Raw genomic sequence first — 461,373 nt, 5'->3', positions numbered from 1 at the left:
AACTCGGCTGGGGCATCGAGGCGTTCACCGAACTGCGGTTCACCGGGACCACCAAGGTCGGCGAGATCGTCCGCACCACCACCCGGATGCCCGAGGCCCAGGCGGTGTTCACCATCGCGGGCGACCCCGACGCGCTCGTCTGGCTGCGGGTGCGGGACATGGGCCACCTGCAGCGCACCATCGACGAGATCCGGCGGCATCACCAGGTGACGGGCACGAAGACGCTGATGGTGCTGGATTCCTGGACGCGCGGTCAGCAGTGGCCCCACCCCTCGTGAGCGGCGGCCCCAGAAGTACATGAAGGCCCCCTTCCTGTACCTAGGCGCAAGGAAGGGGGCCTTCATGTACTTGGCAAGCGAGTGGCGCCCCGCAGCAGCCGCTCCCCCGTCCGCACCAGGTACTCGGCGAATTCCGCCGGTTCCTCCACCCTGAACTCGATGTCGGTCAGAGTCAGAACCACCGCCAGCCACTCGAACGAATCGACGTAGGCGACGTATCGGCACCTGTCGTCACCGAGCGCTTCGAAACTCCCGTCGACCCGGTGAAGCCGGGCAGCGGCCTCGCTCGCGCCGACGTCGAGGGTCAGCGTGATCCGGAGGGATTTCGGGCTGTGGAAGCGTTCCTGGAGGTGCGCCGCCACATCGTCGACGGGGAGCGGACGCGGCTCGAACGCCACGTCGGTCATCGACGGCGCGCCGATCCGGTCGAGCCGGAAGCTCCGCCAATCCCGTCTGCCGAGGTCCCAGGCGTAGAGGTACCACCGCCTGCCGAGCTGGACGAGCCGCATCGGCTCGACCGTCCGCGACGACGGGCCGTCCTTGCCCGTGTACGGGAACTCGAGGCACCGCCGAGCCGCGATCGCCGCGGCGAGGACGTTCAGGACGTCTTGGCCGACCCGCGGCCGTTCACCGGCCCCGAACTCGACCGCGGCGAGCATTTCGTCGGTCCGCCGTCGCAGTGCCGACGGCAGGACACGCCGGAGTTTCGCGGCGGCGCGGTCGGCCGATTCGGCGGTCAGGTCCACGCCGGTTCCGCCCGCCGCGGCGAGCCGCAGGCCGAGCACGGTGGCGATCGCCTCGTCGTGTTCCAGCATCAGCGGCGGCAGCGCGGTGCCCGCGACCAGCCGGTAGTTGCCCCCGGGACCGCGGCTGCTCTCCACGGGATAGCCCAGACCGCGCAAGTTGTCGATGTCCCGGCGCAGGGTGCGCGGCGGGACTTCCATCGCCGTCGCGAGTTCGGCGGCGGGCCACGCCCGGCCGGATTGCAGGAGCGACAGCAGCCGCAACATCCGTTCCCGTGGTTCCGTCACGACGCCTCCCGCTAGTTGTGGCCGTAATCCGGCCACAACTCATCGTAGCCTCGGTTCATGGCGAAAGTTCAAGCTGACCGAGGCCGGTGGATCACCGTCGAAGGAGCCCGGACGCACAACCTCCGCGACATCTCGGTGCGGGTGCCGAAACACCGGCTGACGGTGTTCACCGGCGTATCGGGCTCCGGGAAGTCGTCGCTCGCGTTCGACACCATCGCGGCCGAAGCCGAGCGCCTGGTCACCGGGACCTATCCCGCCTTCGTCCGGAACCGGCTCCCCCAGCATCCGCCCGCCGACGTCGACCGCATCGACGGCCTCGTCTTCACCACGATCGTCGATCAACGCCGGTTCACCGGCAACGCGCGGTCCACCGTGGGCACGGCGAGCGACATCGCGCCACTGCTGCGCCTGCTGTTCTCCCGGCTCGGAAAGCCGGGCGCCGGGTTCTCGCCCGCCTACTCGTTCAACGATCCGGCCGGGATGTGCCCGCGCTGCGAAGGGCTCGGCGCGGTCGACGACATCGACCTCGACCGGCTGCTCGACCGCTCGCGAAGCCTGCGCGATGGCGCCGTGCGGTTCCCGACGTTCGCTCCCGGCACCTACCGCTGGAAACGGCTGGTCCATTCCGGACTCGTCGATCCCGATGTCCCGTTAGGACGGTTACCGGCGGCGAAGGTCGAGACCCTGCTGCACGCCGAAGCACTCCCCCTCGACGACCCCGGCTCCGAATACCCCAAACACGGGCTGTTCGACGGCATCGTCCCGCGCCTGCGGGATTCGTACCTGCGCAAGACGCCGTCGCGCCTCACGGCCGAGGAACAGGAAGGACTCGCCGGAGTCGTCACCCGCGGCGTCTGCCCCGAGTGCTCGGGAACCCGCCTTTCCGAGGCGGCACGCGGAAGCCTGATCGACGGGCGGTCCATCGCGGACTGGTCCGCCATGCCGGTCGGCGAACTGCGTGACGTCGTCGCGGCCGTGCGCGATCCGTCGGTGGCTCCGCTGTCGCAAGCGATCCGGGAACGCCTCGACGCGCTGGATTCCGTCGGTCTCGGCTACCTCAGCCTGTCCAGGGAGTCGCGGACGCTGTCCGGCGGCGAGGCCCAGCGCGTCAAGATCGTCCGCCACCTCGGCAGCGCGCTGAGCGACGTCTGCTACGTGTTCGACGAACCCAGCACCGGCCTGCATCCGCACGACGTGCACCGCCTTCTCGAACTGCTGGCCAGGCTCCGCGACGCGCACAACACGATCCTCGTGGTCGAACACCATCCCGCCGTCATCGCGGCCGCCGACCACGTCATCGACCTCGGACCCGCCGGAGGCGACGGCGGCGGACGCATCCAGTTCGAAGGCGGCCCCGGCGAACTCGTCACGGCCGGTACCGAGACCGGGCGGATCCTCGGTGTCCCGCTTCGCTTCCGCGAGCGGACCCGCGTCGCGCGGGGTGCCGTGACGATCTCCGGTGCCCGCAGCCACAACCTCCGCGACGTCACCGTCGACGTGCCGCTCGGGGTCCTGACCGTCGTTTCGGGGGTCGCCGGCTCCGGCAAGAGCACCCTGATCACCGGCGAACTCCCCCGGCGGCATCCCGATTTCGTCGTCGTCGAACAGGCTCCGCTGCGCGGTGGGATCCGGTCGACGCCCGCCACGGTGCTCGGGATCGCCGAGCCCATCCGCGAAACCTTCGGGAAGGCCACGGGGAAACATCCGTCGTGGTTCAGCGCGAACGGCCGCGGGGCCTGCCCGGTCTGCAAGGGAAAAGGCGTCATCATCACCGACCTGGCCTTCCTCGACGACGTCCAGACCGCTTGCGACGCTTGTGGCGGCACCCGCTTCAACCCGGACGCGCTCGCCGCGCGCCTGCACGGCCAGACCATCGCCGAAGTGCTGGCGATGAACCCGGCGGACGTCGCCGCGCTGTTCGGCGAGCGGTCCCCCATCGGGCAGCGGTCACGCTGGCTGGACCGCGTCGGGCTCGGCTACCTGACGATCGGGCAAAGCCTCGACACCTTGTCGGGCGGCGAAAGGCAACGGCTGCTGCTGGCCAGGCACCTCGCCGACGCCGGTCCCGCGCACGAACTGCGCCTGGTCCTCGACGAACCCACGGCCGGCCTGCACGGCAGCGACGTCGACCGGTTGCTCGCGCTCTTCGACGAACTCGTCGACGGCGGCGCGACCCTCGTCCTGATCGAACACGACCAACGGGTGATCGCGCACGCCGACCATGTCATCGACATCGGACCGGGCGCGGGTGCCGAAGGCGGGACGGTGGTGTTCGAGGGCACGCCGTCGGCTTTGGCCGAGGACTCGGCGTCCATCACCGGACGTCATCTGCGAACGCGTTCCCGGCGCCGGACGGCGCCGGGAACACCCACCCGCCCGGGAACAGTTCCCGGGCGAGCGCGATGATTCCCCATCGGGCTTTGCCCGACACGCCGGTACCGAACAGTTCTTGGCCCTGTTTCGCGTGATCTAGCCGACAAGTTCGCAGGCCTTGTCGGCCTTCATCGCCTGATCGAGGCCCGGCACGTCGCCGGTCTTGACCGCGGGCACATGCGTGACCAGGTCGGCCCCGCTCAGAGTGAGGGCGGCCTTGGCGTATTCGACGCCGCCTCGTGGCAGCAGGGTGCGGAACTCGGTCACCTTCCCGTGGAGCTTCCGGTAGAACGCCAGCTCGCCCGCGGCCAGTTCGTCGGCGTTCTGAGCGATCTTCGGGAGCTTCTCGAGCCCGGTGATCGCCGCGGTCAGCGCGGTGTCCAGCTTCTTCAGCGACTCCTCGGCCTTCGGCAGGTCGGCCGCTGTCTCGATGTCGTAGCCCTTGGCCATGCGGTAGACGATCAGTCGCATGTCCTTCACCGCGCCGCAGTATCCGCCCGCCCAGGAGACCAGTGCTGGATCCGGGCCGGTCGGAGACGGCGGGGGTGCGGGTTTCGGTTCCGGTTCCGGCGGATTCGTGGCGCAGCCCGCGAGCAGGCAGCCGACGGCGAGCGCCACGGTCACTCGAATGCGCGCTGTCGTCTGGCTCTTCATCCGGCAGAGGGTAAAGCTGTCCGACGGGACCGGTCCCGATGGGAGGACGAGATGGCTCACTCTCTGCCGCAACGGATGTACCTGCTCGGCTACGACACCGAGAAGAACCGGCTCGACCCCGCCGGCGCCGTCGTGCGGGGCTCGCTCCTGCGTGCGGCCGCGGTGGCCGATCTGGTCCTCGCGGGCCTCCTCTCCGATCGCGACGGGAAGGCCGAGCGCACGGCCGCGGCGGGTCTCGCCCCGGAAGACCCCTTCCTCGCCAAGGTGCTCGAAGACGCTCCCGGAACGAAACCGCGGCGCTGGCTCACCGTCGTCGATCGCGATTGGCACCGGGCCGAGGGCATCGTCCGGGACCAGCTCGCCGCGGCCGGGACGATCACGGTCGGCAGGCACCGGGCGATGGGCATCTTCCCCGTCCGAGACATCGCCCTGGCTGATCCTCGGCTGGTAGAAGGGCTCCGTGGACGAGTCCGCGACGTGGTGCTGAGCGGTCAAGACCCCACCGCCGTCCCGATCGAGGACGCGGTGCTCGCCGTGCTCTCCGCCGAGGGCGACGTCCACACGGTGTTCAGCGCCAAGGAGAACCGCGTGCATCGGAGCGCGATCAAGGCGCTCGCGGCGCACGTCGACACCGTCCTGCCCGGACTGCGGAAGGCGGTCCGGTACTCGGTCGCGGCCCGCCGGTCGGTCAGCGGCTAGCCTCCTCGCGGTCGACGACCTTGGTGAGGAAGTGCTGCTGCCCCAGCGTCCACACGTTGGTGGCCAGGAAGTACAGCAGCACCCCGATCGGTACCGGGAAGAACGATCCCGAGACCAGCATGCCGACCGGCGCCAGGTACATCATCAGCTTGGTGATCCCGGCGGTCTCCGGAGCGGACTGCCGCGCGAGGCCCGATCGCATCGAGAGGAACGTGGCCAGGCTCGCGATCAGCATCAGCGGCACGCCGACGGCGATCATGTGGACGTGATCCGTGCCGAACGCCGCCAGTTCCGCCGCGGGTTGCGAAAGCCAGTTGCCGAGCTTCGCGCCGAACAGGTCCGCGTTCAGGAACGACTGCACACCGGCGTGGTCGAAGACGTGGTTCGAGACGGCGCCCGGCGTGAAATCGCGCAGGACCCAGTACAGCGACAGGAACACCGGGAGCTGGATCAGCGCCGGGAGACAGCCGCCCAGCGGGTTTGAGCCGCTTTCGGCATGCAGTTTCCGGACTTCTTCCACCATCCGCTGGCGATCTTTGCCGTATTTCTCCTTGATCCGCCGCATCTCCGGGGCGAGTGCCTGCATGCGGCGGCCCGCGCGCAACGCGCTGAGCGCGGGTTTGACCAGCAGGAGACGCAATGTGAAGACGAGGAACACGATGGACAGCACCCAGGCGACGCCCGAGTCGGGGCTCGACACGGCACCGAAGACCTTGTGCCAGAACCAGAGAATGGCGGAAACGGGGTACAGGAAGAAATCGAACATGACCAGGTCACTCCGTCGGTCGAAGGGATGCGGGCAGGAGTGACTGCCGCACCTTCGAACGAGAAAGGTCAGGCAGTCACGATGCCCGGTGACGGAGCCCTGGGCCGGACGCGGCCGCGCGCGTCGGGATCGCGCAGGCTCAGGAACAGCTGCGCGCGTTCGCGCAGGCTGATGGCGCGCACCCGCATCGCGGCGGCCGCCGGTTCGAGGCGGAAATGCACCGCGAGCGCGAGCAGGACGGCGGCGAGGGACGCGGTCAGGGCGGCGGCCAGCCCGAGCGGGTTGGCGACCGCCACCGACGCCGTCAGCGCGGTGGCCAGGCTCAGCGGGTTGATCCCGCCGACGACCGGGAGCACGACGAACAACTCGGGCAGGAACAGCGCAAGCATCAGCTTGAGCCGCACGCCGAAGTAGGTTCGCTCCACGTCACCGACACTACCGGAGATATTGCGTTGCGTGATCGCCGAGTGCGCGGGCAGTCTGTCGGAATGGGTCACGTGGAAGTCGCGCATGTCGAATACCACCTGCCCGACGGACGACTTCTCCTCGACGATGTCTCGTTCCGGGTCGGGGAGGGCAGCGTCTGCGCGCTCGTCGGCGCCAACGGGGCGGGCAAGACGACGTTGCTGCGGCTGATCTCCGGGGAGCTCTCCCCCAGCGAGGGCTCGGTGACCATCAGCGGCGGGCTCGGGGTGATGCCCCAGTTCGTCGGGTCGGTACGCGACGAACGGACCGTGCGGGACCTGCTCGTCTCGGTGTCGCCGGACGCTCTCCGCGCCGCCGCGCGGGCCGTCGACGAGACCGAACTCGCCTTGATGGAACGCGACGACGAAGCGAACCAGATGGCGTACGCGCAGGCGCTCGGCGACTGGGGTGACGCTCGTGGTTACGAAGCCGAAGTCGTGTGGGACAAGTGCACGACGGCGGCGCTCAACCTGCCGTACGAGAAGGCGCGCTGGCGCGAGGTGCGCACGCTCTCCGGCGGTGAACAGAAACGGCTGGTGCTGGAGGCGCTGCTCCTCGGCGGGTCCGGCGTCCTCCTGCTCGACGAGCCGGACAACTATCTCGACGTCCCCGGCAAGCAGTGGCTGGAAGAACGGCTGCGCGAGACCCAGAAGACCGTGCTGTTCGTTTCGCACGACCGGGAACTCCTCGCGCGAGCGGCGAAGAAGATCATCAGCGTCGAGCCCGGGCCCGCCGGCGGCGACGTCTGGGTGCACGGTGGCGGCTTCGACACCTATCACCAGGCGCGTGCGGAACGGTTCGAACGGTTCGAGGAACTCCGCCGCAGGTGGGACGAAAAGCACGCCCAGCTCAAGAAACTCGTCGCCGACATGCGCCAGTACGCCGCGCGCAGCGACGAGATGGCCTCGCGCTATCACGCCGCGCAGACGCGGCTGCGCAAATTCGAGGAGGCCGGAGCGCCCGCCGCTCCCCCGCGCGAGCAGAAGATCACCATGCGCCTGCGCGGCGGCCGGACCGGGGTTCGCGCCGTCACCTGCGAAGGGCTCGAACTCAGCGGCCTGATGAAACCCTTCGATCTGGAGGTCTTCTACGGCGAGCGGGTCGCGGTACTCGGCTCGAACGGCTCCGGAAAGTCGCATTTCCTGCGGCTGTTGGCCGGTGAGGACGTCGCGCACGACGGACGCTGGAAGCTCGGCGCCCGCGTCGTCCCCGGCCACTTCGCGCAGACGCACGCCCATCCCGAACTGCTCGGGCAGACACTCGTCGACATCCTCTGGACCGGCTACGCCCGAAGCCGGGGGCCGGCGATGAACGTCCTGCGCCGTTACGAACTCGACGGGCAGGGCGATCAGCGGTTCGAGAAGCTGTCCGGCGGCCAGCAGGCGCGGTTCCAGATCCTGCTGCTGGAGATCGGCGGCGCCACCATCCTGCTGCTCGACGAACCGACCGACAACCTCGACCTGGCGTCGGCGGAAGCGTTGCAACAGGCGCTGGAAGCGTACGAAGGCACGACTATCGCCGTGACGCACGACCGGTGGTTCGCGCGCTCCTTCGATCGGTACCTCGTCTTCGGCTCGGACGGGCAGGTGCGGGAAACGACGGAACCGGTGTGGGACGAGCGGCCGGTGCAACGCGCGCGCTGACTCACTCGGGTCGGTAAAGGCGACACACCAACGGGAAGAGCGTTCGCGGCTCCGTCGTGTGTTTGAATGCCGCCGCGTGTCCGCATCGTCCCAAGGCTGGAGTTCCCCGTGGAGGCCGCTGCCATCCCCTTCGCCATCGCGGCCCTGTGCTGCGCGGCGTTCCTGGTGAGCTTCCTGCGCGACCGGCGCCGGTTGCGGAACGGCTTCTACCTGTTCTTCGCGCTCCTCTTCCTCGGCGTGACGTTCATCGCGCTGCTCGCCTCGGTTTCGCCCGAAGCGGCGGGTTTCGTCGCGGTCGGCGTGATCCTGCTGATCATCCCGACGGTCCTCGCGCTGACGGTCTTCCTGATCTGCAACGGGATCACCATGCTCCGCCGGGAGGGTCGCAGGCTGGCCAACGTCCTTTCGCTGCTGGCGGGGCTCGGCATCTGCGCGCTGATCGTCTTCAACGCGACCGTCACGCAGCTGGCCTGGGAGCCCCTCGACATCGTCCGGGGCATCCTCAACGGGTTGGTCGTCTACTTCTCGTTCCTGTTCGTCTGCTTCCTGCTGTACTCGATCGTCTACGGCCGCATCCGCACCGAGAAGGGCGTGGATTTCGTGGTGGTGCTGGGTTCGGGACTGCTGGACGGTCACCGCGTCCCGCCGCTGCTGGCCGGGCGCCTGAACCGCGCCCGGCGCGTGATCGACGCCGAAGCCCGCCGCGGCGGGGAACCGATGGTGGTCACCTCGGGCGGGCAGGGACCCGACGAGGACCTGCCCGAGTCCCACGCCATGGCCGGGTATCTGGTCGAGAACGGCGTGCCGAGGGAGCGGATCCTGCTCGAAGACCGGTCGCGGACGACCTTCGAGAACCTCACCTTCAGCGCCGAGATCATGCGGCAGCGGAAGGCGGACTATCGCTGCACGGTCGTCACGAACAACTTCCACGTGCTCCGCGCCGCCCTCATCGCCCGCCGCGCGAAGGTGAACGGCCAGGTCATCGGGTCGCCGACGGCGTGGTACTTCTGGCCGAGCGCCACCATCCGCGAATTCGTCGCCATCGTGGTGGAGCACAAGTACAAGAACCTGGTGGTGTGCGGGCTGATCGTGCTTTCGCAGGTTTCCCGCGCCTTCTCGTGAGTGGCAAGGACGGTTAGAACCGTCCACCGGCCCTGAGTCCCGGCAGCCGAGCGGGCGTGTTGCGAAAGCCACTTTCGCAACCTTCAACGTTGCGAAAGTGGCTTTCGCAACGTCCCGCGCCTTATCGCGAAACCGCACTCACGTGATCGAAGCCGGAACTCCCGTGATCAGAGGCGGAACACCCGAGTGCGGCCTCCAATCACGCGAGTCACGTCCCTGATCACGTGAGTCACGTCTTCGCTCACGCCGCGCCTGGGTGCCCGGTCCGTGAAGGCCTCCTTGAGGGACCCAGAGTCCCTCAAGGAGGCCTTCACGGACTTCCCACTCACGAGACGCGTCCCCCACGCGGCAGGAATTTGACATCCCGGGCCGAATTCTCGCCGTCACCACTCAAGCCCGCATGACAAATCCCCGCCATCCGTTTGACAACACCGTTTTCCCCGGGTCATCGTCCTGCGCATGAGCGCTTACACCCGGCAGGCGATGGCGCGGCTGTTCGACCGGACGGCGGAGACCTACGACGCTCTCGGGGTCGACTTCTTCGGCACGTTCGCCGGGGAACTGCTCGACCGGGTCGCGCTCGTCCCCGGCGAGCGGGTGCTGGACGTCGGCTGCGGGCGGGGCGCGGTGCTGTTCCCGGCGGCCGAGCGGGTCGGCGCGGGCGGATCGGTGCTGGGGATCGACCTGTCCGCGGAAATGGTCGAGCGCACCGCGAAAGACGTCGAGGCGCGCGGCGCCAACGCCTCGGTTTCCCTTATGGACGCCCAAGAACCGACGCTGCCCGATGCCGCCTTCGACGTGGTCCTCGCATCGTTCGTGGTCTTCTTCCTGCCCGATCCGGTCGCCGGGCTGCGGTCTTGGCATCGTCTCCTCGCGTCCGGCGGCCGGCTGGGGGTGACCACGTTCGGCGCCGACGATCCGCGCTGGGCCGCCGTGCGTGAGGTCTTCAAACCGTTCGTACCGCCGGAGCTGGCCTGGACGCTCGCCATCAGGTCGGGGCTGTTCGCCACCCTCGAAGGTTTCGGCCAGGCCGTGGAGTCGGCGGGCTTCACCGGTGTCACGTCCGTGGAACGCGTCTATCCGGTGAAGTTCGCCGACCCCGGGCACTGGATCACCTGGTCCTGGTCGCACGGCCAGCGGATGTTCTGGGAGCTGATCCCGGAAGACCGCCTCGACGCCGTACGCCAGGCCGTGCTCGCGGAGCTCGAACCGCTCCGCGAGCCCGACGGGAGCGTGGTGCTGGCGCAGACCGTGCGCTACACCCTCGCCCACCACGCTTGACGGCTCACAACGCGAGCCTCGGCCAGGACGCCGTGTCCCGCGAAAGCTGCCGGTCGTGTGTCGCGATCACCACCGCGGCCGGTGTCGTCCCGAGCGCGGCGGTCAGCTCGTCGACGAGGGTGGCGGACAGGTGATTGGTCGGTTCGTCCAGCAGCACGACGTGCGGGCGACAGGCCAGTACGAGCGCCAGGTCCAGCCGACGCCGGGCGCCGACCGACAGTTCGGCCACCGGCCGGTTGCGGTCGTAACCACCGAGCAGGCCCAGTTGGCCCAGGCCCGGACCGGAGATCCCCGACCTGGCGAGCCGTTCGTCGTACAGCTCCATCGCCGTCCGCCTGCCCGGCAGATCGGATTCCTGTCCCAGCAGCCCGATCCGCGCCGATCGGGAGCGCGCGACCGTGCCCGTGTCCGGCTCGAGTTCCCCGGCCAGCACGCTCAGGAGCGTCGACTTCCCCGCTCCGTTGCGGCCGGTGACCACCAGCCGGTCGCCGCTTTCCAGCGCCACGTCGACCGGACGCGCCAGCCGTCCGGCCACCGTCACCCCGGCGGCTCGGAGCAGGACAGCGCCTCCGTGTGACGGCAGGTCCGGCATGGAGAACCGGGCGGGCGGCGGCGGGACGGCCACCACGTGCCCGGCCAGTTCTTCCTGCCGCCGGTGGACCGCGCGGACCAGTCCGGGCGCGCGGGTGGCACGGACATGCCTGCCGGTGCCCTTGGGCGGGCGCCAGTTGTCCCGCAACCGGTTCCGGGCGGCGGACAGGTCGTCGGCCAGCCGTTGCCGTTCGGCGATCTGCTCGGCGTGCTCGGTTTCCCAGCGGGCACGTTCGGCTCGGCGGGCCTCGACATGACTCGCGTATCCGCCGCCGTAAACGCGCGGCCTGCCGTCGCTCGACGGATCGAGGTCGATCACCGTGGTGGCGACGTCCGCGAGCAACGCCCGGTCGTGGCTGACCAGCACGACCACACCCGGGTGCGCGCGCAACCGCTCGGTGAGGTGTTCGAGGCCCGCCGCGTCGAGATGGTTCGTCGGTTCGTCGAGCAGCAGGACCGGATGCCCGGCGCCGAGCAGGCACGCCAGCCGGACCCGGTGCCGTTGCCCGACCGAGAGTGTCCCGAGTGGACGGTCGCGGTCGTCCACGGCGTTCAAGGCCGCCAACGACACTTCGACACGCCTGTCCGCGTCCCACGCGTCGAGGGCTTCGGCCTGTTCCAGCGCGGCGGCGAAAACGTCGTCCGCGCCCGGAAGACCCTCGCTGAGCGCCTCGGTGGCGGACTCGAGACGAGCCAGCGCATCGCGGACGGCGGCGAGTTCGAGGTCGATCAGCGCGCCGACGGTGTCGTTCGCGCCGAGCGGGATCTGCTGGTCGGCGACACCGGCCGAACCCGAACGGTGCACGTCGCCGCGATCCGCGGGCAGGTCACCGGCGAGTACCCGGAGAAGAGTGGTCTTGCCGCGACCGTTCTCCCCGACGATGGCGACCCGGTCCCCGGCCGCGGCGACGAGATCGACGCCGGAGAGCACGGGCCGTCCCCCGAAGGAGACGTGGACGCCGGACAGGCGGACGTGCGCCGCGCGCACAGGCGCGGGCGAAAGAGGGGATGACATGAAGAAACTGCCTCCGGTGAAGGTGATGAGCAGGAAGAACGAACACCGGTGCCGCGGCTCGCGGTACCGGTGGAGGCGTCGTCCCTCAGAGGAAGAACAGTTGCTGCATCACGCTCACGAGGTTAGGACACGGCCGGAAGCCCTCGCATCCGATTTTCGGAACCACACGTTCGCGCCATCCCCCTGCCGTGCTCGTCACCACGTGGGCACCCGCTTCCACCTGCGGCCACGTGGCGGTCCTAGCCCGCGGACGTCGCTTCAAACCACCACTTTCCGGGGTCACCCACAGGTGCACCACGACGGTTGCCATGATCACCGGCCCGGCCGACGGTGGGCTTCTCAGCAGCATCTTTCGAGAGGAGCAGGACCGATGGCGAAGACCATGCAGCCGCAGGAACTCATCGACAGTGCCGTGGTCGACCCGACCGGCAACAAGCTCGGGAAGGTGGGCAACGTCTACCTCGCCGACGCGACGCGCCAGCCGGAATGGATCACCGTCAAGACGGGCCTGTTCGGCACCAAGGAGAGTTTCGTCCCGCTTTCGGGAGCGCATGCGGACCAGGACGGCGTGCACGTCCGCGTCGACAAGGACGCGGTCTCCGACGCGCCCCGGATCGAGGCCGACGGCCACCTGTCCATGGAGGAGAGCGCGCAGCTGTACAAGCATTACGGGCTCCCGATGCCGCGGACGTCGCCGGACGGCCGGATGGACGACCGGACGCAGGGCCGGGGCGACGCCGGCCGTGGCAAGGCGGGCATGGACCCGGGCAAGCGTGCGGATTCCGGTCGGAAGGAGCGGGACACCGAGCCCACCATGACGCGGTCCGAGGAACGGCTGAACGTCGGCACCGAGCAGGTCGAGACCGGCCACGTCCGGCTGCGCAAGTACGTCGTCACCGAGGAGCAGCAGGTCACCGTCCCGGTCAGCCACGAGGAGGTCCGGATCGAGCGGGAGCCGATCACGAAGCCGGGCGGTGAGCGGGCCGAGATCGCCGAGGACGAACAGGAAGTCGTGCTGCACGCCGAGAAACCGGTGGTGGACAAGGAAACCGTCGCGGTCGAGCGGGCGAGGCTCAAGACCGAGACCGTCACCGAGGACCAGACGATCTCCGGCAAGGTCCGTAAGGAGCAGTTCGAGGTCGTCGACGACGAGGGCAAGCACCGCAAGTCGTGACCAGGAGTGGGCCGCCCGGGTTCAGCGCATGCGCCGGACGCGGGCGGCCGCGACCACGAAACCGGTCGCCACGGCACCCGCGATCGAGCAGCCGACGCCGAACAGGACCGCGGGCTCGTGCACCCTCAGCACCGAGACGCAGAGCCATGCCGTCGCGCCGAACAGCAGGCCGAGCACCGGCCCGCCGACGAGCGCGCCCCGCCAGCGGTGTCCGTTGCGGAGGGTCCGCAACCCGGATTCCAAGTACGCCAAGGCGAACAGGGCGAGGATCAGGCTGCCCGCGCCGAGCGCGCTCGCGAGCGGATGCTGGTCGGTGACGACGGTGAAGGTCCGCGGGACACCGTCCGCGGTCAGGGTCGCGGTGACGGCGCCGCCGACGATCCACCGGGTGAGACCCGGAAAAGCGAGATCGGCACGGAAGCCCTCGCCCTCGGGTTTCGGGACCGCCGACGCGGAACCGAGCGGGATCCCGGCGGCGGAAAGGGCGAGGGTGACCTGGCCAGGGTTCCCCTCCCCCGTCACCGCGAACGTCTTGCTGAGGTCGAGGGACGCCGACGAGGCCGCGACGCCGTCGATCTTCAGCGTCGTGGCCTCGTGCGGCAACCGTTCCGGCGTGAGCAGGGTGAGCACCACGAGCACGATCGCGGCGACGGCCGCGGCCAGCCGGAACCAGAGCACCGAGCCCGGACGTTTCCCCGGTTCGAGTTCCGCGCGGGTCGCCGACAGCGTCGGATCCGGTGCGGGACGCCGGACCGGCCGGGTCGGTCCGTCTCCGGCGGGCACCGTCGCGCCGATCGCGGAGATCACCCTCGGGGTGAGATGCCGCACCGGCACGCGAGAGCGTTCGAGCCAGCCCGGCCCGTACACGGCGGTGGCGGCGGAAGCGAGGTCTGCGGCGAAGGTCTCCGCGTCGCGGTACCGAGAGTCGAGTTCGCGCGAGAGGCTGCGCATGACGACCCCGGCGAGCGGTGACGGCACGCCGTCGATCGGGCGCGGATCGGTGAACATGTGCTGGCGCATCATGCTGATCGCGCCACGGGTGTTGTCGAAGGGCAGCTTCCCGGACAGCAGTTCGTAGAGCACCGTGCCCGCCGAGTAGACGTCCGCCGCCGGGCTCAGCGCGTTGCCCATCGCCTGCTCGGGCGCGATGTAGGCGGGTGTGCCGAGGACTTCGCCGCCGTGCGTGACGAGGGTGGCGCCCTCGCTGATCACCTTCGCGATGCCGAAGTCGGCCACCTTCATCACGCCTTGCGTGGTGAAGAGCAGGTTCTTCGGTTTGACGTCGAGATGCAGTACGCCCGCTTCGTGCGCCGCGTGGAGACCGGCGAGCATCGCCAGCCCGATCGCGCAGGCCTGTTCCCCGCCGATCTCGCCACTGTGGAACCGGCTGTGCACCGTGCCGCCGTCGAGCCGTTCCATCACCATCAGGTGCTCACGGCCGGTGCGCACGTAGTCGTACACGGGCACGATGTGCGGATGGTCGAGGCTGGCCAGCACGCGCGCTTCGCGGTCGAAGAGTTCGCTGCTGACGGCGTGGTTCAGCACGTCCCACGGCAGTTGTTTGATGGCGACGTCGCGGCGCAGCGAACGGTGGACGCCGGCGAAGACGACCCCCATCCCGCCCTGGCCGATCGCGGGCCCGATCTCGTACTGCGGTAGCGCGGCGACGACCTCGGCGGGTGCGCTCATCGGTTGAATTCCTTGGTGCCGTCGGGAAAACGGACCGTCTCGTCACCGCTGGGGCCCGGCGCGGGATGCGGGGTCAGGTAGCCGAGCAGGAAGGCGATCGCGGCGGCGCCGAGGACCACCGGGATCTCGATCGCCGGCTCCGGCGGGACGAGCCGCAGCACCGACAGCGAGACGACGGCGACGAGCCCGGTGCCGAATCCGGCCGGCAGGAAACGCAGGCCGCGTCGCCACCTGTTGGCGGGAAGTCGGTGGCGGGCGAGCGCGAGCAGGGCGGTCAGCCACGCCAGCACGGTCAGCACGAGCATCGCGAGCCCGAAAGCACCGTAGACGGACCAGAAGGATCCGCGGATGTCCGCGACGGTGGTCGCCTCGCCGAGCGTGCCGCGCTGCGCGTCGAGCAGTTCGACCGTCGACGGGAGCAGCCCGATCGCCTGACCGGAGAGATCGGCCATGTCCAGTACGAAGGTCCTGGTGACCCGGCTGTGCGCGGGGACCTCGAACGGCGCCGTGGTGTCGTAGGCGAAGAAGGTCAGGGCCAGCGCCACCCCGGACACCCGGACGCTGCGGACCTTGACCGAGGTCCCACCACTGTTGGTGGCCGTGACGGTGAGTTCGACCTGTTTCGCCGGGTCGACCATGACCGTGGCGTTGGCGATCGGCCGGTCGTCGAGGGTGACCGCCAGGCCGAGCCTGCCATCGAGGACATCGTCCGCACTGGCCGGTAGTGAGCCCAAGAGGACCGCGCACAGCCCCAACGCAACCCCTGCCGCGATGACACGTCCCATTTTGCGCATCCCCTGTTTTCCTCGGCCGACTGGTCCGGAATGCTACAGCGAGTACTTACCGGAGAGGGACGTCCCAATGCGTATCGTGGTTCGCCTGATATTCGGCACCGTGGCCGGGTTGTTGTTCCTGCTTTCCCAGGTGGGGGCGGGAAACGCGCAGCAGTCCCCGTATCAGTCCACGGTTGGTTTGAAACCTTCGAGCGGACCCGCCGGGAGTTCTTTCACCATTTCCTGGAATTTCTCCCCGTGCAAAGGACCTATTTCTTTCACGTGGGAAGGAACGGCCCTCACCTCGGTCAGCGCTCCCAGTGGACAGGTCGGGGCGACGGTGCCGAGCAATGCGACACCTGATAGCCACACCGTCACCGGCACTTGCACGAACGCGCGGACCGGACAGCCGCTGACCGGGAACGCGACCTTCCGCGTGACCGGGACCGTGACCACGGCGCCGCCGACGACGAAGGTGCCTCCGACGACCAAGCCGTCGATCCCGGTGACCACCCCGACCAGACCGGGAACGACCACCACGCCGACCACTCCGGTGACCACGACGACGACGCCGCCCACCACGACGCCACCATCCACAACGGACACTTCCCCGCCGCCGACGGACGTCCCGCCGACGAGCACCACCCCGCCGGGCCCGAACGACCTGGTCCTCGACAGGCCGAGTGTGCAGCCCGGCGACGCACTGTCCGCGACGGGCAAGGGCTGCACGCCCGGCGAGCGCGTCACGCTGACGTCGGACGGCGAACGCGTCGGCGGCGCCTACGCCGACGGCACCGGTGCCTTCACCGCGGCCGTCGAGTTCACGCGGATCGAGGCGGGCAGGCACACCGTCGTCGCGGACTGCGGCGTGCGGCTGACCGGCGCCGTCGAGCAGGTCGTGACCAGCTCATCCGGCGGGCACAGCGGCACGCTGGTGGTGCTGGTGTTCTTCGTGCTGGCCGGGATCACCGTGATCCGTTTTCCCTGAGCTCAGCGGGGAAGCTTCACCACGGTGACGAAGAAGTTGTCGATCTGGCGTACCACGTCGATGAACCGGTCGAAGTCGACCGGCTTGGTGACATAGGCGTTGGCGTGCAGGTCGTAGCTGCGGAGGATGTCCTCTTCGGCTTCGGAGGTGGTGAGCACTACGACCGGGATGGTGCGCAGCTCCGGCGACGCCTTGACCTCGCTGAGCACCTCGCGGCCGTCCTTGCGGGGCAGGTTCAGGTCGAGCAGGATCAGCCCCGGACGTTCCGCGTCCTCGAACGGCGCTTCCCTGCGCAAGAACTGCAAAGCCTGCTCGCCGTCGGAGACGACCGACAGGGTGTTGCGGATCTTGTGGTGCTCGAACGCCTCCTGCGTCATGAGGACGTCGCCGGGGTCGTCTTCGACCAGCAGGATGTGGATCGGCTCCAAGGACTCGGTCATGCTTGCTCGTTTCCTTCGTCGGGATTCTGGGCTGCGGGCAGGGTGAAGCAGAACCGGGTCCCGGACGGCACGCTGGTGTCCAGCCAGATCCTCCCGCCGTGGTGTTCGACGATCTTGCGGCACAGGGCCAGGCCGATCCCCGTACCCGGGTATTCGCCGCGGCCGTGCAGCCGCTGGAAGATCACGAAGATCCGCTCGGCGTACTCGTCGCTGATGCCGATCCCGTTGTCGGTGACGGAGAACCGCCAGTCCTCGCCGTCCCGCTCCGCGGAGATCTCGATCTCCGGCGGCTCCTCGCCGCGGAACTTGATCGCGTTGCCGACGAGGTTCTGGAAGACCGCCGTCAGCAGGGTTTTTTCCCCGCGTACGGCGGGAAGCTCGCCGTGGGTGACACGGGCGCCGGACTCGGCGACCGCGTCTTCGAGGTTGCCCAGCGCGGCGTCCAGCAGGTCTCCGGACTCCAGCAGGACACTTTCGCCCGGGCGGCGACCGACGCGGGAGAAGGCGAGCAGGTCGTTGATCAGCGCCTGCATCCGTTTCGCGCCGTCGACGGCGAAACCGATGTACTGGTCCCCGCGTTCGTCCAGCTTTCCCTGGTACCGCTTCTGGAGCAGCTGGCAGAAACTGGCCACCTTGCGCAGTGGCTCCTGCAGGTCGTGCGAAGCGACGTAGGCGAACTGCTCCAGATCCGAGTTCGACCGCTCCAGCTCGCGGGTCCGGGTCACGATCAGTTCCTGCGCCCGCTCCAGCCGCGCGACCTCGTCGAGGATCCGCGAGCGCAGCGACTCCACATCGGACGCCAGCTCCCGCATCTCCTTCGGACCGGAGCCGCGGACCTCGCGATGGATGTCGGTCTGTGCGACGTCCCGGACCTCTGCGGCCAGCCGACGGATCGGCTTGATCAGTTTCCGGTGCAGGACAAGGAAGACCAGCGCGAACGCGGCACAGAGCAGCACCGCGATCACGATGAGCATGGCCCGCAGGACGTCGGCGGAGACCGCCAGGTCCTCCCTCGCGTCCAGCCGTTCGGCCTCCAGGCGGTTCTGCAACACGCTCAGGGCCGCGCGGACCTGGTCGAACAGCGGTTTGCTCGCATCCACCTGCGCGCCGGTCGCGGGAGCGCCGGCGAGCACGGGTTCGATGACCGTCCTTCGCCAGGTCGCGGCGGCGCTCAGCACCCGATCCAGATCGGCACCGATCGCGGTACCCGGGACGGCGCCGAGCCGCCGCAATTCGGCGACGGCCGCGTCCTGTGCTCTCAATCCGTCCCGGTACGGCTCCAGGAACTCGGGACGCCCGGCCAGGATGTAGCCGCGTACACCGGTCTCCTGGTTCAGCATCGCCGTCGAGAGCGAGGTGGACTGCAGCACCTGCGGGCCGGTGACGTCCAGCAGCCTGGCGCGCGCATCGGTGAGGTTCGTCGTGGCCAGTGCGCCTGCCACGATCGCGCCCCCGAGCAGCAGGCCGGCGATCACTCCGGACAACACCGCCCAGCGGCTGATCGACCAAACGGGCCTCATCGCGACGGCTCGCCGGAATCGAACGTGAGCAACGCCAGCGCGACGTCGTCGTCCAGCGGACCGCCGTGCAGGACGTCCATCTCGCTGATCAGGTGATCGAGTGCCGCGGCGGAACCGCCCTCGGCGTCCAGGCTGTTCAGCGCGGCGGCGGCCATCCGTTCGAGCCCGACCCGTTCGCCGCTGCCCTCGACGCGTCCCTCGAAAAGGCCGTCGGTGTACAGCAGCAGTGACCATCGCGGTCCCATCGGCACCGTCAGCTCCTGCCATCCCGCACCCGGCGCCACGCCGAGAGGCGGGCCGAGTTTCTCCCTGGACAGCAGCCTGCCGCCCGAGTCGTCGATCAAAAGCGGCTGCGGATGACCGGCGAGTGCCATCTTCAGCGAGCGGCGGTCCGGGGCGACCGTGATCATGCAGACGGTGGCGAACAGCGGCCCCAAGGCCTCGTGCCGCAGCATCTCCTCCACCATCGCCAGTGTTCCCGCCATCGGCAGCCCGGCGAGCACGACCGAACGCCACGCGATCCGCAGCGCGACACCGAGCGCCGCTTCGTCCGGACCGTGCCCGCACACGTCCCCGATGACCAGCTGCAGGGTGCCGTCGGGGAGTTCGACGGCGTCGTAGAAATCGCCGCCCAGCAAGGCCCCGTTCCGGCCGGGCCGGTATCGCACCGCGAGTCCGAGCCGGGGATCGGTCACCAGCGGGGTCGGCAGCAGGCCGCGTTCGAGGCGCGCGTTCTCCCTCGCCAGCAACTGATGCTGCAGGAGTTGCTGCTCGATGCGTTCGGCACGGCTGCGTTCCCAGGAATACCGGAGGGTCCGCGCCAGAAGCCTGCCGTCGACATGCTGTTTGACCAGGTAGTCCTGAGCACCGGCGCCCAGCGCCGCCACCCCGGTGGCCTCGTCCTCCTGGCCGGTCAGGACGATCACCGCGGTCGACGGCGCGTGCTGCCGGAGCCTGGTCAGACCGGTCAGCCCCGTCGCGTCCGGAAGCTGGAGATCCAGGAGCACACAGTCGGCCGCGATCGGCCGCGCGAGTGCCCGTTGGAGCGTCGTCACCCTCTCGAGGACGACCTGTTCCAGACTTTCGACGGCATCCGCGAGCATCTCTTCGACCAGGAGAGCGTCGCCGTCGTCGTCCTCGACCAGCAGGACATGCAACCGGGTCGGCTGGATGGAGGGTCTACGAGGCGGGGACTGCTCGCCGTGACGCACGGCGTTGGACACGGACAGCCACCTTTCCTCACCGGATTTTCCGGTGCGCGAACAGAAGACGGCTGTCTTCTCAACCAACGGGAGCGTACCGGCCGTACGGGACATGCCGCCGGTCCGGACCACCGACACGCCAGGTTTCCCACGGTCAGGGATCGCGCGGCGGCCGGGGTGGCCGCATCGCCGCGAAGACCAGGAACAGCGCGGCCAGGAAGAGGGCGGCGACCGCCACATCGATCAGGAAGCCGACGACGAGTGCGGTGATCATCGCTCACTCCTGTGCCGTCCGGGCGGCTTCGCGACGGCGGGCGTACAGGCTGGTGAACGAGACCGTGACGAGGACGGCGATGATCACGCCCAGCGAGGCCGGGGTCGGGACCTGCGGCACCGACGGCCAGATCCCGTGGGCCCAGTGCAGGACCAGCTTCACGCCGATGAAGGCGAGGATGATCGCGAGGCCGTGATTCAGGTGGACCAGCTTCGCGAGCGCCGAGTGGAGCACGAAGTACAAGGCGCGCAAGCCCATCAGGGCGAAGGCGTTGGTGGCGAACACGAGGTACGGGTCTTCGGTGATGCCGTACACCGCGGGCACGGAATCGACCGCGAACACGACGTCGGTCGCGAAGACCGCGACGACCACGACCGCCAGCGGGGTGAGCGCGCGGCGTCCGTGTTCACGCACGGTCAGCCGGGTGCCGCGGTAGTCGTCCGTGACCGGCATCAGCTTGCGCAGCAGGCGGACCGACCGCAGCTGGGAAAGGTCCATCTCGCTCTGGCCGCCGGACATGGCCTCCCGCAGGATCTTGACCGCCGAAGCGAACAGGATCACGCCGAAGACGAGGAACGCCCAGGTTCCCGCCGACAGCATCGCGGCACCGGCCGCGATGAACACGCCGCGGAGCACCAGCGCGCCCACGATGCCGTACAGCAGCACACGTTGCTGCACCTCGGACGGGACCGCGAAGGCGGCGAGCAACAGCATGAAGACGAACAGGTTGTCGACCGACAGGGATTTCTCGACGACGAACCCGGTCATGAACTCGAGCGCCTGACCGCCGCCGAACTCGAGCCACAACCAGAGCCCGAACACCACCGGAAGCGCCAGGTAGAAGGCCGACCAGCCGGCGGCCTCCCGCATCGAAACCTCGTGCGGGCGCCGGGTCACCGCGAAATCGGCGACGAGCAGTGCCAGCAGGACGGCGATGCTGATCGCCCACAACGCGGGCGATCCCACGGTTGCCACGGACTCGGGCATGGAGCCTCCTCGAACTCGAAGTTCGAGGTCTCCTTCACCCCTGTGGGGCGGCCTCCCGGGGACACCGGCGGGATGTCCGTACTGACCGGGCAGGCTCTTGGGAAGTACTCCCCTCGTCGGTCCAGTATCGCATTTAGTAAAGAGATATTAAAGCGGGGGTCAAGCCGGGCCCTCCCGCAAGACGCCGCGCACCGCGTCGACGGACAGGTCGTCCCAGGGGAATTCGGCCATCCACCAGGTCGCGCCCGCCCGTTCATAGGGTGCGAGATCCGTGCCCGCGGGCACCCCGATGGCGAAGTCGTACGGCGTCTCGTCACCTTCACGCAGCGCGGTGATCGTCTCGACCGCCTCGGCGAACTCGTCCGCGTGCGGCAGGTTCACCGGGAAGAACCCGTCGTACCGCGCGGCCCGGCGCATCGGCTTCGTCTTCCCCGGGAAGCCGGCCAGCCACACGGGTATCGGGCGGGCGGGACGAGGCAGGAAGGTGATGTCGTCGACCGTGTAATGCACGCCGTGGTGCCGCACGGGCTCACCGGACCAAGCGGCGGTGAGGATCTCGAGCGACTCGTCGAGCATCTCGGCGCGCTTGCGATCGTCCGGTTCGTCGCCGGTCCTCGAGAACTCCCCGCCAAAGCGGTCGCTGCCGAGCCCCGCGCCGAGGATCAGCCGTCCGCCGCTCAAGCGGTCCAACGTGGCCGTCTCACGGGCGAGCTTGACCGGGCGGCGGCGGGCCGGCGGTGTGACCATCGGGCCGAAGGCGAGGTTCTCGGTGGCGGACGCGACGGCGGCGAGGGTGATCCACGGATCGGCGATCGCGCGCACCGGCTCGCGCCAGCGGATGTGGTCCCAGACGAACAAGCCGTGCCAGCCCGCTTCTTCGGCTTCGGCGGCGAGACGCGCGACGATCACCGGATCGGCCAGTTCGTCGAAGATCGGCAGCCAGAGTGCTGAGCGCAGAGTCATGCCTGCGACCGTACGGACCGGTACCGACAGTCGGGGCGGTTTCCGGCGTCGGACGTCGGCCGGTCCCGTCGCGAGACGTCCGACTGGACACGCGTGTCGTCCACTCAGTCACGCGTGTCGTCCGTCTGATCACACGCGCCGTCCACAGGTTGACAACGCCACTAGAGTTCAACCAGGGCATTGATTAACCTCTCGGTTGAATACCTGCGGAAGAGAACCACGATGACCGACCTGACGATCACCCGTCTCCTCGACGCGCCGCGCGAACTGGTCTTCCGCGTGTGGACCGATCCCGACCATCTCGCCCAGTGGTGGGGCCCGGCCGGCTTCACCAGCAGGTCCTGCACCGTCAACCTCACCGAGGGCGGCAAGTGGCGCACCTGCATCAGCGACGGCGAGACCGTGCTGTGGATGTCAGGCGTCTACCACGAGATCGTCCCGCCGGAGCGGCTCGTCTTCAGCTTCGCCTGGGAGGAGCCGGAAGGCTTCCGCGGGCACGACACCCTCGTCACGGTCGACTTCTTCGACCTCGACGGCAAGACGGAAATGTCGTTCCACCAAGCGGTCTTCGAGACCGTGGCGGAGCGCGACAGTCACGTCGAAGGCTGGCAGTCCTGCTTCGGCCGCCTCACGGAGCATGTAGCAGATGCGAGCGGTCGATGAGATCACTCATGGCCCGCTGAAACTCGCTTCGCCGCTTCTCGCTCCATCCGTCGGTGAGCTGATCGAAAACCTGTTCCTGCCAGCGGTGTGCCTGGTCGAGCATGGACCGGCCCGCCGCCGTCAACGAAACCTCACGACGGCGCCCATCGCTCCGCGAGGCCTCCATGGCCAGATGACCCGCCTCGATCGCGGCCTTGACCAGTCGCGACGCGCCGCTCTGGTCGAGGCCGATCTCGACGGCGATCGCGTTCACCGTCGTCTCGGCCCCGCGCTCGGCGAGGGAGTGGACCGCCTCGCCGACGAGGACGAGACGACCCTGATCGGCGACACCCGCCGTCCGGCGCGACCAGTGCCGGACGAAGGCGAACAGCGCCTGACCAGGACCTTGGGTGCTCATTCGGTCGCCGCCATCTCGCGGCAGATGTACGCCAGTTCGAGTGCGGACTTCAGATCGGGCAGCCGGAGCGCCGCGGTGACCTTGCCGCCGCCCACCCGGAACACGGTCGCCACCCGCGTCGGCCCCGCACTTTCGGGCCAGGTCGCGTCCTCCTCCACCACCATCAGGCGATCGCTGACCGGATGCCACGATCGCGGCTTCAGCCTGATCCCCGACCGATCCACCCAGTCGGCGAACTGCGCGGACGTGATCGGCCCGGCGCCCTTCGGCCCGAGGACGACGACGGGATCCCCGACCGCGTCCGCCGATCGCCTCAGGTCGCCTTCGTTGACGCTCTCGTGCCACTCGTTGATCGCCGTCTCGAGTTCCATGACTCAACTATATGCGAAACGCATACGTTTAGCCCACCTCCCGCAGCACCTGCCGGGCCCGCGCCACCCCGTCCTCCTCCCGCAGCCGCGCCGCGACGTACTGCGCGCCGCGGCGGAACAGGAGGTTGCCGGACAGCTCCAGCAGCCGCGCGGTCAGCGAGTCCGCGGTCAACTCCCGCAGCGGCAATGGACGCGGCCCGGCGCCGAGCCGGAAGACCCGGTCGCCCCAGTACGGCTGGTCGGAGAAGACCGGGCAGACCAGTGAGGGAACACCCGCGCGCAACGCGGCCGCGGTCGTGCCCGCGCCACCGTGGTGCACCACCGCCGCGGTGCGCGGGAACAGCCACGCGTGCGGAACGTCCCCGATGGTCAGCAGATCGTCTTCTCCGGCTCCGGCGGCGGTACCGAGCAGGCCACGCAAACCCACGCGGCGCAACGCCGTGCGGACGGCCGTGAACGTCCGCTCCGCCTCCGACGGCCGCATGCTGCCGAAACCGACGTACACCGGAGGCGGCCCAGACGCGAGGAAATCCCGCAGACGCGGGTCGGGTCGCCAGGCGGCGGGCGCCTCGAGAAACCAGTAGCCGGTGACGTGGACCCGCGCGGGCCAGTCCTTCGGCCGGGGCACCACGGCGTCGGAAAACCCGCACAGCACCGGGGTTTCCGTCCGCCGCGGCCCGCGCAAACCGGCCGAGGGCAGGCCGAGCGTCCGCTCCCGCCATCGGTCGACCTCCGGCCGCAGCACCTGCCACGCGACGGTGTCGACGGCGCGGAAGCTCAGCCGCCTGCCGCACGGTCCGGTCTTGGCCGCCCACGGCACCAGCGGATGTGCGAAGGCCCCCGTCGGCACGCTGGGCTGGTAGTGCAGTTCGACGTCGGGAACGCCGAGCGACGCGCCCAGATGCGCGCCGAGGAATCCCAGCGTCGGGGCGAGTACGAGGTCCGCTCCCGCCGACCCCTCGTGGACGTCGGCCAGCAGACGCTCCATCACCGGGGCCAGCGCGCCGCGCAACCCGCGCAAGAAGGTCACGGACGTCCGTCCCTCCGTCCATTCGCGTCCGCCGTCCGAACCGAGGATCTCCGCGGGATCGGCCGAGAGCGGGGCGAAATCCAGGCCGTGCGAGGTCACCAGGGTCCGGAACCGTTCGGCCGCCAGCACCCGCACCCGATCGCCGTCGAGACCACGCCCCAAGGCGATGCACGGCTGGACGTCGCCCCGCGAGCCGGGAGCGACGATCACGACGAGCCGGCTCATCACTTCGCCGCCGTCAGCCGGTAACGGAGCCGGAACGGCAGGTTCGCCAGCACGGCGGCGATCCGCGCGTCCCTGCCCACCAGATACCTCGGCGCGAAGCGGCGTGCGGTCAGCGCGTGGACCACGACCCGCGCCGCCCGCTCGGGCGGCACCCCGTTCCGCGCGGACCGTTCCGCGCTGTGTTCGGCCGCGTCCAGTTGCGCCGCATACCTTTCCCGCGCGGCTTCCGGCAGCGCGGCACGCACTTCTTCGGCGGCGGCGCGGGCGCGCGGCCAGATCGAGGTGGCGACGGCGCCGGGTTCGACGAGGACGACGCCGATCCCGGACGGGGCCAGCTCGGCGCGCAGGCTGTCGGTCAAACCGACCAAGGCGAACTTCGACGTGTGATACGGCCCGACCATCGGCCCCGCGATCCGCCCGCCCATCGACCCGACCGTCACGACCCTGGCACCGGCCGCGGCACGCAGCGCGGGCAGCATCGCCTGCGTGACGGCCAGCTGACCGGTGACGTTGACCTCCAGCTGCTGCCGGAAATCGTCGAGCGGGACGTGTTCCAACGGTCCCGGCCGGGCCATCCCGGCGTTGTTCACCAGTCCGCGCAACGGGCCCGCCGCCGCGACCTCCTCCCCGCAGGCCGCGATCGACGCCGGATCCCGGAGATCCATCCGCAGCACGGTGACCGCCTCGCCGAAGGTCCGCGCGAGGTCCGTTTCATCCGCGTCGGTGCGGACACTGGCCCAGACGTGGGCGTCCCGCCGGACAAGTTCGGCCACGCAAGCCCGGCCGATCCCGCTCGACGCCCCGGTGACCACAAAGGACGGACGGGTCACGACGCCTCCCCCGCCTTCACCGGCGCGGCGAGGGCACGCAGCATCCGCGGCCACGTCTTGTGCAACTGGTCCTGCCAGTACGCCCAATGATGCGTGCCCGGCCCATAGAAGTCCGTCATGACCGGGACACCGAGCCGGTTCAGCCGGTCGGCCATCGCGGTGGTCTGGCCGGAGCAGAGGAATTCGAGCAGCATCGCGCCGGGCAGCACGTCGATCGGGAGTTTGCCGTCGAACGGTCCCGGGAGGCCGTTGCCCGTCGAAAGGTACAGCTCGGTGCCACGCAGGCGATCGGCGTTCACCAGCGGATCGTGCGCGTCCCAACGCGATGCCTCGCGACGGCGGTCACCCCAGAGCGCTTCCGGGTCTTGCCGGGCGGAGGCGACGATCGCGCTGGTCAGCAGCTCACCGTACGGACCCGTGGGATTGAGATTGCCGCTGAACGACCCGGCGAACCGGAAGACGCCCGGCCGCCGGGCGGCGAGTTCGACAGCGCCGTAGCCGCCGAGCGACAGGCCCGCCGCCACTCGGCGGCCGTCCCCGCGATAGCCGCGATCGATCAGCTGCGGGATCTCGACGGCGGTGAACGTCTCCCACTGATTGAGCACGACGTTCTTGCCGTAATTCCACCAGTCGGAAAAGAACCCCGCGGAACCCGAGCCCGGCATCACCACCAGCGCGCCGGAGTCGTCGGCGAGCTTCCGGATGTCGGTGTTGGCGGTCCAGCCACGATAATCCTGCAGCCGTGTCTCCCCGGCGAGCAGGTACACCGCCGGCCACTTCCGGTCCGGTTCGGTGGCCCATCCCGACGGCAGGATCAGCCGGACCATCGCGTAACTCCCGACGCCGACCGAGCGCACGGTGAGGTCCAGCATCCGCGGGTCACCGTCCACAGTGGTCTGGGCCACGACGTGCGAGCCGTCGTCGGCCCTGGCGTCCGGGACACCGCTCTCGGCCCGCGCCGGGGCCGCGACGACGCCCGGCAGCAGGCAGGCGACGGCCGCGACCGCCCACAGCCGCCTCGAAGTATTGCGCATACGTAATCCTTTGTCCCGGTCGTTCGACAGAATTCGAAAATGTGACGGCGATTACCCGAGAAAGAAAATCAGAGGTGGCGACACGTTAAGCGGACGGGCCGCTTCCGCGCAATTGTCCTGCCCACAATCCGGGAGGACAATATGAATGCCAGGGAAACAAGAAAACCATCGACCTCCCCCAGTCGGGTGACCCATCACTCACAGACGGTGAGCGACTGTGGCACGGGAGTACCAGATCAGCTCGCACACCAGCGAAAAGTCCGGAAAACGCAGGTCACGTCCTGTACACGAAGGACATTTACGTTCTCTTGATGCCTTCCGGTATTCGATTTCCCGTCGTAGCCTTCGTCGTGCCGCCCGGGTTCGGCGTTCCCCGACGCGACCCCGGCGCCCGCGTCCCACCGAAGGGACCACACCTCCCCACGGACCCTTCCGAAAGGGCTATTCATGGCTGCCCGAATTCGCGCACTCGTCGTGTCCGCCGCCGCGGTCGCGACCATTTCCGGCACGCCCGGAGAATCGATTCAGGCCGCGCCCGCACCGCCTCCGCTCACCGTTCCGGAGGCCGCCCTGCTGCCACCGGGAACCGTCCCGCACGCGTCCGCGCGCGACGGTTTCGACGTGGCCTCGGCACTGTCCACCCCGGACCGTGGGCGGAGCAGGGTCGACGTCGGCGGTTGCGAAGACGTCGTCCACGGCAGGCTGGTCGGCGACGGCGCCGCCGGCCAGGGCTTCCAGTCCGCCGTCCCCGGCGGCCAGGTCTCCGAACTGGTCGCCCGTATGACGAACCCACCCGATCTGGCGGCCTGGGCCGCGCAGGCCGGGCGGTGCTCGAAGGTGACGGTCGACGACGCGGCCGGTACCGCGGTGTCGACCGTCACCGTCCACCCGGCTCCCGTCGTTCCGGGCGCGAAAACCCTTTCCTACGAACAACTCCTGACGCTCCCCGGACAGCCCCCCGAGCTGCCGGAACTGCGTCTGCGCACCGTCGCCATCGCCGCCGACGACGTGCTGGTCGTGCTTCGTGACGCCGGGACCACCGGCCTCGACCTCGACGCGCTCGCCGTCGACGCCTGGCGGCACGCCGCCGGTCCGCTCGGCCGCTGAATCCCCCGCACCACCCGCCGATCCCCCGAGGAGACGTCATGTCCCTGGCCCCCGAAAACCTGCCCGCCACGGCCGGCCCCACCCTCCCCGACTGCCTCCGGCACTGGGCGGACACCGACGGCGACCGGCCTGCGGTCACCTTCACCGACTTCGCGACCGATCGCGCCGGGCGACGGCGGACGCTGACGTGGAAACAACTCAAGGACCGCGTCGACGCCGTCGCGAGCGCGCTGCCCGTCCGGACCGGTGACCGGGTGGCGATCCTGTGCCCGCAGAGCGCCGATTACGTCGTCGCCTTCCTCGGCGCGATCACCGCGGGCGCGATCGCCGTGCCGCTGTTCGATCCCGGCCTGCCCGGGCACGCCGGGCGGCTCGCCGCGGTGCTGACCGACTGCTCTCCCACCGCGGTGATCACCACCGCCGCGGCCGAGGACGCCGTCCGCGAGTTCCTCGCCGGCCTGCCCGGCGGCGAGCACGTCACGGTCGTCGCGGCCGACAAGGCGGGGCCCGTCCGCGCCTGGCCCGCCCCGGCCCCGGCGCCGGACGACGTGGCGTACCTGCAATACACCTCCGGTTCGACGCGCAGCCCGGCCGGTGTGGTGCTGACCCACGAGAACGTGCTCGCCAACGTCCGCCAGGCGGTGCACGGGCTCGGGATCGCACCGACGGGGACCACAGTGTCGTGGCTGCCGCTGTTCCACGACATGGGCCTCGTCCTCGGTTTGATCACACCGTTGGCGATGGGCATGCGATCGGTGCTGATGGATCCGCTGGCCTTCATCGAGCGTCCGGTGCGCTGGCTGGAACTGCTCGGCGACCACAACGGGAGCTGGAGCGCCGCCCCGAACTTCGCCTTCCACTACGCCGCGAGCCGGGTCCGCGAGGAGGATCGCGCCAAGCTCCGTCTCGACCGTGTCGCCGCGATCGTCAACGGCGCCGAGCCGATCAACCCCGGCGTGCTCGACCGGTTCCATGAAACCTTCGCCGAAGTCGGGTACACCCCGGACAAGACCAGGCCCGCGTACGGGCTGGCCGAGGCGACCGTGTTCGTCACCACCGGTCCCGGCGTTCCACCTCGGGTCACCACGTTCGACCGCGCCGCACTGGGCGCCGGAACGGCACGACCGTCGGACGACGGGCTCAAGCTGGTCGCCTGCGGTGTCCCGGTGGGTCAGCGAGTCGCGCTGGTCGATCCCGAAACCGGCGTCGCGCTGAAGGACGGTTCGATCGGCGAGATCTGGGTCCACGGCCCCAACGTCGGCACCGGCTACTGGCAGAAACCCTTGGAGAGCACCGAAACCTTCGGCGCCAGGCTGACCGGCGACCACGGGGAACTGCCGACCGGCCCTTGGTTGCGCACCGGTGACCTCGGCGTCCGGTACGACGGCGAGGTCTACATCGCGGGCCGGATCAAGGATCTGCTCATCGTCGACGGCCGCAACCACTACCCGCAGGACGTCGAAGCGACGGCGGCCTCGGCCGACCGTGACATCCGCCCCGGCAGTGTCGCCGCGTTCGCCGTCGAAGGCACCGACACCGAAGCCGCGGTCGTCGTCGCCGAGCACCGCGGTCACAGCGCGCTGACCACCGAGGACGAGCGGGCGCTCGCCGTGGCGATCCGGCGGCTCGTTTCCGACGCGCACGGCCTCGCGCTGCGCGACGTCGTGCTCGTCCCGGCGGGCCTGGTCCCGCGGACCTCCAGCGGCAAGATCGCGCGGAGCGCCTGCCGCGACCGTTACCTCGCCGGCGATTACGGAAAGGCCTTGGTGCGATGAGAAACCCGTCGTCGTTCGACACCCCCACGCTGCGCCGCTGGCTGCTGGACACCGTCGCCGGGCACACCGGCGTCGACGCGGCCCGGCTCGAAGCCGACCGCCCGCTCAGCGACTACGGCCTGTCCTCCCGCCAGGCCGTCGGTATCGCCGCCGATCTCGAAGACCTGCTCGGCACCCCGCTCCCGGCCACCCTGCTGTGGGAGAGCCCGACCATCGACCATCTGGCCTGCTCGCTCACCGGCGGCACCGACCCCGAACCCGAACCGGCGGGCACCGACCGTCGCCGGACCGATCCGATCGCCGTCGTCGGCCTCGGCTGCCGCTGGCCGGGCGCGGACGGACTCGACGAGTTCTGGGAGCTGCTGCGCAGTGGCCGGGACGCCGTCCGGACCGCACCGCCGGGCCGGTGGAGCGCCGACGCGGCACCGATCGTCGGCGGATTCCTCGACGACGTGGCCGGGTTCGACGCGGACCACTTCGGCATCACCCCCCGTGAAGCGTCCACAATGGACCCGCAACAGCGGATGCTCCTGGAAGTCGCGTGGGCCGCGCTGGAACACGCCGGGATCGCCCCTGCTTCCCTGCGCGGCAGCCGGACCGGCGTGTTCACCGGGATCTCGACCCACGACTACGGCCACCTCACGATGACGGGCGGCGGCGTGGATCTGTGGACCGCCACCGGCGCGGCCGGGAGCATCGCGGCCAACCGGCTCTCCTACGTCTACGACCTGCGCGGGCCGAGTATGGCGGTGGACACCGCCTGCTCCTCGTCGCTGGTCGCGGTGCACCACGCGGTGCGTGCGCTTCGCGACGGCGAGGCGGATCTGGCCTTGGCGGGCGGGGTGAACCTCATGCTGCTGCCCGGACCGACGGCCGCGTTCGCCGCGGCGGGGCTGCTTGCCGCGAACGGCCGGTGCAAGACGTTCGCCGCGGACGCGGACGGCATCGCGCGTGCCGAGGGCTGCGGTGTCGTCGTGCTCAAACGGCTGGCGGACGCCGAATACGACGGAGACCGGGTGCTGGCGGTGATCCGCTCCACCGCGGTCAACTCCGACGGCCGGTCACAGGGCATGGCGGCGCCGAATCCCGTCGCACAGCAGGACATGCTGCGCACGGCGTACCACGGCGCCCGGCTCGATCCGTCCACTGTGGACTACGTCGAGGCGCACGGCACCGGCACGTTGCTCGGCGACCCGATCGAGGCCCGCTCGCTCGGAGCCGTGCTCGGCAAGGACCGCCCCGCCGACGCACCGCTGCTGATCGGCTCGGTGAAGACGAACATCGCGCATGCCGAGGCGGCCGCGGGGATCGCCGGGCTGATCAAGGTCGTCCTCGCGATGACGCGGGACGAATTGCCGCCTCAGCTGCACTTCACCGCGCCCAACCCGCACATCCCGTTCGACGACCTGCGTCTGAAGGTGGTGACCGAACCGACGCCGTGGCCGCGCCGGTCCGGGCGGGCCACGGCGGGCGTGTCCGCGTTCGGTTTCGGCGGGACCAACGCGCACGTCGTCGTCGAACAGGCGCCGCCGCCGGAGCCGGTCCCGGACCGCGGCGACATCCGCATCGGACTGCTGTCCGCCCGCACCCACGACCGTCTCACCGAACGCGCGACGCAGCTGGCGAACTGGCTGGAAGCCACGCCGTCGCTTTCCCTCGCCGACGTCACCCATACGCTCGCCCGCCGCGACAACGGCGGTCCGCACCGCGCCGCCGTCGTCGCCGGGGACACGGCCGAGCTGGCCGGGCTGCTGCGCGCCGTCGGTTCCGGCGCCGATCCGCTGCCCGCGGGCGCGGTCACCGGCACCGCCCGGAGCACCGACGGCCCGGTGTTCGTGTTCTCCGGTCACGGCTCGCAGTGGCCTGGCATGGGGCAGGGACTGCTGGCCGCCGAACCCGCGTTCGCCGCACAGGTCGACAAGCTCCACGACCTGTTCACCGAGCACACCGGCCGCTCGCTGCGCGCCCTGCTCACCAGCGGGGATCCCTTGTCCCTGCCCGAAACCCAGACGGCCATCTTCGGCACACAGATCGCGCTCGCCGCCCAGTGGGAGGCGCTCGGCGTCCGGCCCGCGGCCGTCGTCGGGCACTCCCTCGGCTCCGCGGCGGCCGCCGTGGTGAGCGGCGTGCTCACCCCCGACGAGGCCGTCCACCTGGTCGCGACCAGAGCCCGGCTCCTGGGCACCATCGGGCCCGGCGGCGCGATGGCGGCGGTCGAACTGGCGCCGGAAGAGCTGGACCTGTACCCGGACATCGAGCTCGCCGTCGAATCCGCGCCGGGGCAGCTGACCGTGGCCGGGGACGCGACCGTGCTCGATCTCCTGGTCGCGGAGCTCGAAGCCGCCGGGCTGCGGGCACGCCGGCTGCCGGTCGAGGTCGCCGGGCATTCCGCCCGTGTCGACCCGGTACTGCCCGCGCTCCGGGAGGCGCTCGTCGAACTGGGCGGCCGTCGTCCGACGGTGCCTTGGTACGACACGGTGCTGGCCGATCCGCGGGAGCTACCGGACTTCGACGCCGGGTACTGGGCCGCGCATCTGCGGCGTCCGGTGCGGTTCCGGCAGGCCGTGGCGGCCGCCGCCGCGGACGGGCACCGCGTGTTCCTCGAAGTGTCGCCGCATCCGATCCTGCGGGGTTCGGTGGCGCGGACGCTCGAAGCCGAGGGGATCGACGACGCGCTCGTCACCGGAACCCTGCGCCGGGGCCAGGACGAGGTTCGCGCACTGGGCGCCGCCGCGGCCGAGCTCTACTGCGCGGGCACCCGGATCACCACCGCCGATCCGGACGACGGGGCCCGGCTGGTCGACGTCCCACCGATGCCGTGGCGGCACGAACGGCACTGGTACACCTCCACTGAGGAAGCACCGTCGTTCGCGACCCGCACGCCGGATCCCGAACCGGTGCGCATCGGCGGAGGCGACCGGCTCACCGAGATCGTCGCCGCCGTGATGGGGCTGCGTCCCGACCGCCTCGACGCCCATGTCCCGCTGGTGGAACTCGGCCTGGATTCCCTGATGGCGAACCGGATCCGCGAGGCCGTCCGCCGGGAGTTCGGCACCGAACCCGACTCCGCGGCCGTGCTCCGGGGCGCCACGCTCGCCGATCTCAGCCGCGATCTCGCGCCCCGCGAGAACGAGGAACCGCTGCCGTCGCGCGGTCGCGCCTGGGACGCGGCGGACCGGCTGGTGCTGCGCCTGTGGCAGGAACACACCGGCACCGAAGCGGCCGGAACGCACGTCCGCCTGACCGAGACGGCCGCGCCGGACCGGCTGGCCGAGTTGCTCGCCGAGGGACTCAGCACGGAACTCGCCACGCCCGTCGACGCCGCCGAACTCCGTCGGCACGACACGCTCGCGGCCATCGCCGACGTCGCCCGCGCGGTCCTCGACACGCGAGAAGAACGAGGGCCGGTGCACGTCCTCTCTCCCGGCGAGCCCGGAGTCGCGCCGCTGCTGCTGTTCCACCCCGGCGGCAGCACGTGCACCGTGTACCGGCCGTTGCTGGAGCGGCTGCCCACCGGAGTGCCGTGCGTCGGGTTCGAACGCGTTCCCGGTGTCAGCATCGAAGAACGGGTCGAGCAGTTGCTGCCGTTGGTGCGGGAACAACGTCGCGACCGGCCGTACCGGCTGGCGGGCTGGTCGTTCGGCGGCGCGCTGGCGTACGGCGTCGCCGCGCGGCTCGCCGAAGAAGGCGAGGAGGTCGAGTTCGTCGCGCTGATCGACACGATGCTCCCGCTTCCGGAGCCGGACCTCGATGCGAGGGCGTCGTCCGCCCGGCGGTTCCTGCGCTTCACCGGATACGTCGAGGGGACCTACGGCCGCGAAGTGCGGCTCGGCCACGAGGAGCTCGCACCGCTGCCCGAAGAGGAGCAGATCGAGCTGACCATGCGGCGGGTCGCCGAAGCGGGCTTGCTCAGCCCCGGCGTCCTCCGGCACCAGCGTCAGTCCTTTTTGGACACATTGGCGGCCGAACGCGGCACGCCCCGTCACTACGGCGGGCGCGTCGTGCTCTACCGGGCGACCGAGCAGTACGCGGCCGGGCTGGCGATGGAACCCCGGTATTCGCGCACGGATCTCGCGGCGGGCTGGGCGGACTTGTGCCCGGAGCTGGAGATCGTGCCGGTCGAGGCACATCACCTGTCGGTGGTCGACCCGCCCCACGTCGATGTCGTGGCGAGGCATCTGACGGGACTCCTGTGACCACGGCCCGGGCCGAGCGAGCGGTCGACCGCGCCTGGCCGCTTTTGGCGGTACTCGGCGCCGGGCTCTTCCTCGTGGCGGTCGACGCGACCGTGCTGCACGTCGCGTTGCCCGACCTCGTCCGGCAGCTGCGGCCGGGCGCGGCGGCTCAGGTGTGGATCGTGGCGATCTACCCGCTGACCGCCGCGCCGCTGCTGCTGACGTTCGGCACCCTCGGCGACCGGTACGGGCGGCGGCGCGTACTGGTCGCCGGGTACGTCGTGTTCGGAATCGCGTCGCTCGGCTGCGCGTTCGCGCCGAACGTCCCGGTGCTGCTGGGCTGTCGCGCGCTGCTCGGCTGCGGCGGCGCGATGATCATGCCGGTGACGATGTCGCTGCTCCGCGAACTGTTCCCGGACCAGCGGCGTCGTCGGACGGCGATCGCGGTGTGCAGCGGGATCGCGGGCACCGGATCGGTGTTCGGACCGATCCTCGGCGGCGTGCTCGTCGAGGCGTGGGGCTGGCGGGCCACGTTCCTGCTGAACCCACCGGTGATCCTCGCGGCGATCGTCCTGGCGCTGCGATGGCTTCCCCGGAACCCACCCGGGCGGCGGCCTTGGGACGCGGTCAGTGCGACGCTCGCGGCGGGCGGTGTCCTCGGGATCGCTTTCGCCGTCGGGCATCCGGGTGCCTGGACCACGGCCGTCGCCTCGGGCGTGACCGGATGTGTCCTCATCGGACTGTTCCTGCGCCGCCAGCGCCGGACCGATCCCCCGCTGCTGGACCTCGCCCTGTTCCGGCGGCCCGGCGTGCGGGCCGCGGTCGGCGGGGTGCTGTTGGTGATGAGCACACTCGTCGGGCTCGGCCTGCTGTTCGCCCAATACCTGCAGGTGGTGCTCGGCCTGTCGCCCACGGCGGCGGCGGGCCGGCTGCTTCTCGTATTGGGCGCGTCGGCCGTCGGAAGTGTCGTGACCCCGTCCCTGCTGGGACGCTTCGGCAACGCCCGGGTCCGGACGGCCGGGTTCGCGGTGGCGGCGGTCTCGTTGCTGGTCCCGGCGGCGGGTCCGGCCGCGCTGACTTCGCCGGTGCTGCTGGGTGCCGGGCTGACGGGGCTGGGCCTGGGGATGGCGCTCGCGCTCACGTCGAGCACCGACACCCTGCTCTCGGCGACGTCGGCGGACCAGGCCGGCGGCGCCGCGGCGGTGGAGAAGACCGGCTACGAACTGGGTGCCGGCTTCGGGACGACGGTGTTCGGTTCCGTGGCCGCTGCCGTGTACGCGGGCCATCTGACCGTCCCGGCCGGCGTGCCCGAACCGGCGCGGGCGCTCGCTCTGTCGGGACCGGCTCAAGCGGAGGCGGCCGCATCAGGCCTCACGTCGCATTCAGCCGACGAATTGCTCGACGCCGCGAAAGCCGCCTGCACCGCGGGGCTTCAGGTGTCGGCGGCCGTCGCTTGTGGACTGTTCCTGGTGGCCGTACTCGTCAGCTCGGGCGCGCCTCGTCGGTGAACTGCCCGGCGAACTCCCCGGTCGGCGGGATCTCCTGGATCACGTCGATCAGGACGCCGTTGGGGTCGGCGACGATGAAGTGCCGCTGCCCGAACTCCTCGCTGCGCAGGGAAAGCGCCTCGGGCAGCCCGGCCTCCCCGACCAGCCGCCGGTGCTCGGCGTCGACGTCTTCGACCTCGAAGTTCAGCAACAGTCCCTGCACGGGTTTGCCCGCTCCGCCGGGAATGGTGTCGTGCCCCGGGGCGAGGATCGCGAGCTCCCACTCACCGCGTTTCAGGCTGACGTACCAGTCGGCTTCGAAGGTGAGCTCGAAGCCGAAGTGATCGCGGTAGAAGTCCCGTGTCTCGGCGATCTTCTCGGTCATGAGAACGGGATAGAAGCTGGTCAGACGCATGGTGCCGCCTTGTCTCGTGAACAATACCGACCGTCGGTTTGTTTTATCGAAGTTAGCCAACCGACGGTCGGTATGTCAAGATCCGGGCATGGCCCGCACGAAACAGCAGCAGCGCGAAGAGACGATGGAGGCGTTGACCGCCACCGCCCGGCGGCTGTTCGCCGAGCACGGGTACGGCAAGGTCGGCCTGGAGACCATCGCGCAGACCGCCGGCGTCAGCAAAGGCGCGCTCTACCACCACTTCAGCAGCAAGGCGGAGCTGTTCCGGCACGTACTCGGCGTCGTGCAGCACGACGTCGGCGAGCAGATCGCGCGGGCCGCGGACGCCGCGCCGGACTCGTGGGCCGGACTGCTCGCCGGCTGCCGCGCGTTCCTCGCCGCCGCGACCGATCCGGAGACCCAGCAGATCATGCTGCTGGACGGTCCGTCGGTGGTCGGCTGGCAGGACTGGCGCGAACTGGACGCGGAGTCCTCCGCCCGGCACCTCGCCGAAGCCCTGACCGGCCTGATGACCGAGGGCGTCCTGGCGAAGCGGCCCGTCGAACCGTTGGTACGCCTACTTTCCGGCGCGATGAACGAGGCCGCCGTCTGGCTCGCCCACTCCCCCGACCCGAAGGCCGACCTCGCCGCGACCATGAACACCCTGACCCCGATGATCGAAGCGCTCCGCTAAGCCGAACTCGCGTGTTCAGAGACGGAACTCGCGTGATTGGGGCCGGATCACCGAGTTCGGCGTCCAATCACGTGAGTTCCGTCTTCAATCACGCGAGTCACGTGTCCAGGCACAACGCGAAAAGGCCCCACCCGATGCCGGGTGGGGCCTTCACTGCGGTGGGCGATACTGGGATCGAACCAGTGACCTCTTCGGTGTGAACGAAGCGCTCTCCCCCTGAGCTAATCGCCCGCGGTACGAACTTCGGTCCACCGGAGGAAGCGAACCTGGTGCGCGATACTGGGATTGAACCAGTGACCTCTTCCGTGTCAGGGAAGCGCTCTCCCGCTGAGCTAAACGCGCGTGGTGTTTCGTTCGTACTGGCGATAGCTTAGCGGACCCCGTTTTCGGGGCCTCACAGGGGGTTACCCATCCGCGAGGCTCAGGGTTTCGGCAGGCGGGACGCGATCGAGCCCGCGATCTCCTTCGCCCGGTCGCAAGGGCTTCCGCTCCCCTCGCGCGCCAGGAGCCGGACGGCGACGTGTTCGACCTCGCGGTCCGGCAGCGGCCGATGCTGCCACGTGACGGCGCAGTTCGAGCCGCCGAACTCTCGCATGTCACCGGTGACACCGCTGCCGAGGTCGACCGGCGATCCCTCCGGCGCGTAGGCGCCTCGCTGCAGTTCGACCGTCAGCGTGTCCCCGCCGCCCACCCACTCGCAGATCCGCAACGTCCGCGGGGCGGGCTGCGTGTTGGGCATGGTCCTGCCGAGTACCGCCGGATCGGCGACCGCGCACGGGTCGAGCGGCAGGAGGCTCGCCGGGTCACCGGCGCGATCGACCTCGTGCGTACGCAGCCGGGTGAGCGCGGCGCTCAGCACGTCGTCGGCGGCCTTGCAGGGATCGCCCTCCCGCCCCGGATGGGAGACGACGACGCCGAGCCGCCGGTCCGACGGCAGCTGCACGACCGAATCGCAGCCGCCGCTGATCGTGCTGCGCAGCAACGGCAGCCCTTCGGCCGTGCGCTCCGTCCGTTCGACGCTGCTGGTGCTCACCCCTTCGCCGAGCCGCAGTTCGAAGCTGACGCCCTTGAGTCCGGTGTACTTGCAGCGGGCCGGATAGATCGGGCTCGTTTCCGGTTTCAGGGTGCCGAATTCCTGCACGAACCGGCCCGCGAGCACCTTGCACGGATCCACCAGCCGCAGACGTTCCGCGGCGAGCGCATCGTTCGCCGACAGCGAGGTGACCCCGGGATTCTCGGGTTTGGCGTGCTCGGCGATCGCGAGGCCGAGCGCGACCATCCCGGCCACGACGAGCAGGACGACCGCGGCGAGCGAGCCGAACAGGATCTTCTTCGTCCGGGGCGCCATCTTCTTGGGCGGCGGCCGCCAGATCGGCAGCGGCAGCGCCAGCACTGAACGCACCTCGTTGTCCTGCTGGCGGATCCGCGCGTGCACGGCCGGCGGCCAGGGCGCCGCACCGGGCGGCACGGGGCCGAGGAAGTCCAGGATCTGTTCCGGGGTCGGCCTCCGCGCGGGCTCCTTGGCCAGGCACGGTTCGGCGAGCTGCCGGATCTCGTCCGGGACGGCGCTGAAATCCGCCGCGCCGTGCACGACGTTATACAGCGTTTGCGGCGCGGTCGGGCCGGTGAACGGGCCGCGGCCGGTCGCGGCCATGACCAGGATCGCGCCGAGGGAGAACACGTCGCTCGCGCCGGTGATCTGCCCGCTGCCCGCCTGTTCCGGGGACATGAACGCGGGCGAGCCGATGATCGCGCCCGTCCCGGTGAGGTCCTGCGCCTCCTCCGCCACCCGCGCGATGCCGAAGTCGATCACCCTCGGACCGTCACTCGTCAGGATGATGTTGCTGGGTTTGAGGTCCCGGTGGATCAGCCCGGCACGGTGGATCTCGGTCAGCGCCGCGGCGAGCCCGGACGCCAGCAGCCGCACCGACTCGGCGGGCAGCGGTCCGGCCGCGTCCACGGCCTCCTTCAAGGACGGTCCCGTGACGAAGACCGAGGCGAGCCACGGGGTTTCCGCTTCCGCGTCGGCGTCCATCACCGCGGCCGTGTAGGCGCCGGAGACGAGCCGCGACGTGGCGACCTCGCGCCGGAACCGCTCACGGAAGCGCGGGTCGTGCGCGAACTGGGCGTGCAGCTGTTTGACCGCGACGAGCCTGCCGTCCGGAGCCAGGCCGAGCACGACGCGGCCCATCCCGCCTTCGCCGAGTTCGGCGATGATCCGGTACGGGCCGATCTGCCGGGGTTCGCCGGGGTTCAACGGTTTCACTGACCAGCCCTAGGGTTTCGGAAGTTTCTGCAGCAGCACCCCGGCGAAGGCCTTGGCCTTCTCGCAGGCTTCGTCGGCGGTCATCTTCGTACCACTCGTCCCGACGGTCAGCTCGACGTTCTCCCCGTCGCGGTCGCTGACGGACCGATGCTGCCAGGTCAGCGAGCAGCTGGAGCGGGCGATGCCGTCGTCCTTCTTCGCCAGGTACACCTTGGCACCACCGAGATCCAGGGTGGCGGTCCCCGTGTAGTACGAGTCCTTCGACTGGACCGGCGGGTACGCCCGCACGAGGCTCAGCCGGACACTGCCCGCCGCGTCGTACCGGCACTGGTGCAGATGTTCGCGGATCGTTTCGACGACCGGGCCGATCAGCCGGTCCGTCGTCACGGGGCCGACCAGCGCGCACGGGTCCAGCGGCGCCAGCGTCCCGGCGGGGAGCTCGCGTTCCTGGCCGCCCGCCCGGATCCGTTTCACCGCGTCGGTGAGCGCCGCCTTCACCACCGAACACGCGGCGTCCTTTGTGGACATCGAGTTGACATCGACGGTGAGCTTCGTGTTCGGCAGGCCGGAGACCGGGACGGCGACCGCGCACGCGTCGTCGGATCCCTTGACCCGCAATGGAAGTCCTTCCAGCTCGCCGCCCGCTTCGCCTTCGACCAGGTCGCCGCCGATCGCGAGCTCCAGCCATTTGCCCGCGGGCGAAGAGTACGTGCACGAATCGAACTGTATGTCGATCTTGGTGCTGAGCTTGCCGAACCCGGGCACGTCGCGTCCGTTCAGGACCTTGCACAGGTCGACCCGGCGCAGGTTGTCCGGGCCGAGCGGGTCCTGGTTGACCGGGGTGGCGATCGGCTCGTCCGGTTGCGGCGGCGAACTCGGTGCGACGGCGGCCGGCGGCGAATCGTCCGAAGACAGGGAGACCGCCGCGACGACGCCACCGACGAGCAGCACGACGCCGGCCGCGGCGAGCCCCGCGTACAGGCCACGCCGGGATCGCTTCGGAGGCGGCGGGTTCAACAGCCGCCGCACCTCGGCCTGTTGCGTCGCGATGAGGTGCGACACCACCGGCGGCCACGGGCTGGTGACCGGCGGGATCGGGCCCAGCCGCTCCAATACCCAGGCCGGGGACGGCCGGTCCGCCGGGTTCTTCGCCAGGCACGGCTCGACGATCTGCCGCAGCTCGGGCGCGAGGTGCCGCAGATCGGGGTGGACGTGGACGACGTTGTACAAGGTGTGCGGGGTGGACGTCCCGGTGAAGGGATTCGTTCCGGTCGCGGCCATCACCAGCAGCGCGCCGAACGAGAACATGTCGCTCGCCGGGGTCAGCGGCTTGCCCTCGGCCTGTTCCGGCGACATGAACCCGGGCGAACCGATGACGGCGCCGGTGTGCGTGAGTTCGGAGTCGCCTTCGACGGCGCGGGCGATGCCGAAGTCGATCACCCGGGGACCGTCGCCGGTGAGGATGACGTTGCTCGGCTTCAGGTCGCGGTGGATCAGCCCGGCCCGGTGGATGTCGCCGAGCGCCAGCGCGAGCCCGGCGGCGAGATGCCGGACCGCCGTCGGAGGCAAGGGACCGCCCGCGGAGACGGCATCGGACAAGGCCGGTCCCGGCACGAACAACGAGGCCAGCCACGGTGTCGGCGCGTTCGGGTCGGCGTCCATGACCGGAGCGGTGTACGCGCCGGACACCAGGCGCGAGGTTTCGACCTCCCGGCGGAACCGCTCGCGGAAGCCGGGGTCGTGCGCGAAACCGGGATGGACCTGTTTGATCGCGACCAGGCGCCCGTCGGACGAGGTCCCCAGCAGCACCCGGCCCATCCCGCCCTCGCCGAGCGCGGCGAACACCCGGTAGCGCCCCACGCCGGTGGGTTCGCCGGTGTTCAACGGCTTCACGAAGGCCCCCTTGTTCCGAGGGGCGATGGTACAAAACCACCCGGAAGTGTCACGCGGCGCGTCGGTCCGCCCGGCCGAAGTCCTTGAGCCGGAGGCTGTTGGACACGACGAGCACGGACGACAGCGACATCGCCGCCCCGGCGATCAGTGGGTTCAGCAGTCCCAGCGCGGCCAGCGGGATCGCGGCGACGTTGTACCCGAACGCCCAGAACAGATTCCCCCGGATGATCCGCAGCGTGCGGTCGGCGAGCCGGATGGCGTCGGGGACCACGCGCAGGTCTTCGCGGACCAGCACCATGTCGGCGGAGCGGACCGCGATGTCGCTGCCCTGTGCCATCGCCATGCCGAGATCCGCGGTGGCCAGCGCCGGACCGTCGTTGATCCCGTCGCCGACCATCGCGACCCGCGCTCCCCCGGCCCGCAGTTCCTCGATGACCGCGGCCTTCTCCGCGGGCAGCACCCCGGCGCGCACGTCGGAAACGCCGGTCTCGTCCGCGACCACGCGGGCGGCGGTTGCGTTGTCGCCGGTCAGCAGCACGGTCCGCAGGCCGAGCGCGTGCAGGGCGTCGACGGCGGCCCGCGCCGACGGTTTCACGACGTCCCGGACCTCCAGGTGCCCGGCGATCCGGCCGTCCACCGCGACGAGGATCGCCGTCGCGCCGTCCGCCGCCGTGAAGTCGCAGGGGATCCCTCGCTCGGCGAACAACCGCGCGTTGCCGACAAGGACGTCGTGTCCCTCGACCTCGCCCTGCGCGCCGAGCCCGGGCAGCGCGGCGAAGCGTTCGACCGGAGGCAGGTCCGGCAGCTCGGCCCGCGCCGCGGTCACCACGGCCGCCGCGATGGCGTGTTCCGAACCGGCCTCCACGGCCCCGGCGAACCGCAGCAGCTCGCCGATGGTGAACCCGTCGGCGGGGCGGCACGCGGTGACGGTCATCTTTCCGGTCGTGACGGTGCCGGTCTTGTCCAGTACGACGGTGTCCACCGTGCGGCTCGCCTCGAGCGCGTCCGGGCCCTTGATGAGGATGCCGAGCTGGGCGCCGCGGCCGACCCCGGCCATCAGCGCGGTCGGCGTCGCGAGCCCGAGCGCGCACGGGCAGGCGATGATGAGGACGGCGACGGCCGCCGCGAACCCTTCGCGCGCGGGTGCCCCGCCGAGCAGCCAGACCGCGAGCGTCAGCGCGGCCACGCCGAGCACGGCGGGGACGAACACCGCGCAGATCCGGTCGACCAGACGCTGCACCGCGGCCTTGCGGGCCTGGGCGCGTTCCGCGAGCGCGGTCATCTGGGCCAGCTGGGTATGCGTGCCGACCGCGGTCGCGCGGACGACGAGCCTGCCGTCCCGGTTCACCGAAGCGCCGATGACCCGGTCCCCGGTGGTGACCTCCGCGGGAACCGGCTCGCCGGTCACCGCGCTGACATCCACAGTGGACAGTCCGTTGTGGACGACACCGTCGGCGGCGACGGCCTCCCCCGGCTTGACCACGAAGAGGTCGCCGACGGCCAGCTCGCCGATCGGGATCATCCGCTCGGTGCCATCCCGCAGAACCCGGACGTCCTTGGCGGCCAAGGCGTCCAGCGCGGCCAACAGCCCGGCGGCGCTGCGCCGGGATCGGCTCTCGAAGTACCGGCCCGCCAGCAGGAAGGTGGTCACCCCGGCGGCGACGTCGAGATAGATCGCGTCGGCACCGGGCGCGGTGGGGCCGAAGCCGATCCAGTAGCCGGGTTCGGCGCCGCCCGCGAAGGCGGACCAGGCCGACCACGCGAACGACGAGAGCACCCCCAACGACACCAGAGTGTCCATACTGGACGATCGATGCCGGAGGTTCCGCAACGTGGCACGGTGGAACGGCAGCGCGGACCAGAACACCACGGGCACGGCCAACGCGAGGCACAGCAGCTCCCAGCCGGGGAACCGCAGCCGCGGCACCAGGGCGAGTGTGATCGAGAGGTTCCCCAGCGGGATCGCGAGCAACGCGGCGACGACCAGCCGCCGCCGGAGATCCCGGACCCTGGCGAAACCGATGTCCGGATCCTCGTCGCCGCGGATCTCGGCCGTGTAGCCGGATTTGCGGACCCGCTCGATGAGCACTTCGTCGGCCAGCGTTTCGGGGACCTGCACGGTGGCCCGCTCGGTCGCGTAGTTCACCGACGCGCGTACCCCGTCGAGTTTGTTCAGCGTGCGTTCCACCCGCGCCGAACAAGCGGCGCAGGTCATCCCCGACACGGTCAGTTCCACCGTGCGGACGGCGGACTCCGGCGCGGAAATCGTCATTTCGTGGCACTCCCAGGTTTCACCGTTGGTTCCTCGGTGGTGGAACAGGCGTCCCTGGTGGTGTCGCGAGGCAGATTACCGGCGGCGGGAACCGGACCCGCCGCCGGGCCGACTACTGCGATGGTGGTGGAAACAGGTGTCTCAGGTCAGGCTTCGGTACAGGTGGTCGTGAGTGCGTTCAGGGCCTGCCGCGCGACCACTAGGCCTGGCGCGGGGTCAGCGCGAGTTCGAAGGTGTTGCCGTCTCCCTGGAAGAGGGTGCTCACGTACGAGGTGAACGCGCCGCAGCCGGTGAGCGGCGCCAGCGAATAGGTGCCGGCGAGCGCGCCGCCTTTCGCCATGGTGAAGCCGTCACCGGTGCGCAGTTCCGCCGTCGACGGGGCCGACGTCCGGCAGGACGGCCCGGTGCTGACCGGCATGCCGACGAGCGTGACGAGCGGGAGGACGGTGGTGAACCGGGGTCGCGCGACGAAACCGGTCCCGGCGAGGTCGCCGCCCTGCGGTCCTTCGGCGACGAACTCCAGATCGGCCGAGCCCGGCAGGAAGCCGAACAGCCGGAAGTCGGCGTGCGCCTTGTCGAACACAGGGCCGCCGCTGAACACGGTGGCCGCGGTGGGACTCAGATCGAAGGTGCCGGTGAGCGGCGCGGCGGCACCGAGGGCTTTGACGCCGGTCTTCCCGGCGACCGCGTACCGGTGCCCCGCGGGTTTGTCGCCGAGTTCGAAGGAGAGCAGGACCGGGTCCTGGCCGGGGTCGAGCGCGCAGTCCGAGGTGAACGAGCCGAGCCCGGTGAAAGAACCATCGGCCTTCTTCGGGGTGAGACGGGTTGTGAAGTCGCCGACGGTGAGTGTCGTCTTGCCCGGTTTCGCCAGCGTGATGGTCGGGACGGAGCCGGTCGCCACCGTGCTGAACGTGCCGGACGGCGGGAGATCGGTCTTCGCGACGTTCAGCGGGAGGCGCACGGGAAGCGGGTTCGCGTCGCCGTTGACCAGTGTCACGCCCGCCGCCGCGGTGCCTTCGATGGTGGTGGCGCCGACGAGGTTCAGCCCGCGGGCCGCCTTGTCCGGCACGGTCACGGTGATGGTCAGCCCGGACGTGGTGAGCGTGCCGCCGGGCGCCGTCGGCACCTCGAAGTCGGCCTTGATGTTCACGTCGAGCTTCTGCAGCCCGATCAGCGGGAACGGGCAGGTGAACGACAGTTTCTTGTCCACAGGCGTGCCCGCCGCCGCGCTGCGGACGGCGACGAACAGCAGGCAGCCGGCGGTGATCAGCACGATGAGGCCCGCCGCGAGCAGCATCCGGACGTTGGCACGAAGGGGCATGGTCGCCTTCCCGAAAACGGCACCGGTCCCCGTCGCGGGAGGCGACGGGGACCGGCTGCCTGACTTACTTCTTGGTGAGGTTCAGGTCCAGCGTGTTGCCGTCGCTCTTGGCGAACGCGCTGACCCAGTCGTTCAGCTGACCGCAGTTCTGCAGCGCGGACAGCGAGTAGGTGCCGGTGAGCTTCCCGCCCTTGAGCAGGTCGAAGTCCGGACCCGTGGTCATCTCGCTGGTGGACGGGCTGACCGTGCCGCACTTCGGGTCGGAGCTGATGGGGATCCCGAAGATCTGCACGCTCGGCAGGAACACGTTGAACTTGATGTGCGCCTTGAACCCGGTGCCGACGAGCTCACCGGTCTGCTTGCCGACCTGTTCGACCTTGATCTCCGAACGCCCGTCGATGAACCCGAACAGCTTGAACTGGGTGGACGACGGGTCGAGCTTCAGGTCACCGGTGAACGTCTTCGACGCGAGGTCCACGTCCGCGTCGAACCCACCGTTGATCGCGGCCGTGCTGCCGAGCGACTTCAGCGCGGTCTGTCCCTTGATGCCGAACGCGTACTTGAGTCCGCCGCCACCGGGGGTGGAGGTGGGCGGAGTCGTCGGCGTGGTCGGCGTCGTGGGGGTGGTGGGCGTGGTCGGAGTGGTGGGTGTGGTCGGCGTGGTCGTGCCGCCGCCCCCGTCACCGATCTTGATCGTGGCCAGGGTGTTGTTCTGGCCGGGATCCTGCGTGCAGGGCGCGTCGATCGTGCCGTCCGGCGTGATGCCGGTGACCGAACCGTCGGCCTTGCGCGGGGTGACCTTCAACTGCAGGTCACCCACGGTGATCTTCGCCTCGCCGGGCTGGTTGAAGGTCAGCGAAGGCGTCTTGCCCGCCGCGTTGACCGTCATCTCGCCCGAGGTGGGGATGTTCTGCTTGGCGATGTCGTTCGGGACCTTGACCGGGAGGTTGAGCCCCGGCGCCGCCACGTTCGCCGCCGCGATGGCCTGGCCTTCCAGCGTGGTCGCACCGATCAGGTTGAGCCCGCTGACCGTGTCCGCGTTGATCGTGGAGACGGCCTTGATGTCGAACGTCCCGGTCGGCTGACCGGTCTTGACCGACAGCGGAAGATCGGTGTTGATCACCACCTTGAGCGACTGCGACCCCACGAGCGGCAGGTTGCAGTGATAGTTGAGCGGGAGCGAGATCGGATCGGCGACACTGGACTGTGCCCCGACCACGAGTACCGCGGTGGCAAGCCCCACGGCACCTGCGGCGGCGGCGGCGACCGCCTTCTTGGTTCCTCTACGGTGACTCACGATCGTCCTTCCGTGGTATCAACGATGATACGAAACGGCGTACAATTCCCCAGAGCAATGAATATCGGCCCGGGAGAATTCTCCGGGTAGCGACGATGTCTGACGGATCGCAACCGAACAGTAAACTAACGACGCGTCCGCACCGCTATCAAGTGCTTCCCCGGAAAAGTTGACGCGCCATCGGTAAATTGTCACGCTGGCACGGTGCGCCGGGGGTGTTCCTAGTAGCGACACATGGGTTTCCCCAGTTCAGAGCCGGATGAGGTCGTTCGCGGAACCGCTGACGAGGGTGACAATCGCGTCCCGGAAAACTATCTCGCGCGTGCCAAACCCCCTTTTCCGGCTCGCACCCGCCTTGCCTGCCGTAATCTTTCGTGAGTAACCTCGCGGTTCAGCAAGCCGGTCGCCGCCGACCATCGCGGAATCCCGCTCGTCGTGCCGCGGCAGGCCCTCTTTCGCCGAATTCGACGGGGAAACCATGAAAAGAATGCGCCGCACGGCAGCGCGAATCGCGTTCGCCACCGTCTCCGTGACCGCCGCGGCGGTCCTGCTGAGCGCCTGCGGGTCGGACGACCCGGCCGACGCGGGCAGGCACGCCGACCCGGCCGCGCTCGCGTGGGTGGACAAGGTGTGCTCGGGCGTCGCGACGGGCTCGGCGAAACTGTCCCAGCCGCCGGCGTTCGACCCCGCCAACCCGCAGACGACGAAAACCGCCATGGTGAGTTTCCTGAACTCCCTGTCCGCCGCGCTCGACGACATGGCGGGCGGGATCCGGAACGCCGGCGTGCCGCCGGTCCCGGATGGACAGTCCGCCGTGGACAAGGCCACCACCACGCTCGGCGAGACCAAGTCGAAGGTGTCCGCCACCCTGGCGCAGATGCAGGACGCGAAGGTCACCGACCAGGCGAGCCTGCAGAAGGTGGTCGCCGACGCGGACAGCACGATGAGCGGGCTGAGCGAGCCGGAAGGCCCGATCAAGCACCTGCGCACCAACCCGGAACTGGATCTCGCGTTCACCGAGTCCACGACCTGCCGCCAGGTCTACGGCGGCAACGCCTGATCCCCGACCCGCCACCCCGCCCTGGAGGCCCGGCCGTGCCGACCCCGTTCCCCCGCCCGTCCCGCCGGACGCTCGCCGTCGCGCTGGCGATCGTCCTGTCCGCCGGTCTCCTGACCGTGCTGACCGGAAGCCCGGCGAGCTCCGCCGTCCCGGCGGCGTCCGACGACTCGTTCTACACCCCGCCGTCCCCGCTCCCGGCGGGCAAACCGGGTGACATCATCCGCTCGCGGGTCTCGAAAGCCGGTCCGCGTAAGGATTCCGTCAACGCGTGGCAGGTCATGTACCTGTCGACGAACGCGCTCGGGCAGCCGGACGCGGTGACCGGGACCGTGCTGGTGCCGAAGAACGTGGACCCGGCGAAGGCGCCGATCGTCTCGTTCGCCGCCGGTACGCACGGTCCCGCGTTCACCTGCACGCCGTCGAAGATGATCGACATCGGCGCGTTCTACGAGCAGTCCGGTCTCGACGACGCGCTCGACGCCGGGTACGCCGTCGCCCTCACCGACTACGAGGGCTACCGCCAGGATCCGAAGACGACGTACGTGGTCGGGCGTTCGGAAGGCCCGGCGGTGATCGACGTCGTCCGTGCCGCGCAGCGTCTGCCGGAGTCGAAACTGTCGGCCGACGCCAAGGTGCTCTTCCGCGGGTACTCGCAGGGCGGCGGGGCGGCCGCCTGGGCCGGCGAACTGCAGCCCACCTACGCACCGGAGCTGAACCTCGTCGGCGTCGCCGCCGGCGGTGTGCCCGCCGACCTCGTCCAGGTCACCCTGCAGCTCGACGGGAAGTTCGGTTTCGGTGTCTTCGCCTACGCCCTGATCGGGTTGGACAACGCCTACCCCGAGCTGAAACTGGACTCGTTCCTCAGCGACAACGGCCGCGTGAAGCTGGCGGAGATGCAGAAGAGCGCGTGCACGTTCGAACTGCTCACCACCTACGCGAACAACAAGATCGCCGACTACACGACCAGTGCCGGGTATGTGCGCCCGGAATGGGTGAAGCGCCTCAACGAGAACAAGCTCGGCGGCACTCCCCCGAAGGTCCCGGTGTTCCTCTACCACGCCACCCAGGACCAGCTCGTGCAGTTCGCCCAGGCCGACGCGTTGCACAAGGCCTACTGCGCCGCCGGGGTCAAGACGACCTGGAAGACCTTCGAAACCGATCACATCACGGCGGTCTACACCGGGAACGCCGACGTGCTCGCGTTCCTCAAGGACCGGGTCGCTGGCGCTCCGGCGACGTCGAACTGCGCCTGACACGCCGTGTCCTCTGTACCTACTGGTCCGAAGTCCGTGAAGGCCTCCTTGAGGGACTCTGGGTCCCTCAAGGAGGCCTTCACGGACTGGACACACGCGTGGCCGGAGCCGGTCCCGTGCCGTCCATCCAGTCACGCGACCGAGCGTCCTTTGTGGACAAGGACCGTCAGACGTCGGCGGGCCGCAGGCGTTCCGCGCGCAACGCCAGTTCGATCCGCAGCCGCTGATCCGGATCGTCCAGCCGCTCGCCGAAGAGCTCGGATAGCCGCCGCAGCCGCGCTCGCACCGTCTGCGGGTGCACCGCGAGCTGCCGGGCGATCTCTGGCGCGCTCCCCCGCGTCTGCACCTGCGTGAGCAGGGTCGCGGACAGCTCGTCGTGCTGACGCGGCGCCAGCCCCGACAACGGTTCCAGCGCCTCGCCGGCCAGCCGGTCGAGCAGGAACTCGTCGGCGAGCAACAGCAGCGTGGTGATGTGCTCCTCGCACCACAACACCGGGCCGACCGTGGTGATCATGCCCCGCTGGGCGAGCTCGGACGCGCGGCGCGCGATGCGGTACGACTCGGCGGCCTGCGCGGTCGGAACGGACACCCCGACCGTCGCCGTCCAGCCGGACGGCAGCTCCCGCAGACCGCTCAGGTCGGCTTCGGGGCAGGCCACCAGCGCGCCGGGCACGTCGGAGACGAGATCGACGGGCACCGCCGAGGGCAGCAGACCGGCCGGGAACGACGGCGCTCCGGGTGCCGCGGTGAAGACGACCGCCGTGATCCGCTCCGGGATCCGCCAGCCGATGGCGACGGCGAGCGCGCCCGCGTCGGCCTGGCTGTAGCCGGTACCGCCGGCCAGCAGCCGGAACAACCGCGCCCGCTGCTCCGCGGGGCCCGTCGCCTCCGCCTGCGCGGCGTTGTAGCCGTCGGTCAGCGCCATCGTCACTTCGACGACGTCGCCGAAGAGGCACTCGGCCGCCCCATAGAGGACGTCACCGGGCAGCTGGAGCTGACGGCCGATCGAGGCGATCGAACGCCACAGCACCCGGCTCGAGACCCTGAACGCCGCCTGCGCGGCTTCCCGGCTGAGTCCTTGATGGAACGCGATGCGGCCCTGTGCGCGGAAATCGACCAGGAGGTCGTTCTGCAGCAGTTCGGGGACGCCGACCCGGTCGATGGCGCGTTCGATACTGCGCCTGGTCAGCTCGACGGCCGCCGCACGGGCCTCGCCGTCGCTGAACACCTCGGCGCATTCGCCGATCTCGGACACCACGCCTTCGACGCAGTGCCGGGCGATCGCCGGGATGCGCGGGCGGACGGCGTCGCCGAGTTCCCTCGGCAGGCGTGCCCACAGGGCGCCGACGGGCTGCCAGCTCACGTGTGCGATCCCCCGTTGAGAAGTAGGCCGACGATTACGGGCACCAATTCCCTTTCGTCCGCGCGCCACCGGCGCACTCGAATGCACGGAGCGTAGAACCGTCGACACATCCGTGTCAAAAGACGTCACACCGAAACGCCCGTCCGTTGTCACCTCGGTGAGCCCCGCGACTTTCCGTTGCAAATTCAACGTCACATTCGGGGTACAGGCCGTCCGCCGATCCAGTACAAACGGCCCCGCACCGTTCCCGTCGATCCGACGTGGTTATGCAAACGGATTCATGTTTCTCTCCCCGGTTCGAAGAAAATCAAAGGGTGGTCTTGGTGGTCGAGTACCGCGGTTTCGGCATGCTGGCGACGTTGCCGCGTTCGCTCGGCGAAGAACTGCGTCCGTATACCGGGCACGCCGCGGCCGCCATGGTCAAGCAGGTGCAGCGTTCGGTCACCGCGTATTCGCAGCCGCTGCGCGGCGTCTTCGGCCGCGTCCTGGTCGTCTCGTGCGAGCGGGCGGTGCGGCATTACGTGGACTGCATCGGCGATCCGGACATCCCCCACGACCGCTGGATCGACTTCTACCGCATGCGCGGGCGAATGGAGTTCGCCGAGGGCCGGAGCCTGGAACCGTTGCACGACAGCGTGACCGTCGGCGCGCGGGCGGCATGGCGGGCGATGCGGCCCATCGTGCGCGGGCTCGGCGTCGGCCTCGACGTCATCGCGCTCGCGGCGGAGTCCGTCTTCGTCTACGTCGACGAACTCTGCGCCACGACGATCGAGGGCTATCAGCAGGCGGAAGCCAGGGCGGCGGGCGCGATCCCGCTCCGGCGGCGGCGCCTGCTGGAGCTGATCGCCCAGGCGCCGGAAGGCTCGGCGTGCAGCATCACCAGCCTGGCCGACGGCGCGGGCTGGCGGGTTCCGAGCGCCGCCGCGATGGTCGCGCTGCGGCGCGCCGCGGGTGCGCCCGCCTTTCCGGCCCATCTCCTCGACGACACCGTGCTGGCCGACCTCGACACCGCCGAGCCGTACCTGCTCACCGCGGATCCCGACACCGACCTCGCTCCGTTGAAGGACGCGCTGGACGGCTGGCGGGTGGCGGTCTCCCCGGTCGTACCGCTCGTCGACGCCCCTGCCGCGCTCCGCACCGCCCGCCGCGCGCTCCTGCTGACCGGCGAGGACGCGCCCGGCCCGGTCATCTGGTGCCGGGACCACCTCGCCACGCTCTGGCTGCTCGCCGAAGACTTCCTCGGCGCCGAACTCGCCAAGCAGAGCCTCGACCCGTTCACCTCGCTGAGCGAGAAACAACAGGAACGGCTCAGCGACACCCTGTTGGCGTGGCTGGAAACCCGCGGCGGGGCACCGGAGATCGCGCAACGGCTCGGCGTGCATCCGCAGACCGTGCGGAACCGCCTCCGTCAGCTGGAGGATCTGTTCGGCGACCGCCTCAGGGACGCCGACGACCGGTTGAACATGCAGCTCGCCCTGCGCGCGCAACGCCTCATGCGCGCTCACCGCCGCGACGAAGGGACCTGATCCGCCGCACTCGCCGTTCCGGTGGCCGCACGGTGGGGAGCACCCAGCGGAGGCCGCGGCGGGCATGCTTCGCCCTCGGCTGGTCGACATGGAAGTCAGCCCGGCAGGCCATCGCATTTCTCCCCGTGGTGACGGGTGTTTACCGACGCTTTCCTGAATACCGGGACGGTGGGAAAATGTCGATGCGCAATAGCCCGTCGTTCCCGCTTTTGGCATCCGGCTCGGGGTCGGTCCCGGCATTCTTGTCACCCGGGTCGCAATCGACGGACGTGTCCCGCGACACGCTGACGAACCCGGCGTTCCACACGTTATTTTGACGCCTGACAACGGAAAGGCGGGACATGGCCCTCCAAGCGCGCACACTGACCCTGCACGGCCGGGAAATCCGGCTGCGGGAATACGTTCCGTCCACAAAGGACGCCGCGGGCGAGCCGCTCGTGCTGTTGCACGGGATCTCGGGCAGCGGCGAGACCTGGGTCCCGTTGCTCGACCACTTCGAGCGAAGCGGGTTCGGGCGCCGCGTCCTCGTCCCGGATCTTCCCGGACACGGCGATTCGGCCGCCCCGCGGGCCGATTACGGCCTCGGCGCGATGGCCAGCGTGGTGCGCGATGTCCTCGCGCTCACCGGGAACCGGCACGCCACCATCGTCGGACACTCACTCGGCGGCGGGATCGCGATGCAGTTCGCCTACCAGTTCCCCGAGATGTGCGCCCGGCTGGTGCTCGTGGGCAGTGCGGGGCTCGGCCCGCAGGTGACCCCGGTGCTGCGCGCGACGGCGCTGCCAGGGGCCAACGTGACGCTTTCCCTGGCGGTCAACCCCGCCACCGTCGCGATCGCGCGCGGACTCGCCGCGGCATGCCGGTCCCTCGGCGGGAAACTTTCCCCCGAGACCCGCGAGCTGACTCGTCACCTTGCGTCACTGGCCGACCCGGGCAGGCGGCGCGCGTTCCTGTTCATCGCCCGCAGCCTGATCGACCTCCGCGGCCAGCGCGCGAGCGCGATCGACAAGCTCTACCTCGCCAAGGAGGTGCCGACGCTCGTCGTCTGGGGCGCGCATGATCCGCTCATCCCGGTCGCGCACGGCCGGAAGACCGCCGAAGTGCTGCCGGACAGCCGATTGACCGTGTTCGAAAATGCGAAACACTTTCCACATGTGGCCGACCCGGCCCGGTTCGCCGGCGAGCTCGAACGCTTCCTCGCCGCGACCGCGCCCGCCAGGCTGAGCCTGGACGAGGTCGTCGAGGTGCTCATCCGCGCCAGCGAGGCGGCGGAAGCGCCCGAAAACGTCCCGGAAAAGTTGTCATCCGGACGCCATCTCAGGCCCGCCTAAATGTCACTCGCCGCCGGATCCGACCACCCGTTCGGGTGTAGTCCATCCAGGTGGCCGATCAAGCTCCCGCCAGCCGTTGACAGTCCTCTCGGCCGGATTTTATGTTGCGTGAGCCACAAAATCTGGATCGGCTTCACCGTTGAAGAGGCTGATTTTGTTGCTAACAAGGATAAAAACATGACCGACTTGGATACCGGATTCTCGCGGCACGATCTGCGGACCGCACGACCCGACCCCGACGTGCGCCACCCCGCCACCCCGCACCGCCAGCCACCGGGTCCGGTCCAGCGACCGCGCGCCTTCACGCCGGCACCGAGAACCCCAGTGGAGAACCGACCTGTGCGCAGCACCGGTGCGAATGGACTGTGGGCGTCCTTGCCCAGAGACCTGGGCGAGCGGTTCCGGCCGCGGGCCGACCCCTTGGCACGAGCCATCCTGCAGGAGGTGCAACGAGCCGTTCCCGAATACGCGCAGCCGTTGGAAGGCGCGTTCGGGCAGATGATCACGCAGGGTATCCGGCAGGCGATCCTGCACTGCCTCGATACCGTCGGTCAGGGGACGGCGCCGCTCGACAAGTGGTCGGCGGTGTTCCGCAACCTCGGGAAGGTCGAATTCAGCGAAGGCCGCAGTCTCGACTGCTTGCAGACGGCCTACCGCGTCGGCGGCCGTGTCGCGTGGCGGCACGTTTCGGAATTCGGGCAGGCGATCGGAGCGGACGCCGATCTCCTGTGCACCGCGGCCGAGGCGATTTTCGCTTACGTGGACGAGATTTCCGCACTGTCCATCGAGGGCTACACGGCCGCCCAGGAACGGGCCGCGGGGACCAGGGCGAGACGCAGGCGCCGGTTGCTCGAACTGATGCTCTCCGATCCCCCGTCCTCCCCGCAGTCGATCGCGTCGCACGCCGCGAACGCGCAGTGGGCACTGCCCACCGAGGTCACGGTCGTCGCGCTGGAGCGACGGCTCGGCCCGCTGGACCCCGACAGCGCCGATCTGGACGCCGACGTCCTGGTCGACTTCGAAGGTCCGAAGCCCTGCCTGGTGACCGGAGACCCGGACAAGCACCTGAAGGATCTCGCCGAACGGCTTCCCGGCTGGCGCGCGGTGATCGGCCCGGCCGTGCGGCTCACCGAAGCGCCACGGTCCCTGCTGTGGGCGCGCCGCACCCTGCGGCTGGTCCAGCGCGGGGTCCTGCCGGACAATCCGGTCACGCGGTACAGCGATCACCTGTCCACCCTGTGGCTGCTCGCCGACGAGTTCCTGGTCCGTGAACTGTGCACGCGCAGCCTCGCCCCGTTCGACGACCTCACGCCCAAACAGCGGGCGCGGCTCGGGGAGACGTTGCTGATCTGGCTCCAGTCCCGGGGCAGCGCTCCGGAGATCGCGAAGAAGCTCAAGGTCCACCCGCAGACCGTCCGGTACCGCATGCACCAGCTCATCGATCTCTTCGGCGACCGGTTGAACAACGCCGACGACCGGCTCGACATGGAGATCGCCCTGCGCGCGGAGGCCCTGCTCGCCGAGGACTGACCAGATCAGCGTTTCCCACTCACAACGAGGTGACGAGGTGACCCGACCGCAGGACGCCCGCAGCGGGGTCGAGGCGACGTACGGACCGCTGCTCACGCCCGCCCGGCCGGGTGGGGCGAGCGGGCGTCCGGTCCAGCTCTGGGCTCTGCTGCCGAGAGAACTGGCGACCGTGTTCCGGCCGGGGCTGGGCGATACGGCCGGGGAGGTGGTCCGGGAGATCCAGCGGACCATCCCCGAGTACGCGCGGCCCTTGGACGGAGCGTTCGGGAAGGCGCTCAAGACCGGCGTGCAGATGGCGTTCGTGCAGTTCCTGGAACGCCTCGGAAACCCCGAGGCGCCGTCGGAGGACCGGCGGAGCGTGTTCGTGAGCCTGGGCGTCCAGGAGTTCCATCAGGGCCGCAACGTCGACGTCCTCCAGGCGGCCTACCGGGTGGGCGCCAGGGTGACCTGGCGCCGGATGGCCGAAATCGGACGCCGCGCCGGGGTGCCTTCCGCGACGCTTTGCCTGCTCGCGGAGGCCATCTTCGCCTACATCGACGAGCTTTCGGCGCTGTCGGTCGAGGGCCACGCGGAGGCGCGGGAAAAGGCCGCCGGCGCACTGGAGCGCCGGCGGCATCGGCTGATGGAGCTCCTTCTCGCCGAACCCCCGTCGCCTCCCGAAGTCGTCAAACACGCCGCCGACCTGGCCCGCTGGCAACTGCCGGACCTGCTCGTCGCCGTCGCCCTCGACCAGCCGTCGGTCGAGGCCCCACCGGCCGCGCTCGCCGACTTCGAGAGCAGCTCGCCCTGTCTGCTGCTGCCCGCCCCGGAACCGGACGAACGGGAGCGATTCGCCGAAGCCCTGGCGGGCACGCGGGCCGCGATCGGCCCCGCGGTCCCACCCGTCTTCGCCGCCCGTTCCTTACGGGCCGCCCGCGAGGCCCTGCGCCTCATCGACTCCGGCGCGCTCGTGGACGAACCCGTGACGTGGTGCGTCGACCATCTTTCGCGCCTGTGGCTGCTCAAGGAACCGTTCTTGGCCGCCGAGCTCGTCCGGGAACGGCTCGGGCCGCTGGCCGGATTGACCGGTAAGCAGCATTCGCGGCTGGCCGGGACGCTGCTGGCGTGGCTGGAGACCTGCGGGAACGTGCGCGAGGTGGCGGAACGGCTGGCGGTGCATCCGCAGACGGTGCGTTCTCGTGCTCAGGAACTGGAGGCGCTGTTCGCCGACGGGCTGCGGGATCCGGAGCGGCGGTTCGAGATGATCCTGGCTTTGCGGGCTGCTCCTTCTTGACGGTTTTGCGCGTGAAGGCGCTGGCGCGACTTGGGTTCCGCGAGGCGACCGACGTTGCGAAAGCCACGAACATCCGGTCGCGAGGGTCGGCAGGACGGGAAGGTCACTCACGGAAGCGGCTGGGGGACCTTGGTTGCGTTGAGTGAGGGGTGTGTGGAAATAGGGACGTTGAATGTCCCTATTTCCACACACCCCTCACCAAGGCGACCGCTCACAGCAGGTTGATGCCGGACCGTGTGGATTTCGGGTCACCTAACGCACCAAAATCCACACAGTCGTCGCGCCCCTTCATGTACTTCGGCTCCCCGACGTCAGGCAGCAGCCAAAGCGGTCACCCGCCACTTCCCCTCAGCCCGTTCCGCGCTCACACTCAACTGAGCCGCCCCAGTACTCCGCTGCCCGTCCCCCCGAACACCCGTCTGGTCCAGAAACACCAGCAGCGAAGCCCGATCCCCGTCGAGGATCTTGACGCCCGAGACCACCGCGGTCGAGGTCACGACCAGCTTCTGCTCCGCCGCGAGACCCCGCACCTGCGCGAAAAGCTGGTCGTACTGCCCCAGCGCCGGCCCGGTGAGGACCGCCTTCGCGGCTTGTTCGCTCTTGGCGGGGTCGTCGTAGCGGTAGGAGAAGACCGTGCCGAGCGCCTTGCCGATCTGGTCGCTCACCTCCGCGGTGGTGGCGACGTCGGTCAGCGCGGTGTTGTGCGTCAGCGCCGCCGTCGCGTCCCGCGCCTCGATGGCGAACCACCCCGCGAGGCCCGCCAGCACCAGCGCGACGGCGCCGAGCACCACCGCGCCCCGCCGCCGCACCGGAGCGACGACCGGAGCCTCGTCCTCAGGCACCTCGAGCACGGCAACCCGGGTGCTCCCGCCCATCTTCCCGGCGACCTTCACCGCGCGCCGCGCCGGCTTGTCGGCTCGTTTCGTGGTCATCGCGTCCTCCGTCAGGGCTTTCCGGTGTCGGTCACCGGCACCTGGCCGAGTGACGTGACGCGCCACCCGTCCGGCGTCCGGTTCAGGCCGGCGCGGAACCGGTTGTGCTTGGTCACGGCTTCCCCGCCTTCGGGCCGCACCTCGAGTTCGACCGAAGCGATCACCTCGGCCGTCCCGCCGCCACTGTCCACTTCGGTCACCGCGGCGTCGACGACCCGGCCGGTGGTGACGGTCTTCGCCTGGCCGATCCGGCCGAGGCCGCCTTCCCGGTCCCGCGCCAGCTCTTCGTGCAGCGCGCCGCCGGACAGGTTCAGCCAGTTCTGGTAACCCTGTTCCGCCTGCCGATAGTCCAAAGTGGTCAGTGCGGCGACGGACTGCCTGCCCACCTGCAAGGCCTCGTCGCGGACCGTGGCCCGCGCGACGCCGTCGTCGTGGCTCGCGTCCCACCACGAGTAGCCGAACCAGGCCGCCGCCGCGGTGGCGACGGCTGCGAGAAATGCGGCGATCCGAGTCATGGCCTTCACCTCCTGGGCACGTTCTGCGAGCCGCGCACGTTCGTCGGGTTGCCCTTCGGCAGGGCACAGCGCGCCGCGGTGTTCAGCGGACGCGGCGAAGCGTCGAGGCCGTCGCGATAGCCGGTCCCGTAACCGGTGACGCACGGCGGCGGATCGAAGAACGTCAGCGAAAGGCCGACGTGCGCGCCGTCCGGCCCCATGATCGCGTGCCCGGCGGCGACCGCTTTCGGCGCGGTGACCAGCAGCTGCTCGATCCCGTCCTGCCGCGTTTCCAGTACGTCCGCGGTGGTCAGCAGGTTCGCCAGCAGGATGCCGAGGCTCGGGCCGGTCTCCCGCAGCAGCGTGCTGACCTCGTTCGCGGCCGCCGGGACGGCCGGGATCAGCCGTCGCAGATCGCCGTCGGAGCTCTTCAACGTCGCGGCGAGCAGTTTCGCGTTCGCGCCGAACGAGCGGATCGCGTCCGCCTGCGAGACCTGGGTGTCGAGCACGGTCTGCGCGTCGGTCACGAACCTGGTCAGCGGCCCGACGTGCGCGCTCGCCGCCTGCACGAACTCGATCCCCCTACCGACGAGCTGGTCCAGCGCCGGGCCGGCGTCGGAAGTCGCGTTGTACAGCTCGTCGACCACGGTCCGCAGCGCCGGCTTCGGCACCGAGTTCGCGAAAGAGTCCACACTGGACAGGACGACGTCCACCGGCAGCGGGATCTTCGTGTCCGCCTCGGCGATCACCGAACCGTCTCGCAGCATTGCTCCGTTGTCGCGGCGCGGCCTCAGGTCGACGTACTGCTCGCCGACGGCGGATCGGTTGGCGACGACGGCTTCGGTGTCCGCGGGCACCTCCGGGCCGCCCGGCTCGATTTCGAGGTCCACCTCCATCCCGGAGGCGGTCAGCCGCAGGTCCCCGACGCGACCGATCGGCACGCCCCGATAGGTGACCTCGGCGTTGCTGAAGATGCCGCCACCGGTCGCGAGCCGCACCTTGACCGTGTACCCGCGATCGAGCACCAGTTTGTCCAACCCCGCGTACGTCGCGCCGACGTACGCGACGCCGAGGACCGCGATGGTCACGAAGACCACCAGCTGCACGCGGACGAACTTGGTCAACATCAGCGGCCACCATTGTTCTTGAAGGTCAGGAACGTGTTCAGGTAGTCACCGCGGATGGCCTCGAGCGCGGCGTCCGGGAACGGGAAGGTGAAGATCATCTCCATGGCCTTCGGCAGTTTGTCCCCGGACTCGGCCAGCTTCCGCAGCAACGGTTCGAGCGCCTTGAGGTCGGCGACGAGGTCGTCCTTGCTGCGATTCACCGTCTCGACCGCGACCGAAGTGAGCCCGTCCAACGACTTCAGCATCCCGACCAGCGCCTGACGCTGCTGGTTCAGAACCTCGATCCCGGGGGTGAGCCCGTTCAGCGTCGCCTTGATCTCCTCGGTGTTCCCGTTCAGGGTCGCCGCGAGCTTGTTGACACTCTCGATGGCACGGGTGATCTCCGCCTTGTGCTCGTCGAGCCCGCGGACGAACACGTCCAAATTGGACAGAAGGCTGCGTGCCGCGCTCTCCTTGCCACCGAGCGCGGCGTTGAGTTCACGGGTGATGTTCTGCACCTGCGCGACACCACCGCCGTTGAGCAGCAGGGAAAGCGCGCCGAAGACCTCCTCGATCTCCGGAGTCAGCGAAGAACCGGCCAACGGGATCACGGCGCCGTCGGCCAGCCGTCCGCTAGGCGTGCCCTCGGGCGGCGGCGCGAGCTCGACGAATTTCTCGCCGAGGATGCTCGCCTGCCGCAGCCGCGCGACGGCGTTGGCCGGCAGATTCACGTCCCCGTTGATCAGCAGGCCGACCACCGCGCTGCGGCCGTCCGGCGCCAGATCGACGGTCCGCACCTGGCCGACCGGGACGTCGTTGACCTTCACCCCGGACTGGGGCACGAGGTCCAGCACGTTGGTGAAACTCGCCGTGACGTGGATCGGGCGCTCCCCCAGCGCGGCCCCGCCCGGCAGCGGGATGTCGTAGACGTCGACACCGTCGCTGCAGCCGGTGGCGGCCAGCACGAGGACGAGTACGGCAGCGATCCGGGTTTTCATTTCGCCCCCGAGAATTCGGTGATGTTCCCTCGCCCGTCCAGCGTTCCCGCGCCCTGGTTGTACGCGCCGAGCACGTTCGCCAGCGCGTTCGGCGCGGCGTCGAGCGCCTCGCTCAGTGACGCCTTCTGCTGAGTGAGGAGTTTGGTGATCTCGGCGAGTTTGTCCACATCGGACTTGACCTTGCCCCGGTTGTCCTTGATGAAGCCCTGCACCACACTGAGCGCCTCGGTGAGTTCGGTCATCGCGCCCGAGAACTGGTCCCGCTGATCGGCCAGGATCTTGCTGAGCGAGGAGATCTGCTGGATCGCCTGTTTAACCTTGCCGTCGTTCGCCGCCAGCATCGCGGTGAACTTGCTGATGTTGTCGACCGAGTTGAACAGATCGTCCTTGGAGTCGCTCGCCGTCCTGGCGAACTCGCCGAGGTTCTTGATCGCCTCGCCGAGTTTGCCGCCGTTGCCGTCGAGGTAGGTCGCGGCCTTGGTGAGGACGTCGCTGACGGCGCCGTCCCGGTTTGCGCCCTTCGGTCCCAGCGCGGTCATCAGCTGGTTGAGGCTGCCCAGGAGTTCGTCGACCTCGACCGGGGTGACGGTCCGCTCGGGCGGGATCCGCGCGTCGCCGCCCAGCTCCGGTCCGCCGAGGTACACCGGGGTGAGCTGCACGTACCGGTCGGCGACCAGGCTCGGCGTGATCACGACGGCACCGACGTCCGCGGGCAGTTTGACGTCGGGCCGCACCGTCATGGTCACTTCGACGTTCGTGCCACGCGGTTCGACCTTGGTGACCGAACCGATCGGGACGCCGAGCACCCGCACCTCGGTGTTCGGGTACACGCCGACGGTCGCGGTGAAGAATCCGGTCACGACGCGATCGGCCTGCCGGGTCAGCAGCGGCCAGGCCGCCGTCACCAGCAGACCCGCGACGACGGCGACCGCGAGCCGCCGCAGCCAGGCCCGCCGCCGGGCGTGGGCGCCGAGATCCGTGAGCGTGAAATGGCGTCCCATCAGCGTCCTCCCTGCCTCGAAGGCATGCAGCTGCCCGGCGTGCCACCGGTCGGGACGAGCCCGCAAATGTAGGTGTCGATCCACCGGCCGTTGCCGACCGCGTTGCCGAGCAGCCGGTAGAAGGGACCGGCCAGCCGCAGGCTCTCGTTGAGCTTGTCCTGGTTGCGCAGCAGCACGGTGGCGACGCGATCGAGCTGGTCGAGCGCGGGCCCGAGCGTCTTCTGGTTGTCCGCCACCAGTCCCTTGAGCTGGATCGACAGGTTCTTCACCCCGCTGAACAGTTTTGCGATCGCGTCCTTGCGCGCGTTCAGCTCCGTAAGCAGCGTGTTGCCGTCGCGGATCAGCGCCTCGATCTGCTGCGAGCGGTCCCCGAGGGTCTTGGACACCTTGTTCGTGTTGGCGAACAGCTTCACCAGTTCCTGGTCCCGCGAGGCGAGCGTCTTGGAGAGCGCGGTGATGCCGTCGAAAGCGGTCCGGACGTCCTGCGGGGTGGAAGCGCCGAGGGTTTCCGACAGCGTGCCGAACGCCTTCGCCAGCTGATCGGTGTCGATCGCGCCCACCGTGTTCGCGAGGTCGTTGAAGACCGTGGTGACGTCGTAGGGCGAACTGGTGCGCTGCACCGGGATCGGCTCGTCCGGGTCCAGTTCCGCGTTGCCGACCGGATCGAGGACGAGATTCTTCTGCCCCAGCAGGGTTTTGATCTTGATCGCCGCGGTGGTCCGGTTGCCGACCCAGGTGTCCTTGACCCGGAACAGGACCTTGACCTTGGCGCCGTCCAACAGGACGTCGGAGACCTCGCCGACCTTCACCCCGGCGACCCGGACCTCGTCGTTGGGTTTGAGCCCGGCCGCTTCGGTGAATTCCGCCGCGTACGTGGTCCCACCGCCGATCAACGGGAGATCGTCGGAGAAGAACACCGCCGAACCCGTGACGGTCATCAGCAGGGCCGTGATGGCGCCGACGACGATGGGGTTGCGGCTGCGGAACGGTTTGATCCTCGGCGCTTTCATCGGCACCGTCCCTGGGTCAGCGGGATACCGACCGGCGGGCCGCCGGGTGCGGGCGGCGCGTCCGACTTCACCGAACACAGGTAGAAGTTGAACCAGGAACCGTACGAGACCATCGCGCCCATCCGGTCCAGTTTCTTGGGCAGGTTCGCCAAGAACTGCTCGAACACCGGGGTGTTGTCCGCGAGGTTCTTCGACAGGTCGCCGAGGGTGTTGATGCTGTCCTTCAACGGCGCGCGGCCGTCCTGGAGCAGATCCGCGGTGGCCGTGGTGAGCTCACCGAGGCCGCCGATCGCCTGCCCGATCGGTTTCGCGTCGCCGGCGAGCCCGGAGACCAGCTGCGCCGTGACGTCGACGAGCTTGTCGAACTGGTCGCCCTGCGAGTTGAGCGTGTCGAGCACCGTGTTGAGGTTCCCGATCACCTGGCCGATCACCTGGTCCTTGCCCGCCAAGGTGTTCGTGAGCGACGCGGTGTGCTCGATGAGGCTGTCGATGGTGCTCCCCTCGCCCTGCAGCACCTGGACGATCTCGAACGACAACTGGTTGACGTCGCTCGGCGAAAGCGCCTGGAACAGCGGTTTGAACCCGTTGAACAACGCGGTGAGATCGAGCGCGGGATGGGTCCGCTCCGGCGGGATCAGCGCGCCTTCGTCGAGCGCGGCAGGCCCGTCCGGGCCCGGGTCGATCGAGAGATATCGCTGGCCGACGAGGTTGCGGTACCGGATGGTGACCGTGGCCCCGGCCGTGAGGCGGCGTTTGTTCTCGACCGAGAACCGCACGTCCGCCAGCCGCCGCTCGACCACGCCGACCGAATCGACCTGGCCGATGCGGACACCGGACATCCGGACCTCGTCGCCGGGGTTGACCGACGTCGCGTCGGTGAACCTCGCGGTGTAGCCGACCGTCGTGCCGACCCCGGAGTTGGCGATGGTGATGGCCAGGATCCCCGTCGCCACCACGGTGATCACGAAGAAGATCAGGCCCTTGATCGCCGGCCCCGCGATACTCCTCATCGGACGGTCACCTCCGTACCGCGCAGCGCCGGGCCCACGAGCACGCTGCTCCAGTCCGGGACCTCGGCCGGCTTCATCCCGAGCGACGGCGCCAGGATCTCGGCGACCAGCCCCCGCTCCCCCTTCGAATTGGCCGGACCGAGGTCCCCATCGGCGGCGAACGCGACCGCCGCCGAAGACCCGCCGCCGCCATAGCAGCGCGGCCCGCCCTTCTGGTCGAACCGCGGATCGTCCCGGCCCGGCACGTACTTGTCGCGCGGGTCGTGGACGGACAGCGTCACGTGCAGTCCCGGTTCACCGGTGCCCTTGCCCAAGGCCTTCTCCATCACCGGCTTGAGCCGGTTGACCGCGTCGAACAGGCACGGGAACTGGGGTGAGTACCGGGACAGCAGTTCCAGGGTCGGCCTGCTCTTCACACTGACACCGATGATGTTGTCCTTGTTCTGCACGAGGAACTTGTTCATGTCGCCGCTCGCGGTGGTGACGCTCGTGTACAGCTTGTCGAGGTCCGCACGAGTGTCCACAATGGTCTTAGCGGTCGTCGAGAGATCCGACAGGGCCTTGAGGATGTCCGGCGCCGCGCCGGTGTACAGATCCGCCACGTCGGCGAGCCCGCTGACGTCGGCCTTGAACTGCGGCATCAGCGGATTCACCTGGTTGAGGAGGTCGTTGAGCTGGACGATGCTGTCCCCCAAGGACTTCCCGCGGTTGTCGAGCGCGAGCGAGATCGCGCCCAGTGAACTGTTCAGCTTCTGCGGCTGCACCGCCCGCAGCAGGGGCAGCAGGTCGCCGAGCACGCGTTCCAGTTCGATCGCGTTGGCCGACCTGTCCTGGCCGATGACGTCGCCGTCCCGCAGCGATCCGCCGGCGGGCCGCTCCGGGAGCACGAGGTTGACGTAACGCTCGCCGAACACCGTCTTCGGCAGCAGCCGGGCGGAGACGTTGCGCGGCAGCTGATCGATCTTCGCCGGGTCGATCGCCAGGTCGATCTCCGCACCTTCCGCGGTGCCCCGGACCGCCCTGACCTCGCCGAACGGGACGCCCCGGACCTTGACCTCGGCGGGCGGGGCCAGCTGGTTGCCGACGCGGTCGGCCTTCAGCGTGACCATTTCCGCCCGCTCGAAGTCCTTGTTGAAGATGGCGACGGCGAGCCAGCCCAGCAGCACCAGGATGACGAGGAAGATCACCCCCGCCGCCTGCGTCCGTGCCCGCGCGCTCATCCGGAGACCTTCACCGTCGTCGTCGCGCCCCAGATCGCCAGGCTGAGGAAGAGATCGAGCACGCTGATCAGCACGATCGACGTCCGCACGGCTCGGCCGACCGCGACCCCGACACCGGCCGGGCCGCCGGCGGCGCGATAGCCGTAGAAGCAGTGCGTGAGGATGACGCCGACGCTGAACACGAGGACCTTGCCGAACGACCACAACACGTCTTCAGGAGGCAAGAACAGGGAGAAGTAGTGGTCGTAGGTTCCGCCGGACTGTCCGAAGAAGACCACCGTCGTCACCCGCGAGCCCAGGTACGAGATCAGCAGGCCGATCACGTAGAGCGGGATGATCGCGATGAACCCGGCCACGATCCGGGTGGTGACGAGATAAGGCATGCTGCGCACGGCCATCACTTCGAGCGCGTCGATCTCCTCGGAGATCCGCATGGCGCCCAGTTGCGCGGTGAACCCGGCGCCGACCGTCGCGGACAACGCCAGCCCGGCCGAGAGCGGCGCGATCTCGCGGGTGTTGAAGTACGCGGTGAGGAAACCGGTCATCGCGGAGATGTTGATCTGGTTCAGCGCGCTGAAGCCCTGCAGCCCCACCGTGATCCCGGTGAAGACGCACAGGCCGACCATCACGCCGACGGTGCCGCCGATGACCGCGAGCGCCCCGCTGCCGAAGGTCACTTCGGCGAGGAGGCGCACCACTTCGCGGAAATAGCGGGTGACGGCCATCGGGATCGCCGCGAGCGCGCGGATGTAGAACAGCAACTGGTCACCCAGCTCGAAAAGACTGTTGCCGGGGCGTTTGAACGCCTCGCGGGCCCGTTCGGGGACGCTGGTCACGGGATCAGGTTCCCTTCGCGGGGACGAGCTGCAGGTACAGCGCGGTCAGGATCGTGTTGACGAAGAACAGGAGCAGGAACGTGATCACCACCGACTGGTTGACGACGTCGCCCACACCCTTGGGGCCGCCTCTGGGGTTCAGTCCCCGGTAGGCCGCGACGACACCGGCGAGGAAACCGAAGATGAACGCCTTGATCGAGCTGACGACGAGGTCGGGCAGCTGGGCCAGCGCGTTGAAACTCGCGAGGTACGCACCCGGGGTGCCGCCCTGCACGATGACGTTGAAGAAATAGCCGCCGAGCACGCCGACGACGCTGACCAAACCGTTCAGCAGCACCGAAACGCCGATGGCCGCTTGCACGCGGGGCACGATCAGGCGGTGGATCGGCGAGACGCCGAGCACCTCCATCGCGTCGATCTCCTCGCGGATGGAGCGGGCGCCCAGATCCGCGCAGATCGCCGACCCGCCCGCGCCCGCGATGATCAGCGTGGTCACGATCGGGCTGGCCTGCTGCACCACCGCGAGAACGCTCGCGGCGCCGTTGAACTGCTGCGCGCCGATCTGGCTCGTGAGCGACCCCAGTTGCAGCGAGATGACGGCACCGAACGGAATCGACACGAGGATCGCGGGCGTGATCGACACACTCGCGATGAACCAGAACTGCTGGATGAACTCGCGAACCTGCACGGGACGGCGGAACATCGCGATGACGACGTCGATCCCCATGGCGCACATGCGGCCGAATTCGCGCAGTCCCGCGGCGGCCTTCTCCGGTGCGCGGGCGAGCAGGGCGGCTGGATTGGCCATCGTCAGGCTCCGCATCCGTCGACGGAAGCCGAGGAAAGCGCCTCCGGTCCCGGCATCGCCGGGCGCGGGAAGGCGCGCGGAACGCGCCCGGTCATCACTGACATTCGGGCTTCCTCACTTCTACTTCTCCGGCCGAACGGCCAACTCTGGCTGCACGCTACTGGCGGAAGATCAGGGAGACAAGTAATTCGACAATGGCATGCCTGGGAAGGGGCAAGGTTGTTATGGCGGTAACTGTTTTGCCTTGTGTCCCATGAGTGTTAATGACGGTTCCAACCGTCCTTGTCACTCACGAGACCGCAGGTGATCACTTTTGTCACCCGCGTCAGCCGCCGTGGTCGTGGAATTGTCACGCGCATCCTGAGTCCATCTGTATTCATTGCGGCCGCACCGAAAAGCCCGCTACGTTCGGCGAATGGAGCAGGCTGCCATCGAGGTGACCGGCCTCGCCAAGCACTACGGTGAAGTGACGGCTCTCGCCGGCGTCAGTCTCCGGGTCGGCCGCGGCACCGTGCTCGCGGTGCTCGGCCACAACGGCGCGGGCAAGACGACGTTGATCGACATTCTCAGCACCCGCGTCAAGCCGACCGGCGGAAGCGCGAAGGTGTGCGGTTTCGACGTCGTGCGCGCCGGGCATCACGTCCGGCGGAGGATCGGCGTCACCGGCCAGTTCGCCGCGGTCGACGACGCCCTCTCCGGCCGCGGCAACCTCGAACTCGTCGCCAGGCTGCTGGGCGCGAGCCGGCGCCAGGCCAGGGCCCGCGCGGCCGAACTGCTCGCCATGTTCGGCCTCGACGACGCGGCGGACCGCCCCGCGCGGACGTACTCCGGCGGGATGCGACGGCGGCTCGATCTGGCCGCAGGCCTGGTCGGCTCCCCCGACGTCCTCTTCCTCGACGAACCGACCACCGGGCTCGACCCGCTCAGCCGGGCCGGGCTCTGGGACGGAGTCGAACGGCTCGCCGCGCGCGGCACCACCGTCGTGCTCACCACGCAGTACCTCGAGGAGGCGGACAGACTGGCGGATCACGTCATCGTGCTGGGGCTCGGGCACGTCACGGTGTCCGGGCGGCCGTCGGAACTGAAGGCGCGGCTCGGGGAAAGGACCGCGACACTGACCTTCGGCACCGATCTGGCCGCCCGCCGGGCGCTGGCCGCGCTGCACCGGCTCGGCATGGGCTGCACGACGTCGGCCTCCGGGCTGGTGATCGGTGTCGCGCTGTCCGGGCCCGCCGACATCACCGTGCTGGTCCGCGCGCTCGACGCGGCGGGCGCGCCCATGAAGGACCTCACCGTCGCCGAGCCGACGCTCGACGACGTCTACCTTTCGCTGCACCGGAATCCGGCGGCCGCGCCATGACCGAGGCACGGCACCGCGCACCGTCGCAGCCGGTGCTGACCAATCCGGCGACCTGGCCGCCGAGCACCTTCGCCACCCAGGTCCGGGTGCTCGCGGCCCGCTCGCTGAAAACGGCGTTCGGCGACCGCAGGCTGGTGTTCTTCGGTCTGCTGCAACCGATCGTGCTGCTCCTGTTGTTCAGCCAGGTCTTCACCGGGGTCAGCACGCTGCCCGGGGTCGCGGCGTACGAGGGATACGTGAACTTCCTCGTCCCGGCGACACTGGTGAACATCGCGATGACCACGGCGATGAGTTCGGGCGCCGGCCTGCTCGCGGAGATCTACAGCGGTTTCACCGGACGTCTGCGGTGCATGCCCATCAGCCTTTCCGCCGTCCTGGTGGCGCGCACCATTTCGGATTCCGCCCGGCTCGGCGTGCAACTGCTGGTGACCACGCTCGCCAGCGTGGTGCTGCTGGGTTTCCGGCCGACCGGCGGCGTTTTCGGGATCACCGCGGCGCTGCTGCTCACGCTCGTCGTCGGCTGGTGCCTGAGCTGGATCTTCGTCGCCATCACGACCTGGCTGCGCAAGGCCGAGACCCTGCAGATGGCGTCGTTCGTGGTCATGTTCCCGCTGATGTTCTCCTCCAGCGCGTACATGCCGCTGGAGACGATGCCGTCCTGGCTGCGGGTGGTCTCGGCGCTCAACCCGCTCACCTACGCGATCGACGCGACACGGGCACTCGCGCTCGGACGGCCGTCGGGCTGGTCGATCCCGGTGTCGCTGGCGATCGCCGCCGTCGCCGCGGCCGCCGGTGGATGGATCGCGGCCCGCACCTTCCGGACTCCACGCGACGTCACCCCGATGACCTGAGCCGGAACTCGCGTGATCGAAGACCGAACTCGCGTGATTGGAGGCGGAACTCGGTGTTCCGCCTCCAATCACGCGAGTTCCGTCGCCAAGCACGCATGATCCGGGTAGGCGTCAGTGCGGCAAGGACTCGAGGTGGTCCGCGGCGGCCACGACTCCCCCGGCCGCCGCGAACGAGGCCCGCACCCGCGCGGCCGCCGCGGCGTAGGCGGGGTCGGTCAGCACTTCGGTGACCGTGCGGCGGATGTCGGGTGCCTTCGCGCGGTCGAAACGCAGACGCAACCCGGCGCCAGCCGTCTCGACCTGCTGAGCCAGCATCGACTGGTCGTCCCGGATCGGCGCGATGACCAGCGGCAGCCCGGAGGCCAGGGTCTCGCTGACGGTGTTGTGCCCGCCGTGACAGAGGACCGCCGCCGCTTTCCGCACCACTTCCGCTTGCGGGATCCGCTTGACGACCAGCACTTCGTCGCTGAGCAGTTCGCCGGTCGGGTCGACGACGAGGCCCTGGACGTCCGGCATCCCGGCGAGGGCGTCGACGCATTCGGACAGGAACCGGCGGCCGAGGGCGGCGTTGGCGGTGCCGAGGGTGGCGATGACGAGCGGACGGCCGTCGAGCCGGTCCCACGAGAAGCCGACGGGCGGCGCGGGAGCCAGCGCGGGCCCGACGAAGCGGACCGCGCCGACGTCGGCGATCGGGCCCGTCAGGGACACGGTGGTGAACGCGAGAATGAGCTCCGGCGAGAACCGTAAGTCGCCACAGGACACCTTGTGCCGGGCGCGCAGGCCCTCCTGCAATCCGTCGACCCAGGCGGCGATCTTCGGCATCGCGCCCAGCGGATCGCCGAGTTCGGTCGACGTCGACGCCGACGTCACCCACGGCAGGGAGCGGCGGCTCGCCACCAGGGCGCCCGCGAAGGCCTGCTGGTCGGCGAGCACGACGTCCGGATGGAAAGCCTCCACCGCCTTCTCGACGCCCGGGACCATCGCATCCGCCAGCGGAACGAGGTACTGCTCCCACAAATATTTCAGCGCCGCGAACCCGCGCAGGCCTTCGGGACGCCGTTCGACGGCGAACTCCAGCGCGTCTCCCGCCGCGTACACCCGTCCCGCCCTGGTCAGTTCGGACGTCGTGGGTTCCGGACCGCACCAGGCGACGTCGTGGCCGCGGCCCACCAGCTCGGCGGCCACCGCGCGCAACGGCGCCACATGTCCGGTGAGCGGCGGGACGACCAGCAGGAACCGGCTCATCCGCGTGGCCTCCCGTGCCGGTCGATCCAGTTCAGCAGCAGCTCCCGGACCTCGCGGTGCTGCTCGACGAGCACCGAATGCCCTTGGCCCTCGAACACGTGCAGCTCGCCCCGGGGCAGCAACGAGGTCAGCGCGGTGAGATCGTCGGCCTGGTAGCCGTGACTGCCCAAAATGGACAGTACGGGACAGCCGATCCCCGCGACCTGGTCCAGCGTCAGCAAGGGACCGAGTGGGACCTCTTCGGCCATCGACGTCGACATGATCCGCTCGGCGGCCATTCTCGCCAGCCGCCGGTGATGCGCGCTGTAGTTGGCCTCGATCCAGTCGAAGCTCTCCTCGACCTTCAAGAACCGCACGGTGTGTTCGAGGATCTGCGACATCTTGTCCGCCCACAGTTCGGTGGCCGGCTCCGACTCGATGCACACGATGCTGCGCACCCGCTCCGGTTTCGCCACGGCGTAGCTGTAGGCGAGGGTGCCGCCGAAACTGTTGCCGACCAGGTGCACGGGCCGGTCGAGGTCGAGCTGGTCGAGCAGGTCGTCGAGATCGGCGACGAAATCCGCGATCGTGTACCCGCGCTCCGGGCGTTCGGTCTTGCCGTGCCCGCGCAGGTCGTAGCTGATCACGTCCACCCCGGCGGCGGCGACCGGCGGCGCGAGCGTGAGGTAGAAGCTCGCGAGACTGTCGGTGCCCATCCCGTGCAAGAACACCACGGTCTCCGTGCCCCCGCCGGGCACGAGCTGCACGTTGGTGCGCAGCCCGTTGACGGTCATGGTCGGCACCGCCTCAGCCCCGTTCGCCGAGGCGGGCGGCCACGTAGTCGGCGATGTCGCCGACCCGCAGCTCGATCACGTCGTCGAGGTCCTTCTCCGCCAGGAACTCCGCGAGGTTGACGTCCGCGCCGAAGAACTCGGCGAGGATGCTCGCGAAGGTCACCAGATCGATGCTCTCCAGCTGGAGATCCTCGTGGAAGGTGGTCTGCGGGGTGATCTCGATGCCGAGGACGTCGGTGTCCCCGACCAGTTCCTTCAGCAACTCGGCCACGGTGCCGAAGACCGACGCCGGACTCTGCTGTTCGATGGTCATTGCTCTACTCCTGTTCCTACCCGCGGTTCCAGGCCACCACGTGCCCGGGGATTCCGGCGAATTCCGCCCCGATACCGATCTCCTCGGCCAGCCCCGCCAGCTCGCCCTCGGCCCGGACCGCGATCCGGGGAGGCGTCGCGGACTCTTCCCGCACCAACGCGACCGCGACCTCGCCCGCCGACGCGACGGCCACCGCCAGCGGCGGCACGACCAGGCCGTGCAGCCCGGTCACCCTGGTTCCGTCGGCGCTCACGCGGAGTTCCGCCGGGTACACGCCGTCCAGGCCGAGTTTCGCGCGGACCGCGTCCTTGATCGCGATCCGTTCCAGCAGCCAGCCACGCTGCCGTCGCGGCGCGCAGGCGGCGAACTCGGCGCGTTCCGCCGTCCCGAGGTAGACGCCGGCGTAGATGTCCCGTGCGGCGGGGCTCGGCCACCGGTCCGTGACCACCGTCCAGCCGCCGTGGTGATCCTCGGACAGCCGATGCCGGTCCGGGAAGGCGTAGACGCGATGGGCGGGCCGGTCGCACGGGAACCGGATGTCGCGCCACTGTTCGATCCTGGCCAGCACGGCGCCGTCCAGCACCAGTTCCGCGTCCATCTCCAGCACATCCGGGCGTGGCAGCCGGACCCGGACCACGCAGCGCAGCTTCGTGCCCGGCGCCGGTTCCGGTGCGAACCAGGTGACCCGGCCCATCGACGTCGGGAACGCCAGCAGCGCGTCCGCCTTGGTCGCCATCAGCCAGCAGCCCAGCAGCTGGCCGACGTTGTCCAGCAGCGCGCCGGGCGCCGGCGGTACGACGAGGTCGCCGCGGATGTGCCGCTCGCCGAGCCCGATGAGTTTGTCGAGCCCCTGGTACGCCGGACCGTGGAACATCTCGCGGCGGGTGTAGATCTCGGCGGCGCTCAACGGAGGCGCCGTTTCCGGCCCCGGCGGCGGAGACGGCCGCGGGGCCGTGGGATAACGCTGCGCAAGGTGGACGTCCATACTGGCGTGCGGTCCGATTTGGACACTGATCCGGTCGCCCTCGCGGGTCATCGAAAGCGGCACGCGTACCGCCGGGGCGGCGATCAGCCAGCGGGAGAACGCCGCGTTGCTCACCCCCGTCGCGACCGTGCCCGGCCAGGCCCGTTCCGCTTCCCGGCAGGCCAGGTCCACCAGTGTGGTCGCGGGCACGGTGGGACGGAAGTCCGCCTCCTCCGGCCAGTCCTCGCGCTGGCGGAAGAACCGGTGATCGACCAGATACGGCATCGTCGCGAGCGAGACGTCCACAGTGGACTCGACCGTTCGTCGTGCCGCCGCGTTGGCGACACTCGCCGCGGCGGCTCGGGTCTCCGCCAGCAGCGCGGTGAACTCCGCGACGATCGCGTCCGGGATTCCATCGCCCAGTTCGGGCATATCACCGGCGCCCGCGAACATGCCCTTGACGTCGCCTTCGACCGAGAGCAGCGTGCCCGCCGTGTCGATCCGGGTCCGGCGCGGCTCCAGCGCGTCGAACGCGGGCCGCCCGCCCTCCACCCAGACCGCGGTCGCGACCCGGCGCAACTGGGCGAGGCCCGCCCTCGTACCGGAGGACGCCGGGATGACCAGATGCGGCCGCGAGCCCAGCGTGTCCGACACGAACGAACCCAGCTGACCGGCACCCGCCTGCACGAAGACCCGGGCGCCGTCGGCGTAGAGCGCGTCGACGAGCTCCCGGAACCGGACCTTGCGCACCAGGTGGGCCAGGTACAGCTCGCGGACCTCCACCGGATCCGCGGGATACGGCCGGGCCGTGGTCGCCGACCACACCGGGACCCGCGGCGGCTTCAGGTCCAGTTCGGCCGCGAGCCGGGTGAACGGGCCGAGCCGCGACCGCATCAGCGGGGTGTGGAACCCGGACCGGAACGGCAGCGTCCTGGCGACGACGCCGTGCTGGGCGCACAGTTTGGCGAGCCGCCCCGCGGCGGCCGGGTCACCGCAGACGATCGTCTGCCGCGGCGCGTTCTCGTGGGAGATCATCAGTTCCGGCTCGGCGGTGAGCAGCGCCTCGGCCCGCTCCGCCGAACAGCCGAGCACGAGGAACTCGGCGTCCGGCAGTGTGAATCCCTGCGGCCAGTACCGGTTCAGCATGTCCTCTGTGGACTGTCCGGGGTACATCCCCGCCGCCTGCATCGCGGTCCATTCGCCGACGCTGTGCCCGGCGAGGACGTCGGGGGTGATCGCGAGCCGCCGCAGCGCGGTGTCGAGCAGCAACCCGACCTGGGACACGCTGGAGGCGCGGGCGAGCACGCTCGCCGTCGACCATTCGGGCCGTTCCAGGCCGAAATGCCGGGCGACGTCGGCGCAGCGCGGTTCCGCGTCCGCTTCCAGCCCCGGGTAGACGAACGCGGTCTTCGCCCCGGCCTGCTCCAGCAAGGGCGCCGTCGTGCACCAGATGTCGTTGGGCCCGTGCCAGGAACCGCCCTCGGCCGCGATCTTCGCCAGCACCCTCCGCGCGACTTCGAGCCGTTTCCCGGTCGGCCCGACGATCCCGATCCGGCATGGACCGTGGCCGCCGGATTCCGGATCCGGGCGATCGAGCAGGGTGCGCAATCCGTCGAGTGTGGGCGCCGCGAGTAGGAGGACTCGCTCGGGTTCCCCGGTCACCTTGGCCCGCCTCGGCCGCGACGGCGCCGGATCGGCCTCTTCCAGCACCACGTGCGCGTTGACCCCGCCGAAACCGAAGGCGTTGACCGCCGCCCGGCGCGGGACGTCACCCGACCGCCACCGTTCGGCGTCGGGCAGGGTGCGGAAGCGGGTCTTGTCCAGCAGCGGGCTCGGGTCGGCGCAGTTCAGCGTCGGTGGCAGGACGGCGTGATGCAGCGCGAGCGCCACCTTGACCAGACCGGCGGCGCCGGCGGTCGGCATGGTGTGCCCGATCATCGCCTTCACCGCGCCGATCGCCGCGCGAGGACCGTCCGGCGGGCCGAACACCTCGGCGAGGGTGGCCAGTTCGGCGGCGTCCCCGGCCGGGGTCGCGGTCCCGTGCGCCTCCAGCAGGCCGAGCGCACCGGGCGCGGTGGGGTCGAGGCCCGCCGAGGCCCACGCGCGCCGCAGGGCCAGCGTCTGACCGGCGACGGCCGGGCTGAGCAGGCTCGCGCCCTTCCCGTCGCTCGATGTCCCCGAGCCGCGCAGTACCGCGTAGACCCGGTCGCCGTCGCGACGCGCGTCGTAGAACCGTTTCAGCACGACCATCGCGGTGCCCTCGCCGATCAGGAGACCGTCCGCGTCGCGCGAGAACGGGCTGATCCGCTGGCTCGGCGAAAGGGCGCCGAGCTGCGTGAACATCGACCAGAGCGTGTCGTCGTGGCAGTGGTGCACGCCGCCGGCCAGCACGACGTCACAGCGACGGCGCGCGAGTTCGCCGATCGCCTGGTCCACGGCGAGCAGCGAGGACGCGCAGGCGGCGTCGACCGTGTACGCGGGGCCGCCGAAGTCCAGCCGGTTGGCGACCCGCGACGCGGCGAGGTTCGGCACCAGCCCGATCGCGGTGTCCGGCCGGAACTCGCCGAGCGGTTCCAGCAACGCGTCCCGGAGCCGGTCGAGCATCTCCGGACGCGCCGACGGCAGGAGATCCCGGACGGCGCCGGTGATCTGGCGGACCGACCGGACCCGCTGGTCGAACCGCTGGAGCCCCGGCGAGAGATAGCCGCCCCTGCCCAGGATCACGCCGACGCGTTCGAGGTCGCCCAGCCGCCGGAGACCGCCGGCGTCGTCGACCGCGGACGCGGCCACCGCCAGCGCGACCAGCTGGTCCGGCTCCATCCCGGCGACGGTGCTGGGCGCGATACCGAGCGCCGTCGCGTCGAAGTCCAGGCTGTCGGCGACGAATCCGCCGCGCCTGCCGTAGGTGCGGTCCGGCGTGCGGCCGTCACCGTCGTGGAAGCTCGGATCCCAGCGGTGCGGCGGGATCTCGGTGATCGCGTCGGTACCCGAAACGATGTTCTGCCAATATTCGTCCACAGTGGACGAGCCGGGAAGGAAGACGCCCATCCCGACGATCGCGACCGGCTCCTGGTTCACCACAGCGACGCCGTGTACAGCACCGAGCGGACGTCGGCCGGGCCGTAGGCCAGTTCGCGCAGGAGCGCGGCGGTGCCTTCGTCCGGATCGATCAGCGCCACTTCGCGGCGCTCGTACTCACGCGCGAGCTCCGGTGACACCATGCCCGCGTGATCGTCCGAGGGCGCCCACGGTCCCCAATGGACGGTCAGCGCCCGGCAGCCGGTGCGGTCCGCCCACTGTCCGCCGAGGGTTTCGAGCGCGTCGTTCGCCGCCGCGTAGTCGGTCTGGCCCCGGTTTCCCAGCACCGCGGCGATACTGCCGAAGAAGGTCACGAACCCGGGCCGCACGCCGAAATGCTCCAGCGCGTCGAGCAGTGCTCGCGCACCGTCCACTTTGGTCCCGTAGACCGTGCGGAACGACTGCTCGTCCTTGTCGGCCATCAGCTTGTCGTCGATCACCCCGGCCGCGTGGACGACGCCGTCGATGCGGCCGTAGCGGGTGTGCAGATCCTTGACCACCTGCCGGACGGCGGCGGCGTCGCGCACGTCGAGCTGCCGGTACGCCGCCGTGCCGCCCGCCGCGGCGATCTGGTCGAGCGTCCGCGCGATCTCACGCTGAGCCAGCACGGTGCGCACCCGGCGTTCGATATCCGCCAGCGAACCACCCCGCGCGGCCAGCGCCGAACGCATGGCCGGCGCGTCACCGGGCAGGTCCTCGTCACCCGGTTCGGCTGGCCACGGGGTGCGGCCCGCCAGCTCGATCCGGCATCCGCTCGCCGCCAGCGCGACCGCCGCCCGCGCGGTGATCCCGCGGGCGCCGCCGATCAGCAGCAGCACGGAATCCGCGTCGAGGCCGAGCGCCTTGACCTCTCCACCGCCGGGGCCCGCGCCCGCATACGCGACGGAACCGAGCGAACCGGCGGAAGGCTCGAACGCAGCGCGTCCCGCCGTGTCGTAGCGGACGGCGGACGGCCCGTCGGCGATCGCCTCCTCCAGCACGATCCTTCCGAGGTCCACAGTGGACTCCAGCTCGACCAGCCTGGTCGGCTCGCTCCGTTCCCGCGCCGCGGCGCGGACGAGACCGCGCAGCCCGGCGGTGTGCCCGGCGCCCGTCTCCGCCACCACGACCACCGCGCCCTTGGCGCTCTTGACGAGGCCGAACACCTGCGCCGCGACGGGTTCTTCGGCGTCAGACAAGGGATTCAGCACGACGAGGACGTCGGCCTCCTGCTCGGCGGGCAGGGCACCCGCGTCGGCGAACACCGCGCGGACCGAATCGGCCAGTTCCTCCTGGCCGGGCTCGAAGCTCACCGAGACCGTTTTGCCCGCCACCTTGGCGAGGTCGGGCGTGCCGAGCGGCGCGGACACGCGATCGAGCAGGTACCGGCCTGGCGCGGTTCCGGCGGGGGCCTCGTCGGGAGTCGCCACCACGGTGACCGGGACGGCCGGTTCGAGCCACTTCCGCAGCCGCGCGGCCAGCGCGCTCGCCGTCCGGTCGCGGCTGAGCTGATCCTGGGCGTCGTCGTGCACCCGGCCGGAGAGGCCGAGTTTCGCGAGCAGCGAGCCCGCGATCTCGGTGCGTTTGATCGAGTCGATGGAAAGATCCGCTTCCAGATCCAGATCGGCGTCGATCATCTCGGCCGGATAGCCGGTGCGTTCGCTGATCGCGCCGATCACGGTGGCCAGGACGTCCGTGACGGGGGCCTCCGAGGCCTCCTCGACCGGTTCCGGCGCGGGCACGACGACCGGGGCTTCGACCGGCGGCAGCAACGCGGGCACGACCGGCGCCTGCACCGGAGCGGGGGCGAGCGGCGCGGTGCCGAGGTACCCCAGCATCACGTCCCGTTGCGCCGCCAGCATTTCGCGGCTGGTGCGGAGGAATTCGACGACGGCCTGGTCACGACCGGGCGCGGGCTGGTTCATGGTCGTCCTCGGGATTCGTCGGGCGGGCACGAGCCCATGGGCGGGGACCTCGCCGCCGGGCGCGCGGACGGTCTGGCCGTCCACGGTCCAAGCGGATTCGGGGAGCGGGCCGACACGGACACGGCCGCGGAAGAGCCGTTCGGTACGCACGTCGACGCCGATGAGCGCCAGGCGCGCGAGCGCGGTGAGGAACCCGCGCAACCCCGGGCCGCCGGGGTCGCACGCGATCACGGTATGCGGACGATCGCCGAGGATCTCCTTGGCCAGCCGGGAAAGCACCTGTCCCGGGCCCGCCTCGACGAACGTGCGCGCGCCCGCCGCGTACATGTCCTCGATCAGGTCCACGAAGCGCACCGGCGAGCCGATCTGCGCGGCGAGTTCGGTGCGCACGGCGCCGGCTTCGTACGGCCGCGCGGTGCGGTTCGACCACACCGGCGCCCCCGGCTCGCCGATCTCGGCGTTGTCGAGGTCGACGGCGAACACGTCGCTCGCTCCGGCCACCAGCGGGCTGTGGAAGGCGCAGGCGACCGGGATCCGTTTGGCGCCGATCCCCTGTGCCCGCAGTTCGCGGACCGCCTCCTCGATGGCGGCCGTCGGTCCGGAAAGGACGGTCTGGCCGGGTGCGTTGTGGTTGGCCAGTACGACGTCCGGGTGGTCGAGGGCGGCGGCCAGTTCGTCACGGGACGCCTTCACCGCGGCCATCGCGCCCGGGTCGGCGCCCGCGACTTCGGCGATGGAGCGGGCCCTGGCCCGGCTGAGCGCCACCAACGTCGCGGTGTCGAACGCGCCCGCCACCGACAGCGCGGTCAGTTCGCCATAGCTGTGCCCCGCCAGCAGATCCGGCCGGACGCCGAGGTCGGCGAGCAGGTGGCAGACCGCCGATTCGACGAGTCCGAGCGCGGGCTGCGCGACCCGCGTGTCCTTGAGCGCCTCGTCCTGCGCGGTACGGGCTTCCTCGGTGAAGGCGCGCGGCGGGAACGTGGTGGCGGCGACGTCGGGAGCGAGCCCCAGGACGTCAGCCAGTTCGGGGAAGTGCACGAACAGTTCCGCCAGCATCCCCGTCCGCTGGCTGCCCTGACCAGGGAACAGGAACGCGACCGCACCGGCTTCGGTGTCGTCCGCGACGATCCCACCGTTCGCGGCGGCCTCACGCAGCTCCGCGAGGTCGCTCGCGACGATCGCGAGCCGCACAGGGTCGGATCCGCCTCGTTCGGCGGCGAGGGCGGCGATCTCCCGCAGCGGACGTCCTTCGCTGGCGGCCAGCAGATCCCGCAGCACGGCACGAGCGGACTCCACGTCGGCGCCGCGGAGCAGGACGAGCTCGGCATCCCAGTCACGCGGGCCGTGCCGCCGTGCCGGCGGGACCCCCGGGGCGGCGAGCACCGCGTGGAAGTTGGTCCCACCGAACCCGAACGCGCTCACTCCGGCGAACTCGCGGCCGCGCGGCACCGGCGTCGGCCGGGCTCCGGTGGAGAAGGTGAAGGGACTGCTCTCGGCGTCCCAGGCGGGGTTCGGCCTGCTCAGATGCAGCGTGGGCGGCACGACCTCGTGCCACAGCGCCAGCGCCGCCTTCATCAGGCCCGCCAGCCCCGCGGCGCATTTCGTGTGCCCGATCTGGCTCTTCACCGAACCCAGCGCGCAGGTGCCCGGCCCGGCGCCCGCGGCGAGGAAGAACTCGGTAAGCGTCGTCAGTTCCGTGGCGTCGCCGACGACTGTGCCGGTGCCGTGCGCTTCCACCAGCGAGACGTCCGCCGGCGACACCCCGGCGTCGCGATAGGCCCGCGCCAGGGCCCGCCGCTGCCCCTCGGGGCGCGGCGCGGTGAGGCCGAGCGCCTTGCCGTCGCTGGCGGCGCCGACACCCTTGACCACGGCATACACCCGGTCGCCGTCGCGTTCGGCGTCGGACCGCCGCTTGAGCACGAGGCACGCGACGCCCTCGCCGAGCGCGATCCCGTCCGCCGACGCGTCGAACGGACGGCATCGCCCGGTCGGCGACAGCGCACCGGCCGAGGTGAACATGAGGTAGTCGTTGACCCCGTTGTGCAGGTCGACGGCGCCACACAGGACCATCGAGCTCGTGCCCGCCCGCAGTTCCTTCACCGCGAGGTCGAGCGCGGCCAGCGAGGAGCCGCACGCGGCGTCCACGGTGTAGTTGGTGCCGCCGAGGTCGAGCCGGTTGGCGATCCGGCCGGAGATGACGTTGGCGAGCGTGCCCGGGAACGAGTCCTCGGTCAGTTCCGGCAACTGCGCGAGCAGCTCCTCCGGGACGTCTTCGAGGTAGCTCGGAAGCAGCGCGCGCAGGACACCGGCGTTGGCCAGGTCTCCCCCGGCCTCGGCGCCGAAGATGACGCTGGTGCGCTCACGGTCGAAGCCGCCTTCGCCGTAGCCCGCGTCTTCGAGGGCCCGCCACGCCGTCTGCAGGGAGACCAGCTGGGCCGGGTCGATACTGCCCATCGACTTGGGCGGGATGCCGTACGCGAGCGGATCGAAGTCCACCGGTGGCAGGAAACCGCCCCATTTCGACGTCGACTGGTCGGCGTAGACGTCCTTGTCCCAGCGCTGATCCGGCACCTCGGTGACGGCGTCCGCGCCATGCAGGATATTCGACCAGAAGGCCGGGAGATCAGGTGCGCCGGGGAACACGCACGCCATCCCGACGATCGCGATGTCACTGTCCACAACGGACTCTTCGTCGCGAACGCGGCCGGCGAGCAGCTCCGCCGCGCCGTCGGTGACTTCCCGGTGCAGGGCGGCGACGTCGGTGCGGTCCTCACGCAGGACGGTCACCTGTCCCGCCATGTACATCCCCTCGGCGAGCTGCCCGAGCGTGTCGACCTCGACGAGCGTGTCGCCTTGCCGCTTGATGCCCTTGCTGGCGATCCGCAGCCGTCCGGTGTTCAGCTCCTCCAGCCGTTGCCATGTCTCCTGCGGTAGGACGCCGTCCGCGCGGAGCCCGGCCTTCACCGCGGCGAACTCGTCGGTGTACGGGCTGGGCAGGCAGCGGGTGAGGTGCCCGGGCGCGGTCTCCAGGGTGACCGTGGACCCCGCGTCGAGCACGCGATCCTGGAACGTTTCGGTGATGGCGCCGTGGGTCACGGCTTCTTCGGTGAACAGGTACGCGGTGCCCATCAGGACGCCGACGCCGCCGCTCAGGGGCTCCGCCATCGCCGAGACCATGGCAGCGGAGCGGGCGTCATGGATCCCACCTGCGAACAGGACCTCGACGTCGTTGGCGCCGTGTTCGCGCAGGACGTCCAGCTGCTGCTCCCACAGCACGAAGCTCGACCGCGGGCCGATATGCCCACCGCATTCGGCGCCCTCGAAGACGAACCGGCGGATCCCGGCGTCGAGGAACTGACGCAGCAGGATCGGCGACGGCACGTGGAGGAAGGTCGCGATGCCCTCGGCCTCCAGCGCTTTGGCCTGCGCGGGTTTTCCGCCCGCGATCAGCACGCAGCGCGGGCGCGCCGCCCGGATCGCCGCGAGCTGCTCGGCACGCAGGGCCTCCGGGACGAACCCGAGGATGCCCGCTCCCCACGGCCGTTCACCGAGCGCTTCGGCGGTGCGGCCGAGCAGTTCGGCGGTTTTGGCGCCGTTCGCGGTGGCCACCGCGACGAACGGGAAGCCGTCGTGCGCGGCGACCGCGGCGGCGAAACCGGGCTGGTCGCTCACCCGCGTCATCGGCCCCTGCACGACCGGCAGCCGGGTCCCCAACGTGCGGCACAGCCGTACGCCTTGGTCCGAGGGGACCGCCGACGGCGCCGCGAGCGAGCGCACGACCGAACGGACAGCGCTTTCCGCGTCCTCGAAGCGTTTCGCGAACAACGCGCTGAGCCCGTCGTCCGCCCTGGCGAGCTCGTTCCGGGCCGCCGCGGGCACGTCGGCGTCGGGGAACAGGCCGAGCCCGTCGAGCACCACGCCCGCCGCGCCGCCCGCGATCGCGGCCACCGCCGTACGCGGCCCGATGCCGCCGAACGCCCACACGGGGACGTCCTCGCCGAACCGCTCCAGCAACCGCTGCAGCAGGACGAACGTGGTGAGATCGGAACCGCCCGCTTCGGCCCCCTTCGCCACCAGACCGGAGGCGCCGGCGTCGAGCATGCGGACGGCCTGCTCGACACCGGTCACCTCGGCCAGCACGGGGAGGCCGGCCCTGCCCCGCCAGACCGCCCCCTCGGCCAGCAGCACGAGCCCCGCGCCGCTTTCCCGCACTTCCTCGTCCCGCACGGTGCGGCCGGCCGGGATCCGGACACCGAACGGGACGCGTCCGTCTACTGTGGACCCGATTTCGACGATCCCGAGGCCGCCGCCCCTGGCGACCGCGGCCGCCAGGCCCGGATCCGGACATCCGAGCGGGTTGACGCCGAGTACCCGCGTGCGCGCCGTCGCATGACTCACCGGCGGTCCTCCTGTTCGGCTGGGGCTGGTCGAACCTCGCCGGGTTCGGCGATCTTTCAGCGGGATTCCCAAGAAATAACCTACTTGCCGCAGAGAGCGCAATACTCTCGTGTGAAAACTCGGAAAACAAGGGAACGCATGCTAAAGTCCGGCGCCGGAAACAAATATGTCGACACGTGCGGAACAAGCCCCTGACCTGCACTTTTATCACGGTCGTCGGCGATTTGAAGAAATCATTGCTCACCGGCATGACAAAACAGAAGAATTGTCATAGAACGCAGAATCGATAACCATGGAGCGCATGTGGAAGTGACAGGACGGGTCGTCGTGCTGACCGGCGCGGCACACGGTATCGGCGCCGCCATGGCCAGGCGGTTCGCCGCCGAGGGCGCGGCCGGGGTGGTGGTCTCCGATCTCGATCTCGAGGCCGCGGACGAGGTCGTCGCCGGGATCACCGCCTCGGGCGGCACCGCGATCGCGCGCCACGCCGACGCGTCGTCCAAAGAGGACTTGAAGATGCTGGTGACCGAGGCCCGCGCGGCGTTCGGCCCGGTGGACCTCTTCTGCTCCAACGCCGGTGCCGCGTTCGGGACGGGCGTGCACGCCGCGGACGAACAGTGGACGCGGTCGTGGGCGATCAACGTCATGCAGCATGTGCACGCCGCACAGGTCGCGCTCCCAGCGATGCTGAGCCGGGGCCACGGATATCTGCTGATCACGGCGTCGGGCGCGGGCCTGCTGGGCACTCCCGGCGACGCGCCGTACTCGGTGACCAAGCACGCGGCCGTCGGGCTCGCCGAATGGCTGGCCATCACCTACCGGCCGCGCGGGGTGCGGGTCAGCGCGCTGTGCCCGCTCGGTGTGCGGACCGCGCTGCTGGAGCCGGGTATCGCCGCCGGTCACCCCGCCGCGCTCGCGATCGCCGCCGCGGCACCGCTGCTGGAGCCGGAGGACGTCGCGGAGTCCGTCGTGCACGGGCTTGCGTCGGAGGAGTTCCTGATCCTGCCGCACGAATCGGTGCGGGAGACCTACGCCCGCAAGGCGGCCGGGCTCGACGAATGGATCGACCGCACCATCCTCGAAACCGGCGCGCGGAAGAGGTGACCATGGAGTACCGCAGGCTCGGCGCGAGCGGGCTTTCCGTCAGTGAGATCTCCTACGGCAACTGGCTCACGCACCCCGACGGCGCGGAATGCGTGCAGGCCGCACTCGACGCGGGCATCACGACCTTCCACACCGCGGCCGCCTGGGACGGCGGTGCCGCCGAAGAGAACCTCGCCGAGGCGCTGAGCCACGCGCGTCGCGACGATCTCGTCCTGTGCACCGGTGTCTTCTGGCCGGAAGGCCCGGGTGCCAACGACGCGGGCCTCAGCCGCAAGCACTTGGTGACCTCGGTGAACGGCTCGCTGCGGCGTCTGCGCACCGACTACATCGACGTCTACCAGTTGCTGCGGTTCGACTACCGCACGCCGCTGGAGGAGACGTTCCTCGCGCTGTCGGATCTGGTGCGGCAGGGGAAGATCCTCTACGCCGGCACCGCGGAATGGACGGCGGAACAGCTGCTGGAAGCGCGGCCGATCGCCGAACGGCACGGCGTCCCGCTGGTGGCGAACCAGCCGCATTACTCGATGCTCTGGCGGGTCGCCGAGGCCCAGGTGATGCCGGTCTGCGAACGGTCCGGCATCGGCCAGTTCGCGTCGGTCCCCCTCGCGCAGGGCGTGCTGACCGGCAAGTACCGGCCGGGCGAGATCCCGCCGGGCTCACGAGGCGCGAAGGCGGTCGAGACGCGGCCGTTGCTCCTGCCGGACCTCCTCGAACGCGTCGGCATGCTGCGCGGCGTCGCCGACGAGGCCGGACTGACCATGGCCCAGCTGGCGCTCGCGTGGACGTTGCAGCACAACACCGTCGCTTCGGTGGTGATGGGCGCGAGCACCGCCGCCCAGGTGACCGAGAACGCGAAGGCGGCCGGGGTGGTGCTGGACCTCGACGCGCTGACGCGGATCGATCACCTGCTGGGCAGCTTCGTGCAGACGGATCCGCGGCTGACCTGGTCACCTCCGGCGACCACCTGACGCCCTGTCTCGTAAGTCCCACGTGCACCAGCAGCCACAGCGGCGGCGCGTAGAGGGCTTCCCAAGTACATGAAGGCCCCCTTCCTTGCGCTAGACGCAAGGAAGGGGGCCTTCATGTACTTCAGTTCAGACTCGAGAGTGGCACTCACGAGCCCAAAGCGGTCCGCAGGAGGGCCTCGAACCGCTCCGCCGTCGGCGGTTCGTCGCGCAGCAATCCCTGCAGAAGAACACCGTCCACCAACGCGACCAGCATCTCGACCCGTACCGGATCACGGGTGAATCGGCGTGCGAAATCCGCCAACGCCGCCATCCAGCGATCAGTCGACTCGCGGAGCTTCGGCTCTCGTGCCGCCAAGAGATACAGCTCGTACTCCGCCAGCAGATGCCCGGGTCTGGCGACGACTTCGGCCAGCAAGGTGGCGAACCGCCGCAGCGCGTCCTCACCGCCGTCGGCCTCGGCGGCGAGTACCCGCATCCGCTCGGCGTCCTCGTCCATGCACCAGGTGAGCGCGGCGGTCAGCAGCTCCTCGATCCCCTGGAAGTGGTACGCGGCCGCAGTCGCGGGCAAGCCGGCCTCGCGGGCGACGGTGCGGTGGCTGACCCCCGAAACCCCTTCCCTCGCGACGATGCGCAGGGTGGCCTCGATCAATTCCCGTTTGCGCCGCTCCCCCTTGGCGAGACGGCCGTCGGTGATCGGCTCGTTCAGCACGCCACCTCCTCGCTGGTCACGGTCTTCCTGCTCAGCAGAGGATACGAGAGCAGAGCGACGAGGATGATCAAAGCACCGGCGGCGACCGCCACAGCGAATCCGCCGCCGGGCCCGAACCGGTCGACGGCCTCACCGGACACCGCGGCACCCAACGCGACCCCGACGCTGAGGCCCGTGATCGCCCATGTCATCCCTTCGGTCAGTTTCTCCGCGGAGACGACCGTTTCGATCATCCCCATGACGACGATCATCGTGGGAGAGAAGAACAACCCGGCGACGAACACCACCGCGCACAAACCCACGACGTCGTCCACGAGCAGCAGCGGCACCGCGCTCGCGGCCGTGCCGGCGGTACCGATCAGGAGCAACCGAGGCGGTGTCATGGCCGGTTTGAGCGTCCCGAAGACCAGTCCTGAGATGGCGGAGCCCACCGCGTAAACGGACACGACCACCCCCGCGGCCGACGGCGATCCGGATCGCTCCGCGAACGCCACACTGACGACGTCGACCGTGCCGACGATGATGCCGCCCGCCATCAGCGTCAGCACCAGTACCCGCACCGCACCCATCCGGACAGGCGAGATTCCGGCCGATCCGGTCGTCGGCCGCACGGGCGGTTCTGTCCCGCGTTGCGCGACGAAGAGCACCACTCCGATCGCGAGGAACACCACGGCGACCAGCGGCCCGGCCTCGGGGAACGCGGTGGTGCACAACGCCACCGACAGCGCGGGCCCGATGACGAAGGTCAGTTCGTCGACCACCGACTCCAACGCGAAAGCCGTGTGCAGTCGAGGCGAGCCGTGGTACAGCCACGACCACCTGGCCCGGACCATCGCCGCCATGCTGGGCATGAACCCGGCCAGGACCGCGGACACGTACAGCGTCCAGACCGGCGCCCCGAAGCGGGCGCAGAGCAGGAGCGCGCCGAGCGCCATCACACTGATCCCAGTCGCCGGCATCAGGATCCGGCTCTGCCCCCGGCGGTCCACCAGCCTCGAGACCTGAGGCCCGAGCAGCGCCATGGACAGTGTGAACGTCGCCGAGACCAGACCGGCGAGCCCGTAGTCGCCCCGCGTCTGCGCCAGCATCGTGATGATGCCGATTCCCGTCATGGGGACCGGCATCCTGGCGACCAACCCCGCGGCGAAGAAGGCGAAGGAGCCCTTCGCGGAGAACAGCTCTCGATACCGGCCCGGCACGGCAAACCCCCACAAGTTGAACGACTGTTACATTTTGAACAGTCGTTACACTTTATACCTGCGGAAGGCACTCCCCGCAAACGGCCTGAGACACGACGAGGGGTCCTTCCCAGACTCTGGAAGGACCCCTCGCGATGAAACTCAGTTCAGGCTCGAGCAGGGTCTCGCGTCAGGATCCTGCGCCCCCTTGGGCACCCACCGCACGTTCGCGAACGAAGCCGAGAACCGGCCGTCGGTGTACACCAGGAACGGCGTGTTGACGTTCTCCAGATCCAGCCCGTTCGCGAAGCACGACACCGGGATCTTCACCGTCGACTTCGGCGCGCCCGCGAGATCGGTGAACAGCTTGGTCGCGTTCACCTCGGAGAAGCACGGGTAGACGCAATGCATGCTGATCACGGTCCGGTTGGCCGGCGCCTCGTGCACGACCGTGTCGAACTCCAGCGCCGCGTCGGCGTTGAGGTAACCCCGAAGATCGTTGGTACCGGCCGGGTTCTGGAAGTAGATCTGCGCCGGGCCGGTGCCGGTCCAGGTCGACTTGAGCCCGTCCTGCTGCACGTTCACGTCCGACTGCACGACGGTGATCTCGGCGTGTGAAGCGGTGCCGTCGGGGCCGATCTCGGTACCGCCCCAATTCTCCGCGGAACCGATGAAACCCTTGTACGGCGCGACATCGGTGCGGTTGAACACCTCGAGGTCCTCGGTCGCGGTACCGCCGCCACCGGTCGAGCCACACGCCACCGGCCCGGTCGTCTCGTCGAGCTGCCCGACCGTGACGCGCTGCCCGGTCTTGAGCCCGTAGCCGAGTTTGAACAGCGGGTCGTAGTCAGCCGAACCCGCGTTCAGCGGCGTCTGGCACGCGCTCTTCGGCCACGAGTACGGCAGCGTGCCCTTGAAGCCACCCTTGACCAGGACATCCGCGACGCCGCCCCCTTCGGTACCCGGCAGCCAGGCCGCGACGAACGCGTCGGAGCGGTTGATCTCCTTGTTCATGTACAGCGGGCGGCCGCCGACGTAGACGGTGACGACCGGAGCACTCTTCCCGCGGACCTTGTCGAGCACGGCCAGATCCTCGGGGTAGAGCTTCGAAGCCTCCAGCGTCTTGCGCGTCAGGTCGCCGACGCCTTCCGCGTACGGGGTCTCGCCGATGACGGCGATGACCGCGTCGTAGCCCTTCGGGTCGGTGTCGCCCTTCTCGTCGAAGGTGACGTTGCCGTCACCGAGTTGCTGCTTGAGCCCGGCCAGGATCGACGTGGCGTTCGGGAAGTCTGCGTTGGTGTTGCCGGTCCCCTGCCAGCTCAGCGTCCAGCCGCCGGTCTGGTTCTGGATGCTGTCCGCGCTCTTGCCGACGACGAGCACCTTCGACTTCGGCTTGAGCGGCAGCACGTTGCCGTTGTTCTTCAGCAACGTCTGCGAGGAACGGACCGCGTCGCGCGCCAGCCAGGTCTCCTTCAGCGCTTCGTCGGAGTTGGCATAGGACCGGTCCGACGGCTTCTGCGACTCGTACAGCCCGGAGCGCAGCTTGACGCGCAGGATACGGGTCACCGCGTCGTCGATCCGCGAGACCGGGATCTGGCCGGAATTCACCTGGGCGACGGTGTTGGTGATGAACGCCTTCCAGTCGTTCGGCACCATCACGATGTCGATGCCGGCGTTGATCGCCTGCGGGCAGGAGGCGTTGGTACAGCCCGGAACCTGGCCGATACCGTTCCAGTCCGACACGACGAGGCCGTCGAAGCCCATCTTGCCCTTGAGGATCTGGTTCAGCGCCTTGTCACTGCCGTGCAGCTTGCCCTCGTCGATGCCCAGCTCGGCGTTGGTCCAGCTGTTGAACGACACCATCACGGTCTGGGAGCCCGCGGCGAGCGCGCCGTAGTAACCCTGGCCGTGGACGTTGATCATCTCGGCTTCGGACGACGGGTTGACGCCCTGATCCTGTCCCTTGAGGGTGCCGCCGTCACCGATGAAGTGCTTGGCGGTGCCGATCACGCCGTTGTAGCCGATGCGTTTGGTGGAGCCGTCCTGGAGACCGTTGATCGCCTCGTAGCCGTAGGCCCTGGTGATCCGCGGGTCCTCGGAGAACCCTTCGTAGGTGCGTCCCCAGCGGTCGTCCTTCACGACGGCCAGCGTCGGCGCGAAGGCCCAATCCTGGCCGGTGGCGCGGATCTGCCGGGCCGTCGCCGCGGAGATGTCGCGCACCAGGCACGGGTCGTGCGCCGCGCCGAGCCCGATGTTGTGCGGGAAGACGGTGGCCCCGTACACGTTGTTGTTGCCGTGCACGGCGTCGATGCCCCAGATCACCGGGATCTTCGTCCTGCTGCCCTTCGCGGCGTCCCAATAGGAATCGGCGAGTTTCAGCCAGTCCTGCTGGGAGGCGTGCTTGTCCTTGTTCGGCCACGAGCCGCCGCCGTTGAGGACCGAGCCGATCGAGTACTGCCGGACCTCGTCGGGGGTGATCGCGGCGATCTCGGGCTGCGTCATCTGCCCGACCTTCTCCTCCAGGGTCATCCCCTCGAGGATCCTGGCGATCCGCTGTTCGTCACCGGCCTTGCCCTTGAACCGGCTCTCGACCTTCGGCCAGTCGGCGAGCGTCGGCAGGCTCTTCTCGATGCGGGCGCAGCCGTCCCGGTCGAGCGCGGGTTTCCCGATCACCGGCTGCTCGGCGGCGACGGCGGCGGGCGTGGCCACCACGGTCCCGCCGAGCAGGGTGAGACTCATCAAGGCGATCAGCGGACTTCGGCGCGCGCGAGCACGTCTTGCCATGGTCTGGTCCATTCTGCGGAAGGCGGGGACCGGCCGATCCTCACCGGACCAGGCGGCGGCGTCAAGAGTTTCCGGCCGATATGCCACCTGTTAATTTTTGCCGTGAACTAAGACTTACCCGGCCACCCGCCGCCGATTGCGCCGCTTGGCGGTGTACGGCAGCGCGAACAGGTACAGCCCGCTGAACATCAGCAGGAAGAGCGGCGGCAGCGGCGTGTAGAGCACCCACTGCGCCGGGTCGCCCTGCGCCACCACGACGAAGCACACGATGACGGTGGCGACGAAGACGAGCGACGTCCACCGGTGGAACTTCCGGATCCGCTTGCTCACGAGAACCTCCTGGAGTCGTTTTGCCTGTGGCGAAGACGCTAGGGATCCCGTGGGCACCGATGCTTCTCGATTCCTGATCGGTCCGCTTGACCTCCACATTACTTGAGCTTTTATCTTCGCGGAAAACGAAGGGAATCACTCATGACCGTCTTGGTAACCGGAGCGACCGGGAACACCGGCCGCCACGTGGTGGCCGAACTCCTCCGCCGTGGGGAACGCGTCCGGGCACTCACCAGGAACCCCGCCGAAGCCCGGCTTCCGGCGGGTGTCGAACTCGTGGAAGGCACCCACACCGCGCCGGAGACCTTGACCGAGGCCTTGGCAGGTGTCACCAAGCTGCACATCACGGTCACGGCGGGACTCGCGGATGTCGGCGTCGATCTGGTCAAGCGTGCCGTGGACGCGGGCGTGCGCCGGATGACCATCGTGTGGGGCGGTTACGTCGGGCCGACGGAACAGGCCATGGCCGAATCCGGGGTGGAATGGACGCGCCTGGAGCCGCAGGAGTTCATGTCCAACGCCCTGACCTGGGTCGACTCCGTCCGCGCCGAGGGCGTGATCCGGGAGCCGTTCGACCTTCCGAGCGCCGTGGTGCACGAGGGCGACATCGGCGCCGTCGCCGCCACCGCACTCGTGGAGGACGGGCATTCGGGCAAGGTCTACAACCTCACCGGGCCGCAGGCCCTGACCACGAGCGAACGGATCGCGATCCTCGGCTCCGCGGTCGGCCGTGACATCACACTGGAGCAGATCACGCGGCAACAGGCGATCGACCGGCTGCTGGCCGAAGGCGTTTCGGTCGCGGACGCCGAGTACGTCGTCGGCTGGCACAGCGATCCGCCCGTGGAGGCGCGAACCGTCGTCGGCACGATCGAGAAGGTGACCGGACGACCCGCCCGCACGTTCGCGCAGTGGGTCGCCGAACACGCCGACCGATTCAGGCCGTGAGCGGTCCGACCGCCTTCACGATTTCCAGCACCGGCGCGGTGTGCACCGTGTGGATCGCCCGCAACGCGCCCAGCCGGTGCGTGAGGTAGTGGTGCAGCGCGGCGGGGTCCGGGCACAACGCCTGCGCGGCCAGGTTGGTGGGCCCGGTCGTGGCGACGACGACGGCCAGCTCCTCGTGAGTGGCCAGCGTCGTCGCCACCTCGTCGAGATCCGCCGGCGCGACGGCCATCCACAGGAACGCCTGGGTGGTCACGCCGTACAGGGCCGCGCTGATCTCGACGTCGAAGAAGAGCGCGCCTCGCGCGCGCAGATCCGCCAGGCGGCGGGCCGCCGTCGCCGGGGCGAGGCCCGCCGCCGCGGCCAGGTCCGCGATACTCGCCCGGCCGTCGCGGCGGAGGGCGGCGATCAGCGCGTGATCCGCCGCCGTCAGCGGGCTCTCCTCGCCGACGGATTCCGTCGGTCGCAACGCTTCCTGCTGCTCCTCGGTCAGCGCGGCGACCCGGCCGCGCCACGCCGTCGGGCCGCCGAGGTAGGTGTGCAGGATGAAATGCGCGGACACCGCCGTGACACTCGCGGCCCGCGGGATGTCGTGCAACAGCATGGCGCTCTGCGCGTGCCGCGGCGTATGCGCGATCGTCACGATCTCCGTGCCGCCGGAGGTGAGCTTGACCCACGACGTGTCCGGCCGCCGGGCCAGCGAACGAGCGAGCGTCCGCGCGGCGGCGGGCTGCGCGCTCAGCCGGACGAGCCACTGCGTCAGCCCCGTCCGGTCGGGATCGGGCAGGCCCACCACGCGTAACCCGGATTCGGCCCGGAGCCGCTGATAGCGCCGGGCGACGGTCTGGGTCGAGACACTGAGGACCGCCCCGATCCGGCTGAACGGCGCACGGGCGTCGATCTGCAGCGCGTGGATCAAAGCGCGGTCGATGTCGTCGAGCATGGAATATTTCGTCCATTCGATCCGGGTTTCAGGGAACAAAAGTCATCCTCGCCGCACGATCCCGTTCATGCAACTGACGAAGACCGGATCGGTTCCGCTCGCCACGCTGCTCGCGGCGGAGGCGATGAACGTGCTGGACGCGACGATCACCCAGGTCGCCGGCCCGGCGATCCACGCCGACCTCGGCGGCCCCGCTTCCGCCATCCCCTGGTTCGGCGCCGCGTACACGCTCCCGTTCGCGATGCTCCTCTTCACCGGCGGCAGGCTCGGCGACCTGCTGGGCCGCCGCCGCGTGTTCCTGTGCGGTGTGACGATGTTCGCCCTGGCCTCACTGTGCTGCGCGCTCGCACCGGGCACCGGCGTCCTCATCGGCGCGCGAGCGGTCCAGGGCATGGCGGCGGCGCTGGTGATCCCGCAGACCTTCGGGTTGATCAAGGCCATGTTCTCCGGCCCGGCGCTGGCGGCGGCGCTGGGCTGGAACGGGCCGGTGGTCGGCCTGTCCGCCGTGAGCGGGCCGTTGCTCGGCGCCCTGCTGACGGATCTGGTGTCGTGGCGGGCGGCGTTCCTGGTGAACGTGCCGATCTCGCTCGCGGTGCTCGTGGCGGGACGGACGCTGCCGGAAGACCGCGCCGAGCATCCGGTCCGGCTGGACGTGCAGGGCACCTTGCTCGCTTCGCTCGGCATGGGACTCGTTGTGTACCCGTTGCTCGACAGGTGGAACTGGGCGCTTTTCGCCGCGGGCGCCGCCGTGCTGGTGCTGTTCGGGTTCCATCAGCGGAACCGGCGTCATCCGCTGGTCGAGCCGAGTCTGTTCGAACACCGCGGTTTCCCCGCGGCACTGGCGGCGTCGACCCTGTTCTTCGCCGTGATGAACGGGTTGATGCTCGTGGTGGTCCTGCACCAGCAACTCGACGAAGGGCTCGGCGTACTCGCGTCCGGGCTGACGCTGCTGCCGTGGTCGGGCGGGCTGGCGATTTCCTCGTGGGTGGCGGGCAAATGGCTCGTTCCCCGGCACGGATCACGTGTCGCCTTCGCCGGTCTTGCGCTGCTGCTCGCGGGAATCCTGCTGGCTCTCGGTGGCACATTGCCGATCGCACTCGGGATCGGCGGGCTCGGCCTCGGGCTGTTCACGGTGCCGTTCTTCACCGCGGCGCTGTCCGTCGTCCGCCCACAGGAGACCGGCTCCGCGGCGGGCCTGCTGAACGCGGTGCAGCAAGTCGGTGCGACGCTGGGCATCGCGGTGTTCGGTAGTGTCTTCCTGCACGGTCGTTCCGTGGTGGGGGCGTTCTCGCTCGCGGCGGTGCTGGTGGTGGCGACCATGGTCGCGACCGTGCTGATGCCCCGGACCGGCGCCTTCGCTACCCCTCGGCGGCCTTGAACCACGCGCCGATCCCGGCGAGCGCGCCCGGACCGTAGTCACCCCGGACATCGTCGGCCAGATCCGCGATGGTGACGGCGCGCAACGCCGCCCGCCACTGAACCTCGGCGTTCGCCATCGCGCGGCTGATGGCGCACGGCGTCGTGCACGCCTCGGGCGGCGTCGCCATCGGGCCGCGCTGCCGGATCTCGGTGCAGAGGAAGGCCGGGCCGGGTCCGTCGATGGCCTCGACGACGTCGAGCACCGTGATCTCCGAAGGCGGCCTGGTGAGGACGTAGCCGCCGGCCTTCCCCTGCACCGACCGGATGAGATCGGCCCGGGAAAGCGCTTGGAGCTGCTTCGCGAGGTAGCTCGGCGAGACGTCGTGAAGCTGCGCCAAGCGCGCGGCGGGCGCGGGCTCGTCGACGGAGGTCAACACGACACAGCAGTGCAGGGCCCACTCGACCCCACCGGACATCTTCACCCGGATGACTCTAACCCGCCTCTTGACTCGGACACAATGTATCCGAGTAATATCTCGGACATTCGGTGTCCGGGTTTGCGGGCGCCACCGACGAAGGGCACTGGGTCATGAAATTCGCGATCATCGGCGGGACCGGGCTGATCGGCTCGCAGGTCGTGCGCAACCTGAACGAGGCGGGTCACGATGCGGTGCCGCATTCGCCGTCCACCGGGGTCGACCTGCTCACCGGCCAGGGCCTGGACACCGCGCTCGACGGCGCCGACGTGGTCGTCAACCTGACGAACTCGCCGACTTTCGACGACGCCTCCCCCGCGTTCTTCCGGACGTCGATGGACAACCTCGTGGCGGCCGCGAAGAAGGCGGGCACCGGGCATTTCGTGATCCTGTCGATCGTCGGCGTCGACCAGGTGCCGCAGCTCGACTACTACCGGGCCAAGACCCTGCAGGAGGACATCCTCAAGGAGAGCGGTGTCCCCTACTCGATCGTCCGCGCCACCCAGTTCATGGAATTCGTCGACGCGGTCCTGTCCTGGACCTCGGACGAGACCGCCGTCCGCCTGCCCAGCACGCCGATCCAGCCGATCGCCGCGGCCGACGTCGCCGCCGCGGTTTCCGAGGTCTCGGCGGGAAAGCCGTTGAACGGCACCCTCGACGTGGGCGGCCCGGACGTCTATCCGCTGGACGAACTGGGCCGGATCACCTTGTCCGCCAAGGGAGACACGCGTCCGGTGACCGTCGACGAGACCGCGGGCATGTTCTCCGCCGTCAAGGGTGACGTGCTCACCACGAAGGACGGCGCCCGCATCGCCGAGACCCGCTACCTCGACTGGCTCAAGTAGCCGGGCTGAAGGGAACCATGACCGCATGCGACGCGGCGAAGGGCCCCTTCGCCGCGTCGCATGCGGCGAAGGGCCCCTTCAGCCCACGTCAGCTGGGCAGCAGCGCCGGAGCCGCGAGACGGCTGGCGTTCGCCGCCTCGTCGTCCGGCTGGGCCTGCGCGGACCGTTCCGCCTCGACCCGCGCGAGGTAGTTGGCGACCTCGCGCTCCTGCTTGTGCGAGTCCCAGCCCAGCAGCGGCGCCATCAGCGCGGCCACCACCGGCGCCGCGGTCACGCCGCGATCCCGCTCCTCGATGGAGATCCGGGTGCGCCGCGTCAGGACGTCCTCCAGGTGCAGCGCGCCCTCGTGCGAGACCGCGTAAACGACCTCCGCCTTCAGGTACTCCGCGGTCCCCGGGATCGCTTCACCCAGTTCAGGACGCTCCGAGATCGACTCCAGGATGTCCTCGATCGCGGTGCCGTAGCGCTGGAGGAGATGCTCGATGCGGGCGATGGGCAGCCCCGTGCGCTGCACGAGCGAGTGCCGCGCGCCCCACATCTCGTGATAGCCGGTCGCGCCGACGATCGGCAGCCGCTCGGTCCACGACGACGGCGCGGGGCGGCCGAGGTCCTCCACCGCGACGTCGACCGCGTCGGCGGCCATCACCCGGTACGTCGTGTACTTGCCGCCGGCCACGATCACCAGACCCGGCACCGGATGCGCGACGGCGTGCTCCCGCGACAGCTTCGTGGTCGACGTCGCCTTCGCGGCCAGCAGCGGCCGAAGCCCCGCGTACACGCCTTCGATGTCGTCGGCGGTGAGCGGCGTGCGAAGGACGGCGTTGAGGTGGTCGAGCACGTAGTCGACGTCCGCCTGGCTGGCCGCCGGGTGCTCGCGGTCGAGGTCCCATTCGGTGTCGGTGGTGCCGACGATCCAGTGCCGTCCCCACGGGATGACGAACAGCACGCTCTTCTCGGTGCGCAGGATCAGCCCAGTGTCCAGGTCGATCTTCTCGCGCGGCACCACCAGGTGGATACCCTTCGAAGCACGCACGGTGAACGGCGCGGGGATGCCCGCCGCTTCCGCCATGTCGTCGCTCCACACGCCGGTCGCCGCGACGACCGTCTTCGCCCGGACCTCGATCTCCGCACCGCTCTCGCGGTCGACGACCTTGGCCCCGACGACACGTTCGCCGTCGCAGATCAGCGAGGTCACCCGCGCCCGGGTGAGGACGGAAGCACCTTGCTCGGCCGCGGTCCGCGCGATGGTCATCGTGTGACGGGCGTCGTCGACCTGGGCGTCGTAGTACTGGATGGCGCCGATCAGGGCGTCGTCCGCGAGGCCGGGCGCGACCTTGCCCGCGCCGCGCTTCGACAGATGCCGGTGCCGCGGCAGGGCCCGCGCTCCGCCGAGGGTGTCGTACAGCGTGACACCCGCGCCGATGTAGCCGCGTTCCCAGACGCGGTGCTTGAGCGGCACCAGGAACTTCACCGGCCGGACCAAGTGCGGCGCGAGGGTCTGCAGGAGCAGGCTGCGTTCCTTCAGCGCCTCGCGGACCAGCTTGAAGTCCAGGTTCTCCAGATAACGCAGCCCACCGTGGATCAGCTTCGACGACCGGCTCGACGTTCCGGCGGCGAAGTCGCGGGCCTCGACGAGCGCGACGGAGAGTCCGCGCGACGCCGCGTCGAGTGCGACGCCGGCACCGGTCACTCCCCCGCCGACGACGAGCACGTCGATCTCCTCACGAGCGAGCTTGCGCAGCGTCTCGGCACGGTAGACCGGGGAAAGCGGTACGGGTGTCACCTTGTTCCTCCTGTTCATCGGGCTCACTCGACCTCGACCCAGTCGAGCGTGCGGCCGACGGCCTTCTGCCAGCCCGCGTAGCCCTCGGCGCGCTGTTCGTCCGTCCACGACGGCTCCCAGCGCTTGTCCTCGTTCCAGTTCTGTTCCAGCTCGTCGGTGCTCTTCCAGAACCCGACGGCGAGCCCGGCCGCGTAGGCGGCACCGAGCGCGGTGGTCTCGGCGACGACCGGCTTCGACACCGGCACGCCGAGGATGTCGGCCTGCAGCTGCATGCAGAGTTCGTTGGCGGTCACGCCACCGTCCACACGCAACACGTCGAGCGTGACGCCGGAGTCGTTCTGCATGGCCTCGACGACGTCGCGGGTCTGGTAGCAGATCGCTTCGAGGGTCGCCCGCGCCAGATGCGCGTTGGTGGTGGCGCGGGTGAGGCCGACGATCGCGCCGCGGGCGTCGGAACGCCAGTACGGGGCGAAAAGCCCGGAGAACGCGGGGACGAAGTAGACGCCGCCGTTGTCCTCGACCTGGCGCGCGAGGCTCTCGCTCTGGGACGCGCCGCTGATGATGCCCAGCTGGTCGCGCAGCCACTGCACGGCGGAACCCGTGACGGCGATGGAGCCTTCCAGCGCGTACACCGGCTTCTCGTCACCGAACTGGTAGGCCAGCGTCGTGAGCAGCCCGTGCTTCGACCGCACGACCTCGTGCCCGGTGTTGAGGAGCAGGAAGTTTCCGGTGCCGTAAGTGTTCTTGGCCTCGCCGGGGCGGAAGCACACCTGGCCGACGGTCGCCGCCTGCTGGTCGCCGAGCACGCCGGTGATGGCGACCTCGCCGCCGAGCGGGCCGTCCGCGCGGGTCACGCCGAAGCGGCCGTTGTTCGACGACGGCGCGATCGACGGCAGCATCTGCTTGGGGACACCGAAGAACGACAGCAGTTCGTCGTCCCACTCCAGTGTTTCCAGGTCCATGAGCATGGTGCGCGACGCGTTGGTCGGATCCGTCACGTGCACGCCGCCGTCGGGCCCGCCGGTGAGGTTCCAGATGAGCCAGCTGTCGGTGGTGCCGAAGAGCGCGTCACCCTTTTCGGCGTCTTCGCGGACGCCCTCGACGTTCTCCAGGATCCACTGCAGCTTGCCGCCGGAGAAGTAGGTGGCGGGCGGCAGACCGGCCTTCCGCCGGATGACGTCGCCCTTGCCCTCGCGTTCGAGCGCCGAGGCGATCCGGTCGGTGCGGGTGTCCTGCCACACGATGGCGTTGCAGTACGGCCGCCCGGTGCGGCGGTTCCACACGACGGTGGTCTCACGCTGGTTGGTGATGCCGAGCGACGCGAGGTCGGCGGCGGTCAGCTTCGCCTTGTTGAGCGCGGTGGCGATGACCGAGCGGGTCCGCTCCCAGATCTCGGTGGCGTCGTGCTCGACCCAGCCCGGCTTGGGGAGGATCTGCTCGTGCTCGAGCTGGTGGCGGGCGATCTCGTTGCCGCCGTGGTCGAAGATCATGAAACGCGTGCTGGTGGTGCCCTGGTCGACGGCGCCGATGTAATCAGACATGGGTTTCTCTCCTTAGGAAACGCGCTCGATGTCCTTGGCGGGCAAGGCTTCCGGTGCCGGTTCGGCGGGCAGGTAACGCTCGATGAAGAACTTGTAGATCGCCCCGCCGATCACCGCGCCGATCACCGGCGCCACGATCGGGATCCACCAGTAGGGATAGCCGTATTGATCGGTGAACGCGGTGTCGTAGCCGGTGAGCCAGGACATCAGGCGCGGGCCGAAGTCGCGGGCGGGATTGATCGCGTAGCCGGCGTTGGTGCCCCAGGCCATGCCGATGGCGACCACGAGGAAACCGACGACCACGGGCGCGAGATTCGCGGCAGGCGCGGTGTTGCGGAGGTCGGTGATGGCGAAGATCACCAGAGCCAGGATCGCGGTGCCGATGATCTGGTCGCGGAAGGCGCCCCAGTCACCCACCGGCAGGGTTCCGTTACCCGGAAGAGTGGAGAACACGCCCTGCGTCTTGATCGTCAGGCCGGGGTCCGCGGCGTTGAGCACCTCGGTGTAGTTCCAGCGCACCAGCAGCGCGGCGAGGAACGCGCCGGCGGTCTGCGCCAAGGCATACGGGGCGACCTTGCGCCACGAGAAGCCCTTGAACACCGCGAGTGCCACGGTGATGGCGGGGTTCAGATGCGCGCCGCTGATCCGTGAAGCCACGTAGATACCCAGCGTGACACCGATTCCCCACGCCCACGCGATGCTGTCGTGGTCCCCGATGCCCGCGGCGACGACTTGGGCCACCACCCCGCAGCCGAACAGGATGAGGATCATCGTCCCGACGAACTCCGCCGCCAGTTCGCCCGCCAGTCCGCGAGCCTTGAGGTTTCGCACCATTGCTTCCTCCACAAAGGACACCGTTGCCCTGTTGAGGCCGAAGTTAAGTTCGCGGAAACGCGGGGTCAACGGACGCCGGTCGGCATTGTCGAACGGCTGAAGACGATGTTCGACATTGTCGAATCAGGGCCGGTCGGGCTACGGTTGGGCCGTGCCCGGTCCGATCCAGTCCATCGAGCGCGCCGCCGCGATCCTGCGGTTGCTGGCGCGCGGTTCAGGCCGTCTCGGGGTCGGCGAGATCGCCGATTCCCTCGAACTCGCCAAGGGAACGGCGCACGGGATCCTCCGTACCCTGCAAGGGGTCGGCTTTGTCGAACAAGACCGCGACACCGGGAAATACCAACTGGGCGCGGCGCTCCTGCACCTCGGCACGAGCTACCTCGACGTCAACGAACTCCGCTCCCGCGCGATCAACTGGGCCGACGCGCTGGCCGCGCGCAGCGGTGAGGCCGTCCGCATCGGCGCGCCGCTGGAGGGCCGGGTCCTGGTGGTGCACCACGTGTTCCGGCCCGACGACAGCCTGCAGACGCTCGACGTCGGCACGCTTCTGCCGTTGCACGCGACGGCGCTCGGGAAAGTCCTTCTGGCCTACGACACCGGTCTCGTGGCATCGTTGCGCACCGGCGGACCGGAGGCCTACACCCGCCGGACCCTGGTCACCCAGACCGCGATCAAACGCGCCTGCGGCAAGGTGCGCGAGGCGGGCTGGGCGAGCGAGAACGGCGAGATGATCACCGGCGAGGCCGGGATAGCCGCGCCGATCCGCGGCCACGGCGGCATCGTGGTCGGCGCGATCGGGGTCTCCGGCGCGGCGGAACGGATCTGTGAAGCCGACGGCAGCCCGATCCCGCGGCTGCTCGGCCACGTGCGCGACGCGGCACGGGCGGTTTCCCGCGATCTCGGCGCGTCCCGATGGTGATGGAGGTGCTCGCGTGGTCCAGCGCTACGTGATGTCGATCGACCAGGGCACCACCTCGACACGGTGCATCCTGTTCGACGCGCGCGGCAGGCTGGTGTCGGTCGCGCAGCGCGAACACCAGCAGCATTTCCCGCGGCCGGGCTGGGTCGAGCACGACGCGACGGAGATCTGGCGCAACGTCGGCCGGATCGTGCCGCAGGCGCTGGCCGACGCAGGCATCGATGCCGGGCAGGTGGTCGGCCTCGGCATCGCGAACCAGCGCGAGACGACGGTGCTGTGGGACCGGCACACCGGCAACCCGGTCGGGCGGGCGATCGTCTGGCAGGACACCCGCACCGACGCGATGCTCGAACACCTCGCCCGCGAGCCGGGCGCCGATCGTGTCCGGCGGCTGTGCGGGCTGCCGCTGGCCACGTACTTCTCCGCGCCGCGGATCCGATGGATGCTCGAACGGACCCCTGGCCTGCGGGAACGCGCCGAACGCGGCGACGTCCTGTTCGGGACGGTGGAGAGCTGGCTGATCTGGAACCTGACCGGCGGACCCGAGGGCGGCGTCCACGTCACCGACGTCACCAACGCCTCGCGCACCATGCTGATGAACCTGCGCACGCTGTCGTGGGACGACGAACTGCTGGAGTTCTTCGACGTCCCGCGCGCGATGCTGCCGGAGATCCGCCCGTCGACCGAGGTGTACGGGACGACGTCGCGGGTGGTTCCCGGCATCCGGATCGCGGCGGCGCTCGGCGATCAGCAGGCGGCGCTGTTCGGCCAGACCTGCTTCGCACCCGGCGAGGCGAAGTGCACGTATGGAACCGGCAGCTTCCTGCTGCTCAACACCGGTCCGACGCCGGTGCTCTCGGCGCACGGCATGCTGACCACCGTCGGCTTCAAGATCGGCGACGAGCCCGCCGTGTACGCGCTCGAAGGGTCGATCGCGGTCACCGGTTCGCTGGTGCAGTGGTTCCGCGACGGGCTCGAACTGATCGGCAGCGCGCCCGAGATCGAGACGCTGGCGAGGACGGTCGAGGACAACGGCGGCTGCTACATCGTGCCCGCCTTCTCCGGCCTGTTCGCGCCGCACTGGCACAGCGAGGCGCGCGGCGTGATCGCCGGGCTGACGTCGTACATCACCAAGGGGCATCTGGCCAGGGCCGTGCTGGAGGCGACGGGCTGGCAGACCCGCGAAGTGGTCGACGCGATGAACGCCGACTCCGGGCTCGCACTGTCGACGCTCAAGGTGGACGGCGGGATGACCGCCGACAACCTGCTGATGCAGTTCGTCGCCGACGTCCTCGACGTGCCGGTGGTGCGCCCGATGGTCGCCGAGACGGTGTCGCTGGGCGCGGCGTACGCGGCCGGTTTGTCGGTCGGTTACTGGCCGGACCTGGAGGGTCTGCGGCGGAACTGGCATCGCGCCGGGCAATGGCTGCCGACGATGGACCCCGCCCGCCGCGACAGTGAGTACTCGCACTGGCGTCAGGCCGTGGAGCTGACGTTCGGCTGGATGCGTCCCGGCCCGACGGCCGCTCCCCCGGGTTCCGACCTGGTCGAGGTCGTCCTGGCCGATCACCGCCGGATCGAACAGCTGTTCCGCGACCTCCGCAACGACGAGGCCGACCGTCCGGCGCTGATCGCGGAGCTCTCGGCGTCTCTGGTCGCCCATGCGACCGCGACGGAGCGGATCGTCCGTCCCGATGCGACGGAGAGCGGGCTCGCGGACGAACTACTGGCCGTGCTGGAGTCCGCCGACTCCGAGAAGGCGTTGGCAGCGCTGGAGAATTCGGTCGACGCGCATATCCGCGCGGAGGAACGCGGGTTGCTGAACGAACTCCGGCGCACACTGTCCACTTCGGATCGCACCGGCCTCGGCCGGGCGTTCGTCGCCGAGCGGCAGCGGCAGCTGGACCTCGGCTGCGGCTCCGCCGCGCACGTCCGCGAGCAAGGTTCTCGGCTGCGCCTCTCGTGACGTGCTAGCCTGTCGCCGTGCGCCGCTGGACCCGACTCGTAGTCAAGCGCGCCGGCTGAACCAGGTCGCCGGCGCGCATTCCGGCGACCCCTCGATACGGGGCATCTCCCGGGACCTGGCCCTCCATGGCCTGTACGTTTTCCCGCCTTCGGAGACCACGATGTCGATCACCGCTTTCCAGGTTCCCGCCCCTCGCTCGTCCATGCTGGTCCGTCGCCGGATCGCCACGTACTTCGTCGGCGGCGTCGAACAGATCCCCGGCCTGCTCGAGGCGCTCGGCTGCCTGGTCCACGACCTGTCCGTCGACGTCCGCGACGGCGTCCGGGAAAGCACCATGACCTGCGCCGTCCTGATCGACGCCGCCGAGGTCGAACCCCTGCTGAACCGGCTGCGCGACCTGACCTCCGTCGTCTCGGCCGAACTGGTCTGACCGTCCCAAACCCGCAACTCACGTGATTGAACGGCGATCACCCGTGATTGAGCGGCGATCACGATGATCGCCGCCTGATCACGCATGATCGCTGTCCAATCACGTGTGTGCGCCGTCTGATCACGGGTGATCGCCGTTCGGGCACAAAGTCCCCTATGCCCGAAGTCACTTGCACGGTTCCATGCAGCCGGTCATCCAACGACCATCGGCCTCTTGACTTAGTTAAGAAGCCTTCTTAACTTCAATTTCATGGCCGAAACTCCCCGAAACAGCAGGTCCCAAGCCTATCGTCGGCTCAGCTTGGCCGAGAAACACGACAAGTTCGTCAATCAGTACTCGCGGCGGACCCTGTTCCGGGTGGGTGCGGTGAGCGGCGCGGCACTCGCCGCCGGCGGCGTCCTGCTCCCGGGCGCGGCCGCGGCCTCCCCCGGGCCGATGGTGCTGCTCAACGCCGACAAGGTCGCCGGTTCGGCGCTGCGGCCGTTCGGACGGCATATCGCCTACGGGGCCGACCCGTCCCAGCAGGTCGTCGTCTCCTGGCAGGTGCCGGCGGCGGTGACCGCGCCGTTCATCCGGATCGGCACTGTTCCCGGCGACTTCAGCCCGCCGATCCAGGCCGAGGTCCGGGCGCTGACCAGCCAGATGTCCTGGCAGCACCCGGTCGAGGAGGTCCCGCCGAACAGCCCGAAGTCGATCACCCAGTACTACCTCCACGCCCGGATCGACCGCCTCCTGCCCAACACCACGTACTACTACGTCGTCGGACACGAGGGCTACGACCCCGCCGCCCGGCTCGGCGAGATGGCGAGTTTCCGCACCGCACCCGCCCCGGGCGGCGACGGCACATTCACCTTCACCGCTTTCGGCGACCAGGGCGTCGGCTACAACGCCGTCTCGACCAGCAGCCTGATCGCGGGTCTCGATCCGGCCTTCCACCTCGCCATGGGCGACCTGAGCTACGCGCTCGAAGGCGAGGGCGGGCATCCGGAGGAAGACCAGTACGACGCGCGGCTCTGGGACTCCTTCTTCGTGCAGAACGAACCGGTCACCGCCGGGATCCCGTGGATGATGGCGCTCGGCAACCACGAAATGGAGGGCTGGTACTCCGCGGACGGTTACGGCGGCGTGCGGGCGCGTTTCACCATGCCGGACAACGCCTGGGACGGCTCCACCTGCATCTACTCGTGGCGCTATCAGAACGTCGGCATGATCAGCCTGGACGGCAACGACGTCTGCTACAACAGTCCGTCCAATCTGGACTACACGAAGGGCAAGCAGCTCAAATGGCTCGGGAAGACGCTCGCCGCCTTCCGCGCCGACCCCACGATCGACTTCATCGTCGTCTACTGCCACCAGTGCACGTATTCCACGTGCCATTCCAACGGCGCCGAACTCGGCGCGCAGAAGGACTGGGCACCGTTGTTCGACAAGTACCAGGTCGACCTGGTGCTCAACGGCCACAACCACATCTACGAACGCACCGACCCCATCCGGGCGGGCAAGGCCGTCAAGAAGGTGCCCTCGCGCGGGACCACCAATCCGGTCAAGGACGGGACGACCTACATCACCGCGGGCGGCGGTGGCGGCAGCGTCTCCGAGTTCCCGGCGCCCGACACGTACCTCGGCCATGAGACGAGCAACGACTCCCCCGTCCCGATGAAGTACTCGGAACGCGACGGCCAGGACCGCACGAAGAAGGTCACCTGGTCCCGGGTCCGGTTTCGCGGCTACAGCCTGGTCGCCGTCGACGTCGTCGCGGGGACGGGCGCCACACCGCCCAAAATGGACGTTCGCGCGATCAGCGCCGACGGCACCCTCGTCGACCAGATCATCGTGCAGCGTTCCTGACCGGCGGCGGCGGTCACCCCGGCGGCCAGGTCCCTGGCTCCCCGACCGGGAAAGTGACCTCGGCCGCGTTTTCCACGGCGATCTTGAAAGCGCTTACAAGAAGGTCCGCGAAACAGGCCCGAGGAGCCGCCGAGCCCCCTCCCGTCTGAGCTTTCAGCGCGCCCAGCTGTTCACCGGCCAAGGGCGCGACCCGGTCCATGAACTGCCCGAGGAACCGCAGGGCGGCGACGGGCGGGATCCCGGCCACGGCGAGGTCCGTCACCGCGCGCGAAACGGACGGACGCACGACCGCCGGGGCTCCCGTGTCGTCCCTGCCCAGCACGCCGTGGCGTTCCAGGCACCGGGCGACGGCGGGCTGGTCGCGGGCGATGTCCGCCATCGCCGCGTCCAGCCGCTCGGCGCGGTCCACTGTGGTCGTTCCGAGCATCGCGGCGATGGAAACCAGGTTGAAGCCCTGTTTCTGCAGCATCGTGATGCGTCGCAGACGCCGCAGATGGGCCGGGCCGTAGTAGGCGGACCTGCCGTGCCGGACCGGCGGGGCGAGCAGACCCCGCGTCTGATGGGCCCGGATATTGCGCGCCGACATGCCGACGATCGTGGAAAGTTCTTCGATCGTGTATCCGGCCGGCCTCGACGAAAAGGGCTTCACGCCGACAGCTTAACCAATGGTCGGATGAGTACACCACAGAGCCGGGGCAATGGCGGCACCACTGTCAACCGGCTGAATCAGCGAGTTGCCATAAGTTCATCGGTTCCCGGCGACGAACGCAAGGTCAGCGGCCGGTTTACATGGTTTCGTGCCAAGCAATGCCGGATTTGGGGTGTTCCACGACCCCCGGTTACTCCAGTCAGGCGATCTTGATGGGCCGAGGACTTCTTTGCCGTTTAAATGCACCAGAGACATCCGATGTCTCAACTCTGTCGACGCCCGCGGAGCGCCGCTGAACCCGATGGTTGGTCGTCAAAGTTTCAACCTTTTTTCCCAGGAGGTTTCCATGTTCTGGAAACGGATCGCGGTCGCGGCCGTGGCCGCGACCGGTTTGGCCACGGCGCTGGTGGTGTCCCATCAGGACACTCCCGCCGTCGCGATAGAGCCCGCCGCGGCGAAAGTGCCCGCGTTCGACCACATCGTCCTCGTGATGTTCGAGAACAAGGACTACAAGGAGATCAGCGGCAGCTCCAAGGCGCCGTACTTCAACAAGCTCGCCTCACAGGGCGCCAAGTTCACCAAGGCGTACGGGACGACGCACCCCAGCCAGCCGAACTACATCGCCCAGTTCGCGGGTTCGACGCACGGTGTCGACAGCAACAAATGCCAGGATCTCGGGAACAAGGAGAACATCGCGTCCCAGCTGGCGGGGATCGGCAAGAAGTTCGTCGGTTACGCGGAAAGCATGCCTTCCGACGGCTACACCGGCTGCACGAAGGGCAATTACGCCCGCAAGCACAACAGCTGGGTCAGCTTCAGCAATGTGCCGTCGTCGGCGAACAAAAGGTTCTCGTCGTTCCCGAGCGACTTCACCAAGCTCCCCCACGTCGCTTTCGTGACCCCGGATCTGTGCAGCGACATGCACGACTGTTCGGTCGACACCGGCGACAAATGGCTGAAGAAGAACCTCGACGCGTACGCGCAGTGGGCCAAGACGCACAACAGCCTGCTGATCGTCAATTTCGACGAGGACAGCGGGACGTCGGTGAACCAGATCTTCACGACGTTCGTCGGCGCCCACGTGAAGCCGGGCAGCTACAGCGAATCCATCAACCACTACTCGATCCTCCGCACGATGGAGGCGTCGTTCGGCCTGCCGGGCATCGGCAACGCGGCCAACAAGGCGCCGATCACCAGCGTGTGGCAGTAGCCGGGTGAACCCCGCGGGCGTGTCCACTGTGGACGCGCCCGCGGGCGGAGAAGGGTGGTTCGTCGCGTGTACCTGTCCACGATCGGCCGCCGGGAGCATCCCGGTGGCGTGTCCAAGAAGTCCTTCGCCCTGTTGGGCGGGAACGTCTTCGCCCTGGGCACCGTCAGCCTCGTCACGGACGTCTCCTCGGAGATGGTGACGGCCGTGCTGCCGGTGTACCTGGTGCTCGGGCTGCATCTCGGCCCGGCGGCGTACGGCGTGGTGGACGGCCTCTACACCGGCGCGACCGCGCTGCTGCGCCTGGTCGGCGGCTACGTCGCGGACCGGGTGCGACGACGCAAGGCGGTCGCCGGGCTGGGCTACGCGATGTCGGCCGTGGCGAAACTGGGGCTCGTGGCCGCGGGGTCGTCGGCGACCGCGATCGGCGTGGTGCTGACCGCGGACCGCACGGGCAAGGGGCTGCGGACCGCGCCCCGCGACGCGCTGATCACCCTGTCGGCGCCCGAACACATGCTGGGCCGCGCGTTCGGCGTGCACCGGGCGATGGACAGCGTCGGCGCGTTCCTCGGCCCGCTCGCCGCGGTCGCGGTACTGGCCGTGGCGGGCTCGGCGACCGGGGTCGAAGGCTTCGACGCGGTCTTCGTGACCAGCTTCTGCATCGCCACCGCCGGAGTGCTGCTGGCGTTGTTCGTCCGCGACCACCGCGCGCCCAAACCGCCGTCCGGCACCGTGTCCCTACGAGCGGCGGCGGGGCTCCTGCGGGGCGCCGGCGTGCGGCGGCTGCTGATCGCCGCGTGCGTCCTCGGCCTGGCCACCATCGGGGACGGCTTCGTCTATCTCCTGTTGCAGGACAAGGAGGACATCGCCACCGGCTGGTTCCCGCTGCTGGCCGTCGGGACCAACCTGGGGTACCTGCTTCTGGCCGCGCCGCTCGGCGCGCTGGCCGACCGTATCGGCAGGCTGCCGGTGATGCTCGGCGGTTACGGCGCCCTGATCGCCGTCTACCTGCTGCTGCTCAGCCCGCTCACCGGCTGGGCGTTGTTCGCGCTCACTCTCGGCCTGTACGGCGTGTTCTACGCCGCGACCGACGGCGTGCTGATGGCGCTTGCCGGACCGTTGCTGCCCGAGGCGTTGCGCACCACCGGTATCGCCATCGTACAGAGCGGGCAGGCGCTCGCGTACTTCGTCTCGTCCGTCCTTTTCGGACTCTCTTGGCAGTTCTGGGGCGCGACCACGGCGATCACGATCGCCGCCGGGACGGTGCTCGTCGCCGTCGCCGCCACCTTCGTTCTCTTGGTTCCCCGCAGGAAGGCACGACCGTGAACACCCGCACCCGCGTCCTGATCGCCGTCACCGGAGTACTCACGCTGGCCGCCGCCGCCGTGATCTACGTCGGGGTGGCGGGCGCGCGCAACCAGGACACCGCGTCGGCGGGCACCAGCGGCGCCGTCACCCTTGAAGGCGGACGGTTGCTCTTCCGCAGCACCGCCGACGCCGACCGCGGGCACGTGTCCAGCGTCAGCGCCGCCGACCCCGGCGGCGCACGGGCGGTGTCGACCGTGTCCTGCAGCCGGGTCTACGCGGCGGGCGGCACCGGGATCTGCCTGCGGCCGGAAACCGGGCTCACCACGTATCAGCTGGCCGTGCTCGACGGCCGTCTCGCGGTCACGCAGGAGATCCCGCTGGTCGGCCTGCCCAACCGGGCGCGGGTCTCGCCCGACGGGAAACGGCTGGCGTGGACGGTGTTCGTCACCGGCGATTCCTACAACGGCGGCCGGTTCTCCACCCGCGCCGGCACCCTCGACCTCACCACCGACAACGTCGAGGGCACGCTGGAGGACTTCGCCGTGACCGTGGACGGCAAGCCGTACAAGGCGGCCGACTTCAACTTCTGGGGTGTCACCTTCACCCGGCAGCCGGGCCGGTTCTACGCCACCATGTCGACCGGCTCCCATCGGTACCTCGTCGAAGGCGACTCGACCGCACGGACCGTGAAGACCTTGCGGGACAACGTCGAATGCCCGTCCCTCTCCCCCGACGAGACCCGTGTCGCCTACAAGGCCGCCATCGACGGCGATCCCGCGAAGGGCTGGCGGGTGTCGGTGCTCGACCTCGCGAGCGGCACCGTGACGCCGCTGGCGGAGACCAGGAACGTCGACGACCAGCCCGCGTGGCTCGACGACCGGACCGTCGCCTACGCCCTTCCCCGCACTCAAGGACACTCCGACGTCTGGGCCGTCTCCGCCGACGGCTCGGGCGCGCCGCGGCTGCTGATCCCGGAGGCCGAGTCACCCGCCGCGCTGCCCTAGGCTCTCGGCATGAGGGCCGCGCTGCTGATCGTCGACATGCAGGAAATGCTCGTTCCCCTGGTCTGGCGTGGCGAGGAACTGGCGGCCCGGATCGCCGCACTCGCCAGGAAGGCCCGCGAGAACGGTGTCCCGGTGATCGCACTGCGGCAGATCGGCGCTCCCGGCACCGACTTCGACCCCGAGTCGCCGGGCACCCGGGTCAGCGCGCTGCTCGGTCTCGAACCGGTCGACGTGGTGGTCGACAAGACCGCGACGGATTCCTTCTACCGCACCGGACTGGCGGGGCTGCTCGTCGACCGGGCGGTCGACACCGTGGTGCTGACCGGACTGGCCACCGACTACTGCGTCGACGCGACCGCCCGGTCCGCGCAGAGCCACGGCCTGGACGTCGTGCTGGTCGCCGACGGCCACGCTCCCTCGTCCGACGGCGACCCCACCACCGGGCTGACCGCCGAACAGGTCGTCGCCCGGCACAACCTGCTGCTGAGCACGGCGATCCATCCCGGCGGACGGCTGCGCGTGCTGCCGTCGGCGGAGGTCGAGTTCACCGGCCCGTAGGATCGGCCCGCCATGATCACGAACTTCCTGCTCGACCACTCCGCCCTCGTGCCGGTGGCGATCCTGCTGGTCGCGCTCGTCTGCGCCGTCCTCGGCCATCTGTTCGCGGGCAGGCATCGAGTCCTCTGGACGCTCGCGGGAGTGGCGCTGGTACCGGTCGTCGCGCTGACGCTGGTGCCCACCCGGCACACGATCGACGAGTTCCTGTGCACGGTCCAGTTCTCCCTGCCCACGCTCGGCTCGGTGGAGCTCCTGGCCAACGTCGCGCTGTTCCTGCCGCCGGTCTACTTCGCCGCGCTGGCGTCCCGACGGCCGGTGACGATGTTCGCGGCAGGCTCGGCGCTGTCCGCGGTGATCGAGGCGCTGCAAGCGTTGGTGCCCGCGATCGGCCGCGCCTGCGACACCAACGACTGGCTGATGAACACCATCGGCGCCCTCATCGCGGCGGGTATGGCGTGGCTGGTGGGCCGCCGCGCTCAGTCGGGCAGTTCCACGGGCGCGATGTCGTCGTAGACATCGCCGGGCCCGGGGTTCGCCGGATCCGTCTCGCCACCGAAGTGGTGCATGACGCCCCACACGGCGTTGAGCGCCGTCTGCACCGCGCCTTCGGCCCAGCCCGCCGTCCAGGAGACGTCGTCGCCCGCCAGGAAGAGACCGCGGTGGCGCTCCTCCAACCGGTCCTGCTTGAAGTGGGTGAACAGCCGGTGCTGGTAGCGGTAGTGACCGGGCAGGTTGGCCTTGAACGCGCCCATGAAATGCGGTTCGGCCTCCCAGGACACGGTCACCGGGTCGCCGATGATGTGCCGCCGGACGTCGACGCCCGGGTAGATCTCCTTCAGCGACTGCAGCATCACCTCGACCCGCTCGGACACCGAAAGCGGCAGCCACTTCAGCGAATCGTCGGCCCAGGTGTAGGACAGGCAGATCACCGCGGGCGCGTCCGGATCGTCGCCGAGCAGGTACGTGCCACGCGGCATGCGGTCGGTCAGCGTCATGCTCATCGTGTCGCGCCCGGTCTCCGGGTCCTTGTCCAGCCAGAACGGCCGGTCCACCGGGACGAAGACCTTCGAGGACTCCATGTAGTGCGTGCGCTCGATCGCCGTCCAGTGGTCGATCGGGAACAGCGCCTCGTCGCATTCGATCTTCGACAGCAGCATCCAGCTCTGCGCGGTGAACACCGCCGCCGGATAGGTGCGGATGCGGCCTTCGGTGTCGGTCACGGTGATGTTGTTCGGCGCGGTCCGGTGCAGCCGGGCGACGCCGGGGTTCGAGCTCCCGCCGTGCAGCGAGCTCAAACTCGTTCCGGCGGGCCAGAAGGCGATGTCCTCGGGCGCGTGTTCCCACAGCCGCAACGGAAGCCGCCTGCTGCCGCCGACGATGCTGCGGTGCTCGTCGTCCGCGCCGGTGTAGACCACCCGCAGGATCTCCAGGATGGAGTTCGGGAAGTCCGTGTCCCAGCCGCCGGTGCCGAAGCCGACCTGTCCGAAGATCTCGCGGTCACGGAAGGAGGCGAACGCGGGCGAATCGCAGAGGAAACCGTAGAAGGTCTGGTTGTCCAGCTTCGGGACGAGCTCGTTCCACAGCCGCTTGATCGTCTTCACGTCGCGGTCGCGGATCGCCTTCTGCATCTCGGTGAACGCGGCCTGCTCGGACAGTGTGCTGTCCCACGCGGCCGCGACCTTGCCGAAGACGGCGGGGAGTTCGTCCGCCGTGCGCGCGTAGTGGCTCTCCCCCTTGAGATCGACGACGGTGCTCGGCGTGCCCGGCGCCAGCGGGTTCGGGAACGGCGTGGTCTCCAGGCCGACCTTGTCGATGTAGTGGAACAGCGCGGTCGACGCCGGCGGGAAGCGCATCGCGCCCATCTCCGCGACGACATCGTCCGGGCAACCGGGGAAGTTCACCGTGCGCAGGCGGCCGCCGATCTCGGCGATCTCGTACACGACCGGGCGCAACCCGAGCTTCATCAGCTCGTACGCGGTGACGATGCCCGAGAGGCCCCCGCCGATCACCGCCACCTCGGTGCCGTGCCGCTCGGCCGGAAGGCTGCCGAGCCCGGCGGGGTGCGCGAGGAAATCGTCGTAGGCGAACGGGAAGTCGGGGCCGAACATGGTGATCGGACGGCCCGCCGGTTCGTCGTGGTGGATCGCGGTCGGGAGGGCGGAGGTCATGCGGAAAGTCCTCGGTACAGATCGGGCCGTCGGTCGGCCAGGTGGGTGTTCTCCAGCCGCGACGCGACGAGCGCGTCACGGGTCACTTCGGCGCTGATCAGCTCCGGGCCGGCGCCCGCCCGGGCGAGCACTTCGCCGGTCGGGGCGACGACGCAGGAGTGGCCGCAGTAGGTCAGTTCCTGTTCGGTGTCACACCGGTTCGCGTACGCGACGTACAGCTGGCTCTCGTAGGCGCGGGCGGGCACCAGCGTGTCCGCGACCAGTTCGTACGGGCTCATCAGCGCGGTCGGCACCACGAGCAGTTCGGTCCCGGCCAGCGCGTGTGCCCGCACCAGCTCGGGGAACTCGACGTCGTAGCAGATCAGCAGGCCGATCCGGAGACCGTCGAGCTCCGCCTGCACGACCGCCTCGGCACCCGGCTCGAACCAGTCGCGGTCGATGTCGCCGAACAGATGCGTCTTGCGGTAGTTCGCCAGGCGTCGTCCGTCGCGACCGATCAGCTGGACGCTGTTGTACACGCGGCCGCCGTCGGATTCGGGATATCCGTAAGCCAGCGCGACGCCGGATTCCGTTGCCAGCGCGGACATCCGGGCCGCTGTCGGACCGTCGGCGGGTTCGGCGAGCTCATGCGACCGGGCACCGATGTGGTAGCCGGTCGTGATCATCTCGGCGGCGATCACGAGATCGGCGCCCGACGCCTCGACGGCGGACGGCAGCTCGGCGTACGAGCCCTGATGGACGGCGACCCTCATGCCGACGACGATATCCGCCGTTTCGATGCACCGATAAGGGCGAATCGTTGCGCAGGAGATTGGCAGACCAGCGAGTCAGTGCGGTATCGCGCAATCCAGCGGCGATCTGTTGTCTGGATCACCCGCCCGGAGGTGGCTCCTCCGCGTGATCGTCCGCCCAGCCGAGCGCCTCGATGATCGCCTTCTCCGCGATGGCCGACATCGTCGACATGTAGGTACCGCTGACGTGGTTGTCGTCGAGGTAGACGAGCACGTTGCCGATCACCGGCGGGCAGACCTCGGCCGTGCAGAAGTAGTCACTGAAGTCGACGAACCGCACGTTGGACGGCAGATCCGGCAGCGTCTCGTACGGCGGCTCCGCCGCATAGAGGTCGTAGCGCGGCGTGGCGCACTCGGGTGACTCCGCGCCGCGGCTCTCGACGCACGCCGACGGCGACTGGCCGAAACGCGGGTTGTCCCGCACCGCCAGCACCGGGATGCCCGCCTCGTCGACCTTGCGCCACTGCGCGACGTAACCGGCGGGAACCCGCTCTTCGACGCCGATCTTCACGTCCCTGGTGCCGATCGTCATCACCGCGTCGGGGCGGGTGGTGACGATTTCGTCCACCACGGCGGTGTTCCAGTCGATGCAGGACTGGTCACCCGGTACGGCGTCGGAGTCGGTCGAGAACGGGCAACCGCCGCGGAGGATCGACGTGACCTCCCAGTTCTTCTTTTCGGCGACCGGCAGCAGGGCGCCGAGGAACTGCCCGGCGTGCGAGTCGCCGGCGACGACGATCCGGCGGGCCGGATGCCCCGTGGTCTGCGACGTACAGACTTCGAGATCGGCGTTGCGCGGCGAGGTTCCGCACCGGGCCGGGTCGATCCCCGCCCAGTCCTCGGACACCGCGACGAACGACGGGACGAGCGCGGCGTCGGCGGCACCCCAGTACGTGAACCCTTCGGTATGCGCGAGCGCGCCGGGATGGTCGGGATCGTCGACCGCGATCGAGTAACTCTCCGCCTGGCTCACGCTCACCCACTGCCAGGCGCCGGTCGCGGCGAGCACGGCCGCGAGCGTCGCGGCACCGAACCGGTAGGCGCCCCAACGGTTCCCGGCCCCGATCGCGGACACGCGGACCGGCTTCTCGACCAGATGATGGGTCAGCACGGCGAGGCCGAACGCCAGCGCGATGATCACCGCGCCCCCGCGCAGGCCGACCTCTTCCCGGTCGCGCGCGACGAGATAGAAGACCAAGACCGGCCAGTGCCACAGGTAGAGCGCGTAACTCAGATCGCCCAGGTACTTCAGGGGACGGCTGCTGAGGAAACGATCGGCGCCGGCTTTGAACGCGGTGTCTCCCGCGAGGATCACCAGCGCGGCCGAAAGGGTCGGCCAGAGCGCGAGATAACCGGGAAAGACGGTCCCGACCTGGAGCACCAGCCCGCAGGAAACGAGCCCGGCGACCCCGGCCCAGCCGAACACGACCCGCGCCGGCCGGGGCACCTGGATCCGGTCGATGAGCAAGGCGAGCAGGCCACCGAGCGCGAACTCCCAAACCCGCGTCAGCGAATCGAAGTACGCCAGCGGCTGATCGACCGCGGTCAGCCACACCGAGTACGCGAGCGAGGCGGCGAACACCACGCCGAGGGTTGCCGACAGCAGCGGAAGCACGTTGCGGCCCGCCCGCTTGGCGATCAGGAGCACCAGCCCGACCAGCAACGGCCAGACGACGTAGAACTGCCCCTGGATCGACAGCGACCAGAAGTGCTGGACGACGCTCGCCGAGTTGTGCTGGGCGAAGTAGTCGGCGGAATCCGCCGCCAGCTGCCAGTTCTCCAGGTACAGCGCGGAGGCGACGACCTCCTTGATCGTCTGGAACCAGCGGTTCTGCGGCAGCAGCACCATGCTCACCGCGACCACCAGCAGCAGCACGGTGAGCGCGGCCGGGAACAGCCGCTTGATCATCCGGCCCCACATCGGCCGGTACTCGATCTTCCCGCGCGACGCCGCGCGGTAGAGCTGACCGGTGACGAGGAACCCGGAGATCAGGAAGAACGCGTCGACGCCGCCGGAGATTCGGCCGAGCCACACGTGGTAGACGACCACCAGCACACATGCGAGCGCCCGCAGTCCCTGGATTTCCGGGCGGAACCGCCGCTCCGTCTCCCGCACACAACCACCACCACGATCACCGGCCGCCGACGGGCCGGGACCCTACGGCAGGAAGCTGTGAGCAAGCTATGCCCCCTCGTGAGTGGCGAGGACGGTTATTGGCGCGAAGGTCGAACGTGTCGTGTTCGCGGGCGGGGCCAGCGATGGTGTGAAGGCTCCCTTCACCACGTCTCATGCGGTGAAGGGAGCCTTCAGCCCTGGTCAAGCACGGGTCGTGAGTGGCGTTTCGGGTTAGAACCCGAAACACCACTCACGACCACCCGCACCGACCACGCCACGTTTGCCCTACCCCTCAATAGAACCAAGGCTGTCCTAGGTACCTGCTGAATGTGGGTGGCAGCTGATCGCAAGCCCGCGAAGGCCTCCTTACCTACCCTGAAGGTAGGGAAGGAGGCCTTCACGGACTACACGATCGCCACCTGCGGCTCTGCGGCAACACCAGCCCCAGCAGTCACAGCGATCGCGCGTGAAGGACTCCTTCCCTCGGCTCAGCCGAGGAAACTCGACCTTCACACCTTCCCCAAGTACATGAAGGCCCCCTTCATGTACTGCAGGAGCGAGCGAGCGTGGCAGTGGCGTGGTGGGGCGCCGCTCACGAGGCCGCGGGCGGGATCAGGTCGACTTCTGGCCGTCGATGCTCTCCCGCAGGATGTCGGCGTGCCCCGCGTGCTGCGCGGTCTCGGCGATGACGTGCGCCAGCACCCGGCGCACGCTCCGCACCGCGCCCGGCGGGTTCCAGGGCGCCTCCGGAAGCGGATGCGTCGCGGAAAGGTCCGGGATCGACGAGACGATCTCCTTCGTCCGCGCGGCCACCTCCTCGTAGCGCGCGAGGATCCCCGCGAGGGTGTCGCCGGGCAGCATCCTGAAGTTGTTCTGGTGGTCGATCGCCCACTGCGGGAACTCGCGGGCGGTCCCGGCGCCGAGATCCGCCCAGGTGACGCCTTCCGGCAGGTCGTAGGTCATCGCGGACGGTCCCTCGACCACGAAGCGCAGCCACATCTCCTCGATCGAGGCGACGTGTTTGATCAGCCCGCCGAGGCTCAGCTCGCTGACCGTCGGATGTTCGTCGAGCTGCTCGTCCGTGAGCCCCTGGACGGTGGTGGTCAGCGTGGCGCGGACGGTGTCGAGGGCTTCGAGCAGGTCGGCGCGTTCGGCGTCGAGGATGGTGGCGGTCATCGGGCCCTCCGTGTTGTCGTTTTCTGGCACGACACGACTCTCGCAGGGGTAGAGGACAGGGTGTGGCCGCTACTCCAGGCATTATGAAGAACATGCCGAAGACCTCCGCACGACTGCTGTCGATGCTCTCGTTGCTGCAGGCCCGCCGCGACTGGCCGGGGGCGCTGCTGGCCGAGCGGCTCGACATCAGCCCGCGCACCGTGCGGCGCGACGTCGACAGGCTTCGCGAGCTCGGCTACCCCATCGCGACCATCAAGGGGCCCGACGGCGGATACCGGCTCGACGCCGGGTCCGAGCTGCCGCCGCTGCTGTTCGACGACGAACAGGCGGTCGCGCTGGCCATCGCGCTCCAGATCGCCACCACCAGCGGCGCGGGCATCGAGGAGGCGGCGATGCGGGCGCTGCACACCGTCCGCCAGGTCATGCCCTCCCGGCTGCGGCGCCGGATCGACACGGTGCGGGTCACCGCCGTCGAATCGCCCGCGAGCCGGTCGGAGCCCCGCGTCGACGGCGACGTCCTGCTCGCGCTCGGCGCGGCGGTGCACGCCCGCGAGATCCTGCGGTTCGACTACGCGGACGCGCTGCGCCGGGCCGAGCCGCATCACCTCGTGACCTGGCACGGCCGCTGGTATCTCGTCGCCTGGGATCTGGACCGCGCGGATTGGCGCACCTTCCGGGCCGACCGGATCACTCCGCGCACCCCGACCGGCCCGCGGTTCACACCGCGTGAGCTGCCGGTCCCCGACGTCGCCACCTTCGTCGCGAGCCGGTTCCGTGGCGCGTCCGAGTCCGGCGAATGGCCGTGCCGCGGGGAAGTCATCCTCGACCTCCCCGCGGCCACGGTGTCCCACTACGTCCGCGACGGTGTCGTGGAGGAACTCGGGCCGGATCGGTGCCGTCTGGTGCTGGGGTCGTGGTCGTGGGCCGGGCTCGCGGCGAGTATCGGCCGGTTCGACGCCGACATCGAGGTCGTCGGGCCGCCCGAACTCCGGGAGGCTTTCGCCGTGCTGGCCCGCCGTTACGCGAAGGCCGCCCGCTGAACACGGGTACGGCGCCGGGGACCGCCCAGGGTCTGGAGGCGGTGCCCGACGCCGTCGACCGCCCGTGGTCCGGGGGCGGCGCCCTCCGGTGCCGGCCCGCCCGGGGTCCGGCACCGAAGCCTCTGGGCCGTCACGACTTGTGGTGCACCTCCTGGAGCCCGTACACCGGCGTCGGGATGCCCTCGTAGCGCGCTTTCAGTTGCAGCGCCAGGTAAAGGGAGTAGTGCCGCGACTGGTGCAGGTTCCCGCCGTGGAACCACAGGCCTTCCTGCTGCGTGGGCTTCCACATGTTGCGCTGCTCCCCCTCCCACGGCCCGGGGTCCTTCGTCGTGCCGGAGCCCAGGCCCCAGCATTTGCCGACGAGGTCCGCGGTCTCCTGCCCGACCAGGTCCGCGACCCAGCCGTTCATCGAGCCGTAGCCGGTGGCGTAGACGACGACGTCCGCCTCCAGTTCCGTGCCGTCGGACAGCACCACCGCGTCGCGGGTCAGATGGTCGACCTGGCCGTGGGCCAGTTTGATCTTCCCGTCGGCGACGAGTTCCGACGCGCCGACGTCGATGTAGTAGCCGGAGCCGCGGCGCAGGTACTTCAGGAACAGACCGGAACCGTCGTCGCCCCAGTCGTGCTGGAACCCGGCCGCCTCCAGCCGCGCGTAGAAGTCCTTGTCCCGCTCACGGATCGCGTCGTACACCGGGATCTGGAACTGCGGCATGATCCGGTACGGGATCGACGCGAAGATCATGTCCGCCTTGTCGGTGGTGACCCCGGAGCGCACCGCGCGTTCCGAATACAGGTCGCCGAGTCCCAGGTCCATCAGCGAATCCGACTTCACCACGTGCGTCGACGAACGTTGCACCATGGTGACGTCGGCGCCGTGTTCCCACAGCGCCGCGCAGATGTCGTGCGCGGAGTTGTTGGAGCCGACCACGACCGCCTTCTTGCCGGCGTAGGAATCCGGGCCGGGGTGCTGGGACGAATGGTGCTGATCGCCCTCGAAGTCGTCCATTCCCGGGAACGACGGGAGATTCGGCTTGCCGGACATCCCGGTCGCGAACACGACGTGCCGCGGGGTGAGCACCAGTTCTTCGCCCTCACGGATGACGGTCACCAGCCACTGCTGCTTTTCCTCGTCCCAGGACGCCGAGGTGACCTCGGTGCTCGTCCAGTACGGGACCTCCATGAGCCGCGTGTACATCTCGAGCCAGTCGGCGATCTTGTCCTTGGGCGCGAACACCGGCCAGTTGTCCGGGAACGGCAGATAGGGCAGGTGGTCGTACCAGACCGGGTCGTGCAGGCAGAGGTTCTTGTACCGCTTGCGCCACGAGTCGCCCGCCCGCTGGTTGCGTTCCAGGACGAGCGTGGGCACGTCGAGCTGCCGCAGCCTGGCGCCGAGCGCGATTCCGCCCTGGCCGCCGCCGATGACGACGACGTACGGCTGCTGCTCGTAGCCGAGCCGGGTCTGTTCCTCCTCGCGCTTCTCCGCCCACGACTTCCGGCCGCGGACGACGCCGTGCTCGACGCCCTTCGGCCGCTGGTCGTTGCGACGTTCCTCGAAACCTTTGAGCTCGCGCAGGCTGGTCAGCAGTGTCCAGGCGCCTTCGTCCTTCAGCCTCAAGTGGCCCTTCGCGCGGCCGGTCGCGGTTTCGAATTCCAGCCACGCTTCGGTCACGCCGTCGGCTTCGGTCGGCGTCTCGGTCGTGCGGAACCCGGAGGGATCGATCCGATCGAGGCAGTCGCCGAGCATGCCGGCCACCTCGTCGCGTCCTTCGACCGTCTTGATCGTCCAGGTGAAGGCGACCAGGTCACGCCAATAGCTGTCGACGGCGAAAAGCGCTGCGGCGGCCTCGACGTCGCGGGCGGCGAGGGCCGATTCGAATCGGCTCAGCCAGGCGTCCACCCGAGCCTGCGGCGAGCCCGTCGCCTCGATCCGGTCCACCGTCTGTGTCATGGCCACTCCTGAACTTCGGCGTTCGGCTGTTACCCCGATCACACGCTGCGGGCGGGTTGAGCGGCAAGGGTTGCAGCGAGTTGCAGCGCGGCTCCATGGCGCACCTCGTCCGCCGGTCCTATGCTGGTCAGTCGACGCGATGGTGCGGAGGTGGCGTGTGGGCGTGCACAGCTCGGTCCCGCCAGGCGCCGACCTGCCGATGCACGCCCGCGATCTGATCCGCATGCACGAAGCCGTCATCGGCGGCGGCCGCCCTCGGGTCCGGCCGCGGCCGCTGGTGTCGCGCTCGTGGTCGCGGATGCTGAGCCTGGGGCTCGCCGCCGACGGCGTGAACACCCGGGATTCGGTGCCGCTCGACGAGGTCGCCCGTCGTCGACGCGCTTCCCCTTTGCGGCTGGTGGTGGACGATCTCGGGCAGGTGGTCGGCGCGACGGCCGACACCGCGAACATGCTGCTCGTGGTGACCGATGCCGACGGCATCATCCTCTGGCGGGTGGGTTCGCCCGCCGTGCGGCGCCGGGCCGACACCCTGGGCTTCACCGAGGGCGCCGTCTGGACCGAAACCAGGGTCGGCACCAACGCGATCGGCACCGCGCTCGCCGAGGCCGCGCCGGTGGAACTGCTCGCCGGGGAACATTTCGAACAGGGCCAGCATCCCTGGTACTGCACCGCGTCGCCGGTGCACGATCCGCGCACCGGCGAACTGCTCGGCGTGATCGACGTCAGCGGTCCCGCGCTCACCTTGCATCCGGCGATCGGCGCGCTGGTGGAGACCGGACGGCGGCTGGTCGAATCCGAACTCTGGCGGCACCACCAGCAGGGTCTCGACCGGTTGCGCCGGACCGCCGAACCGGTGGTGACCGGCGTGGGCGGCCCGGTCCTGCTGGTGGACGACGACGGCTGGGTGGCCCACTCCGCCGGGGTCGCCTCCGGCGCGCGGATCGCCGCGCCGTCGGAAGGACAGATCCTCGCCGTACCCGGACTCGGCGCCTGCCTGCCCGAGCGGCTGGCCGAAGGCTGGCTCGTCCGTCCCGCCGACACCGCGCGCCAGGTGCGGCTGGAACTCGAACTCGGCCACGCGCCGATGCTGCGGATGGCGTCGGGGGACGTCGGCTGGGTCCGCACCGTGACACCGCGGCACGCGGAGATCCTGGTGCACCTCAACACGGCCGGTCTGTCCGGGCTTTCGGCCGAGGCGCTCAGCAGGGCGCTCTACGGTGACGCCGAACACCTCGTCACCGTCCGCGCCGAGGTCTCCCGGCTACGACGGCTGCTGGGGGCCATTGTGGACACCCGGCCGTACCGGCTCGCCGCGGGCGTCACCCTGACAGTCCATAAAGGACTCGAAGTCGGCGGCTGAACCTCGCCCGGTTGCCGGACGATCGGTCCGGGTACTCCGCGCGCATGGAGATCTTGCTCGCCGGAGCGGGCGTTCTGGCGTTGTGCGCCGCCGTGCTGCCGAACCTGCTGCACGAACGAGCGTTGTCGATGCCGCTGGTCCTGTTGATGGGCGGGCTGGTCTTCGGGCTGCTTCCCTTCGCGCACCCGTACGGCCAGGGTGTCCTCGACCCACGGTCGCAAGTGGGCACCGTCGAGGTGATCACCGAACTCGGCGTCCTGGTGTCACTGGTCGGCGCGGGACTGAAGTCCGACCGGCTGATCGGCTGGCGATCGTGGAACTCGACCTGGCGGCTGCTGGCGATCACGTTGCCGCTTTCGGTCTGCGCGGTCGCCTTCCTCGGCTGGTGGGCGCTCGCCCTGTCCCCCGCCGCCGCGCTGCTGCTGGGCGCCGTGCTTTCCCCGACCGACCCGGTGCTGGCGAGCGACGTCCAGGTGCCCGCGCCGCATACCGGCGACGGGCGGGGCTCGGACAACGAGATCAGGTTCACGCTGACCTCGGAGGCCGGGCTCAACGACGGTCTGGCGATGCCGTTCGTGTTGCTGGCGCTCGTCTTGGCGGGGACGGCGAGCACGTCGCCGGTGCCCTGGCTGCTGACCGAGGTCCTGGTCCCACTCGCGATCGCCGTGCTGGTCGGCTTCGTCTGCGGGCGGTTGCTGTCGTGGCTGATGTTCCGCGTGCGGCACGAAAGACTGCGCCTGGGCGAATACTCCGACGGCCTGGTGGTACTGGCCATCGCGTTCCTCCCGTTCGCGCTCTGCGAGTGGCTGGGCGGTATCGGCTTCGTCGCGGTGTTCACCGCCGCGGCGACCATCCGCGCCAGCGAACGGTCGCACGAGTACCACGGGGTGCTGCACGAATTCGGCGATCAACTGGAACGGCTCTTCGTCGCGCTGGCCCTGCTCGGTCTCGGTGTCGCACTGGGCGACGGGCTGCTGGCGGGTCTGACGCTCGCCGAGATCCTGGTGGCGGTCGCGGCGGTGGTCATCGTGCGCCCGCTGTTCGGCGGCCTGGCTCTGCTCGGCGGCTCCACCACCCGCCCGGCGGCGACGGCGATCGCGTTCTTCGGCATCCGCGGGATCGGCAGTCTCTACTACCTCTCGTACGCGCTGGGGCACGGCGATTTCCCGATGGCCGACTCGTTGTGGCGGGTCACGGCGCTGACGATCGCGGTTTCGGTACTCGTGCACGGACTGCTGTCCGGTCCGGTGATGCGCAGGTTGGAGGACCGGGGGATGCAGAACCTGGAGAACGGGTGAGCGGGGCAGGCACAAGTCCGTGAAGGCCTCCTTGATAATCCCGTATTTGCTGACCCGCTGGTGTGGCCGGGGCCGAGTGTGGAGGATCCGGGACGTTGTGCGTCCCGAATCCTCCACGGTCGACCCCGTCGGTGAGGCAGGCGGGGCAGGCAGGCAGTGAAGCTGATGCCGGCTGTCGTCTTGGGCGAGTGGGGAAGATTCCGGCCGTCCAACGTCCAGGATCTTCCCCACTCGGTCGTCCACCCCGAGGCGTGACCGGCACGATCAAGGTTCAAGACCAGGACGGCACCACGACGACAACCGGACTCTCGCTCCCACGCAGATCGGACGTAGATACAGTCCGTGAAGGCCTCCTTGAGGGACTCTGGGTCCCTCAAGGAGGCCTTCACGGACTCGCGGCTCGCCACACGACCTTCACACCTTCCCCAAGTACATGAAGGCCCCCTTCCTTGCGCTAGACGCAAGGAAGGGGGCCTTCATGTACTTCAACTTGCCTTCAAGCACGAAACCTAGCGATGCCACTCCCGGCCCTCGAGCCGCGCCTTCACCCGCTGCAACGTCGTCGCGATGTTCGCCCGATTCGTCCCGGCGCGATCCGGCTCACCGGTGATGAGGATGGCGAGCGGCACGAACCACGGCGGCACCCGCAGCCAGTTCGTCACGGTGAGACGGCTGCCGTCGCCTTCCGGGACGATGTCGTACTCCCACCGCGAAATCGGCACGAAGAACGGCGTGCGCACCCGGTAGGCGAACCGCCGCCCGGGCTCGGCTTCGACGATCTCGGCGTGGGTCACCCAGCGCCGTAGTCCGTTGCGGTTGCTGCCGGCGAACCAGTTCCCGACGCGTGCTTCGGTCGCGCCGCGGATCCAGCGGGCCTTGCGCAGTTCCTCGGTGCATTCCGACATCGCGACCGGATCGCTGACGAGCCGGTACACCTGCTCGGGGCCGGCGTCGATCGTGACCTCCCCGGTCGCGATCGGTTCGCTGTACGTCAGGCTGTCCCTCGGCTTCGTCGCCATCGCGCCTCCCAGTCGACTTCGCCAGCCCACCAGCAGGAGCCCCGCCGGTCAAGCCCGGCGCGGGAAGCACCGCACGGACGCGGAATCATCGTGCCGCGATGAGTGCTTGGGGTGCGGCTTGCTTCATCCGCGTACGAAGCCAGGTCAGTTGCCGCGAGGTCTCCTGTTCGTGGTCCTCGACGAGGTCGAGCAGTTCCCGGTCGCGCAGGCCCTGGGCGGCCTGGCCGACCACGGTCCAGGTGATGTCGGTGAAGGACGAGAGCGCGTAGAGGTCCTGCAGGTCCCGCAGCAGGCCGACGCCACCGCTGCGAGTGCCTTCCAGGCCCGCGGCGTGGAGCCGCTCGGGCTCCTCTTCACGGTCTTCGCCATACCGCTCGACGATCGGGGCGAGCGCGTCGGTCTGCCGATCGATCCGTCCGGCGAGCAGCAGGCACGTGTGCTCGACGTCGGGCTCCTCGCCGTGGCCGCGGCCGACCTCGCGGAACGCGTCGGCGAGGGTGTTCAGCGAGGTGTGCAGAAGCCCGAGGTAGGTGGCGAGATGCATGGGTCAGCCCTCCACCTTCCGGACGCGAACGGCACCGATCTTGAACAGCGGCTGTTTGGACACCGGATCCCATTCGGTCATGGTCAGTTCGTTGGCGGCGCGGGGATGCCCTTCGCCGCCGGTGTCCCAATAGCCGTAGTGGAACGGCAGGAACACCACGCCGGGACGGACCCGGCCGATCCGGGCGGGCACTTCGACCCGGCCCCGCGCGGACTCGACCAGGACGAGATCTCCGTCCGTGACCCCGAGTTCGGCGGCATCGGACGCGGCGACTTCCGCCCACGGTTCCGGCGCGGCCCGCCGGAGCTTCGGGGCGCGGCCGGTCTTGGTCCGCGTGTGGAAGTGGTAGACCGTGCGCCCGGTCGTGCAGACGAACGGATACCGCTCGCCGGGCTCCTCCGGCGGAGCCGTGTACTCGGCGGCCTTGAGGAACGCGCGTCCGTCCGGGTGCAGCGCCTTGTGTTCCGTCGCCGAAACCGTCCCGCCGGTGAGCAGGTCGTGACCGAAGTCCTCGCAGGCGGCCGAACTCGTGGTGAACACGCCGTCCGCGTAGAGCCGTTCGGTACCGTCCGGCCGCTCGCCGTCGCAGGGCCATTGGATCCCGCTGCCACCGCGGAGTTTGTCGTACGACAGCCCGGTGTAGTCGCACAACCGGCCCCGGCTGCACTCCTGCCAGGCACGGAAGGCGTCCTCGGGGGTCTGCCAGCCGATCAGCGGATCGCCGTCGCGGTCACGGAAGTCCATCCGCCGCGCGTAGTCGAGGAAGACGTCCAGATCCGCCCGCGCCTCGCCGGGCGGCTCGACCGCCTTCTCCGACAGATGCACCGTGCGGTTGGCGTTGGTGAAGGTCCCCTGCTTCTCGCCCCAGAGCGCGGCGGGGAGGACGACGTCGGCGAACTCGGCCGTCTCGGTCCGGAAACCGTCCTGCACCACGACGAACAGGTCCTCCTTGCCGAGGATTTCGCGGATCCGCGGCAGTTCCGGCATGGAGACGGCGGGATTCGTCGCCGAGATCCAGAGGAACCGGATCGAACCCTGCTCGGCGTACCGCCAGATCTGCATGGCGTGCGTCGGCGGCGACCAGTGCGGGATGGTCAGTTCGTCGACGTTCCACAGTTCGGCCAGTTGCCGGACGTGGTCGGGGTTCTCCCAGTTGCGGAACCCGGGAAGGTCACCGTCGGCACCGCATTCGCGCGTGTTCTGCGCGGTGGGCTGGCCGTTCATCTGCAGCACCCCGCCGCCCGGTTTGCCGAGCATGCCCCGCAGCAGATGGAGGTTGTTGACCTGGCAGGCCGCGGCGGTGGCCTGATGCGACTGGTAGAAGCCCTGCAGCACGGTCGACAGCACCCGCTCGGACGTGCCGAAGATCTCCGCGGCCCGCGCCAGCGTGTCCGGCTCGATCCCGCAGATCTCGCCGACGTGCGCAGGCGTGTACGGCTCGACGGTCTTTTCGAGTTCGGAGAAGCCGAGGGTGTGCGCGGCCACGTAGTCCTCGTCGATCCACTTGTTCACGATCAGCTCGCGGACCAGCCCGTTCATCAGGGCCTGATTGGTACCGGGCAGCGGCGCGAGATGGAGACCACCGGACTCCACCGCCGCCTCGGCGACCTTCGTCCGCCGCGGATCGACGGCGACGACCACGGGCGGCTCGGGTCCGGCGAGCCGGTCGAGGACCCGGCTCCACAACACGGTCTGCGTCTCGGCCATGTTGTGACCGAAGAGGAAAAGCGCGTCGCAGTGGTCGATGTCGGCGTACGTCCCGGGCTGGCCGTCGGAGCCGAAGCTCTCCTTCATCGCGGCGGCGGAAGTGGCCGTGCACAGCCTGGTGTTTCCGTCCATATGCGGGGTGCCGAGGCCGGCTTTGCCGATGACACCGAGCGTGTAGTACTCCTCCAGGAACAGCTGCCCGCTGGTGTAGAACCCGTGCGACAACGGCCCGGCCTCGTCCAGCAGTTCCTGGGAACGCCGCACGATCAGGTCCATCGCGGTGTCCCAGTCGGACTCCACCAGCTCGCCGTCGCGACGGATCAACGGCCGCGTCAGCCGGTCCTTCCCGTTCCACTGCCAAGACCCGTAGAGCCCCTTGGGTCCCATCCGGCCGTGGTTGACCAGGTCGGTCTCGCGGCCGCGGACGCCGACCATCCTGCCGTCCTTCACCGCGATGTCGCACGCGCAGCCGTTACTGCACAGGACGCAGGCCGACCGGACCCAGCGGTCCACATCGGATTCCCCGACACCCTCCTCGAGATGGATATCCGCTCTGCGAGGCCAAGCGTCCCCTCGCCGGTACGGGGTCCGCGCGCCCCAGACCTCCGCGATGCGCTCCGGTACCGCGTCTGCGTTCATGCGGAAGCCGTACCACGCCGCTCACCAGCCGAAACACCGGACAAAGCGGGCGGACGGGTCAGGTGGCCGGTTCCGCCGGGAACACGACCTGGAAGCCCAGTCCTCGCAGCAGCTGCGTGAGCATCGCCTTGGTGTTGGCCTTGGCGCGTTCGAGCAGACCGGAGTGCTGCGCGGCTTCACCGATCCGTTTCTCCGCGGCCAGATAGAACGGCCGCTGATCCTGCACGGACACCAACGCGCCGAGCCGGTTGATCAGGCCACGCTCCTGACCGAAGACGTAGCTGCGTCCGTTGTCCAGGTTGGGTTTCGCCAGCTTCGGTTCGGGCAGCCGCACCTCGACCGTCCTCCGGTCTTCGGACACGGTCAGCGAATTCTCCACCAGCGGTCCGAAATCGACGTACGCGTCGACGGAGCCCGCCGCGACGAACAAAGTGCGTTCCCCGGCGATACTCGCCGGCACCCACGCGACGTCCTTCTCGATGTCCACGACGACCTGGTAGTCACCGACGGCCGCGTGGTACTGGCTCAGATCCCGCACCGCCTGGAGCACCGCGGGCTGCGAACGGTCCACAGTGGACGTTCCGAACGGGTCGAGCTTCGGCAGGAGCCCGGTGACCTGCAGGGCCGCGGCGACGACCAGCAGCCCGACCAGCACGAACGCCCCGAGACGCACCCAGCGTTTCTTCACGCCCACCACCGCCTCTCGTCCGCGGGGAGTACCCGGCGGACGCGGTCCCGAAGCGTCGGCGGCGGATTCCCGTACGATCGGCGGAACCCGGTTCCGCACTTGGAGTAGTTTGGCCGCATGCAGAACGTCTTGCCCGCGCCGGAGAAGGCCGGGCTGAACATCTCGGCGTTGCACTGGGCGGGTTTCCTCGGAATCGCCGTACTCGTGCTGGTCACGTCCGGGATCGGCCTGCCCTCGGTGCTGGTGGTGGCGCTGGGCGTCGCCGGGATGGCCACCCTCGTGCTGTCCTGGCTCGGCATCGGACGGCTCGCCGCCGGGCTGCCCGAGCGGCGGCTGTACTGGATCGCGGTCTCGTGGTGCGCGCCGCTGCTCGTCGCGCGCCCCCTGTTCAGCGGCGACATCAACAGCTACCTGGCGCAAGGCCTGATCGCGGCCAAGGGGCTGGACACCTATCTCGTCGGGCCCGCCGAGGCGCTCGGCGCCGATTCCCCGGTGACGATGGCCGTCAGCCATTACTGGCGGGACACGCCCGCGCCGTACGGTCCCGCGTTCGTCGCGCTGGCCCGCACGATCGCCCAGATCGCCGGGGACGCCTTCGTGCCGACGGTGCTGCTCCACCGGCTGCTGGGCCTGATCGGGATCGCGCTCATGGCGTGGGCACTCCCCCGGCTCGCCCGCCGCGTCGGGGTCTCGCCGTCGATCGCGTTGTGGCTGGCCGTGCTCAATCCGCTGGTGCTCTGGCACATCGTGGCGGGCGTGCACAACGACGGGCTCATGGTCGGGCTCATGGTCGCCGGGCTGGAGCTCGTCCTCATGGGCGCTGCGAAGTCCGGCGCGGCCCGGCCCGCCCTGATCGCGGCGGGCGTGATCGCGGTGAGCGCGGCCGCGAACATCAAGATCGTGGCCGTCGCGGGCCTGCTGTTCGTCGGCGTCGACCTGTTCCGCCGGGCGACGCCCGCCGGCCGGGTGGCGGTCGCGCTCGGGCTGCCCGCCGGATTCGCCGCCGTCACCGCGGCGATCTCGCTCGGCAGCGGGCTCGGCTTCGGCTGGGTCCGCGTGCTCTCCGGGGTCTCGGGCCAGGTCCACAGCTGGATGGCGCCCACCAACGAACTCGGCTTCCTCGTCGGCGGGGTCGGCAAGATCTTCGGTGCCGACCTGACCGACGGCGCGATCGAGGTGTTCTCGCTCATCGGCGCGATCCTCGGTCTCGCCGTCGGCGCCAGGCTGCTGTGGCTCACGTACCGGGAGAAGCTGCACCCGCTCTACGCCGCGGGGCTGACCTTCGCCGCGATGCTGGTCCTCGGGCCGGTCGTGCAGCCCTGGTATCTCCTGTGGACGGTCGCACTGCTCGCCGTGAGCCTCACGACCGACCGCGGGCGGTGGATCCTCGCCGTGGTCAGCGCCGTGTTCGGCGTGCTGCTCCCGCCCGCGAACGGCGGTGCCGTGTCCTTGGCGCTGGGCTACTTGATCGCCGTCGTGCTCATCGGCGGCACCTTGTTCGTGCTCAAGCGGAAGGGCCTCTTGCCGGAGATCAGGTTCCGCAAGAGCCGGACGTAAAGGCTCCATCGAGCGGATGTCCCGACCGTGCCGGTGAGTTCACGCTCGGCGCGGTCGAGGCAGTCCTCCAACAGGGCATCGTGCATCGGCCGCCACAGCAGCGGATACGTCAGCCACGCGGGATGCCGGAGCCGCAGCACCATGAGATGCGCGAGCTCGGTCTTCCCGTTTTCGGTCGTCCGCAAGGTGAATTCGTGGAACCCGTCGAAGCCGCGCGGCGCGGTGAATCGGAACCGCACCGACTTCCCGGGTTCGTAGGACTCGACCCGATACCGCACCGGCCCGTGCCCGCCGGTCGCTCCCACCCCGAGCGGCCGGTCGAACCGCATCGGCGGCCACGCGTCGACGGGCCAAAGCCTGTCGCCGTCCGTGGCCAGCGTGTCGATCAGCACGCCGACGCGTTCCTGTGCCACGTCGACGATCCGGTGATGCCTGTTCCATACGCGCATCGCGCCTCCCAGTTCTAGAGACCTTCCCCTAAAACGATAGTAGAGGATAGTCTCTGAAAATGGGACGGCCACCGCGGCACACCGCCGACGACTTCCTCGACGCCGCCGTGCGGATCTTCGCCACCGAAGGGGCGGCCGGGGTGACCATGTCGGCCGTCGCCCGCGAGGTCGGCGCGCCGAGCGGGTCGATCTACCACCGCTTCCCCGGACGTCCGGCGTTGCTCGCCGCCGTCTGGCTCCGCACCCTGGACGGCTTCCAGCAGGGCTACCTCGAAGCGCTCGAACAGGAACCGGCCGTCGAAGCCGCCGTCGAGGCCGCCGCGCAGGTCGTCCGGTGGTGCCGCGACCATCCCGCCGAGGCGAAACTGCTCTACGGGGGCGACAGGGCACTCGGCGTCGGCGACTGGAGCGCCGAGGATCGCGCCCGTGTCGAGGCCGCCAACCACCGGCTCGACACGGCGATCACCAAGGTGCTGCGGAAGCTGCGTCCGCTGACCGGCCGGAGCACCGACGAACTGATGCTCGCCCTAGTCGACCTCCCCTACGCCGCGGTGAGGAGACATCTCGACCGCGGCGAGGCACCGCCGCCGCGCACCGTCGACCTGGTGACGCGGACGACACGCACGCTGCTGACGGGCTGAGCTCAGGTCCGGGCGGGGATCACGAGGGAGAACTCCCCGCTGTCGACGAGGTCGAGCAGCAGCCGGGCGGCCCGGCTTGGCGGACGCTCTCCCCGGGTGGCGATGGTCAGCGGCCAGGTGAGGCCGGGCTCGTCGAGCGGGATCGTCCGGACCCCCGCGAGCAGCTTGAGATCGGGCACGACGGCGACACCGAGCCCCGCCGCCACATAGGAGGGCACGGCACGCAGGTCGGCGACCTCGACGATGACCCGGCGCGGCGCCCCGAGTGCCTCGAAAGCGCGGTCCAGGGCCACCCGGTTGCCGAAGCCGCGGGGATTGTCCACGAACGACTCGCCCGCGAGGTCGGCCAACGTCAGCGAACGCCGTCCGCTCAGCCGGTGGCCGTCGGGCAGCACGGCGACGAACGGCGCCGAACCGAGCAGTTTGGCTTCGAGCCCGGTGAGATCGGATTCGGGCAGACCGAGGAGGGCGACGTCGAGCCTGCCCTGACGCAGGTCCTCGGCCAGTCCGGTCGAGCCGGTGATCGACACCGAAACATGCAGGTCGACCAGCGGATAACGGCGATGGAACGCGCCGAGCAGATCGGGCAGGTCGAGATCGCCGACGCTGGTCAGCGTGCCGATTCGGAGGCTGCCCCGCAGGCCGGCGGAGGCGTCGGTGACCACGTCGCGGGCCCTGTCGAAGGCTTCCAGCGCGGCCTTCGCCTCGGGCAGGAACACCTTCCCCGCCGGGGAGAGCGCGACCCTTCGCGTGGACCGATCGAACAGCTTGACCCCCAGTTCGCCTTCGAGGGCCTGGATCGTCGCAGAGACGGTGGACTGCACCGCGTACAACCTCTGGGCGGCGCGCGTGAAGCTGAGTTCCTCGGCGACGGCGACGAAACACTCGAGTTGGCGGGTCTCCACGGCGTTGATTATCGCATCCACCGATAACTGTGACCAGGATTGTTCGTTGGACTTGGATGATCCGAAGATTCACAGTGGAGACATGCTGAACAGCGTCGCCCTCCCCCGTCCCGCGTTCCGGCGGATCAGCCACGGCCGCGGTTTCTGGATCATCGCGGCGGCCTACGCCGCCTCGCTCGCCTTCTCCACCGTCCCTACCCCGCTCTACGTGCTTTACCAGCAGCGCGACGGCTTCCCGACCTATGTCGTGACCATCGTCTTCGCGGCGTATGCCGTCGGTGTGATGGGCAGCCTGTATCTGGCCGGCCACGTCAGCGACTGGCTGGGACGACGGCGAGTGATCCTCGCCGCGACCTTGGCCCAGGCGCTGTCCGCGACGCTTTTCCTGGCGTGGCCGGATGTTCCGGGTCTGATCCTGGCCAGGCTCGTCGGCGGCGCGGGCATCGGCGCGCTGACCGCGACCGCCACCGCGCACCTGTCCGAACTCCGCGCCGTCGCCCGGCCCCGGGAGGACCACGGCCGCGCGGGACTGATCGCGACCGTCGTCAACATGGGCGGGCTGGCGCTCGGCCCGCTGTTCGGTGGCGTGTTCGCGAGCTATTCGACCGAGCCGCTCACCACCCCGTTCGTGTTCTTCCTGGTCCTGCTGCTCGCCGCGGCCATCGCCGTCGCGCTCGTGCCGGAAACCGTGGAACGCGCCGAAGAACGGCCCGCCTATCGGCCGCAGCGCGTCTCGCTGCCGTCGAGCGCGCGGCCCGCCTTTTTCGGCGCGGCGATCGGCGCCTTCGCGGCGTTCGCGATCACGGGCCTGTTCATGGCGCTGACGCCGACGTTGCTGGCGCAGGGCATGCACGAGAGCTCGCGGCTGCTGGCCGGTCTCGCGTCGTTCTCCGTGTTCCTCGCGGCGGCCACGGCGCAGGTGCTCTTCGCCGGTCTGGCCAGGAAAACCCAGCTGCGGCTCGGCCTCGGGCTGATGGTGAGCGGGCTGGTGGCGCTGCCGGTCGCGGTGACGACGTCCCAGCTGTGGCTCTTCGTCGCGGGCGGGATCGTGGCGGGCGCCGGTGTCGGGCTGGGCTTCCGCGCGTCGGTGGCCACCGTCGCCGCCCTCGCCGAACCGCCGGTGCGCGGCGAGGTCCTCGCCGCCCTGTTCCTGGCCGCCTACGCCGGGCTGGTCCTGCCCATCCTGCTCGTCGGCATCGCGCTGATCTGGCTGCCGAGCGCGTGGGCGCTGATCGGATTCTCGGTGCTGGAACTGGGTTTGCTCGCCTGGTCGGCGCCCAAGGTGCTGACCTGACCGTCCACAATGGCGCGCCCGCGTGGTGACCCTCGTCAAACCGGCGGGCGGTCCACGCGGGCGGTGTGCCATCCTGGTCGAGGAACCTCCTGAACGAGGTCCCCGGACGAGTGGGTGCCGTACCCGGCCAGCGACAAGACGGCGCTCTGGGAGCGCGTCATGTCGTGGCTTGTCCTTGTCGTCTCGGGTGTACTGGAAGCCGTGTGGGCCACCGCCCTCGGCAAATCCGAAGGTTTGTCCCGGCCGGTGCCGTCGGTGATCTTCGGCGTCACGCTGGTGGCCAGCATGGTGGGTCTCGCTTACGCGATGAAGGACCTCCCCGTCGGCACCGCCTACGCGGTCTGGGTCGGCATCGGGGCTTCGCTCACCGTCGCCTACGGCATGTGGTCCGGCGCGGAAACCGTTTCGGTGGCCCGGATCCTGCTGATCGTGGGGATCGTCGCCTGTGTGGTGGGCCTGAAGGTCCTGCACTGACCCGGCGCCGAAGGCGTGACTCGCGTGATCAGGGACGGAACTCGCGTGATTGAACGCCGATCATCGAGTTCGGCGTCCAATCACGCGAGTTCCGTCTCCGATCACGCGAGTGCGGCGTCACGACCCGGCAAAAAGGGACCGCCCCCGACGCACGGACGACGTCGGGGGCGGTCGGGTCCGGGCGCACCCCTGCGTGTGGCCCGGACGGCTAGGTGGTCAGGCGCGCGCCCAGAGCGCTGGGACGTTCGGCGGCTCCCAACCGACCTGAGCGGTGTGGCCCTGCAGGGCCCGGTACGAAACGCCGTCGTAGGTCACCGTCGCGCCCGCGGCGTAGGTGGTACCGGCCGCCCAGGTTCCGCCGGGCGGGTTGTTCGACGTCGTGGTGGTCGGCGTCGTGCTCGACGGCGGGTTCGAGCCCGAGGTCACCAGGCGGAGGCTGTAGACGCTCAGGATCTCCGAGATCGGCTGGAAGTAGAACGTGCCGCCCGAGCTGCAGTTGCCGGAGCCACCGGAGGTGACGCCCTGTGCCTGGTCGCCCGCGAGCCACGAGCCGCCGGAGTCACCCGGCTCGGCGCAAGCGTTGGTCCGCGTGAGGCCGGAAACGGTGCCCTGCGGGTAGTTCACCGAAGCGTTCTTCTGCTGGATCGTGCCGCAGTGCCAGCCCGTCGTGGAACCGGAGCGGCAGACCGACGCGCCGATCGCGGCCTCCTGCGAACCCGCCACCGGGACGGTGCCCGGGTACCGGTTCACCAGTCCGCGCGGGGTGTTGCCCGCGTCCACCCGGACCCACGCGTAGTCGTTGCCGGGGAAGCTGGAGCCCGCGACGGTCCCGCTCGGGTTCGACGTGCGTGTGCCGGTGGTGCCACAGTGGCCCGCGGTGACGAAGCCGCCCTCGACCGAGAAGCCGATCGAGCACCGGCCCGAGCCGAAGGTGTAGGCGTTGCCGCCGATGACGTCGATCAGCGGCACCGGGCTTTCGGTGCTGGTCTCGACCCGCACCGCGTCGGCACGCACGCCGGAAGCGGTCGCCCACGACTTCGCGGCGGCTTCGCCACCGGCGTTGGCCAGGACGACGATCGAGTTGGTGGTGGCGTCGACGTACCAGCCGGGCACGGTCTTCGGCGCGCTGGTTCCCTTGGCGTCCAACGACAACTTCGCCGCGTCGAGCTGCGCGGCGCTCCGGGTGACCGTCTTCGGGGTCGCGCCGGCCGCACGGACGACGCCTTCCAGGGCCGCGTCGGTGACCGCGACGGTCAGCGTGGTCCCGGACGCGTCCAGCCACGATCCGGCGTAGGACGGGCCGAGCCGGGTCTTGAGGTCGCCGTCGGCGCGGGCCGCCTTCTGCTCGCCGGCGAGACGGGTCTTCGCCTGATCCGGGCTGATCTTCAGGTCGCGCGCCAGTGCGGCGACGATCTCCGACTGGACCTGGTCGGCCGCCGAAGCGGTCTGGCCGGCGCTGGCGCTCGGCGTCAGCGCGACGGCCGTGACCAGGCCCGCGCCGGTAAGGGCCGCCGCGGCGGCCGCTACGATCTTTCGGTTCATTTCAGGCGTTTCCTCACCGCGTTCCGGAAGAAGATCTCGTCCCAGACCGTACGAGGCACCTGCTACAAATGGTACATACCATTTAGGTCATATCCACCAAGTGGACTGGACCTTTCGACTGCTTCCGCGCTGGTCAGCCCACTCCCGCGTCCGTGTAGTCGACGCCATAACCCGGATTCAACTCCAGGTACTTCGAGTAGGTCGGCCGCCGGTCGATCAGCTCGCCGTACACCGCGCGCGACAGCGCGATCATCTCCGCGGCGAAGGGCCCCATCTCCCCGCGCTCCGACCAGCCGACGAGATTCCGCCAGCTCAGCGGATTCCCCGCGATCGGGACCGCGACGATCCCCGGGATCTCGTGGAACAGCGGCTGGCACAACACCACCGCGTGTCCCGACTCGACCATCTCGATACAGGTCAGCACATCGGTCTCGTACAACGAACGCGGCGTGAATCCCGATCTCGCGCACGCGGACGCGAAACAGTCGCCGAAGCATCCGTCGCCCGGCGTCGCGCACCAGCGTTCGTCCGCGAGGGCGCCGAGTTCGACCTCGTTCTGCTGCGCGCGCTCGTCCCGCGCGGACATCAGCACGAACACCGGATGATGCGCGAGCGTCCGCCAGCGAAGACCGGGCTCCGGCGGCGGGCCCGCGTCACCGCAGACGCCGACGAAGGCAAAGTCCAGCGCGCCCTCGGCGGTCATGTCCGCCAGTTTGTTGGCCGACCACGACGTATGCGTGGCGACGTGGATGTCGGGATGGGTGGTGCCGAGGCGTTGCAGGAGTGCCCCCAGCATCGGCCCCGTCGCCGAGCCGAGCCGCAGGGTCACCGGCTCGCCGGTGCCCGCGTGCTGGGCGAGACGTGCCGCTTCGTCGTGCAGCGACGACACGGCGGGGAGCACCATCTTGGCCCGGTCGAGGACGAGGAGACCGAGCGCGGTCGGCCTCGTGCCGGTGTGATCGCGGAGGAACAGCTTCCCGCCGAGGGTCCGTTCGATGCGCTTCAGTTGTGCTGTCAGTGCAGGCTGGGCCATTCCGAGCGTATTCGCCGCCTTGGTGATACTCCCGAGTTCGGCGATCGCGCACATGATGCGCAGGTGGCGCAGTTCCAGCTCCATCCCTCTACGTTAGTAGACATAACTGGACTGGACCAGACAAACGGTTGAGCCAAATGGCTTCGTATCGCTTGGTTCGCGGTATGCCATCGATGTCAGCAATCCCGGACATGCCGGGGCGTCCGGCCGATACTGTCTCCACGCAACCGACGACGAGGGGGTTCAGTGGCGGACGAGCGTGGACGGATCCGGCGATCGCTGGCGCGGGTGATCACCGACGACAACCTGGATCTCTACGTACTGGGCACCGTCGCCTTGGCGTTCACCGTCCTGGGCGCGACCGGGATCTCGGACGTCAAAACGCTTTCCTCCGTGGTGACGGCGCTGCTGGCCCTGCTCGCCTTCTCCCAGATCCGCTCGCGGCGGCTGACCGAACAGGTCCGGGATTCGAATCGCGGCGGCCCCGCGGCACTCTTCGAACCGGAGTTCCCGGCGGATCTCATCTCCCGGCGAGCGGCGGCCTTCGACATCCTTCTCATCGGCCATTCGATGACCAGGACCGTGCAGGGCATGCGCAGCGATATCCGGTCGATCCTCGACTCGGGCGGACGGATCCGGGTACTGGTCCTGGATCCGACCGACGAAGCGATCGTGGAAGTCGCCGATCGCCGGATTTCCCAAAGCCTCGGACAAGGACGGCTGCGGCAGCGGATCCTCGCGACCCTGGACGAACTGACGTCCTTGAAGAGCAGGACGAGCGGGAGGCTGGAGATCAGGGTGTCGTCGCGGATCTCCTCCGCGGGCTTCAACTGTCTCGACGTCTCCACCAAACGGGGGCTGATCTGCGTTCAGCACTACGAATACCGGCCGACCGGTGAAGCCTCGCCGGTGTTCACAGTGGAACCGAAGGACGCGCCCTGGTACCGGCACTTCGCCGACGAGGCGGAACGGCTGTGGGAGGACGGCACTCCCTGGCCGGACGATCCCGAGTGGGCTGAAGGCTCCCTTCACCGCATCTGATGCGGTGAAGGGAGCCTTCAGCCCACGGTCCTCTTGGACTTCCGGTTCAGGAACGCCGAAGCCCCCACACCGTGCGCGGCGACGCTCGCCAGCACGGTCACCGACATGACGCTCAGCGCGACGTCGGCCGCTTCCCCGTCGAGCGAGTTGAACGCCAGCAGCCCGAACACGATCGACGCCGCGCCGCGCGGGGCCAGCAGGCCGATGGTCATCCGGTCCCGCCACCTGAAGTCCGTCCGCAGCAAGGTGAGCAGCACCGGGATCAGCCGGGCGACGGTCAGCGCGACGACACTGACGAGCACGATGCCCCACGTCAGGCCGAACGACAGCACCAGCACCGCGGTGCTGCCGAAGACGAACCACATCAGCAGCCCGCACAGCGAACTGACGTCCTCGGCGAGCCCGAGTTCCTCTTCACCGGGGTGCCGGGCGGTCTTGTAGGCGATCCCGCAGATGAACGCGGCGACGAACCCGTTGCCGCCGATCGCGACGGCGGCGGTGTAGGTCAGCAGCGGCAGGGCGACGGCCGCGACCCGCGCGGAATGCCGGGTCGACCAGCCGTGTTTGGCCGTCACGTTCATCGCCACCGCGGCCACCGCCCCGATGACGGAGCCCGCCAGCACGGCCAGCAACGCCGCCGGGATCGCGGCCTGCAGCGCCTCACCCGGCGTGTTCGCCTGGTGATGACTCCCCGCGAGGGTCAGCGCGAAGATGAAGACCGGCGCGACGACGCCGTCGTTGTATCCGCTCTCGACGTTCAGCAGATGCCGCACGCGTTCGGGCACCCGCACGTCGTGCACCACCGACGTCGCCGGCGCGAAATCCGTCGGGGCGATGATGCAGGCGATCAGCAGGACCGCCGCCCAGCCGAGGCCCGGCAGCGTCAGCAGGCCGACACCCATGACGATCAGGATCGTCAGCGGCAACGCGACCAGCAGCAGCCGCACCGCCGTTTTCGCGTCGTGGCCGAGGTAACCGCCCTTCACCGCGGTGGCGTCCACGAACAGCAGCAGCGCCAGGATCAGTTCCGCCGCGTTGAGCGCGATCTCGGTGTTGAGCCCGTTGCCGAGATCGTTGCGCGTGGTGAACCCGATCGCCAGCCCGGCCGCGACCATCGCCATCGGCGCGGTGATCTGCCAGCGCTCCAGCCGTGCCGCGGTCATCGTCCAAGCCAGCACGACGACCGCGCCGACGAGCACGCTCTGGATCATCTACCCCGCCCCTCGTTCCCGGTGGACTCCCCTGCCACCGGGAACGAGCATAGAGGCCGGGCGGAGCGCGGCGGTCCACAAAGGAACGTCGATCACACCACCGCGCCGTTGTCGTCCCGCTGCCGTGTCGGATTCGCCTTCCGGGCGGGACGTCCGGCCCCGGGCCACCGCTTGTCGAGCAGGATCGCGACGGGACCCGCGGTGGCCACTGTGGACACCGTGCCGGCGACGAGACCGAGCAGGAGCGCGAGGGCGAAGTCGGCCAGCGAACCGTCCCCGAGGACCAGCAGCGCCCCGAGGACGAACAGCACCCCGATGCCGGTGTTGATCGTCCGTGGCAACGTCTGCAGTACCGCCGTGCCGACGACGCGCGGGAACGGTTCCTTGCGGCGTTGTCCCCGCACCTCCCGCACCCGGTCGAAGACCACCACCGAGTCGTTGACCGAATAACCGATCACCGTCAGCAGCGCGGCGAGGAAGACGCCGTCCATCGACTTGCCCAGCCAGGCGAAGATCCCGAGGATGATCAGGACGTCCTGGGCGAGCGCGGCGACCGTGGCCAGGCCGAGCCGCCAATCGAACCGCACCGCCAGGTAGATCAGCTGCGCCAGCACCGCGAGGCCGAGCGCGATCACCGCCTTGGTGCGCAGTTCGGCGCCGAGACTCGGGCCGATCTTCTCGTCGCGGATCTCGGTGGCGTCGCCCGCGACCCCGGCGACGGCGGTCCGGATCCGTTCGGTGGCGTCCTCGTCGATCGGCTCGGTGCGGACCGAGATGTCCTTCTCACCGGACATCTGCACGACGGCGCGGGGGAATCCGGCGTCGGAGACCGCGTCCCGGACCCGCTCGACGTCGGCGGGCGCCGAAGTGCTGTATTCGACGACCCGGCCGCCGGTGAATTCGACACCGAGGTTCGGCCCGGCCACGAACAGGCCCGCGATCGCGGCGATCACGACCGCGCCCGCCACCATCAGCCAGCGTTTCGGTTTCCCGAGGAATTCGGGATCGCGGCGGTTCACCCACTGCCGGACCCGGCCCTCGTGGGTCAGCCCGGACAGCCGCGGTTTGCGCGCGACCACGCCCCGCATCGTGAGGTGCAGCAGCAAACGCGTGAGCACCAGCGAGATGAACAACGCGACGACGACGCCGATCGACAGCGTCACCCCGAAGCCTCGCACCGGACCGGACGCCAGCCAGAACAGCAGGCCCGCGGCGAGCAGGGTGGTCACGTTCGAATCGACGATCGCCGACAACGCGCCGCTGAACCCGCGGCTGACCGAGCGTGGCAGCGAGCCACCCCGTTTGACGGAATGTTCCTCTCTCGCCCGTTCGAAGACGAGCACGGTGGCATCGACGGCCATGCCGATGGCCAGCACGAATCCGGCGAGCCCGGGCAGGGTCAGCGTCGCGCCGACGGCGAGCAGCGCGGCATAGGACACGGCCGCGTACGCGACCAGCGCGCCCACGGCGATCAGCCCGGCCAGCCGGTACACCGCGAGCAGGAACAGCGCGGTCAGCGCCAGCCCGATCACGGCGGCGCGGGCACTGGCGTCGATGGCGGCGGCGCCGAGGGTGGGCCCGACGGTGCGCTGCTCGATGATCTCGACCGGTGTCGGCAGCGCGCCGGCGTTGATCAGCAAGGCCAGATCCTTGGCCTCGGCGGGCGAGAACCGCCCGGTGATCTGCGTGCTCCCGCCGACGATCCCGACCCCGCAAGCCACCTGCGGGCTCACCTGCGGCGACGAGATCACCTTGTCGTCGAGCGCGATCGCCACCCGGCGGGCGGGATCGCCTGGCGGCGAGCACGCGGCCTGCCCGGTCAGGCGCTCCCAGGCACGGCCGGAATCCCCTTTGAAGTCAACCGAAACGAGCCAGCCGCCGCCTTGCGAATCGATCGACGAGAGCGCCTCGTCGACGCCTTCGCCGGTCAGCGCGGCGGGTCCCAGGGTGATCGGCTGCCCGCTCTCGTCGTTGAGCACACGGGAGTCCGCGGCGCCAGTGGCGAGGACGGGATGGAAGGACAGCTGCGCGGTGCGGCCGATCACTTCGACGGCCTCGCGCGGATCCCGGACGCCGGGTAGTTCGACGATGATCCGGTTGTCTCCCGAGCGGGCCAGCATCGGCTCGGCGACGCCCAGTGCGTCGACGCGGCGGCGCAGCACCTCGAGCGTCCGGTCGGTGGTCTCCGCGTCGGCGGTGACGGTGGGCGAATCCTTGGTCTCCAGCACGATCTGCGTGCCACCACGCAGATCGAGCCCCAGTCTCGGGGCGGTGGTCAGCAACAGGTACACGGTCGCGGCGAGAACGACCAGCGAGACGACGGCTCGCCCGGTCATGCCTCGCCGCGCGGTTTCGCGCGGCACGAAGTTCTCCTTGGTGATTTCCCGGTTCGGGCGCGCGAACACGCGCCCGTGAGCGTCAGACGGCTACCGGGAAAGGAGGAGCGCGATCACCCAGCGCGAGGCGGTTCGCCGTGCGCGAGGCGGGAGCTGCTTCGTCGTGGAGCTCGCTGAGGCGGAGCAGCGTCGTGGACGCCGGTCCGTGCGGGACGGTGCCGAAGAGAGGCAGATCACCGTGACCGTGCACACCCAGGAGCGCGGGTTCGGCGGCGAGCCTGCCCGCGGCGCGCACCGGCGCGACGGCCTTGGAGACCGAGGATTCGACCGTCGCGTTCGCCCCGCGCGACTCGTCCGCCGAAGCGGAACCGCCCGAGTGGAGCGCGAAGAACAGGCCGAGCGCGGTCAGCACGGCGGCGAGCAGCACAAGTACGGCCTGCTTGGCCGTCCTTCGGCTCGCCACCATCATCGACACACTCCCAGGGTTCTCGACGACACCCTACTGGGATCCGGCCGCCCGCCACAGGCGCGTGATCCCGGCGCGGACGCGGTCCTCCCCCAGTTCCGGCAGCAACGCGGTCAGATGTTCGGCCGCCAGCGGGGCCAGCAGGGCGTGCGCGGCGTGCTCGGGGTCGGGGGTGCCGTCGAGCAGGATCGCGACGTGCCGGTGCCAGAACCGGTACGCCCCGATGCGGTAGCGCGCGCCCGGCGCGGCGGTCTCCGACATCCGCACCAGCGGCAGATGTTCGAGCACGTAGTCGACGTACGCGTCGGCGAAGGCCACGAGCCGGTCGGCCGACGGAGCACCCGGGCCCAGCGGGGGCGGCCCGTGCAGGATTCCTTCCTGGAGCAGGCGTTCCCGCGCGTCCAGCAGCGCGACGGCCAGCCCGGCCTTGTCACCGAAGCGGCGGAAGAGCGTTCCCTTGCCCACCCCCGCGGCCGCCGCCACCTGATCCATCGACACCGCTTCCACCCCGTGTTCAGCGAACAGCGACGCCGCCGCGTCCAGGATCGCGGCCCGGTTGCGGGCGGCATCGGCGCGCTCCTTGGGCGGCGGCGTGCGCAGAAGATCCAACGAGGTTGCAAAAGCGGACTGCGGTCCGTTATGGTCGTGAGGCACATGCGGACTATAGTCCGATTAACTGGAGGTAGCGACATGACCGCACTCATCACCCGTGACGAGCTGAAGGCCGCGATCGACGCGAAGACCGTGACGGTGGTCGACGCACTGGGTGGCGAGTACTACGCCAAGCAGCATCTGCCCGGCGCCGTTCCCCTCGTCCTCGCCGACGTCGACGCGCACGCCGCGACCGTGCTGCCCGATCGCGGCGCCGCCATCGTCACCTACTGCTCGAACCCCGCCTGCCCCAACAGCGGCCAGGTCGCCGACCGGCTCACCGCGCTGGGCTACACCGACGTCCGCAAGTACCGGGAAGGCATCGAGGACTGGGCCGGCGCTGGCCTGCCCCTCGAGTCTCAGGTCTGAGCGGGGACGCGCTCCCGCAGGATCGGGACCCCCTCGCCGTCGAGTTCGGCGAGGTAGGCCGTCCGTCCGGTCATGGCCATGATCAGGGCCAGTGTCGTGCCCGAGACGAGCGGCCCGGACCCGGCGGCGAAGGGGCCATCGGTGGCTTGCAACCGCAGCCCGCCGATGCGCCCCTTCGCCGTCACCACCAGGTCCGAGCCCCCGTAGTACCCCGCCAGTTCGGTGAGGACGGGGATCGGGTAGTCGCGGCGAAGGCCGAGCGGGCGGCGGATGTCCTCGGCGTGCACGATCGCCTCACCCAGCATCGCGATCTTCGGCAACGGCGGTTTCGTCGTGCTGGTGACCACGCCGCGGAAGCGCTCCAGAGTCTCGGCGCCGTCGGCGCCCATCTGCTCGGCGAGCCGCATGGCGACCTGCTTGTCGAAGTCCCATCGGCAGCGGATCACCCCGATCATCCACCTCAACGGTGTGAGGCTCGCCCCTGAAGTGACATGCGCGAGCACCTCGCGCACCGTCAGCCCGGTACACAGCGACGGCGTCTCCCACTGCTCCTCCGTGAGCTCCGCGAGGTCGTCCGCCAGCGCCGCCCGCTCGGCGTGGACCAGCGGCCAGAGCTCGGTCTTCGTTCCCGTATCCGTCATCCGGAACCCTCCAGTCGTCGTTCGTCGAAGGTGAGACTCCCGGCGCGCCCCGGAATCATCGGTACGTTGGAGACGATTTTCCCGAGTGGACGAAAGAAGAGGACTGATGATCCAGCGGTGGAACCCGGAGACCGTCGCGGCGCCGATCGGCCCGTACAGCCATCTGGTCCGCGTGCCCGCCGATCACGAACTCGTGGTCGTGTCCGGTCAGATCGGTGTGCTGCCCGACGGCGAACTCGCCGGGCCCGACGCCGAGTCCCAGACCCGCGCGTTGCTCGTCAACCTCGAGCGGCTGCTCGAAGCCGCGGGTGCCGGACCTGAGCACCTGGTCAAGGTGTTCAGCATGCTGTCCGGCACCGAACACCTCGCCGGGTTCCGCACGGCGTTGCGCGAGACCTTCACCCGCTGGTACCCCGAAGCGGACTGGCCCGCCCAGTCGCTGATCGTCGTGGCGGCACTGGCCCGTCCCGAGCTCGTCGTCGAGGTGGAAGCCCTGATCGCGGTACCGCGCGCCGTTTAGCAGTGGCTCGGCCCGGTCCGTGAAGGCCTCCTTGAGGGACTCTGGGTCCCTCAAGGAGGCCTTCACGGACCTCGACCTAGGACTCCCGGCGCCTCCGTCCGGCGAGGAGCAGCAGCGCGCCGATGGCCAGCATCCCGAACGCCAGCACCGTCATCGTCTTCACCGGTGAGCCGGTCACGGCGAGACCGGGCGGACGCGGGGTGGTCGGCGGCTGCGGGTTCGGCTTCTCCGGCGGCGGCGGGTTCGGCGGTGTCGGCGGCACCGGGGTGTCCGTGCCGCAGTCAGGGTTCGCCGAGCCCGGCGGGCAGTTGCCGCCGGGTGTGTCCGACGTGACGACGTTGCGGAGGCGGTGGTCACCGGTCGCCGGCTTCCGCACGGTGACCGCGTAGGTGACGGTGGCCTTCTCCCCCGGCTTCAGCTCGCCCTTCCAGGTGAGCTTCGGCGCGGAGTAGGTGACCGTTCCCATGCTCGCCTTCGCGGTGCCGTCGAAGGTCGCGTCGTCCAGCACCTGGCTCAGGTCGTCGGTGAACGTCGCGTCGTCCACCACGGCCTGCCCGGTGTTCTCCACCGTCACGGTGTACGTGACGACCTCGCCCGGCTTCGCCTCCGTCTTGTCGACCGTCTTCTTGATCTTCAAGCTGGACAGCGGTGTCGTCGTGCCGCACTTCGGATCCTTGCTGCCCGGCGGGCAGTTGCCGCCCGGGGTGTCGGATGTGATCACGTTGGTGAGCTTGCCGTCGCCGTCGGCCTTGGTGACCTTGACGCTGTACGTGACCGTCGCCGTCTGCCCGATCTCCAGATCGCCGGTCCAGGTCAGCTTCGGCTCCTCGTAGGTCACCGAACCGATCGTCGCCGCGCCGTCCTTCTGGAACACGACGTCGTCGAGGACCTCGGTGAGGTCGTCGGTGAACGTCGCACCGGTCAGCTTCGTCTTGCCCGTGTTACGCACGGTCACCGTGTACTTCACGACGTCGCCCGGATTCGCCGTGGCCTTGTCCGCCTTCTTCTCCAGCGAGATCCCGGGCACCGGGGTGACGGTCGAACACGCCGGATCGTCGGACTGCGGCGGGCACGTGCCCGGCGTGTTGGTGCTGACGGTGTTCCGCAGTTCGTGATCGCCCGCCACCGGGTTCTTCACCTTCACCGAGTACTTCAGCGTGGTCGTCGCTCCGACCGGCAGATCCCCCACCCACACCAGGTTCGGCGCAGCGAAGGAGAACGTGCCGGCGACCGGCGCCGCCGTGGCGTCGTCGGAGTAGTCGGCGTCGTCGAGCACCTCGGACAGGTCGTCCGTGACCCGTGCGGCGTCCTCGCCGACCAGGGGGACCTTGCCGGTGTTGGTGACGGTCACGGTGTAGGTGACGACGTCGCCCGGGTTCGCGGTCTGCTTGTCCGAGGTCTTCTTGACCGTCAGCTCGCGCGACGGCACGTCCGCGACACAGTTCGGGTCGGTCGAATCCGGCGGGCAGTTGTTGCCCGGCGTGTCCGAGGTGACCACATTGGACAGTTTCTTGTCACCGGGGTTCGGGTTCTTGATCTTGACCGTGTAGGTGATGACCGACGCCTGCCCGATGCCCAGCGAACCGGTCCACGTCAGCTTCGGCGCCGCATAGGTGACGCCACCGATCGTCGCCGCACCGTCGTTCTGGTAGTCGGCGTCGTCCAGGACCTCGGTCATGTCGTCGGTGAAGGTGGCGTCGATCTGTTCGGTCTGCCCGGTGTTGGTGACGGTGATCGTGTACTTCACCGTGTCGCCGGGGTCGACCGACTTCTTGTCGGCGGTCTTCTTGATGAGCAGCCCGGAGACCGGCGTCGTCGTGCCGCAGTCCGGATCGGTCGAACCCGGCGGGCAGTTCCCGCCCGGAGTCTCCGAAGTGACCACATTGGACAGTTTCTTGTCTCCGTCGCCCGGGTTCTTCACCTGGACCGAGTACGTCACCGTGGCCGTCGCGCCGATTTCGAGGTCACCGGTCCACGTCAGCTTCGGCGCCGCGTACGTGACACCACCGATCGTCGCCGCACCATCGTTCCAGTAGACGGCGTCGTCGAGAACCTGGGTCAGATCGTCGGTGAACATGGCACCGGAGATCTTCGTCTGGCCGGTGTTCCGCACCGTGACCGTGTACTTCACGACGTCACCGGGATTCGCGGACTGCTTGTCGACCGCCTTCTTGATCTCCAGGCCCGAAACCGGGGTCTCCGTGCCACAGTCCGGATCGGTCGAACCCGGCGGGCAGTTCCCGCCCGGGGTCTCCGACGTCACGACGTTCTTGAGCCGATTGTCGCCGGTGTTCGGGTTCTTCACCTTGACGGTGTAGGTCACCGTGGAGGTCTCGCCGACGCCGAGATCACCGGTCCAGGTCAGCTTCGGCGCCGCGTAAGTGACGCCGCCGATGGTCGCCGCACCATCGTTCTGGTAGTCGGCATCGTCGAGAACCTGCGTGAGATCGTCGGTGAACGTCGCACCGGAGATCTTCGTCTGGCCGGTGTTCGTGACGGTCACCGTGTACTTCACGACATCGCCCGGATTCGCGGCCTTCTTGTCGACCGACTTCTCGATCTTCAAGCCGGAAACCGGTGTCGTGGTGCCACACTTCGGATCCGTGGACCCCGGCGGACAGTTGCCGCCCGGCGTCTCCGAGGTGACCGTGTTGATGAGCTTCTTGTCGCCTGGGGCGGGATTCTTGACCTTCACCGAGTACGTCACCGTCGACGTGGCGCCGATCTCCAGATCTCCGGTCCAGGTCAGCTTCGGTGCCGCATACGTGACGCCGCCGATCGTCGCCGCACCGTCGTTCTGGTAATCGGCGTCATCGAGAACCTGCGTCAGATCATCAGTGAACGTCGCGCCCGAAATCTTGGTCTTACCGGTGTTCCGCACCGTCACGGTGTACTTCACGACATCGCCCGGATTCGCCGACTGCTTGTCCACGGACTTCTCGATCTTCAGACCGGAAACCGGTGTCGTGGTGCCACACTTCGGATCCGTGGACCCCGGCGGGCAGTTCCCGCCCGGCGTCTCCGACGAGACCGCGTTCTTCAGCAGGTTGTCGCCCGGGTTGGGATTCTTCACCTTGACCGAGTAGGTCACCGTCGAGGTGGCACCGATTTCCAGATCGCCGGTCCAGGTCAGCTTCGGTGCCGCATACGTGACGCCGCCGATCGTCGCCGCACCGTCATTCTGGTAATCGGCGTCATCGAGAACCTGCGTCAGATCATCGGTGAACGTCGCACCAGAGATCTTGGTCTGCCCGGTGTTCCGCACCGTCACGGTGTATTTCACGATATCGCCCGGATTCGCCGACTGCTTGTCGACCGACTTCTCGATCGTCAGCCCCGACACCGGCGTGGTGGTCCCGCACTTCGGATCGGTGGAGCCCGGCGGGCAGTTACCACCCGGGGTCTCCGAAGTGACCACATTGGACAGTTTCTTGTCACCGAGGTTCGGGTTCTTGACCTTCACCGTGTACGTGACCGTCGACGTGGCGCCGACCTCCAGATCCCCGGTCCAGGTCAGCTTCGGCGCCGCATACGTGACACCACCGATCGTCGCCGCACCATCGTTTTGATAGTCCGCGTCGTCCAGCACCTGCGTGAGATCGTCGGTGAACGTCGCACCGGAAATCTTCGTCTGGCCTGTGTTCCGCACCGTCACCGTGTACTTCACGACATCGCCCGGATTCGCCGACTGCTTGTCGACCGACTTCTCGATCAGCAACCCCGAAACCGGCGTCGTCGTACCGCACTTCGGATCCGTCGAACCCGGCGGACAGTTACCACCCGGCGTCTCCGACGACACCGCGTTCTTCAGCACGTCATCGCCCGGGTTGGGATTCTTCACCTTGACCGTGTACGTCACCGTGGACGTTTCGCCAACGCCGAGATCGCCGGTCCACGTCAGCTTCGGCGCCGCATAGGTCACACCACCGATCGTCGCCGCACCGTCATTCTGGTAATCCGCGTCATCGAGCACCTGCGTCAGATCATCGGTGAACGTCGCACCAGAGATCTTGGTCTGCCCCGTGTTCCGCACGGTGACCGTGTACTTCACCACGTCACCCGGATTCGCGGACTGCTTGTCGACCGACTTCTCGATCAACAGCCCCGAAACCGGCGTCGTCGTACCGCACTTCGGATCCGTCGAACCCGGCGGACAGTTACCACCCGGCGTCTCCGACGTCACCACGTTCTTGAGCCGGTTGTCACCGGTGTTCGGGTTCTTCACCTTGACCGAGTAGGTGAACTCCGCGCTCTGCCCCGCGGCGAGCGTGCCGGTCCAGGTCAGCTTCGGTTCCGCATAGGACACCGAGCCGGGCGACGCGGTGGCGTCGTTCTGATAGACCGCGTCGTCCAGCACCCCGGTCAGATCGTCCACGACCTTGAGATCCGCCGCGGTCACCTTGCCGGTGTTGGCGACGACGACCTTGTAGCGCACGGTGTCGCCGGGGGCGGCGGACTCCTTGTCCGCGGTCTTCGTCACCGTGTACGACGGCGACGGCACCTTGGTCTTCGCGCACGCGGCCGCGGGATCGTCCGGGCAGCGGTTGTCCGGCGGGACGACCGGCGGCGGTCCGGTCGGGACGTTCGCGCGGTTCACCAGTTCCTTGCCGATGGCGGCTTCCTCGACCTTCACGCGCACGGTCAGCGTGGCGGTCTCCCCGACCGCGAGACCATTCACGGCCCAGTCGATCGGCCCGGTCCCGGACGCGGTGCCCTTCGAGGGAGTGGACGACACGTAGGTCGTCCCCGGCGGCAGCGTGTCGCGCACCGTGAGCGCGGGCACGGGGATCACGCCGGTGTTCCGCAGCGTCACCTGGTAGGTCAGGGTGTCGCCGGGGATCGCCTCGGCGAGGTCGACCGTCTTCGTCAGCTGGTACCCGGGCGACGCGACCGTGTTCCGCACGGTGTTCGACGTGCGTTCCTGCGGCCGTCCGGTGTCCTCGCCGCGGAAGGTGAGCTTGCCGGTGTTGTCGAGTTTGGTGCCGTCCGGCACGTCGAGCCCGACCTTGACCTTGAAGGCGACCTTCTGCGACTGCCCCGGCCTCAGATTCCGGAGATTGCACGTGACCACCTGCCCGGCGGCCGAACAGTCCGGATTGGACCCGGCCACGAACGTGACGCCGTCGGGCAGGGTGTCGGTGAGCACGACGTTCGTCGCGGTGTCGAGGTCGGTGGTGGAGCCGTCGGCGTGCCGGTTGGCGACGTCGAAGGTGTAGGTGACCTCGCCGCCCTTGGTGACATAACCAGGTGGATTGTCGTCGGTGTTGCCGACCGGGTCGTTGGCCTTGGTGATCTGCAGATCCGGTTCGAGGGCGTCGGTGACGAGCCAGATCGTCTGCGGGTACAGCGCGTCGCCGACGGTGCCGATCTTGACCTGGAGCGCGGTGGTCCCCGCGGGGACCTTGCCGGTGATGTCGATGCTGCGGGCGTCGTACCCGACGTTGTTCACCGGATTGGGATTCCGCGACGTGATGTTCGTGCCCGAACCGGTGGCCGTGACCCGGTCGATGCGGCTGCTGAAGGCGTTGTTGGTCGCCACGCCGCCGGGCGCGGGCATCGCGATCGTCTGCAGGCTGGAGGCGTCCGGGCCGACCTGGAGGTAGTCGCCGGTGATGGGCGCGTCGCCGTCACCCGCGACGATGCCGAGTTCGACGTTGGGCTGACGCGAGGTCGGGGCCTTGATACCGCTCAGCGCGATGGTCGCCGAACTCGGCGTGCTGCCGCCCGCGACCACCTGCATCCCGTCCCAGACCTGCAGGTACCGCAGCGGCTCGCTGGGCAGTTCGTAGGCGACCACCAGCGACCAGCCACCCCAGCAGCCGAGGTTCGTCCGGCTGATCGACTGGCCCTGGCAGGCCTGGATGTCGGCGACCGTGTACTCCCCGGTGCCGGCGTTCGTGACGAGGGACGTGACGTCGGCCGCGCCGCCGTAGGCGTACAGCGTCGGGGACCCGCCCGTGGTGGTCGCGGGGAACCAGTCGTAGGTTTCGGCGGTGATCCGCTGATACGCGCCGGAGCCCGGGGTCTTGATGGAGACCTGGTTGCCCCGGCTGCCGTCACCGGAGGTCCCGCTGCTGGCGACCGGGTTGAACTGCCAGTACAGCCGGGCGTTGAGCACCTTCGCGCCGGCGGGCACGTTCAGATTCGCCGCGGACGCGGTGTTGCCGGGCGCGGCCGGGTCGGTCTTGATCCACGACACCGGGCTCGCGTTGCTCGCGGACTCGTTGCAGACGACGCCGACACCGCACTGCACGACGGAGTTGGCCGCCATCGTGATGCCGCCGTGCGCCAGCCCGGAATACACCGGCTCCGGCCCGATCGGCCGCTCGGTACCCGCCCCGCGCGGCTGGACCTGTGCGTTCGCGGGCAGCGGGGCGCCCATCAGCAGGGCCACGACGACCACCGTGAGCAGTGCTACGCCCCGGCGCCACCGATTTTGCCCACGCCGTTCCGCCATGCCGCCTCCGCCTCACCCCTCGCTCCCGTCGGCCCAGGTCAGGACGGCGGGGACAGCGAGCCCAAGTGATGGTCATCCTGGGTCGGCAAGATCGTCGTCGGCAAGCGGGAGCAGCGGTGTCTCCTGGATAAAACCCATTGAGTGGCCCCGAAACCCCCGGACGGGTGATGAAACACCGTCCACAACGGACAAAGGCGAGGGTGGCGTTTCGGCGTGAAATCCGGCATCGTCGAACGCGTGATCGAAATTCCTTATCGTGGCTCCGGCCCCTACTGCTATACCCATTCCCTCGCGATGCTGCTCGGCGCGGAAGCTCCCGGCCCCGACGTGCTCGAAACCGTGACCGGCAGCCCCTTCGGCATGCAGTTGGTCGGCGGAACGCAGCCGTTTTTCGACGCCTTCGGCTGGGATCCCGATCTCGGCATCGGCGAGGCGCTCGACGCCCTCGGCTGGAGCGCGGAAACGACGAGCGAACCGGATCCGGACGTAGCGTTCGCCCGGCTCGTCGAAAGCCTTTCCGACGGACCGGTCCTGATCGGCCCGGTCGAAATGGGGCACCTGCGCCATCAGCCGGGAATGACCGGCCCGATCGGCGCCGACCATTTCCTGGTCGCGCTCGCCGCGGACGACGAGTCCGTCACCGCCCACGACCCGCAGGGATATCCGTACGCGCGGATCCCGCGGGCGGATTTCGCCGCCGCCTGGCTCGCCGAAACCGTCGCCTACGGCAAACCGCACACGATGCGGACGCGTTTCGTACGGCACACCGTCGTCTCGGAGGAAGCCGCGATCGTCGCGGCCCTCCCCCGCGCGATCAGGCGGCTCAGCGGTGAAACGGACACCGGGCTCCCACCCGGCACGGTGGGCAACGGCGACGCCGCCCTCGCGCTCGCCGCCCGGATCGAAGGAGGACCCGACCCGGAACTGCGTGGGCTGCTCGTCCATTTCGTGGTGCGCCTCGGCGCCCGGCGGACGAACGACGCCGCGACCTGCCTGCACCGGGTCGGCCACGAAGCCGCGGCCGCCGTCCTCACCACCCAGGCGCGGCTGATCGGCTCCCTGCAGTACGACCTCGTCGTCGAGGACGACGCACGGGCCGCCGCGACCCTCCGGACGCTCGCCCCGACCTACGAAGACCTGCGTCGGGCGCTCACGTCAGCCTGAGGATCTCGCGGACGAAGACGACCTTGAGCAGGCCCAGCCGCGCGAGCGCGGCACCCGGCGATCCGCTTCGAACACGACCGTCGGCCCGGTGAAGCCCTCGCCTTGGCGTGGGTCATCCCGCGGTGATCCTCCAGCCGGTGGCGTCGAGCTGCCGCCGCCAGAACTCGGCGAAACGTCCTTGCGCCGCAAGGAGTTCTTCGACCGTGCCGGATTCCGCGATCCGGCCGTCCTCGAGGAAGAGCACCCGGTCGGCGTGCCGGATCCCGGCGATCCGATGGGTGACGATCACCCGCGTCCTCGGCACGGGATCGGCGCTGAGCGAGCGGACCACGGCGTCCTCGTTCTCGGTGTCCAGCGCGCTGGTCGCCTCGTCGACGAGCAGCACGGGCGCGGGTTTGAGCAACGCGCGGGCGATGGACACCCGCTGCCGCTCGCCGCCGGAGAGAGCGGTGCCCGCCTCGCCGACGGCCGTGTGTTCCAGCAGCTCGTCGACCCTGGCGAGCCCGACGACCTCGGCGACCCGCTCGTCGCTCGCCGTGGGATCCCCGGCGAGCACGTTGTCCCGCACCGATCCCTCGAAGAGATACGGCTGCTGGAAGACGAAGGTGACGAGGTCCCGGCGGAATTCCGCGACATCCGTGCCGTCGGCGAGCACGCGACCGCTCGTGGGCCGGTGCAGACCCGCGAGCAGCGCGAGCACGGTGCTCTTGCCCGAGCCGGACGGCCCGACGATCGCGGTCGTCGTCCCCGGTTCCAGGGTGACGTCGAAGTCCTCCAGCACGTTCTCGGTGTCCGGCGAGTAGCGGAAACCGACCTTCTCGAACCGGATCTGCGGTGCATCGGCCGGTGCGGTGGATTCCCCCGCCGGGGCCACGGGCGCGGTGAGGACGGTGCGGATGCGGCCGAGCGTGGTGGTGGCGGTCTCGATACCGGGTGCGAGATCCCCGAGCGCGGTGAACGGTTCGAGGTACCGGGCGATCACGACGATCAGCGCGACGGCCTCGGGCACGCTCAGCTCGCCTCGTGTGGCGAGCAGGACGGTCGTCCCCGCGAGCAGGACCAGCGCCAGTTGACCGGCGACGCCGAAGAGCACCTGCCCCGGGATCTGCAGGCGGAGCAACCGGACGGTCGCGCCGTGGTGCGCGGTGAGCGCGGCGCCGGCGTGACTGCGCGCGGGTTCGACGCGGCGGGCGGCCCGCAACGTCTGCTGGGTGCGGGAGAACTCGACGATCCGTTCGGTCAGCGTGGTGTTCGCCTCCGCCGTCGCCCGGTCGGCGCGGCGGATGATCCGGCCGGTCGCCCACAGCGCGCCCAGCAGGACCGGGACCCCGGCCAGCGCGGCGACACCGAGCGGCCAGGAGATCGGCAGGAGGGCCAGCGCGATCGCGATCGGCAGGAGGACCGCGCCGATGAGCGGGGTGAGCAGGTAGCCGACCAGGCCGACGAGGTCGGGGCCGGTGGCGGCGATGGCCTGCCTGGCGGTCTGGATGTGTTCACCGTCCAACCAGGACAGCCGGACGTCCGTCAGCCGCTCGGCGACGTCGTGCTGGGCGTGGTCCAGCACCCCGAAGCCGAGCTCGAAGCCGAGCCGCCCCACGACGGCGTCGATCGCCCAGCCCGCCGCGGTGACGGCCGCGAGCGCGGCGAGCCAGGACAGCGCGTCCGAAGGCTCCGCGCCGAACAAGGCACCCACCAACGGCACCAGCAGGACGACACCGGCGGCACGCAGGAGCACTGAAAGCACGGCCAGCACGACATAACGCCGGAAGGCCGAGCGTTTCGTCCCGGGGATCAGGCCCAGCAACGTGCGGATCACGCGGTCACCCCCGCACCGGCGCCGGCCCGCCACAGGCGGGCGTAGCGCCCATCCGAGGCGAGAAGTGCTTCGTGGGTACCGCTTTCCGCGATCCGCCCACGGTCGAGGACGACGATACGGTCGGCGCCGGTGATCGTGTGCAGGCGATGGGCGATGACCAGGACGGTGCGGCCCGCGGTGAGCCGGTCGAGTGCTTGCTGCACGAGATACTCCGACTCGGGATCGGCGAAAGCGGTCGCCTCGTCGAGGACGAGGACAGGGGCGTCGGCGAGGATCGCGCGGGCGATGGCCACCCGTTGGCGTTCTCCGCCGGACAGCTGGGAACCGGCGTCGAGGACGGTGTCGTATCCCTGGGGCAGCCGGAGGATCCGCTCGTGGATCTGCGCGTCCCGGGCCGCGGCGACGACCTGCTCTTCGGTGGCGTCCGGAACGGCGAGGGCGATGTTCTCCCGTACGGTCCCCTGGACGAGTTGCGGATCCTGGAGCACGAATCCGACGCGGCCGTAGAGTTCGTCGGCGGCGAACGCGCGGACGTCCCGGCCGCCGACCCGGATCGCTCCCTCGGTGACGTCGTGGAACCGCGCGACGAGGGCGGCGAGCGTCGACTTCCCCGCTCCCGACGGGCCGACCAGCGCGGTCACCGTGCCGGGACGCAAGGTCAGGGAAACGTTCTCCAGCACGGGAACGCCGGAGCGGTAGGCGAAGCCCACCCGGTCCAGTTCCACGGTGCCCGGCTCGACGCCGTCGCGGACTGCCAGCTCCACTGTGGACAGTTCCGGTTCGTCGAGCACGACCTGGATCCGGCGTGCGGCCAGCATTCCCTCGCGAACGCCGCCGAGCCCGTAACCGATGCCCAGCAGCCGCGCGCCGAAAGTGGTGCCCAGCACCAGGAACGGGATCAGCGTCATCGGCTCCATCCCGCCGCCCACCACCATCGGCGTGCCGATGCCGGTGATCAGGAGCAGGAAGGTGGCGGGCCGGGTGGCGAAGTCCAGCATGGTCTTCTTGCCGGTGAACGGGCGCTGCCAGTCGCCGAGGAAACCGAGGTACTCGTCGAGCCGCCGCCGGAACGACGAAGCCGCGGCGCCGCCGAACACGCGGATCACCGGCTGCCCTTCCAGATACGCGCCCGCCTCGCCCGCCATCCGCTCGGCCCAGCGCATCGCCTGGCCGGTCTTGGGTCCCGATTGGACGACCATGATCGACGTGGTGACGAGGTAGACGAGGATCGGGACGAGCAGGACGAGGGCGAGCCGCCAGTCCACCGCGAACAGGTACGCCAGCACGGCGACCGGCGCGACGACGGCCGCCACCGCGTCGGGAACGGCGTGCGTGACCAGGTAGTGGAGTGAGAGCGTGTCGCCCTGCACGAGTTTCGCGACCGTGCCCGAACCCCGCGCGGTGAACCAGCCCAGCGGCAAGCGCGCGAGTTTGCCCAGCAGGCGTTGACGCAGGTCGCGGGCGAACCGCGCGTCGGCCGCGTGCAGCCAGAGAACGACGGCGGACTCCAAGAGGGTGCCGACGCCGAGCAGGACCAGCGCCGAGACACCGAGCGCCCACAACGATTCGCCGCCCGTGAGCAGCCGCCGGACCAGTTCCACCAGCAGGACGAAGGGAGCGAGGCCGATCAGCGTCACGACGGCCTGCAGGATCCCGGCGAAGATCAGCGTCCGCCGCACCGGCGCGAGCAGCCGTCCGGCCGCCTGTGCCCGCCATGCCCCCTTCGGCGCCGCTGCGACGGGCTTCGGGACTTGGGCGGCCGGTTCTTCCTTCTCTCCGCGGAAAGCACCCATGGCCCGGCCGTAGTACCAATACGCGCGGCCGTGCACCTCGGACTTGGGGAAGCCGAACGCCTCACGCAAACGCGTCTTCAGGTGTTTGAACGAACCGGCTTCCGTCGCGATCCACGCCTGCCAGTCCGACCAGTCGCGCGTCTCGATCGCCGCGGCCAGCGACGTCGCGTCCAGGCGCGGCACCCAGTGCACGGTCAGCCGCGGGTGTCCGCCCAACGGAATCAGCCTGTCGGTCTCGTCGTGCTCTTCGAGGTACAGCTCGATCGGGAGGTCGGCCGGGATCACCTCGAGGATCGCGTTGATCGCCGGGATCGAGGCGGAGTCACCGATCAGCAGGTACCCGGCGGGAGGGTCAGCGGGGACCGAGAAGGACGAGGAACCCAGTGACATCACCGGAACCTTCGCGCCCGGGCACGCGTCACGCAGCCAACGCGACGCCGGACCGGCGGGCTCGTGCAGGACGACGTCGATCGCGAACGTGCCGGCTTCCGGGTCGGCCTCGGTGAGCGTGTACGCGCGCTGGAACTCCGTCGTGCCGCCTTCCGGATCCGGGAACCAGAACCGGAGCCAGGCCGCCGGCTCCACGACGACGTCCTCGAACAGCGTCGGCGAAACGAACCGCACCCGCACGAATTTCGGCGTGATCTCCTCTGTCTCGACGACGGTCGCTTCGTGGTCTCTGGCCCCGAAACCGCGCATCACCGCGCCCTGGAATCCGCGCGCCATCACAACCCCTCCCCCGTGGCGGCCAGATCGGCCACCATCTCGGCGACCGGCCTGCCCGGCGGGCAGGACCCGACCAGCCCGCGGATCGACGCGGTCAACAGCAGCCGCACGTATTCGGGCCGCGGCACCTGCGGCAACGCGGCGGACGGTTCGGCGAGCCGGTCGTCACGGGACAGTCGGTCGCGGACCGCCTCCCGCTCGCGGTCCAGCCCGTCGCCGTCGGCCTCCTCGGCGGCCGCGCTGTTCTCCTCGGACGCGGTCATCGCGATGGTCATCGACGCGACCGCGCCGCTGAGCACGATCGCCGCGCCGGGCTCGTAACCCCGGCGGACGAGGGCGTCGACCTCGATGTTCAGCAAGCGCTGACCGCCGTCTCCGCGCGGGAACAGCAGTTGCAGATAACCGGCGAGGCCCGGGTGCTCCAGCATGAAGGCCCGCATCTGCAGCGCGAAGGACAACAGGTGTCGTTCGAGGTCGTGTCGCGGATCGTCCCGGAGCCGCAGCTCGGCCAGGATGCTCTCGCCGACCAGCCGCTCCAGCCCCCACCGGCTCTCGACGTGGCGATAGAGGGCGGTCGCGGTCACCCCCAGCCGGACCGCGACCGCCTTGACGCTGAGCCCGCGCATCCCGAGCTCGCGACCGGCCCGCACGATGTCGTCCACCGCGACCATGGCCGGGCGGCCACCGATGTTCGGCATGTCGCCCCCTCCGGGAAAGTTATAGGGGGAAACTAAGGGTGGGCTTACCTGATGTCAAGGATGGCTTCACGTGGGGGGCAGTGGGCAGTGGGTGGTTCGGCGCGATGACTTTCCCGCGCTCGATGCGGTGTCGCCGAATTTCGGCGAGACCGGGTCTGCGTCGCCAAGGCCCCGAATGTGGCATTGGGGACACTCGACGGCCCCAATGCCACATTGGGCGCACTGAGCCGCGGCTTGCCCAGCCCGATGGGGATCCGTTATGCGCATCCGGTGCGGTGTCGCCGAATTTCGGCAAGATCAGGCCTGCGGGCCAGCGATCTACTCACGGCCCGGGTTCCCAATGTCGCATCAGAGACACTCAGCGACCCAAATGCGACATTGGGAACCCTCAAGCCGAGGTCGCTCAGCACAGCAAGGCGGCGACCGTCTTCCCACGTACGGCAAGGTCTCGCCGAATTTCGGCAAGAGCCCGAGCAGGGAACTCCAACCCACAGCAAGCGCTCAGCGCAACGAGGCGGCAGCGATCGCCTCACCCCGAACAGCCGCGTCCGACGGGGTGTCGCCGAATTTCGGCAAGATCAGGCCTGCGGGCCAGCGATCTACTCACGGCCCGGGTTCCCAATGTCGCATCAGAGACACTCAGCGACCCAAATGCGACATTGGAAACCCTAAAGCCGAGACCGCCGCGGGCGCACAGCACAGCAGGGCAGCGGCGATCACCTGCCACATCCAGCGCGACCTCGCCGAAATCCGGCAACAACAGGCCCGCGACCAGCGACCTACCCACAACCCGGGTCCCCAAAGTCGCATCAGAGACACTCAGCGACCCCAATTCCACATTGGGAACTCCGCGAGCCGAGGCCGCAAAGCCACCAAGCGCTCAGCGCAACAAGGCGGCAGCGATCCCCTTACCCCGAACAGCCGCATCCGGCGCGTTCTCGCGCACCGCGGTCACGATCGCACCATCCACGATCAAAACGAGCTGCGCGGCGAGTTCCCCCACCTCAGCCCGCCCCGCGTCGGCGAGCAGACCGGCCAGGTACTCGGTCAGCGCCGCCTTGTGCTCGGCCGCGACGGCGTGCACGGGGCTCGCCGGATCCGCCGTCTCCACCATGGTGTTGATGAAGGCGCAGCCGCGGAAGTCCTTGCGGGAGAAGCGTTCGAAGAGGGCGTCGAAAACCGCCAGGATCCGGTCCTCCGGAGCGAGACGGTAGCCGTCGACAGTGCTGGAGAGCCAGTGCCGCCAGGTGCGGTCCCGTTCCCGCAGCACCGCTTCGACCAGCGCGTCCTTGCTCGGGAAATGCCGATAGAGCGACGCCTTGCCGACGCCGGACTCCTCCAGGATGCGATCGATGCCGACCGCGCGGATGCCTCCGGCGTAGAACAGCTCTTCGGCCGTGCTCAGCAGCCGCTCGCGCGCTCGGGTTCCCACGGGCGAAACAGTACCACTCTGTACCGAATTGGTTGACCGCAGACGGTACAGATCTGTACCGTCCAACTCGGAACAGACCTGTACCGTTTGGAGAGATCGTGCCCCGAATCCCCCAGCTCACCGAGCATCCGTTGCTGACCGACGTCCGTACCCAGATCGGCCGGGTGCCCAACCTCTATGCCGCGATGGCCAACGGCCCGGCGGCGCTGAGCGGCTACCTCGCCTTGCGCGACGCCCTCACGCGCGGCGAACTGACCGCGCGCGAGCGCGAGTTGCTCGCGCTGTTCACCGCGCAGCGCAACGAATGCGGCTACTGCCTCGCCGCGCACACCTTCCGCGGCGAGAAGATGCGCATCCCCGCCGTCGAACTGGACAAGGCCCGCGAGGCGGAAAGCCCCGACCCGCACACCCGCGCGGTGCTCCGGCTGGCGGACGCCGTCATGGCCCACCGCGGCCGCGTCCCCGACGAGCGGCTGGCCGAGGCCCGCGCGGACGGCGTCACCGACGCGCAGGTCGCCGAGGTGGTCGCCCATATCGCGCTCAACGTGCTGTCCAACTACTTCAACCACGTGGCCGAACCCGACCTCGACTTCCCCGCGGTGTCCCAGTGAGACACGCGTCGCCGATACTGCTGACCGCGGCGGGTGCGGGCGGGGTGGCCGCCGCGGGAATGGGCTCCGGTGTCGGGCCGGCGGCGTCGGCACCGCTCGCCGCCAGTCTCGCCCTGGTGCTCGCCAATCCGGCCCTCCCGTCCGCCCGGCCGGTCGCGGTCTTCGGCGGCCACGCGCTCGCCGTGGTGGCCGGGGTCCTCGCCGCGTTCGCGCTGCCGCGCGGTCCGGTGGCCGTCGCGGTCGCGGCGGCCACCGGATTCGGCGCCATGCTGCTCTTCCGGGTGGTGCATCCGCCCGCCGTCGCCTCCGGCTGCCTGATGGTCCTGCAGCCGTGGCCCACCGGCGTGTTCCTGATCGGTGCGGCGGCCACACTGGCAGTCGCGTTGCTCCTGCACACCAGGTTCAGCCGCGACATCGGCGGGGCCGCCGAAAGCGACCCCGCCGATGGTTCCCTCCCCGCCCCTGCCGGCGAGTCTCAGTGACTTCAGAAGGTGACGGTGAACCCGTCGATGCTGCCGGTGTCGAACCGGTAGACGTCCTGAGCGCTCAGCTTCCAGGTGCCGTTGGCCGTTTCACCGGAGGCATCGACGGAGAAGGTCTGGTGCACACCCTCGGCCGAGCCGACACCGCCCGAGTTCTTGAGGCGGTAGGCCTTGCCGCTCGGCCCGATCAGGTCGAGCACGAGGTCGGCGCTGTAGGTGTGCGAAACGTCCACCTTGACCGACAACGACGCGGAAGCCTTGCCGTCACAGCCTTCCTGGGTCACGGAACTGGTCACGGCCGCCCCGGCGTCCGGAATGGACACCGGCGTGGTGTTCGATTTCGCCCCGCAGTTCGGCCCGGGGCCGCCGCTGCCGATGAACGACACGTTCAGCAGCTTGTTCGGCGAACCGCTGCCCGCGTTCTTGATGACACCCGCGGTCGCGCCGTTCACCAGCGCGTCCCGCACCTGTTGCGGCGTGGCTCCCGGGTTGGCCGACAGGTAGAGCGCGGCCGCGCCGACGACGTGCGGCGTCGCCATCGAGGTCCCGTTCATCACCGCGGAACCGCCGCTGCTCGGGCTCAGCGACGTGATGTTCGAGCCGGGCGCGAAGATGTCGGTGCAGCTTCCGTAGTTGGAGAACGAAGACCGGTTGTCGGCGGAGTCCGAGGCGTTGACCGTGATCGCCTCGGGCACCCGTGCCGGGCTCGTGTTGCACGCGTCGGTGGAGGCGTTGCCCGCCGCCACCCCGTACACGACGCCCGACGCGATCGACCGCTTCACCGCGTCGTCCCCGACACCCGGGGCGTCCATGGTCAGGCTCATGTTCGCCACGGCGGGCTTCTTCGCGTTGGCCGTCACCCAGTCGACGGCGTCGATGATGCCCGAGTCAGGCCCGGAGTTGTTGCACCCCAGCACTTTCAGCCCGACGATCTTGACCTTCTTCGCGACACCGTAGGTCTTGCTGCCGATCGTGCCCGCGGTGTGGCTGCCGTGCCCATGGCAGTCCGAGCCGTCTCCGCCCATGAAGTCCTTGCCGAGGCTGGCGCGGCCTTCGTACTCCGGGTTCGACGGGTTGATACCGCTGTCGAGGTCGTACGCGGTGACGCCCGAGCCCTCGTTCGGGTAGTTGTAGGCCTTGTCGAGCGGAAGGCTCTTCTGGTCGACCCGGTCCAGCCCCCAGGTCGGGTTCTGCTGAGTGCCGGTTCCGCGGGCGGTGCCGTCTTCGTACACCGCCTTGACCGACGGGTCCGCGGCAAGTTTGCGTGCCTCGGCCGCGGTCATGCTCTTGGCCGAGAACCCGCGGAGGGCCGCCGTCCAGACCGAACGGACCTCCCCGCCGTATCGTTTGGCCAGATCGGCGGACGCCGTCTGTCCGGCAGCCGCGACGTCGTGGAGGACGACGATGTACTGGTCCCCGTAGTGCTCCTTGGCCGGGATCACCGTGCCTTCGGCTTCGGCGGCGACGGCCGATCCGGCGCCGAGCGCGAGCAGCGGGCTCAGCAGCCCGAGCGCCAGCAGCGTTTTCGTCTTGTCACGCATGGGAAATCACCTCTGTTTCGGCGAAGGTCACTGGACGGTGAGGGTGTACGTGGTGGTCGCGGTCTTGCCGCCGCCGTCCTTGGCGGTCACCGTGACCGGGTATGTACCGGCGCTGTACGGCGCGAAGACCTGCATGGTCGAACTGCCGCCGCTCGAAACGCTCTGCGGCCAGAACATGGGGCTGAGCGGCAGCCCGGCACCACTGGCGGAGAACGTGATCGAACCGGTGCCGCCGGGCGCGGTGACGGTGGCGCTCACGAGCGTGCCCACGCGGCCGGACCCGGAGGACGGGTTCACGGTCACCTTCAAATCACCGGCGGGAGGTTCGCCCGCGCCGACGGTGAGCGAAAGCCCCGCGGTGGCCGTGTCGGTGGTCCCCTTCCCGGAAATCGTGACCTGATAGGCCTTTTCCGGAGTTCCGGCGGCGGTCTCGATGGTCAGCTTGGCGACCTCGCCCGCCTTGATCGTCGCGGGCTGGAAGGTGGCCTTGGCACCCTCGGGCAGCCCGGCCGCGGAGAGCGTGATGTCCTCGGCGCCGTTCTTGCCCGGTTTGCTCGTGACGCTCGCCGACACGTACTTGCCCGGCAGGACCTTCACCGACGACGGCGAAGCCGCGAGCGTGAAGGCGTCACCGGGCTGCTCGCCGCCGATCTGTTCGGCGACCCAGTCACCCATGTCGTTGTTGAGCCTGCTGTAGACGCTGTACCAGCGGAAATCGCTACGGCTCCAGGAAGCGAGGCCGGTGACCTTCCCGTTGACGACGAACGGGCCACCGCTGTCCCCGGGGAGGATGGTCTTGCGGCCGTCCGAGTAGCCCGCGCAGATCATCGTCTTCGGATCGACGCCGTTCTCCACGCCGGTGCACTGGCTCGCGTTCACGATCGGCAGGGTCAGCTTGTGCAGCGTGACGTCCTGGGTGGAGTCGTTGATGTCCTTCTTGCCGTAGCCGAGGCTGAACCCGTCCTTGCCGGGTGTCTCCAGACCGGTGTCGGCGGACGTGGCGACCTTCGCGTAGCCGCCGGGCGGCACCGGGATGTCACCGTCGACGGTGATCACCGCGACGTCGTAGCCGTACCAGGGCTGGGTGAATTTGGGATGTGTCTTGTAGTCGACGGCCTTCAGCTGGGTACCGCCCGCGCTCTTCAGGTCGTCGAGTCCATAAAGGACACTCTTCTCGCCTGCCAGCTCCTTGCAGTGGGCCGCGACGAGGACCTTCCGCGGCGCGATGACGGAACCGGAACAGCTCTGGCCCTTCGGCCGCGAACCGCCTTCCCGCAGGGCGGCGATGACATACGGGTAGTCCTTGACCGACGCGGGCGAGCCGCCGATGCTCTGGCCGTGGACGCCTCCCGTCGGCATGGGCGCGGCGTCGGTCGGGGAGATTGCGCGAAGGGTGCCGGCCGGTTCCGCGCCGGCGAGACCCGCCGCCGGTGCCAGCGCGGCCAGGGTCAGGGCGACCACGCCTAAGATCCGTTTTCTGCTCACGGTGCTTCCTTTCCGGGAAATCGCGAACTGCCCGACAACCATCGATCGACGGCGGAAGCGGAAAAATAGTGGAATACGGACCGCGCCCCACTATTTAAAGAAAACGCCTCTCACCAGCGGTTTCTCACGTGATACCCAGCGAATCGACGAATACGTGCCCTTAGGGAATGTCGCTGAGCAGATCAGCGGTCAGGACGGTACGCGAAGGCAATCCCAATTTGCGCAGTGCTCGTCCCACGTGGATCTCGACCGTCCTCGGCGAAAGGAACAGCCGCTCCCCGATCTCCCGGTTCGTCAGGTTCTGGGCGGCGAGCCGGGCGACTTCGAGCTCCCTCGGGGACAACGCTTCGCCGTAACCCTTGCGCCCGCGCCGGGGCATCTCCGGATCGCAGCGCCGCAGCGAACGTCGGCAGCGCAGCGCGTCCACGGCGGCGCCGAGGCTCGCGTACGTCGTCTCCGCGGTGGTGAAGGAAGCGACGGCACGCTCCCGCACCCCGGCTTCGGAGAAACATCCGGCGGCGAGTTCGTCGGCGTAGGCGGCGAAATACGGGAGTGGCAAGGCACTGTAGGCCTGCGCGGCGCCCAGTAGCAGTTCACCGGCGGCCAGTGTCTCGCCACGCGCTTGCGTGAGCATGCCCCGGCACAACAACGCCGACGCGTTGGCGACCGGCGCGTCCTTGCCGTCGATGCCCTGCCGGTACTCCGCGAGCAGCTCTCGCGCCTCGACGTGCTGTCCCAGCCCGAGCATGGTGCGCACGGCGAACGGCATCAGCTCGGCCGCCCAGACCCAGTTGTTCTTGCGGCGCACGGTTTCCAGGCCGAATTCGGCCAGGCGCCGGGCGGCCTGCAGATCCTTGCCCGCCTGATGGACGGCCACCCTCCCCGCGTACGCCGAAGCCTGCACCGGGACACTGCCCGCGGACAGCGCGAACGCCGCGTCGAAACTGCGCAGGGCCGCCGTCGGCCGGTGCTGCCCGTACTCGTACCAGCCGAGCACCAGCAGCGGCTCGGCCGCCAGCGAACCGTCCTTGTCGACCCGCGTCAGCATCGCGCGCGCCTTCTCCGCGACGCTCGCCCACTCCCCCATCGCCAGATCCAACCGCAGCTCCGTGCCGTCGGCGAGCGCGTCGAGATAGGGCTGATGGTCGTCGCGGATCAGCCGCCGCGCGGTCGCGAGGTAGGCCCGCGCGACCGGATAGTGCCCGTTCCATGCCACCGCGTCGGCCAGATTGATGTAGGTGCGGGCGACCTGACGGCAGACCTCCGCCGACTCCGGTGCCCGCGGGAGATCGGCGATCTCGTGCCAGGCCTCCGGATCGGCGATCTGCATCCGCGCCGAAAGCCGGTTGGCGGTGATCGCGGCGAGCAGCCCGGCGTCGTGTTCCCCCTTGCTGACCTGCTCGGCCTCGTCGAGCCAACGGAGGTTCTCTTCGACCGGGACGGTCCCGATATGCGGCAGCGCCAAGGTGACCAGCCCCCTGGCGAGCAGCGCCTGGCGTCTGCCGAGGTCGGCCGCGCCCAGTTCGATTTCGAGCCTGCCCGCTTCGACCTTGCCCACCTGGTTGATCAGTACCTGTCCGAGGTGGACCCGGATCTCACCCCGCGCGGCCTTGCTCAGCGGCCATTCGCGCAGGATCTCCCGCAGCAGCCGCACCGTGCCGGCGTGCGCGATACTGCGCGGCAGTTCCCTGCCGAGCCGGACGGCGAACGATTCGCGCGCGGTGCGCGGCAGATCCGTGTCCCGCAGGGCCGCTTCGAGCAGACGGCTCGCTTCCTCGGTCCGGCCGTCTTCGATGGCGTTGTCGACCGCGACGCCGGTCCACTGTGTCCACGCGGCGATGTCGCCCGCCAGCCGCGCGTGACGGGCGATGAGCGACGCGAAGGGTTCGGCGTCCGCGGAGAGCCGGGCCGCGGCACGTCCGTGCATCGCGCAGCGCTGAGGCCCGGGGAGCAGCGCGTAGACGGCTTCGGCGATCAGCGGGCTCCCCGAGACATAGCGGCCTCGGCCGAGATCCCGCAGCAGCCCCGTTTCCACGGCTTCGGTGACCGCGTTCTCGATCTCCGCGCACGCCGCGACCGCGCCCAGATCCGGCTCCCCGGCGGGCGATCCCAGCACCGCGGCCGCGCGGACGACATCCCGAGCGGCGGGCCCGATCGCCGCCATCAGCCCGGAAACCCGGCTCCGCACGATCGGCGGCACGGTCGCCGACGCGAGCCTGTCCACCGAAAGCGCTTCGGCCGTGTCTCCGACACTCTGGACCAACGCCGTCAGGTCGACGGCGATCCCGGACGTCCGCCGGTGCGCCGCTTCGGCGAAATCCGGTGCGCAGCGGCCGAAAGAGGAGTCCAGCACCGTCCGCACCTGGACGGCGGTGAACGCCGCGAGCCAGAGATGCGCGGCGGTCTCACGCAACGGCGGGAATCGCCGCGGCCCGCACGTTCCCGCGCTGACCACCACGCTCAGCGCCGCCGCCGGGGAAGCCGCGAGCCCGCGCAGGAACTCCCATGTGTCGTCGTCCGCGCAGTGGACGTCGTCGAGTACCAGTACCGCCGGACCGCAGCCCGTCAACACCTCTCGCACGGCCCGGAACTCCTGCTGCCGGACGGTCTCCGCGTCCGCGTTCTCCGGGAACGCCGGCAGCCACGGCGACCATTCGGGAACGAGCCGCCGCAGGACACCGGTCACCGGGGAGAAGCCCGCCGCGTGGGCGGCGGCCACGGCGCTCTTCCCGAGCAACGCGTCGACCAATGGCGCCAGACGGCAAGGCCGGGAGAACGAACCGCAGCGGGCGGACCACACCACGCGTGAGGCGAGTGCAGGATGGGCGGCCAGTTCTTCGAGCAGCCGGCTCCGGCCCACCCCCGGTTCGCCCTCGACGACGGCGACCGACGGCGGGCGTGAGGCGACGCGCACCAGTTCGGCCAATTCGGCGTCGCGGGCCACGAACACCGGTGCCGTACCGATCGTCGGCATGCTCGGGACCATACCGAGCGGACACCCGCCGAAAGGCGGGAACACGAACAGTGACCACGAGCCGCGCGCTTTCCGCTGGTCCACACCACCGGAGTCACGACTTCACCGCACTGTTAACTCGATCGGGCGACGACGACCTGCGGTGACACCGACGCCCGCATCGGCAATACGGACCCTTAGGTATTGCCGCGAGCCTTGCCATGAGACCACCAGAGGGTGAATCTCAGACTGTTCGCAGTGCCCCTCTGTTACCTCGCCACAGCGCAACTCCCCCGCACGCGCCGGTCGGCCACCCAGTCGGGTAGCCGAAGTCCCCACCTGTCCCTTACGGGCGGCCCGCCGCGCTTGCTTCGCGTTCGACCATCCAGTTAGGAGTGTTCCGACGGTGAAGACCTCGTTCAGGCGCGGGCTGGCCACGGCCTGCGCCGGTGTCGCCGCGCTGGTCGCCCTGCAGGCGCCCGCCACCGCGGCACCCGCCATCACGGCGGCCACCACGATCCCGATCAAGATGCAGGCCCAGGAGAAGAGCAACTGGTGCTGGGACGCCAGTGGCAACACGATCGCCGCCTGGTGGGGCCACTCCCTCACCCAGACGAAGTTCTGCCAGGTCGCGCACAACGAGTCCGGTTCGGACTGCGCGAACAACCAGGGCTACCTGAGCGATCAGCAGCGCGTGTTCCGCTGGCTCGGGTTCAGCAACGTCGGCACCTACAGCTCCTCGGGCCAGACGCTGAGCTTCGCCTCGATCAAGAGCCAGGTCGACGCGCGGCAGCCGATCGGCACCCGGATCGGCTGGCGCAACGGCGGCGGCCACATGCACGTGCTCTACGGCTACGACAACACCAACGGCGCGACGACGGTGTACTACGGCGACCCGTGGGGCTCCAGCCCCCGCTACAACCAGATGAGCTACAGCGCCTACCGGTCCAACAACTCGTTCACCTGGACCCACACCGTCTACGGGATCAAGGACTGAAACCATGAAGCGAACCTTCCTCGGCGCCACGATCCTCGCCCTCGGACTGTCGCTGGCGCTCGGCGGCCAGTCCTCCGCGGCCGAAGCCCCCAGCGGCGCGCCCACCGCCGCCGACCTCGCCGCGGTGTCCACAGTGGTCACCAGCGACGCGACCACCCAGCGGCTCGCCAAGGCGCAGTTCCCCGGCGCCGCCAAGGCGGACACGGCCCTCGCGGCCAAGACCGCCAAGGCCGATCCGCGGACACCGGTGGCGGTCTACCAGCCGACCGCGGCCTTCATCGCCGGCACGTCCACCGTCCCGGCCGAACTCGCCTATGTCGCCACTCCGGCGACCCTGGGCAACGGTGACGCCGCGACCGTGTGGTCGCAGCGTGAGGGCTCGGGCTGGTCGGTCTACAACGTCGCCTCGGGTGACGTCGAAAAGCGCCTCGCGGCGCAGGTCGGCAAGGGCTACCTCCTGAGCGAACCTCAGGCGGGTGCCTGGTACGCCGTCGACGGCGACACCGTGACCGTCCTCGACGGCTCGTCGGTGGCGAAGACCGGCGAGAAGATGTCGCTCGCCGCCTACCGCGAAGCCCTGCAGAGCCGCTACGGCGACAAGCTGCCCGGCTCGACGTACGACCGCACCGGTGCCGCCGGTGGTTACGGTGCCGCCCCGGTGGGCGACACCGAGGTGCCGTGGTGGCCGTACGCGCTCGGCGCGGTCTTCCTCGCCGCCGCGGGCACGGCCGTCACGCTGCGGCTCCGCAAGCAGTAGGCGCCAAGTATGCGGGCGGGCTGAAGGACGCTTTCACCGCATGCGATGCAAGGAAAGCGTCCTTCACCGCGTGGCATGCGGTGAAGGACGCTTTCAGCCCACCGTCAGGCGAACGTGTAGTCCTCGATGGGGAAGCTCTGCGCCTCCTTGATCGCGTTCAGTGTGGACGACGGCCGCAGCAGGGTCGCCTCCCCGTGCGGGTTGAAGTAGTAGCTGTTCGCCGGGGCGCAGTTCCCGAGCGTGAAGATCGAGTCGCCGAGGCGTTCGGTCATCCGGTCGAGGAACGCGTCGTTCGCCTCCTGCGTCACCTCGAACTCCGTCGCGCCACGCCGCCGCATCGCGCCGAAGAGCCGGTCCATATGCCGCATCTGGGTCTCGATGGTGGTGAAATAGGACAGTCCCGAGTAGGAATACGGGCTGTTGAGCGAGATGAAGTTGGGGAACTTCGGGATCGCGACACCCTCGTAGGCCTGGAAACGGTTCTCCCGCCACCACTTCCCGAGATCCCGGCCGTCGCGTCCGATGATCTCGATCGCCGGGAAGTTCGCCTCCCAGAGGTCGAATCCGGTCGCCAGCACCAGGACGTCGATGTCCCGCCGCCGTCCGTCCGCGGTCTCGATCCCGCTCTCGTCGATCTTCGCGATCGACGTCGTCTCCAGGTGCACGTGGTCCTTGGTGAAGGCCGGGTAGTACTCGTTGGAGAACGTCGGGCGCTTGCAGCCGAACGAATAGCGCGGCGTCAGCTCGGCGCGCAGCCCCGGGTCCCGCACCTGACGGCGCAGATGCGCCTGGCACCACAGCTTGCCGAGCCGGTTCGCCATCGGCAGCTGCTTGTAGTGCAGCACACCGGAGACCATCATCAGCTCCAGCAGCGCGGTCCCGGTCAGCCGGGCGGCCCACTGGGTGAACGGGAGCGCCGCGAACGCGCGCCGGACCGCCTTCGGCACCGGGAAGTCCAGTTTGGGGCTCACCCAGATCGGGGTCCGCTGGTACACGGTGAGGTCCCGCGCGACCTTCGCGATCTCGGGGATCAGCTGGACCGCGGTCGCGCCCGTGCCGATCACCGCGACCCGTTTGCCCGCGAGGTCGTACTCGTCGTCCCAGGCCGTGGTGTGGATGACCTTGCCGCCGAAGGTGCCGATCCCGGCGATGTCGGGTTTCTTCGGCTGGGAAAGGAATCCCGTGGCGGTGAGGAGATACTTGGCGGTGACCGGGTCGCCGTCGGCGAGCGAGACCTTCCAGTGCGCGTCCGCCTCGTCCCAGACCGCACCGGTGACCACCGAGCCGAAACGCATGTAGCGCCGCAGCCGGTACTTGTCCGCGACGTGCTCGGCGTACCGCTTCAGCTCCGCGCCCGGCGCGAAAAGCCGCGACCAGTGCGGATTCGGCTCGAACGAGTACGAGTAGGTGGCCGACGGGATGTCGACGGCCAGTCCGGGATAGCGGTTCACATGCCAGGTGCCGCCGAGGTCGGATTCGCGTTCGAGGATGAGCAGGTTGTCGTAGCCGAGCCGGTTGAGCTGGATCGCCGCGCCCATCCCGCCGAAACCGGCCCCCACGACGACGGCGTCGTACTGCGTGGTCATGCGTTTTCCTCCCGGTGGGTGTCCTGGTCGAGGCGGGCGCGGTAGCCGTCCCGCTCGGGTGAATCGGGGCGCAGCGCCCGGTCGTCCCGCATCAGCCGCCGGAACGCGTTGAGCGCCGGTTCGGGGGTCACGGCCGCGAGGGTCGCGAGCGCGCCGACGTAACCGGGCACGGCGATCTCCGCGGCCCGTGTGCGGACGGAATCCACCACGGCGTCGGCGATCCGCTCCGGTTTCACCTTGGGGATCGGCCGCATGTCGAGCCCGGACGCGAGCGCGGTGTCGACCGCCGACGGCAGCACGGCCGAGACGCTCACGCCGTGCGGCGCGTACTCCAGCCGGGTCGCCGCGGTCAGCCCGACGACGGCGAACTTGCTGGCGTTGTAGATCGCCAGCCCTTTCACCGGGAACTTCCCGGCCAACGAAGCGACGTTGACGATGTGGCCGCGCCCGCGTTCCAGCATGCCGGGCAGCGCCAGCCGCATGCCGTGGACGACGCCGAAGACGTTGACCTCCATGGTCGCCCGGTTCAGCGCGTCGGAGAGATCGAGGAAGCCGCCGTTCGGCATGATCCCGGCGTTGTTGACGAGCACCGCGAGCGGTCCGTTCGCCTGTTCGGCCTCGCCGAGGAACGCGGCGAACGACGCCGGATCGGCGACGTCCAGATGATGCGCGGTACCGCCGATGTCGGCGGCGGTCCGTTTCGCGGCTTCGAGGTCGAGGTCGCCGATGGACACGCGGGCGCCGAGGGCGGCCATGCGTTCCGCGGTCGCGCGGCCGATGCCCTGCCCCGCGCCGGTGATCGCCACGTGCGCGCGAGCGAGGTCGAGATGCGGGTACTTGGTCATGCGCGTACTCCTGCTCGTTCGAAGGCTTCGGCGACCAGGGCGGGCGCCGTCCTCGACGCCGTGGCGAGCACGTGCTCCCGGCGCCGTCCGTCCATGAAGTTCGCGCCCATGGCGGCGAGATCGGCGGGCCCCGGCTCGATCCGCACCACCCGGACACCGGCCGCGCGCAACCGTCGCGCCTCGTCGTCGACCCGCCTGGTCATCGCCGTCCGCAGCAGCCGTTCCAGCCGGGCCGCGCCACGCGCCGGTGCACCGCCCTCGCTGCTCATCGGTGCGATCAGCACGATCTCGCCGACGTCGTGACCGAGCAGGAGATCAGCCGAGGTCGGCGAGATCGTGCCGCCGTCGAGCAACGGCTGTCCGTCCACAACGGACGGTGGGAACCAGCCGGGGATCGCCCACGACGCGGCGATCGCCTCACCGAGCCGGGCGGGTGGTGCGTCCGGGGAACCTAGCGCGATCCGCTCCCCCGTCAGGTCCGCGGCCATCAGCCAGGTCGCGGGATGCGGGACCCAGCCGCCGGGTGCAAGCGCGTCCCCGAGGTCGCGAAGCCAAGTCGCATCACCGCGTCCCCGGGGCAGAAGACCCGCGAGACCGGCGAGCGTGTCGACGTCCCGGCGCAGCGCGGCCCGGACCAATCCGGCCGCCGGCCAGCGCGGGGACGGCACCGGCGGAAGCCGGTCCGGCACCCGCCGGACGTGCGCGGCGACGACGGCGTCGCCACCGGGCGCGCCCGCCACCGCGTCGAGGATCGCTTTCGCCGGGATGCCCGCCCCGAGCATGGCCACCGCTTCGGCCCCCGCCGACGTGCCGACCAGGACGTCCGCCTCCCGTGGATCCCAGCCGGCCTCGGCGTGCAGCGCGTCGAGGACCGCGGCCGTCCAGGCGAACCCCAAGGTCCCGCCGCAGCCGAGCACCAGCGCCCTCGCGGAATGACGTGTCATTTCCGGAACGGTATGTCATTTGAACGCGTCAGGCAATAAGCTGGCGGAATGACGACGGAGATCCCGGTCAGCAGGGCCGCACGGAAGAAGCAGGAACTACGGCGCGAGATCGTGGAGACCGCGTTCGACTGCTTCGCCGAACGGGGCTACCACGCGACCGGCATCGCCGACATCGCCGCCCGGCTGGGCATCGGGCACGGCACCTTCTACCGGTACTTCCAGAACAAGCGGGACATCGTCGACCACGTCATCACGGACCTGGTCGAGAAGGTGGTCGGCGCGCTGGCCGCGGACAACGCGCCGGACGCGGTCAACAGCCTGGCCGAGTACCGCAAGCAGAGCGCGCGGATCGGCGACGCGCTCGCCCGGATCTTCGGCAGCGACCCGCGGATGGCCCGGTTCCTCCTGCTCGAGGCGGCGGGTATCGACGCCGAGATGCGGGAGCGGGTGCTGGACTTCTACGAGACCGCCGCCGAGCTGACCGCGGGCTATCTGCACCACGGCGTCCGCCTCGGGTATCTGCACGAGGACCTGGACGTGGACTCCACCGCCCGCGCGATCAACGGGATGATCCTCGCGTCGGTGCTGTCCGAACTGCGCGATCCTTCACCGGAGCGGCAGGTCGCGATGAGCCGGGCGGTCCGCCGGGTGATGTACGACGGGATAGCGACGCACCAGTAGGCGGGGTCTGGGCGATACTGGTGCCACGCTTATGGAACAGGGTCCGGACAGCCGGGTCTAGCGCCTGAAACGCATACCGGCACCGACGAAAACGAACCTTCACGGATTCCGCAGGGTGTGGCTGGGCGGTTCGCCGAACGCCGCGCGGTACTGCGCGCTGAACCGGCTGCCGTGCAGGAAACCCCACTTCGCCGCGACGCCCGTCACCGTCGTGCCGTCGCCGGGCGCGGCGGCACGGAGGTCCGCTCTGGCCAGGTCGAGCCGGATCCGGCGCAGGTAGGCCATGGGCGTGGTGTCCAGATGCCGCCGGAACGCCAGTTGCAGGGCCCGCACCGAGACCCGGCAGGCGCGGGCGATGTCCGCGACCCCGAGGTCGAGGTCCGGATTCGCCTCCAGGAAGGCGACCGCGCGGCGCACCGTGTCCGGAACGGCATCCCGCCGGTCAATCGGGCGCTCTTCGCCCCGGCCCGTGGTGAAGGTGTCCAGTGCCATGGCGGCCATCAGCCTGCCCGCCGCGCCGAGTACCAGCGGGCCGTTCTCCACGCCCGGATCGGTGAACAAGGCGGTCATGTAGTCGACCGTCCGGCTCCATCGCCGGGCCTTCTCCGGGCTCACCGGCTCGTAGCACAACCGCTCCACCACAGGTTCCGGGTCGATTCCGCTGAACAGCGAGAGGTCGATCCCGGTGATCTGCAGCCGCGTGCCGTGCAGCCCCGTCCGGTACTCGCGGTCGGGATGCGGACCGACGAACACGTCCCCCGGACCGAGCCTGCGGTCGCTGACCCCGTCGTCGAGCTCCTGTTCACCGTCCAGCACCCGCAAAAGCACCACCCTGCCCAACGGCTGGACGACGACCTCCGTGGTCAGCGTGTTGTGCAGGAAGTCGAAGTGCACATCGCCGAGATCACAGCGGTTGTGCTCGAAACGGTAGCTTTCGACGCTGCCGCGGACCCGCAGGCGATTGTCCCGGTACGCCTCGGCGAGCAGGGCACACGCCTGTTCCGGATCGGTGGTCGCGAATTCCGTCACCTTCGGTTCGTGCACGCCGCTCACTCCTCACCCGCGCGTTCGAGGATCGCCCTGGCCCGGGCTTCGACCGGCTTGTCGATCATCTGGCCGTCCGCCACGGCCACCGAACCGTCGCCCACGAACGCCGCCACTCCCCTCGCCCACTCGATCTCACTCGCCGACGGGGCCAGCCCACGATCGGCGACCGCGACCTGACGCGGATGCACGCAGAGTTTCCCGGTGAAGCCGAGGGTTTTGGCGTGGTCGAGGTCGGCGATGAGCGCGGCTTCGTCGTCGAGCGCCGTGGTGACGCCGTCGATGGGGGCCGCCCGGCCGGTGGCCGCCGCGGCGACGACGAGCGCGGACCGCGCGTACCGCAACGCCTCGTGCGACCGGTGATCGACGCCGAGCTGCGCGGCCAGATCGACACTGCCGAAAGCGGGCCTCACCACCGCGTCCGCGCCGCAGACCGCCACCGCGTTCGCGATGCCGGTCGCCGTCTCCACCAGCGGCACGATCGGGACCCCGGGCAGCCGCCCGGCGAGGGAATCGATCTCGGCGGGATCCTCGGCCTTGGGCAGCATCACCGCGAGCGCGCGCCCGATGCTCGCGACATCCTCGTGGTACCAAGCGGTTCCGGCGCCGTTGATGCGGACGACCGCCTGATGACCTTCGTCCAGCCACGCCCGGACGTGTTCGCGGGCGGACTCCTTCCGCTCGGGCGCGACGGCGTCCTCCAGATCGAGGATCACGACGTCGGCGCCGCTGGCCGCGGCCTTGGCGAAGCGGTCCGGCCGGTGACCGGGGACGAACAGGAAGGTCTTCGCACTGGTTTCGTTCATCGGCCGAGGCTCCGCATCGTCCCGGTCGCCGTCCGCCGTCCGTGGCGATCGCGCACGGCGGTGCCGCCCTCGTCGGCCCGGACGATCAGGCCCTGATGGTCGAACAGCGGCGAGACGAGACGGTAGTCGAAGGCCAGCCGTCCGGTGCTCCCCTGTTTCCTGGCGGCTTCGGCCATCGCGAGCGCCTGCAACGGGCCGTGAGTGAGCAGCCCCGGATAGCCCTCGACATCGCGGGCGTAGTCGCGGTCGTAATGGATGCGGTGAGCGTTGTAGGTCAGCGCCGAGAAGCGGAACAGCAGAGTCGGCGAGACATCGATCGCCCATTCGTCCTCGGCCGCCGGCACTTCCGGCTCCTCGATGGCCGCTTCGACCTGTCCGGAAGCGGCGTCGCGGTAGACGATGTCCTGCTCCTCTTCGACCACGACCGCGCCACTCTGGACGATCCTGTGGCCGGTCACGACGAAGGTCAGCCGTCCGGTGCGGCCCTGCTTTTCCGTCGTGGAAAGCACTTCCGTATGTCGTTCGGCGGGCAGCCCGCACCGCAACGGCCCGAGCGCCCGCACTCGCCCGCCCGCCCACATCCGGCGGCGTCCCGGCTCCGGCGGCGCGGGGATCGTGCCACGGACCGGATGGCCGTCCGGTCCCAGATCGGCCTGCGCGGGCCGATCCAGCAGGTAGAACCAGTGCCACAGCGGGGGCAGGCCGTCGCGGTCCAGATCCGGCAGGTCGACGTCGAGCAGCGAGGCCAGCGCTTCCGAGGGGCCGGGCTGCAGGATCTCCTTCACGTTCGTACCTCCTGCCGGGCACCGAACTCGGCCCGGATCGACTCGTTGTGCGCACCCAGCGCGGGCACCGGCCCCATGACCGGTTCGCGGCCGTCGACCTCGACCGGCGGGAGCAGCGCCTCCAGCGGGCCCGCCGGGGTTTCCACCGCGCGCCAGCGGTTCCGCGCGATCAGTTGCGGATGTCGGGTGAACTGCTCGGGCGTCCGCAACCGGGCGTTGGCGATCCCGGCCCGCTCCAGCAGATCTCCGACCTCGTCGGCGGTCAGGCCGGTGAAGGTCTCTTCCAGGATCGCGGTGAGCTCGCCGTCGTTGCGGACGCGATCGTCGTTGGTCCGGAACCGCGGATCTCCGGCGAGTTCGGGATGTACCAAGACCTCCCGGCAGAGAACGACCCACTCCCGTTCACTTTGGACACTCAGGAAGACCTGGTCGTCACCGGTGCGGAACGGCCCGTACGGCGAGATCGACGGATGTGCCGCCGCCGTGCGCCTCGGCGGTTCCTGGCCGTAGCGGGAGAAATAGGCGGGCTGGCTCATCCATTCGCCGAGCGAATCGAGCATCGCGACGTGCAGGCTCGCCCCCTCACCGGTGCGCTCGCGCTCGTACAACGCGGTGAGGATGCCGCTGTAGGCGTACATCCCGGTGGCGATGTCGGCGATCGAGATCCCCGCCTTGGCCGGGGTCTCCGGCGTTCCGGTGGACGTCACGAGGCCGGTTTCGCACTGCACCAAGAGATCGTAGGCCTTCTTCGTCCGATATGGGCCTTCCGGACCGTAGCCCGAGATCGAACAGTGGACGAGTTCCGGGCGTTCCGCGCGCAACGTCGCGGCGTCGAGGTCGAGCCGTTCCGCCGCTCCGGGGGCGAGATTCTGCAGAAAGACGTCCGCCCGGCCGATCATCGCGCCGAGCAGAGCCCGGTCCGCCGGATCCTTGATGTCGAGTTCGACGCTTTCCTTGCCCCGGTTGAGCCAGACGAAGTAGCTCGACTGCCCGTGCACGGTCCGGTCGTAGTCACGGGCGAAGTCGCCGACACCGCGGCGTTCGATCTTGATCACGCGCGCGCCGAGGTCGGCGAGCTGGCGTGAGGCGAAGGGCGCGGCGACGGCCTGTTCCAAGGCGACGACGGTGATTCCCTCGAGTGGTTGGCGCATGAAGCCTTCCTCGGTGGTCAGGACGGGATGCGGTGCCGTTCGATCAGCTGGCGCGCGATCACGCCGCGCTGGATCTCGTTGGTGCCCTCGCCGACGATCATCAGTGGCGCGTCGCGGAAGTACCGTTCGACGTCGTACTCCGTCGAGTAGCCGTAGCCGCCGTGGATGCGGACCGCGTCGAGCGCGATCTCCATCGCTGCCTCGGAAGCGAACAGTTTCGCCATCCCGGCCTCCAGATCCGCGCGTTCGCCCGAGTCGTAGCGGCGCGCCGCGTGGTGCACCAGCTGACGCGCGGCCTCGAGTTTGGTCGCCATGTCCGCCAGGTGGTTGCCGACCGACTGATGCTTCCAGATCGGCTTGCCGAAGCTCTCGCGTTCCTGGGCGTAGCGCAGGGAATCCTCCAGTGCCGCCCGGCCGACGCCGAGCGCCCGGGCCGCGACCTGGATCCGGCCGATCTCCAGGCCCCGCATCATCTGGGCGAAGCCACGCCCCTCCACGCCACCGAGCAGGGCGGTGACCGGCGCGTGGAAGTCGTCGAAGGAGAGTTCGCAGCTCTCGACGCCCTTGTAACCGAGCTTGGGCAGATCCCGCGAGACCTCGAAACCCGGCCCTTTTTCCACCAGCAGGACGGAGATGCCCTTGTGCGCGGGTTCGGCGGCGGGGTCGGTCTTGCACAGCAGCGCGACCAGCTGGGACCGGCGCGCGTTGGTGATCCACGTCTTGCTGCCGTTGATCACGTACTCGTCGCCCTCACGGCGTGCGGTGGTGCGGAGTGCCTGCAGGTCCGAGCCGCCGCCGGGTTCGGTGAGCGCCATCGTCGCGCGGATCTCGCCCGTCGCCAGCTTCGGCAGGTAGGTGTCCTTCTGCTCCTGAGTGCCATACGTGGCAAGGAGTTTCGCGACGACGGTGTGGCCGCCCATCGCGCCGGCGAGGCTCATCCAGCCGCGGGCGAGCTCCTCCGTCACCGACGCGTAGCACTCGGCGGAGACGTGGGTCTCGCCCCACGGCTCGGGCACGGCCAGCCCGAAGACTCCCATCGCCTTCATCTGGTCGATGAGTTCGCCGGGATAGGTGTTCGTGTGGTCGAGCTCCCGCGCGACGGGCCGGACCTCGCGATCCACGAACTCGGCCACGAGCGCGACGATCTCGGTCTCTTCCTCGGTCATGTTGTTATCATGAGCGATGATGAGACGGTATGTGAAATACCGAATCATGATAGCCGCATACCGGTCCGCGATGTGAAGGGACGACGGTGGACTTCAAGCAGCTCAAGGCGTTGGTGACGGTCGCCGAGGTCGGCAGCGTGACCCGCGCGGCCGAACTGCTGCACCTGGTCCAGCCCGCGGTCACCCGGCAGATCCGCACCCTGGAACAGGAACTCGGGGTGCCGTTGTTCGAGCGGACCCGCCACGGGATGCGCCCCACCGAGGCGGGCGCGACGCTCGTCGAACGGGCACGCCGGGCGCTCACCGAACTCGACCGGGCCCGGGCCGAACTCGCCCCGAAACCCGGGGTGGTCACCGGCATCGTCACGGTCGGCCTGCTGGAGAGCGCCGCCGAACGGCTCGCCGCGCCGCTGACGACGGCCGTGCTGCGTGAGCATCCGGGCATCGAACTGCGGCTGCTCACCGCGTACTCGGGGCATCTCCAGCGGTGGATCGACGACGGTGACGTCGATCTGAGCCTGCTCTACAACCTGACCAGCACGCCGTCGCTCAACGTCCGCCCGCTGGTCCGCGAACGGCTCTGGGCGGTCGCTCCCCCGTCGGCAGCGCTCGACCCCGCGCGGCCCGTGCCGTTCGCCGAGGTCGCCGCGCATCCGCTGGTCATGCCGTCCGAGGGGCACGCGCTGCGCACCCTCATCGACGGCGCGGCCCGTGAGGCGGGCGCCGAGGCGGAGGTCACCGTGCAGACCAACGCCATGACCCTGCAGAAACGCCTCGTGCTCGGCGGGCACGGCTGGACGATCCTGCCCGGTATCGGCATCGCTGCGGACGTCGCCGACGGCACCCTGAGCGCGGCTCCGGTCTGCGAACCGGAGGTCTGGCGGACCGTCGTCCTCGGCACGCCGAGGACAGGGCGCGTCACGCCCGCCGTCGACGCCGTCGCCCGGGCGCTGGTCCGGCAGATCCACCGGACCGTGCGCGAGGGCGAGTGGCCCTCGGCGCGGCTCTGGGAAGACCGAACAGGAGAAGAATGAGCACGCTCCCCCGCACCGGCCACGCCATCGCCGCGGACGGCACCCGGCTGGCCTACCAGTGGCACGGCACCGGCCGGCCGCTCATGCTGCTGGCCGGGCAGGCGAACGACCACACGTGGTGGGACCGCACGCGCGGGGACTTCCCGAGCACGATCACCATGGACTATCGCGGCACCGGCGCCAGTGACGCACCCGATTCCGCCTACTCCACAACGGGTTTCGCGGACGACGTGATCGCGGTGCTCGACGGGCTCGGGGTCGGCGAGGCCGATGTCTACGGCACCTCGATGGGCGGGCGCGTCGCGCAGTGGGTCGCCGCGCGGTATCCCGATCGGGTGCGGCGGCTGGTGCTCGGCTGCACCACCCCGGGCGGCAAGCACGGCGTCGAGCGATCGAACGACGTACGGCTGGCTCTGGCGCGACGTTCCTCGGTGGAGGCTCGCGAGACGCTGACGGACTTGATGTACACGCCCGCCTGGCGCGCGGCGAATCCCGGTCCGTACCGGGTGCTGGGCGCGCACGGCATGCCGCCGAACGCGGTGCGCGGGCATCTCGTCGCGAGCAACGGCCACGACGCCTGGGACGTACTTCCGGAGATCAGCGCGCCCACGCTGGTCCTGCACGGCGACGACGATCTGCTCGCGCCCGTGGCGAACGCGCCGTTGCTGACGGAGCGGATTCCCGACGCGCGGATGCACCTCTTCGCCGGGGCACGGCACGCCTACTTCGACGAGTGCCGCCCCGAATCGAGTGACCTGGTGAGCGACTTCCTCGGGTAGACCATGCCTGCCGGGTATGCGCCCATCGCGGATTTCTATTTCTCAACCGCAGGGATCACAGCTCATGATGGTCGGCATTCCCGGAGCGAAGGAGCTTCCCTTGCCGCACAAGACACCCGGCGTCGTCGCGAACGTGGTCCGGGGCTGCCTCGGAAACCTGGTCGAGTGGTACGACTGGTTCGTCTACGCCTCGTTCAGCATCTACTTCGCGGCCAGTTTCTTCCCCGAGGGAAACCAGACGGCGCAGTTGCTCTCGACAGCCGTCGTGTTCGCGGTCGGGTTCCTGATGCGTCCGCTCGGCGGCTGGCTCCTGGGCCTCTACGCGGACAGGTTCGGCCGGCGGGCCGCGCTGACCCTGTCCGTGACGCTGATGAGCTTGGGCTCGCTGGCCATCGCGCTCACGCCGGGCTATTCGTCGATCGGCATCCTCGCGCCCGTGATCCTGGTGGTCGCCAGGCTCGCGCAAGGTCTCTCGGTGGGCGGCGAGTTCGGTTCGAGCGCGACCTACCTGTCCGAGATCGCCACTCCGCGGCGACGCGGGTTCTACTCGAGCTTCCAGTACGTCTCGATCACCGTCGGGCAGCTCTCGGCGCTGCTGGTGATGATCGTGATGCAGTCGCTGCTCACCGAAGCGCAGATGTACGCGTGGGGCTGGCGGATCCCGTTCGTCCTCGGCGCGATCGCCGGGCTCGTGGTGATGTACCTCCGCCGCAGCATGGTGGAATCGGAACACTTCCGACGCGCTTCGGCGGCCGGTTCGCCTCCTGGCGGCTTGCGGGTCCTGCTGCGCGAGCACCGCCGCCAGGTCCTCGCCGTCCTCGGCCTCGCCATCGGCGGGACGGTGGCGTTCTACACCTTCACCAGCTACCTGCAGAAGTACATGGTGAACACCGCCGGAATCCCGAAGCCGACCGCTTCGCTCATCGGTTTCGCCGCCCTGTTCCTGTTCATCTTCATGCAGCCCGTCGCCGGCGCCCTTTCCGACCGCTGGGGCCGCCGCCCGGTCATGTTCGGCTTCTCCGTCGGCGGCATGCTCCTGACCGTGCCGATCATGACGCTCGTGGGGCGGACGGGGAATCCGTGGATCGCCTTCCTCCTCATGCTCACCGCCATGGTCTTCCTCAGCGGCTACACCGCGCTTTCGGCCATCATCAAGGCGGAAATGTTCCCCACCAACGTCCGCGCGCTCGGCGTCGGCCTGCCACACGCCCTGGCGACCGCGGTGTTCGGCGGCCTTTCGGAACCGATCGCACTGGCCTTGAAGCAGGCTGGGCACGAGAGCGTGTTCTTCTGGTGGGTCACGGGGTGCATCGGGCTGACGTTCGTGGCGACTTTGGTGGTGCGGGAGCCTTCGCGGGGTTCTTCCTTGGAGGTGGGCGAGGTGCCTGCTCGGGATTCTGTTGTGGGCGGCCACGTTTTGAGTACTGTCCGCTGCGTCAGACTGTTGCCGAATTCCGGCGACAGAGACCCAACGGCGCCCTCACGAGATGCACGACGGTGACGGCCGCGTTTCGGCAAGGGGCAATCGCTACCCGTTGAACGATTCGGCCTGGCATGTTCACCGTCTCAGGACTCGTTGAGCTGTAGCCGGATTTCGGCGACAGCTGTCCCAGCCGAAGGAGACTGTGTGAGGACCTCTTCGGAGTTGAGCCGTGGTCATTTTCCGGCGACGGTACAGCGCGGCAACGACGCATGACGAGGTCGGCCCAGGCAGGCGGTCGACGACATGGTTGACGCTGGCCTTCTTGATCAATCTATGTCCAAAGTGGATGGTGGCGTGACGTTGACCGGCGAGGGAGGGCCGCTGCCTGAGCTGGTGAAAGCGGGGATCTGGGTCCAGGCCACGAGGGGGCGAAGTTCTGGGCCGGGTCTGCGCCGAGCTGTGCAACCACGGAATCCGGGACGTGCTGATCGTGTGCTGCGACGACCTCACCGGGTTTCCCGAGACCATCGAGGACCTGGTCGCAGACAACCGTACAAACCTGCACGGTCCATCTGATCCGCGCCGCGATGCGGTTCGTGTCCTACTCCGACCGCAGGAAGATCGCCGCCGCACTGAATCCGATCTACACCACGCCCGCCGCCGAGGCCGCCCGTCTCGAGCTGGACACCTTCGCCGCGTCCGCCCTCGGGAACCGCTACCCCGCGGCGGTAATGACCTGAGAAAGCCCGCCCCAGAACCATCGCCGATTCCCGGCAACACAACCGGTGGGCTTGCAACATCGTGGTCGTTTTCCGGCAACAGCTCCGAACGGTGGTGACACCTGAGCCGTCGCCGTTTTCCGGCGATGCCTCAGAACGGTGGCGCTTCCTCGCGGGGTTCGTGCAGCGGCGGAGGCGAGCTGTCGTAACTCCGGCCCGTAGGCGTCGTGATCGTCAGGGTCCCATCAGAACCCAGCCGATAGTTCCAGCCGGGCTCGTCCTTCAACCGATGATCACGGCGGCATAGATCGATCAGTTCGGTATCCGCGGTATGGCCACCGTGTTGCCACGGCAGCGAATGATCGAGATCGCAAGCCTGCGCCACACGATGACATCCGGGTCTTCGGCACTCACGGTCCCGCACCCGCACGAACTCGTCCAGACCGGCGGTGGGCCGGTACCGATCCCGGCCGAGGTCGAGAACCTGCCCGGAGAGCGGGTCGGTGATGATCCGCCGCAACACCGTGTTCGACCCGCCGGCGATCTCACGGGCCAGCGACGCCGGGATGTGGCCATGCCCGGCCATCTCGGCGGGATCATCGTTCAACCCGAGGTAGGTGTTCAAGTCCATGTAGAGGAACACCTCCGACCGTTCGCTCTTCCCGCCCTGACCACCCAACAAAAGATCAAGAGCGACATCCGCACGCAACTGATCCAACGTGCGCGTCTCCCCACCCGCCCGCAGCGCCCGAGCCTCACGGTCGATCCGCGTATAGGCGGCAGCCACCTTCTCCACCGGCCCGTCTTCGACCTCGATGGACGCCACCCCGGTCTCTCCCTGCCGCACAGACAAACGACGCCCGCTCCGATTCCGTTCGACCCGCCGAGCCGCCCCATCACGGTCGGCCATCATCGCCGCGTGATTGGCCGCCTTCCGGATCTGATCCGAGTTCCGGTCCGGTATCCGATCCTCCAGCACCGCGTCCACCGCGCGAGCATCCTCGTCCGAGAGCCAGGCGGTGGCCGTGGCGACTTTCATCGCCCCGTACCCGCCGACCTTCCCGGCATCCAACAGTCCCAGGGTTCGTGGCAGGCGAGTGGTCAGTGCCTCAGCCGTAGAGACCAGCCCAGCAGCATGACCGTCCACAACGGACAGAGCGAACGCAACCTCTTGCACGACACTGGAAGCACCGTCACGGTGACGGCTTAATCGACCCAAAGCACGGAACCGAACAGCCTCCAACCGCGCGATCCCCTCCGACGCCGCCACGGCGACATCCACGGCATCGTTGTCCCCCAACGAATCCAGCGAAGCATTAACCTCCTTGAACAAATCCGACGAGGTGATTTCCTTCAATAGCGCCACAGTGGCGTTGAGTGTGTCCACCCGCAGAACGTACAACCGACCACCGACAGTTTCTAAAACCCTTACACAGCAACGCTAATCGACATCAAGCAAACCCTCAGCACCATTCTCCAGCCGCCGAGCGAACTCAGCCGACCGCGGCAGCATCGTCGCCTCATAAACCCCGACCGCCTCACCCAAACTGGCCGAACCGGCCAACGCCAGGGCGAGTTCGCAAGCGTCGAGCATGGCCAGATTGACCCCGACACCCAGCGGCGGCATCAGGTGAGCGGCATCGCCGAGCAGGGTCACCCAAGGCCTGTGCTCCCACGTATGCGGGACCGGCAGCGCGAACAACGGCCGATCGACATACGGCCCGTCGTTGTCGGTGATCGTCCGCAGCAACGACGGCGACCAGCCGGAGAACGCTTCGAGCAGCCGACCGCGGACGTCACAACCCGACCCGGCCCAGTCCGCGGGCATCCGCTGGACAATGTAGACCCGGATGTGGTCGCCGCTGTTGCGCTGCGCGAACAGGCACCGCTCGCCGTCGGCCGCCATCGCGCTGCCCTGGCCGACGAGTTCGGCGAGTTCAGGGTGCGCGTTCCGGACATCGTCGAACCAGGCCTCCAGGAAGGTGACACCGACGTACTCGGGCACGGCCTCCGACACCGCCGGACGGACCCGCGACCACGCGCCATCGGCGCCGATGATCAGGTCCGTCTCGACCGTCTCCCCATCCGTGAACCGAAGAAGCCCGGGAGCCTCGACGCGATCCAGGGTCCGTCCCCACTGGACAGTGTCCGGCTTCAGCGAGTCGAGAAGCAGGCCACGCAGCTGACCGCGGTCGATCTCCGGCTTGAACAGCTCCCCCTCGGCCGGGACATGGTGCGCCAAGAGCCGTCCGTCGGGATCCAGTTTGCGCATCTCCTGCCCTTCCGGCCGGGCGAGCGCGAAGAACTCGTCGAGGAGGCCGGCTTCGCGCAGGGCCAGCTGCCCGTCGTCCACGTGGAGGTCGAGGGTGCCGCCCTGATTGCGAGCCGCGGGATGGGGGTCGCGGTCGTAGACCGTCACGGGAATGCCGTGCTGCTGAAGGATGCGGGCGCAGGTCAGGCCACCCGGACCCGCTCCGATGATGCTGATCGTCATGAGCACCAGAAAAGCAGAACGAGTTGAAAAGTGCAACGAGTCAACTTAGTGACCGTGACAACCCTTGAGGTAGAGTGCGCCTATGGAGACACCGGGACGGCGTGAACGCAAGAAGGCGGCCACCCGCCAGGCACTGGCGGACGCCGCGCTGAACCTGTTCCTGGAGCGCGGCTACGACCAGGTCAGCATCCGCGACATCGCCGAGGCGGCCGACGTCTCGACGACGACGCTGTTCAAGCACTTCCCCGGCAAGGAAGCGCTGGTCTTCGACGAGTCGGCAGACCGTGAGGCACGCCTGGTCGCCGCCGTCCGGGAGCGCGAAGAAGGTCAGAGCATCGTCGAGGCGTTGCGCGCCTACGTGCTCGCCACCTGGCTTCCGCTCACGACGCACCCCCAGTACGCCGAGTTCACCGCGCTGGTGAGCGGCACCCCGGCTCTGCAGGAGTACGGCGAGCGTATGTGGACCCGGCACGCCGCGGCCCTCGGCGCCGCCATCGCCGAGGAGACCGGCGTGAGCTCCGAAGACATCGCTTGCCGCGCCCTCGCCCGCTTCGTGCTGGACATCCCGGCCCTCACCCGAGGCCGAAAGGATCCGCGAGAGGACGTCGAGAGGATCTTCGATCTCCTCGAAGCAGGCTGGCGCTAGTCCTCTTCGGGACGGGAGCCGCGCAGCGAGCCCGGGTGCGCTTTGGCGGAAGGATCGTTGCGGGTCTTGAGCAGGCTCGCCACCGTCACCACGACGAGGATGCCGATGATCACCGCGAGGCTGACCGGCGTCGAGATCTCCGGAACGCTTTCGTCGATGTCGACGTGGGCCCAGTGCAGGATCAGCTTGATCCCGATGAACCCGAGGATCACCGCGAGCCCGGCGGACAGGTACACCAGTCGATCGAGCAGGCCCTTCACGAGGAAGTACAGCGCCCGCAGGCCCAACAGGGCGAACGCGTTGGCCGCGAACACCAGATACGGCTCGTCGGTGACACCGAAGACCGCCGGAATCGAGTCCAGCGCGAACAGCAGGTCGATCCCGCCGATCGCGAGCAGCACCACGACCAGCGGCGTGCCCACACGCTTTCCCTCGACCCGGGTGAACAGCTTGCCGCCGTCGTACTCGGTCGACAGCGGCAGCAGACGGCGCGCGGTCCGCACCACCACGTTGTTCTCGACGTCCGGATCCTCGTCCCGGTGCCGGAACAGCTGGATACCGGTGTAGATCAGCAGCAGCCCGAACAGCAGGAACATGAAGGAGAACAAGGAAAGCAGCGTCGCGCCGAGGGCGATGAAGATCGCGCGCATGATCAGCGCGACGACGATGCCGAACGTGAGCACCTTGTGCTGATGTTCCTCGGGTACCGCGAAGGTGCTCATGATGATCACGAAGACGAAGAGGTTGTCGACCGACAGGCTCTTCTCCACGATGTAGCCCGCGAAGTACTGCTGCCCGAAGTCGCCGCCGTGCGCCAGCGTCAGCCAGACACCGAACGCCACCGCGACCAGGATGTAGCCGATCGACCAGGCCACCGCCTCGCCGAAGCCGACCTTGTGCGGCCGCACCGCCGCGAGGACGAGATCGAGCGCCAGGAGCCCGAGCACCAGCCCGATCGTGACGATCCAGGTGAGGGCATCGATCTGGAGCATCCGGACCCTGTCTTTCCTTCGACGGCAGGTGCCCAGATCCTAAATGCGACTCCCCCGCTCCGCATTCGCATGACCCGGCGCCGCGTCCAGCAACGCGGCGAGCACGGTCTTGAGCAACGGGTGATCCGCGCTCCCCCGCCGGACGGCGGCGAACACCCGGCGCAACGGCGGTTCGCCGCGCAACGGGACGGCGACCGCACCGGGAACCGCCGTGAAAGCGTTGCGCGGCACCAAGGCCACGCCCTCGCCGGCGGCGACCAGGGTGGTGATCGCGTGGAAATCGTCGGAGACGTGCCGGATCTCCGGGTTGGCGCAGACGATCATCAGCACGTCGCGGCAGGGATTCCCGGGTTTCGGCGCGATCCACTCGTCGTCGGCGAGCTCGTCGATGTCCACTTCGGACGCCCCGGCGAGCCGGTGCGCGGTGGGCAGCACGACGTCGAAGGGCTCCACGTACAACGGGAACCGGGTGAGCCTGCTTTCATCCGTCCGTGGCGAGAGCCGGTACTCCTCGGTGATCGCCAGATCGACCTCGCCGTCGAGCAGGAGCGGGATGCTCGCGTGCCCCTCGACGTCCTGCACCTGCATGGTGACCCCAGGCGAACCGGCACGCAGCGACGCGATCGCGGGCGCCACGACCATCGTGATCGCCGAGGCGAAACTCGCCAGCCGCACCATGCCCTGGACACCGGAATCGAGCGCGGCGAGGGTCGCCCGCGCCCGTTCCAGTTCAGCGGCGACGGCGTTGGCGTGCACCACCATCAATTCACCCGCCGGGGTCAGCGAAACCCGCCTGCCCCGGCGGCGGAGCAGCTGCTGGCCGCACTCGGCTTCGAGGGCGGCCAGCTGCTGGGAGACCGCGGACGGCGTCAGGTGCAGCGCCTGACCCGCCGCCGTCACGGTGCCGTGGTCGGCGAGGGCACGCAGCACGCGCAGCCGTCGCGGATCGATCATTCGTCCATCATGGACCTTGCCGTCACGAACGCGTCGACGGCCCGGTTGACGTCTTCGGTCGAATGCGCGGCCGACATCTGCGTCCGGATCCGGGCCAGCTCGAGCGGCACCACCGGATACGAGAAGCCGATCACGTAGATGCCCTGGTCGAGCAGCAGATCCGCCATCTTGCCCGCCTTGGCGGCGTCACCGATCATCACCGGGATGATGGGGTGCTCACCCGGGAGCAGATCGAAACCGGCCTCGGTCATCCGGCGCCGGAACAGCTCGGTGTTGGCGCGCAGCTTGCCCAGCAGGTCGCTGGAGGAGTCCAGCAGTTCCAGCGTGGCGAGCGCGGCCGCGGTGATCGACGGCGCCAGCGAGTTCGAGAACAGGTACGGCCGCGAGCGCTGCCGCAGCATCTCGACGATCTCCGCGCGGCCCGAGGTGTAGCCGCCGCTCGCGCCGCCGAGCGCCTTGCCGAGCGTGCCGGTCAGCACGTCGACCTTGTCCTGCACGCCGAACAGCTCCGGCGTTCCGCGACCGGTCGGGCCGGTGAAGCCGACGGCGTGCGAGTCGTCCACCATCACCAGCGCGTCGTAGCGCTCGGCCAGCTCGCAGATCTCGTCGAGCGGCGCGAGGTAGCCGTCCATCGAGAACACGCCGTCGGTGGCGATCATCCGGTACCGCGCGCCGGACGCCTCCTTCAGCCTGGCCTCCAGATCCGCGACGTCACGGTTGCGGTAGCGCATCCGCTTCGCCTTGCAGAGCCGGACGCCGTCGATGATCGACGCGTGGTTGAGCTCGTCGGAGATGATGACGTCCTGATCCGTCAGCAGCGTCTCGAACAGCCCGGCGTTGGCGTCGAAACAGGAGCTGTAGAGGATCGTGTCCTCGGTGCCGAGGAACTCCGACAGCTTCGCCTCGAGCTCCTTGTGCGGCTGCTGGGTCCCGCAGATGAACCGCACCGACGCCATGCCGAAGCCCCAGCGGTCCAGCGCCTCTTGCGCGGCCTTGATCAGCTTGGGGTGGTCGGCGAGGCCGAGGTAGTTGTTGGCGCAGAAGTTGAGGACGTCGCCGTCGCCGACGCTGACCGAAGCCCGTTGCGGTCCCTGGATCACCCGCTCGCCCTTGTACAGCCCGGCTTCCCGGATCTCGGCGAGCCCGGCCTTGAGGTCGTCGCGCATCGCGCCGTACATCAGTTCTCCGTCCAGTCCAGAATGACCTTGCCGCAGCGGCCTTCCCTGGCCGTCGCGAACGCCTTCTCGTATTCGGTGTAGCCGAACCGGTGGGTGATCACCGGCGAGATGTCCAGCCCGGCCTGCAGCAGGACGGACATCGAGTACCACGTCTCGAACATCTCGCGTCCGTAGATCCCCTTGAGCTGGATCATCTTCAGCACCACGGACGCGATGTCGACCGACACGTCGGAAGCGGGAAGGCCGAGCAGCGCGACGCGCCCGCCGTGCGACATGTTCGCGATCATGTCGCGCAGCGCCTCGGGCCGTCCGCTCATCTCCATGCCGACGTCGAAGCCCTCGGCCATGCCGAGCTTCTGCTGCGCGTCGGCGATGGTCGCGGAAGAGACGTCCAGCGCGAGGTCGACGCCGACCTTGCGGGCCAGTTCGAGGCGGTGCTCGCTGACGTCGGTGACGACGACGTTGCGCGCGCCCGCGTGGCGCGCGATGGCGGCGGCCATGATGCCGATCGGGCCGGCGCCGGTGACCAGCACGTCCTCGCCGATGACGGGGAAGGACAGCGCGGTGTGCACGGCGTTGCCGAGCGGGTCGAAGATCGCGGCGATGTCGAGGTCGACCTTGGTGCGGTGCACCCAGGCGTTCATCTCGGGCAGCACGGCGTACTGCGCGAAGGCGCCATCGGTGTGCACGCCGAGCCCCTTGGTCCTGGCGCACAGGTGACGCCGCCCGGCCTTGCAGTTGCGGCAGCTTCCGCAGACGAGATGTCCCTCGCCGCTGACCAGGTCGCCCACCTTGACCGTGGTCACCGACCGGCCGATCTCGACCACCTCGCCGACGAACTCGTGCCCGATGACCAGCGGCGCGGCGATGGTGCGCGCCGCCCAGTCGTCCCAGGAGTCGATGTGCAGATCGGTACCGCAGATCCCGGCGCGCAGCACGCGGACGGCGACGTCGCCGGGGCCGACCGCGGGGTCCGGAACGTCGGTGAGTTCCAGCCCGGGTGCTCGGTCGGCTTTGACCAATGCCTTCATGGCGCGAAGTCTGGCCCGCCCGTGCTGTTCAGTCCATCGCGAGTTTCTGAAATCCCTCGTTAGCGTGTCTTCACAAGGAGCCCGGGACGCGGACCGACACGAAGTCCGGCCGCGGCACCACCTCGAAACCGATCGATTCGTAGAGCCTGATGGCCGGCGTGTTCGTCGCCGCCGCGTGCATCATCGGGTGTTCGCCGCGGGCCCGGATCCCCGCCGCCACCGCGCGGATGAGCCGGGTCGCCAGTCCTTGGCCGCGATACGCCGGGTCGGTGCAGACGGCGCTGATCTCGGTCCAGCCGGGCGGGTGCATCCGCTCCCCGGCCATCGCGATCAGCTCGCCGTCGCGCCGGATTCCCAGGTATGTCCCCAATTCGATGGTCCGCTTCCGGAACGGACCCGGCTTGGTCCGTTCGACGAGGTCGAGCATCTCCGGGACGTCGTCGGGCCCCAGCACGACCGCTTCGGGATCTTCGGCGGCTTCGAGCGCGACGTCGACCAGCCGGACTCCGGCGATCCTGCCGAGGACTTCCCAGTCGGCCGGGACGGGCAGCGCGTTGTGGACGGTGACCGTCTGACCGGGGCCCGCCAGCGTGGCGACGTCGGCCCACACGCCGTCGTCCGGCTCAGGGGGAAGGGCGAAGAACGGCGCGACGTCGACCTGGTAGCGCAGGACCTGGCCGGAGCGCTCAGCGAAATGGGCGTGCGGGCCGGTCAGCGAAGCCCAGGCCGGGTCGTCGAAAGGGGTGACCATGACCGCTCCGACACCGGCGGACCGGCTTTCATTCCCGCTCCCACATCCTGAGCGCTCAGCCGCCCGGCACGAGCAGCGGCGAATGCGGGTCGAGTTCGACCCCGCGTTCCCGGAGCGTGTCGTCGATGACCCGCCAGATCCATCGCACCAGCTGGCTCGCGAGCTCCGGGAGTTCGAGGCCGCCCGGATTCTCCAGCCAGCGCGCGGCACTCGTGTCGACGAGGCCGACCAGCCCGAAGGCGAGCGGTTCGGCGATCCGGCCGTCGAGATCGAAGGTGTCGAGGTAGTGCTCGAACAGGATGGAGAGCTGCCGGGCGATCGCCGTTCTGACGTCGGTGATGGCGTCGCCGCCGCGCCGCCCGGCTTGGGAGTGCCTGGCGAGATAGCGGTAGAGGTTCCCGTGTTCGGCGAGCCAGCCGGTATGCGCGCCCACCGCGATGGTGATCAGCTGCATGGGCGTCCCGCTCGGGTCCCACAGCGGGGCCAGTTCGGCGGTGATGAGGCGGACGGCGCGGTCGGCGATCGCACGCTGCAGGTCGGCGGCGTCGTCGAAATGCTTGTACACCCGGGTTCTGGCCACCCCCGCCTCGTCGGCGATCTGTTCGGTGGAGACCTCCGGACCGTGCTCGGCGATCGCGCGCAGCGCCGCGTCGACGAATTCCCGTCGGCGGCGCTCCCGCTGTCCCGCCCAGCGCGCCGCCCGGCCGTCCGGCCGCGGCGCGTCGGCTTCAGGCGTCATCCCCCGGAGTTTATCGGTGGCCGGGTTACCGGTACACTGCCGTACCCGTTACTTCGGGAGACCGCGATGAGGAATGACGTCGAAGACACCACAGCGGACGCCACGCTGCTCGACGCCTTCCGCGCCGGTGACATCGCCGCCGGCGAGACACTTTTCCGGCGCCACGCCGAGCCGCTCCGCCGCATCGCCGCCGGCTGGGTCGCCGACCCCGCCGAGCGGGACGACCTCGTGGCCGAAGCCTTCGTACGGGTCCTGAGCGTCATCCGCGACGGCGGCGGGCCGCGCGAAAACCTCCGCCCCTACCTCGCGGTCACCATCCGGAATCTCGCCGCCAAGTGGAGCCGTCACCACAAACGGGTCGAGCTGTACGGCACGACTCCGGCGGTCGAGGAGGCCGCCGGAGTCGTGGGCGCGGAGGAACTCGTCATCCTCCGCTCGAACGCCCGGCTGGCGTGGACGGCGTACTGCGCGCTGCCCGGCCGCTGGCGGACCGTGCTGTGGCGGACCGAAGCCGAGGGCGATTCCCCGAAGGTGGTGGCGCCGCTGCTGGGCGTGTCGCCCAACGGCGCCTCCGTCCTCGCCTTGCGGGCCCGCGAAGGGCTGCGCCAGGCCTTCCTCCAGGCGCAGGTCCCCGAAACGGGAACGCCGTGTTGTCAGGAAGCGCGGCGCCGGATGGGCGCGTGGCTGCGCGGCGGTGTGCCGGGCCGCCGCGCGGATCTGATCGCCGCGCATCTGGCGGGCTGTGAACCCTGCCGGACCGTCGCCACCCGGCTCGACGAGGTCAACCGCGAGATGCCGCCGGGCGTCCGCGCCGTCCCCGCCTGAGATCAGCCGGGTACCGGAGCGGCCTCCCCCGCGATCCTCAACGCCTCCACCAATTCCCGGTACAGCGTGTCGGTGGCGAGCAGGTGCTCGTGGCTGCCGCTCGCCCGGACACGGCCTGCCTCCATCACCACGATGGTGTCCGCGTCGATCACGGTGGACAGCCGGTGCGCCACGGTGACGACGGCACCCTCGCTGGCCAGCCGCCGGATGCAGTCGTGGATCGCGCTTTCGGTCCGGCCGTCGACCTGCGCGGTCGCCTCGTCCAGCAGCACCACGTCCGGCGTGCGCAGGATCGCCCTGGCCAGCGCGATCCGCTGACGTTCCCCGCCGGACACCGACGTCGACGAAAGCGGCGTGTCCAGACCGTCGTCGAGTGCGGCGATCTTGTCGCTCAACCGGACCTCTTCGAGAGCCCGCCGCACCTCGTCCTCGGTCGCGTCCGGATGCGTGAAGAGCAGGTTCTCCCGAATCGTCCCCGGCACGATCGGCGTCTCCTGCTCGACGTAGGCCAGCCGGGATCGCACGTCCGCGTACGGCAGGTCCGCGTACTCGCGGCCGTCCAGCAGCAGTGAACCCGATTGCGGCCGCACGAACCGCATGATCAGCGACAGCATCGTGGTCTTGCCCGCGCCGGACGGCCCGACGATCGCGGTGTGCCCGCGACGCGGGATCGCCAGCGAAACGTCGCGCAACGCCGGGTCTCCGCCGTAGCCCGCGGTCACGCCGCGCAGTTCCAGCACCGGGCCGTCGTGGTCCCCCTCGGACTCCGCCTTGGCGGGCGCCCGGTCCTCTTCCACCTCCAGTGTGTCCATCTCCCGGATCCGCCCGGCCGCGGCGATCCCCGCCTGCAGCGCGGTCATGTTCTGGCTCAGTTCGGTGATCGGCTCCATCAACGCGAACGCGTACAGCAGGAACGCGATGAGGCTCGACACTTCGAGCAAACCCGCTTCGACCCGCCAGGCGCCGAGACCGAGGATCACCAGGATCGCGCCCTGGATCCCCGTCCAGGCCACCACCCAGGCGACGGCTTCCCGCCGCACCGCGCGGACGCCGTGCGCCGTGGCGGCTTCCGCGTCGACCAGGATCCGGTCGGCCTGCCGGGTTTCGGCACGGCTCGCCTTCACCGTGCGGATCGCCCGCAGCGCGCCCTCGAGGACGCCGCCGAGACGGCCCAAACGATCTTGCGCCTTCTCCTGTTCCTTCGCGATCGCGGGCATGAGCCAGGCGAACAACGCGACGACCACGAGCACGGCGGCCACGGTCGTCGCCAGCAGCACCGGGTCGAGCACGCTCATCAGCACCAGGGTGCCGGCGAGCATCACCACGCCGTTGATCAAGCCGATCACGCTGGACGACGCCGCCTCGCGCAACAGCACCGTGTCCGAGGTGACGCGGGTGACCAGCTCCCCTGTCGGCCGTTTCGTGATCGCCGGGATCGTCGCGCGGAAGAACCGCCGCACCATCGATTCCCGCACCTTCAGCACCACCCGCTCGCCGATCGTGCCGAGCAGGATCCACTCCGCCAGCCAGATCACCGCCCCTACCAGCATCAGGCCGAGCAACGCCAGCACCGGCCCGGCCAGCGACGCCGACGAGCCGAGCGAATCCAGCACCCACTTCGTGACCATGGGCGAGGCGAGGCCGGTCGCCGAACCGAGCAGGGCGAGGACCAGGCCGATCGCGAGTGCCCCCTTGTGCGGTCGCGCGAACGACCACAGCACCTTCAATCGTGGAGTCTTCATGGTTCTTAATGGAACACGCCTGTTCTAAAATCGTCAACCGAGTTCCATATCGGGAGCGAGGTACGGTACCGCCATGAGTGAGGGTGTGGTCACCGAGACGGGTGTCCGGGCGAGGACCCGGCGCGCGATCCTGGACGCGGCCATCGAGACGTTGACCAAGCAACCGAGCGCGACGCTCGCGGATATCGCGGCGGCGGCGAACGTCGGGCGCACCACGGTGCACCGGTACTTCGCGGAGCGATCGGACCTCATCGACGCGATCAGCCACGACGCCCTCGACAAGATCTCCCAGAGCACCGAACGGGCCCGGCTCGACGACGGTCCGGCGCCGGACGCGCTGGCGCGGCTGTGCCAGGAGTACTTCGAACACGGCGACGTCTTCCAGTTGCTGTTCACCATGCCGGATCTGGTGACGCGGCCCGAATGGGCGGAGGAGAGCGACGACGACCGTCGCCTGCTGCGGCTCGTCGAACGCGGGCACGCCGAGGGCTCGATCGATCCGGCGATGACGAAGGAATGGTTGCTGCAACTGCTCTGGAGCCTGCTCTACACGGCATGGGAGCTGGTGCGGGAGAAGACACCGAAGCACGAGGCGCTCACGTTGTGCCTGCGCAGCCTGGAAAAGGTCATCGCGGTCGGCTGAAGTCCTCCGAAGTGATGACGCGGACTCGCGCCACTTCGAAGATCCTGGCCCGGTGACAGAAAAAACCGGCACCCGCCCGGGTGCCGCCTGGGGAATCCTCTTCGGCGGGCTCGCGGTGTTCGCGGCCGCGCCCGTACTGCTGCTGACCACCGGGCACGACGCGATCAAGCCGTCCGCGGATTCGGCCAAGGAGCTTTCCCTCGCGGGCGCCCTGCTCCCCACGCTCGCCGGGATCCTGCTGATCCACGGGATCCCGCTCCACGCGCCGAAACTGCTCCCCGAGGTGACCGACCGGCGCGGGCTGGGCAGACAGGCGACAGCCTTGGCGCTCATCGCGTTCCTGTGGCCGTTGGCGTTGTACCTGGTGTCGGCGGCGGGACAGCAGGCACTGGTCCGCGACATCTGGGCGCTCGCCAAGCCGCTGGTTTTCCTGGCGCTGCCGTTGATTCTGCTTCGGGCGCTGCCCGCGCGGGATTCCTTCCGGCTCACGTGGCGGCCCCGGGAGACCTGGCAATGGCTCGCGCCGATCCCGGCGGTGCTCGTGTTCGGCTGGCTCTACGTCCTCGGCCCGCTCGCGCCGCCGCTGCCCACTTCGGAGGACTACCCGGACCCGGTGTACCTGGCGGTCGGCGCGACGCTGACGTTCTTCACCGCGAACGTCCTCGAAGAGGTGTTCTTCCGCGGCATGCTGCAGACCCGGCTGGAGGCACTTTTCGGCCGGTGGCCGGGAATCCTGCTGTCGGCACTCCTGTTCGCGTGGCTGCATCTGCCGACGCACGGACAGGGGTCATTGCCACTCACCCTGGGCGCGATCGTTGCCTTCCAAGGGTTCTTCGGCCTGTTCACCGGTTACCTGTGGTCGCGATACCGCAATCTCTGGGCTCCGATCGCCGCGCACACCGCGATGAACACGCTGCCGCTGCTGTTGATGTGAGCCGGCGGTTGGTCGTGAGTTGCGATTCGGATTGGGCAGCTGAAGCCGAAGTACATGAAGGCCCCCTTCCTGTACATAGGCACAAGGATGGGGGCCTTCATGTACTTGGGAAGGTGCGAAGACATCCCTTGGCGGATTCGTCCGTGCCCCCAATGTGGCATTGGGGACACTGAGCGTCTCCGATGCCACATTGGGCGCACCGACTGAGGCCTGCGTTGTCTCGGCACCGCACGAAGGCCTCCTTGAGGGACTCTGGGTCCCTCAAGGAGGCCTTCACGGAAAGGGAAGTCAGGCGCCGATGGTCGCCGCGTCGATGACGAACCGGTAGCGGACGTCGCTGTTCTCGACCCGGTCGTAGGCCACGTTCACCTGGTCGGCCGAGATCGTCTCGATCTCCGCGCCGATCCCGTGCTCCGCGCAGAAGTCGAGCATCTCCTGGGTCTCGGCGATCCCGCCGATCATCGAGCCGGCGAGCACCTTGTTCCCGCCCAGCAGCGAGAAGGCGTTGTAGGACAGCGGTTCGCCGGGCGCGCCGACATTCACCATCGCGCCGCCGACGCGCAGCATGCCGAGGTAGGAGTCGACGGGCAGTGTCGCCGAAACGGTGTTGAGGATCAGGTCGAAGCGGCCGCGCAGCGCCTTGAACGTCGACGCGTCTCCGGTCGCGAAGTAGTCCTTCGCACCCAGCTTCAGCCCGTCCTCCTGCTTCTTCAGGCTCTGGCTGAGCACGGTGACCTCGGCGCCCATGGCGACCGCGATCTTGACCGCCATGTGCCCGAGCCCGCCGAGGCCGACGACGGCGACCTTCTTGCCCGGCCCGGCGCCCCAGCGGTTCAGCGGGGAGTAGGTGGTGATACCCGCGCACAGCAGCGGGGCGGCGACGTCGAGGCCGATGCCTTCCGGGATGCGGCAGACGAAACCGTCCTTCACGACGATCTGGCGGCTGTAGCCGCCGTAGGTGTTCTCGCCGTCGAACCCGACACCGTTGTACGTTTGGATGTTGCCCTTGACGCAGAACTGCTCGGTGCCCGCGAGGCAGTACTCGCACTCGCCACAGGAATCGACCATGCAGCCGACCCCGACCCGGTCGCCGACCTGGTACTTCGTCACGTCGGAGCCGACCGCGGCGACGACGCCGGCGATCTCGTGACCGGGCACCATCGGGAAGATCGCGCTGCCCCAGTCCTCCTTCACCTGGTGGATGTCGCTGTGGCAGATCCCCGCGTACGCGATGTCGATCAGCACGTCGTCCGGACGCAGGTCGCGACGCTCGATCGTCGTCGGCGACAGGGCGGCGCCCGGGGACGGCGCGGCGATGGCGTGCGTGGTCGTCGTCATGAAACCCTCCGAGAAACAGTGAGACCATGTAAGAGGTCACTTACAACTAGCGTAAGAGGCCTCTTACATATTCCGCGACCGGGACGGTGTGATCCACGACATGGGCGGCAAGTACCATCACGGCGACCTTCGCGCCGAACTCGTGCGGGTCTCCCTCGACCTGATCGCCGAACAAGGGCTCGGCGCGTTCTCGGTCGCCGAGGTCGCCAGGCGCGCGAAAGTCAGCCCCGGCGCGCCCTATCGGCACTTCCCGGACAAGGAAAGCCTCCTGGCCGCGATCGCCGCCAAGGTCGCCTGCCAGCTGGCGGACAGGGTGCACGACGCCATCGAGGCCGAAAGCGAACCGGTCGCCGCGCTCGCCGCGGCCGCCGGTGCGTACACGGAGTACCTGATCGAACGCCGGGCCGGGATGAACATCATCTACTCGGACGGCTTGCAGGGCCCGGAACACGCCGCACTGCACGAGCAGACCCGCCGCCTGACCGACCAGTTCGTCATGCTCTGCCTCACCGTCGCCGACCGGCCGGAGGACGGGCTCGAACTGATGGAGCAGTTGTTCACCCAGGCGCACGGTTACGGCACGTTCTATCTCGACGGAGTGTTCACGAAACAGGGCTACTCCACGGAAGTCGTCGTCCGCAAATCGGTCGAGGCCGCTCGCGCCGCCATCGAGGGGCGCACGAAAATGTGACGTGATTCACGTCTGATTTGTCCGATTACCGGGGCTTCCCGCGCCGACAGGATGCGAAGCGCAATCCTTTCGACAGCGAGGAGAACCGCGTGAACATCGGGCAAGACGTCGGATCGTGGCGGGAACTGGGCCGCCATACGAGCACCGCGTCGGTACTGGCGGGTGGCGTGCTCGTCGGCGCGATCACCATCTACGTGGCGGCGAGCCTGCTGCCCACGGCGATCGAGGACATCGGCGGACGGTCGTTGTACGCCTGGACCATGACGGCGTTCCTGGTCGCCCAGGTCGTCGCGACCATGCTGGTGGGCCAGGCGCTTTCGCGCTTCGGCGGCAAGAGTTCCTATCTGGCCGGTTTCGGCGCCTTCGCCGCGGGCTCGGTGGTGTGCGCCGCGAGCCCGTCGATGCCGGTCCTCCTGCTCGGCCGCGGGACGCAGGGTCTCGGCGCCGGTCTGCTGACCGGACTGGGCTTCGCCCTGATCCATTCGGCGCTGCCGCCTCGGTTGTGGAGCCGGGGCAGCGCGCTGATCTCCGCGATGTTCGGGGTCGGCAATTTCGTGGGCCCGGCGCTCGGCGGGTTCTCGGCACAGTTCGGTTCGTGGCGCTCGGCGTTCGTGGTCCTGGCCGTGGCGGCGGCCGCGCTGGCGGTCTTCGTGCCCCGGGCGCTCCCCGACGGCGAACGCCCGGCGCAGGCACCGCCGGTCCCGGTCGTTTCGCTGACGCTGATCGTCGGCGCCGCCGGAGCGGTGAGCGTGGCGGGGATCCTGTCCGACGTCCTCGCGATGGCCGCCCTCATCGCGTTGGGTCTCGCGCTCGTGGGCGCGTTCCTGGTGACGGAGAACCGTTCGGCGGCGAGTGTGCTGCCCGCTTCGGTCTACCGCCGGGGTTCGCGGTCGCGGTGGATCTACCTGACCATCATGGTGCTGGCGTCCGGCGTCGCGGTGGAGACGTTCCTGCCGCTGTTCGGCCAGCGATCGGGCGGGCTTCCGCCCGCGGCGGCGGGATTCTTCGCCGCCGCACTGTCCTTGGGCTGGTCGGTGAGCCAGCTCGTCAGCGCATCGGCCGGTAGGACACGGCGGCTCGTGCTCGCCGGGCCGGCCTGTCTCGCCATCGGGTTCGCCGCGCTGGGACTCCTGCAGACCGAACAGCCTCCGCTGCCCGTCGTACTCGCCTGGCTACCGGTGCTCATCTTCGGCGGCATGGGAATCGGCATCGCGATGCCTCATCTGTCGGTCGCGGCGATGACCTCCGCCCCGGACGGCGAAGGCGGGCAGGCGGCGGCCGCGATCGCGACCGTGCTGACGATGTCGACCGCGTTCGGCGCGGCGGTCGCCGGCCTGCTGGTCAACCTCGGCGGCGCTTCGGTGGTCACGTCGGCGAGGTGGCTGTTGTTCGGGTTCGCCGCCATCTCCGCGCTCGGCCTGCTCACCGCACGCCGCGCAGTCTGAGGCAGGTCAGTTCCGGGAGCGCTTCTCGCGCACGCGCGGGAGTGCTTCCGGACAGCCGCCGTCGCACCGGATGTGCGCCCAGACGATTTTCCCGCCGCGCACCGGCTCGCGCCGGACACCCCATTGCACGGCTACCCCGTCGACGACGAGAAGGCCGCGCCCGCGGGGATCCTCGAACTGCGAGCACCGCGCCCGCGGCTGTTCGACGCTGACATCCGCGACCTCGATGCGGACCGCACAAGGCGACACGCCACGCCACAACTGGATGTGGCGTGCCCCACCTCCATGCACATAAGCGTTGGCGACGAGCTCCGTCGCCGCCAGCAGGACGTCGTCGCGATGCCCCTCGCCGAGGTCGGGAAGGCATCTGACCACCCAGGCGCGCATGTCCGGCAACGCCCGTGGCGTCGTGGCCCGCAGGTCGAGCACCCAGGTTCCCGGCACCGGATGCTCCGCGATGTTGATCATGGAGCCACCCTTCCCCTCGCGCGCGACCTCCTTGCTGAAGTCGCACAACGGGGTTACCCAGAACACCCGCGGATCAACCCGTGTCGAACGCGACACGGGCGTCAGCGCACCGCGATACCCTCCAGCACCGTCTTGACCACGGCTTTCACCGCAGGCGACGTGGCCACCCTCGGGCCATGCGGGAGCAGTGCGGTGAGCACCGATTCGTGGCAGACGCCGACCAGCATCGCCGCCGCCGCGTCGACATCGCCGTCCAGCCTGCCGAGTTCCTTCTCCGCGCGCAGATATCCGGAGAGGCGATCGCGCCAGGTCTCACCGTCCCCGGCCAGTTCGCCGAACCGCGCGAGCACGGCGGGGCGGGCGAGCAGTCCGGCGAACGCGGGCAGGATCTCCTTGTGCAGAGCCAACCCGTACGCCAGCTGGGCGCGGAGATTGCCTTCGACCGTGGCCGATCCGGGCGGCGGCAGCTCGCCGAGCCCCGCTTCGACCCGCCGCACGTGTTCCGCCAGCGCGTCGGCCAGCAACTCCTCCTTGTCGGCGAAGTGGTTGTACAGCACGCCGTCGGCGACCCCGGCCGCCCGGGCGATGGCCCGGACCGTGAGTTCCGCGGTGCCGTTGGCGGAGATCAGGTCCGCGGCCGTGCCGATCAGATGCTCGCGCAGGCTCCGGCCGTCTTCTGTGTCGCGCAGTGCCGCTGCTTTCCTCGGCGCCATCAGGATTTCGCCCTGACCAGCCACGCGGCACCGCGCAGCCGCACGCCGCCGGGCCCGGCAAAGGGCCGCAACGCGGCCGAAAGCGCGTCTCGCGCGCCGTTCGCCGCTTCTTCGCCGGCCAGACCGAGGTGGTACCTGACCGGACCCCAGTCCGCGATGAACCCGGCGGCGTCGGCCACGTCGCTCCCCCAGACCTGATCGGCCTCGACGCGAGTCGCCGTGACCTCGCGGAATCCGGCGTCCGTCAGCACCGAGCGAGCCCGTTCGGGGTCGGCGAACGCCGTCGGGCCGGTACCGTCCTCGCCGGTCGGGGTCGGCAGGAACGGTGACAGCGCACCAAAAACGGTGCCGAGATCCGTTCCGGCGAGTGCGGTCATGCACAGGAACGCGAGCCTGCCGCCCGGTTTCAGCGCCCGGCGCACGTTCGCGAAGGCGGCGACCGGATCCGCGAAGAACGTCACCGCGAACCGGCTGAGCGCGACGTCGAAAACCTCTTCCCCCAGCGGAAAGACCTGGACGTCGCCCTGCTCGAACCGCACGTTCGCCACGCCTTCGGCCTCCGCGCGGGCCCGCGCCGTGGCGAGCATCGGCGCGGACAGGTCGATCCCGGTCGCGTCCCCGAGCGGGGCGCGGACGGCGGCGAGCCGGGTGACCTGCCCGTTCCCACAACCGATGTCGAGCACCCGGTCCCGCTCGCCGATTCCGGCGGCGTCGAACAGGAAGTCGTTGAACCCGCTGTTCACCGCGTCGTAGCGCCCGTCGTGCTCGGCCCAGTGCCGTCCCTCGTAGCCGTTCCACGCCTCGGACTGCGCGGTGTTGACGATGCCGGACATCGCAGAACCCTCCTCCTTTATGAACACACGTTCATGAACACGTGTTCATACTGATCGAGGCCGGTCTCGCCGTCAAGCGGTGACGGTGAATTCGGCGGTGCGGACCTTGCCCTCGTGCTGGAAATCGAGGAACAGCCGGTAAGTCCCCGCCGTCGGGAACCCGGCGAAGAACGTCACCTCGGGACCCGCCGCGGTCCGGCCGTCACCGGGTTCGCCGTCGGGGTGGACGTGCAGGTACGCGAGGTCGCCACCGCGCAGCGCGACCAAATGCCCATACGCACCCAGGTACGGCTGGAGATCAGTGACCGCGCGGCCGTCCTTGGTGACGGTGAGGGTCACCTTCGACGGCATTCCCGGCGCGAGTTCGCCGTCGAGGCGGACCTGGTAGCCGTCGACCTCCGCGACGCGCGAGGTCCGGTATTCGGCGGGGCGGAAGTTCCCACCGGCGAAGAGATCGACGCCCAAGGTGATCCCCTCGCCGCCGCTGGGCTTGAAGTCCGCGAAGACGCGGTAGACCCCGGCGTCGGCGATGGTCAGCGGAACCGACCACGTGCCGTCGTCGCCGAGTTCGGGGTGGATGTGCTGGAAGCCCGCGGTGTCCCGGCGGACGACGATGAGGTGCAGCCGCTTTTCGTGCTCGACGTCGTAAGCGGTCACCGGTGTGCCGTCGGCGCCGAGGATCCTGAAGATAAAAGGAGCCGTCTCCCCGGGAATGAGCGTCGTAGTGGTGGGCGCCAGGGTGTAGCCGGCTTTGGTCGACGCGAGACCGGCGGGTTCGTGGCCATGCGTTCCGTGGTGCATCGTGGTGTTCATGAACCCACCATACATACCCCCTAGGGGTACCAAGGCGCGATGCTCGTCACATACCCCTGAGGGGTAGCCGCAGTTCCCGTCCGGGCAAGGACCTCCGCCGGTCCGTCACCAGGATCATCGCCAGGGTCCCGATTCCCAGCCACACCACGAGCTGCACGATCCCCGACGTCAGTCCGTCCGTCCCGGTCAGCAGCGACCACAGCGCCACCAAGGCGCCGTTGGTCGGCAGGATCCCCAGCACGGTCCCGAAAAAGCCAGGCACGGTCGAGACCAGCGAAGCGCCGACAGTGAGCACGAGGATCGCGAGGGCGGCGAAGCGACCAGGACGTTTGAAGATCGCCACCAGCGCTTGGTTGACGACGGTGAACGTCCCCGCCGCGAGCACGAGCACCACCAGCAGTGTCACCGCCTTGCCGAAGCTCAGGCCGAGGAACGCCCAGAACACCCCGGTCAGGATCAGGGCGGTCAGCACCGCGAGCGTCGCACCGGGGACGGCCGCGGCGAGGATGATCCGCCAGCTCGGTTCGCGGGTGGTCAGCACACTCGGCGGCACCGCCCGGATCACCTGGTACGTCGCCAGCGCGCAGCCCCACAGCGCCAGCACGAGGATCAGCGCCACCGCGCCTTCGCCGAACGATCCCGAGCCCGCCGTGTCGGCGATCGCGGGGGTGGCGGCGACCTGTTTGAGGTGGTCGCGTTCGGCCTGGGTGTAGTCGGGCACCTTGCCCCGGCCCTCGTTGAGGCCCTTGGCCAGCTCCGAGGCGCCCGATTCGGCGCGCTCGGCGCCATCGGCGGCGGAGCGGGCACCGGTGGCGAGCTCACCCGCACCGGTGGACAACGTCGTCGCGCCGCCGGCGAGCTGACCGGAGCCGTCGGCGAGCCGCCGTGCCCCGGAGTCGGCGGCCTTGACCCCGGCGTCGAGTTTCCGCGCGCCGTCGGCCGCCGTGCCGATGCCGCCCGCGAGTTCCTTCGACTTGTCCGCGAGCTGCTTGTTCCCGTCGGCGACCTTCTGCGAGCCCGCCGAAAGGTCTTGCACCGCCTTCTTCGTCTGTACGACGGCGTCGCGGATTTCGGCACGTTTGCCGTCGAGGATCGCGGCGTCGGCCGTGAGCTTCTCCGAAGCGGCCTTGAGATCGGCGCAGAACTTCGTGTCCTGATCGCATCTCTGGGCCAGTTCCGCGAACTTGCGCGCCGAGTCGCCCGCCGACGGCAGGGCGTCGATGATCCGCAGGACCTTGTCCGCCAGCGGCGAGATCTTGTCGGACAGCTGCTTGTTGCCGTTCGCGACCTGCTGTGCCCCGTCGGCCAGTTCCCTGGTCAACCGGGGCAGCTGCGCGGTGTCCTTCTCCGCCTGCGTCAACCCCGACGACAACTGGCCGGAACCGGTGGCGAGCTGCCCGGTGCCGTTCGCGAGCTCGCGTGCGCCGTCCGCCAGCTGCCCGGCGGCGCCGCTGAGTTTTCCCGCCCCGCCGGCGAGTTCTCCCGCGCCCGCGGCCAGTTTCCCGGTCCCGTCGGACAATTGCCGCAGTCCGACCACCAGCTGGTCGCTGCCGTCGGCCGCCTGCACCAGCTGCTGGTGGATCGAGGAGAACCCGACGTACAGATTGTCCACATAGGTCTCGACGATCTGCCGGTTCAGCGCGGCGAGCGTCGCGTTCGCGACCTCGCGGCTCGCCACCGGATCGACCAGACCGGTGCGCTGCGACGTCTCGACGCGCATGATCGCCTGCTTCGCGTCGAGCGGTTTACCCGACGTCGATGTGGCCTGCGCGGAGAAGTCCCGCGGAATCGTCACGACGGCCGAATACGTACCGTCGGAGATGCCCTCCTTCGCGTCCTCTGCGTCGGTGAGCACCCACGTGTACGCGGAATCCTCGCCGTGCACGAGGTTTCCGGCCAGTTCCCGGCCGAGCGGGATCAGCTGCCCGTTCACCGTCACCGGCTCGTCGTCGTTGACCACGGCGGCCTTGGCGGCGCCGTGGTTGTCCTCGGGCGACCAGAACGCCCACGCCAGGCCGAGCGCCACGATCACCGGCACGAGGACGATCCCGAGCCAGGTCTTCCAGGTCAGCGGTCCGATGGCGGTCGCGCGGGCGGAACCGGTGAAGAAGCGGGACATCAGCGGACCTCGGCGGGGACGGGGGCGGGTGTCATGGCGAGACCCGCGACGGCGGTGGTGGGCACCAGATCCCGCACGATGGCGAGGCTCTGGCAGGACACGGCGAAGGTCGCTTCCCTGCTCGCGAACGAGGCTCGCAACCCCGCGCGTTGGGCGGTGTTGACGACGGTGTCCAGGTCGTCGAGGAAGACGAGCGCGACACCGTCGTCGAGCGCGCGGCGGACCTCGCCGGCCGGGTCGTCGGTCTCCTTGCAGGCGACGAAGGCGACGTTCCGCCGGACGGCGTGCGCGTGCTGCGGCAGCACCCGGCCGAGGACCTTCAGATCACCGCGGACGTTCGGCACCCGGCCGGCGAGCGCGTAGAGCAGCGCGCTCTTGCCCGCCGGGCCGGAACCGTGCACGGCGAGGATCTCCCCCGGGCCGAGATGCAGTTCGACGTCGCGGAAGATGGTGCGGCCCCGGTCGTCGTCGACCCGGAGACCGGCGGCGCTGATCACCTCGGGCGAACCCGGCGCGGGCCAGTCGGCGAGCCGGAGTTCGTGGACGAGACCGTCGCCCTCGGCGTCGAACACCGGGAGTTTGCGGTCCAGCCACGGCGGCAGACCCCAGGCGCGCGGCCCCAGCAGCGCGAGAATCGCCGGGACGAGCGTCATCCGCACCAGGAAGGCGTCCACGAACACCCCGACCGCGAGACTGAACGCGATCGGTTTGATCGTGGCGCTGCCGTCGGGCACGAAGGCGGCGAACACGCCCAGCATGATCACCGCCGCCGCGGTCACGACCCTCGACGCGGACACGAAGCCCGTCTCGATCGCCTTGTGCGCGTCGCCGTGATGGACGTAGTCCTCCCTGATCCGGGACACGAGGAACACCTCGTAGTCCATGGCCAGTCCGAAAAGGACACCCATCAGGATGATCGGCAGGAAGCTGATCACACTGCCGGTGCGGGTGACGCCCAGCGCGTCCGCCAGATGTCCCTGCCCGAACACGAACGACGTCGCGCCGAACGCCGCACCGATCGAAAGCAGGTAGCCGAAGGTGGCTTTGAGTGGCACGAGGATCGAGCGGAACACCATCGCCAGCAGCACCAGCGAGAGCCCGACGACCAGGATGCCGAACGGCAGCAGCGCGTCGCCGAGTTGCGTGGACACGTCGATGCCGACGGCGGTGAACCCGGTGACCGCGGTCTGTACGCCGTACCGGTCCTTGAACTGTCCTTCCATCGACCGCAGCCGTTCGACGAGGTCGTCGGTCGCCTCGTCGAAGGCGCCGGTCGTCGGCACGACCTGGATGATCGCGGTGTCGCCCTTGGGGTTCGGCGTCGCGAGCGGGACGACGGCGACGCCGGGCACCTTGCGGATGTCGTCGGCGATGCCGTTGGTGATCCCGACCGGGTCGGTGGTCGACAGGATGTCCGCGGTGACGACGAGCGGACCGTTGAAGCCGGGCCCGAAATGCTCGGCGACGGCGTCGTAGGCGACCCGCGCTGGAGTGCCGTCCTCGTCGGTTCCGTTGTCCGGCAAGGCGAGCCGGAGATCCAGCGCGGGCACCGACGCGATCGCGAGCACCCCGACGATCAGCGCGATCGTGATCCACGGGGACTTCGTGGCGAGCCGGACCCAGCGGAGGCTGAACCGCGTCTTCTTCTTGGTCTTGCGTGCCTTTCGCGGCTTCTTGGGCCGCAGCCGCTCACCGGCGAAAGCCAGCAGCGCGGGGATGAGGGTGATGGCCACGATCACCGCGACCGCGACGCCGCCCGCCGCCGCGATACCCATCGTCGTCAGGAACGGGATCCCGGCGACGAACAGGCCCAGCAGCGCGATCACCACGGTGAGCCCGGCGAAGATGACCGCGGAGCCGGCGGTGGCGGTCGCCCTGGCGATGGACTCCTCGACCTCGAGTCCTTCGGCGAGCTGATCCCGGTGCCGGGAAAGGAGGAAGAGCGCGTAGTCGATGCCCACGGCCAGCCCGAGCATGACCGCGAGCATCGGCGCCGTGGAGGACACCGTCGCCACCGACGTCGCCGCGTAGACCAGCGCCACCGAGACGCCGACACCGAGGATCGCCGTCAGCAAAGGCATTCCGGCCGCGATGAACGAACCGAACACCATCAGCAGCACCACGAGCGCGATGACGAGGCCGATCCCCTCGGTGGGGCTGAGCTTCGGCACCTTGTCCGAGAACGCGTCGCCGCCGGTGAGCACCTCGGTGCCGTGGCCGATCCGGTTCTCCAGGTCCTGCGCGATCCCGGCGAGCGCGGTCCGGGTCGACGGCTGGATATCGGCCAGTCCGACGTCGAGCTGCACGGTGACCAACGCGGCGCGGCCGTCCTTGGACACCGCGTCGTGCACGGCCGGGTCGAAGGGATCGACCACCGTCGAGACCTGCGGAGCTCCGGTCAGCTCCGGGACCACGGCGGAGACGGAATCGCGCACAGCCGCGGAATCGGCTCGCTGCCCTTCCGGGACGAGCACCACCAACTGCGCCGAAGTCCCGCTCACCTGCGGGAAGACACGTCCGAGGTGATCGAGCGCCTCCTGGGACTCCGAGCCGGGGATCGCGAACGTATCGTCGGTGCCCTGGCCGAACAGCAGCGCCGCGCCGCCGGAGACGCACAGCACGACCAGCCACAACGCGGTGACCAGTACGCGTCCGCGGGCGGCCAGCCTGCCGAGGCGGTAGAGGAATGACGACACGATCGGCTCCCGGCGCTCGTTGGATACATGGCGTATCGTAATACACGCTGTATCCGATTCACGATGTATCCTGTCCCACAGCCGGGTGAACCGGGCCGATGCGAAAGAATGGCGAGATGACCGAGGAGCGGGGCGCCACCATGACCAGGCGCCGGGCGGACACCCGCCGACGGCTGATCGACGCGGCGTACGAGGCCTTCTCCGAACGCGGCATCCGGGACACCCCGGTCGAGCTGATCTGCGAACGCGCCGGCTTCACCCGCGGCGCCTTCTACTCGAACTTCAGCTCGAAGGAAGACCTCTTCCTCGCCCTGTTCCAGGAGGAGACCGCGATCCGGCTCGAGCGGTTCCGTGAGGCCACCGAGAGCGTGCTCGGCGACACCGTCGTCGGCGCGCACGAAGACCTCTCCCCGACGCTCGGGCGGATCGCCGAACTGTTCATGGTCGCGCTCAACGCGGACAAGGACTGGTACCTGCTGTGCGCGGAATTCCGCACGCAGGGCCTGCGGCAGCCGGAGATCCGCGACCGGATCGGCGCCGCGTTCCGGTATTTCCACACCGAACTGGGCGCGATCCTGGTCGGCACCCTGGACCGGATCGGCCGAAAACTGACGATCTCGGCGGAGGACGCGGTGCTCGTCCTCGTGGCCCTGTACGAACAAGGACTGCAGAACTATCTACTGGCAGGCGGCGAACTCCCCGCCGACGGCCGCTTCGTCAGCGAACTGATCCCGAAGGTGATGGCGTCGCTCATCGTCCCGGCACACTGACCCGTCAGCACCGGGGCGGAAGCCATCCGGGCGTGGTCACGACCCGCTCGGGCGCGACGGGCATCTGCGCGGTCTTCGACCCGAAGACGAAGCCGACGAGCCCGCCGGGGCAGACACGCACCGCGCCGGGCCCGTCCTGAGTCCCGGATTCGCGCCAGGCCACCGGATCCAGCCCGACCCGCCACACCTTCCAGAACGACGTTCCGTCCCGATGACCGGTGCACGGATCGCCATCCGGCAGGCCTTCGACGCGGCAGACATAGCGGGAATCGGCGTACGGCCCCGATCCGTCCCCCAGTCGCACCGCGAGCCCGGAGCGTTCGAGCGCGGTCCGCGCGTCACCGGGCGATCCCGGCACGCATCGCACGAGCACGCCGACCGCGACGGTCACCCCTTCCGTTCCCTCGCAGGCACCCGTTCGCGCGACGGGGTCCACGGCGGGAAAGAGGGCCACCAAGCTGAAGAGCACGGCCAAGATCGACATCTTCGAATACTAAGGGTGTCCACCCGCATGCGCACAGTGAATCTTTACGAAATATAGACGCGGGCCACGCTTGCACATTCTTCGGCACAGGAAAAAGATGTGTTCTTCTCGCGCGCACCACTCCATCGGGTGCGGCTCTTCGAAAGGTTCAGAGCGTGACGCGCAGGCGCCTTGTCGCATTCGTCGTTCCCCTCGCCCTCGCCGGATTCCTGCTCACCGCGGGCGGCACCGCCCACTCACGGCAGACGGCACAGAGCCCGGTCGACATCTCCCCCGGCGCGATCAGGTTCGACCCGGCCCTGCCGAAACCGGACATCTCCTACGGCCACTCGGATCTGGACCTCGAATACATCCGAAAGGACGCGTCGGACACCAACGGATGCAGTACGAGGAATCACGAAGAAACCGAAGAGGCCATCGTCAGGCCGGGCACCGGGCACGTCACACTCGCCGGGGTCCGCTACGAACTCGAACAGTTCCATTTCCACACTCCGTCCGAACACCGTTTCCTCGGCCGCACCGATCCGCTGGAAATGCATTTCGTGCACCGCAGTGCCGCCGGGAAACTGCTGGTGATCGGCGTGCCGCTGCGCTCGGGCGCCGCGTCGCCGGTGGATCGCGTCCTGGCGAAGCTCGCCCCGGAATGCGGCGAAACGGTGGCGTTGGAGGACTTCGACCTCGCCACGCTCCTGCCCCGCGACCGAAGCACGCTGCGGTACGACGGCTCGCTCACCACGGCCCCGTTCACCGAAGGGGTGCGGTGGTTCCTGATGTCCGAGCAGACCGTTTCGCCGTCGACGATCGCGCGGTTCCAGGGCCTGTTCGGCACGGGCAACGCCCGCGCGCCGCAGCCGCTCAACGGACGGCGGCTGACCGTGGTGCCGCAGTTCTAGTGAGTGGTAAGGACGGTTATTTGAGGTAAGGCAAACGTGTCGTGGTCGCGGACGGGTCGATGGTGGGGTGAAGGCTCCCTTCACTGCGTCTAATGCGGTGAAGGGAGCCTTCACACCTGCCCCAAGTACATGAAGGACCCCTTCCTTGCGCCTAGGTACAGGAAGGGGTCCTTCATGTACTGAAGGCGCGCGGCCACCGGCGTTTCATCGGGATTTCATGGCTCCGCCCTACGGTTCCGGGCACGGATCCGCGACCCGCGGACCGGTGGTCCACGAGGAGACGTGCATGAGCCCGGCGAGCCGGACCCCGTACAACATGGTGACGCCCCGGGACGACGCGCCGAGCCCAGGGCAACGGGACGGGGTCGTCGGACCGGGCTGGAGCTGGGCGGCGTTCTTCACCCCGTGGGCCGACGGCCGCCCGTCGCCGAGGTACCGGTGGACGCTGTTCGACACCGCCGCCGACGCCGTCGAAGACCTCCGTCGTTGTCTCGACGACGGCGCCGTCGGCCGGCGCGGCGCCCTATGCTCCTCCGTACTCCGCAAACGTGGCGCGCCAAGGGAATTGGTGCTGTGCGACGCCGCGGAGTGGGCTTACGCCGTCCACGAGGTCCGCGCCGGCGTACATCTGGCCGACGCCGCCGACACCTACTTCGCGCGCTGGCGGACGAGCATGGCGGGGCACCGGTTCACGATCGTCAACGCCGGAGTACCGACTGTCTGGTGAGCTCCAGCCCCTCCAGCGCGAGAGTGCGCTGAGCGGGATCGCCGTCGGGTCCGATGGTGGTGAGCACCCACTCGAAATGCTCCCTGGCCGCCACCGGGTCGCCCGCGGCGAGATGGGTACGGCCGAGCCGGTTGCGGATCTCGGATTCCATCCCGACGATGGTCTCTTCGGTGACCGCGGTCAGCGCCCGCCGTTGGAGTTCGAACGCGGCGTCGAGATTCCCCAGTTCCAGTTCCGCGGCGCCCAGCCGGGCGAGACTGGTCGCGGTCAGAAGGCCGTCCGTGGTCTCCTCGGCGAGCTCGACGGACCGCCGGAGGTCGAGCGCGGCTTCGGCGAACCTGCCGGTTTCGAGCCGGACGGTGCCGCTGTGACACAGCACCCTGGCCACCATCCCGGGACTGCCGATCTCCTCCCCCAGCGCCTGGGCGCGGCCGAGGTGGTCGAGCGCCTCGTCGTGCTCCCCCTGCAGGTACGCGAGATAACCGAGCGCGGACAGCGATCTCTCGGCGAGCCAGCTGTCCCCCACCTCGTCGGCGAGGACCATCACCCGCCGCATGCCGGGGATCGCCAGATCGTGCCGTCCGGCGATCAGATCCACCATGGTCAGCCCGCCCAGTGCCCGCGCCTCCACCCCGCGGTCTCCGGACGACTGGCCCGCCCGCAGCGCGTCGTCGAACCAGCCGCGCGCCCGGTCCAGCTGCCCTTGCATGGCGTAGGCGTAGCCGAGGCAGAACCGCAGCGACGAGACGAGACGTTCGTCCTCGGCCCGTTCCGCCAGCGGGAGCGCGATCTGCAACGCCGTCCGGCATTCGTGGTACCGCTGCTGGCGCGCGAGATAGTCGACCAGTCCCTCGGCGACTGCGCACGCGAGGTCGTCCAGCCCGGCTTCGGCCGCTTGCGACACCACTTCCGGCAGTTCGCCGACGGCATCGAGCCAGGCGGAAGCGTCGCGCTGGCCGGTGAAAGGACCGCCTTTCTCCAACGGGAACCGCGCGACACCCCATTCGCTCGCCCGTCGAGCGGCGCCGAGATACAAGCCGTACACGCGTTTCCGTGCCGCTTCGGCGGCCTCCTCGGGCATCTCCCCGGCGAGCCGCCGGGCGTAGACCGCCACCAGATCGTGCAGCCGGTAGCGGCCGCTCGCCGGCTCCTGCACGAGGCTCGCGTCGACCAGGCTTTCCAGCCGCCGCTCGGCTTCGGCGGGCGAGCAGTCCAGCAGCGCGGAGACCGAGAGCCGGTCGAACTCGGCCGTCGGCGACAGGCCGAGCACACTGAACGCGTCCTGCTCGGCGGGGCGCAGCTGTTCGTACGACAGGCGCAGCGCCACCTCGACGCTGCGGTCCTCGGCGGTCAGTTCGCCGAGCCTGCGCTCGTCGTCCGACATCCGGTCCACCAGATCCTTGAACGTCCACATCGGACGGTTCTGCAGCCGGGCGCCCGCGATCCTCAGCGCGAGCGGCAAACGCCCGCACAGCCCGGCGAGCGCGCGCACGGCGAACCGCTCACCCTCCGCCCTCGGCGCTCCGACGATGCGGCCGAGCAGCCGTTCCGCCGCTTCGAGACCCAGCGCGCCGAGGGAAACGCGGCGATCGGCGTCCAAACCGGACAGACGGCGACGACTGGTCACCAGCACCCGGCTACCCGGCCCGGACGGCAGCAACGGCCGCACCTGTCCGGCGGACTCGGCGTTGTCGAGCACCAGCAGCAACCGCAGTTGCGCGGTCGCCGCCCGCCACGACGCGGACAGCTCGTCGAGATCGTCGGGCATGAGCCCGTCTTCGACCCCGACCGCGCGCAGCAGCCGCCGCAGCGCACGCTCCGGTGTCACCGGCTCACGGCCTTCGGTGTAGCCGTGGAGATCCACGAACAACGCACCGTCCGGATAGGACTCGCGGAGCCGGTGGGCCGCGCGCACCGCGAGCGTGGTCTTCCCGGCGCCCGGGACGCCGTCGACGGTGTCGACCGAGACCGACTCCGGATCGCCGTCCGCCACCAGCAGCGCGAGTTCACGATCCCTGCCGACGAGTTCGCCGTTGGTGGCGGGCAGCTCGTTGCGGATCCGGCGAGCGGGCTCCCGGCGCTGGGCGACACCGAGCAGCGCTTCGTCCCCGCGCAACACCGCCTCCTGCACCTGCCGCAGCTCCTCACCCGGCTCGACGCCGAGCTGCTCCACCAGCCGCTCGCGGACGTCGGTGAACACCTCCAGCGCCTCCGCCTGCCGCCCGCCGCCGTAGAGCGCCCGCATCAGCAACGCGGCCAGCGGCTCACTCGGCGGATCGGCGGACACCAGCGCCGAGAGCTCGCCGATCACCTCGTCGAACCGTCCGAGCTTCAGCTGGGCCTTCAGTTTCCGGCGCAGCAACAGCAGTTTGCGTTCCTCCAGCCGTCGCCGCTCGCCCTGGACGAACGCGCCGGGCAGTCCCGTCAGCGGCTCGCCGTGGAACAGCCGGAGCGCGTCGGCGAAGGTGTCCACCGCGGCGACGAGGTCGCCCGCTTCCTCGGCGGCGGCCGCGACGGCGGCGACCTCCTCCAGCCGGACCACGTCGAGGAGCACCCCACCACCGGCGAACCGGTAGCCGCCGCGGTCGGACACGATCACCGAGTCCCGCGGCTTCGTCCCCGACGCGTCCAGGCATTGCCGCAACCGCCGGACGTACACCGGCAGCACGTTCGACTCCGGCGGCTTCTCCCAGAGCCCGTCGGTGAGTTCGTAATGGCTGACGGTCACGTCCGGGCGCAGCAGCAGCGCGGCGAGGACGGCCTGCTGGCGGACCGGACCGAGGTCCAGCCGGGTCTCGCCGTACCAGGCCCGCAACGGGCCGAGCACTTCGAACCGCAGTTTCGATTCCGACATGATCCCCCCTTCGTCCCGCACTAGCCCGGCACCACGATCCCGTGATCGAACGCGTACACGATCGCCGCCGCCCGGTCCCGCAACTGGAGTTTGGTGAAGATCCGGCCGATGTGGCTTTTCACGGTCACCTCCGAAATCACGAGAGTGGCGGCGATCTCCGCGTTGGTCAGCCCCCGGCCGATCGCCCTGAGCACGTCCTGTTCCCTCGGTGTCAGCAGTTCCGGCGAACGCCCGCCGCTGCCGTTCCCGGCGGCCTGCCGATAAGCGGCGAGCACCCGGCCGGTGACCCCTGGATCCAGCCAGGCGTCGCCCGCGGCGACCGCCCGCACGGCCCGGATCAGGTCTTCGGCGGGGGAATCCTTGAGCACATAACCCGCCGCGCCCGCCCGCAGCGCGTCGGCCAAGAGGTTGTCGTCGTCGAAGGTGGTCAGCGCGAGCACCGGCGGATGCCCGCCGGTCCGCCGCAGCCGTCTGGTGGCCTCGACACCGCCGACGTTCTTCATCCGCAGGTCCATCACGATGACGTCGACCTCGTGCGCGGCCAGCGCCGCGGGCACCTCCGCCCCGTCGCCGCATTCCCCCGCGATGACGAACCCGTCGCGCCGCCGCAGGATGCGCCGCAGCCCGGACCGCACCAGCTCCTGATCGTCGACCAGCAGCACCTGGACCTCGGCGGCGGTCACGGCTTGACCCCCGGCACGGTGACGCGCACGATCCACTGCCTGCCGCTGGGCCCGGCGCTGAGATCGGCGCCGAGCTGCGCCGCCCGGACGGCCATCCCGGCCAGTCCCGAGCCGTCTTCGGCCGCGCGGCGGACGGTCGCGGGGAGGGTGTTGCTGACGACGAGGTCCAGCCCGGAACGGCCGGCGTTCAGCCGGACCTCCGCGGTCGCGCCGGGGGCGTGCTTGACGACGTTGACAAGTGATTCCTGCACGATCCGGTAGAGGCCCAATCCTTCCGAGGCGCCTACCCGGCCGAGGTCGCCTTCCTGTGTATAGCGCACCGCCAGTCCGGCGCTGCGGGTGCGTTCCACCAGCGTCGCGATGTCCTCCACGCCCGGCAGCGGGGCACTGCCCGACGGGGAGTCGGCGAGCAGGCCGACCGTGCGGCGGATGTCGGCCATCGCCGCCCGTCCCACCTGCTCGGCTTCGGTCAGCGCTTCGATCGCCTCGTCGACGTCGCGGTCCTGCTGCAGCGCGTGCCGGGCACCGGTCAGGTGCAGCAGCGTGATGCTGAGCGAATGACCGACGACGTCGTGCACCTCACGCGCGATCCGCTGGCGTTCGGCGAGCAGCGCCTTGTCGCGGGAGGCGTCCCGGTTGCCGCGCTCGGCGGCCAGCACCCTGGTGTACCAGCGGGTCATGAGCCCGCCGCTGAGTCCGAGCAGGACCGCGACCATGTACACCGGTCCGCCGATCAGCCCGCCCCAGATCCCCGCCACGGCCAGCACCGCCTCGCAGGCGATCGTGACGAGGGCGATCCCCCATGACGTCCGCAGGACACTGCCCGCTTCGGTGGCCGCGACCAGCAACAGCAACGGCGCGAAATCCGGGAGCGCCGGCTCGGCGAGCAGGACGGCGGCGGCGGCGATCAGCGCCGCCACCCGCGCCCAGGGCACGACCCAGCCCGTGAGCGCCCACGCCAGCGGGGTGGCGATCACGAGCAGCCCGCCCAGCGCGATCGGCTGCGGCGGTACCAAGGCGTCCCGCTGCACCACCGCGACCACGGCGAAGACCACGCTCACGAAGGTGGAACTCACCGGAACCCACCAGGGCAGGGCGAGCCCGGCACGAGCGAGACTCACCTGCGCCCGTGCCCGGAACCGGTCCCGCAAGATCTCCAGCACGCCATCAGCCTAGGAAGTCCCGGTGAACGAGTCATCGTGCGGCGGGCGGCACCCGTCTCCGCCCACGGTAGGAGGCCGGGCGAGCACGGTCGGATGAAATCCGGATGAAACCTCCGAAGGCCGCGGGCCAAGGCCGTGAGTGCCCATGAGTGTTCTATTGAAGGGTAAGTCGAAGGTGGCGTGATGGAGTCGGCGGTGCGAGCGGGCTCGCCACCGAGATCCAGCACCCCCCTCAGCTGACGCGGTGAAGGACGCTTTACCCGCGTCGCACGCGGTGAAAGTCCCCCTCATCCACTCCGGCGCCGACGAACACTGAGGTACCTACTGGCGGTCTCGCGTGACTGGACGGACGACTCGCGGCGAGGCATCGCCGTGGAAGTGTCGTCCGTCTGGTCACGTGTGTCGTCCATCGGATCACGCGAGTCGTCCGGACGATCACGCGAAGTGCCGACCAGCCACAACGGCTTCGCCGTGCTCATTCCTGGCTGAGCGCGACCCAGTTCAGTTTCTCCTGTTCTCGTTTCGGCAGGCCCGCGACGACGAGGTCGTAGGAGTCCTCGATCATCTCCCGGACGAAGTCGTCGGTCAGCGAACCGTCCAGTTCGACGGTGTTCCAGTGTCGTTTGTTCAGGTGGTAGCCGGGGATGATCGCCGGATGCTCGGCGCGCAACCGGACGGCGAGGTCGGGCTCGCATTTGAGACTGATCCGCAGCGGTTCCGCCTTGAGCGGGCTGAGCGCGAACACCTTGCCCGCGACCTTGAACACGCTGTTCTCCTCCCCGAACGGGAACTCCTCCCTGGCGCCGGGGAAGCCGAGGCAGATCTTCCGGAGGGCGGCTGGCTTCATGGCGTTCAGGCTAATCGCGACCACCGACAGAAACCTGTCCCGTCCGGGACGTTGACCGCTTGTCGGTGATTCACTGACGATGGGTGGAGCCGACTGGGTGGAGGCGAAACCGACATGCGCGTGAAACAGCTCGCCGTAGCGGGAATCCTGGTGCTGGGTGTGGTGCCCGGGGTCGCCGCGGCGGCCCCGCCGTCCGGAGTGGAAAGCGCCGCACCGAGCGGCTGGGTGGGCACCTGGGCGGCGGCTCCCGCGGCCGGGGTGGCCGGGACCGACAACGGCTACCCGAACTTCTCGATCCGCAACATCGTGCACACCAGCGTCGGCGGGCACGAAGTACGCGTGCGGCTGTCCAACGCCTTCGGCCGGACTCCGGTGCTGTTCGGCCGGGTGACCGTCGCGGTCGCCGCCGGCCCGGACACCCCGCAGGCCGTGCCGGGCACGATGCGCACGCTGACCTTCGGCGGAGATCGCGAGGTCACCGTGCCGCCGGGCGCCGACATCCTCAGCGACGGCACGGCGCTGACGGTGCCGAGGGACGGCGATCTCCTGGTCACCACGTACACACCGACGCCGTCGGGTCCGGTCACCTACCACCCGCTGGCGATGCAGAACTCGTACTTCACCCGGAACGGCGACAAGGCGGCCGACGAGTCGGCGGCGTCGTTCCCGGAGAAGACCGCGGTCTGGCACTACGTGTCCGGTGTGGACGTCCGGGGCCGCGGCCTGCGGGGCAGTGTCGTGGCGATCGGCGATTCGATCACCGACGGGGCGAACTCGACCTGGGGCGCGAACCTGCGCTGGCCCGATCAGCTCGCCGACAAGATCAGCGCGCGGACGGGCGTGCTCAACGCCGGGATCAGCGGGAACCGGCTGCTGCTCGACGGCGGCAACTACGGCGTCAACGCGCTGGCCCGGCTGGACCGCGACGTGCTCGGCCAGTCCGGTGTGCGGACGGCGATCGTGTTCGAGGGCATCAACGACATCCAGCAGACCCCGCACCAGGCCGATCCGAACAAGATCATCTCGGCGTTGAAGCAGATCGCCGGCCGGGCGCACGACCGCGGTCTGCGCGTGCTGGGCGCGACGATCACGCCGTGGAAGGGCTGGGGTTCGTACACGCCGCAACTCGAGGAGACCCGGCAGGCGGTGAACCGGTTCATCCGGACGAGCCGGCTCTTCGACGGCTACATCGACTTCGACGCGGTGATCCGCGATCCCGCCGACCCGCAGCGGATGAAACCCGAGTACGACTCCGGTGATCACCTCCACCCCGGCGACAAGGGCTTCACCGCCATGGCGGACGCCGTCCCGCTGCCGGGGCTCCGCTGATAATCAAGGGCTGCGCCAGGCGGTTCGGTGGGGCACGATGAACTGATGGCGAGCAGCGACAGCGGGATCCGGGAGACGGCGCGGCTGGTCCGGTTCGCCGAACACGAGGCGCGTGCCGAAATCCTCCGGGCGCGGCTCGCCGATCTCCACGGGACCATCCGGCTGGCGAAGCGGACGTCGAACCTGTTCCGGGCGCGGAAGGCGACCAGTACGCCGGGGCTGGACGTCTCGGGATTCACGCACGTGCTCGACGTCGATCCCTTGGCGCGCACGGCCGACGTCGAAGGCATGGTCACCTACGAGCAGCTGGTGGACGCGACCCTGCCGCACGGGCTGATGCCACTGGTCGTGCCGCAGCTCAAGACGATCACGCTCGGCGGCGCGGTCACCGGCCTCGGCATCGAGTCCTCCTCGTTCCGCAACGGGCTCGTGCACGAGTCGGTACTGGAGATGGAGTTGCTCACCGGTGACGGCAGGATCGTCGTCGCCCGGCCGGACAACGAGCACAGCGATCTGTTCCACGGCTTCCCGAACTCGTACGGGACGCTCGGCTACGCGTTGCGGTTGAAGATCGAACTGGAGCCGGTCAAGCCGTACGTCCGGCTCGACCACGTGCGATACGAAGACACCGAGGAGTACTTCGCGGCGCTGGCCGAGGCATGCCGGAGCGGGTCGGCGGACTTCGTGGACGGAACGGTCTTCGGGCCGGGCGAGCAGTATCTGACGCTGGGCACCTTCACCTCCTCGGCACCGGTGACCAGCGATTACACCTGGCTCGACATCTACTACAAGTCGATCCGCACCCGCGAGACCGACCATCTGAGCGTCCGGGACTACCTGTGGCGCTGGGACACGGACTGGTTCTGGTGCTCGCGGGCGTTCGGCGTGCAGCACCGGCTCCCCCGGCTGCTGCTGGGCAGGCGGCTGCTGCGGTCGTCGGTCTACTGGAAGGTCGTGGCGCTCGACCGCCGGTTCGGGATCGCCGCGAAACTGCTCAAGCTCCGTCGTCTTCCCCCGGAAGAGACCATCGTCCAGGACATCGAAGTGCCGCTCTCGCGGGCCGCGGAGTTCCTGGACTTCTTCCGCCGCGAGATCCCGATCAGCCCGGTGTGGATCTGCCCGCTGAAGCAGCGGCCGGGCGGCGTGAACTCGCCGCTGTACGAAATGGACCCCGAGACGCTGTACGTCAACTTCGGGTTCTGGTCCGCCGTGCCACTGGACCCCGGCGAGGCGCCGGATACGCACAATCGGCTGATCGAGGCCGAAGTGACCCGGCTCGGCGGGCGGAAATCGCTGTACTCCGACAGTTTCTATACCGAAGAGGAGTTCTGGCGGCTGTACAACGGCGACGCCTACCGGAAACTGAAGACGGCCTACGACCCCGACGGCCGCCTGCTCGACCTGTACGCGAAATGCGTGCGGCGGCGGTGATCGGGCCCGGGAAGAAGAGAGACGATCATGGCTGAGACGACCACCGTCGGGAAGATCTTCGAGCGGTTGCTCGGCCCGAGCGCCGAAGTGTCCATCACCGCCTACGACGGCAGCACGAGCGGCCCGGCGGACGCGCCGGTGTCGATCCAGGTGCGGTCGCCGCTGGCGCTGACGTACCTGATGTCGTCCCCTGGCGACCTCGGGCTCGCCCGTGCCTACGTCGCCGGCGCGCTCGACGTGGACGGCGATCTCTACTCGGCGTTGCGCGCGCTCGTGGCCCAGGTCGATCAGCTCAGCGCCGCGGACCGGTTGTGGCTGCTGCGCGAACTCGGGCCGAGGCATCTGCGGCGCGTCGCCCCGCCCGCCGAAGAACTGCCGAGCCGCGCCAAGCGCGTCTTCGACGGGCTACGGCACTCGAAAGCGCGCGACAGCAACGCGATCTCGAACCACTACGACGTCTCGAACCGGTTCTACGAACTGGTGCTCGGCCCGTCGATGGCCTACACCTGTGCCGCGTATCCGTCCGAAGGCGCGTCGCTGGAAGAGGCGCAGGCGCACAAATTCGACCTGGTGTGCCGGAAACTCGGGCTCCGGCCCGGCATGCGGCTGCTGGACGTCGGCTGCGGCTGGGGCGGGATGGTCGAGCACGCCGTCCAGAACTACGGCGTCGAGGCGCTCGGCGTCACCCTTTCGCGCGAACAGGCGCAATGGGCGCAGAAGGACATCGTGACCAAGGGGCTCGCGGACAAGGCCGAAGTACGGCACCTCGACTACCGCGACGTCACCGAAACGGACTTCGACGCGGTGTCTTCGATCGGGCTCACCGAACACATCGGCGCGCGCAACCTGCCGTCGTACTTCCGTTTCCTCGCCGGGAAACTGAAGCCGCACGGGCGCCTGCTGAACCACTGCATCACCAACCCGGACACCTCCGTCCCGCACCGGTCACGCGGGTTCATCGACCGGTACGTCTTCCCCGACGGCGAACTGGAATCCGTCGGCGAGATCGCCACCGCGATGCACGACAGCGGGCTGGAGGTGCGGCATTCGGAGAACCTCCGCGAGCATTACGCCACCACCCTCGGCGCCTGGTGCGCCAACCTCGACGCGAACTGGGACGAGGCCGTCGCCGAAGCGGGCGCCGGCCGGAGCCGTGTCTGGGCGCTGTACATGGCCGCGTGCCGCCTCGCCTTCGAACGCCGGGAAATCGAACTGCACCAGGTGCTCGGGGTGAAAGTCGGGCCGGACGGCGACGCGGGTATGCCGCTTCGGCCGGACTGGGGCGTTTAGAGGACTCAATGCCGGAAGGCTTCGGCGAGCCACCACGAGCCGCCGTCGTCGGCGATCTTGGCGTCGACGACGAGCGGCGCGTCCCGTGGGCCGTCGAGCCAGTCCTCGACGGCGGCGAGATCCTCGACCGACCGCACGGTGACCCCTGCGCAGCCGAAACCGCGTCCGATCGCCGCGATGTCGGTGTCGGGGAACCGGACCGTCGTCATGTCCGCGGCACCGAAATGGTGGATCTCCGCGCCATACGCCGCGTCGTTGTAGACGATGACGACGAGCGGGATCTTTAGTCGTACGGCGGTTTCCAGCTCGGAGAGGGCCATATGGAACCCGCCGTCGCCGACCCCGAGCACCGGCAGGCGCTCCGGCCGGACCAGTGCCGCGCCGATCGCCGTCCCGAGGCCCAGTCCGATGCTTTGGAACGCCTGGGTGAAGCAGAAGCCGTTCTCGTCGGGGACGGACAGATACGCGCTCGGGTAGCCCATGAAGTTGCCGGAGTCGATCGAGACCACCCGTTCGGTGGGCAGGATCTCGTCGAGACGGCGGCTGAGCGTGCGCGGATCGATCCTCCCGCCGCCGGATAGGTCGTTATACGGGACGTCGTTCCATCGGGTGGTTTCGGGAGCTTCGCGGCTCCTGTGGTGGCCACGCCTCACGAGTTCGGCGTGCACGTCCGCGGCCGTACTGGCGACGTCGCCGACGACGCCCAGGTCGACCGGCCGGTGCGCGCCGAGAGCCGCCTGGTCGACGTCGACCTGGACCCGCCGGGCGGCCGGGCCGAGCAGCGTGCCGTGCCGGGTGGTCCACATGTTCAGCGCGCATCCCCAGCCGATCACGAGGCCGGCGTCCCTGATGAGATCCGCCGCTCGCGGCGACGAAAAGCCACCCGAGATCCCGATCGAGAAAGGATCGTCGTGGAAGAGGCCGTGCGCCACCGCCGAAGTCGCCAGCAGCGCGCCGGAGACCTCCGCGAGCTCTTTCAGAGGCGTGGCACTCCCCCGCGCGCCGCGGCCGGCGATGAACACAGGCCGCCGCGCCTCGACGAGAAGATCGGTCAGTTTCGCGATCGCGTCGGCACTCGGACGGATCGACGCCGGACCGGGGATTTCCGGCACCGTCACCGCTTCGGGCGCTTCCTGCGCTTGGACGTCGAGCGGAAGGTTGAGCAGGACGGTCCGTCGCTGCTGCACCGCTGTCCGATAGGCGCGGACGGTGTCGGCGACCGCGGTTCGCGCGCCGTGCACACGTTCGGGCACCGCGCCGACGGCGGCCGCGAGCGCGTCCTGGTCGACCCGGAAGTTCGACAGCACCGCGGACGCCGCGGTGTCCCCCGCCAAGATGATCATCGGGGTCCGGCTCTTGGCCGCCTCGGTGATCCCGGTGAGCGCGTTGGTCAGCCCACAGCCCTGATGGAGACTCAGCACCGAGACCTGGCCACTCATCCGGGCGAACGCGTCGGCCATACTCGCCGCGCCGCCCTCGTGCCGCGCGGCGACGAACCGCACCCCGCCCGCCCGCAACCCGTTGGTCGCCTCGAAATTGCCGCTGCCCACCACCCCGAACGCGGCGCCGACACCGAGTTCCGCGAGCGTGCGGCCGACCAGCTCGGCGACGTTCATACCCGCTCGACCAGCGCGTAGACCCTGGCGGGACTGCCGGAACCGCCGACGATCGGGAGCGGGCTGACGACCAGCAGCGAGCCGGTGGCCGGCAGACTCGCCAGGTTCCGCAACTGGGTCAAGCCGTGTTTTCCGGCGCCCAGAAGGAGTTCGTGGCACGGGAAGGCCGGTTCGAGGGCGAGGGCCTGCCCCGCGTCGGTGCCGACGGTCTCCACCCCGAACCCGGTGATCGGCGCCTCCTCCGCGAGCCAGCGAGCGCACTCCCCCGAAACACCCGGGGTGTGCGGACCGTTCTCGTCGTTGTTGAGAAAGGCTTCCTGATCGTGTGAGCGAGCGTCCCAGCCCGTGCGGTAGAGCAGCCAGCCGCCGTCGGGCAGCGGCCCGTTCACGCGCTCCCACTCACGGATGTCTTCTATGGACAGCAGGTAGTCCGGGTCTTCGGCCGCGCGGGCCGACGCGTCGAGTACCACCGCCGGGGCGACCAGCGTGCGCAACGGCACCTCGGAGACGTCGTGGCCGTCCTTTCCCGACACCCAGTGCACGGGGACGTCGAGGTGGGTCCCGGTGTGCTCGCCGGTGTGGATGTTGTTCCAGTACCAGCGCGGGCCGCGTTCGTCGTACCGGCTGATCTCCTCCAGGCCGAACGGGATCGTGTTCGCGAACGGCTCCGGCAGCTGGAGGATCGGGGTGCTCGCGCTCAGCGGGGCGGTGAGGTCGACGACCTCGATCGCGCCCGTGGTGATCGCGGAGTTCAGCTGGGCCAACAACGACATGCGTGCCTCCCGGGAGTGACTGCGGCGTCTCGGCCACCTTAGGCGGATTTCGGGTTTGATGGTTGGCTGGGACGTCGCCGATACGCCGAGGAGGAGATCGATGGTCGAGGTGGCACTGCGGTCCGTCGAGGATCGCGACCTGGACACCTTGTACGAGCTGATGCGTGACCCCGAATCGGTCAGGATGGCCGCGTTCGTCGCGAGGGACCCCGACGATCGCGAAGCGTTCGACCGCCACATGGCGAAGTTGAGGAATTCTCCGGACCTCATCGTGCGTGCGGTGACCGGTGATGGCCGCTTCCTCGGCACCATCGGCAGGTTCTTCGTGGAAGGCGACGCTGAAATCACCTACTGGATCGACCGTGCGGTTTGGGGGCAAGGAATCGCCAGCCGAGCCCTCGCTCTGTTCCTGGAGATGGTCGAGGTCCGGCCTTTGCACGCCCGCGCCGCCAGCGACAATCTCGGGTCGCTTCGGGTGCTGGAGAAGGCGGGCTTCAGTGTCATTGGGACCGAAGTCGCCTACGCGGCCGCTCGGGGCGGGGAGATCGAGGAAACCGTTCTGCGCCTTGACCTTTGAGTGGTCGGTGGTCTGATGAGGTGGCGCGTTGCGAAAGTGGCTTTCGCAACGCGCCCCACGAACACTACTTGAATCCGATTTCGATAGAAGTTCTCACGTTCGCACACTTGTTCGATTCCCTGGTATTCTTGTGGGGTGTCCGGACAACGTATCCTCGAGCCGCCGCGGGAGTTGTGGCGTGCTGGTGCGCGGGAGCTGGCGCATGGTGTGGTGGAGCGGTTGTCGGTGGCGCGGCAGGCGTTGGCGGAGGTCGGGCAGTTCCTGGTCGAGATCGAGTCCCGGGGTCCGATGGAACTGTTCGGGCACGGTTCGACCGCGGGTTGGTTTTCTGAGACGGCGCGGGTCAGTCCGAACGAGGCCCGTGACACCGTGGCCCGGGCGTTGGCGGTGAACGAGAGCCGGAACCTCGACGGCACCCCCGCCCCGGCGTTCGCGCCGATCGCCGGGCCGCGGCGGCGGAGGGTGACTTGGGGCATCAGCAGCTGGATCCGATCCTTGCGGTGCTGAAGAAGATCCCGGACGAAGTGTCGGCCGATGACCGGACCGGTGCCGAGCAGATCCTGGTGACGCTGGCCCGTCATGCCGGGCCGCAGGAGATCGCCAATGTCGGCGCCGACCTCTTGGCCCATCTTGACCCCGATGGGAACGAGCCCAAGGATGAGGACCTGAAACCCCCGTCGCGCGAGGTGCATCTGCACAAGCGTGACGACGGGTGGTGGCGGCTCAACGGGCTCCTGGATCCGGAATTCGGGGCCCGCGCCAACGCCCTGTTCGAAACCTGGGGGCAGCGAAGACCCGTCGACGAAGACGGCAACCGCGACCCCCGCACCCCGGGCGAGCGCCATGGGGACGCGTTGTTCGACGCGATCCACTACGCGATGACCAACGACAAAGCCCCCACCCTCTCCGGAGACCGCACCACCGTCGTGGTCACGATCCCGCTGGACACTCTGACCTCGGGGCTGGGGGCGGCCTGCGTGGACGGGGTCGCGCAGATCACCGCCCGGCACGCCCGCATGCTGGCCTGCGACGCCAAAATCATCCCCGCCCTCCTCGGCAGCGAAAGCGAACCCCTCGACATCGGACGCGCCGCCCGCAGCGTCACCCCCGCCCAACGCCGCGCCTTGAACCTGCGCGACCACGGATGCGCGTTCCCCGGCTGCCGGCGAAGACCCAAACACTGCGAAGCCCACCACATACTCCCGTGGGGGCAGCTCGGCGACACCGACCTCAACAACCTCTGCCTGTTGTGCCGCTACCACCACATGGTCATCCACGGCCAATCCGGCTGGACAGTCCACATCACCAACGGACGACCCGAATTCATCCCACCGCAATACCTCGACCCGCTCCAAACACCCCGCCACAACCACCGCTGACACCGAGGAAGCCCGCCGACCAACTTGGCGACGGGCCCTTCGGCATGCGCTCGTTCAGTTGAACCAGGTTCCGAACATCGAACTCTGCGACCGGCCCTCCAGCCGCTTCCCGAGATCGACGGCCTGCGCCTCGGTGAGCAGACAGATGTAGTCGGTGACAGCCCTGGCACACCGAGCCTCCTTATTGCCCTTGAAGGTCCCCTTCGCCTCGTCGTCACGCTTGATGTCACGGTAGATCACACGAAGGTGGATGGGGATCTTCGGACTGTTCGGCGATTTGACCAGACAGGTGAACAATCGATCGAAGAGCGAACCGATTATCCTTTTCTGGCCTTCCTGCTGAATGGCCAACGGAGGCCTGTCGATCACGTAGAACCACGTGAGCTCCTTCAGCGCGGCGACCCGATACTGGCTGTCTTGGTCGACCTCCACAAAGGGTGGTCGGTCGATGAGCCGGACAGCCTTCACGAGACTGGTGAGATGCTTGCTGGTGATCATGTTCATCTGAACTCGGTTCTCACGGGTGTCCCAGCACTGCGACTTGAGGTTTTCGCCGAACTCGTCGACGATCACGTCGATCTGCTCCCGAAAGCGGTATTCGTTGAAGCCGACGTCCTCCTTCAGCCGGCGGCAGCCATGCTTGAGGATGCGCTTCTTGTCGATCGCGAGATTGTGCAAGGGGATCAGCCCTGCCCGGAAGTAGTCCTCGAGGTCATGGGTCGCATAGCTGATGTCGTCGGCCCAGTCCATGAGGATCGCGTTCGCGGACCTCAACTCACCACGACTGGAATCCCTCACCCACGCGAAGTCCTTCCATTCGGTCTGATACGCGCCCCATTTCTCACCAAAGCCACGATTGGTCCACGAAGTCGTGGGCTTGGCCGAATCGCGTGGTTTGAGACGCGGATACTTGAGGACCGCGTTCAGCGTCGCCCGGGTCAGGTTGAGTCCCATGTGTTCCTCCTTCCGTCGGGCGAGTTTCGTCACCACACGGAAGGACTGGGCGTTACCTTCGAAACCTTCCAGGCCTGCGACCTGCCTGAGGCGCTGATCGAGGACCTCCTCGGCGATGTGCCCGAACGGTGGATGGCCGATGTCGTGCACGAGTCCTGCCGTCTCGACGACATCCTCATTCAGATCCGCCCCCTTCGGAAAACCCACGTCCCGCGATCTATAGCGCAGGTGCTGCACAAGTCTTCGCCCCATCTGGGCGACCTTCAGACTGTGCGTGAGCCGGTTGTGCAGCACCAGCTGCTCGTTGACCGCGGCGACCTGCGCCACTCCGGCCAGCCTCCGGAACGCGGACGAGTACAGCACTCGGTCCCGATCTCGCTGATATGCGTCGCGATATGTCCGCCGCTTTTCCACTGTGTGGCGCCGGGCCTCACCGAACGTCCCCTCCGACATGGTCGCCTCCTCGTCGTACCTCAAAGAGCTTCGAAAAGAAGGCGGCCGACACCACAACACCGTTAACGGCTCAAGCGAAAACCCGGGCCATCGGTATTCGTTCGCGACCGAACCGCAACCCCGATCAGTCCACCATCACCAAATCCAGGCCCCGCACCCGTTCCCGGTCCGCGATGACGTCGATCTCGCTGATCTTCCCGTCCACGAAAGCGAACGCGAGCACCACCGAAGGTCGTCCTTCGTCGGCCATCACGAGCCCGACGCCACCGTTCACCAGCGCGAGCTGAGTGACCGCCGCCCGCACCGAAGCGGCCGCCGCGCCGCGAGCCACCACGTTGGCGCCGCGCAGGAAGATCGGCTCGCGCGAGGGGCCTGCAGCCTTGTCCGCGCGGAGGACGACGTCGGGGTGCAGGAGTTCGAGGAGCGCGGCGAAGTCTCCGCCGCGGGCAGCGGTCAGGTAGGCGTCGACGACCTGGCGTCGTCGCGCGAGGTCCGGTTCCGCGGCGATGGGGCGGCCTTGGACCCGGCGCCGGGCTCGGCTCGCGAGTTGCCTCGCGGCGGCCGGGGTGCGGTCGATCAGCGGGGCGATCTCGTCGAACGGGACCGCGAACATGTCGTGCAGGACGAACGCGAGCCGTTCGGCGGGGGCCAGCGTGTCCAGGACCACCAGCATCGCCAGCCCCACCGAGTCGGCGAGCTCCGCGTCGGCGGCGGGATCGACCGCGGAGTCGGCGGGCTCCGAGAACGCGGCGTCGAGCGATTCCTCCCGCCGGTGGTCGCGCGAGCGCAACACGTTCAGGCACACCCGTGCCACCACCGTGGTCAGCCAGCCGCCGAGGTTCTCGATCTCCGCCGCGTCGACGCGGTTCAGCCGCAGCCACGTGTCCTGGACGGCGTCTTCGGCCTCACTGGCCGAACCCAGCATCCGGTAGGCCACCGCCCGCAGCCTGGTCCGGTGTTCCTCGAAGCGTTCCGTCAGCCGATCCACCGTTCACATCTAACAGCCACCGAGATCGTCGGTGAACCGCACGCCCGAAGACCGGTACGACGCGGCCCGGTCGACAGCGGCCTGCGGCGTCAGCACCTCGTTCTTCGCGTAGTAGACCCAGTCCACCTGTTCGAGGTAGGTGCTCGTCCCGCCGCTGTGCTGCGTGAGATCGATGAACCACTGGTTCACGTTGAGCGACATGTTCTGCCGCGGGTACACGTCGAACGGCCCGCCGCGGTCGTGATCGGCCACCAGGGCACCGTCGATGTAGTACCGCACATGGCCGTCGGACACCGTCGCGACGACGGAGCGCCATCCGTCGATGCTGCGGCGCTGGCTGTCGCTCTTGTTCTCGGCGTACCAAGGGTCCGGCGTGTAGGTGTGCCAGCTGGTCTGGAAGTTCACCGGCCCCGCCTCGCCCCATCCGCCGTTGGGCAGGTACTCCGAGAAGTCCAGCTCGCTGTAGATCGGGTCGTTGTCGTAGCGGAGCGGGCTGATCGTGAAGAACGTCTGGTTGATCCGGTCGCCGTCGGGGCCGGACGCCGGCGCGTCGGAGAAACGGATCCGCGCCGCGTAGGTCCCTTCGAAGAAGCGGCGATCGGGCTGCATGATCTCGGTCTGCGTCGTCCCCGCGGGCGTGCCGTCGGTGGTGGAGGCGAGTTGCAGCACCTTGTCCCCGTCCGACGTCGGGAACGTGATGCCCTCGGGCGCCCAGCGCGCGCCGCCGACACCAGGGCCGCCCGCACCGGAACGCACCTGCCAGCCGTGCTCGGCAAGGAGACCGTCGGTGTGCGAGCCGTAGTGGAAGTCGTCGAACAGCGCGCCGCAAGCGGCCGCTCCCGAAGCGGCGCCCGGCGCCAGAGCCAGTGCGGTGACCGACAAGGCCGCGACGGCGGCGGCGCGGAACTTCCCTGAGGTCGACATCTCGTCTCCTTTACCACTGGTCAGTTTCTTTCCACCGTCGCCCGGTGAAGTGGTAAAGTCAATAGGTCTAGACAACTTGTCCACCAGCCAATTCTCCGTGACCACTGGGTAGGCTGTGGTCATGCGGCGAACAGAGGTCAAGGATCGGCTACGCCAGCTCATCGAGCGGCGGCAGCCGGGTGAGGTCCTGCCCTCCGAACGCGCGCTGAGCACCGAAATCGGCGTCTCGCGCCCCACCTTGCGGGCCGCGATCGACGAATTGGAACGCGACGGGCTCGTGGTCCGCGAGCACGGCCGCGGCACGTTCACCGCGCCGCGCAAGATCTCCCAGGACCTCCTGCCCGCCACCGGCGGCGAGCAGTTCGCGCCGCCCGCCGAGGGCCACTGGACCAGCCGCGTGATCGACTTCGCCACCACACCCGCCGGTGCCCGGCTCGGGAAACGGCTCGAGGTCTCCCCCGGCCACACACTGGTGGCCGTCACCCGCGTCCGCGTCGTCGAAGAAGCACCGATGGCGATCGAGCGGATCCTGGTCCCGCGTGATCTCGTGCCCGACATCACGGCCGCGGGTTTCGAATCCGGCTCGTTCTACGAACTGCTCCGCACGCGATACGAGGTCGTGCCCGCGACGGCCGTGCAGATCATCGAGCCGACCGTCACCGACCCCGACGAATCCGGCCTGCTCGGCGTCCCACAGCACTCCCCCGCGCTGCTGTTCGAACGCACCACCCGCGACGACGGCGGCCGCGTGATCGAGTACACCCGCTCGATCTACCGCGGCGACCGCTACCGGATCACCTCACACCTGACGTTCGACCACACCTCGGGCTGACTCCGGCGCGCCGGGACGGCCGCGGCCGGAGTCCATGTAAGACTCCCGGGCGATGTACACCCCGTCCGATCTCGCCGACCTGCTCGAATGCGAGCACCGCAGCCTCCTCAACCAGGCGCTGGCCGCCGGCCTGCCGGGCGCGCCGCGGCCGGGTTCCGGGCCGGATCAGCTCGCGGTCACGCACGGCCGCGCGCACGAGGCCGCGACGCTGGACAAGCTGCGCGGCGAGCGGAGCGCCGTCGTCGAGATCGACGAACGAGACCCGGTCGTCGCCGCGAAAGCCACCGAGGAAGCGCTTCGGGCCGGTGCTCCGGTGATCTACCAGGCGGTCTTCCACGACGGCGAGTTCTCCGGCCGGGCCGACTTCCTGATGCGAGACGACGAAGGCCGCTACGAGGTCTACGACACGAAGCTGGCCAGGCACGCGAAGCCCGCCGCGGTCGTCCAGCTGACCGCGTACGCCGACGCCCTGCGCCGGGCGGGCTGGCCCGCCGGTCCGCGGATGCACCTGCTGCTCGGCGATCACAGCACGCGCTCGTTCCGCGTCGACGACTTCCTCCCGCTGGTGGACCGGCTCCGCGCCAGGCTGCGAAACCGGCCGCCGACCCTGCCGGTCCAGCTCTGGGCCGACGAGCGGCCCGCGTGCGGCGGCTGCTCCTACGCCGCGCACTGCGCGAGCGCCCGCGAGGCCGACCGTGACCTTTCGCTGGTCGCGGGGATGCGCGGCGACCAGCGGCGCAAACTCGTCGCCGCCGGACTCGGCACCATCGACGCGCTCGCGGCCGCCGCACCGGAAGACCGGCCGCGCGACATCTCGACGACGTCGTTCACCACGCTACGCGCCCAGGCCGCGATCCAGGTCCGGCAGGACGAAACCGGGCAGATCGCCTACGAGATCATCGATCCGGACGCGCTGGCCGAACTGCCGCCGCCCGCACCCGGTGACGTCTTCTTCGACATGGAAGGCGACCCGTACGCGCTGGCGGGCGAAGGACTGGAATACCTCTTCGGCGCCGTGACAGCCGACGACGGCACGAAGTTCACCCCGTTCTGGGCGCACAACCGGTCGCAGGAGAAGCGGGCCTTCGAAGAGTTCGTCGACTTCGCCACCGCGCGGCTCGCCGAGCATCCCGGCTCGCACGTCTACCACTACGCGCCGTACGAGGTCACCGCGATCAAACGGCTCGCCGCCGTGCACGGAACCCGTGAGGACGCCGTCGACCATCTGCTGCGCAGCGGCGGCCTGGTCGACCTGTATTCCGTGGTGCGCAAGGCACTCCGGGTTTCGCAGCGGTCGTATTCGATCAAGTACCTCGAACCGCTCTACATGCCCGAGGCGCGCGACGGCGACGTCAAGACGGCGGTGTCGAGCATCGAGGCCTACGAGGAGTACCTGACGCTCACCGCCTCCGGCGAGACCGAGCACGCGGACGAGGTGCTGCGCGGGATCAGCGACTACAACGAATACGACTGCGTCTCCACCCTGCGGCTGTTCGAGTTCCTGCACAAGATCCGCGTGGACGAAGGGATCGCGCTCGCCGAGCCGCCCGAAGAGTCCGATGTGGACGCTCTGCTCCGCCAGACCGAGGAGGACGTCGCCGCCCAGAAGCGCGCCGAACGCGCGGCGCAGCTGGCCGCGCTGGTCGATCCGCTGCTGGACGGGCTGCCCGACGATCCGGCCGAGTTCACCGGCGAGGACCGCGCCCGCGCGCTGCTGGCCGCGTCGGTCGGCTATCACCGCCGCGAGACGAATCCGGCGTGGTGGGAGTACTTCCGCCAGCTGGCCGCCCCGCTCGGCGATCTGGAGACCGACAACGCCTGCACCGTCCCGATCTCGTTGGAGGCCGGGGAATGGGTGCCACCGTCGGGCCGGGTCCGCAAGGCGAAGCGTTCGCTCGTGCTCCGCTGCGACCCGGACCGCCCGCATCCCTTCGCCCCCGGCGACGACGTCCGCCTGCGGTACGGCGCGGCCGCGCGCGACGCCAAGGTCGTCTCGGCCACCGCAGTCGAACTGACCCTCGAAGAAGGCTGCCCGCCGGACGAGACCACCGCCGACCGGCCGGTCGCGGTGCTGCCCGGGAGCCCGGTCCGCCCTTCCCCCAAGGACGACGCCGTCGCGGACCTCGCCCGCCTCGTCGTCGACCGGCTGCCGACGCTGCCCGCGCATCCCGGCGTCGATCTGCTCCGGCGCACGACACCCCGGCTTCGCGACGACAAGACCCTGCCCGAACCCGGGACCGACCTGGTGAACACGGTGATCGAGGCCGTCGAGGCGCTCGATGGCTCCACGCTCGCCGTCCAAGGCCCGCCGGGTGCGGGGAAGACCTATCTGGCCGGCAGGCTGATCGCGAAACTCGTGCGCGCGGGCAAGACGATCGCTGTCACCTCGACCAGTCACAAGGCCGTGGAGAACGTGCTGTCCGCCGCGCTGAAGAACGCGCCGGACCTGCCGTGCGCGAAACGCGCCAAACGCACTCCGGATCCGGCCGCGCCGTGGGAGCAGCCGAAGACCAATCCCGCGCTGGTGAAGTGGCGCGAGGAGCACGACACCGGTCATCTGGTCGGCGGGACAGCCTGGACGTTCGCGAACGCCGCGATCCGGGAAGAGCCCTTCGACCTGCTGATCATCGACGAGGCTGGCCAGTTCGCCCTCGCCGACGCGCTCGCGGTGTCGATGTGCGCCAAGAATCTCCTGCTGCTGGGCGATCCGCAGCAGTTGCCGCAGGTCGTGCAGGGCACGCATCCCGCCGGTGCCGAGGCGTCCGCGCTCGGACACCTGATCGGCGAGGCGGACATCATCCCGGCCGAACTCGGGTACTTCCTCGACGAGACCCGGCGGATGCATCCGGCCGTCTGCGCGCCGGTGTCACGGCTGTCCTACGCGGGCCGCCTGCACTCGCATCCTTCGGCCGCCGAGCGCGCGATCGACGGCGTCGAATCGGGCCTGTACCTCGCCGAGGTCGACCACCACGGCAACACGACGCGGTCGGTCGAGGAGGCCGAGGCGGTCACCGCCCTCGTCACCGAACTCCACGGCCGCGCCTGGACCGATCACGGCGAACCCCGGCCGCTCGGCGACGAGGACATCCTGGTCGTGGCGCCGTACAACCTGCAGGCCAGGGTCGTCGCCCGCGCGCTGGACGAGGCCGGGCATCCCGGTGTGCGGGTCGGCACGGTGGACCGGTTCCAAGGCCAGGAGGCGCCGGTGGTGATCACCACGATGACCTCGTCCTCGGCGGTCGATCTGCCGCGCGGCCTGGACTTCCTGCTCTCCCGGAACCGGCTCAACGTGGCGCTCTCGCGGGCGCAGGCGCTCGCGATCGTGGTCTGCTCGCCGCGACTGGTCGAGGCCGACATCCGCACGGTCGACCAGATGCGGCTGGTTTCGGGCATGCTCGGGTTGATGACCGAAGCCGTGCCGTGGCACGCAGGACGGAGTGGACGATGACCGAGAAGGACCCGGACAAGGAAATCCTCGACGCCGAGATCGTCGACGAGTCCCCGACAGCCCCTGTCGAGGTCCCGGAGCCGGATTACAGCGAGGGCGGCGTGCCCTCGTTCGATCACGTGCGGGACCGGATCGAGCAGCGGTACACGACCTCGCTGGGCTCGACCGAGCTCGCCGGCCTCGGCGGCAAGGAAGACGTCGCTTCGCTGGACAAGAAGATCGCCGACCGCGACAAGGCCGCGAAGGACAAGCTGGCCGAGATCCGCCGCGCGATGCGGGAGCAGTGAGCTAACCCCAATGCGGTGATCCTGCTTTCACCGCGATGGCCCGCGCCTTCCGGTAGTGCCCGGCGGCGGCTTCCGGCAGGTCGAGTGCTGTGGCCAGGTCACCGAGATACCACGCGACCGGGCGGAGGGTGAGCATCCCGCTCCCGGCACCGGCGATCTCGCCCTCGGCGGGCAGAAGCTCTGCGTACAGGCGTTCCATCGCCGCCTGGTCGCCGAGTTCGATCGCGACCACGGCGTGGAGACACGTGCGGGCTTCGAACAGCAGATCCCGGGGCGAGTCCGGGATCGGGAGTGCCGGGCGGCACCAGCTTTCGTAGGCGCCGTAGCTCTCTTCCAGCGCTTGTGGTGGCAGGCCGCGCTGGAGCCGGTCGCAGAACAGGGCGAGCGCGAGGATTCCGTTGTCCACTCCGGACATGGCCGTTCCGGCGAGCCCCGCCGCCGCGGCACGATAGGCGGCCGCCCCGCCGGGGCCGGTCATCGCGGTCCGCATCGCGCGGTACCACCGGGTGAACACGCCCACGAGCGGCAGGCCGTACTTCTCGCCGAGTTCGTCGGCCGACACGGCGTGCCGGTCCGCGGCGGCGAAATCCGCGAGCGCGCTCTTCGCCTGCAGGAGCACGAGATGTCCGAGCACCTCGAACGTCACCAGCCCGTGCCGCGAGGCGAGGTCGACCAGTTCGGCGCCGATCGCCGCCCGCTCGGGAGCGAGCCCCGCGCGGTCGAAAGACTGCAGGAACCGGGCGTTGAGCGCGAACGAGAGCAGCGCCGGGTCTTCGAGCTCTCGGGCGAGCGTCTCGGCTTCCCTGGCCGCCTCGCGAGCCCGCCGTCCGCCCGCGTTGCGCAGTTCGACGGCGAGCGTGGCCAGCAGACGGCACCGCTCGGCCCGCCGTTCCTCCGGTAGCGCGGCGAGAGTCCGCTCGACGGCGCCCGCGATCCGGGACGCGAGCTCCCTGTCGTCGCTTTCGGTCCAGATGGCGGGAACGTCGAAGGCGCCGATCACCCGCGCGGTCAGCAGCGGATCGTCCAGCTTTTCCGCCAGTTCCAGCGCTTCGGCCCGATGCCGCCGCGACCGGCCGAGGCCGCCGGCGATGGCCGACGCACGGGCCACGCCCATGATCAGCTCCAGCCGCTCTTCCGGGTCGGAGCCGCCGGATCGGTCGTACGCGGTGAGCGCTGCTTCCCAGAGCCGAGCCGCTTCCGTTGGCGCGAAACGACTTTCGGCTCGTTCCGCGGCTGCCCGCGCGTAGCGTGCGGCCCGGTCGCCATGCTCCTCCGACAGCAGGAAATGGTGCGCCAGCGCGTCGACGTCGTCCGGGCGAAGTCGTTCCAGCGCCTCGGCGATCCCACCGTGCTCGCGGGCCCGTCGCGAACGCGAGAGGTCGTGATAGAGCGTGTCCCGCACGAGCGCGTGCGCGAACCGGAACCGGTTCGGCGCCCGCTCGGTCAGGATCCCTTGCCTGGCCGCGACTTCCACCGCGTCGAGCGCGGTTTCCCCCACCAGGGCCTCGAGTACGTCCAGATCGACGTCCGTACCGAGCACCGCCGCGCGCCGCACCACACCGCGGACCTCGTCCGGCAACGCGTCCACCCGGTGCCGGACGACGTCGCGGACTCCGGGCGGCACCGCGGCCAAGGCGGCAGGCCCTTCGGCGGCCAGCAGGCGGGCGAGTTCGCGGACGAAGAAGGCGTTCCCGCCACTGCGCCGATGGATCACCGCGGCGGTCTCCGGCTCGATCTCCTCCCCGGTCGTGGCGCTGACCAGCGCGGCGATCTCGGTCTCGGGCAGCCCGCCGAGATAGATCCGCGCCGGCTCGTGGCGTGCGGCCCGGCCGAGGAAGTCGGTCAACCGCGCGGGCGGGTCGGTGCCGCGATAGGTCGCGACGATCAGCACCGGCTCGCTCAGCACCGAGGTCAGCAGCGCCAACGTCTCCTCGCCCGCCCAGTGCAGGTCGTCGAGGACGAGCAGCAACGGTGTCACGCCGGAGAGGTAGGCGGCGACCGCCCGGTGCCATCGCCAGCGCGCGGCCAGGGGATCCTCGGTCGCCGGATCCGCGGCCGGTGACGCGCCGTACCCGGCCTCGGCGAGGGTCGCGAAAATCCGGCTCCAGGCGTAGGCGGGCGGCGCGCCCTCGTCGTCGGGGTTGCTTCCCCAGGCCGTGGTCCAGCCGCGCGCGGCGAGACGGCTGGAGAACGCCTCGGCGAGCGCGGTCTTCCCCACCCCCGCCTCGCCCGACACGAGCACCAGTCGCGACTCCGCCGCTGCTTCTTCGAGCCTCGCCAATTCCGCGTCTCGCCCGATCAGCGGCCGCTCGGGGGTCTCGGGCACGGACTGCTCGAGCCGGGCCGCTTGCGCCAGAATGTCGGCTTCCAAGTCCCGCAGGCCTGCGCCGGGATCGATGCCGAGTTCGTCGGCGAGCCGTTCCCGCGTGGTGCGCAACACCGCCAGGGCGTCCCCTTGCCGTCCGGAGCGATAGAGCGCCAGTGCCAGCAGCCGGGAACCGTTCTCCCGCAAGGGATACTCGCGCACCCGTGGTTCCAGCTCGGGGACCACTTCGGCGGCGCGCCCGAGCGCAAGCAGGGCCTCTGCACGAAGTTCGCCCGCCAGCAACCGGAGTTCGGTCAGCCGGGAGACCTCGCCGATCGCCCAGCCTTCCTCGGCGAACTCGGCATACGCGGGGCCGCGCCACAGCGCGAGCGCGGTGTCTACTTGAGACAGTGCCGCGTCCGCCCGGCGGGCGTCGAGGAGCTCACGGGCCGTGGCGACGGCGGCCTCGAAGTCCCACGCGTCGACGGAATCGGCGCGCAGGGCGTAGCCGCGGGCGACCGTGACGAGCAGCCGCGCGGGCTCACGGGGCGCGCGATCCGGTTCCAGCGCGCGGCGCAGGGCACCGACGAAGGTCTGCACCGCGCCGACCGCGCCCTCGGGCGGTCGTTCCCACAGGTCGTCGACCAGTCTTTCGACCGGCACGACCCGGCCGCGGGCGATCAGCAGCCTGGCCAGCACCGCGCGGTGTCGCGGCCCCTTGAGCCCGACCTCGCCGCGCGCGTCCTCGGCCACGAGCGGGCCGAGCACCCCGAACCGCATCGTCACCTCCTTCACCGACGGTGATCATCGTGCCCCGGCCGCTCGGTCGTCGCTGACCGGGTGCTGATTCGGGCCGGCAACGCTGGCGGTCGTCACGGAACGACCAGGAAGGTACCCATGCGCATCACCGGATTCGACTACCAGCGTGTGCCCGTCGCGGACGGCGTGGCACTGGACGTCGCCGTCGCCGGGACGGGCAGCCCGATCGTGCTGCTGCACGGCTTCCCCCAGACCCACCTCATGTGGCGGCACGTCGCGGCGGATCTGGCGGCCGACCACACAGTCCTCTGCCCTGACCTGCGAGGATACGGCGAAAGCGACAAGCCCGCCGACACCGGCGAGACCTACTCGAAGCGGTCGATGGCGGCCGACGTCGTCGCCGTCGCGAAGGCCTTCGGCCACGATCGGTTCGCCCTCGCCGGGCACGACCGGGGCGCGCTGGTGGCCCTGCGGGCCGGGCTCGACCACGCGGACAAGGTGAGCCATCTCGCGATCCTCGACGTGCTGCCGACACTGGACATGTGGGACGTGCTGCACGGCGCCGGCGCCGCGGTCGGCTTCCACCTCTACCTGATGGCCCAGCCGCCCGGACTGCCGGAACAGCTGATCGCGGGCGCGCCGGACGCGTTCTTCGGTCACTTCCTCGACGCGTGGGCGCGGAACGGCGACGCGATCCCCGCCGACGTCCGTGCCGCGTACCTGGAGGCGTCACGGAACGCGGTGCCCTCCATCGTCGCCGACTACCGCGCGTCGGCGGGCATCGACGTCGAGCACGACGAGGCGGACCGCGCGGCCGGCAACCGGCTCACGATGCCGCTCACCGTGCTTCAGCAGGACTGGGGCGCTGTGCTCGGGTACGACGCCGTCGCGCTTTGGCAAGCGTGGGCGACGGACCTGGACCACCGGACGGTCACGTCGGGTCACTTCATGGCCGAGGAGTCGCCCGCGGAGGTGGCGAAGGCGCTTCGAGACCTGCTCACGCGTTAGAAGGCGCTGGTCAAGTGAGCGGCGGAGGGGTCACGAGGGTTTTGGGTTGTTCTATTGAGGGGTAAGGCAAACGTGGCGTAGAGGGTCACCGCGCTCTGCCGGGTCCGTGGAGGCCTTCTTCTCCCTGGGCAGGAAGGGGCTTTCGCAGGTTTCCGCCTGTCGAACGTGTCGCGAAAGCCACTTTTGGGACATCAGGCGTCGCGAAAGTGGCTTTCGCGACACGGGCGCCGGTGGCGAGGTGGCCGGCGCGGGCGAGTGGCCGGGCGAAGGCTCCCTTCACCGCATTAGACGCAGCGAAGGGAGCCTGCACCCCACCACCGACCCGCCCGCGACCACGAAACATTTGACTTACTCCTCAATAACCGTCCTTACCACTCACGAGGCCGTGGCACCGCACTCACGTGATCGAAGGCGTGACTCGCGTGATCGGGCGCGGAACACCCGAGTGCGGCCTCCAATCACGCGAGTCACGTCCCTGATCACGCGAGTCACGCCTCCCCTCACGCCGCGCCCTGCGCTCCCGGTCCGTGAAGTGAGCCGAACGGCGCAATCCGCGCCCCCGCTCGCGCCAATCCGACAACCCCTCAGGTTTAGCCCGCGACCTGAGGGGTATCGGGAGGCGGCACACCGAACGAGGGGCCCGACATGACACCCACCGTCAAACGCGCGCACACCGCCGCACGCGATCTCCTATCGCTCACCAGATCGGGTGAAGCTGACCGGCTCGCCACCGCACTGGTGTCCATCGCCTCCACCACCCGGCGAGGACCGGCGCTCGACGACGTCGTCGGACGACTGGTCGACACGTTCTCCTTGGCGGCCAAGGATCGCCGCCGTTCGCTGCGGATCGGCGAACCGTTCACGCTGCGCCTGCGTGATCACGCGGGCATGACGGTCCGGCCCGACCGCCTCGAGCCGGGAGTGGCGGCGATCGTCCGCGCCATCGCCGCCAGTGTCCGCGACGACCGGGACACCTGCGCCGACCAGATCGGGCAAGCCTGCGAGAACGCGGATCTCGATCAGCGGATCCGGGTGCTCGCGCACTGCGTGGTCTGGACGGCGGATCTGCTCAGCACCGACACGACGGCCTATCCCCCGGTGCTGTCCTGTCTCAAGGTATCGCCAGATAACAGTCCATAGTAGACATTGCGCGGTTCGGATGACTTCCGGCCCGTCGTATGGACATCCCCTGCACGGAACGGCAAGCTGGACAACCGCGCACGAAGTCCCGGCCCCCGATGACGGGCGCACCTTGGCGGCCAGTTCCCCCGAACCAGGAGTGCAGACTTGGACGAGGTAGCGCCCTCGACGGTACCCGCGGACTCCCGTGCCGCCGACACGGCGGGACGGCTGCCCAACCCGGACAGCAGATTGGTCCGGGCGGCCGTGGCCGGTGACCCGGACGCGCTCCGGGAGCTGACCCGTTTCCTTTCCCCGCACGTGTTCCGCTACTGCGCGAGCAGGCTCGGGACCGCCGGTACGGGGGCCTGCGACGCGCAGGACTGCGCGCAGGAGGTGTTGCAGGCGATGCTGATCGCCTTGCCCCGCTACCGGTACCGCCCGGACCGGTTCCTCGCGTTCGTCCTCGGGATCGCCGGGCACAAGGTGGCCGACCTGCACCGGCGCCGCTCCCGCGAACCGGTCGCCTGCGTGCCGGAGATCGGCGACGGGCTGACGGCATGGGCACGCCGCGATCCGGACGAGATCGAACGGCTGGAGCACCGGTTGCAGGCCGGGGTCCTGCTGGCGCGGTTGCCGATGCCGCACCGGCAGGTGCTCGCGCTGCGGTTCGTGTTCGGGCTTTCGGCCGAGGAGACGGCGGAACGGCTCGGCCTGCCGAGCGCGGGGGCGGTCCGCGCGGCCCAGTTCCGGGCGCTCGCCCGGCTCCGGGTCCTGCTCACCGAGCGGAACGCCCGATACGCGAGCGATGTCCCGATCATCGGGCAAATCCCCGAACCGGAGCTCGTCCCGGTATAGAACAGTCCACTGAGGACGATCGTTTTCTTGTACGGCGCTTGTACGACGTTCCTCCATCCTGGCCCCCTATTCGGGGAAACCACTGGAGGACACAGATGAAGATCCGATCGAGGATCGCCAGAGGCGCCGTGGGCACCATCGCGCTGGCCGGGGCGATCATGCTCGGCGGCGCGGGCGAGGCGCTCGCGGCGACGGGCACGGTGAACACCGACTCCGGGGTGGCGGTGACCGTGCGGTCGAGCCCGAGCACGAGCGCGAGTTCGGTCGGCACCGTCGCGAGCGGCACCGCCGTCACGATCGACTGCCAGACCAACGGTACGACGGTGACCGGGAAGTACGGCACCACCGACATCTGGGACTACGTGCCGTCCAAGGGCGGCTACATCAGCGACGCCTACGTCTACACCGGTTCGGACGGCCGGGTCGCCCCGGACTGCGCCGGCAGCACCCTGTCCTGCTCCACTGCGGGCACCGGCAACCCGAGGACCTGCGCCGAAGCCGTCGCGTGGGCGAAGGCGCACGTGCACACGAACAACGACCCGAACTACTACCGCTGGTGCGACCGGATCAACTCGTGGGCCTACGGCTGGACCGCGAGCGGTTCGGAAACGGCCTACGTGCACTGGACCCAGATCCCGGGTTCGTACAAGCACCCCGGCGACACCCAGGTCCCCGCGGGCGGGCTCGCGTTCTTCAGCAACGGCGGCACGGGACACACCATGATCTCGATCGGCGGCGGAAAGTTCCTGTCGAACGACATCCACGGCCCCGGCAGCTTCACCGAGACCACCATCTCGGAGATCAAGAACGCCTGGAACTACACCTATCTCGGCTGGTCGCAGCCGTGGTTCAAGATCAACCACTGAGCGCGCGAGTGGCCTCGAAACGCTGCCGGACGAAGGGGTCCTCGTCCGGCAGCGTTTCCTCCGCCCGCCAGGAGAAGCTCGTGGCGGTCAGCTCGGAGAAGATCCACCGGCGCCGGACGCCGTCGGTGTCCGCCTCGATCTCGAAACCGTCCTCCGTCGGCTTGCCGCGGAACGGGATCACCCAGCCGTTGCCGGGGCCGAGCCAGGTCGACCGGAACGCGTCGATCTTCTCGTCGTAGAAGCGCAGGCTCATCCCCCACTCCCCGTCCACGCCGCCGGTCCTGCTCGCCCGCGCGGGACTGATCCACACGTCGGCCAGCGCACGGCCGTCGAGCGCCCAGCCGAAATGCCATTCGCCGTCGACGGTCCGGACGCTCCCGTCCTCGGCGTGGTTGTGCACCACCAGGTCCCAGCTGCCGATCAGCGGCTCGAACACGCTCAGCCGTGCGGCGAGTTCGGGGCGTGGTCCGGCGGCAGTGAACACGGCGGCGATCTGTTCGGCGACGTCCATGCGGCCAGAATGGGCACTTTGACAGTATGCTGTCAACTATGAACGAGCTCGTCCACGACTACCGGTTGCTGATCGCCGACGTCTACGAGCTGGCGGGAGTGAGCCGCCGGATCAGCGAACGGGAGGCCGCCGGGCAGGGCACGACCGTCGCCCGCTGGCACGTGCTGAGCACGGTGTCCGAAGAACCGCTGGCCGTCCCCGCCATCGCGCGACGGCTCGGCCAGGTCCGCCAAGCCGTCCAGCGCGTCGTGGACGACCTCACCGAAGCCGGCGAACTGTGCGCGCGGCCCAATCCCGTCCATCGCCGCTCCCCCTTGTACGCCATCACCCCCGAGGGCGAGCGACTGCTGAAACGGCTCTGGGACGCGAGCGAAACCCGGCGCGGGGACGTGCTCGACGACAGCGGTGTCACCCTCGACGACCTGCGGCGAGCCCGCGAAACCCTGCGCAGGTTGTCAACCGCGCTCAGCCCGTGAAACCGCCCTTTCGTCGCATCGTGATAAAAAGCGGCCGCTCCATCGGGTTAGAGTTGACGGATGGGCACCGAAGCTCTCGCTACTCCCGCACCCCGGGAGCAGCGTGTGCTCATGCAGGCGATGCTCACCCGGCTGCCCGAGTTCAGTGACCGCCTCGCCCAGCTGCTCAGCGACGAGGACGAGTTCTACCACCAGGTGGACAGCACCGCGCCGGACGAGTTGCGCAAGGTCTGCCGGGCGAATCTCGAGCGGGCGCTGACGGCGCTCGTCGAAGGGCGGGGCCTGCCGCTCGACGCGGCCCGCAAGACCGGGCTGGCCCAGGCCAGGCAGGGTATCCCGCTACCGTCCGTGCTCCGCGCGTTCCGGATCGGCGGGATCTTCGTCTACGAGCGCCTGCTGGAACTGGCGGGCCCGGGCTTCATCAACCCGGCGCGCACGGTGGAGATCAACTCCAACGTGTGGAAGACCATCGACCTCTACTCCGACGCGCTGACCACCGCGTACAGCGAGGTCGCCGCCGAACTCTCCCAGGAGAAGCTCGCCCTGCTCGACGGTCTCCTGCAGGGCCGGTTCGCCACCCAGCCGGAGCTCGAGAACGCCGCGAAGGAGCTCGACCTCCCGGCTGCGGGCACATTCGTCGCCGTCGTGACGGAGGCCGTCGAGCCGGAGGAGCGGCCCGGCGTCGAGGCACTGCTGCGGGCACGGCGCTGGAAGTCGGCCTGGCGGCCGGGCGCCGAGGTCGGGCTCGTGGTGATCGACCGCGTCGAGGACGTGCGGCGGCTGCGCGACCTGCTGGGCACCCTGCCGCTGGCGGCGGGGATGAGCAGGCCGTTCAACGGATTCCTCGAAGTGCCGGACGCCGTCCACCGGGCCCGGGTCGCCCGCCGCTCGCTGGCCACCGGTGCCGCCGGTGTCGCCGTGTTCGGCGACTCCCCGGTCACCACGCTGGTCGCGAGCGCGCCGGAGATGTCGCGGGACGTGCTGCGTTCGGTGCTGACCGGGCTGCTCGTGCTGCCCAAGCCCGAACGGCAGGTCCTGCTCGACACGCTGATCGCGTGGTTCGCCGGGCACGGTTCGGCCAAGGAGGCCGCGGACCGGCTGATAGTCCACCCGAACACGGTCCGCTACCGGCTGCGGCGGGTGCAGGAGCTGACGCGGCGCGACCTGTCCGACCCGGTCGATGTCGGCGAACTCTACGTCGCGCTCGAAGCGGTCCGGCTGACGGACTCTTAGACCGTTCTTTCCGGCGCCATGTCGGCGTCGATGATCCTCGCGAGGTCGAGCAGCGTGTGCCCGAGACCGGGCCTCGCAGTGAGCCGCACCGCGAGTGTCCGGCCGCGCGAGGTCGTGGCGACCGGCAGGGTCACTTCGGGATTCGCGGATCTCGTCCACTGTGGACGGCGTCCGGCCGCGGACAGGACGATGTCGGGATGCGGCGACCGCCGTCCGGGACGCCACCGTGATCTCCTGGCGTCGAGATCGCGAATCACGTTGCCGTGCAACGAAAGCAGCGCGGCGACATCGGCGACGGCGTCGCGGAGCTCGACGTCGGTGATGGAATCCGAGTACGCGCCGATGTCCAGCGCGCGGCGATCGTTCGGGTCCTGCGGCACAGAGTTCCTTTCCACGCACCGGAAGTCGTCCGATGGTGGTCCCCATCACGTTGTTCCGGGGAACAAACATGTTTGGCTGACTGCGCCGAATGGCGGCGCCGGTACCACCTTCCGGTCGCACGGCGTGCCTGTGACCGTCGGTCACACCTTTGACGCCGACCGGCGCGCGGGCCAGTATCTGGCGACTGATTACCGATGGGTAATGTGGATGTTTCCGTGGTCTCACCAGGAGGACCGTTGCGTCGAGCGTTGAGCCTGATCTTCTTGGCCCTAGGGGTGTTCTCCGTCGCCGGCGCTGTGTTGCTGCCGACCTACGTGAAACCCGAACTCGCCAAGGTGCCGCTGAACCAGGAATCGACGTCGGTCCTCGAAGGCACCGCGTCGAAGGTGCTCGCGGTGAAGAAGGTGGGCGACAAGACCGTCACGGAGATCCGTGACGACGCCAAACTGAAGGCGACCGCCCATGTGGTGGCGAATTTCGCGCCGCCGGAGATGCAAGAGGGCACGGACGTCGCGGTGTGGCTGATGGCCGTGTCGGTCGTCGACACCAGCGACCAGACCGTCGTCAGCGCGAGCAAGCGCCAGGTCTGTTTCGACCGCCGAACCGCGGAAGGGTACGTGCCGCCGGGCGGCGACCAAGAGGCGAAGTGCTCGGCCAACAGCAGCTTCGTCACCAAACTCAAGGAGAAGGCCGAGAAGGAGAACGAAAAGCCCGAGGAGGTCCAGGAGTACAAGCCGCAGCCCGGCCTGAACTTCAAGTTCCCCTTCGACACCGAGCAGAAGGACTACCAGGTCTACGACGACAACACCGGCCGCGCCGTCCAGGCCCGGTTCAAGGGCGTCGACGAGATCAAGGGTGTCGAGGTCTACAAGTTCGTCCAGGAGATCCCCGACACGAAGATCTCGACGAAGAAGGTGCCGGGCTCGCTCATCGGGGCCACCGGTGATTCCGTCGAAGCCGGCCAGTTCTACCAGGGCACGATCACCAGCTGGATCGAGCCGGTGACGGGTATCCAGGTCAAGCAGGAACAGCAGTCGCACCAGGAACTGCGGTCGGCCGCCAACCCCACCCCCACGGTGGTCTTCGACGGCAAGCTGGAGTTCACCGACGCGACCGTCGACGCGATGGTCAAGCAGGTCGACGAGAACAAGGGCAAGCTGGACTTCATCGGGAGCACCGGGCCGATCGTGCTCGGCGTCGCCGGCGCGGCGTTCCTCGCCCTCGGGGTCTTCCTGCTGGCGAAGCGCCGCCCCACCCCCTCGCGCCACTAACGCTTGCGCAGCACCATCACCAGATTCCACGACGCGATCTCCCGGACTCCCGGAACATGCGCGATCCACTGGGCCCAGGAGGGGTGGTAGCGCGGGTAGACCTCCTGGAGATCGGCGAGCGGCGCGGCCTTCCCCCACCGGATGGCCGCGCCGGCCGAAAAGGCGAAAAGGCTCTCGCCGAATTTGTTCTTCGGCTCCTTTCCGTTCTTTTCGGCATAACGCCGCCGGGCGTAGTGGCCACCGAGGAAATGCCAGGGTGCCGTCTCGTGCCCACCCCACGGCGAATACCACGGCGTGAACGAGGCGAAAATCGTTCCGCCGGGTTTGGTCACGCGGCACATCTCGGCCAGCATGACCTCGGGTTCGGAAACGTGTTCGAGGACGTTCGACGAATAGCAGACGTCGACGGACGCGGTGCGCACGGGCAGTTTCGTCCCGCTGCCGCGCACCATGTTCTCCCCGGCCTCGCCTCGCGCCGTCAGCTCTCCGACGTCGGGATCTATGCCCAGGTAGGTGGCTCCGGCGGCACGGAACGCGTCGGAGAAATAGCCGGGACCGCCGCCGACGTCGACGATCGTTCGGCCGTTCAACGGAGTGTGCTGCGCCAATTGCCGGACCGAGTCCTCGGCGAGCACCGAGTAGAAACCGTCCGGATCCGTCTGTTCGGTGAGAAAAGCCCGGAACAACGTGACCGATCTGCGCAAGGTGGCGCGATGAGGCATCGTTGCTGGGGTCACCGACCGATTACCGACCATCGAACCATCGCTTTCCGAGAATGATTCATCTACCGTGTACGCACCGGTAACCTAGCATTGTCGCTAACAGGTTGGGAGAACCACGATGGAAAGGCCACGTGTGCTGCTCGTCAACTGGCGCGACACCGGGCATCCGGAGGGCGGCGGCTCCGAGCGGTACGTCGAGCGGATGGCCGAAGGGCTCGCCAAGGCCGGATACCGGGTGGAGATCCAGTGCGCGGCATACCCGGGAGCGAACGCCGGGGAATGGCGCGACGGCGTCCGCTATCGCCGCCGTGGCAACAAGTTCGGCGTCTACCTCCACGCGCTCCGGGCGATCCGGAAGGCGCACGCCGACCTCGTCGTCGACGTGCAGAACGGAATGCCGTTCTTCGCCAGGCTCGTCGCGGGCTGCCCGGTCCTCGTGCTGGTGCACCACGTCCACAAGGAACAGTGGATCAGCGCGCTCGGCGAGACACTGGGCCGCATCGGCTGGTGGATCGAGTCACGGCTGGCGCCGTGGCTGTTCCGCCACTGCCGCTACGTCACGGTTTCCGAGATCACCAAGGGCGAACTGGCGGGCCTCGGCATCGAAGGCTCGCGTATCACCGTGGTACCCAACGGTTTGGACACTCCCCCGCGCGGCAAGGCCGTCCGGGAGACCGAACCGACGCTGGTCGCGGTCAGCAGGCTGGTGCCGCACAAGCGGATCGAGCACGCGATCGACGTCGTCGCGGAACTGTCCCGGCGCTGGCCGACGCTGAAGCTGGAGGTCGTGGGCCAGGGTCCGTGGGAGGAGGTCCTGCGCAAGCACGCCCGTGACAGGGGCGTCGAAGACCGGGTGCGGCTGCACGGGTGGGTGGACGAGGACGAGAAACACGAGATCCTGGAACGCTCCTGGCTGCACCTGTGCCCGTCGGTCAAGGAGGGCTGGGGCATCGTCATCATGGAGGCCGCCGCGCACGGCGTTCCGTCGGTGGCCTACCGGGCGGCGGGCGGCGTGGCCGAGTCCATTGTGGAGGGCAAGACCGGTCTGCTGGCCGACGACTTCGCCGATTTCACCGCGCAGGTCGACGGGCTGCTCGCCGACCGGGTACGGCGGACCGAGATGGGCCGGGCCGGCGTCACGTGGGCCGGCCTCTTCGACTGGGAGCACAGCGTGAACCGCTTCGAATCACTCGTGCGCGACGTGGCCGGGGTGGCCATCCCCCATCCCAGGGTCCTGACCTCGCAGGGCTTCCACGATCCCGTCGGCCAGGTCGGCCGTGGCGGCGTCGTCGAAGTCCTTGCGGCGTGCGCGCACGGTGACGGTGCTCGTCTCGCCGACGGTCACCGCGCCGAACGCCACGCCTGAGCGGCCGCTGGCGGCGGGATAGAACGCGATCGAGGTGACCGCGTCCGCCGCCGAGACGACGCCGAGGTTGGAAACGAGATAGGTCGAACCGAGCCTGCCCGCCAGCAGCCGGGTGCCCAGCCGGGCGATCCGGCTGCTGCGGGCGGGGAAATCGGGCTCCGGCGGCTGCGTGGCCAGCAGCGCGCCGACTTCGGCGACCGTGGGTTTCCCGCCGAGCCGCAACCGGAAGAACGCGCTGTCGTGCAAGGGTTCCGGGGCGGCGCCGCCCCGCCACGACGCGCCGACCGCGGCCACCACGCGGGCGGTTTCCTCGCCATGCCGGGCATTCCACGTCTCGGTCAAGTCCGCGGCGGCCGCGGCGAACGCGGAGGACCCGAACCGTGAGCGCGGGAGGATCCTGGCGCTGAACACGTCCCCAGGGCCGCTTTCAGCCCGTTCCGGGGTGATTCTCGCCGGGGGCGCGAAAAGCGCTTCAGCGAGCCGCTGGAAGGCGGACACGAGAAAGGATCGGTCCGCCGTGCGGGCGCCGATCCCCTTGGCGGCGGACGAAATCGGGACGTCGAGGGCCAGGCCGAGGACGGCGAGCAGGCCGAGACCGTCGAGCGCGCCGTGGTGCGCGGCGATCAGCACGACCGGTTCGTCGGTGCCGACGGCGACGCGGAGCAGCGGGGCGCCGCGTTCGTACGCCGCCTCGGCGAACCGATCGCGGACCGCCGGAAGTTCTTCACCACGAACGGCTTCGACGTCCGGAGCGGCGCCCAGCCACGGCCGTTCCTCGACCGCGACCGCCAGCCGCATCCGCGCCTTTTCCGGCGTCAGAGCCGAAGACAGCCTCGCTTCCAGGAGGATGCTCCAGGAAACGGTGGGGTCGCCGTAGAGCCCGACGACCCGGCCGGCGTGGTCGGAAGCGAGCTCGGACACCGGCTCAGCGGTTGCCGTAAATGACGTGCTCGGGGCTCGAGTTCGGGTTGAACTGCTCCTTGATCTTCGCCTGCACCTGGGGTGCGGCGTCCGGATCGGCGGAGTTCGTCAGCGCGTAACTCCCCCCTGCGGCCGTTGCGAGCCCGATGATGACGGCGGCGGCCGCGCCGATGAGGGTGCCCAAGACCTACTCCTTCCGCGACAGGGAATTCCTGCGTCGGCTCAATGTACGCACCGGTAACTTGAGGCACAACAGTGCGGCCGCGATCGTCACCAGCGCTACTCCGTTTGCCAGCAGCACGGGAACCGGTGATCGCGTCCCGGTCACGGCAGGCTCACCGGGAGTGCGGTAAAGCGTGAGCCAATCACCGGACCACACCGGTTCCGCGCCGGTCAGCAACCGCGGATCGACCCGCCCCGGCGTCCCGTGTTCGACGAGGATCCAGCCGATTCCGGCCGCCGACAGGTCTTCCGGCGACTTCGCCGCACGGACACGGTCCATTCTGGAATCCTCGCCGGCGATCTCCTCGCCGCCGACCCGCAGTGTGTCGTCGACGAGCACGGTCTCGGGGAGTGCGCGTGGCGCCGGATCCAGCTGGGTCCGCTGGTCGTTCCAGGCGAAACTCCGGAACGTGGACAGCGGCAGTGCGACGACGTCGCCGGGCCGGTCGTCTTCGGCGAGCACCCGGTGGACGGCGGTCCAGTCGTCCGGGTAGCGCACCGCTTCGAGCCTTCCCCAGCCGCCCCACGCGAGATCGGGCATGGTGAGCAAGGGAAAGAGCGCGGCGGCCACGACGAGCGCCCCACGCGCCGCCCCGGTCCGCAGACGCGCGGCGGCGGCCTCGACCGCGAGCGCGAACCCGAGCGCGACCGGAAGTGCCCACCAGGCCACCCATTTCTGCGCGTCCCGCAGCAGTCCCGCGCCGGGCACGTGCCCCATCGCCCAGGACAGCACGGGCTCGCCGAACGGCAAGGTCGCCAGCGCGGCGAGCACGACACCGAGAACCCCCAGCGCCAGCAACGCTCTCGCCGGCGGAGTGCCCCACTTCCGCGCCAGCGGGCGGAACCCGGCCAAGGCCACGGCGACCGTGACGAGGATCAGCACCGGCGCCATCGGCGCGCCCCGGCTGCCGGGGACGACGTCGCCGTTCCAGATCCCGCCGAGCCCGAGCACGCTCAGGATGGCCGGGCCCCAGCTTTCCGCGCGGGCGCTGAACGCGGCCACCCCGGCGGGATCGGACAGCGTCCCGCCGTCGTGCAGGAACGTCGGCACGAGCCACGGCAGGTTGAGCACGACGGCGAGACCGAGGGTGTGGCCCAGTTTCCGCGGCCCGGCCAGCGCGATCGCGGTGAGCGCGGCCAGCACTCCGCCGGGTGGGGTGAGCATCGCGGGGGCGCAGGCGAGGATCAGCCGCGCGAGCGCCCTCGGTTCGTTCCGGCGCAGGGAAAGCGCGGTGCGCACGATCCACGGGAGGCACGCGTAGGTGAGCAGGAGCGGCCAATGCCCGATGAACAACCGCTCCGCGAAATAGGCCGTCCACGCGTAACCGGTGGCGGCGACGACGCGCGTACCGAGTTGCTCCGTCGGGACCAGCCGCGCTGCGCCGTATGCCGCCCCGAAGAGCGCCAGGAACAAGACGATTTTCTGGACTATGTCGCCGGGAACGAGGGCGGTCGCGAGCGCGATCACGGCGTCGGCGGGGACCGATCGCGGCAGCGCGGAACCGAGGCCGAGCGCGTCCGGGATCAGCGACTGACGCTGGGCGAACACCATGTCGTAGCTCAGGACGAAGCCCCGTCCGAGCACCGGCAGGAACACCAGCAGCGCCAGCCCCGCCGACACCGCGGCGAGGACGAGACGTTCGCGCCGTGCGTCCAAGTGCCCTTCCCTTTCCGCCTCGATCGCGGTTATGGTCGCGGAGATTACTCGCCGGTAATGGGAGCTCTGTTGAGCGTAGACGCCGAGGTCGACCAGACCAGGACCGACAAGCGTGTCGCGGCGATCCTCGTCTCGCTCGCGCTGGCCGCGAACAACGCCGGCGCCTACGCGCTGAGCATCGTCGCCGCCCGGCTGCTCGCGCCGAGCGCGTTCGGTGAGCTGAGTTCGCTGCTGGCGGTGCTGGTGATCGGCGTCGTACCCGCGATGGGGCTGCAGACCGTGGTCGCGCTGCGGGTGGCCCGGCTGCGTTCATCAAAGGAGTCGCAGGACAGCGGGACACTGCTCGCGCTCGGCCTGACGACGAGCGCCATCGTCGCGACGATCGGGCTGATCCTGGCGCCGGTGCTGGTCTTCGTGCTGCACCTGGATTCGGTGGTGCCCGCGCTGCTGCTCGCCGTCACACTCGGACCGCTCACGCTGCTCGGCCTCTTCCACGGTCTGCTGCAGGGCAGCGGCCGGTTCGCGCTGCTGGCCGGGCTCATGTCGCTCGAAGGCGTGGGCAAGGTCGGCGGCTCGCTGCTCGGCCTGCTGATCGGCGGTGACGCCACCGGTGCGCTGGCCGGGACCGCGATCGGCTCGTACCTGGTGATCTTCTGCGGATGGGTCCTCTGTGGACGGCCACGGCCCCGCAAGGCGGGCTGGCACGCGGGCGAGGTCCTGCACGCGGCGCAGGCGATGCTGGCGCTGGTCCTGCTGGTGAACCTCGACCTCGTGCTGGCACGCCACACCCTCCCCGCTGCCGAAGCAGGCGAATACGCGCTCGGCGCGATCGTCACGAAGATCGCGTACTGGCTCCCCCAAGCCGTCGGCGTCCTGGTGCTGCCCCGCTTCGCGAACGGCGACGACCGGCGCCGGATCCTGCCCGCCGCCCTGGCCGTCTGCGCTGCCCTGGACGCCTTCGTGCTGTTGGTTTCTTTTGCTTTCGGGTCGCGTCTGCTCTCGTTCATCGGCGGCTCCGGCTACGCCGCCAGCACCATGCCGGTCTGGCCGTTCGCCCTCGCCGGCTCGATGCTCGCGCTGGTGCAGATCCTGCTGTTCTCGCGCCTGGCCGCCGGAGACCGGCGGGTGACCCTGCTGATGTGGACGACCGTGGTGGTGGAGACGGTGCTGGTGACGACTTGGCTGCACTCTTCGGCCGCTCAGGTGGTGACTGTCGCCGCTTGCTGTGCCGGGGGGTTGGCGCTTTCTGGGGCTTTGTTGGAGCTGCGGTCGCGGAGGCGGTGAGGGACTCATCCGAGGTGCACGTCGGGTCGCGGACGACGCTGGGCACTGTGGAACGCGGCTCTGAGTTCATGGAGAACCGCGTCGGGTTCGGTCCGGAGGCGGGACGGCAACGTCTGGAGAACGACGATCCCGGCCGCGGCGTAGCGCGCGTTTCGGGCGAGGGTCGCACGGAAGTGGTCGCCTTTGGCGTGATAGCCACGGGAATCGACTTCCCAGGCGAAGCCGACCTCGTCGCACCACCCGTCCGGCTTCGCGACGAACCGGCCCGCCGCGTCGAAGACCTTCACATTCCACTGGAACTCCGGCAACCCCGACCGCTTCCACAGCCTCCACGCGTCGGCCTCGGCGACCGAATGCGCACCGCCCAGGATCGGAACCAGCGCCCGTAGCAGTCTCCCGTCGAATCGAGACCGCTCGTCGATCTCGACGGCGAGCGCGTGCGGCAGACAATGACGTTCTTGCACCGCTTCGGCCATCATCGCCACGACCGAGTCCGAATCGGAGGTTCGGCGGGCCGCGTCGATCACCGCGCGCGGCACGGGAGCGGTCGGGACACCGGCTCTGCTCAGCGGCGCGGGCAGCCGCCGCGTCCGTTCGATATGGACGAACCCCGTACTGGTGATCGCTCGTTCGGCGGGTACGAGGACATGCACGTCGTCGATATCCGGAAGGTTCCTCAGCCCGTACCGCCTGAGCGCGGGCACTCCTGTGAGCACTGAACCTTCCCGCGCCAGGAGCAGGCTCGCCTCGATCCGCTGTTCCTCGGTCGGCTCGCCGTTTCCGAGCAGCACGACTCCTGGCAGGAGCCTCCGCCAGACGCCGCCGGGCTCGCACCTGCGCCAGATGGTCCTCCTGGGCACGCCGAGCTCTTCGAGTCGCTTGACCGCGGCCACGGCCGGCCCGTTCGTCATCAGTGGGTGCTGTGCCCACTCCCCTCTTCGCACTTGATCAGCTTGAACCCGGCCACCGACAGAACCCGCGGATTCACGTCGTGACCGGTCCGGTGAAGCGGGGGTGTGTGGAAATAGGGACATTCAACGTCCCTATTTCCACACACCCCTCACGTTCCGTCACCTTCAGGCTCGCGGCCCGCGAACCAAGGCACACACATCGCCACCATCGCCGCCGCCGCCAGCAGCAGCGAAGCCTGCGTCACCGGCCCATAGGCCCACTCCTGCCCATGCCCCAGCAGCCGCCCCACCACCGCGACGAGCGTTCCCACGACCATCCCACCGAAAGCGAGATATCGCGGCGCGCGTTCGCTGAACTGGCGGGCCAAAAGGACGGCGATCAGCAGCACGATCGGCAGCATCCCGCCCAGCACGGCCAGCAGTCCGATCAGGACCACCGGCACCACCGGCCCGGAACCGGCTTCCACCGAAATACGACGACGGCGGACCGGCCACAGCGCCCCGATCAGCACCAGCAGGATCGCGACCGCCCCGATCAGCAGACCCGACCGGTACTTCCAGTCCGGCGTGAACTCCAGGCGCACCACACCGCCGGAGCCCGCGGGCAGGATCCACGCCTGCTGCCAGCCGTCGACGCGCGTCTTAACCAGCGGTGTCCCGTTCAGCGAGGCGGTCCAGCCCGCGTTCGCGTTCTCCGGAACGGCCAAAATGGACTCGTCGCCGCCCGCCACGGTGACCGATCGGGACGTCGCGTCCCACGAGTCCACGGTGACGGCGCGATGTGCGGCGGGCGAAACGGCCCGGCCGGCGGGTTTGAGCCAGAGGTCTTGGACCACGAAGGAGTCGGAACGGTCGGTCCGCAGTTCGTGCCCGCCCGCCGCCAGGTCCACGCCGCCCGCCGAATCGGGGCACGCGGACAGCGTCAGCGGCCGGTGCGCGACGAAGTCGGCGAGCGTGCCGCGCACCGAAGTGTCGTAGTCGAAGCCGTCCAGGCGGACGTTCGGACCCGATCCGCAGGGCAGGGTGAATTCCGCGGCCGGAGCGGGAAGTTCCGCACCGGTCAGGGAAAGACTCCCGATCCCGAGCGAGTTCCGGGTCCGCTGGTCGTCGTCGAGGCCGGCGAACGCGATCTTCAGCTGCGACGTCTCCATGGGCGGGAAGGTCGCCGCGCCGGAAGCGTCGAGTTCGACGGAACGGCTCGACGTCGGCGTGGTCAGTTCCAAGCGTGCGGGAGCACGCGAGTCGGCGGCGACGCGGATTCCCGAGATCGTCTGCGGTTTCGCCCAGTCCAGCGTCATCGTCGGTCGCAGGTCCGTGATGTCGGGCTGCCAGGCGGTCGCGGGATTCCCGTCCACCGCGGCGAACGCGCTCGCGGACGGATCCCCGCCCAGCTGCGACGTCGCCGAAACCTGCAAGCCCGGAAGCGCCACCGGGACCCGTCCACCGCCCGCCGGCAGCACGGTGCCGCCGAATTCGTAGGCACTCTGCGACGTCGTCGAGAACAGCCGCCGGATCCCGTCCGGTTCCTCCCCGTCGCGGCCCGCGTTGGGGTCGCAGCGGTCGGGCACGCACGCGTACCGCGGCTGCTGCCCACGCGTGAACGCGAACCCCGGAGGCGTTCCCGTTCCGAGGTCCGCGGGGACTTCCAGCGCGCGTTGCGGTTCGACGCCGGGGATCTTCAGGTCCGAGATCCCGACGTTCCCGTCCTGTCTGCCGACCACGAGCGACAGCAACGTGATCCGCACCTTGCGCGTCACCCCCGCCGGAACCGGATACGTGTGCGCCCCCGCTCCGCGGACGACCTGGTGATCGACGGAACCGTTGTCCGTGGTGATCCGGATCCTGGTCGGCGGCCAGCCGACGCGGATGTCGTCGACCATCGCGAGATCGACCGAGTTCACCAGCCGCGGGGTGTCGAGTTCGACTTCGAGCCACTCCCCGATCGGGCCGGTGAAGCTCGACGAATGCCAAGCGGTACGCGGATCGCCGTCCAGTGCGGCGAACGGCTGATGGCTCGGATCCGAGCCGCCGAACGCGTCCGCGAACGAAGCCGCCGTCGACGCGGTGACCGAGCGGATCCCCCGGTACGCGGCCACGGTCTGGTGCTGCTCACCCGGAAACGGCAGGACGTCCAGCGCGGCTCGTTGCTGGCGCGGGGATTCCCCGGCGGTCAGGGTCTGGCTCAGGTTGTCCCGCACGCCGCCGACGTTGCGTTCGGCGCGGCGCAGCCCGTCGGTGACCAGCCTCGGCCCCGTCGGCGAACCGCCGTCCCCGGTCAGCACCGTCGGCGTGCCGGGTTCGAGCTGCCCGGAGTTCATCAGCGGCAACAGGTTCTCCGGGCCGCCGCTCACCGTCGGAACGTCCTTCGTGGACGTCGCGGTGACGAGCGGCACCGGACGTTTCACCTCGAAGACCTCCAGCGGCCCGAACTGGGCCGACTTCTCGATCCCCGGCGATCCCGCCAGCCCGGCGCGCAACGTCGTGAAGTCGGGCGCGCCGACCTTGGCACGGTCGACGTCGCCGCGCAGCAGCAGGAACCGGTAGCCCGACCGCGCGAGCAGCGCCGCGAGCCCGGGATCCCCTCTGCCGTCGGCCAAGGCCGCGTCGACCGAGTCCATCAGGCGGGTGTTTCCCTCCGAACCCAACGGCACCTGGTTACGCACCGCCCACGGGCTGTCCGCGATGGCCTGAGCCGGTTCGTCCACCGTGCGGCCCCAGTCGTACTCGCCGAACCCGGTCGCGGGCAGCAGCAACGTGCGCGCGGTCGCGTCGGTCTTGGCGACGTGGCCCATCGCGTCGTACCAATACCCCGGCACCTCGTCCCAGCCCGGCCCCGGCCGCAACGTCAGCAGCCACACCGGCGCGGCCATCGCCACGACCAGGAGGGCGCCCAATGCGGGCCGCAGATTCCGCCGCAGCGCTGGTGCGTAGCTCGTGATGCCGTGGACGAACGCCAGCATCAACGGCAGCCGCAGCACCGGTTCGAACTTGTGCACGTTCCGCAGCGGCGCGAGCGGGCCGTCGAGCAGATGCCGCACGGGTTCCGCCAGCGGGCTGTCGAGCGTCCCGACGTAGCCGACGGTCAGCAGTGTCAGCCCGGTCAGCACGCCGAGCACCAGGAACCGCCGTTCGGGCAGCCCACGCCGCGCGAGGCCGAACAGCCCGACCGCGGCCACCAGCCCGGTCGCCGCCATCAGCACCGGATTGTCGATCAGCGCCCAGCCCGAAGGCCACCACGGCGTGCCCTGCACGACATAGGCGACCCACTGGTTCGTGCCGCGCAGCACCTCGAACAACGACATCGGTGCCGTGGTGTTCGTCGCGGACTCGATGTAGTCGAGGAACGGCAGGCTGTACTGGCCGAGCAGCACCAGTGGCAGGAACCACCACAGCACCACGCCGACGACGAAGACGAACCACCAGATGACCAGCGCGACATGCGTGCTCCGCCATTTCCGGGTCAGCAGCCACAATCCCGGGAGCACCAGCGCCATCACGACCATCGCGCCGTTGATCCCGCCCATGCACAACACGGCGAGCGCGGAAAGCCCGGCGGCGCGGCGCGGTGAGCCGATGCGATCGGCGAGGATCAACGGCAGCAGCACCCACGGCAGCAGGACGGCGGGCAGCATTTCCGAGGACAGCGAACCGATTTCGGTGACCATCCTCGGCGCGAGGGCGTAACCCACTGCTCCGATCAGCCGAGTCCGTTCGTTCCCTATTTTCAGCGCGCGGGCCACGAGCAGGGCGCCGCCGAACGCGACCGAGAGCAGGATCGCGCACCACAGCCGCTGCGCGATCCACACCGGTATCCCGACGGCTTGGCACACCGCGAAGAACGGCCCCATCGGGAACAGGTAGCCATAGGCCTGGTTCTGCAGCTCCCCCGCCGTCGCCTGCGGATTCCACAGGTGCAGCGCCCGGCCGAGGAAGGCCAGCGGATCCACGGCGAGGTCGAGTTTCGTGTCGAAGGTCGTCCTGCCGGGACGCTGCACAAAGGACAGCACGGTGAGTGCCAGCACGATCCACGTGCTCGGCCTCTTCACGAGCGCGCCGGGGGTTACCATCCGGTAGATACTAGGCGGAAACGTGGCTACTATGCGCCCTATGACAGACGGTTTCGAAGAAGCGTGGTCGCTCGCCGAACCCGTCAAGGGCTGGATGACGCGGGATCAAGGCCTCGCCCTGTGGAACGCCGCGTGCCGGCTCGACAAGGGCGATCTCATCGTGGAGATCGGCAGCCACCAGGGACGTTCGACGATCGTGCTCGCGAGCGCCGCCCGCACGGTCGGGGCTCGGGTGGTCGCCGTCGACCCGTTCGTCGACGGCCGGTTGTTCGGCGGATCGCCGACACGCCAACGGTTCGAGGCGAACCTGAGAAAGGCCGGCGTCGAGGACGTCGTCGAGCTCGTGGCGGAGTACAGCACGAAGCTCCGACCACGCTGGGACCGTCCGATCCAGTTGCTCTACATCGACGGCAAACACGACTACTGGACCTACACCGACGACCTGCGCTGGTCGGCGAACCTGGCCGACGGTGGGGAAATCCTGGTCCACGACTGCTTTTCCTCGATCGGTGTCACCCTGGGCACGATCGCGAAAGTCCTCTTCGGACGGCGGTACACCTATCTGGACCGCGCGACCTCGCTGGCCCGGTTCCGGCTCTCCCCGCCGTCGGCGAAGGACAGGCTGCGCGTGCTCGCCCAGCTGCCGTGGTTCGTACGCAACGTCGGGATCAAGATCCTGCTGCGGCTGCGCCTGGCTCCCGTCGCGAAGATCTTCGGCCACGACAGCCCGTACGACCCCTACTGAGTGAGCGGTCTACCGACGTCGACCTTGGCGACGCAGACGGGAGCCCCCTTGGCGGACAACTGAAAGCCGACCTTGTCGAACAGGCCCTCGATCGGCAGGTACATCGTGTGCAGGCCCGGCTGGAACCACACCGGCACGCGGGTTCCGTCGCGATCCACGAACCCTTCGCCACCGTCCGAGGTGAAGTAGTCGATCCGGAGCAGGTACCGGCCGAGAACGGGCGTGTCCAACGGAACCCGCACCAGTTGCTCGCCGACGGTGTAGCCACAGCCCGGCACCGGTCCGGACAGTCCGCGGGAAACCGGTTCCACGCCGGTGATCGTCCTCGCGGTGCCTGAATCGTCCAAAAGGGACATCCGGCTGGTCGGTTGATCGAACTGGAACCCGGGGATCAGGCCGACCACCCGGGAGGCGCGGGCGTTCTCGCCGAACCAGCCGTGCAGGACGTCGTTCGGTACGGCCGTGTCGAACAGGACGAGGTCGGGGTCGCGTTCGATCGAAGCGCGCGCGTTGGCGAGGAAATCCCGGGAATGTTCGAACCGTAGTCCGGGCGCCAGCCGGGAGAAACCCACGGCGGAACTCGCGATCAAGGCGAGACACAACGCCAGGGCGACCGGGCGTTTCGCCGAGGACAGCACGGGATCCGACGGCCGGTCGAGCGGTTTGGGCTCCAGGAAGGCGAAAGCGAGACACAGCGCGACGACGAGCGCCAGATCCGCGACGTAGCGGGGATCGCTGCCCAGTTCCGGTCCGACCTCGGTGAGCCTGGTGGCCGCCGAAAGACCGATGTCCGCCACGAACACCAGGCCCAGCAGGATCCACGCCTTCCGGGCCCGGAGCCCGCCGACGCGAATCCCGAATGCCAGAACCGCGACGGCCACGAGCAGCAGCACGATCCGCACCACCACGGGGGAAGCGGCGAACGTCGCGCCGGGGCCCGGCCCCGACCAGGGCCCACCGACCAGCCCGGGGATCAGCGTGTCACCGAGCATCCGGCCCGTCATGTCCGCGACCGTGCCGACAGTGACCGGGCCGCCACCTTGCCCGACCTGACTCGTGGTCAAGGTCAGGAACACTGCGGCGTAGCCCGCGAGGACGGCGGCGAGGACACCCATCAGGACGAGGTGGCGGCGTAAGGAAGTCCCGAGCAGCACGGTGATCCCGGCGATCAGCACCGGGATGAACACCGCCTTTTCGTAGAAGGCGAGCCCGAAGACGGTCCAGGCCACGGTGGCGATCGCCCAGCGGCCGCCGTCGGCGAGATACCGCACGTGCGCGTGCAATGCGGCGGTGGCGGCCAGCAGCACGGGCGCGACCTGGATGGCGTACGCCCACCACAGCGTCGGAACGAGCAGCAAGGTCGACGTCGTGAACATCGTGAACGGGACGAGAATCCCCCACCGGTGCCCGAAACAGCGCACCAGTACCGCCCACAGCAGCACCGACGCCGCCGCTTGCATCAGCAGGACCGGTGCCATCAGCACGGCGAAGTTCAGCGGTGCCCACGCGGTCAGCACGTCGGCGAGCAGGAAGCCGCCGGGAGCGAGATGGCCGTGGTAGTCCTGGAAAAAGTAGCCGAAGTCGAACGGGCCCGCCTTCGCGGCGTGATAAGTGATGACGAAGTCGTCTTGCGCGAGGCTGCCGCGCAGCGCGGCCCACACGTGCAGGACGAACGGGATCACGCCGGCCGCGAACGCGGCGAGCGCGACCGGCGAAGGTCTTTTCCCCCGGAGGGCCACGGATCGCCTCAATTCTTGCAGGTCGGCGGCTGGCACATGATCTTGCTCAGCGCCTGGTAGAAGACGTCCGAGATCTTCCTCGGATCGGGGGTGGTGAACGATTCCCCGCCGGTGGCGGTGGAAACCTGCCGCAGTTCGGACGCGTCGATATCCGGCCCGATGCCGATGCCGATGACCGGCAACGGTTTCCGCGGATCCTGCAGCTTGCCCAGTTCCTCCAGCAACCGGGGCAGCCCGATCGTTTCGCTGTCCTCGTTGCGCCCGTCGGTGAGCACGACGACCAGGTTGATGCGGCCGGGTTTCCAGTTCTGCCGGGCGTTCTGATACGCGGCGAGGATCGAATCGTAGAGCCCGGTCGCGCCACCGGCTTTCGGCCGCACGGCTTGGAGTTGCGCGACACCACCCGAGGCCTTCTGCTCGGCGATCGTCTTCATCGGCAACAGGACACGATGGTCCTTGTCACCGTCCAATTTGGTCGAGAACAGCCACAAACCCAGTTCTGTCGTGGGTTTGAACAGGCCGAGCCCCTGCGTCGCGGCCTGCAGGGTGAGGTCCATCCGGCTCTTCCCCGTGCCCGGCACGGCGGCGGCCATCGAACCGGAGACGTCGAGCAGCACCTGGACCCGGGCGCTCAGGTTCGTCCCCGCCCAGGCCTGCAGGACGGCGTACAGCTCCGCGACCGGCGGGGCTCCCGGTGGGAGCGGTGCCGGATCGGTCCGGCTGTCCCGCGCCCGCGGCACGGCGAACTGACCGTTGGGAGCCCGGAATCCCGCGTCGGCGAAGATACCGCCGGCGAGCGGGTCGAGCAGCAGTCGCAGGAAGCGTTCCGCCGCGGTCCTCGACGCTTCGGACGCCTTGGGCAGCACGACATACGGGTAGTCGAACCCCTGCACCGGGACGCCCGGGTACGCCGCCACCAGATTCCGTGCGAGGACGGATTGCTCGGTCGCGGGAAAGGCGGCCGGGAACCGGTCCGGCGCCGGGTTCAGTTTCCGCATGGTGGCGGTGAACGCCGCGGCCGGATCGGGCTCCTTCTCGGTCAGCTTCCGCAGCGCGAGCAACGTGCCGACGCCGAGCGGATCGCGCGCCGGATCCGGGATCCCGATCGGCGCTCCGTCGAGGATCTCCTGCCACGAGGGGGTTTTCCCCGGCCAGCCGAACCGCCGCGCGGTTTCGTCGGGAAGTCCCAGTACCACCGGGGAATTCGCCACCGACTGACCGGATTCCGGCAGGTTCCACGCACCGGCGTCCCTGGCCTGCGACAACATCGTGCTCGACTCGGGAATCCAGACGTCGGGCCCGCCGGAGGCGGTGGTGCCGAGCAGGTCGGCGGTCTTGGCCGATTCGCTCGCGGTCACGTTGACACTGAAGCATTCTTCCTGCGGCACGGTCTTCGCGAGCCGCGTGAGCACCGGCGCCACGTCGGGCGCCGCGGTGATCTCGACCGGCGTCAGCGCGTCACATCCGTTGCCCGCCAACCGGGCCCGCAGGTAGTCGACGCCCCACCAAGCGCCGAGCGCGATCACCAGCAACAGGCTCAAGACGACCACGGGCGCGTTGAAACGCCCGCCACGCCTCGGGCCGTCCTGCATGTGCGTGCCTCCGAGGTGCGGGGTGAGGACCTGGGATGTTGCCCAATCCGCCCGCGAACGTCAACCCTCGGGTAACTTAGCGCCTCCCGTTGCGGCAAACGGCCTAACCGAACCCGGAACTCGCGTGATCGGACAACGATCTCGCGTGATTGAAGACGGAACTCACGAGTTCCGCCTCCAATCACGCGAGTCACGGCCCGAAGCACGCGTGATCGGCCTAACCGAAATACCGTCCGGCGCCGATGTGGGCTCCGACGGACTGCCACCAGCCCGCGTCGCCGGTCGAGTCGATGCCGTCCGCGATCACCGTCACGCCCGCCATGCTCGCGGTGTCGATGAGGTTCCGCAGCGTGCGTTCCGCGAGTGGTTCCGTCCGCCGCTCCACCAGCCGGGGAGCGATCCGGACCGTCCGCACGGGCACGTCGACCAGGCAGACGACGTCGCCGCCCGCGCCGAAGCCCTGCAGTTCCGCGTCCACGCCGATCTCGGCGAGGAGGTGCAGATTGTCGACCGTCTCGCCCACATCCGAGAGCACGGCCTCGGTGGGAAAGCCCAGCCGGAGCCGTGACGGCCCGAGGCCGGTCGCGGCCAGGATGGTCCGCACCGACCCGACGAGATCGGGATCGGCCGCCTGATGCGGGGTCAGCCCCACCACCATCGGGAGCCTGTCGTCCGATTCCTCGCAGGCGGTGCGGATGAGCCATTCGCCGAGCGGCACGATCAGGCCGGTCTCGTCGGCGAAGCGGACGCAGGTGTCGTGCCCGATCCGGCCGTGACGCGGATGGTTCCACGCGAGCCTCGCCTCGATACCCGCCGGCCTGCTGTCCGCGAGCCACGTCAGCGGCCGGAAGCCGACCTCGATCTCACCGGTCTCCCAGGCACCCGCCATGGAGACGGCGAGGCCGAACTCGTGCCGCTCCCGGCTGTCGAGCACGGAATCGGACAGCGCCCATTGCCGGTAGCCGTTGGCCTGCGCCCGGCGCAGTGTCATGTCCGAGACGCGCAGCAGTTCGTTCGGCGCGATGTCCCTCGGCGGCCGGTGCACGACGCCGACACAGGCCGAGACCGCGACGCCGCTGCCGCTCTCGAGGTAGACCGGTTCGGACAGCTCCTGGTTGATCATGCCGATGACGGTGGCGACGTCCGGGCTGGTCGCGGTGTTCTGGATGAGGATGCCGAATTCGTCGCCGCCGATCCTGGCGACGAGCGCGTCCTCGCCGCCGACGACGGCCCGCAGCTTCGCGGCGACGTTCTTCAACAGATCGTCGCTCTGCTTCTGGCCGAGCCCGCCCGCGATCAGCGAGAACCCGTCCAGATCGAGGTGGTAGACCGTGACGCCGAAGGACGGGTCGGCGTGCCGCAACGCCTTCTCCAGGCGGGTGCCGAAGCATTGCCGGTTCGGCAGGCCGGTGAGCGGATCGTGCAACGCCTGACGGCTGAGCTGTCGCTGCAGCAGCGAGACGTCCGTGTCGCCGTCGACCAGGGTGATCAGCTGCTGGGCCTCACCCGCCGGATCGCGGATGACGGCGCCGGTGAACGCGGCCCACGGCGGTTCCTCGTCCTCGGTCACGAGTCTTCGCGACAGCTCCAGCCGCTGGCTCTCGCCTTCGAGGAGCTTCCGGTAGCCCTCACGCAGGCCGTCGGCGTCGTCCGGATGCACGAGGTCGTAGAGGTTGAGCCCGTTCAGATCCGCGACGGGCCGGTTCAGCATTTCGGCGAACGCCGGGTTCACCCGCTGGACGCGGCCGTCGACCCTGGTGACGGCCACGCCAGTCGCGGAGCCGGTGAACAGCTGCTCGAAACGCGCCTGGGTCAGCACCAGCTCACGCCGTGTCTCGCGTTCGAGCGTGACCAGCGTGCGGCTCAGATCCTCTTGCTGTGTCTGGATGCTCTCGCGCAACGCCTCGCCGTAGCCGGACGCGAGCGCGCCGAGCACCTGCAACACCCGTTCGGGGAGCGACTTCACGCCCCGCAACTCCGGTTCGTGCAAAAGCCCCTTGCCGAGTACGTCCATCGTGCGACGCAGGCTGTCCGGCCCGACGCACCTGAGCGCGACGAGCCGCGCGCCGGCTTCGGTGGCCTGCGCGGGCTCGGCGTCGCCGCTCAGCACCGCGTCGAAGACCTCGTCCAGCAGAGCGGCGAAATGCTCTTCGATCTGGGCGTGGGTATACGGAAGATACGCCGTACCGGTGACCAGGTAGGCCCACTTGCGGGCCAGCGTGGCGCGGGTCGGCGCGGCGTTCTTCCGCTTCGGTGCCGCGGAGGATGAAGTTGGCTTCGGGGCGTCCGGCGATACGGGGAACTCATCGCCGTCCGGAAGTGGGGCAGTCACGTCCGCCGGTCCTGGGGTCGCTTTCGTATTCCGTGGTGGAGGAACATCCTCCACGATTCTGAAGCCGTACTCACGGTTTGACGGTCACCCGATCGGGTGGTGACCCTACGGTACTGCAACACCGACCTTTTCCCTCAGCCAATCGCGGGTGGCGTCCCGATACTGGGACGCGTTGCGATGTAACGCCAGCGAATGTCCGGCACCGGACAGAACATACGTGGAAAGCTCGGCTTCGGGCCGGTAGTACGGCGCTTCCGCCGGACGCAGCGACTCGGCGCTCGAACAGTCGCGAAGCGAGAAAAGGCCGCAGAACAGGATGTCCTCGGACCCGACGGCCTGGAGAACGGGAACCCGGATCGCTTTCGTCGCGGGCAACACGATGCCGAACACGGCGACGGTCCCCATTCCCGGGACCGAAACCTGATCCTTGGTCGCCTCATCCGCCTCGATGACCTGGGGGTCGGTATTTTCCGTCGCGTAGAACAGTCCGGCACGCGCTCCCGGTTTCGTCGTGAAATAGAGCGGATCGCTGCCCAGCGAACCGAGTCGGCCATCGGTGAACGCGGGCTGAAGACCGAAAAGCACCCCGAACGTCAGCGCGGGAACCGACGGCAGATGCGTCATTCCGGTGAGGATCACACCGTCGACGTCCTGATACGTCGAGGCCTCGGCCGCCACGATGCCCGAACCGACCGAATGCCCGACGATGACGACCTTCTCGAACGGCGTGCCGCCGACCCGTCCGGCGCGCAGGTGACCGATCACCTCGTGCATCGACCGCGCCAGCACCGGCAGCAGGAGCGGAAGGCTGACCGGTTTGCTGCTCCCGCCCGAACCGAGCTGGTCCGCGGCGAACGTCGCGTAGCCGTGTTTCGCCATGTCCCGCTGGTAGGAATAGCGATCCGGGTCGTAGGGCAGGTCCCAGTAGGCGCTGTTGTAGGTGCCGCCGTGCACCAGCAGCTGGACCGCTTCGGGCGCCGGCCCCTCGGGCAGGCAGAACCGGCCGTGCACCGTGGCGGGTTCGCCGAGCGGGCCGGTGACCGGCAGATCCAGATCGGAACAGCGGACGTCGACGGCCTCGGCCGGGGCCGCGACCAGGAAACCGCCGAGGAGCACGCAGCAGGTGGCCACCGCGGTGGCCAGTTTGAGCGGCATTCTCACAGAACCCTCTCCGGAATCGGGACGCTCGGAAGGAGCATGAACCCTACACCTGGTGATCGAACGCTCACCGTCAGCCTCGGGTTCGCGGCCGCGCGATCATCGGCAACCGGTTCGGCTGCATCGTCGCTTTGATCTTGGGGAACACCTTCACCCCCGGCACCGGTTCCAGCCGCCACCGGGCGCCGATCGTCGCCGCCACCAACGCGATCTCCGTGGGAGCGAACTGATGTCCGGGACACAGCCGGGCGCCTGCGCCGAACGGGATGAACGCGCCCTTCGGCACCTCGGCGGCGCGCTCGGGTTCCCAGCGATCCGGGTCGAACCGTTCGGGATCGGGGAACCAGCGCGGATCGCGATGCACCGTGTGCTGGCTGACCGCGACCTCGGTCCCGGCGGGGATGCTTACGCCGCCGAGTTCTACGTCCTCCCGCGCCCGCCGCATCAGGATCACCGGCGGGGTCCGGCGGACGACCTCGTTGATGATCCGCTGCGTGTAGACCAGCCGCGGCAAGTGGTCGAACCGCGCGGGCCCGCCCGCCAGCACCTCGTCGACCTCGGCGTGGAAGCGGCGCTCGATGTCCGGCCGTGCCCCGATCTCGTGGAAGAACCACGCGAGCGCGACGGCCGTGGTCTCGGCGCCGGTGGTGAGGATCGTGATGACCTCGTCCTCCACCTGCCGGTCGGTCATCCTCTCGCCGGTCTCGTCGTCCTCGGCCAGCAACAACATCGACAGCAGATCGCCCTGATCGCCGCCCTTCTCGCGCGCTTCGAGGACGGCGTCGCCGATGACCCGCCGCAGCCTCGCGGCCGCCGCGTCGAACTCGCGGTTCGCCGGGATCGGCAGGCGTTCCACGAACTTCGGCGAGAACGCCCGGACCATGACGTACTTCAGCATGATCGGGATCGACCGCTGGATCTCGGTGAGCGCGTCGTCGCCGAGTTCGGTGGAGAACAGCGTGCGCCCGGAGATGGTCAGCGCGAGTTCCTGCATACGCCGGTCGAATTCGACGACCTCGCCCGGTTTCCACGAGTCGGCAAGGTCTACAGCGAGCTTCGTCATCGTCGTCTCGGCGTAGAGTGCGATCCGGTTTCGCTGGAACGCGGGCAGCATCATCCGACGTTGCCGCTGGTTGAAGGCACCGTTGGAAGTCGCGAGCCCGTCGCCGAACAACGGCCGCATCTTGTCGAACACGATGCCTTTGTCGAACTTCCCCGCGTCGACGGCGAGCAGCCGCCACGCCAGCTCCGGGGTCGTGACCAGATAGACCGGCATCGGGCCGAAGTCGAGCCGCACGACGTCGCCGTGCGAACTCAGTGAGGACAACAGTTTCAGCGGGTCACGGAGCATCGGCACGGTATGCCCCAGTACCGGCCACCGGCCCGGTGCGACGGCGACGTCCGGAGGTGTTGCCATCGTGCTCGTCTCCCGGTGCCTGGACGCTGAACCCGGTCACCTTAGGACCGCGAGACCGCGGAGGGGCTTCCGCCGCCGCACATCCACACGATCGGACGATGGCAGCCCGGTCCCGCGCGGCCGCTAGACTCCTGTGCCCCAACGGATCCCAACCGAACGGCGGCGACGACGGTGACTTCGAACCTGAGCTGGGTGCCTCCCGAGGTCGACACGACCGTGCCGAATCCCGCCCGGGTCTACGACTACTGGCTCAACGGCGACCACAACTTCCAGGCCGACCGTGAGCTGGGCGAACAGATCCTCAAGATCATGCCGGGTATCCGCGACGCGGCCCGGCTCAACCGCGCCTTCCTGCGGCGTGCCGCGCTGCACATGGTGGAGGCGGGGGTGCGGCAGTTCCTCGACATCGGCTCCGGCATCCCGACCGTCGGCAACCTCCACGAGATCGTCCAGGGGATCGACCCGTCCTGCCGGGTGGTCTACGTCGACCGCGAATCGGTCGCCGTGGCACACGCCAAACTGCTGCTGCGCGGCAACGACCGGTGCGCGGCTATCCAGGCCGACCTCCGCGACGCCAACGACATCCTCGACGCGCCCGAGACCAGGGAACTGCTGGACCTCGACCAGCCGATCGGCCTGTTCATGTTGCTGCTGCTGCATTTCGTGCCGGATTCGTGGGAGCCGCACGCCATCCTGGCCCGCTATCGGGAGCGGATGGCCTCCGGCAGCTTCCTGGCGATTTCGCACGTCGCCGCCGACGCGAACTCGAGCGGCCTCGACGAGGCCATCGAGGCGTACAAGAGCACCCAGAACGACCCCATCCCCCGGACCCACGACCAGGTGCTTTCGTTCTTCGAAGGCTTCGACGTCATCGAGCCCGGCGTCGTCGGCTGCGCGATGTGGAACCCCCAGGGCGCCGGCGACATGTCCGAAGACCCGGAGATCAACTCGCTGCCGTACGCCGGGGTCGGCCGGAAACCCTGAGCCCAGGATGTCAGGAAAGGGTCGTTCAGGACGAAAGATGTCCTGAACGACCCTTTCCTGACGTTTCCCCCTCGCCTCCCCCGGATCAGGGCAGCACGTCGGTCACGGTGTCCTTGATGACCTGCCACTTGCCGTGCTGGCGTACCAGCGTCAGGCTGATCGTGTAGTGCCGGTTGATGTTCTGCGACGGCACCTTGTAGTACGCGTCGAGGATCGCGAAGCCCATCTTGCAGTCCTCGACGACGGTGTGGGTCACCGTCCACGGCATGCTGTACTCGTACGGCACCTTGAACTGCTCGTTGACCACCGGGTCGACGTTGGCGTCGTAGCCGATGAACAGCTGTCCCCGGCGACCGACGGTCACCATGTCCCGGTGGATGATCGCCCGGTAACGCGCCTCGTCGCGTTTGTTGAAGCTGTCCATGTCCTCCCAGACCGCGCGGTCGAACGCGCGTTGGCAGGCCTGTCGCTCCGACTCCGCCTGCTGCTCTCCCGCCGCCGCCGCGGCGGGCACGCCGATTCCCGCCGCGGCCACGACCAGCCCGGCCAACGCCGCGTAATACCGCTTGCGCATGGGGTTCTCCTCATCACGTCCGTACTCCGTCCAGCAGGAGATTCGCCGGGCGGCGCATCACAGCTGCATCACTTCCGCACCGGCCCCGGCGCGTGGCCGGTTAACCTCGCGGAAGGGGGTGCGATGGAGTTCCGGATCTTGGGGCCGGTGCAGTGCCGGAACGGGGCACGACCGGTGAAACTGGCGGGTCCGCGGCAGGAGCGGATCCTCGCCGCGCTGCTGCTCGGCGCCGATCGCGTCGTCTCGGTCTCGCGGCTGGTGGACGTCGTCTGGGACGAGGATCCGCCCGCCACCGCCACCCGCCAGATCCGCAACCTCACCACCGCGTTGAAGCGCACGCTCCTCGCCGAGGGCGCCGCCGACGACGTCTTGACCGCCGAAGGGCCGGGCTTCGTCCTTCGTCCGGGCTCCTTCGACCTGCGCTCGTTCGAGGCGCACGTCTCGCGTGGGGAGTTCCGCGAAGCTCTCGCGTGCTGGAGCGGACCGGCTCTGTCCGGTGTGGATAGTGCGGCTTTGCGAGGCGAAGCCGAAGAACTCGACGAGCGTCGTCTGTCCGTTGTGGAACGTTGCCTCGACGAAGAGATCTCCGCCGGGGAAGACTCCGTCGCGGAGCTGACGGCCTTGGTCGCCGAACACCCGCTCCGGGAGCCGTTCGCCGGCTTGCTCATGCGCGCGCTGCACCAGCAGGGCAGGCAGGCCGACGCGCTGAACGTCTACCGGCAGGCGCGGACGCGACTGGTGGAGGAACTCGGGATAGACCCCGGCCCGAAGCTGCGCGAGCTCTACGAGCGGATCCTGCGCGACGAGCCGGAATACGGCAAGACCCGCTGCTTCCTCCCTTACGACGTCCCGGATTTCACCGGACGCGAGGCCGAGATCCGCCGCCTGCTCGACGCCGTCCGGCTCGGGCGCCCGGTCGTCGTCGACGGGATGGCCGGTGTCGGCAAGACGTCGCTCGCCGTCCACGCCGCGCATCGGCTCGCCGCCGATTTCCCCGACGGTCAGCTGTTCGTGGATCTGCACGGCCACTCCCCCACCCGCGAACCGCTTCCGCCCGAGGCCGCGCTCGAAGCCCTGCTCGGGCAGCTGGACATCCCGGCTTCGCGGCTTCCCGGCGGTGTCGACCGGAGGGCCGAGCTGTGGCGGACCAGGACGGCAGGCCGGTCGCTGCTCGTGGTGCTCGACAACGCCGCGAGCGCGGAACAGCTGCGGCCGCTGGTGCCGGGTTCGGCGACGGTCGCCCTCCTGGTCACCGGGAGGCGCCGCCTCGCCGCGGTCGACGGCGCCGCGTCGATCAGTCTCGAAGTGCTGCCGGACGAGGAGGCGGGTGCCCTGTTCGCGGCGGCGTCCGGGCGACCGGACACGGGGGTGGCCGCGTTGTGCGGCAACCTGCCGCTGGCGATCCGCATCGCGGCCGCCCGGCTGCAGAATCGTCCACAGTGGACCGTTCAGGCCCTGGCCGAGCGGCTGGGCTCCGAACACGACCGGCTGGCCGAGCTGAAGGTCGCCGGACGGGACGTGGCCGCGGCCTTCGCACTGTCCTATCGGGAACTCGATGCCGCGCAACAGCGCATGTTTCGTTTGCTGGGGCACAATCCCGGTGCCGACATCGGCGTGCCCGCGGCGGCCGCGCTGGCCGGCATCGGGGAACGCGAGGCCGAACGTCTGCTGGAGGACCTGCTCGACGCCCACCTGGTCAGGCAGCCTGCGCTGGGCCGCTACGCGTTCCACGACCTGATCGCCGAGCACGCCCGCAACGCCGCCCGCGACGAGGAATCCGGTCCTGCCGTGCGTCGGCTCCTCGATCATTACCGCGACGGAGGCGGCCTTGACTGGTATCGGACGGAACGGGCGAACCTCGTCGCGGTGACCCGGCACGCGCTCGATGCCGGTCTGGACGAGTACGCCTGGCGGATCGCCGCGGACACCGCGGACCACCTCCGGGAAAGCGGGCACCTAGACGAACTGCTCGACGTGGCACGGACGGGGATCACCGCCGCCCGCCGGATCGGTGACCCGCAAGCGATCCAGCTGAGCCTGGCGAGCCTCACCCTGGCGTTCTGGGAAAACGGGCGGCTCACCGAGGGAATGGATTGCGCCCTCGAACGGCTGGACGTCGTCCGCGCGTCCGGCGACCGCGGGGCCGAGGCGATCGCGCTGTCCAGGGCGGGCGCGCTGCACGGCATGCTCGGCCGTTACCCCGAGGCGATCCGGTTCTACCGTGACGGCCTGGCCGTCGTCGGCGAGACCGGCGCCGCCACACTGTGGACCAATCTCAGCAACGCCCAGGAGGTCCTCGGCAGGCTGGACGACGCGCTGGCCTCCGCCCGGCGAGCGGTGGACCTGCGCGAGGACGAGCGCGGCGTGATCCTGAGTTCGGCCCAGCTCGGCCTCGTCCTGTCCCGGCTCGGCCGTTTCGGCGAGGCCTTCGAGGTCATCGAACGGTCGATCACCGCCTCGCGGGATCTCGGCTACCTGTTCGGCGAGGCGTGGAGCCGGATCGACCTCGCCGACGCCCTGCTGCTCGCCGATCGCCCCGGCGACGCGCGTGAGCAGGCCGAACACGCGTGCGCGATCCTCACGCGGCTCAACCACCCGTTGTTGCTGGCGATGGCGGCCAACAGCCTGGGCACCGCCTGCCTCGCGCTCGGTGAAACGGAGACGGGCCTCAAGCGGCATCGGCTCGCGCTCGAAACGGCGAAGCGGATCGGCTACCGGTTGCAGGAAGCCCGCGCGCTGGCCGGATTGGGACAGGTCGGAGCCGCGCGGGAGCACTACGCCGCGATGGGCCTGCCGACCGAACCCACCAGCAGGGAGACCACGGCGAGCGCCGCCGTACTCCACAGCAACAGCACGACACCCGCGCCCTCGACGACCAAGCCGCCGGCGAAAGCGCCGAGGGCTATCGAACCGGTGAACACGCCGACGTAAAGACCGGTGACATGCTCGACGCGATCCGGTGCGAGGGCGGTCATCCACAGTTGCCCGCCGACCGACAGTCCGCCGTAGGCCATCCCCCACAGGGCGATCGCGACCCCGGCGATGAGCGCGGAGGCACCGAAAAGCGCCAGAAGCCCGAGCGCGACGGCGATCCCGGCCGCCAGCAGCAGCACGGTCGCCCGCGGCCTGCGCCCGGCAGCGGCTCCGGCCACGAAGTTGCCGATCAGCCCGAAAAAGCCGTAGACGAGCAACAGCGAGGCGATCGCGCCCGCCGGCATCCGCGGTAGTTCTTCGAGGACCGGACGCACGTAGGTGTACGCGGCGAAATGCGCGGTCACCAGCAACACCACCACGGCGAGGCCGGTGACCACGGCGGGACGGAACAACGAGCGGCGCTGTCCGGTGCCGGTCTCTTCGACGACCGCGGGACGGCGAAGCTCGGGCAAGGCCAGCAGTAAGGCGGGAGCGAGCAGCGACGCGCACACCGCGAGCGACCAGAAGGCCGCACGCCAGCCGAAAGCGTTGCCCACGAACGTGCCCAACGGCACTCCGAGCACCGAGGCGGCGGCGACGCCTCCGACGGTGAAGGAAACCGCCAGTGCGCTGTCGCGAGCCGCGACCAGCCTGATGGCCACGGCCGAAGCCATCCCCCAGACGGCGCCCATGCCGACCCCGAGCACGATCCGCGCGATCATGAGCAGCCCGAAATCGACGGCGATCGCGGTCAGCCCGTTTCCGATGGCCAGTACCGCCACGGCCGCGGCCAGCACCCGGCGCCGGTCGAGATCCCCGAGCAGCCGCGGCACCACGGGAGCGGTGACCGCCGAAACCAGACCGGTGACGGTCAGGCTGAGCCCGGTCGCCCCCGCGGAGATGCCGAGACCGTCCGCCATCGGGGTGAGCATCCCGACCGGCAGCATCTCGGCGGTCACCACCAGGAACGTGCTCAGCGTCAGCACGCCGACGGCGACCCATCGCGACAGGACCGGATCCGGGTGAGAGACAGAGGAACTCATGCCGTCCAGCCCATCACCGCGCGGCACCTGCGAACAACGACGTCTTCCTCATCGATCGATGAGGAAAGCTCATCGATCCGGTGTTATCTTCCGAGGATGCACCAGGCGCATCTGCAGCAGATCGAATGCCTGCTCACGCTGGCGGAGGAGCTGCATTTCGGGCGTACGGCGGAACGGCTCGGCTACTCGCAATCGCGAGTGAGCCAGCTCATCGCCACGTTGGAGACGAAGGTCGGCGCGCGGCTGGTCGAGCGCACCAGCCGCAAGGTCGGGCTCACCCGCGCCGGCGCGCAGTTCGTCAAAGAGATCCGGCCCGCCCATCGCACGCTGCTCCGCACCTTCGAACGCGCGCGTGAACGGGCGATGCGCGGCGCCGTCGAAGAACTGCGGGTCGGATTCACCGGCATGGTCTACGAGGAGGTCACTTCGATCTTCCGCGCGCTACGCGAGCGGCACGGCGTGGCCGTGCACACCCACGACGTCCCGCTCGGCTCACCGTTCACCGCCGTACTCGACGGCGAGATCGACGCCGTCATCGCCGAACTCCCGGTCCACGAAAGCGAGCTCACGGTCGGCTTCCTGTTCCCGCCGCAAGACCAGTACGTGATGGTCGGAGCCGATCACCCCATCGCGGAGCGCAAGTCGATCGATGCGGAAGATCTCGCGAAACTCGATCTGCTCCACCGTGCCGGTGACGGACCCGGCTACTGGAAGGCCGCGCGCACCCCGCCCGCCACTCCGTCGGGAACACCGATTCCCTCGACCGCGGGGATCACGACCATCCAGCAAGGAATGGCGCTGGCAGCGTCCGGGACGCACACGATGCTGGTGTGCCGTCCGTTGACCGAACAGCACACTCGCACCGATCTACGTTATGTCCCGGTCCGCGGCCTGGAAGAATCCAGCCAGCTCGGTCTCGTCTGGCGGACCGGCCACGTCAGCCCATCGCTGACCGCGCTGGCCGAACTCCTCGAACAGGCCGAGCCCGTCAGCCGAGAAACCCGGTGAGCAGCTCTCGCAACGTGTCCGGCTGGTGGAGGACGCCGTGGTCCTGCCCTGCGACGGTGGCATACCGCGCGCCGGGGACCGTGTCGGCGACCGCGCGGGTGCCCGCCCGCATCCAGGCGTCGCTCTCCCCGCCGTCGATGACCAGCGTGGGCACCGAGATCTTGGCCAGCCGGTCCGCGGGCAGCACGTTTCCGGGACCGCAGAGCGCAAGGTCGTAGGGCAGCGTGTGGGCGAGGCCTGTGAACCATGCCCAGAACGGGTCGTTCCGCATCCCCTTGACGACCTCTTCCGGCGTCGCGGTCCCCTCGACGAGGAACAGTTCCGCCGCGCCGTCGCGGTCGCCGTCGGCGATCAAGGCACGGACGCGGTCGAAGAGGTCGGCCGCGGGCCTCTCCCGGCTGTCGTCGACGACGTACGGCGGCTCGTACACGGCGAGCTTGGTCATGGCGACGCCTCTGGCGGCCGCCTCCAGCCCCAGCACCGCACCCGAGGAGTGCCCGAACACCGCCGCCGAACCACCCACGTGCTCGATCAGCGCGGCGAGATCCTCGACCTCGCGCTCCACCGAATAGACCGCGCCGGCACCGCTTTCGCCCCGGCCGCGCCGGTCATAGGCGATCACGGTGTGCTCCGGCGACAGGGTCGCGGCCAGCCCGGCGACGGTCGTCCGGTCGTTGAACGCACCACCGACCAGGATGACCGGCGTGCCCTCCCCGGTGCGGTCGAAGGCGATCGGGGTGCCGTCGGCCGAAGTCACGGTCTCGAACGAGGTGGTCATCAGGTCCTCCGCAGGGTCGCTTCACTCTAGCTTCGGCACTGGGTCGGAGCGGATGACCACCGCTCGACATCACTTCCGGAGATTTCCGAAGAATTCGCGGAGTTCGGCCACCACGTCGCCCGGCACGGCCATCGCGACCATATGGCTCGGGCTCTCGTGATCCGCCCAGCGCACGACGTCGTTCTTCCGCGAGGCGATCACGCGCAACGCGGACGGCCCGCCGTGGGAGACGCCGGTCGGCACCGCCGTCTGGTCCATCGGCATCGCGGCCTGCCCCTCGTAGTACGGCCACAGCGAGGTGCCGCCGGTCCCGGTCAGCCAGTACAGCGTCGCGTTGGTGAGGAGCAGGTCGCGGTCGATCGGCTCGGCGGGCGCCGTGCCGTCGGGCCAGCCGTCGAACTCCTTGAACCGTTCCACCAGATACGCCAGCTGCGCGACCGGCGAATCGAGGAAGCCGAAACTCAGCGTCTGCGGCCTGTTCGTCAGGTACGGCGCGTATCCGCTGCCGCCCGCGAAACGCTCCATCAGGCCTGCCAACTCGGCCTGATCCTGTTCGGTGAGCCCGTCGAAGTCGGCCGGGTCGCCCATCGGCACACCGAGCCCGGACGTGATGTGCGAGCCGATGACGTGCTCGGGCGCGTGCGCCGCGAGACAGGGCGTCACCAGCGCGCCGGCGTCGTTCCCGTGCGCGCCATAACGTTCGTAACCGAGGCGGCTCATCAGCTCGGCCCAGGTCCGCGCCACCCGCGCGATGTCCCACGGACGTTCGTCGGCGGGCTCCGGGAACGGCGAGAAACCGAAGCCCGGCAAGGACGGCGCGACGACGTGGAAGGCGCGCGAGGGGTCGAGACCGTGGGCTCGCGGGTCGGTGAGCGAGCCGAGGACGTTCAGGAACTCGGCGATCGAATTGGGCCAGCTGTGCGTCATGATCAGCGGGATCGCGTCCGGTTCCGGCGACCGGACGTGCAGGAAGTGCACGCGCTGGCCGTCGATCTCGGTGGTGTACTGCGGGAATTCGTTGAGCTGCTTCTCCCACGCGCGCCAGTCGTAGCCGTCTCGCCAGTATTCGGCCAGGCCCTTGAGGTACGCGACCGGGACGCCCCGGCTCCACTCGGCACCGGGCAGCGCCGACGGCCAGCGGGTGCGGGCCAGCCGGTCGGTCAGGTCGTCCAGATCGGACTGCGGGATGTCGATGCGGAACTGCTCGATGTCGGTCATGAGGTGACCGTAGGGCTCATTCAGGCCAGATCCTGACCTAAATCCCCCTCGCATTTAGTCGACTAAACGCATCCACGTTCGCGTCCGTCCGTGAAGGCCTCCTTCCCTACCCTGAAAGTAGCGAAGGGGCCCTTCACGACGAGGCCGCCTCTGTTCAAGGCGTGCCCCTCGTCAGGGGCGAAGGGAGCTTTCCCTGCATCCGATGCGACGAAAGTCCCCTTCGCAACACTGTCTTTGGCCCACCGTGGCGACCGCCGCATTCGTCCGTGAAGGCCTCCTTGAGGGACCCAGAGTCCCTCAAGGAGGCCTTCACGGACCGGCGTCTCCTCGCATTTGGTCGGCTAAATGCGGACGGTCTGCGTGGCGCCGAAGGTGTCCTTCACCGGCACCTCGAAGGTCTTCCGCCGCACGGTCACGCGCACGACTTCCTGCCGCTGCGTCGGATCCGAAACCGCCAGCCGCCAACCGTTCCCGGTCCGGCCCAGCGCCACCGACGCCGGACCGGACACCGACACCTCGTCGACCGAGCCGGCGGCGAAGAAGTTCGCCAGCAGGGTCGCGTCCCACAGCCGGACCGCCTGCACGGTCGCGGTGTTGGACCGCACGCGCCACGACCAGGCCGAAGCGATCGTCTGCAGCACCGACGCGGTCGGCAGGACGGCGTACGCATACGTCGCGTTCGAGGGCTTCGCGCCGTGTTCGATGACCAGCTTCTGGTAGCGCCGCGTGTACGGCACCGTGGTGCCCTTGGTGTTGGCGCCCTTGTCGATGTCGCGCCAGGTCCCCGTCCGGTCCTCGCGCAGCGCGGTGACCTCGGCGTCGTCGAGCAGGACGTAACCGCCGACCCGTTCGAGATGCAGCCATCGCCTGCGCCGCAACGACTCCGAGCCCCCGACGAGATGCCCGTCGGCCAGCAGAACCCCGGTGCCGTTCTCGCCGAGGTTGCGGTTCTCGATCGTGGTCCGGATCCGCTCGCCGGAGGAGTCGGTGATCCCGGCACCGAGGCACACCACGCCCGATAGCGTGAAGAACCATGACTTCTTCGCGGTCAGCGTGCCGTCCTGCGAGACGAAGTCGAGGGCGTGCGCGCCGTGCCGCGCGTCCCAGCGGACACCGCCGCAGTGGTCCTTGCCGGTCAGCGGTACCGACTCCAGTTTCGGGGTCGGGCCGCTCTTGGTGGTCGTCCCCGGCAGCAGCTGCGGATCGACCGTCGGCCAGTAGGCGTCGGTGAAGTGCCCCTTCGCCTTGGGCAGGAACAGATACAGCGAGCCGTCACCGACGTACCAGCCGTGCAGGTTCATCGAGTTGATCGACTCGTACCGCGAGATCCGCGTCGAGGCGACGCCGAGCGAGGCCGACCAGCCTTCGGTGATGTGCACCATCCGGTCCTGCTGGCCGAACACGCGATGCGTCGCGACCGTCGGTGTCGCCCGCACCTTGGTCGCCAGCAGCTCCTGTGCGAACTCGATGCCGGGGATGCCGACGAGGTCCGGCCCCGGCGCGAACCGCTCGGGGTCGGGGATCTTGAGATACGGCGCGAAAGTGTCCTCGGTGATCCACTTCGCGGCGAGACCGCCGAGCTCCTCCTTGCGCTTCCCGCTCGCCGACCGGGCCAGCAGGACCACCGCTCCGGTGAGCTGGTGCCCGATGTCGTGCGCGGATTCCCCTTGCCGGGAAAGGAACCGGCCGCGGACCGACTCCATCAGCGCGCCCGCGTACACGAACGGCGCGAACGTGTCGGAGACCAGCGCGTACGCCGCGTCGCGGACGTCGGCGGGCAGTTCGAACTCCGTGCCCTTGGTGACGTGGATGGCGGACGCGATCGCGGTGAGCAGGATGATCCCGTAGTGCCCGGGATACGGCACCGAATCGTGCTGCAGGAACGAGCCGTCGGTGTGGAAACCGTCGCCCGCCGCGCGGTGGAGTTTGGCGATGACACTCGCCGCTCCCCCGCCTTCGACATCGGTGAACGCCGCGACGCCGCGCTTGATCCGCTCGGCGTCGCCCAGCATCGCGCCGGAGACGAGGGAGATCGTCGACTTGTCCGCGCGGTTGGCGCCGGTCTCGACGACACTCGGGTTGTTCGTGCGGAGGTTCGGGTTGCCGGAGAATTTCAGCACCGGCTTCAGATACTTGGCGAGCTCGTCCTGGGTGAGCTCGTCGGCGACCGTCGCAAGGATGTGCAGCAGGTAGAGCGGGATGCCGATCTCGTAGGTGTACCAGTTGCCGATCTCGGCGGTCTTCTCGCTGTACTGATCGCTGCTGTACAACAGTTCCAGCGCGCCCTTGATCCGGGCGAGCACGGCGGGATCACCCGCGAGCGCTCCGCCGGGAGTGCCCCAATTGACCGCGATCGCCCGGAGCCGTGCGTACATCGACGTCGTGAAGTCGCTGCCGGGGCCGAGCGGGAGATCTCTCCACAGTGGACCATCGCCAACCGTCATGCTGTCGTGGTAGGCCTTCGCGACCCTGTCGAGGTTCGCCAGCGCGGCCGTGCGCTCCGCCGACGGCCGGTTGATACCGGTCTGCAGTTCGCGATAGCCGGTCACGATGGACGACGAGCCCGGAGCGACGGGCTGCGCGGACGAAGTGCCCGCGAGTGCCGAGGTGAGCGCCACCGAAGCGGCCGCTGCCGCGCCTCCCCGCAAGGCCGTTCTCCTGTCGAAGTTACCGAATCCGGGCATGACAGTGCCTCCCAAAGGGTCGAAAGACGGCGATCAAGGGCGGCGGCGGGTGCTGAGGCTCGTGAGTGGCAAGGACGGTTGGGGCCGTCCTTGCCACTCATGAGGTTTACTGGCGCTTCCCGTCGGTCCTGCGGGGCAGGTCCCACGGGTTGTTCTCCTGCAACGGTTCCGGCAGCAGCGCGTCGGGGAAGCCCTGCCAGGCGATCGGTCGCAGGAACCGCTCGATCGCGGCAGTGCCGACCGAGGTACTGGCCGGCGCGGTGGTCGCCGGGTAGGGACCACCGTGTTCCTGTGCCCACGTGACGGTGACGCCGGTCGGCCAGTCGTTCCACAGCAGACGGCCGGCGACCCTGGTCAGCGACGGGAGGACCGGACGGATCCAGTCCACATCGGACTCTTCACCCTGGATGGTCGCGGTGAGCCCCGGTTCCATCACCCCGAGCAGGCTGATCAGCTCGGCCTGGTCGGTGTAGGTGACGATCAGCGAAGCCGGGCCGAAGCACTCCTCGCGAACCGTGTCGGCGTCGGCGAGGAACGCCTTGGCGGTGGTGGCGAGCAACGTCGCGCCGTGCGAGATCCCTTCCGCGCCACCGGATTCCGACAGCACCTCGACACCGTCGACGTCGCTGAGCTTCGCCAGTCCGTCGGCGAAGCCCGCCGCGATGCGCTCGTTGAGCATCGGCTGCGCCGGGATCGCCGCGACGGCCTCGCGCAGCGTGTCTTCGAGGCCGTGGCCCTCGGGCAGGAACAGCAGCCCCGGCTTGGTGCAGAACTGTCCGGCACCGAGGGTGAACGAACCCGCGTAGCCCTTGGCGATCGCCTCACCGCGCGCGTCGATCGCGCCCTGGGTGACGACGACCGGGTTGACGCTGCCGAGTTCGCCGTAGAACGGGATCGGCGACGGCCGCGAGGTCGCGATGTCGAACAGCGCGCGCCCGCCCGGCACGGAACCGGTGAACGACGCCGCCTGGATCCGCGGGTCCTTCAGCGCCGTGACGCCGTTCTGCTGGCCGTAGATGACCGCGAAGATCCCTTCCGGCGCACCGGCCCCGACCAGCGCGTCGCGCAGGACCTCGCCGGTGCGGGCGGACAGCTCCGGGTGCCCGGAGTGTGCCTTGAGCACGACCGGGCAGCCCGCGGCCAGCGCCGACGCGGTGTCGCCGCCCGCGACGCTGAACGCGAACGGGAAGTTGCTGGCGGCGAACACCAGCACCGGCCCGATCGGGGTGAGCAGACGGCGGATGTCCGGCCGCGGTCCCATCGGCCACGCGGCGTCCGCGTGGTCGACGGTGGCACCGAGGAACTCGCCGTCCGCCAGCACCTCGCCGAACAGGCGCAGCTGGAACGTCGTGCGCTTCAGCTCGCCCTGCAGCCGCGGGGAGGCCGGGAGATGCGTCTCCTGGTTGGCCAGCGCGATCAGCTCTTCGGCCGCCGCGTCGAGGGCGTCCGCGGCCGCGTTCAGCCATCCGGCGCGCTGGGCTGGGGTCGCGGCCGCCGCCGTGCCTGCCGCATCGGCGGCGGCCGCGAGGATCTGTTCGAGCGTGGCGGGATCCGTTGCCTGGCTCATGATTCTTGCTTCTCCTAGAGTTCTTGCGCGGCGCTGACGGCGGCGATGAGATCCGCCCAGCGCCCCGGGCCGGCGAGGCCGAGGTGGTACAGGTGCAGCTCGGTGGCGCCTGCCTTGCCGAGTTCGGTGGTGTAGGCCTCGATGTCGGGCACCGGGCTCGCCGCCACCGCGGTGATGTAGCTGCCGACGGCGACCTTCTCCGGCAGTTTCGCCCGTGCCGCCGCGACCGCGTTCACGCTGGGGTGACCGGGTGCCCAGTTCTGCAGCACCACCGCGTCGACGTCGTCCGGGGCCGACGGCGTCAGCCCCGGCAGCGCGCCGGTGACCCACGGGTCCATCGCGCCGTGCAGCACGATCCGGGGCCCGGACGGGATCTTCTCGAGCACCGCGCGCCGGAGGGCGTCGGTCGCGTTCTGGCGCGTGTCGAGCAGGACCTGCCGCAACGTGGGCAGGATCTTGTCCTCGGTGGCACGCAGGTCACCGCTGTCGATCAGCCGCCGGACCTCGGCCCGCAGCTTGCCCAGCGCCTTCGCCGGATCCTGGCCGGCCGCGGCCCAGGCGTCGAGACAGTCGTCGCAGCAGCAGATCGACAGCAGCCGCGCCACCGCCGGCGACCAGACACCGTCGGTCTTCTCGTGCTGGTGCTGGTGCACCGCGCCGAGCGGACCGCAGGCCTCGAGGACGACCGTGGCGAAGTCGAGCCCGGCGAGGCTCTCCGCCGTCACGTTGGCCGCGTACTCGCGGACCGCGGGTACGCCGGGACACAGTGCCCACGGATACCGCTCGCCGAAACAGTTGCGCACGGTGAAATCCGGGAATTCCGTGCCCAGCTGGGAGTTGTGCGTCAGCACGACCCACGCCGCGGCCGGGATGCCCGCCTCGTTCAGCGCCCGGACGGCGTCGCCCGCGCTGTCGCGGCTTTCCACCCAGTCCGGCTCGGCGGGCTTCAGCTCACCCCACGCCTCGTCGCGCACCGGCCGGTACAGCGCCGCGTGCCGCGCGACGACCGAGGTGCGCTCGGGCGACCAGGGCGTCGCCGCACGGGCGCTGTGGTACGACACGGCGACGGCGACCTCGTCGACGCCGAGTTCCCGTACACGCTCGACGAAGCCGGGATCGTCGACGACGTCCCAGGGGTAGGCGTATCCGGTGACCTTCACCTCGTCACCACCGTGCCGTGTTCGGTTCGAAGCTTCCGACGAACTTCCGCATATAGGTCACGTCATCCCGTTTGGTCTGTCCACTTCGGACATAGTCTTCATGGGCCCGCGCCAGCGCGTCGGGGTCGAGCTCGACCCCCAGCCCCGGCTTGTCGGGCACCGCGACCGCACCGTCGACGAACTCCAGCGCACCCGGGGCGATGACGTCGGCCGTCTTCCACGGCCAGTGGGTGTCGCAGGCGTAGGTCAGGTGCGGCGTCGCCGCGGCCACGTGCACCATAGCGGCCAGACTGATCCCGAGATGACTGTTCGAATGCATGGAAAGGCCCACGTCGAAGCATTCCGCCGTGATGGAGAGGGCCTGGGTGTCCCGCAGACCACCCCAGTAATGATGGTCCGAAAGTATGACCCCGACCGCTCGCTGCCGGAATGCGGGCTCGATGTCCGCGAAGCGCACGACGCACATGTTCGTGGCCAGCGGCATGTTCGCCTTCTCCGCGACGCGCGCCATGCCCTCGATACCCGGCGTCGGGTCTTCGAGGTACTCCAGGACGCCGTCGAGTTCTTCGGCGACCCGGATCCCCGTCTCGACGGTCCACGCCGCGTTCGGGTCGATGCGGAGCGGGTGGTCCGGGAAGGCGTCCGCGAGCGCGCGGATCCCGTCCATCTCCTGGTCGGGGTCGAAGGCGCCGCCCTTGAGCTTGATGGAGCCGAAGCCGTACTCCTCCACCATGCGGCGCGCCTCGCCGACGAGCGCGTCCGGCGTGGTCACCTCGCCCCAGGAGTCCTCCTCGGCGCCGATGTGGGCGCCGAACTTGTAGAACAGGTAGGCGGAGAAGTCGACGGCGTCGCGCGCCTTGCCGCCGAGCAGGTCCACGACCGGCCTGCCGAGGTAGTGCCCCTGCGCGTCGAGCGCGGCCACCTCGAACAGCGAGTACACACTCGCCACGGTCTTGCTGACGGAGAAACCGCCGGTGAGCCCGTGCGCGTCGGCGAAGACGACCTCGCCCAGCGTGGTCGCGACCTTCCGGCGGAGGCCGGGCAGGTCGAACACGTCGTGTCCCTTGAGCTCCGGCAGCACCTTCCGCACCTGGTCGAGGAACGCGAGGTCACCATAGGACTCGCCGAGGCCGACCACCCCGTCCTCACAGATCAGCTGGACGACCCCGCGCAGCGCGAACGGCTCGTGCACACCCATCGCGTTGAGCAGCGGAGGGTCGGCGAACGCGACCGGGGTCAGGACGACGTCGAGAACCTTCATCGTCAGGCACCGGCCTCGACGGACTTGAGGACGGCGAATCCGTCGTCGATGATCTTCTCCAGGCGGGCGATCTGGTCCGAGGTGGGCTCGACCAGCGGCGGCCGTACCGAGCCGACCTTGTCCCCACGCAGCCGCGCCGCGGCCTTGACCAGCGACACGGCGAAGCCCTGTCCCTCGTCCCGCAACGCGACCAGCGGGAGGTAGAAGCCGGCGAGCAGCGCCTCCATGACGGCGTCGTCGTTCTCCGCGAGCGCGCGGTGGAACCGGGCCGCGATCTCGGGCGCGAAGCAGTGCACGGCCGAGGAGTACCGCGCCACGCCGACCGCGGCGTAGGCGCGCGCGGAGACCTCCGCCGTCGGAAGACCGTTGAAGAACAGGAAATCCTTGGCCCGGTCGGTGCCGACGGAGCGGATCGTGGTGATGATCCGGCTCATGAGTTCGACGTCGCCGAAGCCGTCCTTGATGCCCACCACCGACGGGATGTCGAGCAGTTTCACCGCCGAGTCCGGGGTGAACACGCCGGTGGAACGGTGGTAGACGATCACCGGGATCGACGAATCGCCGACGGCGTACCGGACGTGGTCGACCAGCCCGGACGGCGGGCCGGTGACCAGGTACGGCGGCAGGAGGAGGACGCCGTCCGCGCCGCCCGCCTCCGCCGCCGCGATCCCGGCACGGGCCGAGGCCGCACCGCCGCCGGCGCCGACCCAGACGGGCACGCGCCCGGCCACGACCTCACGAGCCTTACGCAGGATCGCTGCGTGCTCGTCCGGGGACAGCGAGCTGAATTCGCCCGTACCGCAGGCGACGAACAGCGCACCGGCTCCGGCGGCCACGTGGCTCTCGACGGTTTCCGCGAACGCGTCGAGGTTGAGTTCCAGCCCCTCGGTGAAGGGGGTCAGGGGGAACGCCAGTAGGCCGTCGAGTTCGATCTTGGGCTGTGCCATGGATTTCTCTTTCGTTCTTTGTGGATGGTCCCGGGTACGGGCCCGGTCAGGCGGGCACGGTGGTGCCGTCCTGCGACTTGCGGGGTAGGACGTCGTCGTCGCGGTCGATCGTGTCGATGATCTCGTCGGTGGAGGCCTTGCGCTCGGGCATGAGGTAGCCGAGCCCGATGAACAGCGCCAGCGAGACCAGGATCGGGGTGGACACGGTGACCGCGAGGGTGGCGTTGTAGCCGTAGTAAGCGATCGCGTAGGCGATGAGACCGCCCGCCCACGAGATCAGGGCCGCGCGGGAGCCGGAGCGGCGGAACGCGGGGAGCATGCCGAGCAGCAGCGGCACCGAGATCGGGCCCATCAGGGCGGCGACCCACAGCACCACGATACCGAGCACACCACCGAGTTTCTCGGCCTGCGTGGCCACCGCCATGGTGAGCACGACGAAGATCACCGTCGAGATCCGCGCGGCGAGCAGCCCCTGTGATTCGGTGAAGTTGCGGGCCTTCTTCCACAGCACCGGCATCATGTCGCGGGTGATGACCGCGGAGATCGCGTTGGCGTCCGAGGAGACCATCGCCATGGTGTGCGAGAAGATCCCGGCCAGCACCAGCCCGACCAGACCCGGCGGGAGGAACGTCGTGGTCATGATCGCGTAGGCGTTGTTGGGGTTCGAGATGTTCGGGATCAGCAGCGGGGCGGCGAACATCGGGAACATCATCACCAGCGGCCACACCAGGTACAGGATCGAGGAGAGCCGCGCGCCGCGACGGGCCTCGTAGGTGTTCGGCGCGGCCATGTAGCGCTGCGCCAGGTTCCACATACCGCCGTTGTACTCCAGCGTCTTCACCAGCACGTAGACGAGCAACACGATGGTGGTGAACTTCGAAGTGGTCGGGTTCAGGTGGGCGGGCGGGAGGTCCCCCCACACGGTCCACAGCCCGGAAACGCCGCCGAGCTTGTCCAGCACGACCCACAGCATCACGATCGCCGCGATGGCCTGGATGACGAACTGGCCGAAGTCGGTGAGCGCGTCGGCCCAGAGCCCGCCGACGGTGCAGTAGATCAGCGTGATCGAACCGGTGATGATGATGCCCCAGGTGTAGGGCACGCCCGCGAAGACGTTGAGGATCGTCGCGACCGCGAACCACTTGGCCGCGATGTCGAAGATCTTCAGGAGGCTGCCGCTCCAGGCGAGTGCCTGCTGAGTGGGCACGTTGAAGCGCTTCGCCAGGTACTCGAGCGGCGACGCGACACCGAGCTTCGACCGCAGGCGGTTCCACCGCGAGGCGAACAGCCAGCTGCCGATGCCGACACCGATACCGATACTGGCCATTCCCCAGAAGTAGACGGTGATGCCGTCCGTGTACGCGACGCCCGCGTACGCGACGAACAGCACGGCGCTGTAGCCGGACATGTGGTGGGAGATGCCGGCCAGCCACCATGGCATCTTGCCGCCGGCCGTGAAGAAGTCACTGACCGTGTTGACGCGGCTGTGCGACCACAAGCCGATCACCACCATCAGGACGAAGTACGCGGACACCATGATCCAGTCCAGTAAATGCACCGCTGACTCCTTTCCGCGTTCACGAAGGCCCAGCCCGACCTGTTCACATCCATGAACGGAGTCTGTTATAGTGATTATGTTCATCCATAAGAACGCTGTTCGGGACGCTAATATGGCCGGAGTCACAAGTCAACGGCCGGATGGAGGAGCGCGGATGCCGCAGCAGGAAGCCGCTGTCACGGTGGCGAACGGCGCGCCTGAACCCGCCGGAGTGAAGTCGGCCAGGCGGGCGATCGACCTCATCGAGACCTTCGCCGCGAACGACGTGTGGCTTTCGCTGTCCGATCTCCACGCGCGGACCGGCTTCCCCAGGTCGAGCCTGCACGGCCTGCTCCGCACCCTGCTCGAAGCCGGCTGGCTGGAAGTGGACACCAACACCGCCCGCTACCGCCTCGGCGTCCGCGCGCTGATCTGCGGCACGGCTTATCTGGACCGCGACCCGGTCGTCCCGTACGCGACCGAAGCGCTGGAGCGGATCCGGGAGAAGACCGGCTACACGGCGCATTTCGCGCGCCGCGAGGGCACCGACGTCGTGTATCTGGAGACGCGCGAGTCCCGGCACTCGACGCATCTCGTGTCCCGTGTCGGCCGCACGCTGCCCACCCACGCGACCGCGCTGGGGAAGGCGTTGCTGGCCGAACTGACGCACGACGAGATCGACGGCCTCCTGACCGGAGAGCTGTCGGCGCTCACGCCGAACACCATCACCACGGCGGACGCGCTGCACGCCGAATGCGCGAAGACCCGCGAACGCGGCTATGCCTCGGAAATCGAGGAAGGCAGCCTCGGCGTCCGCTGCGTCGCGGCCGTCATCCCGTACCGCATCCCCGGCACCGACGCGATCAGTTGCTCCATGCCGGTCACCGAAGTCACCGACGCCGACGCCCAGCGCGTCGGCGAACTCCTCGCCGAAATCACCGCGGAACTCGGCCAGCAACTGCGCCGCGCCGGCATCCGCTGACCTGATTCGTCCTTTCCTTCACTGACAAGGGGTTCCCATGGCAGACCAGCGCGTCCTGATCACCGGCTCGGCGGGTATCGTCGGCACCCTGATGCGGCCGCGGCTGCGCCGTTCCGGACGGGTGCTGCGCCTGCTCGACCTGGCCGCGCAGCCCGAAGCTTCGGGCGGCGAGGACGTCGAGCTGATCACCGCTTCGGTGACCGACCCGGAAGCGATGGCGAAGGCCTGCGCCGGCGTCGACGCCGTGATCCACCTCGGCGGGCACAGCCGAGAGAGCTCGTGGGAAGCCACGCTCGACGTGAACATCAACGGCACCCACACCGTCCTCGAAGCCGCGCGTGCCGCCGGTGTGCCGCGCGTGATCTTGGCTTCCAGCAACCATTCCGTCGGTTTCCGCCGCAACGACGAGGCGGGCGCCGACGGCCTCCCCGCCGACTCGACGCCCCGCCCCGACACCTACTACGGCGTCAGCAAGGCGGCCATCGAAGCGCTCGGCAGCCTGTACCACTCGCGGTTCGGCATGGACGTGATCGTCATCCGGATCGGCTCCTGCTTCGAAAGCCCGCTCGTCCTCGGCCCGCGCGGACTCACGACGTGGCTCTCCCCCGACGACGGCGCCCGGCTGTTCGAGGCCTGCCTGAGCTACCCCTCCCCCGGCTACCGGCTGATCTGGGGCGTCTCCGACAACACGCGCCGGATCTACTCGCTCGCCGAAGCCGAGGAACTGGGCTACAAATCGCTCGACAACGCGGAGACCTACGCCGATCAGTTGGCGGACCTGCCCGCGCCGACCGGGGTGGCTGCGGAGTACGTCGGCGGGCCGTTCTGCACCGCGCCGCTGGGGGCGCACAACCCGCTCTGAGATTTCGGCAGCCGGTAACGCGGAGCTGTCAGGGTGACGCCGCTTCGACGGGACTGTGTGGATTTCTGGTCATCTAACGCCCCAAAATCCACACAGTCCCGGCCCGGCGAGCACTCAGTCGGTCATGCGTTCGCCGAGCCTGCGCGCAAGATCCGCCAGTTCGTCATCGGGGACGTCCAAGTAGCCACGCGCAGGATCGAACACCGCGGTCTGCTGCTGTTCGTACGGAACGCCGGGCGGCAAGGGCGCGAGGTGCCAGTGGACGTGCCGGTTGGCCTGTTGGCTGCCCAAGGACAAAACGTAGAGCCGTTCGACAGTCAGCAAGCCGCTCAATGCGCTGCCCGCAAGGTGCACAACACGCTGGATGGCCAAGTACTCGTCGGCGGTGAAGTCGCCGATGGCGTGCTCTCGATGCTTGATCGGCGCGATCAGAAAGTGCCCGAGCACGGACGGGAAACGACTGGCGAAGACCACCGCGTCGGCATCGCGGTAGGCGATGTGATGCGGATAGTCGGGGTTGCCGTCGAGAAGTTCGCAGACGAAACAGGCTCGGCGGGCGAGATCGAGATAAGCGTCGGCCTGCCACGGAACACGGTCGGTCATGCCACCATGCCTACCCGACCTCACCGCGCTCGCCCCTGAACCCGCCCGGCCACCGCCAGCACAAGCGGCGCCGCCACCCAGCACAAGTAAGCCCAAGTACCCGAAGTAACAAACGAAACAGGAATCGAAACCCCGAACACCGCCGCCAGGCACACACTGCGCACCAGGTTCTGGCTGAACGCCCACGGCGGCGTGTCCGGGCGGTAAAGGTGTTCGCGCCGGATCTCCCGGATGATCAGCGCGAACGACGCGGACGCCAGCACCTGCACGATCGCGTACAGGCTGAACCGGGGTGGGAAGGCACCGTCCGCGGTGATCACCCGCGTCGCGAACGGCGTCAGCACCTGCATGAACAGCCAGGCCAGGGTGAGGCTGATCAGACGGCTGTTCAGCGAGCGGACATGGCCGAAGATCTCGTGGTGGGCCCGCCAATGGGCGGCGATCACCACGAAGCTGACGCCGCACGCCAGATACTCCTTGCCGTGGTCCGCGACCGAACTCAGCATCGCCTCGGTGGTGTCGCCGGTGGGGACGGGAAGTTCCAGCGCCAGCAAGGTGAGCGCGATCGCGATCACCGCGTCGATGAACATGGTGAGCCGCTCGGGAGGGGCCTGAGTCGCCATGATGCGGAAATCTCCCTCTGGGTCAGGCGACGGTCGCCGGGCGGAGCTTCCTGGACCACACGGCCAGGATGATCATGACGGCGGGGATGAGCAGGTCGTTGGCGAGGACGCCACCGGTGTTGCCGGGGCTGTGGACGCCGTTGACGAACCACTGGTAGACGTGGCCGACCAGGGCTCCCCAGAGGAACATCCCGGCGCCGAGCCCGATGGTGACGCGTTCGCGCGCGGACGCCGAGGCGGCGCGGAATCCCATGACGGCCAGTCCGAGGTTCGCGAAGGCGATCTCGAACAGGAAGGGCGTCCGCTCGAAGCCGATGGCGGTGGCCATGACCTCCGGGAACGCGAGGAACGCGACCGTCATCCACAGGCTGCCGAAGCCCAAGGCGCCGATCGCCCACCAGCGCTGCCAGATCTCCAGCCGTTCCCGGGTCGTCGGGGCGTGACGAGCCCGCAGGAAGGCCCCGATGGCCGGCACCAGCATCCAGACCAGCGGGAAGGCGGATTGGGCGAGGTAAGAGAAGTTGTCCATGCCTTCAGTCTTACCTAGTTAATATTAACTCGTCAACAATCAGGTATAGTGATCCTCGTGGATGACGGACTCGCAGACCTGTTGCACCGCGTGGTCATGCTGCTGGGCGAGAACGCCCGGCGGCGCACCGAAGACACCGACGGTTTGACCTACAGCCAGATACGGCTTTTGGGCACGCTCGAGGAGATCGAGCCGGCGACGCAGCATCGGCTCGCGCAGGCGCTTTCGGTGTCCGACCCGGCGATCAGCCGGGCGCTACGACCACTCGAGGCGGACGGCCTGGTACAGATCGCCGTCGACCCCGAACACGCGCGCCGACGGCTCGTCCGCCTCACCGAGGTCGGCCGGAAAGCCTTCCACGCCGCCGGAAAACCGCTCTACGACGAGTTCCGCGCCGGGCTCATCGCGGCGGGCTTCCCGTACGAGCGCTACCTCGAAGACACCCTTCGGCTTGCCGAGATCCTCTCCCCCGATCAGGGAACGCGGCGGTGATCCGGAGCCGCCCACCCGTTGATCACGGCGAGCAGCTCGAGATACCGCTCCCGCCGGGGATCGTCGGCGATGTCCAGCCAGGGCAGATCTCGCCGCGGGGCCGCGTCGTACCCTTCGGCGAGGCGTCGCATGAGGGCCCGGAAATCCGGATCCCTGGCCAGCCCGGCGAGTTCCACCCAGGCGTCGACCTGTTCGACCGCGGGACTTTCGGGTAGTTCGGGCGTCATCGAGCGGGCGATCCCGGCGAACCCGGGATGCTCGAGACCGCCGAAGACGGCGTCGAGGAAGTCGTCGATCAGACGGCGGCGCTCTTCCTCGGTCAGCTTGGCAAGATCGTGCATGAGAGTGATCTCCTCGGGAGTGGTTCCGCGCCGGGTCACGGCTTTCAGCACCGCATGACGGAGACGCAGCACGTGGATCTGCGCTTCCAGCGCCCGCAAGTGCGCCTCGGCGACATCGGGAAGGGTGGCTTCGCTTTCGACGACCTTCCGGATCGTGGCCAGGTCGAGTCCCAGCTCACGCAACGTGCGCACGAGCTCCAGGCGCGCGAGTGCGTCGACGCCGTAGCGGCGGTGCCCGGACGCGGTGCGGCCCGACGGGGCCAAGATGCCTCGGTCGGAGTAGAAGCGGATGGTCTTGACGGTCAGCCCGGTCCGCCGGGACAGCTCGCCGATCGAGTACCGGGGGTCGTCCATTCGCCTACCCTCGCACCTCCCCTCGGGGGAGATACAAGGGTGATCACGCGCGTGTCGCGGGCCCCGTCAGGCAGTGCTGCACGAGCGGGCCGAACGTGGCGACCAGCTCGTCGACGGACGACGACGCGATCGGCTCGATGCGCATGATGTACCGGGCGACCGCGAGCCCCAGGATCTGCACGTTGACCATGCCCGCGCGCAGCGCGGCGTCCGGCGTGTCGAGCAGCGCGGCGAGCCTGCCGGTGATCTCCCGGTCGATGAACTCGCGCAGCAGCGCTTCGGACCGGGAGTCGGTGGGAGCCGACCGCGTCAGCATCATCAGCGGCGTGCGGTCGGATTTGTCGAGGTTCTCCACGAGCGTCCGGACGAGGCGCTCGCCGATGGTGTCGAGGCCGCCGTCGAAAAGGGCCTCGACGGCGGGCGGGACATCGCCGGAGATCTCGATCGCGGCGCTGAACAGGCCTTGTTTGGTGTCGAAGAAGTAAAAGACCATCGCCGGGTCGACCTCGGCGGCGGCGGCGATCATGCGCACGGTCGTGCCGCCGTAGCCGTGCTCGTGGAACAGCTCACGAGCGACGCGCAGGATCCGCTGCTTGCTCTCCGCGCCGGACCGCCAGCGCCCGGAGCGGCGGTTGTTCTCGTGTTCCGTCATGACGAGCCGAAGCCTAACACCGCTTTCTTCACCACTCGGTGAAGTTTTCGGTACCGTGTTCTTCATCAGCCGGTGAAGAATGGGGTGACGCCATGAAGGTGATCGTGATCGGCGCCGGTCTCGGCGGGTTGACGCTCGATCCGGCCCATTTCGCGATGGTCGAGGCCACCACGGGAGGACCGCGCGAACAGACGCTGAAACTGTCCGATGTGGACGGAGAGCTCACGGTCACGCTGCGCTGCGGCATGATTCCGCCACCGCCGGTCTGGCCGGCCCGTCCGGTGACGCTCCTCGGCGACGCCATCCACCCGGCCCCGGGCCGTGGACGGCTCGGCCTGCTCGACACGATCGGTGCCTACGAGGACACGATGCGCCGCAACGGTTTCGCGAAGGCGAGCACATGAGCCTGAACATGCTGACCCAGAAGTCGCTCTCGTTGTTCAGCGCGGTGGGCGGCTGGCGCACGGTCGCCGAAGGTGTCGCGTCACGGGTGGTGTTCCTCGTCGCGTACCTGGTGACCGGGCAGGTGCTGACGTCGGCACTGATCACGGTCGGCGGCGTGGTCGTACTGGCCGTCGTGCGGTTGTTCACCGACCGTAAGGTCTGGCAGCCGGCGATCGGGGTGATCGTGGTCGGGGTGTCCGCACTGCTGGCCGGGAATTCCGGCCACGCGGCCGACTTCTACCTGAGCACGATCCTCTGGCAGGCGGGAGGCGGGGTGCTGTTCGGACTGTCCATCCTGGTGCGACGGCCGGTCATCGGGCTGGTGCTGGGCAGGCTACGCGGCGAACGTCAGACCTGGCGGCGTGATCGACGGCAGCGTCGGCGGTACTACCTGTGCACGGCGGTGTTCCTCGCGAAGTTCGCGATCGCCACGGCCGCGCTGGTGCCGCTGTACCTGGCGGGGACGGTGATCCCGCTCGGCATCGCCGCCACCCTGCTGGGTGGTGCGCCCGCGGCGGGCGTTTGCCTCTATCTGTGCTGGCGGATCCTGCGCGAAGAACCGCGAACCGCCGGGTGAGACGACGGTTGCCAGGAAAGGCCCTTTCCTGGCAACCGCGGGTTCAGCCCACCGCGATGGACTGGAACTTCACCTCGATCCGGGGCGGACCCGTCCCGTCTCCGGTCCCCTTCTCGGCGTCCACGCCACCGCGCGCGACCTTGTCGAGTGTCTGGAGGCCCTCGTCGGAGATGCTCCCGAACACCGTGTACTCCGGCGGCAGCGGTGCTTCACCGAAGACCATGAAGAACTGGCTGCCACCCGAGTCCGGGTTCTGTGTCTTCGCCATCGCGATGAGCCCGCGGCCGTACTTGAGCTGGGGGAAGATCTCGTCCGGGATCGTGTAACCCGGCCCGCCCATTCCGGTGCCCTCCGGGTCGCCGCACTGGAGCATCTGCAGCCCCGAAACGCCGAGCCGGTGGCACGAGGTGCCGTCGTAGTAGCCCTGCTGCGCCAGCGAAAGGAAGTTCGCCACGGTGCACGGCGCGAGACCGCGATCCAGGGTCAGTCCGATGTCACCCGCGGTCGTCTTGACCGTGACCGCCGACGTGCCGGAAGCCGGAGTCGGTCCCGCCGTCGGCGGGTTCACCTTCTTCGCCGCCTCCTTGCTGGTGTCCGCCGGGTAGGCGCACTCCGTCGGATCCGCGAGCGGCGTCGTGCGTTTCGGCAGTTCGGTGCGGGCGGACGGGATGTCCACCGGGCTCTGCGTCGCCGTGTCCTGAGTGCTGGACGCCGGAGCCGACGAGGACGACGCGACCGCGTTCTCGCCCTTCGTGTCCGACAGGAAGAACCCTGGCGCCACGAACCCGAGGATCGCCACGACGGCGACCACCACGACGAGTCCCAGCACCCCGAGCCCGACCCACAGCGCCGTCTTGTTCGAAGACGGCGGCGGCTGCTGCGGCGCGCCGTACCAGCCTTGCTGCTGGTAGGGCTGCTGCGGATAAGGCTGCTGCGGGTACGGCTGCCCCGGCTGAGGGCCTGGGTCGGGCGCCTGGCCTTCGGGCTCGCCCGGCTGCGGCGGCTGGGACATCTGTGCTCCTGTCGTCCGGAGGAAGTACGGGAACACTCTTGCGTATCGCCGTTCAGGAGGTCACGGCATCCCCCACGGTGCGCCGTCCCCGTTCGCCGGGACGGGCCGGAGCTCGAAATCCGGCTGGTCGCCCGCACGGTGCACGACGGCCTCTTCACCGCGCCGCAGGTCGATCCGGACGTCCCCGTTCGGCAGCCGCCGCCAGCGTTTCGGCCTTCCCCACCGGTCACGGACGGTCAGCTCGCCGTCGAGATCCGTCCGCAGCACGCAGGGCGCCCCAGCCTCGCTGGTGATCTTGACCCATCGGGTCTTCCCGCCCTGCCGAGAGGCGCTGACCAGGAACGCTCCCTCCGTGCGGAAGTCGCGCAGCGCGGCGTCCGCCCATTTCGCGGGCACCGCCGGGAAGAGCCGGATCACGCCGCCCCAGCTCTGCACGAGCATGTCGTGCAGCGACTGCGCGGCCGAAAGCGGCGTCTCGATCACGGGACCGGATTCCTTGTACATCGTGTTCGGCTGGATGTAGCGCCGTTGCAGTTCGCCGAGGTAGAACTCCGCCTTCTCACCGCGCAGCATCTGCGCCGACATCGACGCGGCGCCGGTGAACGTGTAGCCCTGCAGCGCCCCCTCGAAGCCCACCCAGTGATCGAGCGAGGTCTCGATGATCCGCCGGTGCTCCGGCCGCTCCCAGGTGATCTCGTACAGCGGGTAGATCTGCAGCAGATGCGAGTAGTGCCGATGCGACTTCGCGAACGGCACACCCGCTCCGATCATGTAGCCGTTGGCATCGGCCGGATACGGGACGAGCGTGGCCAGGACCTCCCGCCACCGCCGCGCGAGCGGATCGTCGACGCGCAGTTCCGCCGCCGCCTCCAGCAGGGTCTTGCAACCCCAGCGGATCAGCGCGAGGTCGTAGTTGCAGTCGGGCGCGTTGACGCCGTACTCCGGGGAGAACGTCGCCGGAAGGTGCAGCTTCCCGTCCCTGCCGGGCGCCAGGAAATGGAGGTAGTAGTTGATCGCCTTGCGCAGCAAGGGGAACAAGGTCTCCCGTAGGAGCCGCCGGTCCATCGTGTGCCGATAGGACAGCCAGACGTTGTGCAGCGCCCAGGTGAGGTTCCCGACCTCCGGCGTCGGCGTCTCCTTGCCGGGGATGCCGACCGGGAACCCCGCGTTCGTCCCGACCGCGCCGTTGAGCAGGTTCATGTCCGTCGTACGTGGGATGCCCGCCGAATCGTGCTGGTACGGCTCGGCGACCTGGCTCGTCAGGTTGGCCCGGTACTTGCCGAGCGCGTGGCCGACGGCGTCCAGTTCGAGATGGTTGGAGCCGTGGATGAGCCAGTATTCGAGCTGGACGTTGAGGTTCCACCACGTCGCGGGCCACGGGGTCGGCTCCAGCCACGGCCCGCAGGTCGCCATCACCGGAGCTTCCCGGCGCGCGGCGGAGGCGATCTTGTACAGCTGGATCCAGTAGAAGCTTTGGAGCCGGGTGTCCGGAATGGACAGGAAGCCGTGCCGATAGTAGTCATGCCACCAGCGGCGATGTCCCGCCGTCAACGCCGAGAACGGCTCGGCCCGGCGGACCGTCTTCAACGCCTCTCGCGCGGCGGTCCGCTTCGGAAACGACCAGGCCACGGACGTGTACAGCGTCCGTTTCGAGCCCTGGGCGACCTCGCGCCACGCCGTGACATGCTCGCCGCCCGCCAGCAGGCTCTGGACGGAAAGCCTGCTGTCACCACTGCTTTCCAGCCTCGCGGGCGGGTTGGCGACGTACCCGGCGGGCGGCGGCTTCCCGAACTTCGGATCCGTTCTCGGGCTCACCGCCTCGGCCGGATGGAAGACCCACGCGAAACCGCGCTCCCCCTCGGTCGGCTCGACCTCGACGGCCAGCAACGACTGTCCGGTGTGGACGATCGCCCGCAGCGACAGGCTGCCCGCGGCCGTGGTGATCGTGCCCCTGAGTTCGGCGTTCCAGAGGTCCATCCGCCAGTCGATCCCGGTGATGGCGCCGACCGGTTCGAGGGTGAAATACCCGATCGGCAGCCGCGCGAGCCCGAACAGGGAGCCGAACTCCGGCCGGTGGTCCTGTACCTCGCTGTGCTGGACGTTGAACCGGACGGCGTTCCGGCCGGGTTCGGCGTAGATGCCCGAGCCGAGGAAACCGTTGCCCAGAAAGGGGCCTTCGTACCAGGTCTTCGGCATCCGGCGCCAGATCAGGTCGGCCGTGCCGAGGAAACCGGGCCAGTCGAGGCCGCCGAGCGCGAAGTCGTTCTCCACCGCCGACGCGGACGGCGTGAGGCCGGCGGTGGCCACACCTGCCAACGCCCCGCCGAGCACCGTCCTGCGAGTGATGTCCATGCTCAGATCCCCCAAGCCGGAGTTCCACGGTCACCGGGCACGTCCCGCGGCTCCGGTTCCGGACGCGTGCCGCGCCGCGAGACGACGGCCGTCCCGCCACGGCGGAGCGGAATCGAGATCGTGCCGGGATCCGTTTGACGCCAAGGAAGCCGTCGTCCGCGCGCGTCGCGGACCTCGATGTCCCCGGGGATCCCGTGCCGCAGGACGAGCGGCTCCCCCGCCTCGCTGTGGACACGGATCCATTCGGTCACGCCGTTCCGCCGGGACGCGTCCACGAGGAACGCCCCCTCCGCGCGCAGGCTTTCGAAGGACGCGTCCGGCCACGTCGACGAGACCGATGGGAAGACCTTGAGCACGCCGTGATCACCCTGCAAGAGCATGTCCACAACGGACTGCGCGGCGGTGATGGGACTCTCGATCGCGAGGTTCGCCCCCTCGCGGTACATCGTGTTCGGCGTCAGCTGGGTGTTCGCGACGACGGTTCCGTCGAGGAAGATCTTCAGATAGCGCAAGGCCTCCTCGGGCTCGTCCATCACGGAACTCATCGACGACGCCGCCGCGAAGCTGTAGCCGTGCCATTTCTCCTGCGCGCTCGACCAATGCGCGAAGGTCCGGCGCATGATGTCCCGGTCGCCGGGACGGTCCCAGAGTTTCTCGCGCAGCGGGTAGAGCCAGAGCAGATGCGAGAAGTGCCGATGCGATTCGGCCAGCGGGACGCCGTCGCCGATCAGCACGCCTTGAGCGGGATCCTGGTGGTACGGCACCAGTTTCTCGCCGATCTCCCGCCACGCCGGCACCCGCGGATCGTCGATCCGCAGCTTGGCCGCCGATTCGACAAGAGTGCGCGCGGCCCAGCGGATCAACGACAGGTCGTAGGTGCAGTCGGCCGCGTCGGCGTACTCGGGCGACCTCGTCATCGGCAGATGCAAGGCGCCGTCCGGGCCCGTCGCGAGGAAATGCCGGTAGTAGTTGAGCGCCTTGGCGAGCGTCGGATACAGGACGTCGCGCAGCACCCGGTGGTCCATGCTGTGCCGGTACGCGAGCCAGACGTTGTGCAGGCCCCAGATCAGGTTCCCGGTCTGGTCGTTCTTGGTGGCGGGCCCGGGGATCCCGACCGCACGGGTGCCGCCGGGCCGCAGCCGCCAGTCGCCCGGATGCGAAAGCGCGTACGTTTCGCCGTCCCGGTAGGCGGGAGGTACCGAGAGTTCGAGGTTGGCGTGGTCGCGGCGGAAGGTCGCGGTGACGGCGTCGAGTTCGGGATGGTTGCTGCTGTTGACGATCGGATAGGTGACCTGGACGTTCAGGTTCCACCACACCGCCGTCCAGCTGTTGCCGACCTCCGGGAACCACGGCCCCCATTCGGCGACCACCGGGCCGTCCGCGCGGGTGGCGCACGCGGTCTTGTACAGCTGGATCCAGTAGAACCGCTGGATCCGTTTGTCCGGAATGGACACGAAACTGCGCCGGTAGAAGGCGTTCCACCAGCGCCGGTGCCCGGCGACGAGCCGATCCGGGTTCGCCGCCGACGCCCGATCGACCCTCGTGATCGCTTCGGCGGTGTGCGTCGGCTCGGGGAACCCGTACGCGACCGTCGCCGCCAGGAGCCGTCGCGTGCCGATGGTCCGCTCACGCCACGCCGTCGTGTACCCGCCACCCGCGTGCAGCGGCTGCTCGCAGTACCGGACGGCGCCCGCGCTGCCGAGCTTCGGATCGGGATTGGCCGTGTACTCGGGCGGTTTGCGGATCGTCCGCGTGGTCGCCGACGTGAGCGGCGTGAACCCCCAGTCCGCCGCCGCCTCCCCGGTGAGCGAGACGAGGAGGAGGTCCTGGTCGTTGTGGACCAGCGCGGAGAAGCGCACCGAGCCGCGAGTGGTGGTGATCGTGCCGCCGAGTTCGGCGTTGTACAGGTCGAGATGCCAGTCGACCGCCGTGATCGCGCCCTCGAAGGTGAGGGTGAGGTAGCCGATCGGGAGCCGCGAGTACCCGATACCCGCTTCCCACTGCCCGCGCTGGTCCTGGACGCGCGAATGGCTGAGCATCACCTTGAGGACGTTCGGCTGCGCCCCCGCGTAGAACTGGACGCCGAGGAAGCCGTTGGCGAGGAACGGGCCCTCCTGCCAGCCCGTCGGCATCCGCTTCCAGACCATGCGCGCGTCGTCGACGATCCGGCGGTGGACGTCTTGTCCGGCGAGCGCCGGTGGCGCCCCCTGAGCCCAGAGGCCACCGAGCGCCGCCGCCCCGGCCGCGACCCTCAACATCGATCGCCTGGACAGCTCGGCCATGGGTCGCCTCCAGATTCATACTACGTTTACCGCAGATCAAGTCCTGGCGACCGGCATGTTTCCAGAGATAGTCGCGCTTTGGCCACCCCCTTCACTCGCGCAGCGGTACAGACATCCGATGTCTCACCGGACAATTCATTGCTTGTTGAGCAAATTCGACCGCCGCGTTGGCACGCCACGGAGTTGAAGAACGTTCATCGAGTTCGCGGCGTCGTACGCGGCGACGAGCTCGGCGGCGACCTTGCCGGGCTCGGATCGCAACCGGCTGGGCAGGGTCTGGAGTACGAGGATCCCCTCGGCGGCGTACCGGCTGTTCCTTTCGAGAGTGCCGGCATACTGCTCCCGCGCGAAGTGGAAGTCGTACGAGTCGACCTCCCAAGCGAGCCGGACCTTCTTGAAGTAGCCATCGGGGGTTCCGATGTAGCGGCCGGATGCGTCCCGCAATTCGTGGTTCCACAACGGCTCCGGGAGCCCCGTTCTCCGCCAGACCGCCATCGCGTCGACCTCGGCCACCGACCGCGCTCCTCGCAGGACGTCGCGCAGCACTTCACGCGGCAGCGCGCTACCGCGGTCACTTCCCGCTTCGAGCTCCCTGATGAGAACCTCGGGATTCAACCTTCCTCTTTGGACCGCTTCGGTCAGCAATGCCCGGACCGGGTCACGCGCGCTGAAGCGACGGCACTCGTCGAGAACAGCCCGGAAGAGGGGCGCCATCGGCACTCCATCCACGACGACGGGCCGGGGCATTCGCGTGGTCCGCTCCACGGTGACCGAGCCGACGCTGCTGACCTTGCAGGAGTCCGGTATCAGAAGATGGATCCCGTTCGCCGCGATTCCCGATCCTCGCAAGCCCTGACGACGGCAAGCTTCGAGACCGGTGACGAGTGCCTGCGGCCCGCCGTAGAGCAAGGCCCCATCGACCAGCTGACGCCTGGTCGGCTTACCCGAACCGAGCAGCAGCACTCCCGGAAGCAACCGCTGCCACGGCTGCCCTGGCCGACAACGCCGATAACACGTCTTCCTGGGAACGCCGAACTCCACCAGCCGCGCGACGGTGATAACACCACCGCGACTGAGCTCCCACAGAGCCTCGCGTTCGCTTCGCCATTCGCCGGTTCGCACCACATACGCGATCGTGGATCTACCGGCCCGCTCCGCGCCAGGCCCGATCCGCTCCCCTGTGGACAACTCGCCCCGTCGGCGTCCCCTGTGGACAACTCGCGAGGTGTTCCCAATGTCGCATTTGGGACGCTGAGCGTCTCAAATGCGACATTGGGAACCTTCACGCGGGAGGAAGTGGAGGCAGCGCCAAAGCATCCAGCCAAGCGTCGAAGAAAGAAGCAAGCGAACGCCCGGCAAAGCGTTCGGCGAGCGCAACGAACCCGGCTGTCGTCACCAGACCGTGCCGGTTCTCCACCGCCCAAGCCTTCACCAGCGGGAAGAAGACGGCGTCGCCGACCGTACAACGCAAGGCGTGCAACAAAAGCCCACCCCGCTTGTACACTCGCTCGTCGAACATCCGCGCCACGCCGGGGTCGGCGAGACGCAGGTCCGCGGGCTTCGCCTTCATCCGCGCGTGCCACGTCTTCGCCCACGCGTGCGCGCTCTGTCCGCCGGATTCCTCGGACCAGAGCCATTCCGCGTACGTCGCGAAGCCTTCGTTCAGCCAGATGTGCCGCCAGTCGGCGACGGTCAGGCTGTTGCCGAACCACTGGTGCGCCAGTTCGTGGACGACGAGGCGTTCGTGCGTGCGCCGCCCGTCGACGTGGTTGGCGCCGAAGATCGACATGCCCTGCGCTTCGATCGGGTCGTCGAGGTCGTCGTCGGTGACGACGATGACGTACTCGCCGAAGGGATAAGGCCCGAACAACCGCTGCAGCGACTCCATGATCTGGCCCTGCCGCCCGAAATCGCGCGAGAAGGCCCGGCGCAGGCGCGGCGGCACGGCGGCCCGCTGCGGGACACCGCCGGAGGCCAGCACGATGTCGTCGTACCGTCCGATTTGGACACTCATCAGATACGTCGGCGTCGGCTCGGGCCGTTCGAAGACCCACTGAGTGGTGCTCGCGCGCGTGTACCGGGAGACGAGATTCCCGGTCACGGCCACGAGATACGGCGACGACGTCGTGAGCGCGACACGGTACGTCGCCTTGTCCGCCGGATGGTCGTTGCACGGGAACCACGACGGCGCCCCGACCGGCTGACTCGCGACGAGTGAGCCGTCGGTCAGTTCGTCCCAGCCGATGTCGCCCCACAGCCCCGGAAGCGGCCGCGGATTCCCGACGTAGTGGACCTCCACCAGGAACTCGCTGCCGAGCGCCAACGACTTCGCCGGCTTCACCTGCAGCTTGTGCGCGCGGCGCGTGTACTTGGCCGGTTTCCCGTTGACCAGCACCCGGTTGATCCGGAACTCGCCGAAGTCGAGCGTGAACCGCGACAGCGCCTGCGTCGCCTCCGCGGTGATGGCCGCGGCGGCCGACAACCGGTTGGGACCGATCTTGTAGTCCAGCTCCAGATCGTAGTGCCGGACCCGGTAACCGCCGTTACCGTGACGGGGCAGATAGGAGTCGCCGGAGGTTTCCGCGCCGGGCGAGGGCTGCACGGATGCCTTCGAAATCACCCGGGAAGAACCCCGCTTTCCTACTTCGTCCAGGCCGAGATGGGATTACCCAGCCAGCGCGAGTCGGCGGGAACCGCGTCGCCCCGGGTCACCAGGGAACCAGGTCCGACGGTCGTCCGCGCGCCGATGCTCGCGCCAGGCAGCACGATACCGTGTGGCCCGAGCGTCGCTCCCTCGTCCAGGGTCACCGGCGACATCGTCATGATCCGGTCGTGGAACAGGTGCGTCTGCACGACACAGCCGCGGTTGATCGTCGCGCCGTCGCCGAGGCTCACCAGGTCCGACTCGGGCAGCCAGTACGTCTCCAGCCACACGCCGCGCCCGATCTTGACGCCCATGGTCCGCAGCCACGCCGGCAGCAGCGGCGTGCCGCCGAGCGAACCGATCAGCCACGGCACGGCGAGCGCTTCGACGAAGGTGTCGGCGAGCTCGTTGCGCCAGACGAACGAGCTCCACAAGGGATGGTCGACCGCGCGGAACCGGCCGACCAGCAGCCACTTCATCGCGGTGGCGGTCAGCGCGGCGACGGCGCCGGCCGCGAGCAGCAGCGGCCCGCCGAGCAGCACCGCGACCAGGAAGCCGAACGACGACGCCAGCGCGAAGATCCCGGCGGCCACGAGCACGGTCAGCGCGACACCGCACATCACCGGCACGATGCGGCAGAGTTCGACGAGCGCGCGGGCCGCCTTCAGCCGCAGCGGCGGCGTGAAGGTGCGGCTCGTGTCCGCCTCGCCGACCGACCGGCGGACCGGCAGCGGCGGCATCCCGAGGTACGACGAGCCCTTCTTCGCCTTGAGCGGGGCCGACGACAGCACTCCGACCAGACCGCGTTTCGGCACCGAACGTCCCGGCGCGGCCATCCCCGAGTTGCCGAGGAACGCCTGCTTGCCGATCCGCGCCGGGGCGACGTGCAGCCAGCCGTGGCCGAGTTCGTAGGTGGCGACCATGGTGTCGTCCGCGAGGAACGCGCCACTGTCCACCTGGGTCATCTTCGGCAGCGCGAGCACGGTGGACGCCTCGACGTTGCGGCCGACCTTCGCGCCGAGCATCCGGAGCCACACCGGGGTGAACAGGCTGGCGTACAAGGGGAACAGCCCTTCACGCGCCATGCCCATCAGCCGCTCGGTCGCCCAGACCTGCCACGCGACTCGGCCGTGCACCGGGTGGTAGCCCTCGACCATGCCGATGCTCAGCGAACGGACGCCGACGAGCACGAGCAGGGCGTACGTCAGGAAGTACGCGACGGTCGCGAGCGGCGTGAACAGCAACGCCTGACCGAGCGCGGCGCCCAGCGACGGCGCACCAGAGATCGCGTAGCCCAGCACCGCGACGGCGGGCAGGGCGGCGACGGCGGGCAGAAGCCCCAGTGCGACCGAAGTCGCGCCGTAGACCGAAGACCAGAACCGCGAGCGCGGCGGGCGGCTCGACGGCCACTTCAGCGCGTCCTTGCTGGCACGGGCCGCGGGGGCACCGGCCCAGCGCTGTCCGGCTGGCACATTGCCGCGGACGGTCGACCCGGCCGCGATCTCCGCGCCCTTGCCGATCCGCGCGCCGGGGAACAGCGTGCTGCGCGCGCCGATCCGCGCGTCGGCGCCGATCCGGATCTTGCCGATGTGCACGAGATCGCCGTCCACCCAGTGCCCGGACAGGTCGACCTCGGGTTCGACGGCGGCACCCCGGCCGAGCTTCAGCATGCCGGTGACCGGCGGCGGGGAGTGCAGGTCGACGTCCTTGGCGATCCGCGCGCCGAGGGCCTTGGCGTACGTCGTCATCCAGGAAGCGCCCGCGACACTGTCCGCGCCGCTGAACTCGGCGAGTTTCTCGGCGGTCCACAGTCGTAAGTGGACACTCCCGCCGCGCGGGTAGCTGCCGGGACGAACACCGCGCAGCAGCAGCCGGGAGCCGGTCGCGGAGATCGCGATCCGCCCGGCCGGGCTGAACAGCACGACCCACGCGACGGCGATCCATGCCCAGTTCAGCGTCGGCGCCCAGGCGAACCCGGCCAGCGAAAGCACGTTCGACAGCGTCGCGGCGATCGTCGTCCAGCGCAGGCCGACGAGACCCATCAGCGGGATCATCAGCAGCGACTGGATGATCCCGGCCTTGCGCGGGGTTGGCGCGATGTCCCGGCGTTCGGTCTTCTCGCCGCTCAACGCGTCCAGCATCGACGCGAGCGCGCCGAGCTTCGGGTTGGCGTAGATGTCGCTCACCGACACCTGCGGGTGCCGGGTGCGGATCCGCGCGATCAGCTGGGCGGCGGTCAGGCTGCCACCGCCGTTGGTGAAGAAGTCGGCCTTCGGGTTGTCGACCGAGACGCCCAGGATCTCCGCCCAGCCTTCGGCGAGCCAGCTCTCCGTCGGCGACAGACCGGATTTCGCGGCGTCCACAGTGGACAGCGGCCAGGGAAGCGCGTTGCGGTCGACCTTGCCGGAAGTGCGCGTCGGCAGATCGTCGATCAGGGCCAGCAGCGGGACGAGCGCGGCGGGCAGCTGCTCGCGCAGCCGGGTCGCGGCCTCGTCGTGGTCGAACTTCGTCCCCTCCGCGGGCACGACGTATCCGACGAGCACCTGGTTGCCCGCCTTGGTGCGGCGGACCGCGGCGGCGGCACCCTGCACGCCGGGCAGCGCCTGGAGCGCGGCGTCGACCTCGCCGAGTTCGATCCGGCGGCCGCCGAGTTTCACCTGCTCGTCGAGGCGCCCGAGGAACAGCAGGCCCTCGGCCTCCGCGCGGACCATGTCGCCGCTGCGGTACGCGCGGCGCCAGCCCAGCGAAGGCAGCGGCGCGAACTTCTCGGCGTCCTTCTCGGGGTCCAAGTAGCGGGCGAGGCCGACGCCGCCGATGACCAGCTCGCCGGTCTCCCCCATCGCGACCGGTTCACCCGCCTCGTTCACGACGGCGAGCTGCCAGCCCACCAGCGGCAGGCCGATACGGACCGGGCCTTCGCCGGTCATCTGCGCGGCGCAGGCGACGACAGTGGCCTCGGTCGGTCCGTAGGTGTTCCAGACTTCGCGGCCTTCGACGGCGACGCGTTCGGCCAGCTCCGGCGGGCACGCTTCGCCGCCGAAGATCAGCAGGCGGACGTCTTCGAGCGCGTCGGCGGGCCACAGCGCGGCCAGCGTCGGCACGGTCGAGACGACGGTGATGCCCTGCGCGACCAGCCACGGGCCGAGGTCGACGCCGGTGCGCACGAGGGAACGCGGCGCCGGGACCAGACAGGCGCCGTGGCGCCAGGCGAGCCACATCTCTTCACAGGACGCGTCGAACGCGACGGACAGCCCGGCGAGCACGCGGTCTCCGGGACCGATCGGCTCCTCGGCGAGGAACAGCTGCGCTTCGGCGTCGACGAAGGCGGCGGCCGAGGCGTGCGAGACCGCGACGCCCTTCGGCTTCCCGGTCGAACCGGAGGTGAAGATGATCCAGGCGTCGTCGGTCGGCGCGGGCGAGCCCTCGACGCCGCCCGGCGAGCCGAGCACGGTGATCGCGCCGCCGTCGGTGACGACCGCGGCGACGTCGGCCTCGCCGAAGACCAGTTCGGCGCGCTCCTCCGGATCGTCCGCGTCGACCGGCACATAGGCGGCGCCGACGGACAGGATCGCGAGGATGGCGACGTAGAGCTCAGCGGTGCCGGAGGAGATCCGGACGCCGACCCGGTCGCCGACGCCGACGCCATTGGCGGTCAGCTTGCGGCCGTAGGCGTCGATCTCCTCGACGAGCTTGCGGTAGGACAGCGTGGTCTCGCCGTCGTCGATCGCGCCCGCGTTGGGGTGGCGGGCGGCGGTCTCGGCGAGGATGTCGATCAGGGTGCGCTCGCCCGCGCCGAGACCGGACCAGAACAGGGCGCGGTCGGCGACCGGGGCGGGCGACGGCGCGACGGTGACGTCCGCGACGCAAGCGATCGGCCGTGAGTCGGCGGTCAGGGTCATCGTGAGATCACCACGGGCACGGCGGAACCATGGGCGCGCAAGCCCATCACACACCTTTCGCGAAGTGCGTCATTCGGGCTCGCTCTCCGAATGAGGCGCCCGCTAGCAGACCATCGACTTTACCGCAGGTGAACGACATATCTCGGGAGGGTCTCGGCAGAGTGTCGAAACTCACCGGTGGACACGCCGAAACCCGAGGTCATCGGCGTGTCCACCCAGTGAAATAGTCACCTACATCGTGAGAAAATCAGCGAGTCTTCGGTTTCCCTGCCGCTTTTCCGCCGGCCTTCGGCCTTTGCTTCTTTTCCCGCACCCGGACATTCACCCGGACGGGTGTGCCTTCGAAACCGAACCGCTCACGGAACTTCCGTTCGATGAACCGCCGGTATCCCGCCTCGAGGAAGCCGGTGGTGAACAGGACCAGCGTCGGCGGCCGGATACCCGCCTGGGTCGCGAACAGCACCTTCGGCTGCTTGCCGCCTCGCACGGGCGGCGGGGTCGCGGCGATGAGGTCGGCCAGCCAGCCGTTCAGCTGACCGGTGGGCACCCGCTGGTCCCAGGACTTCAACGCGGTCCGCAGCGCGGGCGCGAGCTTGCGCACCGACCGGCCGGTGAGGGCGGAGATGTTGACCTTGTCCGCCCACGGCACCCGCACCAGGCCGCGGTCCAGCTCACGGACCATGGCGTGACGGCGGTCCTCGTCGACGAGGTCCCACTTGTTGAAGGCGAGCACGCAGGCCCGGCCGGCCTCGACGACCATGGTCAGCACCCGCAGGTCCTGCTCCGAAAGCGGCTCGGCCGCGTCCAGCAGCACGATCGCGACCTCGGCCGCGTCGATCGCGGTCTTGGTCCGCAGCGACGCGTAGTACTCGGCGCCGTTGGCCGAGTTGACCCGCTTGCGCAGACCGGCGGTGTCGACGAACCGCCAGGTCTCACCGTCCAACTCGACCAGCGAGTCGACCGGGTCGACGGTGGTGCCGGCGACCGAGTCCACGACGGACCGCTCTTCGCCGGAGAGCTTGTTCAGCAGGCTGGACTTGCCCACGTTCGGCTTGCCGACCAGCGCGACGCGGCGCGGGCCGGTGGTAGCACGGTCGCCGTCACGCGGCATCGACGGCAGTGCCTTGACGATGGCGTCGAGCAAGTCGCCCGAGCTGCGCCCGTGCAGCGCGCTGACCGGGTACGGCTCGCCGAGGCCGAGCGACCACAGCGACGCGGTGTCGGCGAGCAGGCGGTCGTCGTCGACCTTGTTGGCGGCGAGCAGCACCGGCTTCTTCGAGCGGCGCAGCACCTTGGAGACGGCCTCGTCGGTCGCCGTCGCGCCGACGCTGGCGTCGATGACCAGCAGCACCGCGTCGGCGGTGGCCATCGCCATCTCGGCCTGCGCGGCGACGGAGGCCTGCAGTCCGGTCGCGTCCGGCTCCCAGCCGCCCGTGTCCACCAGCGTGAACCGGCGGCCCGCCCAGAACGCGTCGTAGGCGACGCGGTCCCTGGTCACGCCGGGGACGTCCTGCACGACCGCCTCTCGACGGCCGAGGATGCGGTTGACCAGGGTCGACTTGCCGACGTTCGGCCTGCCGACGACGGCGAGGACCGGCTGCGCGAGCTGCGCCTCCTCCTCGGCCTCGCCCGCGGCGATCTGCGCGTCGAGCGCGGTGAATTCGGACTCGTCGGACCAGGAGCCGTCGATCTCGCCGACTCCGTCAAGCTCTGTCATCAGTTACTTCACATTCTGTCGCGTGTCTTGGAGCCCGTGCTCCAAGCGCCATTCGTCCAGCGCCTTCACGAGGTCCGCGAGCGCGATGCGAAGCCGCTCGGTTCCCTCCTCCAGCCCTGTCCTTCCCTTCCCGATCTCGGGAGTGAAAGGTTCGCCGACCATGATGTCGACGCGTGGCCGCCAACGCCGTTTGGCGCCGGCGGGTTTGTACGTCCCCCGAGTGGCGACCGGAACCACGGTCGCGTTCCCGGCGCGGACCAGGAAGGCCACGCCGCGCTCGAAGTTTTCGGCGTCACCGAGGCCGCGGGTGCCTTCGGGAAAGATCCCGACCGCGCCACCGTCCTCGAGCACCTTGACCGCCGCCATCAGCGGTTTGCGGTCCACCGCGCCCCGTTTCACCGGGATCTGGCCCAGTTTCGGGAAGAACCAGCCGACGAAGCCCTTGAAGAGCTCCGCCTTGACCAGGAACGCCGTGCGCCGCGACAACATTCCGAACAGCAGCGCCGGTTCCGTCATCGAACTGTGGTTCGCCATGAACACCACCGGCCCGGAGGTCGGTATCCGCTCGGCACCGTGCACCCGGACCCGGAACGCGGGCCGGACGAGGAACTTCGAGATCCCCCGGCCGAAGGTGTGGAACGGGTCGCTCGCGCCTTCGGGAAGTCCCTTCGCGCTCACGTCGTCGCCTCAGCGGGGCAGCCTTCGAGAAGACCGCGGTGCAGCGCGAGTTCCGCCAGCGCCACGATCACCTGGTCGATGTTGAGCGCCGAAGTGTCCACCTCGACGGCGTCGTCGGCCGCACGCAACGGCGAAGCCGCCCGCGTGGAGTCGAGGCGGTCGCGCCGTTCCACCGCCGCTTTGGCGACATCCACCGTGGACTCGCGACCGGCGGCGGAATCCTGGGCGCTGCGGCGTGCGGCGCGGACTTCGGCCGACGCGGTGAGGAAGATCTTGAGCGGGGCGTCCGGCGAGACGACGGTGCCGATGTCGCGGCCTTCGACCACGATGCCGCCGACCCGGCCGAGCACCTCGGCGATGATCTCGCGCTGCCGGGCGACCAGCAGTTCGCGGACGGCGGGGACGGCCGAAACCGGCGACACCGCGGTGGTGACGTCCGCGCCGCGGATCTCGGCGGCGACGTCTTCACCCGCCAGGGTCACGGTCGCTTCGTCCGGGCTGGTCCCGATGCCGAATTCGGCCTTCCGGGCGACGTCGGCGATCGCGTCCGCGTCGGTCAGGTCGGTCCCGGCGCGCAGGACGGCGAGGGTGACCATGCGGTACATCGCGCCGGTGTCGAGGTAACCGGCGCCGAGCTTCGTCGCGAGCTTCCGCGAAACCGTGGATTTCCCGGTTCCGGACGGGCCGTCCATCGCGACCACACCACGCAGGGCTCCCGCCACCGAAACACTCCTCAGCTCATCCGTCGCTCATCTGATCGACGTTCATTCTGCCTGGTGGTACGCGACACGCCTCAGCCGCCCACGGCGAACCGGTCGACGAGCATGCGGATCCGTTCCGCGCGCGCGTCCGCCGGGAGCCGCCTGCTGCGTTCGAGGGTGACCAGGCCGTGCAGGGCGGCCCAGAAGGTCTCGGTGTAGAGGGCGGGGTCGTCTCCACCGGCGACCGGGCCCACGACTTCGAGCAAGGCGCCGAACGCGTCCTTCAACGGCTCCGGACTGTCCGGGCTGGCGAAGCTCAGTTCACTGGCGAGGGTGAAGATCGCGTCGTAGAGCGCCGGTTTGCGGTCGGCGAAGTCGAAGTAGTTGTCGGCCAGCCGCAGCAGAGCGGCTCGCGCACCTTCCTCCGCCACGGCCCCCTTCCGCATGTGGACGGCCATTTCGGTGCACCCTTCGAGCGCCGCGGCCGCCATGATCGCCCCCTTGCCGGAGAAATGGCTGTAGAGCACGGGCTGGCTGTACTCGATCTTCGCCGCCAGCCGCCGGGTGGTGACCGCGTCCCAGCCCTCTTCCTCGGCGATTTCGCGGGCGGTCGTGACGATCAGCTGTTCGCGTTGCGAGCGATCCCGCTCGCGCCGGGGATTCGTGACCATACGGACATGCTAGCACCGCTAGACAAGCTAGCAGTGCTAGCGCTAGTGTCGGCATCGTTCCTAGCACTGCTAGCTTTTTGGAGTCGGAGACCATGACCCGCATCAAGATCGCCTACATCCTGTCCGCCGCCCTCGTGCTCTTCGTCCTCTACTTCGGGAGTGGTTACGTGTTCTTCCCGGCGACCCAGACGGGTGGCTTCGGGCTGCCGGTGATGCCGTCCGAGGGCGATCCGATCCTCGCGGTCAAGGGCGTCCGGGACATCGGCACGGCGCTCGTGGTGCTCGCGCTGATCCTGTTCCGGAACGCCCGCGCGCTGGGCTGGGCGATGCTCGCGCTGGCGTTCATCCCGTTCGGCGACATGCTGATCGTGTTGACCCACAACGGTTCCGTGGGTGCCGCGCTCGGCATCCACGGCGCGACGTGCGCCCTCATGGTCGTGATCTCGGCATTGTTCCTGATCCGTCCCGCGCAAAACGGACAGTGAGTTACTGTTGTTCACGTGAACGTCGAAGTGACCCCGCTCCCCGGAATAGGCGTCCGCAAGGACTTCGCCACCCGCAACGGCCGCCGTGTCGGGGTGGTGACCCATCGCGATGGACACGTCGAGCTGATCGTGTCCAAAACGGACGATCCCGACGCCTGCCTGGCGTCGCTTCCGCTCACCACCGACGAGGCGGGCGCGCTGGCGAACCTGCTCGGCGCACCCCAGCTGGTCGCCCAGCTCACCGAAGAGCACCGGGACCTGCCCGGTATCAACACCAAGCAGCTGCCGATCAAGTCGTCGTCGCCGTTCGACGGGCGGACGCTGGGCGACACCGCCATGCGCACGCGGACGAGCGTCTCGGTGGTCGCGGTGATGCGGGCCGGTCAGGTCCACCCCTCCCCCAACCCGGACTTCAACCTCACCGCGGGCGACGTGCTCGTCGCGGTCGGCACCTCCGAGGGTCTCGAGGCCGCCGTCAAGATCTTGAAGTACGGCTGATCGCGGATGGATCACACCGCACTGTCCTTGATCGAACTCGGGGCGGTCTTCTTCGGGCTGGGCGCGTTGGGACGCCTCGCCGGGAAGATCGGGATGTCCCCGATCCCGCTGTACCTGATCGGTGGCCTGTGCTTCGGGCAGGGCGGGCTGATCCCGCTCGGCGACATCGGCGACTTCACCCATCTCGCCAGCGAGATCGGTGTCGTCCTGCTGCTGCTCCTGCTGGGCCTGGAGTACTCGGCGGCCGAGCTGTTCACCGGGCTGAAACGCTCGTGGGTGGCGGGCCTCGTGGACATCGTGCTCAACGCCGCGCCGGGGGCGATCGTCGCGCTCATCCTCGGCTGGGGGCCGATCGGCGCGATCGTGATGGCAGGCGTCACCTACATCTCGTCGTCCGGGATCATCGCGAAGGTACTCGGCGATCTCGGGCGGCTCGGTAACCGGGAAACCCCGGTGGTGCTGTCGATCCTGGTGTTCGAGGACCTGGTGATGGCGCTGTACCTGCCGATCCTCACCGCGGTGCTCGGCGGGGTCAGCTTCCTCGGCGGGATGAAGGCCGTCGGGATCTCCCTGATGGTCATCACCGTGGTCCTGGTGATCGCGCTGAAGTTCGGCCGGTACGTCTCCGCGGCGGTGGACAGCCCGGATCGCGAGGTGTTCCTCCTCAAGGTCCTCGGCGCGGCGCTGCTGGTCGCCGGTGTCGCTTCGGCGATGCAGGTTTCGGCCGCGGTCGGCGCGTTCCTGCTCGGCATCGCGATCTCGGGTTCGACGGCGGAGAACGCGACGCACATGCTCGAACCGCTGCGGGACCTGTTCGCCGCCGTGTTCTTCGTGGTGTTCGGCCTCAACACCAACCCCGCTTCGATCCCGCCCGTGCTCGGCTGGGCGGTGGTGCTGGCGGTCGCGACCACGCTCACGAAGGTCGGCACCGGCTGGTGGGCCGCGCGGCGGCAGGGCATCGGGAAGATGGGCCGCGCTCGTGCCGGAGCCGCGTTGGTCGCGCGAGGCGAGTTCTCGATCGTCATCGCCGGGCTGGCGGTGGCGGCGGGCGCGGTGACCGGCGAACTCGCCGCCCTCGCGACGGCGTACGTACTCCTGATGGCGATCCTCGGCCCGACGGCCGCGCGGATCGTCGAACCGGTCGCCCGCGCTCTGCAGCGGAAGCCCTTCGGGTCGAAGAGCCCGGCCTCCCAAACCGGCTGACCCCGCCCCCGCACGCGCCATGAAAGGTCCTTTCCTTGCAAATTTCGCGAGGAAAGGACCTTTCCTTGCATTCGGCTAGCCGCGATCGAGCAACTGCGCGGCCAGCGTCTCCTTCACCCAGCGCTCCCACGCGGCCGGCGGCCAAGCGCGGTCACGGGTGAGGATCAGGAACATCTCCGGGCTGAGGAGCGCGTAGAGGATGTCCGCCGCCCTGTCGACGTCGAGACCGGTGACCGCGCCCGGTTTCCCCATCAGCGCCTTCGCCGCCGCCGCGTGCACGGCGTGGCGCGGATCCTCCTGATCCGGCCACAGTTCCCGCAGTTCGGGGTGCGCCGCCGTCGCGGCCGAGACCATGTCGGTGACGGCGGCGACGCGTTCGAGCACGGCCCGGCTGCCGGTGACGAGCGCGGCCAGCGCCTCGCGCGCGTCCGGCGCGTCCGTCACCCGCGCGAACCACGGCCGCTCCATCGTCGCCAGTGGACCGTCGTCGCCGGCGATCGCGACGTCGACCAGTTCCTTCAGCAGCGTCTGCTTGTTGCGGAACGTGAAGTAAATCGTTTGGACCGCCACGCCCGCCCGGTCCGCGACCTGCTGAAGCGTGGTCGCGCCATAGCCGTCGGCGAGGAAGAGCTCCGTGGCGGCCGTGATGATCCGCCGCCGGGTTTCCGCCGCCCGCCGGGATCGGGCGCCCTTGACACCACTCATGACTGGAGTCTATCTCTAGAGTCAATCACTAGAGTTCAACTCTAGTAACGATGCGAATGGGGTGCCGCCATGACGGCAATCGTCAATCAGCAACAGGCCGAAGCGTGGAACGGCTGGGAGGGCAAGCTCTGGGCGGATCGCCCGGATCGCTACAACGGGATGATGGCGGCCTTCGACGCGCCGCTCTTCGAGGCGGCGGACATCCGCGACGGTCACGCCGTCCTGGACGTGGGCTGCGGCGCCGGGCTCACCACCCGGATCGCCGCGAAGAAGGCCGGAAGCGGGAACGCGCTGGGCATCGACCTTTCGGCGCCACAGCTGGAAAGGGCTCGCTTCGACGCGGCGGCCGAAGGGATCACCAACATCGCGTTCGAACGGGGAGACGCGCAGGTGCACCCGTTCGACGGGCCCGGTTTCGACGTCGTCATCAGCCGAGGCGGCGTGATGTTCTTCGCCGACCTGGTCGCGGCGTTCACGCATCTCCGCGAAGCGATGGCGCCGGCCGGGCGGCTGGCCTTCGTGGGACCGCGGTCAGGCGACGTCGACAGCGCGTACGCCCGGGCGACGGCGGCGCTCGCGCCCTACCTCCGCGAGCCCTCCCCCGCCGCACGCGGGATGGGTTCGCTGCTGACGCCCGAACGGATCACCGAAGTGCTCACGGCGGCGGGCTTCCGTGACATCGGGATCAGTCCGGTGGACGCGGACATGGGCTTCGGGGCGGACGCCGTCGACGCGACGGACTTCCTCTTCTCGATGGCCCCGATCCAGCACAACCTGCGGAACGTGGACGCGGCCTCCATCGCCGGACTTCGTGACCAGGTCCGCGACGCACTCGGCGAGTTCGAGACCCCGCAGGGCGTGCGGATCCCCGGCGGCGTCTGGCTCGTGACCGCCGCCCGCTGACGCTAGGAACGGTCCTTTCCTTGCGAAATTTGCCAGGAAAGGACCGTTCCTAGCGTTCGCCTAGCCGCGCTCAAGCCCCGAAACGGTGGCGGGAGCGATCTGCGCCGGAGCCACCGGGAGCGCCGCCGGCACCGCCGACGGACCCGCGCCCGCGACGGGCAGCGCCAGCGAGGTCTTGCCCAGATCCACCGTGATCTTCGGGTACTGCGCCGGTCCCGAGATGAACGAGCCGTCCGTCCCGCCGATGATCAGCGCGAGCTGATGTCCCTGCGGGACGACGTGATCCGTGCTCGCCAGCCGGAACGTCATCGTGTACGGCTGCCCCGGCGTCAGCGGCGACTCCTGGCTCAGCGAACCGTGGTTGGCCAGATCCGCCCAGCCGCGGCTGATGATGTTCAGCCCCACGGAAACCGCGTCGGTGCTCGTGTTCAGGTAGCACGCGTCGTTGCCCGAAGCGCTCGAACCCCAGCACGACTGGGTCAGCTCGTTCTTGATGCCTTCCTTCGGTCCGGTGTAGTTCCGGATGGTCGCCGGGCCGTAGTCCACCAAGATCGCCGAAAGACGCGCAGTGGACGTCGACGGCGTCGCGGTCACAGTCACCTTCGCCGTTCCGGACACGTGAAGGTCCTTCGCCAGCGCGCCGGTGCTGAACAGCACTCGCCCGTTCGAAGTCTCCGTCGGCCTCGCGGCCCAGCTGTTCGAAGACTGACCGGAGGAGTCCGTGAACGACACCGTGCCCGTGCCAGGAGAGCTGCCGAGCGTGCCGACACCCGGAGTGGTTCCGGACGCGGGGCGCAGAGTGACGGCGCTGCCCGCGGGCCACGCCGGCTGGTCCACCCAGACATCGGGCTCGCGTTCCACACTCGCACCCGGGGTCTTCTCGATGCCGTTGTCCACACCGAGCAGGTAGTGGTCGAACCACTTGTGCAACGTGTCGACCCAAGCCGAGCGCCGGTAGTCGAACGGGTCGACGTGACCGGCCTGCGTCAGCCAGATCTTGCGCTCGACGTTCAGCGCTTCCCACCACTGCCCGAAGTTGATGGTCTTGACGTTGAGGTCGCCGAGACCGTGCGAAGCGAGCACGCTCGCCTTCACCTTCGAGGCGCTCTGCACGTAGTCCCGGTCGAGCCAGAACGCGTTGTAGTCGCCGTTCGAAGTCGCGCCCGCGGTGAGTTTGCGGTTGGCCGCGCTGCAGTTCTGTCCGCCGTTGCGCTGCGAAACGGTCTGCGCGAGCCCCGCCGGGCTGCCCTGGCGCAGGTTCGCGCCGTCGGAACGGTAGTAGTCGTACCAGGAACTGATCGCGCCGATCGGCACGATGGTCTTGAGCCCCTCGACACCGGTCGCGGCGACGCCGTTGGCCACCGTGCCGTCGTAGGACTTCCCGATCATGCCGACCGCACCCGTCGACCACGTCGCGTTCGTCCTCGCCGGACCGGTCGCCGTCGTGTAGCCGTTCGCCCGGCCGTTCAGCCAGTCGACCACCTTGCGCGCCGATTCGATGTCCGACGGCCCGCCGATGTCGGTGCACCCGCGGGATTTGTTGGTACCGGCCAGATCCACCAGGACCACGGCGTACCCGCGGGGGACGAAGAAGTTGTCGTAGTAGAGCGGGAACCCGACCGGCCTGCCCGCCGAATCGTAGGTCTTGAGCTCGCTCTCGTTGCCGCGTCCGCAGCACGAGTAGTACGGGCTCGCGTCCATGATGACCGGAACCTTCTTGCCCTGCGCCGCCGGTTCCTTCGGGCGGATGATGTCGGCGGCGACCCGGTCCGAACGGCCGTCGCCGTCCCCGTCGAGCCCGATGTCCACCCAGGCCGTCTCGCGGACGGCCTGGGCGAAGTCGTAGACCGGTTCGCTGCCCCGCGGTTTCGCCGCGGACTGCGGTGCCGCGACCACGGCCGCGGCCACCGCCAAGATCCCTGCCAGCACAACTGTTTTCACGGTTGAGCCCTTCCCCGTCGGCTGAAAGCCCGTCAGGGAGAGCTAAACGCGGAGATCAGTTGTGCAGTAGAGCGGAAAGTCTTAGAGATCGACCGCGCGGTAAAGCGAACCGACCTCGCCGCGGTTCAGCCGCCGGATCGAACCCGACCGCTGGGCCCCGAGCTGGACGTCGCCGAGCGCGGTCCGGACCAGTTTGCGCACCGGGTGCCCGGTGGCCGCCATCAGCCGCCGCACGATGTGCTTGCGTCCCTCGTGGATGACCAGCTCGATCTGGGTGCGCCCGGCCAGCATGTCCTTCACGCGGAACTGGTCGACCTTGACGATGCCGTCCGGCAGCTCGAAACCCGCGCGCAGTTCCTTGCCGAGTCCGCGCGGGACGATGCCCTCGACCTCGGCGAAGTAGGTCTTCAGCACGCGGAACGACGGGTGCATCAGCCGGTGCCCGAGATCGCCGTCGTTGGTGAGGAGCAGCAGGCCTTCGGTGTTCTCGTCGAGCCTGCCGACGTGCACGATGCCGGGCGTCTCCTCGTACCGGCCACGCAGGTAGTCGCCGACGCACGGACGGCCGCGGTCGTCGCTCATCGTGCTGTGCACGCCCTTGGGCTTGTTCAGCAGGAGGTAGACGAGGTCCTCGCGGACCTGGACGCGGGTGCCGTCGACGTGGATCACGGAGTTGTCCGGATCGACCCGGCGGCCGAGTTCGGTGACCACCTTGCCGTCCACGCTCACGCGACCGCGCACGATCAGGTCCTCGGCCGCGCGCCGCGAGGCCACGCCCGCCTGCGAAAGGACCTTCTGCAGCCGAATGCCGTCGGGATGCGGGTCAGATGTCATCGATGGTGTCCACTTCGGGTAGCAACGGAGCGATGGGCGGAAGGTCGGCCAGGGACGACAGGCCCAGTCGCTCCAGGAACAGCTCGGTCGTCACGTACAGCGTGCCAGTGGTTTCGGGGTCGGTCCCCATCTCCTCGATCAGGCCGCGCGCCAGCAGCGTCCTGATCACCCCGTCCACGTTCACCCCTCGGACGGCGGCGACCCTGGCCCTGGTCACCGGCTGCCGATAGGCGATCACGGCGAGGCTCTCCAGTGCGGCTCGCGTCAGCTTGGAACGCTGGCCGTCGAGCAGAAGCTTCTCCACGAACGGGGCATAGACGTCCCTAGTGTAGAACCGCCACCCTTCGCCGACTCGGCGCAGGTCGATTCCGCTGGTCCGCTCGGTGAACTTCTGCGCCATCGTGCGCAGCGCCACGGTCACCCGCGACACCGGCTGCGCGACCGTCTCGGCGAGCGATTCCTCGCTGATCGGCGAGTCGACGACCAGGAGCAACGCCTCCAGCGCCGCTTCGAGCGCCTCGTCCGAGGTGACGTCGGGATAGTCGCCGTCGCCGGCCGCGACGAGACCTTCGTCGGCGGGCGGCTCCGCTTCGGCGGCAGGAGTCTCCGCCTGGACGTCTTCGGTCGTTTCTGTCTCTTCGGTGTTCTCCGGGGTCACCCGTACTCCTCGTCCTCGACGGCGGCGCGGTCCTGTTCGGCCGCCACCGACGCCTCCGCCACGGACCCACCGGTCCAGCGCACGTGCAGTTCGGCGAGCGCCTCCAGCTGCTCGAACTGGACCGAGGACTCCCGGTACAGCTCCAGCAGCGCGAGGAACCGCGCCACGATCTCGACGGTGTGCTCGCAGTCCTCGACCAGTTCGCCGAAGGTCGCTTCGCCTCGTTCCGCGAGCTTGAGCCGCAGCAGCGCGGCGTGCTCGCGCACCGAGACCCGGCCCATGTGGATATGCGCGATCGACACCGTCGGCGGCGGCTTCGGTTTGAAGACCGCGACCGCGATCTCGGAGAACTTCCCGACGTCGACGCCGAGCATCACCTCGGGCAGCAGCCCCATGAACCGGTCTTCGAGCGCGACCGACCGCGGATACCGCCGCAGCGCGCCGGCCTCCAGCTCGCCGAACAGCGCCGCGACCTGCTTGTACGCCCGGTACTGCAGCACACGCGCGAACAGCAGGTCCCGTGCTTCGAGCAGGGCGAGGTCGTCTTCGCTCTCCACCTCGGCGGCGGGCAGCAGACGCGCCGCCTTGAGGTCGAGCAGGGTCGCCGCGATGACCAGGAACTCGGTCGTCTCGTCGAGGTTCCACTCCGTGCCGAGCGCACGGGTGTAGGCGATGAAATCGTCCGTGACCCGGTGCAACGCGACTTCGGTGACGTCGAGCTGGTGCTGCGAGATCAGCTGGAGCAGCAGATCGAAGGGGCCCTCGAAGTTCTCCAGGTGCACCTTGAACTTGGACGTGCTCAGCTCTTCACTGGCCAGTCCTTCGGGGACCATCCCGCCGTGCACGGTCTCGTGCACGACGGGGGTCTCGTCTGCCTCTGTCCGCTCGACCGGCTCTGAGCCGCTGGGAGCAGCCGCGGCCGGGTCGTCCATCAGTTCTCGGTCTCTTTCCCGTCCTCGCTGCCCGCCCGCAGGCGTTGGACGAGGACCGAGTCCTCGCCCGCCGCGTCGAAGTCGGCCAGCAGTACGGCCACCGCCTCGCGGACCAGCCTGCCGCGATCGAGCACGAGACCGTGCTTCGCCCGGAGGTTCAGCCTGGCCTGCTCCATCGCCAGCAGTTCGTCGCCGGAGACGTAGACGGTGATCTTCGCGTCGTGCTTGGTCCGCCCGGAACCGCTGCGCGCGGCACGGGTCAGCTGATCCTTGTGCGCGTGCCCAGGCTCGGTCCCGGATCCGTTCCCGTTGCCGTTCCCCTTCGCGGGGGCGGGCTGTTCGGGCGCGGGCGGGAGATCGAGGGCGGGGCTGGAGGTGATCCTGAAGAGTTCGGACGCTCCGGGCAGGGAAGCTCGCCTGCTCACCGAGCGATCACCTCGCGTGCCAGCGCGCGATAAGCCGCCGCGCCCGCCGATTTGGGAGCCCAGGTCGTGATCGGCTCGCCCGCGACCGTCGTCTCGGGGAACCGCACGGTGCGGTTGATCACCGTGTCGAACACGGTGTCGCCGAATGCCTCCACCACTCTCGCCATGACCTCCTTCGAGTGCAGGGTTCTCGGGTCGTACATGGTGGCGAGAATCCCGGTGATGTCCAGTTTGGGGTTGAGGCGTTCCTGCACCTTCTCGATGGTGTCGATCAGGAGCGCTACGCCTCGCAGACTGAAGAACTCGCACTCCAGCGGGATGATCACACCGTCCGCGGCGGTCAGTGCGTTCACCGTCAGCAGGCCTAGCGAGGGCTGGCAGTCGACAAGAACATAGTCGTAGTCGTTCATGACCGGACGAAGGACCCGTAACAAAGTGTGTTCGCGTCCTACCTCTGCGACCAACTGGACCTCGGCCGCGGACAGGTCGATGTTGCTCGGCAGCAGGTCGACGCCGTCCACCCGGGTCTTCCGGATGACGTCGGTGATGCTGACCGAGCGCTCCATGATGACGTTGTAGACCGTCTGGTCCAGCTCGTGCGGCTGAATGCCGAGGCCGACCGAGAGCGCGCCCTGCGGATCGAAGTCGACCAGCAGCACCCGGCGGCCGCATTCGGCCAGCGCCGCGCCGAGGTTGATGGTCGAGGTGGTCTTGCCGACGCCGCCCTTCTGGTTGCACATGGCCATCACCAGTGCGGGGCCGTGCCGGTCCAGCGGCGGCGGGTCGGGGATCTCGCGATACGGACGGCCGGTGGGCCCGATGCCGTCCTTGTCGCGTTCTTGCTGCTTGACGTCTTTGGCTTCTTTGGCGCGCTTGGCCTTGCGGCCGCGGGAAGAGATCGTGTCCTCCGACGGTTCGTCGCCGTCGTGTTCGGCGGGGGTTGCGATGGTCACCTGGCTGAGGCTCGCGGCAGCCGAACCGGCGGACGCGGACGGCTTCGCCGGCTCGTTCGGTGTCGACATAACGCGAAAGCTCCTCTTCGGCAGGATCCTCGGCAGCCTATGCGCGATTCGGGAGTCGAGCCAACGAGGCACGCCGGGACTGACCGGGTCGATTAGCCGAGCGCGCGGGGATGTGCTGTCGCGTAAACCTCGCGGAGCGTGTTGACCGTGACCAGCGTGTACACCTGGGTGGTGGTCACGGAAGCGTGGCCGAGCAGTTCCTGCACGACGCGGACGTCGGCGCCGCCTTCGAGCAGATGCGTGGCGAAGGAATGGCGCAACGTGTGCGGCGAAACGCCCGCCGTGATCCCGGCGGATTCCGCGGTGTCCTTGAGAACCTGCCACGCGCTCTGCCGGGAAAGCCTGGAGCCGCGGGCGTTCAGGAACATCGCCGGCGTCCCCCGGCCATGGGTGGCGAGGGCGGGCCGCGCGCGGACGAGGTACGCGTGCACCGCTTCCAGCGCGGGACGGCCGATCGGCACGATGCGCTGCTTGCCGCCCTTTCCGTCGAGCAGCACGGTCCGTTCGGCGTCGTCGATGTCGTCGACGTCGAGCCCGACGGCCTCGGAGATCCGCGCGCCGGTGGAGTAGAGCAGTTCCAGCAGCGCCCGGTCCCGCAGTGGCCGTTCACCCTCGGGCGGCGGGGTTTCCAGCAGCTTCAGCACGTCGCCGACCGGCAGCGCCTTGGGCAGCCGTTTGGCCGCGGCGGGCGGCCGGACCTCACGGGCCGGGTCGTTCTCGGTGATGCCGTCCGCGTGCGCGAACTTGTGCAGCCCCCGCACCGCGACCAGCGCGCGGGCCGCCGAAGACGCGGCCAGCGGGCGATGCTCTTCGTCGCCCTCGCGCAACGCCGCGCCGAACGAGGTGATGTGCGCGGAGGTGACGTCGGCGAAGCGCTCGACGTCCGCGTCGCCGAGGTACGCGATGTACCGGCGCAGGTCACGGGAGTAGCTGTCGAGGGTGTTCCTCGCGGTTCCGCGCTCGACCACCAGATGGTCGAGGTAAGCGGCGACCACCTGGGCGACTCCGCTACCGCCGGCCCGTGACACACGGACACTCTAGGACCACCCGCGACCCGATCGGGGGTTCGCCGCGCGTACCGCGCCGCGGGTGTGAAACGGGCTACCTTGGGAGCATGTCGCAGCAACCGGACCCGGAGGAGATGCGCGTCGGCACGGCCGAGCGCGAAGAGGCCGCGCGGCTGCTCGGCGACCACTACAGCCAGGGCAGGCTCACCCCGGACGAGTACGAGGGCCGCGTCCTCGCCGCGTACGAGGCCGTGACGCTCGGCGAACTCCGGCCGCTGTTCCAGGACCTGCCCGCGCCGCTCCCGAAGTACCTGGCGCCGCGGTTCGACCCGCCGCCGTTCGTACCCGTGTATCAGCGGCCCGCCGCGGTCTTGCCCTACTCGCCGAAGTCGAAGATCGCCGCCGGGGTGCTGCAGATCGTGCTGCCGTTCGGGATCGGGCGGTTCTACACCGGCCACATCGGTCTCGCCCTCGGCCAGCTGGCGGTCGTGCTGGTCACCTGCGGCATCGGGGTGGTCTGGCCGATGGTCGACGGGATCGTGCTGCTGGCGAACGGCGGCACGGACGCGCAGGGCCGCCGTCTCCGCGACTGACCTCGCTCCCGAATGCAATGAACGGTCCTTTCCTTGCAAAATTTGCAAGGAAAGGACCGTTCCTAGCGCGCGAAGGGCCTAGAGGCCGCGCGAAGCGAACTTCGTCGGCCGGTCCTCCCAAGGAGCGTCCGAAGGCCGCGACGAGGCCGCCCCCGAAAGCACCGCGTGCGCGGCGAGCACGCCACCGACGGTCGCCCCGTTCACCAGCTCACCCGCCAGCGCCATCCGGACCGCCTCGGCGAGCGGGAACTTCCGCATGACGAGGTCGGCCTCCTCCTCGCCGAGCATCTCCCTGTCCACTTCGGACAGTTCGCGGGCGAGGTAGACGCGGACGACCTCGTCGGTGAAGCCGGGCGACGCCGCGACGTCGACCAGAGTCTCCCAGCGCTCGGCGCTGAGCCCGACCTCTTCGACCAGTTCGCGTTTGGCCGCGCCGACGGGGTCCTCCCCCGCCTTGTCGATCAGCCCGGCGGGCAGTTCCCACAGCCGCCGCCCGATCGGGTGGCGGTACTGGTGGATCAGCGTCACCATGCCGTCCGCGTCCAGCGCGACGACGGCGACCGCGCCGAGGTGCTCGACGACCTCACGGCGGGCGGTGCCGCCGCCGGGCATCACGACCTCGTCGACCCGTAGCCCCACGACGCGTCCGATGTGGACGTCCCTTGTGGACGCGACGGTGAACTCGTGCTTGCCGGGCTCGGTCACCGGGCTCCCGTCTGAGCCGTCTCGGGCAGCTCGACCGGCAGCCGCTCGGCGACCTTGCGGTCCACGACGGCCTTCACGAACGCGCTGAACAACGGGTGCGGCCGGGTCGGGCGGCTCTTGAGCTCCGGGTGCGCCTGGGTGCCGACGAAGAACGGGTGCTTGTCGGCGGGCAGCTCCACGAACTCGACCAGGTGGTCGTCGGGCGAGGTACCCGAGAACACCAGACCGGCGTCGGAAAGGCGCTTGCGGTAGGCGTTGTTGACCTCGTAGCGGTGGCGGTGCCGCTCGGAGACCTCGGTGCTGCCGTACGCCTTCGCGACCTGCGAGCCCGGCTTGAGCTTCGCGACGTAGGCGCCCAGACGCATCGTGCCGCCCATGTCGCGCTCACCCGCGACGACGTCGCGCTGGTCGGCCATCGTGGAGATGACCGGGTTCGGGCCGTCCTCGAACTCGGCCGAGTTCGCGTCCTTGATCCCGGCCAGGTTCCGCGCCGCGTCGATCACCATGCACTGCAGGCCGAGGCACAGGCCCAGCAGCGGCAGCCCGTGGGTGCGGGCGTAGGCGATGGCGCCGACCTTGCCCTCGATACCGCGGATGCCGAATCCGCCGGGGATCAGCACACCGTCCACATCGGACAGCGCGGCCGCGGCACCGGCCGGGGTCTCGCAGGAGTCCGACGGGACCCAGGCGATCTGGACCTTGGCGCGGTGGGCGAACCCGCCGGCGCGCAGCGCCTCGGTCACCGACAGGTACGCGTCTGGTAGGTCGATGTACTTGCCGACGACCGCGACCCGCACCGTTTCCGACGGGTTGTGCACGCGGTCGAGCAGGTCGCCCCACACGGTCCAGTCGACGTCGCGGAACGGCAGCCCGAGACGGCGCACCACGTAGGCGTCGAGCGCCTCACGGTGCAGCACCTTCGGGATGTCGTAGATCGACGGCGCGTCGGGGCAGGCGATGACGGCCTCGGTGTCGACGTCGCACATCAGGCCGATCTTGCGCTTGAGGTCCTCCGGCAGCTCCCGGTCGGCGCGGCAGACGAGCGCGTCGGGCTGGATGCCGATGTTGCGCAGCGCGGCGACCGAGTGCTGGGTCGGCTTGGTCTTGAGCTCACCCGACGGGGCGAGGTACGGGACCAGCGAGACGTGGAGGAAGAAGCACTGGTCGCGGCCGACGTCGTGGCGGACCTGACGGCAGGCCTCCAGGAACGGCAGCGACTCGATGTCGCCCACGGTGCCGCCGACCTCGGTGATCACGACGTCCGGGCTGTTCCCGTCCTCGTCGGCGCCCGCCGCGGCGGTGATCCTCGCCTTGATCTCGTCGGTGATGTGCGGGATGACCTGCACGGTGTCGCCGAGATACTCACCGCGGCGCTCCTTGGCGATGACCTCGGAGTACACCTGCCCGGTGGTGACGTTCGCCTTGCCGTCGAGAGCCCGGTCGAGAAAACGCTCGTAGTGCCCGATGTCCAGATCGGTTTCGGCGCCGTCGTCGGTGACGAACACCTCACCGTGCTGGAACGGGTTCATCGTGCCCGGATCGACGTTGAGGTACGGATCCAGCTTCTGCATCGTGACCCGGAGCCCACGTGCGGTAAGGAGCTGACCCAGGCTGGAAGCCGTGAGTCCCTTACCCAGAGAGGAGGCAACGCCTCCGGTGACAAAGACATACTTGGTAGCCCGCGACTGAAGTCCCACGGGCTTCCACCTTATCGCACGCCCGCCGTAGCGCTCATCGGCCACGCCGCAAGCGTCCGATGGAGTGGAAAACCGCTACCCTCGCGGCGTGACAGACGCGCACGACACCTGGACCGCACCGGTCGCGGAAGGCCCGCTCGACGCGGACATCCGCGTCCCCGGTTCGAAGTCGATCACCAACCGGGCCTACGTCCTCGCCGCGCTCGCCAGCGCGCCGACACGGGTGCGGACCCCGCTCGACTCCCGGGACGCGCGCCTCATGCTCGGCGCCATCTACGCCCTCGGCGCCCACTCGCAGGGCAGCATCGGCGGCTACCTCGTGCACCCGCTCGGCCCCGGCCGTGTCCATCCCGACGAGACCGTCCGGGTGGAACTCGGCAACGCGGGCACGGTCGCCCGGTTCACCCCCGCGCTCGCCGCGCTGGGTACCGGCCCGGCACTGTTCGACGGCGACGAGGCCATCCGCCGCCGTCCGATCGGGCCGCTGCTGAAGGCGCTGCGCGACCTCGGCGCCCGTATCGACGACGACCGCCGCGAGGCGCCGCCCTTCACCGTCCACGGCGAAGGCGGTCTGCGGGGCGGCAGGGTCGATCTGGACTCCTCGGCGTCGAGCCAGTTCCTGTCCGCGCTGCTGCTCGCCGGGCCGTCGTTCCAGCAGGGTGTCACCGTGCGCCTCGTGGGCGGCCAGGTGCCGAGCGAACCGCATATCGCGATGACGGTCGAGATGCTGCGCCGGTTCGGGGCCACTGTGGACCGCGAGGGCACCGAGTTCCACGTCGCCCCGACACGGCTCTCCTGCCCCGAGTACATCGTCGAGCCGGACCTCTCGACGGCGGCGCCGTTCGTCGCCGCCGCGATCGCGACCGGCGGCACGGTGCGGATCGCGGGCTGGCCGCAGCGGACGACCCAGCCCGGGGACTGGCTGCGCAGCCTGGCGCCCGTCTTGGGCGCCACCGCCGAACTCGACGCGGGTGGCCTGACGGTCACCGGCGGCGGCACGATCCCCGGCGTCGAACTGGATCTGCACGACGTCGGCGAGCTGACGCCGGTGATCGCGGCGCTGCTGTGCCTCGCCGAAGGGCCGTCGGTCATCTCGGGGGTGGCGCATCTGCGCGGCCACGAGACCGACCGGCTGACCGCGCTCGCCACCGAACTGTCGTCGCTCGGCGCCGACGTCCGCGAAACCGAGGACGGCCTGCGGATCACGCCGGCGCCGCTGCACGGCGGGAAGTTCCATACCTACGACGATCACCGGCTGGTGATGGCGGCCGCGGTGCTCGGGCTGAAGGTCGAGGGCGTCGAGGTGGAGAACCCGGGGACGGTCGGGAAGACCTTCCCCGGATTCGCCGAGGCCTGGACCTCGATGCTCGGCTAAGCGAGCCCGCCGGCGAACGGCGTCGCCCGCCACTGATCGATCATCGGTTTCATGCCGTCGACCAGCATCGGCAGTTCGGGCGCCATCGACAGGCACGCGATCACCTGAAGCAGGCCCAGCGCCTCGAAGGTCCGCAGCACGTCTTCGTCGACCTCGCGCAGACCGAGTTCGACGGCGGCGGCGTTGTAGGCCGCGATGCCTTCGGGTCCGTTGAAGGCGAGGTCGCGTTCGATCGGGCCACGGTTGACCAATTCGAAGTCGGAGTACAGCTCGCCTTCGGTGGTGACGATCAGGTTGTAGCCCGGCGAGTCGCCGTGGACCGGTTGCACGGTGGCGTTCGGGAACGCCTTGGCGAAGGCCTCCTCCGATTCCAGCAGCGGCCGGAAGACCTCCCATTCGCGGCGCGCGCGGTCGAGGTCGGCCGCGTCGAGCAGGTCGGGCCTGCCTTCGAGCTGCGCGAGACCGTCGGGGATGAACGGGTCGAGCCCGTTCAGGAACGCCAGCTCGCCGGGATAGTCGCGGAGCGTCGCGTGCAGTTTCGCGACGAGCTCGGCCGAGTGCTCCACGGCGAGGTTCGCGTCCTCGACGAACTCGATCAGTTCCCAGAAGGTCATCGAGAAACCGTCGCGCTGCACCGGTTCCGCCGGCGCGAGCGGGCTCGGCTTGACGACCGGAAGCCCCTTCTCGCCGAGCCAACCGGCGACGGCGAGCTCACGCCGCTGATCGGTCAGCTGCGTCTCCGGTGTCGTCGTGCGCGGCAGCACGGTCGGCACCCGCACGACGACCGGCGAAGGCGCCAGCCGCACGATGACGGAGAAAACGTCGTACAGGACCTCGGGTTCGGTGACGGTGATACCCAGGTCGCGTCCCGCAGAGACCGCGGCGGCCACCGCCCGCGCGGTGCGGGCGGCCCGTTGTTCGTCGGTGATCATGTCCGCGAGTCTGACATGTCCGATTCAGCCCGCGGAGCGTTCTCCGCCATCCTCGGGGAACAGCGTCTTCAACGTCACTTCGCGGTTGACCCGCACATGCTCGACGGCATGGGCCCGCGCGCGGTCGGCGTCCCCTGAAGCGATCGCGTCGTAGAGGCGGCGGTGCTCGTCGAGCAGTTCGCCCCAGTGCTCGTTCTGGCTGGTCAGCCAGCGCAGCCTGCCCTCGAGCGGGCGGAGGATCTCGTGCAGCAGGCCGTTGCCCGCGAGCGCGACGATCTGGTCGTGGAAGCGGGTGTTGAGCTGGGTGATCCGGGCCGGGTCGCCGCTCTCGGTCGCGCGGGCGGCGTCGGTGAGCAGCCGTTCGAGCGCGCGGAGTTCGGCCTTGCCCGCCCGTTCGGCGGCCAGCCCGGCGGCGAGTCCTTCGAGCGCCTCACGGACGTCGAAGAGCTCCTCGACGTCGGCCTTGGCCAGCTGGCGCACGACGATCCGGCGGGGCGACTGGACGGCGAGGAATCCTTCGGCCTCCAGGCTGCGGATGGCTTCGCGCACCGGCACGCGCGAGACGCCGAGATCCTCGGCGAGTTCGCGTTCGACCAGCCTGTCCCCCGGCTTCAGCCGTCCGGCGAGGATACGTTCACGCAGCTCGTCGCGGACCCGCTGCCGGGTCGCGGCCAGCGGCTGACGCTGTCCTTCCTCGGCCACCTGACCCCCTCTTCAACACTGCCGTAACAGCTCGTAACCCGAGTTTATCGGCAGAAACCTTGACGACGGGCCACCGCGGGGTGATATTTGGGATGCCAAATTTTGGGATACCAAATCGACCGGACTCCCCGTCGATCGGAGGCCCGCATGACCGCCGCCCCAGCAACCCGGTCCGAAGCGCCTACCACCGAGAACGCCGATCCCCGGCTCTGGAACGAAGATCTCGCGCCGGCGAAAGAACGCCGCTGGAAGGTCTACGACATCTTCGCGCTGTGGATGTCGGACGTGCACAACCTCGGCAACTACACCTTCGCCGCGGGCCTGTTCGTCCTCGGGCTTTCGGCGTGGCAGGTGTTCACCGCCCTGCTGACCGGTTTCGTGCTCATCTACTTCGGCATGAACCTGATGGGCCGGATCGGCCAGAAGACGGGCGTCCCCTTCCCCGTCGTCGCCCGCATCAGCTTCGGGACCTTCGGCGCGAACCTGCCCGCGCTGATCCGCGCGATCATCGCGATCTTCTGGTACGGCATCCAGACCTATCTCGCTTCCGTGGCCATCACGCTGCTCGTGCTCGCGATCGATCCGGGACTGAAACCGTTGACAGAGGTCGGTTTCCTCGGCCTGCACGCGCTCGGCTGGATCTGCTTCATCGCGTTGTGGCTCGCGCAGGCGCTCGTGCTCACCCGCGGCATGGAGGCCGTGCGCAAGTTCCAGGACTGGTGCGGTCCGGGTATCTGGGTGGTGATGATCGCGCTCGCCGTGTGGGTGCTGGCCGCGGCCGACTGGAACATCTCCTTGACCAGCAACCCGAAGGCACTGTCCACAGGGGAGCAAGTGCGGCAATGGTTCGGCGCCGTCGGGCTGATCCTGTCCATCTACGGCACCCTGATGCTCAACTTCTGCGACTTCTCCCGGTTCGCCCCGAACCAGAAAACGGTGCGGCGCGGGAACTTCTGGGGCCTGCCGATCAACTCGACGGCGTTCGCGCTGCTGTCGGTGCTGGTGACCGCCGGCAGTCTGCAGGTGTTCGGCGAGGCCATCACCGACCCCGCCGAACTGCTGGCCCGCATCGACAACACGCCCGTGCTGATCATCGGCGCGCTGACCTTCGCGATCGCCACCATGGGCGTGAACATCGTCGCGAACTTCGTCTCCCCCGCCTACGACCTGGCCAACATCTGGCCGAAACGGATCACCTTCACCATCGGCGGGATGATCAGCGCGGTCGCGGCGTTGTGCGTGCTGCCGTGGAAGCTGTACTCCTCGCCCGCGGTGGTCAACTACTTCCTCGGCGGCCTCGGGGCCTTCCTCGGTCCGCTGTTCGGCATCATGATCGTGGACTACTACCTGGTGAAACGCGGCCGGATCGACGTGGACAAACTGTTCGTGGCCGGACCCGATTCGCCGTACCACTACAAACGCGGCTTCAACCCGCGCGCGATGGTCACCTTCCTGCCCACGGCGGCGCTGTCCGCGATCATCGCGCTGGTGCCGTTCTTCGCCCCCGCCGCGCCGTACTCGTGGTTCATCGGCACCGCTTCCGCCGCGGCCCTCTACTTCGCGGTGTCGCGCAAGCAGCGGGTCGCGTGATGCGGATCCTGGTCACCAACTGCAACACCACCGAGGCGATGACCAAGGAGATCGAGGCGGGCGCCCGCGCCGCCGCGAGCCCCGGTACCGAGATCCTGGCCAGAACACCGTTGTGGGGTCCGGAATCCGCCGAGGGCTGGCTGGACAGCTTCCTGAGCGCCGCGGCCGTCCTCGACCTTCTCAACGGGCTGGACGAGCCCTTCGACGCGCTCGTGATGGCCGGTTTCGGCGAGCACGGACGGGAAGGCGCCAGGGAACTGCTCGACGTCCCGGTCGTCGACATCACCGAGGCCGCCGCGCATCTGGCCTGTCTGCTGGGAAGACGCTACGGCGTCGTGACCACATTGGACCGGACGTGCGGGCTCATCGAGGACAGCCTGCACGCCGCGGGCGTCGCGCAGAACTGTGTCGGCGTCCTCGGTGCGGGGCTCGGCGTCCTCGAACTGACCGACGAACGCCGGACGGAATCGGCCTTGCTGACCGCCGGACGGCGCGCTCGCGACGCGGGCGCGGAGGTCCTCGTCCTCGGCTGCGCCGGGATGACCGGCCTCGATCGCCGTATCTCGGCGATGCTGGACATCCCGGTGATCGACGGCGTCGCCGCCGCCGTCCGCCTGGCGGAATCCCTGGTGGCGCTGAACCTCAAGACCAGCCGGGCCGGTTCCTACGCCCGTCCACTCCCGAAAACCCGCCTCTGGCCCCGCATTTAGTCCTCTAAATGCGAGCGGGTCAATTGCCGGCGGCGGCGATCCCGGGGGCGGGAGCCTGGGCGTTGCCCGCGATGCCGTAGCGCCCGGCGCCGCCTTCGAGCTGCTCCCGCAGTGCCATGATCGTGGTGACCCGGCCCGCCGCGGTCTCCGCGTTGTCCACAGTGGACAGGATGGAGGTCGAGGAGGTGTCGGCGCGGACGACGCCGATCGCGCCGGTGCCGTCGGCGGATCCCGCGTCGCCCGCCAGGACGGTGCCCGCACCGGAACGGTCGAGCTGCGCGGCGAACCGCGCGACGGTCGAGGCACGGTCACCGGCGCCGTCGCCGGTGTACTTGGAACCGGTGAGCACGATCGCGAGCTGCGCGGGCTTCACGTCCCCGCCGGTCTTGAGGAAACCGCCGTCGGTGAGCCCGCCGAGCGCGGCCGCCAGCTCCACCGGGGTGGACTGCGGCTGCGCGTTGTCCTTGTTCAGCAACGCCACGGAGCCGATCAGCGCGCCCGCGAGGGTGCCCGGGTCGCCCGCGGTCGGGAACTGGACACCGGCCGGCTGCAGACGCGACACGACGTCACGCAGCTGGTCCGACCGCATCGGGTCGGAGAACGCCTCGGTCAGCTGGATCTCACCGGTGACCGAGGCGCCGGCCTGACCCACGAGCTGCTTGAGCGCGTCGCGGTCCGCGGGCTTCGCGTCCTCGGTGGTCACCAGCACCACCGAACGCTTGTCCAGCTGCCCCGCGACGACCTTCGGCCCCATCGCGCCGGCGAACGCGTCCGCGTCGCCGAGCCTGGCGTTGAGCGAATTGCGCTGTGCCTCCAGATCCGCGACCTGGGAACCCAGATCCTCCTTCTGGCTGGCGAGACCCGAAAGCAGGGAACCGTTCAGCGCCGTCGACCCGAGCACCACGCCGATGGCGAGCGCCAGGAAGCAGGCGGCGATGGAAACGATGTGGTACCGCAGTGAAATCACGTGAAGAGTCCCTTGCCCCAGGCGATGAACGAGTTCCAGGTGTCGCGGATCCAGTCGAGGTACACCGAACCCACATCGGACACCAGCAGCGCGGCCGCGACGGCCACCAAGGTCGCGACGACCAGCAGGACGATGGCGCCGATGGACACCCGGCTGCGGTGCAGGGTCGCGACCGCCTTGCCGTCGACCAGTTTCGTGCCGAGCTTGAGCCTGGTGAGGAACGTCGACGGATTCGACCCGGACCGGCCGTGGTCGAGGAATTCCCGCAGTGTCGCCTGGAATCCGACGGTGACCACCAGGCTCGCCTCGTGCGCGTCGGCCAGCAGCAGCGCCAGATCCTCGGCGTTGCCCGTCGCGGGGAAGGTGACCGCGCCGATTCCGAGGTCCTGGATGCGCTCGACACCGGGCGCGTGCCCGTCCGGCTGCGCCGGGACCACGACCTCGCCACCGCTGCGCAGCGTCTCGGCGCCGATCCCGTGCGGGTCGCCGACGATGACGTCCGGCTGATAACCCTGCGCGCGCAAGGTGTCCGCTCCGGCGTCGACGCCGATCAGCACCGCGTGCTCGGAGATGTACTTCTTCAGCTTCTTGAGGTCTTCGGCGTGCCCGTTGCCGCCCGCGACCACCAGGGCGTGCCGATCCCGCAGCGGGACACGGATCTCCGGGACGCCGACGCCGTCGAGGATGAGGCTGCGTTCCCGGCGGAGGAATTCGATCGTGTTCGCGGAGAACGCCTCGAGCTGGGTGGACATCCCGGCCTTGGCCTCGATCATCTGGTCCGCGACGCTTTCCCGCGTCTGCTGGACACCCGAGCCGAGCTGCCGCTCTCCGATGTAGACGACGCCCTCGTGCAGACGGAGTTTCGTGCCGTCCTTGACCTTGCGCAGCAGTTCGCCGCCGACCGAATCGACCAGCGGGATCCCGGCCTCGAGCAGGATCTCCGGGCCCAGGTTGGGGAACCGGCCGGAGATCGACGGCGAGGCGTTCACCACCGCCGCGACTTCGGCCTCCACCAAGGCATCGGCCGTCGACCGGTCGAGGTCGAGCTGGTCGAGGACGACGATGTCGCCAGGGCTCAGCCGGCGGAGCAGCTCACGCGTACGCCTGTCGACCCTGGCGACGCCGGTGATCCCGGGGAGGGTCTCTTGGTTACGCGAGAGCAAGCCGGTGAGCTTCATGCGACCGATAGTGACAAATCCGCGCGGGCTTCCGTGTCCGCCACGCCGATGGAAACACGCCGATTAACCCACACCGGATCGGGCTACCCGGTCGCGACAGGCACTACTTCGCCTTCTTCCGCTTCCCGCCGCGACGGGCTTTGGGCTTGTCCGGCGCACTCTTGTCGGCCTCGGCGACGGCGAGCAGTTCTTCCGCGTGCGCCCGGCCGGTTTCGGTGCTCTCCATCCCGGCGAGCATGCGCGCGAGCTCGACGACGCGCTCCGACTGTTCGAGCACGCGCACCCCGCTGCGGGTCACTCCGCCGCTGGTGCCCTTGTCCACCACCAGATGCTGATCGGCGAACGCGGCCACCTGCGGCAGGTGCGTGACCACCAGGACCTGATGACTGCGCGCCAGCCGCGCGAGCCGCCTGCCGATCTCGACCGCCGCGCGGCCGCCGACCCCGGCGTCGACCTCGTCGAACACCAGTGTCTGCACGGTGTCCGCGTGCGCGAGGACGACCTCGATCGCCAGCATCACGCGGGAAAGCTCACCGCCGGAAGCGGCCTTGTGCACCGGGAGCGGCGGGGCGCCGTTGTGCGCCCGCAGCAGCAACTCGACGTCGTCGACGCCGTCGGGCCCGGCGTGCACGAGCCTGCCGCCGACCTTCACGGCATGCGCGTCGCTCTCGTCGACGGTGCGCCGCTCGACGGTGATCTCGATCTCGGCCTGTCCCATGGCGAGCCCGGACATCTCGGCGGTGATCGCCTCGGCGAGCTCGGCGGCGGCCTCGACGCGCGCCTCCGACAGCGTGAGGGCGTGTTCGGCCAGCGTGACGGCGAGTTCGTCGCGGCGCTTGGCCAGCTCGGCCAGCGCCTCCTCGGAGGTGTCCATCGTGGACATCCGGCGACGGGCGTCGTCGGCCCAGGCGAGCACACCGTCCACGTCCGCCGCGTATTTGCGGGTGAGCCGCTTCAGATCGGCCTGGCGCGCGAGCACCTTTTCCAGCAACGCGGGATCGGCGTCGAGCGTTTCGAGGTAGCTGCCCAGCTCGGCGCCCACTTCGGACAACAGCACCGAGGCCTCGTCCAGCCGGGGACCGAGCTCACGCAGGACGGCGTCCTCGGAGCCGGTCAGGTGGCGGCTCGCCTCACCGATCAGCCCGACCGCGCCGGGCGCGTCCGGGTCGCCGTCGGGCGAACCCGAGACGGCGGCCTGCGCGGCGCTCGCCGCGGACCGCAGTTCGTCGACCGCGGCGAGCCGCTTGATCTGCTCGGTGAGCTCGGTGTCCTCGCCGGGTTCCGGCTTGACGGCGTCGATCTCGGTGAGCCCGTGGCGCAACAGGTCGGCCTGCTGGGCCATCTCGCGGGAGCGGGTGGAGCGTTCGGTCAGTTCGGCGACGACGGCGAGCCATTCGTCCCGGACCGCACGGTACTGCTCGAGCGGCTCGGTGACGGCCTCACCGGCGAACCGGTCGATCACCGCGCGCTGCTCGGCGGGCCGCAGCAGCCGCAGCTGATCGTTCTGCCCGTGGACGGCGATCAACTGCTCGGACAGGTCGGCCAGCACACCGACCGGCACCGAACGGCCGCCGAGGTGGGCACGGGACCGGCCGTCGACCGAGACCGCGCGCAGCGCGATGACGCTGCCGTCCTCGTCGACCTCCGCCCCGGCGTCGGTGACGATCCGGGTGGCGCCCTCGGCACCGCCCAGCTCGAATCGGCCTTCCACGAAGGCCTTCAGCATTCCCGTCCGCACCTTGGACACTTCGGCTCGGCCGCCGGAGAGCAGGTGCAACCCGCTGACGACCATCGTCTTGCCCGCACCCGTCTCACCGGTGACCACGGTGAAGCCCGCGTGCAGTTCCAGCAGGGCGTCCTCGATGACTCCGAGGCCCTGGATGCGCATCTCGGCCAGCACGACGCCCACCGTAGCGGCCCACCCCGACCATTCCCGCACCCGGCACGTCATGAAAGGGCCGTTCAAGACGGAAATTGTCCTGAACGGCCCTTTCCTGACATCCGTCAGCGGGCGTGTCGTTCCCGCCAGCCCTTGATCGGCAACGAGAACTTGTGCACCAGCCGGTCGGTGAACGGGCCTTCCCACAACCGGATCAGCCGCACCGGCACCCGGCCGCAGGTGACCCGCACGGCCGCGCCGGCCGGAAGATCGAAGGTCCGCGATCCGTCGCAGGTCAGGACCGCGGGCGAACCGTCGGGATCGATGGCGACGGTGATCTCCGAGTCCCGCGAGACGACCAGCGGCCGCGAGAACATCGCGTGCGCGTTGCTCGGGACCACCAGCAGGGCCTGGACGTCCGGCCAGATGATCGGCCCGCCCGCGGAGAACGCGTACGCCGTCGAGCCGGTCGGAGTGGCGCACAGGACGCCGTCGCAGCCGAAGGAGGACACAGGCCTTCCGTCGACCTCGATGAGCGCGTCCAGCACCCGCTCGCGCGAGCTCTTCTCGACACTGGCCTCGTTGAGCGCCCACGTGTTGACGGTCTCTTCGCCGTCGACGGTGACGACGACGTCGACGGTCATCCGTTCTTCGACCTGGTAGTCGCCGTCGACGGCCCGCTGGACGGTGTCGGCGAGCTTGTCCGAATCGGCCTCGGCCAGGAAGCCGACGCGGCCGAGGTTCACGCCGAGCACCGGGACGCCGTTCGGCCTGGCCAGTTCCGCGGCCCGCAGCAGCGTGCCGTCGCCGCCGAGCACGAACACCAGCTCGGTGCCGGCGGCCGGATCCTGTTCCGGCGCCATGACCGTGCAGGGCGCGCCGATCCCGCCGTCCGCCTCCAGCATCTCGCGGACGTCCTCGTCGAGTACCCGCAGCCGCACACCGGCCTTGGCGAACCGGGCCGACACCTCGCGTGCCGCGTCCCGGGTCGCGTCCCGGTCCGGGTGCACGACGAGCAGCACCTCGCGATCGCTCATTGGGGTCCCTCCAGGACTGCGGTCCGGACGAGCCGCTCGGCGTCGGTGCCGGCGGTCTCCCCCGCCCCGCGGGTAAGCCAGACGAAGTATTCGACGTTCCCCGACGGCCCGGGAAGCGGGCTCGCGACGACGCCGCGCAGGCTCAGGTCCAGCTTCTCGGCCTCGGCGAGCACGGCGAGCACCGATTCGGCCCGCAGCTCCGGGTCACGGACGACGCCGCCGCTGCCGAGCCGGTCCTTGCCGACCTCGAACTGCGGTTTCACCATCGGCACCAGATCCGCGCCGTCCCGCGCGCAGGCGGCCAGCGCGGGCAGCACGAGTTTGAGCGAGATGAACGAGAGATCCCCGACCACGAGGTCGACCTGCCCGCCGAGGTCTTCCGGGGTCAGGTTGCGGACGTTCGTCTTGTCGAGGACGACCACACGGTCGTCGGTGCGCAGCCGCCAGTCCAGCAGGCCGCGGCCGACGTCGGCCGCGATCACGGTGGCGGCGCCGTTGCGCAGCAGGACGTCGGTGAAGCCGCCGGTCGAGGCGCCCGCGTCGAGGCAGCGCTTTCCTTCGGTGGACAGACCTTGCGGGGTGAAGGCTTCGAGCGCGCCGAGGAGTTTGTGCGCGCCGCGGGAGGCCCAGCCGGGGTCGTCACCGTCGCGCACCACGATCGGCGCGCCGGACTCGACCCCGGTCGCGGGTTTGGTGGCCACCATCCCGCGCACGGTGACCTTGCCCTCGGCGATCAGCGCCGACGCCTGCTCCCGGGACCGGGCGAGACCCCGCCGGACGAGCTCCGCGTCCAGGCGGGCGCGTTTGGGCACGCGGTCAGACCTTGTCGATGGTGGACAGCGCCACCGTCAGCTCGGTGTGCACGGCCTCGAAACGGTCGACGTGCTCCGAAAGCGGAAGCGCCGCGAGGTCGTCGAGACCCGCCACGGCTTCGTCGATCCCGGCCCGGGGATCCGTGTCCTGCTGCGCGAACTGGTCCGGCGGCGGTCCCGGCACCGGCGGCGGGCCGGGAACCGGGGGTCGCGGAACGGGGTGGAAGTGGTCTTGCACCCCACCAAGTTAGCAGCGCTGGTCAGCCGAGGCGCAGCTCACCGAGCGCGGCGCGGGCGGTGTCGCCCACACCACGGACCTCGGTGATCCCCGACTCCCAGGCCGCCGCGCACAACGCGCGCAGCAGGTCGAGGGAGTCGCCTTCACCATCGGCTTCGAGCACGTCACCCTGTGCGGTGACGCGCCAGCCGTCCTTGGGCCCGATCTCGAGCAGTTCCGCCCGGCTGCTCAGCCCGGACAGGTCCGCCGCGAGGTAGCGCGGACGCTCCTCGGGCCTCGCCGCGATCAGGGACGCCGCGTCGGCGACGCCGGTCAGGACGCAGAGTGCGTCGATCCCGGCCGCGACCGCGCCCTCGATGTCCGTGTCCAGGCGGTCGCCCACGACGAGGGCACGCTCCGCGCCCGCGTCCCGCGCCGCCGTCGTGAACAGTCCCGGCGCCGGCTTGCCCGCCACCAGCGGTTCGGCGCCGGTGGCATGGCGCAACGCGGCCACCATCGACCCGTTGCCCGGCAGCAGACCGCGTTCGCTCGGCAGGGTCGCGTCGACGTTGGTCGCCACCCAGAGCGCGCCCGCGCGGATGGCGAGGCACGCCTCCGCGAGAGCGGCCCAGGTGTTCTCCGGGGAATGCCCCTGGACCACGGCGGCCACGTCCGGACCGGCTTCCCGGACCGTCCGGAGGCCGACCGACTCGATCTGAGCGGCCAGCGAGTCCGTGCCCACGACGAGGACCACCGCGCCCTGAGGCAGCCGCTCAACCAGCAGGGCGGCGGCGGCCTGAGAGCTCGTGTGGACCTCTTCGGGGGTGGCGGGCAGTCCGAGTGCCTCCAGGTGCGCGGAGACCTCCGCGGGCGCCTTGGAGGCGTTGTTGGTCACCCACCGGACGGCCGTGCCGTGGTCCCGGAGCGCCCGAAGCGCTTCCGGTGCGCCCGGGACCACCTTGCTGCCGTGATAGACCGTGCCGTCGAGGTCGAACAGGACCGCGTCGTACCCGGCCGACAGGGCGTCAGCCATTCGTGAGCTCCGCGGCGCGCTCGGCGGCGTCGGTCTCGTCCTCCTCGTCGGCCTCCGCCGCGTTCAGGAACCAGCGGATCGCCTCGTCCTTGCGGTCGGCCGCGGCGAGGTTGTCGGCGTAGGCGTAGAACAGGCGGGCGCTCCACGGGTCGCGCTTCTCCGCCTTGAGGTCGTCGCTCTGCAGGGAGACGACGGCCGCGTCCAGCTGACCGAGGTCGCGCCGGGCGCCGGCGGCGACGATCGCGAGCTCGATCTGGGTCGCCTTGGACAGACGCTCCTTGTCGACCTCCTTCGCGAGGTCGAGCGCCCGCTCCGGGCGGCCGATGGCGCGCTCGGCGTCGGCGATGATCGCGATGTGGTCGTCGGTCCGGGTCATCCGGCGGACGGCCCGCAGCTCCGACAGCGCCTCGGACCAGTTGCCCGCGTGGTAGGCGACCAGGCCGAGCGCCTCACGGACGATCGGGACCCGTGACGCCTTGGCCTTCGCGTACTTGGCGTGCTCCATGGCGGCTTCGGGGTCTTCGTCGACGAGGCCGCCGGCCGCTACGAGGTGCTTTCCGACGGTCTCCGCGAGCGCCTTGGGCAGGGTGCGGAGCTCCCGGCGGACCTCTTCGTCCAGATCGGAGAACTCGATGCCCTCGGGCAGTTCCGGAGCCTCGAGCAGCTCACGCGCCAAGGTCTCGTCGTCGACCGGCCTGTCGTCGGTGCGCGGCGAGGAACGGAAGTCCTTGCGGCCCTCGGAACGGTCACGCTGGGGACGGTCGTCGCGCTTGCGCTCGAACCGGCCTTCGCCGCCACGGGAGTCGCCGCGCCGGTCGTCGTACCGCTTCTCCGGACGGTCGCCGGAAGGGCGACGGTCTCCGCGGTTGTCGCGGTCGCCGTAGGACTTGCGCTCGTAGCCACCACCGCTGGGACGACGGTCGCCCGAGGACGAGCCCGAGCCGCGCCGGTCGCCGTTGTACCCGCCGGAACGGGAGCCGCCGCGATCGTCACGGTCGCGATAGGACGGACGACGGTCGTCGCCGCCACGATTGTCGCGGCTGTCGCGGTCGCCATAGGACTTGCCCTGAGGGCGTCCTTCGTAGCGGTTGCCGGAGGGGCGGTCGTCGGACCGGCCGCGGTTGTCCGAGCCGTAGCCGGAACGGGCCGGGCGGCTGTCGGAGCGCTTCTCGTAGCGGCCCTCGGAACGGTTGTCCGAGCGGCTGTCCGAACGGTTGTCGTAGCGACGCTCGGGACGGCTGTCGGACGAGCGGTATCCGCCGCGGTCGCCGCCCCGGTTGTCGGACCGGTAGCCGCCGCGATCGTCACCGCCCCGGTTGTCCCGGCTGTCGCGGTTGTCGGACCGGTAGCCACCACGGTCACTGCCACTACGGCTGTCCGAGCGGTAGCCGCCACGGTTGTCGCCACGACTGTCGCCGCCGCGGTAGCCGCCCCGGTTGTCCCGGCCGCCGGATCGGTCGTCACGACGGTCGCCGCCGCCGGGGCCACGACGGTCGTCGTTGTTGTAGCGAGAGCGGTTCTCGTCGCGGCCCTGGCCGCCGAACCGGCCGCCGGAGCGCTGGTCGCGGGAGCCTTCGCCGCTGCGCGCGGGATAGCTGCCGGAACCGCGGGCACCGCGGTCGTCACGACGAGGGCGGCCCTGGTAGCCGCCGTCGCGGCCGCCCCGGTCCTGCCTGCCGCCGGCGGAACCGCGCCGGTCACCTCGCTGCGCGCCAGACCGGCCTCCGCGGGGACTGTCGTCCCGGCGACCCGACCGGCCGGACGCGCCATCATCTGAGTCACGTCGACCGAACTCGGACACCTGGCCTCCTGCCACTATTGAAAAGTTTCGACATACGCCCACCACGAGGCGGGCCAACGGACCATTCTAGTCCGTGCCTGGACATGAAAAGAGACAGGGCCCTGACCGGGGAGAACCTGTTGGGGTTCTCGACCCTGGTCAGGACCCTGTCCTGAAGTTAGTCCGGCGGTGTCCTACTCTCCCACAACCCTTCGGTTGCAGTACCATCGGCGCTGTCAGGCTTAGCTTCCGGGTTCGGAATGGGACCGGGCGTTTCCCTGACGCTATAACCACCGAAACACTATGAAACACTCCCCCACAACCTCACAGAAGAGGGGGTTGTGTGGTGTTTCAGAGCTGTAGAGTGGATGCGTAACATCTTTGTGGGCAAGTCCTCGGCCTATTAGTACCAGTCAACTCGACAACACATTACTGTGCTTCCATTTCTGGCCTATCAACCCAATGGTCTGTTGGGGGCCTTAACCCACAAGGGGTGGGATACCTCATCTTGGAACAGGCTTCCCGCTTAGATGCCTTCAGCGGTTATCCCTTCCGAACGTGGCCAACCAGCCATGCCACTGGCGTGACAACTGGCATACCAGAGGTTCGTCCGTCCCGGTCCTCTCGTACTAGGGACAGCCTTCCTCAAGTATCCTACGCGCGCGGCGGATAGGGACCGAACTGTCTCACGACGTTCTAAACCCAGCTCGCGTGCCGCTTTAATGGGCGAACAGCCCAACCCTTGGGACCTACTCCGGCCCCAGGATGCGACGAGCCGACATCGAGGTGCCAAACCATGCCGTCGATATGGACTCTTGGGCAAGATCAGCCTGTTATCCCCGGGGTACCTTTTATCCGTTGAGCGACACCCCTTCCACCAGGTGGTGCCGGATCACTAGTCCCGACTTTCGTCCCTGCTCGACATGTCTGTCTCACAGTCAAGCTCCCTTGTGCACTTGCACTCAACACCTGATTGCCAACCAGGCTGAGGGAACCTTTGGGCGCCTCCGTTACTCTTTAGGAGGCAACCGCCCCAGTTAAACTACCCATCAGGCACTGTCCCTGAACCAGATCATGGTCCGAGGTTCAGATTCCCAATCCGACCAGAGTGGTATTTCAACAACGACTCCACCAACACTAGCGTGCCAGCTTCACAGTCTCCCACCTATCCTACACAAGCCGAACCGAAAACCAATACCAAACTATAGTAAAGGTCCCGGGGTCTTTCCGTCCTGCCGCGCGTAACGAGCATCTTTACTCGTAGTGCAATTTCGCCGGGCCTGTGGTTGAGACAGCCGGAAAGTCGTTACGCCATTCGTGCAGGTCGGAACTTACCCGACAAGGAATTTCGCTACCTTAGGATGGTTATAGTTACCACCGCCGTTTACTGGCGCTTAAATTCTCAGCTTCACCCCGAAAGGTTAACCGGTCCTCTTAACGTTCCAGCACCGGGCAGGCGTCAGTCCATATACATCGTCTTGCGACTTCGCATGGACCTGTGTTTTTAGTAAACAGTCGCTTTCCGCTGGTCTCTGCGGCCACCCACCCCTAGCCCGCGAAGGGCTTCAGAGTGTTTGGCCCCCCTTCTCCCGAAGTTACGGGGGCATTTTGCCGAGTTCCTTAACCACAGTTCACCCGATCGCCTTAGTATTCTCTACCTGACCACCTGTGTTGGTTTGGGGTACGGGCCGTGCACGCACTCGCTAGAGGCTTTTCTCGGCAGCATAGGATCACTCTACTTCACCTCAATCGGCTACGCATCACGTCTCAACCTATATGAATGGCGGATTTGCCTACCATTCGGTCTACACGCTTACACCAGTACTACCACTCACTGGCGGAGCTACCTTCCTGCGTCACCCCATCACTCGACTACTACGGAATCAGATCCCACGCTCCACACTCGCGTATCCACCCGAAGGCTTCAACACGAGGCTTTGGGTGGTTAGTATCAACCGCCTCATCCTGGGCGCACGTGCTCGGGTACGGGAATATCAACCCGTTATCCATCGACTACGCCTGTCGGCCTCGCCTTAGGTCCCGACTTACCCTGGGCGGATTAGCCTGGCCCAGGAACCCTTGGTCATCCGGCGGCAGAGTTTCTCACTCTGCATTCGCTACTCATGCCTGCATTCTCACTCCCACACCCTCCACGACTGGCTTCCGCCGCCGCTTCCCTGGATGCAGGACGCTCCCCTACCCATCCATACCACTGCATCACACTCTCAAGGAGGTGATGGATGTATATGTATGAATGACACAGCTTCGGCGGTGTGCTTAAGCCCCGCTACATTGTCGGCGCAGGACCACTTGACCAGTGAGCTATTACGCACTCTTTCAAGGGTGGCTGCTTCTAAGCCAACCTCCTGGTTGTCTGGGCAATCCCACATCCTTTCCCACTGAGCACACACTTAGGGGCCTTAGCTGGTGTTCTGGGCTGTTTCCCTCTCGACGACGAAGCTTATCCCCCGCCGTCTCACTGCCACACTCTCACACCACGGTATTCGGAGTTTGGTTGATTTCGGTAACCCGGTAAGGCCCCTAGACCATCCAGTAGCTCTACCCCCGTGGTGAAACATGTGACGCTGCACCTAAATGCATTTCGGGGAGAACCAGCTATCACGGAGTTTGATTGGCCTTTCACCCCTACCCACAGCTCATCCCCTCAGTTTTCAACCTAAGTGGGTTCGGCCCTCCACGTCGTCTTACCGACGCTTCAGCCTGGCCATGGGTAGATCACTCCGCTTCGGGTCTAGACCACGCGACTCAATCGCCCTATTCAGACTCGCTTTCGCTACGGCTACCCCACACGGGTTAACCTCGCCACGCAGCACTAACTCGCAGGCTCATTCTTCAAAAGGCACGCCATCACCTCAACATCACAAGGATGTGCTCGGGCTCTGACGGCTTGTAGGCACACGGTTTCAGGTACTCTTTCACTCCCCTCCCGGGGTACTTTTCATCTTTCCCTCACGGTACTAGTCCGCTATCGGTCTTCAGGAAGTATTTAGGCTTACCGGGTGGTCCCGGCAGATTCACAGCAAATTCCACGAGCTCGCTGCTACTCGGGAACACCAAACAAACAATCCACAACGTGTTTTCGCGTACGGGACTCTCACCCACTCCGGTCGCCCATCCCAAGGCGTTCCACTAACACGCGCGATCATTCCGAGGACTGTCAGATCCTCGACGCTGGGTCCCACAACACCACACACACAACGCCTGACAGCTTGACATGTGCATGGTTTAGCCTCTTCCGCTTTCGCTCGCCACTACTCACGGAATCACGGTTGTTTTCTCTTCCTACGGGTACTGAGATGTTTCACTTCCCCGCGTTCCCTCCACACACCCTATATATTCAGATGCGGGTAACACCACATAACTGGTGCTGGGTTTCCCCATTCGGAAATCCTCGGATCACAGCTCGGTTGACAGCTCCCCGAGGCATATCGCAGCCTCCCACGTCCTTCATCGGCTCCTGAAGCCAAGACATCCACCATGTGCCCTTAACAACTTGACCACAAAGATGCTCGCATCCACTCTACAGTTCTCAAACACCACACCAGAAACAAACGTCCCCGGGACTGTGTCCAGCCCCTTGGCGTGTTGCCTCAGGACCCAACAGCGTGCCAGTGAACAATTCTTGACCAGACCCGGCGGAACACTTTCCACGCTCCTTGCGGAGCAGTACTCGCCCTCGCCGGCAACCCGGTCGCGAACCCTAACCAGTAGTTCCACAATTCCTTGAGCAACCAGCACAACACCACGTTCGGGTGTTGAGTGCCGGCCACTCCACCAACCGTTGGTCCGGGTATCCCGGCGGGGTGGATGTGTTGCTCCTTAGAAAGGAGGTGATCCAGCCGCACCTTCCGGTACGGCTACCTTGTTACGACTTCGTCCCAATCGCCAGTCCCACCTTCGACCACTCCCCCCCTTGCGGGTTGGGCCATGGGCTTCGGGTGTTACCGACTTTCATGACGTGACGGGCGGTGTGTACAAGGCCCGGGAACGTATTCACCGCAGCGTTGCTGATCTGCGATTACTAGCGACTCCGACTTCACGCAGTCGAGTTGCAGACTGCGATCCGAACTGAGACCGGCTTTAAGGGATTCGCTCCACCTCGCGGTATCGCAGCCCTCTGTACCAGCCATTGTAGCATGTGTGAAGCCCTGGACATAAGGGGCATGATGACTTGACGTCATCCCCACCTTCCTCCGAGTTGACCCCGGCAGTCTCCCACGAGTCCCCGCCATAACGCGCTGGCAACGTAGGATAAGGGTTGCGCTCGTTGCGGGACTTAACCCAACATCTCACGACACGAGCTGACGACAGCCATGCACCACCTGTACACCAACCACAAGGGAAGCCCTATCTCTAGGGATGTCTGGCGCATGTCAAGCCCAGGTAAGGTTCTTCGCGTTGCATCGAATTAATCCACATGCTCCGCCGCTTGTGCGGGCCCCCGTCAATTCCTTTGAGTTTTAGCCTTGCGGCCGTACTCCCCAGGCGGGGCGCTTAATGCGTTAGCTACGGCACGGACAACGTGGATGTCGCCCACACCTAGCGCCCAACGTTTACAGCGTGGACTACCAGGGTATCTAATCCTGTTCGCTCCCCACGCTTTCGCTCCTCAGCGTCAGTATCGGCCCAGAGACCCGCCTTCGCCACCGGTGTTCCTCCTGATATCTGCGCATTTCACCGCTACACCAGGAATTCCAGTCTCCCCTACCGAACTCAAGTCTGCCCGTATCGCCCGCACGCTCCACGTTAAGCGTGGAGTTTTCACGAACGACGCGACAAACCGCCTACGAGCTCTTTACGCCCAATAATTCCGGACAACGCTCGCACCCTACGTATTACCGCGGCTGCTGGCACGTAGTTAGCCGGTGCTTCTTATCCAGGTACCGTCACTTGCGCTTCGTCCCTGGCGAAAGAGGTTTACAACCCGAAGGCCGTCATCCCTCACGCGGCGTCGCTGCATCAGGCTTGCGCCCATTGTGCAATATTCCCCACTGCTGCCTCCCGTAGGAGTCTGGGCCGTGTCTCAGTCCCAGTGTGGCCGGTCACCCTCTCAGGCCGGCTACCCGTCGTCGCCTTGGTAGGCCATTACCCCACCAACAAGCTGATAGGCCGCGGGCTCATCCCGTACCGCCGGAGCTTTCCACTTCCACGGATGCCCGCAAAAGTCGTATCCGGTATTAGACCCAGTTTCCCAGGCTTATCCCAAAGTACAGGGCAGATTGCCCACGTGTTACTCACCCGTTCGCCACTAATCCACCCCGAAAGGCTTCATCGTTCGACTTGCATGTGTTAAGCACGCCGCCAGCGTTCGTCCTGAGCCAGGATCAAACTCTCCAACAATGTCAAATTTGATCGAGGCAAATTTTCTTGCTCTCAAAGGAACCTCTTACGAGGTTTCAATACATAAGCTCTACTGGCTTAGTTCACTAGCACACTGTTGAGTTCTCAAGCAACACACCCCGAATCGCACCACCATCACAGCGGCCTTATCCGAAGCAGTCATTCCTAGCAGTTTTTGGTGGGACACCCACTCAATCGCACTGAGCGAGAGCTTGGTTCGTGTCCCGGTCGGCCACCCGGTTTCCCTGGCGACTTGGAGAACTTTACACGCCCCGGAAGGGCCCGAAACAGGGGGGTACCTTAACCGCGTTTCCGCAGGTCAGAGTCCCTGTTTCGGGCCCGGGCGGCGATCAGCCCCCGACGCGCACGCCGGCGACGTTGCGCTTGCCCTTGCGGACCACCAGCCAGCGGCCGTGCAGAGCGTCGTCCGAGGACGGCTTCCACTCCTCGTCGGCGATCTTCGTGTTGTTGACGTACGCGCCGCCTTCCTTGACGGTGCGACGCGCGGCGCCCTTGCTGTCGACGAGCCCGGCCGCGATCAGCAGGTCGACGATGGTCGCCTCGCCGTTCGGGTCGATCTTGCCGTTCGGCACCTCGGCCATGGCGGCGTCGAGGGTGGACGAGTCGAGCTCACGCAGCTCTCCCCTGCCGAACAGCGCCTGGCTCGCGGCGATGACCTGACGGGTCGCCTCTTCACCGTGCACCAGGGTGGTGAAGTCCTCGGCCAGCTTCCGCTGCGCGGACCGCAGGTGCGGGCGCTGCTCGGTGTCCTCGGCCAGTGCCGCGATCTCCTCCTGCCCGAGGAAGGAGAACATCCGCAGGTAGCGGATGACGTCGGAGTCGGCGACGTTCAGGAAGTACTGGAACCACGCGTACGGGGACGTCATCTCCGGGTCGAGCCAGACGCTGCCGCCACCGGTGGACTTCCCGAACTTGCGCCCTTCGGTGTCGGTGACCAGCGGCGCGGTCAACGCGTGCGTGTGGCCGCCGTCGGTCCGGCGAATCAGGTCGACGCCGCCGACGAGGTTTCCCCACTGGTCCGAGCCGCCGATCTGCAGCTTGCAGCCGTACTCCCGGTACAGGTGCAGGTAGTCCTGCGACTGCAGCAGCAGGTAGCTGAACTCGGTGTAGGACATGCCGTCGGCTTCGAGGCGACGTTTCACCGTCTCGCGGTTCAGCATGGTGTTGACCGGGAAGTGCTTGCCGACGTCGCGCAGGAACTCGACGACGGTCTGCTTGCCGGTCCAGTTCAGGTTGTTCTCGATGACCGCGCCGGTCGGCGAGTCGTCGAAGTCGACGAACCTCTCCAGCTGCCCGCGGATCCGGTCCGCCCACGCGGCGACGGTGTCCAGCGTGTTCAGGGTGCGTTCACCGGTGTCACGCGGATCGCCGATCATGCCCGTGGCGACGCCCGCCAGCACGATCGGCCGGTGCCCGGCGCGCTGGAAACGCGAGAGCATCAGCAGCGGCACCAGGTTGCCGGCGTGCAGGCTGGGCGCGGTCGGGTCGAATCCGCAATAGAGCGTGAGGGGCCCTTGGTCGAGGTCTCGCCGCAGTGCTTCGAGGTCGGTGGATTGCGCGATCAGGCCGCGCCAGGTCAGCTCGTCAAGGATGTGCTCGCTCACGCCTGTAGATCCTCCCGCACCAGGTCAACCGACTATCGGCCGGGGGCGGCCGCCCGTCGCTTGCCACCGCGGCGGTAGGTGGAGACCGCGGGCGATCCGTCGATCCAGAACCGCCACGGCGTGTCCATCGCCATCGCGACCCCGACGCGCGGCCCGGTGCGGATGTCGGCTTCGGGGACGCGTTCACCGCTGAACAACCGGACGGGTGACGCGGGGTCGGTCAGGTCGACGCCGTTCTCGGCGCGGTCGATACCGAGCACCGACGTGAGGATCGCCGGGCCTTTGGCGAGTTCGCCGTTGCCGCGCGCGGACGGCCTGCGCGCCCTGGCGACGTCCGCACCGGACACCACCTCCCCGGCACGCAGCAGCACAGCACCCGGCTGCCCGTCCTCGGTGCCGACGACGTTCGCGCAGAAGTGCATGCCGTAGACGAAGTAGACGTACAGATGTCCCGCGGGTCCCCACATGACCGCGTTGCGCGGGGTCTTGCCGCGATAGCAGTGCGACGCGGGGTCGTCGAGCCCTCGATAGGCCTCGACCTCCACCAGCCGGACCGCGACCGTGCCGTCGGGACCGGTCGCCTCGATCACCGCGCCGAGCAGGAGCGTGGACAGCTCCACCGGATCCAGCGCCAGCTCGCGCCGGGTGAACTGTCTGCCGGTCTCCACGTTCCGCACTCCCCTAACGTCGCGTTCTCCCAGGCCGACCTTAACCGGCCGCCTCGATCTTCGGCGCCACCCGCATGCTGGTGTGGCAACACTCGGTGCCGTCGGGGAGTTTCGTGAACAGCACCGGCATCCAGTCGTCGCCGAACAGGGGGTTCATCCCGGCGAAGACACTGTCCGACACGGGCACGAGCTCCGCTTCGATCGGCGGGGCGATTCCCTTGAGACCGTCGGCGAATTCGTAGACGAAGCGCAGCTTTCCCGCCGTCTCGGTGACGGTGATGATGACGCCTTCTCGACGGTAAGTACCGGCGAAGGGGGCGACGTCCACCGAGGGCGGCGACGCCGGTGGTGCGAAGTCGGCGGGAACTTCGACCCCGGCGACCTCGCCGAGCAGCTCTCGCGAAAGCTCGTTGTACAACCTGTCGGTCGTGCCGTGATTGGTGAGCAGGGCGAAGGCCACTCCGGCGTCCGGCACCACGCGCAGGTAGGAGCGCTGCCCGATCGAGGATCCGTTGTGCCCGAAGCCGGGGACGCCGTTCCAGTCGTGGATCGACAGCCCGAGCCCCCAGCCTTCGGAACCGAGAGTCCACTTGTCGGGCACCTCCGCCTCGAGACGCCGCATCATGGTCACCGTCTCTTCGGCCAGCACGCGCGTCCCGTCGGGTGCAGTGCCGTCCAGCAGCATCCGGGCGAAGCGGACGACGTCGCCGGCCGTGGCGAGGACTCGGCCGAACGGTCCGGCGGAGCGCGGCAGGAGGTCCCACGCGGCGGTCGGCTCCGGGTCCTGGCCGAGGTGTCCCATCGCCACGCGGAAGCGGAGCGCCTCTTCGGGCAGGGTCATCGTCTCGGCGAGCCCGAGCGGGACGACGAGCCGCTCGCGCAGGGCGTCGTCCCAGGTCAGGCCGGTGATGACCTCGACGATCCGGCCGAGCACGTTGTACCCGACGCTGCTGTAGGACGCGGCCGTCCCCGGCGGGCAGTCGAGCGCCACTCCCCTGGCGGCCTCGACGTACTTCGCGAGGCAATCGTCGCCTCGTCCGGTGTCTTCGACGAAATCGCACGTGAGTCCACCGGTATGGCTGAGCAGCCGCCGGGCGGTGATGGCCTTCGTCGCCGCGGGATCGATCGTCGCGAACTCCGGCAGCACCTCGACGACCGGCGCGTCGAGGTGCAGGCGGCCTTCCTCGGCCAGCCCGAGTACCAGCGCGGCCGTGTAGACCTTCGCGATCGAGCCGAGCTGGAAGATCGAATCGGTGGTCGCCGCCACCCCGGTCCCCCGGTGCAGGACCCCGCTCGCCAGTTCGTGGATCTCTCCCTCGGCCAGCACGGCGAGCGTCGCGCCCGGCACGTGGTGTTCGGCCCTCAGGGCGTCGAGCCGGGACTGCCAGTGGGCGCGGTCGAACTTTGTCCGTACAGTGTTAGGCATACTGAACACTGTACGGAAAAGTGAGGGATCGCGGATGTCGGTGTGGATGCGTCCCCCGAAACGCAAGCGCGAGCAGCCGTCGCTGAGCCGGGAGCAGATCGTTTCCCAGGCCATCGAGCTCCTCGACGGAGGTGGCGTCGACGCGCTGAGCATGCGGAAACTCGGCGCCCGGCTCGGTGTGGCCGCCCCGTCGATGTACACCCACGTGGCCACCAAGGACGAGCTGGTGGAGCTGGTCGTCGACGAGGTGTACGGCGAGGTCGCGCTCCCCGGGGAAGGTCCGTGGCGAATGACGGCGAGGCGGTTCGCGCGCGACCTGCGGTCGGTGTTCCTTCGCCATCCGTGGCTCGGCTCGCTGCTCGGCGAGACGGGAGTGGCGTATCTCGGGCCGAACGTGCTGAAGATGTCGGAGGCGGCACTCGCCCTGTTCGAGAACGCCGGTTTCTCGCTGGACGATGCCGATCTGGCGTGGAACACGGTGATGGCGTTCGTCGTCGGGCGGGCCACCAGCGAAGCCGCATGGCTGACCACGCTCGAACGCGGCGGGCAGAGCGAGGCGGAGTGGAAGGAGCGCCTGTGGCCGGCGGCCGAGCTAGCGGTGCGTGATCACCCGCGGCTCAAGAAGCTGTACGCGGCCCAACGAAGGCGGGCGCCGGGCGAGACGAACGAGGCCGACTTCGAGCGCGGCCTCGACTGCGTCCTCGACGGTTTGGAGACCAGGCTTTCCTGATGCGCGTGAAGGCCCCCTTCCCTCGGTTCAGCCGAGGGAAGGGGGCCTTCACGCACTTTGGGGGTTTGTTCAGCCGAGCCAGGTGCGGTGTTCGGCGACCCGTGCGACCAGACGGTCCCGCTGTTCGGCGACGCGCTCCGGAGCGGTACCGCCCCGGGCGTTGCGCGAGCTCACGGAGCCTTCGACGGTCAGTACCTCGCGCACGGCCGGCGTCAGCGCCGGGTTGATCTTCTCGAACTCTTCGTCGGTCAGTTCGTCCAGCCCGACGCCGCGGGCCTCGGCGACGCGGACGCTCTCCCCCGCCGCTTCGTGCGCGACGCGGAACGGCACGCCCTGCCGGACCAGCCATTCGGCGATGTCCGTGGCGAGGGTGAAGCCGGCGGGCGCCAGTTCGGCGAGCCGGTCGGTGTGGAAGGTCAGCGTCTCGAGCATGCCCGCGATCGCCGGGAACAGCAGTTCCAGCTGCTCGACGGAGTCGAAGACCGGCTCCTTGTCCTCCTGCAGGTCGCGGTTGTACGCGAGCGGCTGCGCCTTGAGCGTCGCGAGCAGCCCGGTCAGGTTGCCGATGAGCCGCCCGGCCTTGCCGCGGGTCAGCTCGGCGACGTCGGGGTTCTTCTTCTGCGGCATGATCGAGCTGCCGGTCGCCCAGGCGTCGTCGAGGGTGACGTAGCCGAACTCGGCGGTGTTCCAGATGATCACCTCTTCGGCGATCCTGGACAGGTTGACCGCGAGCATCGCGACGTCGAAGGCGAACTCGGCGACGAAGTCCCGCGAGGCGGTGCCGTCGATCGAGTTCTCGACGCTGGTGTCGAAGCCCAGCTCCTCGGCGACGGCCTCCGGGTCGAGGCCGAGCGAGGATCCCGCCAGCGCGCCGGAGCCATAGGGCGACTCGGCGGTGCGAGCGTCCCAGTCACGCAGCCGGGTGACGTCGCGCAGCAGCGACTGGCCGTGCGCGAGCAGATGGTGCGCCAGCAGGACGGGCTGGGCGTGCTGCAGGTGGGTGCGGCCCGGGAGGATCGCGTCCGGGTGCCGCTTCGCCTGCGAAACGAGAGCGTCGACGACGCCGAGGGTGCCCGCGACCACGCGGCGGGCGGCGTCGCGCAGCCACATCCGGAACAGCGTCGCGACCTGGTCGTTGCGCGAACGGCCCGCCCGGAGCTTGCCGCCGAGTTCGGTGCCCGCCCGCTCCAGGAGACCGCGTTCGAGCGCGGTGTGGACGTCCTCGTCGGCGACGGTCGGGGTGAACGCGCCCGACGCGACGTCCTGCGCGAGGGTGTCCAGCGCGGCGAGCATGCCGGTCAGCTCGTCTTCGGTGAGCAGCCCCGCCTTCCGCAGCACCCGCGCGTGGGCCCGCGACCCGGCGATGTCGTACGGCGCCAGCCGCCAGTCGAAATGGGTCGACGCGCTCAGCGCCGCCATCGCCTCGGCCGGTCCGCTGGCGAACCGGCCGCCCCACAGCTGCACCGGCTGCTCATTCCCGCTCACAACACTCCTCGAATTCCTTGGTTCTCTTCAGGCGACTGACCGGTCGAAGGTAGCGCCTGTGGTGAAGTCGTACAGCGCGCGCTCGTCGCGCGCGGAGTTCACGACCGCGTTGCCGCGGTGCAGGACCAGCCGGACCTCACCGGACACCCGCCCGATGCTGACCTTTCGCAGTTCCTCGTGCGCGGTGACCAGCGCGAGCGCGCCGGGCCCCTCGTAGATCTCGCGTCCTGTGAGCCCGAAGGCGCCGACACGGCGGTTCAGCTGCTGGAAGGCCTCCAGCAGGGTCACGGTCTCCCCGTCGATGGCCACCGGTACACCTTCGTCGAAGGTGATGACCAGCTTCTCCTCGTCGTCCGGGAACGTGAACCCGTCAGGCGTCACCCTCGGTCTCCTCACCGCCGTCCACTGTGGACGACCGTCGGGCCAGCGCCATGAAACGCTCGGCCAGATCCTTGCCGGACAACGGTTCCCTCGCGATCACCGCGACCGTGTCGTCGCCGGCGATCGAGCCGACGACCTCCTCCAGCGCCGCCCTGTCGATGGCGCTGGCCAGGAACTGCGCCGCCCCCGGCGGGGTGCGCAGCACCGTCAGGTTCCCCGACGAGTCCGCCGAGACGAGCAGTTCGGCGAGCAGCCGCGAAAGCCGGGAAGTACCGCCCTGCACTCCGCGTACCGGGCTGCCGTCCTCCGGAATGACATACACCGGTGCGCCGGAATCGGCACCTCGGAGCTTCACCGCGCCCAGTTCGTCGAGGTCGCGGGACAGCGTCGCCTGCGTGACGTCGATGCCTTCCGCGGCCAGGAGCTTCGCGAGCTCCGTCTGGCTGCGGATGGCCATCGAGGACACGAGTTCGGTGATCCGGGCCTGCCGGGTGACCCTGCTGCCGGTCATCGTCGCTTCTCGTCCATGAGCCACACCAGCAGCGCCTTCTGCGCGTGCAGCCGGTTCTCGGCCTCGTCCCAGACCGCACTGGCCGGCCCGTCGATGACCTCGTCGGTGATCTCCCAGCCGCGGTGCGCGGGCAGGCAGTGCAGCACGATCGCCTCGTCCGCGGCGCGGCGCATCAGCGCGGAGTTGACCTGCAGCTCACGGAACGGGCCGACGCGGTCGAGACCGTCGTTCTCCTGGCCCATGGAGGTCCAGGTGTCGGTGACGACGACGTCCGCGCCTTCGACCGCGGCGTACGGATCGGTGAAGACCGTGGTGCTGCCGCCGGTCTCGGTCGACCGGTGCTTGGCGTCGAGCATGACCTGCTGGTCCGGCTGGAAACCCTCCGGCGAGACGACGCGCACGTGCATCCCGGCCGTGGTCCCGCCCAGCAGCAGCGAATGCGCCATGTTGTTGGCGCCGTCGCCGAGGTACACCAGGGTGAGCCCGGCGAGCTTGCCCTTGCGCTCGCGGATGGTCATCAGGTCGGTGAGCACCTGGCACGGGTGGAACTCGTCGGTGAGCGCGTTGACCACCGGGATGCTCGCCGCCGAGGCCATCGCGTCGATGCGCTTCTGGGCGAAGGTCCGCCAGACGATCGCGTCGAGGTACCGCGAAAGCACGCGCGAGGTGTCTTCGATGGTCTCTTCGCGGCCGAGCTGCATCGAGCGGCCGTCGACGATGACCGGATTACCGCCGAGCTGGGCGATGCCCACCTCGAAGGAGAACCGGGTCCGGGTGGAGTTCTTCTCGAAGATCGCCGCGACGGACTTGCCCTCCAGCGCGCGGGAGCTCAGGGGCTCGGCCTTCAGCTGGTCGGCGAGGTCCAGGATCTCGGCCTGTTCGGCCGGGCTGAGATCGTCGTCACGGAGGAAGTTGCGGAGCATGCGTTTCGTCTCTGTCCTAGGTGGTGGTGGAATCGAGCGCCCCGGGAAGGGCTTCGAGGAATCCCGCGGCCTCGTCGGCGCTCAGGATCAGCGGCGGTGCCAGCCGGATGGTGTCCGGGGCGATGGGGTTGACCAGGTACCCCGCGTCCTGCGCGGCCTTGGCGACCTTCGCCGAGACCGGTTCGCGCAAGGCGATGCCGAGCAGCAGCCCGGCACCGCGGACCCCGGACACCAGCGGGTGGCCGAGCTCCTCCACGCGGGAGGCGATGTCCTTGCCCAGCGCGGAAACGTGGTCGTTCAGGTTGTCCTTGGCGATGGTCTTGAGCACGGCGAGCCCGGCGGCGCAGCAGACCGGGTTACCGCCGAAGGTGGTGCCGTGCTGTCCCGGCTTCACCAGCTCCCCCGCCTCGCCGACGCCGATGACCGCGCCGATCGGCAGGCCGCCGCCGAGTCCCTTGGCCAGGGTGATGACGTCCGGGACGATGCCGGCGTGCTGGAAGGCGAACCACGCGCCGGTGCGGCCGATGCCGGTCTGCACCTCGTCGAGGACCAGCAGGGTCCCGGTCGCCTTGGTGATCTCCCGCGCGGCCTGGAGGTACCCGTCCGGCGCCGGGACGACGCCCGCCTCACCGAGGATCGGCTCGAGGAACACCGCCGCCGTTTCGGTGTCCACCGCGGCGCGAAGCGCGTCGATGTCACCGTAGGGAACGTGCGTGACGCCGGGAACCAGCGGCTCGAACGCGTCCCGCTTCGACGGCTGGCCGGTCAGCGTCAGCGCGCCCATGGTGCGGCCGTGGAAGGCACCCTCGCACGCGACGACCTTGGTGCGCCCGGTGAGCCTGCTGATCTTCAGCGCGGCTTCGTTGGCCTCCGCGCCGGAGTTGACGAACAGCACCTTCGCATTGCCGGACAGACCGGCGACGTCCAGGAGGGTTTCGGCCAGTTCGACGGCGACCGGGTTCACGTAGAGGTTCGAGGTGTGGCCGAGTTTCGCGATCTGCTCGGTGACGGCGGCGACCACGGCGGGGTGGGCATGGCCGAGCGCGTTGACCGCGATGCCGCCCAGCAGGTCGACGTACGGCTTCCCGTCGGCGTCCCAGACCTTCGCCCCCTCACCGCGGACCAGGGTCAGCGCCGGGGTGCCGTAGTTGTCCATGAGGGACGACTTCCAGTGCTCCTGTCCGTCTACATTGGACTTGTACGTGGTCACGGGAGCTCCGTTTCGGGGAAGACCATGGTACCGATGCCGCGGGAGGTGAAGACCTCCAGCAACACCGAATGGGCGATGCGGCCGTCGATCACGTGCGCGCGGCGGACGCCGCCGCGGATGGCGCGCACACAGGCCTCCATCTTCGGGATCATGCCGCTGGCGAGGCCGGGAAGCAGGGTTTCGAGGCGGTCCACCCGGATCCTGTCGACCAGCGAACCGCGGTCCGGCCAGTTGGCGTAAAGGCCTTCGACATCGGTGAGCACGACGAGCTTTTCCGCGCCGAGCGCCGCGGCCAGCGCGCCGGCGGCGGTGTCGGCGTTGATGTTGTGCACGACGCCGTCGACGTCCGGGGCCACGGTGGACACCACCGGGATCCGGCCCGCGTTGACGATGTCGAGCACGGCGTCCGGGTTGACCTCGGAGACCTCACCGACGAGTCCTATGTCGACCGATGCACCGTCCACAGTGGCCTGTTTGCGCTCGGCGGTGAACAGCCGGGCGTCCTCGCCGGAGATTCCGACCGCGTACGGGCCGTGCGCGTTGATCAGGCCGACCAGTTCGCGGCTGACCTGGCCGGTCAGCACCATGCGGACGATGTCCATGGTCTCGGGCGTGGTGACCCGCAAGCCGCCCTTGAACTCGCCTTCGACGCCGAGCCGGGTGAGCATCGCGGTGATCTGCGGGCCGCCGCCGTGCACCACCACCGGACGCAGCCCCACCGTGCGCAGGAAGACCATGTCCTCGGCGAAGGCCTGCTTGAGGCTCTCGTCGATCATGGCGTTGCCGCCGTACTTCACCACGACGGTGGCGCCGTGGAAGCGTTGCAGCCAGGGCAGGGCCTCGATGAGGATCGAGGCCTTCTCGGCGGCCGTCGCGAGCCGTTCGTCCGCGGGGACGGTGGATTCGGAAGGGCTCATGAGGAGTACGCGCTGTTCTCTTCGACGTACGCGTGCGAGAGGTCGGTCGTGTAGATCGTCGCCTCGCCTTCGCCGAGACCGAGGTCGACGACGATCCGGATGTCACGGCCCGAAAGATCCGCCTCGGAGCGATCCGCCGCGGTGGTGCCCTTGGCGAAGAGGGTGACGCCGTTGATCGCGATGGAGACCTTTTCCGGGTCGATCTCCGCCGGCACGCGGCCCAGCGCCATGGCGATGCGGCCCCAGTTCGGGTCGGAACCGAACAGGGCGGTCTTGACCAGGTTGTCCTCGGCGATCGTCCGGCCGACGGCGATGGCGTCGGCCTCGCTCGCCGCGCCGGCGACCGTGACGTCGACGTACTTGGTCGCGCCCTCGGAGTCCGCGCGCAGTTGCAGCACGAGGTCGAGGCTGACGGCGGTGAGGAGTTCGGTCAGTTCGGCCTCGGTCGGTTCGACACCGCTGGCGCCGGACGCGAGGACGAGGACCGTGTCGTTGGTGGAGGTCCCGCCGTCGACGTCGAGCCGGTCGAAGGTCACGCCGGTGGCGGCACGCAGAGCCTTGTCCAAGGCTTCCGGCGTGACGACCGCGTCGGTGGTGAGGACGGAGAGCATCGTCGCGAGGTTCGGCGCGAGCATGCCCGCGCCCTTGGCGAACCCGCCGACGCTCCAGCCGCTTTCGTGCTTCGCGGCCGCCTGCTTCGGCTTGGTGTCGGTGGTCATGACCGCGGTGGCGGCGGCGAGGTCGGCCTCGTCACCGGTGCCGAGCCGCCCGAAGGCGGTGTCCACCCCGGAGAGCAGCGCGTCCATCGGCAGCCGCTCGCCGATCAGGCCGGTCGAGCAGACCGCGACCTCGATCGCGCCTGCTTCGAAGAGTCCCGCGACCTTCTCGGCGGTCTGGTGGGTGTCCTGGAAACCGCCGGGGCCGGTGGCGGCGTTCGCGCCGCCGGAGTTGAGGACGACGGCCTTGAGCCGCTGCTGCTTGAGCACCTCCTGCGACCACAGGACGGGCGCGGCCTTGATCACGTTGCGCGTGAAGACGCCGGCCGCGACCTGCAGCGGCCCGTCGTTGACGACGAGCGCGAGGTCGAGCTTGCCCTCGGCCTTGATCCCGGCGGCGACGCCCGCGGCACGGAATCCCTTCGGCTGGGTGACGGTCACGGAGCGACTCCTACGGTCGGTAGTCCGGTGGTTTCGGGGAGGCCGAGGGCGATGTTCATCGACTGGACGGCACCGCCCGCGGTGCCCTTGGTCAGGTTGTCGATGGCCGCGACCACGATCAGGCGCCGGGTGTCGGCGTCGACGGTGACCTGCAGCTGGACGTTGTTCGAGCCGACCACCGAAGCCGAAGACGGCCACCGGCCCTCGGGCAGCAGCTGGACGAACGGCTCGGTGGCGTACGCCTTTTCGTAGACCTCGCGGGCGCCTTCGGCGTCCAGGTCGGTCTTGAGGGCTGCGCTCGCGGTGGTGAGGATCCCGCGCGGCATCGGGGCCAGCACCGGGGTGAACGAGACCTTGACCCGCTCGCCCGCGACCGCGGAGAGGTTCTGCGCGAACTCGGGAGTGTGCCGATGGGCACCACCGACGCCGTACGCGGTGGCCGAGCCCATCACCTCCGAACCGAGGAGGTTCGGCTTCAGGCTCTTGCCCGCGCCCGAGGTCCCGGTGACCGCGACGACGTTGATCTCCGGCTCGACCAGGCCGGCGGCGAGCGCCGGGGCGAGGGCGATCGAACCGCCGGTCGGGAAGCACCCGGGGACCGCGATGCGCTTGGTCCCGGCGAGACGTTCGCGGGCTCCGGGGAGCTCGGGGAGCCCGTACGGCCACTGCCCGGCGTGGTCACCGCCGTACCAGCGCTGCCAGTCGGCCGCGTCCGAAAGGCGGTGGTCCGCGCCCAGGTCGACCACCAGGACGTCCGGGCCCAGCTGCGCGGCGATGGCGCCGGAGTGACCGTGCGGCAGGGCGAGGAAGACGACGTCGTGTCCGGCCAGGGTCTCCGGGGTCGTCTCCAGCAGGACCCTGTCCGCCAGTGGGGCGAGGTGCGGCTGATGCTGGACGAGCGGCGTCCCCGCGGAGCTGGCCGCGGTGAGCGCGCCGATCTGGATTTCGGGATGGGTCAGCAGCAGGCGCAGGAGTTCGCCGCCCGCGTACCCGCTGGCTCCGGCCACCGCGATCTTCACCGTCATACGCATGATTATGCACTCCCATGCAAGTTCAATCAAACAAAGTCGTGTGGCTCACCCGATACGGGACTCCGTACGAGGCATCCTTGATCGCATGACGGACACGCCCGCCCGGCTGCTCAGCCTGCTGTCGCTCCTGCAGACCCCGCGCGAGTGGCCTGGCAGCGAGCTCGCCGAACGGCTGGAGGTCAGTCCGCGGACCATCCGGCGCGACATCGACCGGTTGCGTGAGCTCGGTTACCCCGTCGAGGCGTCGCGAGGCTCCGAGGGCGGCTACCGGCTGGGCGCCGGCACGGCGATGCCACCGCTGCTGCTCGACGACGAGGAGGCCGTCGCGATCGCGGTCGGCCTCCGCGGCGCCGCCGGGCAAGCGATCTCGGGTATCGAGGAGTCTTCGGTGCGGGCGCTGGCCAAACTCGAACAGGTGCTGCCTTCGCGGCTGCGTTATCGCGTCGGCGCGCTGGGCGCCGCGACCGTGCCGCTCCCCGGCACGGGCCCCGCGGTGGATCCGGAACACCTCACCGTCTTCGCGGGCGCGATCGCCAACACCGAGCGGACCCGGTTCACCTACCGCACCGGCGACGGCACCGAATCCCGGCGGCACGTCGAACCACACCGGCTCGTCTCCGCCGGACGCCGCTGGTACCTGCTCGGCTACGACCTCGACCGCGACGACTGGCGGATCTTCCGCGCGGACCGGATCTCGGAGCCGCGGGCGACCGGCGGCCGGGCCACTCCGAGACAGCCACCCGCGGAGGACGTGGCGGCCTATGTCACCGACAAGATGTACAGCCTCCTTCCCACCTACAGCGCACGCGTGACCCTGCACGCGCCGATCGGCCAGGTCGCCCCCGCGATCGGCGCGGGGTTCGGCGAACTGGAATCGCTGGACGACGAGACCTGCGTTTTCCACGCGGGCACGGACACCTTGGACTGGCTCGCGTTCCGGATCCTCGGACTCGGCTGCGAATTCACCGTGCACGAGCCGCCGGAACTGATCGAGCACCTCCGGAAGATGGCCGCGCGGGCGGAACGCGGAGCTGGGTCCACAGTGGACTGACGGCGGTCGCGAAGGACCGAAGGCCCCCGCGACCGCCGGTGTTCAGCCGAGTTCAGCCACCTCTCGTTGGCTCGGCGGGATGGGGAGGTACGCGCCCCGGCGCTCCGGGTCGCAGCCGACCCTGGGCAACCGGGCACGGATCCCGCCCGGTGTCCGCTCGAACCGCCGCGCGATCTCCTCGACGCTTTCCCCGGCGAGCCAACGGCTTTCCAGTTCCGCGTCCAGCTCGTCGGACCACGGCAGGCCCTGGTGCGCGGGACGGTCCGCCGATCTTCGGCGGCCGTTCCGGCCGGTGCCCCGTCCGGCGAACGCCAGCAGGGTGTCGGAAAGGACGGTCGCCAAGGCCGGTACGGCTTCGGCGTCGATATCGAGCCTGCCTTCGGCGACAGGCTCCTCCAGCGGTCCGGCTCCGCCGACCATGACGGTCACCCAGCGGTCTTCCCCGGCCGCGCCGCCACCCTCACGGGCGGCGACCTCGATGCGATAAACGGTGTCCTGCACCCGGATCTCGGTCCGGTGCTCTTCGACGATGGTCATGCCGGGGACGGTAACGGGCGGGCCCGACAATTCGCCGGTGCGGCGAGGGGATTCGGTGCGTGACCGGAACTTTCCTCGCTTTCGCGAGCGCGAGGGGGCCGGTCATGGCCCTATCGGCCACCCCCGTTGCCGCACCTAAGTGATCCTGACCGCGATCACCCGCGGGTTAGCTTTGCTCATCGGTTCGTCCACGATGGGGAGGAAAAATGACGACCAAAGCACGTCGGATGGCGCTTTTCGTGACAATGCTCGTGCTCGCGATCGGGACCGTCTTCGCCACGCCCGCCTCGGCGGGCACGACGGCGTCCACCACCGCGCTGGCCACCTGCACCGGAGCGGATTCCTGTTGGTTCACCTGGGGTCGCATCCAGGCCGGGGACTGCACGATGGACAACGCGAAATGGACCCTCAGACGCAACGGCAGCGCTTCGTTCGAGGCGACGATCGTCAGCAGCGACAGCAACGACGCTTGGCTGATGTGGGTGAACACCTTGGACAGCAACGGCATCGTCCTCGGGCCCATCCATCACGGCGGTGACACCAAGTTCGTCAAGGGCACCGTCAAGAACGTGTGGCACTGGTGGTTCGCCGAGGGATCGTTCGACGCCGGGTTCTTCGACCGCATCCACAGCATGCGGATGACGAGCCACTGCTGAGAAGCATCAGAGCGAAGAAATGCCCCGGTCCGGAAACCCGGACCGGGGCATCGCGACATCCCGAACAACTCAGAAAGGCAGCGCCTGAGCCAGCGCCTCCTTCTTCACTTCGGCGACCGAAGACGGCACGTCCGACTTCGCGGCCGCGGAAGCACCGGCCGGAACCGGCTGCGGGACCGCGGCGCACTGCACGTCCGAACCATTGCCCGGCTTGCGCACGGGCAGCTTTCCGGTCAGCAGGTAGTCCGCGATCTTGTCGTCCACACAGGACACACCGGACAGCGAGCCCGAGTGCGTCGTGCCACCCGGAGCGCTGATCAGGCTGGAGTTCGGGTAGCGCTTGCGGACCTCGATGCTGCCGGGGTACGGCGTCGCGGCGTCGTTCTCCTCGTTGACCAGCAGGATGCCGGGGACCTTGCTCCCGTCGATCTCCACCGGCTTGCCCGGCTTCGCGGGCCAGTCGAGGCACGGAGCGTTGAACCAGGCGTTGCCCCAGGTCTCGAACGGCGCCCGGAAATGCGTGACCCAGTTGTCGAACTTCCAGCGGGGCCAGCTCTGCGGCCACGCCACGTCGGTGCACTGCACGGCCGCGTACACCGCGTAGCCGTTGTCCTGGCCCGGCGGGTTGGAGTCGTCGTACAGGCCCTTCAAGGTCTGCCAGTCACCCTTGTGCACCCAACCCGAGAAGGCGTTCGCGATGTCTTCCCAGCCGAAGACGTAGTACCCGGCCTGCAGGAAGATGTCCGTCCACTCGGATCCGCCGATGACGCCGCCCGCGGGCTTGTCGTACAGCTTCTTCTGCTCGGCGTACCACAGCTTCTCGACCGCGGCTGCGGTGTCGCCGAGGTGGTAGACGGAGTCGTACTTGGCGAGCCAGCCGAAGTAGGTCTTGATGTTCTTGTCGAAGGCGATGTCCTGGTTCAGGTTCGCCTTGTACCAGACGTCGCGGGGGTCGACGGTGCCGTCGAACACCATCCGCCGCACGTTCTGCGGGAACAGCGTGCTGTAGACCTGCCCGAGGTAGGTGCCGTAGGAGAAGCCGTAGTAGTTGATCTGCTTCTCGCCCAGCGCCTTGCGCAGGCTGTCGACGTCCTTCGCCACATCGATGGTCTTGATGTGCTCGAGGATCGCGCCGTTCTTGGCGCACGCCTTCGCGTAACCCTTCGCCTTCTCACGCCACGCCGTCTCGATGGCGCGCGTGGTCGGCACGTACTGCGGGCGGTTGTAGGAGGCGTAGTTCCCGTCGCAGGTCAGCGACGGCTTGCTCTCCCCCACGCCGCGCGGGTCGAAGCCGATCCAGTCGTACTCCTCACCCGCCTTCTTGGGGACGGCCCGGCCGAGCGTCGACAGCCCGAGGCCCGAACCGCCGGGGCCACCCGGGTTGACGATCATGACGCCCTGCGACTGGGCGGACTTGTGCTTCACCCGCGAGACGGCGATCGAGATCTTCTCCCCGCCCGGCTTCGCGTAGTCCAACGGGACCTCGAGGAAACCGCATTCCGCGCCGGCCTTGACCAGGCTCGGGCGCGTACAGGCTCCCCAGGAGATGGGCTTCGGATCGAAGTCCGACGCCGAGGCGGCCGTGGCGGAGGGAGCGAGCGCCATGGTGCCGACGCCGATCCCCGCGACCGCCAGGGCGGCAACGAATTTCTTCACTGTGTTCCTTTTCGTCCGCGTTCGACCCGGTCGGGCCGAAGCTACCGAGAACCGGCTTCAATCTCGCTGACCGACACGTTGACCGCCATCCCTCTTTAGTCGGTATCCGATCCCCGATCCGGGCATATCAGTCTTGTCGGTCCCCTGTCGTACGCTCGCGGCGCCCACTGGGGAAAGGAGAGCGCATGAACGAGGTGAAAAGCCTGGTTTCGTCGGTTCGCAACGGTTTGGCCGCGCTGGCCGATCCGGGGAAAGCGCCGTCGATGCGGGCGTACATGAAGTCGGAAATGCCGTTCCTCGGTGTGGCGTCCCCGCCTCGGACGGCCTTGCTGAAGCGGGTCTACGCCGAAAATCCGCTACCCGATCGTGTGAGCTTTTCGACGGCAATTCTCACGTTGTGGCGGGAGGCAGAGTTCCGCGAAGAGCGCTATGCGGCGATCGCCCTTTCCGGGCATCGCGCGTACGCCCGTTGGCAGGACGGCGATCTGCTCGGCCTCTACGAGGAGATGATCGTGACGGGCGCGTGGTGGGACTATGTGGACGAAGTCGCCATCCGCCGGATCGGGCCGATCCTCCGCGCGGAACCCGAGACGGTGACCACGCTGATGCTGACCTGGGCCTACGACGAGGACAGGTGGCGTCGCCGCTCAGCGGTCATCTGCCAGATCGGCGCCAAGGCCGGAACGGACACCGACCTGCTCACTCGTGCCGTCGAGGCGAATATCGACGACAAGGACTTCTTCCTGCGCAAGGGAATCGGCTGGGCCCTGCGCGAGTACGCGAAGACAGAACCGGACTGGGTGCGCGCGTTCGTCACCGCGCATCCGGCACTGTCCACTCTGTCCAGGAAGGAGGCGCTCAAGCACCTGGGAGGGTGAGCACCGGCCTGGGGATGAGGGCGATGAGATCCTCGATCACTCCGCCGAGTTCGGGCACCAGCACTCGTAGCTCCTTGAGATCGCGAAGCAGCTCCAAGCGCGTCTCCTGTGGCGCGCCCTTTTCGAGCAGGGCCTTGAGATCACGGGTCATTTCTTCCTCACGGCCGAGGACGAGGAGGTAGAAGAGCGGCTGGAGCTGGACGTCCCAGTCGAAGGCGCCGGTCAAGATCCGGGCGTTGGCCATGTCGAGGCCTTCGTTCAGCGCCTGGTGGGCTTCTTCGGTCTTCCCGGTCTTCAGCCAGACGAGGGTGAGAAGATTGTGCGCCCAGCCGAATTCCGGGGCGAGCGGGGCCAGGAGCGTCTCCGCCTCGTCGATCTCCCCCGCGAACAGCAGGGCTTCCCCGAGGCTCTCGCGGTAGTCGGTGTCCTCCGGATCCGAGGCGACCAGTTCGCGCAGCTCCCGGATGGCCTCCTGGTACTCACCTGCGCGGCAGCGGATGTCCGCGCGAAGGGCACGGGCACTCTCGTCATGCCCTGCTTCCAGCGCACTTTCCGTGTCGGACAACGCGCCTTCAAGGTCACCGAACAGGAAGCGATGGCGGGCGCGGCGGTACAAGGCGTACCCGCCGTCCTGTCCCAGACGGACCCCTTCGTCGAGTGCGGCCCGGGCTTCGTCGTGCCGGTCGAGGTCCCTGAGGATGTCGCCGCGGGTGGTGTGGAAGAAGGCCATCTCCGGATTCGCCGAGACGGCGGCGTCGATGTCGGCGAGGGCCGCCCGGAAATCGCCGGAGCGCTGGTGGGCCAGAGCGCGCCAGGTGTGGGCCCACTCGTTGCCGGGGTCGAGTTCGATCGCGCGGCTCAAGGAGCTCACCGCTGCGCTGTTCTCCTTGAGCCTGCTGAGCACCATCCCTCGCTGCAGATGGTTCTCGGCGTCGTCGGGAGCGAGTTCGATCGCGCGCTCGTAGTCGGTGAGCGACGCCTCACGATCGTTCAGCTCGTCATGCGTCTGGCCGCGCATGTAGTACGCCCACTCGTAGTCCGGGTCGATCCGCAGCGCGGCGGTGAAACCGTCGACGGCGAGCCGGTACCGTTCGCCGCGGTGGTGGAAAGCGGCCCGGATCGCGTGGGCCCTGGCGCTGCCGGGATCCGCCGCGACGATCGCGTCGAAGGCCGCCGACGCGGCGTCCCCGCCTTCCGTCCGTTCCAGGAACACCGCCAGCTCCGTCAGGTAGAAGACGTCTTTGGGGCGGAGGGCAGCCGCCGCGCGGTGACCGGCGAGCGCTTCGTCGTCGTCTCCCAGCTCGGCGAACAGGGTGGCCCGGTAGTGGACAGCCCAGGCGTAGTCGGGGTCGAGCCGGATCGCGATGTCGATCTCGTCGATCGCCTTCCGGACGTCGCCGCGTTTGAAATGCACCTCGCTCCGGATGGAGTACGCCCACGTGTGGTCGGGCTGCAGACGGACGGCCTCGTCGAGGTCCGCCATCGCGCCGTCGAGATCGCCGAGCTCGGCACGGGCGGAACCGCGCCCACGCCACGAATAGGCGTAACCGGGGTCGAGCTCGATCGCCCGGTTCAGATCCGACAACGCCCGTTCCCAGTCACCCTCGTTGCGGAACAGGTTGCCCCGATCGCTCCACGGGTAGGGGTCGGCGGGGTTCAGGTCGAGAGCCCGGTCGAAGTCCCGTGTCGCCGCGGCGATGTCGTCTTGTCCTTCGTGGGCCCACGCACGTCGCCGGATCACCGTCGAAAGCCGGGCGGCGTCGAGTTCACCCGCGCCGGCGAGCAGGTCGAGCACCGGGATCTCCCGCGGGCCGTCGCCGTCGCCGATCGCGGCGGTCAGCCGTTGGCCCCAGCCCAGCACCGAGGGCGCGTCCGCGTCGAAACCGGCTTGCTCCATCATGCGCGCCCAAGCGCGTGCGGGAGCGATGCCGGTGGTGATCATCTCGGCCGCGCCGAGCAGCGCGTCCGGCAGCGCATCGGCCGGGGCGCCGCAGAGCCGGTGATAGGTCTGTTCGAGCTTCCTCTTCTGCCAGCGCTCGTCGCTCCAGGCGTCGCGATGGCTGCTCAGGCCGAGTTCGGCGCATCGGCCTTCGTAGTACTCGGCGAGCCGGAGGTGGCGTTCGGCGAACTCGGCGGACGAACGTCCGCGTTCCAGCCGCACCATCGGGCCGCGGACCACCGGGTGGTAGCGCACCGGAAGCTCGCGGCGCCCGACGAACGGCAGCTCCCGCAGCCAGCGGAAGGTCTCCCCCGCGGTCTCCTTCCCGGTCAGCACGCCGATGACGTCCTCGTCGAGGAAGCGGGGCAGCGACGCCGTGGCGGCGACGTCCTTCCTGGCCTTTTCGGGGACCCAGTGCAGGAACCGCTTGACCGCGTCATCGCTGGGATCGCCGACGGCGTCCGCGCCGACGGGATTCCGGCTGGCCAGCATGGCGACCAGGACGGGCAGGCCGTCGGTCAGCCGCAGCACGATCTCGATGACCTGTTCGTCGGTGATCCCGTGTTCGGCGAGCAGGCGCCGTGCCTCCGGCTCGGTGAACGGCCGGAGTTCGATCTCGCGCACTAGCGGCGCGTGCCGGTTCCAGTTCGCCTCGTCCAGCGGGAACTGACCCGCGACGGTCAGCACCAGGTTCTGCGGCAGATCGCCGTACAGTCCGGCGAGCAGGTCGAGCAGCCAGGTCTCCAGGACCGGCGCGGTCCGCTCGAAGGTGTCGAAGAACAGCGCGATCTGCCGGTTCTCCGGAATGCGCCACAGATCTTCGACGAACGGTTTGGTGAGCTCCTCCGCCGGTTCGAGGAGCAGCTGGACATCGGCCTTCCGCTTGAACTTCGCCGCGAGGTAGACCTGGAGCTGCTCCAGCTGTTTCGCCGTCGCGTCCGCGTCGATCGCGTCGGCGGCGATGCTTCCGCCGGGCAGTGTCTTCGCGACGCCGAGACTCGCCTTGACCACGGTCTTAGTCACGAGGGCGCGGCCCGCGGCAGGAGCCTGCGGATCGCTGTGAAGCCGTTCCCTCGCCTTGAGATAGGACTCGTAGCGCTTCTCGAAACGGCGCATCTCGTACCCGCCGCGAGCGAGGTCCTTCGCCAGTTTGACCAACGTCGCGGGCAAATCCTGCTGCCGGTCGTCGGCGAACCCGACGGCGGCGCGGGCTTCCTCGGCGATACCACGAAGCTGGTCGAGGAGGAATGACTTGCCGACCCCCGCGAGGCCGTGCACCGAGTACAGGTACCGGCGGCGCCGGTCGTCTCCGGACAACCCCAGATTGTCCCGGAAGTCTTCACGTTCCCCGACCCTGCCGACGAAACCGTCGCTCAGCCTGGCGCGGGCGATGTCTTGGATGCTGGACCGGCCGTCTGGACGTGACACAAGTCCTCACTTTGCCACACCTGAAGCGCGTGAAGGCCCCCTTTCCTCGGCTCAGCCGAGGAAAGGGGGCCTTCACGGGACTACCGGGTCAGGCCCGCAGGCTCGCGCCGAAGCGTTCACCGGCGACCGCGACGGCGGCGTCGCGGGCCTTGGTGGCCTCGTCGACGGTCAGCGTGCGGTCCGCGGCACGGAACCGCAGCTTGTACGCCACCGAACGCTTGCCCTCGCCCACCTGCTCGCCCTGGTAGGAGTCGAACAGCGTGATGTCCTCGAGCAGTTCGCCCGCGCCTTCGCGCAGCGCCTCGGCCAGATCCGCCGACGGCACCTCCGCCTCGGCGACGAGGGCGACGTCGAGCAGCACCGGCGGGTACGCCGAGATCCGCGGTGCCGGACGGTCGTCCGGGATCGGGATCGCGTCCAGGTCGAGTTCCATCGCGACGGTGCGCGGGGGCAGCCCGAGCGCCTCGACGACCTTCGGGTGCAGCTCACCGGCGTAACCGACGGGCCACTGCCCCACCCGCAGCTGCGCGCAGCGGCCGGGGTGCCACGGCGGCTGATCCGCCGCGGCCGTGGTCAGCTCGACGCCGGCGGCCTGCGCCACCAGCCGGGCGGCCTGGACCGCGTCGGCCCAGTTCGCCTGCTCGCCCTCGCCCCACCAGCCCGCTCGGGCACGCTGACCCGCCAGCACGACGGCGACGTGCAGCGGCTGTGGCGGCACGGCCGCCTCCAGTACCGCGAGCTCCTCGTCGGTCGGCCGCCGGTCGACCCCGAGCGAAGGCATCGGGATCGGGTTCGGCCCGGGCAGCACGACCTGCCCGATGTGGAACAGCGAGACATCCTTGAAACCGCGGGAAATGTTGCGCTGCAAGGTCTCCAGCAGCCCCGGCAGCAAGGTGCTCGCCATCCGGTCCTTATCCGCCTCCAGCGGGTTGCGGACCTTGACGGTGCTGCGGCGGACGTCGTCCTCGGGCAGCCCGAACGAATCCCAGACCGAGTCCGAGATGAACGGGAAGGGCAGCACCTCGACGTAGCCGTTCTCCGCCAGCGCGCGAGCGACCGAGCGACGGCGACGCTGCGTGTCGGTGAGCCCACGACCGGCCGGGGCATCGGGCAGCACCGACGGGATGCTGTCGTAGCCCTCCAGCCGGAGCACCTCCTCGACCAGGTCGGCCGGCTGCACGAGGTCGCCACGCCAGCTCGGCGGGACCGCGGTCACCAGTGCGGTGCCGTCCTCCGACGTGCCCACGTTGACCTTGCACCCGATCTGCGAAAGCCGTTTGACCGTGACACCGCGCTCGTAGCGCACCCCGGCCACCTGGTCGGGCAGGCTGATCGGCATGGTCACCGGCGGGTTCGGCTCGACGCCGCCCTCGTCGGTGCGGCCGGGCAGGATCGAGCCCTCGCCGTACTGACGCAGCAGCCGCGCCGCGAACTCGACGGCCACCGCGCAGAGCTGCGGGTCGGTGTAGCGCTCGAACCGCTTGGCCGCCTCGGAGAACAGCTTGTGACGGCGGGCCGTCCGGCTGATCGACGACGGATCCCAGTGCGCCGCTTCGAGCAGCACGTCGGTGCTCTCCGGCGTGATCTCGGTCGACGCCCCGCCCATCGTGCCCGCCAGCGAGATGACCCCGCTGTCGTCGGCGATCACCACGTCGTCCGCGTCGAGCGTGCGCTCGACATCGTCCAAAGTGGTCAGTTTCTCGCCCGGCTTCGCCTTGCGCACCACCAGATCGCCCTTGACCGAACCGGTCGCGAACGCGTGCAGTGGGTGTCCGAGTTCGAGCATGACGTAGTTGGTCACGTCGACGGCCAGTGAGATCGACCGGATGCCCGCCAGCATCAGGCGGCGGCGCATCCACCACGGCGTCGGCGCGGTCGCGTCGAGGTTCTTGACACGACGCAGGACGAACCGCTTGCAGCCCTCGGTGTCTTCGAGGTGGACCGGCCAGACGTCACTCTCGGCCTCGGGGACCTCGATGGACGCCGGGTCGCCGAACGGGACGTCGAGCGCGTTGGACAGCTCGCGGGCCAGGCCGCGGACCGACAGCGTGTAACCGCGGTCCGGGGTCGGCGTGACCTCGAGGACGGTGTCGTCGAGGCCGAGCAGCTTGCTCGCGTCTTCGCCGGGGCTGGCCGTGCTCGGCGGCAGCACCAGGATGCCGGAGTGGTCGTCGCCGATGCCGAGTTCGCTCGCGGAGCAGATCATGCCGTCGCTGAGGCGGCCGTAGGTCTTGCGCGAACCGATCTCGAAACCACCGGGCAGCACGGTGCCGGGCAGCGCGACGACGACCAGGTCGCCCTCGGCGAAGTTCGTGGCACCGCAGATGATCCCGCGGGTCTTGATCCCCGTGGGGCCTTCGTCCTCGAAGGGACCCTCGTCGTCGTCCTCGTCGTCGTCGAGGTTCTCGTCCGGCTTGTCGGCGTCCTCGTCCTCCGACTCGCCGACGTCGACCCGGCAGAACCGGACCGGCTTCTTGAACTCGGTGAGCTCCTCGATCTCGGCGACGCGGCCGACCACGAGCGGGCCGGTGACCGGTTCGAGCTTCCGGACGTCGTCGACCTCGATGCCGATCCGCACGAAGGCGTCGGCCAGATCCTGGGCCGTGACCTCCTCGTCGACGTCGAGGTGTTCGATCAGCCAGCTGGCTGGGACCTTCACTCAGGCCTCCGTTCCGAAGGGCAGGGTGAACCTGATGTCGCCCTCCACCATGTCGCGCATGTCCGGAATTCCGTTGCGGAACTGCAGGGTGCGCTCGATACCCATGCCGAAGGCGAAGCCCGAGTAGACCTCGGGATCGACGCCGCAGGCACGCAAGACGTTGGGGTTGACCATGCCGCAGCCGCCCCATTCGACCCAGCCGGGGCCGCCCTTCTTCTCCTCGAACCAGACGTCGACCTCGGCCGACGGCTCGGTGAACGGGAAGAAGTGCGGACGCAGGCGCGTCTTCGAGTTTCCGCCGAACATCGCGCGGGCGAAGGCGTCGAGGGTGCCCTTGAGGTGCGCCATCGTCAGGCCCTTGTCCACCGCGAGGCCTTCGACCTGCGAGAACACCGGCGTGTGCGTGGAGTCGAGCTCATCGGTCCGGTAGGTGCGGCCGGGGCAGACGACGTACACGGGCAGGTCGCGGTGCAGCAGCGTGCGGGCCTGCACCGGCGAGGTGTGCGTCCGCAGCACCAGGCCCGAGTCCTCCTCGCCGAGGTAGAACGTGTCCTGCAGCTGGCGCGCGGGGTGGTCCTTGCCGAAGTTCAGCGCGTCGAAGTTGAACCACTCGGCTTCGAGCTCCGGGCCGTCGGCGACCTCGTAGCCCATCGCGACGAACGCGTCGGCGATCCGCTCCGACAGGGTCGCGATCGGGTGCCGGGCGCCGCGGGGCACGCGGTCCCACGGCAGCGTGACGTCGACGGCCTCCTCGCGGAGCACCCTCTCGTCACGTTCCGCCTGCAGCACCGCGCGACGGGCGTCGAACGCGGACTGGATGCCCTGGCGCGCTTCGTTGACCCGCTTGCCTGCCTCGGCCTTCTCCTGCTTGGGCAGGGCGCCGATCTCGCGGCGGGCGAGCAGCAGCGGAGACTGGTCCCCGAGGTGGGCGGGTTTGACCGCGGCCAGCGCGTCGAGATCCGCCGCGGCCGCGAAATCCGTCTCGGCCTGTTTGACGGCGGCCGTCAACGTTTCCGGCGCGAGCGCCCCCGCCTGGGGGTCCTGCTTGTCGTTGGCTTCGGACATAACTCCTCGGCGTCCGCTGGGACTGGTCCGGTGCACGCGAGCGCACACATGGGTTTAGCAGCTGCTGAATTCTATGGGACAGCGAACGGCGGCCCCCGATCACCCTCGGGCTGGGCACACCGTCACTCGGGAGTGCGAAAAACGCGCTCTACGCCGTAAACAAGGTGCTGGAACGAACACTGCGTTCCATGAGAGCTCCCTTGGTGTCGTGGTGCGACGGCGTGATGCCCGCGACTCTACGTGGCATCGGCCCGGGAAGCCATCGCATTTGTGTACACGCAGATGGCGGCGGCCGTCGCGAGGTTCAGGCTCTCCGCCTTGCCGTACATCGGGATCTTGACCGCGAGGTCGACCGTTTCCAGGACCTCTCGCGGCAGGCCGTGTGCCTCGTTGCCGAACACCCACGCCGTGGGCTCGTCGAAGGCCACCTGATCGAGTTCGGTGTCGGCGTAACCGTGTGCGCCGAGGGTGCGGAGTCCGGCGGCGGAGCAGGCCTTCAAGGCCGCGTCGACGTCCCGGATCCGGGTGATGGCGGGGTGGAACAGGCTGCCGGCGGCCGCGCGCACGCATTTGCCGTTGTGCGGGTCGACGCTGTCCCCGGCGAGGACGACCGCGTCGGCGCCGGCGGCGTCCGCGACCCGGATCACGGTCCCCGCGTTGCCGGGGTCGGCGACGTCGACGAGGACGACCACGAGCTTCGCGCCCGGCTTCAGGACGGTCTCCTGTGGACGGTCGACGAGCGCGCAGACCGCGACGATGCCTTGCGGTGTCACGGTCTCGGACAACCCGTCGGCGGCGCGATCGGTGATGGGCGAGACGGGGACGCCGGCCTCGCGCGCGACGGTGAGCAGCCGCTCGTGCTGCGCGGCGGCGCGTTCGGTCACGAACAGTTCGTACACCTTGCCGCCGTTTTCGAGCGCGGCCTCGACGGCGTTCGCGCCCTCGGCGAGGAACCGGCCGGTCTTCTCACGCTCGGCCCGGCGGGTGAGCTTGCGCGCAGCAACAACCCGGGGCGTCCGTTCGGTGAACGGAGCCGCCCCGGGTTGCGGATGAGCGCTGTAGCCGGTCAGGCCGACTTCTTCTCTTCGGTGTTCACGTTCGCCTTGGCCAGCTCGGCCAGCGCGGTGAACGCGGCGGCGTCGTTGACGGCGAGATCCGCGAGGATCTTGCGGTCGACCTCGACACCCGCGGCCTTGAGGCCCTGGATGAACCGGTTGTAGGTCACGCCGTTGGCGCGGGCCGCGGCGTTGATACGGGTGATCCACAGCTGGCGGAAGTCACCCTTGCGGGCACGACGGTCCCGGTAGGCGTAGTTCAGCGAGTGAAGCGTCTGCTCCTTCGCCTTGCGGTACAGCCGCGAACGCTGGCCGCGGTAGCCGCTGGCGAGCTCGAGAGTCGCGCGACGCTTCTTCTGGGCGTTGACCGCCCTCTTGACGCGTGCCACTGGTCCATCCTGTCGATCTGGGGGCGCGGCGGGCGCGCCCGGGGTTTACAAGTGCGGGGGTGTCAGCGGCCGAGAAGGCGCTTGACGCGGCCGACGTCGTTCTTGGCGATCTCGGTCGTGCCTTCGAGGCGACGGGTGAGCCTGTTGGACTTCTTCTCCATCAGGTGGCGACGGCCGGCCTTCTGGCGGCGCAGCTTGCCCGAGCCCGTGACGCGGACACGCTTGGACGTCCCGCTGTGCGTCTTCATCTTCGGCATTACGTTGTCCTCTTTCGTGCGGCGGCACACCGGTTTTCCCCGGTGTGCCGCTGACATGTGCTGGTCGGCGCTACGCGTCGGCGGGCGGCTCGGACGACTCGTCCTTGGCTGCCTTCGCGGCCTTCTGCGGCTTCACGTTCTTGTGCGGAGCCAACACCATGATCATGTTGCGACCGTCCTGCTTCGGCGACGACTCGACGAACCCGAGCTCGGTCACCTCGTCGGCGAGCTTCTGCAGCAGCCGGAAACCGAGTTCCGGCCGGGACTGCTCGCGACCGCGGAACATGATCGTGACCTTGACCTTGTTGCCTGCCGCCAGGAAGCGCGACACGTGACCCTTCTTGGTCTCGTAGTCGTGCTGATCGATCTTCGGCCGCAGCTTCTGCTCTTTGATGACGGTGAGCTGCTGGTTGCGGCGGGACTCGCGGGCCTTCTGCGCGCTCTCGTACTTGAACTTGCCGAAGTCCATGAGCTTGCATACGGGCGGGCGTGCCTGCGGAGCGACCTCGACGAGATCGAGATCGTTCTCCTGTGCCAGCCGCAGCGCATCTTCGATCCGGACGATGCCGACCTGTTCACCGGCAGGTCCGACGAGGCGGACCTCCGGAACCCGGATTCGGTCGTTGATGCGTGTCTCGGAGCTGATGGGGCCTCCTTGGTCCGAGGTAAATTCTTCTACCGTTTCGACCTGGTGCCCACATGCCGAAGGCCCCGGTACCGTGAGGTACGCGAGGCCCACTCATTCCGATCGCGTTCAGTCTCCAGAACCGAACGCACCGCCTCCGACGCCCGAAATCGTCTTTGGCGAGACCGGACCCGGACACCTGATGTTGCGGCGGTGACACGGGTGGGAGCGGGGCTCCACTTGCCGCCCCCGATCGCTCGGAGGCTGGTCGCTCGTGGAAGGGTACCAGACGTGTCAGATGAACCCGTTCAGCAACCCCCGTATTCCCCGGACGTCCGCGACCTGGAGGACATCCCGAGCGTCGAGGTGATCAGCAGGGCGGCCGTCATGCTGCTCTCCGCCGGCGCCGAACGTCTCGGCCTCGCGGACGAGGACCCGGCCAGCTCACCGCACCGCGACCTCGACGAAGCCCGTCGCCTGATCACCGCCCTCGCCGGGCTGGTCACCGCTTCGGCAGAGTACCTCGGCCTGCACGCCGGCCCGTTGCGCGACGGCCTGCAGTCGCTGCAGAAGGCGTTCCGCGAGGCTTCGGCCGTGCCGGACGCGCCTGGGCAGGGCCCGGGCGAGAAGTACACGGGACCGGTCTACTAGCCCCTCCCGATCCCCTCCGGCGCGCCATGAACGGTCCTTTCCTTGCGAATTTCGCAAGGAAAGGACCGTTCCTTGCATCAGCCTCTTTCCCGGACACGCGCCGAGCGACTAACATTTCAGATGTGAGTGGGTTAGCGAAGGTACCGAGGTCCCTCCTCAGGGACGAGGCTTACGAGAGCATCCGGCGGGCGATCATCGACGGGACGCTGCCACCGGGCACGAACCTGCGCGACGCCGACCTCGCCGAGCAGCTGGGGCTTTCCCGGGCGCCGGTGCGCCAGGCCCTGCTGCGGCTGATCGAGGACGGTCTCGTCGAGTCGAAGCCCCAGAGCTACACACGGGTGGCGGGGTTCGTCCCCGACGACGTCCGTGACGCTCTGCAGCTCGTGCGCGCGCTGCACGAGTTCGCCGTCCGGGCGGGCGCGCCGCGGATGGGACCGGCGGAGGTCGCCGCGATGCGGGCGGCCAACGCCCGGTTCGCCGACGCGATCGCCTCCGGGGACATCGCGGCCGCGATCGCCGCCGACGACGAACTCCACGACGTCCCGGTGGCCGCCGCCCGCAACCGGGCGATCGCCGCGACGCTGGCCCGCTACACCCCGCTGTTGCGACGTCTCGAATACGCGCGCTTCGGCTCCCTGCCCGCCCACCGGTCGATCCAGCGCCACGCGGAGCTGGCCGACGCCATCGAAGCAGGCGACGTCGACGTGGCCTGCGCGATCACCGCCACCATCTGGACCGAGCTCGAAGACCTCCTGGAGACGCCATGACCCTCGCCGACTTCCCCCGCTATCCGCTGCTGCTCGGCCCCTCCCCCGTCCACCCGCTCGAACGGCTCACCGCTCATCTCGGCGGCGCGCAGGTCTGGGCGAAACGCGAGGACGTCAACTCAGGGATCGCTTTCGGCGGCAACAAGACACGGAAGCTCGAATACCTGGTCGCCGACGCGCTGGCCCAGGGCGCGGACACGCTGATCTCGATCGGCGGCGTGCAGTCGAACCACACCCGCCAGGTCGCCGCGGCCGCCGCGCGCGCCGGGCTCAAGGCCGTGCTGGTGCAGGAGAGCTGGGTCGATTGGACCGATCCGATGTACGACAAGGTCGGCAACATCCAGCTCTCGCGCATCCTCGGGGCGGACATCCGGATGGTCGAGGCCGGGTTCGGCGTCGGGTTCAAGGAGAGCTGGGAGAACGCGGTCAAGGAGATCGAGGCCGACGGCGGGAAGCCGTACGCGATCCCTGCGGGCGGTTCGGACCACCGGCTCGGCGGGCTCGGCTTCGCGAACTGGATCGTCGAGCTCGAAGCGCAGGAGGCCGAACTCGGCGTCTTCTTCGACACTGTGGTCGTCTGCTCGGTCACCGGCAGCACGCAGGCGGGGATGGTCGCCGGTGCCGCGCTTTCCGGGAAGCCGCGACGGATCCTCGGCATCGACGGCTCGGCGAAACCGGCGGAGACGCGCGACCAGATCACCCGTATCGCGCGGGCGACCGCGGAGCTCATCGGCGCGGGCGAGATCCGCGAAGTCGAACTGGACGAGCGCTATCACGCCGGGATCTACGGCATCCCGGACGAGTCCACTTTGGACGCGATCCGGACGCTGGCGCGGCTGGAGGGGGTGCTCACCGATCCGGTGTACGAGGGCAAGTCCATGGCGGGGCTGATCGACCTCGTTTCCCGCGGCGAGATCTCGCGGGATTCGAACGTGCTCTTCGCGCACCTTGGTGGGCAGCCGGCCCTCAACGGGTACACGAGCGTCCTCTGACCGATGCGAGGAAAGGTCCTTTCCTTGCGAATTTTGCAAGGAAAGGACCTTTCATGGCACGCGCGAGGGTCAGTCCGTCACGGCCAGGACGTCGATCTCCACCAGCAGGCCGGCGGGCAGGCCGACGTAAACGGTGGTGCGGGCCGGGTGCGGCGCCTCGCCGATCAGCTTGTTGTAGACCTCGTTGAACGCGCCGAAGTGGTCGACGTCGGTCAGGTAGACACGCACCATCAGCGCGTCGGCCAGGCTAGAACCGGCGGCCTCGAGCACCGCTTCGATGTTCTTGAAGGTCTGCTCGGTCTGCTCGCCGACGGTCTCGCCGACGATGGCGCCGGTGGCCGGGTCGAAGGCGACCTGGCCGGCCACCTGCAGGATGTTGCCCTTGCGGACCGCCTGCGAGAACGCGGCCACCGGCTTCGGCGCGTTCTCCGTGCTGATCGCGGTCTTGCTCATTCCAACTTCCCCTTTCGATTCCCCGTCCATCCACTGTGGACGGAAGCTTCTTCGGTGGCGGCGACCAGCTCGGGCACGAGTGCCATCAGGCCGTCGTAGTCGAGCAGCACCTTCGGCACCGACACCGACGCCGCCGCGAGCACCACGCCGCCCGGACCGCGGACAGGCGCGGCGACGCAGTGGATGAAGTCCTCGTGCTCGGCGTTGTCCACCGCGTAGCCACGGTCCGCGACGAGCGCGAGCTCCTTCTCGTAGGCCTCGGGCGTGGTGATCGTGTTCGGCGTGCGGACGAAGAAGTCGATCCTCGACACCACGTCCGCCTGCTTCTCCGGCGTCATCGCCGCGACCAGCACCTTGCCGACCGCGGTGCAGTGCAGCGGCGCGCGTTTCCCGATGCGGGAGTACATCCGCACCGAATGCCTGCCCTCGAACTTGTCGATGTAGACGACCTCTCCGTCCTCATAGGAGGCGAGGTGCACGGTGTGGCCGGTGCGCGCGTTGAGCCCGGCGAGCGCCGATTGCGCGGTGCGGCGGACGTCGCGATCCTCCAGCGCCTGCTGCGCGAGGTCGAAGAGCGCGCTGCCCAGCCGGTAGTACCGCTGGCCTTCGCGGCGCACGAAGTGATGTGCCTCCAGGGTGCGCAGCAGCCGCAGCACGGTCGACTTGTGCACGCCGATCTCCTCGGCGAGCTGGTCGAGTGTCTTCGGCTCGCGGGCGAGGCCGCCCAGCAGCGTGAGCGCCCTGTCCAGGCTCTGGCTCATCCGCCCACCACTCCCTTGTCCGTCAGCTTGGCCGCCGCCCATGCTGCCTCATCCGCGCCGAGGAGCGCTTCGACGACGGACCCGGGCAGCGGCGTGCCCACGTCGTCGTGGGTCAGCAGGGTGGCCGCGGCCTGCAGATGGCCACGTCGCAGCCGGGTCGCGGGGTCGTCGCCGCGCAGGGTGGCGGCGAGGAATCCGGCCGCGAAGGCGTCACCGGCGCCGACCGGTTCCACGACGTCGACCTGGAGCGCGGGTGAGAACAGCGGTGGCCCGTCGCCCTCGACCAACGTCACCCCGCGTGCCCCGTGCTTCACGACCAGCGTCTTCGGCCCCGGCACCGCGGCACGCAGCCGTGCCGGGTCACCGGTCCCCCACACCCGCTCGGCCTCGTCCTCGCCCGCCAGCACGATGTCGGCGCGGGCGGCCAGTCCGGCCAGCACCGACGGGTCGCGCTCGGTCCACAGCGCGGGCCGGAAGTTCACGTCGAACGACACCAGCGTGTCCCCACGCGGTCGTTCCATCAGCGCCCGCACCAGGTCGAGGCAGCCGTCCGACAGCGCGGGCGTGATCCCGGACAGGTGGATCACGCGGACACCGTCGAGATCGAGTTTCCCCAGGAGCCCGGCGTCCATTCCGGACGCGGCCGAGCCTTTCCGGTAGTAGCGAACGGGACTGCCGTCCGCACCGCTCTCCTTGACGTACAGCCCGGTCGGCCGCGTCGGGTCGACCACGACCGCGCTCACGTCCACCCCGGCCTCACCGATCTCGCGCACCAGCGCGCGGCCGAACGGATCGTCGCCGACGGCGCTCACCCACGCGCTGGTGAATCCCAGCGCCGGGAGATGACAGGCGACGTTCGATTCGGCGCCTCCGATGCTTCGCACCCACTTACGTACCTCGTCGGGCGGCCCGGGTTCGGCCGGCACGAACAAGGCCATCGACTCCCCGATGCACAACACGTCGGGCGCGCTTGTCACCTTCACGTCTCCTAGTCGTCATGCCGTTGACCTCCAGCGGACCGGATGCTACACCTATCCCACGCAATATGCGCAACGTCCGTTGCAACATACGCAACCGAGGTGAACCTCATGTTCCAAGCCGGCACCATCGATTCCGCCGCGGTCGCGGCCGTCCAGGAGGAGCGCGTCGACTGGCGCTTCCGCTCGGTCGCGCCCTCGCTGTCCGGTCTCACGATCGGCGAGGCCGCCGCCCGCGGCGCGAAGCTGTTCGAAGACGGCTTCCTCGGCCCGTTCGTCGTCCTCGACGAAGAAGCCGTCGAGCACAACCTCCGCACGATGGCGGCCTGGTGCGCCGAACGCGGGGTCGCGCTGGCCCCGCACGGCAAGACGACGATGGCGCCGCAGCTGTTCGAGCGGCAGCTGCAGCACGGCTCGTGGGGTATCACCTGCGCGAACGCCGGCCACCTGCGGATATACCGCGCGTTCGGCGTTTCCCGCATCCTGCTGGCGAACCAGCTGCTCGACCCCTCCGGCCTGAAGTGGCTGGCCGCCGAACTGGACGCCGACGACGACTTCGAGTTCGTCTGCTGGGTCGACTCGGTCCGCGGTGTCGAGCTCATGACCGAAGCCCTGCGCGGGGCCCGCCGCAAGGTCGACGTCCTCGTCGAACTCGGCGCGGAGGGCGGCCGTACCGGTGTCCGCGACACCGAGACCGCGCTCGCCGTCGCCGAGGCCGCGCACGCGAGCCCGGCTCTCCGCCTGCGCGGATCCGGCGGCTACGAAGGCGCGCTTTCCCACCACACGGACGAAAAGTCGCTCCAGCTGATCAGCTCCTATGTGGACGGTCTTCGCGAACTCGTCTTCGCCTTCCACGCCAAGGGCCTGCTCGACGACGCCGGCCAGATCATCGTCACCGGCGGCGGCAGCGCGTACTTCGACCGCGTCGCCGACGAGCTCACCAAGGACTGGGGCGGCCTGGACGTCCTGCCGATCCTGCGCAGCGGCGCCTACGTGACCCACGACGACGGCTTCTACCGGGTGATCTCGCCGCTGGGCGAACACCCGCGTATCGGCGGCGTCGCGTCGTTCCGTTCCGCGTTGCGCGCCTGGGCACAGGTGACGTCGAAGCCGACGGACGAACTCGCGCTGCTCACCATCGGCAAACGGGACGCCTCGTTCGACGAGGGCATGCCCGAACCGCGCCTCATCCGCAAGGGCGACGGGCCACCGTCCGCGCTCGAAGGTCACTCCATCCAGAAGATGAACGACCAGCACGCCTTTCTCACCCTGCCCGCGTCGTCACCGGTCGAGGTCGGGGACTGGGTCGCCCTCGGTCTGTCCCATCCCTGCACCGTCTTCGACAAGTGGCCCCTGATCCCGGTCGTCGGCCCCGACGGCGAGACCGTGCTCGATTTCGTCCGCACCCACTTCTGAGTTCACTGGTGAACCCGCGCGTGAAGCGACACAGCGGGTTCACACGTTCGGTCACCTGTACAGGTCGATCTTCAGCTCCGCCAACCAACCCTGATCCGTCCTCCACCGCCGCAGAGGAAGAATCACCATGGACATCGTCGTCCGCTCGGCACTGGTCGCCGACGGCACCGGAGATCCGCTCACCAGGCACGACGTGGGCATCACCGACGGCCGTATCGCCAGTGTCGCCGAACCCGGCTCGCTCGCGGGCCGCCGCACCATCGACGCCGAAGGACTCGTGCTCGCGCCCGGGTTCATCGACATGCATTCGCATTCCGACCTCCAGTTGCTCGCCAATCCGGATCACCTCGCGAAGCTCTCCCAGGGCGTCACGACCGAGGTCCTCGGACAGGACGGGCTCTCCTACGCGCCGGTGAACGACGACGTCCTCGCCGCGCTGCGCCAGCAGCTCGCCGGCTGGAACGACGATCCGGCCGGGTTCGACTGGAACTGGCGTTCCGTCGGCGAGTACCTCGACCGGCTCGACGCCGGGGTCGCGGTCAACGCGGCCTACCTGGTGCCGCAGGGCACCGTCCGCATGCTCACCGTCGGCTGGGAAGACCGGCCCGCCACCGAAGCCGAGATGAACGCGATGAAGGAACTCATCGCGACCGGGCTGGCCGAAGGCGCGATGGGCATGTCGTCCGGACTCACCTACACACCGGGCATGTACGCGACCACCGAAGAGCTGGTCGAGCTGTGCCGGGTCGTCGGGGAGAACGGCGGCTTCTACAGCCCGCACCACCGCAGCTACGGCAAGGGCGCGCTGGAGGCGTTCGGCGAGATGGTCGACGTCTCCCGCCGTTCGGGCTGCCCGCTTCACCTTGCGCACGCCACCATGAACTTCTCGGTGAACAAGGGCAAGGCGTCGAACCTGCTGGAGCTGCTCGACGAGGCACTCGATGACGGCTGCGACATCACGCTCGACACCTATCCCTACCTTCCCGGCGCCACCTACCTTTCGGCCCTGCTGCCGAGCTGGGCGACCGAAGGCGGGCTTGACGCCACGCTGGCGCGATTGTCCGATGTGGACACCCGCGAGCGCATCCGCGCCGAGATCGAGGAGACCGGCTCCGACGGCGCACACGGGGTCCCGATCGACTGGGAGGCCATCGAGATCAACGGTGTCCGCCGCGACGAGAACTCCCACCTCGTCGGGCATTCCGTCGCCGCCTCGGCGCAGCGAGCCGGGAAACCGGCCGCGGAGCTGTACTTCGACGTCCTGCTCTCGGAAAAGCTCGGGACGTCCTGCCTGATGCACGTCGGGCACGAGGAGAACGTCCAGGCGATCATGCGGCATCGCACGCACACCGGCGGCAGCGACGGGCTGCTCGTCGGCGCGCGGCCGCATCCCCGCGCCTGGGGCACGTTCCCGCGTTACCTCGCACGCTACGTCCGCGAACTCGGCGTCCTCGAACTCGCCGAATGCGTCGCCCACCTCACCGGCCGCGCGGCACAGCGCCTGCGCCTGACCGATCGGGGGCTCGTCCGCGCCGGATACGCGGCGGACCTCGTGCTGTTCGACCCGGAAACCGTCGCCGACACCGCCACGTTCGACGAGCCGCGGCAGCAAGCCGCCGGAATCCCCTATGTCTTCGTCAACGGTGTCGCCGCCATCGACGATGGTCAACCGACCGGCGCCCTCGCCGGCCATTCACTGCGGAACCCCGGGAGTGCCCGATGATCGACTGGCTCCAACATTCGACGGGAGGTCTCCTGACCCTCGCCGCCGTCTCGATCGCGGTGTTGTTGTTCCTCATCATCAAGGTCAAGCTCGAGCCCTTCATCGCGCTGATCGTGGTCGGCCTGCTGACCGCGCTGGCCGCGGGCCTGCCGGTCGTCCAGATCGTCGGCTCCGCGCAGAAGGCCTCGGATTCCCTGCTGGAGAAGGGTTTCGGCGGGATCCTCGGCCATATCGCCGCGATCATCGGGCTCGGCACGATCCTCGGGTCCATTTTGGAGCGTTCGGGCGGGGCGAAGGTGCTCACCAGTGCGCTGCTGCGTGCCATCGGTGAGAAGCGGGCGCCGTTGGCGATGGGTCTCGCGGGTTTCGTCTTCGGCATCCCGGTCTTCTTCGACATCGGCATCTTCGTGCTGGCGCCGCTGGTCTACGTCGCCGCCAAACAGGGCGGCCGTTCGCTCGTGCTGTACGCGTTGCCGTTGCTCGCCGGGCTTTCCATCACCCACGCGTTCCTCCCGCCGCACCCCGGTCCGGTGGCCGCTGCCGGTCTGCTGCACGTGGAACTCGGCTGGATCATCCTGATGGGCCTGGTCTGCGGTATCCCCGCGTTCCTCGTCGGCGGTGTGCTGTATTCGACCTGGATCGGCAAGCGGATCGACGTGCCCGTTCCCGCGGAATTCCTGGTCGCGGAGGAAGAAGGCGAAAAGGAGACGAACCCGCCGTCGCTCGGACTGGTGCTGGGGATCATCGCGGTCCCGCTGGTGCTGATCCTCGCCGGCACCTTCGGCAGCATCTGGCTTCCCAAGGCCTCCCCCGCCGCCGGAGTCGCCGCGTTCATCGGCACCCCTGCGGTCGCGCTGACGGTCTCGGTGCTGCTCGCGTCCTGGCTGCTGGGGCTGCGCCGCGGTTTGACGGGCAAGGATTTGAGCGAGCTTTCGGCGAAGTCGCTGCGCCCGGTCGCGATGATCCTGCTGGTGGTCGGCGCGGGCGCGTTCTTCGGCGCCGTGCTGTCCGCCACCGGGATCGGCAAGGCCGTCGCGGGTTCGCTGGACAACGCCGGTCTCCCGGTCATCCTGGCGGCGTACGTGATCAGTTGCGGAATGCGTATCGCACAGGGTTCGGCGACGGTCGCGATCGTGACCACGAGCGGTATCGTCGCGCCGACGGTGGCGACGCTGGGCTACTCGCAAATGCAGCTCGCGCTGCTGGTCGTCGCGATCTCGGCGGGTTCGATCATCGCCTCCCACGTGAACGACGGCGGTTTCTGGATCATCTCGCGGTACTTCAACATGACCGTGCCGCAGACCCTGAAAACCTGGACCGTATTGGAAACCGTCCTTTCCGTTTCCGGTTTCGGCGTGGCAGCATTGCTCATGGCAGTGGTTTAAACCACCCGACAGCTGGGAGAGATCACGATGACCGGACTCGATCGACGCACGTTCCTCGGCGCCGTCGGAGCGGCTGGACTCACCACCGTTCTCGGTTCCCACCTCGCGAACGCCTCCGAACAAACCTGCGGACCGAAGGGAACCGGGGCCATCTACGTCAGCAGCTACACCAGTTCCGGGCACGGGCTCGATGTCGCTCACCGGGACGCGGCCACGAACGCCGTGGTCGTCGACCGGACGATTCCGGGAGTCAGCAACGCTTCCTGGTTCGACATCAGCGCCGACCGCAAGACGCTCTACGTGACCAATGAGGACGAGAACGGCCAGATCTCCGCGTTCAGCCTGGCCGATCCGACCAAACCCAAGCTGCTCAACAAGAAATCGGCCAAGGGACAGCACCCGACCCATCTGTGCGTCCACTCGAGCCAGAAGTACGTGCTGGCCGCGAACTACAGCAGCGGCAGTGTCGTCGTCCTCCCGATCCTCGCGGGCGGAAAGCTCGGCGACGTCGTCGATCTGGCACAGCACAAGGGCGCCGAGCGGGACGCGCACGCGCATCAGGTGGTCAACGACCCCACCGGCAAGTGGGTGCTCGCGGTCGACCTCGGCGCGGATTCGGTCTACGTCTACAAACTCGACGTCTCCACCGGGAAACTGACGCTGAACCAGCAGCTGAAGCTCCCGTCCGGCGCCGGGCCCCGGCATCTGACGTTCCACCCAGGCGGCAAATACGCGTACATCCTCGGCGAGCTGCGAGCCCAGGTCACCGTCGCGGCGTGGGACCCGGCCACCGGGAAACTCACCGCCGGACAGGTCGTCCCGGCCGTTCCGCCGATCACGCCCGGCTCGCAGTATCCGGCCGAGATCACCACGTCCAAGGACGGCCGGTTCGTCTACGCGTCGGTGCGCGGCTCGGACACGATCGCGTCGTTCGGCGTCGGCGACGACGGGAAGTCCTTGAAACTGCTGCGCAACACGGCCGTCGGGGGCATCTACCCCCGCCACCTCACGCTCGACCCGACCGAGCGCTGGTTCTACGTCTCGTGCGACAAGTCCGGCACGCTCAGCTGGCTGCCGCGCGATCCCGACACCGGGCTTCCGGGGGCCGTGGCCGGGAAACTGGCGCTCCCCCAAGTCAATTCCGTCTTTTTCGCATAAGGAGAAAACCCATGAGAACTCGCGTCCTCATCGCGGGCCTCGCGGCGGTCGGCCTCGTCGCGGCCTGCGCGCCGGCCCAGAACACCCCGGCCGCGGGCGGCGGTGACGAGAAGACCGGCACCGTCCGGGTCTGGCTGTTCGACGAAGCCAACCGCGCGCCCAAGGAGGCCGCCGTCAAGGAGGCGATCGCCGAGTTCAAGGCGGCGCACTCGGGCGTCGAGGTCGACGTCCAGTGGATTCCGGTGGAAGGCCGTGCCGACAAGTTCTCCGGCGCCTTCAACGATCCGGCCAGCGCGCCGGACGTCGCCGAGTTCGGCAACACGGACGTCTCCAGCTACGCCGCCACGGGCGCGCTGGCCGACCTGACCGGCGATCTGTCGTCATGGAAGGAAGGCGCCGACATCCTGCCCGCGGTACTGGAGACCGCGAAGTCCGGCGGCAAGACCTACGGGCTCCCCTGGTTCACCGGCATCCGCGCGTTGTACTACCGGACGGACATCTTCGCCGAACTCGGTCTCAAGCCGCCGACCACGCTGGCGGAGCTGACCGAGACCGCGAAGACGATCCGCGCCAAGAAGCCGGAGCTGTACGGCATCTCCGTCGGCGGCAAGTACACCTACGCGATGCTGCCGTTCCTGTGGGCGCACGGCGGCGAGATCGCCGAGCAGGACGGCGGCAAGTGGAAGTCCACTGTGGACTCGGAGCAGGCCAAGGCCGGCGTGACCGCGTACGCGAACCTGCTCAAGGCGGACATCTGCCCGCCCGAACAGTGCGCCAACCTCACCGGCACGCAGAGCATCACGGCGTTCGCCGGTGGCAAGGCCGGGATGTCGATCGGCGGTGACTTCAACCGCAAGGCCGTCGAGGCCGGTCAGGTGAAGGGCAAGTACGCGATCATCCCGCTCCCGGGTACCGAGGCGGGCAAGATCGCCCCGGCGTTCGCGGGCGGCAACCTGCTCGGCGTGTTCAACGCGTCCAAGCGCAAGAGCCTCGCGGTCGAGTTCACCGAACTGCTCGGTGGCGCGAAGTACCAGGAGAAGATGTACGTCGCGATGGGCAACCTGCCCACGCTCGGCAGTGTCCAGCAGAAGCTCGCCGCGAGCGACCCGTCGGTCAAGCCGTTCGTCGACACGCTCACCGCGGGCACGAAGTTCGTCCCCGCCACCGCGGCGTGGTCGAAGATCGACGCGCAGAACGTGCTGCCCACCGCGATCCAGCAGATCGCGACCGGCGGCAAGGATCCCGCCACCGCGCTGACCGCCGCGGCCGCCGAGATGAACAAGGCGTTCGGCTAAGTGGTCACGAAGGAGATCCCCCGCACCACGGCTCCGGCCGTCCCGGCACGGCGGTCGCCCCGCCGTCGCCGGGACGGGCGGGCCGCCCTGCTCTACCTGGCGCCCGGTGGCATCCTGCTGCTCGCGATGCTGGTGTACCCGATCTACCAGCTCGTCCTGATCTCGTTCTACGACTACGGCCAGCCGCAGGCGGTCGGCAACGCGCCGCTGGTGTTCCTCGGTTTCGGCAACTACGTCGAACTGCTGGAGAACCTCCAGTTCTGGGAGGTGCTGGCCAAGACCCTCGGGTTCACCGCGGTCTGCGTCGTCGGCAGTCTCGCCCTCGGGACCGGGCTCGCCGTGCTGGCGACCCGGGTCCGCGCCTGGGCGCGTGTTCCGCTGTTCCTGGCGGCGCTGGCCGCGTGGGCGACGCCGGCCATGGCGGGCTCGTACGTCTGGCTGTTCCTGTTCGACGCGGACTTCGGCCTGGTGAACGAGGTGCTGTCGGGCCTCGGGTTCACCGGGATGGCGAACCACTCCTGGACCTTCGACACGTACAGCACGTTCGGGCTGGTGGCCGCCGAGGTCATCTGGTGCTCGTTCCCGTTCGTCATGGTGACGATGTACGCGGGGCTCAAGGGCGTGCCGGAAGAGGTCATCGAGGCCGCGTACCTCGACGGCGCGTCGACCTGGCGCACCACGTGGTCGATCACGCTGCCGATGGTGCGGCCGCTGCTGACCATCGCCACGATCCAGTCGATCATCTGGGACTTCAAGATCTTCACCCAGATCTACGTGATGACCAACGGCGGCGGCGTGGCCGGGCGCAACCTCGTGCTCAACGTCTTCGCCTATCAACAGGCCTTCGCCGGACAGGAATACGGTCTCGGCGCGGCGCTCGGAGTCGTGATGACCTTGCTGCTGCTGTCCATCACCGGGTTGTACGTCCGGTCGCAACGCCGGAGCGCCGGATGGGTGTGACGACGGCTCCGAAGACCCGCCGGGTCAAACGCCCTGGCAGGCTGATCGCGGAGATCATCTGCGTGGTGATCGCCGGGATGGTCGCGTTCCCCGTGTACTGGATGGTGCTCTCGGCGTTCAAGCCCACCGGGCAGATCCAGGCGGAGAACCCCCGGCCCTGGACGCTCACGCCGACCCTGGAGCATTTCGAACGGGTGCTCAGCGGTGAGGGTTTCGCGCTGTTCTTCCTGAACAGCGTGATCGTGGCCGTCGTGGTGGTGGCGTTGTCGCTGCTGCTCTCGTTCCTCTCGGCGGTCGCGCTGACGCGGTTCAACTTCAAGGGCCGGACCGTGCTGCTGGTGATGGTGCTGGTGGCGCAGATGGTGCCGGTCGAGGCGCTGACCATTCCGCTGTTCTTCCTGATGCGGTCGGTCGGCGACGTCGCGCCGGCGTTCGGCACCAACCATCTCGGCTCGCTGATCCTGGTGCACCTGGCGTTCAGCCTGCCGTTCGCGATCTGGATGCTGCGCGGTTTCGTCGCCGCGGTGCCGCAGGAGCTGGAAGAGGCTTCGAAGATCGACGGGGCGAGCCGTATGCGGTTCACCTGGCAGATCCTCTTCCCGCTGGTGGCGCCCGGGCTGGTGGCGATCAGCGTGCTGGCGTTCATCCACGCGTGGAACGACTTCCTGTTCGCGAAGACGTTCATCATCTCCAATACCGAGAACCAGACGCTCCCGCTGGCGATCCTGGTGTTCTTCAAACCGGAGGACACCGACTGGGGCGCGGTGATGGCGGGCTCGACCCTGATGACCATCCCGGTGCTGGTGTTCTTCATCCTCGTGCAACGACGACTCGTGTCCGTCATGGGCGGCGCGGTGAAGGGTTGACATGCCTGGCTTCGAAACTCTGCTCCCCCGTCCCGTCTCGGTGGAACCCCTGCCGGGAAACTGCTCCGTACCATCCGAAGTGGACGTTCGTCGCGATGTCACGCTGCCTGCCGAGGGTTACCGGCTGGAGATCGACCCGTCCGGAGTGACCCTGCACGCGGCCGACGCGGCGGGCGAGTTCTACGGCCGCCAGACCCTGCGGCAGCTCATCGGGCCGGACGCGTTCCGGGCCGCCTCCATCCACAATGGACAAGCGACGATCCCGTGCGGCGTGGTGACCGACCATCCACGATTCGGCTGGCGCGGCTGTTTACTCGACGTGGCAAGGCACTTCCGCACCAAAGCCGAAGTGCTGCGGTTCATCGACCTGATCGCCGCGCACAAGCTCAACGTGCTCAACCTGCACCTGACCGACGACCAGGGCTGGCGGATCGAGATCCCCGAATTCCCCAGGCTGACCGAGGTCGGCGGCTGGCGGAAGTCGTCGATGGTCGGACGGCACGACGGTCCGGAGCGCGACGGACGGCCGCACGGCGGGTTCTACTCGGCCGACGATCTCCGCGAGATCGTCGCGTACGCCGCCGCGCGTTCGGTGACGGTCGTCCCGGAGGTCGACATCCCCGGCCACGCCAGGGCCGCGATCGCCGCCTATCCCGAACTCGGGCCGGAGACCGACGAACCGTGGGAGGTCTGGACGAGCTGGGGTATCAGCACGTCCTTGCTGAACACCGATAAGTCCACAGTGGACTTCTTCAAACGCGTCTTCGACCACGTGCTGGACATCTTCCCGTCCGAGGTCATCGCGCTCGGCGGCGACGAGGTGCCCGGTGCGACCGAGGAGCACGGCCGATTCGTCCGGGAGATCGCGCGGCACCTCGTCGAACGAGGACGTCGTCCGCTCGGCTGGGACGAGGTGCTCGAAGCGGGCGATCTGCCGCCGATGGTCATCGGCTCGTGGCAGAGCGAGGCGGCCGGTGCCCGTGCGGCGGCCGCCGGGCACGACGTCGTCATGTGCCCGGAGGACCACGTGTACCTGGACCACCGGCAGTCCGACCACCCCGACGAACCGATCCCCGTCGGCTACCTGAGCACGCTGGAGAGTTTCTACGGTTACGAGCCGGTGCCCGCCGATTACCCCGAGGGGAAGGCGATTCTCGGCGCGCAGGCGCAGGTGTGGTCCGAGCACCTCGACACCGTGCGGCGCGTGGACTACGTCGCCTTCCCGCGCCTGTGCGCTTTCGCCGAGGTGGCGTGGAGCGACCCGGACGGACGGGATTACGCGGAGTTCCTGCCGCGGCTGCGGGACCACCACCTGCCGCGGCTGGACGCATTGGGTGTCGAATACCGGCCGCTCGACGGACCGCACCCGTGGCAGACCCGGCCCGGAGTCCCCGGGCGGCCTCGCTAGAAGTCGGGCCATGATGGGGTGATGAGTGATCAGTGGGTCGAGGCCTCCCAGCTTCCTGAAGAACTCGTCGCCCTCATCGACACCCTCCGCCCCGGCGAGGAGGTGACCATCACCAGGAACGGCGAGACGATCGGGACGATTTCCGGCGTTTCCCGTCAGGAATCCTTCTCGTCCGCGGAGTCCGAGGACATCACGGTCGTGGCCACCGCCATGAAGCTGTCGGCGTCGGCGCGCGACGCGTTGTCCGAGCGGCTCGGCCCCGGGTACCTCGTCCTGGACCTGCACTCGGCGCCCCCGACCGTCGATGTCCTGCTGGTACCTCCCGGCAGCCCGCAACTGATCGGCAACTTCCGCGCGCTGTACCCGAAGGCGCGGATCGTGATCACGGAGATCGAAGACGCCGAACTCGGCGTCAAGTACGAAGGCCCGGTCCGGCGTCTTCTCGACGCCGGTGCCGAGGCCTATCTCCCGTCGAGCACCATCCCGCGGCTGGCGGAGCAGCTGGACCGGACCATGACGCGGCTGAACCAGCTCACTGACGGCACATCGGCTTCCCTGGCCATCGAAGCGCCGCGGGACGACCGCGTCCTGGAATGACGCCGCGAGTGTCATTCGAGTCGTGAGGGGCGATCAGTTCCGTGAAGGCCTCCTTGGTAAACCCGTATTCGCTGACCCACTGGCGTGGCCGGGACCGAGTGTGGAGGATTCGGGACGTTGTGCGTCCTGAATCCTCCACACTCGGCCCCGTCGGTGAGGGAGACGGGGCAGTAAAGCTGATGCCGGCTGTCGTCTTGGGCGAGTGGGGAAGATTCCGGCCGTCCAACGTCCAGGATCTTCCCCACTCGCTCGTCCACCCCCGGGGCGCGACCGGCACGATCAAGGTTCAAGACCAGGACGGCCACCACGACGACAACCAGACTCTCGCTCCCACGCCGGTCACACGGGCTGCGCGTGAAGGATCCCTTCCCTCGGCTCAGCCGAGGAAACTCGACCTTCACACCATGCCCAGTACATGAAGGCCCCCATCCTTGCGCCTAAGTACAGGAAGGGGGCCTTCATGTACCTCGGCTGCCACTCACGACCACGGCGGGGACGGTGGCCAATCGACCTCCACGAACCGCGGCCGGTAGATCCGCACGTCCGCGATGTTGTCCCCGTGGTCGAGCGAGTTCACGTTGTACGACACCGTGAGCTTCCCGGGACGGCTCAGCTGCGGATGCGCCGTCGCGTCGTAGACGATCCGCCGGTCGCTCGCTTCGGGTGCCCGATACAGAACCACCGGAGCGCTGAACGGGCCTGTCGGCGAACCAGCGGTGTAGGCGAGCATCACCGGGCTGAACCCGGGGCTGGTGTCCATGGTGATCAGCACGTATTCGCCGCCGACGCGGGTCACCGAGAACGCCGTCCCGACGCCGGGCAGCATCCTGGCGGAGTGCTCCTCGTGGGGCGACCAGCCGACGCCGGTCCAGAACTGCCAAGGGCCGCGAAGGCCACCGACAGGCACCCTGGCGAGCCGGAGGTGGCCTTGTTCGGCGCCGTAGACATAGGTGTATCCGCCGTCTTCGAGCAGCTCCGAACCCCACGCGACCTTGTCGCTCACCGGGATCACCAGCAGCTCGGACGGCGTCAGCGCGGGCAGCCGGAAGGTGGCCAGCGAAGTCCCGGTGTTCCGGAAGTCGAGGCCACCGGACCCCGTCGTCTTGTACCGGTTGTAAAGCACCTGCAGGACGTCGCCCTGCACCACACCGTCGCCGACCCAGTAGTGCTCGTCCGAACCCGCGAGACCGATCAGCGCCTCCGGATCGTCGGCGGTGCCGCCGTGCAGCGTCTCCCCCAGTGAGCCGTCGGGCCGCTGGACGACCAGGGTGTTGCGCGCGATCGGGCTGTCCCGCGGGCGGCTGTGGTCGGGGTTCACCGTGCCGAGGAAGGTATCCGAGAACAGCCACGCCGTGCGTCCGTCCGGCAGTGGGACCGACACCGTGCGATCCCCGCCGGTCCAGTGCCCGCCTTGATCGCCGTACGCGTTCCAGAGCTCGTTCAGCCCGGCGACGGGAACCACCGGCGGTGGCGGCGCGGACGCGATCCCGCTGCTCGCCACCATGGCGCTGAACAGCAGCGCGGCCGGTACGAGAATCCGCGACGCCCGACGCATCCGATCATGTTAAAGCCGCCGAGGTCTTTGTACGACCCTTGTGCGGCAGGTGGTTACGGTCCGCCGCATGTCCTGGAAACTGCTTTCCGTGGCCGTGCTCGCCGCCGTCGCGTGCACCGGGTTCAAGACGGCCGAAGCCGCTTCGAAGACTTACTACGTCGACCAGGTCTCCGGCAGTGACACCGCGAGCGGCACTTCTCAGCAGACCCCGTGGAAATCCCTGGCCAAGGTTTCGGCGACCACGTTCGCGGCGGGCGACATCGTCCTGCTGCGTCGCGGCGGGAACTGGTCCGGCGGTCTCACGGTCAAGGGATCGGGCGTCACGGTCGGCGCGTACGGCACCGGCGCGCGGCCGATCGTCAAAGGCAACGCGGAAGCGTGCGTCGACCTTCCGGGCAACGACAACGTGGTGAAGGACCTGCAGATCGGCGTCGCGGCCGACGCGGGGCGCTGTTCGTGGGCCGGGGTGAAGGTGTCCGGCGATCGCAACAAGGTGTTGTCGAACCTGATCACCGGTGCCGGCGCGGGCGTGTACATCGCACCTTCGGCCGACGGCACCGAAGTCACGCAGAACGACCTCGTCGACAACAACCACATGACCGTGGTGACGCCGGGCGGCAACGACGACTCCGGCGCGTTCGCCGTGCTGGTCCAGGGCAACGACTCCGACATCGGCTGGAACCGGATCAGCGGGTCGATCGCGAAGGCCGACGACTTCGGCGGCCTCGACGGCGCCGCGGTCGAGATCTTCTACGGCTCCCGGAACATCATCCACCACAACATCTCCGAGGACAACGAGACCTTCACCGAGCTCGGAACGGACGGGCAGGACCCGGACGGCGTCTCGACCGGCAACGTCTTCGAGTACAACGCGATCTTCGGCGCCAAGACACGCGGCGGGATCATCACGCGCGGCGCGGAGGACGGCAACGGGCCGGTGCTCGGCACGGTGTTCCGCAACAACTCGCTCCGGCTCCCGAACGCCGAGGCGGAGGGTTTCGTCTGCTACGGCGGCTGCACGAACCAGATGCTGACGATGACGCAGAACGTCGTCCAGGCGGCGTACAAGGTCGGCTACGCGGACGCGACCTTCACGGCGACCGACCACAATGTGTACTTCGGCGGGCTCCGGCAGTTCACGCCGGGCACGACGGACAAGGTCGCGGATCCGAGGTTCACCTCTGCCACGAACCTGATCCTGCGGGCGGGCAGCCCGGCGATCGACCTCGGCACCACGAAGTACGACGACCGCGACGTCGACGGGAACACCGTGTACTCCGGCGCGGCGGTGGACGCGGGCGCCTACGAGTTCTCGTGAGTGGTAAGGACGGTTAGAACCGTCCTTACCACTCACGAGGGACCAGAAGCGTCAGTTGTAGATCCGCTGGATGGCGCCCGCCGCGACGAGGCCGTTGGCCCACAGCGAGTTCACCCGCGAGATCTCCTGGGCGTTCGGCGTCGCGTTGGTGCAGGACGGGCCGGGGCCGCCGCCGGACATCAGTTCGGAGCACGGGCCCTGGTAGTTGTCCGGCAGGCCGAGCGCGTGGCCGGTCTCGTGCGCGGCGATCCGCGTCTGGTTGTACTGCTGCGCCTGCGTGTAGTCGATGAAGATGGTGCCGCGGCCGTGGCCGTCGGTCTCGGCGTACGAACCCGAGGGGTCGTTGCCCTCGGTGTAGCGCAGGGTGGCGCCCGAGGAGCTCTCCTGCAGCTTCACGTTCGACACCGAGTTGTTCCAGTTCGCCACGCCGGCCTGGATGGCGGCCCGGAAGCTGGGCGCCCCCGAGGCGTCGTAGTAGACCGTGGTCGCCGCCGCGGCCTTCTGAGCAGGCTGGACCGCCGCCGTGGCCTGGCCCGCGGTGACCGGGACGGCCAGCAGCGCCAAGCTCACGGACGCCGAGACGAAGAACTTCCTTGCCATGGACCCACTCCTTGTGAGGACAACGGAATGGTTCGTGAATTTAGGAGCCCCGGCCACGACTCGGCACCGACTTTCGTCGCGTCAGCCAGCTGGTGATTTACCAACACTTTCGACCTATTGACATGCGCATGTCCGCATACGACCATGCCGTGCTCAAGGCCGTAGCACCAGCTTTCCCGAGGTCGCCCGCGCCTCCAGTTCCGCGAGCGCCTTCGGCCCGTCCGCGAGGTCGTACGCCGTCGGCGTCCCCGGCACGCAGACGCCGGCCGCGATCAGGGCGCGCAGTTCGGCCATCAGCTCCGCGAAGATCGCGGGCGCGTGCTCGATCAGGACGCCGAGATGCAGTCCGATCACGTGGATCTGCCGCCGGAAGTTCAAGTCCCGGTTGGTGATCGCGACCTCGCCCCCGGCGACGCCGTAGACCACGACCCGCCCGGTGACCCGCTTGGCCGCGGCGAGACTGACGGCGAAGGCCGCTCCACCGACCGATTCGAGCACCAGGTCGGCCGTCCCCGGATCAGCCCCGTAGTCGAGGACACGATCGGCGCCAAGGCTCCGCACCACGTCGTGTTTGCCCGGCGACGCGGTGCCGATGACGGTCGCCCCGTAGTGCTTGGCCAGCCGGACCGCGGCCTGGCCGACCCCGCCCGCCGCCGCCTGCACCAGCACGGTCTCGCCGGGGGCCAGCCGCCCCAGCGGCTTGAGCGCGGCGAGAGCCGTGACCCAGTTCAGGATCAGCCCGATCGCCTGCTCGTCCGACCAGCCCGACGGCACCGGGACCGCGCCGGCCGCGCGCATGACCATGTACTCGGCGAACGCCCCTCCGCCGGTCCCGACGACGTGGTCGCCGACCGCGGGCGCGGTCACCCCGTCGCCGACAGCCACGACCTCGCCTGCCGCCTCGAACCCGGCGATGTACGGGGCTTCCGGACCGTCCTCGTACGTCCCCCGCGTCTGCATGACGTCGGCGAAATTGACGCCCGCCGCAGTGACCTTCAGAAGGATTTCGCCTGGTCTCGGCGCCGGAACGGGGGCATCGGCGACGAGGTGGAGATCTTCAGGACCGTTCGCGGAGTCCTGTCGCAGCGCGCGCATCGAAGTCATGCCCGCACGCTAAAACCCTCACGTTTGTGTCAGGGTCAAGTCGCGCAGGTACGCGTCGAGGGCGTCGCGATTGCGCGTCATGAGCGCGATCCGGCGATCGAGCACTTCCCGCTGCCGCGCGACCTCGCCGATCATGTACTCGCACGGTTCCTTCGGCCGGACCTCCTCCGGTCCGTCGAGATACGGCAGGACCTCACGGATCAGCCGCACCGGCAGTCCGGCGTCGAGCATCCCGCGGATCTGCAGGACCGCCTCGACCGAGCCTTCGCAGAAGTCGCGATAGCCGTTGCCTTCGCGGCCCGGGCTGATCAAGCCCTCTTCCTCGTAATAGCGCAGCGCGCGGACGCTGACCCCGGCCTTCCGCGCGAGTTCGCCGATCTTCACGATCCCAAGGTAGCCCGCGGGCCGCCGTATAGGCCGTTATACGGTTTTCGGCTTGTACCAGACCTCGGGGCGGCCGACCTGGCCGTAGCGGGGCTCACGCTGGGCGAGGCCGTTGTCGGCGAGGTACTCGAGGTAGCGGCGCGCGGTGACGCGGGAGGCGCCAATGGCGGTCGCGGCCGCTCCGGCGGAGAGGCCGTCGGCGGCCGAGGCGAGGACTTCGGTGATCGCCTCCAGGGTCTGCCCGCTCATCCCCTTCGGCAGCGCCTGCCGCTCGGTGGTGCGCAGGGTGCCGAGCGCGCGGTCGATCTCGGCCTGTCCGGTGACTTCACCCGAAGCGCCGTGGAACTCCGCGTAGCGCTCCAGTTTTTCCCGCAGCGAGGCGAAAGTGAACGGTTTCAGCAGGTACTGCACCACGCCGACCGACACGGCGGCCTTCACCAGCGCCAGATCCCGCGCCGAGGTCACGGCGATGACGTCGATCGGGAGGCCGGCCGCGCGCAGCGACCGGCAGACGGCGAGGCCGTGCGTGTCCGGGAGGTAGAAGTCCAGCAGTACCAGGTCGACCGGTTCGCGTTCACAGAACCGCAGGGCGTCGCCGCCGGAGTGCACGACCCCGGCCACGGTGAAGCCGGGCATCCGCTCGACGTACACCCGATGCGCGTCGGCGGCCACCGGTTCGTCCTCGACGACCAGCACCTTGATCATCGCGCGGGCTCCTTCGGCGGCAGGCGAACGGTGAACACCGCGCCCTCGTCGCGGCCGACGTCGATCGTCCCACCGTGCCGCCGCACCGCCTGACCCACCAGTGCCAAGCCGAGTCCGTGCCCGTCCTCGGGTTTGGTGGACCACCCGCGCCGGAACACCTCTTCGACGTCCTCGACGCCCGGCCCGGTGTCGGCGACCCGCAGCAGCAACCCGTCGGCATCCGCGCGGACGGTCACCTCGACCCCGGGCCGTCCGCCCTGGCAGGCGTTGCCCGCCGCCGCGTCGATGCCGTTGTCGATCAGATTCCCGAGGATGGTCACCAGATCCCGAGGCGGGACGCCGGTGTCCGAGTCCTCCATGACGGTGTCGGGCGTGATCGTGAACTCGACGCCGCGTTCGCTCGCCTCCGCCGCCTTGCCCAGCAGCAGCGCCGCGAGCACGGGTTCGGCGACCGCGCCGACGACGCGGTCGGTGAGTTCCTGTGCCAGCGCGAGTTCTTCGGTCGCGAACTCGACGGCCTGTTCGGGGCGGCCGATCTCGACCAGGGAAACGACGGTGTGGAGCCGGTTCGCCGCTTCGTGCGCCTGCGACCGCAGCGCCTCGGCCAGTCCGCGCACCGTGGTCAGTTCCCCGGTCAGCGCCTGGAGTTCCGTGTGATCGCGCAGGATCACCACGGTGCCCATCGCCTTCCCGCGCGAGCGCACCGGCGACGTGCTGACCACGAGCACCCTGGCCTCGGTGAGATGCAGTTCGTCGGTGCGCTCCTCCCCCGAGGTGAACGCTTCGACGAGGTCTTCGGGAATGTCCAATGCGGACAGTTCACGGCCGACGGCGTCCTCGGCGACACCCAGCAGCGCCCGTGCCCCGTCGTTGCACAGCACCACTCGCCCGTCCCCGCCGACGAGCAGCAGCCCCTCGCGCACGGAATGCAGCACGGCTTCGTGGTATTCGAACAGGTTGCTCAGTTCCTCCGGCGCGATCCCCCTGGTCTGCCGCCGGAGCCGGGCACTGACGAGATAGCTGCCGATCCCGCCGACCACCAGCACCGCCATCGCGACCCCGATCAAGGGCCACAGGCGTTCCCGCAGTTCCGCGTCGATCGCTTCGACGGTGATGCCGACCGACACCAGCGCGACGACCTGCCCGGCGGCGCCGCGCACCGGGACCACGACGCGTTCGGACGGGCCGAGCGAACCGGCGTAGGTCTCGAGGACCTTGCCGCCACGTTGCGCCTCGCCGATGTTGCCGATGAACGGCTGCCCGATCAGCGCCGGATTCGGGTGCGTGTAGCGGATGCCGTTCTTGTCCATGATGGTCACGAAGTCCACGTCCGTGTCCGCGCGGACACTCTGCGCGAACGGCTGCAGGGTCCGGGTCGGCTCCGATGTGGACAGTGCGGCGAGAACACCAGGGGCGTCCGCCACCGCTTCGGCGACCGCGGTCACCTTGTCCCGCGCCCGGTCCTCGGTGGCCCTGACCGAATCGAGGTACGCGAAGGTCACCCCGGCCGCGACGAGCACGAAAAGCACCACGAGCTGCAGAATCAGCAGCTGACGGGCGAGACTGCCGCGCCTGGTCCGGATCCGCGTCGTCGAGGGCACCCGCCCATACCAGCACACCGGCGCCGGGCCGTGCGGCGCGCCCGGCCGGAATTCCCCGGAAACCACTCGTGCGAACTCAATGAACACAACCGTGACCCAGCTCACCAGCCCGGGTGATAGTGACCGGCAATCCCACGGACACCCCCCTGAGCTGGAGGCAAAGGTGCCTACAACGCCGGAAGCGGCGCCACGACGCCGCGACAAGATGCACTACCTGTACCTGGCCGTGATCGCGGCGGTCGTCCTCGGCGTCATCGTCGGGTTCGCGGCGCCAGGTCTGGCCAAGGAGCTCAAGCCGCTCGGCACGGGCTTCGTCAACCTGATCAAGATGATGATCTCCCCCATCATCTTCTGCACCATCGTGCTCGGCATCGGATCGGTGGCGAAGGCCGCGAAGGTCGGCAAGGTCGGGTTGCTGTCGCTCGGCTACTTCCTGATGATGTCGACGTTCGCGCTCGCGATCGGCCTCGTCGTGGGCAACCTCCTGCACCCGGGTGAGGGCCTGCACCTCGACCCCGCGGCCGCCGCGAAGGCGCACAAGCAGGCGGAAGGCGGCGAAGGCACCGTCGACTTCCTGATGGGCATCATCCCCACCAGCTTCGGTTCCGCCTTCACCGAAGGCCAGGTGCTCCAGACGCTCCTGGTCGCGCTCCTCGCCGGCTTCGCCGTGCAGAAGCTGGGCACCAAGGGCGAGCCGATCCGCCGCGGCATCGAGCACATCCAGCGGCTCGTGTTCCGTATCCTCGCCATGATCATGTGGGCGGCCCCGGTCGGCGCGTTCGGCGCGATCGCCGCGGTGGTCGGCGAAACCGGCTGGGGCGCGCTGCGCAGCCTCGCCGTCATCATGATCGGCTTCTACCTGACCTGCCTGGTGTTCGTGTTCGGTGTGCTCGGCACGGTCCTGTGGCTCGGCGCGCGGATCAACATCTTCACGTTGTTGCGTTATCTCGGCCGTGAGTTCCTGCTGATCCTGTCGACGTCGTCGTCCGAGTCGGCTCTGCCCCGGCTGATCGCGAAGATGGAGCACCTCGGGGTGTCCAAACCGGTCGTCGGCATCACCGTGCCCACCGGCTACTCGTTCAACCTCGACGGCACGGCCATCTACCTGACGATGGCGACGCTGTTCATCGCCAGCGCGCAGGACCAGCCGCTGGGTGTCGGCGAGCAGATCTCCTTGCTGCTGTTCATGATCATCGCGTCGAAGGGCGCGGCGGGCGTGAGCGGCGCCGGGATCGCCACCCTCGCGGGCGGTCTCCAGTCGCACCGGCCGGAACTGGTCGACGGCGTCGGGTTCATCCTCGGCATCGACCGGTTCATGTCCGAGGCCCGCGCGCTGACGAACTTCGCGGGCAACGCCGTCGCGACCGTCCTGGTCGGAACGTGGACCAAGGAGTTCGACCGGGATCAGGCCAACCGTGTCTTCAGCGGACAGGCCCCGTTCGACGAAGCCACCCTGATCGACGACCATTCCGACACGCCGAAGGATCCCGACGGCGACAGGGAGAAGGCCGTGGCGCACGCGTAGCGCCCGGCGACAGACCGGAACCGCGGTGCGAGGGGCCCCCGTCCTCGCACCGCGGTTCCTCTTTTCTGGGAAGCTGAACGGCATGCCGGACGCCATCGACCGCTACGTGCTCTCGCGGTACTCGAAGCTGCTGCACGGCAATTTCGACGGGATGATGACCGACCCCGAACGCGAGCGGTTCCTGCGCGACCTCGTGGAGGACGCGCGGACCATCACCGACGACGAACTCGGCGAACTGCTCGCGGCGGACTGGCGGCCGCGGATCACCGCGGCCTGGCTGATCGGCGTCGACCGCCGCACCGCGTGGCGCGGCCGTATCCGCGAGCTGTTCCTGGAAAGCGGGCTGGTCTTCGCCGGGCAGGGCTACTGTTTCGCGCTCGCCCGGTTCGGCACGATCGCCGACGCCGAGATCCTCGTGTCCTATTTGGACCATTACCTCGCGCGGCCGGACCTGCGCTACGACCAGGAATGGGCGCTCGCGGCCCTGCACCACATCGACACCGACCTCACCACCGCGTACACGTCACGCTATCTGCGGCCGGGCGGGCTCTGGGAAAGCTGGTCCGCGAAGAACAGCACGGACCTGCCGTTCCACAAGATGTACTTCGCCATGTTGTGCTCGCACGTCCAGCGTGCCGTGCACGCGGCGGACGTCAGGCGCTGACCTTCTCGTCGTAGACGACACGGGACTCGGCGATCGAGTCACGATGGCGCTCGGCCCAGCTCAGCAGGCCGCTCAGCGACGCGTACAGCTCCTTCGCCATCGCCGTGGCCTCGTACTCCACCTTCGGCGGCACCGTCGGGTACACGGTGCGCACGAGCAGGCCGTCGCGTTCGAGATTCCGCAACGTCAAGGTGAGCATCCGCCTGCTGATCCCCTCCACCGAGCGCTCCAGCTCGGTGAACCGCACGGGACCGCGCGTGGCCTCCAGCAGGATGCCGATCGCCCACTTGCCGCTGATCCGGTTGATCACCTCGAGCACGGTGCACACCTCGAGTTTTTCGGGATCGACGACCCTGGCCTGCGCGGTCACATCGCTGTTCCCCTGGGACATGAAAGTGCCTCCTTCCGGCGAGGAACAGAGTCACACAAGATGGGCGCTGTTACAAGTGATGCACCAAGGCATCACCTGGGAAAAAGGGGTTATCTGTGTCTCAGCGCGCCCTCGCACTGGCCGTGCTTTGCGCCGTCTCGCTGATGGTCGTCCTCGACGGTTCGATCGTCGCCGTCGCGTTGCCCGCGATCCAGAACGACCTCGGCTTCACGCCCTCGACGCTGGCCTGGGTGGTCAACGCCTACCTGATCGCCTTCGCCGGGCTGCTCCTGTTGTCCGGTAGATTGGGCGACCTGATCGGCCGGAAACGGGTGTTCCTCGCCGGGCTCGGCCTGTTCACGCTCGCCTCGCTGCTCTGCGGAATCGCGCAGGACCAGGCGCAGCTCATCGGATTCCGCTTCCTGCAGGGCGCCGGCGGCGCGCTGGCGTCGGCCGTCGTACTCGGCATGATCACCACGCTCTACCCGGAACCGCGGGCACGGGCGAAGGCCATCGGCGTCTACAGCTTCACCCAGGCCGCCGGATCGTCGATCGGGCTCATCGCGGGCGGGACGCTCACCCAGCTGCTCGACTGGCACTGGACGTTCTTCGTCAACCTGCCGATCGGCGCGATCGCGCTGGCGCTCGCCGTCCGGCTGCTCGCGGACGATCGAGGCCCTGGCCTGCGCGACGGCACGGACGTCACCGGCGCCGGACTGGTCACCGGCGGCCTGATGCTGCTGATCTACACGATCGTCAAGGCCGAGGAGTACACCTGGGCCGACGTCCGCACGCTCGGCCTGCTCGCGGTGTCGCTGCTCCTGCTCGCCGGGTTCGTGCTGCGGCAGGCCAAGGCACGCCGCCCGTTGCTGCCGCTGCGGATCTTCCGCCTCCGCGCGGTGTCCGGGGCGAACACGGTGATGGTCCTGATGGTGGCCGGGTTGTTCGGCTTCCAGTTCATCACCGCGCTCTACCTGCAGCGCGTGCTCCGGCTCGACGCGTTGAGCACCGGGTTCGCGTTCCTGCCCGCCCCGCTTTCGATCGCGGTGATGTCGCTGGTCTTCGCCGAGCGGCTGAACCACCGCTTCGGGGCACGGACGGTCCTCGCCGGCGGGCTCTCGCTGGTCGCGCTGGCGCTCGGTTTCCTCGCCACCGTCCAGGCCGACGGCGACTACGCGACGGACGTCCTGCCCGCGCTCGTGCTGATGGGCATCGGGTTCGGCGCGGCGATGCCGGCGCTGATGGGGCAGGCGATGTCCGACGTCTCCCCTGCCGACGCCGGAGTCGCCTCGGGGCTGATCAACACCACGCAGCAGATCGGCGCGGCGATCGGGACGGCCGTGCTCGCGACCACCGCCGCTTCGCGCACTGGATCACTGCTGGCCGAAGGAGCCGCGATGCCTGAAGCACTCGCTAGCGGGTATCGAGCGGCGTACGCGTTGAGCGCCGGACTGCTCGCTCTCGCCGTCTTTGCCGCGACACTGCTCCTTCGCGCCCGAAAGGTTCAGGGGGCGATCGTCGCGTAAGCCCACTCGGAGACCTCGCCGCCGAGACGCACCTCGGCGGCGCCTCCGGGTCTCCAGACCCCGCTGCCGCCGAACGCGGCCATGCCGCCGGTCTTGCCGGAGTACTGGGAAAGCACCACCCACATCCCGTATCCGGCGGCGACGCCGACCTGATCGAGCAACCGGTCTTCCTGCCCCTCGCTGAAGAGCGCGCTGAGGACGTAGACGTCGGCGCCCGCCTCGGCGAGTTCCCGCGCGTGGTCCGGGTTCGCGGCGTCGAGACAGATCGCCAGACCGAGGCGCCTACCGCCGACCTCGACGATCACCTGCCGCGTGCCCGGTTCGAAGAGCTCTTCCTCGCTGTTGTGCAGGTTCCGTTTCGCATAGGTGGCAACGGTTTCCCCGCCGGGGCCGAGGACGAGCGAACCGATGTGCCGGTGCCCGTCCTCCACCAGCGGCAGTCCGATGACGGCGTGGACGGCGCTCGCCCGGCAAGCCTCCCGAAGCGGTTCGAGACGTGGGTCGTCCGGGGTCAGCCAGAGTCCCGGGTCGGCGGCGAGCGCCTCGAATTCCAAACCGGTCAGGGAGAGTTCCGGGAACACGCAGAGATCGGCGTCCGCGATCCGGAGGAGCCTGGCGTGTTCGGTGATGTTCGCGGCGAGGTCGGCGGGGGCGGTGAACGGCTGCACGGTGGCGACACGCATGGCGGGAGCTTAGCGCCCCAGATATCCCTGCAATCCCTGTTGCCCCCGTCGCATCATGAGGGCGTGGTTGATCCGGAAGACCGGCCTGGCGACACGATCGAGCTTGCGCAGCAACGGTTTCCGCGCCTCGACCTCCTGCGTGATCTCCAGTCTCGTGCCGCTTCCCACCGCGACCAGCGCACCGGCCAGCGTCCCTTCGAGGTCACCGCTGAGCAGCACTCGCAGCCGCCCCTCGCGCTCGTCCTGGCGGTCTCGGTGCATCCGCACGGTCAGCGCGTACGGCAGCCTGGAGCGGCAGACGAGTTCGGCGGTGTCCTCGTCGACCCGGCTGACCGAACGCACGTCGCGCCACCACAGCGGGTACGCGGCCAAGTCGACGACCGCGTCGAAGACCGCCTTGGGCGAGGCGGGCAGCACCCACGTGTCGCGGAAGCGGTACCAACCGCCTCCGCGACCCGTGAGCGAACCCGTCATACCTGCGCCGACACCAGGTTCCGGCCGTCCATCGTCACGACGTCGACCGAGGCCACGTCGCCGGGGGCGACCAGCGCGGAACCGTCGACACCGGTGCCCTCACGCTGTCCCTTCTCCGAAACGAGCCAGCTGCCGGCGTTGACCCGCTCTCCGCTCTTCGTCACGACGATGAGCGCGCACTTCTCGCCTTCGCGGACACCTGTCGCCTTGGCGTGCAGCCGCACCCAGCCCGCGGCCGGGACCACCCGGACCGCCAACTGCACACCCGTGTCCCGGTTGGTCGCCGCGAGGTCGCGGGTGCCGGGCACCGGAGCGGTCGCCGTCGGCACCGGCAAGGCCACCGTCGACGGTTCGGGCGACGTCTGCCGTCCGACGAGTACACCCGCGCCGAGCGCCACCACGACCAGCACGGCCGCACCGGCCACGGCGAGGAGCCGCCGCGGTTTGCGCTCCTGGGTGCCCTCTTCTTCGCGCACCTGACGCAGCGTGCGCTGCAGGAGCAGATCTCCGCCGTCGGGCGGTCCTTCGAGGAACGCCTCCGGGGGCACCTCGTCGAGGTGGTGGCGCAGCTCCGACAGCTCGCGCACCTCACGACGGCACGTCGGGCAGTTCGCCAGATGCGTCTCGAACGTGGCCGCTTCCGCCTGAGTCAGGCCGCCGAGGACATAGGCGGCGAGCTGGCCCTGGTCGTGTCCCACCGCACTCATCGCGCTACCTCCTTCCCGGGTCCGGACATCACGGCTCTGAGCGCCCGTAACGCGTAATAAGATCTCGACTTAACGGTACCCGGGGCGACGCCCAGGGATTTCGCCGCTTCGGCCACCGTCCGGCCCCGGTAATAGATCTCCACCAGTACCTCACGATGTTCCGTGGACAGGCCGTCCATGGCCCCGAGTACGGCCATGGAGTCCACGACGCCTTGCGCGTGGTCCCGCTCCACCGCCGGGGTGGGCACGCCTTCCGCCGGCTCCGCCACTTCCGGTGGCCGGGCCGCCCTGGCCCGCGCGCGGTCGGTGATGATGTTCCGGGCGACCGTGAGCAGCCAGCCCCGCACCGATCCCTTCGCGTCGTTCTCCAGGTCTTCGGCATGTTTCCAAGCCCGGACCAAGGTCTCCTGCACGACGTCCTCCGCGGCCGCGCGGTCCCCGGTCAGCCTTGTCGCGTACGCCAGCAGGCTTCGCCCGTGTTCGGCGTACAAGTGCCTGACCAAGTCCTCGCCTTTGGCCTTTTTGGGCCGCCAGCCTCCGATCGCCACTCGCGTCCTCCCGACGGTCTTCTGGGTCGGCGAGGACAGTACTGCAACCCGCAGGGGCAGAGTGGATCGTTCGGCGCCCGCCGCGATCGAACTGTGCATCGGCACCGGCCTCTCCTCGGTTCTCCATGGCCGCCTCCTCTTGCCTCCCACACGGATGACCGGGGGATGCGGTTCAACCGAGCTCTTGTCGATCACCGGACGCGCTCGTATGCTGACGCCTCCGGATTCCGCCGCCGCCTGATTCCCGGGAGGGTCTCGGCGTGCCAAGGAAACTCGCGGCCGTTCTGCTGACGGTCGCTTTCGTGTCCGGATGTGGCGAGGAACCCGGTTTCACCGCGACGCTGACGGATCCGGTGAACGTCGACCTGAGCTGGCCCGACGACGATCCGGGCGCCGCGGGCAGGATCGTCGAATACACGACCGATCCGCACGGCGAATACACGATCCTGCAGTTCGTGCCGCCACGGCAGACGACCTTCCGGCATCCGGATCTGATGCCGGAAACGCGGTTCTACTACCGGATCCGGCCGTTCTACGGTGCCGTTTCGGACGCCGTGACGGTTTCCGGACCCTCGACCCCCGCCGTTTCCGGACCCGCCGTGCCGCTGCGGGCGGGCGATCGATCGGCCGCCCCGGCGTCGTTCAAGGCCGAGCCCGCGCCGGAGGAGATGGTGCGGTTCAGCTGGGCCGATCGCTCCAGCGACGAGGACGGTTTCCTGGTGGAGATCAAGAAGCCCGGCGCGGACGGGTTCGTGCCGATCGAGGTGTCCGATCCGGGGACGACGTCGGCCGGGCTCGCCACCATGCCGGGTGAGGAAGGCGCCTCGTACCGGCTGCGCGCCTTCTACTACGGGCCCGCCTCGCCCGTGCTGGACCTCGTGAGCGGTAAGGGGTAGTTCCCCCTCCGGATGCTATGAAAGGTCCTTTCCTTGCAAAATTTGCAAGGAAAGGACCTTTCATAGCACGAGGTGACTCAAGCGAGAACGGTCTTCAAGAACTGACCGGTGTAGCTCTCCTCAACCGAGGCGACGTGCTCCGGAGTGCCCACCGCGATCACGGTGCCACCGCCCGAACCGCCCTCGGGACCCATGTCGATGATCCAGTCCGAGGTCTTGATGACGTCGAGGTTGTGCTCGATGACGATCACCGTGTTGCCCTTGTCCACAAGCCCGTTGATCACGCCGATCAGCTTGCTGATGTCCTCGAAGTGCAGACCGGTCGTCGGCTCGTCGAGGATGTAGACCGTCTTGCCGGTGGACCGCTTCTGCAGCTCGCTGGCCAGCTTGACGCGCTGCGCCTCACCGCCGGACAGGGTCGGCGCGGGCTGCCCGAGCCGGACGTAGCCGAGGCCGACGTCGACGAGGGTGGCCAGGTGCCGGTGGATCGCCTTGATCGGCTCGAAGAACTCGGCCGCCTCCTCGATCGGCATGTTCAGCACGTCGGAGACGGTCTTGCCCTTGTAGTGCACCTCGAGGGTCTCGCGGTTGTACCGGTCGCCCTTGCAGACCTCGCACGGGACGTAGACGTCCGGCAGGAAGTTCATCTCGATCTTGATCGTGCCGTCACCGGCGCAGGCCTCGCACCGGCCGCCCTTGACGTTGAACGAGAACCGGCCCTGCTGGTAGCCGCGCACCTTCGCCTCGGTGGTCGCGGCGAACAGCTTGCGCACGTGGTCCCAGACGCCGGTGTAGGTCGCCGGGTTGGACCGCGGGGTGCGGCCGATCGGCGACTGGTCGACGCGGACCAGCTTGTCCACGTTGGCCAGCCCGTTGACGCGGGTGTGCCGGCCGGGGACCTGACGCGCGCCGTTGAGCTTGTTCGCCAGGACGGTCGCGAGGATGTCGTTGACCAGCGTGGACTTCCCGGAACCCGAGACACCGGTGACCGACACGAGGCAGCCGAGCGGGAACGACACGTCGAGCCCGCGCAGGTTGTGCTCGCGCGCGCCGACGACGGTCAGCTGACGCTTCTTGTCGATCGGGCGCCGGATCGCCGGGACCTCGATCTTGGTGCGGCCCGACAGGTACGCGCCGGTGATCGATTCCTTGTTCCGCAGGATCTTCTTGTACGGTCCACTGTGGACGATGTGGCCACCGTGCTCGCCGGCGCCCGGGCCGATGTCGACCACCCAGTCGCTGGAGCGGATGGTGTCCTCGTCGTGCTCGACGACGATCAGCGTGTTGCCCAGGTCGCGCAGGCGGACCAGCGTCTCGATCAAGCGGTGGTTGTCTCGCTGGTGCAGCCCGATCGACGGCTCGTCCAGCACGTACAGCACGCCGACCAGACCGGAACCGATCTGCGTGGCGAGCCGGATGCGCTGCGCCTCGCCGCCGGACAGCGTCCCGGAGGCGCGGTCGAGCGAGAGGTAGTTGAGGCCGACGTCGAGGAGGAAGCGCAGCCGCGCCTGGATCTCCTTGAGCACCGCGCCGGCGATGACCTGCTCGCGCTTGCCGAGCTCAAGCTCGTCCAGGAACTGCGACGCCTCGGCGATCGAGAGGGCGCAGACCTCGGCGATCGACCGGTCGCCCTGGGTCTTGTGCTCCAGGGTGACGGCGAGGATCTCCGGCTTGAGCCGCGTGCCCTGGCAGGCCGGGCACGGCACCTCGCGCATGTAGCCCTCGTACCGCTCGCGCATGTACTCGGACTCGGTCTGCTCCTGGCGCCGCTCGAGGAACGGGATGACACCCTCGAAGCTCGCGTAGTACGAACGCTGACGGCCGTAGCGGTTCTTGTAGCGGACGTGGACCTGCTCGTCGACGCCGTGCAGGACGGCCTTCTGCACCTTCGCCGGCAGCTTGCGCCACGGCGTGTCCATCCGGAAGCCGATGGTCTCGGACAGCGATTCGAGCAGGCGGATGAAGTAGTCCGCGCTCTGGCCGCCCGCCCACGGCGCGATGGCGCCCTCGCCGAGGGACATCTCGTCGTCCGGGACCACGAGCTCCGGGTCGACCTCCTTGCGGACGCCGATACCGGTGCAGTCGGGGCAGGCGCCGTACGGGGCGTTGAACGAGAACGATCGCGGCTCGAGGTCTTCGATCGCCAGCGGGTGGCCGTTGGGGCAGGCCAGGTTCTCGGAGAAACCGCGTACGCGATGCGGATCGTTCTCCGGCAGGTCGACGAACTCCAGCTCGATCAGGCCGTCGGCCAGCCGGAGCGCCGTCTCGACCGAGTCGGTGAGGCGCTGCCGTGAGCTCGTCTTCACCGAAAGCCTGTCGATGATGACGGCGATCTGGTGCTTTTCCTGCTTCTTCAGCTTCGGCGGGTCGGTGAGCGGGTGGATCGTCCCGTCCACCACGACCCGCGCGTAGCCCTGCTGCTGCAGGTTCTCGAAGAGGTCGAGGTACTCCCCCTTGCGCCCGCGCACGACCGGCGCGAGCACCTGGAAGCGGGTGCCCTCCTCCATCGCGAGCACCTGGTCGACGATCTGCTGCGGGGTCTGCTTGCTGATCGCCTCGCCGCACTGCGGGCAGTGCGCCTTGCCGGCGCGGGCGTAGAGCAGGCGCAGGTAGTCGTAGACCTCGGTGATGGTGCCGACGGTCGAACGCGGGTTGCGCGAGGTGGACTTCTGGTCGATCGACACCGCGGGCGAAAGGCCCTCGATGAAGTCGACGTCCGGCTTGTCCATCTGGCCGAGGAACTGGCGCGCGTACGCCGACAGCGACTCGACGTAGCGGCGCTGGCCTTCGGCGAAGATGGTGTCGAAGGCGAGGCTCGACTTCCCGGACCCGGACAGACCGGTGAACACGATCAGGCTGTCGCGGGGCAGGTCGAGATCCACACCGCGGAGGTTGTGCTCGCGGGCGCCGCGAACAACGAGGCGATCAGCCACGCCAGGGTCCCTTCAGGTTTCATTCTCAGCTGCGGTCGCCGGCCCGGTCGATAGCTGCACGGGCGGCCGCTTCCATGCTACGAGGCACCACCGACAGAAACTGGTTCCGAGTCCTTGACCTGCGGTTTTCCAGGCTTATCGCGTCGATCCCGGCGAGCGGTGAGCCACCGGTGGACCGGCCGTTCCACGCCAGCGGTGATCGCCCAGCCCCCGAGGACGGCGGCGGCCAGCACGATGGGGAGCCGCAGCCAGCCGGGGACGCCGACGTTCAGCAGGGCACGGGCCAGGATGTAACCGAGTTCCTGGTGCACCAGATAAAGACCATACGAGATGCCCGCGAGCCAGGTGACAGCCGGGGCGATCCTGGCGAGACCGGGGAACCGCCAGTCCGGTCCGCGCGCGGCCAGGCACACCAGCAGCAGCATGATCGCGAACCCGATGGCCGAGGGCCAGCGCTCCGGATCGTTCGGCAGGGCCTGGTGGAACGGGAAGACCTGCAGGTCCTGGGCGGCGCAGGCGGCGAGCACGAACAGCGCGAGATGCCAGTGCGCCAGCCGTCGTTTCGCCCACAGCCAGATCGCGATGCCGATGGCGAAGACATGCACGCGGTGCAGGCCGAGGCCGTAGTAGAAGGTCTCGACGAGCTTCGGAGTGGAAACCGGGTCGAACACGACGAACCGGAGGAAGAGCGGCACCAGGATCAGCGCCCAGAGCAGCGCGACCGTGAGCCGGTGCGTACGCCACCGGCGTGGCCACAGCAGGGCCGCGGCGGTGAACGCGATGAGCTGCACCGGCAGCGTCCAGTAGGCACCGTCGAGGTAGTAGAAGAGCTCGTAACGCCAGCCCCATTCCTGGACCATGCCCAGGTTGCCGAGCAGGTCGGCGCCGGTGGGGATGTACCAGGGCGACGGGTCGGTCGGCGGGCCCTGCGGGACACCGAACAGGAACCCGGACAGGCCCGGCGGGAACGGCAGGCCGCTGAACCGGATCGTCGCGTACCGGGCGACGACGTAGGTGACGGTGACCGCCACCAGGTACGCGGGCACCAGCCGCGCGACCCGGCTCCACAGCCACCGCCCCGGGCGTCCCTTGCGCAGGCTCGCGCACACGAAGAAGGCGGAGATCACCAGAAGGATGGCCGCACCGAACTGTGCCGTTACCCGAAAGGGGTACCCCACCAGTTCCGGATGCAGAAGCGCCCCCTGATGGGTGACGTGTCCGAGCATGACCGCGAAGACGGCGACAACGCGAAGGACGTCCCAGCTGATCTTGCGCGGGGCGCGCGGCGAGGCGTCGGGCACGAGCGTCCTGTGGTTCGGATGGCGGGGCGACGCGAGCCTACGTCGTGCACCTGTGCGCCGCCTGTGCGGGTGGAACCGATTGCAGGCGAACGACTACCGTGTGCGGTGTGAACATCGTCGAGACCTACACCGGGCACGTCGACCCCGGCGGCGACGCCGCCCGTCGCACCCTGGACGCGCTCACCATCACGAAGCTGTCGGTCGGCCCGATGGACAACAACGCGTATCTGCTGGTCTGCCGCACCGAAAACGAGGCGCTGCTGATCGACGCCGCGAACGACCCGGAACGGATCTCCGACCTCATCGGCCACGGCCCCGACCGGCCCGCGCTGAGGACCGTCGTGACCACCCACCAGCACCAGGACCACTGGCAGGCCCTCGGCGCCGTCGCCGGCGCGAACGGCTCGAACACCGCCGCCCACCCCCTGGACGCCGGACCGCTGCCGATCCCGCCGGACTTCCTCGTCGAACACGGCGACACGATCAAGGTCGGGCAGATCACCCTCGAGGTGATCCACCTGCGCGGCCACACCCCCGGCTCCATCGCGCTGCTGTACCGCGACCCGAACGGACATCCGCACCTGTTCACCGGCGACTCGCTGTTCCCCGGCGGTGTCGGGAAGACGGGTTCGCCTTCGGATTTCACGTCGCTTCTGGACGATGTCGAGACGCGGATCTTCGGCGAACTGCCGGACGAGACTTGGTTCTACCCGGGGCACGGGGACGACTCGACGCTGGGTGAGCAGCGGGGTCAGCTGGCGGAGTGGCGCGAACGCGGCTGGTGAACTCGAGAGACACGCTGAACGAACTGGGTCGCCCAAGAAACCAGGCGACCCAGTTCGGCGTCTCCCACAGAGCTGTGGATGCGGTGTTGGCACACTGAGATCAAGTGCGGATTCGACTACGGCGAATAACTTGGACAACCTGAGAATCTGCCACTGGAAGTAGTTCCATCAGTTCTTACGCGGACAATCCATCGGCGGATGGGCCTGAGGGAAGTTCAGATACCAACGACCTCGACCATGGTGTCCAACCCCTTGAAGTCGTCTTCATTCCGTGTATACAGCGGCAGCTCTCGCGAAGACGCGATGGCGGCGATCATCAGGTCCATCCGCCGGGGCTTCGGATCCCGGTTCGCCGCGAGAACCAGCGCGACCAGCGTTCCATAACGGGCAGCGGCATCGCCATCGAACGGCAGAGGAGTGAAGTCGACGATCGCAGCGCCGAGCTTCTCGGTGCGCGCCGCGCGAACCGCGGGATCCTTCGCCATCGCCACCCCTTGATGAAGCTCGGCCATGGTGATCGCCGTGAGTTCCGGCATACGAGGCAAAGCCGAGGGCTCGAGCAGACCGAGGTCGATGTAGGTGCAGGTGTCGAGCACACCCGCCTCGTGACGCTCAACCACGACCGCTCTCCCACACATCGCCAGAATCGACACGATCCTCGGTACCGAAGAACTCGTCAGCTTCTTGTCGCATCTGGGCCGCCGCGACCTTGGGCAACCCTCGATGCTTCTGGACGAGCTCCTCGGCGGTCAGACGCCGCCTACGAGGTATCGGCCGCAGCTCAGCCACTTCGACACCGTTGCGAGTGACGTGGTAGACCTCGCCGGCCTCGACGGCATCCATGACGGCAGCGGAGTTGTTGCGAAACTCGCGCTGGGTGATCACCTTCATGAGAGCAAGTGTAGCCACCTGTAGCGCATTGAGCTACAGGTGGCTTGTGGTGAACTCGGTCGCGGCAGGGTCATGGATCCAGCAGACCTCCCCGGTCGCCGGTATCCCTCCCAACGTCTTGATCTCGCAGGCCAGGCGCCCGAGAATCTCGCTCTTCGACCCCGACCAGGCCACGAAGCAAGGTTCCTCGTCGACCAGATCACCAGGAACCGCGCCGCGGTCGATCAGCTCGCCGACCACGGACAGCAGCGCGGTGGTCATCTCGGTGAAGGTCGCGCCCCGGCCCGCCTTCATCTCGGCAACGACGACCACGACCGAGAGGCCGACGCACCCTTCCCGGGCGTACTTGAGCAGAGGCTGCAGATCCTCTTCATCGGACACGTTCGACTCCCTGAACCGTAGGCGCTCCAGGGAAAAGCCACCGCCACTCTAGCGGGAGTGGATATCCGAGCCGAGCGCCCCCTTCCTCAACTGTCACCCACAGTGCCGATAAGTTACGCCGCGTACTCAAAGCACCAAGGAGGTTTCGATGACGATCCACGGCGACGACGGCAAGGGCAGCGGCGGCGGCAACACCGGCAATTAGCCACCAGCGGCCGGAGCGGGCCACATCGATTCGCGGCCCGCTTCGATCAGGACTGAGGCCAGCGGAAAGCGATGCCGTATTCCTCCCGCGGGTGACAAGGTCCCAGAAACGTGTGCTCGACGACGCCTCGCCGAATCTCGAGCAGACGCCGATCACCGGCAGGAGGTCGGACCAGACGTTCGTAGTCGGTCTGCTCCGCGTACCACCAACAGGCCTCCGGCACACAGTCGTCGAACGTGATGCTGATGCTCAGACCACCTGTCACCTTGCCCTCTCCATCGACGACGCCCGGCGCGATCCCATGATGGTCGACGTCGACATTGATCCAATACCGCTCTTCGTCCGGGTCCTCTTCACAAGCGAGCGAGATGAACTCGTGCCGCTCCCCTTTACGCAGTGGTCTCGGAAAACGAAGGTCCACGATCATCGGGTCCCCCGGCTGGACACCCGGTGAAGTCTCGACATGGCAACCGAAGATCGCTTTGACGGGAATGGACGCCAGATCGTCGGTCCACCCGGTCAGAGCCCGCGCCATATAGCCACCTACTCCATCCTCGCGAGCGACGATGTTTCTCACCGTCAGCCGGCGATGGGCCGCCCGCCGTCGCATTTCCACGGCTACCAGCAGGCGTTCCAGGAACACAGGCTGCGCCCCACCCGAAGGCGTCCTGCCACCGGATGATCGAGGCTCCGACGAGGCGGCCCGAGCTATCTCCACATAAGGCCGCCAGGCTTCGCCATCGACCGCCAGTATCGCGAGATTCGTTGCCAGACAAGGGGCGAGCTTGTCGCTCACCGCCCGCCGCCAGGCCTTGTGCATCGGTGTCGTCGTGGTCGGCGGCGGATCCCCGAAGACACCGCGCACGTCTCTCAATTGACCGAAGCGGTCATCCAGCGTCGACTTCCACTGACGCTCCCCTATCCGGAACGCGGCACTCAAAGTGTTGCGGCGCCGGGACTCCGCGGTCGACCCGATCCTCGCGACCTCGTCGAGGATCAATCCCCAGACCGCGAGTGCCCGCACTTCCGGGGCGGCCGTGGTCATCGACGCCGTCGGCCGGACGAGACAACCGAGGACGGCGGCCGACTCACTCGCCGGGTCTTCGATCGCGTAACGCAGGAACCTGAGCGGTCGGCCGTCCTTACGGACCGCGAGCCAGCGCAGCGCGGCCTCGACCGCGGCGACCGGACGCGTGCCGTCAAGACACTCCCCCTCCAGCTGGATTGTCACTACGCCCTCCATGAATCACGGCGATGATCGACAATTCGCGACGCGGCAGGACAACGGCCGACGATCAGAGAGCCCACCCTCGACGACAAGAAACTCCTCCTGACCGTGAAAGATCAGAACCGGCGAAGGTTTCACCGGTCGTCGCGCCCTACGGTGTACTAGTACACCACACGCGGAGGGTTCGACAAATGGCCAAGAATGCCTCGGGCAACGAACACGAAGGAATCGTGAAGCTGATCAAAGCTTCACTTGCCGGCGTGGGCGGCCTCTATCTGGTCACCGGATCCTTCCTCGTGACGACTCTCGGCACGACAACCGTGGTCGCCGTGCTCTACCTCAGCGGTTTCCGTCGCCGGCCGTCGTAACGTTCGACCACCCCGGCCCGAACCACTCCGCGATGCCGTACTACGGATACGACCCCGGCGCAGCGGTCGCCATCGGCGGCCGCCTGCTCGCGCCCGGGATTCCCCGGCACGCCGCATATGGCGAGGTCATCGAGTCGGGTTGGCGTCCCCCAATGGTCCGCGTGGTCCGTCCGGGTGACAGGGCCGCGCACCCGATCCGCCGGGCGGTCTGGTCGTTTTGGAGTACTCCGTACCGGCGGCGGCACGGGCGACATTGGCCCAGCGACTTCTTCCACGCGCTGTCGTGGATCCTGTCGTTCCGCCTCGCGTCCCGCCTCTTTCCCACGACCGTGTTGGTGACCGACGACTGGGGATACGAACTGCTCGTCGCCCGGTTGCGGCTGCCCTTCGACGAAGTTTCGCTGTCGTTGAACGGACTCGCCGGGCAGGACCCGTCCTGGTGGGCGCTCGGGAAGTTGCACGCGTACCGGGAGCAGCGCGAACCGTTCCTGCACATCGACAACGACGTGTTCCTCTGGCCGGGTTTCCCCGCGGACGGGCTGGACGGGGAGATCGTCGCGCAGAATCCCGAGCACGCACCGGCTTCCGATGCCGGCTACTACCGGCCGACGGCCGTCGCCGCGGCGATCCGGAGCACCGGCGGCTTCCTGCCGGAGGAATTCCGCGACTACACCGGGGAAGCCGCGCTGTGCACCGGAATCGTCGGCGGCACGGCGGTTCCTCTCCTCCGTCACTACGCCGACCTCGCCGTCCGCATGGTGGAGTCGGCCGAGAATCAGGCGGCCTGGCAACGGCTCGCGCCGCTCGAGGATTACAACCTCGTTGTCGAGCAGTACCTTCTCGGCGCGCTGTGCTGGGGCGGACGCACCACCGACGTGCAGTGCGTGTTCGGTTCCCAGGAGGACGGCTACCGGGAGGACGACCGGAGATTCACGCATCTCATCGCCTCCGCGAAAAGCGATCTCCGTTATCTCAATCTACTCGCGGAGCGCGTGAAAAACCATTTCCCCGCCGACTTCGAGATCGCTCGACGACTATACGGCGATCAGTAACGATAAGGCCAAGAATGCCAACCGTCCCGGCGATCCGGGCGTCTTTCCGGAATTAGCTCTCCGGCAGGAGGTCATCACCATGGCCATCAACCTCCGGCGCGCGCTCGGAGCGCTCGCCGCCACCTCCCTCATGCTGACCGGCGCCATCGCCGCGGCCGCGCCCGCTTCCGTCGCGGCACCGGCGATCCCCACGATGACGGGGATCCGCACCGGCCAGAACACCGGGTTCGACCGGGTCGTGCTCGACCTGACCGCAGGCCCGGCACCCGCCGTCCGGTACGACCTCGTCGACGAGTTGATCGCCGACGGCTCGGGCGAGATCGTCTGGCTGACCGGGGAATTCTTCATCGCGGTCACCGCGACCCCTGCCGCCGCGCACGACGACGCCGGGAATCCCACCTATCCCGGTCCGCAGAAGTTCCGGACCCGGAATCTGCGCAACGTCATGGCGGTCGCGGTCACCGGCGACTACGAAGGCGTCTTGTCCATCGGTCTCGGCGTCCGGTCGAGGACCGCGGTCACCGTGTTCACGCTGACCTCCCCGAACCGCGTCGTCATCGACGTCCGGCATTGATCACGAGCGGGAATCCGTGAAGGCTTTTCGCAGGCCGCCGCATTTTTGGTGAGCAAAATCCTTTTCGGATTCCCGCGGTGAAAATCCCGATCTGCCCCAACGGGCGATTTTCGGAAAACCAGGTATCTGCCGCCGGGGATCGCGTTCCTTCCTTCCGTCAGCATCACCGCCGCTGCGAAGGAGAACCTCATGCCGACCCCACGCAATCCCGACACCCCGTCCTTGGGCCCGGGTGGCGACAACCTCGAAGCGGGCCCTGGCAGTTCGGGCCTGGGAAGCTTCTCGAACAGCGAAATCGGCGAACTGGTCACCCAGGCCGCCGAAACCATGGCCGCGTCCGGCGAGGACGCCGAGCGCAATTACCAGCGAAGCCTCGACCGGCTTCGCGAGCGTGCGGACGACGTCGTCCCGGCGCTCGGCGCGCAGTACGACGCCCTGTCCGAGGAGCAGTACCTCGAGCGGTGGGGCCTGGTCCAGTTGCTCACCGATCTCCGGCACGCCGCCGCCGTCCCGGCGCTCGAAAACGTGCTGCGCCAGCCGATCCCGCCGGAGCGTTCCGACGACCCCGCACACGGGATCAGCACCGTCGGCGAAGAGGTGATCATCCGCACCACCGCCGTGGAAGCGTTGGCGCGCTTGGCATCCGCCGGGGACAGCGCAGCGAAGGAGCTGCTGCTGCGGCAGGTCCGGCACGAGGTGTTCACGGTGCGGCGCGCAGCGGTCCAGGCCATCGCCGAGACCGGGGACACCGAACTCACCGCGCGGGTGCGCGAGGAGCTCGGCGGCACCGAAGACGAGCGCCTGCTGAACATCCGGCGGGTCGACGTCCGCGGTGTCCCGCAGGCCGTCGGCGGCCGGTACGTGAAGGACTCGCGGACCGACGACGTGCCACCGCCCGAGCCTCCGCGCTCCTGAACCAGAACGAATTCCTTCTACAGACAGGTGATCTCCGATGGCCACTTGCAGCTACACCGTGCCGGACAAGAACGTGACCGGGGACAATTTCTACGGCGCCTTGATCTGCAATCAGACCTACATCGACTATTTCTGGAACACCTACGGTTTCGCGGGCAACAAGGACTACTGGGACGACGGCTTCGGCTGGGAAGACGCGTGCAACACCGACAAGCCGCTGGCCCGGACGTTCAACGCGTGCTACCTCCTGACCTATTCGGCACAGGACTACCAGAACGACGCCTATTCCGGCGCGATGCTGAACTGGGCACGCCGCTACGTCCGCGACAACTGCGACGACCTCCGCTCGCTTTGCGGCGACGGCAGCGCCATCGCACGCTCGTTCAAAGGGGCGTTCGTCGACGACCGGATCGAGTTGTACCTGGGTTTCTGGTACTCCAAGGACGTTCCCGGCCGCGCCGAGACGCTGATCCACGAATCGCGCCATCAGGGCGGGAAGCCGCACAACGCGAACTTCCCGGCGGGTTCGGTGTTCGGCGCCGGCAAGAGCGGCGCCGACTCCACCTGGGGTTACGAGGGCGCCTGGATGTACGGCGCGCTCTACCTGTGGTGGTTCTACGCCCAGGGCGCCCGCACGACGTCGGCGTTGCGTGAACGGGCCCGCCAGCGCGGGAACCTCGTGATCGACAACGCCTTCGCGACCCATCCGGGCTTCAACATCTGAGTCCCGACAGGGCCCTCTCGTACTGCAGACGAGAGGGCCCTGTTCGCGAAATACCTCGGATGACTTAACGGGTGTCCCGCTCATCGGGGCTTGACCACCGCGTTTTCTGGCGCAATCATCGGATCTCTCGGTAACCATGCCCTGGATGAGAGCGGATGGTCATGAGAGTTCACCGCACTGCCTGGCTCGCTTTGGTCCTCGCCCTGCTGGCGAGCCTGCTCACCACGACCGCGGCGAGCGCGGAAGTGCATCATCCCCGCCAGAAGTGGCTGCGCGAGGCCACCGCCGGACTCTTCCTCCACTGGGGCATGTTCACCGCGCCACGCCAGACCGACTGCGCCGCTTGGGAACGCGCGGTCAACGACGGCGGCTGGAGCGCCGACTACTGGGTGGACGAAGCCCGCAAGCTCGGCGCCTCCTACATCGTGCTGGCCACCTTCCACAGCAGGCTGGGCTACGCGCGGCCATGGCCGTCGGCGATCCCGGGCAGCTGCTCCACCCGTCGCGACCTCCTCGGCGAACTCGTCAAGGCAGGCAACGCGAAGGGCGTCCGGACGATCCTCTACATGACCGACGATCCGCAGTGGCACAAGGAGACCGGTGTCGAGTCATTGGATTCCGCCGCGTACTCCGCCTACAAGGGCAAGCAGGTCGACCTCACCACTCGCCCGGGCTTCGGCGAGTACAGCTACGACCTCTTCCACGAGGTCATGGACCGCTACGCGGATCTCGCCGGGTTCTGGATCGACAACGACAACGAGTACTGGGAAAAGAACAAGCTCTACGAACAGATCCGCGAGAAACGCCCGTCCTGGTTGCTGAGCAACAACAACGAGGACACCCCGATCATGGACACGGTCAGCAACGAACAGAAGACGGGCATCACGCCGCCGTACGACTATCCGCAGGCCGCGTTCACCCCGATGCCCAGGCTCACCGAAGCCGACTACAAACTGCCGACCAACGGTGGCTGGTGGTACGACGGCACCGATCAGGCCGTCGACTTCCGGCTGTCCACCGGGCGCTACATCACCAACGCGGGTTCGTCGATGAAGTCGCTGATGGCCGAAACCCCGATGGTGAACGGGAAGTTCCCGCCACAGCAGGAGGCGTACAACAACTTCATGGCGAGCTGGGTGCCGCCGATCAAGTCCTCCCTGCAGGGCAAAGAGGGCGGCGGCTACATGTACGGAGGGATGCAACCCGGGTTCTGGAACGACGGCGCGCACGGTGTGATCACCGTCGAGCCCGGTGCCGGAACGCAGTACCTCCACGTCGTCACTCGCCCTCGTACCGACCTGCTCCGCCTGCGCGACAACGGCTACAAAGTGACCAGGGTGTCCGACGTGCGCACGGGGAAGCAGCTGCGGTTCAGCCAATCCGGCGGTCATCTGACCATTGTGGACATCAAGGACTGGGACACCTACGACACGGTGTTCAAGGTGGAGACGACCGGGCAGCGGTACTTCCACGACTCCCGCACGATCAAGGCGACCGCGTCGTCCGCGCGTGCCGGGCATCCGGCGTCGAACCTCGTCGACGGGAACTTCGAGAACTACTGGGACGCCGACGGCAAGCAGCCGGTCTCGGTGACCTTGGACCTCGGCAGGCGGCGGGCCGCGGCCTACCTCGCGGTGAATCAGCGCGAGATGTCGCCGACCCACGCGCGCGAATCGTTCGGCAGGCCGGAGGACTCGGCCCGGATCCAGGACTATCGCCTCTACGTCAGCGACGACGGACGGAACTGGGGTGAGCCGGTCCGCACCGGCGCGATGCCGAGCGCCCGCGGCGTGCAGTTCATCGACTTCGGCGAACGGCAGACCCGGTTCATCAAACTCGAGGTGCTGAACACCTGGTCGGGACCGCAGGCGAAACCCTTCTACCGGCAGTTGGCCATCGACGAGATCAAGGTGGCGTACGGCTACCCGAGTTCGGGATCGGGCGCGCAGGTTCCGCTGGAGGCCGAGGCCTTCCGCAACGATCACGACGGCCGCGCCCACCTGGGTCACTGCTCGTCCTGCTCCGGATCGTTCCAGGTCACCGGCCTCGGCGGCGGCCCGCGCAACTCCGTCACCTATCCGGACGTGATGGTCGCCGAAGCCGGAAGTCACCGGCTTCAGATCGACACCACGGGCGGGCCCGCGACGTCCGTGGCGGTGAGCGTCAACGGCGGTGCCCCCGTCGAGACCGCGATCGGCGCCGGAACGCCGGGAGTCGTGGCGTCGACGGCGATCCCCGTCGCGCTGAACGCCGGCGCCAACACGGTCAAGGTGTTCAGCAACGCACGGTCGGGGCCTGGCCTCGACCGGATCGCGATCGCTCCCCTGCCACCGTCGTCCTACACGCCGAAGACGACGCTGACCGTCGAACCCGGCGGCATCCAATGGCTCTCGCCAGGGCAGCAGTCCTTGCGGGTGACCGCGAAGCTGCGGCTCGACGCCGACGACGCGATCGGGAAGGTCTCCCTGGCACCGGTCGTCCCGGCGGGCTGGACCTTGCGGGGCGCTCCGGCGACGGCGGAGTCCATGCGCGTCGGCGACGAACTGCAAGCCTCCTGGACGCTCGTCTCCCCCGAAGGCGTCACCGCGGCCGACATCCCGGTCACCGCGTCGTTCGACCTGCTCGGACGGGCGAAATCGGTGAGCAAACCGGTCCGGGTGAGCCCACGGCCGGTGGACCGGGTCTTCATGCGCGAGGCCGAAGACTCGGCGAACGACGTCGGCGACGCGGGCGTCACGAACTGCGGCGTGTGCTCGGGTGGCCAGAAGGTGCGCAACATCGGCGGCGACCCGGGCTCGTCCGTGCGCTTCGACGGCATCACCGTGCCCGAGACCAGGCGCTACACCCTCTACCTCGACTTCACCGTCAATGGGCCGCGCTCGTACTTCGTCACGGTCAACGGCGGCACGCCGATCGAGGTCAAGGTCGACGGCGCCGGAAACAACACTCAGCTCACGACGTCTTTGCCGGTCGATCTGAAGGCGGGGGCGAACACTATCGAGCTGGGCAACGACCACGCGTCCGCCCCGGATCTCGATCGGCTGTCACTGGGGTGAGGTACCGGCTTGACCCTCTCCCCGGGAGAGGGTTCAGGCTGGTCCCATGACGACCTTGATGCCGATCGGCGTGTTCGCGCACGCCACCAGGCTGTCGGTCCGCGCGCTGCGGAACTACGACCGGATCGGGCTGCTGGTGCCCGCCGTCATCGATCCCGCCACCGGATACCGCCGGTATTCGCTCGACCAGTTCGCCCGCGCGGGTCTGATCCGGCGGCTTCGGGAGCTGGAGGTGCCGCTGGCGGAGATCGCCGAGATCCTGGACGCGGGCGACCCGCACGAGGTGCGGGCCGCGATCAAACGGCATCACGACCGGGTGGCGGCGCGGGCCGCGGAGCTCGCGGCGATCAGCGACGAACTCGACTCCGTGCTCGCCGGACCGACGCGGTGGCTGCACGTCTACGAACGCGTGCGCGCACCGCAGCAGATCGCCCGCCTGTCGATCCGGACTCCGCTGAACGGCCTGGCGGAGCTGATCGGCCCCGCGTACACACGGCTGTTCGCGGCGCTCGACGCTCAGGGGGTCAGGCCGGCCGGGCCGCCCGGAACCCGTTACCTCGCCGCGGATCCCGACGAGTTGACGATCGAACTGTTCGTACCCGTGGACGGGCCGGTGCGGGACGACCGCGACATCGGCGCCGCCGAGCTTCCCGGTGGCCTGCTCGTCGCGACGATTCACGAGGGTCGTTACGAAGACGTCGAGACCGCGTACCGATCACTCGGCCGCTGGCTCGCCGAACGCGACCGCGTCCCCGCAGGGCCCGCCGAGGAGTTGTACCTGGTGGCACCCGGGCCGTCGGTCGCGCCCGAGGCGTACCGCACCGAGATCGCCTGGCCGGTGGCCTCGTGATCCTCGACGGAATCAAGACCACGGGCGGGGAACACTGCGAGACCAGCACACTCGACGTCCTCCTGCGGCACGCCGGGTTCGAGCTTTCCGAGCCGATGCTGTTCGGACTCGGCGAAGGCCTGGGCTTCATCTACTGGGACGGAAAGAATCTGCCGTTCCCTTTCCTCGGCGGGCGTGCCAAACCCGTCGAGATCACGCGGAAGCTGACCGACCGGCTCGGGTTGGCCTTGCAGGTCAAGGAAACGTCGTCGATGCGCACGGCTTGGCGGAACGTGGCCGAGCAGATCGACGGCGGAGTGCCTGTCGGCCTGCAGCTCGACTCGTACCACTTGGAGTACTTCACCTCGAAGGTCCACTTTGGAGGGCACTTCGTCGCCTTGTACGGCTATGACGACGAGCGAGCCTTCGTCGTCGACACGGCGCAACAGGGTGGATCGGTGTCGACATCCTTGGAGAGCCTGGAACGCGCTCGCGCGGAGAAGGGCCCGATGACCGCGAAGAACCGTTCGTTCACCATCGCCGCGGATGCGCCTGTCAGGCCGCTTCCGGATGCCATCCGGGCCGCGGTGCGGGCGAACGCGGCGGAATTCCTCAACCCGCCCATCGCGAACCTCGGGTATCGCGGCATCGGCAAGGCCGCCGTCCAGGTGCGGAAATGGCTGGACCGCAGCGACGATCCGGCCCGCGATCTGCCACAGGCCGCGATCCTGATGGAACGGGCGGGCACCGGCGGCGCGCTCTTCCGGCGGATCTACCGCGACTTCCTCGAAGAGTGCACGACCCTCGTCGACGACGCCGGTCTCCTCAGCGCGTATGAGAAGTACCGCGAGATCGTTCCACTGTGGACCGAAGTCGCGCGCTTGTTCGCACAGGCAGGGGAAACCGGCGACGTCCGACCGCTGAACGACGCGTCCGCCGTCCTGTCCGAGCTGGCTCAGCGCGAACAGGAGGCGATGACAGCGCTCGCGACGGTTCAGTTTGAGCGTTCGTAGGGCAGCTTCTCCCCCGCTTCCACCGCGAACGGCAGATCGTTGCCCGCCGGCGGCAACGGGCAGGTGGCGAAATCGGTGAACGCGCACGGCAGATTCGTCGCGCGGGTGAAGTCGAGGACGACCGACCCGTCCTCGGCGGGCTCGGGGACCGCGAGCGACCGGTTCGCCGCGTAGGTGGTGACACCGCTCGTGGCGTCGGTGAACAGGATGAGCAGGCCGTCCTTCTTGCCGTTGAACGCGGTGAGCGTGTGCTCCGCGCCGTCGTGCTCGAAACGCACGATGCCCGGGGAGACGTAGACGTGACTGAGCCCTTCGACGACCGCTCCGACCGTCGTCGGCCGCGGTTCGTCGAAGGGCTCGAAGGTTCCGGAGAGCACCCAGGACTCGTCGGGCTCGTACGCCGGGACACCGCGGAAAGCGTTGAGCACCGGCGCCTTCGGGTCATGCGTCCGGATCAGATACCCGCCACGACGCGCGACCTCGATCTCGATGTCACCGGCGACGACCCGGGTGGTCGCGCCGCTGTTGACCAGCTCGAAGCGACGGACACCGGTGATGCGTTCGCCGTCGTGCGAGAGGTCCGCGCCCCGCGGGTCGAGGTACGCCGCGTCGGCGTCCTGCCACCACAACCCGGGCAGCCCCTCGTACGCGCGCGGCTTGTCCTCCAACCAGTCGAGCGAGACCAGGGCGAGCCAGCCGAGCGGATCGGCGAGATCGCGCTCGCGCTGGGTCTTCCAGTCCTGCCAGTCCCGGGTGAACGTGTCTGTGCTCATCGCCGATTCCTTCCGTGACCTTGCTCGTTCCCCCTGGTCAACGGACTGGCGGCGGCGATATTTCCCGTCCCGGTATGTGGTCGCTCGTGACACCCTCCTCGGCGGAGACCAGCTCGGCGATCGGCGCGAAGAAGGCCTTGATCCCCGGCAGGTTCGCGCCCTTCTCCCTGGACGCCGCGAAGTCCTCGGAGGAACGCCACCACACGACGTCGAGCCAGGTCTCGTCGTCGACCCGGATCAGCTGGGCGTCCAGGAAGCCCTCCCTGTCAGCCCGGAAGTCGGCGATCATCGCGGGGCGGGCCTGGAGGAGTTCGTCCGCGCGGTCGGCGGGGACCTTGAAGCGGGTCAGTTCCACTGTGGTCGTGGTGCCTGTCGTCATGATGTGGATGCTAGGCGACTGCTGTTCGCGTTCGTTCGGCTACTCGCTTTGCTCGATGTCCGCATTTAGTCGACTAAATGCGCAAGTTGGCTTCGCAGGGTGATTCGGCATTGGCGGCCGTTCACTCTTCAGGCTTGTCGATACGAGTTGGCTTGTTGCTTAAAATTACGAACACGTGTTCGATTTCTTCGGGTATTATGGAGTCGTGTCCGAGACCTTCCTCCCCGAGTTGCCGCAGGAACTGTGGCGCGCCGGCAAGCTGGAGCTTGCCCATGGCGTGCAGCACGCTTTGCAGGTGATCCGGATCGCGACCGCCTGTCTGGGCCGGTTCCTGGCGGAGATCGAGTCTCGGGGCGTCAAAGACCTGTACGGGCACGGCAGCACGGCAAGCTGGCTCGCCGAGATCGCGGGGTTGTCGCGGGGTGAGGCGGGTCCGATCGTGAAGCGGGCGATCGCGCTGAACCCGACGCGTGCGTTGGATGGCACGGAGGTTCCGCCGGTCGCTCCCGCGACCGCTGCGGTCGCTGCTCAGGGGTTGGTCGGGGATGAGCGGATCGATCAGATCCTGGAGATCCTGAAAAACCTCCCCGCCGACATTTCGGCGGAAGACCGAGCGGGAGCGGAGCAGATCCTCGGCAATCTCGCGCCGAGTGCCGGTCCCCGGCAGCTCGCCAAGGCTGAAGCGAACCTGCAGGACTTGCTCAACCCTGACGGCAAGGAACCCAAAGATCCCGAGCCGAAGGAACCGCGCCGCGAGATCACCTTGGAACGGCGCAAGGATGGGTTCTGGAAGCTCACCGGTCTTCTCGATGACGAGACCGGGGCCCGGACCGCCGCCGCGCTGGAAGCACACGCCCAGCCGCGGCCGGTGGATGAGTTCGGTCAGGCGGATCTGCGGATGAAGTGCGAACGCATGGGCGATGCCTGGGCCGACCTGCTCGATCTCGCGATCGCGTGCCCCGACCAGCCCGGCACCAGCGGCTACCGGACCCTCGTCCACGTCACCGTCGGACTCGAGGAACTCAAATCCGGCCTCGGCACCGCGTGCCTGGATTTCGTGGGGACGATGACGGCGCGGGAAGCCCGGCTCGCCGCCTGCGACTGCCTGATGGTGCCGGTCGTGATGGGTGCCTCGGGTGAACCACTGGATATGGGGCGGCTGAGACGGTTCGTCACCCCAGGCCAACGACGCGCACTCAACATCCGCGACGGCGGCTGCGCCTTCCCCGGCTGCCACCGGAAGCCGAAGAATTGCCACGCTCATCATATTGAGCACTGGGCAGACGGCGGGCCGACCGATCTCCGGAATTTAGTCCTGTTGTGTGGTTTCCATCATCGGCTGATTCACCACGGCGACTGGGAAGTACGAATGGCGGCCGACGGCCTACCGGAGTTCATCCCACCCCAATACCGGGACCCGCTCCGAAAACCCCGCCGTAACACCCTGCACCACGTCTAGGCCCCGAGGAGCCCGCCAGCCACCCAGGCGACGGCCCCTCGGCATGCCCGCAGTCGGCCACTAGGCCCAGCCGCTCACCGGCCACCCGACATCGCCGTCATCACGCCTGGAACTGTTCGGTACCGGCGAAAACCCGACGCCCCGACTGCGCCATTCGGGCGTATTGACGCACTACTTCTCGGCTCTTCCGCAAAGCCCGGAGCAAGATCGTCCATTCCGGACTTGGGAGGGAACGGAACATATCATGGTGAATCAACCGCGCGGCCCGGACGGCCGCTGGATCAAATACAAGTACGGTGCGGGCGCGCTGGTCACGACGGGAGTGGTCGTGGCCGCCACCAACGGCATCGGCGGAGGCGCCGCCACCTCCCTCGATTCCGCCGCGAGCCAAGCCCTCAAAGGCAAAATCTCCAGCAAGAAGTCCGCACAAAAGGGCCGCCATTCCGAAGCCTGGCAACGCCTGGGCTGGCGCGGGCTCAAAAAGCAAGCCAAACGGGAACTCAAATGCGGACCGCATTCCTTCGGCGAGGTCCAGCGTTTCCTCCTGCGCCACCCTTGCGTCGATCTCGACCGCATGCTGGTCACCGTCGACGACGGCGCCGGCAACACCATCGACGTCTCCGTCGCGTGGGTGAAGATGCCGAAGGCGGGCGAGGCGAGCGACCTGAAGCGGCTCATCGACAAGGACGGCACCGGCAACGTCCTCCTCTTCGGCGAAGCTCCGCCCGGTAGCCGATTCACCGGCGAGAACTACGACTCCCGACTGGCCAAGAAGCTCGTCGTGATCGCCGAAGCGGCCCCCGCGACCGGGCGGCCGAGCGAAACGACGCTGGAGACCGCGGTCGAGGTCGCCGTCGAGTTCCCCGCGCCCTGACCCGCCACCGGCGATCCACAATGGAGGCGCCCAGAACCGGCCACTGACCGAAGAGGACCCATGGACGAACAAACCGACCTGCCGTCCGGCATCGGCAAACCGGCGACGCGCGCCTTCACCGGCGCCGGCTACACCCGGCTGGAGCACTTCACCCGCGCCACCGAAGCCGAGCTCGCGAGCCTGCACGGCGTCGGCCCCAAAGCGCTCCGCATCATCCGCGAAGCCCTGGAAACGCGAGGTCAGACGTTCAAACCCACCGACTAATTTTTTTGTCTTGACAACTTGACCCTTCGGACGGTTTGCTGAGCGCAGCACACCGACCGAAGGGATCCAGTCATGGCCAAGTTCGCGAACGTCGACGACTACATCGCCGCTCTGCCCGAGAACCTGCGTGAAGTCGCCGTCGCGCTGCGGCCGATCGTCAACGCCGCCCTGCCGGGCTCCATCGAGGCGATGTACCACGCCTCCCCCACCTGGAGCGCCGGCGAAGCCGTCGGCAAGAACCTCGTCTGCCTGATGAAGGCGTACTCGTCGTACGTCACTTTCGCGCTCTGGAAGGGGCAGCTCGTCGACGACGAGTCCGGCAGGCTGGAGCCGAGCGCGCGGGAGATGGCGCACGTCAAGCTGCGCTCGGTCGGCGACATCGACGCCGACCTGTTCACCGGGTGGCTCAAGCAGGCCCGGGACCTCGAAAGCATCGCGACGGCACGATGACACAATCGGCGGCGTGCCTGTGATCACCGACGATTCCCGTTGCCCCTGCGGTCTTGGCGAGCCCTACAGCGTTTGCTGCGGCCGCTTCCACCGGGGTGACGCGACCGCGCCGACCGCCGAACTCCTGATGCGATCGCGGTTCAGCGCGTTCGCCGTCGGCGACACCGCGTACCTCACGAAGACCTGGCATCCGAAGACGCGGCCCGCCGATCTCGAACTCGACCCGGGGCAGCGCTGGACGTTCCTGGAGATCCTCGGCAAGACCGGCGGCGGACTGCTGGAGAACGAGGGCACCGTGGAGTTCCGGGCCCACTACCGCCAGGATCGCCGGGCGGACAGCATGCACGAGAACAGCCACTTCGTCCGCGTCGACGGGCAATGGCACTACGTGGCGCCTGTCCGCTAAAGCCCCACTTCGCCCAACCTTCCCGTGATAAACAAGGTGGCGATGGGAAAACTGACCCGCCGGGCGAGGGCGAAGGCCGACCACTTCGCCTACTCGGCCGCACGCGAGTGGCCCGTCGCGGCGTCCGGGGTCGGCGTCGTCCTCGGGGTGGCGACGATCCTGCCCAGTGCCTTCGGTATCGCGCTTTCCGTGCTGGCCTTGGCTTTGGGCACCACCACGTTCGTGCGGGATCTCCGGCTGCTTCGGGCGCGCTGGGCCGGGTACGAGTTCAGCGCGATCGCCGCCCCCTTCCCCACCGCCGAACTTCCGCCCCCGCCCGCCTACCCTGGGGCGGCCTACCTCTCCGTACCGGCGCGGGGAACGGCGCTGGTCAGCGACGTGATCGACGAAGCACTGACAGCGGGGAACTTCCGGATCGTCGTCGCCGAGGAGCCGTACCGCCTGCCGCCCAAGCTCAAGGCGACGGCGCCGCACGTCCTTCCCTTGCGCGCGAAGGGTCGCCTGCTGTTCAACGGCGCCATCGTCGGCATGCGCGGCGAACCGCTTCCCGCCGCAGGCGCCGCGCCCGCCCCGATCCGGCTGCATCGAGCGCGGTTCTTCGACGCCGTGTGCTCCAACGAACTGTCGACCCTGCGGATCACCAAGACCGACACCGGCGAGGAGTACGACCTCCGCCGCGAGGAACTGGCCGACTCGTCGGGCAGCCTCCGCACGCTGGCGAGCAGCGAACTGGCCGATCTGGTCGGTGTCTCGACCATCGCGTTCACCTCCGACGGCAAGCTGGTCGTGGTGCGCCAGTCCGGCCGGAACTCCGCGAGCGCGCTGCTGCTCGCGCCGTCGGGCAGCGGCTCGCTGGAACCCCAGGATCTCGATACCCCCGACGGTGGACGCCGCCGGATGCTGCACACCGCGGTGATCGCCGGGATGGAGCGGGAACTTCGCGAGGAGACCGGCCTCCTGCCCGGCGAGATCTCCTCCACCAGGCTGACCGGGTTCGCGCGCTGGATGGAACGCGGCGCGAAACCGGAGTTCCTGGGGATCACCGAACTGTCCGTGGACAGCGCCACCCTGCTGACACGTCGTACGCGCGGCGCCGAGAAGCTGTACAGCGCGGGCACGACCATGCTCGACGTCGACCTCGCCGCGCTCGGCGAGGATCTTTCCGGCGGCTCCGACCTGGCCGACGCGCCCTCGCTGCCGCCGAGGCTGCGTGACGACGCGTCCCTGCCGCTCCTGCTCTGCCTGCGCGCGGCCGCTCTCCGCCGGAGCTTCCACCGCTGACGAACCCGGTGCAAGGGTCTGTTCCCCGCGCGAAGTGACGGCTACTATCTCCCCCAACATTGTTAGGGAACTTTCTTAACGATTTCCGCCCAGGTCCGCCGCCGTGTGCCCGAGGAGGCGCGCTCGTGAGTTTTCGGCAGAAGAGAACCCGGATCCCGTTACTGGCCTTGACCGTCACCGCGCTGGCCGCCGCGGTCTGCGGGGTGACCACCGCTCCCGTCGCAACCGGCGCGGAGGTGGCCGTCCCGCCGGCCGCGGGCAACGCCACCCCGATCCCCGGTTTCGTGATCCAGTCTTCGGCGCAGGTCAGCGATGATTCGGCGGTGTCGAAGCCGGGCTTCCCCACCGCCGGCTGGTACCCGGTGTCGTCGCGTTCGACGGTCTACGCCGGACTGCTGCAGAACGGCAAGTACGCCGACCCGTTCTATTCGACGAACATGAAGAACGTCCCGACCGCGCAGTTCTCGGTGCCGTGGTGGTACCGCACGGACCTGAACGTCGAGGACACCTCGAAGCGCACGTACCTCGACTTCAGCGGCGTGCTCTCCAAGGCCGACGTCTGGGTCAACGGCACCCGGATCGCGACGAAGGACCAGGTCAACGGCGCCTACACCCGCCACGACCTGGATATCACCGAGCACGTGCGCCAGGGCGTCAACAGCGTCGCGTTCAAGGTCTACCCCAACGACCCCAACAACGACCTCTCGATGGGCTGGATCGACTGGGCGCAGACCCCGCCGGACCAGAACATGGGCATCGTGCGCGACGTCCTCGTCCGGCGCGGCGGCCCGGTCGCGCTGCGCAGCGCCCACGTCGTCCAGAAGCTGAACTCGTCGCTCGACCACGCCGACCTCACGGTGAAGGCCGACGTCCGCAACGACTCGGCGGGCGCGGTGCAGACCACCGTCGCCGGCACGGTCGCGGGCAAGCCGGTCAGCCAGACCGTCTCGCTGGCCGCGAAGGAGCGCAAGACCGTCACCTTCCCCATCGTCGGTCTCGACAAGCCCAACCTGTGGTGGCCCGCCGGAATGGGCGGACAGCACCGGTACGAACTCGACCTCACCGCGAGTGTCGGCGGCACGGCGTCGGACGCCTCGAAGTCGAAGTTCGGTGTCCGCGACGTCAAGGCGCCGCTGAACTCCAGCGGTGCGCGGCAGTACAGCGTCAACGGCAAACCGCTGCTGATCCGCGGCGGCGGCTACACGCCGGACCTGTTCCTGCGCTGGAACGAGACCGCGGCGGCCGACAAGCTCAAGTACGTGCTGAACCTCGGGCTCAACACCGTCCGGCTGGAAGGCCACATCGAGCCGGACGAGTTCTTCGACCTCGCCGACGACCTCGGCGTGCTGACCATGCCCGGCTGGGAATGCTGCGACAAGTGGGAAGGCCAGGTCAACGGCGAAGAGAAGGGCGAGCCGTGGGTCGAGTCGGACTACCCGATCGCCAAGGCGTCTATGTTCTCCGAGGCCGAGCGCCTGCGTGACCACCCGAGCGTCATCTCGTTCCACATCGGCTCCGACTTCGCGCCGGACAAGCGGATCGAGCAGGGCTACCTCGACGCGATGAAGGCCGCCGACTTCCTGCCGCCGGTCATCCCGTCCGCGTCGAAGCGGCCGTCCCCGATCACGGGTGCTTCGGGGATGAAGATGAACGGTCCGTACGACTACGTCCCGCCGGTCTACTGGTACGACAAGTCGCAAAAGGAGCGCGGCGGCGCGTGGAGCTTCAACTCCGAGACCAGCGCGGGCGTCGACATCCCGACGATGGACACGTTGAAGCGGATGATGTCGGCCGCTGAGCTGGAAACGATGTGGAAGGATCCGTCGGCCGCGCAGTACCACCGCTCGTCCTCGGAGACCTTCGGGAACCTGAAGCTGTTCGGCAACGCGCTCACCAAGCGCTATGGCGCGCCCGCGGACCTGAACGACTTCGTGCGGAAGGCGCAGCTCGCGCAGTACGAGAACGTCCGCGCCGAATTCGAGTCGCACTCGCGCAACTACACCGACTCGACCAACCCGTCGACCGGGTTGATCTACTGGATGCTCAACAGCCCGTGGACCTCGCTGCACTGGCAGCTGTTCGACGCCTACATGGACCAGAACGGCGCCTACTACGGGGCGAAGAAGGCCAACGAGCCGCTGCACATCCAGTACTCGCACGACAATCGGTCGGTCGTGGTGATCAACCAGACGTCGAACGCGGTGAGCGGGCTGACGGCGACCACGAAGCTGTACAACCTCGACGGCACCGAGAAGTACAGCAACACCAAGACCGGGCTGTCGGTCGGCGCGCTGGGCGCCAAGGCCACCGCGGTCACCGTCCCGGCGGTGAGCGGGCTGTCGAGCACCTACCTCGCGAAACTCGTGCTCACCGACTCGTCCGGCAAGGAGGTCAGCCGCAACGTGTACTGGCTCTCCACCAAGGCCGACACGCTGAACTGGGGCGGCAGCGACTGGTACTACACACCCCAGTCGGGCTACGCCGATCTGACCGGGCTGAAGAACCTCGGCCAGTCCGCCGTCAGCGCGACGGCGAAGTCGGTGGCCGGCGCCGACGGCACCACCACGACCACCGTGACGCTGAAGAACACCTCGGGCGGCAAGCTCCCGGCGTTCTACGTCGACTCGAAGGTCGTGGACGCCGCGGGCAAGCCGGTGCTGCCGGTGGAGTGGAACGACAACGCGGTGAGCCTCTGGCCGGGTGAAACGACCACGCTGACCGCGAAGTACCGCACGGCCGACCTCAAGGGCTCCAAGCCTTCGGTGCGGGTCTCGGGCTGGAACACCGGGACGCAGACCGTCCCGGCCGACGGCTCCGGCCCGAGCGACCCGGTCGATTACCAGGCCGAGGACGCCACGATCGACCAGGGCGCGGTGGAGTCCAACCACGCCGGGTTCACCGGCACCGGGTTCGTCAACTACGACAACGTGGCTGGCAGCTCGGTCGAGTGGACGGTGAACGTGCCCTCCGCCGGCACCTACGACGTCGTCGTCCGGTACGCCAACGGCACGACGGCGAACCGGCCGCTCGACTTCTCCGTCAACGGCTCGATCAGCGCGTCGGGCGTCGGCTTCGGCGGCACCGGGGCCTGGCCGAACTGGACGACGAGAACCGTCAAGGTGACCTTGGCGGCGGGAGCCAACAAGATCAAGGCCGTCGCCACCACGGCGAACGGCGGTCCCAACGTCGACAAGATCACGCTCTAGTCCGGGAGTCGCCTGAGAGGGCCCCCTTCGCCGCCCGGCGAAGGGGGCCTTTCGGCGTCCGGCGTGGGTTACGCTTTCCGGGTGACCGGCAAACCCGACCCGCGCCTGCGGGATCTCGCGATGCTGCGCCGCGTCCGCGACCGGATCGATCGCGACTACGCGCAGCCCTTGGACGTCGAAGCCCTGGCGCGCGGCGTGCACGTCTCCGCCGGGCATCTGAGCCGCGAGTTCCGGGCCGCGTACGGCGAATCGCCCTACAGCTACCTGATGACCCGCCGGATCGAGCGGGCCATGATGCTGTTGCGGCGCGGGGACATGTCGGTCACCGAGGTCTGCTTCGACGTCGGTTTCTCGTCGCTGGGCACGTTCAGCACGCGGTTCTCCGAACTGGTCGGCATCTCGCCGAGCGCGTACCGCAAGCAGGCCGCGGAAGACGGCCGGGGCATGCCCGGCTGCGTCGTCAAACAGGTCATGCGACCGATCAGGAATCGAGAAGCGACGCCGCCGCGCGCCGACCTACCTTGAGTCGTATGACCCTCTCGATTCAGGCGTCCTACCTCCCCGCAGACGATCTCGAGGCTTCGGTTTCCTTCTATCGCGACATCCTGGGCTTCGAAGTGCGGGACGAGGGCCCGCTCCACGCCACGGTCGGCCCGCCGGGGCAGCCGGGGACGTCGCTCGTGCTCCGGCCGCTCGCGGCCGAGGAGCTCACCGACGAGGAACGCGCGACGATCGCCGAACTGATGGCCAAGGGCGTCCACGGGATCATCGTGCTGTCCACGCCGGACCTGATCGACACCTTCGACCGGATCCAGGCGACGGGTGCCGACGTCGTCCAGGAACCGGTCCGGCAGTCCTACGGCGCCTTCGACTGCTCTTTCCGCGATCCGGCGGGCAATCTGGTGCGTTTCGAAGAGCGGTAGCCGGGCCTCGGTGCGCGCGCTCTGAGCCTCCCGGGTGATGATGAGCGGCGTGGAGATCGCGGTAGAACTCGTGGCACTGGTGGTGGCCGTCCTCCTGGTCACCGCCGCGGCGCGGAAACTCGACTGGTCGGCGCCGCTGTGCCTGATCGCGGTCGGGGTCGTCGCCTCGTACGTGCCGGGCGTCCCGGAGTACGAACTGGACCCGGAGGTCGTGTTGCTGGGGCTGTTACCCCCGCTGCTGTACGCCACCGCGATCCGCACGTCGCTCATCGACTTCCGCCGCAACCGCGGGCCGATCCTGCTGTTGTCGGTGGGGCTCGTCATCTTCACCACGGCCGCGGTCGGGGTCGTGGCGTGGCTGGTGATCCCCGGTCTGCCGCTGGCCGCCGGGCTCGCGATCGGCGCGGTGGTCGCGCCGCCGGACGCGGTCGCGGCCACCGCCGTCGCCCGCAAGGTCGGGATGCCTCGCAAGCTGACCCGGCTGTTGGAGGGCGAAAGCCTGTTCAACGACGCGGCCGCGCTGGTCGCGTTGCGGACCGCCATCGCGGCCATCGCGGGTTCGGTGAGCCTGCTGCAGGTCGGCGGCGATTTCCTGCTGGCCGCCGGTGGTGGCCTGGTGATCGGGTTCGCCGTCGGCGCACTCGCCGCGCTGATCCGCACCCGGCTCGAGGATCCGGTCACCGACACCGCGCTTTCCCTGGTGGTGCCGTTCGTCGCCTATCTGGCCGCCGAGGCGATCCACGGTTCCGGCGTGATCTCCGTGGTCGTCGCGGGGCTGATCCTCGGGCACAAGGCGCCGAGCATGCTTTCGGGCCGCTCGCGGCTGGCCAGCAGGCTGAACTGGCAGACCATCCAGTTCCTGCTGGAGAACATCGTCTTCCTGCTGATCGGGCTGCAGGTCCGCCGGATCATGACCGAGGTCGGCGACAGCGGGCTGACCGCGCTGGAACTGGTCCTGATCTGCGCCGCCACGCTGGCCGCCACGATCGTCACCCGGATCGTCTGGATGGCGGGGATCGGCCTGGCGCGCCGGGTGTTCCGCCGTCACGCCTGGCCGTGGCGGTACTCGGCCGTGATCGCCTGGGCGGGGATGCGCGGCGTCGTCACGCTCGCGGCGGCGTTCGTCCTGCCCGCGGACACCCCGCAGCGGGCCGTGCTGGTGCTGGTCGCGTTCGTGGTGGTGGCGGGAACACTGCTGCTGCACGGGACGACGCTGCCGGTACTGGTCCGCCGTCTGAAACTGCCGCCGCCCGATCCGGCCGAGGACGCGCTGCAGGAGGCGGCCGTGCTCCACGACATGACCAGGGCCGCGCTCGAAGAACTGGAGAAGATCCGGACCCCCGAGGATCCGGAAGACATCGTCGAACGGCTGCGCAGCCGGCTCCAGCACCGCTCGGACTCGGCGTGGGAGGAACTCGGCAGGCAGAGCGCGCTGACCGAGACGCCGAGCGACGCGTACCGGCGCCTGCGGCTGAGGCTGCTCGAAGTCGAACGGGAGAAGTTCCTGGAGGCGCGCGACTCCGGAATGGCCGATGATGATGTCCTGCGCCGGATCCTCGAACGCCTCGACATCGAGGAATCCATGCTGGACAGGGAGGAGGAGACCGTGCCGGACTCCGATCGGGAACTGCGCACCCCCGCCGCGACGGCGGGATCCTGCAAACATCTGACCAAGAACTGGCCGTCGGTCGAGCCCAGCTCCCCCGACGTGTGCGCGGTCTGCGTCGAGAACGGGATGACCTGGGTGCATCTGCGCGAATGCGTCAAATGCGGGAACGTCGCCTGCTGCGATTCGTCGCCGGGCAAACACGCGACCGAGCATTTCCACGACACCCTGCATCCGGTGATGCGCAGCCACGAGCCCGGCGAGACGTGGCGCTGGTGTTTCGTGGACAAACAGCTCGGCTGAAGACCGGACACGACCTGGGTAGGGTCCGGGGTATGAGTACCCCTGAGCAGGAAGTCGAATACCGCCAGCACCGGTTCTCACCTCCCCCGGGCGCGACCGAGATCTTCCTTGTCCGCCACGGTGAATCCGCTCCGGCGAAGGGCGACAACCCGTTCGAACTCGTCGACGGGCAGGCCGATCCGGATCTCGCGCCGGAGGGCAGGGACCACGCCGAGCGGGTGGGCCGCCGCCTGGCGGACGAGCGGATCTCCGCGCTGTACGTGACGACGCTGCGCCGGACGCCGCAGACCGCGGCACCGCTGGCGGCGAAGCTCGGGCTCACCCCGGAGGTCGAGCCGGACCTGCGGGAGATCCACCTCGGAGACTGGGAAAACGGCCTCTTCCGGCGCTACACCCACGAAGGTCACCCGATCGTCGAAGAGCTGTGGCGCGAACAGCGCTGGGACGTCATCCCCGGCGCGGAGACGATGGAGTCGTTCGGCGGGCGGATCAAGGCGGCCATCGGCAGGCTCGCGGCGGCCAACCCGGACCGCAGGATCGCCGTGTTCACCCACGGCGGCGTCATCGGCGAGGTCTTCGCTCAGGCGAGCGGCGCGAAGAACCGGTTCGCCTTCCTCGGCGCGGACAACGGCTCGATCTCCCATCTGGTGGTGTCGGGCGGGAACTGGATGGTGCGGCGGTTCAACGACACGTCGCATCTTCAGTCGCCTTTCGGCTGATCCGGCCCGCCGCGACCAGGTGCACGACGACCAGGACGGCGACCGCCTCGGCGGCCAGCAGCCCGATCAGCACGAGCACCTGCGTCACCCCGGCCTGCACCGGCCCGGCGCCACCGAGGAGGACACCGACGTAGGCGCCGGGCAAGGTCACCAGGCCGACGGTCCGGGTCTGGTCGAGGGCGGGGATCAGCGCGTGCCCCGCCGAGGGACGGCAGATCTCCAGCGCGGCCGGACGGGGAAGGAATCCCAGTGCCAGCGCGGCTTCGTACTCGCCGTGCCGGGTCACGAGTTCGTCCAGGGCCCGCCTCGCCGCCTGCGAGGTCGCGGACATCGCGCCGCCGATGACGATCCCGGCGATCGGCACGATGGCGATGGGCCGCCACGGGACCACCCCGGTCGCGAGCACGAGCGTCAGCACCGGCACGACCCCGGACGCGATGGCGAGCGCGACCCACGCGAGATCCTTCGCGACGCCGATCCGGCGTGCGGAGGTGACCGCCGCGATCGTGAACATCAGCAGCACGAAACCGCCGGTCAGCCAGCCCGATTTCAGGATCCCGACGATCACCAGCGACACGGCGGCGAGCTGGACGACGGCGCGCGCGGCCGCGAACAGCACCGCCTTGCCCTGGCCCAGCCGCCCGAACTGCACCACCGCCGCGCCGAAGATCGCCAGCACGGCCAAGACCACGGCGAGCACCGGGCCGAACTCGATCGCACCATCCGTCACCCGGATGATCCTGCCTCAGGACGTGCAGGTCACCGGTGCGCCAGGGGCGGGGGCGGTGCGGTCGCTGACGACCTCGCCGTCGACGAGGATCCGGCACCGCAGCGCGCCGCTTCCCGAACCCTGCGCGGAGAGGCTGTAGAACTCGTCGCGGCCTTCCTGGCTCTCGCGCTCGAAGGTGGTGCTCCACGGCGTCAGCACGTCGGTCTTCTGCAGGAGCTCGGAACCCTGCGCGACATAGGTGACGTTCTGGGCGCCCTTCGCGCCGGAAAGTTCGTAGACGACCGAGTGGATCACGGTGCGCACGGCGGCCGCGGCCTGTTCGACCCGCGGCGCGGGCGGGCTCTGCACCGGGCGCGAGGCCTTCGGCAGCATGTAACCGGTCAGAGTGACGGCGACGGCCACCACCCCGAGCACGACCACGACGGTCCCCAGCGGCTTCAGCCTGCCGGGGGCACCCTGCTCCGGCGCCGATGCCGGAGGGGTCGCGGTGGGAACACCCATGGAGAGGTCTTCTCTCGTCCGAGCGCACTTCCGTCGAGTGCGTCGACTACTTCTCGCTCGAAGGTGACTCCGCGTTAGCCGTTATCGGGAAGAAACCCGATATTCACCCTTTTGGGTGTCCCAGTGAGTGGAGAGTGCCTGGTCATGGAGCGATCGGCGTAAACACAGTGAGCCGAATAGCTCACTTTGAGTGACACCGCGTCAATCGACGAGACCCGCGTCGGCGAGCAGCCCGAGCATCCGCCTGCCCGCCGGCGGGCAGAGGTGGGCATCGGCCGAGGACAACCAGGCGGACTCCGCGATCTCACGTCCGGGCACGGGCTCCCCGCGATGCTCGGCGGTGTAACAGGTCATACGGACGCGGCGTCCGTCCGCGTAGCCGTCCGCCTGCTCGTTCAGCACCGCGAAGAAGCGGAAGCTCAGCGGGTCGAGCTCGACGCCGAGCTCCTCCCGAATCTCCCGGCACAGCCCGGCGACGTCGCCCTCTCCCGGCTCTCGCTTGCCTCCTGGCAGGTAGAACTTGGCCTTGCCCTCGGTCCGCACCGACAGGAGGCGGTGGTCGCGGACGTGGATCCAGGCCAGCGAATCGATCTCTGCTTCGGACACGGCCTGATTCTGTCGTGGCTCCGGGGCATCATGACAACCGTGTATCGGGAGACGACGGCGCCCGGCCTGGACGACGTGGTGCGCTGCCTGTGGGAGGAAGCGGGCGGCGCGCCGAAGCGAATCGTGCCCGACTGCTGCGTGGACCTCGTGGAATGCGGCGGCGAGGTCTTCGTCGCCGGGCCGGACACGGCACCCTGGACCTGGGAGACCGGCGAACGGGCGCGTGGCGTGCGGTTCGTCCCGGGCAGGGCGGGCGAGATCCTGGGGCTCGGTGCCGACGAGCTGCGTGATCGGCGTGTCCCCCTCGCCGACTTGTGGGGCAGGGAAGGCGAACTGCTGGCCGAGCAGGTGCTCTCCGGCGCCGCTTCGCTGGCCGACGTCGTCGCGCGGCGCCGTGCCGGCCGGACCGACAGGGAGGTATCGGAGCTGATCGCCAGGCTGGACGACGGGCCACCCAGGGTGTCCGCCGCGTTGGAGCCCTTCGCCACCGGGGAGCGGCAGCTGCGGCGGCGGTTCACCCTCGCGGTGGGCTACGGTCCGGCGACCTACCTGCGGGTCAGCCGGTTCCAGCGCGCCATCGGCCTCGCGGGATCAGCGCCGGATCTCGCTTCGCTGGCGTTCTCGGCGGGCTACGCCGATCAAGCTCACTTGAGCCGGGATTGCCGGGAGTTCTCCGGACTGAAGGCGAGCGAGTTCTTCCGCGCCAGGAAGTGAGCGATGTCCACTGTGGACTGATACAGCGCGCGGTAATGCGGGTAGAACTCGTCGTAGACATCGGCGTCCGCGCTCGGACGGACGATTTCGGCGACGGGGTTCCAGGCTTCGATATCCGGCTCCCGGCCCAGGGCGACGGACGCGAGAACGGCGTTCCCGAACGCGGCACCGATGGTTTCCGCGGGGATCTCCTGGTCGATCCGAGCGACGTCGCTGACGATCCGCGTCCACACACCGCCTTGTGTCCCACCGCCGACGGCGACGAAGCGGCCCGTGCCGCCACCGGCCTCCCGCATGGCTTCCAGGTTGTGCCGCACCCCGTACGCCGTTCCCTCCAACGCCGCGCGGTACAGCTCGGCACGATCGTGGGAAGTGGTGAGCCCGGCGATTATGCCCCTTGCGTCCGGATCCGGCACCGGTGTCCGTTCTCCCGCGAAGTAAGGCAGCATCAGCAATCCGCGGCTGCCCGCCGGAACCTCGCCCGCCGCCGCGGCCAGGTCGCCGAACTCGCCACCGACGAGCTCCCGTAGCCAGTCGGTGATCGCACCGGACGTCGCCATCCCCGCCGCGAGCGAATAGGTACCGGGAAAAGCGCCTCGCGTCGTCCACAACCCCTGGCCGGGGCGCGGATCGGCGAGCATCTGGACCAGGAACATCGTGGTGCCGTACATGAGCATCGTGTCCCCGGGCGCGGTGACCCCGACGCTGGTCGCCTCGGCCCAGGCGTCCACCGTGCCCGCCGTCACCGGGATCCCTTGCGGCAGGCCGGTTTCCGCGGCCGCCTCGGCGGTGACCGAGCCGACCACCTCGGTCGGCCACGCGAGCTTGGGCAGGTCGACGCCGGGGGCGATCGCGGCGACCCGGTCGGCCGCCCAGCGGGCCTCGCGCAGGTCGTACATCGGATCGCATTGGCTCGCGGAATGGTGGTCGAGGACGTATTCACCGGTCAGGCGCAGGACAAGGAACGAACTCGCCATCAAGAAGAGCTTCGCCCGTTCGAACACGTCTGGCTCGTTCTTGGCCAGCCAGCGCCATTTCGGCCCGATGGCCTGCGAGCCGAGCGCGCTCCCTCCGCGTTCCACAATGGATTCTTCGCCGAATTCCCGGTTCAATTCACGGATTTCGTCGAATGCGCGGGTGTCGACGCCGTAAAGGATCGCGGGGCGCAACGGTTTCCCGGAAGCGTCGGCGGGTAACAGCACCGGCCCGATCCCGCTGACCGACACCCCGATGATGGGATGATCCTCCGCGCTCGCCGAAAGCTCCCTCGCCAGCGCGAGGAAGTCTTGCCACCACACGGTTTCGGCGTCGTGTTCGAACCAGCCGGGGCGGGGCCGGGAGGTCGCGTGCGGCCGAGATGCCCGCGCCACCACGGCGCCCCGGGAATCGACGAGGACACCTTTGGAACTCGAAGTGCCGATGTCGATGCCGAGCACCAGGCCCGGTTCCCCCACGACCCCTCCGAACTTCTCCGCGCGAGTAGCGCGATCAGCGGATGGTAACGATTGTCGGTCAAGCTATTCTTCCCGTGCGAAGGTGTCAATACACCTGCAGAAGGGGAGGTCACGGTGGCCACCATCAACGACGTGGCGGCGAAGGCCGGGGTTTCGACGGCGACCGTGTCGAGGACGCTCAACGGGAAGTCCACTGTGGACCCGGTACTCGCGGCACGGGTGCAGGCCGCCGCCGCGGAATTGGGCTATCACCCGAACGGTCTCGCGAGGAATCTGCGCCGTCAGGAGACCGCGGTCCTCGCGCTCATCATCTCCGACGTGGAGAACCCCTTCTTCACCGCGATCGCCCGGGGCGTGGAGGACATCGCGCAGACCGCGGGCTACTCGGTGGTGTTGTGCAACGCGGACGACAACGAGGAGAAGGAGCGGCGCTACATCGACGTCGCCCTCCAGGAGCGGGTCGCCGGCGTGGTGCTCTCCCCCACCGGCCGGGCCACCAACGTCGACCGGCTGACCGAACGCGGCACGCCCGTGGTCGCCGTCGACCGGCCGCTGCTGAAGAACACCGGCGACCAGGTGCTGGTCGACACCCGGCTCGCCGCCCGCGACGCGACCCGGCATCTGCTCGACGGCGGCTACCGGCGGGTCGCCTGCGTCAGCGGCCCGCCCGGGGTGCGCACGGCCGAGGATCGGCTGGCCGGCTACACCGACGCCGTCGGCGAGGGGAACGCGCTCACCCGGCGGGCCGAGTTCCGCGCCGAGGGCGGCAGACTCGCCGCACTCAGCCTGCTCGACGAGCCCGAGCCGCCGGACGCGCTGCTGGTCGGCAACAGCACGATGGCGATCGGCGTCCTGGAGGCACTGGCTTCACGCGGTCTGCGATCGGGACAGGACGTCGGGATCGTGTCGTTCGACGACGCGCCGTGGACGACGCTGATCGATCCTCCGCTGACGGTGGTCGCGCAGCCCGCGAACGAGGTGGGACGGGTCGCCGCCGAACTGCTGCTCGCCCGCATCGGCGACAGCACGCGCAAGGCCACGACGACCACTCTGCAGGCGAAGCTGATCGTGCGCCGGAGCTCACGTCGCGACTGACCCGGGTGCACGACGTGCCTGGGCGACCGGTTCGCACCGGCCGCCCAGGAACGCCCCACCCCCTTGTTCCCCCAAGCCGGCCCCACACCAGCCGGGTTCTCCGAAGCGGTGGGAAGAAATCGTTTACCTTTCGGACGGTAAATTCCCGCTTACGACCTGTCAAGCCGAAGTCCTGGACAAGCTCGCCCGTTCCGGGCACACTATGGCGATATTCCCTACTGCACGTGTTTGATTCCGTGCGCTCTGTGTTCATCTCTGGTGAATTCACCCACGAAATCGAGATGAGACCGCACGAACCCGCACAGACGCGTTACCCTAGGCGCTATGTCGATAGCGCTCGAGAACGTTCTCGCCAAGGCGGGCCTGAAGGTCGACGCCAACGAGTTCCTGAACCTCGTCGAGGACGCGGCGCGGAGGCTGACCCCACCGAACCCCGACCCGTCGCACTACTTCTCGGCGGACCAGCGAGCCGCGCTCACCGACGTCGGCCTGGACCTCTCCCCTCGTGGCGAGGACGAGCCGGACTTCCGTGCCCGGACGGTCGCCGCGCACGCCGTGCTCGCCGATTCGGCGCTCAGCGTGCTGGAAGCGGCGAAAACGCTGGGCGTGGACGACAGCCGTATCCGGCACCGCCTGAAGGAGGGCAGGCTCACCGGCTGGAAGGACCAGGGCTGGCGGTTGCCTGCCTGGCAGTTCGCCGGCTCCGGGGTGCTGCCCGGCCTGGAGGTCGTGCTGCGTGCCGTCCCCGAGGACCAGCCCGCCCTCGTCGTCGCCGCGTTCATGAGCACCCCGCAGGCCGACTTGGTGATCAACGAGCATCCCGCCACCCCGCGCCAATGGCTCCTTTCGGGCGGCGATCCCGAACACGTCGCGAGACTGGTGGCCACGCTGGGCTCGCCGTTCTGAGATCTTTGCCCGACGACGGAATTTCAGTCGGGGGTAGGCCGTAGGCTGACCCCACCGAGCAAGATCACCCGACAAGGACGGACGACTCCCGAGGTATGGCCCGGCTCCCCCTGCCGCCCGCACGCTCTGTCCTGGTCAAGGAGCTGCACCGCACCAACGACGTGGTGACGGTGCACCCCGGCACCAGGCTGGTCAGGATCTTCACCGCGCACGGCAACCACCCCCAGCAGTGGAATTCGTTCCGCTACAGCGGCCCGCTCCCGCACGGCCGCTTCGACCCGCAGACCCCCGGTCGCGGCGGTCGCCCGGTCACCGACCCCGGCAACGGCGTCCTGTACTTCGGGCTCACCGTGCGCACCAGCATCGCGGAGGTCTTCCAGACCACGTCGACGGTCGACCGCAAATCCCGCGGCCCCCGGCTGGTGGTCGTCCGGCCGACCCGCACGCTGCGGCTGCTCGACCTCGCCGGCCTGTGGCCGACCCGCGTCGGCGCCTCGCAGGAGATCTCCAGCGGCCCGAAGAAGATCACCCAGGCCTGGGCCCGCGCCATCCGCGCCGCGTTCGGCGACCTCGACGGTGTCTGGTACCGGTCGTCCATGGACTCCGGCGGCCCCGCGCTCGCGCTGTGGGACCCGCCAGCCGGGAACTCGCTTCCGGTCGCGCCCGACGTGCTGCTCCCCCTCGACCATCCGGGGCTGGACGTCCCGCTGGGCCGGGTCTGCGAAGAACTGAACTACACGCTCCTCAGCTGACCGATGCCATGAAAGGTCCTTTCCTTGCAAATTTTGCAAGGAAAGGACCTTTCATGGCATCCGGTGACCCGAGAGATCAGAGGTGTCGGCCCCACCACTGAAGCACGGCGTCGAACCGCTGCACCCGGTGCCGGGGCAGCCCCGACCGCGTGAGTTCGTGTCCCTCGCCGGGGAACAGCAGGAACTCGGCCGCGACGCCGTTCTGCCGCAGGGCCACGTACATCCGCTGCGCCTGCTCCAGCGGGCAGCGCCAGTCCTGCTCGGAGTGCACGACCATGAACGGGATGTCGATCTTCCCCGCGTAGGTCAACGGGCTGCGCTTGCGCTGCTCTTCGGGGTCGTCACCGACGTAACCGCCGGCGAAGAACCAGCCGATGTCGGAACTGCCGACGAACGAGTCCCAGGCGTTGACCGCGCGCTCGCTCCACGCGGCGCGGAACCGGCCGCCGTGGTGCGCGGCGAGCCAGCTGGTCATGAAGCCGCCGTACGAGCCGCCCATCACGCCGACGCGGTCACTGTCCAGATTGGGCAGTTTGAGCGCTTCGTCCAGCAAGGCCAGCAGATCGTCCGCGTCCACGGTGCCGAAACCGTGGACGATGCTCCGGCCGTGGCTTTCGCCGTAGCCTGCGGAACCGCGCGGGTTCCCCAGCACGACGGCGTAGCCCGCGGCGGCGAGCACCTGCGCCTCGTCGAAGACCTTCCATTCGTACGGCGCGAACGGTCCACCGTGGACCATCAGGACGACGGGATGCGGCCCGTCGTCCTCGGGCCGGACGATCCAGCCGTGGACCGGATAGCAGTCGGGAGCGGTCGTGTCCAGCTCCTCCAGCGGCAGGATCCCGGTGTCCCGCAACGCCTTCGAGTAGTCGGTGAGCACACGCGGCTCCCCGTTCGACAGCAGCACGACGTCACCGGAACTCTCGGGCGTGCCGATCACCGCGACGATCCGGTCGCCGTCGACGGCGAAGGACTTCACCACGGTGCGCTCGCCCGCCAGGTGCCGCAACGTCTTCAGCTCGGCCAGTTCGGCGTCGAGGGGGACGGCGCGCAATTCGGCGGCGCCGCGGGTGCGGACCACGACGAGGACCTCCTCGCCGACGACGACCGGAGCACTCGCCGCGTTGTCGCAGTCCACCGTCTCGACGTCGGTCAGCCGCCGCGGGGCCGACGGCTCGGCACCGGAGGGCCACGACGCCTGCCAGAGCCCGGTGTTGCGCGCGATCTCCTCCTGACCGGAGAACTCGGTGCCGTAGAAGAGGATCGAACCGTCCGGCGCGACGACCGGGCGGTCCGCCGTGCCCAGGGACCGGACCAGCAGCCGGGGTTCGCCACCGCCCGCGGGCACGGAGTAGACGTCCGAGCGGACGGTGTCTTCGGCGGCCCAGTCACGCGGGGCGGTGAACAGGACGTGCTCGCCGTCGACCGTCCACGAAGGATGGTCGACGTCGGCCCGGTCGTCGGTCAGCGGCGTGAGCTCGGCGGGTGCTTCCTCATCCAGCGCGGCCGCGGTGTCCACGACGAACAGACGTTGTGGACGGTCGTTGAGGAAACCGGCGTCGTCGACGCGGTAGAAGAGGTTCTTGATGTGCCGCGGCGCTTCTTCACCCGGCTCCGGCGTTTCGCCGTCCGCGTTCTCGGTGCCGTAGCGGCCGGCTTCCGGCACGCGGGCGACGAACGTGATGCGGCGGGAGTCCGGCGCCCAGACCGGCGCGCCCGCGCCGAGGGGGAGATCGGTGATCCGCTTCGCGTCGCCGCCGGCCGCGGGCATCACGTGCACCTGCGGCTTGGCCGCACGCCCGGAGCCCTCTCCCGCGCGGAGGAACGCGACCCACCGGCCGTCCGGCGAGACGGCGGGGGCGGAGTCCTTGGCCCCGTGGGTCCAGGGCCCTTCCCCGCCGCCGCCCAGGTCGACCCTGCGCAGGCCGGAGCGGTAGCTGTTCGTCTTCAGATCAGGCCTGCTCACCGCGGTGAGCAGCAGGTCGCCGTGCAGCGCGAGGATGCCGGGGACCGTCAGGGCTTCGATGTCAACGGGACGCACGGCCCCGACGGTACCCGATCCTTAGCAGCTCTAACTACTGATTGAAGACTCCTGCTCAGCGGCTTCCAGCTTCTTCGCCTTCGCGAGGCTGGCCACCGTCGTCACGCTCAGGACCACGACGATGACACCCAGGGAGACCCAGTTGTTGATGTCCAGCCAGTCCGGGACGACGTGGTACTCGTGCAGCGCGTGCAGGAACAGCTTGGCGCCGATGAAGGCGAGGATCACCGCGAGGCCGTAGGACAGGTACACCAGCTTGGTGACCAGGCCACCGAGCAGGAAGTACAGCTGGCGCAGGCCCATCAGCGCGAACGCGTTGGCGGTGAAGACCAGGAAGGCCTCCTGCGTGATGCCGAAGATGGCGGGGATCGAGTCGACGGCGAACAGCAGGTCCGCGCTGCCGATGGCGACGATCACCAGGAACATCGGGGTGATCCAGCGCTTGCCGTCCTTCTTCACGAAGGACTTGTGGCCGTGCCACTCCTCGGTGACCGGGAAGAGCTTGCGCACCCAGCGGGTGAGCGCGTTCTCCTCGTACTCCTCTTCTTCGTCCTTGTTGCGGACCATGCTGATCGCGGTCCAGATGAGGACGGCGCCGAAGAGGAAGAAGACCCAGACGAACTGCGCGATCAGCGCGGCGCCCACGGCGATGAACACGCTGCGCATGGCGAGCGCGAGCAGGATGCCGATCAGCAGCACGCGGTGCTGGTGGATCGCGGGCACCTTGAACGACGTCATGATGATCATGAAGATGAACAGGTTGTCCACGCTCAGCGAGTACTCGGTGATGTACCCGGTGAAGAACTGGACCCCTGGGTCGTGTCCGGCGAAGACCCAGACACCGATGCCGAAGGCGACGGCCACCGCGACGTAGAAGATCACCCACCTGGCGGCTTCGCCGGTGGTGACCTCATGCGGCTTGCGATCGACGATGACCAGGTCGAGTGCGATCAGCGCGAGCAGACCACCGACCGTGGCGATCCATAGCCACAGGGGAACAGACATGTAACCAACCCTCCGGATAGTGCACAGCAGCAACTAACCGGAGGTCTCTTCCGCCGGTATGAAACCGGCCGACGGTGCCGGGGGCCCGCGAAGGCCACCGTGCTGACGACACCGCCGCGAAGGAATACTCCCCTCACAGCTGGTCCAGTTTGACCTGTCTGTACGCATGACGCCAGTTAAGGTTGCCCTTGTCACCAAGATGATGGCGTAACTCCCGTCACACCCCGCTCACTTGTGTGGTCCGTGTGTGCCGGGAGAGCGACTCTCAGGTTCGGTGAAATACGGTCATTCCGTGCCCCGAATCCCGCTCCCTCGCACGCGAGGCGCGAAGCTCATCGCGCTCGCCGCGGTCGTGGTGGTCCTGGCCGCCGCGGCCGTCGTGTGGACGAACAGCGACCCCGCCCCGTCCGCGGTCAAAACCCAGGACGCGACCCTCGATCTGCCCGAAACCCCGGGCTCGTCCGAGGTCGTCAAGATCGACACGACCACGTACCTGCCCGAGCGGACCCCGGCTCCGGCCGTGCTGCTCGCCCACGGTTTCGGCGGTGACAAGAACAGTGTCGCCACCGAAGCCCGCGAACTCGCCGACAAGGGCTTCGTCGTGCTGACCTGGTCCGCGCGCGGTTTCGGCCGCAGCACCGGGAAGATCGCGCTGAACGACCCCGACCGCGAAGTCGCCGACGCCCGGAAGCTGATCGACACCCTGGCCGCGCGGCCCGAGGTCCTCAGCGAGAACGGCGACCCGAAGGTGGCCGTCTCCGGTGCTTCGTACGGCGGCGCGCTTTCCCTCCTGCTCGCCGGGACGGACAAGCGGGTCGACGCGATCGCGCCGGTGATCACCTACAACGACCTCGCCCAGGGTCTCTTCCCGAACGCCGCCGCCCCGGCCGCGCCGAACGCCACGACCCCGGCCGCCGGCGCGTTCACCGCGGACGGCGTCTTCAAGAAGTCCTGGGCCGGCATCTTCTTCTCCGCCGGTTCCGGCGCGGCGCAGAGCGGCTCCCCCGCCAACGACGCGCCCGAGGCCGGTGACGAGACGAGCGAATCCGGTGCGGCACAGGGCACGGGCGCGGCAGGGGCCGCGGCGCAGTCGCTGCCGCTCGGTGGCCCGAACGGACAGCGCCCGCCGTCCGGCCCCGCCGACCCTTGTGGACGGTTCACCGCCGAGGTCTGCCAGGCCTACACCGAACTCGCCACCACCGGGAAGGCGAGCCAGAAGACCGTCGACCTGCTCCGCCGGGTCTCCCCCGCGTCCGTGACGGACAAGATCACCGTGCCGACGCTGCTGGTGCAGGGCGAAAGCGACACACTGTTCGGCTTGGACCAGTCCGACGCGACCGCCCGGCAGATCTCCGCCGCGGGCGGCAAGGTCCGCACGATCTGGTACACCGGTGGCCACGACGGCGGGAAGCCCGGACAGAAACTGCGCGCGCAGATCGCGGACTTCCTCAAGTTCTCCCTCACCGGGCAGGGATCCGATCCCGGCACCGGGTTCAGCTACGACATCCAGGGCACGCTGAGGGCCAACGGCGCCCCCTCGGTCCGGACCGTCAGCGCCCCGGCGTACCCGGGAGCGACGGGCGACGCCACCGAGCGACGCCAGTTCGCCTTGGCGGGCCCGGCGCAGCCCGTCGTCCGGCCCGCGGGCGGCAACCCCGCCGCGGTGAGCGGGATCCCCGGATTGAACGGCGCGGTGGCGGGCTCGTCGCGGCTTTCCGGACTGTTCAGCCTGGACCCGCCGGGGCAGGCCGCGCAGTTCGCGACGCCACCGCTCGACGCGCAGACGATCGCGGCCGGTTCCTCGACGGTCCGGCTGCAGGTCTCCGCGGATCCGTCCGCAGCCGCTCCGCAGAAGGAAGCGGTCCTGTTCGCGAAGCTCTACGACGTCAACTCGGAAGGTGTCCGCACGCTTCCGGCCAACGCCGTCGCACCGTTCCGTGTCTCCGGCCTGCCCGCCGACGGCAGCCCGGTCGAGGTGACGGTGACCCTGCCGGGCATCGTGCGGCCACTGGAGGCCGGGCACACGCTCCGGCTGGTCGTCGGCACGACGGACCAGGCGTTCGCGACGCCGGTCGAACCCGCGGTGTTCCGCATCGGACTGGCCGACGGTGGACGGCTCGCCGTCCCGGTCGTCCACGGCAACTCCGTCGGCGCGGGTGCGCCCACCGCGCAGCTGCTCGGGATCGCCGGGACACTGCTCGCGGGCATCGCGATCACGGTGATCGCCGCGTTCCGCCGCCGCCGCGCGCACGACGTCGACGAGAGCCTGGCGAAGACGCCGCTGGTGATCGAAGGTCTGCGAAAGGCTTACGCGGGCGGGTTCGTCGCGGTGAAGGATCTGTCGTTCCGGGTCGAACCCGGCCAGGTGCTCGGCCTGCTCGGGCCGAACGGCGCGGGCAAGACGACGACCCTGCGCATGCTGATGGGCCTCATCACGCCGACCGCGGGCACCATCCGCGTATTCGGCCATCTGATCGCGCCCGGCGCGCCGGTGCTGTCCCGGATCGGGTCCTTTGTGGAGGGTTCGGGCTTCCTGCCGCACCTGTCCGGCAAGGAGAACCTGGAGCTGTACTGGGCGAGCACGGGACGTCCGGCGGACAAGGCGCATTTCGCCGAAGCACTGGAGATCGCCGGGCTCGGCGACGCGGTGAACCGGCGGGTCCGCACCTACAGCCAGGGCATGCGGCAGCGGCTCGCGATCGCCCAGGCGATGCTCGGCCTGCCGGAGCTCATGGTGCTCGACGAACCGACCAACGGGCTCGACCCGCCACAGATCCACCAGATGCGCGAGGTGCTCCAGCGCTACGCGGCGACCGGGCGCACCGTGGTGGTTTCGAGCCACCTGCTGGCCGAGGTGGAGCAGACCTGTACGCACGTGGTCGTGATGCACCGCGGCATGCTGGTCGCCTCGGGTGAGGTCGGCGAACTGGCCGCGTCCAGTGGCGAGGCGACGTTCCGCGTCGACAAGCCCGCCGAAGCGGCCGAAGCGCTGCGAAAGGTCGGCGGCGTTTCCGGCGTCGACGTCGACGGGGAACTGGTCCACGCGGATCTCGACGGTCTCGCGCGCGCCGAGGCGGTCGCCGTCCTGGTGCGTGCCGGGGTCGCGGTCGAACAGGCCGGGCCGCGGCGGCGGCTGGAAGACGCGTTCCTGCAGCTGGTCGGAGAGGACTCGAAGGGTGAGTAAGACCAATGGTTCCGGCCCGGCGACCCGGGCGGATCACGGCGTGCACACCGATCCGGCGGCACTGCTGGAGCTGACCGAGGTCGCGTCGCACGAACCGACCGAGGTCGGCCCGGACGGGGCGGTGGCGGGATACCGCGCCGACCGGACACTGCGGCTGGGCGTCGAACTGAAGCGGCAGCTCAAACGGCGGCGGACCCAGCTGATGCTGGGCTTCGTCGCGCTGCTGCCGTTCATCCTGGTGATCGCGTTCGAAATCGGGCAGGCCAACCCGAACCGCCGCAGCGGCGGGTTCGTCGACCTCGCCACCGCGAGCGCGCCGAACTTCGTGGTGCTCGCGCTGTTCGTGTCCGGGACATTCCTGCTGCCGATGATCGTGGCGTTGTTCTACGGCGACACGATCGCGAGCGAGGCGTCGTGGTCGAGCCTGAAATACCTGCTCGCGATGCCGGTCCCCCGGCATCGGGTGCTGCGGCAGAAGGCGATCGTCTCCGGCATCCTCTCCGCGGTCGCGTTGATCCTGTTGCCGCTGGTGTCGCTGGTGGTCGGCGTCATCTTCTACGGCGCGGGCGACGCGATCAGCCCGACCGGGGACGCGGTGTCGTTCGGCGACAGTCTCATCGCGATGGGGCTGGCGACGATCTACATCATCCTGCAGCTGGCGTGGGTGGCCGGGCTGGCGATGCTGCTTTCGGTCGCCACCGACGCCCCGCTGGGTGCCGTCGGCGGTGCGGTGATCGTCGCGATCGTCTCGCAGATCCTAGACCAGATCACCGCGCTCGAAGGGCTGCGGGACTATCTGCCGACGCATTTCGCGTTCTCGTGGATGGATCTGATCTCGACCGACATCGACTGGACGAACATGGCCAACGGCATGTTGTCGGCGGCGTTGTACGGCACGGTGTTCTTCCTCCTCGCAGGCCGCCGGTTCGCGACGAAGGACATCACCAGCTGAGAGCGTTTTCGCACTGAACAAACGACCGGGGTCCACCGGGAAGACGAAATCCTCTTCCCTGGTGGGCCCCGGTTTTCACTGGCCGTGGCGACCTTCACCCATTAGCGCCGGTAACCGGTGTTTCATGCGCATGAGAACATCGGTTTTCCGATCATCGACTCATTGGGTGAAAAGTTCCCATTCATCTTCGGGGACCTCCGGGAAATCCTTATCTTCAGTGCAAAGGTGCCGACGCGAGAAGAAAGCGGGGACGTCACCATGACCCAGTCAGTCGAGACTCCGGTCCAAGAATTCTCTCTCGATTGGACCATGAACGCCGGCAAGGGCGGCCGGGTCGGATTCGCCGTCTCGGGCCAGGTGACACTTCTCGACAACAACCGGTTCTACAAGATCGACGGGGTCCTCTACATCTCCGAGGGCAGCACCTACTGCCGCGAGATCGGCAACCCGCATCTGTTCGTCCGGCGCAACGGCGTCGAGGAGAGCGGCAGGCAGTGGGGCTGGGAGACCATCTGCAACCGCAAGTCGTGCAGCAGGCTGTGCTCGATGGACGCCTACTTCGTCCGCACCGGCTACTGGGCGCCGGCCGACCGCGCCATCCAGCTCAGCATCGGCGCCGAGACCGGCTGGAACCGCAAACGGTCCTTCAGCCCGACGGTCACCGTGCGCCTCAAGGATTGAGCGGTCCACTGTAGATCCCCGCGGGCTCGGGTACGGTCGGCCCATGGCCACCTCCTCGATCCGCGTGGACGACGAAGGCGGGATCGCCGTCGTCACCCTGCAGCACGGCAAGGCGAACACCCTCGACACGGAGTTCTGCCAGGAACTGACCCTCCGGCTCGAAGACGTGCAGCTCGGCGGCTATCGCGGTGTCGTGCTGACCGGCACCGGCGGCATCTTCTCCGCGGGTGTCGACCTGCGTCGTGTGCACGACGGCGGCACGGGCTATCTCGAGGACTTCCTGCCCGCGCTGTCGGACGCGTTCCTCTCGGTGTTCGGTTTCCCCGGTCCGGTGGTCGCGGCCGTCAACGGACACGCGATCGCCGGCGGGGCGGTACTCGCCGCCGCCTGCGACCGCCGTGTCCTCGCCGACGGCCCCGGCCGGATCGGGATCACCGAGCTGCTCGTCGGCGTGCCGTTCCCGTTGGCGGCGTTGGAGATCCTGCGGTCCGGGTTCGGCGCGGACATCCTGGCCGAACTCGCGTTCCTCGGCGAGACCCACCTTCCGGCGGACGCGCTCCGGCTCGGCCTGGTGAACGAGGTGACCGCGCCCGGGGACGTCGTCGAGCGGGCGGTGGAGGTCGCCGGGAAACTCGCCGAGATCCCGGCGGCCGCGTACGCGCACACGAAGGCGCAGCTGCACCGGCCGTTCCACGAGCGGATCGCCGAACACCGCACCGGCGACGACGCCCACGTCCTCGAACTGTGGAGCTCCCCCGAAGCCCGCGCGGCCATCAAGGCCTATGTCGACCGGGTGCTGCGCGGCTCGACCGGATAGGCGATTGCCCACCGGCTGTGACTCTGTGAGTATCCGACCGCTCAACAGGTCCCGATGGGGAGGGCATGGATGCGGAAGCTCACGGCCGCGTGGTCGGTTCTGGCGATCACCGTTCTCGCATTGGCCGGGCTGACCCCGGCCGCGCAGGCGGCACCCGAGGACATCAAGGAGGCGCTCGGGCGGATCCCCGGGCTTACCGTCGTCTCGGAGAACCCGGCGCCGACCGGATACCGGTTCTTCAAACTCACCTATACCCAGCCCGTCGATCACCGCAGGCCGGAGGGCGGCACCTTCCAGCAGCGTTTCACGTTGCTGCACAAGGAATTCCGCTCGCCGACCGTGGTGTACACGAGCGGGTACAACGTGTCGCAATCGCCCAACCGCTCGGAGCCGACACAGATCGTCGACGGCAACCAGCTGTCGATGGAATACCGCTTCTTCACACCGTCCCGGCCGGAGCAGCCGAACTGGGGCAAGCAGCTGACGATCTGGCAGGCCGCCGCCGATCAGCACCGCGCCGTCGAGGCGTTCAAGCGGCTCTATCCGGGCAAGTGGCTCGCGACCGGCGGCAGCAAGGGCGGTATGACGGCGACCTACTTCCGTAGGTTTTTCCCGGACGACGTCGACGCGACGATCCCTTACGTCGCGCCCAACGACGTCATCAACGAGCACGACCGCTACAACCGGTTCCTGGCGAACGTCGGCAACGATCCGGCCTGCCGTTCGGCCCTGAAGGCGATCCAGCGTGACGTGCTGACCCGGCGTTCCGAGTTCGCGGCGCTCGCCGCCGCCGACGCGGCCAAGAACGGCTACACGTTCAAGACCGTCGGCTCGGCCGATGTGTCACTGGAGATCTCGGTGATCGACTCCTACTTCGCCTTCTGGCAGTACCAGCGGCAGTCGGACTGCGCGACGATCCCGAAGGCGGGAGCCCCGGCGTCCGAGGTCTACGCCTGGTTCGAACGCGTCGAGAGCCTCAACACCTACTCCGACCAGAACCTCGAGATCTACGTCCCGTACTACTTCCAGGCGGCCTACCAGCTCGGCGCTCCCGAGTCCTACGAAGGCTATCTCCGGGATTTGCTCCGCTACCCGGGCTCCAACGTGTCGCGGACGTTCGTGCCGAAGTCGGTCGACATCCCGCGGTTCGACCATCTCGCGATGCCGGACATCGACTTCTGGGTGAAGTCGCGGGGGAAGCGGCTGATGTTCGTCTACGGCGGCAACGACCCGTGGGGCGCCGAGCCGTTCAAGCTCGGCTTCGGCACGAAGGACTCCTACAGCTACACGGTGCCGGGCGGCAACCACGGCGCCCGGATCTCGCAGCTTCCCCCGGAGCAGGCCGCCGAAGCGACGAACACCGTGCGGCGATGGGCCGGTCTTCCCCCGGTCTCACCGGGCGTCAGCACGCGCTCTGTGCCCGCCGGTTTCCCGGACTTCGACGCCGACCTGACCATGCTCGACCGCCGTCGCCTCTGACCCCCGCACGCGTTTCGTCCTCTGAATGCGGTACTTGCACGCGCAAGGATCGCGTTCAGAGGACGAAACGCGGGGTCACTTGATGCCGGCCGCGTCCATGCCCCGGAGCTCCTTCTTGAGGTCCGAGACCTCGTCCCGGAGCCGGGCCGCCAGCTCGAACTGCAGGTCGCGCGCGGCCTGCATCATCTGGTCGGTCATCTGCTGGATGAGGTCGGCCAGTTCGGCGCGCGGCATCCCGGCGACGTCCTTGTCCGCGAGCATCCCGGAGCTGCGTACGCGGTCGCCCTGCTCGGGCTTCTTGCCCCGCGAGGAGTTCCGGCCCGAACCACCGACGGCGACCGACTCCGTGTCCTCGGCCTCGCTGTAGACGCGGTCCAGGATGTCGGCGATCTTCTTCCGCAGCGGCTGCGGGTCGACACCCCGCTCCTCGTTGTAGGCGACCTGCTTGGCGCGGCGGCGATCGGTCTCGTCGATGGCGTGCTGCATCGAGTCCGTGATCTTGTCCGCGTACATGTGCACCTCGCCCGACACGTTTCGCGCCGCGCGGCCGATCGTCTGGATCAGCGACGTGCCACTGCGGAGGAAGCCCTCCTTGTCCGCGTCGAGGATCGCGACCAGCGACACCTCGGGCAGGTCGAGACCCTCACGGAGCAGGTTGATGCCGACCAGTACGTCGAAATCACCCGCACGCAGCTGCCGCAGCAGCTCGACCCGGCGCAGCGTGTCCACTTCGGAGTGCAGGTACCGCACCCGGATGCCCAGCTCCAGCAGATAGTCGGTGAGGTCCTCGGCCATCTTCTTGGTCAGCGTGGTGACCAGGACGCGCTCGTCCTTCTCGGCCCGCTCGCGGATCTCGTGCACCAGGTCGTCGATCTGGCCCTCGGTCGGCTTCACGACGACCTTCGGGTCGACCAGGCCGGTGGGCCGGATGACCTGCTCGACGAACTCGCCGCCCGCCTGCCCCATCTCGTATGGCCCCGGCGTCGCCGACAGGTACACCGTCTGCCCGATCCGGTCGCTGAACTCCTCCCAGGTCAGCGGCCGGTTGTCGACCGCGCTGGGCAGCCGGAATCCGAAGTCGACCAGGTTCCGTTTCCGCGACATGTCGCCTTCGAACATGCCGCCGATCTGCGGGACGGTCTGGTGAGACTCGTCGATGACCAGCAGGAAGTCGTCCGGGAAGTAGTCGATGAGCGTGGCGGGCGCGGAGCCCGCGGAACGGCCGTCGATATGCCGCGAGTAGTTCTCGATACCGGAGCAGAACCCGACCTGGCGCATCATCTCGATGTCGTACGCGGTGCGCATCCGCAGCCGCTGCGCCTCGAGCAGCTTGCCCTGCTTCTCCAGCTCGGCCAGCCGCTCCTCCAGCTCGGCCTCGATCCCACGGATGGCCTTCTCCATCCGCTCCGGGCCCGCGACGTAGTGCGTGGCCGGGAAGATGCGGACCTCGTCGACCTCTTTCACGATGTCGCCGGTGAGCGGATGCAGGTAGTAGAGCTTCTCGATCTCGTCGCCGAAGAACTCGACGCGGATCGCCAGTTCTTCGTACGCCGGAATGATCTCGACCGTGTCGCCGCGGGCGCGGAAGGTGCCGCGCGCGAAGGCGATGTCGTTGCGGGTGTACTGCACGTCCACCAGCGCGCGGAGGAAGACGTCGCGGTCGAGCTGCTCGCCGACCTTCAGCTTCGTCGACCGGTCGAGGTACGACTGCGGCGTGCCGAGGCCGTAGATGCACGAGACACTCGCGACCACGATGACGTCACGCCGGGACAGCAGGTTCATCGTCGCCGAGTGCCGCAGCCGCTCGACGTCGTCGTTGATCGACGAGTCCTTCTCGATGTAGGTGTCCGTCTGCGCGATGTACGCCTCGGGCTGGTAGTAGTCGTAGTAACTGACGAAGTATTCGACCGCGTTGTTCGGGAACAGCTCCCGCAGCTCGTTCGCCAGCTGCGCGGCGAGCGTCTTGTTCGGCGCCATCACCAGCGTCGGGCGCTGGACGCGCTCGATCAGCCAAGCCGTCGTCGCCGACTTGCCGGTACCCGTGGCACCGAGCAGCACGACGTCCTTCTCGCCCGCGTTGACCCTGCGTTCGAGTTCGTCGATGGCCGCCGGCTGGTCACCGGCGGGCTTGTACTCGCTGACCACCTCGAACCGGCCGCCCGTCCGGGGGATGTCCGTGACGGGGCGGAAGTCCGACTGGGCGAGCACGGGGTGTTCGGATGCGAAAGCCACGGGAACCAGAGTAGGCGCAGGGTCCGACAGTTTCACCGATCCCCTGGTCAGAGCCTTCCTAGCAGGAGCAATCGCAGCACGTGCAGCATTCGCAGCAGGAGCAGTCGGCACCGCCGCAGCCGTCGTGGGGTTTCCCGCTCCACGGGCCAGGGAACGGGTCGCGGCAGCAGAACTGGCACGAACAGCACATGTAGGTGGCCACTGTGCAGCCGAAGAAGAAGCCCCGCGGTTGCGGCGGCACCCGGAACTTCGGCGTCCAGCAGGCTCCGCCCTGACCGTCCACCGGGCCGCTGCCCCCGTGCTTGCCCTTCTTCGGCGGCTCCTGCGGCGGGCCTCCACCACCGGGCGCGCCCTGCGGCGGGACCGGCCCCGGTGGCGGCGCCTGGTGCCCGCCCTGCGGGTAGGGCTGCTGGGGATAAGGCGGCTGAGGATAGGGCTGCTGCTGATACGGCTGGTGGGGATGCTGTTGCGGCCGGGGCCCGGGTCCGATCCAGCCCGGCGGCGGCTGCTGAGGGCCGTGCCCGTGACCGGTGAGGTTGTGCCCGAAGGACCGCCGCACCGCCTGCCGCAGTTCGTGCACCAGCAGGGCGTGAACCAGCTTCGGCTGGTCGAACTTCACTTCGCGAAGGGCGAGTTCGACGCCGAGCACGGCGTCGTCGCACAGCCGTCGTGCTTCGGCGAGGCCGGTGCCGGTGGCCGTCAGCGGGTTCCACGCGCCGGCGGCCTCGTCCTCGGCGAGGTCTTCGACGGCGTCGAGCAGGTGAGCGGCCCTCCCGAACAGGCGCCCGGCCTCGGCCAGCGGCGCGGCGTTCTCCGGACGGCCCGCGATGACCGCGGTGTGCGCGAACGCGGCCGCCGTCGCCAGTTCGGCCGGTTCGGTGGCGAGCACGGCCGAATCACCCAGATGGAGGGCGCGTTCGATCTCGCCCTGCCGGTCGACGGCCTCGGTCAAGACCGCCGTGTCGAAGCCGATCCGGATGCCTGTGCGGCTCCCCTGGTCCGCCCAGCGCGTCGCGACCCGCCTCGCGGCGAGAGCGACGGAACGCCGCGCGAAGGCGCCATCGCGGTCCTCGACGTGGTCACTGATCTTGGCCGACGCCAACACCAAGGAGACGGCCGCCGCGAGCTGGGCGCCGCCGCCCTTCGCGACCGACGTCCCCTTCATCGCCCGAAGCGGGCAAGGGCCGGCGTCGCGCCGCCCCTCCGCACGGGGTGACTGCGCTTCGACGAGCGCCGAGATGATCAAGCCGTCATAGTTCGTCACCATTCGGGCGAGATGTCCGTGTTCGTCGCGCAGCGCCAGGCAAAGACCGCAGAGATGGGCGAGCCAGTCCGCGTGCAGACCCGCGGAAAGCCGGTGGCGGCACGGCCTGATGATCCCGAACATACGTCGACTCCCACTCACCCTTATGGCGGAACCAGCGCACCTTATCCGGCCAGGCGGCTCCACTCCCCCGGAACCGCGAAACCGTGATCGTCCACCCGGTTGGGCGGTGTTCGCGGGCGTCGGCTCCTTCCAAGATGGGCGGATGACCGCGCTGCATCCGCCGAAGGTCGAGTACTTCGACCCCGCCGCGAAGACCAACACCGACCCCAAGGGCGTCGTGAGGGACGTCGACGAATACCGCGAAGAGCCCTTCGGCCTCTACATGGCGCGGCCGACGCCGGGGCGGACGCAGTTCCACTACCTCGAGTCCTGGCTGCTGCCGGATCTCGGCCTGCGGATCACCGATTTCTGGTTCAACCCCGGTCACGAACGCGACCAGGACTTCTACCTCGACGTCGTCGACATCCGCCGCGAGGACGGCGTCTGGGTGGCCACCGACCTCTATCTCGATCTCGTGCTACGGGACAAGAAGTCCGTCCAGGTGATCGACACCGACGAACTCCTCGCCGCGGTCACCGCCGGGCTGCTCTCCCCCGCCGACGGCGAACGCGCGCTCGATGTCAGTCACACGACCGTCGACGGGCTGGCCACCCACGGACACGACCTGCGCGGATGGCTGTCCACAAAGGACATCACACTCGGCTGGCGACGGCACTGAGCGGCCGGCATCCATCGTTCGATTGATCTTCACTCATCCCTTGGACGAGCGGATCACGACCGCCTGATGGATACCCGGAAGGGCGCCTTTGCGGAACTCTCGATCACGGAGTAACCGATCGAGAGGGGGCGGATACCCGTGGTCATCGAGACCGAGGGGCTCCGAGAACGCGTGGAGACCACGAAGTTCGCGAGGGCACCGGTGCTGGCGATCGCCGGGGCGATGGGGGCGGTTCTCGCGGCGACGGCCGGTCGCTACGGCTATTTCGGCGACGAGTTGTACTTCCTGGCGGCCGGTCGGCATCTGGACTGGGGGTATGCCGACCAGCCGCCGTTGTTGCCGCTGCTGGCCCGGCTGATGGACGGGTTCGGCGCCGATTCGCCGTTCGTCCTGCGGATCCCGGCGATGCTGGCGATGGTCGCCGGCGTCGTGCTGACCGCGCTCATCGCCAGGGAACTGGGCGGTGGCCGCAAAGCGCAGACGATCGCGGCGGCGACCTTCGCGGTGTCCCTCCAGATGCTGGGCAGCGGGCATTACCTGGCGACCAGCACGATCGACCCGTTCCTGTGGACACTCCTGCTGTGGCTGCTCGTCCGGTGGACGCGGACCCGCGAGGACGGGCTTCTGCTCTGGAGCGGGGTGGTCACCGGATTCGCGCTGAACACGAAGTTCCTCATCGGGGGCTTCTGGGTCGTCGCGCTGATCGCCGCCGCGATGATCGGCCCCCGTGACCTCGTCCGCCGTCCGGCTCTGTGGTTCGGCGCGGTGATCGCCGCCGCGATGATCGCGCCGACGCTCGTCTGGCAGGCGGCGAACGGATGGCCGCAACTGACCATGGGCGCGGCGATCTCCCAGGAGGTCTCGGCGGGTTGGGGCGGGCGGGTCACGTTCGTCCCGGCACTGGTGCTCAGCGCCGGGGTTCCGGTGGGGATGATCCTTCTCGGCTATGGCCTGTGGCGGCTGCTGCGGTCCGAACGCCTGCGGCCGTACCGTTTCCTCGGCTGGACCGCGCTCGGCGTCCTCGCCCTGTTCGTGCTCGCGAACGGGCGCTATTACTACGCGGCGGGGATGTTCGCCCCGCTGTTCGCGGCCGCGGCGGTGGAGATCGAAGCGGGTCAGGCGTCGAAGTACTGGCGTTGGCTCGCCACCTGGCCGGTGTACGCCGTGGCCGCGATGATCGCGATCCCGCAATCGCTCCCGATCCTCCCGAGGTCGGAGCTGGCGAGTGCCCCGGAGTGGACCCGGCCGGTCTTCGCCCTCGAGGAGGTCGGCTGGCGGGAGATCACGGAGTCGGTGGCGCGGGCGTACCGGACCGCACCCGATCCGGCCCGGACCGGGATCGTGACGGCGAAGTACTGGCAGGCGAGCGCGATCGACCACTATGGACCGGAGCTGGGGCTCCCGTCGCCGTCGAGTCCCAACCGCGGCTACGCCACGCTGCCGAGTCCGCCGGAATCGGCACGGGACGTCCTGTTCGTCGGGAACGACCCTTCGGGGCTTGTGCCGTACTTCACGCGGATCCGTGAGGTCGGTGCGCTCGACAACCGGGCCGGGATCACGAACGTGAGTCAGGGCATGAAGATCTGGCTGGCCACCGGCCGGAACGGGGCCTGGGACACGGTATGGCCGAAACTCACGGACTGGGGGTTCTGATGCTCCAGCGGACCTCTCACGACCGACGCGCCACGCCGTCGGCACGTAAGGTGCGAAAGGACCGGCACCCGAGGGATCTGCGAGGAATGGATGGAAGCCGCCCACGCGGCCGAAACACCGACCGTGTCCAGTGCGGCGTTCGCCCGGCTCCCGGTGGGGCTGCTCGCCGCGGCGGCCGCGGCGGTCCTGCTGGCGACGGCGTGGCGCTACGGCTACTTCGGCGACGAACTGTACTTCCTCTCCGCGGGCAAACGGCTGGCCTGGGGTTACGCGGATCAGCCGCCGGTGCTCCCGTTCCTGGCGCTGGCGATGGACACGCTCGCGCCGGGCAACGTCTTCGTGTTCCGCCTGCCCGCCGTCCTCGCGACGGCCGCCGGTGTCGTGTTCACCGGGCTCATCGCCTACGAGATGGGCGGGGACCGCCGTGCGCAGACCCGCGCCGCCGCGGCGTACGCGATCTGCGGGCAGTTCCTCGGCAGCGGGCACTACCTGGCCACGTCGACGATCGACCCGGCGCTGTGGGCGCTCATCGCGTGGCTGCTCGTCCGGTGGATGCGGAAGCGTGACGACAACCTGTTGCTGTGGCTGGGCGTGGCGACCGCCGTCGCGCTGAACGTCAAGCTCCTCATCGCGACGTTCTGGGTCGCCGCCGGGATCGCGATCCTGCTCTTCGGGCCGCGAGATCTCTTGCGCAGGCCCAAACTCTGGGCAGGCGCGGGGATCGCCGCGCTGTCGATGGTGCCGACGCTCTGGTGGCAGGCCGCGAACGGCTGGCCGCAGCTGGAGATGGGTGACGTCATCGCGCACGAGACCACCGGCGGCTGGAGCGGGCGTGCCGGGTTCCTGCCCGCCCTGCTGACCGGGGCCGGGCTCGGCATCGGTGTCGTCGGTGTCCTCTATGGACTCTGCGTCCTGCTGTTCTCGTCCAGGCTGCGCCCCTACCGGTTCCTCGGCTGGACGGCCGTCGGCGTGATCGCGCTCTTCATCCTGTCCAACGGCCGGTACTACTACGCGGCGGGTATGTTCGGCGTCCTGTGGGCGGGTGCGGCAGTCCACTTCGGACAGTTGAAGCCGTCGCTGTGGTTCCGCTGGATCCCGACCTGGCCGGTGTTCCTGCTTTCCGCGTTGTACACCCTCCCGTACGCGCTGCCGGTGTGGCCGTCCGCCTGGCTCGCGGAAGGGCGGGATGTACCGCGTCCGGCGTACGCGCTGGAGGAGATCGGCTGGCCGGACCTCGCCCGTTCGGTCGCCGACGCCTACCACCGGCTCCCGCCGGAACAGCGGGAGCGCACCACCCTCGTCACGGCAGGCTACTGGCAGGCCGGAGCGCTGGACCGGTACGGCGCCGACTACGGGCTGCCCGCCGTGTACAGCCCGAGCCGCGGGTTCTGGTACTTCGGGCATCCACCCGAGACCGCGGACAGCGTCCTGTTCGTCGGGCCGGATCCGGCGCGGCTGCTCCGGTCCTTCACCGCCGCCCGGATCGTCTCGCGCGTGGACAACGCGACCGGTGTGCGCAACGTGAGCCGCGGGATGCCGATCTGGCTGGTCACCGGTCACACCGAGACCTGGGCCGAGGCTTGGCCCGCGCTACGGGAATTCCGGGTCTGACCGAGCCGGCGCCTAGGGGGTCCAGCCGGTCGACTCCGCCCAGGCGTCGGCGCGTGCGAAGGCGGCGTCGACCCAGACCTGCTTCTCGTCGGTGTACTGCTCGACGGTCCCGTCGCCGGCGTGCTTCGCGGCCATGGCGTTCTTGACGGCCGCATAGGCGTCGCGTTCGCCGGGGTTCTGTCGCAGCCATTCCGGGAACAGCAGCGCGAGCCGCCAGGCCGGGGTCTCCTGCGAGCGGACGTGCAGGTTGACCGGACGCCGGGGATCGCCGCCGAAGTGGAACCGCTTGGGCCAGGTGCCCTCTTCGCCGTGCGCGTCGTCGTACCACTCGCCTTCCGCGCGCGGGAACCCCGCGTCGGAAAGCGCCTGGGCCAGTTCGTCGGCCCTGTCCAAAGTGGACACGGTCAGCTGGAGGTCGAGGATGTCCTTGGCGGGCAGCCCCGGCACGGACGTCGAGCCGATGTGATCGATCCGCACCGCGTTGTCGCCCGCCACCACGCGGATCCGCGCGAGCGCCCGCTCGGCCTGCACGGGCCACGTCTCGTCGTACGACGCGATCTTCGGCGACATCGGCGCCCGCGGCTTGCGGAGCCGCACGTTCGCCTCGAACGGGGTCAGCCGGTCCGCCCACAGCGCGTCGACCTCGGCGAGCACGATGTCGGGCGCTCCGCTGTTGTCGAACCACACGTCGGCCACCGCCCGGCGCTGATCGGTCGTGGCCTGCGCCTTGATCCTGGCGCGCGCGTCCGGTTCGGCCATTCCCCGCGCCTCGACCAGGCGGCGGACCCGCACCTCCTCCGGTGCGTCGACCATGACGACGAGGTGGTACATCGGCGCGAGTCCGCCTTCGACCAGCAGCGGGATGTCGTGGACGATGATCGCGTCCGGCGCGGCCGCCGCCATCAGCTCGGCCGTCCTGGCGCCGACCCTCGGGTGGACGATCGAGTTCAGCCGCTTGCGCGAGTCCTCGTCGGCGAACGCCTTCGCGGCGAGCGCGGGCCGATCGAGCGCACCGTCGGAGCCCAGGATGTCTTCCCCGAACGCCTCCACGAGTTCGGCGAGCCCCGGCGTCCCCGGTTCGACGACCTCCCTGGCGATCTTGTCGGAGTCGATGAGGACGGCGCCGTGCTCGGAAAGCCGGTTCGCCACCGTCGATTTTCCGGCGCCGATCCCGCCGGTCAGGCCCACACGCAGCATGTCGATCAGCCTAGATGAAGGTCCTCCCGGCGGCCGAGGTGCCGCAACATGCCCCGCAGCCTGCCGTCGATCTCGGCTTCGGCCACTTCCCCGCGCAGCAGCACGAATCCGATCGCCCCGGCGAACACGTCCTCGATCACGGCCGGATCGGTGCCCTCGGGGAACTCGCCCTTCTCGACCGCGTCCCTGGCGAGTTCGGCGAGACCGGACAACCGTGGCCGGAGGTACCGCTCGACGTAGGCACCGACCAGGTTCGGATGGTCCACCGACGCGCCGACGACCCTGGCCATCAACATCCGGAACCTGTTCTGGCTCAACAAGCGCGCGACCGTGACGACGAGTTCGCCGATCGACTCCGCGTTCGCGCCGTCGGGTGGACGCGCGTGCTCCAGTGCCGCCAGGAACAAGTCCTCCTTGGACTTCCACCGCCGGTACACGGTCATCTTCGCGACACCGGCCCGTTTGGCGATCGCCTCGATGCTCGCGCCGCCGAACCCGTCCTCGATCAGCAGGTCCAGCGCGGCGTCCAAGATCGCCACGTCGTTGCCCGGATCGCGGGGGCGCCCGCCTACCCTGTCCACCGCATGTCGTTCAGCCACGCGGCCATCTTGTCCGGTGCCGGAAGCCCGCGCCAAGCCAGGTGCCCGTCCGGCCTGACCAGCAGCACGTCGCGCGATCCCTTGCACACCAAGGTGCCGACCAGATCGGCACCGAGTTGCCCGGCGACCGCCTCGGTGTGCCGGGCCGCCTGTTCGGCGTCGCCGGCCACGACCGTCCAGCGCCCGGATATCGCCGCGCGCAACGTCGTCTCGACGCCGTCCGTCCGTCGGCACCGCAGGTCCGGCACCCGGTCCCCCGGCCGGGGTTTGCGGGCCCACCGGCTCGCGCCCGGCGCCAGCGGCCCGCCTCGGTAGGTGGTGTCCAGCTGGGACGCGACCAGCCACAGCCGGCGCTGCACCGCGGTCGACCGGATCGCCGGCATCACCAGCCGGTCGCGCACCAGCCGTTTCCACGGCCGGTCCGGCAGCATGATGTCCACCGCCCCGCTGGTCGCGGCCAGCACCTTGCGGGCGAGGGGCCGCCGCTCGCCCTCGTAGGTGTCGATCAGGTCTTCCCCCGCCAGACCGCGAGCGACCAGGGTGAGCTTCCAGGCCAGGTTCTCCGCGTCCCCCAGTCCGGTGTTCTGCCCCTGCCCACCGGTCGGGCTCTGGATATGCGCCGCGTCGCCCGCGAGCAGGAGCCGGCCTTGCCGGTACCGGTCGGCGAGCCTGCGGTGGATGCGGAACTCCGAACTCCACCGCACCTCGGTGACCGTGTCCCGAGACAGCCCGCTCCGCCGGCAGAACTCGCTCAGCACCTCCTCACCGATCTGCTCGGTCGAGAGCCCTTCCGGCAGGCCGGGAAGCGGCTCGGTGAACACCCGCCAGGCGTTGTCCGGCAACGCGGTCACCGACAACATCCGCCCGGTGTCCATCCAGGTGACGCTGCCGTCGTGGTCGAACGGCCAGTTCGCGCGCACGTCGGCCATCAGCAGCCGCTCGATCAGTTTCCGCCCGGAGAAGCCGATACCGGCGATCCGGCGGACCGCGCTGTGCGCGCCGTCGCAGCCGATCAGCCACGAGGCTTCGATTTCGCGCTCGTCGGTGTCCACGACGACGGTCACCCCGTCCGGGCGCTGCCGGGCGCCGGTCACCTTGGTACCCCATTCGACCTTCCCGCCCACCTCGGCGAGCCGCGCACGCAACGCGCCTTCGACCTCGGCCTGGGAGATCAGCAACGTGGGTTTCGGCAGCATCGCGGCGGCCTTGCCGACCTGCAGTTTCAGCACCGTGCGCGGGCCGTCGTTGTAATACATGGTGAGCAGCGACCGGGACCGGCTGCGCAGATCGCCCAGCGCGCCGATCCGCTCCAGCACTTCGACGCCACGGGGCTGCAGGCCGAGGGCACGGGAAGTGGTGACCGGTCCGGGGGCGGCGTCCACCAGCCGTACGTCGACGTCGTGCATGAACAGATGAACGGCGAGCGCGAGGCCGGTCGGGCCCGCGCCCACGATGACAAGAGGTTCGCTCATGTTTGTAAACGATACCGTCTCGTTTACTAACCTGTCCAGACTTCGCGCTGGGTGACGAGAGAGGCACATCCGGCACAGAAGGGTGCAAAAGGCAAGTTGATAGTGACGCGAGACTCAACCTTTATGGGTGACACGCCGGGCGGTTACGCCGCATCGGAGGCCTGATTGCGTACCGTGCGCGGCGAAGGTCGCCCACACGGAGGAAAGATGGCAGACGGCAAGCACGTCGGAAGGCACCGGCTCGGTACGCCGGGCCTGGTGCACTGTGTCCTCCATCGTCCCGTGGCCGAGGCCCTCGCCGAATATCGGCGCACGTGGCTGAGCGCGCTCCTGGTCCCGGCCAAGCACAGCTTCGCCGGACTCCGCCGCAAGGCCCGCGCCGCGGCGCTCGAACGCATCTGGGTGCCGGCCGTCCGGCCCGCCACTTCCTGACGCTCTTCTCCCCCTACCGCATTCAGTCCTCTGGATGCGGTAGTTGCGCGTGCAAGGATCGCATTCAGAGGACGAAACGCGGGCAAAAGAAAGCGGCCCCGGTCCGTGTGGACCGGGGCCGCTTTCTGTCAGCTACTGGCTGAGCGCCTGGATCACGCGCCGCCCGACAGCTTCTCGCGGAGAGCCGCGAGCTGCTCGTCGCTGGCGAGCGTGCCACCGCTCTTGGCCTCGGCCGGAGCGGAGGTGTAGCTCTGCTCGCCCGAGTCGCCGGAGGTGACACCGGTCGCGGCGTCGGCCGCGGCTTCCGCGTCGGCCTCGGCGGCCTTGACGACCTGCTTCATGTGAGCCTCGTAGCGGGTGTGAGCCTCGGCGTACTGACGCTCCCACTCCTCACGCTGCTTGTCGAAGCCTTCCTGCCACTCCTGGGTGTCCGGGTCGAAGCCTTCGGGGTAGATGTAGTTGCCCTCGGCGTCGTACTCGGCGGCCATGCCGTACTGGGTGGGGTCGAACTCGGTCTCCGGCGTGACGCCCTCGTTCGCCTGCTTCAGCGACAGCGAGATGCGACGACGCTCGAGGTCGATGTCGATGACCTTGACCATCACGTCGCCGTTGACCTGGACGACCTGCTCCGGGATCTCCACGTGGCGCTCGGCCAGCTCGGAGATGTGCACCAGGCCCTCGATGCCCTCCTCGACGCGCACGAACGCACCGAACGGGACGAGCTTGGTGACCTTGCCCGGCACGATCTGGCCGATCGCGTGGGTGCGGGCGAACTGACGCCACGGGTCTTCCTGGGTCGCCTTCAGCGACAGCGAGACGCGCTCGCGGTCCATGTCGACGTCCAGAACCTCGACCGTGACCTCCTGGCCGACCTCGACGACCTCGGACGGGTGGTCGATGTGCTTCCAGGACAGCTCGGAGACGTGCACCAGGCCGTCGACGCCACCCAGGTCCACGAAGGCACCGAAGTTGACGATGGACGACACGACGCCCTTGCGGACCTGGCCCTTGGCGAGCGCGTTGAGGAACTCGCTGCGCACCTCGGACTGGGTCTGCTCCAGGTAGGCGCGGCGGGACAGGACCACGTTGTTGCGGTTCTTGTCCAGCTCGATGATCTTCGCCTCGAGCTCGCGGCCGACGTACGGCTGCAGGTCGCGCACGCGGCGCATCTCGACCAGCGACGCGGGCAGGAAGCCGCGGAGGCCGATGTCCAGGATGAGGCCGCCCTTGACGACCTCGATGACGGTGCCCTTGACGGGCTCGTCCTTCTCCTTGAGCTCCTCGATCGTGCCCCAGGCGCGCTCGTACTGCGCACGCTTCTTGGACAGGATCAGACGGCCTTCCTTGTCCTCCTTCTGGAGGACAAGGGCTTCGACCTCATCGCCGACGGTGACAACCTCAGCCGGGTCGACATCGTGCTTGATGGAGAGCTCGCGCGAGGGGATGACACCCTCGGTCTTGTAGCCGATGTCGAGCAGGACCTCGTCACGGTCGACCTTGACGATGGTTCCTTCGACGATGTCGCCATCGTTGAAGTACTTGATCGTCTTGTCGATCGCAGCGAGGAAGTCTTCCTCCGACCCGATGTCGTTGATAGCGACTTGCTGGGGCCCGGTGGGGGCGGTCGGGGCGGTGGCGGTGTCGGTCGTCATTAGGCGGGTTGCTCCGGTGGATGGGAAGTAGTGGGTTTGCAGTTAGGGCACCATGGGCTTCCGACATGAGGCGACCGCATAAGCAAACGTCCACAGGGAACGACCGCGAGCATCACCGCATCCGGTACGCGACCCCCTGACCCGGACGCTGAGCGAACCGGGGGAAAGAGTAGCGCGAACCCACTGCGCTAACAGATATCCTACGCGGCCCCCTGTACACGGCACAATCAGGGTCGCCCCCACGATCACGGCGGGCGGATAAGCTGTGCCGCGAAGCCCTGACCTGGGGAAAGGATATCGGTTTGAGCCAGCAGTCCGTCACCGAGCCCGATCGGCACGCACAGGCCGAGGAGCGGCTCGGCACCGCGGGGGTCGCCTACCGGGCGGTCTCGGCGCCGGAAGCGACCGCCGCGAACCTGGCGTGGTGGGACGCCGACGCCGACGACTATCAGGCGACCCACGGCGGGTTCCTCGGCGACGCGGACTTCGTCTGGTGCCCCGAGGGCGTCCGCGAGGCCGACGTCGCGCTTCTGGGTGAAGTCGACGGCAAGCGGATCCTCGAAGTCGGCTGCGGGCAGGCCGCCTGCTCGCGCTGGCTCGCCGCACAAGGCGCCGAGGCGGTGGCGACCGATCTGTCGGCGGGCATGCTGCGGCACGCGAGGGAAGGCAACGAGCGGACCGGCACGCCCGTCCCGCTCGTGCAGGCGACGGCCGAGTCGCTCCCGTTCGCCGACGCGAGCTTCGACGCGGCCTGCTCGGCCTTCGGCGCGGTGCCGTTCGTGGCGTCGGTGGACGTCGTGTTCGCCGAAGTGCGCCGGGTGCTCCGGCCGGGTGCCCGCTGGGTGTTCTCGGTGACCCATCCGATGCGCTGGATCTTCCCCGACGACCCCGGGCCGCAGGGCCTCACGGTCACGCAGCCGTATTTCGACCGCACGCCTTACGTCGAGGTCGACGAAGAGGGCGTCGCGACGTACGTCGAGTACCACCGCACCCTCGGCGACTACGTCCGCGCGCTCTCCGACGCCGGCTTCACGCTCACTGATCTCATCGAGCCCGCTTGGCCGGAAGGGCACACCCGCACCTGGGGACAGTGGAGCCCGTTGCGCGGCAAGCTCTTCCCCGGCACCGCGATCTTCTGCACCCAGCGGGGATGACCCCGGCGGCGGAACGACAGAGGGCGCGGTTCGCCGCGCTCGACCCGTTGATTCCGCCGCCTCCCCCGCTCCCACCGGGCGAACCCCTCGAAGCAGGCGGCGCCAGCGGGACGATCACGCACGTGCGGTTCGCGGCGGGTTCCTGGCAACGGCTCTGGAGCCCCGCCCATCTGCAGATCCTCTCCGCGGTCCTCCCCCTCGACGCCGTCGCGGGCATGAGCGCGTTGCTTTCCGCCTGGCGCGAGCGGATCGCGCTCGCCGACGCCGAACCGGATTCGTCGTGCACGGTCACCTGGCCCAGCCGTGACGTCGCGGTCTCACGGGCCCTGCTCGACCACGGGCTCGCGCCGCAACTGGCGCTGGCCGTCCGCGAGCCCGCGGCGGGGGAAGCGCATTCCGTACCCGGCGTGACGATCCGCGCGTCGACGCGGGGCGATCTGGAGGAGATCGTCGACCTCCGGTTCGAAGAACTTCGCTACACCTCGCTCGTCGGCCACGGTGTCGTCCGGCCCGGCGCCAAAGCCCTGCTCGCCGAAGAGGTCCGGCGCGGCCTGCAGTTCGGCGGCCGGGTCTGGATCGCCGAAGAGGAAGGCCTCACGGTCGGGATGGTGACCGGCGGAAAGCGCTCCCCGATCCCCGGCGACGCGCTCGCCGGACGCTTGCCGCCGGGCGAATGGGGCTACGTCGGAACGCTCGCGGTCACCGCGGCCGCGCGGGGACGCGGGATCGGGCGCGCGCTGACCGCCGCAGTGCACGACGAGCTGTTCTCGCCGTCGCTGCGCGGTACCTTCGTCTCGTACAATCCGGCGAATCCGCTGTCCCCGGTGTTCTGGCACCGGCAGGGTTATCGTCCTCTGTGGACGACGTGGGCGGCCGCCCCGGCCGCGGCCCTTCGGTAGCGGAGCGCCGCGGTCGACACTGGGGACGGGGATGGAAATCGAAAAGACCTTGTTCGACGCGCACCGCGCCCGGTTCGCGTCGATCGACGGGTTCCTGCCCGAGGCGGCGCCCGCCCCGGTCGTCGGTGAACGCGTGGACGCGGCCACCGCGGCCGGCGTCCAGGTCACCGGAGTGGTGCAACGGCAGCTGCACGGGCCGGACGACGTCCCCCTGCTGTGGTCGGCCGCCGACGTGCGGCAGCTGTTCCCGTTCATCGGGAACACCGGCACCGAGGGCATGGACGTGCTCCTGCGCGCGTGGCGGGCGTGGATGGACGCCGAATCCCCCGGCGAGGACTCGTCCTGCGTGGTCAACTGGCCGAGCCGGGACGCCGAGGCGATCCGCGCGTTCCTCGACCACGGGCTGGTGCCGATGTCCGCGCTCGCGGTGCGCGCCGGCGGCCATCGTGACGCCCCGGACGCCGAGGGCGTCGCCGTCCGCCGGGCCCGGCGCGACGACTTCGACACCGTGCTCGCGATGGCCGTGTCGACCCACGACTACATCGGCCAGGTCGCCACCCGGCACCGTCCGAACGCCGCCGAACTGCTCGCCCCGGCGCTGGAACGCGCGCTCGACAAGGATCTCCCGCTGCTGTGGCTCGCCGAACGGGACGCCCGCATCGCGGCGTTCGCGCACGGCGCGTGGATCACCTCCTCACCCGGCTCGGCCGAGGCCGAACTGCTCCCCCACGGCCGCTGGGGCTACGTCAACAACGTCGTCACCCTGCCCGGGCTGCGCGGAAGCGGACTCGGCCGCACACTGATGTCGGTGGTGCACAAGGAGTTCGCCGCCGACGGCGCGGACGGCACCTACCTCTACTACAACCCGACCAACCCGCTCTCCTCGGTGTTCTGGCACCGGCAGGGTTATCGTCCACTGTGGACGTCCTGGGAGGTCCATCCGGCGTCGGCCCTGCGATAGACGTCCGGTTTGCGGAGGTTTCGTCACTCTTGTGTGTGACGTGAGCCCCCCAAGGTTGTGCACCTCCCAGGTCAGGGCTAACTTTTGAACTGACCAGTCAGTTTAAAAGTTCCGCGAGTCACCGACCTGGGAGTTCTTCGTGCGGGTTCAAGCCGACAGGGTGTCCGTGACCGGACCCCACGGCACGTTGCTGTCGCCCACTTCGCTCACCGTTTCGGGTGGTGAGCTGGCGATAGTGCACGGCGAGCCGGGAGTCGGCGTCACCGCCTTCGGGCTGGCGCTGGCAGGCAGGCTGAAGCCCGCCACCGGGACGGTGACCGTCGAGGGCGGCGACCCGCACAAGGTCGTGGCGATCGTCGACTCCCCCGGCGTGAGCGAGCCGGACGGCGCGTTGTCGCTGCAGGTCGTCGTCGGGGAGGAACTCGAACTCGCGAAGCGCCCGGCGAACAAGGCCGCCGTCGCGAGCTGGCTGGCCGAGCACGACGCCGCCGCCTTCGCCACCACCCGATTCGAGAACATCGAACCGGTGACGCGCACCCGGCTGCTCACCGCGCTCGCCGCGAACCGTGAGGGCGTCGGCGTCCTCGTGCTCGACACCCCGGACCGGCACACCAGCGACGTCGACAGCTGGGCGCGGCTCGCCCGCGAGCACGCCGAGCGCGGCCTCGCCGTCATCGTGCTGACCGCCACCACCCCGGTTTCGGCCCTGCCGGAGAAGCCCGCGCTCTGCGGCGCCCTCGAGCAGCCCGACCCCGTGCGCTGCGCGCCGGTCGAAACCGCTGAGATCGAAGAGACTTCAGGAGACCAGGAATGAATCCCGTCCGGATCGCCGCCAACGAGCTGCGCCGGCTGAGCAGTGGCACCCTGCCGAAGCTCGCCATGGCCGCGCTCGTCCTGGTGCCGCTGCTCTACGCGTCCTTCTACCTCTACGCGAACTACGACCCGTACTCGCGCCTGGACAAGCTGCCCGCCGCCGTCTTCACCTCCGACACCGGCGCGAAGGACTCGGCCGGCGTGGAACGCAACGTCGGCCGTGAGGTCACCGACGAACTGGTCAAATCCGGCACGTTCCAATGGCACGAGGTGTCCCAGGACGAGGCCGCGAAGGGCGTCCGCGACGACAAGTACTCGTTCGCGATCGGCATCCCGCGCGACTTCTCCACGGCGCTGCTGTCGTCGGGCAACTTCCAGCCCCAGCAGGCGACGATCACGCTGACCACCAACGACGCGAACAACTATCTGTCCGGCACCATCGCGAAACAGGTCGCCGAGCAGGTCCGCAAGACGATCGCGGAGAAGGTCGGCAGCGAGGCGGCGGACAAGTTCCTGGTCGGCTTCTCCACGATCTACGGCAAGATCCAGGAGGCCTCGACCGGTGCTTCGCAGCTCGCTGACGGTGCCGGCAAGCTCAAGACCGGACAGCAGCAGCTGGCCGACGGCGCCAACCAGCTCGCCTCCGGCAGCTCCCAGCTGGCGACCGGCCTCGGCACCCTGAAATCCAGTACCGCCCAGCTCCCCGCGCAGACCCAGAAGCTCGCCGACGGCGCCGGTCAGGTCGCCGACGGGAACCAGAAGGTCGCCGACGCCGCATCGCTCGCGGCGACGGCTTCCGGCGACATCCAGGCCAAACTCGACGGTTACCGCACCCAGCTCGCGCAGGATCTGCGTGCCGCCGAAGTCCCCGAGGCGAAGGTGCAGGAGATCCTGAGCCGTCTCGACACCCTCCGGTCTCCGGTCGACCAGGCGAACACGAAGATCCAGGGTGCGAACAGCCAGCTGATCCAGCTCGCGTCCGGTGCCCGGCAGGTGTCCGACGGCGCGCACCAGCTGGCCTCGGCCACCCCGCAGCTCACCAGCGGCATCGCGCAAGCGGCCGACGCGTCGGCGCAGATCCGCGACGGAGCGGCGAAGCTGAACGACGGCGAGAAGACCGCGGTCAACGGCACGAACCAGCTCGCCGACGGCGCGGTGCAGCTGCGCGACGGGCTCGCGGCCGGGCTCAAGGAGATCCCGAACCCGGACGACCCCACCCGGGCGGCGACCGCCAACACCATCGCGGACCCGGTGGCGGTCAACTCCTCCGGCGTCGCCTCGGCCGGGACCTACGGCGCGGGTCTCGCCCCGTTCTTCATCTCGCTCGCGACCTGGATCGGCGCGTTCGTGCTGTTCCTGTTGCTGCGCCCGCTCTCGACCCGCGCGCTGACCGCCGGCGCGTCACCGTTCAAGGTCGCGCTCGGCGGCTGGCTGTCCTCGGCGCTGCTCGGGATCGCGCAGGTGATCGTGCTGTTCGGCGCGGTGACCTGGCTGGTCGGCATCGACGTCGCGCATCCGCTCGGCGCGATCGGGTTCGCGGTACTGGTGTCGCTGACCTTCACGTCGGTGGTGCACGCGCTCAACGCGTTCTTCGGCGCCGTCGGGAAGTTCCTCGGCCTGGTGCTGCTGGTGCTCCAGCTGGTGAGCGCGGGCGGCACGTTCCCCTGGCAGACGATCCCGGACGCGTTGTACCCGTTGCACATCGTGCTGCCGATGGGTTACGCGATCGACGGGTTCCGGCACCTGCTCTACAGTGGCGCCTCGATGGAGATCCTCGGTGACATCGGTGTCCTTGTCGCGTATCTCGTCGGCGGGATCCTGGTCTCGACACTGGCGGCGCGGAAACGGCGCACCTGGACGGTTTCGGCGCTGAAACCCGAGCTGGCGTTGTGAGTCCCCGGGGTGAGGCGACGAAGCAGAAGCTGTTCGAAGCGACGCTGCGGCTGTCCGCCAGCCGTGGCCTCGTGGGGCTGACGGTGGACGACATCGCGGCCGAGGCGAAGGTCGCGAAGGGCACCGTCTACTACAACTTCGGCAGCAAGGACGGTCTTGTCGACGCACTGCTGCGCTACGGCGTCGGCGTGCTCGCGGACCGCCTGCGCGCGGCGACCGGCGACGGCGACCCGATGGACGTCATCGAGTCGCAAGTGGACGGTGCGCTGGAGTTCATCGCCGAATACCCCGGTTTCTCGCAGATCCTGGTGAGCGAGATGTGGCGTACGCCCGGCACCTGGCACGAAACGCTGACGCTGCTGCGCGAGGAGATCATTTCGATCGTGCGCGAACAACTCCACCGGCTGGACGCCGCCGGGCGGCTGCCCGACGGCGTCCAGATCCAGACCGCCGCGGCGGGGTTGTTCGGCACGATGCTGGTGGTCGCGCTCGACTGGCAGGTCTTCCAGCCGAAACGGACCAGGGCCGACGTGCGGGAATCGGTGATGGTGCTGATCCGGGGCCTCGGGCGTTAGTCGAAGGACGCGTTCCCCTTGGGCGATTTCGTCACTGTCGTGCATGGGCTGAAGGCTCCCTTCACCGCATCCGAAGCGACGAAAGGAGCCTTCGCCGCACGGCCGGATACGGGGAGCGGCGATAGCCACAGCCGTCACAGTGTCGCGCGTTAAGGGCCCCTTCCCTCGGATCAGCCGAGGAAACTCGACCTTGCCAAGTACATGAAGGCCCCCTTCCTTGCGCCTAGGTACAGGAAGGGGGCCTTCATGTACCTAGCTTCATGTACGTCAAGTGCCCAACGCGGATCGTGGGTGGCGAAACATCCTTCAGCTGCCTGTCTCCCGGACCCACTTCAGCTTGACCTCGAAGTTCCCCTCCAGTCCCGTTTTCGCGATGACGGCGCCCGCTTGCGCGGTCAGCTTGACGCCGAACTTGAGTTCGACCTCGTCCGGTCCCCTGGTCATCGACCGAAAGGCGTCCAGTGCCGCCGCGGCCGCGTCCTTGACGTTCGCGAGTGCCGCTTCGAAGGACCCCTTGGTGTCCTCGATCAGGTCGTCCCGCCGGGAGACCCGGGCGGTGCCGGGGACCGGGTCGATCTCGACGATCACCGAACCACCGCCTTCGAGCGGGAATCGTGCCAGGTCGTTCACCGATGCTCCTCACTGTCCACAGGGGATTTCGAACCATTCGCCCTGCTGGATGCTTTCTCGGACGTCGTCGAGTTGTTTCAGCAGGATGTCCAGCCGGTCCCGGTTGCTCAGGTATTCCAGAACGGCCCGGTGGAACGCGCCGGTCATCGTCGCGGGCATCAGGTCCGAGGCGTCGAAGCACAGTGCGGACGCCGAAGTGATCGTGTCCGCGACCCTCCGGCTCACCTGATCCGGATAGACGTCGAGACCGAGCTTCCGGTTGGCGGAAAAGGCGTTCGCGCGCGGGATCGACGGCCAGATCCGCTGTGCCTTCTCCGAAGCGAGGAACTCCATCAGCTTGCGCGCCTGCGGGGTGTCCTGGAACATCCCGGCGAGGTCGGCCGCGACCTCGGAGACGTCGCGGCCGGGGAAGCTGAGGAAGTCGAAATCGGTGCCCGGCTTGGGAAAGGTCCCGTCGGGGCGTTTGAAGTTCTGGTAGCGGCTCATGATGAACGACGCCTGGTGTTCGAGCGCGCAGCCCGGCGGATCGGTGAACATGGCCTTGCCCGCGTCGCCGAAATCGGTCAGCAGCGCGGCCGCGGTACCGCCGCGGATCGCGGTGGGTTCGAGCACGGAACCCCAGTCCAGCCAAGCCTGTTTGACCTCGGGCGAGGTCCACGGCAACCCGCCGGACGCCCACTGCCGGTACTTCTCCGGCCCCGCCGAATGCAGCAGGATGTCTTCGATCCAGTCGGTTCCCGGCCAGCCCGAGGTGGGCGGGGCACCCATCCCGACACACCACGGCGTGCCGCCGGCCGCCGTCAGCCCTGCCGAGTATTCGCGGAGCGCGGCGAACGTCGTCGGGCGGATCCCGGTCATCCGGGCCGGGTCGTACCAGATCAGGCTTTTGAGATCGGCCTTCACCGCGACCGCGTACAGCTTCTCGGTGCCGATTTTCTGCAGGGTGACCCACTGTGAGCTGAAAGACCGCGTCACGGCGGCGGAAAGGTCGTCGTCGAGCGGCAGCAGGTCGCCCGACTTCCGGTATTTCGCCAGCACTCCGGCGTTGGGCAGGACGGCCACGTCCGGCGGAGTGCCGCGCTGGACGTCCGAAGCGAGCACCTGGTCGACGGCCCGGGTGCCTTCGTAGAGGTAACCGATCCCGGTGTCGGCCTTGAACGCGTCCAGCACCTGGCGGAAGGCCGTTTCCTCGCCGCCGGTCCAGGACGCGAGGACGACGACCGGTTCGTCCTCCGCCGACGCCGAACAGCCGCCCGCGACCAGTGACAGCGCCGTCAGCACGGCGATCAGGCGCTTCACGGGCGATACCGGTATTCGTCGATCCGAGCGTGCAGCCCGAGCAGGACGAGTCCGCCCGCGAGCAGGGTGCCCGCCGGGATCAGGAACTCCCGTCCGCCGGATTCGGCCGCGGCGGAGGCGTCGGCCGCCACCGCCTTCGCGCCCGCCGTGGCCACCCGGGTGTTGTCCGTCGCCACCGTCGTGGACTGCCGTGCCCGCACGCGGAACTCGTCGACGGTCACCCCGCATCCCTGCCTCTCGTCGCAGTACTCGGTCAGCAGGTCGGCGAGCTGCCGCTGACCGGCGTCGTCGGCCGCCTTGAGCTGCTGAGATCGCGCGGCGGCGACACCGTCGAGCCGCTCCCCGACCGAATCCAGCCGGTCGCGGCTGATCAGTGTGAGCACCAGGGCGACGCCGATGGCGGCGATCAGCACGGTCGCCGCGAGCAGCGGGAGGTTCGCCACGCGCCGGAAACGCTTCCGCAGGTACAGCTGGGTGAAGACCAGCAGCACCAGCAGGGCCAGCACCGGCAGCAGCCAGAGCGGGAGCATCGCGAGGCTCATCCCGGTGTCCGACAGCTGCCGGTCCAGCGCCTCACGTTGCCTGCCCTGCAACACTTCCAGCTCTTCCAGGACCCCGCCCGAAGCGTGCAGCAGCCGAGAGGCGTGCCAGAGATCGACCGCGCCCAGCACGGCGGCGTCCGGCTGGCGGAAGTGCACGTCGGCCTGGCCGATGGAGCCCGAGTAAGCCGCGACCTGGCTTTCGATCACCTGCAGCGCGTTGCCGCCCGCCTCACCCGCCTGGTTGAACTCCGCGACCCGCGCGAGGCTCTGGCTCGCCAGCGCCAACTGGTTCGCGTACTCCTGCCCCGGCCCGGCGAGTTTCGCCTCACCGGAGGCGAAACTCGCGATCGCGGCGGCGTCGGCGGCCACCAGCGCGGCCCGTGCGGCGGTCACTTCGAGCACCGCCTGCGCGGTGCGGTCGCGGACGGTCTCCGCCGTGTTCTGGACGTTCTGGAACGCCCACAGCGAGACCACCAGCACCGCGAGGGTGAGCGCCAGCAACGCGGTACGGAGCCGGACCAGCCGCACCCGGGTGGCCGTCACGAAACGACCTCGCCGAACGGTCTTCCGCAGCCGACGCAGAAGTTCGCCCCGGCGGGTGAGAGCGCGGGGCAGGCCGGGCAGGCGACCGGTGTTCCGTCGGGCATCGGCCGATCTTCCTGCGGAAGGGCGATTTCCGAAACCCTCGACGGGATGACGACGTGCAACGCGTGGCTGCGGGTCGCGTCGGGGCGCAGCCGCACCACGCCTTTCTCCGCGTCGAGGATCTCCACGACCCCGGAGAGACGGCTGAGGGTCTCGTCGTCACCCGCGGCGGTGGCCAGGGCGACCGCGCGCCCCCAGTCCCGTTCGGCTCCGGCCCGGTCGCCCGCCGCGTAGGCATCGCCGCCCGCGGTCAGCGCCTCGCCGAGGTCGGCCTGCGCGGCGTACTTCGAGACCATCGGGTGAATCAGCGTCGGCGGGATCGGATCACGCGTCCACCGCCCCGCGATGGCCAGCGCGTCCTCCTCGACCGCGGCTCCCGGCACCGGGACGAGTTCCGTCCACGCCAGCTGGCGGTCCTGACCGTGGCTGGGTTCGAGGTCCGGGTCGAGATCCAGGATCAGCTGGTAGTCCCGTGTCTCGTCGCTCGCGAACGAACCGAGCGACAACTCCTGCTCGCGGACGCCGACCTCCCGGCACCGGTCGGTGAGGTCGTACTCGTCGGGGAACACCTGCTTGATCGACCGCAGCCTGCTGAACGGCATGGTGCCGATCCGCAGCCGGACCTCGGGCAGCACCTTCGTCATCGCGCTCTCGACCAGCTGCCGGAAGTCGTCGGCCAGTTTGTCGTCCTCGACGACGGAATCGACGTTCCCGCGCAGGACCCGGCCGATCTGGGTGAGTTCGGCGGGCTCCCAGCCGTCGCCGATCCCCCTGGCGTCACAGACGAACCGGCCTTCGCAGCTGTTCAGCACGGTCATCAGATCGGCCCTGGTCTGGGAGTCGTTGCGGCCGTCGGTGAGGAGGATCGCGTGGCGGACGGCGTCGGGCACGCCGTCGAAGAGGTCGCGCGCCTTGGCCAGCCAGGCACCCATCGCGGTACCACCGACGGCCGCGAGATGCTCGACGGCGGCGCGCGCCTCCGCCCTGGTCCGGCCGGAAGCGGTCACCAGGCCGTCCTCGGCCGGGTAGATCATCTTCGCGCGGTCGGTGCCCTGGATGACGGCGAACCGCACGCCGTCGGGGAGGACGTCGATGGCCGCCGCGGCCGCGCGCCGGGCCTCGCCGATCTTGGTGCTGGGAAAGCGCATCGAACTGGAGCAGTCGATCATCAGGACCTCGGCGGCCGTCCTGGCCGCGGACGCTTCACCGCCGCGCGAGACGACCCGGACGATCGCGGTCATCGCCCGGTCCCCCTCGGCCAGGAACTTGTTCTGGTGCACTTCGAGGCCCAGACCCGGCTCCCCGCTCATTTCTCCCCTTTCACACCAAGGTCACCGGTCTCACCGAATTCGCGAGATCGATCAGCACGTCGTGCGCCTCCGGCGAGGGCGCGTGATGGGCGAGCCGCCGGTACGACCTGTCCAGCACGGTGCGGGCACCCGTCTCGTCCGCGCGCAGGATCTCGCCGTCGGTGATCCCGTCCTGCCCGAGCAACACCCCCGCCAGCCCGGTCTCCCGCACCGCCGTCACGAGCCTGTCGAGTGCGTCGCCGTCGAGGTCCAACGCGGTCAGCCGGACGACGGCGTCGTCGAGTTCCGCGGACGCCGGGAGGTCACCCGTCTCCGGCATCGGCGCGGACAGCACCCGCACGCCCGCGATCCGCGCCGCCTCGTCGTAGCGCGAGAATTCCGGGACCTGGTCGAGGATCTCCACGGCGGCGGCACGGTCGCCTCGTGCCAAGCGGACCCGCGCGAGCCCGAACGCCGCACTGACCTGCGCCCGGTCCCGCACCCACAAGGCGTCGTAGTACCGTTCGGCGGCGGCCGCGCCGTTGAGGTGCTCCTCGCAGAGCCCCAGTGCTAGTTTCGGCGGCTCCTCGCCGGGGATGTCGCGGTACACGGCGGTGAACTTCTCCTTGGCCGCGGCGAAATCGCCCTCGCCGAGCGCGAGCAGACCTCGATGCCACGCCACCCGCCAGTCGTGGGCGGCGCGCTCCCCGAGCAGCCGTTCGGCCTCCGCCACCGCCAGCGTGCCTTCGATGACGGCCCCGAGTTCCAGCTGCGCCCGGCACCGGCGGAATCCGACCTCCGGCGAACCGGTCACCTTGTCGAGTTTCTTCAGCAGCCGCGCCGCGTCGGGCGCGCGGACGGCACGGAGGAAGTTCGCCTGCGGATCGTCCGGATCCTCACGCGGCACCGGCAGCCCGAGGGCGATCTCCACGGCGGACGGCCGCGCGCCGAGCGAGACGGGCGTCCCGCGCGTCCAGTGCTCCAGCGGCGGCGCCTGACCGAGGCCCGCGTCGAGCAGCACCGCCCCTTCGGCGAACAACGTCGATGCACCGGGCCGGTACTGCTTGTCCCGCAAGGAAAGGATCTCGTCGAGTACGCCGTCGAGCTGGACCAGCATTTCGCGCGCGGTCGCGAATCGCTGTTCGAACGGCGCGGTCGCCCGGTCGAGGACGCGGAGGAACGACTCGATGCCGAACCGGACACCGCGCGCGTCGGTGGTGACCGACCAGCCGTCGCTGGCCTGGAAGAGTTCCCGCAACGTCACGCCGACGGTGTGGATGTCGGACCGGACGGTGAGACCGTGGGTCGCCCGTTCCTTCGGGGTCACCTGATAGTGCTCGGTGCCGACGATCGGGCTTTCGTCGTCGTCGATCTTGCGGATGGCGCCGAAATCGATGAGCTTGATCCGCTTCTCGCCGTGGATCACGTTGTCCGGCTTCATGTCGCAGTACAGCAGGCCTTCGCCGTGCAGGTAGTCGAGCGCGGTCAGGATCTCGCGCCCGTACCCCACGACGTGCTCGACCAGCAGCCGTCCCTCACCGGAGTCCAGCCCGGCCCGGCGGCGGTTCTTGACCTCCCGCAGGGAAAGACCGTCGACGAACTCCATCACGATGTAGCGGAAGTCGTCGTGCTTGACGACGTCGAGGATCCGGACGATGTTCGGATGATCCAGCGCGGTGAGCACCTGGCTCTCGGTCTCCGCGATCCGGACGGCGGCGGTGTTGTTCGTGTTGATCAGGCCCTTGAGCGCGACGTACCGGTCGCCGAGCCCGGAATCCGTTGCCAGATAGACGAATCCGAGCCCGCCGCGGGCGACACAGCCGAGCACATGGTAGCGGCCGTCGACCACGTCACCCGCCGAGAGCTTGGGCGAGAAGGAGAACGGCGTCCGGCAGACCGGGCAGAACCCTTCGGCGGGCGCGGGCCCGCCAGCGACCGAGCGGCCGACCGGGGTGGCCGTGCACCCGTGCTTGCCGCAGAACCGTTCCTCCTCCGGGACATGCGGCTCGGTGAGCAGGCGGCTCGCGACCTCCGGGAGTTCGACGACGGGCAGCGGGGCCCGATCGTCCGTGCCGGCGTGGCCCGCGATCTGCTGGGCACGGGTGGCCACCGTGCTGGTGATCCTCGTCGGCGCCTCACCGGGGCCGGGGATCACCAGGGTCGGTTTCCCCGGTGACTCTTCCGGAGTGCCGGGCGGCAATCCGCAGATCTTGCAGAAGCCGGTCTTGCCCAGCACACCCGGGCAGCCGTCCTGTCCGCAGGCCGTCATCCGTCGATCCGTTTCCGTACGGTGTCCGCGTAGCGCTCGACCGCGGCCGCCGCGGCCGTGAGGTCGCACTGTCCTTCGAAGAGCATCCGCCACGCGGGAGCGTAGGCGGCATCCAGTTCGACGTCTTCGACGAGCCCGCCGTTACGGGCCATCTCCCCGTACGCGTCGAGCCGGGCGCGCAGTTCCGCGCGCCGGGCGAGGTTTTCGCCGAGGAGGCGGCGCAGGTCGCGAGCCCGATCGACGGTCTTGGCCACGGCACGCTCAAAGACCGGAAGCTGCCGTTTCACCCAATCCGTGTCACCGTCCCGCTCCGCCGAACGCAATTGCGTCAGCGCGCCGCGCAGCCGCCGCTCCTTCGGGTGAACGTGCGGGGCGTCGGAGAAGCGGGGCGCGTCGCTCGCGTTGTCCTTCTCCAGCTTGGCGAGTTCACCCAACCGGGTTTCCAGGAGGGCGAGCCTGCCCTCGATGTCGTCCTCGTCCGCGGGCAGCACGTCCGTGCTCGACCGGACCACGCTCACTCCCGGCGAAGTCGCCTCGCGGAACGCCAGCGCGAGCCGCAGCCCGAGTTCGTGCGCGCGCTGGGCCAGGGGCACGAGCACCTCACCGACGAGCTCGTCGGGTTCGGCGGCCTCGTCGATCCCGTAGACGACGACGGTACGGGCGGAACCGTGCCGGCCGGCGGGCGAATCCGCGGCGACGTCGAGCCGGTCGGAGATGCGGCGGCGCACCTCGTCGGCGGTCTTGCCGATCGCGTCGACGGCGAGCACGACACTGCCCACCGGCGGCACCGTCGGCCCTGTCGCGGTCCGGCCGGCGCCACGTTCGCGATCGGCGAGGACGACGGCGCGCCGCAAGGAGGCGGCGACGGCGGAATCGTCCTGTCCCATGATGATCACCCGGACGTCGGCCCGGCCGTGCCCGCCGAGCCAGCGGGCGAATTCACGCGCGAACCGTGGGTCGAGCGCGGGCGGCTCCGGGTACTGCACGAAACCCGGGTCGATCGCAGGGCTGCCTTCGGCCCAGCGGCGCAGTTCCGGCAGGTAACCGAGCATGGTCTCGACCGGGATCATCCAGGAGACACGGGCGGCCTCGGTCGCGTACCGGGTCGCGACCATGCCGACGACGTGGCCCGTCTTGTCGGCGATCACCGCGGAACCGCTGAAGCCGTGGGTGATCGGCTCGGCGTCGGGATCGCGGTGCAGCTGGACGCGTTCGAGACCGTGCCCGCCGTCGCCGACGACTGTCGCCAGCGACCACATGCCGTCCGAACCGCACGGGAAGCCGTACGCCCGGACGCGCTGGTCGTCTTCGAGGGCGGTCCGGTGGAGCGGGGCGCCGGAGATCTGTTCCTCGGGTTCACGCAACCGGAGCAGCGCGATGTCCCCGCCGTCGTCGCCGATGGGCGCCGCCTGCGCGACGATCGTGGCGATTCCGGGCTCCACACCGGGAAGCGCCACGAAATCCACCGTGACACCGTCGAGGCCTTCGATCACGTGAGCGCAGGTGAGGAGGTGTTCGCCGTCGAGCATGGTCCCGGCGCCCAGGATCCGCCCACGATGATCGCGCAGCCGCACCCGCCAGCGTCTGCGCTCGGAAGTCACGCGAAAGACCCTACCGATCGTGAGTGGTGATGACGGTCGGAACCGTCATCACCACTCACGAGGCGTAACGCTAATGCGCGGCGTCGTTCCAGGACCGCCCGTACCCGACGGAGACCTCGAGCGGGACCGCCAGCTCGTAGGCCGAACCCATTCCCTGGCGCACCAACGCTTCCAGCTGCTCGCGTTCGCCTTCGGCGACCTCGAGAACGAGCTCGTCGTGGACCTGCAGCAGCACGCGGCTCTTCAATTTCGCCTCGGTCAGCGCCTTGTGCACGTTGAGCATGGCGACCTTGATGATGTCGGCCGCGCTGCCCTGGATGGGCGCGTTGAGCGCCATCCGCTCGGCCATTTCCCGGCGCTGCCGGTTGTCACTGTTGAGGTCGGGCAGATAGCGGCGGCGGCCGAAGATAGTCTCGGTGTAGCCGACCTTCGCCGCGTCGCCCACGACCGAATGGAGGTAATCGCGCACGCCGCCGAAGCGGGAGAAGTACGCCTCCATCTGCTCTTTGGCTTCCTCGGTGGAGATCCGCAGCTGCTGCGAAAGGCCGTACGCCGAAAGCCCGTACGCCAGGCCGTACGACATCGCCTTGACCCGGAACCGCAGCTCCGGCGTGATCTCCTCCGGCGGCAGCGAGAACGCGCGCGACGCCACGAAAGTGTGCAGATCCTCGCCGCTGTTGAAGGCCTGGATCAGGCCCTCGTCCTGCGAAAGGTGCGCCATGATCCGCATTTCGATCTGGCTGTAGTCCGCCGTCATCAGCTCGGCGTACCCGTCGCCGACGACGAACGCGTCGCGGATGCGGCGGCCTTCTTCGGTGCGGATCGGGATGTTCTGGAGGTTCGGGTCGACCGACGAGAGCCGCCCGGTGGCGGCGATCGTCTGCAGCAGCGTGGTGTGGATGCGGCCGTCGTCGGCGACCGACTTGATCAGACCCTCGACCGTGGTGCGCAGGCGGGTCGCGTCCCGGTGCTCCAGCAGATGCTGCAGGAACGGGTGCTCGGTCTTCTCGAACAGGCTCTGCAGCGCCTCGGCGTCGGTGGTGTAGCCGGTCTTGGTGCGCTTGGTCTTCGGCATGCCGAGCTCGTCGAACAGGATGACCTGCAGCTGCTTCGGCGAACCGAGGTTGACCTGCTTGCCGATGACCGCGTACGCCTCCTCCGCGGCCTGCGTCACCCGGCTGAGGTAATGCGCTTCCAGGTCGGTCAGGTGCTCGATGTCGACCGCGATACCCGCCGCTTCCAGCCCGGTGATCACCTGCAGCAACGGCAGTTCGAGCTCGGCGAGCAGCTGCGCGCCGCCCAGTTCTTCGAGCTCCTTGGTCAGGGCGCCGGCGAGCTCGGCGACCGCGCGGGCCTTGACCAGCTCGGCCTGGATCTCCTTCTGCTCCATGTCCTCGGCGCCGCCGTCGAGCAGCGAAAGCTGCCCGTCCCCGGTGTCGGCCTCGGACCGGAGCTCACGGTGCAGGTACCTCAGGGCGAGGTCGTCGAGTTCGAAGGTGCGCTGGCCGGGACGGACCAGATACGCCGCGAGCACGGTGTCCATGACGAGCCCGGCGAACGTCCAGCCTCGTGCCTTGACGGCGTGCAGGGGGGCCTTGAGCTCGTGACCGATCTTCTGGATCTTCTCGTCGGCGAGCCAGGCCGTGAGCGCCTTGTCGTCCTCGGCGTCCATCGCGGTGACGTCGACGTACGCGCCTTCGCCGTCCGCGGCCGCGAAGGTGATGGCCTTCAGGTCCGAGCGGACCGAGGCACCGGTGGTCCGGAACGCCAGGCCGACCGGCTTGTCCGTGCCGGTGTGCGCGGACAGCCATTCGGTGAGGGCGCCCGGCGCGAGCTTCGAACCGCTGACCTCGAAACCCTCCTCGGCCTCGGGCTCGGCGCTCTGCAGAGTGGCGAAGAGCCGGTCTCGCAGGACGCGGAACTCGAGCTCGTCGAACAGCGCGTGGACGGCCTCGCGGTCCCACGGGCGCAGCTCGAGCATCGTCGGGCCGAGCTCCAGCTCGACGTCGCGGATCAGCTCGGTGAGCTGGCGGTTCAGCATCACCGCGCCGAGGTGCTCGCGCAGCGCGTCGCCGACCTTGCCCTTGACCTCGTCGACCCGGTCGATCAGCTCGTTGAAGGAGCCGAACTGCCGGATCCACTTCGCGGCCGTCTTCTCCCCCACGCCGGGGATGCTGGGCAGGTTGTCCGAGGGGTCGCCACGCAGCGCGGCGAAGTCCGGGTACTGCGCCGGCGTGAGGCCGTACTTCTCCTCGACCGCCGCCGGGGTGAACCGGGTCATCTCCGACACGCCGCGCTTCGGGTACAGCACGGTGACCTGGTCGGTCACCAGCTGGAGCGCGTCACGGTCGCCCGTACAGATGAGGACGTCGAAACCTTCGGCGGTCGCCTGTGTCGTGAGCGTGGCGATGATGTCGTCGGCTTCGTAGTTCTCCTTGGTCAGCGCCGGGATGCCGAGGACCCTGAGCACGTCCTCGACCAGCCCGACCTGGCCCTTGAACTCGTCCGGGGTGCTGCTGCGGTTGGCCTTGTACTCCGCGAACGTCTCCGACCGGAACGTCTTGCGGGAGAGGTCGAACGCCACCGCCAGATGGGTCGGCGCCTCGTCGCGCAGCAGGTTGATGAGCATCGAGGTGAACCCGAAGACCGCGTTCGTCGTCTGCCCGGTCTTCGTCTTGAAGTTCTCCGCGGGCAGCGCGAAGAAGGCGCGATACGCCATCGAATGGCCGTCGATCAGCAGCAGTTTGGGCCGCTCGGCCTGTGCGGTGGCGGGTGTGGCGTTGGCAACGGTCGTGTTCTCACTCGGGCTCACGGGAGCGAGTCTAGGGTGAGGGTCTGACAGTCCTACCTGTCGTGTCGTTTAAGGAGCTCTGTGTGACCGAACAAGCCCTCGAATCCTTCGCCGGGATCGACCCGGCCTTCGCCGGACAGCAGCTCAACGACAAACTCGGGCTCGAGATCAGCGAATTCGGTCCCGAACGCGTCGTGGGCAGCATCCCGGTAGAGGGCAACCTCCAGCCCTACGGCCTCCTCCACGGTGGCGCGAACGCCGTCGTCGCGGAAGCGCTCGGTTCGATGGTCTGCGCGCTCAACGCCGGCACCGACAAGGCGACGATGGGGCTCGAGCTTTCGTGCACGCACCACCGGGCGGTCCGGTCCGGGCGGGTGACCGGTGTCGCGACGCCGGTGCACGTCGGACGCGGGACCGTGACCGCCGAGATCGTGCTGACCGACGACCAGGGGCGCCGGTCGTGCACGGCGCGGCTGACCTGTGTGGTGCGGGAGCGGCCGCCGGGCGCCTGAGCGCACCGGAAGTCCGTGAAGGCCCCCTTCATTGCGCCTAGGTACATGAAGGGGGCCTTCACGTACTTTGACAGACGTGGATCTCGACACTGCCCAGGTGCGCGCGTTCGTCGCGACCGCCGACCACGGCCATTTCGGTCGCGCGGCAGAATCCCTGTTCCTCACCCAGCAAGCGCTGTCGAAGCGGGTCCGGAAGCTCGAGGACGCCCTGTCCGTCCAGCTCTTCCGCCGCACCAACCGGTCCGTCGAGCTCACCGCCGACGGCGACCGTTTCCTCCCGCACGCGCGCGAGCTGATCCGCGCGGCCGACGCCGCCGTCGCCGCGATGGGCCTTCAGGACCGCCCGCCCCGCCTCGACGTCATCGATCCACGTCTCTCCCCGATGTACATGTTGCGCCGCATCGCCCAGCGGGATCCGGCGCTGGCGGTCGAGCGCGTCGCCGGACGCGGGCTGGCCAACGCCCTCGACCCGCTGGTCCGCGGCGAGATCGACCTCGCGTTCGGCCGCGTCGCGGACCTCGGCCGCGAAGTGCCCGCCGAACTCGAACACCGGCTCGTCCGGCTGGAACCGCTGGTCGCCCTTCTCGCGCCGGAACACCCGCTCGCGCACAACGATGTCCTGAAATTGTCCGATCTCCGGCACGAGGGCATCTGGATTCCGCAATTGGGCGGCCCGGTCGAATGGCTTTCTTATTTGCAACGCCTATGCAAAGAATTCGACGTCCCGATCGACGACTCCGGGGTCAGCTACGACCTCCGGCACACACTGGAACAGACGCGCTACGGAAAGCAGCGGGTCACTCTCGCCGGCGCCGACATGGACCTCGCGTCCGACCTGAATCTGCGAGTCCTGCCGTTCGAGCCGTCGCCGCTGTTCCCGTGGTCGGTGGTGTGGCGCCGCGGCGAAGGCCCGGCCCTGCGGCGCCTGCTGGCGCTCGCGGGCCGGACCAGCCACGAAGAAGGTTGGTGCGCCTACGATCCCGACCGATCGTGGCTGCCGGACGACGACCTCAAACAGCTAGGTGCCGGGCGAACCAGCGCGTGAGCTCGGCGTCGACCAGCTTCGCGTGCTCGGTCTGCGGAGCGGGTTCGAGGCCAGGGGCCTCGGCGAATTCGTGCGCCATCCCCGGGATCGTGACGAGCTCGGATCGCCGCTCCCCCAGCGCCTTGTGCAGGGCTTCGGCCGGTTCGGTGATCGAGACGTCGTCCTCCTCGCCGATGACGAGCAGGATCGGCGCGGTCAGTTCGTCAGCCCGCCGCACGTAGTCGTACTCGTTCGCGACCGCACGGGACCGGTCCGACCAGGGATAGGTGACGTCGTAGACCCGCTCGTTCGCCGCGATCACCGGCGCCAGCTGGGTCACCGGGTTCACCAGCGCGGCGGCCGCCACGTCGATCTCGGCGTGGGTCAGCATCTGCAGCGCGACCCCGCCGCCCTGCGAACCGCCGACCAGCCCGACCGGACCGTCCTCAATGGACAAGCGGGAGCGCAGTTCCGCCACCGCCGCCGGGAACTCCGCCTCGACCTGCCTGGTGAGCGGTTCGACGACGTTGAGCACGTTGTCCTCGCTCGCCAGCCGGAAGAAGCCCTCGAAACCGCCTTCGGGGAACCGTTTCCCGGTCAGCGGCAACCCCAGGTGCACCCGCCACGCGTGCAGGTCCCTCATCGGCAGCGCCGCCGCCATGGCCGCCTCGCTGAACGGCGCGCCCAGCAGATGCCAGGTCAGCACCAACGGTGCCGGACGCCCACCGTCCGACGGCGGCAACGCCACGAACGGAACTCCTGCTGCCACGCCTTCGATCGCTTCGGTACTCATCGTCATGGGAACAGCTAATCGCGAGGTCAGGGCCGAGATCCAACAGCCGTTCGGACCGCCGTGACAACCATCGGTTGTCATGCTGCCGAAGGAAGAGGGGGCACCGTTGACGCCCTTTGGGGCAGCATTGCTACGACGAACGGCCGCCCTCGAAGGAGCTGAAAAAGCGCAAGATACGCGGCCGAAACACGATCATTACCCACGAGCATGATCGACGTGGTAGCGGTGAATCCCCAGCGTGACCAGCGAAGACTCGCCAACCGGCAACATTCGCCTTTTCGTGCAATTCGTTCTGGTTTCGACCGTCACGATGTGGACACAGAGTGATGGGCGTCTGGGCAGATCATGGCGTAGGGGGATATCTTCCTGCCCTAACCTAGCCCCTGTGTCGGGGGCAACGCCTACCGGCGGCTGGTTGGTCATGGGAGGTAGTCGGTGTCAGGAGTGCGTTTTGGACGGGTTTTCGCCGTCGCGGCGGCTGCGTCGCTGGCGCTGGCGGGCTGTGCCGGCGGCAGCAGCTCGTCCGGCAGCGGTGACAGCAGCACGCTGAAGATCGGGTTCATGGGTGACCTCACCGGTGAGAACTCCGGGATCGTGATCCCGCCCCGCAACGGCGCCAAGCTCGCTATCGACGAGTACAACAAGACGAACCCGGCGACGAAGCTGGAGCTCAAGGAATACGACAGCCAGGGCAAGCCCGAGCAGGCGACGTCGCTGATCGCGACCGCCGTCGGCCAGGACAAGATCACCGCCCTGATCGGCCCGGCCTTCTCCGGTGAGTCGAAGGCCATCGGTGGTCAGCTGGAGCAGAACAAGATCCCGAGTGTCTCGCCCTCGGCGACGGGCCCGGGCCTGGCGGCCAACGGCTGGAAGTACTGGCACCGCGTCGTCGCGAACGACAACGACCAGGGCCCGGCCATCGCCAACTTCCTCATCACGGCGAAGTCGCCGAAGAAGGCCTACGTCATCTCGGACGACCAGGAATACAGCGTCGGCCTCGCGGACGCCTTCGAGAAGACCTTCAAGGAGAAGAACGTCCCGGTCGACCGCGACAAGTTCGCCAAGGACGCGTCGGACTACTCCTCGACCGTGCAGAAGGTCAAGGCCGCGAACCCGGACGTCATCCTCTTCGGTGGCTACTACGCCCAGGGCAGCCGTCTGCTCAAGCAGCTGCGTGACAGCCAGGTTTCCGCCACCTTCGCCACCGGCGACGGTTCGCTCGACGCCCAGCTCGTGAGCGGCGCGGGTGCCGCGGCCGCGGAGAAGGCCGTCATCGGCTGCCCCTGCAACATCAAGGACGCCGGTACGGGCGACGAGTTCGTCACCAAGTACAAGGCCGCGTACAACGTCGACCCGGCGATCTACGCGACCGAGGGCTACGACGCGGCGACCGCCATCATCAACGCGGTCAAGGCGGGCAACACCACCTCGGAGAAGATCAACGAGTTCCTGAAGACGATCGACTTCAAGGGTGTCTCGAAGCAGATCAAGTTCAAGGAGAACGGCGAGCCGCAGACGAACGCGATCTACGTCTACCAGGTCACCGGTGGCGTCATCAAGAACCTCGGCGCCTCGACCGAAGCCAAGCTCAACGGCTGACGGAGCAGGTACGAACACCTAACGGAAGCGGGGGCGCTGTGCGAGCACAGCACCCCCGCTTCCCGCAAATGTGGCGAAAGAATCCGCCCCGTCCCGTAAGGCATCCACGTCATGCTTCAAGATCTGCA

390 protein-coding genes, 2 tRNA genes, 3 rRNA genes, 3 pseudogenes and 1 riboswitch (2 of these 399 running past the window's edge) are annotated in these 461,373 nt (G+C 69.0%); of the genes and pseudogenes, 163 read left to right on the top strand and 235 right to left on the bottom strand.

Going from position 1 to position 461,373, the window contains the following annotated elements; translation table 11 throughout:
• A protein-coding gene (locus AJAP_RS15445; protein WP_038512105.1) for an Lrp/AsnC family transcriptional regulator crosses the window boundary here: on the top strand, positions 1-278 show its 3' portion. It extends 187 nt beyond the left edge of the window; only the last 278 of its 465 coding nucleotides appear in the window; its start codon lies beyond the left edge, outside the window; the stop codon is at positions 276-278.
• 62 nt (positions 279-340) lie between these two features.
• Here AJAP_RS15445 and AJAP_RS15440 read toward each other — a convergent pair whose 3' ends face one another.
• Positions 341-1,309: a helix-turn-helix transcriptional regulator gene (locus tag AJAP_RS15440; RefSeq protein WP_228694949.1), complete on the bottom strand. Its 969-nt coding sequence runs from the start codon at positions 1,307-1,309 to the stop codon at positions 341-343.
• Positions 1,310-1,366: 57 nt separating this feature from the next.
• Here AJAP_RS15440 and AJAP_RS15435 point away from each other — a divergent pair, with 57 nt between their 5' ends.
• A complete protein-coding gene (locus AJAP_RS15435; protein ID WP_051972454.1) occupies positions 1,367-3,715 on the top strand; it encodes an excinuclease ABC subunit UvrA in 2,349 nt (782 codons plus the stop codon).
• Positions 3,716-3,778: 63 nt separating this feature from the next.
• Here the strand turns inward: AJAP_RS15435 and AJAP_RS15430 are convergent, their stop codons facing one another.
• Positions 3,779-4,336 (bottom strand): hypothetical protein, encoded by a 558-nt coding sequence (locus AJAP_RS15430; RefSeq protein WP_143202357.1) that lies wholly within the window; start codon positions 4,334-4,336, stop codon positions 3,779-3,781.
• 51 nt (positions 4,337-4,387) lie between these two features.
• On the opposite strand from AJAP_RS15430, the gene AJAP_RS15425 reads away from it, so the two are divergent.
• Positions 4,388-5,035: a GOLPH3/VPS74 family protein gene (locus AJAP_RS15425; protein WP_038512097.1), complete on the top strand. Its 648-nt coding sequence runs from the start codon at positions 4,388-4,390 to the stop codon at positions 5,033-5,035.
• Here the strand turns inward: AJAP_RS15425 and yidC are convergent.
• Positions 5,025-5,801: a membrane protein insertase YidC gene (gene yidC / locus AJAP_RS15420; RefSeq protein ID WP_038512094.1), complete on the bottom strand. Its 777-nt coding sequence runs from the start codon at positions 5,799-5,801 to the stop codon at positions 5,025-5,027. The two genes, AJAP_RS15425 and yidC, sit on opposite strands and share 11 nt — an antisense overlap.
• 68 nt (positions 5,802-5,869) lie before the next feature.
• Entirely contained in the window at positions 5,870-6,226 is a 357-nt protein-coding gene (locus tag AJAP_RS15415; protein ID WP_038523096.1) for a DUF6412 domain-containing protein, read from the bottom strand.
• A gap of 63 nt (positions 6,227-6,289) precedes the next feature.
• Here AJAP_RS15415 and AJAP_RS15410 point away from each other — a divergent pair, with 63 nt between their 5' ends.
• The 3 genes from AJAP_RS15410 (at position 6,290) to AJAP_RS15400 (ending at position 10,312) form a co-directional block, all read left to right on the top strand.
• Complete coding sequence (locus AJAP_RS15410) at positions 6,290-7,909, top strand: ABC-F family ATP-binding cassette domain-containing protein (protein WP_038512091.1); 1,620 nt, start codon at positions 6,290-6,292, stop codon at positions 7,907-7,909.
• A 108-nt stretch (positions 7,910-8,017) separates the two neighbouring features.
• Positions 8,018-9,031, top strand: a complete 1,014-nt coding sequence (locus AJAP_RS15405; protein WP_084098154.1) for a YdcF family protein — start codon at positions 8,018-8,020, stop codon at positions 9,029-9,031.
• 459 nt (positions 9,032-9,490) lie between these two features.
• Complete coding sequence (locus AJAP_RS15400) at positions 9,491-10,312, top strand: class I SAM-dependent methyltransferase (RefSeq protein WP_038523094.1); 822 nt, start codon at positions 9,491-9,493, stop codon at positions 10,310-10,312.
• A 4-nt stretch (positions 10,313-10,316) separates the two neighbouring features.
• Here the strand turns inward: AJAP_RS15400 and AJAP_RS15395 are convergent, their stop codons facing one another.
• On the bottom strand, positions 10,317-11,918 hold the full coding sequence (locus AJAP_RS15395) for an ABC-F family ATP-binding cassette domain-containing protein (protein ID WP_063777805.1): 1,602 nt from the start codon (positions 11,916-11,918) through the stop codon (positions 10,317-10,319).
• A gap of 370 nt (positions 11,919-12,288) precedes the next feature.
• On the opposite strand from AJAP_RS15395, the gene AJAP_RS15390 reads away from it, so the two are divergent.
• Complete coding sequence (locus AJAP_RS15390) at positions 12,289-13,092, top strand: DUF2382 domain-containing protein (RefSeq protein WP_038512088.1); 804 nt, start codon at positions 12,289-12,291, stop codon at positions 13,090-13,092.
• Positions 13,093-13,113: 21 nt separating this feature from the next.
• Here AJAP_RS15390 and AJAP_RS15385 read toward each other — a convergent pair whose 3' ends face one another.
• The 3 genes from AJAP_RS15385 to AJAP_RS15375 form a co-directional block, all read right to left on the bottom strand.
• Complete coding sequence (locus AJAP_RS15385) at positions 13,114-14,781, bottom strand: serine/threonine-protein kinase (RefSeq protein ID WP_038512085.1); 1,668 nt, start codon at positions 14,779-14,781, stop codon at positions 13,114-13,116.
• Positions 14,778-15,566 carry a hypothetical protein gene (locus tag AJAP_RS15380; RefSeq protein ID WP_051972806.1) on the bottom strand — a complete coding sequence of 263 codons (789 nt, stop codon included), beginning with the start codon at positions 15,564-15,566 and terminating at the stop codon, positions 14,778-14,780. The genes AJAP_RS15385 and AJAP_RS15380 overlap by 4 nt, the downstream gene beginning before the upstream one ends.
• A gap of 171 nt (positions 15,567-15,737) precedes the next feature.
• Positions 15,738-16,136, bottom strand: a complete 399-nt coding sequence (locus AJAP_RS15375) for a hypothetical protein (RefSeq protein WP_228694948.1) — start codon at positions 16,134-16,136, stop codon at positions 15,738-15,740.
• Here AJAP_RS15375 and AJAP_RS15370 point away from each other — a divergent pair.
• Positions 16,108-16,542 carry a hypothetical protein gene (locus AJAP_RS15370; protein ID WP_228694947.1) on the top strand — a complete coding sequence of 145 codons (435 nt, stop codon included), beginning with the start codon at positions 16,108-16,110 and terminating at the stop codon, positions 16,540-16,542. The two genes, AJAP_RS15375 and AJAP_RS15370, sit on opposite strands and share 29 nt — an antisense overlap.
• Before the next feature lie 2 nt (positions 16,543-16,544).
• Here AJAP_RS15370 and AJAP_RS15365 read toward each other — a convergent pair whose 3' ends face one another.
• From AJAP_RS15365 to AJAP_RS15345, 5 genes are all read right to left on the bottom strand, one after another.
• A complete protein-coding gene (locus AJAP_RS15365; protein ID WP_038512078.1) occupies positions 16,545-16,982 on the bottom strand; it encodes a response regulator in 438 nt (145 codons plus the stop codon).
• Complete coding sequence (locus tag AJAP_RS15360) at positions 16,979-18,502, bottom strand: sensor histidine kinase (protein ID WP_038512075.1); 1,524 nt, start codon at positions 18,500-18,502, stop codon at positions 16,979-16,981. The genes AJAP_RS15365 and AJAP_RS15360 overlap by 4 nt, the downstream gene beginning before the upstream one ends.
• A complete protein-coding gene (locus AJAP_RS15355) occupies positions 18,499-19,725 on the bottom strand; it encodes a PP2C family protein-serine/threonine phosphatase (protein WP_051972805.1) in 1,227 nt (408 codons plus the stop codon). The genes AJAP_RS15360 and AJAP_RS15355 overlap by 4 nt, the downstream gene beginning before the upstream one ends.
• Positions 19,726-19,981: 256 nt before the next feature.
• Positions 19,982-20,965 carry a TerC/Alx family metal homeostasis membrane protein gene (locus AJAP_RS15350; protein ID WP_038512073.1) on the bottom strand — a complete coding sequence of 328 codons (984 nt, stop codon included), beginning with the start codon at positions 20,963-20,965 and terminating at the stop codon, positions 19,982-19,984.
• Between the two features lie 159 nt (positions 20,966-21,124).
• The gene (locus AJAP_RS15345; protein WP_038512070.1) at positions 21,125-21,928 is read right to left on the bottom strand and encodes an LLM class flavin-dependent oxidoreductase; all 804 of its coding nucleotides are present in this window, start codon (positions 21,926-21,928) and stop codon (positions 21,125-21,127) included.
• Between the two features lie 222 nt (positions 21,929-22,150).
• Here AJAP_RS15345 and AJAP_RS15340 point away from each other — a divergent pair, with 222 nt between their 5' ends.
• A complete protein-coding gene (locus tag AJAP_RS15340; protein WP_038512068.1) occupies positions 22,151-22,591 on the top strand; it encodes an SRPBCC family protein in 441 nt (146 codons plus the stop codon).
• Here AJAP_RS15340 and AJAP_RS15335 read toward each other — a convergent pair.
• From AJAP_RS15335 to AJAP_RS15315, 5 genes are read right to left on the bottom strand one after another with little or no spacing between them, the layout of a single operon-like run.
• Complete coding sequence (locus AJAP_RS15335) at positions 22,557-22,988, bottom strand: MarR family winged helix-turn-helix transcriptional regulator (RefSeq protein WP_038512066.1); 432 nt, start codon at positions 22,986-22,988, stop codon at positions 22,557-22,559. The genes AJAP_RS15340 and AJAP_RS15335 overlap by 35 nt on opposite strands.
• Positions 22,985-23,359: a hypothetical protein gene (locus tag AJAP_RS15330; protein WP_038512063.1), complete on the bottom strand. Its 375-nt coding sequence runs from the start codon at positions 23,357-23,359 to the stop codon at positions 22,985-22,987. Before AJAP_RS15330 ends, AJAP_RS15335 begins: the two co-directional genes overlap by 4 nt.
• Before the next feature lie 28 nt (positions 23,360-23,387).
• Positions 23,388-24,614, bottom strand: coding sequence for a glycosyltransferase (locus AJAP_RS15325; RefSeq protein ID WP_038512060.1), 1,227 nt, complete (start codon positions 24,612-24,614; stop codon positions 23,388-23,390).
• Positions 24,614-25,444: an SDR family NAD(P)-dependent oxidoreductase gene (locus AJAP_RS15320; RefSeq protein WP_038512057.1), complete on the bottom strand. Its 831-nt coding sequence runs from the start codon at positions 25,442-25,444 to the stop codon at positions 24,614-24,616. The genes AJAP_RS15325 and AJAP_RS15320 overlap by 1 nt, the downstream gene beginning before the upstream one ends.
• Positions 25,441-26,478 (bottom strand): alpha/beta hydrolase, encoded by a 1,038-nt coding sequence (locus AJAP_RS15315; RefSeq protein ID WP_051972452.1) that lies wholly within the window; start codon positions 26,476-26,478, stop codon positions 25,441-25,443. Before AJAP_RS15315 ends, AJAP_RS15320 begins: the two co-directional genes overlap by 4 nt.
• A 447-nt stretch (positions 26,479-26,925) precedes the next feature.
• Between AJAP_RS15315 and AJAP_RS15310 the strand changes: the two genes are divergently transcribed.
• From AJAP_RS15310 to AJAP_RS15295, 4 genes are read left to right on the top strand one after another with little or no spacing between them, the layout of a single operon-like run.
• On the top strand, positions 26,926-27,585 hold the full coding sequence (locus AJAP_RS15310; RefSeq protein WP_038512053.1) for a hypothetical protein: 660 nt from the start codon (positions 26,926-26,928) through the stop codon (positions 27,583-27,585).
• A gap of 38 nt (positions 27,586-27,623) precedes the next feature.
• On the top strand, positions 27,624-29,360 hold the full coding sequence (locus tag AJAP_RS15305; protein ID WP_038512050.1) for a fatty acyl-AMP ligase: 1,737 nt from the start codon (positions 27,624-27,626) through the stop codon (positions 29,358-29,360).
• Entirely contained in the window at positions 29,357-33,556 is a 4,200-nt protein-coding gene (locus AJAP_RS15300; RefSeq protein ID WP_038512048.1) for a type I polyketide synthase, read from the top strand. The genes AJAP_RS15305 and AJAP_RS15300 overlap by 4 nt, the downstream gene beginning before the upstream one ends.
• On the top strand, positions 33,553-35,043 hold the full coding sequence (locus AJAP_RS15295) for an MFS transporter (RefSeq protein ID WP_038512045.1): 1,491 nt from the start codon (positions 33,553-33,555) through the stop codon (positions 35,041-35,043). The genes AJAP_RS15300 and AJAP_RS15295 overlap by 4 nt, the downstream gene beginning before the upstream one ends.
• On the opposite strand, the gene AJAP_RS15290 is transcribed toward AJAP_RS15295, so the two are convergent.
• Entirely contained in the window at positions 35,018-35,437 is a 420-nt protein-coding gene (locus AJAP_RS15290; RefSeq protein ID WP_037339438.1) for a VOC family protein, read from the bottom strand. The two genes, AJAP_RS15295 and AJAP_RS15290, sit on opposite strands and share 26 nt — an antisense overlap.
• Positions 35,438-35,525: 88 nt before the next feature.
• Here AJAP_RS15290 and AJAP_RS15285 point away from each other — a divergent pair, with 88 nt between their 5' ends.
• Positions 35,526-36,110: a TetR/AcrR family transcriptional regulator gene (locus tag AJAP_RS15285; protein WP_038512042.1), complete on the top strand. Its 585-nt coding sequence runs from the start codon at positions 35,526-35,528 to the stop codon at positions 36,108-36,110.
• Positions 36,111-36,269: 159 nt separating this feature from the next.
• Here AJAP_RS15285 and AJAP_RS15280 read toward each other — a convergent pair.
• The 7 genes from AJAP_RS15280 to AJAP_RS15250 all read right to left on the bottom strand — a co-directional run bounded on the left by AJAP_RS15280 (position 36,270) and on the right by AJAP_RS15250 (position 45,159).
• Positions 36,270-36,341 (bottom strand) — tRNA-Val (locus AJAP_RS15280).
• 36 nt (positions 36,342-36,377) lie between these two features.
• Positions 36,378-36,452: transfer RNA gene (locus tag AJAP_RS15275), tRNA-Val, on the bottom strand.
• Positions 36,453-36,531: 79 nt separating this feature from the next.
• On the bottom strand, positions 36,532-38,376 hold the full coding sequence (locus tag AJAP_RS15270; RefSeq protein WP_038512039.1) for a serine/threonine-protein kinase: 1,845 nt from the start codon (positions 38,374-38,376) through the stop codon (positions 36,532-36,534).
• Between the two features lie 9 nt (positions 38,377-38,385).
• Positions 38,386-40,269 (bottom strand): serine/threonine-protein kinase, encoded by a 1,884-nt coding sequence (locus AJAP_RS15265; RefSeq protein WP_038512036.1) that lies wholly within the window; start codon positions 40,267-40,269, stop codon positions 38,386-38,388.
• A 49-nt stretch (positions 40,270-40,318) separates the two neighbouring features.
• Positions 40,319-42,541 carry a heavy metal translocating P-type ATPase gene (locus AJAP_RS15260; protein WP_038512034.1) on the bottom strand — a complete coding sequence of 741 codons (2,223 nt, stop codon included), beginning with the start codon at positions 42,539-42,541 and terminating at the stop codon, positions 40,319-40,321.
• A gap of 199 nt (positions 42,542-42,740) precedes the next feature.
• Positions 42,741-43,862: a DUF6801 domain-containing protein gene (locus AJAP_RS15255; RefSeq protein ID WP_038512031.1), complete on the bottom strand. Its 1,122-nt coding sequence runs from the start codon at positions 43,860-43,862 to the stop codon at positions 42,741-42,743.
• 64 nt (positions 43,863-43,926) lie between these two features.
• Complete coding sequence (locus tag AJAP_RS15250) at positions 43,927-45,159, bottom strand: DUF6801 domain-containing protein (protein ID WP_038512028.1); 1,233 nt, start codon at positions 45,157-45,159, stop codon at positions 43,927-43,929.
• A 487-nt stretch (positions 45,160-45,646) separates the two neighbouring features.
• Here AJAP_RS15250 and AJAP_RS15245 point away from each other — a divergent pair, with 487 nt between their 5' ends.
• Together AJAP_RS15245 and AJAP_RS15240 are read left to right on the top strand one after the other, a co-directional pair.
• Positions 45,647-46,219 carry a hypothetical protein gene (locus tag AJAP_RS15245; protein WP_038512025.1) on the top strand — a complete coding sequence of 191 codons (573 nt, stop codon included), beginning with the start codon at positions 45,647-45,649 and terminating at the stop codon, positions 46,217-46,219.
• Between the two features lie 35 nt (positions 46,220-46,254).
• Positions 46,255-47,472, top strand: a complete 1,218-nt coding sequence (locus AJAP_RS15240) for a lipase family protein (RefSeq protein ID WP_038512023.1) — start codon at positions 46,255-46,257, stop codon at positions 47,470-47,472.
• Positions 47,473-47,638: 166 nt separating this feature from the next.
• Here AJAP_RS15240 and AJAP_RS15235 read toward each other — a convergent pair whose 3' ends face one another.
• A complete protein-coding gene (locus tag AJAP_RS15235) occupies positions 47,639-48,835 on the bottom strand; it encodes a PucR family transcriptional regulator (RefSeq protein ID WP_038512021.1) in 1,197 nt (398 codons plus the stop codon).
• Positions 48,836-49,149: 314 nt separating this feature from the next.
• On the opposite strand from AJAP_RS15235, the gene AJAP_RS15230 reads away from it, so the two are divergent.
• The 4 genes from AJAP_RS15230 (at position 49,150) to AJAP_RS15215 (ending at position 54,495) form a co-directional block, all read left to right on the top strand.
• The gene (locus AJAP_RS15230) at positions 49,150-50,361 is read left to right on the top strand and encodes a PucR family transcriptional regulator (RefSeq protein ID WP_143202359.1); all 1,212 of its coding nucleotides are present in this window, start codon (positions 49,150-49,152) and stop codon (positions 50,359-50,361) included.
• A gap of 341 nt (positions 50,362-50,702) precedes the next feature.
• A complete protein-coding gene (locus AJAP_RS15225) occupies positions 50,703-51,692 on the top strand; it encodes an alpha/beta fold hydrolase (RefSeq protein WP_038512018.1) in 990 nt (329 codons plus the stop codon).
• A 339-nt stretch (positions 51,693-52,031) separates the two neighbouring features.
• Positions 52,032-53,222: a helix-turn-helix domain-containing protein gene (locus AJAP_RS15220; RefSeq protein ID WP_038512015.1), complete on the top strand. Its 1,191-nt coding sequence runs from the start codon at positions 52,032-52,034 to the stop codon at positions 53,220-53,222.
• A gap of 37 nt (positions 53,223-53,259) precedes the next feature.
• Positions 53,260-54,495 (top strand): PucR family transcriptional regulator, encoded by a 1,236-nt coding sequence (locus AJAP_RS15215; protein WP_038512012.1) that lies wholly within the window; start codon positions 53,260-53,262, stop codon positions 54,493-54,495.
• Between the two features lie 311 nt (positions 54,496-54,806).
• Here the strand turns inward: AJAP_RS15215 and AJAP_RS15210 are convergent, their stop codons facing one another.
• The 10 genes from AJAP_RS15210 to AJAP_RS15165 are packed head-to-tail and all read right to left on the bottom strand — an operon-like array spanning position 54,807 to position 63,910.
• Complete coding sequence (locus AJAP_RS15210) at positions 54,807-55,427, bottom strand: hypothetical protein (RefSeq protein WP_038512009.1); 621 nt, start codon at positions 55,425-55,427, stop codon at positions 54,807-54,809.
• Positions 55,428-55,438: 11 nt separating this feature from the next.
• Entirely contained in the window at positions 55,439-55,942 is a 504-nt protein-coding gene (locus AJAP_RS15205) for a hypothetical protein (protein WP_038523084.1), read from the bottom strand.
• A gap of 5 nt (positions 55,943-55,947) precedes the next feature.
• The gene (locus tag AJAP_RS15200) at positions 55,948-57,048 is read right to left on the bottom strand and encodes an MCE family protein (RefSeq protein ID WP_038512005.1); all 1,101 of its coding nucleotides are present in this window, start codon (positions 57,046-57,048) and stop codon (positions 55,948-55,950) included.
• Entirely contained in the window at positions 57,048-58,025 is a 978-nt protein-coding gene (locus tag AJAP_RS15195; protein WP_038512002.1) for an MCE family protein, read from the bottom strand. Before AJAP_RS15195 ends, AJAP_RS15200 begins: the two co-directional genes overlap by 1 nt.
• Positions 58,022-59,026, bottom strand: coding sequence for an MCE family protein (locus tag AJAP_RS15190; protein ID WP_038511999.1), 1,005 nt, complete (start codon positions 59,024-59,026; stop codon positions 58,022-58,024). The genes AJAP_RS15195 and AJAP_RS15190 overlap by 4 nt, the downstream gene beginning before the upstream one ends.
• Positions 59,026-60,036: an MCE family protein gene (locus tag AJAP_RS15185; protein ID WP_038511996.1), complete on the bottom strand. Its 1,011-nt coding sequence runs from the start codon at positions 60,034-60,036 to the stop codon at positions 59,026-59,028. Before AJAP_RS15185 ends, AJAP_RS15190 begins: the two co-directional genes overlap by 1 nt.
• Entirely contained in the window at positions 60,033-61,046 is a 1,014-nt protein-coding gene (locus tag AJAP_RS15180; RefSeq protein WP_038511993.1) for an MCE family protein, read from the bottom strand. Before AJAP_RS15180 ends, AJAP_RS15185 begins: the two co-directional genes overlap by 4 nt.
• Positions 61,043-62,266: an MCE family protein gene (locus AJAP_RS15175; RefSeq protein WP_038511990.1), complete on the bottom strand. Its 1,224-nt coding sequence runs from the start codon at positions 62,264-62,266 to the stop codon at positions 61,043-61,045. Before AJAP_RS15175 ends, AJAP_RS15180 begins: the two co-directional genes overlap by 4 nt.
• Positions 62,263-63,102, bottom strand: coding sequence for an MlaE family ABC transporter permease (locus AJAP_RS15170; protein WP_007033208.1), 840 nt, complete (start codon positions 63,100-63,102; stop codon positions 62,263-62,265). Before AJAP_RS15170 ends, AJAP_RS15175 begins: the two co-directional genes overlap by 4 nt.
• Positions 63,103-63,106: 4 nt before the next feature.
• Positions 63,107-63,910, bottom strand: coding sequence for an MlaE family ABC transporter permease (locus tag AJAP_RS15165; protein ID WP_038523080.1), 804 nt, complete (start codon positions 63,908-63,910; stop codon positions 63,107-63,109).
• Between the two features lie 415 nt (positions 63,911-64,325).
• Here AJAP_RS15165 and AJAP_RS15160 point away from each other — a divergent pair, with 415 nt between their 5' ends.
• Both AJAP_RS15160 and AJAP_RS15155 read left to right on the top strand, forming a co-directional pair.
• Entirely contained in the window at positions 64,326-65,270 is a 945-nt protein-coding gene (locus AJAP_RS15160) for an ATP-binding cassette domain-containing protein (RefSeq protein ID WP_038511987.1), read from the top strand.
• Positions 65,267-66,121 (top strand): ABC transporter permease, encoded by an 855-nt coding sequence (locus AJAP_RS15155; protein ID WP_038511984.1) that lies wholly within the window; start codon positions 65,267-65,269, stop codon positions 66,119-66,121. The genes AJAP_RS15160 and AJAP_RS15155 overlap by 4 nt, the downstream gene beginning before the upstream one ends.
• 111 nt (positions 66,122-66,232) lie before the next feature.
• On the opposite strand, the gene AJAP_RS15150 is transcribed toward AJAP_RS15155, so the two are convergent.
• From AJAP_RS15150 to AJAP_RS15130, 5 genes are read right to left on the bottom strand one after another with little or no spacing between them, the layout of a single operon-like run.
• Positions 66,233-67,366 (bottom strand): glycosyltransferase, encoded by a 1,134-nt coding sequence (locus AJAP_RS15150; protein ID WP_038511981.1) that lies wholly within the window; start codon positions 67,364-67,366, stop codon positions 66,233-66,235.
• Positions 67,363-68,148: an alpha/beta fold hydrolase gene (locus tag AJAP_RS15145; RefSeq protein ID WP_038511978.1), complete on the bottom strand. Its 786-nt coding sequence runs from the start codon at positions 68,146-68,148 to the stop codon at positions 67,363-67,365. The genes AJAP_RS15150 and AJAP_RS15145 overlap by 4 nt, the downstream gene beginning before the upstream one ends.
• A gap of 4 nt (positions 68,149-68,152) precedes the next feature.
• Complete coding sequence (locus tag AJAP_RS15140; RefSeq protein ID WP_038511975.1) at positions 68,153-68,452, bottom strand: phosphopantetheine-binding protein; 300 nt, start codon at positions 68,450-68,452, stop codon at positions 68,153-68,155.
• Between the two features lie 16 nt (positions 68,453-68,468).
• The gene (locus AJAP_RS15135) at positions 68,469-72,497 is read right to left on the bottom strand and encodes a beta-ketoacyl synthase N-terminal-like domain-containing protein (RefSeq protein ID WP_038511972.1); all 4,029 of its coding nucleotides are present in this window, start codon (positions 72,495-72,497) and stop codon (positions 68,469-68,471) included.
• Positions 72,491-78,796, bottom strand: a complete 6,306-nt coding sequence (locus tag AJAP_RS15130) for a type I polyketide synthase (protein WP_038511969.1) — start codon at positions 78,794-78,796, stop codon at positions 72,491-72,493. The genes AJAP_RS15135 and AJAP_RS15130 overlap by 7 nt, the downstream gene beginning before the upstream one ends.
• Before the next feature lie 303 nt (positions 78,797-79,099).
• On the opposite strand from AJAP_RS15130, the gene AJAP_RS15125 reads away from it, so the two are divergent.
• Entirely contained in the window at positions 79,100-79,900 is an 801-nt protein-coding gene (locus AJAP_RS15125) for an SDR family oxidoreductase (protein WP_038511966.1), read from the top strand.
• A gap of 2 nt (positions 79,901-79,902) precedes the next feature.
• Entirely contained in the window at positions 79,903-80,868 is a 966-nt protein-coding gene (locus AJAP_RS15120; RefSeq protein ID WP_038511963.1) for an aldo/keto reductase, read from the top strand.
• Positions 80,869-81,013: 145 nt separating this feature from the next.
• On the opposite strand, the gene AJAP_RS15115 is transcribed toward AJAP_RS15120, so the two are convergent.
• From AJAP_RS15115 to AJAP_RS15100, 4 genes are all read right to left on the bottom strand, one after another.
• The gene (locus AJAP_RS15115; RefSeq protein WP_228694946.1) at positions 81,014-81,577 is read right to left on the bottom strand and encodes a TetR/AcrR family transcriptional regulator; all 564 of its coding nucleotides are present in this window, start codon (positions 81,575-81,577) and stop codon (positions 81,014-81,016) included.
• Positions 81,571-82,776, bottom strand: a complete 1,206-nt coding sequence (locus tag AJAP_RS15110; RefSeq protein ID WP_038511960.1) for an MFS transporter — start codon at positions 82,774-82,776, stop codon at positions 81,571-81,573. Before AJAP_RS15110 ends, AJAP_RS15115 begins: the two co-directional genes overlap by 7 nt.
• Positions 82,777-82,917: 141 nt before the next feature.
• On the bottom strand, positions 82,918-85,494 hold the full coding sequence (locus AJAP_RS15105) for a glycoside hydrolase family 3 protein (protein WP_038511958.1): 2,577 nt from the start codon (positions 85,492-85,494) through the stop codon (positions 82,918-82,920).
• Positions 85,495-85,653: 159 nt separating this feature from the next.
• Positions 85,654-85,869 (bottom strand): membrane protein, encoded by a 216-nt coding sequence (locus tag AJAP_RS15100; protein ID WP_038511955.1) that lies wholly within the window; start codon positions 85,867-85,869, stop codon positions 85,654-85,656.
• Positions 85,870-86,010: 141 nt separating this feature from the next.
• On the opposite strand from AJAP_RS15100, the gene AJAP_RS15095 reads away from it, so the two are divergent.
• Complete coding sequence (locus AJAP_RS15095; protein ID WP_038511952.1) at positions 86,011-86,817, top strand: NmrA family NAD(P)-binding protein; 807 nt, start codon at positions 86,011-86,013, stop codon at positions 86,815-86,817.
• Here the strand turns inward: AJAP_RS15095 and AJAP_RS15090 are convergent.
• Positions 86,807-87,757 (bottom strand): Lrp/AsnC family transcriptional regulator, encoded by a 951-nt coding sequence (locus AJAP_RS15090; protein ID WP_038511949.1) that lies wholly within the window; start codon positions 87,755-87,757, stop codon positions 86,807-86,809. The genes AJAP_RS15095 and AJAP_RS15090 overlap by 11 nt on opposite strands.
• A 67-nt stretch (positions 87,758-87,824) precedes the next feature.
• Here AJAP_RS15090 and AJAP_RS15085 point away from each other — a divergent pair, with 67 nt between their 5' ends.
• Complete coding sequence (locus tag AJAP_RS15085; RefSeq protein ID WP_038523076.1) at positions 87,825-89,135, top strand: MFS transporter; 1,311 nt, start codon at positions 87,825-87,827, stop codon at positions 89,133-89,135.
• On the opposite strand, the gene AJAP_RS15080 is transcribed toward AJAP_RS15085, so the two are convergent.
• On the bottom strand, positions 89,116-89,592 hold the full coding sequence (locus tag AJAP_RS15080; protein ID WP_038523074.1) for an Rrf2 family transcriptional regulator: 477 nt from the start codon (positions 89,590-89,592) through the stop codon (positions 89,116-89,118). The genes AJAP_RS15085 and AJAP_RS15080 overlap by 20 nt on opposite strands.
• A 113-nt stretch (positions 89,593-89,705) precedes the next feature.
• On the opposite strand from AJAP_RS15080, the gene AJAP_RS15075 reads away from it, so the two are divergent.
• A complete protein-coding gene (locus AJAP_RS15075) occupies positions 89,706-90,437 on the top strand; it encodes an SDR family oxidoreductase (protein ID WP_038511947.1) in 732 nt (243 codons plus the stop codon).
• A gap of 88 nt (positions 90,438-90,525) precedes the next feature.
• Here AJAP_RS15075 and glpD read toward each other — a convergent pair whose 3' ends face one another.
• Genes glpD through AJAP_RS15060 form a run of 3 tightly spaced genes read right to left on the bottom strand, consistent with a single transcriptional unit; the run spans position 90,526 to position 94,595 of the window.
• Positions 90,526-92,238 carry a glycerol-3-phosphate dehydrogenase gene (gene glpD, locus AJAP_RS15070; protein WP_038511944.1) on the bottom strand — a complete coding sequence of 571 codons (1,713 nt, stop codon included), beginning with the start codon at positions 92,236-92,238 and terminating at the stop codon, positions 90,526-90,528.
• A 5-nt stretch (positions 92,239-92,243) separates the two neighbouring features.
• Positions 92,244-93,761, bottom strand: a complete 1,518-nt coding sequence (glpK, locus tag AJAP_RS15065; RefSeq protein ID WP_038511941.1) for a glycerol kinase GlpK — start codon at positions 93,759-93,761, stop codon at positions 92,244-92,246.
• A gap of 12 nt (positions 93,762-93,773) precedes the next feature.
• Complete coding sequence (locus tag AJAP_RS15060; protein WP_037339527.1) at positions 93,774-94,595, bottom strand: MIP/aquaporin family protein; 822 nt, start codon at positions 94,593-94,595, stop codon at positions 93,774-93,776.
• 151 nt (positions 94,596-94,746) lie between these two features.
• Here AJAP_RS15060 and AJAP_RS15055 point away from each other — a divergent pair, with 151 nt between their 5' ends.
• The 4 genes from AJAP_RS15055 to AJAP_RS15040 all read left to right on the top strand — a co-directional run bounded on the left by AJAP_RS15055 (position 94,747) and on the right by AJAP_RS15040 (position 99,758).
• Complete coding sequence (locus tag AJAP_RS15055) at positions 94,747-95,514, top strand: IclR family transcriptional regulator (protein ID WP_016335197.1); 768 nt, start codon at positions 94,747-94,749, stop codon at positions 95,512-95,514.
• A gap of 13 nt (positions 95,515-95,527) precedes the next feature.
• Positions 95,528-97,480, top strand: a complete 1,953-nt coding sequence (gene glpK, locus AJAP_RS15050) for a glycerol kinase GlpK (RefSeq protein WP_038511939.1) — start codon at positions 95,528-95,530, stop codon at positions 97,478-97,480.
• A gap of 160 nt (positions 97,481-97,640) precedes the next feature.
• A complete protein-coding gene (locus AJAP_RS15045) occupies positions 97,641-97,910 on the top strand; it encodes a hypothetical protein (RefSeq protein WP_038511936.1) in 270 nt (89 codons plus the stop codon).
• 300 nt (positions 97,911-98,210) lie between these two features.
• Entirely contained in the window at positions 98,211-99,758 is a 1,548-nt protein-coding gene (locus tag AJAP_RS15040) for a purple acid phosphatase family protein (protein WP_228694945.1), read from the top strand.
• 13 nt (positions 99,759-99,771) lie between these two features.
• On the opposite strand, the gene AJAP_RS15035 is transcribed toward AJAP_RS15040, so the two are convergent.
• Entirely contained in the window at positions 99,772-100,407 is a 636-nt protein-coding gene (locus AJAP_RS15035; RefSeq protein ID WP_038511930.1) for a MerR family transcriptional regulator, read from the bottom strand.
• 346 nt (positions 100,408-100,753) lie between these two features.
• Between AJAP_RS15035 and AJAP_RS15030 the strand changes: the two genes are divergently transcribed.
• From AJAP_RS15030 to AJAP_RS15010, 5 genes are all read left to right on the top strand, one after another.
• Positions 100,754-101,617, top strand: coding sequence for an alkaline phosphatase family protein (locus tag AJAP_RS15030; protein WP_038511927.1), 864 nt, complete (start codon positions 100,754-100,756; stop codon positions 101,615-101,617).
• A gap of 66 nt (positions 101,618-101,683) precedes the next feature.
• Complete coding sequence (locus AJAP_RS15025) at positions 101,684-102,940, top strand: MFS transporter (RefSeq protein WP_051972451.1); 1,257 nt, start codon at positions 101,684-101,686, stop codon at positions 102,938-102,940.
• The gene (locus AJAP_RS15020; RefSeq protein WP_038511923.1) at positions 102,937-103,926 is read left to right on the top strand and encodes a TolB family protein; all 990 of its coding nucleotides are present in this window, start codon (positions 102,937-102,939) and stop codon (positions 103,924-103,926) included. The genes AJAP_RS15025 and AJAP_RS15020 overlap by 4 nt, the downstream gene beginning before the upstream one ends.
• Before the next feature lie 9 nt (positions 103,927-103,935).
• Positions 103,936-104,484, top strand: a complete 549-nt coding sequence (locus tag AJAP_RS15015) for a cysteine hydrolase family protein (protein ID WP_084098152.1) — start codon at positions 103,936-103,938, stop codon at positions 104,482-104,484.
• A gap of 12 nt (positions 104,485-104,496) precedes the next feature.
• Positions 104,497-104,997 (top strand): VanZ family protein, encoded by a 501-nt coding sequence (locus AJAP_RS15010; protein WP_038511922.1) that lies wholly within the window; start codon positions 104,497-104,499, stop codon positions 104,995-104,997.
• Here the strand turns inward: AJAP_RS15010 and AJAP_RS15005 are convergent.
• The 4 genes from AJAP_RS15005 to AJAP_RS14990 all read right to left on the bottom strand — a co-directional run bounded on the left by AJAP_RS15005 (position 104,961) and on the right by AJAP_RS14990 (position 110,735).
• Complete coding sequence (locus AJAP_RS15005) at positions 104,961-106,652, bottom strand: flavin monoamine oxidase family protein (protein ID WP_038511919.1); 1,692 nt, start codon at positions 106,650-106,652, stop codon at positions 104,961-104,963. The genes AJAP_RS15010 and AJAP_RS15005 overlap by 37 nt on opposite strands.
• Positions 106,649-107,404, bottom strand: a complete 756-nt coding sequence (locus tag AJAP_RS15000; protein WP_038511916.1) for a carbon-nitrogen hydrolase family protein — start codon at positions 107,402-107,404, stop codon at positions 106,649-106,651. Before AJAP_RS15000 ends, AJAP_RS15005 begins: the two co-directional genes overlap by 4 nt.
• 118 nt (positions 107,405-107,522) lie before the next feature.
• The gene (locus AJAP_RS14995; RefSeq protein ID WP_038511913.1) at positions 107,523-109,559 is read right to left on the bottom strand and encodes an acyltransferase family protein; all 2,037 of its coding nucleotides are present in this window, start codon (positions 109,557-109,559) and stop codon (positions 107,523-107,525) included.
• A gap of 612 nt (positions 109,560-110,171) precedes the next feature.
• Positions 110,172-110,735: a DinB family protein gene (locus AJAP_RS14990; protein ID WP_038511911.1), complete on the bottom strand. Its 564-nt coding sequence runs from the start codon at positions 110,733-110,735 to the stop codon at positions 110,172-110,174.
• Between the two features lie 92 nt (positions 110,736-110,827).
• Between AJAP_RS14990 and AJAP_RS14985 the strand changes: the two genes are divergently transcribed.
• Positions 110,828-111,775: a helix-turn-helix transcriptional regulator gene (locus AJAP_RS14985; protein ID WP_038523070.1), complete on the top strand. Its 948-nt coding sequence runs from the start codon at positions 110,828-110,830 to the stop codon at positions 111,773-111,775.
• Positions 111,776-111,905: 130 nt separating this feature from the next.
• Here AJAP_RS14985 and AJAP_RS14980 read toward each other — a convergent pair whose 3' ends face one another.
• Positions 111,906-113,723, bottom strand: a complete 1,818-nt coding sequence (locus tag AJAP_RS14980) for a flavin-containing monooxygenase (protein ID WP_038511908.1) — start codon at positions 113,721-113,723, stop codon at positions 111,906-111,908.
• Positions 113,724-113,880: 157 nt separating this feature from the next.
• Between AJAP_RS14980 and AJAP_RS14975 the strand changes: the two genes are divergently transcribed.
• Both AJAP_RS14975 and AJAP_RS14970 read left to right on the top strand, forming a co-directional pair.
• Positions 113,881-115,083, top strand: coding sequence for a sigma-54-dependent transcriptional regulator family protein (locus AJAP_RS14975; RefSeq protein ID WP_038511905.1), 1,203 nt, complete (start codon positions 113,881-113,883; stop codon positions 115,081-115,083).
• Between the two features lie 44 nt (positions 115,084-115,127).
• The gene (locus AJAP_RS14970; RefSeq protein WP_038511902.1) at positions 115,128-116,381 is read left to right on the top strand and encodes a cation:proton antiporter; all 1,254 of its coding nucleotides are present in this window, start codon (positions 115,128-115,130) and stop codon (positions 116,379-116,381) included.
• A gap of 509 nt (positions 116,382-116,890) precedes the next feature.
• Here the strand turns inward: AJAP_RS14970 and AJAP_RS14965 are convergent.
• The 4 genes from AJAP_RS14965 to AJAP_RS14950 form a co-directional block, all read right to left on the bottom strand.
• Entirely contained in the window at positions 116,891-117,400 is a 510-nt protein-coding gene (locus AJAP_RS14965) for an SRPBCC family protein (protein WP_038511899.1), read from the bottom strand.
• Between the two features lie 85 nt (positions 117,401-117,485).
• A complete protein-coding gene (locus tag AJAP_RS14960; protein ID WP_038511896.1) occupies positions 117,486-117,944 on the bottom strand; it encodes a hypothetical protein in 459 nt (152 codons plus the stop codon).
• A 3-nt stretch (positions 117,945-117,947) separates the two neighbouring features.
• Positions 117,948-120,290 (bottom strand): molybdopterin oxidoreductase family protein, encoded by a 2,343-nt coding sequence (locus AJAP_RS14955; protein WP_038511893.1) that lies wholly within the window; start codon positions 120,288-120,290, stop codon positions 117,948-117,950.
• A 58-nt stretch (positions 120,291-120,348) separates the two neighbouring features.
• Complete coding sequence (locus AJAP_RS14950) at positions 120,349-120,984, bottom strand: DUF4230 domain-containing protein (protein WP_038523067.1); 636 nt, start codon at positions 120,982-120,984, stop codon at positions 120,349-120,351.
• A gap of 111 nt (positions 120,985-121,095) precedes the next feature.
• Here AJAP_RS14950 and mptB point away from each other — a divergent pair, with 111 nt between their 5' ends.
• Positions 121,096-122,535: a polyprenol phosphomannose-dependent alpha 1,6 mannosyltransferase MptB gene (mptB, locus tag AJAP_RS14945; protein ID WP_038511890.1), complete on the top strand. Its 1,440-nt coding sequence runs from the start codon at positions 121,096-121,098 to the stop codon at positions 122,533-122,535.
• Here the strand turns inward: mptB and AJAP_RS44070 are convergent.
• Complete coding sequence (locus AJAP_RS44070; RefSeq protein ID WP_158509797.1) at positions 122,439-122,984, bottom strand: SRPBCC family protein; 546 nt, start codon at positions 122,982-122,984, stop codon at positions 122,439-122,441. The two genes, mptB and AJAP_RS44070, sit on opposite strands and share 97 nt — an antisense overlap.
• A gap of 59 nt (positions 122,985-123,043) precedes the next feature.
• Between AJAP_RS44070 and AJAP_RS14935 the strand changes: the two genes are divergently transcribed.
• Positions 123,044-123,625 (top strand): TetR/AcrR family transcriptional regulator, encoded by a 582-nt coding sequence (locus AJAP_RS14935; RefSeq protein ID WP_038511884.1) that lies wholly within the window; start codon positions 123,044-123,046, stop codon positions 123,623-123,625.
• A 2-nt stretch (positions 123,626-123,627) separates the two neighbouring features.
• Here the strand turns inward: AJAP_RS14935 and AJAP_RS14930 are convergent, their stop codons facing one another.
• Positions 123,628-124,530, bottom strand: coding sequence for a LysR family transcriptional regulator (locus AJAP_RS14930; RefSeq protein ID WP_038511881.1), 903 nt, complete (start codon positions 124,528-124,530; stop codon positions 123,628-123,630).
• 82 nt (positions 124,531-124,612) lie between these two features.
• On the opposite strand from AJAP_RS14930, the gene AJAP_RS14925 reads away from it, so the two are divergent.
• Both AJAP_RS14925 and AJAP_RS14920 read left to right on the top strand, forming a co-directional pair.
• On the top strand, positions 124,613-125,824 hold the full coding sequence (locus tag AJAP_RS14925; RefSeq protein WP_038511878.1) for an MFS transporter: 1,212 nt from the start codon (positions 124,613-124,615) through the stop codon (positions 125,822-125,824).
• 79 nt (positions 125,825-125,903) lie between these two features.
• Positions 125,904-125,972, top strand: a riboswitch (guanidine-III (ykkC-III) riboswitch).
• A gap of 11 nt (positions 125,973-125,983) precedes the next feature.
• Positions 125,984-126,298 carry a DMT family transporter gene (locus AJAP_RS14920; RefSeq protein ID WP_037340344.1) on the top strand — a complete coding sequence of 105 codons (315 nt, stop codon included), beginning with the start codon at positions 125,984-125,986 and terminating at the stop codon, positions 126,296-126,298.
• Positions 126,299-126,514: 216 nt separating this feature from the next.
• On the opposite strand, the gene AJAP_RS14915 is transcribed toward AJAP_RS14920, so the two are convergent.
• Both AJAP_RS14915 and AJAP_RS14910 read right to left on the bottom strand, forming a co-directional pair.
• A complete protein-coding gene (locus AJAP_RS14915; RefSeq protein WP_038511876.1) occupies positions 126,515-127,840 on the bottom strand; it encodes an alpha-lytic protease prodomain-containing protein in 1,326 nt (441 codons plus the stop codon).
• 133 nt (positions 127,841-127,973) lie between these two features.
• Entirely contained in the window at positions 127,974-128,957 is a 984-nt protein-coding gene (locus AJAP_RS14910) for a LysR family transcriptional regulator (protein ID WP_037339585.1), read from the bottom strand.
• A gap of 162 nt (positions 128,958-129,119) precedes the next feature.
• Here AJAP_RS14910 and AJAP_RS14905 point away from each other — a divergent pair, with 162 nt between their 5' ends.
• Positions 129,120-129,914: a DUF5919 domain-containing protein gene (locus tag AJAP_RS14905; protein WP_051972450.1), complete on the top strand. Its 795-nt coding sequence runs from the start codon at positions 129,120-129,122 to the stop codon at positions 129,912-129,914.
• A 17-nt stretch (positions 129,915-129,931) separates the two neighbouring features.
• Here AJAP_RS14905 and AJAP_RS14900 read toward each other — a convergent pair whose 3' ends face one another.
• The 4 genes from AJAP_RS14900 to AJAP_RS14885 form a co-directional block, all read right to left on the bottom strand.
• The gene (locus tag AJAP_RS14900; protein WP_038511873.1) at positions 129,932-131,125 is read right to left on the bottom strand and encodes a cation:proton antiporter; all 1,194 of its coding nucleotides are present in this window, start codon (positions 131,123-131,125) and stop codon (positions 129,932-129,934) included.
• A 92-nt stretch (positions 131,126-131,217) separates the two neighbouring features.
• The gene (gene secD / locus AJAP_RS14895; protein ID WP_051972802.1) at positions 131,218-133,488 is read right to left on the bottom strand and encodes a protein translocase subunit SecD; all 2,271 of its coding nucleotides are present in this window, start codon (positions 133,486-133,488) and stop codon (positions 131,218-131,220) included.
• Between the two features lie 55 nt (positions 133,489-133,543).
• Positions 133,544-133,930, bottom strand: a complete 387-nt coding sequence (locus AJAP_RS14890; RefSeq protein WP_051972801.1) for a hypothetical protein — start codon at positions 133,928-133,930, stop codon at positions 133,544-133,546.
• Positions 133,931-133,960: 30 nt separating this feature from the next.
• Positions 133,961-134,536, bottom strand: coding sequence for a TetR/AcrR family transcriptional regulator (locus AJAP_RS14885; RefSeq protein ID WP_038511870.1), 576 nt, complete (start codon positions 134,534-134,536; stop codon positions 133,961-133,963).
• Positions 134,537-134,617: 81 nt separating this feature from the next.
• Here AJAP_RS14885 and AJAP_RS14880 point away from each other — a divergent pair, with 81 nt between their 5' ends.
• On the top strand, positions 134,618-134,947 hold the full coding sequence (locus tag AJAP_RS14880; RefSeq protein WP_016335231.1) for a rhodanese-like domain-containing protein: 330 nt from the start codon (positions 134,618-134,620) through the stop codon (positions 134,945-134,947).
• Here the strand turns inward: AJAP_RS14880 and AJAP_RS14875 are convergent.
• Positions 134,938-135,588: a maleylpyruvate isomerase family mycothiol-dependent enzyme gene (locus AJAP_RS14875; RefSeq protein WP_038511865.1), complete on the bottom strand. Its 651-nt coding sequence runs from the start codon at positions 135,586-135,588 to the stop codon at positions 134,938-134,940. The two genes, AJAP_RS14880 and AJAP_RS14875, sit on opposite strands and share 10 nt — an antisense overlap.
• Positions 135,589-135,694: 106 nt before the next feature.
• Here AJAP_RS14875 and AJAP_RS14870 point away from each other — a divergent pair, with 106 nt between their 5' ends.
• The gene (locus AJAP_RS14870) at positions 135,695-136,108 is read left to right on the top strand and encodes a RidA family protein (RefSeq protein ID WP_038511862.1); all 414 of its coding nucleotides are present in this window, start codon (positions 135,695-135,697) and stop codon (positions 136,106-136,108) included.
• 76 nt (positions 136,109-136,184) lie between these two features.
• Here the strand turns inward: AJAP_RS14870 and AJAP_RS14865 are convergent, their stop codons facing one another.
• Positions 136,185-142,565 (bottom strand): DUF7927 domain-containing protein, encoded by a 6,381-nt coding sequence (locus AJAP_RS14865; protein WP_038511859.1) that lies wholly within the window; start codon positions 142,563-142,565, stop codon positions 136,185-136,187.
• 213 nt (positions 142,566-142,778) lie between these two features.
• Here AJAP_RS14865 and AJAP_RS14860 point away from each other — a divergent pair, with 213 nt between their 5' ends.
• The gene (locus AJAP_RS14860) at positions 142,779-143,729 is read left to right on the top strand and encodes a hypothetical protein (protein ID WP_228694944.1); all 951 of its coding nucleotides are present in this window, start codon (positions 142,779-142,781) and stop codon (positions 143,727-143,729) included.
• 112 nt (positions 143,730-143,841) lie between these two features.
• Here the strand turns inward: AJAP_RS14860 and AJAP_RS14855 are convergent, their stop codons facing one another.
• The 4 genes from AJAP_RS14855 to AJAP_RS14840 form a co-directional block, all read right to left on the bottom strand.
• On the bottom strand, positions 143,842-145,545 hold the full coding sequence (locus AJAP_RS14855) for an ABC transporter ATP-binding protein (RefSeq protein WP_038511856.1): 1,704 nt from the start codon (positions 145,543-145,545) through the stop codon (positions 143,842-143,844).
• Positions 145,542-148,064: an ABC transporter ATP-binding protein/permease gene (locus AJAP_RS14850; protein WP_038511849.1), complete on the bottom strand. Its 2,523-nt coding sequence runs from the start codon at positions 148,062-148,064 to the stop codon at positions 145,542-145,544. Before AJAP_RS14850 ends, AJAP_RS14855 begins: the two co-directional genes overlap by 4 nt.
• Positions 148,064-148,762, bottom strand: coding sequence for a TetR/AcrR family transcriptional regulator (locus tag AJAP_RS14845; protein ID WP_038511846.1), 699 nt, complete (start codon positions 148,760-148,762; stop codon positions 148,064-148,066). The genes AJAP_RS14850 and AJAP_RS14845 overlap by 1 nt, the downstream gene beginning before the upstream one ends.
• Positions 148,763-149,642: 880 nt before the next feature.
• Positions 149,643-150,194 (bottom strand): TetR/AcrR family transcriptional regulator, encoded by a 552-nt coding sequence (locus AJAP_RS14840; RefSeq protein ID WP_038511843.1) that lies wholly within the window; start codon positions 150,192-150,194, stop codon positions 149,643-149,645.
• A gap of 98 nt (positions 150,195-150,292) precedes the next feature.
• Between AJAP_RS14840 and AJAP_RS14835 the strand changes: the two genes are divergently transcribed.
• Positions 150,293-150,805: a carboxymuconolactone decarboxylase family protein gene (locus tag AJAP_RS14835; RefSeq protein ID WP_038511839.1), complete on the top strand. Its 513-nt coding sequence runs from the start codon at positions 150,293-150,295 to the stop codon at positions 150,803-150,805.
• A complete protein-coding gene (locus tag AJAP_RS42460; protein WP_051972449.1) occupies positions 150,802-151,287 on the top strand; it encodes an HPP family protein in 486 nt (161 codons plus the stop codon). Before AJAP_RS14835 ends, AJAP_RS42460 begins: the two co-directional genes overlap by 4 nt.
• 2 nt (positions 151,288-151,289) lie before the next feature.
• Here the strand turns inward: AJAP_RS42460 and AJAP_RS14825 are convergent, their stop codons facing one another.
• The 3 genes from AJAP_RS14825 to AJAP_RS14815 form a co-directional block, all read right to left on the bottom strand.
• Positions 151,290-152,828: a S8 family serine peptidase gene (locus tag AJAP_RS14825; protein ID WP_038511836.1), complete on the bottom strand. Its 1,539-nt coding sequence runs from the start codon at positions 152,826-152,828 to the stop codon at positions 151,290-151,292.
• A 27-nt stretch (positions 152,829-152,855) separates the two neighbouring features.
• Positions 152,856-154,313, bottom strand: a complete 1,458-nt coding sequence (locus AJAP_RS14820; protein ID WP_038511833.1) for a S1 family serine peptidase — start codon at positions 154,311-154,313, stop codon at positions 152,856-152,858.
• A 160-nt stretch (positions 154,314-154,473) separates the two neighbouring features.
• The gene (locus tag AJAP_RS14815; protein WP_228694943.1) at positions 154,474-157,287 is read right to left on the bottom strand and encodes a LuxR C-terminal-related transcriptional regulator; all 2,814 of its coding nucleotides are present in this window, start codon (positions 157,285-157,287) and stop codon (positions 154,474-154,476) included.
• A gap of 385 nt (positions 157,288-157,672) precedes the next feature.
• Here AJAP_RS14815 and AJAP_RS14810 point away from each other — a divergent pair, with 385 nt between their 5' ends.
• Together AJAP_RS14810 and AJAP_RS14805 are read left to right on the top strand one after the other, a co-directional pair.
• Positions 157,673-158,263 (top strand): papain-like cysteine protease family protein, encoded by a 591-nt coding sequence (locus AJAP_RS14810; RefSeq protein WP_038511826.1) that lies wholly within the window; start codon positions 157,673-157,675, stop codon positions 158,261-158,263.
• Between the two features lie 4 nt (positions 158,264-158,267).
• Positions 158,268-159,020 (top strand): hypothetical protein, encoded by a 753-nt coding sequence (locus AJAP_RS14805; RefSeq protein WP_038511824.1) that lies wholly within the window; start codon positions 158,268-158,270, stop codon positions 159,018-159,020.
• Positions 159,021-159,124: 104 nt separating this feature from the next.
• Here AJAP_RS14805 and AJAP_RS14800 read toward each other — a convergent pair whose 3' ends face one another.
• From AJAP_RS14800 to AJAP_RS14790, 3 genes are read right to left on the bottom strand one after another with little or no spacing between them, the layout of a single operon-like run.
• Entirely contained in the window at positions 159,125-160,606 is a 1,482-nt protein-coding gene (locus AJAP_RS14800) for a flavin-containing monooxygenase (RefSeq protein WP_038511823.1), read from the bottom strand.
• Entirely contained in the window at positions 160,603-161,451 is an 849-nt protein-coding gene (locus tag AJAP_RS14795) for an SDR family oxidoreductase (protein ID WP_038511821.1), read from the bottom strand. The genes AJAP_RS14800 and AJAP_RS14795 overlap by 4 nt, the downstream gene beginning before the upstream one ends.
• The gene (locus AJAP_RS14790) at positions 161,448-162,395 is read right to left on the bottom strand and encodes a patatin-like phospholipase family protein (protein ID WP_228694942.1); all 948 of its coding nucleotides are present in this window, start codon (positions 162,393-162,395) and stop codon (positions 161,448-161,450) included. The genes AJAP_RS14795 and AJAP_RS14790 overlap by 4 nt, the downstream gene beginning before the upstream one ends.
• 48 nt (positions 162,396-162,443) lie before the next feature.
• Here AJAP_RS14790 and AJAP_RS14785 point away from each other — a divergent pair, with 48 nt between their 5' ends.
• Complete coding sequence (locus tag AJAP_RS14785) at positions 162,444-163,076, top strand: TetR/AcrR family transcriptional regulator (protein WP_038511819.1); 633 nt, start codon at positions 162,444-162,446, stop codon at positions 163,074-163,076.
• Between the two features lie 99 nt (positions 163,077-163,175).
• Here the strand turns inward: AJAP_RS14785 and AJAP_RS14780 are convergent, their stop codons facing one another.
• From AJAP_RS14780 to AJAP_RS14760, 5 genes are read right to left on the bottom strand one after another with little or no spacing between them, the layout of a single operon-like run.
• On the bottom strand, positions 163,176-164,120 hold the full coding sequence (locus AJAP_RS14780) for a helix-turn-helix transcriptional regulator (RefSeq protein WP_038523050.1): 945 nt from the start codon (positions 164,118-164,120) through the stop codon (positions 163,176-163,178).
• 5 nt (positions 164,121-164,125) lie between these two features.
• On the bottom strand, positions 164,126-164,926 hold the full coding sequence (locus tag AJAP_RS14775) for an HpcH/HpaI aldolase/citrate lyase family protein (protein WP_038511817.1): 801 nt from the start codon (positions 164,924-164,926) through the stop codon (positions 164,126-164,128).
• On the bottom strand, positions 164,923-165,711 hold the full coding sequence (locus tag AJAP_RS14770) for a mesaconyl-C4 CoA hydratase (RefSeq protein WP_038511815.1): 789 nt from the start codon (positions 165,709-165,711) through the stop codon (positions 164,923-164,925). The genes AJAP_RS14775 and AJAP_RS14770 overlap by 4 nt, the downstream gene beginning before the upstream one ends.
• Positions 165,708-166,862, bottom strand: coding sequence for a CaiB/BaiF CoA transferase family protein (locus tag AJAP_RS14765; protein WP_038511813.1), 1,155 nt, complete (start codon positions 166,860-166,862; stop codon positions 165,708-165,710). The genes AJAP_RS14770 and AJAP_RS14765 overlap by 4 nt, the downstream gene beginning before the upstream one ends.
• A gap of 17 nt (positions 166,863-166,879) precedes the next feature.
• Positions 166,880-168,028 carry an acyl-CoA dehydrogenase family protein gene (locus AJAP_RS14760; RefSeq protein WP_038511811.1) on the bottom strand — a complete coding sequence of 383 codons (1,149 nt, stop codon included), beginning with the start codon at positions 168,026-168,028 and terminating at the stop codon, positions 166,880-166,882.
• Between the two features lie 86 nt (positions 168,029-168,114).
• Here AJAP_RS14760 and AJAP_RS14755 point away from each other — a divergent pair, with 86 nt between their 5' ends.
• From AJAP_RS14755 to AJAP_RS42965, 4 genes and pseudogenes are all read left to right on the top strand, one after another.
• Positions 168,115-169,062, top strand: a complete 948-nt coding sequence (locus AJAP_RS14755) for a LysR family transcriptional regulator (RefSeq protein WP_038511808.1) — start codon at positions 168,115-168,117, stop codon at positions 169,060-169,062.
• Entirely contained in the window at positions 169,059-169,841 is a 783-nt protein-coding gene (locus AJAP_RS14750; RefSeq protein ID WP_038511805.1) for an alpha/beta fold hydrolase, read from the top strand. The genes AJAP_RS14755 and AJAP_RS14750 overlap by 4 nt, the downstream gene beginning before the upstream one ends.
• Before the next feature lie 64 nt (positions 169,842-169,905).
• Complete coding sequence (locus AJAP_RS14745; protein ID WP_228694941.1) at positions 169,906-171,342, top strand: MFS transporter; 1,437 nt, start codon at positions 169,906-169,908, stop codon at positions 171,340-171,342.
• Between the two features lie 324 nt (positions 171,343-171,666).
• Positions 171,667-171,992, top strand: a pseudogene (locus AJAP_RS42965) (transposase); the annotation flags it as partial.
• A gap of 142 nt (positions 171,993-172,134) precedes the next feature.
• On the opposite strand, the gene AJAP_RS14740 reads toward AJAP_RS42965, so the two are convergent.
• Positions 172,135-173,370: an HNH endonuclease signature motif containing protein gene (locus tag AJAP_RS14740; protein ID WP_228694940.1), complete on the bottom strand. Its 1,236-nt coding sequence runs from the start codon at positions 173,368-173,370 to the stop codon at positions 172,135-172,137.
• A gap of 54 nt (positions 173,371-173,424) precedes the next feature.
• Positions 173,425-174,477 (bottom strand): FAD-dependent oxidoreductase, encoded by a 1,053-nt coding sequence (locus AJAP_RS14735; protein WP_038523040.1) that lies wholly within the window; start codon positions 174,475-174,477, stop codon positions 173,425-173,427.
• A gap of 82 nt (positions 174,478-174,559) precedes the next feature.
• Here AJAP_RS14735 and AJAP_RS14730 point away from each other — a divergent pair, with 82 nt between their 5' ends.
• A complete protein-coding gene (locus tag AJAP_RS14730) occupies positions 174,560-175,123 on the top strand; it encodes a TetR/AcrR family transcriptional regulator (protein WP_038511802.1) in 564 nt (187 codons plus the stop codon).
• Here AJAP_RS14730 and AJAP_RS14725 read toward each other — a convergent pair.
• The 6 genes from AJAP_RS14725 to AJAP_RS14700 form a co-directional block, all read right to left on the bottom strand.
• Entirely contained in the window at positions 175,120-176,115 is a 996-nt protein-coding gene (locus tag AJAP_RS14725) for a TerC/Alx family metal homeostasis membrane protein (protein ID WP_038511799.1), read from the bottom strand. The genes AJAP_RS14730 and AJAP_RS14725 overlap by 4 nt on opposite strands.
• A 39-nt stretch (positions 176,116-176,154) precedes the next feature.
• On the bottom strand, positions 176,155-177,069 hold the full coding sequence (locus AJAP_RS14720) for a LysR family transcriptional regulator (RefSeq protein ID WP_038511796.1): 915 nt from the start codon (positions 177,067-177,069) through the stop codon (positions 176,155-176,157).
• A complete protein-coding gene (locus tag AJAP_RS14715) occupies positions 177,066-178,247 on the bottom strand; it encodes a glycine C-acetyltransferase (RefSeq protein ID WP_038511793.1) in 1,182 nt (393 codons plus the stop codon). The genes AJAP_RS14720 and AJAP_RS14715 overlap by 4 nt, the downstream gene beginning before the upstream one ends.
• On the bottom strand, positions 178,247-179,278 hold the full coding sequence (tdh, locus tag AJAP_RS14710; RefSeq protein ID WP_038511790.1) for an L-threonine 3-dehydrogenase: 1,032 nt from the start codon (positions 179,276-179,278) through the stop codon (positions 178,247-178,249). The genes AJAP_RS14715 and tdh overlap by 1 nt, the downstream gene beginning before the upstream one ends.
• A 70-nt stretch (positions 179,279-179,348) precedes the next feature.
• Complete coding sequence (locus AJAP_RS14705) at positions 179,349-180,029, bottom strand: GNAT family N-acetyltransferase (protein WP_038511787.1); 681 nt, start codon at positions 180,027-180,029, stop codon at positions 179,349-179,351.
• A gap of 55 nt (positions 180,030-180,084) precedes the next feature.
• Positions 180,085-180,768 (bottom strand): TetR/AcrR family transcriptional regulator, encoded by a 684-nt coding sequence (locus tag AJAP_RS14700; protein WP_038511784.1) that lies wholly within the window; start codon positions 180,766-180,768, stop codon positions 180,085-180,087.
• Between the two features lie 66 nt (positions 180,769-180,834).
• On the opposite strand from AJAP_RS14700, the gene AJAP_RS14695 reads away from it, so the two are divergent.
• The gene (locus tag AJAP_RS14695; protein WP_038511781.1) at positions 180,835-181,593 is read left to right on the top strand and encodes a sigma-70 family RNA polymerase sigma factor; all 759 of its coding nucleotides are present in this window, start codon (positions 180,835-180,837) and stop codon (positions 181,591-181,593) included.
• A 2-nt stretch (positions 181,594-181,595) separates the two neighbouring features.
• Here the strand turns inward: AJAP_RS14695 and AJAP_RS14690 are convergent, their stop codons facing one another.
• Positions 181,596-183,335 (bottom strand): ABC transporter ATP-binding protein, encoded by a 1,740-nt coding sequence (locus AJAP_RS14690; RefSeq protein ID WP_228694939.1) that lies wholly within the window; start codon positions 183,333-183,335, stop codon positions 181,596-181,598.
• Between the two features lie 73 nt (positions 183,336-183,408).
• On the opposite strand from AJAP_RS14690, the gene AJAP_RS14685 reads away from it, so the two are divergent.
• Together AJAP_RS14685 and AJAP_RS14680 are read left to right on the top strand one after the other, a co-directional pair.
• Entirely contained in the window at positions 183,409-183,978 is a 570-nt protein-coding gene (locus tag AJAP_RS14685; RefSeq protein ID WP_038511776.1) for a TetR/AcrR family transcriptional regulator, read from the top strand.
• A gap of 52 nt (positions 183,979-184,030) precedes the next feature.
• On the top strand, positions 184,031-184,912 hold the full coding sequence (locus tag AJAP_RS14680) for a CPBP family intramembrane glutamic endopeptidase (protein ID WP_038511773.1): 882 nt from the start codon (positions 184,031-184,033) through the stop codon (positions 184,910-184,912).
• A 288-nt stretch (positions 184,913-185,200) separates the two neighbouring features.
• Here AJAP_RS14680 and AJAP_RS14675 read toward each other — a convergent pair whose 3' ends face one another.
• The gene (locus AJAP_RS14675; protein WP_038511770.1) at positions 185,201-186,250 is read right to left on the bottom strand and encodes an NAD(P)-dependent alcohol dehydrogenase; all 1,050 of its coding nucleotides are present in this window, start codon (positions 186,248-186,250) and stop codon (positions 185,201-185,203) included.
• Between the two features lie 88 nt (positions 186,251-186,338).
• Between AJAP_RS14675 and AJAP_RS14670 the strand changes: the two genes are divergently transcribed.
• Positions 186,339-186,941, top strand: a complete 603-nt coding sequence (locus AJAP_RS14670; RefSeq protein WP_038511767.1) for a TetR/AcrR family transcriptional regulator — start codon at positions 186,339-186,341, stop codon at positions 186,939-186,941.
• 89 nt (positions 186,942-187,030) lie between these two features.
• Positions 187,031-188,386, top strand: coding sequence for an MFS transporter (locus tag AJAP_RS14665; protein ID WP_038523037.1), 1,356 nt, complete (start codon positions 187,031-187,033; stop codon positions 188,384-188,386).
• A 6-nt stretch (positions 188,387-188,392) separates the two neighbouring features.
• Here AJAP_RS14665 and AJAP_RS14660 read toward each other — a convergent pair whose 3' ends face one another.
• The 6 genes from AJAP_RS14660 to AJAP_RS14635 all read right to left on the bottom strand — a co-directional run bounded on the left by AJAP_RS14660 (position 188,393) and on the right by AJAP_RS14635 (position 196,028).
• Positions 188,393-188,854 (bottom strand): ATP-binding protein, encoded by a 462-nt coding sequence (locus AJAP_RS14660; RefSeq protein WP_038523034.1) that lies wholly within the window; start codon positions 188,852-188,854, stop codon positions 188,393-188,395.
• Positions 188,855-188,955: 101 nt separating this feature from the next.
• Positions 188,956-189,591 (bottom strand): TetR/AcrR family transcriptional regulator, encoded by a 636-nt coding sequence (locus AJAP_RS14655; RefSeq protein WP_228694938.1) that lies wholly within the window; start codon positions 189,589-189,591, stop codon positions 188,956-188,958.
• The gene (locus tag AJAP_RS14650; protein WP_038511761.1) at positions 189,567-190,400 is read right to left on the bottom strand and encodes a class I SAM-dependent methyltransferase; all 834 of its coding nucleotides are present in this window, start codon (positions 190,398-190,400) and stop codon (positions 189,567-189,569) included. Before AJAP_RS14650 ends, AJAP_RS14655 begins: the two co-directional genes overlap by 25 nt.
• Positions 190,401-190,472: 72 nt before the next feature.
• A complete protein-coding gene (locus AJAP_RS14645) occupies positions 190,473-191,213 on the bottom strand; it encodes a DUF748 domain-containing protein (protein WP_228694937.1) in 741 nt (246 codons plus the stop codon).
• A 46-nt stretch (positions 191,214-191,259) separates the two neighbouring features.
• On the bottom strand, positions 191,260-193,332 hold the full coding sequence (locus AJAP_RS14640) for a YhgE/Pip domain-containing protein (protein ID WP_038511757.1): 2,073 nt from the start codon (positions 193,330-193,332) through the stop codon (positions 191,260-191,262).
• A complete protein-coding gene (locus AJAP_RS14635; protein WP_038511754.1) occupies positions 193,332-196,028 on the bottom strand; it encodes an MMPL family transporter in 2,697 nt (898 codons plus the stop codon). Before AJAP_RS14635 ends, AJAP_RS14640 begins: the two co-directional genes overlap by 1 nt.
• A gap of 116 nt (positions 196,029-196,144) precedes the next feature.
• On the opposite strand from AJAP_RS14635, the gene AJAP_RS14630 reads away from it, so the two are divergent.
• Positions 196,145-196,798 (top strand): TetR/AcrR family transcriptional regulator, encoded by a 654-nt coding sequence (locus AJAP_RS14630; RefSeq protein WP_038511751.1) that lies wholly within the window; start codon positions 196,145-196,147, stop codon positions 196,796-196,798.
• Between the two features lie 4 nt (positions 196,799-196,802).
• Here AJAP_RS14630 and AJAP_RS14625 read toward each other — a convergent pair whose 3' ends face one another.
• Positions 196,803-197,282 carry a hypothetical protein gene (locus tag AJAP_RS14625; protein ID WP_038511749.1) on the bottom strand — a complete coding sequence of 160 codons (480 nt, stop codon included), beginning with the start codon at positions 197,280-197,282 and terminating at the stop codon, positions 196,803-196,805.
• A 155-nt stretch (positions 197,283-197,437) separates the two neighbouring features.
• Between AJAP_RS14625 and AJAP_RS42455 the strand changes: the two genes are divergently transcribed.
• Positions 197,438-198,175 carry a carbonic anhydrase family protein gene (locus tag AJAP_RS42455; RefSeq protein WP_051972446.1) on the top strand — a complete coding sequence of 246 codons (738 nt, stop codon included), beginning with the start codon at positions 197,438-197,440 and terminating at the stop codon, positions 198,173-198,175.
• A 286-nt stretch (positions 198,176-198,461) separates the two neighbouring features.
• Positions 198,462-198,902 (top strand): hypothetical protein, encoded by a 441-nt coding sequence (locus AJAP_RS14615; RefSeq protein WP_038523025.1) that lies wholly within the window; start codon positions 198,462-198,464, stop codon positions 198,900-198,902.
• Here the strand turns inward: AJAP_RS14615 and AJAP_RS14610 are convergent.
• The 4 genes from AJAP_RS14610 to AJAP_RS14595 all read right to left on the bottom strand — a co-directional run bounded on the left by AJAP_RS14610 (position 198,874) and on the right by AJAP_RS14595 (position 204,449).
• Entirely contained in the window at positions 198,874-201,756 is a 2,883-nt protein-coding gene (locus AJAP_RS14610) for an AfsR/SARP family transcriptional regulator (RefSeq protein WP_167551712.1), read from the bottom strand. The two genes, AJAP_RS14615 and AJAP_RS14610, sit on opposite strands and share 29 nt — an antisense overlap.
• Before the next feature lie 20 nt (positions 201,757-201,776).
• Positions 201,777-202,439, bottom strand: coding sequence for a response regulator (locus AJAP_RS14605; protein ID WP_038511743.1), 663 nt, complete (start codon positions 202,437-202,439; stop codon positions 201,777-201,779).
• Entirely contained in the window at positions 202,436-203,602 is a 1,167-nt protein-coding gene (locus AJAP_RS14600; RefSeq protein ID WP_038511741.1) for a sensor histidine kinase, read from the bottom strand. Before AJAP_RS14600 ends, AJAP_RS14605 begins: the two co-directional genes overlap by 4 nt.
• 475 nt (positions 203,603-204,077) lie before the next feature.
• Positions 204,078-204,449, bottom strand: coding sequence for an MmcQ/YjbR family DNA-binding protein (locus AJAP_RS14595; RefSeq protein ID WP_038511738.1), 372 nt, complete (start codon positions 204,447-204,449; stop codon positions 204,078-204,080).
• Between the two features lie 114 nt (positions 204,450-204,563).
• Here AJAP_RS14595 and AJAP_RS14590 point away from each other — a divergent pair, with 114 nt between their 5' ends.
• From AJAP_RS14590 to AJAP_RS14580, 3 genes are read left to right on the top strand one after another with little or no spacing between them, the layout of a single operon-like run.
• A complete protein-coding gene (locus tag AJAP_RS14590) occupies positions 204,564-205,778 on the top strand; it encodes an SGNH/GDSL hydrolase family protein (protein WP_038511735.1) in 1,215 nt (404 codons plus the stop codon).
• A gap of 45 nt (positions 205,779-205,823) precedes the next feature.
• On the top strand, positions 205,824-207,209 hold the full coding sequence (locus tag AJAP_RS14585; RefSeq protein ID WP_038511732.1) for an FAD-binding oxidoreductase: 1,386 nt from the start codon (positions 205,824-205,826) through the stop codon (positions 207,207-207,209).
• Positions 207,210-207,236: 27 nt separating this feature from the next.
• The gene (locus AJAP_RS14580) at positions 207,237-208,499 is read left to right on the top strand and encodes a class I SAM-dependent methyltransferase (protein ID WP_038511729.1); all 1,263 of its coding nucleotides are present in this window, start codon (positions 207,237-207,239) and stop codon (positions 208,497-208,499) included.
• Between the two features lie 5 nt (positions 208,500-208,504).
• On the opposite strand, the gene AJAP_RS14575 is transcribed toward AJAP_RS14580, so the two are convergent.
• Both AJAP_RS14575 and AJAP_RS14570 read right to left on the bottom strand, forming a co-directional pair.
• The gene (locus AJAP_RS14575; RefSeq protein ID WP_038511726.1) at positions 208,505-210,115 is read right to left on the bottom strand and encodes a thiamine pyrophosphate-binding protein; all 1,611 of its coding nucleotides are present in this window, start codon (positions 210,113-210,115) and stop codon (positions 208,505-208,507) included.
• Positions 210,112-210,888: a cyclase family protein gene (locus AJAP_RS14570; protein WP_038511724.1), complete on the bottom strand. Its 777-nt coding sequence runs from the start codon at positions 210,886-210,888 to the stop codon at positions 210,112-210,114. The genes AJAP_RS14575 and AJAP_RS14570 overlap by 4 nt, the downstream gene beginning before the upstream one ends.
• Positions 210,889-210,988: 100 nt before the next feature.
• On the opposite strand from AJAP_RS14570, the gene AJAP_RS14565 reads away from it, so the two are divergent.
• Together AJAP_RS14565 and AJAP_RS14560 are read left to right on the top strand one after the other, a co-directional pair.
• A complete protein-coding gene (locus AJAP_RS14565) occupies positions 210,989-211,465 on the top strand; it encodes a GNAT family N-acetyltransferase (RefSeq protein WP_038511721.1) in 477 nt (158 codons plus the stop codon).
• Between the two features lie 135 nt (positions 211,466-211,600).
• Positions 211,601-212,844: pseudogene (locus AJAP_RS14560) on the top strand (DUF222 domain-containing protein).
• A 54-nt stretch (positions 212,845-212,898) separates the two neighbouring features.
• Here the strand turns inward: AJAP_RS14560 and AJAP_RS14555 are convergent.
• The 3 genes from AJAP_RS14555 to AJAP_RS14545 form a co-directional block, all read right to left on the bottom strand.
• On the bottom strand, positions 212,899-214,251 hold the full coding sequence (locus tag AJAP_RS14555) for a deoxyguanosinetriphosphate triphosphohydrolase family protein (RefSeq protein ID WP_084098148.1): 1,353 nt from the start codon (positions 214,249-214,251) through the stop codon (positions 212,899-212,901).
• Positions 214,252-214,375: 124 nt separating this feature from the next.
• Positions 214,376-215,239 (bottom strand): sigma-70 family RNA polymerase sigma factor, encoded by an 864-nt coding sequence (locus AJAP_RS14550; protein ID WP_038511718.1) that lies wholly within the window; start codon positions 215,237-215,239, stop codon positions 214,376-214,378.
• A 9-nt stretch (positions 215,240-215,248) separates the two neighbouring features.
• Positions 215,249-216,163, bottom strand: coding sequence for a glycoside hydrolase family 16 protein (locus tag AJAP_RS14545; protein ID WP_038511715.1), 915 nt, complete (start codon positions 216,161-216,163; stop codon positions 215,249-215,251).
• A 121-nt stretch (positions 216,164-216,284) separates the two neighbouring features.
• Between AJAP_RS14545 and AJAP_RS14540 the strand changes: the two genes are divergently transcribed.
• From AJAP_RS14540 to AJAP_RS14530, 3 genes are read left to right on the top strand one after another with little or no spacing between them, the layout of a single operon-like run.
• On the top strand, positions 216,285-216,995 hold the full coding sequence (locus AJAP_RS14540) for a GntR family transcriptional regulator (RefSeq protein WP_037348275.1): 711 nt from the start codon (positions 216,285-216,287) through the stop codon (positions 216,993-216,995).
• 52 nt (positions 216,996-217,047) lie between these two features.
• On the top strand, positions 217,048-220,443 hold the full coding sequence (locus tag AJAP_RS14535) for a TM0106 family RecB-like putative nuclease (protein ID WP_038511712.1): 3,396 nt from the start codon (positions 217,048-217,050) through the stop codon (positions 220,441-220,443).
• The gene (locus AJAP_RS14530; protein ID WP_038511708.1) at positions 220,440-220,730 is read left to right on the top strand and encodes a hypothetical protein; all 291 of its coding nucleotides are present in this window, start codon (positions 220,440-220,442) and stop codon (positions 220,728-220,730) included. Before AJAP_RS14535 ends, AJAP_RS14530 begins: the two co-directional genes overlap by 4 nt.
• Before the next feature lies 1 nt (position 220,731).
• Here the strand turns inward: AJAP_RS14530 and AJAP_RS14525 are convergent, their stop codons facing one another.
• Entirely contained in the window at positions 220,732-223,815 is a 3,084-nt protein-coding gene (locus AJAP_RS14525; protein WP_038523020.1) for an AfsR/SARP family transcriptional regulator, read from the bottom strand.
• Between the two features lie 117 nt (positions 223,816-223,932).
• Here AJAP_RS14525 and AJAP_RS14520 point away from each other — a divergent pair, with 117 nt between their 5' ends.
• The 4 genes from AJAP_RS14520 to AJAP_RS14505 all read left to right on the top strand — a co-directional run bounded on the left by AJAP_RS14520 (position 223,933) and on the right by AJAP_RS14505 (position 227,645).
• Positions 223,933-224,802, top strand: coding sequence for an alpha/beta fold hydrolase (locus tag AJAP_RS14520; protein WP_038511705.1), 870 nt, complete (start codon positions 223,933-223,935; stop codon positions 224,800-224,802).
• A gap of 645 nt (positions 224,803-225,447) precedes the next feature.
• A complete protein-coding gene (locus AJAP_RS14515; RefSeq protein ID WP_038511701.1) occupies positions 225,448-225,942 on the top strand; it encodes a hypothetical protein in 495 nt (164 codons plus the stop codon).
• A 147-nt stretch (positions 225,943-226,089) separates the two neighbouring features.
• Positions 226,090-226,779: a sigma-70 family RNA polymerase sigma factor gene (locus AJAP_RS14510; RefSeq protein WP_038511698.1), complete on the top strand. Its 690-nt coding sequence runs from the start codon at positions 226,090-226,092 to the stop codon at positions 226,777-226,779.
• Between the two features lie 95 nt (positions 226,780-226,874).
• Positions 226,875-227,645, top strand: coding sequence for an SH3 domain-containing protein (locus AJAP_RS14505; RefSeq protein WP_037348265.1), 771 nt, complete (start codon positions 226,875-226,877; stop codon positions 227,643-227,645).
• On the opposite strand, the gene AJAP_RS14500 is transcribed toward AJAP_RS14505, so the two are convergent.
• Positions 227,635-228,156 (bottom strand): hypothetical protein, encoded by a 522-nt coding sequence (locus AJAP_RS14500; protein ID WP_038511695.1) that lies wholly within the window; start codon positions 228,154-228,156, stop codon positions 227,635-227,637. The genes AJAP_RS14505 and AJAP_RS14500 overlap by 11 nt on opposite strands.
• A gap of 38 nt (positions 228,157-228,194) precedes the next feature.
• On the opposite strand from AJAP_RS14500, the gene AJAP_RS14495 reads away from it, so the two are divergent.
• On the top strand, positions 228,195-228,632 hold the full coding sequence (locus AJAP_RS14495) for a MarR family winged helix-turn-helix transcriptional regulator (protein WP_038511693.1): 438 nt from the start codon (positions 228,195-228,197) through the stop codon (positions 228,630-228,632).
• A gap of 60 nt (positions 228,633-228,692) precedes the next feature.
• Positions 228,693-229,865, top strand: coding sequence for a PucR family transcriptional regulator (locus AJAP_RS14490; protein WP_038511690.1), 1,173 nt, complete (start codon positions 228,693-228,695; stop codon positions 229,863-229,865).
• Here the strand turns inward: AJAP_RS14490 and AJAP_RS14485 are convergent.
• Positions 229,862-230,245 carry a hypothetical protein gene (locus AJAP_RS14485; protein WP_038511688.1) on the bottom strand — a complete coding sequence of 128 codons (384 nt, stop codon included), beginning with the start codon at positions 230,243-230,245 and terminating at the stop codon, positions 229,862-229,864. The genes AJAP_RS14490 and AJAP_RS14485 overlap by 4 nt on opposite strands.
• Positions 230,246-230,482: 237 nt before the next feature.
• Between AJAP_RS14485 and AJAP_RS14480 the strand changes: the two genes are divergently transcribed.
• A complete protein-coding gene (locus AJAP_RS14480) occupies positions 230,483-231,517 on the top strand; it encodes a DUF3068 domain-containing protein (RefSeq protein ID WP_051972445.1) in 1,035 nt (344 codons plus the stop codon).
• Here AJAP_RS14480 and AJAP_RS14475 read toward each other — a convergent pair.
• Complete coding sequence (locus AJAP_RS14475; RefSeq protein WP_038511682.1) at positions 231,514-232,239, bottom strand: class I SAM-dependent methyltransferase; 726 nt, start codon at positions 232,237-232,239, stop codon at positions 231,514-231,516. The genes AJAP_RS14480 and AJAP_RS14475 overlap by 4 nt on opposite strands.
• Before the next feature lie 133 nt (positions 232,240-232,372).
• On the opposite strand from AJAP_RS14475, the gene AJAP_RS14470 reads away from it, so the two are divergent.
• Entirely contained in the window at positions 232,373-233,605 is a 1,233-nt protein-coding gene (locus tag AJAP_RS14470) for a glycosyltransferase family 4 protein (RefSeq protein ID WP_038511679.1), read from the top strand.
• 925 nt (positions 233,606-234,530) lie between these two features.
• On the opposite strand, the gene AJAP_RS14465 is transcribed toward AJAP_RS14470, so the two are convergent.
• Complete coding sequence (locus AJAP_RS14465) at positions 234,531-234,710, bottom strand: hypothetical protein (protein ID WP_037348252.1); 180 nt, start codon at positions 234,708-234,710, stop codon at positions 234,531-234,533.
• Positions 234,711-234,713: 3 nt separating this feature from the next.
• Entirely contained in the window at positions 234,714-236,405 is a 1,692-nt protein-coding gene (locus AJAP_RS14460) for a hypothetical protein (protein ID WP_038511676.1), read from the bottom strand.
• 69 nt (positions 236,406-236,474) lie between these two features.
• Between AJAP_RS14460 and AJAP_RS14455 the strand changes: the two genes are divergently transcribed.
• Positions 236,475-237,689 carry a lipopolysaccharide biosynthesis protein gene (locus AJAP_RS14455; protein ID WP_038523017.1) on the top strand — a complete coding sequence of 405 codons (1,215 nt, stop codon included), beginning with the start codon at positions 236,475-236,477 and terminating at the stop codon, positions 237,687-237,689.
• 5 nt (positions 237,690-237,694) lie between these two features.
• Here the strand turns inward: AJAP_RS14455 and AJAP_RS14450 are convergent, their stop codons facing one another.
• Together AJAP_RS14450 and AJAP_RS14445 are read right to left on the bottom strand one after the other, a co-directional pair.
• Entirely contained in the window at positions 237,695-238,600 is a 906-nt protein-coding gene (locus AJAP_RS14450) for a hypothetical protein (RefSeq protein WP_038511673.1), read from the bottom strand.
• A gap of 149 nt (positions 238,601-238,749) precedes the next feature.
• Positions 238,750-242,667: an alpha-(1->3)-arabinofuranosyltransferase gene (locus tag AJAP_RS14445; protein WP_038511670.1), complete on the bottom strand. Its 3,918-nt coding sequence runs from the start codon at positions 242,665-242,667 to the stop codon at positions 238,750-238,752.
• Positions 242,668-242,707: 40 nt separating this feature from the next.
• On the opposite strand from AJAP_RS14445, the gene AJAP_RS14440 reads away from it, so the two are divergent.
• Positions 242,708-243,412: a class I SAM-dependent methyltransferase gene (locus AJAP_RS14440; protein WP_038511667.1), complete on the top strand. Its 705-nt coding sequence runs from the start codon at positions 242,708-242,710 to the stop codon at positions 243,410-243,412.
• Here the strand turns inward: AJAP_RS14440 and AJAP_RS14435 are convergent.
• The 5 genes from AJAP_RS14435 to AJAP_RS14415 all read right to left on the bottom strand — a co-directional run bounded on the left by AJAP_RS14435 (position 243,406) and on the right by AJAP_RS14415 (position 251,650).
• Positions 243,406-245,151, bottom strand: coding sequence for a hypothetical protein (locus AJAP_RS14435; RefSeq protein WP_038511664.1), 1,746 nt, complete (start codon positions 245,149-245,151; stop codon positions 243,406-243,408). The genes AJAP_RS14440 and AJAP_RS14435 overlap by 7 nt on opposite strands.
• Before the next feature lie 8 nt (positions 245,152-245,159).
• Positions 245,160-246,743, bottom strand: coding sequence for a substrate-binding and VWA domain-containing protein (locus AJAP_RS14430; RefSeq protein ID WP_038511662.1), 1,584 nt, complete (start codon positions 246,741-246,743; stop codon positions 245,160-245,162).
• A 217-nt stretch (positions 246,744-246,960) separates the two neighbouring features.
• Positions 246,961-249,075 (bottom strand): putative bifunctional diguanylate cyclase/phosphodiesterase, encoded by a 2,115-nt coding sequence (locus AJAP_RS14425; protein ID WP_038511659.1) that lies wholly within the window; start codon positions 249,073-249,075, stop codon positions 246,961-246,963.
• A gap of 105 nt (positions 249,076-249,180) precedes the next feature.
• A complete protein-coding gene (locus tag AJAP_RS14420) occupies positions 249,181-250,230 on the bottom strand; it encodes an alpha/beta hydrolase (RefSeq protein ID WP_143202363.1) in 1,050 nt (349 codons plus the stop codon).
• A 76-nt stretch (positions 250,231-250,306) separates the two neighbouring features.
• On the bottom strand, positions 250,307-251,650 hold the full coding sequence (locus tag AJAP_RS14415) for a cytochrome P450 (RefSeq protein ID WP_038511653.1): 1,344 nt from the start codon (positions 251,648-251,650) through the stop codon (positions 250,307-250,309).
• A gap of 171 nt (positions 251,651-251,821) precedes the next feature.
• On the opposite strand from AJAP_RS14415, the gene AJAP_RS14410 reads away from it, so the two are divergent.
• Positions 251,822-252,634, top strand: a complete 813-nt coding sequence (locus tag AJAP_RS14410; RefSeq protein ID WP_037348237.1) for an SAM-dependent methyltransferase — start codon at positions 251,822-251,824, stop codon at positions 252,632-252,634.
• 85 nt (positions 252,635-252,719) lie between these two features.
• Here AJAP_RS14410 and AJAP_RS14405 read toward each other — a convergent pair whose 3' ends face one another.
• On the bottom strand, positions 252,720-253,208 hold the full coding sequence (locus AJAP_RS14405) for a hypothetical protein (RefSeq protein WP_038511650.1): 489 nt from the start codon (positions 253,206-253,208) through the stop codon (positions 252,720-252,722).
• Between the two features lie 123 nt (positions 253,209-253,331).
• Between AJAP_RS14405 and AJAP_RS14400 the strand changes: the two genes are divergently transcribed.
• Positions 253,332-256,139 carry an AfsR/SARP family transcriptional regulator gene (locus tag AJAP_RS14400; protein ID WP_038511647.1) on the top strand — a complete coding sequence of 936 codons (2,808 nt, stop codon included), beginning with the start codon at positions 253,332-253,334 and terminating at the stop codon, positions 256,137-256,139.
• A gap of 20 nt (positions 256,140-256,159) precedes the next feature.
• Here the strand turns inward: AJAP_RS14400 and AJAP_RS44790 are convergent.
• Positions 256,160-257,053, bottom strand: a pseudogene (locus AJAP_RS44790) (MFS transporter); the annotation flags it as partial.
• A gap of 207 nt (positions 257,054-257,260) precedes the next feature.
• Between AJAP_RS44790 and AJAP_RS14395 the strand changes: the two are divergent.
• Positions 257,261-258,172, top strand: a complete 912-nt coding sequence (locus AJAP_RS14395; RefSeq protein WP_038511644.1) for a LysR family transcriptional regulator — start codon at positions 257,261-257,263, stop codon at positions 258,170-258,172.
• Here the strand turns inward: AJAP_RS14395 and AJAP_RS14390 are convergent.
• From AJAP_RS14390 to AJAP_RS14355, 8 genes are all read right to left on the bottom strand, one after another.
• Positions 258,153-258,950 carry an alpha/beta fold hydrolase gene (locus AJAP_RS14390; RefSeq protein WP_038511642.1) on the bottom strand — a complete coding sequence of 266 codons (798 nt, stop codon included), beginning with the start codon at positions 258,948-258,950 and terminating at the stop codon, positions 258,153-258,155. The genes AJAP_RS14395 and AJAP_RS14390 overlap by 20 nt on opposite strands.
• 69 nt (positions 258,951-259,019) lie before the next feature.
• Positions 259,020-260,168, bottom strand: coding sequence for an epoxide hydrolase family protein (locus AJAP_RS14385; protein ID WP_038511639.1), 1,149 nt, complete (start codon positions 260,166-260,168; stop codon positions 259,020-259,022).
• Positions 260,169-260,509: 341 nt separating this feature from the next.
• Positions 260,510-262,852: a polysaccharide lyase 8 family protein gene (locus AJAP_RS14380; RefSeq protein ID WP_038511636.1), complete on the bottom strand. Its 2,343-nt coding sequence runs from the start codon at positions 262,850-262,852 to the stop codon at positions 260,510-260,512.
• 106 nt (positions 262,853-262,958) lie between these two features.
• Positions 262,959-264,419, bottom strand: coding sequence for an aldehyde dehydrogenase (NADP(+)) (locus tag AJAP_RS14375; protein ID WP_038511634.1), 1,461 nt, complete (start codon positions 264,417-264,419; stop codon positions 262,959-262,961).
• 14 nt (positions 264,420-264,433) lie between these two features.
• Positions 264,434-265,579, bottom strand: a complete 1,146-nt coding sequence (locus AJAP_RS14370) for a hypothetical protein (protein WP_038511631.1) — start codon at positions 265,577-265,579, stop codon at positions 264,434-264,436.
• Between the two features lie 4 nt (positions 265,580-265,583).
• On the bottom strand, positions 265,584-266,840 hold the full coding sequence (locus tag AJAP_RS14365; RefSeq protein ID WP_038511628.1) for a glucarate dehydratase family protein: 1,257 nt from the start codon (positions 266,838-266,840) through the stop codon (positions 265,584-265,586).
• A 2-nt stretch (positions 266,841-266,842) separates the two neighbouring features.
• Positions 266,843-267,787, bottom strand: coding sequence for a 5-dehydro-4-deoxyglucarate dehydratase (locus AJAP_RS14360; RefSeq protein ID WP_038511625.1), 945 nt, complete (start codon positions 267,785-267,787; stop codon positions 266,843-266,845).
• A 46-nt stretch (positions 267,788-267,833) separates the two neighbouring features.
• Positions 267,834-269,345, bottom strand: coding sequence for a sodium:solute symporter family protein (locus AJAP_RS14355; protein ID WP_038511622.1), 1,512 nt, complete (start codon positions 269,343-269,345; stop codon positions 267,834-267,836).
• Positions 269,346-269,499: 154 nt separating this feature from the next.
• Between AJAP_RS14355 and AJAP_RS14350 the strand changes: the two genes are divergently transcribed.
• On the top strand, positions 269,500-270,306 hold the full coding sequence (locus AJAP_RS14350; RefSeq protein ID WP_037348214.1) for an IclR family transcriptional regulator: 807 nt from the start codon (positions 269,500-269,502) through the stop codon (positions 270,304-270,306).
• A 37-nt stretch (positions 270,307-270,343) separates the two neighbouring features.
• Positions 270,344-271,168: an NAD-dependent epimerase/dehydratase family protein gene (locus AJAP_RS14345; protein ID WP_038511620.1), complete on the top strand. Its 825-nt coding sequence runs from the start codon at positions 270,344-270,346 to the stop codon at positions 271,166-271,168.
• Positions 271,169-271,282: 114 nt separating this feature from the next.
• Here AJAP_RS14345 and AJAP_RS14340 read toward each other — a convergent pair whose 3' ends face one another.
• From AJAP_RS14340 to AJAP_RS14330, 3 genes are read right to left on the bottom strand one after another with little or no spacing between them, the layout of a single operon-like run.
• Positions 271,283-271,771: an HIT family protein gene (locus AJAP_RS14340; protein WP_038511619.1), complete on the bottom strand. Its 489-nt coding sequence runs from the start codon at positions 271,769-271,771 to the stop codon at positions 271,283-271,285.
• Positions 271,772-271,791: 20 nt separating this feature from the next.
• Positions 271,792-272,394 (bottom strand): TMEM175 family protein, encoded by a 603-nt coding sequence (locus AJAP_RS14335; protein ID WP_038511616.1) that lies wholly within the window; start codon positions 272,392-272,394, stop codon positions 271,792-271,794.
• Between the two features lie 22 nt (positions 272,395-272,416).
• Positions 272,417-272,923, bottom strand: a complete 507-nt coding sequence (locus AJAP_RS14330) for a DUF6790 family protein (protein ID WP_038511614.1) — start codon at positions 272,921-272,923, stop codon at positions 272,417-272,419.
• Between the two features lie 57 nt (positions 272,924-272,980).
• Between AJAP_RS14330 and AJAP_RS14325 the strand changes: the two genes are divergently transcribed.
• Positions 272,981-273,415: a MarR family winged helix-turn-helix transcriptional regulator gene (locus AJAP_RS14325; RefSeq protein WP_038523015.1), complete on the top strand. Its 435-nt coding sequence runs from the start codon at positions 272,981-272,983 to the stop codon at positions 273,413-273,415.
• Here the strand turns inward: AJAP_RS14325 and AJAP_RS14320 are convergent.
• On the bottom strand, positions 273,397-274,110 hold the full coding sequence (locus AJAP_RS14320; RefSeq protein WP_038511612.1) for a MerR family transcriptional regulator: 714 nt from the start codon (positions 274,108-274,110) through the stop codon (positions 273,397-273,399). The genes AJAP_RS14325 and AJAP_RS14320 overlap by 19 nt on opposite strands.
• Before the next feature lie 43 nt (positions 274,111-274,153).
• Entirely contained in the window at positions 274,154-274,762 is a 609-nt protein-coding gene (locus AJAP_RS14315; RefSeq protein ID WP_038511609.1) for a TetR/AcrR family transcriptional regulator, read from the bottom strand.
• 92 nt (positions 274,763-274,854) lie between these two features.
• Between AJAP_RS14315 and AJAP_RS44525 the strand changes: the two genes are divergently transcribed.
• Positions 274,855-275,166 carry a hypothetical protein gene (locus AJAP_RS44525; protein WP_038511607.1) on the top strand — a complete coding sequence of 104 codons (312 nt, stop codon included), beginning with the start codon at positions 274,855-274,857 and terminating at the stop codon, positions 275,164-275,166.
• Positions 275,163-275,783: a DUF3159 domain-containing protein gene (locus AJAP_RS14305; RefSeq protein ID WP_038511604.1), complete on the top strand. Its 621-nt coding sequence runs from the start codon at positions 275,163-275,165 to the stop codon at positions 275,781-275,783. The genes AJAP_RS44525 and AJAP_RS14305 overlap by 4 nt, the downstream gene beginning before the upstream one ends.
• Positions 275,784-275,826: 43 nt before the next feature.
• Here AJAP_RS14305 and AJAP_RS14300 read toward each other — a convergent pair whose 3' ends face one another.
• From AJAP_RS14300 to AJAP_RS14255, 10 genes are all read right to left on the bottom strand, one after another.
• Complete coding sequence (locus AJAP_RS14300) at positions 275,827-276,795, bottom strand: peptidylprolyl isomerase (RefSeq protein WP_038511602.1); 969 nt, start codon at positions 276,793-276,795, stop codon at positions 275,827-275,829.
• A gap of 60 nt (positions 276,796-276,855) precedes the next feature.
• A complete protein-coding gene (locus tag AJAP_RS14295) occupies positions 276,856-279,147 on the bottom strand; it encodes a glycosyl hydrolase family 95 catalytic domain-containing protein (RefSeq protein ID WP_038511599.1) in 2,292 nt (763 codons plus the stop codon).
• 2 nt (positions 279,148-279,149) lie between these two features.
• A complete protein-coding gene (locus tag AJAP_RS14290) occupies positions 279,150-281,429 on the bottom strand; it encodes a glycosyl hydrolase family 95 catalytic domain-containing protein (RefSeq protein ID WP_038511595.1) in 2,280 nt (759 codons plus the stop codon).
• Positions 281,430-281,564: 135 nt separating this feature from the next.
• On the bottom strand, positions 281,565-282,392 hold the full coding sequence (locus AJAP_RS43615) for a hypothetical protein (protein ID WP_321167121.1): 828 nt from the start codon (positions 282,390-282,392) through the stop codon (positions 281,565-281,567).
• A gap of 319 nt (positions 282,393-282,711) precedes the next feature.
• The gene (locus AJAP_RS14280) at positions 282,712-284,049 is read right to left on the bottom strand and encodes a M1 family metallopeptidase (protein WP_038511593.1); all 1,338 of its coding nucleotides are present in this window, start codon (positions 284,047-284,049) and stop codon (positions 282,712-282,714) included.
• A 20-nt stretch (positions 284,050-284,069) separates the two neighbouring features.
• Positions 284,070-287,972 carry a Pls/PosA family non-ribosomal peptide synthetase gene (locus AJAP_RS14275; RefSeq protein WP_038511589.1) on the bottom strand — a complete coding sequence of 1,301 codons (3,903 nt, stop codon included), beginning with the start codon at positions 287,970-287,972 and terminating at the stop codon, positions 284,070-284,072.
• Between the two features lie 247 nt (positions 287,973-288,219).
• Positions 288,220-289,689 carry a ribosome biogenesis GTPase Der gene (der, locus tag AJAP_RS14270; protein ID WP_038511586.1) on the bottom strand — a complete coding sequence of 490 codons (1,470 nt, stop codon included), beginning with the start codon at positions 289,687-289,689 and terminating at the stop codon, positions 288,220-288,222.
• A 3-nt stretch (positions 289,690-289,692) separates the two neighbouring features.
• Positions 289,693-290,367: a lysophospholipid acyltransferase family protein gene (locus tag AJAP_RS14265; protein ID WP_038511584.1), complete on the bottom strand. Its 675-nt coding sequence runs from the start codon at positions 290,365-290,367 to the stop codon at positions 289,693-289,695.
• Complete coding sequence (gene cmk, locus AJAP_RS14260; RefSeq protein WP_038511581.1) at positions 290,364-291,068, bottom strand: (d)CMP kinase; 705 nt, start codon at positions 291,066-291,068, stop codon at positions 290,364-290,366. Before cmk ends, AJAP_RS14265 begins: the two co-directional genes overlap by 4 nt.
• Before the next feature lie 92 nt (positions 291,069-291,160).
• Entirely contained in the window at positions 291,161-291,739 is a 579-nt protein-coding gene (locus tag AJAP_RS14255; protein ID WP_038511579.1) for a TetR/AcrR family transcriptional regulator, read from the bottom strand.
• Between the two features lie 92 nt (positions 291,740-291,831).
• On the opposite strand from AJAP_RS14255, the gene AJAP_RS14250 reads away from it, so the two are divergent.
• From AJAP_RS14250 to AJAP_RS14240, 3 genes are read left to right on the top strand one after another with little or no spacing between them, the layout of a single operon-like run.
• On the top strand, positions 291,832-292,224 hold the full coding sequence (locus AJAP_RS14250; RefSeq protein ID WP_038511577.1) for a DUF4267 domain-containing protein: 393 nt from the start codon (positions 291,832-291,834) through the stop codon (positions 292,222-292,224).
• A gap of 15 nt (positions 292,225-292,239) precedes the next feature.
• Positions 292,240-292,722, top strand: a complete 483-nt coding sequence (locus AJAP_RS14245; protein ID WP_037348145.1) for a cation:proton antiporter regulatory subunit — start codon at positions 292,240-292,242, stop codon at positions 292,720-292,722.
• A 6-nt stretch (positions 292,723-292,728) separates the two neighbouring features.
• The gene (locus AJAP_RS14240; RefSeq protein WP_037348144.1) at positions 292,729-293,925 is read left to right on the top strand and encodes a cation:proton antiporter; all 1,197 of its coding nucleotides are present in this window, start codon (positions 292,729-292,731) and stop codon (positions 293,923-293,925) included.
• Positions 293,926-294,000: 75 nt separating this feature from the next.
• Here the strand turns inward: AJAP_RS14240 and AJAP_RS14235 are convergent, their stop codons facing one another.
• Complete coding sequence (locus tag AJAP_RS14235; RefSeq protein WP_038511574.1) at positions 294,001-294,630, bottom strand: TetR/AcrR family transcriptional regulator; 630 nt, start codon at positions 294,628-294,630, stop codon at positions 294,001-294,003.
• A 69-nt stretch (positions 294,631-294,699) separates the two neighbouring features.
• Here AJAP_RS14235 and AJAP_RS14230 point away from each other — a divergent pair, with 69 nt between their 5' ends.
• Entirely contained in the window at positions 294,700-295,533 is an 834-nt protein-coding gene (locus tag AJAP_RS14230; protein ID WP_038511573.1) for a class I SAM-dependent methyltransferase, read from the top strand.
• A 60-nt stretch (positions 295,534-295,593) separates the two neighbouring features.
• On the opposite strand, the gene AJAP_RS14225 is transcribed toward AJAP_RS14230, so the two are convergent.
• The 7 genes from AJAP_RS14225 to xerD form a co-directional block, all read right to left on the bottom strand.
• Positions 295,594-297,462, bottom strand: coding sequence for a Xaa-Pro dipeptidyl-peptidase (locus tag AJAP_RS14225; RefSeq protein ID WP_038511572.1), 1,869 nt, complete (start codon positions 297,460-297,462; stop codon positions 295,594-295,596).
• 93 nt (positions 297,463-297,555) lie between these two features.
• Entirely contained in the window at positions 297,556-298,308 is a 753-nt protein-coding gene (locus AJAP_RS14220; protein WP_005153474.1) for a pseudouridine synthase, read from the bottom strand.
• Positions 298,298-298,966, bottom strand: coding sequence for an SMC-Scp complex subunit ScpB (gene scpB / locus AJAP_RS14215; RefSeq protein ID WP_038511567.1), 669 nt, complete (start codon positions 298,964-298,966; stop codon positions 298,298-298,300). The genes AJAP_RS14220 and scpB overlap by 11 nt, the downstream gene beginning before the upstream one ends.
• A complete protein-coding gene (locus AJAP_RS14210) occupies positions 298,963-299,898 on the bottom strand; it encodes a segregation and condensation protein A (RefSeq protein ID WP_038511564.1) in 936 nt (311 codons plus the stop codon). The genes scpB and AJAP_RS14210 overlap by 4 nt, the downstream gene beginning before the upstream one ends.
• The gene (locus AJAP_RS14205; protein ID WP_038511562.1) at positions 299,898-300,323 is read right to left on the bottom strand and encodes a hypothetical protein; all 426 of its coding nucleotides are present in this window, start codon (positions 300,321-300,323) and stop codon (positions 299,898-299,900) included. The genes AJAP_RS14210 and AJAP_RS14205 overlap by 1 nt, the downstream gene beginning before the upstream one ends.
• Positions 300,320-301,345 carry a ParA family protein gene (locus tag AJAP_RS14200; RefSeq protein ID WP_038511561.1) on the bottom strand — a complete coding sequence of 342 codons (1,026 nt, stop codon included), beginning with the start codon at positions 301,343-301,345 and terminating at the stop codon, positions 300,320-300,322. The genes AJAP_RS14205 and AJAP_RS14200 overlap by 4 nt, the downstream gene beginning before the upstream one ends.
• A 92-nt stretch (positions 301,346-301,437) precedes the next feature.
• The gene (xerD, locus tag AJAP_RS14195) at positions 301,438-302,340 is read right to left on the bottom strand and encodes a site-specific tyrosine recombinase XerD (protein WP_038511558.1); all 903 of its coding nucleotides are present in this window, start codon (positions 302,338-302,340) and stop codon (positions 301,438-301,440) included.
• Between the two features lie 119 nt (positions 302,341-302,459).
• On the opposite strand from xerD, the gene AJAP_RS14190 reads away from it, so the two are divergent.
• Positions 302,460-302,945 (top strand): DUF1707 domain-containing protein, encoded by a 486-nt coding sequence (locus AJAP_RS14190; RefSeq protein ID WP_038511555.1) that lies wholly within the window; start codon positions 302,460-302,462, stop codon positions 302,943-302,945.
• 78 nt (positions 302,946-303,023) lie between these two features.
• On the opposite strand, the gene AJAP_RS14185 is transcribed toward AJAP_RS14190, so the two are convergent.
• Together AJAP_RS14185 and AJAP_RS14180 are read right to left on the bottom strand one after the other, a co-directional pair.
• Positions 303,024-303,650 (bottom strand): NUDIX domain-containing protein, encoded by a 627-nt coding sequence (locus tag AJAP_RS14185; RefSeq protein ID WP_037348129.1) that lies wholly within the window; start codon positions 303,648-303,650, stop codon positions 303,024-303,026.
• Positions 303,647-305,347, bottom strand: coding sequence for a CTP synthase (locus AJAP_RS14180; protein WP_073844436.1), 1,701 nt, complete (start codon positions 305,345-305,347; stop codon positions 303,647-303,649). The genes AJAP_RS14185 and AJAP_RS14180 overlap by 4 nt, the downstream gene beginning before the upstream one ends.
• An 88-nt stretch (positions 305,348-305,435) precedes the next feature.
• Here AJAP_RS14180 and aroA point away from each other — a divergent pair, with 88 nt between their 5' ends.
• Positions 305,436-306,722, top strand: a complete 1,287-nt coding sequence (gene aroA / locus AJAP_RS14175) for a 3-phosphoshikimate 1-carboxyvinyltransferase (RefSeq protein WP_037348127.1) — start codon at positions 305,436-305,438, stop codon at positions 306,720-306,722.
• On the opposite strand, the gene AJAP_RS14170 is transcribed toward aroA, so the two are convergent.
• Both AJAP_RS14170 and AJAP_RS14165 read right to left on the bottom strand, forming a co-directional pair.
• Positions 306,719-307,654: an aminoglycoside phosphotransferase/kinase family protein gene (locus AJAP_RS14170; protein ID WP_038511548.1), complete on the bottom strand. Its 936-nt coding sequence runs from the start codon at positions 307,652-307,654 to the stop codon at positions 306,719-306,721. The two genes, aroA and AJAP_RS14170, sit on opposite strands and share 4 nt — an antisense overlap.
• A 24-nt stretch (positions 307,655-307,678) precedes the next feature.
• Entirely contained in the window at positions 307,679-308,356 is a 678-nt protein-coding gene (locus AJAP_RS14165; RefSeq protein WP_038511546.1) for a GntR family transcriptional regulator, read from the bottom strand.
• Positions 308,357-308,503: 147 nt separating this feature from the next.
• Here AJAP_RS14165 and AJAP_RS14160 point away from each other — a divergent pair, with 147 nt between their 5' ends.
• Both AJAP_RS14160 and AJAP_RS14155 read left to right on the top strand, forming a co-directional pair.
• On the top strand, positions 308,504-309,946 hold the full coding sequence (locus tag AJAP_RS14160) for an NCS1 family nucleobase:cation symporter-1 (protein WP_038511544.1): 1,443 nt from the start codon (positions 308,504-308,506) through the stop codon (positions 309,944-309,946).
• Positions 309,946-310,656 (top strand): aspartate/glutamate racemase family protein, encoded by a 711-nt coding sequence (locus AJAP_RS14155; RefSeq protein WP_037348121.1) that lies wholly within the window; start codon positions 309,946-309,948, stop codon positions 310,654-310,656. The genes AJAP_RS14160 and AJAP_RS14155 overlap by 1 nt, the downstream gene beginning before the upstream one ends.
• 19 nt (positions 310,657-310,675) lie before the next feature.
• Here the strand turns inward: AJAP_RS14155 and AJAP_RS14150 are convergent, their stop codons facing one another.
• The 14 genes from AJAP_RS14150 to AJAP_RS14085 form a co-directional block, all read right to left on the bottom strand.
• On the bottom strand, positions 310,676-311,623 hold the full coding sequence (locus AJAP_RS14150; RefSeq protein ID WP_037348119.1) for a copper transporter: 948 nt from the start codon (positions 311,621-311,623) through the stop codon (positions 310,676-310,678).
• Complete coding sequence (gene steA / locus AJAP_RS14145; RefSeq protein ID WP_038511541.1) at positions 311,620-312,801, bottom strand: putative cytokinetic ring protein SteA; 1,182 nt, start codon at positions 312,799-312,801, stop codon at positions 311,620-311,622. The genes AJAP_RS14150 and steA overlap by 4 nt, the downstream gene beginning before the upstream one ends.
• Before the next feature lie 103 nt (positions 312,802-312,904).
• Entirely contained in the window at positions 312,905-314,701 is a 1,797-nt protein-coding gene (gene recN / locus AJAP_RS14140; protein ID WP_038523010.1) for a DNA repair protein RecN, read from the bottom strand.
• A gap of 104 nt (positions 314,702-314,805) precedes the next feature.
• The gene (locus AJAP_RS14135; RefSeq protein ID WP_037303235.1) at positions 314,806-315,717 is read right to left on the bottom strand and encodes an NAD kinase; all 912 of its coding nucleotides are present in this window, start codon (positions 315,715-315,717) and stop codon (positions 314,806-314,808) included.
• Positions 315,714-316,529, bottom strand: coding sequence for a TlyA family RNA methyltransferase (locus AJAP_RS14130; protein WP_038511538.1), 816 nt, complete (start codon positions 316,527-316,529; stop codon positions 315,714-315,716). The genes AJAP_RS14135 and AJAP_RS14130 overlap by 4 nt, the downstream gene beginning before the upstream one ends.
• A 4-nt stretch (positions 316,530-316,533) precedes the next feature.
• On the bottom strand, positions 316,534-316,713 hold the full coding sequence (locus AJAP_RS14125) for a hypothetical protein (RefSeq protein ID WP_038511536.1): 180 nt from the start codon (positions 316,711-316,713) through the stop codon (positions 316,534-316,536).
• Positions 316,714-316,789: 76 nt separating this feature from the next.
• Positions 316,790-317,779, bottom strand: a complete 990-nt coding sequence (locus AJAP_RS14120; RefSeq protein ID WP_038511533.1) for an HAD-IIA family hydrolase — start codon at positions 317,777-317,779, stop codon at positions 316,790-316,792.
• The gene (locus AJAP_RS14115) at positions 317,772-319,580 is read right to left on the bottom strand and encodes a hypothetical protein (RefSeq protein WP_038511531.1); all 1,809 of its coding nucleotides are present in this window, start codon (positions 319,578-319,580) and stop codon (positions 317,772-317,774) included. The genes AJAP_RS14120 and AJAP_RS14115 overlap by 8 nt, the downstream gene beginning before the upstream one ends.
• Positions 319,581-319,740: 160 nt before the next feature.
• A 5S ribosomal RNA gene (rrf, locus tag AJAP_RS14110) occupies positions 319,741-319,857 on the bottom strand.
• 85 nt (positions 319,858-319,942) lie between these two features.
• A 23S ribosomal RNA gene (locus AJAP_RS14105) occupies positions 319,943-323,079 on the bottom strand.
• A gap of 324 nt (positions 323,080-323,403) precedes the next feature.
• Positions 323,404-324,920 (bottom strand): 16S ribosomal RNA (locus AJAP_RS14100).
• Together the 16S, 23S and 5S rRNA genes form the textbook arrangement of a ribosomal RNA operon.
• 350 nt (positions 324,921-325,270) lie before the next feature.
• Entirely contained in the window at positions 325,271-326,545 is a 1,275-nt protein-coding gene (gene tyrS, locus AJAP_RS14095; protein WP_038511529.1) for a tyrosine--tRNA ligase, read from the bottom strand.
• A gap of 32 nt (positions 326,546-326,577) precedes the next feature.
• A complete protein-coding gene (locus AJAP_RS14090; protein ID WP_174492022.1) occupies positions 326,578-327,213 on the bottom strand; it encodes a DNA-3-methyladenine glycosylase in 636 nt (211 codons plus the stop codon).
• Positions 327,214-327,253: 40 nt separating this feature from the next.
• Positions 327,254-328,639 (bottom strand): serine hydrolase domain-containing protein, encoded by a 1,386-nt coding sequence (locus AJAP_RS14085; RefSeq protein WP_038511523.1) that lies wholly within the window; start codon positions 328,637-328,639, stop codon positions 327,254-327,256.
• A 34-nt stretch (positions 328,640-328,673) separates the two neighbouring features.
• Between AJAP_RS14085 and AJAP_RS14080 the strand changes: the two genes are divergently transcribed.
• Complete coding sequence (locus AJAP_RS14080; protein ID WP_038511520.1) at positions 328,674-329,369, top strand: TetR/AcrR family transcriptional regulator; 696 nt, start codon at positions 328,674-328,676, stop codon at positions 329,367-329,369.
• Positions 329,370-329,438: 69 nt separating this feature from the next.
• Here AJAP_RS14080 and argH read toward each other — a convergent pair whose 3' ends face one another.
• From argH to argC, 8 genes are read right to left on the bottom strand one after another with little or no spacing between them, the layout of a single operon-like run.
• Positions 329,439-330,854 carry an argininosuccinate lyase gene (gene argH / locus AJAP_RS14075; RefSeq protein ID WP_038511517.1) on the bottom strand — a complete coding sequence of 472 codons (1,416 nt, stop codon included), beginning with the start codon at positions 330,852-330,854 and terminating at the stop codon, positions 329,439-329,441.
• 27 nt (positions 330,855-330,881) lie between these two features.
• Positions 330,882-331,235, bottom strand: coding sequence for an adenine nucleotide alpha hydrolase family protein (locus AJAP_RS14070; RefSeq protein WP_038511514.1), 354 nt, complete (start codon positions 331,233-331,235; stop codon positions 330,882-330,884).
• Positions 331,225-331,746 carry an arginine repressor gene (locus AJAP_RS14065; RefSeq protein ID WP_016335384.1) on the bottom strand — a complete coding sequence of 174 codons (522 nt, stop codon included), beginning with the start codon at positions 331,744-331,746 and terminating at the stop codon, positions 331,225-331,227. Before AJAP_RS14065 ends, AJAP_RS14070 begins: the two co-directional genes overlap by 11 nt.
• Positions 331,743-332,669 (bottom strand): ornithine carbamoyltransferase, encoded by a 927-nt coding sequence (gene argF, locus AJAP_RS14060; RefSeq protein ID WP_038511511.1) that lies wholly within the window; start codon positions 332,667-332,669, stop codon positions 331,743-331,745. The genes AJAP_RS14065 and argF overlap by 4 nt, the downstream gene beginning before the upstream one ends.
• 16 nt (positions 332,670-332,685) lie before the next feature.
• Positions 332,686-333,879, bottom strand: coding sequence for an acetylornithine transaminase (locus AJAP_RS14055; protein ID WP_038511509.1), 1,194 nt, complete (start codon positions 333,877-333,879; stop codon positions 332,686-332,688).
• A complete protein-coding gene (argB, locus tag AJAP_RS14050) occupies positions 333,876-334,796 on the bottom strand; it encodes an acetylglutamate kinase (RefSeq protein WP_038511507.1) in 921 nt (306 codons plus the stop codon). Before argB ends, AJAP_RS14055 begins: the two co-directional genes overlap by 4 nt.
• Positions 334,793-335,953 carry a bifunctional glutamate N-acetyltransferase/amino-acid acetyltransferase ArgJ gene (gene argJ / locus AJAP_RS14045; protein WP_038511504.1) on the bottom strand — a complete coding sequence of 387 codons (1,161 nt, stop codon included), beginning with the start codon at positions 335,951-335,953 and terminating at the stop codon, positions 334,793-334,795. The genes argB and argJ overlap by 4 nt, the downstream gene beginning before the upstream one ends.
• Entirely contained in the window at positions 335,950-336,978 is a 1,029-nt protein-coding gene (argC, locus tag AJAP_RS14040) for an N-acetyl-gamma-glutamyl-phosphate reductase (protein WP_038511502.1), read from the bottom strand. Before argC ends, argJ begins: the two co-directional genes overlap by 4 nt.
• A gap of 91 nt (positions 336,979-337,069) precedes the next feature.
• Here argC and AJAP_RS14035 point away from each other — a divergent pair, with 91 nt between their 5' ends.
• On the top strand, positions 337,070-338,035 hold the full coding sequence (locus tag AJAP_RS14035) for a helix-turn-helix transcriptional regulator (RefSeq protein WP_038511499.1): 966 nt from the start codon (positions 337,070-337,072) through the stop codon (positions 338,033-338,035).
• Between the two features lie 42 nt (positions 338,036-338,077).
• On the opposite strand, the gene AJAP_RS14030 is transcribed toward AJAP_RS14035, so the two are convergent.
• A complete protein-coding gene (locus AJAP_RS14030; protein WP_038511496.1) occupies positions 338,078-338,572 on the bottom strand; it encodes a hypothetical protein in 495 nt (164 codons plus the stop codon).
• A 206-nt stretch (positions 338,573-338,778) separates the two neighbouring features.
• Between AJAP_RS14030 and AJAP_RS14025 the strand changes: the two genes are divergently transcribed.
• A complete protein-coding gene (locus tag AJAP_RS14025) occupies positions 338,779-339,228 on the top strand; it encodes a DUF6294 family protein (protein ID WP_143202779.1) in 450 nt (149 codons plus the stop codon).
• A 69-nt stretch (positions 339,229-339,297) separates the two neighbouring features.
• Here AJAP_RS14025 and AJAP_RS14020 read toward each other — a convergent pair whose 3' ends face one another.
• Entirely contained in the window at positions 339,298-340,884 is a 1,587-nt protein-coding gene (locus tag AJAP_RS14020) for an alpha/beta hydrolase (RefSeq protein WP_038511490.1), read from the bottom strand.
• Positions 340,885-341,069: 185 nt separating this feature from the next.
• Here AJAP_RS14020 and AJAP_RS14015 point away from each other — a divergent pair, with 185 nt between their 5' ends.
• Entirely contained in the window at positions 341,070-341,762 is a 693-nt protein-coding gene (locus AJAP_RS14015; protein ID WP_038511488.1) for a DNA alkylation repair protein, read from the top strand.
• On the opposite strand, the gene AJAP_RS14010 is transcribed toward AJAP_RS14015, so the two are convergent.
• The 7 genes from AJAP_RS14010 to infC form a co-directional block, all read right to left on the bottom strand.
• Positions 341,743-345,129, bottom strand: coding sequence for a tetratricopeptide repeat protein (locus AJAP_RS14010; protein WP_038511485.1), 3,387 nt, complete (start codon positions 345,127-345,129; stop codon positions 341,743-341,745). The genes AJAP_RS14015 and AJAP_RS14010 overlap by 20 nt on opposite strands.
• 88 nt (positions 345,130-345,217) lie before the next feature.
• A complete protein-coding gene (pheT, locus tag AJAP_RS14005; protein ID WP_038511483.1) occupies positions 345,218-347,788 on the bottom strand; it encodes a phenylalanine--tRNA ligase subunit beta in 2,571 nt (856 codons plus the stop codon).
• The gene (gene pheS, locus AJAP_RS14000; RefSeq protein WP_038511481.1) at positions 347,789-348,853 is read right to left on the bottom strand and encodes a phenylalanine--tRNA ligase subunit alpha; all 1,065 of its coding nucleotides are present in this window, start codon (positions 348,851-348,853) and stop codon (positions 347,789-347,791) included. It lies immediately after the preceding gene.
• A 236-nt stretch (positions 348,854-349,089) separates the two neighbouring features.
• Complete coding sequence (locus AJAP_RS13995) at positions 349,090-349,923, bottom strand: TrmH family RNA methyltransferase (RefSeq protein ID WP_084098630.1); 834 nt, start codon at positions 349,921-349,923, stop codon at positions 349,090-349,092.
• Complete coding sequence (gene rplT, locus AJAP_RS13990) at positions 349,920-350,297, bottom strand: 50S ribosomal protein L20 (RefSeq protein ID WP_005163284.1); 378 nt, start codon at positions 350,295-350,297, stop codon at positions 349,920-349,922. The genes AJAP_RS13995 and rplT overlap by 4 nt, the downstream gene beginning before the upstream one ends.
• Before the next feature lie 62 nt (positions 350,298-350,359).
• Positions 350,360-350,554 (bottom strand): 50S ribosomal protein L35, encoded by a 195-nt coding sequence (gene rpmI / locus AJAP_RS13985; RefSeq protein WP_007028043.1) that lies wholly within the window; start codon positions 350,552-350,554, stop codon positions 350,360-350,362.
• A gap of 70 nt (positions 350,555-350,624) precedes the next feature.
• On the bottom strand, positions 350,625-351,200 hold the full coding sequence (infC, locus tag AJAP_RS13980) for a translation initiation factor IF-3 (protein ID WP_051071860.1): 576 nt from the start codon (positions 351,198-351,200) through the stop codon (positions 350,625-350,627).
• Between the two features lie 270 nt (positions 351,201-351,470).
• Here infC and AJAP_RS13975 point away from each other — a divergent pair, with 270 nt between their 5' ends.
• The 3 genes from AJAP_RS13975 to AJAP_RS13965 all read left to right on the top strand — a co-directional run bounded on the left by AJAP_RS13975 (position 351,471) and on the right by AJAP_RS13965 (position 353,592).
• Positions 351,471-351,830 carry a DUF1844 domain-containing protein gene (locus tag AJAP_RS13975; RefSeq protein WP_005163289.1) on the top strand — a complete coding sequence of 120 codons (360 nt, stop codon included), beginning with the start codon at positions 351,471-351,473 and terminating at the stop codon, positions 351,828-351,830.
• 122 nt (positions 351,831-351,952) lie between these two features.
• Positions 351,953-352,600, top strand: a complete 648-nt coding sequence (locus tag AJAP_RS13970) for a GntR family transcriptional regulator (protein WP_038511474.1) — start codon at positions 351,953-351,955, stop codon at positions 352,598-352,600.
• Positions 352,597-353,592 (top strand): 1-aminocyclopropane-1-carboxylate deaminase, encoded by a 996-nt coding sequence (locus AJAP_RS13965; protein ID WP_038511472.1) that lies wholly within the window; start codon positions 352,597-352,599, stop codon positions 353,590-353,592. The genes AJAP_RS13970 and AJAP_RS13965 overlap by 4 nt, the downstream gene beginning before the upstream one ends.
• Positions 353,593-353,661: 69 nt before the next feature.
• Here AJAP_RS13965 and AJAP_RS13960 read toward each other — a convergent pair whose 3' ends face one another.
• The 3 genes from AJAP_RS13960 to AJAP_RS13950 are packed head-to-tail and all read right to left on the bottom strand — an operon-like array spanning position 353,662 to position 355,744.
• Positions 353,662-354,045: a RidA family protein gene (locus AJAP_RS13960; protein WP_007028047.1), complete on the bottom strand. Its 384-nt coding sequence runs from the start codon at positions 354,043-354,045 to the stop codon at positions 353,662-353,664.
• Positions 354,042-354,806, bottom strand: coding sequence for an IclR family transcriptional regulator (locus AJAP_RS13955; RefSeq protein WP_037345627.1), 765 nt, complete (start codon positions 354,804-354,806; stop codon positions 354,042-354,044). Before AJAP_RS13955 ends, AJAP_RS13960 begins: the two co-directional genes overlap by 4 nt.
• Positions 354,803-355,744 (bottom strand): sugar kinase, encoded by a 942-nt coding sequence (locus AJAP_RS13950; protein WP_378415062.1) that lies wholly within the window; start codon positions 355,742-355,744, stop codon positions 354,803-354,805. Before AJAP_RS13950 ends, AJAP_RS13955 begins: the two co-directional genes overlap by 4 nt.
• Before the next feature lie 150 nt (positions 355,745-355,894).
• Here AJAP_RS13950 and AJAP_RS13945 point away from each other — a divergent pair, with 150 nt between their 5' ends.
• The 9 genes from AJAP_RS13945 to AJAP_RS13905 all read left to right on the top strand — a co-directional run bounded on the left by AJAP_RS13945 (position 355,895) and on the right by AJAP_RS13905 (position 366,591).
• Positions 355,895-357,199, top strand: a complete 1,305-nt coding sequence (locus tag AJAP_RS13945; RefSeq protein WP_038511469.1) for an amino acid deaminase — start codon at positions 355,895-355,897, stop codon at positions 357,197-357,199.
• 127 nt (positions 357,200-357,326) lie between these two features.
• Positions 357,327-358,922, top strand: coding sequence for an N-acyl-D-amino-acid deacylase family protein (locus AJAP_RS13940; RefSeq protein ID WP_038511467.1), 1,596 nt, complete (start codon positions 357,327-357,329; stop codon positions 358,920-358,922).
• A complete protein-coding gene (locus tag AJAP_RS13935) occupies positions 358,919-360,307 on the top strand; it encodes a GntP family permease (protein WP_038511464.1) in 1,389 nt (462 codons plus the stop codon). Before AJAP_RS13940 ends, AJAP_RS13935 begins: the two co-directional genes overlap by 4 nt.
• 27 nt (positions 360,308-360,334) lie before the next feature.
• Complete coding sequence (locus tag AJAP_RS13930; RefSeq protein ID WP_038511461.1) at positions 360,335-361,465, top strand: lactonase family protein; 1,131 nt, start codon at positions 360,335-360,337, stop codon at positions 361,463-361,465.
• Positions 361,466-361,476: 11 nt separating this feature from the next.
• On the top strand, positions 361,477-362,760 hold the full coding sequence (locus tag AJAP_RS13925) for an extracellular solute-binding protein (RefSeq protein ID WP_038511458.1): 1,284 nt from the start codon (positions 361,477-361,479) through the stop codon (positions 362,758-362,760).
• Positions 362,761-363,720, top strand: a complete 960-nt coding sequence (locus tag AJAP_RS13920) for a carbohydrate ABC transporter permease (RefSeq protein WP_037345611.1) — start codon at positions 362,761-362,763, stop codon at positions 363,718-363,720.
• The gene (locus AJAP_RS13915) at positions 363,711-364,586 is read left to right on the top strand and encodes a carbohydrate ABC transporter permease (RefSeq protein ID WP_038511456.1); all 876 of its coding nucleotides are present in this window, start codon (positions 363,711-363,713) and stop codon (positions 364,584-364,586) included. The genes AJAP_RS13920 and AJAP_RS13915 overlap by 10 nt, the downstream gene beginning before the upstream one ends.
• A 1-nt stretch (position 364,587) precedes the next feature.
• Positions 364,588-365,994 carry a beta-N-acetylhexosaminidase gene (locus AJAP_RS13910; RefSeq protein WP_148311506.1) on the top strand — a complete coding sequence of 469 codons (1,407 nt, stop codon included), beginning with the start codon at positions 364,588-364,590 and terminating at the stop codon, positions 365,992-365,994.
• A 21-nt stretch (positions 365,995-366,015) separates the two neighbouring features.
• Positions 366,016-366,591 carry a hypothetical protein gene (locus AJAP_RS13905; RefSeq protein ID WP_038511451.1) on the top strand — a complete coding sequence of 192 codons (576 nt, stop codon included), beginning with the start codon at positions 366,016-366,018 and terminating at the stop codon, positions 366,589-366,591.
• A gap of 478 nt (positions 366,592-367,069) precedes the next feature.
• On the opposite strand, the gene AJAP_RS13900 is transcribed toward AJAP_RS13905, so the two are convergent.
• Positions 367,070-368,146, bottom strand: a complete 1,077-nt coding sequence (locus tag AJAP_RS13900) for a DUF5005 domain-containing protein (protein WP_038511449.1) — start codon at positions 368,144-368,146, stop codon at positions 367,070-367,072.
• Between the two features lie 67 nt (positions 368,147-368,213).
• Here AJAP_RS13900 and AJAP_RS13895 point away from each other — a divergent pair, with 67 nt between their 5' ends.
• Complete coding sequence (locus tag AJAP_RS13895; protein ID WP_038511446.1) at positions 368,214-369,464, top strand: choice-of-anchor Q domain-containing protein; 1,251 nt, start codon at positions 368,214-368,216, stop codon at positions 369,462-369,464.
• A gap of 51 nt (positions 369,465-369,515) precedes the next feature.
• Here AJAP_RS13895 and AJAP_RS13890 read toward each other — a convergent pair whose 3' ends face one another.
• The 5 genes from AJAP_RS13890 to AJAP_RS13870 all read right to left on the bottom strand — a co-directional run bounded on the left by AJAP_RS13890 (position 369,516) and on the right by AJAP_RS13870 (position 373,858).
• Positions 369,516-370,064: a snapalysin family zinc-dependent metalloprotease gene (locus AJAP_RS13890; protein WP_016335415.1), complete on the bottom strand. Its 549-nt coding sequence runs from the start codon at positions 370,062-370,064 to the stop codon at positions 369,516-369,518.
• 153 nt (positions 370,065-370,217) lie between these two features.
• Complete coding sequence (locus AJAP_RS13885; protein WP_038511442.1) at positions 370,218-371,168, bottom strand: alcohol dehydrogenase catalytic domain-containing protein; 951 nt, start codon at positions 371,166-371,168, stop codon at positions 370,218-370,220.
• Between the two features lie 18 nt (positions 371,169-371,186).
• Complete coding sequence (locus AJAP_RS13880; RefSeq protein WP_038511439.1) at positions 371,187-371,552, bottom strand: MerR family transcriptional regulator; 366 nt, start codon at positions 371,550-371,552, stop codon at positions 371,187-371,189.
• 36 nt (positions 371,553-371,588) lie between these two features.
• A complete protein-coding gene (locus AJAP_RS13875; protein ID WP_037345590.1) occupies positions 371,589-372,257 on the bottom strand; it encodes a response regulator in 669 nt (222 codons plus the stop codon).
• Positions 372,254-373,858: an ATP-binding protein gene (locus AJAP_RS13870; RefSeq protein WP_051972798.1), complete on the bottom strand. Its 1,605-nt coding sequence runs from the start codon at positions 373,856-373,858 to the stop codon at positions 372,254-372,256. Before AJAP_RS13870 ends, AJAP_RS13875 begins: the two co-directional genes overlap by 4 nt.
• 205 nt (positions 373,859-374,063) lie before the next feature.
• On the opposite strand from AJAP_RS13870, the gene AJAP_RS13865 reads away from it, so the two are divergent.
• Together AJAP_RS13865 and AJAP_RS13860 are read left to right on the top strand one after the other, a co-directional pair.
• Positions 374,064-375,383 (top strand): cation:dicarboxylate symporter family transporter, encoded by a 1,320-nt coding sequence (locus AJAP_RS13865; RefSeq protein ID WP_037345587.1) that lies wholly within the window; start codon positions 374,064-374,066, stop codon positions 375,381-375,383.
• Positions 375,384-375,465: 82 nt separating this feature from the next.
• Positions 375,466-376,047, top strand: coding sequence for a DUF6000 family protein (locus AJAP_RS13860; protein WP_038511436.1), 582 nt, complete (start codon positions 375,466-375,468; stop codon positions 376,045-376,047).
• Here the strand turns inward: AJAP_RS13860 and AJAP_RS13855 are convergent.
• The gene (locus AJAP_RS13855; RefSeq protein WP_038511434.1) at positions 376,037-376,438 is read right to left on the bottom strand and encodes a winged helix-turn-helix transcriptional regulator; all 402 of its coding nucleotides are present in this window, start codon (positions 376,436-376,438) and stop codon (positions 376,037-376,039) included. The genes AJAP_RS13860 and AJAP_RS13855 overlap by 11 nt on opposite strands.
• Before the next feature lie 95 nt (positions 376,439-376,533).
• Between AJAP_RS13855 and AJAP_RS13850 the strand changes: the two genes are divergently transcribed.
• Positions 376,534-377,943 (top strand): MFS transporter, encoded by a 1,410-nt coding sequence (locus AJAP_RS13850; RefSeq protein WP_038511431.1) that lies wholly within the window; start codon positions 376,534-376,536, stop codon positions 377,941-377,943.
• On the opposite strand, the gene AJAP_RS13845 is transcribed toward AJAP_RS13850, so the two are convergent.
• From AJAP_RS13845 to AJAP_RS13830, 4 genes are read right to left on the bottom strand one after another with little or no spacing between them, the layout of a single operon-like run.
• Complete coding sequence (locus tag AJAP_RS13845) at positions 377,922-378,626, bottom strand: carbon-nitrogen hydrolase family protein (protein ID WP_228694935.1); 705 nt, start codon at positions 378,624-378,626, stop codon at positions 377,922-377,924. The two genes, AJAP_RS13850 and AJAP_RS13845, sit on opposite strands and share 22 nt — an antisense overlap.
• Positions 378,627-378,635: 9 nt before the next feature.
• Positions 378,636-379,100: an SRPBCC family protein gene (locus AJAP_RS13840; RefSeq protein ID WP_038511428.1), complete on the bottom strand. Its 465-nt coding sequence runs from the start codon at positions 379,098-379,100 to the stop codon at positions 378,636-378,638.
• The gene (locus AJAP_RS13835; protein ID WP_038511425.1) at positions 379,097-379,807 is read right to left on the bottom strand and encodes an anti-sigma factor family protein; all 711 of its coding nucleotides are present in this window, start codon (positions 379,805-379,807) and stop codon (positions 379,097-379,099) included. Before AJAP_RS13835 ends, AJAP_RS13840 begins: the two co-directional genes overlap by 4 nt.
• The gene (locus tag AJAP_RS13830) at positions 379,804-380,355 is read right to left on the bottom strand and encodes a sigma-70 family RNA polymerase sigma factor (protein ID WP_161791131.1); all 552 of its coding nucleotides are present in this window, start codon (positions 380,353-380,355) and stop codon (positions 379,804-379,806) included. The genes AJAP_RS13835 and AJAP_RS13830 overlap by 4 nt, the downstream gene beginning before the upstream one ends.
• 260 nt (positions 380,356-380,615) lie before the next feature.
• Between AJAP_RS13830 and AJAP_RS13825 the strand changes: the two genes are divergently transcribed.
• Positions 380,616-381,251: a fibronectin type III domain-containing protein gene (locus tag AJAP_RS13825; RefSeq protein ID WP_038511422.1), complete on the top strand. Its 636-nt coding sequence runs from the start codon at positions 380,616-380,618 to the stop codon at positions 381,249-381,251.
• A 77-nt stretch (positions 381,252-381,328) separates the two neighbouring features.
• Here the strand turns inward: AJAP_RS13825 and uvrA are convergent, their stop codons facing one another.
• Both uvrA and AJAP_RS13815 read right to left on the bottom strand, forming a co-directional pair.
• Complete coding sequence (uvrA, locus tag AJAP_RS13820; RefSeq protein WP_038511419.1) at positions 381,329-384,184, bottom strand: excinuclease ABC subunit UvrA; 2,856 nt, start codon at positions 384,182-384,184, stop codon at positions 381,329-381,331.
• Positions 384,185-384,261: 77 nt separating this feature from the next.
• Positions 384,262-385,485 (bottom strand): acyltransferase family protein, encoded by a 1,224-nt coding sequence (locus tag AJAP_RS13815; protein WP_038511417.1) that lies wholly within the window; start codon positions 385,483-385,485, stop codon positions 384,262-384,264.
• 107 nt (positions 385,486-385,592) lie between these two features.
• Between AJAP_RS13815 and AJAP_RS13810 the strand changes: the two genes are divergently transcribed.
• Entirely contained in the window at positions 385,593-386,270 is a 678-nt protein-coding gene (locus AJAP_RS13810) for an MBL fold metallo-hydrolase (protein ID WP_038511414.1), read from the top strand.
• Positions 386,271-386,485: 215 nt separating this feature from the next.
• Here AJAP_RS13810 and AJAP_RS13805 read toward each other — a convergent pair whose 3' ends face one another.
• The 4 genes from AJAP_RS13805 to AJAP_RS13790 all read right to left on the bottom strand — a co-directional run bounded on the left by AJAP_RS13805 (position 386,486) and on the right by AJAP_RS13790 (position 388,990).
• Entirely contained in the window at positions 386,486-386,890 is a 405-nt protein-coding gene (locus AJAP_RS13805) for a type II toxin-antitoxin system VapC family toxin (RefSeq protein WP_038511411.1), read from the bottom strand.
• On the bottom strand, positions 386,883-387,161 hold the full coding sequence (locus AJAP_RS13800; protein WP_038511408.1) for a type II toxin-antitoxin system Phd/YefM family antitoxin: 279 nt from the start codon (positions 387,159-387,161) through the stop codon (positions 386,883-386,885). Before AJAP_RS13800 ends, AJAP_RS13805 begins: the two co-directional genes overlap by 8 nt.
• A 33-nt stretch (positions 387,162-387,194) precedes the next feature.
• Positions 387,195-387,542, bottom strand: a complete 348-nt coding sequence (locus tag AJAP_RS13795; RefSeq protein ID WP_038511406.1) for a hypothetical protein — start codon at positions 387,540-387,542, stop codon at positions 387,195-387,197.
• A 251-nt stretch (positions 387,543-387,793) separates the two neighbouring features.
• Entirely contained in the window at positions 387,794-388,990 is a 1,197-nt protein-coding gene (locus AJAP_RS13790) for a hypothetical protein (RefSeq protein WP_228694934.1), read from the bottom strand.
• A 176-nt stretch (positions 388,991-389,166) separates the two neighbouring features.
• On the opposite strand from AJAP_RS13790, the gene AJAP_RS44365 reads away from it, so the two are divergent.
• From AJAP_RS44365 to AJAP_RS13755, 8 genes are all read left to right on the top strand, one after another.
• Positions 389,167-389,343, top strand: a complete 177-nt coding sequence (locus AJAP_RS44365) for a hypothetical protein (protein WP_167551711.1) — start codon at positions 389,167-389,169, stop codon at positions 389,341-389,343.
• A 32-nt stretch (positions 389,344-389,375) separates the two neighbouring features.
• Entirely contained in the window at positions 389,376-390,395 is a 1,020-nt protein-coding gene (locus AJAP_RS13785) for a DUF6734 family protein (protein WP_038511404.1), read from the top strand.
• Positions 390,396-390,474: 79 nt separating this feature from the next.
• Complete coding sequence (locus AJAP_RS13780) at positions 390,475-390,969, top strand: AMIN-like domain-containing (lipo)protein (protein WP_038511402.1); 495 nt, start codon at positions 390,475-390,477, stop codon at positions 390,967-390,969.
• Between the two features lie 189 nt (positions 390,970-391,158).
• Complete coding sequence (locus AJAP_RS13775; protein WP_038511400.1) at positions 391,159-391,884, top strand: HEAT repeat domain-containing protein; 726 nt, start codon at positions 391,159-391,161, stop codon at positions 391,882-391,884.
• A gap of 37 nt (positions 391,885-391,921) precedes the next feature.
• The gene (locus tag AJAP_RS13770; protein ID WP_038511397.1) at positions 391,922-392,608 is read left to right on the top strand and encodes a hypothetical protein; all 687 of its coding nucleotides are present in this window, start codon (positions 391,922-391,924) and stop codon (positions 392,606-392,608) included.
• A gap of 155 nt (positions 392,609-392,763) precedes the next feature.
• Positions 392,764-395,664, top strand: coding sequence for an alpha-L-fucosidase (locus AJAP_RS13765; protein ID WP_038511396.1), 2,901 nt, complete (start codon positions 392,764-392,766; stop codon positions 395,662-395,664).
• A 46-nt stretch (positions 395,665-395,710) separates the two neighbouring features.
• Positions 395,711-396,514 (top strand): MerR family transcriptional regulator, encoded by an 804-nt coding sequence (locus AJAP_RS13760; RefSeq protein WP_038511393.1) that lies wholly within the window; start codon positions 395,711-395,713, stop codon positions 396,512-396,514.
• On the top strand, positions 396,511-397,506 hold the full coding sequence (locus tag AJAP_RS13755; RefSeq protein ID WP_038511390.1) for a BtrH N-terminal domain-containing protein: 996 nt from the start codon (positions 396,511-396,513) through the stop codon (positions 397,504-397,506). Before AJAP_RS13760 ends, AJAP_RS13755 begins: the two co-directional genes overlap by 4 nt.
• On the opposite strand, the gene AJAP_RS13750 is transcribed toward AJAP_RS13755, so the two are convergent.
• Both AJAP_RS13750 and AJAP_RS13745 read right to left on the bottom strand, forming a co-directional pair.
• Positions 397,488-398,279: a DUF1684 domain-containing protein gene (locus AJAP_RS13750; RefSeq protein WP_038511387.1), complete on the bottom strand. Its 792-nt coding sequence runs from the start codon at positions 398,277-398,279 to the stop codon at positions 397,488-397,490. The genes AJAP_RS13755 and AJAP_RS13750 overlap by 19 nt on opposite strands.
• A 37-nt stretch (positions 398,280-398,316) precedes the next feature.
• Positions 398,317-398,658 carry an antibiotic biosynthesis monooxygenase family protein gene (locus tag AJAP_RS13745; protein WP_038511386.1) on the bottom strand — a complete coding sequence of 114 codons (342 nt, stop codon included), beginning with the start codon at positions 398,656-398,658 and terminating at the stop codon, positions 398,317-398,319.
• A gap of 205 nt (positions 398,659-398,863) precedes the next feature.
• Here AJAP_RS13745 and AJAP_RS13740 point away from each other — a divergent pair, with 205 nt between their 5' ends.
• The 11 genes from AJAP_RS13740 (at position 398,864) to AJAP_RS13690 (ending at position 410,149) form a co-directional block, all read left to right on the top strand.
• Complete coding sequence (locus AJAP_RS13740) at positions 398,864-400,117, top strand: HNH endonuclease signature motif containing protein (RefSeq protein WP_038522995.1); 1,254 nt, start codon at positions 398,864-398,866, stop codon at positions 400,115-400,117.
• Between the two features lie 244 nt (positions 400,118-400,361).
• Complete coding sequence (locus tag AJAP_RS13735; RefSeq protein WP_038511383.1) at positions 400,362-400,991, top strand: hypothetical protein; 630 nt, start codon at positions 400,362-400,364, stop codon at positions 400,989-400,991.
• Positions 400,992-401,051: 60 nt separating this feature from the next.
• The gene (locus tag AJAP_RS13730) at positions 401,052-401,255 is read left to right on the top strand and encodes a helix-hairpin-helix domain-containing protein (RefSeq protein WP_038511380.1); all 204 of its coding nucleotides are present in this window, start codon (positions 401,052-401,054) and stop codon (positions 401,253-401,255) included.
• Positions 401,256-401,327: 72 nt separating this feature from the next.
• Positions 401,328-401,705 carry a DUF1801 domain-containing protein gene (locus AJAP_RS13725; RefSeq protein ID WP_038511378.1) on the top strand — a complete coding sequence of 126 codons (378 nt, stop codon included), beginning with the start codon at positions 401,328-401,330 and terminating at the stop codon, positions 401,703-401,705.
• 19 nt (positions 401,706-401,724) lie between these two features.
• Positions 401,725-402,111, top strand: coding sequence for a YchJ family protein (locus AJAP_RS13720; RefSeq protein ID WP_038511376.1), 387 nt, complete (start codon positions 401,725-401,727; stop codon positions 402,109-402,111).
• Between the two features lie 42 nt (positions 402,112-402,153).
• Complete coding sequence (locus AJAP_RS13715) at positions 402,154-403,392, top strand: hypothetical protein (RefSeq protein WP_038511373.1); 1,239 nt, start codon at positions 402,154-402,156, stop codon at positions 403,390-403,392.
• Between the two features lie 125 nt (positions 403,393-403,517).
• Complete coding sequence (locus AJAP_RS13710) at positions 403,518-406,598, top strand: glycosyl hydrolase 2 galactose-binding domain-containing protein (RefSeq protein ID WP_051972444.1); 3,081 nt, start codon at positions 403,518-403,520, stop codon at positions 406,596-406,598.
• A 120-nt stretch (positions 406,599-406,718) separates the two neighbouring features.
• Positions 406,719-407,123: a helix-turn-helix transcriptional regulator gene (locus AJAP_RS13705; RefSeq protein WP_198941864.1), complete on the top strand. Its 405-nt coding sequence runs from the start codon at positions 406,719-406,721 to the stop codon at positions 407,121-407,123.
• Positions 407,124-407,128: 5 nt separating this feature from the next.
• Positions 407,129-407,521 (top strand): VOC family protein, encoded by a 393-nt coding sequence (locus tag AJAP_RS13700; RefSeq protein WP_038511371.1) that lies wholly within the window; start codon positions 407,129-407,131, stop codon positions 407,519-407,521.
• A 40-nt stretch (positions 407,522-407,561) separates the two neighbouring features.
• The gene (locus AJAP_RS13695) at positions 407,562-409,430 is read left to right on the top strand and encodes a Na+/H+ antiporter (RefSeq protein WP_083650158.1); all 1,869 of its coding nucleotides are present in this window, start codon (positions 407,562-407,564) and stop codon (positions 409,428-409,430) included.
• A gap of 32 nt (positions 409,431-409,462) precedes the next feature.
• A complete protein-coding gene (locus AJAP_RS13690) occupies positions 409,463-410,149 on the top strand; it encodes a histidine phosphatase family protein (protein ID WP_038511368.1) in 687 nt (228 codons plus the stop codon).
• Here the strand turns inward: AJAP_RS13690 and AJAP_RS13685 are convergent.
• From AJAP_RS13685 to AJAP_RS13675, 3 genes are all read right to left on the bottom strand, one after another.
• Entirely contained in the window at positions 410,112-410,879 is a 768-nt protein-coding gene (locus AJAP_RS13685; protein WP_038511366.1) for an ABC transporter permease, read from the bottom strand. The two genes, AJAP_RS13690 and AJAP_RS13685, sit on opposite strands and share 38 nt — an antisense overlap.
• 15 nt (positions 410,880-410,894) lie before the next feature.
• Positions 410,895-411,380: an MmpS family transport accessory protein gene (locus AJAP_RS13680; RefSeq protein WP_038511364.1), complete on the bottom strand. Its 486-nt coding sequence runs from the start codon at positions 411,378-411,380 to the stop codon at positions 410,895-410,897.
• Between the two features lie 201 nt (positions 411,381-411,581).
• On the bottom strand, positions 411,582-411,986 hold the full coding sequence (locus tag AJAP_RS13675; RefSeq protein ID WP_051972443.1) for an NUDIX hydrolase: 405 nt from the start codon (positions 411,984-411,986) through the stop codon (positions 411,582-411,584).
• 30 nt (positions 411,987-412,016) lie between these two features.
• On the opposite strand from AJAP_RS13675, the gene AJAP_RS13670 reads away from it, so the two are divergent.
• Entirely contained in the window at positions 412,017-412,700 is a 684-nt protein-coding gene (locus AJAP_RS13670; RefSeq protein ID WP_063777803.1) for a helix-turn-helix domain-containing protein, read from the top strand.
• On the opposite strand, the gene AJAP_RS13665 is transcribed toward AJAP_RS13670, so the two are convergent.
• Positions 412,631-414,154, bottom strand: coding sequence for an FGGY-family carbohydrate kinase (locus AJAP_RS13665; RefSeq protein WP_038511359.1), 1,524 nt, complete (start codon positions 414,152-414,154; stop codon positions 412,631-412,633). The genes AJAP_RS13670 and AJAP_RS13665 overlap by 70 nt on opposite strands.
• A gap of 114 nt (positions 414,155-414,268) precedes the next feature.
• Between AJAP_RS13665 and AJAP_RS13660 the strand changes: the two genes are divergently transcribed.
• The 3 genes from AJAP_RS13660 (at position 414,269) to AJAP_RS13650 (ending at position 416,907) form a co-directional block, all read left to right on the top strand.
• The gene (locus tag AJAP_RS13660; protein WP_038511357.1) at positions 414,269-415,249 is read left to right on the top strand and encodes a LacI family DNA-binding transcriptional regulator; all 981 of its coding nucleotides are present in this window, start codon (positions 414,269-414,271) and stop codon (positions 415,247-415,249) included.
• 324 nt (positions 415,250-415,573) lie between these two features.
• On the top strand, positions 415,574-416,155 hold the full coding sequence (locus tag AJAP_RS13655; RefSeq protein WP_037345518.1) for a hypothetical protein: 582 nt from the start codon (positions 415,574-415,576) through the stop codon (positions 416,153-416,155).
• Positions 416,156-416,250: 95 nt separating this feature from the next.
• The gene (locus tag AJAP_RS13650) at positions 416,251-416,907 is read left to right on the top strand and encodes an RES family NAD+ phosphorylase (protein WP_007028108.1); all 657 of its coding nucleotides are present in this window, start codon (positions 416,251-416,253) and stop codon (positions 416,905-416,907) included.
• Between the two features lie 76 nt (positions 416,908-416,983).
• Here AJAP_RS13650 and AJAP_RS13645 read toward each other — a convergent pair whose 3' ends face one another.
• Positions 416,984-418,945, bottom strand: coding sequence for a S9 family peptidase (locus AJAP_RS13645; protein ID WP_038511352.1), 1,962 nt, complete (start codon positions 418,943-418,945; stop codon positions 416,984-416,986).
• A gap of 30 nt (positions 418,946-418,975) precedes the next feature.
• Complete coding sequence (locus AJAP_RS13640; protein ID WP_038511349.1) at positions 418,976-419,950, bottom strand: TerC family protein; 975 nt, start codon at positions 419,948-419,950, stop codon at positions 418,976-418,978.
• Between the two features lie 274 nt (positions 419,951-420,224).
• Between AJAP_RS13640 and AJAP_RS13635 the strand changes: the two genes are divergently transcribed.
• The 5 genes from AJAP_RS13635 (at position 420,225) to AJAP_RS13615 (ending at position 427,063) form a co-directional block, all read left to right on the top strand.
• The gene (locus AJAP_RS13635; RefSeq protein WP_084098142.1) at positions 420,225-423,134 is read left to right on the top strand and encodes an alpha/beta fold hydrolase; all 2,910 of its coding nucleotides are present in this window, start codon (positions 420,225-420,227) and stop codon (positions 423,132-423,134) included.
• The gene (locus tag AJAP_RS13630) at positions 423,127-424,086 is read left to right on the top strand and encodes an ABC transporter permease (RefSeq protein ID WP_051972442.1); all 960 of its coding nucleotides are present in this window, start codon (positions 423,127-423,129) and stop codon (positions 424,084-424,086) included. The genes AJAP_RS13635 and AJAP_RS13630 overlap by 8 nt, the downstream gene beginning before the upstream one ends.
• Before the next feature lie 258 nt (positions 424,087-424,344).
• Positions 424,345-424,767: a hypothetical protein gene (locus tag AJAP_RS13625; protein WP_038511343.1), complete on the top strand. Its 423-nt coding sequence runs from the start codon at positions 424,345-424,347 to the stop codon at positions 424,765-424,767.
• 43 nt (positions 424,768-424,810) lie between these two features.
• The gene (locus AJAP_RS13620) at positions 424,811-425,584 is read left to right on the top strand and encodes an enoyl-CoA hydratase/isomerase family protein (protein WP_038511342.1); all 774 of its coding nucleotides are present in this window, start codon (positions 424,811-424,813) and stop codon (positions 425,582-425,584) included.
• Between the two features lie 69 nt (positions 425,585-425,653).
• On the top strand, positions 425,654-427,063 hold the full coding sequence (locus AJAP_RS13615; protein ID WP_038511340.1) for a S28 family serine protease: 1,410 nt from the start codon (positions 425,654-425,656) through the stop codon (positions 427,061-427,063).
• Between the two features lie 75 nt (positions 427,064-427,138).
• Here the strand turns inward: AJAP_RS13615 and uvrB are convergent, their stop codons facing one another.
• Both uvrB and AJAP_RS13605 read right to left on the bottom strand, forming a co-directional pair.
• Positions 427,139-429,295, bottom strand: a complete 2,157-nt coding sequence (uvrB, locus tag AJAP_RS13610) for an excinuclease ABC subunit UvrB (protein WP_038511337.1) — start codon at positions 429,293-429,295, stop codon at positions 427,139-427,141.
• Between the two features lie 58 nt (positions 429,296-429,353).
• A complete protein-coding gene (locus tag AJAP_RS13605; RefSeq protein WP_038511334.1) occupies positions 429,354-430,682 on the bottom strand; it encodes a DUF5685 family protein in 1,329 nt (442 codons plus the stop codon).
• Positions 430,683-430,824: 142 nt separating this feature from the next.
• On the opposite strand from AJAP_RS13605, the gene AJAP_RS13600 reads away from it, so the two are divergent.
• The 3 genes from AJAP_RS13600 to AJAP_RS13590 all read left to right on the top strand — a co-directional run bounded on the left by AJAP_RS13600 (position 430,825) and on the right by AJAP_RS13590 (position 434,604).
• A complete protein-coding gene (locus AJAP_RS13600; RefSeq protein ID WP_038522982.1) occupies positions 430,825-431,340 on the top strand; it encodes a DUF402 domain-containing protein in 516 nt (171 codons plus the stop codon).
• 138 nt (positions 431,341-431,478) lie between these two features.
• Positions 431,479-432,993, top strand: a complete 1,515-nt coding sequence (locus AJAP_RS13595; protein ID WP_038511332.1) for an ArnT family glycosyltransferase — start codon at positions 431,479-431,481, stop codon at positions 432,991-432,993.
• A gap of 90 nt (positions 432,994-433,083) precedes the next feature.
• Positions 433,084-434,604, top strand: coding sequence for an ArnT family glycosyltransferase (locus tag AJAP_RS13590; RefSeq protein ID WP_038511330.1), 1,521 nt, complete (start codon positions 433,084-433,086; stop codon positions 434,602-434,604).
• A gap of 12 nt (positions 434,605-434,616) precedes the next feature.
• Here the strand turns inward: AJAP_RS13590 and coaE are convergent, their stop codons facing one another.
• The 3 genes from coaE to AJAP_RS13575 are packed head-to-tail and all read right to left on the bottom strand — an operon-like array spanning position 434,617 to position 437,872.
• Positions 434,617-435,801: a dephospho-CoA kinase gene (coaE, locus tag AJAP_RS13585; RefSeq protein ID WP_038511327.1), complete on the bottom strand. Its 1,185-nt coding sequence runs from the start codon at positions 435,799-435,801 to the stop codon at positions 434,617-434,619.
• A 5-nt stretch (positions 435,802-435,806) separates the two neighbouring features.
• Complete coding sequence (locus tag AJAP_RS13580; protein ID WP_038522979.1) at positions 435,807-436,400, bottom strand: TetR/AcrR family transcriptional regulator; 594 nt, start codon at positions 436,398-436,400, stop codon at positions 435,807-435,809.
• A complete protein-coding gene (locus AJAP_RS13575) occupies positions 436,370-437,872 on the bottom strand; it encodes an FAD-dependent monooxygenase (RefSeq protein ID WP_038511325.1) in 1,503 nt (500 codons plus the stop codon). Before AJAP_RS13575 ends, AJAP_RS13580 begins: the two co-directional genes overlap by 31 nt.
• Positions 437,873-438,079: 207 nt before the next feature.
• On the opposite strand from AJAP_RS13575, the gene AJAP_RS13570 reads away from it, so the two are divergent.
• Complete coding sequence (locus AJAP_RS13570) at positions 438,080-438,304, top strand: hypothetical protein (RefSeq protein ID WP_037345494.1); 225 nt, start codon at positions 438,080-438,082, stop codon at positions 438,302-438,304.
• 152 nt (positions 438,305-438,456) lie between these two features.
• Here AJAP_RS13570 and rpsA read toward each other — a convergent pair whose 3' ends face one another.
• On the bottom strand, positions 438,457-439,956 hold the full coding sequence (gene rpsA, locus AJAP_RS13565) for a 30S ribosomal protein S1 (RefSeq protein ID WP_037345493.1): 1,500 nt from the start codon (positions 439,954-439,956) through the stop codon (positions 438,457-438,459).
• A 302-nt stretch (positions 439,957-440,258) separates the two neighbouring features.
• Between rpsA and AJAP_RS13560 the strand changes: the two genes are divergently transcribed.
• From AJAP_RS13560 to AJAP_RS13535, 6 genes are all read left to right on the top strand, one after another.
• Entirely contained in the window at positions 440,259-441,110 is an 852-nt protein-coding gene (locus AJAP_RS13560; RefSeq protein ID WP_038511321.1) for a class I SAM-dependent methyltransferase, read from the top strand.
• Positions 441,107-442,009 carry a GNAT family N-acetyltransferase gene (locus AJAP_RS13555; protein ID WP_038511320.1) on the top strand — a complete coding sequence of 301 codons (903 nt, stop codon included), beginning with the start codon at positions 441,107-441,109 and terminating at the stop codon, positions 442,007-442,009. The genes AJAP_RS13560 and AJAP_RS13555 overlap by 4 nt, the downstream gene beginning before the upstream one ends.
• Before the next feature lie 31 nt (positions 442,010-442,040).
• Positions 442,041-442,970, top strand: coding sequence for a GNAT family N-acetyltransferase (locus tag AJAP_RS13550; RefSeq protein WP_038511317.1), 930 nt, complete (start codon positions 442,041-442,043; stop codon positions 442,968-442,970).
• Positions 442,971-443,109: 139 nt separating this feature from the next.
• The gene (locus AJAP_RS13545) at positions 443,110-443,784 is read left to right on the top strand and encodes an ATP-binding cassette domain-containing protein (protein ID WP_038511315.1); all 675 of its coding nucleotides are present in this window, start codon (positions 443,110-443,112) and stop codon (positions 443,782-443,784) included.
• The gene (locus AJAP_RS13540) at positions 443,781-445,676 is read left to right on the top strand and encodes a YhgE/Pip domain-containing protein (protein ID WP_038511313.1); all 1,896 of its coding nucleotides are present in this window, start codon (positions 443,781-443,783) and stop codon (positions 445,674-445,676) included. The genes AJAP_RS13545 and AJAP_RS13540 overlap by 4 nt, the downstream gene beginning before the upstream one ends.
• Positions 445,673-446,251: a TetR/AcrR family transcriptional regulator gene (locus tag AJAP_RS13535; RefSeq protein WP_037345486.1), complete on the top strand. Its 579-nt coding sequence runs from the start codon at positions 445,673-445,675 to the stop codon at positions 446,249-446,251. Before AJAP_RS13540 ends, AJAP_RS13535 begins: the two co-directional genes overlap by 4 nt.
• A gap of 306 nt (positions 446,252-446,557) precedes the next feature.
• Here AJAP_RS13535 and AJAP_RS13530 read toward each other — a convergent pair whose 3' ends face one another.
• The 7 genes from AJAP_RS13530 to polA all read right to left on the bottom strand — a co-directional run bounded on the left by AJAP_RS13530 (position 446,558) and on the right by polA (position 457,338).
• Positions 446,558-446,881, bottom strand: coding sequence for a CU044_2847 family protein (locus tag AJAP_RS13530; RefSeq protein ID WP_038511310.1), 324 nt, complete (start codon positions 446,879-446,881; stop codon positions 446,558-446,560).
• 9 nt (positions 446,882-446,890) lie between these two features.
• Entirely contained in the window at positions 446,891-448,180 is a 1,290-nt protein-coding gene (locus tag AJAP_RS13525) for an ABC transporter substrate-binding protein (protein ID WP_038511307.1), read from the bottom strand.
• Complete coding sequence (locus AJAP_RS13520) at positions 448,177-449,265, bottom strand: hypothetical protein (protein WP_038511303.1); 1,089 nt, start codon at positions 449,263-449,265, stop codon at positions 448,177-448,179. Before AJAP_RS13520 ends, AJAP_RS13525 begins: the two co-directional genes overlap by 4 nt.
• Entirely contained in the window at positions 449,262-450,677 is a 1,416-nt protein-coding gene (locus AJAP_RS13515; RefSeq protein WP_038511302.1) for a VWA domain-containing protein, read from the bottom strand. The genes AJAP_RS13520 and AJAP_RS13515 overlap by 4 nt, the downstream gene beginning before the upstream one ends.
• 10 nt (positions 450,678-450,687) lie before the next feature.
• Positions 450,688-452,925: a serine/threonine-protein kinase gene (locus AJAP_RS13510; RefSeq protein ID WP_038511299.1), complete on the bottom strand. Its 2,238-nt coding sequence runs from the start codon at positions 452,923-452,925 to the stop codon at positions 450,688-450,690.
• Complete coding sequence (locus AJAP_RS13505; RefSeq protein WP_038511296.1) at positions 452,922-454,526, bottom strand: S1 family peptidase; 1,605 nt, start codon at positions 454,524-454,526, stop codon at positions 452,922-452,924. Before AJAP_RS13505 ends, AJAP_RS13510 begins: the two co-directional genes overlap by 4 nt.
• A 70-nt stretch (positions 454,527-454,596) precedes the next feature.
• A complete protein-coding gene (gene polA / locus AJAP_RS13500; protein WP_038511295.1) occupies positions 454,597-457,338 on the bottom strand; it encodes a DNA polymerase I in 2,742 nt (913 codons plus the stop codon).
• A gap of 62 nt (positions 457,339-457,400) precedes the next feature.
• Here polA and AJAP_RS13495 point away from each other — a divergent pair, with 62 nt between their 5' ends.
• Together AJAP_RS13495 and AJAP_RS13490 are read left to right on the top strand one after the other, a co-directional pair.
• A complete protein-coding gene (locus AJAP_RS13495; protein ID WP_038511292.1) occupies positions 457,401-457,829 on the top strand; it encodes a PaaI family thioesterase in 429 nt (142 codons plus the stop codon).
• Positions 457,830-457,905: 76 nt separating this feature from the next.
• Complete coding sequence (locus AJAP_RS13490) at positions 457,906-458,874, top strand: LysR family transcriptional regulator (protein ID WP_038511290.1); 969 nt, start codon at positions 457,906-457,908, stop codon at positions 458,872-458,874.
• On the opposite strand, the gene AJAP_RS13485 is transcribed toward AJAP_RS13490, so the two are convergent.
• Complete coding sequence (locus AJAP_RS13485; protein ID WP_038511288.1) at positions 458,840-459,652, bottom strand: alpha/beta hydrolase family protein; 813 nt, start codon at positions 459,650-459,652, stop codon at positions 458,840-458,842. The two genes, AJAP_RS13490 and AJAP_RS13485, sit on opposite strands and share 35 nt — an antisense overlap.
• A 438-nt stretch (positions 459,653-460,090) precedes the next feature.
• On the opposite strand from AJAP_RS13485, the gene AJAP_RS13480 reads away from it, so the two are divergent.
• Both AJAP_RS13480 and AJAP_RS13475 read left to right on the top strand, forming a co-directional pair.
• Positions 460,091-461,245: a branched-chain amino acid ABC transporter substrate-binding protein gene (locus AJAP_RS13480; RefSeq protein WP_038511285.1), complete on the top strand. Its 1,155-nt coding sequence runs from the start codon at positions 460,091-460,093 to the stop codon at positions 461,243-461,245.
• Positions 461,246-461,356: 111 nt separating this feature from the next.
• A protein-coding gene (locus tag AJAP_RS13475) for a branched-chain amino acid ABC transporter permease (protein WP_038511283.1) crosses the window boundary here: on the top strand, positions 461,357-461,373 show its 5' portion. The gene runs 955 nt beyond the window's last position; only the first 17 of its 972 coding nucleotides appear in the window; the start codon lies at positions 461,357-461,359; its stop codon lies beyond the right edge, outside the window.

It is taken from the genome of Amycolatopsis japonica, from assembly GCF_000732925.1.
In the GTDB taxonomy this organism is placed as follows: Bacteria; Actinomycetota; Actinomycetes; order Mycobacteriales; family Pseudonocardiaceae; genus Amycolatopsis; species Amycolatopsis japonica.
The sequence above is the reverse complement of the archived record's forward strand: the minus strand, read 5'-3'. Positions and strand labels throughout refer to the sequence as shown.

Coding starts and splice junctions, on each gene's coding strand:
- AJAP_RS15435 (WP_051972454.1), top strand. CDS start 1,367: ATGGCGAAAGTTCAAGCTGACCGAGGCCGGTGGATCACCGTCGAAGGA.
- AJAP_RS15430 (WP_143202357.1), bottom strand. CDS start 4,336: ATGAAGAGCCAGACGACAGCGCGCATTCGAGTGACCGTGGCGCTCGCC.
- AJAP_RS15425 (WP_038512097.1), top strand. CDS start 4,388: ATGGCTCACTCTCTGCCGCAACGGATGTACCTGCTCGGCTACGACACC.
- yidC (WP_038512094.1), bottom strand. CDS start 5,801: ATGTTCGATTTCTTCCTGTACCCCGTTTCCGCCATTCTCTGGTTCTGG.
- AJAP_RS15410 (WP_038512091.1), top strand. CDS start 6,290: ATGGGTCACGTGGAAGTCGCGCATGTCGAATACCACCTGCCCGACGGA.
- AJAP_RS15400 (WP_038523094.1), top strand. CDS start 9,491: ATGAGCGCTTACACCCGGCAGGCGATGGCGCGGCTGTTCGACCGGACG.
- AJAP_RS15395 (WP_063777805.1), bottom strand. CDS start 11,918: ATGTCATCCCCTCTTTCGCCCGCGCCTGTGCGCGCGGCGCACGTCCGC.
- AJAP_RS15390 (WP_038512088.1), top strand. CDS start 12,289: ATGGCGAAGACCATGCAGCCGCAGGAACTCATCGACAGTGCCGTGGTC.
- AJAP_RS15385 (WP_038512085.1), bottom strand. CDS start 14,781: ATGAGCGCACCCGCCGAGGTCGTCGCCGCGCTACCGCAGTACGAGATC.
- AJAP_RS15380 (WP_051972806.1), bottom strand. CDS start 15,566: ATGGGACGTGTCATCGCGGCAGGGGTTGCGTTGGGGCTGTGCGCGGTC.
- AJAP_RS15365 (WP_038512078.1), bottom strand. CDS start 16,982: ATGACCGAGTCCTTGGAGCCGATCCACATCCTGCTGGTCGAAGACGAC.
- AJAP_RS15360 (WP_038512075.1), bottom strand. CDS start 18,502: ATGAGGCCCGTTTGGTCGATCAGCCGCTGGGCGGTGTTGTCCGGAGTG.
- AJAP_RS15350 (WP_038512073.1), bottom strand. CDS start 20,965: ATGCCCGAGTCCGTGGCAACCGTGGGATCGCCCGCGTTGTGGGCGATC.
- AJAP_RS15345 (WP_038512070.1), bottom strand. CDS start 21,928: ATGACTCTGCGCTCAGCACTCTGGCTGCCGATCTTCGACGAACTGGCC.
- AJAP_RS15340 (WP_038512068.1), top strand. CDS start 22,151: ATGACCGACCTGACGATCACCCGTCTCCTCGACGCGCCGCGCGAACTG.
- AJAP_RS15335 (WP_038512066.1), bottom strand. CDS start 22,988: ATGAGCACCCAAGGTCCTGGTCAGGCGCTGTTCGCCTTCGTCCGGCAC.
- AJAP_RS15330 (WP_038512063.1), bottom strand. CDS start 23,359: ATGGAACTCGAGACGGCGATCAACGAGTGGCACGAGAGCGTCAACGAA.
- AJAP_RS15325 (WP_038512060.1), bottom strand. CDS start 24,614: ATGAGCCGGCTCGTCGTGATCGTCGCTCCCGGCTCGCGGGGCGACGTC.
- AJAP_RS15315 (WP_051972452.1), bottom strand. CDS start 26,478: ATGCGCAATACTTCGAGGCGGCTGTGGGCGGTCGCGGCCGTCGCCTGC.
- AJAP_RS15310 (WP_038512053.1), top strand. CDS start 26,926: ATGGCTGCCCGAATTCGCGCACTCGTCGTGTCCGCCGCCGCGGTCGCG.
- AJAP_RS15305 (WP_038512050.1), top strand. CDS start 27,624: ATGTCCCTGGCCCCCGAAAACCTGCCCGCCACGGCCGGCCCCACCCTC.
- AJAP_RS15300 (WP_038512048.1), top strand. CDS start 29,357: ATGAGAAACCCGTCGTCGTTCGACACCCCCACGCTGCGCCGCTGGCTG.
- AJAP_RS15290 (WP_037339438.1), bottom strand. CDS start 35,437: ATGCGTCTGACCAGCTTCTATCCCGTTCTCATGACCGAGAAGATCGCC.
- AJAP_RS15285 (WP_038512042.1), top strand. CDS start 35,526: ATGGCCCGCACGAAACAGCAGCAGCGCGAAGAGACGATGGAGGCGTTG.
- AJAP_RS15260 (WP_038512034.1), bottom strand. CDS start 42,541: ATGACGATTTCCGCGCCGGAGTCCGCCGTCCGCACGGTGGAACTGACC.
- AJAP_RS15255 (WP_038512031.1), bottom strand. CDS start 43,862: ATGCCCCTTCGTGCCAACGTCCGGATGCTGCTCGCGGCGGGCCTCATC.
- AJAP_RS15245 (WP_038512025.1), top strand. CDS start 45,647: ATGCGCCGCACGGCAGCGCGAATCGCGTTCGCCACCGTCTCCGTGACC.
- AJAP_RS15225 (WP_038512018.1), top strand. CDS start 50,703: ATGGCCCTCCAAGCGCGCACACTGACCCTGCACGGCCGGGAAATCCGG.
- AJAP_RS15210 (WP_038512009.1), bottom strand. CDS start 55,427: ATGACCACGAAACGAGCCGACAAGCCGGCGCGGCGCGCGGTGAAGGTC.
- AJAP_RS15205 (WP_038523084.1), bottom strand. CDS start 55,942: ATGACTCGGATCGCCGCATTTCTCGCAGCCGTCGCCACCGCGGCGGCG.
- AJAP_RS15200 (WP_038512005.1), bottom strand. CDS start 57,048: ATGTTGACCAAGTTCGTCCGCGTGCAGCTGGTGGTCTTCGTGACCATC.
- AJAP_RS15195 (WP_038512002.1), bottom strand. CDS start 58,025: ATGAAAACCCGGATCGCTGCCGTACTCGTCCTCGTGCTGGCCGCCACC.
- AJAP_RS15190 (WP_038511999.1), bottom strand. CDS start 59,026: ATGGGACGCCATTTCACGCTCACGGATCTCGGCGCCCACGCCCGGCGG.
- AJAP_RS15185 (WP_038511996.1), bottom strand. CDS start 60,036: ATGAAAGCGCCGAGGATCAAACCGTTCCGCAGCCGCAACCCCATCGTC.
- AJAP_RS15180 (WP_038511993.1), bottom strand. CDS start 61,046: ATGAGGAGTATCGCGGGGCCGGCGATCAAGGGCCTGATCTTCTTCGTG.
- AJAP_RS15175 (WP_038511990.1), bottom strand. CDS start 62,266: ATGAGCGCGCGGGCACGGACGCAGGCGGCGGGGGTGATCTTCCTCGTC.
- AJAP_RS15165 (WP_038523080.1), bottom strand. CDS start 63,910: ATGGCCAATCCAGCCGCCCTGCTCGCCCGCGCACCGGAGAAGGCCGCC.
- AJAP_RS15160 (WP_038511987.1), top strand. CDS start 64,326: ATGGAGCAGGCTGCCATCGAGGTGACCGGCCTCGCCAAGCACTACGGT.
- AJAP_RS15155 (WP_038511984.1), top strand. CDS start 65,267: ATGACCGAGGCACGGCACCGCGCACCGTCGCAGCCGGTGCTGACCAAT.
- AJAP_RS15150 (WP_038511981.1), bottom strand. CDS start 67,366: ATGAGCCGGTTCCTGCTGGTCGTCCCGCCGCTCACCGGACATGTGGCG.
- AJAP_RS15140 (WP_038511975.1), bottom strand. CDS start 68,452: ATGACCATCGAACAGCAGAGTCCGGCGTCGGTCTTCGGCACCGTGGCC.
- AJAP_RS15120 (WP_038511963.1), top strand. CDS start 79,903: ATGGAGTACCGCAGGCTCGGCGCGAGCGGGCTTTCCGTCAGTGAGATC.
- AJAP_RS15105 (WP_038511958.1), bottom strand. CDS start 85,494: ATGAGTCTCACCCTGCTCGGCGGGACCGTGGTGGCCACGCCCGCCGCC.
- AJAP_RS15095 (WP_038511952.1), top strand. CDS start 86,011: ATGACCGTCTTGGTAACCGGAGCGACCGGGAACACCGGCCGCCACGTG.
- AJAP_RS15090 (WP_038511949.1), bottom strand. CDS start 87,757: ATGCTCGACGACATCGACCGCGCTTTGATCCACGCGCTGCAGATCGAC.
- AJAP_RS15085 (WP_038523076.1), top strand. CDS start 87,825: ATGCAACTGACGAAGACCGGATCGGTTCCGCTCGCCACGCTGCTCGCG.
- AJAP_RS15080 (WP_038523074.1), bottom strand. CDS start 89,592: ATGTCCGGTGGGGTCGAGTGGGCCCTGCACTGCTGTGTCGTGTTGACC.
- AJAP_RS15075 (WP_038511947.1), top strand. CDS start 89,706: ATGAAATTCGCGATCATCGGCGGGACCGGGCTGATCGGCTCGCAGGTC.
- glpD (WP_038511944.1), bottom strand. CDS start 92,238: ATGAACAGGAGGAACAAGGTGACACCCGTACCGCTTTCCCCGGTCTAC.
- glpK (WP_038511941.1), bottom strand. CDS start 93,761: ATGTCTGATTACATCGGCGCCGTCGACCAGGGCACCACCAGCACGCGT.
- AJAP_RS15060 (WP_037339527.1), bottom strand. CDS start 94,595: ATGGTGCGAAACCTCAAGGCTCGCGGACTGGCGGGCGAACTGGCGGCG.
- AJAP_RS15045 (WP_038511936.1), top strand. CDS start 97,641: ATGTCGATCACCGCTTTCCAGGTTCCCGCCCCTCGCTCGTCCATGCTG.
- AJAP_RS15030 (WP_038511927.1), top strand. CDS start 100,754: ATGTTCTGGAAACGGATCGCGGTCGCGGCCGTGGCCGCGACCGGTTTG.
- AJAP_RS15015 (WP_084098152.1), top strand. CDS start 103,936: ATGAGGGCCGCGCTGCTGATCGTCGACATGCAGGAAATGCTCGTTCCC.
- AJAP_RS15010 (WP_038511922.1), top strand. CDS start 104,497: ATGATCACGAACTTCCTGCTCGACCACTCCGCCCTCGTGCCGGTGGCG.
- AJAP_RS15005 (WP_038511919.1), bottom strand. CDS start 106,652: ATGACCTCCGCCCTCCCGACCGCGATCCACCACGACGAACCGGCGGGC.
- AJAP_RS15000 (WP_038511916.1), bottom strand. CDS start 107,404: ATGAGGGTCGCCGTCCATCAGGGCTCGTACGCCGAGCTGCCGTCCGCC.
- AJAP_RS14990 (WP_038511911.1), bottom strand. CDS start 110,735: ATGACCGCCACCATCCTCGACGCCGAACGCGCCGACCTGCTCGAAGCC.
- AJAP_RS14985 (WP_038523070.1), top strand. CDS start 110,828: ATGCCGAAGACCTCCGCACGACTGCTGTCGATGCTCTCGTTGCTGCAG.
- AJAP_RS14980 (WP_038511908.1), bottom strand. CDS start 113,723: ATGACACAGACGGTGGACCGGATCGAGGCGACGGGCTCGCCGCAGGCT.
- AJAP_RS14970 (WP_038511902.1), top strand. CDS start 115,128: ATGGAGATCTTGCTCGCCGGAGCGGGCGTTCTGGCGTTGTGCGCCGCC.
- AJAP_RS14965 (WP_038511899.1), bottom strand. CDS start 117,400: ATGGCGACGAAGCCGAGGGACAGCCTGACGTACAGCGAACCGATCGCG.
- AJAP_RS14960 (WP_038511896.1), bottom strand. CDS start 117,944: ATGCATCTCGCCACCTACCTCGGGCTTCTGCACACCTCGCTGAACACC.
- AJAP_RS14955 (WP_038511893.1), bottom strand. CDS start 120,290: ATGAACGCAGACGCGGTACCGGAGCGCATCGCGGAGGTCTGGGGCGCG.
- mptB (WP_038511890.1), top strand. CDS start 121,096: ATGCAGAACGTCTTGCCCGCGCCGGAGAAGGCCGGGCTGAACATCTCG.
- AJAP_RS44070 (WP_158509797.1), bottom strand. CDS start 122,984: ATGCGCGTATGGAACAGGCATCACCGGATCGTCGACGTGGCACAGGAA.
- AJAP_RS14935 (WP_038511884.1), top strand. CDS start 123,044: ATGGGACGGCCACCGCGGCACACCGCCGACGACTTCCTCGACGCCGCC.
- AJAP_RS14925 (WP_038511878.1), top strand. CDS start 124,613: ATGCTGAACAGCGTCGCCCTCCCCCGTCCCGCGTTCCGGCGGATCAGC.
- AJAP_RS14920 (WP_037340344.1), top strand. CDS start 125,984: ATGTCGTGGCTTGTCCTTGTCGTCTCGGGTGTACTGGAAGCCGTGTGG.
- AJAP_RS14915 (WP_038511876.1), bottom strand. CDS start 127,840: ATGAACCGAAAGATCGTAGCGGCCGCCGCGGCGGCCCTTACCGGCGCG.
- AJAP_RS14910 (WP_037339585.1), bottom strand. CDS start 128,957: ATGGAGCTGGAACTGCGCCACCTGCGCATCATGTGCGCGATCGCCGAA.
- AJAP_RS14900 (WP_038511873.1), bottom strand. CDS start 131,125: ATGATCCAGAGCGTGCTCGTCGGCGCGGTCGTCGTGCTGGCTTGGACG.
- AJAP_RS14890 (WP_051972801.1), bottom strand. CDS start 133,930: ATGATGGTGGCGAGCCGAAGGACGGCCAAGCAGGCCGTACTTGTGCTG.
- AJAP_RS14880 (WP_016335231.1), top strand. CDS start 134,618: ATGACCGCACTCATCACCCGTGACGAGCTGAAGGCCGCGATCGACGCG.
- AJAP_RS14875 (WP_038511865.1), bottom strand. CDS start 135,588: ATGACGGATACGGGAACGAAGACCGAGCTCTGGCCGCTGGTCCACGCC.
- AJAP_RS14870 (WP_038511862.1), top strand. CDS start 135,695: ATGATCCAGCGGTGGAACCCGGAGACCGTCGCGGCGCCGATCGGCCCG.
- AJAP_RS14865 (WP_038511859.1), bottom strand. CDS start 142,565: ATGGCGGAACGGCGTGGGCAAAATCGGTGGCGCCGGGGCGTAGCACTG.
- AJAP_RS14850 (WP_038511849.1), bottom strand. CDS start 148,064: ATGGCGCGCGGATTCCAGGGCGCGGTGATGCGCGGTTTCGGGGCCAGA.
- AJAP_RS14845 (WP_038511846.1), bottom strand. CDS start 148,762: ATGCCGAACATCGGTGGCCGCCCGGCCATGGTCGCGGTGGACGACATC.
- AJAP_RS14825 (WP_038511836.1), bottom strand. CDS start 152,828: ATGCGTGACAAGACGAAAACGCTGCTGGCGCTCGGGCTGCTGAGCCCG.
- AJAP_RS14815 (WP_228694943.1), bottom strand. CDS start 157,287: ATGCCGACGATCGGTACGGCACCGGTGTTCGTGGCCCGCGACGCCGAA.
- AJAP_RS14805 (WP_038511824.1), top strand. CDS start 158,268: ATGAAGCGAACCTTCCTCGGCGCCACGATCCTCGCCCTCGGACTGTCG.
- AJAP_RS14800 (WP_038511823.1), bottom strand. CDS start 160,606: ATGACCACGCAGTACGACGCCGTCGTCGTGGGGGCCGGTTTCGGCGGG.
- AJAP_RS14795 (WP_038511821.1), bottom strand. CDS start 161,451: ATGACCAAGTACCCGCATCTCGACCTCGCTCGCGCGCACGTGGCGATC.
- AJAP_RS14790 (WP_228694942.1), bottom strand. CDS start 162,395: ATGACACGTCATTCCGCGAGGGCGCTGGTGCTCGGCTGCGGCGGGACC.
- AJAP_RS14785 (WP_038511819.1), top strand. CDS start 162,444: ATGACGACGGAGATCCCGGTCAGCAGGGCCGCACGGAAGAAGCAGGAA.
- AJAP_RS14775 (WP_038511817.1), bottom strand. CDS start 164,926: ATGAACGAAACCAGTGCGAAGACCTTCCTGTTCGTCCCCGGTCACCGG.
- AJAP_RS14765 (WP_038511813.1), bottom strand. CDS start 166,862: ATGCGCCAACCACTCGAGGGAATCACCGTCGTCGCCTTGGAACAGGCC.
- AJAP_RS14760 (WP_038511811.1), bottom strand. CDS start 168,028: ATGACCGAGGAAGAGACCGAGATCGTCGCGCTCGTGGCCGAGTTCGTG.
- AJAP_RS14750 (WP_038511805.1), top strand. CDS start 169,059: ATGAGCACGCTCCCCCGCACCGGCCACGCCATCGCCGCGGACGGCACC.
- AJAP_RS14745 (WP_228694941.1), top strand. CDS start 169,906: ATGATGGTCGGCATTCCCGGAGCGAAGGAGCTTCCCTTGCCGCACAAG.
- AJAP_RS14735 (WP_038523040.1), bottom strand. CDS start 174,477: ATGACGATCAGCATCATCGGAGCGGGTCCGGGTGGCCTGACCTGCGCC.
- AJAP_RS14730 (WP_038511802.1), top strand. CDS start 174,560: ATGGAGACACCGGGACGGCGTGAACGCAAGAAGGCGGCCACCCGCCAG.
- AJAP_RS14725 (WP_038511799.1), bottom strand. CDS start 176,115: ATGCTCCAGATCGATGCCCTCACCTGGATCGTCACGATCGGGCTGGTG.
- AJAP_RS14720 (WP_038511796.1), bottom strand. CDS start 177,069: ATGATCGATCCGCGACGGCTGCGCGTGCTGCGTGCCCTCGCCGACCAC.
- AJAP_RS14715 (WP_038511793.1), bottom strand. CDS start 178,247: ATGTACGGCGCGATGCGCGACGACCTCAAGGCCGGGCTCGCCGAGATC.
- tdh (WP_038511790.1), bottom strand. CDS start 179,278: ATGAAGGCATTGGTCAAAGCCGACCGAGCACCCGGGCTGGAACTCACC.
- AJAP_RS14705 (WP_038511787.1), bottom strand. CDS start 180,029: ATGGTCACCCCTTTCGACGACCCGGCCTGGGCTTCGCTGACCGGCCCG.
- AJAP_RS14700 (WP_038511784.1), bottom strand. CDS start 180,768: ATGACGCCTGAAGCCGACGCGCCGCGGCCGGACGGCCGGGCGGCGCGC.
- AJAP_RS14695 (WP_038511781.1), top strand. CDS start 180,835: ATGAGGAATGACGTCGAAGACACCACAGCGGACGCCACGCTGCTCGAC.
- AJAP_RS14690 (WP_228694939.1), bottom strand. CDS start 183,335: ATGAAGACTCCACGATTGAAGGTGCTGTGGTCGTTCGCGCGACCGCAC.
- AJAP_RS14685 (WP_038511776.1), top strand. CDS start 183,409: ATGAGTGAGGGTGTGGTCACCGAGACGGGTGTCCGGGCGAGGACCCGG.
- AJAP_RS14675 (WP_038511770.1), bottom strand. CDS start 186,250: ATGACGACGACCACGCACGCCATCGCCGCGCCGTCCCCGGGCGCCGCC.
- AJAP_RS14660 (WP_038523034.1), bottom strand. CDS start 188,854: ATGATCAACATCGCGGAGCATCCGGTGCCGGGAACCTGGGTGCTCGAC.
- AJAP_RS14650 (WP_038511761.1), bottom strand. CDS start 190,400: ATGTCCGGCATCGTCAACACCGCGCAGTCCGAGGCGTGGAACGGCTAC.
- AJAP_RS14645 (WP_228694937.1), bottom strand. CDS start 191,213: ATGAACACCACGATGCACCACGGAACGCATGGCCACGAACCCGCCGGT.
- AJAP_RS14640 (WP_038511757.1), bottom strand. CDS start 193,332: ATGTCCCGCTTCTTCACCGGTTCCGCCCGCGCGACCGCCATCGGACCG.
- AJAP_RS14630 (WP_038511751.1), top strand. CDS start 196,145: ATGACCGAGGAGCGGGGCGCCACCATGACCAGGCGCCGGGCGGACACC.
- AJAP_RS14625 (WP_038511749.1), bottom strand. CDS start 197,282: ATGTCGATCTTGGCCGTGCTCTTCAGCTTGGTGGCCCTCTTTCCCGCC.
- AJAP_RS14615 (WP_038523025.1), top strand. CDS start 198,462: ATGAGCCCGGCGAGCCGGACCCCGTACAACATGGTGACGCCCCGGGAC.
- AJAP_RS14610 (WP_167551712.1), bottom strand. CDS start 201,756: ATGTCGGAATCGAAACTGCGGTTCGAAGTGCTCGGCCCGTTGCGGGCC.
- AJAP_RS14595 (WP_038511738.1), bottom strand. CDS start 204,449: ATGAAGCCAGCCGCCCTCCGGAAGATCTGCCTCGGCTTCCCCGGCGCC.
- AJAP_RS14590 (WP_038511735.1), top strand. CDS start 204,564: ATGCGCGTGAAACAGCTCGCCGTAGCGGGAATCCTGGTGCTGGGTGTG.
- AJAP_RS14585 (WP_038511732.1), top strand. CDS start 205,824: ATGGCGAGCAGCGACAGCGGGATCCGGGAGACGGCGCGGCTGGTCCGG.
- AJAP_RS14580 (WP_038511729.1), top strand. CDS start 207,237: ATGGCTGAGACGACCACCGTCGGGAAGATCTTCGAGCGGTTGCTCGGC.
- AJAP_RS14575 (WP_038511726.1), bottom strand. CDS start 210,115: ATGAACGTCGCCGAGCTGGTCGGCCGCACGCTCGCGGAACTCGGTGTC.
- AJAP_RS14570 (WP_038511724.1), bottom strand. CDS start 210,888: ATGTCGTTGTTGGCCCAGCTGAACTCCGCGATCACCACGGGCGCGATC.
- AJAP_RS14565 (WP_038511721.1), top strand. CDS start 210,989: ATGGTCGAGGTGGCACTGCGGTCCGTCGAGGATCGCGACCTGGACACC.
- AJAP_RS14555 (WP_084098148.1), bottom strand. CDS start 214,251: ATGTCGGAGGGGACGTTCGGTGAGGCCCGGCGCCACACAGTGGAAAAG.
- AJAP_RS14545 (WP_038511715.1), bottom strand. CDS start 216,163: ATGTCGACCTCAGGGAAGTTCCGCGCCGCCGCCGTCGCGGCCTTGTCG.
- AJAP_RS14540 (WP_037348275.1), top strand. CDS start 216,285: ATGCGGCGAACAGAGGTCAAGGATCGGCTACGCCAGCTCATCGAGCGG.
- AJAP_RS14535 (WP_038511712.1), top strand. CDS start 217,048: ATGTACACCCCGTCCGATCTCGCCGACCTGCTCGAATGCGAGCACCGC.
- AJAP_RS14530 (WP_038511708.1), top strand. CDS start 220,440: ATGACCGAGAAGGACCCGGACAAGGAAATCCTCGACGCCGAGATCGTC.
- AJAP_RS14525 (WP_038523020.1), bottom strand. CDS start 223,815: ATGCGGTTCGGGGTGCTCGGCCCGCTCGTGGCCGAGGACGCGCGCGGC.
- AJAP_RS14520 (WP_038511705.1), top strand. CDS start 223,933: ATGCGCATCACCGGATTCGACTACCAGCGTGTGCCCGTCGCGGACGGC.
- AJAP_RS14515 (WP_038511701.1), top strand. CDS start 225,448: ATGACACCCACCGTCAAACGCGCGCACACCGCCGCACGCGATCTCCTA.
- AJAP_RS14505 (WP_037348265.1), top strand. CDS start 226,875: ATGAAGATCCGATCGAGGATCGCCAGAGGCGCCGTGGGCACCATCGCG.
- AJAP_RS14500 (WP_038511695.1), bottom strand. CDS start 228,156: ATGGACGTCGCCGAACAGATCGCCGCCGTGTTCACTGCCGCCGGACCA.
- AJAP_RS14495 (WP_038511693.1), top strand. CDS start 228,195: ATGAACGAGCTCGTCCACGACTACCGGTTGCTGATCGCCGACGTCTAC.
- AJAP_RS14490 (WP_038511690.1), top strand. CDS start 228,693: ATGGGCACCGAAGCTCTCGCTACTCCCGCACCCCGGGAGCAGCGTGTG.
- AJAP_RS14475 (WP_038511682.1), bottom strand. CDS start 232,239: ATGCCTCATCGCGCCACCTTGCGCAGATCGGTCACGTTGTTCCGGGCT.
- AJAP_RS14450 (WP_038511673.1), bottom strand. CDS start 238,600: ATGACGAACGGGCCGGCCGTGGCCGCGGTCAAGCGACTCGAAGAGCTC.
- AJAP_RS14445 (WP_038511670.1), bottom strand. CDS start 242,667: ATGGTAACCCCCGGCGCGCTCGTGAAGAGGCCGAGCACGTGGATCGTG.
- AJAP_RS14440 (WP_038511667.1), top strand. CDS start 242,708: ATGACAGACGGTTTCGAAGAAGCGTGGTCGCTCGCCGAACCCGTCAAG.
- AJAP_RS14430 (WP_038511662.1), bottom strand. CDS start 246,743: ATGCAGGACGGCCCGAGGCGTGGCGGGCGTTTCAACGCGCCCGTGGTC.
- AJAP_RS14420 (WP_143202363.1), bottom strand. CDS start 250,230: ATGCCGCTCAAACTGGCCACCGCGGTGGCCACCTGCTGCGTGCTCCTC.
- AJAP_RS14415 (WP_038511653.1), bottom strand. CDS start 251,650: ATGGCAACACCTCCGGACGTCGCCGTCGCACCGGGCCGGTGGCCGGTA.
- AJAP_RS14405 (WP_038511650.1), bottom strand. CDS start 253,208: ATGCGCAAGCGGTATTACGCGGCGTTGGCCGGGCTGGTCGTGGCCGCG.
- AJAP_RS14400 (WP_038511647.1), top strand. CDS start 253,332: ATGGAGTTCCGGATCTTGGGGCCGGTGCAGTGCCGGAACGGGGCACGA.
- AJAP_RS14395 (WP_038511644.1), top strand. CDS start 257,261: ATGCACCAGGCGCATCTGCAGCAGATCGAATGCCTGCTCACGCTGGCG.
- AJAP_RS14390 (WP_038511642.1), bottom strand. CDS start 258,950: ATGACCACCTCGTTCGAGACCGTGACTTCGGCCGACGGCACCCCGATC.
- AJAP_RS14385 (WP_038511639.1), bottom strand. CDS start 260,168: ATGACCGACATCGAGCAGTTCCGCATCGACATCCCGCAGTCCGATCTG.
- AJAP_RS14380 (WP_038511636.1), bottom strand. CDS start 262,852: ATGCCCGGATTCGGTAACTTCGACAGGAGAACGGCCTTGCGGGGAGGC.
- AJAP_RS14375 (WP_038511634.1), bottom strand. CDS start 264,419: ATGAGCCAGGCAACGGATCCCGCCACGCTCGAACAGATCCTCGCGGCC.
- AJAP_RS14365 (WP_038511628.1), bottom strand. CDS start 266,840: ATGAAGGTTCTCGACGTCGTCCTGACCCCGGTCGCGTTCGCCGACCCT.
- AJAP_RS14360 (WP_038511625.1), bottom strand. CDS start 267,787: ATGGCACAGCCCAAGATCGAACTCGACGGCCTACTGGCGTTCCCCCTG.
- AJAP_RS14350 (WP_037348214.1), top strand. CDS start 269,500: ATGCCGCAGCAGGAAGCCGCTGTCACGGTGGCGAACGGCGCGCCTGAA.
- AJAP_RS14345 (WP_038511620.1), top strand. CDS start 270,344: ATGGCAGACCAGCGCGTCCTGATCACCGGCTCGGCGGGTATCGTCGGC.
- AJAP_RS14340 (WP_038511619.1), bottom strand. CDS start 271,771: ATGACCGACCGTGTTCCGTGGCAGGCCGACGCTTATCTCGATCTCGCC.
- AJAP_RS14335 (WP_038511616.1), bottom strand. CDS start 272,394: ATGGCGACTCAGGCCCCTCCCGAGCGGCTCACCATGTTCATCGACGCG.
- AJAP_RS14330 (WP_038511614.1), bottom strand. CDS start 272,923: ATGGACAACTTCTCTTACCTCGCCCAATCCGCCTTCCCGCTGGTCTGG.
- AJAP_RS14320 (WP_038511612.1), bottom strand. CDS start 274,110: ATGGACGACCCCCGGTACTCGATCGGCGAGCTGTCCCGGCGGACCGGG.
- AJAP_RS14315 (WP_038511609.1), bottom strand. CDS start 274,762: ATGACGGAACACGAGAACAACCGCCGCTCCGGGCGCTGGCGGTCCGGC.
- AJAP_RS44525 (WP_038511607.1), top strand. CDS start 274,855: ATGAAGGTGATCGTGATCGGCGCCGGTCTCGGCGGGTTGACGCTCGAT.
- AJAP_RS14305 (WP_038511604.1), top strand. CDS start 275,163: ATGAGCCTGAACATGCTGACCCAGAAGTCGCTCTCGTTGTTCAGCGCG.
- AJAP_RS14300 (WP_038511602.1), bottom strand. CDS start 276,795: ATGTCCCAGCCGCCGCAGCCGGGCGAGCCCGAAGGCCAGGCGCCCGAC.
- AJAP_RS14295 (WP_038511599.1), bottom strand. CDS start 279,147: ATGGACATCACTCGCAGGACGGTGCTCGGCGGGGCGTTGGCAGGTGTG.
- AJAP_RS14290 (WP_038511595.1), bottom strand. CDS start 281,429: ATGGCCGAGCTGTCCAGGCGATCGATGTTGAGGGTCGCGGCCGGGGCG.
- AJAP_RS14275 (WP_038511589.1), bottom strand. CDS start 287,972: ATGACCCTGACCGCCGACTCACGGCCGATCGCTTGCGTCGCGGACGTC.
- der (WP_038511586.1), bottom strand. CDS start 289,689: ATGACAGAGCTTGACGGAGTCGGCGAGATCGACGGCTCCTGGTCCGAC.
- AJAP_RS14255 (WP_038511579.1), bottom strand. CDS start 291,739: ATGGTCACGAATCCCCGGCGCGAGCGGGATCGCTCGCAACGCGAACAG.
- AJAP_RS14250 (WP_038511577.1), top strand. CDS start 291,832: ATGACCCGCATCAAGATCGCCTACATCCTGTCCGCCGCCCTCGTGCTC.
- AJAP_RS14240 (WP_037348144.1), top strand. CDS start 292,729: ATGGATCACACCGCACTGTCCTTGATCGAACTCGGGGCGGTCTTCTTC.
- AJAP_RS14235 (WP_038511574.1), bottom strand. CDS start 294,630: ATGAGTGGTGTCAAGGGCGCCCGATCCCGGCGGGCGGCGGAAACCCGG.
- AJAP_RS14230 (WP_038511573.1), top strand. CDS start 294,700: ATGACGGCAATCGTCAATCAGCAACAGGCCGAAGCGTGGAACGGCTGG.
- AJAP_RS14220 (WP_005153474.1), bottom strand. CDS start 298,308: ATGACATCTGACCCGCATCCCGACGGCATTCGGCTGCAGAAGGTCCTT.
- AJAP_RS14210 (WP_038511564.1), bottom strand. CDS start 299,898: ATGGACGACCCGGCCGCGGCTGCTCCCAGCGGCTCAGAGCCGGTCGAG.
- AJAP_RS14200 (WP_038511561.1), bottom strand. CDS start 301,345: ATGTCGACACCGAACGAGCCGGCGAAGCCGTCCGCGTCCGCCGGTTCG.
- AJAP_RS14190 (WP_038511555.1), top strand. CDS start 302,460: ATGTCGCAGCAACCGGACCCGGAGGAGATGCGCGTCGGCACGGCCGAG.
- AJAP_RS14170 (WP_038511548.1), bottom strand. CDS start 307,654: ATGATCACCGACGAACAACGGGCCGCCCGCACCGCGCGGGCGGTGGCC.
- AJAP_RS14160 (WP_038511544.1), top strand. CDS start 308,504: ATGACCGCCGCCCCAGCAACCCGGTCCGAAGCGCCTACCACCGAGAAC.
- AJAP_RS14155 (WP_037348121.1), top strand. CDS start 309,946: ATGCGGATCCTGGTCACCAACTGCAACACCACCGAGGCGATGACCAAG.
- steA (WP_038511541.1), bottom strand. CDS start 312,801: ATGAAGCTCACCGGCTTGCTCTCGCGTAACCAAGAGACCCTCCCCGGG.
- AJAP_RS14135 (WP_037303235.1), bottom strand. CDS start 315,717: ATGAGCGATCGCGAGGTGCTGCTCGTCGTGCACCCGGACCGGGACGCG.
- AJAP_RS14120 (WP_038511533.1), bottom strand. CDS start 317,779: ATGGCTGACGCCCTGTCGGCCGGGTACGACGCGGTCCTGTTCGACCTC.
- AJAP_RS14085 (WP_038511523.1), bottom strand. CDS start 328,639: ATGCCTAACACTGTACGGACAAAGTTCGACCGCGCCCACTGGCAGTCC.
- AJAP_RS14080 (WP_038511520.1), top strand. CDS start 328,674: ATGTCGGTGTGGATGCGTCCCCCGAAACGCAAGCGCGAGCAGCCGTCG.
- AJAP_RS14065 (WP_016335384.1), bottom strand. CDS start 331,746: ATGACCGGCAGCAGGGTCACCCGGCAGGCCCGGATCACCGAACTCGTG.
- argF (WP_038511511.1), bottom strand. CDS start 332,669: ATGCTCCGCAACTTCCTCCGTGACGACGATCTCAGCCCGGCCGAACAG.
- argB (WP_038511507.1), bottom strand. CDS start 334,796: ATGAGCCCTTCCGAATCCACCGTCCCCGCGGACGAACGGCTCGCGACG.
- argC (WP_038511502.1), bottom strand. CDS start 336,978: ATGACGGTGAAGATCGCGGTGGCCGGAGCCAGCGGGTACGCGGGCGGC.
- AJAP_RS14035 (WP_038511499.1), top strand. CDS start 337,070: ATGACGGACACGCCCGCCCGGCTGCTCAGCCTGCTGTCGCTCCTGCAG.
- AJAP_RS14030 (WP_038511496.1), bottom strand. CDS start 338,572: ATGACCATCGTCGAAGAGCACCGGACCGAGATCCGGGTGCAGGACACC.
- AJAP_RS14025 (WP_143202779.1), top strand. CDS start 338,779: ATGACGACCAAAGCACGTCGGATGGCGCTTTTCGTGACAATGCTCGTG.
- AJAP_RS14015 (WP_038511488.1), top strand. CDS start 341,070: ATGAACGAGGTGAAAAGCCTGGTTTCGTCGGTTCGCAACGGTTTGGCC.
- pheS (WP_038511481.1), bottom strand. CDS start 348,853: ATGTCCGAAGCCAACGACAAGCAGGACCCCCAGGCGGGGGCGCTCGCG.
- rpmI (WP_007028043.1), bottom strand. CDS start 350,554: ATGCCGAAGATGAAGACGCACAGCGGGACGTCCAAGCGTGTCCGCGTC.
- AJAP_RS13965 (WP_038511472.1), top strand. CDS start 352,597: ATGACCCTCGCCGACTTCCCCCGCTATCCGCTGCTGCTCGGCCCCTCC.
- AJAP_RS13960 (WP_007028047.1), bottom strand. CDS start 354,045: ATGAGCAAGACCGCGATCAGCACGGAGAACGCGCCGAAGCCGGTGGCC.
- AJAP_RS13955 (WP_037345627.1), bottom strand. CDS start 354,806: ATGAGCCAGAGCCTGGACAGGGCGCTCACGCTGCTGGGCGGCCTCGCC.
- AJAP_RS13950 (WP_378415062.1), bottom strand. CDS start 355,744: ATGGCCTTGTTCGTGCCGGCCGAACCCGGGCCGCCCGACGAGGTACGT.
- AJAP_RS13945 (WP_038511469.1), top strand. CDS start 355,895: ATGTTCCAAGCCGGCACCATCGATTCCGCCGCGGTCGCGGCCGTCCAG.
- AJAP_RS13940 (WP_038511467.1), top strand. CDS start 357,327: ATGGACATCGTCGTCCGCTCGGCACTGGTCGCCGACGGCACCGGAGAT.
- AJAP_RS13935 (WP_038511464.1), top strand. CDS start 358,919: ATGATCGACTGGCTCCAACATTCGACGGGAGGTCTCCTGACCCTCGCC.
- AJAP_RS13930 (WP_038511461.1), top strand. CDS start 360,335: ATGACCGGACTCGATCGACGCACGTTCCTCGGCGCCGTCGGAGCGGCT.
- AJAP_RS13925 (WP_038511458.1), top strand. CDS start 361,477: ATGAGAACTCGCGTCCTCATCGCGGGCCTCGCGGCGGTCGGCCTCGTC.
- AJAP_RS13915 (WP_038511456.1), top strand. CDS start 363,711: ATGGGTGTGACGACGGCTCCGAAGACCCGCCGGGTCAAACGCCCTGGC.
- AJAP_RS13910 (WP_148311506.1), top strand. CDS start 364,588: ATGCCTGGCTTCGAAACTCTGCTCCCCCGTCCCGTCTCGGTGGAACCC.
- AJAP_RS13905 (WP_038511451.1), top strand. CDS start 366,016: ATGAGTGATCAGTGGGTCGAGGCCTCCCAGCTTCCTGAAGAACTCGTC.
- AJAP_RS13900 (WP_038511449.1), bottom strand. CDS start 368,146: ATGCGTCGGGCGTCGCGGATTCTCGTACCGGCCGCGCTGCTGTTCAGC.
- AJAP_RS13895 (WP_038511446.1), top strand. CDS start 368,214: ATGTCCTGGAAACTGCTTTCCGTGGCCGTGCTCGCCGCCGTCGCGTGC.
- AJAP_RS13890 (WP_016335415.1), bottom strand. CDS start 370,064: ATGGCAAGGAAGTTCTTCGTCTCGGCGTCCGTGAGCTTGGCGCTGCTG.
- AJAP_RS13885 (WP_038511442.1), bottom strand. CDS start 371,168: ATGACTTCGATGCGCGCGCTGCGACAGGACTCCGCGAACGGTCCTGAA.
- AJAP_RS13875 (WP_037345590.1), bottom strand. CDS start 372,257: ATGATCAAGGTGCTGGTCGTCGAGGACGAACCGGTGGCCGCCGACGCG.
- AJAP_RS13865 (WP_037345587.1), top strand. CDS start 374,064: ATGCACTACCTGTACCTGGCCGTGATCGCGGCGGTCGTCCTCGGCGTC.
- AJAP_RS13860 (WP_038511436.1), top strand. CDS start 375,466: ATGCCGGACGCCATCGACCGCTACGTGCTCTCGCGGTACTCGAAGCTG.
- AJAP_RS13855 (WP_038511434.1), bottom strand. CDS start 376,438: ATGTCCCAGGGGAACAGCGATGTGACCGCGCAGGCCAGGGTCGTCGAT.
- AJAP_RS13845 (WP_228694935.1), bottom strand. CDS start 378,626: ATGCGTGTCGCCACCGTGCAGCCGTTCACCGCCCCCGCCGACCTCGCC.
- AJAP_RS13840 (WP_038511428.1), bottom strand. CDS start 379,100: ATGACGGGTTCGCTCACGGGTCGCGGAGGCGGTTGGTACCGCTTCCGC.
- AJAP_RS13835 (WP_038511425.1), bottom strand. CDS start 379,807: ATGAGTGCGGTGGGACACGACCAGGGCCAGCTCGCCGCCTATGTCCTC.
- AJAP_RS13800 (WP_038511408.1), bottom strand. CDS start 387,161: ATGAAGGTGATCACCCAGCGCGAGTTTCGCAACAACTCCGCTGCCGTC.
- AJAP_RS13790 (WP_228694934.1), bottom strand. CDS start 388,990: ATGGAGGGCGTAGTGACAATCCAGCTGGAGGGGGAGTGTCTTGACGGC.
- AJAP_RS44365 (WP_167551711.1), top strand. CDS start 389,167: ATGGCCAAGAATGCCTCGGGCAACGAACACGAAGGAATCGTGAAGCTG.
- AJAP_RS13785 (WP_038511404.1), top strand. CDS start 389,376: ATGCCGTACTACGGATACGACCCCGGCGCAGCGGTCGCCATCGGCGGC.
- AJAP_RS13780 (WP_038511402.1), top strand. CDS start 390,475: ATGGCCATCAACCTCCGGCGCGCGCTCGGAGCGCTCGCCGCCACCTCC.
- AJAP_RS13775 (WP_038511400.1), top strand. CDS start 391,159: ATGCCGACCCCACGCAATCCCGACACCCCGTCCTTGGGCCCGGGTGGC.
- AJAP_RS13770 (WP_038511397.1), top strand. CDS start 391,922: ATGGCCACTTGCAGCTACACCGTGCCGGACAAGAACGTGACCGGGGAC.
- AJAP_RS13765 (WP_038511396.1), top strand. CDS start 392,764: ATGGTCATGAGAGTTCACCGCACTGCCTGGCTCGCTTTGGTCCTCGCC.
- AJAP_RS13760 (WP_038511393.1), top strand. CDS start 395,711: ATGACGACCTTGATGCCGATCGGCGTGTTCGCGCACGCCACCAGGCTG.
- AJAP_RS13750 (WP_038511387.1), bottom strand. CDS start 398,279: ATGAGCACAGACACGTTCACCCGGGACTGGCAGGACTGGAAGACCCAG.
- AJAP_RS13745 (WP_038511386.1), bottom strand. CDS start 398,658: ATGACGACAGGCACCACGACCACAGTGGAACTGACCCGCTTCAAGGTC.
- AJAP_RS13735 (WP_038511383.1), top strand. CDS start 400,362: ATGGTGAATCAACCGCGCGGCCCGGACGGCCGCTGGATCAAATACAAG.
- AJAP_RS13730 (WP_038511380.1), top strand. CDS start 401,052: ATGGACGAACAAACCGACCTGCCGTCCGGCATCGGCAAACCGGCGACG.
- AJAP_RS13725 (WP_038511378.1), top strand. CDS start 401,328: ATGGCCAAGTTCGCGAACGTCGACGACTACATCGCCGCTCTGCCCGAG.
- AJAP_RS13715 (WP_038511373.1), top strand. CDS start 402,154: ATGGGAAAACTGACCCGCCGGGCGAGGGCGAAGGCCGACCACTTCGCC.
- AJAP_RS13705 (WP_198941864.1), top strand. CDS start 406,719: ATGCTGCGCCGCGTCCGCGACCGGATCGATCGCGACTACGCGCAGCCC.
- AJAP_RS13700 (WP_038511371.1), top strand. CDS start 407,129: ATGACCCTCTCGATTCAGGCGTCCTACCTCCCCGCAGACGATCTCGAG.
- AJAP_RS13695 (WP_083650158.1), top strand. CDS start 407,562: ATGAGCGGCGTGGAGATCGCGGTAGAACTCGTGGCACTGGTGGTGGCC.
- AJAP_RS13690 (WP_038511368.1), top strand. CDS start 409,463: ATGAGTACCCCTGAGCAGGAAGTCGAATACCGCCAGCACCGGTTCTCA.
- AJAP_RS13680 (WP_038511364.1), bottom strand. CDS start 411,380: ATGGGTGTTCCCACCGCGACCCCTCCGGCATCGGCGCCGGAGCAGGGT.
- AJAP_RS13670 (WP_063777803.1), top strand. CDS start 412,017: ATGACAACCGTGTATCGGGAGACGACGGCGCCCGGCCTGGACGACGTG.
- AJAP_RS13655 (WP_037345518.1), top strand. CDS start 415,574: ATGTCGATAGCGCTCGAGAACGTTCTCGCCAAGGCGGGCCTGAAGGTC.
- AJAP_RS13650 (WP_007028108.1), top strand. CDS start 416,251: ATGGCCCGGCTCCCCCTGCCGCCCGCACGCTCTGTCCTGGTCAAGGAG.
- AJAP_RS13640 (WP_038511349.1), bottom strand. CDS start 419,950: ATGTCTGTTCCCCTGTGGCTATGGATCGCCACGGTCGGTGGTCTGCTC.
- AJAP_RS13625 (WP_038511343.1), top strand. CDS start 424,345: ATGACCCAGTCAGTCGAGACTCCGGTCCAAGAATTCTCTCTCGATTGG.
- AJAP_RS13620 (WP_038511342.1), top strand. CDS start 424,811: ATGGCCACCTCCTCGATCCGCGTGGACGACGAAGGCGGGATCGCCGTC.
- AJAP_RS13615 (WP_038511340.1), top strand. CDS start 425,654: ATGCGGAAGCTCACGGCCGCGTGGTCGGTTCTGGCGATCACCGTTCTC.
- AJAP_RS13605 (WP_038511334.1), bottom strand. CDS start 430,682: ATGTTCGGGATCATCAGGCCGTGCCGCCACCGGCTTTCCGCGGGTCTG.
- AJAP_RS13600 (WP_038522982.1), top strand. CDS start 430,825: ATGACCGCGCTGCATCCGCCGAAGGTCGAGTACTTCGACCCCGCCGCG.
- AJAP_RS13590 (WP_038511330.1), top strand. CDS start 433,084: ATGGAAGCCGCCCACGCGGCCGAAACACCGACCGTGTCCAGTGCGGCG.
- coaE (WP_038511327.1), bottom strand. CDS start 435,801: ATGCTGCGTGTGGGCCTGACCGGCGGGATCGGCGCCGGAAAATCGACG.
- AJAP_RS13575 (WP_038511325.1), bottom strand. CDS start 437,872: ATGAGCGAACCTCTTGTCATCGTGGGCGCGGGCCCGACCGGCCTCGCG.
- AJAP_RS13570 (WP_037345494.1), top strand. CDS start 438,080: ATGGCAGACGGCAAGCACGTCGGAAGGCACCGGCTCGGTACGCCGGGC.
- rpsA (WP_037345493.1), bottom strand. CDS start 439,956: ATGACGACCGACACCGCCACCGCCCCGACCGCCCCCACCGGGCCCCAG.
- AJAP_RS13555 (WP_038511320.1), top strand. CDS start 441,107: ATGACCCCGGCGGCGGAACGACAGAGGGCGCGGTTCGCCGCGCTCGAC.
- AJAP_RS13550 (WP_038511317.1), top strand. CDS start 442,041: ATGGAAATCGAAAAGACCTTGTTCGACGCGCACCGCGCCCGGTTCGCG.
- AJAP_RS13540 (WP_038511313.1), top strand. CDS start 443,781: ATGAATCCCGTCCGGATCGCCGCCAACGAGCTGCGCCGGCTGAGCAGT.
- AJAP_RS13515 (WP_038511302.1), bottom strand. CDS start 450,677: ATGAGCGGGGAGCCGGGTCTGGGCCTCGAAGTGCACCAGAACAAGTTC.
- AJAP_RS13510 (WP_038511299.1), bottom strand. CDS start 452,925: ATGACGGCCTGCGGACAGGACGGCTGCCCGGGTGTGCTGGGCAAGACC.
- AJAP_RS13485 (WP_038511288.1), bottom strand. CDS start 459,652: ATGACGATGAGTACCGAAGCGATCGAAGGCGTGGCAGCAGGAGTTCCG.